This is a genomic window from Flaviramulus basaltis (genome assembly GCF_900114265.1).
Classification (GTDB): Bacteria; Bacteroidota; Bacteroidia; order Flavobacteriales; family Flavobacteriaceae; genus Flaviramulus; species Flaviramulus basaltis.
Map to the genome: position 1 here is coordinate 1 of NZ_FPKV01000004.1, position 330,695 is coordinate 330,695.

At 30.8% G+C, this 330,695-nt stretch carries 277 protein-coding genes, 3 tRNA genes, 1 rRNA gene, 1 other RNA gene and 2 pseudogenes; 124 read left to right on the plus strand and 160 right to left on the minus strand.

The window, feature by feature from the left end; all coding sequences use genetic code 11:
* Positions 1-305: carboxypeptidase-like regulatory domain-containing protein (locus tag BT151_RS15080; protein WP_143144324.1), on the minus strand; the 305-nt coding region annotated here is incomplete at its 3' end.
* A gap of 207 nt (positions 306-512) precedes the next feature.
* A complete protein-coding gene (locus BT151_RS15085; protein WP_072403197.1) occupies positions 513-4,562 on the minus strand; it encodes a hybrid sensor histidine kinase/response regulator transcription factor in 4,050 nt (1,349 codons plus the stop codon).
* A 185-nt stretch (positions 4,563-4,747) separates the two neighbouring features.
* Here BT151_RS15085 and BT151_RS15090 point away from each other — a divergent pair, with 185 nt between their 5' ends.
* Positions 4,748-7,360, plus strand: coding sequence for a glycoside hydrolase 5 family protein (locus tag BT151_RS15090; protein ID WP_143144325.1), 2,613 nt, complete (start codon positions 4,748-4,750; stop codon positions 7,358-7,360).
* A gap of 190 nt (positions 7,361-7,550) precedes the next feature.
* Here the strand turns inward: BT151_RS15090 and BT151_RS15095 are convergent, their stop codons facing one another.
* The 11 genes from BT151_RS15095 to mnmE form a co-directional block, all read right to left on the minus strand.
* Complete coding sequence (locus tag BT151_RS15095; RefSeq protein ID WP_143144326.1) at positions 7,551-10,370, minus strand: gluzincin family metallopeptidase; 2,820 nt, start codon at positions 10,368-10,370, stop codon at positions 7,551-7,553.
* A gap of 132 nt (positions 10,371-10,502) precedes the next feature.
* Positions 10,503-11,078 carry a phosphatase PAP2 family protein gene (locus tag BT151_RS15100; RefSeq protein ID WP_072403200.1) on the minus strand — a complete coding sequence of 192 codons (576 nt, stop codon included), beginning with the start codon at positions 11,076-11,078 and terminating at the stop codon, positions 10,503-10,505.
* A 104-nt stretch (positions 11,079-11,182) separates the two neighbouring features.
* Positions 11,183-12,073, minus strand: coding sequence for a diacylglycerol/lipid kinase family protein (locus BT151_RS15105; protein ID WP_072403201.1), 891 nt, complete (start codon positions 12,071-12,073; stop codon positions 11,183-11,185).
* Positions 12,074-12,077: 4 nt separating this feature from the next.
* The gene (locus BT151_RS15110; protein ID WP_072403202.1) at positions 12,078-14,051 is read right to left on the minus strand and encodes an LTA synthase family protein; all 1,974 of its coding nucleotides are present in this window, start codon (positions 14,049-14,051) and stop codon (positions 12,078-12,080) included.
* A gap of 159 nt (positions 14,052-14,210) precedes the next feature.
* Positions 14,211-14,666 carry a PepSY-like domain-containing protein gene (locus BT151_RS15115; RefSeq protein WP_072403203.1) on the minus strand — a complete coding sequence of 152 codons (456 nt, stop codon included), beginning with the start codon at positions 14,664-14,666 and terminating at the stop codon, positions 14,211-14,213.
* Between the two features lie 93 nt (positions 14,667-14,759).
* The gene (locus tag BT151_RS15120; protein WP_084647992.1) at positions 14,760-16,007 is read right to left on the minus strand and encodes a sensor histidine kinase; all 1,248 of its coding nucleotides are present in this window, start codon (positions 16,005-16,007) and stop codon (positions 14,760-14,762) included.
* A gap of 3 nt (positions 16,008-16,010) precedes the next feature.
* Positions 16,011-16,685, minus strand: a complete 675-nt coding sequence (locus tag BT151_RS15125) for a response regulator transcription factor (protein WP_072403204.1) — start codon at positions 16,683-16,685, stop codon at positions 16,011-16,013.
* An 86-nt stretch (positions 16,686-16,771) separates the two neighbouring features.
* Positions 16,772-19,771 carry an efflux RND transporter permease subunit gene (locus BT151_RS15130; RefSeq protein ID WP_072403205.1) on the minus strand — a complete coding sequence of 1,000 codons (3,000 nt, stop codon included), beginning with the start codon at positions 19,769-19,771 and terminating at the stop codon, positions 16,772-16,774.
* Positions 19,771-20,688 (minus strand): efflux RND transporter periplasmic adaptor subunit, encoded by a 918-nt coding sequence (locus BT151_RS15135; protein WP_072403206.1) that lies wholly within the window; start codon positions 20,686-20,688, stop codon positions 19,771-19,773. Before BT151_RS15135 ends, BT151_RS15130 begins: the two co-directional genes overlap by 1 nt.
* Positions 20,689-20,694: 6 nt before the next feature.
* Positions 20,695-21,975, minus strand: coding sequence for a TolC family protein (locus tag BT151_RS15140; RefSeq protein WP_072403207.1), 1,281 nt, complete (start codon positions 21,973-21,975; stop codon positions 20,695-20,697).
* Positions 21,976-22,461: 486 nt separating this feature from the next.
* On the minus strand, positions 22,462-23,850 hold the full coding sequence (gene mnmE / locus BT151_RS15145; RefSeq protein WP_072403208.1) for a tRNA uridine-5-carboxymethylaminomethyl(34) synthesis GTPase MnmE: 1,389 nt from the start codon (positions 23,848-23,850) through the stop codon (positions 22,462-22,464).
* Positions 23,851-24,276: 426 nt separating this feature from the next.
* On the opposite strand from mnmE, the gene BT151_RS15150 reads away from it, so the two are divergent.
* Positions 24,277-24,705, plus strand: a complete 429-nt coding sequence (locus BT151_RS15150) for a hypothetical protein (protein ID WP_072403209.1) — start codon at positions 24,277-24,279, stop codon at positions 24,703-24,705.
* On the opposite strand, the gene BT151_RS15155 is transcribed toward BT151_RS15150, so the two are convergent.
* The 5 genes from BT151_RS15155 to BT151_RS15175 all read right to left on the minus strand — a co-directional run bounded on the left by BT151_RS15155 (position 24,697) and on the right by BT151_RS15175 (position 29,415).
* Positions 24,697-25,527, minus strand: a complete 831-nt coding sequence (locus BT151_RS15155; RefSeq protein ID WP_072403210.1) for a CvfB family protein — start codon at positions 25,525-25,527, stop codon at positions 24,697-24,699. The genes BT151_RS15150 and BT151_RS15155 overlap by 9 nt on opposite strands.
* An 85-nt stretch (positions 25,528-25,612) precedes the next feature.
* The gene (locus tag BT151_RS15160) at positions 25,613-25,951 is read right to left on the minus strand and encodes a DUF2853 family protein (RefSeq protein ID WP_072403211.1); all 339 of its coding nucleotides are present in this window, start codon (positions 25,949-25,951) and stop codon (positions 25,613-25,615) included.
* A 99-nt stretch (positions 25,952-26,050) separates the two neighbouring features.
* Complete coding sequence (gene menD, locus BT151_RS15165; RefSeq protein ID WP_072403212.1) at positions 26,051-27,811, minus strand: 2-succinyl-5-enolpyruvyl-6-hydroxy-3-cyclohexene-1-carboxylate synthase; 1,761 nt, start codon at positions 27,809-27,811, stop codon at positions 26,051-26,053.
* 51 nt (positions 27,812-27,862) lie between these two features.
* Complete coding sequence (locus BT151_RS15170) at positions 27,863-28,990, minus strand: chorismate-binding protein (RefSeq protein WP_072403213.1); 1,128 nt, start codon at positions 28,988-28,990, stop codon at positions 27,863-27,865.
* 2 nt (positions 28,991-28,992) lie between these two features.
* Complete coding sequence (locus tag BT151_RS15175) at positions 28,993-29,415, minus strand: PaaI family thioesterase (protein ID WP_072403214.1); 423 nt, start codon at positions 29,413-29,415, stop codon at positions 28,993-28,995.
* A gap of 48 nt (positions 29,416-29,463) precedes the next feature.
* Here BT151_RS15175 and BT151_RS15180 point away from each other — a divergent pair, with 48 nt between their 5' ends.
* Both BT151_RS15180 and BT151_RS15185 read left to right on the plus strand, forming a co-directional pair.
* Positions 29,464-30,099 (plus strand): alpha/beta hydrolase, encoded by a 636-nt coding sequence (locus tag BT151_RS15180; protein ID WP_072403215.1) that lies wholly within the window; start codon positions 29,464-29,466, stop codon positions 30,097-30,099.
* A 2-nt stretch (positions 30,100-30,101) separates the two neighbouring features.
* Positions 30,102-30,677 carry a GNAT family N-acetyltransferase gene (locus tag BT151_RS15185; RefSeq protein ID WP_072403216.1) on the plus strand — a complete coding sequence of 192 codons (576 nt, stop codon included), beginning with the start codon at positions 30,102-30,104 and terminating at the stop codon, positions 30,675-30,677.
* 36 nt (positions 30,678-30,713) lie between these two features.
* Here the strand turns inward: BT151_RS15185 and BT151_RS15190 are convergent, their stop codons facing one another.
* Positions 30,714-31,661, minus strand: coding sequence for an NAD(P)H-dependent flavin oxidoreductase (locus BT151_RS15190; RefSeq protein ID WP_072403217.1), 948 nt, complete (start codon positions 31,659-31,661; stop codon positions 30,714-30,716).
* Positions 31,662-31,726: 65 nt separating this feature from the next.
* Positions 31,727-32,956, minus strand: coding sequence for a class I SAM-dependent rRNA methyltransferase (locus tag BT151_RS15195; RefSeq protein WP_072403218.1), 1,230 nt, complete (start codon positions 32,954-32,956; stop codon positions 31,727-31,729).
* A 249-nt stretch (positions 32,957-33,205) separates the two neighbouring features.
* On the opposite strand from BT151_RS15195, the gene BT151_RS15200 reads away from it, so the two are divergent.
* Together BT151_RS15200 and BT151_RS15205 are read left to right on the plus strand one after the other, a co-directional pair.
* Positions 33,206-33,898, plus strand: coding sequence for a Crp/Fnr family transcriptional regulator (locus BT151_RS15200; protein ID WP_072403219.1), 693 nt, complete (start codon positions 33,206-33,208; stop codon positions 33,896-33,898).
* 161 nt (positions 33,899-34,059) lie between these two features.
* The gene (locus BT151_RS15205) at positions 34,060-34,584 is read left to right on the plus strand and encodes a hypothetical protein (RefSeq protein WP_072403220.1); all 525 of its coding nucleotides are present in this window, start codon (positions 34,060-34,062) and stop codon (positions 34,582-34,584) included.
* A gap of 100 nt (positions 34,585-34,684) precedes the next feature.
* Here BT151_RS15205 and BT151_RS15210 read toward each other — a convergent pair whose 3' ends face one another.
* Entirely contained in the window at positions 34,685-35,197 is a 513-nt protein-coding gene (locus BT151_RS15210) for a hypothetical protein (protein WP_072403221.1), read from the minus strand.
* 145 nt (positions 35,198-35,342) lie between these two features.
* Positions 35,343-37,250 carry a molecular chaperone DnaK gene (gene dnaK / locus BT151_RS15215; RefSeq protein WP_072403222.1) on the minus strand — a complete coding sequence of 636 codons (1,908 nt, stop codon included), beginning with the start codon at positions 37,248-37,250 and terminating at the stop codon, positions 35,343-35,345.
* Between the two features lie 249 nt (positions 37,251-37,499).
* Between dnaK and BT151_RS15220 the strand changes: the two genes are divergently transcribed.
* Positions 37,500-38,924 carry an L-serine ammonia-lyase gene (locus tag BT151_RS15220; RefSeq protein ID WP_072403223.1) on the plus strand — a complete coding sequence of 475 codons (1,425 nt, stop codon included), beginning with the start codon at positions 37,500-37,502 and terminating at the stop codon, positions 38,922-38,924.
* 32 nt (positions 38,925-38,956) lie between these two features.
* Here the strand turns inward: BT151_RS15220 and BT151_RS15225 are convergent, their stop codons facing one another.
* Positions 38,957-39,703, minus strand: coding sequence for an NUDIX hydrolase (locus BT151_RS15225; protein WP_072403224.1), 747 nt, complete (start codon positions 39,701-39,703; stop codon positions 38,957-38,959).
* Between the two features lie 155 nt (positions 39,704-39,858).
* Here BT151_RS15225 and BT151_RS15230 point away from each other — a divergent pair, with 155 nt between their 5' ends.
* The 4 genes from BT151_RS15230 to BT151_RS15245 all read left to right on the plus strand — a co-directional run bounded on the left by BT151_RS15230 (position 39,859) and on the right by BT151_RS15245 (position 45,382).
* Positions 39,859-42,333: a glycoside hydrolase family 3 C-terminal domain-containing protein gene (locus BT151_RS15230; RefSeq protein WP_084647993.1), complete on the plus strand. Its 2,475-nt coding sequence runs from the start codon at positions 39,859-39,861 to the stop codon at positions 42,331-42,333.
* 108 nt (positions 42,334-42,441) lie between these two features.
* Positions 42,442-43,260 carry a 3-methyl-2-oxobutanoate hydroxymethyltransferase gene (panB, locus tag BT151_RS15235; RefSeq protein ID WP_072403225.1) on the plus strand — a complete coding sequence of 273 codons (819 nt, stop codon included), beginning with the start codon at positions 42,442-42,444 and terminating at the stop codon, positions 43,258-43,260.
* A 20-nt stretch (positions 43,261-43,280) separates the two neighbouring features.
* On the plus strand, positions 43,281-43,979 hold the full coding sequence (locus BT151_RS15240) for an RluA family pseudouridine synthase (RefSeq protein ID WP_072403226.1): 699 nt from the start codon (positions 43,281-43,283) through the stop codon (positions 43,977-43,979).
* A gap of 23 nt (positions 43,980-44,002) precedes the next feature.
* Positions 44,003-45,382 (plus strand): aldehyde dehydrogenase, encoded by a 1,380-nt coding sequence (locus BT151_RS15245; protein ID WP_084647994.1) that lies wholly within the window; start codon positions 44,003-44,005, stop codon positions 45,380-45,382.
* Here BT151_RS15245 and BT151_RS15250 read toward each other — a convergent pair.
* The 6 genes from BT151_RS15250 to BT151_RS15285 form a co-directional block, all read right to left on the minus strand.
* Positions 45,379-46,182, minus strand: coding sequence for a sensor histidine kinase (locus tag BT151_RS15250; RefSeq protein ID WP_072403227.1), 804 nt, complete (start codon positions 46,180-46,182; stop codon positions 45,379-45,381). The two genes, BT151_RS15245 and BT151_RS15250, sit on opposite strands and share 4 nt — an antisense overlap.
* Positions 46,183-47,576: 1,394 nt before the next feature.
* Positions 47,577-48,296 (minus strand): hypothetical protein, encoded by a 720-nt coding sequence (locus BT151_RS15265; RefSeq protein ID WP_072403230.1) that lies wholly within the window; start codon positions 48,294-48,296, stop codon positions 47,577-47,579.
* A gap of 6 nt (positions 48,297-48,302) precedes the next feature.
* The gene (locus tag BT151_RS15270) at positions 48,303-49,019 is read right to left on the minus strand and encodes a hypothetical protein (protein ID WP_072403231.1); all 717 of its coding nucleotides are present in this window, start codon (positions 49,017-49,019) and stop codon (positions 48,303-48,305) included.
* A 5-nt stretch (positions 49,020-49,024) separates the two neighbouring features.
* On the minus strand, positions 49,025-49,537 hold the full coding sequence (locus BT151_RS15275) for a hypothetical protein (RefSeq protein WP_072403232.1): 513 nt from the start codon (positions 49,535-49,537) through the stop codon (positions 49,025-49,027).
* A 76-nt stretch (positions 49,538-49,613) separates the two neighbouring features.
* Positions 49,614-50,240: a CPBP family intramembrane glutamic endopeptidase gene (locus BT151_RS15280; protein WP_072403233.1), complete on the minus strand. Its 627-nt coding sequence runs from the start codon at positions 50,238-50,240 to the stop codon at positions 49,614-49,616.
* Positions 50,241-50,242: 2 nt separating this feature from the next.
* Complete coding sequence (locus BT151_RS15285) at positions 50,243-50,701, minus strand: Lrp/AsnC family transcriptional regulator (protein ID WP_072403234.1); 459 nt, start codon at positions 50,699-50,701, stop codon at positions 50,243-50,245.
* Positions 50,702-50,859: 158 nt separating this feature from the next.
* Here BT151_RS15285 and BT151_RS15290 point away from each other — a divergent pair, with 158 nt between their 5' ends.
* Positions 50,860-52,080 carry an aminotransferase class I/II-fold pyridoxal phosphate-dependent enzyme gene (locus BT151_RS15290; RefSeq protein ID WP_072403235.1) on the plus strand — a complete coding sequence of 407 codons (1,221 nt, stop codon included), beginning with the start codon at positions 50,860-50,862 and terminating at the stop codon, positions 52,078-52,080.
* Here the strand turns inward: BT151_RS15290 and BT151_RS15295 are convergent.
* The gene (locus tag BT151_RS15295) at positions 52,077-53,099 is read right to left on the minus strand and encodes a metal-dependent hydrolase (RefSeq protein ID WP_072403236.1); all 1,023 of its coding nucleotides are present in this window, start codon (positions 53,097-53,099) and stop codon (positions 52,077-52,079) included. The two genes, BT151_RS15290 and BT151_RS15295, sit on opposite strands and share 4 nt — an antisense overlap.
* 44 nt (positions 53,100-53,143) lie before the next feature.
* The gene (locus tag BT151_RS15300; protein WP_072403237.1) at positions 53,144-53,581 is read right to left on the minus strand and encodes a hypothetical protein; all 438 of its coding nucleotides are present in this window, start codon (positions 53,579-53,581) and stop codon (positions 53,144-53,146) included.
* A 155-nt stretch (positions 53,582-53,736) separates the two neighbouring features.
* On the opposite strand from BT151_RS15300, the gene nhaC reads away from it, so the two are divergent.
* The 4 genes from nhaC (at position 53,737) to BT151_RS15320 (ending at position 56,541) form a co-directional block, all read left to right on the plus strand.
* Positions 53,737-55,203: a Na+/H+ antiporter NhaC gene (gene nhaC, locus BT151_RS15305; RefSeq protein WP_072403238.1), complete on the plus strand. Its 1,467-nt coding sequence runs from the start codon at positions 53,737-53,739 to the stop codon at positions 55,201-55,203.
* Between the two features lie 136 nt (positions 55,204-55,339).
* Positions 55,340-55,984, plus strand: a complete 645-nt coding sequence (locus tag BT151_RS15310) for a peroxiredoxin (protein WP_072403239.1) — start codon at positions 55,340-55,342, stop codon at positions 55,982-55,984.
* Positions 55,985-55,988: 4 nt separating this feature from the next.
* A complete protein-coding gene (locus BT151_RS15315; protein WP_072403240.1) occupies positions 55,989-56,303 on the plus strand; it encodes a thioredoxin family protein in 315 nt (104 codons plus the stop codon).
* Positions 56,284-56,541, plus strand: coding sequence for a DUF6952 family protein (locus BT151_RS15320; protein ID WP_072403241.1), 258 nt, complete (start codon positions 56,284-56,286; stop codon positions 56,539-56,541). The genes BT151_RS15315 and BT151_RS15320 overlap by 20 nt, the downstream gene beginning before the upstream one ends.
* Positions 56,542-56,611: 70 nt before the next feature.
* On the opposite strand, the gene BT151_RS15325 is transcribed toward BT151_RS15320, so the two are convergent.
* The 3 genes from BT151_RS15325 to BT151_RS15335 form a co-directional block, all read right to left on the minus strand.
* A complete protein-coding gene (locus BT151_RS15325; RefSeq protein WP_072403242.1) occupies positions 56,612-57,085 on the minus strand; it encodes an ankyrin repeat domain-containing protein in 474 nt (157 codons plus the stop codon).
* Between the two features lie 76 nt (positions 57,086-57,161).
* Positions 57,162-59,405, minus strand: coding sequence for a catalase/peroxidase HPI (gene katG / locus BT151_RS15330; RefSeq protein ID WP_072403243.1), 2,244 nt, complete (start codon positions 59,403-59,405; stop codon positions 57,162-57,164).
* A 215-nt stretch (positions 59,406-59,620) separates the two neighbouring features.
* Complete coding sequence (locus BT151_RS15335) at positions 59,621-60,199, minus strand: fasciclin domain-containing protein (protein ID WP_143144327.1); 579 nt, start codon at positions 60,197-60,199, stop codon at positions 59,621-59,623.
* Positions 60,200-60,346: 147 nt separating this feature from the next.
* Between BT151_RS15335 and tpx the strand changes: the two genes are divergently transcribed.
* The 6 genes from tpx (at position 60,347) to ribB (ending at position 67,466) form a co-directional block, all read left to right on the plus strand.
* On the plus strand, positions 60,347-60,850 hold the full coding sequence (gene tpx, locus BT151_RS15340; RefSeq protein WP_072403245.1) for a thiol peroxidase: 504 nt from the start codon (positions 60,347-60,349) through the stop codon (positions 60,848-60,850).
* 9 nt (positions 60,851-60,859) lie between these two features.
* Entirely contained in the window at positions 60,860-61,228 is a 369-nt protein-coding gene (locus BT151_RS15345) for a diacylglycerol kinase family protein (protein ID WP_072403246.1), read from the plus strand.
* 63 nt (positions 61,229-61,291) lie between these two features.
* Positions 61,292-63,673 carry a DNA translocase FtsK gene (locus BT151_RS15350; RefSeq protein WP_072403247.1) on the plus strand — a complete coding sequence of 794 codons (2,382 nt, stop codon included), beginning with the start codon at positions 61,292-61,294 and terminating at the stop codon, positions 63,671-63,673.
* Between the two features lie 13 nt (positions 63,674-63,686).
* Positions 63,687-64,322, plus strand: a complete 636-nt coding sequence (locus tag BT151_RS15355) for an outer membrane lipoprotein periplasmic chaperone LolA1 (protein WP_072403461.1) — start codon at positions 63,687-63,689, stop codon at positions 64,320-64,322.
* 5 nt (positions 64,323-64,327) lie between these two features.
* Positions 64,328-66,289, plus strand: a complete 1,962-nt coding sequence (locus tag BT151_RS15360; protein ID WP_084647995.1) for an LptF/LptG family permease — start codon at positions 64,328-64,330, stop codon at positions 66,287-66,289.
* A 31-nt stretch (positions 66,290-66,320) separates the two neighbouring features.
* Entirely contained in the window at positions 66,321-67,466 is a 1,146-nt protein-coding gene (gene ribB / locus BT151_RS15365) for a 3,4-dihydroxy-2-butanone-4-phosphate synthase (RefSeq protein ID WP_072403463.1), read from the plus strand.
* Here the strand turns inward: ribB and BT151_RS15370 are convergent.
* The 4 genes from BT151_RS15370 to BT151_RS15385 form a co-directional block, all read right to left on the minus strand.
* Positions 67,463-68,416 carry a hypothetical protein gene (locus tag BT151_RS15370; protein ID WP_072403248.1) on the minus strand — a complete coding sequence of 318 codons (954 nt, stop codon included), beginning with the start codon at positions 68,414-68,416 and terminating at the stop codon, positions 67,463-67,465. The two genes, ribB and BT151_RS15370, sit on opposite strands and share 4 nt — an antisense overlap.
* Positions 68,417-68,561: 145 nt before the next feature.
* Positions 68,562-69,692 carry a hypothetical protein gene (locus tag BT151_RS15375; RefSeq protein WP_143144328.1) on the minus strand — a complete coding sequence of 377 codons (1,131 nt, stop codon included), beginning with the start codon at positions 69,690-69,692 and terminating at the stop codon, positions 68,562-68,564.
* 4 nt (positions 69,693-69,696) lie between these two features.
* Complete coding sequence (locus BT151_RS15380) at positions 69,697-70,896, minus strand: DegT/DnrJ/EryC1/StrS family aminotransferase (protein ID WP_072403250.1); 1,200 nt, start codon at positions 70,894-70,896, stop codon at positions 69,697-69,699.
* Positions 70,897-71,033: 137 nt separating this feature from the next.
* Positions 71,034-71,663 carry an NAD(P)H-dependent oxidoreductase gene (locus BT151_RS15385; protein WP_072403251.1) on the minus strand — a complete coding sequence of 210 codons (630 nt, stop codon included), beginning with the start codon at positions 71,661-71,663 and terminating at the stop codon, positions 71,034-71,036.
* Between the two features lie 185 nt (positions 71,664-71,848).
* Here BT151_RS15385 and BT151_RS15390 point away from each other — a divergent pair.
* A tRNA-Ser gene (locus BT151_RS15390) sits at positions 71,849-71,933 on the plus strand.
* Positions 71,934-72,372: 439 nt separating this feature from the next.
* Here the strand turns inward: BT151_RS15390 and BT151_RS15395 are convergent.
* The 5 genes from BT151_RS15395 to BT151_RS15415 all read right to left on the minus strand — a co-directional run bounded on the left by BT151_RS15395 (position 72,373) and on the right by BT151_RS15415 (position 79,142).
* Positions 72,373-73,938, minus strand: coding sequence for a solute:sodium symporter family transporter (locus tag BT151_RS15395; RefSeq protein ID WP_072403252.1), 1,566 nt, complete (start codon positions 73,936-73,938; stop codon positions 72,373-72,375).
* An 89-nt stretch (positions 73,939-74,027) separates the two neighbouring features.
* Positions 74,028-75,212 (minus strand): aldose epimerase family protein, encoded by a 1,185-nt coding sequence (locus BT151_RS15400; RefSeq protein ID WP_072403253.1) that lies wholly within the window; start codon positions 75,210-75,212, stop codon positions 74,028-74,030.
* Positions 75,213-75,236: 24 nt separating this feature from the next.
* Positions 75,237-76,745 carry an L-arabinose isomerase gene (araA, locus tag BT151_RS15405; RefSeq protein ID WP_072403254.1) on the minus strand — a complete coding sequence of 503 codons (1,509 nt, stop codon included), beginning with the start codon at positions 76,743-76,745 and terminating at the stop codon, positions 75,237-75,239.
* Positions 76,746-76,765: 20 nt separating this feature from the next.
* Entirely contained in the window at positions 76,766-77,467 is a 702-nt protein-coding gene (locus BT151_RS15410) for an L-ribulose-5-phosphate 4-epimerase (protein ID WP_072403255.1), read from the minus strand.
* Positions 77,451-79,142: a ribulokinase gene (locus BT151_RS15415; RefSeq protein WP_072403256.1), complete on the minus strand. Its 1,692-nt coding sequence runs from the start codon at positions 79,140-79,142 to the stop codon at positions 77,451-77,453. The genes BT151_RS15410 and BT151_RS15415 overlap by 17 nt, the downstream gene beginning before the upstream one ends.
* Before the next feature lie 129 nt (positions 79,143-79,271).
* Here BT151_RS15415 and BT151_RS15420 point away from each other — a divergent pair, with 129 nt between their 5' ends.
* Positions 79,272-79,961 carry an NUDIX hydrolase gene (locus BT151_RS15420; RefSeq protein ID WP_072403257.1) on the plus strand — a complete coding sequence of 230 codons (690 nt, stop codon included), beginning with the start codon at positions 79,272-79,274 and terminating at the stop codon, positions 79,959-79,961.
* An 86-nt stretch (positions 79,962-80,047) separates the two neighbouring features.
* Here the strand turns inward: BT151_RS15420 and BT151_RS15425 are convergent, their stop codons facing one another.
* The 11 genes from BT151_RS15425 to BT151_RS15475 form a co-directional block, all read right to left on the minus strand.
* Positions 80,048-80,869 (minus strand): endonuclease/exonuclease/phosphatase family protein, encoded by an 822-nt coding sequence (locus BT151_RS15425; RefSeq protein WP_072403464.1) that lies wholly within the window; start codon positions 80,867-80,869, stop codon positions 80,048-80,050.
* A gap of 7 nt (positions 80,870-80,876) precedes the next feature.
* A complete protein-coding gene (locus BT151_RS15430; protein ID WP_072403258.1) occupies positions 80,877-82,715 on the minus strand; it encodes a family 43 glycosylhydrolase in 1,839 nt (612 codons plus the stop codon).
* 108 nt (positions 82,716-82,823) lie between these two features.
* Positions 82,824-85,142 carry a beta-glucosidase BglX gene (gene bglX, locus BT151_RS15435; RefSeq protein WP_072403259.1) on the minus strand — a complete coding sequence of 773 codons (2,319 nt, stop codon included), beginning with the start codon at positions 85,140-85,142 and terminating at the stop codon, positions 82,824-82,826.
* Between the two features lie 2 nt (positions 85,143-85,144).
* Positions 85,145-85,927: a carboxylesterase family protein gene (locus tag BT151_RS15440; RefSeq protein WP_072403260.1), complete on the minus strand. Its 783-nt coding sequence runs from the start codon at positions 85,925-85,927 to the stop codon at positions 85,145-85,147.
* A gap of 12 nt (positions 85,928-85,939) precedes the next feature.
* On the minus strand, positions 85,940-87,307 hold the full coding sequence (locus tag BT151_RS15445; RefSeq protein ID WP_072403261.1) for a glucoamylase family protein: 1,368 nt from the start codon (positions 87,305-87,307) through the stop codon (positions 85,940-85,942).
* On the minus strand, positions 87,307-88,680 hold the full coding sequence (locus BT151_RS15450) for a glucoamylase family protein (RefSeq protein ID WP_072403262.1): 1,374 nt from the start codon (positions 88,678-88,680) through the stop codon (positions 87,307-87,309). The genes BT151_RS15445 and BT151_RS15450 overlap by 1 nt, the downstream gene beginning before the upstream one ends.
* 128 nt (positions 88,681-88,808) lie before the next feature.
* A complete protein-coding gene (locus BT151_RS15455) occupies positions 88,809-91,190 on the minus strand; it encodes a LamG domain-containing protein (protein ID WP_072403263.1) in 2,382 nt (793 codons plus the stop codon).
* Between the two features lie 21 nt (positions 91,191-91,211).
* Positions 91,212-92,747, minus strand: a complete 1,536-nt coding sequence (locus tag BT151_RS15460) for a RagB/SusD family nutrient uptake outer membrane protein (RefSeq protein WP_072403264.1) — start codon at positions 92,745-92,747, stop codon at positions 91,212-91,214.
* A 12-nt stretch (positions 92,748-92,759) separates the two neighbouring features.
* The gene (locus BT151_RS15465) at positions 92,760-95,783 is read right to left on the minus strand and encodes a SusC/RagA family TonB-linked outer membrane protein (RefSeq protein ID WP_072403265.1); all 3,024 of its coding nucleotides are present in this window, start codon (positions 95,781-95,783) and stop codon (positions 92,760-92,762) included.
* A gap of 225 nt (positions 95,784-96,008) precedes the next feature.
* On the minus strand, positions 96,009-98,813 hold the full coding sequence (locus tag BT151_RS15470) for a helix-turn-helix and ligand-binding sensor domain-containing protein (RefSeq protein WP_072403266.1): 2,805 nt from the start codon (positions 98,811-98,813) through the stop codon (positions 96,009-96,011).
* A gap of 352 nt (positions 98,814-99,165) precedes the next feature.
* Positions 99,166-99,363, minus strand: coding sequence for a hypothetical protein (locus BT151_RS15475; protein WP_072403267.1), 198 nt, complete (start codon positions 99,361-99,363; stop codon positions 99,166-99,168).
* Positions 99,364-99,583: 220 nt separating this feature from the next.
* Between BT151_RS15475 and BT151_RS15480 the strand changes: the two genes are divergently transcribed.
* Genes BT151_RS15480 through BT151_RS15490 form a run of 3 tightly spaced genes read left to right on the plus strand, consistent with a single transcriptional unit; the run spans position 99,584 to position 100,984 of the window.
* A complete protein-coding gene (locus tag BT151_RS15480; protein ID WP_072403268.1) occupies positions 99,584-100,339 on the plus strand; it encodes a hypothetical protein in 756 nt (251 codons plus the stop codon).
* 2 nt (positions 100,340-100,341) lie between these two features.
* Complete coding sequence (locus BT151_RS15485) at positions 100,342-100,764, plus strand: DUF5675 family protein (RefSeq protein ID WP_072403269.1); 423 nt, start codon at positions 100,342-100,344, stop codon at positions 100,762-100,764.
* Positions 100,742-100,984, plus strand: a complete 243-nt coding sequence (locus tag BT151_RS15490; protein WP_072403270.1) for a hypothetical protein — start codon at positions 100,742-100,744, stop codon at positions 100,982-100,984. The genes BT151_RS15485 and BT151_RS15490 overlap by 23 nt, the downstream gene beginning before the upstream one ends.
* Positions 100,985-101,711: 727 nt before the next feature.
* Here BT151_RS15490 and BT151_RS15500 read toward each other — a convergent pair.
* The 13 genes from BT151_RS15500 to BT151_RS15560 form a co-directional block, all read right to left on the minus strand.
* Positions 101,712-103,643 carry a hypothetical protein gene (locus BT151_RS15500; protein ID WP_072403272.1) on the minus strand — a complete coding sequence of 644 codons (1,932 nt, stop codon included), beginning with the start codon at positions 103,641-103,643 and terminating at the stop codon, positions 101,712-101,714.
* Between the two features lie 54 nt (positions 103,644-103,697).
* Positions 103,698-105,077 (minus strand): AlbA family DNA-binding domain-containing protein, encoded by a 1,380-nt coding sequence (locus tag BT151_RS15505; RefSeq protein ID WP_072403273.1) that lies wholly within the window; start codon positions 105,075-105,077, stop codon positions 103,698-103,700.
* Between the two features lie 35 nt (positions 105,078-105,112).
* Entirely contained in the window at positions 105,113-105,775 is a 663-nt protein-coding gene (locus tag BT151_RS15510) for a P-loop NTPase family protein (protein WP_072403274.1), read from the minus strand.
* A gap of 42 nt (positions 105,776-105,817) precedes the next feature.
* On the minus strand, positions 105,818-106,483 hold the full coding sequence (locus BT151_RS15515; protein WP_072403275.1) for a hypothetical protein: 666 nt from the start codon (positions 106,481-106,483) through the stop codon (positions 105,818-105,820).
* A 34-nt stretch (positions 106,484-106,517) separates the two neighbouring features.
* A complete protein-coding gene (locus BT151_RS15520) occupies positions 106,518-106,796 on the minus strand; it encodes a helix-turn-helix domain-containing protein (RefSeq protein ID WP_072403276.1) in 279 nt (92 codons plus the stop codon).
* A gap of 265 nt (positions 106,797-107,061) precedes the next feature.
* A complete protein-coding gene (locus BT151_RS15525; protein WP_072403277.1) occupies positions 107,062-107,910 on the minus strand; it encodes an RteC domain-containing protein in 849 nt (282 codons plus the stop codon).
* 21 nt (positions 107,911-107,931) lie between these two features.
* Positions 107,932-109,644, minus strand: coding sequence for a LuxR C-terminal-related transcriptional regulator (locus tag BT151_RS15530; RefSeq protein ID WP_072403278.1), 1,713 nt, complete (start codon positions 109,642-109,644; stop codon positions 107,932-107,934).
* 126 nt (positions 109,645-109,770) lie between these two features.
* Positions 109,771-113,589 (minus strand): T9SS type A sorting domain-containing protein, encoded by a 3,819-nt coding sequence (locus BT151_RS15535; protein WP_072403279.1) that lies wholly within the window; start codon positions 113,587-113,589, stop codon positions 109,771-109,773.
* A 64-nt stretch (positions 113,590-113,653) separates the two neighbouring features.
* Positions 113,654-116,317, minus strand: a complete 2,664-nt coding sequence (locus BT151_RS15540) for a T9SS-dependent M36 family metallopeptidase (protein ID WP_072403280.1) — start codon at positions 116,315-116,317, stop codon at positions 113,654-113,656.
* A 188-nt stretch (positions 116,318-116,505) separates the two neighbouring features.
* Positions 116,506-117,756 carry a site-specific integrase gene (locus BT151_RS15545; protein ID WP_072403281.1) on the minus strand — a complete coding sequence of 417 codons (1,251 nt, stop codon included), beginning with the start codon at positions 117,754-117,756 and terminating at the stop codon, positions 116,506-116,508.
* Between the two features lie 232 nt (positions 117,757-117,988).
* Positions 117,989-118,063: transfer RNA gene (locus BT151_RS15550), tRNA-Pro, on the minus strand.
* A 31-nt stretch (positions 118,064-118,094) separates the two neighbouring features.
* Positions 118,095-118,182, minus strand: a tRNA-Ser gene (locus BT151_RS15555).
* A 101-nt stretch (positions 118,183-118,283) separates the two neighbouring features.
* On the minus strand, positions 118,284-120,332 hold the full coding sequence (locus tag BT151_RS15560; protein ID WP_072403282.1) for an HD family phosphohydrolase: 2,049 nt from the start codon (positions 120,330-120,332) through the stop codon (positions 118,284-118,286).
* Positions 120,333-120,460: 128 nt separating this feature from the next.
* Here BT151_RS15560 and BT151_RS15565 point away from each other — a divergent pair, with 128 nt between their 5' ends.
* Positions 120,461-121,639: an acetyl-CoA C-acyltransferase gene (locus BT151_RS15565; RefSeq protein WP_072403283.1), complete on the plus strand. Its 1,179-nt coding sequence runs from the start codon at positions 120,461-120,463 to the stop codon at positions 121,637-121,639.
* 9 nt (positions 121,640-121,648) lie between these two features.
* Positions 121,649-122,398, plus strand: a complete 750-nt coding sequence (locus BT151_RS15570; RefSeq protein ID WP_072403284.1) for a C40 family peptidase — start codon at positions 121,649-121,651, stop codon at positions 122,396-122,398.
* 55 nt (positions 122,399-122,453) lie between these two features.
* Here the strand turns inward: BT151_RS15570 and BT151_RS15575 are convergent, their stop codons facing one another.
* Both BT151_RS15575 and gyrA read right to left on the minus strand, forming a co-directional pair.
* Positions 122,454-123,704 carry a tetratricopeptide repeat protein gene (locus BT151_RS15575; RefSeq protein WP_072403285.1) on the minus strand — a complete coding sequence of 417 codons (1,251 nt, stop codon included), beginning with the start codon at positions 123,702-123,704 and terminating at the stop codon, positions 122,454-122,456.
* 17 nt (positions 123,705-123,721) lie between these two features.
* Positions 123,722-126,283, minus strand: coding sequence for a DNA gyrase subunit A (gene gyrA / locus BT151_RS15580; protein ID WP_072403286.1), 2,562 nt, complete (start codon positions 126,281-126,283; stop codon positions 123,722-123,724).
* 260 nt (positions 126,284-126,543) lie between these two features.
* Between gyrA and BT151_RS15585 the strand changes: the two genes are divergently transcribed.
* From BT151_RS15585 to BT151_RS15610, 6 genes are all read left to right on the plus strand, one after another.
* A complete protein-coding gene (locus BT151_RS15585; RefSeq protein ID WP_072403465.1) occupies positions 126,544-129,087 on the plus strand; it encodes an ATP-dependent Clp protease ATP-binding subunit in 2,544 nt (847 codons plus the stop codon).
* Between the two features lie 84 nt (positions 129,088-129,171).
* Positions 129,172-129,570, plus strand: coding sequence for a hypothetical protein (locus BT151_RS15590; RefSeq protein ID WP_072403287.1), 399 nt, complete (start codon positions 129,172-129,174; stop codon positions 129,568-129,570).
* A 118-nt stretch (positions 129,571-129,688) separates the two neighbouring features.
* Positions 129,689-130,252 carry an RNA polymerase sigma factor gene (locus BT151_RS15595; RefSeq protein ID WP_072403288.1) on the plus strand — a complete coding sequence of 188 codons (564 nt, stop codon included), beginning with the start codon at positions 129,689-129,691 and terminating at the stop codon, positions 130,250-130,252.
* An 11-nt stretch (positions 130,253-130,263) separates the two neighbouring features.
* Positions 130,264-130,824: a hypothetical protein gene (locus BT151_RS15600; RefSeq protein WP_072403289.1), complete on the plus strand. Its 561-nt coding sequence runs from the start codon at positions 130,264-130,266 to the stop codon at positions 130,822-130,824.
* A complete protein-coding gene (locus BT151_RS15605; RefSeq protein ID WP_072403290.1) occupies positions 130,802-131,890 on the plus strand; it encodes a DUF4097 family beta strand repeat-containing protein in 1,089 nt (362 codons plus the stop codon). The genes BT151_RS15600 and BT151_RS15605 overlap by 23 nt, the downstream gene beginning before the upstream one ends.
* Before the next feature lie 24 nt (positions 131,891-131,914).
* A complete protein-coding gene (locus tag BT151_RS15610) occupies positions 131,915-132,643 on the plus strand; it encodes a head GIN domain-containing protein (protein WP_072403291.1) in 729 nt (242 codons plus the stop codon).
* 58 nt (positions 132,644-132,701) lie between these two features.
* Here the strand turns inward: BT151_RS15610 and BT151_RS15615 are convergent, their stop codons facing one another.
* Positions 132,702-133,997 carry an MFS transporter gene (locus tag BT151_RS15615; RefSeq protein WP_072403292.1) on the minus strand — a complete coding sequence of 432 codons (1,296 nt, stop codon included), beginning with the start codon at positions 133,995-133,997 and terminating at the stop codon, positions 132,702-132,704.
* 56 nt (positions 133,998-134,053) lie between these two features.
* Complete coding sequence (locus BT151_RS15620; protein ID WP_171946645.1) at positions 134,054-134,887, minus strand: M48 family metallopeptidase; 834 nt, start codon at positions 134,885-134,887, stop codon at positions 134,054-134,056.
* Positions 134,888-135,044: 157 nt separating this feature from the next.
* Between BT151_RS15620 and msrB the strand changes: the two genes are divergently transcribed.
* Together msrB and BT151_RS15630 are read left to right on the plus strand one after the other, a co-directional pair.
* Positions 135,045-135,518: a peptide-methionine (R)-S-oxide reductase MsrB gene (msrB, locus tag BT151_RS15625; RefSeq protein WP_072403293.1), complete on the plus strand. Its 474-nt coding sequence runs from the start codon at positions 135,045-135,047 to the stop codon at positions 135,516-135,518.
* Between the two features lie 16 nt (positions 135,519-135,534).
* Entirely contained in the window at positions 135,535-136,086 is a 552-nt protein-coding gene (locus BT151_RS15630) for a DUF1572 family protein (protein WP_072403294.1), read from the plus strand.
* Between the two features lie 2 nt (positions 136,087-136,088).
* Here the strand turns inward: BT151_RS15630 and BT151_RS15635 are convergent, their stop codons facing one another.
* Positions 136,089-137,372, minus strand: a complete 1,284-nt coding sequence (locus BT151_RS15635; RefSeq protein WP_072403295.1) for an NAD(P)/FAD-dependent oxidoreductase — start codon at positions 137,370-137,372, stop codon at positions 136,089-136,091.
* Positions 137,373-137,489: 117 nt separating this feature from the next.
* Between BT151_RS15635 and lpdA (BT151_RS15640) the strand changes: the two genes are divergently transcribed.
* Positions 137,490-138,866 carry a dihydrolipoyl dehydrogenase gene (lpdA, locus tag BT151_RS15640; RefSeq protein WP_072403296.1) on the plus strand — a complete coding sequence of 459 codons (1,377 nt, stop codon included), beginning with the start codon at positions 137,490-137,492 and terminating at the stop codon, positions 138,864-138,866.
* 110 nt (positions 138,867-138,976) lie between these two features.
* Here lpdA (BT151_RS15640) and aroQ read toward each other — a convergent pair whose 3' ends face one another.
* Positions 138,977-139,402 carry a type II 3-dehydroquinate dehydratase gene (aroQ, locus tag BT151_RS15645; RefSeq protein WP_072403297.1) on the minus strand — a complete coding sequence of 142 codons (426 nt, stop codon included), beginning with the start codon at positions 139,400-139,402 and terminating at the stop codon, positions 138,977-138,979.
* Positions 139,403-139,477: 75 nt separating this feature from the next.
* Positions 139,478-139,963 (minus strand): outer membrane beta-barrel protein, encoded by a 486-nt coding sequence (locus BT151_RS15650; protein ID WP_072403298.1) that lies wholly within the window; start codon positions 139,961-139,963, stop codon positions 139,478-139,480.
* A 164-nt stretch (positions 139,964-140,127) separates the two neighbouring features.
* On the opposite strand from BT151_RS15650, the gene xerD reads away from it, so the two are divergent.
* Both xerD and BT151_RS15660 read left to right on the plus strand, forming a co-directional pair.
* The gene (xerD, locus tag BT151_RS15655) at positions 140,128-141,033 is read left to right on the plus strand and encodes a site-specific tyrosine recombinase XerD (protein WP_072403299.1); all 906 of its coding nucleotides are present in this window, start codon (positions 140,128-140,130) and stop codon (positions 141,031-141,033) included.
* A gap of 100 nt (positions 141,034-141,133) precedes the next feature.
* Entirely contained in the window at positions 141,134-142,324 is a 1,191-nt protein-coding gene (locus BT151_RS15660; protein WP_072403300.1) for a sensor histidine kinase, read from the plus strand.
* 38 nt (positions 142,325-142,362) lie between these two features.
* On the opposite strand, the gene rny is transcribed toward BT151_RS15660, so the two are convergent.
* The 4 genes from rny to BT151_RS15680 all read right to left on the minus strand — a co-directional run bounded on the left by rny (position 142,363) and on the right by BT151_RS15680 (position 144,756).
* Complete coding sequence (rny, locus tag BT151_RS15665; RefSeq protein ID WP_072403301.1) at positions 142,363-143,937, minus strand: ribonuclease Y; 1,575 nt, start codon at positions 143,935-143,937, stop codon at positions 142,363-142,365.
* Between the two features lie 57 nt (positions 143,938-143,994).
* Positions 143,995-144,101, minus strand: a non-coding RNA gene (ssrS, locus tag BT151_RS15670) — 6S RNA.
* A 56-nt stretch (positions 144,102-144,157) separates the two neighbouring features.
* A complete protein-coding gene (locus tag BT151_RS15675; protein WP_072403302.1) occupies positions 144,158-144,451 on the minus strand; it encodes a cell division protein ZapA in 294 nt (97 codons plus the stop codon).
* A gap of 14 nt (positions 144,452-144,465) precedes the next feature.
* A complete protein-coding gene (locus tag BT151_RS15680) occupies positions 144,466-144,756 on the minus strand; it encodes a hypothetical protein (RefSeq protein WP_072403303.1) in 291 nt (96 codons plus the stop codon).
* 176 nt (positions 144,757-144,932) lie between these two features.
* Here BT151_RS15680 and BT151_RS15685 point away from each other — a divergent pair, with 176 nt between their 5' ends.
* The 6 genes from BT151_RS15685 (at position 144,933) to BT151_RS15710 (ending at position 154,021) form a co-directional block, all read left to right on the plus strand.
* Positions 144,933-146,618 carry a M23 family metallopeptidase gene (locus BT151_RS15685; protein ID WP_072403304.1) on the plus strand — a complete coding sequence of 562 codons (1,686 nt, stop codon included), beginning with the start codon at positions 144,933-144,935 and terminating at the stop codon, positions 146,616-146,618.
* Positions 146,619-146,631: 13 nt separating this feature from the next.
* Positions 146,632-149,094, plus strand: coding sequence for a TonB-dependent receptor (locus BT151_RS15690; protein ID WP_084648003.1), 2,463 nt, complete (start codon positions 146,632-146,634; stop codon positions 149,092-149,094).
* A gap of 138 nt (positions 149,095-149,232) precedes the next feature.
* Positions 149,233-150,942, plus strand: a complete 1,710-nt coding sequence (locus BT151_RS15695) for a GMC oxidoreductase (RefSeq protein ID WP_072403305.1) — start codon at positions 149,233-149,235, stop codon at positions 150,940-150,942.
* 10 nt (positions 150,943-150,952) lie between these two features.
* Entirely contained in the window at positions 150,953-151,588 is a 636-nt protein-coding gene (locus tag BT151_RS15700; protein WP_072403306.1) for a gluconate 2-dehydrogenase subunit 3 family protein, read from the plus strand.
* A 16-nt stretch (positions 151,589-151,604) separates the two neighbouring features.
* Positions 151,605-153,134 carry a TolB family protein gene (locus BT151_RS15705; RefSeq protein WP_072403307.1) on the plus strand — a complete coding sequence of 510 codons (1,530 nt, stop codon included), beginning with the start codon at positions 151,605-151,607 and terminating at the stop codon, positions 153,132-153,134.
* A gap of 11 nt (positions 153,135-153,145) precedes the next feature.
* Positions 153,146-154,021 (plus strand): 3-keto-disaccharide hydrolase, encoded by an 876-nt coding sequence (locus tag BT151_RS15710; RefSeq protein ID WP_084647996.1) that lies wholly within the window; start codon positions 153,146-153,148, stop codon positions 154,019-154,021.
* Positions 154,022-154,025: 4 nt separating this feature from the next.
* Here BT151_RS15710 and BT151_RS15715 read toward each other — a convergent pair whose 3' ends face one another.
* Positions 154,026-155,444: a hypothetical protein gene (locus BT151_RS15715; RefSeq protein WP_072403308.1), complete on the minus strand. Its 1,419-nt coding sequence runs from the start codon at positions 155,442-155,444 to the stop codon at positions 154,026-154,028.
* 153 nt (positions 155,445-155,597) lie between these two features.
* Complete coding sequence (locus BT151_RS15720) at positions 155,598-156,740, minus strand: cysteine desulfurase family protein (protein WP_072403309.1); 1,143 nt, start codon at positions 156,738-156,740, stop codon at positions 155,598-155,600.
* 129 nt (positions 156,741-156,869) lie between these two features.
* On the opposite strand from BT151_RS15720, the gene BT151_RS15725 reads away from it, so the two are divergent.
* A complete protein-coding gene (locus BT151_RS15725) occupies positions 156,870-157,796 on the plus strand; it encodes a hypothetical protein (protein ID WP_072403310.1) in 927 nt (308 codons plus the stop codon).
* Here the strand turns inward: BT151_RS15725 and BT151_RS15730 are convergent.
* Together BT151_RS15730 and BT151_RS15735 are read right to left on the minus strand one after the other, a co-directional pair.
* Positions 157,793-158,356, minus strand: coding sequence for a Smr/MutS family protein (locus BT151_RS15730; RefSeq protein ID WP_072403311.1), 564 nt, complete (start codon positions 158,354-158,356; stop codon positions 157,793-157,795). The two genes, BT151_RS15725 and BT151_RS15730, sit on opposite strands and share 4 nt — an antisense overlap.
* Before the next feature lie 2 nt (positions 158,357-158,358).
* Positions 158,359-158,565, minus strand: coding sequence for a hypothetical protein (locus BT151_RS15735; RefSeq protein WP_317041252.1), 207 nt, complete (start codon positions 158,563-158,565; stop codon positions 158,359-158,361).
* Positions 158,566-158,736: 171 nt separating this feature from the next.
* Between BT151_RS15735 and BT151_RS15740 the strand changes: the two genes are divergently transcribed.
* The 3 genes from BT151_RS15740 to BT151_RS15750 all read left to right on the plus strand — a co-directional run bounded on the left by BT151_RS15740 (position 158,737) and on the right by BT151_RS15750 (position 161,334).
* Positions 158,737-160,647: a T9SS type A sorting domain-containing protein gene (locus tag BT151_RS15740; RefSeq protein WP_072403313.1), complete on the plus strand. Its 1,911-nt coding sequence runs from the start codon at positions 158,737-158,739 to the stop codon at positions 160,645-160,647.
* Positions 160,648-160,716: 69 nt separating this feature from the next.
* Positions 160,717-160,992 (plus strand): DUF2752 domain-containing protein, encoded by a 276-nt coding sequence (locus BT151_RS15745; protein ID WP_072403314.1) that lies wholly within the window; start codon positions 160,717-160,719, stop codon positions 160,990-160,992.
* 9 nt (positions 160,993-161,001) lie between these two features.
* On the plus strand, positions 161,002-161,334 hold the full coding sequence (locus BT151_RS15750) for a CCC motif membrane protein (RefSeq protein ID WP_072403315.1): 333 nt from the start codon (positions 161,002-161,004) through the stop codon (positions 161,332-161,334).
* Between the two features lie 68 nt (positions 161,335-161,402).
* Here BT151_RS15750 and BT151_RS15755 read toward each other — a convergent pair whose 3' ends face one another.
* Together BT151_RS15755 and rocD are read right to left on the minus strand one after the other, a co-directional pair.
* On the minus strand, positions 161,403-161,861 hold the full coding sequence (locus BT151_RS15755) for a hypothetical protein (RefSeq protein WP_072403316.1): 459 nt from the start codon (positions 161,859-161,861) through the stop codon (positions 161,403-161,405).
* A gap of 5 nt (positions 161,862-161,866) precedes the next feature.
* Positions 161,867-163,147: an ornithine--oxo-acid transaminase gene (gene rocD / locus BT151_RS15760; protein ID WP_072403317.1), complete on the minus strand. Its 1,281-nt coding sequence runs from the start codon at positions 163,145-163,147 to the stop codon at positions 161,867-161,869.
* 231 nt (positions 163,148-163,378) lie between these two features.
* Here rocD and rlmD point away from each other — a divergent pair, with 231 nt between their 5' ends.
* The 5 genes from rlmD to BT151_RS15785 all read left to right on the plus strand — a co-directional run bounded on the left by rlmD (position 163,379) and on the right by BT151_RS15785 (position 168,935).
* Entirely contained in the window at positions 163,379-164,791 is a 1,413-nt protein-coding gene (rlmD, locus tag BT151_RS15765) for a 23S rRNA (uracil(1939)-C(5))-methyltransferase RlmD (RefSeq protein WP_072403318.1), read from the plus strand.
* Between the two features lie 23 nt (positions 164,792-164,814).
* Complete coding sequence (locus tag BT151_RS15770) at positions 164,815-165,360, plus strand: DUF6452 family protein (protein WP_072403319.1); 546 nt, start codon at positions 164,815-164,817, stop codon at positions 165,358-165,360.
* Positions 165,326-166,057 (plus strand): DUF6048 family protein, encoded by a 732-nt coding sequence (locus BT151_RS15775; RefSeq protein ID WP_072403320.1) that lies wholly within the window; start codon positions 165,326-165,328, stop codon positions 166,055-166,057. The genes BT151_RS15770 and BT151_RS15775 overlap by 35 nt, the downstream gene beginning before the upstream one ends.
* Before the next feature lie 2 nt (positions 166,058-166,059).
* On the plus strand, positions 166,060-167,718 hold the full coding sequence (locus tag BT151_RS15780; protein WP_171946646.1) for a glycoside hydrolase family 5 protein: 1,659 nt from the start codon (positions 166,060-166,062) through the stop codon (positions 167,716-167,718).
* Between the two features lie 128 nt (positions 167,719-167,846).
* Complete coding sequence (locus BT151_RS15785) at positions 167,847-168,935, plus strand: alpha/beta hydrolase (RefSeq protein ID WP_072403322.1); 1,089 nt, start codon at positions 167,847-167,849, stop codon at positions 168,933-168,935.
* A gap of 87 nt (positions 168,936-169,022) precedes the next feature.
* On the opposite strand, the gene glyA is transcribed toward BT151_RS15785, so the two are convergent.
* On the minus strand, positions 169,023-170,294 hold the full coding sequence (gene glyA / locus BT151_RS15790; RefSeq protein WP_072403323.1) for a serine hydroxymethyltransferase: 1,272 nt from the start codon (positions 170,292-170,294) through the stop codon (positions 169,023-169,025).
* A 200-nt stretch (positions 170,295-170,494) separates the two neighbouring features.
* On the opposite strand from glyA, the gene fahA reads away from it, so the two are divergent.
* From fahA to BT151_RS18635, 3 genes are all read left to right on the plus strand, one after another.
* Entirely contained in the window at positions 170,495-171,778 is a 1,284-nt protein-coding gene (gene fahA / locus BT151_RS15795; protein WP_072403324.1) for a fumarylacetoacetase, read from the plus strand.
* A 198-nt stretch (positions 171,779-171,976) separates the two neighbouring features.
* Positions 171,977-173,155 carry a hypothetical protein gene (locus tag BT151_RS15800; RefSeq protein ID WP_072403325.1) on the plus strand — a complete coding sequence of 393 codons (1,179 nt, stop codon included), beginning with the start codon at positions 171,977-171,979 and terminating at the stop codon, positions 173,153-173,155.
* 78 nt (positions 173,156-173,233) lie between these two features.
* Positions 173,234-173,377 carry a DUF5679 domain-containing protein gene (locus tag BT151_RS18635; RefSeq protein ID WP_171946647.1) on the plus strand — a complete coding sequence of 48 codons (144 nt, stop codon included), beginning with the start codon at positions 173,234-173,236 and terminating at the stop codon, positions 173,375-173,377.
* Positions 173,378-173,564: 187 nt separating this feature from the next.
* On the opposite strand, the gene BT151_RS15805 is transcribed toward BT151_RS18635, so the two are convergent.
* The 3 genes from BT151_RS15805 to ytxJ form a co-directional block, all read right to left on the minus strand.
* A complete protein-coding gene (locus BT151_RS15805; RefSeq protein WP_072403326.1) occupies positions 173,565-173,969 on the minus strand; it encodes a gamma-glutamylcyclotransferase family protein in 405 nt (134 codons plus the stop codon).
* 12 nt (positions 173,970-173,981) lie between these two features.
* Positions 173,982-175,754, minus strand: a complete 1,773-nt coding sequence (locus BT151_RS15810) for a DUF885 domain-containing protein (RefSeq protein ID WP_072403327.1) — start codon at positions 175,752-175,754, stop codon at positions 173,982-173,984.
* Positions 175,755-175,848: 94 nt separating this feature from the next.
* Positions 175,849-176,238, minus strand: coding sequence for a bacillithiol system redox-active protein YtxJ (gene ytxJ / locus BT151_RS15815; protein ID WP_072403328.1), 390 nt, complete (start codon positions 176,236-176,238; stop codon positions 175,849-175,851).
* Between the two features lie 157 nt (positions 176,239-176,395).
* Between ytxJ and clpB the strand changes: the two genes are divergently transcribed.
* Entirely contained in the window at positions 176,396-179,005 is a 2,610-nt protein-coding gene (clpB, locus tag BT151_RS15820) for an ATP-dependent chaperone ClpB (protein ID WP_072403329.1), read from the plus strand.
* A gap of 112 nt (positions 179,006-179,117) precedes the next feature.
* Here clpB and mqo read toward each other — a convergent pair whose 3' ends face one another.
* Positions 179,118-180,593: a malate dehydrogenase (quinone) gene (gene mqo / locus BT151_RS15825; protein ID WP_072403330.1), complete on the minus strand. Its 1,476-nt coding sequence runs from the start codon at positions 180,591-180,593 to the stop codon at positions 179,118-179,120.
* 108 nt (positions 180,594-180,701) lie between these two features.
* On the opposite strand from mqo, the gene BT151_RS15830 reads away from it, so the two are divergent.
* From BT151_RS15830 to BT151_RS15855, 6 genes are all read left to right on the plus strand, one after another.
* Positions 180,702-181,298 carry a TetR/AcrR family transcriptional regulator gene (locus BT151_RS15830; protein WP_072403331.1) on the plus strand — a complete coding sequence of 199 codons (597 nt, stop codon included), beginning with the start codon at positions 180,702-180,704 and terminating at the stop codon, positions 181,296-181,298.
* A gap of 50 nt (positions 181,299-181,348) precedes the next feature.
* Positions 181,349-181,843, plus strand: coding sequence for an acyl-CoA thioesterase (locus tag BT151_RS15835; protein ID WP_072403332.1), 495 nt, complete (start codon positions 181,349-181,351; stop codon positions 181,841-181,843).
* Positions 181,844-182,039: 196 nt separating this feature from the next.
* Positions 182,040-182,774 (plus strand): deoxyribose-phosphate aldolase, encoded by a 735-nt coding sequence (gene deoC / locus BT151_RS15840; protein WP_072403333.1) that lies wholly within the window; start codon positions 182,040-182,042, stop codon positions 182,772-182,774.
* Positions 182,775-182,942: 168 nt separating this feature from the next.
* Complete coding sequence (gene deoC, locus BT151_RS15845; RefSeq protein ID WP_072403334.1) at positions 182,943-183,605, plus strand: deoxyribose-phosphate aldolase; 663 nt, start codon at positions 182,943-182,945, stop codon at positions 183,603-183,605.
* Positions 183,606-183,607: 2 nt separating this feature from the next.
* Positions 183,608-184,306, plus strand: a complete 699-nt coding sequence (deoD, locus tag BT151_RS15850) for a purine-nucleoside phosphorylase (RefSeq protein ID WP_072403335.1) — start codon at positions 183,608-183,610, stop codon at positions 184,304-184,306.
* A 9-nt stretch (positions 184,307-184,315) separates the two neighbouring features.
* Positions 184,316-184,840: a phosphoglycerate mutase family protein gene (locus tag BT151_RS15855; RefSeq protein ID WP_072403336.1), complete on the plus strand. Its 525-nt coding sequence runs from the start codon at positions 184,316-184,318 to the stop codon at positions 184,838-184,840.
* On the opposite strand, the gene BT151_RS15860 is transcribed toward BT151_RS15855, so the two are convergent.
* The 8 genes and pseudogenes from BT151_RS15860 to BT151_RS15900 form a co-directional block, all read right to left on the minus strand.
* A complete protein-coding gene (locus BT151_RS15860) occupies positions 184,833-185,579 on the minus strand; it encodes a DUF6503 family protein (protein ID WP_072403337.1) in 747 nt (248 codons plus the stop codon). The two genes, BT151_RS15855 and BT151_RS15860, sit on opposite strands and share 8 nt — an antisense overlap.
* Positions 185,580-185,646: 67 nt before the next feature.
* On the minus strand, positions 185,647-186,501 hold the full coding sequence (locus BT151_RS15865) for a 5-oxoprolinase subunit C family protein (RefSeq protein ID WP_072403338.1): 855 nt from the start codon (positions 186,499-186,501) through the stop codon (positions 185,647-185,649).
* Entirely contained in the window at positions 186,494-187,225 is a 732-nt protein-coding gene (gene pxpB / locus BT151_RS15870) for a 5-oxoprolinase subunit PxpB (protein ID WP_072403339.1), read from the minus strand. The genes BT151_RS15865 and pxpB overlap by 8 nt, the downstream gene beginning before the upstream one ends.
* A 5-nt stretch (positions 187,226-187,230) precedes the next feature.
* Entirely contained in the window at positions 187,231-187,971 is a 741-nt protein-coding gene (pxpA, locus tag BT151_RS15875) for a 5-oxoprolinase subunit PxpA (protein WP_072403340.1), read from the minus strand.
* Positions 187,971-189,203, minus strand: coding sequence for an Nramp family divalent metal transporter (locus tag BT151_RS15880; RefSeq protein ID WP_072403341.1), 1,233 nt, complete (start codon positions 189,201-189,203; stop codon positions 187,971-187,973). The genes pxpA and BT151_RS15880 overlap by 1 nt, the downstream gene beginning before the upstream one ends.
* Positions 189,203-190,306, minus strand: coding sequence for a DUF2891 domain-containing protein (locus BT151_RS15885; protein WP_072403342.1), 1,104 nt, complete (start codon positions 190,304-190,306; stop codon positions 189,203-189,205). Before BT151_RS15885 ends, BT151_RS15880 begins: the two co-directional genes overlap by 1 nt.
* 1,041 nt (positions 190,307-191,347) lie before the next feature.
* The gene (locus BT151_RS15895) at positions 191,348-191,860 is read right to left on the minus strand and encodes a DinB family protein (RefSeq protein ID WP_072403344.1); all 513 of its coding nucleotides are present in this window, start codon (positions 191,858-191,860) and stop codon (positions 191,348-191,350) included.
* Positions 191,861-191,970: 110 nt separating this feature from the next.
* Positions 191,971-192,684 (minus strand): annotated as a pseudogene (locus BT151_RS15900) (YifB family Mg chelatase-like AAA ATPase); the annotation flags it as partial.
* 157 nt (positions 192,685-192,841) lie between these two features.
* On the opposite strand from BT151_RS15900, the gene BT151_RS15905 reads away from it, so the two are divergent.
* Entirely contained in the window at positions 192,842-193,366 is a 525-nt protein-coding gene (locus BT151_RS15905) for an antirestriction protein ArdA (protein WP_072403345.1), read from the plus strand.
* Between the two features lie 11 nt (positions 193,367-193,377).
* Positions 193,378-193,992, plus strand: a complete 615-nt coding sequence (locus tag BT151_RS15910; protein WP_072403346.1) for a recombinase family protein — start codon at positions 193,378-193,380, stop codon at positions 193,990-193,992.
* 578 nt (positions 193,993-194,570) lie between these two features.
* Here BT151_RS15910 and BT151_RS15915 read toward each other — a convergent pair.
* From BT151_RS15915 to BT151_RS15955, 9 genes are all read right to left on the minus strand, one after another.
* Positions 194,571-195,488 (minus strand): hypothetical protein, encoded by a 918-nt coding sequence (locus tag BT151_RS15915; protein WP_072403347.1) that lies wholly within the window; start codon positions 195,486-195,488, stop codon positions 194,571-194,573.
* 43 nt (positions 195,489-195,531) lie between these two features.
* Positions 195,532-197,586: an ATP-binding protein gene (locus BT151_RS15920; protein WP_072403348.1), complete on the minus strand. Its 2,055-nt coding sequence runs from the start codon at positions 197,584-197,586 to the stop codon at positions 195,532-195,534.
* 266 nt (positions 197,587-197,852) lie between these two features.
* Positions 197,853-198,866 carry an exodeoxyribonuclease VII large subunit gene (locus tag BT151_RS15925; protein WP_072403349.1) on the minus strand — a complete coding sequence of 338 codons (1,014 nt, stop codon included), beginning with the start codon at positions 198,864-198,866 and terminating at the stop codon, positions 197,853-197,855.
* Positions 198,866-199,591, minus strand: coding sequence for an SOS response-associated peptidase (locus BT151_RS15930; RefSeq protein WP_072403350.1), 726 nt, complete (start codon positions 199,589-199,591; stop codon positions 198,866-198,868). The genes BT151_RS15925 and BT151_RS15930 overlap by 1 nt, the downstream gene beginning before the upstream one ends.
* Positions 199,591-200,040 carry a LexA family protein gene (locus BT151_RS15935; RefSeq protein ID WP_072403351.1) on the minus strand — a complete coding sequence of 150 codons (450 nt, stop codon included), beginning with the start codon at positions 200,038-200,040 and terminating at the stop codon, positions 199,591-199,593. Before BT151_RS15935 ends, BT151_RS15930 begins: the two co-directional genes overlap by 1 nt.
* The gene (locus BT151_RS15940; RefSeq protein WP_072403352.1) at positions 200,040-201,296 is read right to left on the minus strand and encodes a Y-family DNA polymerase; all 1,257 of its coding nucleotides are present in this window, start codon (positions 201,294-201,296) and stop codon (positions 200,040-200,042) included. The genes BT151_RS15935 and BT151_RS15940 overlap by 1 nt, the downstream gene beginning before the upstream one ends.
* A 304-nt stretch (positions 201,297-201,600) precedes the next feature.
* Positions 201,601-202,236 carry a tetratricopeptide repeat protein gene (locus tag BT151_RS15945; protein WP_072403353.1) on the minus strand — a complete coding sequence of 212 codons (636 nt, stop codon included), beginning with the start codon at positions 202,234-202,236 and terminating at the stop codon, positions 201,601-201,603.
* Positions 202,237-202,423: 187 nt separating this feature from the next.
* A complete protein-coding gene (locus tag BT151_RS18995; RefSeq protein ID WP_072403354.1) occupies positions 202,424-202,693 on the minus strand; it encodes a DUF805 domain-containing protein in 270 nt (89 codons plus the stop codon).
* 288 nt (positions 202,694-202,981) lie between these two features.
* Positions 202,982-203,425 carry a hypothetical protein gene (locus tag BT151_RS15955; RefSeq protein WP_072403355.1) on the minus strand — a complete coding sequence of 148 codons (444 nt, stop codon included), beginning with the start codon at positions 203,423-203,425 and terminating at the stop codon, positions 202,982-202,984.
* Between the two features lie 128 nt (positions 203,426-203,553).
* On the opposite strand from BT151_RS15955, the gene BT151_RS15960 reads away from it, so the two are divergent.
* The 10 genes from BT151_RS15960 to BT151_RS16005 are packed head-to-tail and all read left to right on the plus strand — an operon-like array spanning position 203,554 to position 215,174.
* Positions 203,554-205,302 (plus strand): type I restriction-modification system subunit M, encoded by a 1,749-nt coding sequence (locus tag BT151_RS15960; protein WP_072403356.1) that lies wholly within the window; start codon positions 203,554-203,556, stop codon positions 205,300-205,302.
* Positions 205,302-206,234 carry a DUF4268 domain-containing protein gene (locus BT151_RS15965; RefSeq protein ID WP_072403357.1) on the plus strand — a complete coding sequence of 311 codons (933 nt, stop codon included), beginning with the start codon at positions 205,302-205,304 and terminating at the stop codon, positions 206,232-206,234. Before BT151_RS15960 ends, BT151_RS15965 begins: the two co-directional genes overlap by 1 nt.
* Positions 206,234-207,562, plus strand: a complete 1,329-nt coding sequence (locus tag BT151_RS15970; RefSeq protein ID WP_072403358.1) for a restriction endonuclease subunit S — start codon at positions 206,234-206,236, stop codon at positions 207,560-207,562. Before BT151_RS15965 ends, BT151_RS15970 begins: the two co-directional genes overlap by 1 nt.
* Before the next feature lie 13 nt (positions 207,563-207,575).
* The gene (locus BT151_RS15975; protein ID WP_072403359.1) at positions 207,576-207,830 is read left to right on the plus strand and encodes a hypothetical protein; all 255 of its coding nucleotides are present in this window, start codon (positions 207,576-207,578) and stop codon (positions 207,828-207,830) included.
* On the plus strand, positions 207,830-208,450 hold the full coding sequence (locus tag BT151_RS15980) for a hypothetical protein (RefSeq protein WP_072403360.1): 621 nt from the start codon (positions 207,830-207,832) through the stop codon (positions 208,448-208,450). The genes BT151_RS15975 and BT151_RS15980 overlap by 1 nt, the downstream gene beginning before the upstream one ends.
* The gene (locus tag BT151_RS15985) at positions 208,443-208,958 is read left to right on the plus strand and encodes a DUF1643 domain-containing protein (RefSeq protein WP_084647999.1); all 516 of its coding nucleotides are present in this window, start codon (positions 208,443-208,445) and stop codon (positions 208,956-208,958) included. The genes BT151_RS15980 and BT151_RS15985 overlap by 8 nt, the downstream gene beginning before the upstream one ends.
* Positions 208,951-209,340, plus strand: coding sequence for a hypothetical protein (locus BT151_RS15990; protein WP_072403362.1), 390 nt, complete (start codon positions 208,951-208,953; stop codon positions 209,338-209,340). The genes BT151_RS15985 and BT151_RS15990 overlap by 8 nt, the downstream gene beginning before the upstream one ends.
* Before the next feature lies 1 nt (position 209,341).
* Complete coding sequence (locus tag BT151_RS15995) at positions 209,342-212,350, plus strand: type I restriction endonuclease subunit R (protein WP_072403470.1); 3,009 nt, start codon at positions 209,342-209,344, stop codon at positions 212,348-212,350.
* Between the two features lie 3 nt (positions 212,351-212,353).
* Entirely contained in the window at positions 212,354-214,321 is a 1,968-nt protein-coding gene (locus tag BT151_RS16000; protein WP_072403363.1) for an AbiJ-related protein, read from the plus strand.
* Entirely contained in the window at positions 214,308-215,174 is an 867-nt protein-coding gene (locus BT151_RS16005; RefSeq protein ID WP_072403364.1) for an HNH endonuclease, read from the plus strand. The genes BT151_RS16000 and BT151_RS16005 overlap by 14 nt, the downstream gene beginning before the upstream one ends.
* A 64-nt stretch (positions 215,175-215,238) precedes the next feature.
* Here BT151_RS16005 and BT151_RS16010 read toward each other — a convergent pair whose 3' ends face one another.
* The 5 genes and pseudogenes from BT151_RS16010 to BT151_RS16030 form a co-directional block, all read right to left on the minus strand.
* Entirely contained in the window at positions 215,239-216,651 is a 1,413-nt protein-coding gene (locus BT151_RS16010; RefSeq protein ID WP_072403365.1) for a hypothetical protein, read from the minus strand.
* A 95-nt stretch (positions 216,652-216,746) separates the two neighbouring features.
* Positions 216,747-218,408 (minus strand): recombinase family protein, encoded by a 1,662-nt coding sequence (locus BT151_RS16015; RefSeq protein ID WP_072403366.1) that lies wholly within the window; start codon positions 218,406-218,408, stop codon positions 216,747-216,749.
* A 67-nt stretch (positions 218,409-218,475) separates the two neighbouring features.
* A pseudogene (locus BT151_RS16020) lies at positions 218,476-219,318 on the minus strand (YifB family Mg chelatase-like AAA ATPase); the annotation flags it as partial.
* 103 nt (positions 219,319-219,421) lie between these two features.
* Positions 219,422-220,471: a transglutaminase domain-containing protein gene (locus BT151_RS16025; protein ID WP_072403368.1), complete on the minus strand. Its 1,050-nt coding sequence runs from the start codon at positions 220,469-220,471 to the stop codon at positions 219,422-219,424.
* Entirely contained in the window at positions 220,472-221,179 is a 708-nt protein-coding gene (locus BT151_RS16030) for a carboxypeptidase-like regulatory domain-containing protein (RefSeq protein ID WP_171946648.1), read from the minus strand.
* Positions 221,180-221,358: 179 nt separating this feature from the next.
* On the opposite strand from BT151_RS16030, the gene BT151_RS16035 reads away from it, so the two are divergent.
* From BT151_RS16035 to moaA, 9 genes are read left to right on the plus strand one after another with little or no spacing between them, the layout of a single operon-like run.
* Positions 221,359-222,537: a molybdopterin molybdotransferase MoeA gene (locus BT151_RS16035; protein WP_072403471.1), complete on the plus strand. Its 1,179-nt coding sequence runs from the start codon at positions 221,359-221,361 to the stop codon at positions 222,535-222,537.
* Positions 222,538-222,539: 2 nt separating this feature from the next.
* Positions 222,540-222,878, plus strand: coding sequence for a winged helix-turn-helix domain-containing protein (locus BT151_RS16040; protein WP_072403370.1), 339 nt, complete (start codon positions 222,540-222,542; stop codon positions 222,876-222,878).
* A complete protein-coding gene (locus tag BT151_RS16045) occupies positions 222,879-223,619 on the plus strand; it encodes a sulfite exporter TauE/SafE family protein (protein WP_072403371.1) in 741 nt (246 codons plus the stop codon).
* 1 nt (position 223,620) lies between these two features.
* Positions 223,621-224,205: a molybdenum cofactor guanylyltransferase gene (gene mobA, locus BT151_RS16050; protein WP_143144329.1), complete on the plus strand. Its 585-nt coding sequence runs from the start codon at positions 223,621-223,623 to the stop codon at positions 224,203-224,205.
* The gene (locus tag BT151_RS16055) at positions 224,189-224,422 is read left to right on the plus strand and encodes a MoaD/ThiS family protein (RefSeq protein ID WP_072403373.1); all 234 of its coding nucleotides are present in this window, start codon (positions 224,189-224,191) and stop codon (positions 224,420-224,422) included. The genes mobA and BT151_RS16055 overlap by 17 nt, the downstream gene beginning before the upstream one ends.
* 5 nt (positions 224,423-224,427) lie before the next feature.
* Positions 224,428-225,525 carry a molybdopterin-synthase adenylyltransferase MoeB gene (gene moeB / locus BT151_RS16060; RefSeq protein WP_143144330.1) on the plus strand — a complete coding sequence of 366 codons (1,098 nt, stop codon included), beginning with the start codon at positions 224,428-224,430 and terminating at the stop codon, positions 225,523-225,525.
* Complete coding sequence (locus BT151_RS16065; RefSeq protein WP_072403375.1) at positions 225,515-225,958, plus strand: molybdenum cofactor biosynthesis protein MoaE; 444 nt, start codon at positions 225,515-225,517, stop codon at positions 225,956-225,958. Before moeB ends, BT151_RS16065 begins: the two co-directional genes overlap by 11 nt.
* A 3-nt stretch (positions 225,959-225,961) precedes the next feature.
* The gene (gene moaCB / locus BT151_RS16070; protein ID WP_072403376.1) at positions 225,962-226,873 is read left to right on the plus strand and encodes a bifunctional molybdenum cofactor biosynthesis protein MoaC/MoaB; all 912 of its coding nucleotides are present in this window, start codon (positions 225,962-225,964) and stop codon (positions 226,871-226,873) included.
* On the plus strand, positions 226,873-227,880 hold the full coding sequence (gene moaA / locus BT151_RS16075; RefSeq protein WP_072403377.1) for a GTP 3',8-cyclase MoaA: 1,008 nt from the start codon (positions 226,873-226,875) through the stop codon (positions 227,878-227,880). The genes moaCB and moaA overlap by 1 nt, the downstream gene beginning before the upstream one ends.
* A gap of 62 nt (positions 227,881-227,942) precedes the next feature.
* Here the strand turns inward: moaA and BT151_RS16080 are convergent, their stop codons facing one another.
* The 14 genes from BT151_RS16080 to tilS form a co-directional block, all read right to left on the minus strand.
* Entirely contained in the window at positions 227,943-228,392 is a 450-nt protein-coding gene (locus tag BT151_RS16080; RefSeq protein ID WP_072403378.1) for an Hsp20/alpha crystallin family protein, read from the minus strand.
* A 269-nt stretch (positions 228,393-228,661) separates the two neighbouring features.
* The gene (locus BT151_RS16085) at positions 228,662-230,959 is read right to left on the minus strand and encodes an FdhF/YdeP family oxidoreductase (RefSeq protein ID WP_072403379.1); all 2,298 of its coding nucleotides are present in this window, start codon (positions 230,957-230,959) and stop codon (positions 228,662-228,664) included.
* A 29-nt stretch (positions 230,960-230,988) separates the two neighbouring features.
* A complete protein-coding gene (locus BT151_RS16090) occupies positions 230,989-233,190 on the minus strand; it encodes a xanthine dehydrogenase family protein molybdopterin-binding subunit (protein WP_245794891.1) in 2,202 nt (733 codons plus the stop codon).
* A gap of 39 nt (positions 233,191-233,229) precedes the next feature.
* The gene (locus tag BT151_RS16095; protein ID WP_072403381.1) at positions 233,230-233,691 is read right to left on the minus strand and encodes a (2Fe-2S)-binding protein; all 462 of its coding nucleotides are present in this window, start codon (positions 233,689-233,691) and stop codon (positions 233,230-233,232) included.
* 74 nt (positions 233,692-233,765) lie between these two features.
* Complete coding sequence (locus BT151_RS16100) at positions 233,766-234,731, minus strand: YheT family hydrolase (RefSeq protein ID WP_072403382.1); 966 nt, start codon at positions 234,729-234,731, stop codon at positions 233,766-233,768.
* A gap of 2 nt (positions 234,732-234,733) precedes the next feature.
* The gene (gene preA / locus BT151_RS16105; RefSeq protein WP_072403383.1) at positions 234,734-236,065 is read right to left on the minus strand and encodes an NAD-dependent dihydropyrimidine dehydrogenase subunit PreA; all 1,332 of its coding nucleotides are present in this window, start codon (positions 236,063-236,065) and stop codon (positions 234,734-234,736) included.
* Positions 236,066-236,135: 70 nt separating this feature from the next.
* On the minus strand, positions 236,136-237,464 hold the full coding sequence (locus tag BT151_RS16110; protein ID WP_072403384.1) for an NAD(P)-dependent oxidoreductase: 1,329 nt from the start codon (positions 237,462-237,464) through the stop codon (positions 236,136-236,138).
* A gap of 61 nt (positions 237,465-237,525) precedes the next feature.
* Positions 237,526-238,392 carry a nitrilase-related carbon-nitrogen hydrolase gene (locus BT151_RS16115; protein WP_171946649.1) on the minus strand — a complete coding sequence of 289 codons (867 nt, stop codon included), beginning with the start codon at positions 238,390-238,392 and terminating at the stop codon, positions 237,526-237,528.
* 94 nt (positions 238,393-238,486) lie between these two features.
* Positions 238,487-239,872 carry a dihydropyrimidinase gene (gene hydA / locus BT151_RS16120; protein ID WP_072403385.1) on the minus strand — a complete coding sequence of 462 codons (1,386 nt, stop codon included), beginning with the start codon at positions 239,870-239,872 and terminating at the stop codon, positions 238,487-238,489.
* Positions 239,873-239,876: 4 nt separating this feature from the next.
* Positions 239,877-241,553 (minus strand): NCS1 family nucleobase:cation symporter-1, encoded by a 1,677-nt coding sequence (locus BT151_RS16125; protein WP_072403386.1) that lies wholly within the window; start codon positions 241,551-241,553, stop codon positions 239,877-239,879.
* Positions 241,554-241,556: 3 nt separating this feature from the next.
* The gene (locus BT151_RS16130; protein ID WP_072403387.1) at positions 241,557-242,885 is read right to left on the minus strand and encodes an aminotransferase class III-fold pyridoxal phosphate-dependent enzyme; all 1,329 of its coding nucleotides are present in this window, start codon (positions 242,883-242,885) and stop codon (positions 241,557-241,559) included.
* A gap of 88 nt (positions 242,886-242,973) precedes the next feature.
* A complete protein-coding gene (locus tag BT151_RS16135; protein WP_072403388.1) occupies positions 242,974-244,440 on the minus strand; it encodes a CoA-acylating methylmalonate-semialdehyde dehydrogenase in 1,467 nt (488 codons plus the stop codon).
* Between the two features lie 211 nt (positions 244,441-244,651).
* Complete coding sequence (gene ade, locus BT151_RS16140) at positions 244,652-246,274, minus strand: adenine deaminase (RefSeq protein ID WP_072403389.1); 1,623 nt, start codon at positions 246,272-246,274, stop codon at positions 244,652-244,654.
* Position 246,275: 1 nt separating this feature from the next.
* Positions 246,276-247,586 carry a tRNA lysidine(34) synthetase TilS gene (gene tilS / locus BT151_RS16145; RefSeq protein ID WP_072403390.1) on the minus strand — a complete coding sequence of 437 codons (1,311 nt, stop codon included), beginning with the start codon at positions 247,584-247,586 and terminating at the stop codon, positions 246,276-246,278.
* Between the two features lie 122 nt (positions 247,587-247,708).
* On the opposite strand from tilS, the gene BT151_RS16150 reads away from it, so the two are divergent.
* The gene (locus BT151_RS16150; RefSeq protein WP_072403391.1) at positions 247,709-248,398 is read left to right on the plus strand and encodes a hypothetical protein; all 690 of its coding nucleotides are present in this window, start codon (positions 247,709-247,711) and stop codon (positions 248,396-248,398) included.
* Between the two features lie 2 nt (positions 248,399-248,400).
* Here BT151_RS16150 and pabB read toward each other — a convergent pair whose 3' ends face one another.
* Positions 248,401-249,693 (minus strand): aminodeoxychorismate synthase component I, encoded by a 1,293-nt coding sequence (gene pabB, locus BT151_RS16155; RefSeq protein ID WP_072403392.1) that lies wholly within the window; start codon positions 249,691-249,693, stop codon positions 248,401-248,403.
* 82 nt (positions 249,694-249,775) lie between these two features.
* On the opposite strand from pabB, the gene BT151_RS16160 reads away from it, so the two are divergent.
* The 6 genes from BT151_RS16160 (at position 249,776) to BT151_RS16185 (ending at position 257,429) form a co-directional block, all read left to right on the plus strand.
* Complete coding sequence (locus BT151_RS16160) at positions 249,776-250,663, plus strand: aldose 1-epimerase family protein (RefSeq protein ID WP_072403393.1); 888 nt, start codon at positions 249,776-249,778, stop codon at positions 250,661-250,663.
* A 45-nt stretch (positions 250,664-250,708) separates the two neighbouring features.
* On the plus strand, positions 250,709-252,058 hold the full coding sequence (locus tag BT151_RS16165) for a DEAD/DEAH box helicase (protein WP_072403394.1): 1,350 nt from the start codon (positions 250,709-250,711) through the stop codon (positions 252,056-252,058).
* Between the two features lie 90 nt (positions 252,059-252,148).
* The gene (locus BT151_RS16170) at positions 252,149-254,041 is read left to right on the plus strand and encodes a B12-binding domain-containing radical SAM protein (RefSeq protein ID WP_072403395.1); all 1,893 of its coding nucleotides are present in this window, start codon (positions 252,149-252,151) and stop codon (positions 254,039-254,041) included.
* 616 nt (positions 254,042-254,657) lie between these two features.
* Positions 254,658-255,011 carry a cupin domain-containing protein gene (locus tag BT151_RS16175; protein ID WP_072403396.1) on the plus strand — a complete coding sequence of 118 codons (354 nt, stop codon included), beginning with the start codon at positions 254,658-254,660 and terminating at the stop codon, positions 255,009-255,011.
* 437 nt (positions 255,012-255,448) lie between these two features.
* Positions 255,449-256,009 carry a helix-turn-helix domain-containing protein gene (locus BT151_RS16180; RefSeq protein WP_072403397.1) on the plus strand — a complete coding sequence of 187 codons (561 nt, stop codon included), beginning with the start codon at positions 255,449-255,451 and terminating at the stop codon, positions 256,007-256,009.
* A 637-nt stretch (positions 256,010-256,646) separates the two neighbouring features.
* The gene (locus BT151_RS16185; protein ID WP_072403398.1) at positions 256,647-257,429 is read left to right on the plus strand and encodes a S1/P1 nuclease; all 783 of its coding nucleotides are present in this window, start codon (positions 256,647-256,649) and stop codon (positions 257,427-257,429) included.
* A 165-nt stretch (positions 257,430-257,594) separates the two neighbouring features.
* On the opposite strand, the gene fdhA is transcribed toward BT151_RS16185, so the two are convergent.
* The 5 genes from fdhA to BT151_RS16210 all read right to left on the minus strand — a co-directional run bounded on the left by fdhA (position 257,595) and on the right by BT151_RS16210 (position 262,138).
* On the minus strand, positions 257,595-258,779 hold the full coding sequence (gene fdhA, locus BT151_RS16190) for a formaldehyde dehydrogenase, glutathione-independent (RefSeq protein WP_072403399.1): 1,185 nt from the start codon (positions 258,777-258,779) through the stop codon (positions 257,595-257,597).
* Positions 258,780-258,851: 72 nt separating this feature from the next.
* Entirely contained in the window at positions 258,852-259,250 is a 399-nt protein-coding gene (locus tag BT151_RS16195) for a GlcG/HbpS family heme-binding protein (RefSeq protein WP_072403400.1), read from the minus strand.
* Positions 259,251-259,376: 126 nt separating this feature from the next.
* Positions 259,377-260,216 carry a helix-turn-helix domain-containing protein gene (locus BT151_RS16200; protein WP_072403401.1) on the minus strand — a complete coding sequence of 280 codons (840 nt, stop codon included), beginning with the start codon at positions 260,214-260,216 and terminating at the stop codon, positions 259,377-259,379.
* A 153-nt stretch (positions 260,217-260,369) separates the two neighbouring features.
* Positions 260,370-260,918, minus strand: a complete 549-nt coding sequence (locus tag BT151_RS16205) for an HNH endonuclease (protein ID WP_072403402.1) — start codon at positions 260,916-260,918, stop codon at positions 260,370-260,372.
* Positions 260,919-261,124: 206 nt separating this feature from the next.
* Positions 261,125-262,138 (minus strand): zinc-binding alcohol dehydrogenase family protein, encoded by a 1,014-nt coding sequence (locus BT151_RS16210; RefSeq protein WP_072403403.1) that lies wholly within the window; start codon positions 262,136-262,138, stop codon positions 261,125-261,127.
* A 126-nt stretch (positions 262,139-262,264) separates the two neighbouring features.
* Between BT151_RS16210 and BT151_RS16215 the strand changes: the two genes are divergently transcribed.
* A complete protein-coding gene (locus BT151_RS16215; protein ID WP_072403404.1) occupies positions 262,265-262,609 on the plus strand; it encodes a winged helix-turn-helix transcriptional regulator in 345 nt (114 codons plus the stop codon).
* 116 nt (positions 262,610-262,725) lie between these two features.
* Here BT151_RS16215 and BT151_RS16220 read toward each other — a convergent pair whose 3' ends face one another.
* Genes BT151_RS16220 through BT151_RS16230 form a run of 3 tightly spaced genes read right to left on the minus strand, consistent with a single transcriptional unit; the run spans position 262,726 to position 264,331 of the window.
* On the minus strand, positions 262,726-263,553 hold the full coding sequence (locus BT151_RS16220; RefSeq protein WP_072403405.1) for a mechanosensitive ion channel family protein: 828 nt from the start codon (positions 263,551-263,553) through the stop codon (positions 262,726-262,728).
* Positions 263,554-263,579: 26 nt separating this feature from the next.
* Positions 263,580-263,759, minus strand: coding sequence for a hypothetical protein (locus tag BT151_RS16225; RefSeq protein ID WP_072403406.1), 180 nt, complete (start codon positions 263,757-263,759; stop codon positions 263,580-263,582).
* Entirely contained in the window at positions 263,759-264,331 is a 573-nt protein-coding gene (locus BT151_RS16230) for an RNA polymerase sigma factor (RefSeq protein ID WP_072403407.1), read from the minus strand. Before BT151_RS16230 ends, BT151_RS16225 begins: the two co-directional genes overlap by 1 nt.
* A 177-nt stretch (positions 264,332-264,508) precedes the next feature.
* Here BT151_RS16230 and BT151_RS16235 point away from each other — a divergent pair, with 177 nt between their 5' ends.
* Complete coding sequence (locus BT151_RS16235) at positions 264,509-266,218, plus strand: tetratricopeptide repeat protein (protein ID WP_072403408.1); 1,710 nt, start codon at positions 264,509-264,511, stop codon at positions 266,216-266,218.
* A gap of 24 nt (positions 266,219-266,242) precedes the next feature.
* On the opposite strand, the gene BT151_RS16240 is transcribed toward BT151_RS16235, so the two are convergent.
* Both BT151_RS16240 and BT151_RS16245 read right to left on the minus strand, forming a co-directional pair.
* On the minus strand, positions 266,243-267,496 hold the full coding sequence (locus tag BT151_RS16240) for an alpha/beta hydrolase-fold protein (RefSeq protein WP_072403409.1): 1,254 nt from the start codon (positions 267,494-267,496) through the stop codon (positions 266,243-266,245).
* 14 nt (positions 267,497-267,510) lie between these two features.
* Entirely contained in the window at positions 267,511-267,939 is a 429-nt protein-coding gene (locus BT151_RS16245) for a MotA/TolQ/ExbB proton channel family protein (protein WP_245794893.1), read from the minus strand.
* A 189-nt stretch (positions 267,940-268,128) separates the two neighbouring features.
* On the opposite strand from BT151_RS16245, the gene BT151_RS16250 reads away from it, so the two are divergent.
* Positions 268,129-269,178, plus strand: coding sequence for a sensor histidine kinase (locus BT151_RS16250; protein WP_072403410.1), 1,050 nt, complete (start codon positions 268,129-268,131; stop codon positions 269,176-269,178).
* Positions 269,175-269,891 (plus strand): LytR/AlgR family response regulator transcription factor, encoded by a 717-nt coding sequence (locus BT151_RS16255; RefSeq protein WP_072403411.1) that lies wholly within the window; start codon positions 269,175-269,177, stop codon positions 269,889-269,891. Before BT151_RS16250 ends, BT151_RS16255 begins: the two co-directional genes overlap by 4 nt.
* Positions 269,892-269,943: 52 nt before the next feature.
* Here the strand turns inward: BT151_RS16255 and BT151_RS16260 are convergent, their stop codons facing one another.
* The 5 genes from BT151_RS16260 to BT151_RS16280 all read right to left on the minus strand — a co-directional run bounded on the left by BT151_RS16260 (position 269,944) and on the right by BT151_RS16280 (position 277,696).
* Positions 269,944-270,972, minus strand: a complete 1,029-nt coding sequence (locus BT151_RS16260; RefSeq protein WP_072403412.1) for a serine hydrolase domain-containing protein — start codon at positions 270,970-270,972, stop codon at positions 269,944-269,946.
* Positions 270,973-271,194: 222 nt separating this feature from the next.
* Positions 271,195-272,040, minus strand: a complete 846-nt coding sequence (locus BT151_RS16265) for a DUF4249 domain-containing protein (protein ID WP_072403413.1) — start codon at positions 272,038-272,040, stop codon at positions 271,195-271,197.
* A 4-nt stretch (positions 272,041-272,044) separates the two neighbouring features.
* The gene (locus tag BT151_RS16270; RefSeq protein ID WP_072403414.1) at positions 272,045-274,429 is read right to left on the minus strand and encodes a TonB-dependent receptor; all 2,385 of its coding nucleotides are present in this window, start codon (positions 274,427-274,429) and stop codon (positions 272,045-272,047) included.
* A gap of 163 nt (positions 274,430-274,592) precedes the next feature.
* On the minus strand, positions 274,593-275,993 hold the full coding sequence (gene lpdA, locus BT151_RS16275) for a dihydrolipoyl dehydrogenase (protein WP_072403474.1): 1,401 nt from the start codon (positions 275,991-275,993) through the stop codon (positions 274,593-274,595).
* 119 nt (positions 275,994-276,112) lie between these two features.
* Positions 276,113-277,696 (minus strand): S41 family peptidase, encoded by a 1,584-nt coding sequence (locus BT151_RS16280; RefSeq protein ID WP_072403415.1) that lies wholly within the window; start codon positions 277,694-277,696, stop codon positions 276,113-276,115.
* A gap of 111 nt (positions 277,697-277,807) precedes the next feature.
* On the opposite strand from BT151_RS16280, the gene smpB reads away from it, so the two are divergent.
* From smpB to BT151_RS16300, 4 genes are all read left to right on the plus strand, one after another.
* Positions 277,808-278,266, plus strand: coding sequence for an SsrA-binding protein SmpB (gene smpB / locus BT151_RS16285; protein WP_072403416.1), 459 nt, complete (start codon positions 277,808-277,810; stop codon positions 278,264-278,266).
* Between the two features lie 130 nt (positions 278,267-278,396).
* On the plus strand, positions 278,397-278,951 hold the full coding sequence (locus tag BT151_RS16290) for a hypothetical protein (RefSeq protein ID WP_072403417.1): 555 nt from the start codon (positions 278,397-278,399) through the stop codon (positions 278,949-278,951).
* A 15-nt stretch (positions 278,952-278,966) separates the two neighbouring features.
* Positions 278,967-280,805 carry a Xaa-Pro dipeptidyl-peptidase gene (locus tag BT151_RS16295; protein WP_072403418.1) on the plus strand — a complete coding sequence of 613 codons (1,839 nt, stop codon included), beginning with the start codon at positions 278,967-278,969 and terminating at the stop codon, positions 280,803-280,805.
* 12 nt (positions 280,806-280,817) lie between these two features.
* The gene (locus BT151_RS16300; protein ID WP_171946650.1) at positions 280,818-281,363 is read left to right on the plus strand and encodes a pyridoxamine 5'-phosphate oxidase family protein; all 546 of its coding nucleotides are present in this window, start codon (positions 280,818-280,820) and stop codon (positions 281,361-281,363) included.
* Between the two features lie 134 nt (positions 281,364-281,497).
* Here the strand turns inward: BT151_RS16300 and BT151_RS16305 are convergent, their stop codons facing one another.
* The gene (locus BT151_RS16305) at positions 281,498-282,139 is read right to left on the minus strand and encodes a protein-L-isoaspartate(D-aspartate) O-methyltransferase (RefSeq protein WP_072403420.1); all 642 of its coding nucleotides are present in this window, start codon (positions 282,137-282,139) and stop codon (positions 281,498-281,500) included.
* 160 nt (positions 282,140-282,299) lie between these two features.
* Here BT151_RS16305 and BT151_RS16310 point away from each other — a divergent pair, with 160 nt between their 5' ends.
* The 9 genes from BT151_RS16310 to BT151_RS16350 all read left to right on the plus strand — a co-directional run bounded on the left by BT151_RS16310 (position 282,300) and on the right by BT151_RS16350 (position 291,224).
* On the plus strand, positions 282,300-283,259 hold the full coding sequence (locus tag BT151_RS16310) for a Gfo/Idh/MocA family protein (RefSeq protein ID WP_072403421.1): 960 nt from the start codon (positions 282,300-282,302) through the stop codon (positions 283,257-283,259).
* Position 283,260: 1 nt separating this feature from the next.
* Positions 283,261-284,151 carry a 3-hydroxyacyl-CoA dehydrogenase family protein gene (locus BT151_RS16315; protein ID WP_072403422.1) on the plus strand — a complete coding sequence of 297 codons (891 nt, stop codon included), beginning with the start codon at positions 283,261-283,263 and terminating at the stop codon, positions 284,149-284,151.
* Complete coding sequence (locus tag BT151_RS16320) at positions 284,151-284,603, plus strand: YcxB family protein (protein ID WP_072403423.1); 453 nt, start codon at positions 284,151-284,153, stop codon at positions 284,601-284,603. Before BT151_RS16315 ends, BT151_RS16320 begins: the two co-directional genes overlap by 1 nt.
* A gap of 110 nt (positions 284,604-284,713) precedes the next feature.
* Entirely contained in the window at positions 284,714-285,385 is a 672-nt protein-coding gene (locus BT151_RS16325) for a YggS family pyridoxal phosphate-dependent enzyme (protein WP_072403424.1), read from the plus strand.
* An 11-nt stretch (positions 285,386-285,396) separates the two neighbouring features.
* A complete protein-coding gene (locus BT151_RS16330; protein ID WP_072403425.1) occupies positions 285,397-286,761 on the plus strand; it encodes an exonuclease domain-containing protein in 1,365 nt (454 codons plus the stop codon).
* Between the two features lies 1 nt (position 286,762).
* Positions 286,763-288,727 (plus strand): DUF3857 domain-containing protein, encoded by a 1,965-nt coding sequence (locus BT151_RS16335; protein ID WP_072403426.1) that lies wholly within the window; start codon positions 286,763-286,765, stop codon positions 288,725-288,727.
* A gap of 25 nt (positions 288,728-288,752) precedes the next feature.
* Positions 288,753-289,586 carry an ion transporter gene (locus BT151_RS16340; protein WP_072403427.1) on the plus strand — a complete coding sequence of 278 codons (834 nt, stop codon included), beginning with the start codon at positions 288,753-288,755 and terminating at the stop codon, positions 289,584-289,586.
* A 31-nt stretch (positions 289,587-289,617) separates the two neighbouring features.
* Positions 289,618-290,535: a tRNA (adenosine(37)-N6)-dimethylallyltransferase MiaA gene (miaA, locus tag BT151_RS16345; RefSeq protein ID WP_072403428.1), complete on the plus strand. Its 918-nt coding sequence runs from the start codon at positions 289,618-289,620 to the stop codon at positions 290,533-290,535.
* An 11-nt stretch (positions 290,536-290,546) separates the two neighbouring features.
* Positions 290,547-291,224, plus strand: a complete 678-nt coding sequence (locus tag BT151_RS16350) for a GNAT family N-acetyltransferase (protein ID WP_072403429.1) — start codon at positions 290,547-290,549, stop codon at positions 291,222-291,224.
* Positions 291,225-291,256: 32 nt separating this feature from the next.
* On the opposite strand, the gene BT151_RS16355 is transcribed toward BT151_RS16350, so the two are convergent.
* Genes BT151_RS16355 through BT151_RS16365 form a run of 3 tightly spaced genes read right to left on the minus strand, consistent with a single transcriptional unit; the run spans position 291,257 to position 293,958 of the window.
* On the minus strand, positions 291,257-292,843 hold the full coding sequence (locus BT151_RS16355) for a hypothetical protein (protein WP_072403430.1): 1,587 nt from the start codon (positions 292,841-292,843) through the stop codon (positions 291,257-291,259).
* Between the two features lie 10 nt (positions 292,844-292,853).
* The gene (locus tag BT151_RS16360; protein ID WP_072403431.1) at positions 292,854-293,423 is read right to left on the minus strand and encodes a hypothetical protein; all 570 of its coding nucleotides are present in this window, start codon (positions 293,421-293,423) and stop codon (positions 292,854-292,856) included.
* Positions 293,407-293,958 (minus strand): RNA polymerase sigma factor, encoded by a 552-nt coding sequence (locus BT151_RS16365; protein ID WP_072403432.1) that lies wholly within the window; start codon positions 293,956-293,958, stop codon positions 293,407-293,409. The genes BT151_RS16360 and BT151_RS16365 overlap by 17 nt, the downstream gene beginning before the upstream one ends.
* A gap of 173 nt (positions 293,959-294,131) precedes the next feature.
* On the opposite strand from BT151_RS16365, the gene BT151_RS16370 reads away from it, so the two are divergent.
* Together BT151_RS16370 and meaB are read left to right on the plus strand one after the other, a co-directional pair.
* Entirely contained in the window at positions 294,132-294,686 is a 555-nt protein-coding gene (locus tag BT151_RS16370) for a DUF2911 domain-containing protein (protein WP_072403433.1), read from the plus strand.
* 72 nt (positions 294,687-294,758) lie between these two features.
* The gene (gene meaB / locus BT151_RS16375) at positions 294,759-295,832 is read left to right on the plus strand and encodes a methylmalonyl Co-A mutase-associated GTPase MeaB (RefSeq protein WP_072403434.1); all 1,074 of its coding nucleotides are present in this window, start codon (positions 294,759-294,761) and stop codon (positions 295,830-295,832) included.
* Between the two features lie 6 nt (positions 295,833-295,838).
* Here the strand turns inward: meaB and BT151_RS16380 are convergent, their stop codons facing one another.
* The 6 genes from BT151_RS16380 to mnmA form a co-directional block, all read right to left on the minus strand.
* Positions 295,839-296,414, minus strand: coding sequence for a phosphatase PAP2 family protein (locus BT151_RS16380; protein ID WP_072403435.1), 576 nt, complete (start codon positions 296,412-296,414; stop codon positions 295,839-295,841).
* Between the two features lie 10 nt (positions 296,415-296,424).
* The gene (locus BT151_RS16385; protein ID WP_072403436.1) at positions 296,425-296,652 is read right to left on the minus strand and encodes a hypothetical protein; all 228 of its coding nucleotides are present in this window, start codon (positions 296,650-296,652) and stop codon (positions 296,425-296,427) included.
* 6 nt (positions 296,653-296,658) lie between these two features.
* Positions 296,659-298,038, minus strand: a complete 1,380-nt coding sequence (locus BT151_RS16390) for an MATE family efflux transporter (protein ID WP_072403437.1) — start codon at positions 298,036-298,038, stop codon at positions 296,659-296,661.
* 852 nt (positions 298,039-298,890) lie between these two features.
* The gene (locus BT151_RS16395) at positions 298,891-299,832 is read right to left on the minus strand and encodes an NAD(P)H-dependent flavin oxidoreductase (protein ID WP_072403438.1); all 942 of its coding nucleotides are present in this window, start codon (positions 299,830-299,832) and stop codon (positions 298,891-298,893) included.
* Positions 299,833-301,464 carry a S8 family serine peptidase gene (locus BT151_RS16400; protein WP_072403439.1) on the minus strand — a complete coding sequence of 544 codons (1,632 nt, stop codon included), beginning with the start codon at positions 301,462-301,464 and terminating at the stop codon, positions 299,833-299,835.
* 14 nt (positions 301,465-301,478) lie between these two features.
* The gene (mnmA, locus tag BT151_RS16405) at positions 301,479-302,666 is read right to left on the minus strand and encodes a tRNA 2-thiouridine(34) synthase MnmA (protein ID WP_072403440.1); all 1,188 of its coding nucleotides are present in this window, start codon (positions 302,664-302,666) and stop codon (positions 301,479-301,481) included.
* Positions 302,667-302,845: 179 nt separating this feature from the next.
* Here mnmA and BT151_RS16410 point away from each other — a divergent pair, with 179 nt between their 5' ends.
* Positions 302,846-303,829: a fasciclin domain-containing protein gene (locus BT151_RS16410; protein ID WP_072403475.1), complete on the plus strand. Its 984-nt coding sequence runs from the start codon at positions 302,846-302,848 to the stop codon at positions 303,827-303,829.
* Positions 303,830-303,914: 85 nt separating this feature from the next.
* Here the strand turns inward: BT151_RS16410 and BT151_RS16415 are convergent, their stop codons facing one another.
* The 4 genes from BT151_RS16415 to BT151_RS16430 all read right to left on the minus strand — a co-directional run bounded on the left by BT151_RS16415 (position 303,915) and on the right by BT151_RS16430 (position 310,277).
* Positions 303,915-304,658 carry a toxin-antitoxin system YwqK family antitoxin gene (locus tag BT151_RS16415; RefSeq protein ID WP_245794895.1) on the minus strand — a complete coding sequence of 248 codons (744 nt, stop codon included), beginning with the start codon at positions 304,656-304,658 and terminating at the stop codon, positions 303,915-303,917.
* 81 nt (positions 304,659-304,739) lie between these two features.
* Complete coding sequence (yidC, locus tag BT151_RS16420; protein WP_072403441.1) at positions 304,740-306,632, minus strand: membrane protein insertase YidC; 1,893 nt, start codon at positions 306,630-306,632, stop codon at positions 304,740-304,742.
* A gap of 74 nt (positions 306,633-306,706) precedes the next feature.
* A complete protein-coding gene (locus BT151_RS16425) occupies positions 306,707-308,350 on the minus strand; it encodes a CTP synthase (protein WP_072403442.1) in 1,644 nt (547 codons plus the stop codon).
* Between the two features lie 154 nt (positions 308,351-308,504).
* Positions 308,505-310,277, minus strand: coding sequence for a tail fiber domain-containing protein (locus BT151_RS16430; RefSeq protein WP_072403443.1), 1,773 nt, complete (start codon positions 310,275-310,277; stop codon positions 308,505-308,507).
* Between the two features lie 264 nt (positions 310,278-310,541).
* Between BT151_RS16430 and BT151_RS16435 the strand changes: the two genes are divergently transcribed.
* The 4 genes from BT151_RS16435 to trmD all read left to right on the plus strand — a co-directional run bounded on the left by BT151_RS16435 (position 310,542) and on the right by trmD (position 313,781).
* Positions 310,542-311,147, plus strand: a complete 606-nt coding sequence (locus tag BT151_RS16435) for a hypothetical protein (RefSeq protein ID WP_072403444.1) — start codon at positions 310,542-310,544, stop codon at positions 311,145-311,147.
* A 10-nt stretch (positions 311,148-311,157) separates the two neighbouring features.
* Positions 311,158-312,132 carry an NAD-dependent epimerase/dehydratase family protein gene (locus BT151_RS16440; RefSeq protein ID WP_072403445.1) on the plus strand — a complete coding sequence of 325 codons (975 nt, stop codon included), beginning with the start codon at positions 311,158-311,160 and terminating at the stop codon, positions 312,130-312,132.
* 29 nt (positions 312,133-312,161) lie between these two features.
* Positions 312,162-313,040, plus strand: a complete 879-nt coding sequence (locus tag BT151_RS16445; RefSeq protein ID WP_072403446.1) for an alpha/beta hydrolase — start codon at positions 312,162-312,164, stop codon at positions 313,038-313,040.
* Positions 313,041-313,103: 63 nt separating this feature from the next.
* A complete protein-coding gene (gene trmD / locus BT151_RS16450) occupies positions 313,104-313,781 on the plus strand; it encodes a tRNA (guanosine(37)-N1)-methyltransferase TrmD (RefSeq protein ID WP_072403447.1) in 678 nt (225 codons plus the stop codon).
* On the opposite strand, the gene BT151_RS18640 is transcribed toward trmD, so the two are convergent.
* Positions 313,778-313,924 (minus strand): hypothetical protein, encoded by a 147-nt coding sequence (locus BT151_RS18640; RefSeq protein WP_171946651.1) that lies wholly within the window; start codon positions 313,922-313,924, stop codon positions 313,778-313,780. The genes trmD and BT151_RS18640 overlap by 4 nt on opposite strands.
* 269 nt (positions 313,925-314,193) lie before the next feature.
* On the opposite strand from BT151_RS18640, the gene rplS reads away from it, so the two are divergent.
* The 4 genes from rplS to BT151_RS16470 all read left to right on the plus strand — a co-directional run bounded on the left by rplS (position 314,194) and on the right by BT151_RS16470 (position 318,754).
* Complete coding sequence (gene rplS, locus BT151_RS16455) at positions 314,194-314,544, plus strand: 50S ribosomal protein L19 (protein WP_072403448.1); 351 nt, start codon at positions 314,194-314,196, stop codon at positions 314,542-314,544.
* Positions 314,545-315,404: 860 nt separating this feature from the next.
* Positions 315,405-317,615: an NADP-dependent isocitrate dehydrogenase gene (locus BT151_RS16460; RefSeq protein WP_072403449.1), complete on the plus strand. Its 2,211-nt coding sequence runs from the start codon at positions 315,405-315,407 to the stop codon at positions 317,613-317,615.
* Between the two features lie 97 nt (positions 317,616-317,712).
* A complete protein-coding gene (gene murQ, locus BT151_RS16465) occupies positions 317,713-318,534 on the plus strand; it encodes an N-acetylmuramic acid 6-phosphate etherase (RefSeq protein ID WP_072403450.1) in 822 nt (273 codons plus the stop codon).
* Positions 318,521-318,754: a DUF6095 family protein gene (locus BT151_RS16470; RefSeq protein ID WP_072403451.1), complete on the plus strand. Its 234-nt coding sequence runs from the start codon at positions 318,521-318,523 to the stop codon at positions 318,752-318,754. Before murQ ends, BT151_RS16470 begins: the two co-directional genes overlap by 14 nt.
* A gap of 10 nt (positions 318,755-318,764) precedes the next feature.
* Here the strand turns inward: BT151_RS16470 and BT151_RS16475 are convergent, their stop codons facing one another.
* Together BT151_RS16475 and BT151_RS16480 are read right to left on the minus strand one after the other, a co-directional pair.
* Positions 318,765-319,265, minus strand: coding sequence for a hypothetical protein (locus BT151_RS16475; protein WP_072403452.1), 501 nt, complete (start codon positions 319,263-319,265; stop codon positions 318,765-318,767).
* 96 nt (positions 319,266-319,361) lie between these two features.
* A complete protein-coding gene (locus BT151_RS16480) occupies positions 319,362-321,797 on the minus strand; it encodes a helix-turn-helix domain-containing protein (RefSeq protein ID WP_072403453.1) in 2,436 nt (811 codons plus the stop codon).
* Between the two features lie 399 nt (positions 321,798-322,196).
* Between BT151_RS16480 and BT151_RS16485 the strand changes: the two genes are divergently transcribed.
* Genes BT151_RS16485 through BT151_RS16495 form a run of 3 tightly spaced genes read left to right on the plus strand, consistent with a single transcriptional unit; the run spans position 322,197 to position 328,895 of the window.
* A complete protein-coding gene (locus tag BT151_RS16485; RefSeq protein ID WP_072403454.1) occupies positions 322,197-325,451 on the plus strand; it encodes an Eco57I restriction-modification methylase domain-containing protein in 3,255 nt (1,084 codons plus the stop codon).
* 34 nt (positions 325,452-325,485) lie between these two features.
* Positions 325,486-326,379 carry a phospholipase D family protein gene (locus BT151_RS16490; RefSeq protein ID WP_072403455.1) on the plus strand — a complete coding sequence of 298 codons (894 nt, stop codon included), beginning with the start codon at positions 325,486-325,488 and terminating at the stop codon, positions 326,377-326,379.
* 14 nt (positions 326,380-326,393) lie between these two features.
* On the plus strand, positions 326,394-328,895 hold the full coding sequence (locus BT151_RS16495) for a DUF4268 domain-containing protein (protein ID WP_072403456.1): 2,502 nt from the start codon (positions 326,394-326,396) through the stop codon (positions 328,893-328,895).
* A gap of 38 nt (positions 328,896-328,933) precedes the next feature.
* Here the strand turns inward: BT151_RS16495 and BT151_RS16500 are convergent, their stop codons facing one another.
* Both BT151_RS16500 and rrf read right to left on the minus strand, forming a co-directional pair.
* Entirely contained in the window at positions 328,934-330,271 is a 1,338-nt protein-coding gene (locus tag BT151_RS16500) for an exonuclease domain-containing protein (RefSeq protein WP_072403457.1), read from the minus strand.
* A gap of 344 nt (positions 330,272-330,615) precedes the next feature.
* Positions 330,616-330,695 (minus strand): 5S ribosomal RNA (gene rrf / locus BT151_RS19030); the annotation flags it as partial.

A 330,695-nucleotide genomic window follows, 5' to 3' on the forward strand; every position in this document is an offset into this window, starting at 1 on the left:
AAAGTAGATTGTCCATTATAAGTGATTTCTTTGGCTTGATAACCCACGTAAGTAAAGACAATAATATCTCCATTTTTAACTTCAATTTGGTAGTTTCCATCAAAATCTGTGGAGGTCCCAGTAGTTGTTCCCTTTATCACAACATTAACTCCAGGAAGTGGTATGGAAGTGGATTGCTCGGTTACTACTCCTTTTAATGCTGTTTGTTGGGCAAACGACATTATGGAAAAAAACAAAAAGAATAAAGTATATAATAAACGTACCATATTAATATGCCTTTTTTTTTCTCGAAAGAAATTCATCATAAATAGTTTAGTTTAAATTAGTTTAAGTTAGTTGTAATAAAAGGATGTTAAAAATGTGAAAACACCACATCTGAAACACAACTTCTATTAACCATAAAATTACTAAGAGTTACTGCTTTTTTAGGGGTGTCGAATTCATTTAGAAGAGGTGACAAATTCGTTTTTTTGTGAATATTATAAATTCTGTACGACTAAAAATAGAATTTATTATTTTTTAGATAAAAATTCTGAAGGATTCTTATTAAACTTCTGTTTAAATAGTTTGCTAAAATATTTTCTATCTGAATAACCTACTTTAAAGCAAGCATCAGAAACTGAATACCCTAAATCTTCAATTAATTGTTTAGCAATTGCTAATCTATATTCTCTTATAAATTCAACATAAGAAAGTCCTGTTAATGCTTTAATTTTTTTATACATTACAGAGTGACTCATACCAATTTCTTTAGAAATATCTTCAGCCTTTAAATTATTGGTTTCTAAGTTAGCCTCAATGCTTTTATATAATTTATCTAAAAATATTTGATCCGTAGAACTTATTGCTAACTCTTTTGGTGTTAGCATATTTTCATTTCTAAATTTTTCGCGGAGTAGTTTTCTGCTATTTAACAAATTATTAATCCTTGTTTTTAACAACTCCTCATTAAATGGTTTTGTAATATATTCATCGGCTCCTGTTTCAAAACCCTCCATTTTATTTTTTATTGATGTACGCGCTGTTAAAAGAATAATTGGGATATGACTGGTATTGGTATTTAATTTTAATTTTTTTGCAAATTCAATACCATCCATAATAGGCATCATAACATCACTAATTATTAGATCTGGAAAGTTGCTTGTTGCCATTTTTAATCCTTCCTCTCCATTAAATGCTTGCATTATTTCAAAATCATCATTTAATATATCATTTAAAAAATCTTGAATACCAATATTATCTTCAACTATTAAAACAGTTTCCTTTTCATTTTTATTTATTATAATATTTTGGTTAACATGATTAATTTCCGACACTTCTTGAGTAACTAAATCATTATCTTCTTCCACTACATAATCAGGGAAATGGTGTTTTCCTTTTAATAATTGCACCTCAAAACTACTTCCTTTATCCTTTTCGCTTTTAACAGAAATTTTTCCTTGATGTAATTCAATAATTTCTTTTGATATTGATAAACCTAACCCAAATCCAGATTCTTCATTTGTATTGTTTGTTTCTGCTTGATAAAACCTTTTGAAAATTTTTGATATTTGATTATCAGACATTCCAATACCTGAATCTTTAACAATTATGTAAACCGAGTCCCTATCATTTTCAATTTTAAACTGAATTTCGCTTCCGTTTTTAGTAAATTTAAAAGCATTGGTTAATAGATTATAAATAACTTTTTCTAATTGATTTTTGTCAAACCATAAATCTATATTAGCTTTTTCCGAAACAAAAGTGTAATCAATATTTCTATCAGTCGCTATTTCAGAAAACGATAAAAATATTTCTTTACAATAAGAAACAAATTCATTTTCAGATACTTTTATAGTTATTTCATTTGTTTCAAACTTTCGTATATCTAGTAATTCGTTTACTAACTGAAGTAATAAATTACTGTTTTTTCTAACCGTATGAGCTGCTTTAATTTGTTTTCTTTCTAGCAATTCTCCTTTATCAAACAATCTGTTTATTGAGCTTAATATTAAGGTTACTGGTGTTCTAATTTCGTGAGAAATATTAGTGAAAAATTGCTGTTTTAAATTATATAACTCCGTATCCTTTTCATGGGTTAGTTTTTCAAATTCTAAATTAGCTTTCATACGCTCCCAAGCAATGGTATATTTTCTAAACAAATAAAACAATGTTAAAAATATTATACCATACAAAACGAATGCCCACCATTTTAACCAAAAAGGTTTTAAAATATGAATATTAACAGATGTATATGCATCTCCCCAAGTACTTCCTGTTTCTTTACTTTTTACTTTAAAGGTATAATCGCCAGGTGATAAATTGGTATATGTTGCTGTTCTATCTTTTCCAATATCTCTCCAATCTTCATCAAAATTCTCCATTTTAATAGCATATTCGCAATTACTTGAAAACGGGAATTTTAATGCAGAAAATTCAAAGGTTAAAACATCTTGATTGTGTTTAAGGGTGATTTCTTCTTCAAAAGCAATATTCTTTTTTAAAACACCTTTTTCTTCAGCATTTATTTCTTTATTAAATAATTTAAAATTAGTTAACTTAACTGTAGGTTGACTATTTTCAATCTCTACCGTTTTAGGATTAACTTTAACAACACCATTTATACCTCCAAAATAAAGTAATCCTTTTTCATCTTTAAAAATTGAATTAATATGAAATTCGCCAGAAAGGTTTGCAAACGTATTAAATGTATTTGTTTGATAACTGTAATTAATTATACCTTGTTTTGTACTAAACCAAATATTAGCATCATTATCTTCTATTATGCCAGTAATGGTTGAGTAGCGAATATTATCATTTGTTTCGAATCGTTCAATTTTATTGGTTTTTAAATCCATTCTGTTAATACCTTCTCCAGAAGTTCCAATCCACAAATAACCTTTTGAATCTTTAAGCAGAGAAAAAATATTATTACCGCTAATTGTGTTAACATCTAATTCGTTATGGATAAAATATGAGAACTTTTTAGTAGTTGTGTTAAATAAATTTACACCTCCTCCAAAAGTGGCAATCCACATGTTAGTGCCATCTTTTTCTAAAGAGATTAAATTATCATTATTTACGGTGCTTTTATCATTAGCATTATCCCTATAACTAATAAATTGCTCTGTTTTTGGATTAAAATAATTAAGCCCACCACCCCAAGTAGCAACCCACAAATTATTGTTATCATCTTCTACAATGTCTCTTACATCATCATGACTTATAGAATTTTTACTTTTAAATTCATGCTTGTATTGCTTGAATGTATTAAGCTTTTCGTTAAATTTCACTAATCCGTTTGCAAAAGTTCCTAACCAAATATCTCCGTTTTTAGATTCGGCTATCTTTTGAATGAATTTACCTTTTACAGATACGTTTTTACTCTTTTCATTATAATATTTAACTTTATTTAATTGCTGATTATATATAGTTAATCCTTCGCCATCAAGACCTAAATAAAGATTTTTTTTATTTTTATAAATAGATAAAACAGGCGTTGGATTTAGACCAATTATATCGCTAAATAAGATTTCATTAGTGTTTTTTTTATCAAGAATGCTTATTCCATTCCAAGCTGTCCCAATCCAAATATTAGAATCATTATCATCCATAATTTCATAAATGGCATTTCCAGATAATGAGGATTCTAATTGAGAATTGTATAAATAATTATGAATAATAGGACTTTTAGCGTTTGGGTATTCAATTTCAAAAACGCCATTGCCATCGGTACCAATCCATAAATTATCTCTACTATCTTTTTTTATGGAACGAACAATATTAATATCATGTTTAAATGATAAGTTTTCCTTGAAAAAATTTGAAAATTTAAAAGTACTTATATCAACTAATAATAAACCACTTCCGCTTGTTCCTATTAAAATTTTATCGGGATTTAGTTCGGAAATGGCATTTATAAAATCTGAAATCTGAGTTTCTTTAGGAGTTATTTGATTGAACTTTTCTTCAACGACATCAAATAAAAACAACCCATTTCCAAATGTACCAACCCATAAATCTCCATTTTTATCCTCATAAATACAAGTAATACTATTACTGTTTTTTGATTGGTCTGCTGTTGGTTGATTGGTATATGAAATAAATTGGTTTGTACTTGTATTAAACTTACATAAACCCTTTTCTGTACCTAACCAAATATTTCCTTTAGAATCTTCAATTACAGTATTTACTTGATTAGAAAGTAAGGATTTTGAATTATTAGGTATATTTTTAAATACTTGAAAAGTGTCATTTAATGGATCATAATAATTTACTCCGCCACCAAGAGTAGTTATCCAAAGTCTATTTTTGCTATCAATAAATAAATCTGAAATATCGTTTGAACCTAGGTTGCTGTTTTTTTTAGTGTAAACCTTTACTTGAAGTCCATCATACCTATTTAATCCATTTTTTGTACCAATCCATATAAAACCTTCTTTTTCTTTAACTATACTCGTAATTCTTCCGTTTGATAAACCTGTAGATTGGTTTATTTTTTTAAAAGTTGTTTGAGATTGCGAAAAACAAATTAATGTTCCAACAAAAAAAAGACATAGTATATATATTTTATTTTTAAACATATTTAAAGTAAAAACACTGTTTTGTATTTTATATATTTAGTTAAAATAAGTTATCGCCTTAATACTTTTATCGCAAAAACTATTTATAAACATAATTGTAACTACTCATTTAGTAAATCACAAAAGCAAAATAGCAAATGTAATTTATACATTTACTATTTTTGATAAAATTAAAACTTAATGTTATGCTTACTATCTCAAAACAAAAAAGAATTCTAAAATTAACATTTATTTTAATTTCGATATTATTTACTAAAATATCATTCGCTCAAAAAACCTCATCAAAAGGTGATGTTAATATTGACAATAATGGTGTAATGCGTTGGCAAAAAACCAATAAAGAAGTTAAAGGCTTTGGTATAAATTATTCAGTTCCTTTTGCTCATGCATACCGTTCTGCAAAACGTATGGGAATTGATCCTAAAAAAGCGATTGATAATGACGTGTATCACTTTACTAGATTGGGTTTTGATTTATATCGCTTACATGTTTGGGATACAGAAATTAGTGACACATTAGGCAATATAATTGAAAACGAACATTTAGATACTTTTGATTATTTACTAAAAAAATTAAAAGACAACAATATTAATTATGTCATTACACCCATAGCTTTTTGGGGTAACGGATGGCCAGAACCAGATGAAAAAACACCTGGTTTCTCTGCAAAATATGGTAAAGGAGAATGTCTTTCAAATCCAGAATGTATAAAAGCTCAATATAACTATTTAGAACAATTTTTAAATCACATAAATCCTTATACAGGAGTTGCTAATAAAGATGAACCAAATATTATAGCTTTTGAAGTTAGCAACGAACCGCACCATACAGGTGATGCCGAACAAATAACAGAATTTATAAAAAAGATGACCGATGCCATGCGCAAAACAGGTACAAAAAAACCTATTTTTTACAACATGAGTCATGCCGTGCAGTATATGGATAATTATTTTAATGGTAATGTACAAGGTGGTACTTTCCAATGGTATCCAACTGGTTTGGGTTATGGTAAAGAATTATGGGGTAATTTATTACCAAATGTTAACGATTATAATATGCCTTTTGATGATGTTATTAAAAAACATCACGGAGCAAAATTAGTATATGAATTTGATGCTGCAGATGTTGGCAAATCTTATATTTATCCTGCAATGGCAAGAAGTTTTAGAACTGCCGGTATTCAAATTGCGACACATTTTGCTTACGATCCAACTTTCTTAGCTCCAAATAATACTGAATACAATACGCATTATATGAATTTAAACTTTACCCCTTCTAAAGCTTTAGGCTTAAAGATTTGCTCTGAAGTTTTTCACACAATTCCTATGTATTCAGAATTTGGAATTTATCCAGAAAATACAAGTTTTGATGATTTTAAAGTGAATTATGAAAATGATTTGGCTGAATATAATTCTGATGAAAAATTCTTCTACACAAATTCGACAAATTCAGATGTAAAAAATGAAGAAAAACTTAAAGAAATAGCTGGTTTTGGAAGTTCTAGAATTATAGAATATGATGGCTTAGGGGCATATTTTTTAGATAAAATTAATGAAGGTGTTTGGAGATTAGAAGTAATGCCTGATGCTGTTTGGGTAGATAATCCTTTTGGTAGAAATAGTCCTAAAAAAACAGTAGCAGTCACTAAATGGGAAACTCATAAAATGAGCATAAATCTAAAAAATTTAGGATTTAATTTTAACATTGAAGCGATAAATATAGAAAACGAATTTTCTACTATTGTAAATAACAATTCATTCTCAATAAAACCTGGTACATACATTATTAGTAAAAAAGGAATTGTAAAAAATTGGAATGTTAATGACCCTTTTAAAACGAACAAATTAAATGATTTTTATGCTCCAAAAAGTAATCTAAATAAAGCTTGGTTTAAACATGATAAAAAAACAGAGGTTTCTGGAAATTCACCTTTAGAAATCACTATTCAGTACATTTCCCCAGAGAAACCAAAAGAAATTACGCTTATTGGAAATGCGGGCTTTAATAACTTGTTTAATTTAAAAATGGAATCCAATGGAAACTATGTTTATAAAGCAACCATTCCTGACGAGAAATTAAAAAAAGGCTATTTAACTTATAATATTATTGTTAAACATAATGATGGTTCGCAAATAACTTATCCATCAGGAAATGAAGGAAATTTTTATGATTGGGATTTTTATAATAGAGATTCATACAAAATTACAATTGTTCCAAAAGAAAGCCCTATTCATTTATTTAATGCTATTGATGATGCCGATTTATTAATTAAAGAATGGCGACCAACATTTAAGCTAGAACCTACTACTAATAATAATGAAGCTGAATATTTAATTAATTTAGAAAAATTAGTATTTATAGATAATGAAAACACAAATGCTGAACTCATTTATGATTACTCATTTAAGCATAATATTATTAATAAAATTGAAGGAAGAAAAAGCGATTTGATTTCAAAAAATAAAATTATTTTTCATGGAAGATCTTTAAATAACAAACCCTGTAAACTTCAAATAGCATTTGTTTTAAATGATGGCTCTTCTTTTGGAAAAACTATAAATATTAATACTGAATTAAAAAATTACAGTATCAATATTAATGAGCTCAAGCCTGTTAAAACAGTTACTCTTCCTAGGCCATATCCCAGTTTTTTGCCCTATTATTTAGAGCATAATATTACCTCTGGTTTTGATATAAATAAAATTGAAAGCATTCAATTTTCTATTGGTCCAGGAATTCCTAAAAATGAATTGGAAGATAAACATGGCATTAGTATTATTAGTTTAGAATTAAAGTAGTATAGAAATAGTTCTAATCAAATAAGATTAAACTTATTGAATTCGAGTCATCTTTTAATAATAAAACCATAACTATAATTCATTTCTAATAAATTTTTAAAAGCTTAAAAACTATTTATTCTCTTTTGAGTAGATATTATTTGAAATAAAAAAACCAACTATTATAGATATACAAATTGATGAAAATTTATTAATACCATCTTCTGGTAAATAATTTTATAAGTGTAGAAACATTCAAAGTAACTTTAAATCTAATTTTTTCTTCATATTTATCTTGACCCAATTCAAAACCGTTATTTGAATTTACAGGAAAATACAATTCAAAATAATCTGCTACTAAACTTAATTTAATACCAGAATCATAAGCAAAATATGGACTAATTCCCTTATTCTTTAAAAATCCTATATCTCCATAAGCATGAATCCAATTCCAAATACTGACTTCACCATTTAAAGTAGTCAACCATTGATTTGCATATCTGGTATCTAATACAGATTTAAAACCTCCTTCAGCAGTTATGTATTCTTGCGAGACTAAACCATTATTTTCAGACCTTCCAAGATATTCATAGTCAAACAAGTAATCAGATGGTCTATCTAACGCAAAATCAAAATAACCATTATCTGCTTTTGTATTGTTGTTTAAAAAGGTTCCAGCGTATAATCTTAAACTTATTTGTCTATTGCTAAGAAACAGTTTTCTATAAAATGCAATTATAGAGACTTTACTAAATTTTTTTGAAAGTTCATAATCCCCCTGAAAAACAATACTGTTTGAAAAATTAGAATTAGAAAACAAATATCTGGTATTAAAAACACTATAGTTTGGTGTTTCTAAAGGGATTTTTAAATCAACATCCTTAGAAATATTCACACTTCTCAAAGATATAGTTTGTTGTAAATTACTTCTTAAATCTTTGTCTCTATAGTTGAAATTAATATAAGGTGTAAAGCTATTAGCAAACAATTTTGGAGCATAACTGGTTCTATTTCCAGATAACCCTATTTTATATGCATACCAGCCTGATTCCTTAATCTGTTCTGTAAGCACTAGTGATGCAGAACCTATTAAAGCTTTAGATTTAAAACCATATGTTGGTGTAATTTTATAAATAAATGGCTTTTTAATTATAGTTTTATTATACAATTTTCCTCCCAAAGTTAATCCGTCATAAATATTATCAAACTCGATTACAGGCATAAAAAACGTCTGATTTTTACTAGGATCCTCAACATCTTTTAATAATCTAATCTGTAATGGTTTATTAAATAATCCGTTAAGATTTTTATAGTTATTAGAGCGTTTTACTTCTGGTATATTCTTGTCATAATCAATAACCAATTTATCAGCTTCATTATTTTTTATAACGATTTGCTTTTTACCAAGAAAGCCATCTACCCAAATTTTGTCAATTACTTTTTCATCTTTAATAGTAGAAATAGAAAAGGGCATTGTATTTTTCTCTCTATTTTTTAAGTTAATAATTAACGAGTCTCCTTTTTTTTCTACTTTTTTAATCTTAAAATCGAGCTTATCATTTCTTGATATAAACTCTTCAAAAAACCAGCTAATATTTTTATTAGCGGAAGATTCAAGAATATTCTGAAATGATTTTGTAGAAGTTTGTTTTAGCTTATAATTTGAATAAAATTCTTTAATGCTTAAACTTACTGATTCATCATCTAAATAGTCTTCTAAATACTTTAGCCCAAGACCAGCTTTATAGGTGTTTGCTATATTATAGTTGAATTTTAGCAACGAATCTCTTGGTGTTTTTAGTGATTGATCTATAAAACGCCTTGTCATATTTTTATAACCCAAATAATATTGGTCGTTAAAATCTAAAGCTGCTGCGTGAAACCAGCGTAATCCAATTATTTCTGAAATAGAACCACCTAATTTCATGTCAGGATAATAAGTATCAATATAATTCATCATTAAATACACCCAAATTCCGTCTGAAACCCATTTTTGTTCTCGTGGGTTAATAACCAAAGTACTTTCTAGCATAGCATCAATAGTACTTTTTAACAAGGACATTTCAAACTGAAACTCATTTGAGAAAGGTCTAAATTTTTCTGGAAGTTGATTAAATCCATAAATTGGATTCTTTCTTTGGTCAATGTTTGAAACCATCAATTTCTCTAATGGATAGTTACCTAAATTTTCTTTAAGAAATAAAACCATCTTATTAGCTATGTATAATTTTTTTGATTCTTCAACTTTGTCTTCTAAAATATTAGTAACCAATTCAAATTCATCTGTTTTAAGTGAATAAAAATTAGATTTCTTTTGGATATATAATTTAATTTCACGCTGATTATTTCCTATGAGTGATACTGTTTTTTTGTTATCTATCTCTTGCTCTGATTGCTTAAGACCAGAAGTTAGTGTATAAGTATTAGGGACACTAAATTCAATTTCATAAGATGCTAATGGCGCATAAAAATCGCCTAAATCTTTATTGCTATAAGTCTCCCATTTAGCATTGTAAACTGCTGGAACCAAATACCAATATCTTAGATTGTAGTTATTCTCATTGGTGTATCCATTTCCTGTAAATTTATCATGTGGAAGTTTTACAGAGTAAGAAAAATAAATAGTTGTACTATCTTCTGGAGCTAATCTTTTATTTAGTTTGACTTCTAATATATCTTGTATCTTGTTGTATCGTCGCCAATTTAATATATTTTTTGTTGTATTATAAATTGAATCTATTTTGGTAAAGCCACGATCTTCATCACTAGCAAAATGAAAGTTTCGTTTGTAGTCTTCTTCAAAACGTTTTGCCAAAGGTGTTTCTTTATCTGAATAACTGTTTGCCCAATCATGAAATAAAATCTGGGATAAAGTGTCTTTAGAAGTGTTTTTATAAACGACTTTTTGACTTATTTGAATGGTATGATTAATAGTATCTAGTTTTGCATCAATTTTTATTTTATGCTGAGCAAAACCAAATATTGAGGTTAGAAAAAACGTAGTTAATGTAATAAATTTAAGTAGCATCATTTAATTTCATTTATACTCTTCTTATTTTTTATCTTCATTGCGATTAATTCCCACTTGTGAAAGCCTATAAATGAGATTTGACTTATAAAAAATCATATTATCTTTTTCTATTTTAAAAAACTAAAGGTGCTGTTAGAATTTATATTTAAAACCTAACATATATTCGCCTCTATTACTGTTAAAAGAAAGTTCCATACGCTCTTGCTGATATTTCGTGGTGAATAATAAATTACTTCCAAGACCTATAGCTGCTCCAGCAAAAACATCAAGGATATCGTGTTTTTTTGAGTCGATTCTACTTGCTGCTGTAAATCCTGCAAGAGCATAAGCAGGAATGCTATATTTAAATCCATATCTTCTATGTATATATCCCGCGCTATGAAAAGTTGTAGATGTATGACCCGATGGGAAAGCATTATCATTACTCATATCTGGTCGTTGTTTATTTATACTAAGCTTCAAGCCATAGGTAAAAGCTTCTGTAAGTATAAGTCCTTTTGTAAATTGCCAAACGCCTTCTTTATCTCCAATAATAAAAGATGTTCCTACTGTTGCTATTGGTAAAGCAAAGAGAATAACATCTCCTATTTTTTGAGTTGTTCCTACTAGCGGTTTAGTCTCATTAGTATCTTGAGCTTGTAGTGGACTGGAAGTAAGAAATGAAATAACACATAATACAGCCAAGAATTTCATGTTTTTTGATATCATCAAATTAGAAATGTTAATTAAAGTAGCTGTCTTTATGTTTTTTTATTTTGAGTTAAAAGTAAATGGGAATTCTTAAGAAAATTTAAAGCCATATAAACAATGAATTACTTATCATTTGCAAATACGCTTAAGGATTTCTCTTTTAAAAAAATAGAGAGAGATTGCTCACCAAGTTTGGACAATTCTCCATCTATTTGTGATTCGAAAAAAGCACCTCGTTTTCTTAAAAGTGAAATCTCTTTAGTTTGAAAATATTTAACATCTTTTAATAGGTCTGGCTTTTTAATGAGCATACAGAATCCAAAAAAAAGCATTTTAATTTTACCTATTTTTGGCACAATTACAACGTCTAAAAGTCCATCTTGTAAAGAAGCTTTAGGTGTTAAGCTCATGTTATATCCCATTTCATTGGAATTTGAAATAAATATTAAAAAAGGATTTACAACATCTGTAACATTGTCAATTGAAATTATAATTTCTTCTTTTTTATAAAACTCGAAAAACGATTTTAAAGACGCTTTTACATAGCTCCATATTGTTCTTTTTTGCAAGGCTTCATAGTTTTCTATAACATTTGCAGTAAAACCAAATCCAGTATTGCTAAAAAAATAACGTTGATTTACACAACCAACATCTATTTTTGTGTACTTGTTATTTTTAATAATATGAAGTGCTTTTATTGTGTTTTTTGGTATATTAAGGTGCGATGCCAGTCCATTTCCTGAGCCAACAGGTATGATACCTAATGGAATATTTGTGTCTACTAAAGTTGAAGCGACTTCGTTTATAGTACCATCTCCTCCACAGGCTACTATAATATGTGCTTTTTGGTGAATGGATTCCTTAGTAAGATCTATGGCATGCCCTTTATAACCCGAAGATTTAATGGTAATGTTATATGTGTCAGATTCAAAATAATCCTGAAGAAACTGTTCAGAAAAACTATTTTGCCCAGAGCCCGCAATTGGGTTTACTATAAAATGAATATCTACCAAACCGTTATTCTTTAATTTTTAGTCCTCCATTTCGATACATATCATCTGCCACTTGATAGAATGAGATACTTTTTTTTTCAAATTTTTCTTCAATAGGAATAGCATTTAAGCTATTGTCTAAAGGATTCCAAGAATAGAAGTTGTCATTTGCCTGTTCATCCAAGATCAACACTTTATTCTCCTTTAAATACCCTAATTTTCTATAATTGCCTATAAAAGCTCTTTCATCATTAGCTTGCATAGCGATGATGTCTCTTCCAAACAGATTTGAGTTGTAATTCCAATGAAGTGAAGCAAATAGTGTAGGAAATACATCTATTTGTGAAGCCAGTTTGTTTACTTTTAGTGGTTCTTGATTGGGTAAATTAGAAATCATTCCAGGAATGTGATAATTCTTCACATCCAATTCCCAACGTCCAGCACTACTTGCACAATGGTCGCTCATTATAACAAAAACCGTATTGCTAAACCAAGATTTCTGTTTTGCTTTTTTTATAAATTCTCCAATAGCATAATCAGTATATTTTACTGCCCCATTTCTTCCTGAGCCCGACGGAATATCAATTTGATTTTTAGGATAGGTATATGGTTTATGATTTGAGGTTGTCATTATGAAATCGAAAAATGGTTTTCCTGTCTCAAACGATTTATCTGCTTCTTTAAGTACTTTATTGTATATATCCATATCGCAAACGCCCCAAGCATTCTCAAAAGTTACTTCGCCGTCTTCAATATTTGTACGTGTTGTAGTTATGTTTTTGTCTAATAAAAACCCTCGGCCTCTATCCACAATATTAAAACCGTTACCTCCGAAGTATGTATTCATGTTATCAAAATAGCCATCTCCGCCATAAAAGAAATTGCGCTCGTAACCTTGTTGTTTAAATACTTCACCAATAGTAAAAAGACCTTGATTTTTTTTTCTTTTTACAATGCTTCGTCCTGGTGTTGGTGGTATAGAAAGAGTAATTGCTTCCATACCACGTACAGTTCGTGTTCCTGTTGCATATAAATTTTTAAAAAACAAACTGTTATTTGCTAGAGAATCTAACGTTGGAGTAATATTGCTTTTGTTTCCAAATTCCTTTAGAAAATCGCCACTTAAACTCTCAATACAAATAAAAATAACATTAGGTTTAATAGTGTGATTAATACTATCTGAATTAACAATAGATCTATAAATAGATGACTCATTTGGATTTATAAATGTATCCTTAGTATCACTATAGCTCGATTTAACTGTGATGTAGGCTTCTATTTTTGGAATTGTTTTATAGAATTCATTATATGGTAATTCGTTATTTCTAAAGGCAGCAAAAAATGAATAAATACCAGCTTTTGCCAATTCGTTGTTGTAACGATTTTCAGAAAAATCAGCTTGTTTATTTGTAATAAACGAAACACTTATAGCAACAATAATAAACCAAGGTAATGCTGCTATTAATTTAGGCTTAAAACTGGTTGCACTAGCAAAAGTTTTACGAAAATACCCCAGTCTATATACAACAAAAATACTTGTAAGCACTGAGGCTAACATTACAGATAGCAATACTGGTAATGGATAGGATTCATTTATATTTTTAACAACCTCATAGGTGTAAATTAAATAATCTACCGCAATAAAATTATAACGTCTTTGAAACTCATCCCAAAATGTAAACTCGCCAAAAAATGAAAAGAAGAGAATTAATACTCCTAAAGAAAAACCAAAATAAGTAATTACTTTATCAATGATGGAACCATAAAATCGTTTAGGAAATACGAGTAAATAAATAAGATAAGGAATAGCAAAAAACGAAATCGTGGCAACATCAAATAAAAAGCCAATTAGAAACGTGTTTCCTAAAATAAAAAAGTTTTTGTTTACTTCGTGAAAATTCAAAACAAAGAAACTTAATCTTACTATAAATGATAAGATTAAAAACAAGCCTATATAGGCTTTAAGTAATGCAAAGCGCATTGGGAAAATTCTAGACATTAATTAATGAATTCAATATTAATTTATGCCGAAAATACTATGTGATTCTAAAGAAAATTTAAAGTTTAAAAAGTATCTATTCTAAAAAATGCCCAAAACCATAAAGGCTTTGGGCATTCTCAAAAAACAACCTTTCATCTATGAAAAACTTAACTTAAATTAATCTTTATCATTTTCTTTTTTTAGTTCTTGACTTAAAATTTTACCATTTACATCTATAGCCACTTCAATCTCTATTTCTCCTTTCTCCATCTCAAACTCATAAACTATTCCGTTTTGGGTTTCAGAGATTTCGGCTTCTTCCATTATATAATCAAGGAAATTAGTCATTATTGCAGATTTTACTTTTTCAGGAATTTCTTTTTCATCAATCTCATGTTCTGTTTCTTTCCATGTACCATCTTCAAGAAAATTGGCTGAATATTTTACTTTATCCATTTTAAATTCTGCTTCCCACTTTGTAACGTTCTCTTTTTCCCATTTTACTTTTTTAACTGTTGGAAATTTTTTTGAAAAAGCATCTTTCACTTTTTGTGGTGCTTTGTTTTCTGTTGCAGTAAAAGCAAAGACTGTAAATACTAAAAAAGTACCTAAAACTATTTTTAATAATTTCATTTTTATCGTTTTTAGATTAATAATAGTATAAATGTATTATCCAATTCTAAAGTTGATTTCAAGGAAATCTAAAGTAAAATTCAATTAAGCTTTTTAAGAAAAATGAATAGAAAAAATGTGTTGTTTAACTTCGAATTTATAGGAAACTTTAAACCCATAAAAATCGCATATTTTCTTAACAATAGCGAGTCCTAATCCTGTAGATTGGTTTCCTTTTGATTCTCTATAAAATCGTTGAAATAATTTTTCTGGATGAAGTAAAGCGTCTTCTCCAACATTAGATATTATCAGTGAATTTTTATTGGTAATAATTGAGATTTTATCTTCTTTATTACTATGTTTAATAGCATTTGAAACTAAATTGTTAATTAATATATCTCCTAATAAAGCATCCATTAAAACTGTTAAATTTTCATTTGAAAAATGGATAATATTGTTAAAACCAAGTTCTTTGTAATTATTAACTTTTTCTTTTATAAAACCTGAAAGATTAACAGGCTCAACATTCACAAATTGGTTATTATCAATTTTAGTAAGAATACCAATACGTTTGTTAAGTTGCTTTAATCGTTGTATATCTTTTTGAATAGAAGTTATTTGCTCAAATTGCTTATCATTAATAGAGTGTTCATTAATAATATTATCAATTTTTGCTTGAATGATTGCTAATGGAGTTTGCATTTCGTGAGAGACATCTTCTGTAAACTGCTTTAGGTTTTCATAATCCATCCTAACTTTGTTAGTTAGTGTCTCTATTTCTGTTTTTAATTCTGAAAATTCCAAAACATCGCTATCTATAAGATTTATAGATTCTTTTGTGGTAAGCGAAAACCGTTTCATTTGCTCTAGATTTTTAAAAAAGGGACTCCAAACTTGAAGGTTTTTAGCTGTATTAAAGTAGAATAAAAAAATAAATGCTAATAAAAAAACAACAATATTTGAGATAACAATAGCCAATAAAATGTCTTGAGACTCTACTACCAAATCCCTAATGGTAATTTGATAAATTTTACCATTGATAGATTTATAGGTTGAAAGTTCTCTAAAGAGCTCCATTTCATCTTGTGAAGGATCGTAAATTATGGTATCCTTTAGAATCTCTTTTTTTAAAATTTTAACTTCTCTTATTTCGGTGACTGGTGGTAAGGAATATTGTATTTTATTGTTTTTTAGAGCATCATCAACTCTTGCTTCTGTAGAATATAAAGCTTCTTCAACTTCATTTTGCAGTAAATTTCTCGTGTAAAAAAACAAGGCGATAGAGCTCAAAACAGCTAAAATCAAACCTGTTATAAGAAAGGTTTTAGATGTTTTTTTTATGAGTTTTGTTTTTTTAGACACGTATTAATCTTCTATAAATTTATAACCACTTCCATAAGCAGTTTTTATATATTTTGCTCCTTCAGAAGTCATTTTTTTTCTTAAATTATTGATATGCACATAAATAAAATCAAAACTATCCAACAAATCACTATCATCTCCCCAAAGATGCTCGGCAATAATTTCTTTTGATAGCACACGTCCTTTATTAGATATAAAAAACACTAATAAATCATATTCTTTTCGTGTTAATGCCATTGCCTTTCCTTCTATATAAGCTGTTCTGGATTTTGTATCTATTTTTATTTCATTAAACTCCATAATCTCATCACCACCATATTTACCTCGTCGAAGCACTGCATTTACACGAGAATTTAGTTCTGCTAAATGGAAAGGTTTTGTAATATAATCGTCTGCTCCTAAATCTAAACCTTCCAATTTATCAGTTAATGAATTATTTGCTGAAATAATAATAACGCCGGCTTTTTTCTTTTCTTTCTTCAAAGTTTTAAGCACATCTAAACCACTTCCAGAAACCAAATTAATGTCCAGAATTATCACATCATAATCATAGATAGCTGCCTTCTCTGAAGCCTCACCAAAATCTGAAGCCACTTCACAGATGTTGCCATCACGTTGTAAGTAGGTAACAATAGATTGTTGTAAATCGATTTCGTCTTCAGCTATTAAATATTTCATTTCGATAAATTTAAAACAATAAAATTAGTATTTGATTCTAAATTTAATCTAAAGATTTAAATACACTTATCATATTGCAAAAGCTGTTATTCCTTAATTACTTTCAAGATTGTTGGTAATACGATTAACAAAAGAGGTAAAGCAAATACTAATCCACCAATTACCGCAATGGCTAAAGGTTGGTGTAGTTGTGCACCAGCACCAATACCTAACGCCAATGGTGTTAGTGCCATTATTGCAGCAAAAGCGGTCATTAATTTAGGACGTAATCGTGCTGCAATCGAATATTCTATTTTTTCTATATGAGTTAATGAAGCGTCACTTTCTTGATATTGTCTGTAAGTGAAAATTGAGTTTTCACCAATAATTCCAACAATCATAATAATACCAGTGTAGCTACCAACATTTAATGCCGTTCCAGTTAAGTATAAGCTTAATAAACTTCCTGAAACTCCTAATACAGCAATTACAATAATAGCCAATGCAATTTTTACTTTTCTGAAAAGAAATAATATCACAATAAACACCAGTAAAATGGCAGAGATTAATATCATCATTAATTCTTTAAAAGCTTTCTGTTGCTCTTTATAAGCGCCACCATATTCAATGGTATAACCAGCAGGAAGTGACAGGTTTTTTGTTAAATGATTTTGTATGTCTTTCAATGTTGAACCTAAATCACGATTATTTAAGCGTGCAGTAATCACACCCATTGATTTTTGATTTTCACGATTTATCTCTGCAACACCTTTTCCTATTTCAATTGATGCCACTTGGTTTATTGGTACGCTTGAACCATTAGGTAATAAGATGGCAGTATTCTTAATATCTGATACTGAAGTTTTATGAGCATCAGGATAAATAAGACGAATATCTACCATTTGCTCTTTGTCAATCATGGTGCTTACTACAGTTCCTTCCACTTGTGTTTGTAACTGTAATTGGAAATCGGCAACAGTCATTCCTAATTGTGCTAGTACAGGAACGTTTGGAATAATTGATAAGCTTGGTCCAGCAACAACAATTCCGTCATTTACATCTGCTGTTCCTGGAACCTTTTCAATTTCTTTTGCAATTTCCTGTGATAAACTTTCTAAGGTATTTACATTAGTTCCGAACACTTTTATTTCAATGGGTTGTACAGAACTCATTAAATCTCCTAACATATCACCAATTACTTGACCAAAATCAATCGTTAATTGTGGTACTTTTTCTTCTACACGTTTTCTTATTTCGTTGGAAACCTCCGTGGTTGTTTTGCCGCGTTTATCCTTCAGTTTAATTAAATAATCACCACGATTAGGTTCGGTAATAAAGAATCCCATTTGGGTTCCCAATCTTGCAGAATAGGCTTCCACTTCTGGTTGTGTATCTAAAACTCCGTTTACGATTTGCAACATTCTGTCTGTTTCCTCTAAAGTGGTTCCTGATGGACTATTAAAATCTAACACAATACTTCCTTCATCCATTTCTGGTAAAAATCCAGAAGGTAATTTAGATGGTATAATCACAAGAATAGCCACACATATGAGTAAAAAAGTTATTCCGATAATTGGTTTACCTAACACACTATGTATCCATTTCGTTTTTGGTTCGTGTTTTCGCTCTACAGATTTATTTTTTGTAAACAGAATGGAAAGTACAGGAACTATTAACCAAGTCACCAAAAAGGAAGCAGATAAAGCAATAATCATACTAAATGCCATTACTTTAAAATATGCTCCAGCGACACCTGTCATTAACACAAAAGGAATAAAAATTACTAGTGTGCTTAATGAAGAACCAATCATTGCAGGGAAAAGATGCGTTATAGCTTCGTGTGTAACCCAACCCATCGGTTGCTCTGGATGTTCTTCTCTAATTTTATGTATTTGTTCAATGATAATAACCACATCATCTATCATTAATCCAATCGCCGCTGCAACTGCTCCCAAAGTCATTATATTAAAAGTGTAGCCTATAGCGTCTAGGATAATTAGTGTTAAAGACAAAGACACTGGAATGGTAAATAAAACCACCATACTTGCAGAAAACGAACGCAAGAACAGAATAACTACCAAAAGCGCTAATACCAAACCAAACCACAACACATCTTTAATGCTAGCAATACTTGTGTTTACAAAATCGGCTTGTTTGTAATAAGGTTTTAGAACAACACCTTTAGGTAGTGTTTTAGACAGTTCTGCTACTTTTTTTTCAATAATAGTATTGACTTCAATAAGATTCGCATTCGGCTGTTTTACTACTGCTATGATAGGAACGTTTTTTCCATTAGCAAGAATCTTTACGTATTTCTTAACTTCATTCACTTCTATGTTTGCAACATCTTTTAACTTAATTAATCGACTAGAACTATTGATGATAACTAGGTTTTGTAAATCGTCAATATCATCTACTGCATTATCAGTAAGCGTCAGGTACATCCTATTAAAATCTGTGATATAACCATTAGATTGTAATAAGTTTGAATTGACAATAGCATTTTGAATGGTCGCAATAGAAATCCCCAATGATTTAATGATATCTGGTTTTAAAATAACTTGAAATTCTTTGTCTTTACCACCGATAACTGCAATGTCTGAAACGCCTGGCGTCGCAGCTAAAAAAGGTTTTACTTGATATTTTGCGATTTTTTTTAAATCTACTTGTGATAAACCTTCACCTTCTAATGAATAGCCCATAACTGGCAAAATAGATGGATTCATTTTTTCTACAGAAAACACGGTGTTTGGCAAAACACTTCCTTGAGACTGATTGATGAAGGATTCAATTTGTGCTTTGGCAGTATTAATGTCTGTGCTCCAATCTAAAAAAACGGAAATTTCACAACTTCCGCGAGAGGTTGTGCTACGAATGTATTGTAAGCCTTCTGTACGACGGATGATATTTTCCAATGGAATTGTAACAGTAGTCATCATTTTATCCACAGGTTGCTGTCCTGCATCTGCAATAACTTTAATCTTCGGGAACGTAATATCTGGAAATAAGCCTGTTTTTAAATTTTGATAGGTGAAAATCCCACCAATAAGTACAAGAATACCTATAGCAAGCAACGGAAATTTATAATTGGAATGTAACTTTTTCATTATCTTTTGAAGCTTACAATTGTTGAGTCTTGCATTTGATAACCACCTTTAGTAATAACCAAATCATTCACATGAATATCTTCAGATTTTATTTGAACTAGTGAGTCGTTTTTAAGTAATGGTTCTACTTTTTGTTTTAAAGCCATTGAGTCATTTACTACTTTTAGCACCCAATATTCTGTTAATAATTCATTGGTTTGTAAAGCTGTTTTAGGAATTGTCATTGCAGTTGCATCTTCTTTGTAAACCGTTCTAACTTCAACATTTAAGTTCTCAGGAAGATTCGCATTTGGCAAAGCAATTAAAAATACTTGTGATTGAGCCGCTAGATCTATTGTTGGTAAAGTTCCTGTTACTTTTGCATTCAACACCTCTCCATTTTGTAATATAATTTCGCACGATGAGCCTATTTGTATAGCTTTTTCATATTCGTAAGGCACATTCACCTGAATTACTAATGATTTTGGTTGCACAACAGTTGCCAATACATCTCCTTCTGCAACATAATCATTTGCCGTTATGTTGAGAGCAGTAAAAATTCCTGTGACATTACTTCTTATTGTTATTGGACTCACAAATTTTGATAATGAAGGATCTATTTTTACCGCTTCTTTAAGAGCATCTTGTTCTTTAGTTCTAACCGATGCAAAAGTTTGTCCGCTATGAATATTATCACCAATTTTATATTTAATCCAAGAGATATAACCGGTTACATTAGAGCGAATATTTTCTTTTTTTTGATATTGGGTAAGACCATTAAACGTGAGGTACTCTTTAATTTCGTTTTGTTGAACTGCAACAACAGTAACATTGATTGGCGCTTTTTTTTCTAGAATAACTTCAGCGTTTTTCTTACAAGCAGCAAAGCTTACAATTAATAATAAAAAGGCTATATATTTAAAGTATTGTTTTTTCATAATCAATTACCAGTTTATAAAATTATACTGGCTTTGTAATAACCAGTGATTGGTTTGCATCTGCAATTTTGTGTAGGCACTCAGTTTATAATTTTGAATAACGTTTAAGTAATCTACAATAGACACTTGTCCATGCACCAATTTTCCTTTGTAGATTTCTAAAATATTTTCTTGTTGTTTTGATTGTTTCTCCAATAATTCCATGGAGGTTACCAATGCCTGAATTTGATTTTCAATACTTTTTAGGTTATTGTCTGTTTGTACTTTGGAATTCTCTTTATAAAACTCCAGACTTTCTTCTTTTAAAATACTTTGTTGTGCATTGTATTTGCGTTGTTTTCCGTCATAAATAGGAATTGTTAAACGCAATCCAGCACTTGCTCCAAATTTTCTATAAATGTTTGGAATTTCTACAGCATTTAATCCTGTGTTTGCATATGCAGTAACTTGTGGTTTGTATTGGTTTTCAAACACTCTTTGATTGGCTACGATTTGCAGGCTATCATTTTTAAATTTTTTCTGATAGAAAAACTGTAATGGATTTTGATCATCCTTGAAATTAGGCGATTCTAGTTCGATTATGTTTCCTATTTGAGTGCTACTTAAATTATACAGTTGATTAATAGCTACTTTTAGGTTGTTTTGAATTTGTTGTAATTCTAATTTCTTGCCTTCAATATCTAGTTGTAAAAGCAAATAATCACTTTCCATTAAAACAACACGCTTTACTAAAAGCTCTATAACTTGTAACCGTTTTTCGAGATCTTTAAGAATTTCCTTTGTGAATTCTTCTTGTAACTGTAGTTGGTATGCCATTATATAAGCATCCGTGATATTTTTAATAAGATTATGTGTAATTTCTTCTGAAGAAAGCGTAATTGAATTGTTCCCTATTTTATTTTGAAATAACAGGTTATCTGTGATTGATTGATTAAATAGATTTTTAGTCACATTTATTTGAGCAGAATACAATCCTCCATTTGTAACACCAACATCGTAACCGAAAGCATTTGCGGAAGGCGAAGTCGTTATGTCAATAGCCTTTCCGTTGTTATTAAAGAATGGTGTAACTAAAACATCAGAAGTTGCGTTAACTTGAAACGCGTTGTTCTGTGCTGTAATAATATTATTTTGAAGTTCTCCAATCTTAAGTAGATTGTTGTTTTCTTTTAAAATTGGCGTGTTTTCTTTTGCCTTATTTATAAAATACTCAAGAGTGGTTTTATCTTGTCCTAAAGCAAGTGAACTTATAAATAAAACAATAATAAAAAGGAATAACTGTTTCAATATTTGATGATTAAAATTATTTTTTTAGTGAATTATAAATTCAAAAAGCCTAAATAAGGTAAAGAAATACCATTAACTTTAATTGTATCTAACAATAGATGAAGTATTTATGAGCAATCAAAATTAGGCTCCTAATCTTATAAACATTAATTCAAAACTGTTTCCTAAATTTATAATTCAAGGTAAATGTAGTTGGGAAATCTAAAGATTATTTAAAGAAGTATATGCTATCAATCAAATAAAATTTTATTAGGTAAAAATAAAAACATCGTATAATCACCCTATAAATATCAACAAAATAACAGAAAAAACTACTGCTAATAATGTCAGTTTATAATATAAGCATACCTTTTACTAAGAAAAAGGGAATTAAAATGAATTTTAAAAAAATTAAAAAAGTACTTTTAAGTTGATAAAATACAATAAGCTATTACACTTTCTTTACCCAATGTAATAGTGTATTACAAATATAATATAGCTTAAACCTTATTTGCCAATACAGAAATTCGCAAAAATATTACCAAGTAACTCATCATTAGTTACTTGCCCTGTAATCATTCCGAAATGATATAAAGCTTCTCTAATATCGATAGCCATTAAATCACTAGATAAATTAGTATCTATACCGTATTGTACTTTCTTAATTTCTTCAAAAGCTTTTAACAGTGAATCATAATGTCGTGTATTTGTAACTATAGTTTCATTATTTCTAAGTGCTCCAGTATTAACAAAACCTATAAGTTTCATTTTAAGTTCATCTATACCTAAACCTGTTTTGGCTGATAATAAATGAATATTTTCAAATTCAGATTCCAAGGTATTTAATTCTGAAGCGTTCAAAACATCCACCTTATTTGCTATTATTAATAATGGCTTTAAAGGGAATTTATTCTTTATTTTTTCTATCTCAATTTTAAGACGCTTACTTTCTGTTTTAAATTCCTGAGCAGAAAACAATAGAACAACTACTTGTGCTTGTTCCATTTTTTCAAAAGTTTTCTTTATACCAATGCTTTCAACAACATCTTTAGTTTCCCTTATACCCGCAGTGTCAATAAATCTAAAACCAATTCCTTCAATTACTAACTCATCTTCAATGGTATCACGTGTTGTCCCTGCTATATCACTAACAATAGCACGTTCCTCATTAAGTAAAGCATTTAAAAGAGTAGATTTTCCCACGTTTGGCTCTCCAACTATAGCAACGGGAATTCCATTTTTAATCACATTTCCTACTGCAAACGAATCTATTAGACGTTTTAAAACAAATGTAATACGCTCAATTAAAGATTCAAATTGTGTTCTATCGGCAAATTCAACATCTTCTTCTGCAAAATCTAATTCCAGTTCTATTAGTGATGCAAAATTTAAAAGTTCTTCTCGTAGTTTTGCAATTTCACTTGAAAAACCACCGCGCATTTGCTGCATTGCTATTTGATGTGATGCTTCATTATCGCTTGAAATTAAATCAGCCACAGCTTCAGCCTGACTTAAATCTAATTTTCCATTTAAGAATGCTCTTAAAGTAAACTCCCCAGCATCTGCCATTCTACAACCATTTCTTAAGAATAATTGAATGATTTCTTGTTGAATATAAATTGATCCATGGCAAGATATTTCAACTACATTTTCTCCTGTATAAGAATTGGGGTTTTTAAAAACAGAAACTAATACTTCATCAATAGTTCTTTTTCCATCAATTATATGCCCTAAATGAATGGTGTGAGTTCGCTGTTTTAATAATTTTTTTTCAGAAACTGATTTAAAATGATTATCGGCAAAAGTAATAGCATCTTTCCCTGATAATCTAATTATAGCAATTGCTCCTGCACCAGATGGTGTAGCTAAAGCAACTATGGTATCTTGATTAATCATGCTGCAAAAATAGTGAATTTGAAATGCTATTGAACACAATATAATCTACAAAACATCTTAGTAATGGCGATAAAATTGATGCTTTATGCGACTTTATTGAAGTTTTAATTAATTAAGCTATGATTTATTAAAAACTATTTATAAAAAGTTAACTCAATAATTTATAATGTAACATTATAAATGTTAAAATATTACATAAATAACATTTTTTAGTTAATTAATAAATCACTTTGCAAAAAATAAACTATTAACTTTTTAAAAATGAGTTACTTAGCATTCACATGTTATATTTGCACTCTCATTTTTTTAGAATAAATAACAAAATCTTTTAGATATATAAATGTGACTTAATAATATTACACGTGTCTAAATATTAGATTAATATAAATAAAAACACCTAAAATTACTAGGATTTAAGTACAACATATGAAAATTATTGAATCAGACCTATCAAATCATATTTTAAAATCTGTAGAAAAAGAATTGGCAAATATTTACTTTTTTACTCATATAGCTATAATTGAATTTAATGAAGGAATTCATTTGGATATAAATAATTCAACTGAAATTTTTGATGAGCTTAAAGGGTATTTTGGAGTATCAAGACCATTTGGAGTTGTTGCTAATAGAATAAATTCATATTCTGTAAAACTATTAGATACTCAATTGTTTAGAGAGCAAGCAAAAAACCTACGTGCTTATGCAGTAGTTGGACACAATGCTTTAGGTAGAATGAGTGCCGAAATAGAAAATGGTTTCTGTATTTCAGATAATATTAATTATGATAATATTTACGAGGCTATTGACGATGTTTATAGCAAAGTAAAAAAAGATATTTTATTCTCTTTAAACTAAATATATGCCGTCTGGTTTAATTTCTATTTGTCGTTGTTTGTAAAGTGTACCAATAGCTTTTTTGAAGTTTTTCTTGCTCATTTGCAATACATCTTTTATAGCTTCTGGACTAGACTTATCTGTAAGATTTAAATAGCCACTATTATCTTGTAATTCTTTAATAATGCGTTCTGCATTAGGCTCTATGTTTCTATATCCTATTTGTCCTAAAGAAATATCCAATTTATTTCCTGGTCGTATTTTTTTAACAATTCCTTTAAACCTATCGCCAACACTAATATCTTTAAAAATACTATCTTTATAAATTAAGCCTGTATGAATTTTGTTAACAATAACATTCATACCAATATCTGAAGGATGTGATACAATTAAATCTACTTCATCAAATTCTTTAACAGTAAGTTCCTTATTATCTAAAAACCTGTTAGTTTTACTAGAAGCTACTAACCTATCGGTTTTTTCATCTAAGTAACAATGCACTAAATACCAACCACCAGGTTTCATATTATAGGCTTGTTCTTTAAACGGACAAAACAATTCTTTAACTAATCCCCAATCTAAAAAGGCTCCATAATCTGTAACTTGATTACAACGTAATAATGCAAAATCATTTCGCATTATATAAGGTATATCTGTAGTCGCTACAGGGCGCTCCTCATTATCTAAGTAAACAAAAACATCAAGTTTATCCCAAATTTTAAAATTTTCTGGCATATATCTATTAGGAAGTAACACTTGGTTTTCTTCATTATCAATTAAATACATTCCGTGGTCTGTTTCACGAAGTATTTCTAGTGTATTTATTTCTCCTAATTTTATCATACGGCAAAGGTAATGATATTAGTTTTTTGAAAATAAAAAAGCGCTACAATATTGTAACGCTTTTATTCTATTTATAAATTTTATACTAGTAAACAGATTCTTTTTTAAAATGTTTAGTTAGTAAATAATATACAACTGCTCTATATTTATTACGATTAGATTTTCCATATTGCTCAATCACAGCATCAATTGCTTTATCTAAATCTGCACTATCTTTTAATCCTAATTTTTTTATTAAAAAATTATTTTTTACGGTAGCCAATTCAGATGCATCTGAACCAGAAACTGTTGCAGCATCTGCATTATAAATTGATGGACCACAGCCAATAGTTACTTTGGTCAATAAATCCATATCTGGATTAACACCGCATTTGTCTTTTAAATCGGAAGCATATTTTGCAATAAGCTCATCTCTTTTACTCATAATGATTTCAGTTTAATATGTTAATAAAATAATTTACATTGATAGCTGTTCTAAAGATAACTATTTTTTAGACACAGTAAATGTTTATAAGTCACATATTTACTTTATAAACTCAAAGTAATTTAGAAGAACTTCGTCATTTATATGTTTTGGAGTGAAAATTTCTAATAATTTTGGTTTGTCATCTTCTTTATAAAAAGCTTTCAAAGCTAGTTTCAAGGAATCTTCATTTGAAGCGCTTTCATATTTAAAACCATACATATTACACAAATGTTCTGCGGTATAATTATGATTGGTTTCGAAATAAGTATCAAAATTTTCAGTGTTTTTATGTCCAGGTAAAATTCTAAAAATACCTCCTCCTTGATTATTAACAACAATGACTCTAAAATTTTTAGGAATGTAATTATTCCAAAACGCATTACTATCGTATAAGAAACTTAAATCACCTGTTATAAATACTGTTGGTTTATTATTAGCTACCGCAGAACCAATAGCTGTAGATGTACTTCCATCTATTCCGCTAGTTCCTCTATTACAAAAAACCTCGAGAGTTTTATTAATATTGAATAACTGTGTATAACGAATGGCAGAACTATTACCCACTTGTAGAATATAATTATTAGGAATTGATTTTAAAATTTTACTAAAAACTTTAAAATCTGAAAACGGAATTTCTTCTAAATAATCTTTATGCTTTTTTAATCGCTTTTGCTTTATTACACGCCAGTAAGTTTTATAATTACTCTTAACGTAATGTGTTACTTTTGGCAAAAAAGCTTCTAAAAATTGATTAGGTGAGGTTTCTATATGATTATTTAAACAGAAAAAAGTATCGTTTGCTGTTTTACTGTCAATATGCCAATGCTGCTTAGGCTTGTATTTTCTTAATAGTTGCTTTATTTTTTTAGAAACAATTAACCCTCCAAAAGTCACTAAAATATCTGGTTGAAGTTGGCTTTTTTCTTCATCTGATAAAGGCGCTATAATTTGATCAATACTTGAGAAAAAACTAGGGTGATGTATATTTGATGTGGTTTCAGTAAAAACAACAATACTATCATCTTGAGCAATTTCTTCTAACCATTTTTTATCAATCTCATTTGGGTAATTAACCCCAACTAAAATCATTTTTTTTGAAGCTGAATTCCAATCTTCTAAACAAGATTGCAAAACATATTCTTCAATTTCATTTGATTTAATTGAAACATCAATAGTTTTAGGTGTAACACTTAATTTATCTACAGTTTTATAAAGCGGCTCGTCTAAGGGAATATTAATATGAACAGGTCCCTTTTTAAAAACCGAGAAATTAATGGCTGTATTAATTTCTTCCTCGTTATAGGTTTGTATGTCTTTTTGTAATCCTAATAAACGTTCAAATTTATTTTCTAAATTTTTTAAAATAGGAAGTTCTTCGTACTCAGATACATTATTTTCATCTTTTAAATCCAACTTTAAATTTGCTGAATACAAAATATGGTTATCAAAAACATTTTTTTGATTGATAGTTTGCCCATCTCCTATTCCTATTAAATGTTTAGGTCTATCGGCAGATAGTACAACCAAAGGAATGTTACTATAAAACGCCTCGGCAATGGCTGGATAATAATTTAAAAGTGCACTACCAGAAGTACAAACTACGGCTGTTGGTTCTTGTAATTGTTGAGCAATTCCTAAAGCAAAGAATGCAGCAGAACGCTCATCTACAACACTATAACACTTAAAAAAAGCATCATTAGTAAAACCAATAGTTAACGGTGCATTTCTGCTGCCTGGGGAAATAATAATATGTTTTATGTTTTTTGCTTTACAAAGCTGAATAACAGTTTGTGCTAACGGAATTTTCGGGTAAGTCATGTACGCATTAATCTTATTACAAAAATAAGAAATAGGTAGCGATTTAACGAACTACAAAACGCTTTTAATCACTAAAGATTTAGAAACAGTTTCTTGCCATTCACTTTCTGCATTTGAGCTTGTGGTAATACCACCACCTACATAAATAATGGCCTGTTGGTTTATAATTTGCATGCAGCGTAAATTAACATAAAGTTGTGTACATTTTTTTGTAACTGTGTAGGCTCTGTTTTCAATATTTCTTCTTCCTGACCTTGGAGATACTTTGGTTTCAAAATTTAATTCTCCTAAAAAACCTGTATAAAACTCTCGGTTATAACCCTCATTTTTTAAAATGAATTGTTTTGCCTCTTCTTTTGGCAATCCGCAAACTGCTGGGGTTGGATGTAAAGCAGTTATTACTTCTTTTAAACTAACATCCGATTTTAATTGCGCGGAAACCATAGTTTTTAAATGCAATAAGTTACCCGCTTTTACAGTTTCTACATCAGAAACTTTATAACTTTCAATCGCTGTTTTTAAATTATCTATTATAAAATCCGTTACGAATTGCTGCTCTTGCTTTTCTTTATTTTGCCAAACCACATTTAAAGTGCCTTTGAAATCTTGCGTACCAGCCAGAGCCATAATAGAAAATCGCTTTCCTTCAATCTTTATTAAGGTTTCTGGTGTTGCTCCCAGCCACAAACCTATTTTAGGATGATACCAACAGTAAACAAATGCAGATTTATAAGTATTTAAAAGTCTTTTAAAAATTGTAATTGGGTTTGCTTCTTTAAGAGAGATGTTTTCTTTTCGAGATAGCACAACTTTTTTTAAAGCATCATTTTTAATAGCTTCAACCCCTTTATTTATAAGGTTTGTGTGAAACGTTTTTGATTCTGATGAAGCTAGATTATTTGTGTTTGATACTTCGACATGTTCAGTATAACTTTTACTAATTATACTATCTGTAGAAATAGCTTCTGAAACATCAGTAGGAATTAAAACTGATTTATCTAATTCATCAAAAGGTGAAAACACAAAACCTTTTTCTGTGAAATCTTCAGTAAAAAACAAATCTGTATTGTTTTGACGCAATGCAAAAATATTGTTTTCATTAGGTTTTCTATAAACTACAAAAGGTAATTGGTTATGATATTGTGTTTCAATACGTTTAAAAAAATCTTCCGAAGTCATTCTTATTTTTTAGGTAATGAAATGGTAGATAATTTACAAATGGATATTAAATTATCTGCTTCATCAGTCACACGAATATCTAATAATTGAGTTGTTCTACCTTTATGTAAAAAAGTTGCCTTAGCATAAACAAAACCTTCTTTTATACTTTTTAAATGGTTTGCAGTAATTTCAGTACCTCGAACAAAAAACTTATCTGTATCAATAAAAATATGTGATGCGAAACTACCAACACTTTCTGCTAAAGCTGCAGTTGCTCCACCATGTAAAACACCATCTGGTTGATATACTCTAGAATTAACAGGCATTCTAGCTACTAAAAAATTATCACCAAAATCTGTTACTTCAATATTCAAAGTTTCCATTAAGGTGTTTTTACAAGCTTTATTTGCTTTTTCTAGTACTTCAGCTTTAGTTAAGTTCATCAAATTACATTATTTTAGAGGTGTAAAAATACGAAACGAAACCCTAAAATGAATTCCACAGAAAAAGAAATATTTTATACTGCCGTTAAACCATACTCAACATTAAATGCAATTACCGAAAAGACAAAAAATGTCTGGTTTGTTTGCCACGGAATGGGTTATTTAAGTCGGTATTTTATAAGATATTTTAAAGATTTAAATGCAGAAGAGAATTATATTATCGCACCGCAAGCTCCAAATACTTACTATCAAAGTAAAGATTTTAAACACGTTGGAGCAAGTTGGTTAACCAAAGAAAATACAGAAACCGAAATACAAAATATATTAGAATATTTTAATGCTATTTTAAATGCTGAAAAAATATCTAAAAATTTAAACCTTATTGTTTTTGGTTATTCACAAGGTGTTAGTGTTACTTCCCGTTTTGTGGCTAAAAAACAATTACAATGCTCTCAATTGGTTTTACATTCAGGCGGAATACCAAAAGAATTGATAGCTAATGATTTTAAATTTTTAAAAGCTAAAGTAACTGTAATTTACGGCGATAAAGATGAATATATAACCGAAGAACGCTTAAAATATGAAAATGGGAGCGCAAAAGAATTATTTGGTGAAGATGTGAATATTATTAATTTTGATGGTATACATGAAGTAAATACTAAAATTATTAACGATTTAGTTTAAATATGACTAGTCCTAAATTAGAAAATAATCGCGTTAAGCTTACCTTATTAGATTTGAGTAATTACAAGCATTTAAACAAAATTGCTCAACAAGATAAATTAGTACAATTTTCTCCAACTAAAATTGATACACCTGAAGATTTAAGAGATTATGTGCAAACAGCTGTTGATTATTATTACCACAAAACAGCTATTCCTTTTATAATTTTTGATAAGAAAAATAATAGTTATGCAGGTTGCACACGCTACATGAATATTAATTGGAAAAATAAGGTATTACATATTGGATCTACTTGGATTGGTAAAGAATTTCAAGGTACTGGATTAAATAAAAACATGAAATTTTTAATGCTTCAATATGCCTTCGAAAACCTAGAGTTTGATAAAGTTGAATTTCGAGCAGACGAACGAAACATAACTTCGAGAAAAGCCATTGAAAAAATTGGTGGCACACTTGAAGGCATTTTACGTAAAGACACACTAATGCTTGATGGCTTTAAGCGAAACACCTGTTGTTATGGTATTTTAAAAGAAGAATGGAATGTTATAAAAAATAGAATATTTAGTGAGTTTAAATAAAAAAGTCTTCTTTTAAAGACTGTAATATTCTTTTATTTAACTAACCAAACGCTTAATTATGTCTTTTGTTGGTAAAATTTTATTGGTGTGTGAAATACTTGGTCCAGCCACCCAAACAGTTTTATAAGTAGCTTTAGTTGCAGCCTTTTCAGTGGCTTTCATTCCTATAGAAAAACGAATCATTTTAACCCATTTTTTTAACTTTTTATTCTTATTTAAAACAGATTCCAACCAAGTTTGTTTTGTGCCAATTTTTTGAACATAAGGCGTATTAATAACTGTACATGGTGTTCCTGAAATACGCTCTGTCATTACAATATCATCAGCGCCATAATCCACACAAGCTTGTTTGTATTCCTCAGTAACACCAGCCTCAACAGAAGCTATAAAAGGGCTTCCTACTGAAACTCCATCGGCTCCATAACTAAGCATTTTATCAATATCAGCCTTACAACCAACACCTCCGGCAGATATTACAGGAATACTTAAATTGCTTTTTAAAGTTTTTATTAATTCTTCAGGAGAAATATTACCACGGTGTCCTCCTGCTTGATTATTTACTGCCACAACTGCATCTCCTCCTAACTGTTCGACCTTTTGAGCAAATTTTAAATTTGTAATATCACAATAAACTTTAATACCAACTGCATGAGCGTGCTTAATAGTTTCTTCTGGACTTCCTAATGATGTTAGAATAAAATCGCATCCTTCCTCACATAATACAAGTAATTGCTCTTTTGCTTTTGGGTTAGATTTATTTACTATTAAATTAAAACCAAATGCTCCACCTTCAACTTTACTCGCTTTAAGTTCTTTTATTGCGGCTCTTAACTCATCTAAAGTTCTATAATTAAGTGCAGGAATACATCCAGCAATTCCAGAATTCATCGCTTCTTTAACCATGGCTACGTTAGAAACCAAGAACATTGGAGCCATAATTATTGGATGTTTTATATTAAGTTGTTCGGTAAGTTTAGTTGTCATTATTTAAAAAGTTGATTTCAACAAATATAATAAATTATTATGCACGCATAGTATATTAAATATTTTTAATCTAGAAATCTATAATATCCACATTTTAAATAAGCACCTTCCGGAAAACTTACAGGATGATCTGTATCATGATCTGTTTTAAGTAAAACCTTAAATTTTCTGTTAGTTGAAGCTAATGTTTGACTATTGATATCAAAAAAAGCTTGACTAACTACTCTAGATGAGCATGATGCTAATACTAAAAGGCCATTTTTTGCTGTTAGTTTCTCACCCAATTCGGCTAGTTGTGCATACTTCTTTTTAGCTAATTCAATTTCAGAATTTTGTTTTGCAAAACTAGGCGGATCGATAACAACAACATCAAAAGTAGTTTTGTTTTTAATGAGCTTATTTAATTCATCAAAAGCATCTCCAGCAATAGTTTTATGTTTTCCAACGTAAGTATTTAATTTACCATTTTGAATAGCTATCTCAAGTGCTTGTTTACTTATATCTAGACTAGTTACTTCTTTGGCGCCATTGTACAAAGCATGAACTGAAAAACCACCTGCGTAGGAAAAAACATCAAGAACTGTTTTATCTTTACTCCACTCACCTACTTGTTTTCTGTTAGCTCGATGATCTAAAAAATAACCTGTTTTATGTCCTTTAATAACATTTGCTGAAAAATTTACACCATGCTCAACAAACTCTATAACTTCATTTTCTAGAACTCCGTAAATTACTTCTCCATTTTTAAGCTGATGTTCTTTTGATTGCTCTAAGCTTCTACTTAAACGTACAACAACCGTTTTAACTTTTGAAATTTCTTTCAAACTAGGAATGATTGTTTCTAAATATGGTAGCCATATTTCAGAATAAATTTTAACAACTAAAACTGATGCATAAACATCTGCTATTAAACCGGGAAATCCATCATTCTCTCCAAATAATAAACGGTAACTATTTGTTTTCGTTTGAAATAATTTATAACGTTTAGAATAGGCTTCTTCTATTTTCTGTTTAAAAAATTCTGAATTTATATCTACTTTTTCTAGACTACTATGAAGCATTTTAATTCGAATTGGTGAATTAGCATCATATAACCCTAAACCAACAACCCGATTTTTGTTTTTCCCAAATATAATAGCCAAATCTCCAGATTTAGCATCGTCGTTAATTTTTGTAATGTTATTTGAAAACACCCACGGATGTCCTTTTACAACAAATTGTTCACCTATTGCATTAAGCTTTATAGCTAAACGTTTAGGCTTATAATTTGATTTTATTTTTGAGGAAAATGACATGAATCTATATTATTTATTGTCAAAAGTATGGGTTATGAAGTAATTAAAAAACTTTTAAAGTTTAATACGTAAGCTTTTATAAAATTTTACTTTTATAAATAAAACAGAAATTACTAAACCAATATATTAAGAATCATAAATCGCTAAAAATAAGAATTTTAAATATTATTTTATTACATTTGAGTTATCCTAAATAACTTTCCAATAGTAATCTCTAATTAACATTTTTCAAAAATTAAAAATTGAGCTATGTTGGAAATTAATGAAAAATATTGTCTTACTAAACTTTATGAAAATCCTTTATTTAAAAATATAGATTTAAAAAAATATTCAAATCTAATTAAAGATTCTTCATTAAGAACTTGGCCAAAGAAAACCTGTTTTTTAGATACTGATAAAACAGTTAATAAATTTAATATTATCATTTCGGGCAGATTAAAGGTCTATTATTTTGATGATATTAAAGACCGGAAAATCACACTCTTTTTACTATCTAAACATGATGTTTTTGATGTTTATCATATATTCAATATATCACAACATAAAGTATATTATGAAACTTTAGATACCAGCGAGATTTTAAGTATTCCTATAAATACTCTTAAAGAATGGATGAAAAATAATCCCATATTTTACATTGGCTTATTGCAGTATATTATTATTAAAATGAGATTTTTAGAAAATTTTGTAACAAGTTCAAACCTTGACGACACTTCTACTAAATTAGCAAGATTACTACTAAACTATACTAATGAAACTTCTGAAAAAATAGAATTAATTAATGACTTACCAAATAAAGAATTAGCGGAATTAATAGGGACAACAAGAGCTGTTTTAAACAGAACTATTCAAAAATTTAAAGAAGCTGGTATCTTAAAAATAGAAAATAAGCAAATCAAAATCATTAACATGAAATTGCTACTGGAAAAACTAAAAAACTAAAAAATTATGTTAAATAAAGACATGGTGCTACCTAGGTAGCACCGTGTCTTTATTTTTATCAATACTTTTATGTTGCAATAAATACAAATTTACTTTAAAAAATAGTTCCCTCTATAATAATAGTTTTTAGTCAACATTTTGTTTAATTTAATTCTATTATCATGAAAAAAATTTTGATTGGTATATTTTTTTTAGGCCTTACCAACCTAATCTATTCCCAAACAGCATTTCATCCCGAAAGTTTTTTTTCTAAAATAAAAACGCTAAGTACAGTAAACGCTGCCTACATTAATAACGTATTTGATGCTAATAATTCTAAACGTGTGGTGTACCTAGAAAATAAAGTTGCTGAATATGATATAAAAAAACAACCATTATTCAATAAGGAGTTTGAATCTTATATTGTTGTTTTTGAAGAGCATAATAATTACCAAGGTTCTATTAATGCGACTTATGACGAAAATGGAGAAATCATTAATACTCATGAAAAATTTAAAAACATTAAACTACCTTTTTTGGTATTAAATGTTATTAATAAAACGTATCCTGGCTTTATAATTCAATCTAACTTTTACATTGTTAATTACTCCAAAAATAAAGCTACTAAGAAGTTCTTTAAAGTAAAAATTGAGAAAGAAGGCGAAATAAAATCTTTAAAAATTAACCCAGAAGGTAAAATTATATGATTTTTAAATAGGTAATAGTGTATTTATTAAAACCCAATATTAATAATAAGAAACGCAATCAAATTAATGATTGCGTTTTAACTTTTATAATAATTTAAAACTATTGCCTAATATAAGTTACAACTATATTTACTGTTGAACTAAAAGCAATGCCTTGATCTATTATTTCTTCAACTTCAACGGCTGTTAATGTCATACTTGTTTCTGTAAGTTCTTTAATTGTAAGAATTATAGTTTCGCCATCTTCAACTACAGATAATTGATTTCCTACTTTAATCCAAGAACCACCACTTAAAAATTCTAAATTTTCAGAGTTATCAACTTGAGTTTGCCCATCAATAGTTGTAGTTAATTCTATATTATAAGATCCATCTGACACAAAAGTATTTGGATTTTCTAAAAAAGTTAATGTATAATCAACATCATAAGCCTCGCCAATAAAATTAGCTGTTACGTTTTCACCTTGGAATTTAGTTGTTGTACTTCCTGTATAATTAACATCTACACCAATCCACGTTCCAACTATATCTGCTGAAATATTATTATCGGAATCGTTAGAACAAGAAAATAATGAAATAGAAAGTGAAAGAAATAAAATTGTAAATTTTTTCATATTTTATGCGGTTTATTTGTTAATTCGCTAAACTATGATATTATTTTTAAAATTAAAATTAAACCTTAAATAACAAAAAACGCAATCAAATTAATGATTGCGTTTTTTGTTATGTGATGCTGAAACAAGTTCAGCATGAAGCTAATTATTTTACTTCTTCAAAGTCTACATCTTCCACATCGCTTCCTTCTGCTTGTCCGTTTTGGCTAGCATCTGGTCCTGGAGCTTCTGCACCACCTTGTTGTGCTTCTGCTTGTGCTTTGTACATTTCTTCTGAAGCAACTTTCCAAGCTTCGTTTATTTTATCTAAAGCAGGAGTAATTACTTCTAAATCTTTAGTTTCATAAGCTTTTTTCAATTCCTCTAAAGCATCAATAATTGGTTGTTTTTTATCATCAGATAATTTATCTCCAAACTCTTCTAATTGTTTTTCCGTTTGGAAAATCATAGAATCTGCTTCATTTAATTTCTGAGCGTTTTCAACCGCATTTTTATCTGCTTCAGCATTTGCTTCAGCATCTGCTTTCATTTTTTGGATTTCTTCTTCAGTTAAACCAGAAGATGCTTCAATACGAATATCTTGTGTTTTACCTGTAGCTTTGTCTCCAGCTGTTACATGAATAATTCCATTTGCATCAATATCAAATGTCACTTCAATTTGCGGTGTACCACGTCTTGCTGGTGGAATACCATCTAAGTGAAAACGTCCAATAGTTTTATTATCGGCAGCCATAGCTCTTTCACCTTGTAACACATGAATTTCTACAGAAGGCTGATTATCTGCTGCTGTTGAGAATACTTGTGATTTCTTAGTAGGAATAGTTGTATTTGCTTCAATAAGTTTAGTAAATACATTACCCATTGTTTCAATACCAAGAGATAAAGGTGTTACATCTAAAAGTAATACATCTTTAACATCTCCAGTTAAAACACCACCTTGAATACCAGCACCCAGAGATACAACTTCATCTGGGTTTACACCTTTACTTGGTGCTTTTCCAAAGAATTTCTCTACTGCTGCTTGTACTGCAGGAATACGTGTAGAACCACCTACTAAAATAACTTCGTCAATATCGCTTTTGCTTAAACCTGCTGATTTTAATGCAGACTCACATGGCTCTATAGTACGTTTTACTAAATCGTCAATTAATTGCTCGAATTTAGAACGTGTTAATGTACGTACTAAGTGTTTTGGTCCACTAGCGGTAGCGGTTACATAAGGTAAATTGATTTCTGTTTGAGCTGAAGATGATAATTCAATCTTCGCTTTTTCAGCTGCTTCCTTAATACGTTGTAAAGACATTGGATCTTTTCTTAAATCCATACCTTCTTCAGCATTAAACTCATCTGCTAACCAATCAATAATTTTTTGATCTACATCATCACCACCTAAGTGTGTATCTCCATCTGTTGAAAGTACTTCAAATACACCATCTCCTAATTCAAGAATAGATACATCATGTGTTCCTCCACCAAAATCAAAAACTACTATTTTTTGGTCTGTTCCTTTTTTGTCCATACCATAAGCTAAAGCTGCAGCAGTAGGTTCGTTAATAATTCTACGAACTTTTAAACCTGCTATTTCACCAGCTTCTTTAGTAGCTTGACGTTGACTATCGTTAAAGTAAGCAGGTACAGTAATTACTGCTTCTGTTACTGTAGTTCCTAAATAATCCTCAGCAGTTTTCTTCATTTTTTGAAGAATCATTGCTGATAATTCTTGAGGTGTATATAAACGACCATCAATATCTACACGTGGTGTGTCATTATCGCCTTTTACAACTTTATATGGTACGCGTTCTGCTTCTTTTTTAGATTCAGAATATTTGTTACCCATAAAACGTTTAATAGAATAAACTGTTTTTGTTGGGTTTGTTACTGCTTGTCTTTTTGCTGGGTCACCAACTTTAATTTCGCCTCCTTCTACAAAAGCGATTACAGATGGTGTTGTTCTTTTTCCTTCTGCATTAGGAATAACAACTGGCTCATTACCTTCCATTACAGAAACGCAAGAGTTGGTTGTTCCTAAATCGATTCCAATAATTTTACTCATAATATTTTATGCTTTAAATGTGTTGAATGTTCATTTTAAATTCGTTTTGTATAAGTCAATCATTATGCCAACAAAAAAATGCTGACATGATGTCAGATTATTTTACCTTCAGTCACAGTAGTGGCAAGCAGTCATAACAATCTTTAACATTTTAAAAAGCATATACACAACAAACTCATTTTTATAAAAAGGGCTTATTTACCATTAAAACAATTTATATTTGCGTACCTAAAAACAATAAAGAGTAACATGGAGTGTATTTCTGTTTTTGACATGTTAAAAATTGGTGTTGGTCCTTCAAGCTCACATACATTAGGCCCTTGGAGAGCTGCTGAACGTTGGATAAATGACTTAAAAAAAACTAATAAATTTGATAAAGTTGAAAAAATATCAGTAGACCTTTATGGATCTTTATCTTTAACAGGAAAAGGACATGCCACAGATTATGCCATTATGCTAGGGCTAAGTGGCGCTGATCCTGAAACCATACCTACAGAAACTATCGCTTCGGTTATTGCTGAAATAAAAAGCACTAATATCATTCATTTTAATGATGAAAAAGAATTAGAATTTAACCCTAACACAGATATCATTTTTAATAAAAAATTTTTACCATTTCACTCTAATGCAATGAAATTTTCTGCAACAATTAATGGTAGAAAAACAAATGCTGTTTTCTACTCTATTGGAGGTGGTTTTGTGGTTCAAGAAGAAAGAAAAATATCAAAAGCTAATAAAATTATTTTTTATTGCACGTTTCCTTATCCTATTGAAACTGGTGTTGATCTTTTAAAATACTGTAATCAATTAAATAAACCTATTTCTGAAGTTGTTTTAGAAAATGAAAAATCAATTAGACCCATAGAAACTATTGATTTTGAATTACAACGCATTTGGGATACTATGTTAGAGTGCATATACATAGGATGTCACACGGAAGGCAATTTACCAGGTGGACTAAATGTTAGACGACGTGCCTTTGATACCTATCAAACTTTAAAAGGCGATTTAACTTATAATTCGCCTGAAGAATGGCTAAAAACCATTCGAAATACAGAAGTTAAATTTAGGCAAATATTAAAATGGGTAAGCTGTTTTGCTTTGTCTGTAAACGAAGTAAATGCCTCGTTAGGTAGAATTGTGACAGCACCTACAAACGGTAGTGCAGGTGTAATTCCTGCTGTTTTAATGTATTATATGACCATTGAAAATCATGAAGCTGACTTCAATCATATTAAAAAATTCTTATTAGTAGCTGGTGAAATTGGAAGTATATTTAAAAAAGGTGCCACTATTAGTGCCGCAATGGGAGGTTGCCAAGCAGAAATTGGCGTATCATCTGCCATGGCAGCTGCCGCTTTATGTGAATTAATGGGTGGCACATCAGAACAAGTTCTTGTGGCAGCTGAAATTGCTATGGAACACCACTTAGGTTTAACTTGCGATCCTATTGGTGGTTTAGTACAAATTCCTTGTATAGAACGTAATGCTATGGGAGCTATTAAAGCTATAAATGCTGCCGAAATGGCCTTAGATACAGATCCTAAAAATGTAAAAGTCCCTTTGGATAAAGTTGTTGCTACTATGTGGGAAACCGCAAAAGACATGAATACTAAATACAAAGAAACCTCTGAGGGAGGTTTAGCTATTGGTGTTAACCTTACGGATTGCTAGATAGTTAAATTGAAAACTAAAAAAACATTTTTTTACCAATTTTCATTAAGTCCATTTTTTAAAGCTTTTCTATACTTTTCAATGCTAAAGCTATATAAATCTGGGGCTTTATGTGCGCCTCCTTTTCTTGTTTCATCTAGCTTGTTTAAAATATCATAGCGCAACATTTTTCTATAAAAATTACCACGATTAAGCTTTTTGCCTAATATTATTTCATAAAGTTTTTGAAGCTCAGGCATTGTGAATTTTTCTTGCAACAAATTATATCCTATAGGTTTATGGACTAACTGTTTACGAAGGGTAGCTAGTGCTTTATCAAAAATAAAACGATGATCCATCATAAATTCTGGTAATTCTTCAATGGATTTCCACTCACAGTTAGTAGAAAGTTCATCAACTTTTGGAATTACTTTAGAAAAATCTACTAAGGCATAAAATCCAATTGAAACAAAACGTTGCTTATGCCATAATGTATCAGGATAGTCTTTGAAAAAATCTTCAGAACGATTCAAATTACCAAAAATTCTAAATTGTTGCAAATAAATATCATCTGCACCTGTTCTCACTTTTAATATTCTACTTGCCGCATCATTTATACTTTCTTCCTTTAAAACATAACCTCCTGGAAGACTCCAAACTAAACTATCTTTCATTTTTAAAACTAAAACCTTAAGAGTAGCATCATGAAAACCAAACACAACACAATCTATTGAAAGATTTGGTAAATAAATTTCCCATGACTCCTTAGACTTATCTTCAAGTATTTTTTTTAATTCCATAAAATATAATTCTAAGCAAAGCTAATAATTTGAATTCAACTTTCACTTAATGAAACAGATAACTAGCATCTAAATTCCACTTTTCTTTGGAAATATAAAAAATATAAATTAATATTGCTTCATAATGAAGCAATAACTATTAAACTAAATAAACCATGAAAATCAAAAGTCTAAATCATTTGATGAAAGCATCACTTCTATCAATTTTAATTATTTCAGGAGTTTCCTGTAAAAACAATCAAAAAGATTATGAAAAAGAAGACAATCAATTAATCACCTTAAATGAGTATAGATTTAAAGACTTGAATAAGAATGGAGAATTAGATCTATATGAAGATTCTCGTTTAACAATTGAAGAGCGTGTAAAAGACTTAATTGACAAATTAAATGATGAGGAAAAAGCAAGTTTATTAATAGGCATAGGAATGCCTGGTTTTGATTGGGAGACTATGCAATTTATGGCTGGTGCCGATTTAGGAAAAGTGCCTGGTGCTGCTGGAGGAACTCATAAAATAAAAAGATTAGGAATACCATCTGTTATTGTTGCTGATGGACCCGCAGGATTAAGAATAAACCCAGAGAGAGATAATGATACTATCACTTATTATGCAACTGCTTTTCCTGTTGGAACTGCATTAGCATCAACTTGGAATGAGAAACTAATTAATAATGTTGGTAAAGCCATTGGGAATGAAGTAAAAGAATATGGCGTTGATGTTTTATTAGGACCAGGAATGAATATTCATAGAAACCCTTTATGCGGAAGAAATTTTGAATACTATTCTGAAGACCCAATGCTATCTGGTAAAATTGCAGCTGCAATAATAAATGGCATACAATCTAATGGTGTGGGAACATCTGTTAAACACTTTGTTGCCAATAACCAAGAAAGAAATCGCATGGGTATAAATGCTCACGTAAGCGAAAGAGCCATGAGAGAAATCTATTTACGTGGTTTCGAAATAACTGTAAAAAATGCGCAACCTTGGACAATAATGTCATCTTACAATTTTGTAAATGGAACTTATACTTCTTCTAGTAAAGACTTATTAACTACAATTCTTCGAGATGAATGGGGCTTTAAAGGTTTAGTAATGACAGATTGGTTTGGTGGATATAATAATTCTGGCTTTAATCCAAATATTTTAAAAAATGAAGTAAGTGATGTCACTAAACAACTTACTGCTGGAAATGATTTATTAATGCCAGGTCTTACTAAGCAAAAAGAAAGTATTATAAAAAATATTAAGAATGGTAATTTAACAAATGAAGCTATTGATACTAATCTAAAAAGAATTTTAGAATTAGTGTTAAAATCACCTGCAATGAATAATTACAAATATTCTAACAAGCCTAACTTAAAAGAACACGCAGAGGTTACAAGACAAGTTGCCGCCGAAGCAACCATTTTACTAAAAAATGATAATAATACATTGCCATTTAATTCAAAATCATCTTCATTAGCAGTATTTGGAAATACAACTTATAACTTTATAGCTGGTGGAACAGGAAGTGGCGATGTAAATGAAGCTTATACTGTTTCATTAATTGAAGGCCTTACTAATGCCGGGTTTTCTATAGATAAAGAATTAGAAAGCAAATACTTGCCTTATGTTAAAGAGCAAAACATAAAAGAAATGGCACGTAGAGAAAAAGAAGGCGGATTATTAGCGGTACCAAAAAGAATTCCTGAACTAGAATTAGATAAATCAACTATTCAAAATAAAGCAAATTCATCTGAAATAGCTCTAATTACTATTGGAAGAAATGCAGGTGAATCTGGAGACAGAGAAATAACAAATGATTTTAATTTGGCAAAAGATGAAATTAATTTAATAAATAATGTTTCAGAAGCCTTTCATGCTAAAGGAAAAAAAGTAGTAGTTATTTTAAATATTGGAGGTGTTATTGAAACAGCTAGTTGGAAAGATAAAGTAGATGCTATTCTATTACCTTGGCAACCCGGACAAGAAGGTGGGAATTCTGTTGCAGATGTAATTACAGGAAAAGTAAATCCTTCTGGAAAATTAACTATGACATTTCCTGTAAACTATGAAGATGCAGCAGCTACTAAAAACTGGATTGGAGCTCCCGCTGAAAACCCAACAAGCGTGACTTATGAAGAAGGTATTTATGTTGGCTATCGTTATTTTAATACTTTTAATGTAAAACCATCTTATGAGTTTGGTTACGGTTTATCATATACATCATTTGATTATTCTAATCTTACATTAAGTTCTAAAACATTTACTGATAAAATAAGTATATCTGTAACCATAACAAATACTGGTAAAACTGCTGGTAAAGAAGTTGCTGAATTATATCTTTCTGCACCTGAAAAATCAATAGATAAACCAAGAGAAGAATTAAAAGCTTTTGGTAAAACCAATTTATTACAACCAGGAGAAAGTCAAACAATTACTTTAACTCTAAATACAAAAGATTTAGCGTCTTTTATTCCAAACAAGAATGCTTGGATAGTTGATGCAGGAACATATAAAGTATTAGTTGGTACATCCTCTTTGAATATTAAACAAAAAGCTCAATTCTCAATAGAAAATGAACTTATTGTAGAAAAAACAAATCCTACACTAGCACTAGATTTGCAATTTACTGATTTGAAACATTAGTTTTTTAAACTAATTTATTTAAAATGGATTCGACTTTCTTCGAATCCATTTTTTTATTTCAAAACAATTAGTTTTACTACTTTTACATTCTATAAAAAAAGCAAAAACATGTCTGTAGCTAAAAAAGAATACAAACGCATTACCGTAAAAACATTAGTTGATATGAAGGCTAATGGTGAAAAAATATCTATGCTTACTGCCTATGATTATACTATGGCGAAAATTGTTGATGGCGCAGGTATTGATGTCATTCTTGTTGGTGATTCTGCAAGTAATGTTATGGCAGGACATGAAACGACATTGCCTATTACATTAGACCAAATGATATATCATGCGTCTTCTGTAATTAGAGCTATTGACAGATGTTTGGTAGTTGTAGATTTACCTTTTGGAAGTTACCAAAGTGATCCAAAAGAAGCGTTGCGTTCTGCTATTCGTATCATGAAAGAAAGTGGTGCACATTCCGTTAAAATGGAAGGTGGTCGCGAAATAAAAGAGTCTATAAAACGTATTTTAAATGCTGGAATCCCTGTTATGGGACACTTAGGTTTAACACCGCAATCTATATATAAATTTGGTACATACACTGTTCGTGCAAAAGAAGAAAAAGAAGCTGCCGATTTAATTGAAGATGCTAAAATGCTAGAACGTATTGGGTGTTTTGGAATTGTACTTGAAAAAATACCTGCTAAATTGGCTAAACAAGTTGCAGAGAGTGTTAGCATTCCAATTATAGGAATTGGTGCAGGACCAGATGTTGATGGGCAAGTACTAGTTTTACATGATATGTTAGGAATGACACACGAATTTAACCCTCGTTTTTTACGTCGTTATATGAATTTATATGAAGAGATGACAACTGCTATTTCGCAATATGTTGAAGATGTAAAAAGTGTTGATTTCCCAAATGAAAGTGAGAAATATTAACGACTATTAGAAAAACTAATATGTCTAAAATCCTTTCCAATAAATCCAATTTACAAGTTCTATTTGAGGACAACCACATTATTATTGTAAATAAACGCGCAGGCGATATTGTACAAGGTGACAAAACAGGAGACAAACCTTTAAGCGATGTTGTAAAAGAATATATAAAGGTTAAATACAACAAACCAGGAAATGTTTATTTAGGCACTGTTCATAGATTAGATAGACCAACCACAGGGCTTGTTATTTTTGCTAAAACCAGTAAAGTACTTCCTAGGCTTAACAAATTATTTCTATCAAAAGATATAAATAAAACGTATTGGGCTATTGTGAAAAATGAACCACCAAAAATGCAGGAAACTCTAATTAATTGGTTAAAAAAGAATCCGAAAAACAACAAATCATACAGCCATTCAAAAGAAGTCACTGATAGTAAAAAAGCTATTCTTCATTATAAAATATTAAAAAAATTAGATAATTATTACTTACTAGAAATCAACTTAGAAACGGGTAGACATCACCAAATTCGCTCACAATTATCAAATATTGGTAGCCCAATAAAAGGTGATTTAAAATACGGTTTTGATAGAAGTAATAAGCATGCAAGTATACATTTACATGCCAGACATATTGAATTTATTCATCCTGTAAAAAACGAGCCTATAAATATCACAGCGCCGTTACCAAATGATCCTATTTGGGATGCTTGTTCATCTTAAATGATTATATTTAAAGAAAACAATTGAATACAATACCAGAAATATTATCTGCACAAAAAGTGCTTTTTAAATCTCAAAAAACAAAGTCTATTTCCTATAGACTTACATTTTTAAAAGCTTTAAAAAAAGAAATTCAATCAAAAGAGCAAGATATTTATAATGCTTTAAAAAAAGATTTTAATAAACCAGAATTTGAATCTTTTGTTAGTGAGTATGGCTTAGTGATTTCTGAACTGAATTTAGCTATTAAAAATGCAAATAAATGGTCTAGACGAGAACGGGTAAAATCATCACTTTTAACATTCCCTTCTAAAGACTATATTTATAAAGAACCTTACGGAAACATTCTAGTTATTGCACCTTGGAACTACCCTTTTTTATTAGCTGTAAATCCATTAATAATGGCTCTTGCTTCTGGAAATACTGTCGTTTTAAAACCTAGCGAATTAACTATAAATACATCCAAGTTAATTTCTGAAATTATTCAAAATGTTTTTCCTAAAAATGTCGTTGCTTCTGTTGAAGGAGGTATTGAAACTTCTACAGAATTATTAGCTCAAAAATGGGATTTTATATTTTTTACGGGTAGCGTTTCTGTTGGTAAAATTGTAGCTAAAGCTGCTGCTAAACATTTAACGCCTGTAACTTTAGAATTGGGCGGAAAATCGCCTTGTATTATTGATGATTCTACAAATTTAAAATTAGTTGCTAAACGAATAAGTTGGGGGAAATTTTTTAACGGAGGACAAACATGTATTGCTCCAGATTATGTTATTATTTATTCGAAAGTTAAAGATGAATTTATAAAACATTTAAAGAATGAAATAGTAAATAGGTATGGTGTAAATCCAAAAGAATCACAAGATTTTCCACGAATTATAAATCAAAAAAATGTTTTAAGATTGAAATCAATGTTGCATGATTGTAATATTATTTTTGGTGGTGAAATTGATGAAAATAAATGTTACATCTCTCCTACTTTAATTGATAACCCGAGTTTAGATAGCAACATTATGCAAGATGAAATATTCGGACCTATTTTACCAATTCTTTCATATAAAAATGAAAACGATATAGAATCTATTATTTGGAATTATGATAAGCCACTGTCTCTTTATGTGTTTTCAAATAGAAAAACATTTATAAAGCATATAATAACTAAATATAGTTTTGGAGGTGGTGTAATAAATGATTCATTAATACACTTTGGTAATAACAAACTTCCTTTTGGAGGTGTTGGTGCTAGTGGCATGGGGAATTATCATGGTAAATATGGCTTTGATACATTTACACACAATAAATCAATTATAAAGCGAGGTAACTGGTTGGATCCATCATTACGATATGCACCATATAAACAACAATTCAACTTTATAAAAAAGTTATTTAATTTCTTTTCTTAAATATCAAAAGGATAGTCAATTACTAGTTTAACGCCTTCATTTGGTTTTGATGTTAAATCTAGCTTTGCATTTACAAGTGCTGCTCTACTTTTCATATTTATTAAGCCTGAACCTTTTTCAACAGTATCAATATCGAATCCTTTACCATCATCTGTTGCTGTAATAATTAAATTCTTTGGTTGATAATTTAAAGTAATATTTAAGTTTTTTGCCTCAGAATATTTTACAGAATTTGATAAAAATTCTTGAAGAATTCTAAAAATTATAATTTCATGTTTTCTATTTACAAAATCTATCTTATCGCCTATAATTTTAAGTTCTGCAGAAGTGAATTTCATCTTTTTTAAACGATTCAATTCATTTGTTATAGATTTTTCAAAACCTATATTTAAAACCACTTCATTATTTAATGTTTTAGAAAGTTGTCGTACTTCGGCTAAACTATCTTTAAGAGCATCAGAAGTATCTTTAAATTTATCTTTAACATCGTCTGCTACTTGCATTTTCAAAATACTTAGTTGCATACTTGCAAAGGAAAGTAATTGACCAATATTATCGTGTAACTCCCAACCAATATTCTTTAAAGTTTGCTCTTGGGTTTCTGTTTGTGCTTGAGCAATTTCTTCTTCAAAAGCTTGTTGTTGTTTAATTCTATCTAGTAATAATTTGTTTTTACGTTTTTGAAAAACAACAAAAAACACAATAACTAAGGAAGTAATGATAATTAAAACCATTATCATATATACTAATAAATAGCGTTCTGAAGCTGTACTAGCTAATCGTTCTGAGGTTTGCAGCATATTAAGGCAAATGTAAAAGTTATGTACATAAATATATTAAGAAATAAGAATATTTGCCATTTCAAAAAAACAAAATTCCAATCAGAGGTTGAATTATAAATTTCAAAAAACACTAATGGTGTAATAACTAGCCACCAAATAAATATAGTTACACTGATATAAAAGTTTAATGATTTAAAAACTTTTAAAATTCTATCGCTCAATAATATTTCTGTAAAATAGAGAAATGTACACAAAAATATGATTAATGCTCCAAAAATATTTAATACGCGCAATGAGCTAATAAAAAAAGCATCAAAATTTATAATAATGTAACAAATTGAAAATAGTAAAAAAGTATAGGCAGTATACTCAATAATACTTTTAAATTTAGTGTTTTGTAAAATTTTATTATAATAAAAAGCAAAAAACACAACTGCTCCAACCTTCCAATATAAGCCAGACCACCAATAATTTCTCTCAAATGGAGTGCCTTCCAAAAAACTTAAAAATCCGTTATTTTTTATATAATATGTATAGATTCCTAAAAAATCACAAATGCCAATATAAATTAAAAAGTATATAAAATATTTAGCTGGGGTATGTTTATACTTTTTATATAGTATTACTCCAGTTACTGCAGATAATATCTCTACAGAATGGGTTAATAAACTATAATATTTTATAAGAAAGTCGTTCAAATTAGTCTAAATCCTTGTCATTTTCTGGTTTACAATATATTAAAGCAAATGTAAAGGTTAAGTACATAAATATATTAGCAAATAAAAAAATTTGCCTTTTTAAATTCACAAATGACCAATCTGATATTGTGTTATAATGGTCAAAAAATATTATTGGAGTGATTATTAACCACCATATAAAAAGACCAAGGCTTGCATAAAAGCCAAATGTTTTAAATATGTACAAGATTGAATCGCTTTTTAAAAATTCTATAAAGTACAAAGAGATACAAATAAAAGTAGCTAAAAGACCCAGGAATTGATAAATTTTTGGATGAGAATTCATGAAAATTTCAAAGTGCAATGTAAAATGTCCTAGCATAATAAGCGAAAACAATGCAGCTACAATTTTAATAATAACCTTAAATAGTTTTATTTTTATTAATGAATGAAAATAAAATAGCACAAATAAAATACTTCCAAAAAACCAAAATAGGTTATACCAGTTTATTGAACGAATCCCAATACTTCTAATTAGTTTAATTGGAGGAGATGTTGCAAAATAAAGCAACGAAGTTCCAATGAACTCTACAAAAAAAATATAAATTAAAAAATAAATGAAGTATTCTGTTGTGGTGTTTTTAAATTTCTTATAATAAAATATTCCTGCTAATGCAGCTAATAATTCAAATCCGTAAGTTATAAAATTAAAATTCTTCGTTAAAAACTCCTCCACTAATTAATCATATTAATTTCATTATCTGGCTTACAAAATATTAAAGCAAATGTAAAGGTTAAATACATGATTACATTAGCAGATAAATAAATATATCTTCTTAAATGAATATAATTAATATCTCTATACTCACCATAAATATCGTAAAATACAATAGGTGTAATAATAAGCCACCATATAAAAATAGCTACACTAATATAAAAGTCAATGGATTTATAAAAAGTTAAGGTTCTATCACTTTGTAACATTTCAACAAAATAAAAGACAGTACATATGAATATAATTATTGCACCTAAAACACTTATTATTGGAAAAAAGCGAATAAAATAATCGTTCCAATTAAAAATAATATAAATAATAGAAAACACTAAAAATAAATAACAGCAATATTTTATAACGATTTTAAATACCTCAGTTTTTAAAATTTTATTATAATAAAAAACAAAAAACAAAATAGCTCCAATTTTCCAATATAGAGTTGTCCACCAAAAATTTCTACTAAAAACAGTATCTTTTAGGTAACTAAAAATATCATTATCAGCAATATAATTAACATAACCTCCAATAAAATCACAAAGGGAAAGGTAAACTAGAAACCATATAAAAAATTTAGCAGCTATAAGTTTGTATTTTCTATAAAGTAACAAACCTGTTAGGGCCGACAATATTTCAACACTATGTGTTATTATTGTATAGTTTTTTATTAGAAATTCTTCCAAAAATAGTTAGTTTAAAACATTATCTTTTTCTGGTTTGCAACTTATTAATGCAAACGTAAAGGTTGTATACATAATAACGTTGGCAAATAAGTAAATCTGCCATTTTAAGAATATAAAATTCCAATCATTATAAGAATTATAAATATCGTAAAACACTAGAGGTGTTAAAATAAGCCACCATATAAAAATAGCTACACTAATATAAAAATTAATTGATTTATAAAAGGTTAATATTTTGTTGCTTAATAAAGTTTCAATAAAATAAAATATGGTGCTTAAAAAAATAATTACAGCTCCAAGTATACTTATTATAGGAAAAAAACGAGTAAAATAATCATCCCAATGAAAAATAATATATAAGATAGAAAAAACTAAAAATATTAAAGCACAATAAGTAATTATAGTTTTAAATACTTTGGTTTTCAAAATTTGACTATAATAAAATGCAAAAAATAAAACGGCACCAATTTCCCAATATGCAGTTGTCCACCAAAAGTTTCTAACAAATATTGTTCCTTTTAAAAAACTTAAAAAATCATCCTTATTTATATATTTAACATAACTTCCTAAAAAATCACATACAGAAAGATATATTAAAAACCATATAAAATATTTGGCAGCCGTGAGTTTATACTTTTTATAAAAAAATAAACCTGTAACAGCTGCCATAACTTCAACACTAAAAGTAATAGTGTTTTTATATTCTAATAAAAATTCATTCATTAAAATTATTCTGGATAGCCACCATCTCCTCCTGTTCCTCTATTTAAAGGAGGTACTGGGATATTATAAGGAGGAGTTTGTAAAAACAAATTCACGCTACTTGCCTTTGATGTTTTTTTATTACCGGTAGGCACAATAAACATAGTATTTCTATTCTTTCTAGGTGGTGTTGCATTTTTACCATAATTACCTAAATAGACACGAACTCCAGACATTGTGTAACCTAAAGAATCTGATTGGGCTTTAGCATAAACCAAATACTCATTAACCTCGTCTAGAGACCAAAGAACAGATCTCGTTTTTTTTCTAGGTCCTTCAACATCAATAAGAGAATCTATGTCTGTTTTGTTATATTTTGCCCAATTATCGCTTAATTTAGTGGCTTCGACAACTGTTATAGTATCTTTTGGAACTTTTACTAAAATTTCACACATGTCAATCTTTTCTCTTGGGCAAAAATAATACGTTAGTGCCGCTCCAATAATAAATCCTAAAATAATGTAAATAAGTTTTTTCATGTTTGAAGTATTTGATTAATAATAGCTGCTTAAAAGTAGTAAAAAGATTTAATACTGTAAGGTTTTATATAAAACTTTAAGTTGGAAACCCTAACATATCTCCCATACCAACAGTAAATAACCAACAGCCATATATGGCATGTTCTATTGAAACCAATAATGTAGATTGTGTTTTATTATAAGTTATAGCAAATAGTATTCCTCCTAAAAAGGTTAATATAATCACCAGTAAATTCTTAAAAAATATGTGAGCTAAACAAAATACAATTGCGTTTATAAAAATTAAAAAATTAGTGTTTTTAAAAACGTTTTTATAGCGTTTAAAGAAAAAGGTCCTATAAATTAACTCTTGCGGATATACTGAAAACAAACTATATATAAATAATATAAAAAACCACAATTTAGGCTTGTTTAATAACACGTTAAAAAGTGCTTCTTTATTAGTTAGATTAACAAAAAAACTTGTAATTAAACCTATTACAAATAGTTTGATAAACGTTTCTTTCCAAAACAGATTCCATTTTAAATTTGGTGCAATTTTTAGTTTTTCTTTTTCAACTCTTAATAACACATAAATAACATAAAAGAACCCCATAAAACCTATGACTAGTTTTATCCAAGGAGAGTAATTCAATGCTAAACTTAATGGAAACAGAACAAAAATGATTAAAAACTCACAGCTCTTATATAAAAAGGAATTCATATTCAAAGACTTATTTTAGTAGAATGCTTCACTTCATTAATAACAAACATGCTATGCGTACTGCCAATATGGTTAATGGTAGTTAATTTATCAACCATGAATTCTCTAAAAGCCGCCATATCTTTAACTAAAACTTTTAGTAAATAATCGTAATCACCACTAATATGATAGCACTCTAAAACCTCATTTAAATTAGCCACTTCTTTTTCAAATTTAATTACAAAATCTTGAGAGTGTTGCACCAATTTTATATGACAAAACACAACAAAATTTTTATCAATTCGCTCTTTATTTAATAAAGCTATATATTTATTTATGAATCCTTCTTTTTCTAGTTTTTTAATACGTTCGTAAACAGCTGTAACAGATAAATCTAATTTATTAGAAAGCTCTTTATTTGTCTGTTTACTATCTTCCTGTAAATACTCTAATAATTTTTTATCGATGGTATCAAATATCATAATTGAAAATTTTTCATGAAAACAAGTAATTTCATCATAATTAAAGTAAATATATCTAAAATAATAAAATTATATAGTTTTATTTTCTACAAATACTATTATACATTGTTTTTTACTCTAATTTAATAGAAATTTGATCTTAAATAAACACAACAACTATGGCTTTTAAACCCGTAAACAACATACAAGATTTACAGTACTTTGGAGAATTTGGAGGTGTTAATCCTTCAATATCAGATTCCTCTACTTATACTTTTTTATCAGCAAAAACTATGTTTGATACTTTTGAGGGAAATGCAGATGGTTGTTATTTATACTCACGCCACTCCTCGCCTTCTAATTTATACTTAGGTGAAGCCTTAGCCGCTATGGAAGGTACAGAAACTGCTAATGTCTCAGCATCTGGCATGGGAGCTATTACACCTGTATTGTTGCAATTATGTGGCTCTGGAGACCATATTGTTTCTAGTCGAACTATTTATGGTGGCACTTATGCTTTCTTAAAAAATTTTACACCACGTTTTAATATTCAAACATCATTTGTAGATATTACAAATTTAGAAATTGTTGAAGCAGCTATTACAAAAAACACTAAGGTTTTATATTGTGAATCGGTTAGTAATCCGCTTTTAGAAGTTGCTGATATTAAAGGTTTAGCTGAAATTGCAAAAAGACATAATTTAAAATTAGTTGTAGATAATACATTTTCCCCCTTATCAATTTCACCTGCTGTTTTAGGTGCAGATGTTGTAATACATAGTTTAACCAAATTTATAAATGGTTCTAGTGATACTGTTGGCGGCGTTGTTTGTGGCACTCAAGAGTTTATAAACGACTTACGAAATGTAAATGATGGTGCATCTATGTTATTAGGTTCTACTATGGATAGCTTAAGAGCTTCATCAATTTTAAAAAACTTAAGAACATTACATATTAGAATCCAACAACACAGCAAAAACGCATTATTTTTGGCTGAAAAATTTGAATCTGACGGACTCAGAACAGTATATCCTGGTTTAGCTTCACACCCATCACACGAGTTGTTTAAAAGCATGATGAACTCTCAATACGGTTTTGGTGGTATGCTAACCATTGATGTAGGCTCTTTAGAGAAAGCCAATGAACTTATGGAACTCATGCAGAATAAAAACCTAGGGTATTTGGCAGTAAGTTTAGGGTTTTACAAAACCTTATTTTCTGCACCAGGAAGCTCAACATCATCAGAAATCCCTGAAAAAGAACAAAAGGAAATGGGCTTAAGTGATGGTTTAATTCGCTTCTCAATTGGTTTGGATGCAGATATTGAACGCACTTACAAAATGATGCGTAAATGTATGGAGGAATTAAATATTTTGGATTCAAAATTAAGAATCTGTTAAACTCCTTTAATACGAGTCCATAATGAAACCATAATTTCACTTAAACTATCAAATTTAGGTTCAAAAGGTTTCATATTGAGTCTGTTTTCATCTTTATATAGCAGTAAACTAAAAATAGACGTATTTGGATTATTTTCATCTAAAAGTGGATAACGCAAATCGTTATATTGGTATTCATTTTCATCAATTTTATAAACACTATAATATTGATTACTAAACCAAGCTAAACTTTTAATATCATCAAATTCTGAAGACTTTAAATCGCGTTGTTTTGGAATAGTTTTAAAATTCAAAAATCTCTTTTTTGTATCAAACAAAGAATAATTAGCAACAAAATAAGACGTATCAGTTTCAGCTATTCCATACCACAAAATATTATTAAAAATATATGGTTGTGTACTAAATCGTATTGAATGAATCTCTCTTTCGTTTAAAGATTTTCTAAATAATGAATCTATATATAACTTATTTCCTAACGTAAATAACATGTAAATAGAACTTATACTTAACCCCAATTTCAACCACAATCGTCTTTTATTAGAAGTTCTATTAAAAAACATTAAAACAACCATACAAATTAAAAACGGCAATGTATATATAGGATCTACAACTGCAATGTTATTAAAAGCCACCCTGTAATTACTAAAGGGTGTAAATAATTGTGTTCCGTAAGGTGTAAAACAGTCTAAAATGGGATGTGTAAATAACGATATAAACCATAACCATATCCAATTTTTTTGAGTGGTTGTATTTAACCGACTACCAGAATTGTATAATTTATGCACTAACCAACCAAGTATAAATGCTCCTAAAACAGAAAATAATATGGAATGCATAAACCCTCTATGAAATAACATGGCATCAATATGATTTCCATAAAGAATATTACCAACGTAAACATCTAAATCTGGAATTGTACCTCCAATAGCACCAAACAGTAATGCTTTATTGCCAATTTTTTTTCCTAAAACAGCTTCTCCACAAGCTGCACCTAGTATAATTTGAGTAAGTGAATCCATAATAGCATGCGAAAATACAACTAAAATGAAAGATTGTAACTAAACTAAGTGTTAGCTATTATTTTATGCTTTAATTTATATTGATTTATTTTGGATGTAATATCTATAATATCTTGTTGTACTTTCGCTTTTAAGTTTAAAATTTCTGCCAACTGTTGTTCTATATTATTCTTAAATCCTGAATTAATTTCTACATAAGATAAATAATCTAGAGTTTTTAAATACCTATTTAATTGCTGATAATATTTTTTAAGTTTTAATCTTTTCTCATAATCTAGTCTTTTTCTATTTTTCTTAAAGAAAGTAAAAGATTTACAATCATTTATAACAGAAAGTTTGTTATCAACTTTAAAAATATCGTTTGAAAATAATTTTGAGGTTTGAATAAAAAGAAATTCAAATTTACTAACCCCTATAGAGTAAATATAATAGCTAAATAAAAATAGGTTGTTTGCGAAAAAAAACAAATAGATATGTGACATTAGTAATGATTAAAATAATATACTTTTCAATTTCAATATTTAGACACAACATGTCATGAATAAGTCACATTTTTTTTAGTTAAAAGTGATTGTTACTCTTATTATTTGTAAAAAAAATAAGTTTATCGTAACATTACGAAACTAAAATTTTCCTGATGCAAGAAGAAAACAATATCTCTGAGTTTAAAGCCGATAAACAAAATATTATTGAAAACACAGAATTAAATATATGGGAAGCTCTTATTCCTGTAATTATTTTAATGGGATTATTAGCTTATAACATCTTTTTTGCTGATGGAGAAATGTTTGGCGGATATTCAAATCAAATAATTTTATTAATAGGTGCTGTTGTTGCAGCTATTGTTGGGTTTTATAACAAAGTGACTTTAAATAGAATGCTTATTGAAATTTGGGAAAACTTAAAAAGCATTTTTGTACCTGTTCTAATTTTGCTCTTAGTTGGTGCATTAGCAGGAACATGGTTAGTTAGCGGTGTTATTCCTGCTATGGTTTATTATGGTTTACAAGTATTAAGTCCTAGTATATTTTTACCTGCCTGTGTTATTATTTGCGCCATTATATCCATAGCCACAGGAAGTTCTTGGACAACTTCGGCAACTGTTGGAATTGCATTAATTGGTATAGGTACTGCTTTAGGAATTAGTCCTGGTATGATTGCTGGTGCTGTAATATCTGGTGCTTATTTTGGTGATAAAATGTCTCCTTTAAGTGACACAACAAACCTTGCTCCTGCTATTGCTGGTACCGATTTATTTACACATATACGTTATATGACTATAACAACTGTGCCTACAATTTTGATAACACTTATTGCTTTCGCTATTTTAAGTGCAACTATTGAAACCTCTGGTACTGCAGATGTTAGTAGTTTATTAGAAACCATTAATACGACATTTAACATAACACCTTGGTTATTTATAGTGCCATTAGCTGTTATCGCTTTAATTTTAATGAAAACAAAACCATTAATTGCATTAGGAACAGGTGTTCTTGCAGCAGTTGTTTTTGCTTTTATTTTCCAATCAGAAGTACTAATGAATTTAGGGGATTCAAAACTAAGTTCAATTATAACTTCAATATTTACAGACACTCAAATTGTAACTGATAATGAAAAGCTGAATGAATTATTTTCTGCTGGTGGAATGAATGGTATGCTTTGGACAATTTACCTTATTATTTGTGCTATGATTTTTGGTGGTGTTATGGATGGCATTGGGGCTTTAGCAAGAATAACAAAAGTATTGTTATCTGTGGCTACTTCTATTTTCGGGTTATTTGCTAGTACTGTAATTAGTTGTTTAGGATTAAATGCCATCGCATCCGATCAATATTTAGCCATCGTAATTCCTGGAAAAATGTTTAAAAAAGCATTTGATGATAGAGGTTTGGCTCCAGAAAATTTAAGTAGAACGCTTGAAGATTCGGGTACAGTAACGTCTGTTTTAATTCCTTGGAATACTTGTGGTGCATATCAATCTGGTGTTTTAGGTGTTGGCGTTAGCGAATATTTTGTTTACGCTATATTTAATTGGCTAAGTCCATTTACAACACTTTTATTTGCTGCACTAAAAATTAAAATAAAAGAAATTTCTACTAAATAACTAATACTAATTACATTAAGCCTATACTATAATTAAAATCTATAATTCTATATAGATTTTAAATTTAAATAAAGGGGGTATTATTCCTGTGTGTGTATTTTTGCCGGAAATTATTAATAACAATAAAACAATACACATGGCTTTAGTAGGAAAAAAATTTCCAAATTTAAACGTTAATGCAATGAACGAAATGGGTGATACTTTTAAACTCAACGTTCTAGAAGAAGCAGTAAATAACAATAAAAAAGTTGTCCTATTTTGGTATCCAAAAGATTTTACTTTTGTTTGCCCAACAGAATTACATGCTTTTCAAGCAGCTTTAGGTGAATTCGAAAAAAGAAATACAATTGTTATTGGAGCATCATGTGATACTGCAGAAGTTCATTTTGCATGGTTAAGTACTGCTAAAGATAATGGTGGTATTGAAGGGGTAACTTATCCTATTTTAGCAGATTCTAATAGAAACTTAGCTTCTACCTTAGGTATTTTAGATATTACAAACGAAACATACAATGAAGAAACTGGTGTTGTAACTGTAGATGGTGATAATGTAACTTACAGAGCAACATATATTATTGATGAAGAAGGTACAATTCAACATGAAGGTGTTAACAATATGCCTTTAGGAAGAAATGTAAATGAATATTTAAGAATAATAGATGCTTTAACTCACGTTCAAGAAAAAGGAGAAGTTTGTCCTGCAAACTGGGAAGAAGGAAAACAAGCAATGCAAGCTAATGCAAAAGGTACTGCTGAGTATTTAAAATCACAATTAAACTAAACTTATGGTTCAAGAATTAGAACAAGATAATTTAACACAATTTGTTTCAGATAATGAAACTGTAGTGGTTCAATATTCTGCAACTTGGTGTGGGAATTGCCGAATCATGAAACCTAAATTTAAGAAATTAGCAACAGAAAATGAAAATATAACATTCATTATTGCTGATGCTGAAAAATTTCCTGAATCTAGAAAGTTAGCAACAGTTGATAATTTACCAACTTTTGCAATATTTAAAAAAGGAGAATTTGTTAATCAAGTACAAACTAACAAGTTTGACGTTTTAAAAGATTTAGTTAATGAAGTTACCAGTAATTAAACATTTATCTCAATTCATTGAAGAAAATGATGAAGACTTTGTAATTGAAACTATTGAAACTTTAGAGAGCCTTACCGAAGTTCCTTCACTAAAAGATGAGGAACTTGATGTTATAGGAGAATTAATCTCTAATATGTATGGTGCATTAGAAGTCAATAAAATGATAAAAGATGGAACTACAAAAAAAGAGGCTTTGAATACGTTTATGTCTCGAGTACTAGGTTCTATTGACAAATAACAAATTGATATTTATAACAAAAAAGTCACTTCAAAACGAAGTGACTTTTTTGCTTTATGATATTTAATTATTAATTATCAAGTAACGTAGCTGTACTTTCAAATTTCTTTTCTAACGCATAGTCGTATGCACTTTTGCCATGATTATCCTTAATGGTTTTATCTGCTCCAAGTTCTAGCAATAAACTAACAATAGCTTCTTTACCATAAGTAGCAGAAAATATTAATGGTGTTGTTCCATTATTGTTCTTTGCATTAATATCTGCACCACTTTGTATCAGTTTTTTAGCAATATTTACATTGCCTTTAAAAGAAACACCTATTAAAGCCGTGTTACCTGAAGCATCTTTAACATCAACAGGGGCATTGTGTTCTAAAAGTATTTTTGTGGCTACTTCATTATCAAAATAAGTTGCAAAAATTAATGGTGTAAATCCTCGTGCATCTTTTACATTAACCAAATCAGGATTAGAATTTAACAAACCCAATAATTTATCTTCATCACCAGATCTAATAGCTTCAAAAAAAACGTCTACCTCTTTCATTTTTATATTTTTTTAAATTAAAAAAGGAATGAGTTTTAATCACTCACTCCTTTTCAAAAAAATTATTAATCAGTTATTATTTTAAATCAAAACGATCTAAATTCATCACTTTATCCCATACTTTAACAAAATCATTTACAAATCGCTCATTAGCATCATCACATGCGTAAACTTCAGCAATAGCACGTAATTCAGAATTAGAACCAAAAATAAGATCCACTCGTGTACCTGTCCATTTTACTTCACCTGTACTACGATCTCTACCTTCAAATAATTCCTCATCTTCAGAAACGGACTTCCATGTTGTATTAAAATCTAATAAATTTCCAAAGAAATCGTTAGTAAGTGTTTCAGGACGGTTAGTAAATACACCGTGTTTAGAATGATCAAAATTAGTATTTAGTACGCGTAAACCTCCAATCAAAACAGTCATTTCTGGCGCAGTAAGCGTTAACAATTGCGCTTTATCTAATAAAAGTTCTTCAGCTGTTGCTCTATATTTTCTTTTAGTGAAATTACGGAAACCATCTATATGTGGCTCAAGAGCTTCAAAAGCCTCAATATCTGTTTGTTCTGCACTTGCATCTGTACGACCAGGTGAAAAAGGTACTTTAATGTTATAACCAGCATTTTTAGCTGATTTCTCTACAGCTGCACAACCTGCTAAAACAATTAAATCCGCTAAAGAAACTTTTTTATCACCAGATTGAGACTCGTTAAATTCGTTCTGAATACGACCAAGTATATCTAAAACTTTACTTAATTGCTCAGGGTTATTAGCTTTCCAACTTCTTTGAGGTTCTAATCTAACACGAGCTCCATTTGCGCCACCACGTTTATCTGAACCTCTAAAAGTAGATGCCGATGCCCATGCTGTTGAAACTAACTCGGCAATAGATAAACCTGAAGCTAAGATGTTTTCTTTTAATCCAGCTATATCTTGATCATCAATTAATTTATGATTAACCGCAGGAACAGGATCTTGCCATAGTAATTCTTCTTGAGGTACTTCTGGTCCTAAATAACGATCTATTGGTCCCATATCTCTATGCGTTAATTTAAACCAAGCTCTAGAGTAAGCATCTGCAAACTCTTTTGGGTTTTCTAAAAAGTGTCTAGATATTTTTTCATAAGCAGGATCCATTTTTAAAGAAATATCTGTTGTTAACATAAATGGTGCATGCTTAACATCTGGTCTGTGTGCATCTGGAACTGTACCTGCACCTTCATTGTTTTTTGGTTTCCATTGATGAGCTCCTGCTGGACTTTTAGTTAATTCCCAATCATAACCAAATAAGTTTTCAAAATAAGTGTGACTCCATTTTGTTGGGGTATTTGTCCATGCTCCTTCAATACCACTAGTAATGGTATCTGCTCCATTACCTGTTCCAAAGCTATTGCTCCATCCCATACTTTGAGCTTCAATACCTGCAGCAGCTGGCTCTTCTTTTACATATTTTTCTGGATCGGCAGCACCATGTGTTTTACCAAAAGTATGTCCTCCTGCAATTAGCGCAACAGTTTCATAATCGTTCATAGCCATACGTCCAAATGTTTCTCTAATATAATGAGCAGATTCTAGTGGATCTGGATTACCATTATGCCCTTCAGGGTTTACATAAATTAATCCCATATGCGCAGCACCAAGAGGCCCTTCTAAATCTCCCTCTGCATAACGTTCTTTATTTCCAAGCCATTCTGTTTCAGATCCCCAATATATATCTTCCTCAGGTTGCCAAACATCTTCACGTCCACCTGCAAATCCAAACATTTTTAATCCCATTGATTCATGAGCACAATTCCCTGCTAAAACAAGTAAATCTGCCCAAGATAATTTTTTACCATATTTCTTTTTAACTGGCCATAAAAGTAAACGAGCCTTGTCTAAGTTAGCATTATCTGGCCAGCTGTTAAGTGGTGCAAAACGTTGTGAACCCGAACCTGCTCCTCCTCGACCATCTTGTATACGATAAGTACCAGCACTATGCCATGCCATACGAATAAATAAAGGACCATAATGACCATAATCTGCAGGCCACCAATCTTGACTATTTGTCATTAATTCATATATATCATTTTTAACAGCATTTAAATCTAATTTTTTGAACTCTTCTGCATAGTTAAAATCCTTATCCATAGGATCTACCTTATCTGAATTTTGACGTAGAATACTTAAATTTAATTGATTAGGCCACCAATCTTTATTACTCGTACCTCCACCAGCTACGTGATCCATTTGATCATTTAAAAATGGGCATTTTGCACTCGATTCATTTACATCCCATGCTTTTCCGTTTTCAGGTTGATTGTAGTTTTCCATTATTTTAGACTTTATTGTTATTTTTAGTGTTTGTTATAATTTTTACACCTTAAAATTAAGAATAATATACTGAAAAATAACATTAACTTATTCCTATAAATTATATAATGATTGATAAAAACTATCAAATATCACGACAACTATAAACTAAAACAATAAAAGCGTCTTAAAATAAATTAAGACGCTTTATATCAAAAATTAAGAACCTCTCTAATTTAAGACTTTGGTAATACTACAGTATCTATTACATGTATAACACCATTAGATTGATTTACATCTGCAATTATAACCATTGCTGAATTTCCGTTTTCATCTGTAATATAAACTGCTTTATCTTTTATCCAAGCTACTAAAGTCCCTCCGCTTACAGTATTTAACATAGCTTTTCCGTTTCCTTTTTTAATGAGTTTAATAATATCTTTTGCATTATACTTTCCAGATACAACATGATATTTTAAAACAGTTTGTAAAGTTGCTTTGTTTTCTGGCTTTAATAAGGTTTCAACTGTTCCTTCAGGTAATTTAGCAAAAGCTTCATTTGTTGGAGCAAAAACCGTAAAAGGTCCATCACTCATTAATACATCTAATAAATCGGCAGCTTTAACTGCGGCAACTAATGTTGTATGGTCTTTAGAATTTACTGCATTTTCTACAATATTTTTTGTAGGGTACATTTCTGCTCCTCCAACCATTTTAGTATCAGATGACATCATCTTATTTTGAGAAAAAATAGTTGATACTGTTAATAATAAAGAGAAAAGAATGCTTTTTTTAATCAGATTTAATCGTTTCATAGTTTTTATTTTAAATTAATTATTTACTATACAAACGATGTTTTAAAAAGGTCGGTTTTCAAATATTAAAATTTTAACATCAATTAACATTATTTATCTTAACCACTAATTTATTATTACTTTTATAAAAAATATAAAAACAAAAAAATGGCAAAAATAACAATAGGCGGAAACCCTATAGAAACATCAGGAAACTTACCAGAAACAGGAACTCAAATTCCAAATTTTGAATTAATTGCTACCGATCTTTCTACCAAAACATTAGAAGATTTTAAAGGCAGTAATTTAGTTCTAAATATTTTTCCGAGTGTAAATACAGGTGTTTGTGCAACTTCAGTTAGACAATTTAACACAGAATCTAGTGAATTAGAAAACACTAAAGTTTTATGTATTTCTAGAGATTTGCCTTTTGCTCAAGATCAATTTTGTGCTGCCGAAGGTTTAGAAAATGTAGTTATGTTATCAGATTTTAAATCTGGTGCTTTTGGTAAAGCTTACGGTTTAATAATGACAACTGGTCTTTTTGATGGTTTACTATCTAGATGTGTTATTGTTGCAGATACTAACGGAAAAGTACTTTACAATGAACAAGTTCCTGAAACTGGGGAAGAACCAAATTATAAAGCAGCTTTAGAGGCTTTATATTCGTAATATTTTTTGATGACTAAAAAAGAATCCTTCTTAATCAATAGGCTAAAAAGTGTTGGTTATGCTTTTAAAGGTGCTTTATTACTTTTAAAAACAGAAGCTAGTATAAAAATACAATTTGTAATTGCATTAATAGTTACTGGTGCTGGATTCTATTTTAGTATATCATTAAATGAATGGGCTATACAACTTTTAGCTATTGGACTAGTAATGAGTATTGAAGGTGTTAATACAGCCATTGAAGAAATTGCGAATTTTGTTCACCCAGAACATCATAACAAAATAGGTTTAATAAAAGATATTGCAGCAGGAGCAGTTTTTATAGCTTCTGTTTTTGCTGTAATAATTGGCTTAATAATTTATCTTCCAAAAATTTTTTAATATACGATTACCTCTAGGATAAACGTTAGTAATTTGTATTTTTGTTCAAACTAAAAAGCATTAATGGCTAAAAGCAAACCCAAGACTAAAAAAGCACCTAGAAAAAAATTAAAAACGCCTAGTTTAAAGCTATCTAGCCAACAAAAACTGGTTTTAGGCAGCTTTCTAGTAATATTCGGGATTATACTTTGTATTGCCTTTATTTCTTTCTTTTTCACAGGTGAAGCAGACCAAAGTACTCTAACCGATTTTACATCTCGAGATACAGAAACTCAAAACTGGTTAAGTAAATCTGGAGCTTGGTTAAGCGATTTTTTTATTCAACGTGGTTTTGGTATTGCTTCATTTATATTTTCAGGACTAATTTTCCTTTCTGGTGTTTATGTATTAATGAATCTTAATAAATCAAAACTAAGAAAACATTGGTTTTGGGGCATTTTTATCATCATTTGGTTATCTATTCTTTTTGGTTTCTTCAAAAACAAAAGTGATATTTTGGGTGGTACTGTTGGATATGAAGTCAATACATTTCTACAAGATTATATAGGTAAAATTGGCACTTCACTCCTACTACTATTTGGACTAATTACTTATTTAGCTATTCGATTTAAAGTCACTTTTGAGAGTTTGACAAAAATTTTCAAGTCGGCTAAAAAAGATATAAAAGATGAATTTTCAGAATTAAAAGATAATGTTATTGTTCCGTTAGATAATAATTTATCTGATGAAGCTGAAGCTTTCAAATCAGCATTTGAAATTCCTTTAGAAGACGAAGATTCTAAAATTAAAAAAGAAGAACCTAAACCTGAAAAAACAGCACCATTAGAAGTTAATATCGTTGAAGAAGATGAAGAGGAAGAACTAGAAATTAAGGTAGAAGAGATTAAAGAAGAAGTTTCAGAAAAAGATAATCTTGCTAATAAATTAGTTGAAGATTTTGGTCAATTCGATCCTACTCTAGAATTAGCTAAATACCAATTTCCACCTTTAGATTTATTAAAAAAATATGATTCTGAAGGTATTACCATTAATCAAGAAGAACTTGAAGAAAATAAAAACAAAATTGTAGAAACTTTAAAAAATTACAATATTGGAATTGCCAGTATAAAAGCAACTATTGGACCCACAGTTACACTTTATGAAATTGTGCCCGATGCAGGTATTAGAATTTCTAAAATCAAAAACTTAGAAGATGATATTGCGCTTTCATTAGCGGCTTTAGGTATTCGTATTATTGCCCCAATACCTGGTAAAGGAACTATTGGTATAGAAGTACCAAATAAAAACTCTACTATAGTATCTATGCGCTCTGTTATTGCTTCAAAGAAATTTCAAAGCTCCGAAATGCAACTTCCTATTGCCTTAGGAAAAACCATTAGTAACGAAACCTTTGTGGTAGATTTAGCAAAAATGCCTCACTTGCTTATGGCAGGTGCTACAGGACAAGGTAAATCGGTTGGATTAAATGCTGTATTAACCTCGCTTCTTTATAAAAAGCATCCGGCTGAAGTTAAATTTATTTTAGTCGATCCTAAAAAAGTAGAACTTACTCTTTTTAATAAAATTGAACGCCATTATTTAGCAAAACTTCCAGATAGTGAAGATGCTATTATAACAGACAATACAAAGGTTATTAATACACTAAATTCTCTTTGTATTGAAATGGATAACCGTTATGAACTTCTTAAAAATGCTTTATGTAGAAACATTGCAGAATACAATACAAAATTTAAAGCAAGAAAACTAAATCCTAATGATGGGCATCAATTTTTACCATATATTGTTTTAGTTGTAGATGAGTTTGCCGATTTAATTATGACTGCCGGAAAAGAGGTTGAAACACCTATTGCTCGTTTAGCACAATTAGCTCGAGCCATTGGTATTCATTTAATTATTGCTACTCAACGCCCTTCGGTTAATGTTATTACAGGTATTATCAAAGCCAATTTCCCTGCAAGGGTAGCTTTTAGGGTAACATCAAAAATAGATTCTAGAACTATTCTAGATGGCTCTGGAGCCGACCAACTTATTGGTAGAGGTGATATGTTATTTACACAAGGAAACGATGTTATTCGTGTACAATGTGCTTTTGTAGACACACCAGAAGTTGAAAAGATAACAGATTATATTGGCTCTCAAAAAGCATATCCTGAAGCTTACTTATTACCTGAGTATGTTGGCGAAGAAAGTGGCACAAGTCTTGATGTAGACATCTCAGATAGAGACAAACTATTTAAAGATGCCGCAATCGTAATTGTTACAGCACAACAAGGTTCAGCCTCATTATTACAACGTAAATTAAAACTAGGTTACAATAGAGCTGGACGTTTAATTGATCAATTAGAAGCTGCAGGAATAGTAGGTCCTTTTGAAGGTAGTAAAGCTAGACAAGTTTTAGTGACAGATTTAGCGGCCTTAGACAAACTTTTAGAAAATGAAATATAATTTAAAAAAAGCAATGAAAAAATTTATAACATTAGTATTATTAACACTTTCGGTTTCAGTTTTTGCTCAAAATAAAGGGCGCGATTTATTAAATGAAGTTTCTGGAAAAGTAAAGAGTTATAAGAATATTTCTATTGAATTTAAATACACTTTAGAAAATATATCTGAAAACATAAAGCAAGAAACTAAAGGTGATGTGGTTATGGAGGGTGATAAATATAAATTGAACATCTTGGGAATAACTCGCCTTTTTGACGGTAAAAAATTATACAGTATTAGTACAGAAGATGAAGAAGTAACCGTTTCCTCTGAAAATGATGATGAAAATGATGCTATTACACCTAGCAAAATGTTGTCTTTTTATGAAGATGGTTACATGTACAAACTAGATATTGAACAAAATATAAACGGTAGAAAAATTCAATATGTTAAACTAACACCTATTGATTCTAATTCTGAAATTAAAAATATCCTTTTAGGCATAGATGCACAGACAAAACATATTTACAATTTAATTCAAGTTGGAAAAAATGGGACAAAAACAACACTTACTGTAAATTCTTTTAAAACAAATACCCCATTATCAAAAACCTTATTTACCTTTGATGCCAATAAATACAAAGATTATTACATCAATAAATTAGACTAGGTCCTTTGAAAATATTAGACCGTTACATACTAACCACATATCTAAAAACTTTTGTCAGCGTGTTTGTTATACTCATGCTGATATTTATTTTACAAACCATTTGGCTTTACATAAAAGAGTTGGCCGGTAAGGATTTGGATATTATGGTAATAATGAAGTTTTTAATTTATTTTATGCCTAAGCTAATTCCACTTGTATTACCACTTACTATTCTTTTATCATCAATAATGGTTTTTGGAAGTTTTGCTGAAAACTACGAGTTTGCTGCAATGAAATCTACAGGTATTTCATTACAACGCGCTATGTCTGGTTTAAGTATTTTTATAGTTATAATAGCCATTACAACTTTTTTCTTTTCAAATAATGTTATTCCTTGGGCAGAATTAAACTCATATAATTTACGCAGAAATATAGCTAAATTAAAGCCTGCAATGGCTATAGCTGAAGGACAATTTAATGAAATTGGAAATTATAACATTAAAGCAGAAAAAAAGATTGGTGACAGATATTTAGAAGATGTAACCATCCATTTAAAAGGCAATGATGGCCGTACTAATGCTACAGTAATAATATCGAAAACTGGAGAGTTTGTAAGTAGCAAAAACTCAAATGTTTTAAAGCTTATTTTATTAGATGGACATTATTATAGTGATGTTTATCAAAAAGATATAAAAGCTAGAAATAAAAAACCTTTTGCTAAGAGTAGCTTTGAGAAAAAGATTATCAATATAGATTTATCACAATTGAATAATGTTGATTTTGATGAAAAATCACAAACCGATAAATATAACATGCTAGATGTTATTGGATTAAATAAATCTATTGATTCAATAATAGAAAAAACAGAGGTTGACAATCAATCTTTTGCAAAAAATTTACATCAACGATCAAGCCTTATTAACAATAGCTATATTCCCTTTAAACAAAACAAAGACTCTGTTAACACAGGTAACCTTTTAGATGTTTTTAGTACAAAAAAGAAATTAGAATTACTAGATGTTACTTCAAGGTCTATAAACAACCCAAAACAAATTATTTCTTCAAAAGAAACTATATTCAAAGTACAAAAAGAGCAACTAAGTAGACACCTTATTTCTTTACACGAAAAATTTGCTTTAGGTTTTGCATGTATTATTTTATTTTTTGTTGGCGCTCCATTAGGTGCTTTAATTAGAAAAGGAGGTATTGGTTTACCTATGGTAATTGCTATACTTTTGTTTTTAACCTACCACTTTATTGGTATTTTTGCTACAAACAGTGCTAAAAAAGGTGGTTTTAATCCAATTTTAGCTAGTTGGTTTTCAACCTTAGTTATGCTTCCTCTTGGCATCTTTTTAACTAAAAGAGCTACTGCTGATAAAGGCTTATTCGATTTTGATAGTATTATTCAACCTTTAAAAAGAGCCCTAAAAATAAAAGAAAATAATAGTGTTGATTACAAGTTTTTAGCTTCATACAAAAATGAGGAATTAATAGATGTAATTACTAATTATGAAGCACTTGGACATGATAATGCTTGTAGATACGAAGCATTAAAAGTTTTAAATGCAAGAGGAAATTCTATATCAGATTTACGCAATATTGGATTAACTATTAATGATAGTTATGATACTTCTGAAGCCATAATAAAATTAGATTATAAACCACACAGTAGATTTGCGATTGTTTTATACGCTATTGGAATAGTGCTGCTTATTCTTCATTTCGTTTTTAAGAATAATAAAATGCCTTCATTAGCATCAGCCTCAATTCAGCTTAGTATAGTCTCCTTAGCATTATTTATAATTTATTATATAAAATCTTTAGTCAATATTTTTAAGTTTTACTCACAAATTAAGAAGAAACAAAAAAAGCCAAATCTATTTCTTTTAATATTAGGTTTTCCGTTATATATGATTACCTACATATTTTTAAATGAAAAAATAAAAGAAGACTTAAAACTAAATTGTTTAGAATCTTTAAAATAAGCAATATCTTTGCAAAATGATAGCAGAAACCATGACACAAAAAAAAGCTTCAAAGTTTAAATTAAACACAATACATGAAGCCATAGACGATATAAGAAACGGAAAAGTTATTATAGTTGTTGATGACGAAAACCGTGAAAATGAAGGAGATTTTTTAGCTGCTGCCGATAAAGTAACACCAGAAATGATAAACTTTATGGCAACACACGGTAGAGGTCTTATATGTGCACCTCTAACGGAAAAAAGATGTAAAGAGCTAGATTTAAATATGATGGTGCGCAATAATACCGACCCTATGGAAACTGCCTTTACAGTATCAGTAGATCTAAGAGGTAATGGTGTTACAACAGGTATTTCTGCAAGCGATAGAGCAAAAACGGTTAAAGCTCTTATTAACGATAATACAAAGCCTTTTGAATTAGCCAGACCTGGTCATATTTTTCCATTAGTTGCTAAAGAAGGTGGTGTTTTACGTAGAACTGGACATACTGAAGCAGCCATAGATTTTGCAAGATTAGCAGGTTTACAACCAGCAGGTGTTATTGTAGAAATCATGAATGAAGATGGTTCTATGGCACGTTTACCAGAACTTTTTGAAGTTGCAAAAAAGCTTGATTTAAAAATTGTTTCGATTGAAGATTTAGTAGCTTATAGAATGCAACACGACTCTTTAATTGAGAAAAAAGAAGATTTTGAAATAGAAACTCGCTTTGGAAGTTTTAGACTAAGAGCATATAAACAAACTACTAATAATCAAATACATATAGCACTAACTAAAGGTATATGGAAAGATTATGAAGAAGTTCCTACTCGAATAAATTCTACATTGATAAACAACGATATATTAGGAACCTTAACCAACAACGTAGATGAACAATTAGAGAATATGTTTAAGGTTATTAATAATGAAGGGAAAGGTGCCATTATCTTTATAAATCAAGAATCGCAATCTATGAATATTTTAAATAGATTATCGTTTTTAAAAGAAAACCAGAAACCTAATAAAATTACCAAAGCACCAAGAATAGATATGGACAACAGAGATTTTGGTATTGGTGCCCAAATACTACATGATTTAAATATACACAAGCTACGTTTAATTTCTAATACAGAACAAACTAAACGCGTTGGTTTAATTGGTTATGGTTTAGAAATTGTTGAATATGTGAAGTATTAGTCTAATACCTCAAAAACTTTAAACATATTTTTACTTTTTGAAGCTGGCACTTCAGAAACTAGTGCGTATTTTCCTTTTTTAAGTTCTACTGAAAAATATCCTTTATGTCCTGAAGGCATTTCTTGTAATCCGCCTAAAAAAGTAACACCTTGAGGTGCTGGAGTTATTAAACCTTTTGGAGTAGCCCAATTCATCCAAGATTCTAATTCTTCGAGATTAGCTGTTTCATTTAATCTTACTAAATTCACATCATGCCCTAAAAAGTGTTCATGAAGTTTTTGATCTAAAAAATTTACACGAATTATATGCTTTCCAGATTTTATACTAGGATTAAACTCTATACCTTTTTCTGATGAAATATTGATATCTAAAGTTGGTTTTGGCTCTTCAATGCCACTAGAAGCATCTGATACAATAATTTCTTTACACATTCCCATAACAGAATGAAATTTACCATTAGGCATCTTTACATAACATTCAATTAAATATCTACCAGAATTTAATTGAATTGTTGATATAGCCTTTTCGTTAGGAGAAACTAAACCAACACCTCCATTAAAAGCAACTTGAAAAAACCATGCTGGAAGACTATTAAATGCAGTAAAACCTTCTTCGTTTTTCCCTGCATTAATTAAATCCATTCCTTTATCAAACACCGGAAACACTTGTGACTTTGTACTGTCTATAGTTTTTCCTTCAGGATATTTTTCAAAAACTAAAAAATGTGTTTCGTTAGATTTATTCTCATATTTAATACTATTCCAACCTGAAGGAATAGTATCAGGTCCTTTAAATTCCATAGAAACAGTAGTGTAGTCTATAAATTTATTTGATTTTTTTTCTGTATAATCTAGTGTTTCTTGGTTAGACTTATTAAAATTTTTACAGTTAAAAATTAAAGAAATAAATATTAAAAAAGGAACTAATTTATTATAAGAAGTATTAATCATGACGTAATGTATTAAATATCAAATTATTAAGATAAATATACTAATTATTTATTTATCCCTTTTTTTGATTATTTAAATATCAATAATTACGTTTAATTTTAATTACAGAAAATTTAAGTAGTTCTGTTTACAAATTTTAAAAGTACTAAGGTTCTTTTAAAATTTGTTCTATTTTACCACTTTGTCCACCCTTATAAAGTTGCTCTAAAATAGACTTAAGCAAATTAACATCATTGGAATTTTTCTTGTATTCTTTGTACAATTCAGGATAATCATTTTTAAGTAACAGTCTTATTTTAAAATTATCTAAAATATAATATTGACCATTATATAAATCTAAAAGCACATTACTTTGAGTATTAGACACTAAAAGTCCTAATACTCCAAAAGCTAAAGACATTCCAGTTGCCTTATCCTGGTTAATGAATGCATCATTAAATAATAAATATTTATCTATTAACTCTGTTTTAACAAAGTGTTTTTCTCCAGAATAATTACTAGCATTTAAATAGATGTTTTCCCCATCTGAATAGGCATAATATAAAGTCCTTTTATGAGACCTATCTTCTAAAAAAAGTTTATTAGAACGATGACTATTATCCTTAAATTTAATTAAAGAATCTTCAAATGGTTCATTGGCATACAATTCTGAAAAAGAAGTAAAAAAACCTTTATTTAATGGTTCATTTAAAACAACAGGGATACTCGTAACTTCTATAGAGATTGGTCTTTTAGGTTTAGTTTTATAATCTATATCATTAAAATCCATTAAGCAGTTTTTTAAAACCTGCCTAATTCTATTATCGTGCTTTCCTGTTACATCTGCACTATTCTTTTCTGCATAACCAGAAAAACTTTCTAAAAAATAATAAACATCATCTTTAAAGCTTAATACATCTAAATTCGCAATAGCTTTTCCTGTTTCTTTAAATGCACCTGTTTTTTCTGAAATTAGTAATTGATTCACCCTTATTACAAGAGGTTCTTTTTTGGAATCTGGAGGAAATACAACATTGAAATACTCCATTAATTCCTCTTCAAAAGGCTTGTCAAATTTAGAAAGTACTTTTCTATTAAAAACCCCTTTTTGGGCAATTCCTAAATTGTCTTTATAAACTCTATTATCAATAATTTTTGAAACATAAAAGTTTACATCTTCTATAGTATCATTTTCAATTGGCAATAGATTAACTATGTGATAATCTGATTCTTGAGAAAGAACTACAAATGAATGAATTAAAAAAAAGAATACTAAATATTTTCTCAGCCTAAACATTTCTTTATTTTTTACATATATCATTAATAATTTCAACCATTTTATTTGCCCTAGCTATAACCTCTTCTTTAGTCCAAGAGAGTTTTATTAAGCAAGAAATATTTCGTGCAATGTAATGGTCTGATTGAGGGTATTCTTTAGTCTGAAGATATTCCAATCCTTTTTTTACTTCAGCAGAAATTGGGAAAAGTGATTTCATATCTTTTAAATGATTCCACTTTCTTATGTAATGCCAATTATTATCATAATAATGAAAACAAGCATCTACTCCATTTTTCTTAAAAGCTTCTGATGTTTTACGAGCAGTTTCTAAATCTGGCAAAAAGAAATTCAAAAATGCATAACTTTCTTCACCTACTTCAGGAACAGTTCTAAAAGTAACTTCTGGAATTACTGATAAAGCCTCACGAATTACAATATAATTATTCTTTTGAATATCAAGAAATTCTGGTAAGCGTTTTACTTGCGCTAAACCAACCGCAGCATGTAGCTCTGAAATTCTAAAATTATAACCTAAAAACGGATGGGTTTCTGCACCTCTATCATTACCTACATGATCATGACCATGATCACTATAATGATCTGCATTAATATAATAATCTTTATTATTTGTTATAACTGCTCCTCCTTCACCACAAGTTATCGTTTTTACAAAATCGAATGAAAAACAACCTAAATCGCCTATGCTTCCCAATGGTTTCCCGTTGTATGTCCCTCCTATGGCTTGACATGCATCTTCCACTAAAAGCAAATTGTTTTTGTTGCAAACATTTTGTAAAGCATTCATATCTCCCATACTTCCACACATTTGCACCACCATAACAGCTTTAGTTTTTGATGTAATTGCGGCCTCAACGGCTTTAGGGTTTAATGTTAATGTATCATCTATATCAACTAAAACAGGAATGGCGCCAAGCATCATTATAGCTTCGAAACTGGCTACAAATGTAAATGTTGGCATAATAACCTCATCTCCTGCACCTACTCCAGCAGAAGCTAAAGCTACAGATACTGCAGCAGTTCCGCTTGAAACTAATTGCACATGATTAGATTGAAATGTGTTTTGTAATTCAGATTCGAGTTCTTTAGCCTTCCAATGACCATTTCTCATACCATCAAAACCATAGCGCATTAACACACCATTTTCTAAAACATCGTTAACTTCTTTTCTTTCGGCATCTCCAAATAATTCAAATCCTGGCATAATATTATTTTATTTTTAATGTTGAATTGGATGCTTTTGCGTTAGGGATTGTAGAGGAAATCCTTTTTTAATTTTCTAAAAAAGATTGCAACATAAAGCCCGACCCTTGTGGTAACGCCCAAAACATTAATTTTATTTTATAGTTCTATAATTGTTTCTTCGATAGGTTTTCTAACTTTTTTAAATTCTGAAAACATATCATCTTTCGCTCTAAATCCCACAGGAAGTAATAAAATAGATTTTAATCCTCTTTTGTTTAAACCAAGTAATTCATCGTACTTTTCGGGTATAAATCCTTCCATAGGGCAAGAATCAATTCCTTCTACAGCACAAACCGCCATTAAATTGCCAAGTGCTATGTAAGCTTGATTTTTTGACCATTGTTGACGTTCTGTTACAGACATGTCTTTAATAGTTTTTATTAAACTCTCTCGGTAAGGTTTTAAGATAGTTTCTGAGGTATTGCGTATCTTTTTTATGTTATCGTAATACGAAACCACATCATCATTTAATATGTTTTCTTGAATACAAATTACAAAAAGGTGTGAAGCTTCTAATACTTGTTTCTGATAAAAAGCATGTTCTATCAAAGGTTCTCGCAAAATATCGTCTTCAAGAATAACTAAAGAAATTGTTTGTAGACCAAATGAAGTCGCTGTTAAATTAAAGGCCTCCTTTAGTGTATTTATTTGGTTTTTAGATAGCTTCTTAGAAGTATCAAATTTTTTAGTTGCGTAGCGCCACTTCAAATGCTTAATAATATCCATATAAGTTAAATATAGTTAAGCAAAAATAATACTTGATTGGTGTTTTTAAGGTAAAAAAATGATAAAATAAAGGAATAGTGTCATCAAAAAAAATATTTTTAAAAAAGTGATATTTTATTTGAAAGAATTAAAAAAGGGTTCTATATTTGCACCCGCATTCAGCGAATAGCTGATGAGGCGCTCAAGGAGAAATGGCAGAGCGGTCGAATGCGGCAGTCTTGAAAACTGTTGAGGGTCACACCTCCGGGGGTTCGAATCCCTCTTTCTCCGCTAGTTAAACCGTAATTACTTAAATAATAAGTTTTTACGGTTTTTTTATTCAATAATTTCTCACCAATTAGTCAAATACTCAGAAAATTAAACAATTTTAGACTAACCCAAAAAGTATGTTTAAATTTAAAGTGATAAAAACACTATTAATGTACAAAAACCTTTCACAAGTATTTAAAACATTAATTTTTAACATCTTACACTTAACTTAGAAGCATTTTTAAATGACCTTATATTCTAGAAAATGGCTCTTAAAAATAAATAGAACATTTATAGTATCTTTTTTTTAGACAAGTTTTTATGTTGGACTAAAAACTTTTAATCGTAATCTCTAATCATTTACTTCCTACATTTAATAAAAAAACAGAGAAAGTAATTTCTCTGTTTTTTTATAATAGATCAACCTACATATTTTAAGAAGACATATTAAATATATAATTTAAGATAAATAAATATAAAGTCCAATAACTGCGGCAATAATAGCATAACCAACAGGTTTTAAATGTTTCCATGGCACAATATCAACTTGTTTAGTGTATTCTTGACTATAATCTGTTTCTCTTGGATAAAATTTACTAACAACAAACATTATAATTATTGTTAGTACAAATAATATACCCATTAGATGCAAGAAACTAATATTAGGTTTAATAACATATAATGTAATTAAATAAGTGACTACACTAAATAAAATAGCAATATTTGCAGCTTTTCCAGAAACACGTTTAGAAAATATACCAACAATAACAATAGCTAAAATAGGAACACTATGTGTACCATTTAACTCTTGAAGATAGGTAAATATACCTCCTTCAACCCCATAAAGTAAAGGAGCAATACCCATAGAAAATAAAGCTAAAACAATACCAAATATTTTACCTGCTTTTACTACTTGAATTTCTGAAGCATTCTTATTAATGTATTCTTTATAAAAATCAAGTCCAAATAAAGTTACCGAACTATTTAATGCACTATTAAAAGAACTTAAGATAGCTCCAAACAACACCGCTGCAAAAAAACCAATAAAAGCTACTGGCAGTACCGCTTTAACAACCATAGGATATGCTTCATCTGCATTCGCTAAATCACCATTAAAAATATAGAACGCTATAATACCCGGAAGCACTACAATAAAAGGTCCGAGAATTTTAATAAATGCTGCTAATAAAAGTCCTTTTTGGCCTTCTTTTAAATTTTTGGCACCAAGAGCTCTTTGAATAATGGCTTGGTTGGTTCCCCAATAATAAAAGTTAACTATTATCATTCCTGTAAAAAGAGTCCAAAATGGTACATCTGAATCTGGACCTCCAATAATATCGAACTTCTCTGGAAGCGCTGTAGTTAATGTTTTTAATCCTCTAAAAACATTACCATCACCTATTTTCATTAAACCAAAAATTGGAATTAACGAACCTCCAACAATTAAGCCTACTGCATTAATGGAATCTGATACGGCTACCGCCTTTAAGCCTCCAAAAATAGCATAAATACTACCTATTATACCAATAGTCCAAACTGTAACCCAAAGTGTTGATTCTGCATCCATTCCTAGTGATTCAGGAATATCAAACATCGTGTTTATTGCTAATGCACCTGAATAAAGAACAGTTGGCAACATAGAAATAGCATAACCTAAAAGAAACAGTAAGGAAACAATAGTCTTGGTTGATTTACCATATCTATTTTCTAAAAATTGTGGAATAGTAGCAATTCCACTTTTTAGATATTTTGGTAATAATACAAATGCCGTAAAAACCATAGCAATTGCAGCTACAACTTCATAAGCCATAATTGGTATACCGTCTCTAAATGATACACCATTCATTCCAACAATTTGTTCAGTTGAAAGGTTAGTAAGTAATAGTGAACCTGCAATAACAGGACCAGTTAAACTTCTTCCAGCTAAAAAATAGCCATCTGAAGACTTTTCATCAGTCTTTCTTGTAGACCACCAAGCTATAACTGCTACTAATAATGTAAAAGCAACAAAAGATAACATTCCCATAATTTAATTTAGTTAGTTAGTTAGTTAGTTAGTTAGTTAGTTAGTTAGTTAGTTAGTTAGTTGATTTTTAAATGCACACTTAAATATTGCTATTTTACAGAAAATTTAAATGTTGTTTTAGTGGAATAAGTTTCTCCTGGTTTTAAAATTACTGATGGAAATTCATTCTGGTTTGGTGAATCTGGAAAGTGTTGTGTTTCTAGACAAAACCCTGTTCTATGTCCATAAGTTCCTCCATTAGGCATTGGTAAAGTACCATCTAAAAAATTTCCTGTATAGAATTGTATTCCAGGCTCATCAGAAAAAACCTCCATGAAACGCCCACTAGCCTCATCGTATGCTGAAGCTGCAAAACGCATAGCGTCTTTTTCTCCATTTAAAACCCAGCAATGGTCATAACCTTTACCTAATTTTAATTGCTCATTATCAGTATTAATTTCTTTACCTATTTTTTTAGATGAAGTAAAATCGAATGGTGTTCCTTCTACTTTTTTAATTTCTCCAGTTGGAATTAAAGTCGCATCTACTGGCAAATATGCATCTGCATTCAATACAACATCATGACCTAAAATATCTTTTGAAAAATCTCCAGTTAAATTGAAATAAGCATGTTGAGTTAAATTTACAACAGTAGTTTTGTCTGTAGTAGCTTCGTAAGTCACTTCTACAGCATTGTCTTTAGTTAAGGTATAGACTACCGTAATATTTAAATTACCTGGATAACCTTCTTCTCCATCTTTACTTAAATACGTTAATCTTAATGATGAATTTTCCATTTCTTTAATTGGTTCTGCTTTCCAAATTACTCTATCATAACCATTAACACCGCCATGTAAATGATTAGAACCATCGTTAGTTGCTAAATTGTATTCATTACCTTCTAAAGTAAATTTTCCTTTTGCAATTCGATTTCCATAACGTCCAATTAAAGCTCCAAAAAACGGATTATCTTTTTGATAATCTTCAATATTATCAAACCCTAAAACTACATTTTCTAAGTCGCCATTTTTGTTTGGTACTTTTAAAGACGTTATTCTTCCTCCATAAGTAATCACATTCATTTCAATACCATTAGCATTTTTTAATGCATATTGTTCAATTGAAATGCCATCTTCTGTTTTACCAAATTCTGATTTTTCTATAGCTAATTTTTCTTTTACAATAGTTTCTGACGCTTCAGGTGTTTCTTCTTTTTTATTATCTTTACATTGCATGTTAATAGTTGCAGCAAAAGCAAATACTAAATAAAATAAAACAGGTTTTAAGTTTTTCATCATGAAATAGTTTTTAGTTGGTTATTATAAACGATGCTGAAACATATTATAATAGGCTTCGTTTGCATTCATAGAATCTTTAAATGGTCGTACTTTAGTATCTTGATCAATAACTAATAATTCAATACCTGCGATATCTGCAAAATCCTCCATATATTCAGTAGTAATAGCTTGAGAATACACCGTATGATGTGCTCCACCAGCTAAAATCCATGTTGTTGCTGCAATATCTAAATTAGGTTTTGCTTCCCAAAGTACGCGTGCTACTGGTAATTTTGGTAAATCTCCCATTGGTTTTACTGCTTCAACTTCATTTACAATAAGTCTAAAACGGTTACCCATATCTACTAAAGAGGCATTGATTGCAGCTCCTTCTGGCGAGTTAAATACTAAACGCACAGGATCTGCTTTTCCACCAATTCCTAATGGATGAACCTCACAAGATGGTTTTGCTTCTGAAATAGATGGACAAATTTCTAACATATGAGATCCTAAAACATAGGCTTTTTGTGGTGTAAAATGATAGGTGTAATCTTCCATAAACGAGGTACCTCCTTCTAAACCATATGCCATTACTTTCATTACTCTTACCATAGCTGCAGTTTTCCAGTCTCCTTCTCCACCAAACCCATATCCATCTGCCATTAAACGTTGTACAGCTAAACCTGGTAATTGCTTTAAGTCTCCTAAGTTTTCAAAAGTATCTGTAAATGCTTTAAAATCACCTTCGTCTAAAAAGGAACGTAATCCTATTTCTATTTTCGCAGCTTCAGTAAGAGAATCTCTCATACTTCCATCAACTTTTAGGTTATCTGATAAATTATATTCTGTTTCGTAAACTTTAATTAAGTCATTTATTTGTTGCTCTGTAACCTCATCAATTTTTGCTGTAACATCTGAAGAATCATATCCATTTACAGACATTCCAAAACGTATTTGAGCTTCTACTTTATCGCCATCAGTAACTGCTACTTCACGCATATTATCTCCAATACGAGCGACTTTTAGGTTCCGCATTTCGTCCCATCCTAAAGCAACTCTAGACCAAACACCTATTTTATTATGAACACGTTCTTCCTTCCAATGCCCTACAACTACTTTTCGTTTGATTCGCATTCTTGACATGATGTAACCAAACTCTCGGTCTCCATGAGCCGATTGATTTAGATTCATAAAATCCATATCTATTTCATTCCAAGGAATTTCTGCATTAAACTGTGTATGTAAATGACACAAAGGTTTGTTTAAAATATTTAAACCAGCTATCCACATTTTTGCAGGTGAAAACGTGTGCATCCAAGTAATAATTCCAACACAGTCTTTTGAAGCGTTAGCAGCTTCACAAAGCGAAGTAATTTCTGAAGGTGTTTTTACTGTTTGTTTAAAGACTACTTTAACAGGAATGTAATTTGAAGCGTCTAACCCTTTTGCTATGTCTTGTGAATTTTTTGCAACTTGATTTAACGTTTCTTCTCCGTAAAGGTGTTGACTACCTGTTACAAACCAAATTTCTTTATTAGATATATCAATCATTTATTTATTATAATTTTTAATTATTGTCCGTAATAAGCGTTTTTACCATGCTTCCGCTCATAATGTTTTTTTATTAATGAATCTTTTAATCGCTGTGCTTCTGGGTTAATTTGAAGTGTTAAATAAGCCATTTCTGCAACCACTTCTAACACTTTACTATTATAAACTGCTTTGGCTGCATTTTTACCCCAAGTAAAAGGTCCATGATTTCCTATTAAAATCATTTCTACTTCTTTGTGAGATAAATTTTTATCCTTGAAACAGTTTAGTATTTGAATACCTGTGTTGTGTTCGTAATTTCCTTCTATTAAATCATCGCTCATTGGTGGTGCACAAGGTATATCTGTAGTTAAATGATCTGCATGTGTCGTACCAAAAATTGGTACGTCTTTTTGTGCTTGAGCCCAAGCACAAGAAAATTTTGCATGTGTGTGAGCAATACCTCCAATATCTTCCCAGTTTTTATATAAAAAGGAATGTGTTTTTGTGTCTGATGAAGGACGCATAGTCCCTTCAACTATATTATTATCGTAATCTAAAATGATAATATTTTCTGGTTTTAAAGTTTCATAAGGTACACCACTTGGCTTAATAGCAAACACCCCATTACCTCTATCAACTGCGCTTACATTTCCAAATGTATACACGACAAGATCTAATGCATTAAGCTGCATATTTGCCTCATAGCATTCTTCTTTAAGTGATTTATACTTGGAACTCATATTGTTTTCTTTTTATGGTTTGTTCTACAAACTCGCTTAATACTTTGTATGATTCCATTAAGTTTGAGTACGTTTTTATATTGTTGGTCTGTGGAAAATATTCAGCTTCAAAATCGCTTCCCATAACCTTACTTGCCTCTATAACATTATCATAAACTCCTGCGGCAACTGCAGCATAAATAGCTGCTCCCAAAGCTGGCGCTTGGTCCGACTCGGCTACTTTAATTGGCATGTTTAATACATTTGCTAATGTTTGCATAATAAATGGTGATTTACGTGCTACACCTCCAATACCAATAACAGATTCGATTTTTACACCTTCACCTTCAAAACGATCTACAATCATTTTAGAACCAAAACAAATGGCATTAACTAATGCCTTAAAAATATGTGGTGCTTTTGTTCCTAAAGAAATACCTGAAATTGCTGCTTTTAATTCTTGATTAGCATCTGGAGTTCTACGTCCATTCACCCAATCTAATGCTATTGGCATAGCGTCTTCTAACGAAATTTGTTCTGCTTGTACTGCTAATGTTCTTATAAAATTAGCATCAATTTCATCTTGAAGCTTTATTTTTTGTTCATCAGAAAGAACCGATGATGTCATAACTAAATTATCTATTGGCCAAGATAAAACATCTTTAAACCAAGCTAATACATCTCCAAAAGCAGATTGACCAGCTTCTAAACCTACTAATCCAGGAATAACAGAACCATCTACTTGACCACAAATACCTTTTATGCAATTATCGCCAATTAGTTCTTCTTCTGCAACCATAATATCACAAGTTGAAGTTCCCATAACGCGAACTAATGTGTGAGCATCTATTTTGGCTCCAACTGCTCCTGAATGTGCATCAAAAGTACCAACAGCAATAACTGTTTTAGTGGTTAAACCTAATTTATCTGCCCATTCCTGATTTAAATGACCTGCAATTTCATCAGAAGTATAAGTCTCTTTGTACAGGTTTTCTCTTAATTCCGCTAAGTAAGGATCTAACTGAGTTAAAAAAGCTTCATCAGGTAAACCATTCCAGCTTTTATGCCACATAGCTTTATGTCCTGCAGCACATCTACTTCTTTTAAAAGTTGTTAAATCTTTGTGATCTGCTAACATGTAAGTCATATAATCGCAATGCTCCATCCAGGTATGTGCCGCTTCTTTAACAGTCTTATCTTCTCTAGCAACCTGTAAAATCTTTGCCCAAAACCATTCTGAAGAATAAATTCCTCCTTCAAATTTGGTGTAATCTTCTCCTCCCCAACTTCTAGCTAACTCATTAATCTCATTAGCTTCTTTTACTGCTGTATGATCTTTCCAAAGTACCATTAATGCATTTGGATTTTCTTTAAAACCATCAACTAATGCTAAAGGTATTCCATCTTTTGTAAGTGGAAGAGGCGATGAACCTGTTGTATCAATACAAATACTAACAACCAATTCTGGAGATACTTGACTTTGTGAAATAACAGACTTAATAGTGTGTTCTAAACCTTCTATATGATCAAGTGGATGTTGTCTAAACTGGTTTATTCTAGGATTACAATATTGTTGTTTTTTCCATCGTGGATATATAAACACCTCTGAAGCTAACTCCACTCCATTCTGAGTATCAATTAATACAGCTCTTACAGAATCTGATCCATAATCTAGCCCTATTACGTATGATTTCATATTTTTTACTTATTTGCTTTAAACAAATATAAACAATAATTTATTATAAGTGTATTTATAACACTTATGAAATGATTGATATCTCGGATATAATAAAAAAACAATATATTAGCTTAAATTAATGTACATATGATGGTTGGATATAATCCTGATGATAAAATTTTTCATGCTGTAGATTGTATAATTTTTGGTTTTAATGATGAAGACTTAAAAGTGCTTTTAATTCAAAGAGATTTTGAACCTGAAAAAGGTAAATGGTCTTTGATGGGTGGTTTTTTAAAAAAGGTTGAAACTCTAGATGATGCCGCTATACGCATACTCAATAGATTAACGGGTATGCAAAATATTTACATGGAACAATTATATACTTTTAGTGAAGTTAATCGTGATCCTGTGGAAAGAACTATTTCAACATCCTATTATGCTATTATAAATATTGAAAAGCATAATGAGGAGTTAATAGAAAATTATAATGCCAAATGGTTTAGCCTATCAGAAGTTCCTAATTTAATTTTTGATCACAATGATATGCTAGATAAAGCAATTAAGCGACTAAGAAGACGCACATCTATAAGCCCCATTGGATTTGAACTCTTACCAGAAAAATTTACAATGCGTCAACTTCAAAAACTATATGAAACAATACTAGATAAAGAACTAGATAAAAGAAACTTTATTAATAAAATAAACTCTATGGATATATTAATAAAGTTAAAAGAAAAAGATATGACATCTTCTACTAAAGGCTCATTTCTTTTTCAATTCGAAAAAGCTAAATACGATGAAAAACAAACTAATAGTTTTTATCTAAAACTATAGGGTTTATGTTTTAAACTAGCAACCTGCAGTTTTTAAAATTATCGTTTTCTTATGAGGAATAAATCAATTAATATTTTATTCACTATTCATAAATCCAATTGTATATAAACTGGCAAATGATCTGAAGGATATTGTAAATTCCAATTATCGCTTAAAACAGCATATTTATTTACAGAAATATCAAAGCTTACAAAAATGAAGTCAATACGTTGTGTTACGGGTTCATGAAACTTAAAGCCATTAAAAGTTCCTGTTGGTCCAAACCTAGTTTTTGCAATAGTATTAGAATCTTTTAAATTTTCAAGAATAAACTCAATACTTTCATGTTTGCTTTCCATATTAAAATCTCCCATTAAAATTACAGGTAGTTTATTTGTGTTTATTTCTCTAATCTTATTAATAATTAAAATGGCACTCTTTTTTCTGGCAATAACACCTACATGGTCAAAATGTGTGTTAAACACTAAAAAATTTTGTTTTGTTTCTTTATTTTCAAGTAAAACATAAGTACATACTCTATTGCAAACAGCATCCCAGCCCATAGAGACTTTTTCTGGTGTTTCAGAGAGCCAAAAAGTTGAGGATTTTAAAACATTGAGTTTATTTTTTTTGTAAAAAATAGCAGAATATTCACCCTCATTTTTTCCATTATCTCTTCCTACTCCAACAAAGCTATAATCTACCAAAAGACTATCCATATCTTTCATTTGATTTGGCATCGCTTCTTGAACTCCAAGAACATCAGGTTCGTAAAACTTTATTTGATTGATAAAAAAAGACTTTCTATTCGCCCAACTATTTTCTCCTTCTTTTGGGTAATCAAGCTTAATATTATAAGTCATTACTGAATAACTTTGAGCAAAACTCAAACTTGAAAATACTACATAAATAACGAGAAGAAGTTTCATTTTAAAATTATTTAGTGTACAAAATATCACTTTTTTTTGAAATTCCGTTTTCATTAAATGCTTCTACTTGGTAATAATAACTCTGGTCTTTTGTTAACGCGCGTAACTCGTAATTTGGTGTGTGATACATTAATGCTGAAAGATTGAGCTTATCTTTTGAAATTCCCCAATAAATAACATAACCTGTTGCTCCATCAACTTTATCCCAGGTTAAATTGGTATTTCTTTTATCTTTTTGTCGTTCAACTTTAAAATGAGAAGGTGCTTGTGGTTTGGCTTCATAACCATTTCCAAAGATTCTAAATTCTGAAATTGACAAGTAATTATTACTGCAATACACATGATTATAACGAATGTATCTCACATCTACAGCATCTTTTAATTCAATGTATCCATGAGGCATATCTCGTGTGTTTTCTGAATAATCTGAAATAGTTTCCCATTTTTTTCCATCGAGAGAACCTTCAATAACAAACTGCTGTTTTAAATCGTCTGGTCTACCGTAAATATCACTATTAAAATCCTGAAAATTAATTTGAATAGCTTTTACACTCATCTTCTTCTCTAAATCAACCTCAACATAAATGGAATCGTTATTTGCTTCCGAAACCCAATACGAACGAATTTCCTCATCATTAATTTTAGCGATATCAAACTCTCTTATTTGCCCTAACATATAACCACTATCACTTTCATCTACAACATTTATTTCTTTAGTTACTAAAGGCGAATTAGTTTTAACAGGCTTATTATAAGACAACAACATCCAACCTGTAAAACGCTCTTTATGCTTATCTACTTTGGTATCTGGTAAAAAATGCGGATAATCGCCATAAGCTGTATTCACATACATTTGACCGTTTTCTTCAAAACCAGCAGGATACATACCAATTCTTCGTTCGAATTTATAATTTACAGAAATCGCCATAGTTGCATAATGCCAGTAATTTCCATTGTTATCTTTTACTGTACTTCCATGACCAGAACCTTTTAAAAAACCTCCTGGTTTGTATGAAATGGGATTATATGGTGCATATTCAAAAGGACCAAACGGGCTTTTACTGGTTCGTACACCATCGGCATAAACATTCCATTGGGTTCCTGGCGCACCATATTCTAGATAATAAGTATCGTTATGTTTTACCATCCAAGGGCCTTCTAAATAAGGCTCAATATCCGATTTATGATCTTGACCAAAACGCTCCCAACCATAATTATCTGGGTGCAAATTGAATAAATCTTTCTCCTCTCCCATTGGCACATAATAGTTATCTGCATCTAACTCAACCACACGAATTGGCCATTTATTTGATGATTCTTCATATAGATATACTTTACCATCATCATCTACAAATAAATCTGGATCTTGAATACCACCTGGTGGATCTAATACTGCAAAATTAGTTTTCCAATCTCCTAATTCAGGATTATCTGTTTCTATAATTGGACCACTTCCCGAAGGATCTCCATAAACAATTATTTTTCCATCTTTTACAGCTGCAGCTGGCGCATTACAGCCTTCAAAATACCAACTTTGTGGTTTAATAAATGTCCAATTACTCATATCATCACTCATCCAATACCCATGAGAACGCGTTACGAACATGTAATACTTTCCTTTAAAATTAACTAAAGCAGGATCTGCACCAGAACGATAAGATACTTTGTTTTTAGCTCTATAATGTGACATATAAGAATAATCTATATCTACAGGATTACAGTAGGTTTTATAGTCTCTTTTTTTAATTTTTACAACTGGCTTTTCTTCAACTAAATTATTATTTTCTGATTGCTTTTTACAAGAGAAAATTAGTAATAATAGTATAGTGATTTGTAGATATTTCATATTAGTAGATTTCAATGATGTTGATTTTGGGATACTGTATTAAATTCTAAATCTTACAAACTGCTAAATAAAAAATAACAGTAGACATTTTATAGCCATCCAACATTTTTAATTAGACAGTGTAAATGTTGCCTTTAAATCTGCATCAGAATTTGTACCTACAAATACTTCGAAATCCCCTGGCTCTGCTACAAAATCAAGATTATAGTTATAGAATTTTAAATCTTCAATTGAAACAGAAAAATTAACCGTTTGAGTTTTACCTTTATTAATCATCACTTTCTTAAACCCTTTTAACTCTCTTACTGGCCTAGTTACAGAACCAATAACATCTCTAATATAAAGTTGAACCACTTCTTTTCCATTATAATTGCCAGAGTTAGTAACATTAACAGATATATTTATTTTTTCATTTTTAGATATACTGGATTTATCTAATTTTAAATTACTATAACTAAAAGTTGTATAACTTAAACCGTAGCCAAAAGGATATAATGGTTCATTGCGAACATCTAAATAATTACTTCTAAATTTCTCAAATTTCCCTTCTTTATTTCCAAGGGGACGCCCCGTGTTTTTATGATTATAAAAAATAGGTACTTGACCTACATTTCTAGGAAATGTTGCTGTTAACTTTCCTGAAGGATTAACATCACCAAACAAAACATCTGATATTGCTAAACCAGCTTCACTACCAGGAAACCAAACATTAAGTATTGCTGGAACGTTTTCATTTTCTTCAACAATAGCGAGAGGTCTTCCTGTGAACAAAACTAAAACTACTGGCTTTCCTGTTTTTAGCAACGCGTTTAATAAATCTTTTTGTACTTGTGGAATTTGAAGATTAGTTACACTACTACTTTCGCCACTCAACTCTGCAGATTCTCCAATAGCAGCAACAATTACATCTGCTTTTTTTGCTATTAACAAAGCTTCATCTAATAATTGTTTATCGGTTCTATTATCACGAGGTATATCTTTACCAAACATGGTAATTCGTTTTTCATAATCTAAATCATAATCCACATTACTTCCTTTAGCATAAAGAATATTAGCTTTATCACCAATTACTTCTTTTAAACCATCTAAAACTGAGTTAGATTTTTCTTGCTCTGTAGCAACACTCCATGTTCCAGCCATATTTTCTCTTGTGTTGGCTAATGGCCCAACTAAAGCTATGGTTCCTGATTTTTTAAGAGGTAAAAGCTGATTTTCATTTTTAAGAAGTACCATAGATTCTGACGATACTTTACGAGCAAATGCTTTATTCTCTGTTGTGAAAATTTCAGATTTAGCTCTGTTTTCATCACAATATTTATAAGGATCATCAAACAAACCTAATTGATATTTTGCAATTAAAATACGTTTTACTGCAGTATCAATATTAGCTATAGATACTTTGTTTTCTTCCAATGATTTTTTAAGCGTAGTAAGAAATCCTTCGCCAACCATATCCATATCTACACCAGCATTTAGAGCTAAAGCTGATGCATCTTGTAAATCTCCTATACCATGTTCTATCATTTCATTAATACCCGTATAATCTGTGACTACAAAACCATTAAATTTCCAATCTTCTCTTAATAAGTCTGTAAGCAACCATTTGTTACCAGTTGCTGGTACGCCATCTATTTCATTAAAAGAAGCCATTACCGAGCCTACACCAGCATCAATAGCTGCTTTGTATGGTGATAAGTATTCGTTATACATTCTTGTACGACTCATATCTACTGTATTGTAATCTCTTCCTGCTTCTGCTGCTCCATATAAAGCAAAATGTTTTACACAAGCCATCATAGTTTTATTTTGTTTTAAATCTGTGCCTTGATAACCTTTAACCATAGCTTCTGCAATTTTACTACCTAAGTAAGCATCTTCTCCAGAACCTTCTGATATGCGCCCCCAACGTGGATCACGTGAAATATCCACCATTGGAGAAAATGTCCAATTTATACCATCGGCAGTTGCTTCCTTTGCTGCCATTTGAGCGGTTTTTTCAATCATTTCCATATTCCAAGACGTAGAAAGCCCCAGTGGAATAGGAAATGTTGTTTGGTAACCATGAATAACGTCCATTCCAAAAATAAGTGGAATTTTTAATCGGCTTTTTTCAATAGCTATTTTTTGCATTTCTTTAATACTTGCAACAGTTTTAATATTGAAAAGTCCCCCAACTAAACCCTTTTCAATTTTACTTCCTATATCAGAATTTGTAGCCTGACCAGTTGTGAATTGTCCAGCACTAGGTAAGTTTAATTGTCCTATTTTTTCTTCTAGAGTCATTAAGTTTAAAATAGAATCAATTTTAAATTCAAATGGATTATCCTCTAAGGTGCTACTAGATTTAGTTTGATTTGAATTGCAACCTATAAAAATTAAGGCAACAATAAATATTGAAATAGTTTTTGTATTGATTAGTTTACTCATTTTTAATTTTTAGATTTTGAAAATAACCAAGTTAAAAGTTCTGGTTCAGCTAAAGCAGAATCCCAACTATTGTGATTATCATTTGCATATAATGTAAAATTAGGCTTTCCTCCTGCCTTTAAATAAGCGCTTACCATACTTACAGATAATTGTGGATCAACAATATCATCATTCGCGCCGTGAAATACCCAAAGGTCTGTTTTATTAGCATATTCCATAACACTTTCAGGATTTCCACCTCCACAAATGGCAAAAGCTGCTGCAAACATATCTGGCTTACGAGAAAGGATTTCAAAAGTTCCCATACCTCCCATAGAAAGACCTCCTACATAGATTTTTTCTTTATTTATAAAAGGTTTTTCTAAGTAATTATCCATTAAATCCATCACTAAATTCAATGATTTTGTTGGTTCTTCTTTGACTGGATAATTAAATGAAATAGGCTTAGTATTTCTATCTAATTCTGCATTTGACCAATAACCTTCTTTTGGGCATTGAGGAAAAATAACTATAGCAGGAAAAGCTCCTCTATTCATGTCATTAAGAAATAATTTACTACCATTTACTAATTGTGATTCATTATTGCTTCCCCTTTCTCCTGCTCCATGTAAAAATAAAACTACTGGATATTGCTTTTCTTCAGAAAAATTCTTTGGTAGCAGCATTCTATACTGTAATGTATCATTGTCATTTAAATATAATTCGTATGAAAACTCATTATTTTGTGCTTTCAGCATATTAGAAAGACATAGAAATAATAACGTGACAAAAATTTTGTATTTCATTTTTTAAATCATTTAATAATTAAAACCTAGAGTAGCTAAACCCTTTTGAACATCTGTATTTTGCATGAATAAATTCCATAATAAACCTGTTCTATAATTTTCAATCATAATAATTTGTGGTCCTTGATCAATGGCTAAATAAGCATCTGCTACCCAAAAATTGTAATGCGGGCTAAAGGCATCATAAAAACCAGCTACACCAAATAGCTTATCTTTTTTCTGATAGAGATAGTGCATTACTTTTAAAGATTCTGAAGGTGTATAAGGAATTGAACTAATTGCAGCCGTAGGCGATATAACACCTGTATCATTTGTAGGACTATGTGCTGAATATCCTATTGAGCCATCACTATTTCTAGAATAACTTGCTGTTAAACCCCAACAATCTTCTCCATAATCATAATAGTTATTAGGATTAGAAATACAATATTGACGGTTTATTTTTGTATGATTTACTACAAGGTTCCAATAATTCGCATATTGATCCGTTAAATTTGTTGGATTTAGTCCTAGAAAAGAATAATGACTAAAAAACAAAGGACCTCCAAGATTTGAACCTCCTGCATGATTTAAAACTAATGGGAACCCATATTGTGAACTTGAAGACACAATACTACCATCATTTGCCCAACCCTTTTCATAAGCTGTTTTTGAGATAGAATAATCTGGTGATGCTGCAGCTAAAACATAAGCGATCATAGTTTCGTTATAACCTTTTAGTTTAAGGTTAATTTCAAAACCATTATTTGGACTCCAGTGCCAATATAAAGCATCTTGATTTTGTGTGTACCAGTTCCACTCAATACCTTTCCAAAGGGAATCTGCTAAGTCAGACAAGGATTTTTCCTCGGTAGAACCTTTTTTAAAATATTCCTTAACGCAAATTAATCCTTGAGCTAAAAAAGCAGTTTCAACAAGATCGCCTCCATCGTCTAAGGCACTAAACGGAATAACATTTCCTGTTCCTCCATCTATCCAATGTGGCCAAGCGCCATGAAAACGATTGGCTTTTTCTAAAAAATCTAAAATTTTATTTAATCTTGTAACAGCTTCTGCTCTGTTAACATATGTTCTTTCTATCCCTACCAATATAGACATTAATCCAAATCCTGTACCTCCTGTTGTTACTACATTTTGATTTAAAGTTGGATTCGTTGGATGGTAGCGTTCTTTTGCTGCTCCAGAATTTGAATTTGCGAAATCCCAAAAGTATTTAAATGTTTCTCTCTGCGTTAAATCCATCATTTCCTCATTGGATAATGGCTCAATAACTGGTTCATCATCACTAGGAATGTAAGGTTCTTGATAACCTGGACCACTGTCTGATCCGCAAGAAAATAAGATAAGTGCTATAAATATGATATAATAAAATCTATACATTAATTATTATTTTGTTTATGAGTTTTAATTGTAAAACCCAATTTTTTTAATCCAGTTAAGACATCCTTGTTTTTCATAAATAAATTCCAAAGTAACCCTGTTCTATAATTCTCAATCATCACAGGTATTGGGCCTTGATCTATAGCTAAATATCTTGGTAAACACCAATTATCTTGCAAACTAAAAGCATCATAAGGCCCATATTTACCCACGAGAGAGTCATGATTATAATAAATATTTTTAAGCATTTCCATACTTTCATTTGGTGTGTAAGGAAATGAGGACAGTGCTGCTGTTGGAGAAATAACGCCTAAATCTGCACCAGGTCTATGACCAGCATATCCCTTAATTGAATAACTTGATGTTAATCCCCATAAAGTACTGCCATAACCTTTAAATTTTTTAGGATTATCTACAGCATATTTATAATGAATTTTTGCTTGGTTTTGTGTTAGTTTCCAATAGTCTGCAAACTGATCTGATAAATTATTTGGGTTTAACCCTAAATATGAATAATGAGCCCAAAACAAAGGACCGACTTGAGATTCGTCATGTTCAAAATAATCTAAAACTAGTGGTTCACCATAAAGGGAATCTTTAGATACAATAGCCCCATTTCTAGCCCAACCCTTTTCGTAAACCGCTTTTGTTATAGAATGAGTAGGCGAAGCCGCTGCAAGCACATACATAATTAAGCATTCATTATAACCGCCAACAGGAAAATTCATATCCCAATTATATTCTGGAGACCAATGCCAATAAAGTACATCTTCACCTTTAGTATACCAATCCCATTCAACTTCTTTCCAAAGTTTATCTATTTTTGAAACGAGATCTTGCTCTTCTTTAGAACCTTCTTTAAAATACTCAGAAACTGTTAATAATCCTTGTACTAAAAAAGCAGTTTCAACCAAATCTCCTCCGTTATCTTTTTTGCTAAATGGAGTTACATTCCCTGTTTCACCATTAATCCAATGTGGCCAAGCACCATGAAAACGATCTGCTTTATCTAGAAAATTCACGATTTTAAGATATCTACTTAATGCCTCTTCACGTGTAATAAACCCTCTTTCTATGCCTACTAATATTGCCATTAAACCAAAACCACTTCCACCTGTTGTAACTGTATTTTTAGGTGATGTTGGATAAATGTTATCCATATGTAATCGCTCTCTTGCTAAACCAGAATTTGGTTCTGCACCTTCCCAAAAATAATTTATGGTTTGTTTTTGTATTGTATCCAACAATTCATTTTCCTTCATAGGAATTAAATTATTTTCAACTTTAGATATAAACTCTTTCTTTTTTTTACAAGAAAATAATATGATTACAATACTAAAAAAGAAAATTATTTTTAGTCTATGATATGTCATCTTAATAAAAATTTTAGAAATTTAGCTGTATTAGATTAATACAGCTAAATTCAAATTAAACAAACAACTTCTAAAAAACTACAACTAAAACTTTAAAAAGTATTTCTTTAAAGTTTTAGTTCTTATAATTAGTTATCGTCCATTATTGCTTGTATTTCATCAACAGTTAACACCTTATCAAAGAGATATAGTTCATCTATTTCACTTAAATCTGACAAATGCCCCCAACCTATAAATCCAGGTGCTCCTGAACCAATTGAAACATTAGTACAACCTGCCCAACTTATTGTTTTATCAGTCATGTCTCCACTATTAGTAACTGCTACACCATTAAAATAAATTTGTGTTGCAGTTTCTGAGACAGTGAACGCAATATGAACCCACTCTCCTGCAGTAACATCAATGACATCTCCGTCATTCCATGTATCTCCATTATCTGTACCAAGGTGAAGTTTTATTCTTTGTTCAGTTGTACTCCCTTCTCTAAAAAGCCTAAAACCTGATGACAAATCATTATCTGCGCCATTCATTGGAGGTGCAACAGTTAAAATACCTGCTCTATCTGGTGTTCCATCTACTTTGTACCAAAATGCACCACTAAATTGATTATTAAATAAATTATCTATTGGAAATGATAAATAGGAGTCTGTTGCTCCTAAGTAAGCATCAGAACCTACAGCGCTTTCTCCTGCAAAACTTGGGGTACCAACTACTGTTGGCACTGAATTAGAATTCTGTTCTGTATTACTACCATCAAAAGGCATATATAATGTTGATCCAAAATAAGGAGCAACATAATCACCTCCTACAATAGCAATAACCTCATCACTAGTAAGTGCTTTATTAAAAAGTCTTAATTCATCAATTGTACTATTGTCTGATAAGTGATTCCAATAACTAAATGTATCGCCTCCGGCACCTATTGTAAGTTGCTCACAACCTGTCCAATCTATTGGAGCTGTCATATCTGAAGATCTTACTTCTACTCCATTTAAATATATTTTATTTTGAGAATCTGAAATTGTCATTGCGATATGAACCCATTCTCCAGCTGTAACATCAATAACATCTCCGTCATTCCAACTTTCTCCAGTTCCCATACCTACATTAAGTTTAATTCTTTGCTCAGTCGCACTTCCTTCTCTAAACAATCTAAATCCTTGGTTTCTGTTTTCAGGAACATCATTTCCAACAACTAAAATTCCTGCACGATCTGCTGTAGCATCAACTTTATACCAGAATGTTGCACTGAATTGATTGCTTAATAAATCTCCTGTAGGATGTGTTAAATAAGAACCCGTTGCCCCTAAATAAGCTCCTGAACCTTCATAAGATTCACTATTAAAGCTTGGCGCTCCAACTGCTGTTGCTGCTGTTCCTCCAACTAAATTAATATAAGTATTATCAAAAGGCATGTAAAAAGATTCACCATCATATAAAGGCACATAAGGATTAAAAGAATTAATCATTATTTGAATATCTGATTGCGTTAGCGCTTTATTAAAAATTCGTAATTCATCAAAAGCACTACTATCTGATAGATGGTTCCAGTAACTAAACGTATCACCTCCAGCACCAATTGTTAAAGGCCCAACACCAGTCCAATCCATAGGAGCTTCTAAAGTTCCACTATTCATTTCAATACCATTAAAATAAATTTTACTTTCAGTTTGAGAAATTGTAAATGCAACATGAACCCACTCGCCTGCAGTAACATCAATAACACCTCCATCATTCCAACTTTCTCCAGTACCTGTTCCTACATTTAATTTAATTCTTTGCTCTGTACCACTACCTTCTCTAAATAATCTAAATCCTTGTTGACGATCATCAGCATTAGCTCCTGCTACCAGAATTCCAGCTCTATCTGGAGTTCCATTTACTTTATACCAGAAAGCTGCACTAAATTCATTGCTTTGCAAACCATCAGTTGGGAATGTTAAATAAGAATCTGTTGTTCCTTTATAAGCATTAGAACCTGCATAACCTGAGCCAGAATAACCAGGTGAGCCAACTTCATCAGCTAAATTAAACCCAATTAAATCTCTATAATCGCCATCAAAAGGCATATATAATACTTCTCCATCAAATAATGGACTATATGGTGGTTGTTTACTAAAATTAACATCCACTGATGTTGTTTTACCTTCAATATCTGTAGCTGAAATAGTTAATACATGTTCTCCATCAACTAAATTATCATAAGTGAACTCTTCAAAAACTATCCGATAATCTTTAAAATCGTTAAAACTTTTTATTTCTGAACCATCTAAAATTGCAGAAATGGAGGCTACCTCAATATCATCTGTTACTTTAAATTTCACATCAATTGAAGTTATTTCTTCAAAGACTTTTATAGTAGTTCCTTCTGAAGGTGACATAATTTGCACCACCGGAGCAGAAGCATCAACACCTGGTGCTACTTCTGTAATTGAATCTATTCCATCATTGCATGATACTATGGGAAGCATTATGAAAAGACCTATTATATATTTTAAAATATTTTTCATCTTAATTTAGTTTAAATTGTATTAGTTCTCAAGTGGTAAAAGATCTAATTGATCTTGTGGATATGGCAAATATTCTGCCTCTGCAGTAAATGTTCTACCATCATAACTTAACTCGTCATATTTGTTTAGTCTAATCATATCGAAATAACGAATTCCCCATTCCATACCTAGTTCTGCAAATTTTTCATCCATCACATCGTCAGTAGTTACTCCTGCTATAGGTGTCATATTAACTCTATTTCTAATTAAATTAACTGCTTGATCTGCTGTCATACTTCCACCACTTGCGCCTTGAGTTAATGCTTCAGCATACATGAGTAATATTTCAGCATATCTTATAACTATAAAGTTTTTACTTGAACCATAATCATTTCTTCCAGTTGTTAGTTGATTAGATGGTAAATAATGTTTGCCACTTGCAAACATTGCTCTTGCATAATCGTTAAAAATATCGCCATCCGGAGTTACATTAGAAATATAACTAGGTAATGTTGTATAATCAGGATCTAACATTATTTCGTCTATACCACGAGGTGTAAAACAAACGCTTGTTACTAAACGAGTTTCATCATCTCTATCTATCATAAACTTAATATACTTTAAGCTAGGCTCATAAAAACCCCAGCCTGGAGATGCTGTTGTTACAATAGGCGTCCAACTTGCAGGACCAAATGGTGCATATAAATGATTATTAACATCACCCGAATCGGAATTATAATCTGAAAATTGTAATTCAAATAAATTCTCATTACTATATTGACCAGGTTTTTTAAATAATTCATAAAAATCTGGATATAATGAAAACTTATTTGAGCTAATTATCTGGCCTGTTACATCTGCAACTATTTGATAGTTTTCTAATTCTAAATTTGCCAAAGCCTTTATTGCTAAAGCAGTATATCTTGTAATACCTCCTGGAATATCTGTTCTTTCATTAGGTCTCATATCTGGCAAGAAAGGAATTGCCTCATCCATTAAGTCTGAAACATATTCCATAACTTCTTCTTTAGTTTTAACACCTTTATCTATATCTTCAGAAACATTTGAAGTTGTTATAATAAAAATATCTGACCATAATCGAGACATTTGCAAATGTTGAAAACCACTCAATACCTTTGTTTCTGCTATATATTGATCGGCTAAGTCAATATAGTTACCTGCTGCAAACTCCTTGTACTTCTCTATTGTTTCACGAGAATTTACTATATCTGTTATATCTCCATAAAAGTTTTCCCAAACTTGATTAAACATCCAATAGCCATTATCATAACTAAAAAGATCTGCGTTTGTAAATCCGCCTTGTGCATCTCCAACACCTCCCGCATTAACATCGTCTCCTCTAACCCCAATTAATAATGGATCTTCCCATCCTCTTGAATACGTTTCAGAATAAGCTCCAATTAATGGTAATACCATATTTTCAGAGAGAGTGAAATCTAAATCATCAGCAGAGAGTTGTCCATCATTTTCTTCTAATTTCTCACTACAGGACAATACAGTAATAAACATCACTAACAACATTGTTAGCAATTTCAGTAATTGTTTTAATTTTTTCATATTGCTAATTTTTTAAATTTTTATATTAACACCAACAGTATAAATTGCTGGTACAGGATATGTTTGTCTATCAATTCCATCTGCAACTTCTGGATTAAATCCATTATATTTAAAAGATGTAAATGGTCTTTCTGCCGTAAAGGTTATTTTGGTTTCTGGCATATTCTTTCCTAACAATGCACCAGATGGTATTGTGTATGCCAATTGTATATTTTGAATGCGAAAAAAAGAACCATCTTCTACAAAAAATGTACTCATTTTTTGGTTCCACAACTTTCTCCTACCTGCTGAAGATGGGTATGAATTACTCGTACCTTCTCCATGCCATCTATTAATGGCTAAATCGGCATCCATATTAGTATCATTTGTAAATAAAACTTCTCCTCTTTTTCGGTTAAGTATTTCATTACCTGTTTGACCAAATACTGCCAATGAAAAATCAAAGTTCTTGTAAGAAACTTGGAAATTGCCACCATAACTAAATGAAGGTAAGTATGATCCTAAAACAACTCTATCATCTGCATCTATATCTCCATCTTCATCTGTATCTTTAAATATTAAATCTCCAGGTACTAAATTATTTGCAACAGCAATTGGATCATTTTGCACTTCGGTATCATTTTGGTAAACACCCACAACTTCCCATCCAAAAAATGCTTCTATTGGTTCTCCTACCATAGATCTTTGGCGAAATTCTGCTTGACCTGTATCGAAATAACCAGAAGCGCTATTTATCTTTGTAACCTCATTGTCTAATGTTGCTATATTACCGCTTATTGAAAAATTCCAATTATCATTAATAGATTGATTCCAATTAGCTGATATTTCAAGACCTTTATTTCTCATTTCACCAACGTTCTCTAATACGGTATTACTAACTATTGGTTGATCTACAGGTATAACTAATTTTTTTGTGTCTCTTATATAGTAATCTGCTTCTAGTGACAACTTATTCTGAAACATTCTTGCACTTATACCTATATTAGTTTCTTCTAAAATTTCTCGTTCTAAATCGGTAAAATTACTTGAGCTAATAATCCCATTTGTACTCACATCTCCTATATCTGTTGTTACTTGAGAAACAGTTCTAGTTCCTGCACTACCGCCTAAAGCTCCATTTGCTAACTGCCCCCAACTTGCACGAATTTTCAAGAAATCGAATATGCCATTATCTTGCATAAAATCTTCTCCAGAGATAACCCAGCCAACACCAACTGTTGGAGTTGTTACCCAAATTTCTTTTGGAAACTTTGCATCACCTTCACGTCTTACTGTAGCATTTAGAAGATATTTGCTTTTGTAATTGTATTCTAATCTTCCAAAGTATCCTAAAGCATAAAAACGATCACCTATTTCTTCTACTTGATTACTAAATGATGTAGGATCTGCAAAATCTAAATACCAAGAACTCTCTAAGCCAATACCTTGAATATCCTTTCCTGTAGCCTTTAATTTATTATATTGCTCATCTCTATAAGAAGAACCTACTAATAAAGTTACGTTATGATCTCCAAAGTTTTCTTTAAAAGTTAATGTATTATCCCATATTTGATTAGAGTAGATTTGTTCTTGTCTTATTATAGTTGATGTTTCTCTTTGTGAATTTCCAGAAATAAAATATGGCAGTCTTACATTACGTTCAGAAATCGTTGAATAATCATGCCTATAAGATGTTTTAAAAGCAAGCTTATCTGGTATAATTGAATATTCTAAATATAAACTTGCCAGTATTTTTCTTATTTTAAGTTGATTATCATTAAATCTCATTACTGGAAACGGGTTTTGAGAACTGCGATAACCTATTTGCGTTGCATCTGAAAAAGGAATTGGTGTTGCATTTATATTCAACTCATCGTATACTGGTAAAATAGGAACAGCAAAATAAGCTTGAAACCAAGCGCCATTTTCAGCATTATATTTAGTAGCATTACTAAAAATGGCATTGGTTCCCATTTTTAACCTTTCAGATAATTTAACATCTACATTAGATTGAATATTAAAACGTTCATAGTCATTTTTCATATCCAAAATCCCATCTTGAGAAAAATAGTTTGTACTCACACCATAAGTTACAGATTCGCCTCCACCAGACACGCCAATACTATGACTCATTATGGGTGCAACTCTTAAAACCTCCTTATACCAGTCTGTGTTAACATCTGGTATATTTGGATTAACTCTACTTCTACCATAACGTTGCATGGCGTTTTCCACAAATTGAATATCTGCATCTGAGCCTGACTCATATGCCATAGTCACAAATTGTTCAGCATTAGCCAGCTTTACCACATTTTGTGCAGCTTGAAAACCGGTATAGCCATTATATGTAAATATTGGTTTTTGATTAAACTTACCTGTTTTAGTTTCAATAATTATAACACCATTAACACCCTTTTGTCCAAAAATTGCAACAGAGGATGCGTCTTTTAAAACTGAAACAGTTTCTATTTGACTATTATCTAAAAAATCAATATTGTCGTAAAACATCCCATCAACAACATAAAGAGGGTTGGTGTTATCTCCATTATTATAAGATGAAACACCACGAATTCTAACAGTTGGGGAATCACCTGGTGAACCTGAGCTTGTTACCTGTAAACCAGCTACCTTACCTTGTAAGGATTGCATAACATTACTATTAGGTGTTTTTTCGATGTCCTCTGCCTTAATAGTAGAAATGGCTCCTGTTAAATCTGCTTTTTTCTGGCTACCATATCCTATTACAACCACTTCGTCAAGGGAAGCAATATCTTGTACTAAGGATACATTAACCGTAGTTTGGTTTTGGATAGTAACAGATTGAGAAATAAAACCAAGAAAACTAAACTCTAAAGTTTCTCCTCGGTTTACATTTATTGAATAATTACCATCAAAATCTGTACTTACACCTCTAGTTGTTCCTTTTACTATTACATTAACACCTGGTACAGGCATATTATCATCGGTACTTACAATAGTACCATCAATCAATATATCTTGTGCAAAGGCATGAACTGAAAATAGAAAAATCAACAATAAAGTAAATATTGTTTTCATATAGTCTTATTTAAAAAGTTAGTTTCTACTAAGTTAAAAACTATATAAGTATATGGCAAAAAATGACGTACACATAAAATACGCCATAAAATTTAAAACGTCTACAAAAGCTTATTGACGTATGTTGCAACATGTATATTTATTGATGAATAAAGGAAGTATGCCTGCAATGACGTGGTTATGACGTATTAAAAAAATAGTGATTTTAATAATTTAAAGGGGTGTTTATTTAAAATTTCGTAAATAATCTACTAATGAATCATCATTATCCAAATTTAGCTTGCGTTTTAGTCGATATCTATGCGTTTCTAACCCTCTGATTGAAACATTCATCAATGGCGCAATTTCTTTAGTTAGTAAATTCATTTTTATGTAAGCACATATTTTTAAATCTTTATGTGTGAGTTTTGGAAACTTATTTTTTAATTGATTAAAAAATTCTTCATGTACTTGATTAAAATTATACTCGAATATTTGCCATTCATCTTCATGACCAATTGAACTATCTATCTTCTTTAATAATTTTTTGTAAGCTAAACTGTTTTGAAAACTCTCTTCACTTTTAGTAAGTTCATTTTTAATTTCTAGCATAGATTCATTTTTCTTTACCAATGCCATAGCTGTATTTGCAAGTTGCTTACTTTTTAATTTCACTTCGGTTTTCAATGATTCATTTTTAAGTTGTACTATTTTTTTATCATTTTCTATAGCCTTTTCTTTTAGTAATATTTCTTGTTCTTTTTTAAGTTTTTGGTGAAGCAACTTGTGTTCTTTAGTAATTTTGCGTTTGTGCATCCAATAAATAATTAAACCTGCAAAAATTGTTATTATAAAATAGAAAAAACTGTTTTTATACCATGGGGGTAAAACCCTTAACTGAAGTGTTTTTATTGGTGATGTTTCTCCAGATATATTTACAGACCTAAAATTTATGGTATAATCATCATTACTTAAGCGTGAAAGCTCTAATTTCTCATTCTCTAAACGATTCCAATTCAATACATCTGAGCTTAAATTTGATAATGAATATTCAAAAAATTGGTTACTAAGACTTGGTGATGATATTGATATACTAATACTTTTATTAAAAGGGAGTTCATATGGATCTAAATCGTTAATATCCACTAAATTTTTAGCGATTTCAACACGCTCTATAATTGGTTTTTGTAACGAATCCCTTAATATTTTATGATTAGCATTATTAATAAGCATAAAGCCGCCATAAAGGTTTAATGTATATAGTGAATCTTGTATTTGAGAAACACTTTCTGCATCAACCACCAGCCTTTTTTGAAAAAGCTTACTAGGGAGGTTTATGTTGGTTTCACTATTAGCCAAAGAAGAAACAAAACTTATTTTATCATTTTTATTTTTCGTTACAAGTAAATCTGTATTTGGTTGCGAAATAATATTAGTATCAACTCCAAATTTTTGATTTAATAAATCATTAGGAACAATACTATCAATTAAAGCTTCATATTTTTGCCATCCTTCATTAGTCTTAAAGCAAATATCATTTTTAATATTAAATACTCTTACATTAAAATCTGATAAAAGTCCTTTATCTTTATAATCAACTATTTCAATAATTTTCTCATATTCTTTATCAAATTTTACTCTAAACACGCCTTTATATGCATGTGCAACCCAGGCTGTAAAATCATCTTCAAATACTAAATATTTTATTGGAATTGTTGTTTCTCCCATATGTTTTACATCCCAATTGCCATTAATATATTTATACCTAACTAAGCCAGCATACGTACCTTGTACAAAGACATTTTTGTGCTCTGGAACTTTTTTAATAACCCAACCACCAGTAAAACTTGATATTTTTTTTAATTTATTATCTTCTACTAAAAAGGTTCCATTATTATGCCCGCAAAACAACTGATTATTTATTTCTATTAAATCCCAAACTTGCCCCTGTGAGTCTTCAATAAAATTAAGCTTGTTATCCTTTTCATTTAAATAAAACAACCCTGTATTACTACCAACATATGTTCTATTTTTATACTTAATAATATCATAAACAGCTCCTAATTCCCCAGAATTGTCGTTAAATAATAAATAATTGTAATCTAAATCTATTGCTGTAACACCATTATCTAAACCTACCCAAAGTTTATTCTTTACACTTGTGCATAAACTTAAAACTGTACTATTTTGAAGGCCATTTTCCTTTCCTATATGGAATAATATTTCTCCCGAACTATTAGTAATATATAGTCCGTTTTTAATAGTACCAAAAACCATATTCTCGTTTTTTAACTCTAAAAACTTATTTAGTTGGTGCTCTTTAATTAATCCATTAATCTGTGGCTCCCAAACTTCAAGATTTCCTTTGTTATATAAAAAACAACCATGTAAAGCTGTAGTAATTAGTAACTTATCATTTAATTTTGATACAGATATTACTTTGGTGTCTTGGAGCCCATAAGTGTTTTTTAATGGGTTTAAAGTTTCATTTTGAAGTGTAAATATGCCATGCTCTAATGTTGAAATGTAAATTACATTCTCTACTTTACTACAGGAAATTATTGTAGATTCTGGCTTAACTTTAATAATTCTACCTTCTTTATATATGTATAGATTTGAAAATGATCTAAAATATAATACGTCGTCAATATTTAATATTTCCCAAAATTCTTCATCCAACGAATCGTTACTTTTATTAAAATCACTTAATGATGTATAAGCTAAAATGCCTTTTTTGGTTTTTTTCCAATACCCAAATTCCTCATAAGATCCTGTATAAATAAAATTATCTTTTACTAATACAGATCTTATAATTGTTTTATTTGGTAGTTGATAAAAGTCCCATTTAACACCATCAAACTCTAATAAACCTTTATCATTAGCTACATAAAGCTTTCCGCTTTCTGCAAAAGAAACTCCCCAGTTTTGGTTACCGGCATTAAATTCTGTTAAAGAATAATTTTGAAAAAAAGGTGTGTATTGCGCATAAAACTTACCACTTAGCAGAAAAAAACAAAATATTATAAAACCTTTTTTAAAGCTTACTCCCATAATTAGTTTAAGTATAATAAATATCTACTTAAAACAAATCTAATGAATTTAATATATCTGTTTAAAATTAGTAAATAGAAGTAGTATACTTTTGATAAGACAAAGTATAAAACAAAAAAGCCTGAAAAATATAATTTTCAGGCTTTTAAAATTTTAAAGTCGGGGTGGCAGGATGATAACTAAACTGCCACTATGCTGTAAAATCAATACTTTAAGAAATAGACTAAAACAGTGTGAACCGAATTGTAGACCTATTAGTTAGATTGAAATAGTATTTTTTATCTGAACGTCTTACTACAAATTTACGATTTTAACTCCATTAAAACCAGTCAATTTGCATCAAATATTATGATTAATCTATTAAATATTTGTTGACAATTTCTTCTTCTATTCCGCTGTATTCAACGAATTCTTTTATTGTAACGAATTGGTAAGATTCTTTTCCAAAGTAGTTTTTAACATCATTTAAAAGCTTACGACCATAGCGCTCACTTCTTCCAGTGATACGCTGAATGTCTTTTGGATATATACAAGCTCTTTTTTGATTCATGATACTTTATCTATGCTTTATCTAAACTTAAAAGCATGCTTTATTATTTTATGATGATGGTGATGATGCGTTGTTAAAATGTTGACAACACGATAGTGTTATCAATATTTTAATGACGTTTTTGGTTTTATCGGAATGTATGACCAAAAACGGAATTTGATTTTTTACAACAAGCCATAAAGTTACGTGATTTGAAATATTAATCAAAAAACGAATTATTATGGCAAAACAAACTGGAATTATTAAACTAAAAGGAACTATTGGCGGTATTTCCTTTTACAAAACGACTGATGGACATTTAGCACGCGAAAAAGGTGGTGTAGATGCTAGTCGTATTGCGAACGATCCTGCGTTTCAAAGAACGCGTGAAAATGGATCTGAATTTGGAAGAGCTGGAAAAGGTGGTAAAGTATTACGAAATGCTATTCGTGTGCTTTTGCAGAATGCAAAAGATAAACGTGTTGTAAGCAGATTAACAAAAGACCTTTTGGCTATTGTTAAGACAGACACAACCAATGAAAGAGGATTGAGAACAGTACAGGACGGTAATTTAAGCTTAATGGAAAACTTTGAATTTAATTTGAATGGTAAATTAGGCGCAACTTTATTTGCTGCATTTACAAAAGCATTTGATCGTGTTACTGGTGATGCAACTTTAAACATTGCTGCATTTTCTCCAACTGTTAGAATTGCAGCTCCTACAGGAACGACCCATTTTAAGGTTGTAATGGGTGCTTCTGAATTGGATTTTGCAAATGAGACCTCAACATTTGAAAATGATGAGACTGCCATTCTACCTTACTCTGCTGCAGATACTGCTGCAATTGCCTTAACAGCTTCATTGACTGCTAACTCAACCCTTCCTGTTGTACAAGTGATGGGTATTGAGTTTTATCAAGAGGTTAATGGACAAATGTATGCCCTTAAGAATGGTGCTTACAATGCTTTAGCTGTTGTAATTGTAGATACTCCATAATTATGGAATTAGTGTTGCATAGAGCTTATTTTAAAGAGGGTACCAATGGTACTCTCTTTAATTCTTATAGATTTCTTTGTCATACCATCGAGTTGCCCTGGAATAATAATAAGCGAAATATCTCCTGTATTCCTGAAGGACAGTATAACATAGAACCTCGTTTTTCCAAACGGTTTAAGCATCATCTGATTTTGAAGGATGTGAAAGGTAGAAGTTTTATTCTATTTCATCCTGCTAATGATGCCTTAAAAGAGCTTCAAGGGTGTATTGCTCCAGTAACATATTTGAGTGGAATTGGGAAAGGTGTTTACTCTAAAAATGCTATGCAAAAACTGTTGTCTTTGGTGTATCAAGCTAAAGACCGAAAAGAACCTATTTTATTAACCATTAAATCACAAAATTATGAACATTGTAGAACGTTATAAAAAACCAACTCCAAAATTCTTTAAAACTTTACGAAATATTGGCATTGCATTAGCTACTGCGGGTGGTGCTATCATAGCTGCTCCAATTAGCATGCCCGCTCTTGTTGTTACTATTGCTACTTATATGACTGTTGCAGGAACTGTTGCTACTGCAGTAAGTCAAGCAGTAGTTATAGATGATGAAAACTCTGAAACAGATGAGGCTAACAATGGATTATAATACCAAATCTGCCATTATTGGTGGTACATTTTTTTCATCAATAGCGAATATTGGTGTTGAGGATTTGATTACCACCATAGTTTTGGCTGTTGTTGGTGCTATTGTGAGTTTCTTTGTTTCCCTACTACTTAAAAAGTTAATTACTTTTCTCGGGGCAAAGTGTCGTAGGTGGAAGTGATTATTGATGTTGTAGCGGTTGGAAAGATAAATAAAGGGCATTTGATAAAATGCTCTTTTTTTATGAGCGGTGTTGAGGTGGGTAAATGAAATGAGCGATTCCCTGATAAGGGGTTGAGCGAATGTAATGCATCCTACCGCAGACACATGGCAAACATTAATAATTACTGTAACCTACACCGCTGAAAAGGGTGGTGGGGAAAAGTGGCAAAGTTGTTTGTTCTACACTTCAATTGAAGTTCGGAATTGAGCGTCGGGATAGCGGATATTTTACATAATGGCGTTATAGTACAGAAAATGAATGAATGCTACTATAACAGCGCGTTATGTAAACATAGCTTTGGGTAGTTTTTGGTGTGAGGGTTGGAAACAGCTCTTTGCTTTTTTGTTTTACCTATTTTCTATAAATAATTCCTCTAAACGAAACAAGCAATGTGCTGTGTGAGGGTTGGCAGCCAAAAACTACAAGCGCGTTGGCGAGCGGAACAAACCAAAAGACAGAGGATTTTGAGGAACGAGAAAACTGGGTTTTGGTTTGTGGGGAATTCAATCAGGAATCATTTACGGTATTTTCTAACTTTAAATCTTCATTTATTTTATGTATGGCCAATATTAGTAGCTTCAACAAAATATAGTAATCTCTTTCGTGTTCGTCAACTGATTTAGAATTGCTCCCGTGTAGGTATTTATTTCTTAAATCTAAACCATTTGTAAATTCCTTTTTGTTTAGGTAATAATTAAAATAACGTCTTTCTTCTTGTGTAAAAAAACTATCATCAAAAAACACTAAACCATTCGTTTCCATCACCAATATTTCGTTTCTAACTCTATCGGGATAATACCAATAATTTAGAACACCTTGATAGTGTAAAATACTAATTATGTAAACTAAATTGTTATTATGGATTTTTACAAAATTATCACTGCTTTTGAATAATATATTCTTTGATATTAAATAATTAATTTCTGGGGTCTGATACCTCTTAAAATCAGAATATAAAACATCTTCTTTAGTCAATAACTCGTATAGATTTTTGTGCTTACTTTTGAATTTTTCTGTATAAAACAAAGAAGATTGGTCCGAAAAGAAATCATATTTTAATCTTGAGAAATCATCCCCCTTTCCATATACATATTTTTGCTTAATCTTACTTTTAATTTTACTGTAATAAATAGGTTCTGAACTGAATTCTAGCAATTCAAAATCTATACTGTTATTCTCTACGTAAGATTGATATTGTTTAATTAAAAATTCTAACTCGGGGGCTAAACTTCTAATTTTTTCTTCATAAGAAGTTTCTTTTGTTGGGAACTTAATTCTTAAACCATTGATTGGAAAAATTTGATTTAAATATTCGTTAACAACATAATTCAAGGAATCTTCAATATAGATATTATGGGTTTCAAGGTATTTGGCGTATGATATTATTTGCAGATGGGAAATCAAACTTTGTCTATGAAAACTGAAGCTAATATGAAACTCATTTTTTGATCGCATTAATATGCTCTCTAATGTGTCTACTTCACTTTCTTTATAAACTAAATCAATACACCCTTGGAAATTTATAAAATTAAATAAATGACTGAAATTTTTATAAATACCTATAAAACTTTTTGTGGCATTTAGATAATCTTCACTGTAATTATATATCAACCTTCTATTCTCTTTATCAAAAGAAATATTACTTGGCTCTTTTTGATCTTTTGAAATAGAAACCCCAACTCCTTGGCTTAAAACATTACCATCCTTAAGCGCTTCATCATTCAACTGTTTAGCTTTTTTCTTTGCTAACAATTTTGTTTTATTAGATAACTTAATAGTTTTTGAGTTTACTATCAGTTTAATATAATTTAAGTTAACATCAGAATAATTAATGTAATCTAAAATTAAATTTTCTTTATCTGAATCATTTAAAGAATTAGGAAAGTACAAGGGTTCTTTTTCCCTTCTTTCAGCTTCTTCATAAAATGATAACAATATTTCTGCTGAAGCTGTATTATCAATAAAATAGGCTCTAATTTTTTGAGAGAAGAAATTAACTATATTTTGCTGTTTCAAAAGTGGCCTAACCCCAAAACGATTATTTTTAGTAATTTTTTCAAATGTTTGTTTGTTTATTTTTTTATAGACATTAAACTTATTCGTTAGTAACCAAAAGGAATCATAAAAACCATAATCAACTTCTTCAAACAGGCTAATTATATTTTCATTTTCAATATTATTTAACCAAAATTGTTTTGTAGCTTCTAGAAGTATTAACGCTTTAGATTTATAATTTTCTTTCTCATTTTCTGACCAACTTAATAAGAATAAATCATTTTCAAAGTATATATTAATTTCGTAGAATTCTATATAATCATTTATTGAATAATGGTTCTCTTCACTATAAGAATTTAAAACCTTTTCCGTTTCTTTCAATTGAAGTCCACTGGCCATATCATTTTTAGAATAAAACTTTACTCGATTACGTTCTTTTTCCATCTTAACACCTACTGAATTAGGATGAAATTATTTTCCACCCACCTTTCTACCCACTTAAGGAAGTATATAATTAATTTTCCAATGGCCACCTTTAGCACCACCAACTCTTTCTATAAGACCTAAATCTTTTAGAGCATCAAGGTTATTATCAATAGCAGTAGCACTTAAGCCAACTTTATCTTCAAGTTCTCTTTTAGAGACTTTACTGTTTTCGTGAATAGCTTTAATTATATTAATTCTATTATCAGTAAGATTATCTACCCACTTATCTACCCACTTATTAAAATCAAAAGGTCTTCTAACTGTTACAGTAAACATTCCTTCAGTATTAAATTCAGGTTCAGTTAAATTAGCTTCAATCATTAAGTCTCTCATTCTCCCAATTCCAGAACCCACTTGTTCAACCATTCTAATTCTCTCAAACAGACCAAATATTAAAGGATTTCTACTTAAGCTTCTTTTACCAAATTCATTTTTAGGAATACCACTAATTAAACCTCCAGGATTTGAAATTTCAACTCTATCATTAAATACCTCAATAGTAATACGAGCTCCTTTATCATAATAATCTCTATGAGCCAAAGCATTAATTATAGCTTCTTTGAAAACGGTTTCTGGAATTTCCCAAATTTCATTTCTTGGTTGGGAACCTGCTCCCTCAATATCATAACGTACATCTAATTTTTTCTTCAACCAAGACATTGCCTGTAGATATTGATTGTATAAAGAGCCTGTCATTACTTTATCGTCTTCAATAAACCGTTTATCAATACCATCAAAAGCGATACAACGTATTACAGCCTTTTCAAAAAATAGTTCAGGGTTTTCGGCAAAGAATAATGTAGCTCCATTTTTTAAGAAACCTTCTTTAGTAATCAGTTTAAGGTTATTGAAAACTTGTTCGTTTGAAACTGTAGCGCCTAATCCAGCTAAAGCCCTAAATTGATTAATATTATTATCAGGAACATCTTGATTTATATCAATTGCCTTACAAGGCGCTTCATCAAAATAAATTTTATCTGCTTGCTGAAAAAAGTCTCTCATTTCTTCAACGGTAGTCAATTTTTGCGAATTTGGACCTTGACGAACATAAATTGCCCCAGATAAAACATAGGGTTTATTGTCTCCAGAGGGAACTTCAATAACTACAACATCTTTGGAATCTACAGTTACAGTATGAATCTCGCAATGTAAAGCGGGTGAAATTTCATTAATTGAATTTTGAAGCGCAGAACGTTTCGCATTATTAAAAGCAACTCCTTGAACAATATTGTTGTCGTCTACACCTAAAAGAAGTGTGCCTCCTGCTGCATTGGCAAAAGCACAAATTTCTTCAGTAACATCTTTTATTTTGCTTGGAATACTAACCTTAAATTCAACATTATATCCCTCTCCTGAAGCAATAAGTGATTTTATATTTTTTTCATTTAACATAACAACAAATCTATGAAATCATTTTCAAGTTTCTCTCAAATTCTTTTGTCCTTACTTTCCTTATCAAAAGCTATCAAATTAAACAATTGACGCATTCTAGAACGTACACGATTACCATATCTTTCTTCCAATTCTTGTGCGTTTAGATTGGTAGTTGCATGTGTTCTAATACCGTGTTTAAAAAATAAATCGTAACGTGATAACAAAATTTCTCCCATAACGTTGCAGTCTTTACCAAAATGTCTTCCGGTTGTTTCAACACCTAAATCATCAAAGCAGTAAAAACTACTATTGCCATATTCTTCAATGGTTTTAAAACCAATATTGTTAAATGCAAAAGTTATGTTTCTTGCAGGAATGATTTCATAGGGTTTGTGATGAGGCACAATGTTACGAAGTAATTTCATTAAACTTGTTTTTCCGCATCCTACAGGCCCTGATAATAAAATGCCCTTGTTTGGGTCTAGTTCTAATTTTTTACATGCTTCAAAATCTCTAATAAAATAAATGCATAGCTTGTACAGTACCACCTCATCTTCTTCGTAAATCTTAAAGTTTTTTCCAAATAGTAATTTTCCTTTTGCATCGAGGTATATTAGAATTTTCTTAAAATCGTATGAAATATTATTATCTTTTAGTTCGCCTAATTGGTATTGAACTCCTTTTTCGATTATTATATGTGGTTTTATGTTGTTCATCTAATGCTTAATAAGATTACTTCACTTTGTTCGCAATGACAGTTAGAGAGGTTCGTTATAATTTTTATTTTTACTAATCTTTAGGTTGTCTTGATTTTGGCTAACTGATTTTTGAGTTTCTTTACTCTTTATTTCTTCTGCTTTTAGCATCCAATTACGAGCTGTTGATTGCCAATTGACAATTTTTGTTTTGCCACCTACTTTCCAACCTATGCCTTGATAATGATTGAAGAATTTTTGAGCTTCAATTATTGGCCAGTTTTCTTTTTTAAAAAAATCGATGACTCCTTTTTCATTTTTTGGCTGGTCAAGTTTATTAATGTTTTTATTTGTTTGTATATGTTTATTAATAGATACCAGTGCTTGTCCATTTTTAGGACTGTATGAGTCCACAACTTGTTTAGAGCTTGTCTCAAAATTGAACATCTTAATTTTGCTACCCTTGAATGGATTGTGTGATGGATAATAGATGATATATTTCCAATGGTTTAACTCTTTGATACATTTATGATAAGTGGATTTAGAACCAATTTTTGAAAAACTCATAATCTCTTCACGATTGATATAGAATTCCTCCATAAACCGATTACTATTCCAAATTTGAAATAGTGCTACATATAAACTTATATGTGTTGGGTTTAATCGACTATCTTTTGAGAATTGAATGAATACACCTTTTAGGTGTTTTATATAGTTTACCTTTTGCATATAATAGACCTTTCGACTGCTCTCAAGGTGACAATTAAAACTTATTGTGAATTCTATTATCTTCCATTACTTTTAAAATTTCTTCGTAATCGTAATAGATAACACCACCGACTTTGGTATAAGGTAATGTTCCATTAATACGAAGGTTTTGTAATGTTCCTGGTGAGATACTTAAGAGGTCTCGAACTTCTGGTGACTTGAACCACTTTTTAGGTGCGAAACCTGATTGATGGTTAATGATTGCTTTGATGTCTTCTAATAATTCATGTTTGAATTCTCGAAGATCTTCGGTAGTAATAATTGTTGCTGCCATAATAAAAACGGTTTTTGTTTAACGTATTAAAATCAAAAGATCCCCACTTTCGTGGGGACTGCGACAAAAGGTTTCTTTTGTCTTGATTTGACTTTCGTTTGGCAAATATGAAGTGAATTGATGACCTGTATTCACAACGGGGATTGTGTTGTGAACGATTTTTATTTAAATATTTTGTTAGTTTTCTTAAAGTGGACTGGTTCTCGATACAGTTTTTCTACAAAAAACCACTCGAACTGACGAATGACACACACTTATTTAAGGTTTACATGCCGTCATCGGTATCGTCCATTCGTTTTAAAAGCCCTTTATTTAGTGATGTTAGAAATTTTACTCTATCTGCTTTTCTAGTCCTAATTTCAAGGAATGTGCGACGGTATTGTCCTAAATCTATTTCAAAAATGTGTTCAAAGTACTCTGCAATATCTTTTAAGTCTGCAGCACCGTTATTAAAAACTCCCTCGGTATGTAAACCATATAAAAGTTCTATTAATGCGACTTTTTGGCTTGTCCAAATCATTTTCAAGTTCGGTTTGCGTTGTGATTTTTCACCGTTGTCTTTATTCTCTATTACAACTAATTGGTTTTCTAAATACAACTGAATTAAATCGTTAGCCAATATTTTAGCAACTTTAAAATCGTGAGATGTAGAAAAACTTATATCTGCTTCAAAATAATAACTATCTAAAGACATTTTAATATCAAACTTACTACGCAGAAAATATTTGTGGTCTAAATAGATACTACCAGAGCGATAATATTTGTAAAACTCTAACTCGTTATCGAAAAATGCCTTTAGTTTAATTAGCTCATTATTGTAATACTTTTTTACAATACGATTACCACCATTTGGCTTTTTCATTTCAATTTTGTAGAGTGTATTGTAATAAATAAGTTTTGAGGTAAACTGTGGCTTTATTTCTTTGAAAAAAAATATTTCTTCAGATTCTGTTTTGAATTTTGTTTTAGTAACTACTTTTTTTAATACATCAATACTCTTTAAGATAACTTCAATAGCACGTTCACAAAGCGTAGATTCATTGTCTGTTTCTAAATTTATGAAGCTTAATTGGTCGTTGAGGTTGGCAAGCAGGCTGGTGATTTTTGGGTTCAAATAATTTTACTTTTTGTATTCTCATTTGGTTTCTTTAAGAAATTGATCGTATAAATCTTCGAACGAATTATCTTTTTCAAGGTTTAATTTTTTTCTTAATCTATACCGTTTTGTAAATAAACTATTTGTAGATATGCTATAAATTTCGCTGATTTCTCTTGTGGTTTTTCCGTTTAAAATTAACTGAAGTAACTGCTCATCTTCTTTTGTTATATCCGGAAATTTTTTTGATAAATAAAAAAAGAAATCTATATGCTGTTTGTTAGATAGTGTATTTATTTGTTGCAAGTCGGTTTTGTTATGTAGTAACTCCTGGAATGCTATTTTTAAATTATTTATTTGAGCTTGGTCTATCCCATTTTTATTAACAGTTCTTACTTTAGATTTTAGCTCATCTAAAAAGAACTCTATTTTATTTATTTGATTAGCAAACGAGATTAAATTGTTTTGACTAAACTGCATTTTCTCTTTAATTAATTGTTCTTCTAATTGTTGATTTTTAAGTTTAACTTCTAAACTTTCTTTTTCTAATTGAACAATAATTCGTTTCTTTTTTAAACTATCAATTTTTCTTTTTCTGTTTCTTATTATAAAATAAATAAGCCCAGAACCAAGCAACACAATAATAGAAATACCAACAATTAAACCCAAGTTAATTTTACGTTGGGTTTCTACTTTAAATTCATTTTCTTGTAAATTGTGTTCTAGCAACACAATATGTAACTTATCTTCGCTAGAGGCATTATTTAATACTACCAAACTATCGGAATACTTTCGTTGGTATTCTAACGCTTTTTCAAAATTGCCTGTGGTTTCAAAATAGATGATGTATTTTTTATAAATATCTACTAAATAATCGCTAATATTATAGTCTGTTGCCATTTGGTTGGCTTCATCTAATACTTTTATAGCTTCAGAAAATTTTTTTTGCTCTATGTAGATTGAGGCTATTTCTGTTTTACTATACAGCACACCCTTTAATGTCCCACTTTTTAACAGATATGTTTCTGCTTCCTTAAACGTTTGAATGGCCTTTTCATAATTTTTTTCGTATTTATACCACTCTGCATAGTTGATAATAATAGTTCCTTTAATTTCATCACTTTTTAGTGTTTGGTTTATGGAATCTGCTTTTTTGTAAAACGAATAGGCTTGTTGTTTGTAAAAAGTTATTGGTTTTATTTTTGAATTGGTTTTATACTTTTCACTAAAAACCTGAACACTATAAGTATCACCAATTAAGGCACATATTCTCGCATAATTTAAATTATCTTTTCCTTTTACATAGGCATTAATTGCAGATGTTAAACCATTTAAACGTGTGTTAAAGTCTTCAGAGAGGTTTGCTTTATTTGCTGCCGAAGCTCCTAATAATTTATAATACCCGTATTTTTTGCTAATGGTTTCACTTTTTAAGTAATTTTCAAAAGCTTTTACTTTATTCCCTTTTAGATTCCAAAAGTTTCCTACAGTTAAATAAGTGTCTGCCAAAGCTTCGTTATTTTCCAACTCCTGCGCTTTTTCGAGGTTTTGTATTAAAATTTCGTATATGTATTCTGGTTGAAGCGAATAATTATTATTAAAAATTCTATTTATTTCAATAATATTATTACTGATTTGCAACTCTTTTATTTGCAGTTTTATAGATTCTATTTTACTTGGTTCTTGTGCGTTTACAAAAAAGTATGTAAAGCAACACAGACAAGTGACAATATGTAAATATTTTTTGGCCAATGTTTTATAAATAAAATTGAATAGGTAATTTACTAAAATAAAATAAAAGCCCTCTATGAAATTTTGAGAGGGCTTTTTAAATACAAGTTGCTATTAAAAGTTAGTCGTCAAAAAGCATTTACTTGTTTAGTTCTTAATTATTTTCTGGGTATAAACCTCTCCAGTTTTGGTGTTTACTTTAACAAAATATACTCCTGAATCCATTTTTGATACATTGATTAGCTCATGAGAACCGTTTAAGGTGCGTACCAATTGCCCCATAATGTTGTATATGGTAATATTCTTTACCTCTATATTACCTTTAACATCCATATACAGATCATCTTGAGTAGGGTTTGGATAGAATGAAATTACACTAGTTTCCAAATCGGCTTCATCAATACTTAAAGTTGCGCAAGCATCAATTACTTCTATTTCTGTATTACAACCAGTTGCGTTGTTTTCTATTAAATAGTAATTTGGATCTGGATTAGATGCCAAATACCCGCAAATACTCTCCACTTCACAGGTGCTTAACTGCGAATTGTTTTGAATTAAAGCTGTAATAATATGTTCTGGATTCAAGTTGTCTAATCCCGAAAGGCTTGTTAAACCTTGTTCATTTACGATACCAAGTGAAATAAAAACAGGGTCTGTTAAATTGCTTAATGGTGCTAAACTGGTTAATGCATTGTTGCCAAAATACAGATTAACTGTACTTCCTATATAAGGGCTTTGGTGCAAGCGTTGTAAATTATTTAAACCTGTAAGTGAGGTTAAATTAATATTATTTACAATAACAATCCCTACACCAATATCGGTTACATTTTGTAAGCCCTCGATAGACGTAAGTGATACATTACTATCAATCCATAAATCACCAAGTGATGTTAGACCTTCTAAACCATCTAGCGACTGTAATAATGGATTCCCAGTTATATTTAATTGACTATACATAAGGTCTTCTTCGGTTATAGTAGTTAAACTACTTAATGCTTGAATGTTTGTTAACGCACTGTTTACCGACAATTCTAATGCATAAACCGTTTGCAAGTTGTTTAAACCATTTAGGTTTTGTAAAGCATTGTTATTTACAATAAATAAATCACCATAAATGAAGTTTAGGTTTTCTAATCCATTAAAGGTGGTTAGGGCATCACAGTTCTGAAAATTCACATCACCTGTAATAGAAACGAGATTGGATAGTGCGCTTATATCTGCCAAAGCAGGTAAATTTTGAAACCTTAAGTGACTATATAAGGTTTGTAAACTATTTAAGCCTTCTAGACTTGCTAAATTTTCATTGTCATTAATTATAAAATAATCGTCTAACCCAAAACTACTTGGTGTGGTAATAATGGTGGTTACATTGTTTAATCCTTGTAAACTAGTTAGGGCAGGGTTAAAACTAATTGTTATATTAATGTTTCCTATTAAGGTTGTAAGCCCTTCTAGACCAGATAAGTTTTGCAAATTATCATTTTTAGTGATCCTAAAAGTAATATTTTCTGCACCGGAAGTCCCTACAGATATTAGACCATTTAAACCTTGTAAGTTTGTAATACTTTCACAACCAACTATCTCAAAATCACCACCAATGGAATTCAGGTTTTCCAAACCTGCTAAACTACTATAGCCCATATTTGAATTTATATACAAATCTCCTATAATAGATGTGATGTTATCCAACCCTGAAAGGTCACCTCCAGCATCATTCAAATTACTAAAAACCACATTCCCGTCCAATTCGGTACAGTTAGGGTATTGTATCTTAAAATAATCTAACATTACCCTATCAAATACAAAGTCTCCAGATGGTGGACAATCTGGCAAATTACAATTATTTAATATCTCTATTGATGTGGCTGCACCTGTAGCGTTGCCGCTAATGGTTGCTGGGAAGCTATTGTTTAAGTAGATACAAATACTTGTTGCACTGGCATTGGTTAAATTACTGTTGTTTTGGATGCTTAAGTTACTTATGGTATTTGCAAACACATTATCTAAACCGCTTAATGTGGTTAATGCTGCATTGTTATCAATAATCAATTCTGAACCATTAAGGGTTTCTAAAGCTGATAATGCTGTCATATCGGTTAGATTATCGTTATCACTAATGGTCAAGCCCGCAGTTACAGCAGCAGAGGTATTGATGTTTTTTATATTTTCCAAGCCACTTAAAGACGTTAGGGCATCGTTATTAACAATGCTTAAGTTTCCTTTTAAAGATGCTATGTTAGTAGATAGAGCAGTGGCGATACTTGTTAGTTGGGTATTGCCACTAATTTCAATACTTCCATTTATACCATTTATTGCCAAATCATTTAAACTGGTTAATTGGGTGTTTTGAATGATAACATCACCCGAAAGATAGTGGATATTTGCCAAACCTGATAAATTTATAATATCGGTACCATTAATGGCTAATGCACCCGAAATGGATGTACAATTAGGATATGTAGCACCAAAAGCATCTACCTCTGCTTGTGAGGTTAAGATAACATCGCCTGGTGGGCATAAATCTGTATTACAGGCAGCCGAAACCTCTGTAATACTATTACAACCAGGTGCGTTATCTACTGCAAATAGTGTTACATTTTCTTCCAGTACTGGTATGACATCACAAAAACTTTGGACATTACAAACCGCTAAATTATTACAAAATCCTATACCATAGGTTACAATTCCATTTGCATCTATATTGTTTAACCCTGCCATACTCGATAATACATCATTCGCTACTACCCATATAGTTAAATTATTAACCGTTTGTAAATTTGACAAAGCATCTAATTCAAGTAACAATGGATTATATTCCATGTCTAATAATGCACTCGAATTCGTCCCTTCAGCATTTATAGATGTTAAATTATCAATACCACTAAAAGTTAATAAGCTTGGATTATAAGAAATTATTAATTCTTTATTAACACTAGTAAGTCCTTGTAATCCATCTAAAGATGTTAAATTTGGATTATTTAAAATATTTATTCTGTTAGCACTTATTACCCCTTGTAAACCATCTAAACTTGTTAAATCTGTGTATTGAATAGTAAGATTATCTAATTCCAAATTGGTAAATTGAGATAAACCACTTAAATCTGTAATAAAATCGTCATCCACATATTGGCCGCTTATATACAGTCGGAATAAACTTGCAGCTTCAATTGAAGGACAGTTAGGATAAGCCGCTACAAAACCATCTACATCCGCTTGTGTTTCCAAAGCAATATTTTCAGTTGGGCAACCACTATAACCGCCACAGCTGCCTACTACCTGTAATTCGTTATCACAACCAGCGTCATTATCTGTAATATTAATATTCCCTGAAACCCCTATGTTAAGTGCCTCACAAAGACTTTGTGCCGAACAATTGGTTAATTGCGGATTATAACGTATCACAATACTCCTGATGCTAGAAGCTTCTATATTTTCTAAACCGTTTAACGATGTTAACGCATCGCTATATTGCACAGAAATAGTTCCTTCATTAAGTGTTGTAAGGTTTTGCAACGCTGTTAAATCTGTTAGTACAGGGTTGGTGAAAATACCTAGGGCACTATTTGCTATACTGGTGTTAGTACCAATAGCGGTTAAGCCCTGTAACCCATTTAAAGAGGTTAAACTATCATTATAATATATGTTAAAACTTTCTCCAACGGAAGTTAAATTTTGTAACCCGTTTAAACTGGTTAAGCCAGTATATTGTATAGTAAGACCATCTTCAATTGTTGTAATAAAAGACAACCCACTAATGTCTGTTACAGGATCTGCTGTACCTTGGGCAGAGTTAGAACCTATGGTTAGGTTGTAATTCATTGTAGAGCAGTCTGAATAGAGCGAAACAAACTCATTGACATCTGCTTGTGTTTCTAATGTCGTGTCTGAAAAAAGACATTGGGCTTGAGTGGTGATTCCTGTACCTATAAAAAGGAAAAGAAATACACATTGTAATTTTTTAATCATGATTATTGTTTTTAAGGATTAATTACTAATAAAGGTTGCGCTTTGCAAATTGTATTATCAAACATTATTTTTTGATAATTTTTTTAACATATTTTATATTGTTCCCTGTTATATTTAAAAAGTAAATTCCTGTTGGTAATGCCGATACATTTAGTTTTGTTTGATTGTTTAAGGTTTCCATTTTACCTTTCAATACCATTCTTCCTGTGACATCTGCCAATTGTATGTTTACATTGTTATAAGATTCGTTAGCTGCAAAATAGATGGTATTGTTTACTGGGTTTGGATAGATTTTTAATCCGTATTTGTTTAATTCAAAATCTTCTGTGGATAAGGTTGTGCAATTTGCTAAAGATGCATCTGTATCAGGTGGCAATGTAAAATCTTCTATTTGGTCAATCATAGAATCTGATTCTCCTTGAGATGCATTATAGCCCACACCTCTGTTGGCAAATGCTTCCCAAATCATACATTGGTCTTCTCCACCAGTTAATGCCATATCTGCTGCTAAAATAGCATCGCGTCCATCTACAAAACCAGGGCTACATACCTGAATTTTAAGGGCATCGGTAACTACTTGTAAAATTTTATTGTTACCGCCTGTTCCATTTATAACATCTGGGTCATAACCATATTTATCTATATATTTTAGTGATAAATCCCATAAAATAGTACCCCACACAAATCCAATATTATGAACACTCGCATTCCATTTGGTAGAGCCATCAGCTAATAAAGTTTCATCATTGGTTGCCCCATAGGTATAGTTGTTCACTGTAAAATTTGGGCTGTATTTTGCTGCTCGAAAACCACCTCCATCAGTATCTTGTCCTAAAGTATAAGTCCCTGCACTTCTATCCACATTGTTTGGGTCTTGAATAGTTATCATCAAAGCATACCAATCTGACCAACCTTCACCCATATGTTCAGGGTTTGTTAAGCAAGATGCATTATCTGCTCCACCTGTTAATCGTTTAGTAATGCCATGCGTGTATTCATGGGCAATAATTAAATTGTCAAAATCACCATCTTTGTAATACGGTGGTGCTGATACTAATGACGCATTTATCGTTTCAGAATTTAATAATGCACTAATAATAGCTTCTCCATCAGTTTGGTTTATAAGAATAGACGGAATATTTACATTGCCACCAAAAGTTCCTTCTGTCATATTATAAAAAGTATCATCTGAATTGACAATAATAGCTGCAATGGCACCAAAATTCTGCGCTTGTAATACTTTAAAACCAAACTGGCAATTACCACGTCTTATTACTGCTATTTTACCCGAAATCTCACTAGAATTACTAATTCCTCCACACGCTTCATAATCACCTGTTGTAGTGCCTTCTACTACTACTAAATCTGTGGTAATAGGTTCAGCTACTAGTGACTCTCCAAATAATGCTTCTAAACCATAGTAACTTCCAGCTAAACTCCCGTTATTAATGGTTAATGGCTGCCCAATTTCTCCAGACCTGGACCATAAAAACATTTGCATTCTTGGACTCACACCTTCTACATAAGTTGAAAAAACGGCGTTATTTAAAGCACCGTAATCTTGGGCATCGGCAATTACATAATCACCTCCGAGACCTTCTCCAGTGTAGTTTAGCTCTTGGAAGTTTCCGGCTGCTTCATCAAAACCATAGGCATAGGAAATATCGTGCATCATATTATTTACATAAAATAAATTTGTAATGGCTACATCTTCATATTCTATAGGCTGATTGTTAATATCAAATGGAAAATTAAAATCTAAAGTTGATGTCCCATCTGGTGAATAGCCACCAGAGTTATTGAAATCCCTATCTTCTCTTGCATACACATTATTACCTCTAGTAATGGTGTATTCTGAACCATCTACACCATCTGTATCGTGCCACCCAAAAGGTGATGCGATAGCATCCGCAGGATTAGTTACTAATTGAAAGCTACCATGATTTGGGCTTTCAACAGGCAGCGGTAATACATAGTATTGTGCACTATCATCAGTCATTTGTGATTGTCTGTAGGCGTTTTGAATTGTAGGGATTGTGTTTTTTAAAGTACCCGATTTTATATTGGTTTCTGGGGTGTGAAACTTACACGACACCACCATGTCTTGTTTGTCTAGAATTTCGCCAGTTGTGGCATCAATTCTGACGCTCCACCAATTTTTGCCGTCTGTGGTTTGTATAAAAATATCCCAAGCAAGTTTTAACCCCTTACCATTATTAACTGGCTGATAAACTAACTTCACTGGGATTTCACTTTCTGAAATATTACCTTTTGAAAATTTATATGAATTATTTTTTGAAGATATTTCTTCTAGCACTCCAACACTGCCTAAATTTAGCTTTTCTGCAGCAGCTATAATGGCTTGTTTTGCATTTAATTGTGGTGTAGTTGTATTAACTTTTGAATTGATATTATTGATTGATCGTTCTCCGAAAAAGAAAACCTTATCATTTTTAATAGATACACTAGAAATTGCATTGTGAATTTCTACACCTTGATATGTTTGTGCAAGATATAGATGTGTAACTTTAGAGCGTTTAGAATACACTTCTCTTTTAACTAATAAATCTTGGTAGTTGTAAGAGGTTTTATTGCTACTTTTCTTGTTTGAGTCAACGTAGTTTTTTACTACATTATAGTATCTGTGCTCTGTTAATTTTTCTTGTGCATTAACAAGTTGATAAATAGACAAGCTAAAAAGGAAAAGTAATACGTAATGTTTTTTCATTGATGTTTGTTTTAAGAAATTACTAAATCATTGAAAACATATTAAGCTTTCGATGATATTGTTAAGAATATTTTACCAAAAATAGAATCTATACCTTAAACAGTGGTACAATTTATATAGACACGACATAGACAACTCGTGCCTTTTTAACATAAAAAAGAAGAAATTGAATTATGAAGTCATACGAATTAATTGATTTTGGCTGATTTGTGGATGGTTGAGGTGTTGAGCTTTTCTTTTAATAAATTCATGTCATCACTGACCTTTTGTTCAATGACCTTTGCATAAATTTGAGTAGTTGCGATTTTAGAATGACCTAATAGTTTTGAAACTGTTTCTATTGGAACACCATTACTCAAAGTTATTGTTGTTGCAAAAGTGTGTCTTGCTATGTGAAAAGTTAAATTCTTTTTGATTTTACATAAATCTGCAATCTCTTTTAAATATGAATTTAGCTTCTGATTAGAAATATTAGGGAATAAGGTTTTTGTTTTCTTGGTTTTAATATGTCCTTTATATTTCTCTATTAATTCTCCAGCTATTGCAAGTATCGGAATTTTTACTTTGTTATGTGTTTTTTGTCTATTAGTGATTATCCATCTACCACCATCAATACCAATAGCGATATTATCCTCGTTAAGGTTCATGACATCTATATATGATAACCCTGTATAACAACTGAACACAAATAAATCTTTTACGAGTTCTAATCTTTCAATCTCAAATTCTTTTTCGATAATTGTTTGCAGTTCATCTTCTCTTAAAAACTCACGTTCGTTTTTGATATAAGTAGGCTTGAATTTTATAAAAGGATCTTTATCTATCCATTCCATCTTATAAGCCAATGTTATCATTTTACGAAGACGTTGAATGTGCTTCATCACCGTGTTGTTTTCCATTTGCTTTTGATGGTCCTCTGGAACAAAAGAACGCAGAAACTTTTCAAAGTCAACTAAAAACCGAAATGTGATTTGAGATAAATAGATATCTTGTATTTTCTTTTTGGTCAGAAACAGTTTGATATACTTTTGAGTTGTGAAGTAATTCTTTAAAGTACCATAACTTAAAGATTCGCTCATTTGGGTATTATGGTAATCCACTAAAGTAAGTAAAGAGTATTCTTCGTTATCTTCTCCCAAAAACCTTGCTTTAATAGATTGCGCACAGATAAATGCTCTTTCTTTTACAAGTTCGTCGTGAGCTTCGTAAATTCTATTTTTGACCTGGTCTAAATATCTGTTGAGTAATCGAGATTCTTGCTTATTTCCTCGCGCTCTACCTTTGTTGGAATCCCATTCAGATAGGATTACTTTTCTTTGTAAACTGATATTTGCACGCTTACCCTTTACAGTAATTCTGCCAAAAACTGAAACTTGATTGTTTTTTATGCGTGTAGCATTAACCCAAAATGACAGGGTAAAGGTGGTTTGTGATTGCATAGTTGTCGTCTTTTAGTTAAACATTCATTCAAGACGAAAGTCAAATCAACTATTTCAATTACAGTATTTTAAGTATCTATTCGGTTCACACTTTTTGTGTTTTAAAACTGTGAACCGAATTGTGAACCGAATTAAACCATATTAATTCAATTCTTATGATAGTCTAAAAACCATAAAACCTTGTAAATCATACAATTTACAAGGTTTTAGTTTTCTTTGATATTAATTTTAGTCGGGGTGGCAGGATTCGAACCTGCGACCTCCGCGTCCCAAACGCGGCGCGATAACCGGGCTACGCTACACCCCGAATTGGTTATCTAATATATATAAATAATTTGCGGAGAGACAGGGATTCGAACCCTGGGTACCCTTTTGGGGTACGACGATTTAGCAAACCGTTCCTTTCGGCCACTCAGGCACCTCTCCGTTAATTTTTTGTAAGAACTTTGCATTTATATTTAAATGCGGATGCAAATGTAGCCTTTCATCTTAAAGAACACAAATATTTTTTTTGTTTTTTTTAATTATTATTCAGGGTATTCTATTCTCAAATGATAAATATTTGCAAGCTTGTACTTTAGCACTTTTTTAATAGACTGAATCTCCTTAAAAGTTATATTTGCATTTAAAAATTGACCTTCTTCTATTTGTTTATTTATAATATTTTCTACGAATGCCTCGATTTTAGTTGAAGTTGGCTCTTTTAAGCTTTTTGATGCTGCTTCTATACTATCACACATCATTAAAATAGCTGTTTCTTTACTAAATGGCTTTGGACCAGGATAACTAAAATCTACCTTATCAACATCAGGGAAATCCTTTTTTTCTTGTGCATAAAAATAATATACAACAGATGTTCCATGGTGTGTTCTTATAAAATCTATAACTCTATCTGGCAAGTTATTTTTTCTAGCTATTTCTATACCATTTATAACATGATCTACAATTATTCTAGCGCTTTCTTTATATGATAATTCATCATGCGGATTTATTCCTGTTGATTGATTTTCAGTAAAATAAGTAGGGTTTTTCATTTTACCAATATCATGATATAAAGCCCCCACCCTAACTAGCATAGCGTTAGCACCAATTTCATTTGCAGATGATTCTGCAAGATTAGCGACGTTGAGAGAATGATGAAATGTACCTGGTGCTTTGTTGGATAACTCTTTAAGTAATTTTGAATTAGTGTCTGATAATTCTAAAAGTGACACATCTGATACTAATCCAAAAAGCTTTTCATAAGCATAAATTAAAGGCTGCACAAATAATGTTGCCAATCCACACAAGATAAACCATATAAATGTTTCCCAATTTAGTTCTTTTACACTTCCTTCATGAATTACAAAAAAAGCAAAATAGGCTATAATATAAATGAGTGTTATTTGACCAACGGAAATAAACAAATTAGCACGCTTATATAATTCTGAAACAGTTAGTATAGTTACAATACCTGCAATAATTTGAAGAAACATATACTCATAACTATTAGGCACAATAAAACCTAATAAGAGCACTGTAAGTACATGAGCAAACAACCCTAATCTAGCATCAAAAAATGCTTTAAATACTAAAGGTAAAATACATATTGGAACAACGTAAATATACTTTGAGTTATAATTTACTACCAAAGTAGTAATGAATATTAATAAAGAAATATTGAAAAAAATAAAGGTTACTTTAGTATTATTTTCAAACACACTTACTCTATATTTTCTTAGGAATAAAAGCAACATTAATAAAGCTAATGCCACTAATAATGTATAAGCAAACAATACCCATATGTAATTAGTTTTATTCCAAACCTGCGATTCGTATTCTGATTGTAAAGATTTTAAAATCTGATACTTTTCATCATCTACAACTTCTCCTTTAGATACAATTAAAGTTTGTTCTGCAATACTGCCTCTTGTGTAGGCAATTTTGGCAAACTCATCTTCTAGAACTTTATCTGTAAATGATTTGTTAAACGTTAAATTAGGCTCTATGATATCAAAAAATAAAGCTACAAAATCTGTTTTGTAAGCTGTATACTTATTATCTGATAATATTTTATCAATTACAGGAGATACTGCATCCTGTTTAATCAGATTTGAAAAAAATCCATCCTTAATATTTTCTCTACCATCAAGAATAGATATACTTCTATCATCAGGAAAATCATAGTTTTCATTTAAAATTCCAAACTTGTACAGTTCTGAAATAATATTTTTTCCAACTTTATATAAATTACTAGATAACTGGTTAGAAAGAGAATCTGAAAAGGTATTTTTAAATTGAGAATCATAAGCTGCTTCAACATTGTTTCTAACTGCTTTATCTAAATTGAAATACAGTGGCGTATTGCTAACCAACTCTTTTTTCTCTGAAGTAATTTCTGCATCAGTTTTTTTAATTGCAAAATCAAATGGTGCTTGTAAATTTTCTGATTGCCATGGTTTTCCTCTTTCAAAATTGTATTTAAATTTTCCGCTTTTTGGAAATAAATAAACAATTAAAAAAGTAGTGCATATAAACAACAAGCCTTTATAAATCAAGGAATGGTTTCTGTATAGTTTATTTATAAAGTCTTTCATTTAAATGAATAAGTAAATCAAATGTAATAAAATTATAAGCTTTAACCATTTTTTATAATAAAGGAATCCTTCAAAATTCTACTAAAAAATCATTAATTTCGCAGGTACTAAACTAAAGCATAATATAAATGTATAAAGAAGTAGTAATTGTTTCAGCTGTAAGAACACCTATAGGTAGTTTTTTAGGAGCTTTATCAACTATTCCTGCGCCAAATTTGGGTGCTATCGCAATACAAGGTGCATTAAATAAAATAAATTTAAAGCCAGAATTAATTGAAGAAGTTTTAATGGGTAATGTGGTTCAAGCAGGAACAGGACAAGCTCCAGCTAGACAAGCTGCAATTTATGCTGGAATACCTAATACAGTACCATGTACAACTATAAATAAAGTATGTGCTTCGGGCATGAAAGCAGTTATGCAAGCAGCTCAAGCTATTGCTCTTGGTGATGCTAACATAATTGTTGCAGGTGGTATGGAAAACATGAGTTTAATTCCTCATTATTTATATGCGCGTACTGGAACAAAATTTGGACCTACTTCCCTTATTGATGGCATGCAAAAAGATGGCTTGGTAGACGCTTACGACCAAAATGCAATGGGAGTTTGCGCTGATGCCTGTGCTACAAAATATGAATTTTCTAGAGAAGATCAAGATGCTTATGCAATACAGTCTTATAAACGTTCTGCAGCGGCTTGGGAAGCTGGTAAATTTGATAATGAAGTAGTACCTGTTGAAGTACCGCAGCGTCGTGGAGAACCTATTATTGTTTCTAAAGATGAAGAATTTACTAATGTTAGAATGGATAAAATTCCGCAATTACGCCCTGCATTTACTAAAGACGGTACAGTAACTGCAGCCAATGCATCTACCATTAATGATGGTGCTGGCGCAATGGTTTTAATGAGTAAAAGTAAAGCAGAAGAATTAGGATTAAAACCATTAGCAACTATAAAAAGCTATGCTGATGCTGCACATGAACCAGAATGGTTTACTACAGCTCCAGCTAAAGCTTTACCAAAAGCTCTAGAAAAAGCTGGAATTAAAATAAGTGATGTTGATTATTTTGAATTCAACGAAGCATTTTCTGTTGTTGGTCTAGCTAATATGAAACTTTTAGGATTAAATGATAGCAATGTTAATGTTAATGGTGGCGCCGTATCTTTAGGACATCCTTTAGGTTGTTCGGGTGTTAGAATTTTGATAACCTTATTGAATGTTTTAGAACAAAATAATGCCAAAATTGGTGCAGCAGCAATTTGCAATGGTGGTGGTGGTGCATCTGCAGTTATTATAGAACGTAATTAAGCTTAATTAATGCAATACGGAATTTGTAATTTAAGCATTGTTCCTCTTAGAAATGAACCTACAGACTCGAGCGAATTAGTATCGCAAGTGCTTTATGGAGACTTTTTTAAAATAATAGAACAGCGCAAAAATTGGAGTAAAATAAGACTAGCTTTCGATAAATATGAAGGTTGGGTTGATAATAAGCAATACTTCGAAATTGAAGAAGAACAATACAATACTTTAAAGAAAGAAACTCCAAAGCTATCTTTAGATTTAGTTCAATTCATAGAAGATGTTAATGAGCAATTACATCCTATTTTATTAGGCTCTACATTAAATGGATTATCTATTTTAAATCATAAATATGAAGGCCAATCAACTGATAAAAAAGAGACTAAAAAGCATCTTTTAAATACTGCTTTTTTATACTTAAACGCTCCATATCTTTGGGGAGGAAAAACATCTTTTGGAATAGATTGTTCTGGTTTTACACAAATGGTTTATAAACTTAACGGATATAAACTGCTTCGTGATGCCTCACAACAAGCAACACAAGGGGAAGCGCTAAGTTTTATTGAAGAAAGTGAGCCAGGAGATTTAGCTTTTTTTGATAACAGCGAAGGGATAATAACTCATGTTGGAATCATTATGAAAGATAATTACATTATACATGCTCATGGTAAAGTTAGAATTGATAGACTTGACCATTCAGGAATTTATAATGTTGACAAAAAAGTACACACTCATAAATTACGTGTTATAAAAAAAGTAATATAAAAAAAGCCACTAATTAAATTAGTGGCTTTTTTTATATTAGTATTAGTTTTAAAAATTATTCCCCTCCTTCAAGGACATCAACTTTTTCTTTTAAACTTTTATACTTATCTGTTTCACCAAGAATACTATAAATATTCATTAATGTTTTAGCTGCATTTAGATTTTTATCATCTAACTCTAATGCTTTTGCTAAATAAGGAACGGCTTCTTTATATAAACCTTGTCTTTTTTCTCTTAACTCATCATAGCGTTTGTCATCTGCTTTTGATGTTCCTAAACCATTCATCTCTTCAATAATTGGTTGCTCTTGATTTAATACTAATGCTGATAAATTGATATATGCATTTACATATTTAGGATCTAACTCAACTGCTTTTTCATAATATGCCTTTGCCTCTGCTAATTCCTTTGATTCGGCTGCTATGACTCCTAAATTATATTGTAATTCAGGATTACTAGGATCCATTTCTGTTGCCTTTTGTAGCAAGTTTTTGAACTCTTCAGTATTACCCATTTTATAATGAACATTAGCTTCAGATAATAATAAATTAATATCGTCTGGACTTTCTGCTCTAGCATCTTTCATAGCAGCTAAAGCTTTTTCATTATCGCCTTCACTAACATATATTAAAGCTATGTTCTTTACTATTTCTGGTTTTTTTGACTCAGTTAAACGCTCACCTGGTTTAATGTGACTTTTGGATTTAACATAAATATCTCTAGTGTTTTTGTCTAAAACTACTTCTTCACCAGATTCAACTTCAGTTGCGAAATATTGCTTTTCAATACCTGTATAACCTATATCTTTAAGCTCTTCATATAATGTTAAAGCACGGTCATATTCTTTTACATTAACAGCCGTTGCTGCTGCATAATATAAAAACACAGTATCCTTTTTAGTTAATCTGTAAGCTTTTTCAAAAAACTTAGATGATGTTGAAAAATCTTTTTTCTCGTAAGCAGAATTTCCTTTTGTAAGCAAATTATTTGCCATTTCTTGCTTCATTTGAGCTATTTCTGATGGGTAAGCCTCTTTTGCTTTTTCTAAATTCTCTAAACTACTATCTACATCTGTAATAGATCCTGCACCTCCAGCGTATAATGCTTGTCCTTTTAAGTAGTAAAATTTTGATTTAGTTTTTTCGTCCATAGCAGACATTAAACCTTCTGCCTGATTTAAAGCTAATTTAGCTTCAGCATAGTTATTTGATTTTATTGCTTTCTCTGCTGTTTTCAATTCTTTCTTCTGTGCAAATGAAAAGGCACATATTGAAAAAGATAAAGCAATGATAATTTGTTTTTTCATTTTAAATAATATTAAGTTTAATTTTCAGTGTTATTTTCGTCTATGGAATTATCAAGAGTTGTGCCATCTTTTAAATCATCAGTGTTTTCAATGGTTTCAACGTCTTCAACTTCTTCATCATCATGCATTACTTTTGCAACAGCTGCAATAGAATCATTCCCTTTCAAGTTAATTAATTTTACACCTTGAGTGGCTCTTCCCATTGTTCTTAAGTTTTGAACAGCTAATCTTATTGCGATTCCAGATTTATTAATAATCATTAAATCATCATTATCTGTAACTGTTTTTATAGCGACTAAACTACCTGTTTTTTCGGTAATAGAAATAGTTTTTACACCTTTCCCTCCACGGTTAGTAATTCTGTAAACTGCTTCTCCATCTTCTGGATCATCAATATAAGTTCGTTTACCATAACCATTTTCTGAAACCACAAGCACTGTTTGCTCCAATGGATTCTCTACCGTTACCATACCAATAACTTCATCTTTAGCATTAGCAAGTGTAATACCTCTAACTCCAGAAGCTCCTCTACCCATTGGTCTTGTTTTTGCTTCTTCAAAACGGATAGCTTTACCAGATTTTAAGGCTAACATAACTTGGCTTTCTCCTGTTGTTAACTTAGCCTCTAATAATACATCATTATCCTTAATAGTTATGGCATTAATACCATTTGTACGTGGACGTGAATATTGTTCTAAAGATGTCTTTTTAACTTGACCATTTTTAGTTGCCATTATAACATAATGACTATTTATGTATTCTTCATCTTTTAAATCTTGAGTACAGATGAAAGCCATTACTTTATCATCTTGTTCAATATTTATAAGGTTTTGAATAGCACGTCCTTTTGAAGTTTTACTTCCTTCTGGGATTTCGTAAACACGCATCCAGAAACATTTTCCTTTTTGTGTAAAGAACAACATGTATTGATGGTTTGTACCAACAAATAAATGTTCTAAGAAATCTTCATTACGTGTTGTTGATGCTTTTTGACCAACTCCTCCTCTATTTTGAGTTTTGTACTCGGTAAGTGAGGTACGTTTTATATATCCTGCGTGAGAAATAGTTATAACTACTTGCTCATTAGGAATCATATCTTCTATACTTAAATCGCCTCCAGCATATTCAATAACTGAACGTCGCTCATCACCATACTTATCTCTAACAACTTCTAATTCCTCTTTAATGATATCCATTCTGCGATCTTTCTTATCTAAGATATCTTTAAGATCGATAATTGTTTTCATAATTTCTTCGTACTCAGAACGTAATTTATCTTGCTCTAAACCTGTAAGCTGACGCAAACGCATCTCTACAATAGCCTTAGCTTGAATTTCTGAAAGTTCGAAACGTTTTATTAAATTTTCGCGTGCTTCATCAGCATTTGACGAGGCTCTAATAATTGCGATAACTTCGTCTATATTATCTGAAGCAATAATTAATCCTTCTAAAATATGTGCGCGCTCTTCCGCTTTACGTAACTCATAAGTAGTACGTCTTACAACAACTTCATGTCTGTGTTCAACGAAATAATGAATTAGTTCTTTTAAGTTTAATAACTGAGGACGACCATTTACTAATGCAATATTATTTACACTAAAAGATGATTGTAAAGCCGTGTATTTAAATAATTTATTAAGAACGATGTTAGGAATTGCATCACGTTTTAAAACGTAAACGATTCGCATCCCGTTTCTATCTGATTCATCACGAATTGTAGATATTCCTTCTAATTTTTTTTCATTTACCAAGTCTGCAGTTTTCTTAATCATATCTGCCTTATTCACTTGGTAAGGAATCTCGTCAACGATTATACACTCACGTCCATTTACCTCTTCAATATTGGTTTTAGCACGCATCATAATACGTCCACGACCTGTATGAAACGCTTCTTTAACGCCATCATAGCCATAAATAGTTCCTCCTGTTGGAAAATCTGGTGCTTTAATGTAAGTGATTAACTCATCTATTTCAATGTCGCTATTTTCAATATATGCAATAGTTCCATTAACAACCTCTGTTAAATTGTGAGGAGGCATATTAGTAGCCATACCAACTGCAATACCTGATGCTCCATTAACTAAAAGTCCAGGAATTCGTGTTGGTAAAACTGTTGGTTCTTGTAAAGTATCATCAAAATTCAGTTTGTGATCAACAGTTTCTTTATCAATATCTGCCAACATGTCTTCAGATATTTTACGCATACGTGCCTCTGTATAACGCATTGCTGCTGGACTATCACCATCAATAGAACCAAAATTCCCTTGTCCATCAACAAGCATATAACGCAAGCTCCATTCTTGAGCCATACGTACCATAGCATCATAAACTGATGTATCACCGTGTGGGTGGTATTTTCCTAAAACTTCTCCAACTATTCTTGCGGATTTTTTATGTGCTGTATTAGCTCTAACACCTAGTTCATGCATACCAAAAAGCACACGTCTATGAACAGGTTTTAAACCATCTCTTACATCTGGTAAAGCACGTGACACAATGACTGACATTGAATAGTCAATGTAAGCCGATTTCATCTCATCCTCAATATTAATAGGGATCAATTTTTCTCCTTCTGCCATATATAATCTAATTTAGTTTTATGTGTATTTCAAAACGTGCTAATATAAGAATTTCAATAGTATTGGTAGGTCTTTTAATCGTGTTTTTCGAGTTTTTTTATTAACAATTATACCTGCTTTTTTAGTTAATAAGTATCATTTAAAATATTTTGATTTTATACAGTTTTTTTCGTCAATTAGCATCAAACACATATTTTTAGGTATAGTTTTTGCCTATGGTTAAATGTTTTACTATTTTTAATGCAGAAAGGACACTATTTATGGATGATAATTTTTCCCCAAGAGTAAAAGATGTTATTGCTTTTAGCAAAGAAGAAGCATTGCGCTTAGGCCATGATTTTATTGGTACTGAACACCTAATGCTTGGTCTTTTGCGAGACGGTAATGGGAAAGCAATAAACATACTTAACGCCTTAGATATTGATTTAAATCACTTAAGACGAAAAGTTGAAATACTAAGTCCTGCAAACCCAAATATTGCTGTAGCTTCAAATCAAAAAAAGAATTTACATCTTACAAGGCAAGCAGAACGCGCTTTAAAAACCACGTTTTTAGAGGCTAAACTTTTTCAAAGTACATCAATTAACACAGCACACCTATTGCTTTGTATTTTGAGAAATGAAAACGACCCCACTACCAAACTTTTAAATAAATTAAAAGTTGACTACGATAATGTTAAAGAACAATTTAAATTTATGATTACAAACGACAACAATTATATAGAACCAAAAGCTGAATTCCAAGATGATGACGTAAGTCCGGAAGATGAAGGAACAAAAGACGTTTTTAACACACCTGCTGGAAAATCTAACAAGAAGTCTAAAACTCCTGTTTTAGATAATTTTGGACGTGATTTAACTGCTTTAGCAGAAGAAGGCAAATTAGACCCTGTAGTTGGTCGAGAAAAAGAAATACAACGTGTTTCACAAGTTTTAAGTAGAAGAAAGAAAAACAATCCACTTTTAATTGGTGAACCTGGTGTTGGGAAATCTGCCATTGCAGAAGGTTTAGCACTTAGAATTATAAAACGAAAAGTTTCAAGAATTCTATTCAACAAACGTGTTGTTACTTTAGATTTAGCAAGTTTAGTTGCTGGAACGAAGTATCGTGGACAGTTTGAAGAACGTATGAAAGCTGTAATGAACGAGCTTGAAAAGAATGATGATGTTATTCTTTTTATTGATGAAATTCATACTATAGTTGGTGCTGGTGGAGCTACTGGAAGTTTAGATGCTTCAAACATGTTTAAACCTGCCTTAGCTCGTGGCGAAATTCAATGTATTGGTGCTACAACTTTAGATGAATACAGACAATATATAGAAAAAGATGGTGCCTTAGAGCGTCGTTTCCAAAAGGTAATTGTTGAACCAACTACAGTTGAAGAAACCATTGAAATTCTTAACAATATTAAAGGCAAATACGAAGAACATCATAATGTTGATTATACTCCAGAAGCTATTGAAGCTTGTGTAAAACTAACAAATAGATATATGACAGAACGCTTTTTACCAGACAAAGCCATTGATGCTTTAGATGAAGCGGGTTCTCGTGTTCATATTACTAATATAGAAGTTCCTAAGCAAATTTTAGAGCTTGAAAAGCAACTTGAAGGTATTAAAGAAACCAAAAATGCTGTTGTTAGAAAACAAAAATATGAAGAAGCTGCTAAACTTAGAGATGATGAAAAACGCATTGAAAAGGAATTAGCCATAGCTCAAGAAAAATGGGAAGAAGACACTAAACAACATCGCGAAATTGTAACAGAAGATAATGTTGCAGATGTTGTATCAATGATGACTGGTGTTCCTGTAAACAGAATTGCACAAACAGAAATTAATAAATTGGCCGAATTACCAACCCTTATAAAAGGAAAAGTTATTGGTCAAGATGAAGCGGTTGCCAAAGTTGTTAAGGCTATTCAGCGTAATCGTGCAGGACTTAAAGATCCTAATAAGCCAATTGGGTCATTTATATTTTTAGGACAAACAGGTGTTGGAAAAACACAATTAGCAAAAGTATTATCTCGGGAATTATTTGATAGTGAAGATTCACTGGTTAGAATAGACATGAGTGAATATATGGAGAAATTTGCTATTTCCAGATTAGTTGGTGCACCTCCAGGATATGTGGGTTATGAAGAAGGAGGTCAATTAACAGAAAAAATTAGACGTAAGCCTTATGCCGTTGTTCTTTTGGATGAAATTGAAAAAGCTCACCCAGATGTATTCAATATGCTTTTACAAGTACTTGACGATGGTTATTTAACTGATAGTTTAGGTAGAAAAATAGATTTTAGAAATACCATCATCATTATGACATCCAATATTGGTGCTCGTAAACTTAAAGACTTTGGCACAGGCATTGGTTTTGGTACATCATCACAAAAAGCACAAGAAGACGCTAACGCTAGAAGCGTTATTGAAAATGCGCTTAAAAAATCGTTTGCCCCAGAGTTTCTAAATAGAATTGATGATGTAGTTGTGTTCAATTCTTTAGAGAAAGAAGACATCAACAAAATTATTGATATCGAATTAGAAAAACTTCTACTTAGAATCAAAAACTTAGGTTATAATTTAACAATTACAAATAGTGCAAAAGATTTTATAGCTGAAAAAGGTTTTGATAAACAATACGGAGCAAGACCATTAAATAGAGCTATTCAAAAGTATGTTGAAGATGCTTTAGCTGAAGAAATTGTAGCATCACACTTACAAGAAGGCGATAGCATTAAAATAGATTTAGATAAGAAAAAAGAAGAATTAAGCATATCAATAGATAAGGCCGAAAAGCCTGCAGAATCTTAATTTCTAGATATATCACCTCACAAAAAAGCTCGAATTTTTAATTTTCGAGCTTTTTTTTTACTTTAAATTTATTATATTAGGGTTATGAAAAAAACCTTAAAACTACCTGTAGGGACTTTTTATATTTACAATGATTACCTAATTGTTGAAGCCAATGAAGGAGAAACTGTTACAGTAGAATCTAATGACATTTTAGTAGACATTGCTGACACTTATTACAGTGGAAAAGAATTTGTCTACATAACAAATCGGATAAATTCTTATTCTGTAGATCCAGCAGTATACAGTAAAACGTCTCTAATTACAAATTTAGTTGGATTTGCAGTAGTTGCTACTAATTATATTTCATTAAGTAATGCTGAGATAGAAAAGTTATTTTTAAGCAAACCTTTTGAATCATTTACAGAACTTGAAAAAGCTATAAGTTGGGCGAAATCAATTATTAAACAGAATAACACAAATATAAAAACATCTGATTTTTAAATTCTATCTATTTTTACAAACCAAAATCCTACACTCTTTAAGTCCGTAGGATTTTTTTTTTTTGCAAAACTGTAACAAATAAATAAAGTACTAATCTATACTATAACAATATGTTTTTTTGACGTCAACCAAATTAAATACAGAACAACTTATTCAACTTTGTAAGTCTGGAAACCAATCTGCACAATTGGAAATTTATAACAGATATTATAAAGCAATGTATAACACTTCTTTCAGAATTGTAAAAAACAGTTTTGAAGCAGAAGATGTCATGCAAGATTCATTTCTCTTAGCATTTGCGCAATTAGAAAGCCTTAGAGAAGACAGCATATTTGGAGCTTGGTTAAAACGAATTGTTATAAATAAAAGTATTTATCATTATAAGAAAAAAAATAAATACCAAGAAGTTGCTTTAGATGATATGCTTTATAAAATTGAAGATAATTCTAACGGAATTGATAGTGATTATGAGTTTACAAACTTAAAAGCACAACAAGTTTTAAACATCATGAAAACACTAAAAGATAATTATAGAATTATACTAACATTAAATCTAATTGAAGGGTATGATTATGAAGAAATTAGTGAGATTATGAATTTATCTAATGCTAATTGCCGTACAATAATTTCAAGAGCTAAAGATAGTTTAAGGCAAAAACTGCAAACTGCAATTGAGTATTAAACAAATTAATTATGAGTAAAAATAATTTAGAAAATTTATTCAAGAATTTAGAAAACACCTTTGATGTTGAAATGCCAGAAACTGGACATGAAACACGTTTTCTTGATAAATTAAATACAAAAAAGGAAGCCATAAAAATAATAGCTTCTAAAAGAACTATTTGGAAACCGTTACTAGGTATCGCAGCTTCCATTGTAATAATTATAACCATTTTTATTAGTACACCAAAACAAAAAACCTCGAGCGATTTAGCAAGTGTTTCTCCAAAAATGGCAGAAGCTCAAGACTTTTTTACTTTAACTATAAATGATGAGTTAAACAAACTTAATAGTGAAGCTTCACCAGAAGTACAAGGATTAATAAATGATGCATTATTGCAAATTAAAAAATTAGAAGAAAATTATAATTCTTTAAAAACAGATTTACAAGAAAGTGGTGATGACAATCGAGTTATCTATGCTATGATATCAAATTTTCAAAACAGAATAGACATTCTACAAAACACTTTAAATCAAATCAAAAACGTAAAACAATTAAAAAATTCATCAAATGAAACGAGCATTACAATTTAGAACTTTTATAACATTATTGATGCTACCATTATTCATATCAGCTTCAACAGAAATAAAGGACAAACACTCAAAAACAAAAACTATTAAAAAAGAGTTTTCAGTTAACTCAAATGCAACTTTAAAAGTAAAAAACAGCTACGGAAACTTAGATATAGTAACGTGGAATGAAAACCGAATAGTTTTTGAAATCACAATAACGACTTCGGGAAATAATGAAGAAAAGGTTGAAGAAAAACTAAGCGAAATAGATGTTAAGTTTTCATCCTCTTCAGATTTTGTTTCTGCCGAAACCGAGTTTAGTAAAAACAAGTCTAACTCTTGGTGGAATTGGAATAGTAAAAACAATGTAAACATGAAGGTTAATTATGTTATTAAAATGCCAATTACAAATAGTGTTAATTTAAATAATGATTACGGAAATATTAATTTAGAAAAACTAGAAGGAAGAGCTGAAATTAATTGCGATTATGGTAAAATAACAACCAAAGAATTAATGGCCGATAATAATATTCTAAATTTTGATTATACAAAAGGCTGCTATTTTGAATACATAAAAAGCGGAAAAATAAATGCAGATTATAGTGGTTTTACAATATCAAAAAGTAAAAAAATAGACATTAATGCAGATTATACAAATTCTGAAATTGAAATAGCCGAAGACATTAATTATAATTGTGATTATGGTAATATTAACGTTGGAAAAACAAATAACATTACTGGCAATGGTGATTATTTAACTACTGTAATTGGTGATGTATATAAAAATGTTTCTATAAAAGCAGACTATGGTTCTATAAAAATAAATAGAATGAATGAAAATGCTGGAAATGTTACTATCAAATCAGACTATGTGGGCATTAAAATTGGTTACGCATCTGGATATAACTTTAATTTTGAAATCGATTTAGGATATGCATCATTAAATGATGACAACGACTTAGAATTCACAAATAAAGTTATCGAATCAACAGACAAATACTATGCTGGATACCGTGGTAATAATTCTTCAGGAAATAAAATTTCTGTATCATCAGATTATGGAAGTTTAACTTTATATAAAAATTAATCCATCTCATCTAAATCAACAAAAATGAAAACATTAATCAAAAAACGAGCAGTATTAATCATTACATTACTATTATTTGTAGCAACATCAAATGCACAATGGAAAAAAATTAAAGGTAATGGGAATATGACCACAGAAACTAGAACCACATCAAATTATGATGGCATAAAATGTTCTGGTTCATTCGATTACAAATTAGTAAGTGGTACAGAAGGTAAAATTACTATTGAAGCAGAAGAAAACTTACTTGAATATATTATAATAGAAGTAAAGGATAATAATTTAATAGTGAAAACTAAAAAAGGTACAAACTTAAGTTCTAGCAATAAAAAAGGTATTGTAATAACTATACCTTTTGAAGATATTAGCAATGTTTCACTTTCTGGATCTGGTGATTTATGGAATGAAGATAAAATAAATTCATCTAACTTTTCGGTTTCTTTATCAGGTTCTGGTGATATGATTATAGATTTAAACTCAACATCTGTTAATGCTGCTATTTCTGGATCTGGCGATTTAACAGTAAAAGGAAACACGACTAACCTCGAAGCTCGTGTTTCTGGTTCTGGTGATTTTCATGGTTTTGATTTACAATCAAATAATACTGATGTTTCTGTTGCTGGCTCAGGCGATGCAAGAGTTACCAGTAATGAAACTTTAAAAGCGAGAGTTGCTGGTTCTGGAGATATTGTCTACAAAGGCAATCCAAAAACAGATACTAAAGTTGCAGGTTCGGGGAGTATTTCAAAATAAATTAAACTAAAATATTTTTTAAAAAAGAGTAATAATAATTAATTATTATTACTCTTTTTTATGCATTCTGTTTAGGTACTCTAAACAATAAAACTATCCCAATCAAAAAGAAAATAAACAAAAATAAAATAGCGTTTCGCATGGTGCCAGTAATTTGATCTATAGTAGCAAAAATGACCATGCCTATTACAATTCCAATTTTTTCAGCTACATCAAAAAAACTAAAATAAGATGTGGTATCTTCTGTTTCAGGCAAAAATTTAGAATACGTTGATCGTGCTAATGATTGAATGCCTCCCATAACTAAACCAACTATGCTTGCTGCAATGTAAAACTGAATAGGCGTTTGCATAAAGTATGCATAAAAACATAAACTCATCCAAATTAAATTAACTCCAATAAGTGTTTTTATATTACCAAATATAGAAGATGCTTTCGATGTTAAAAACGCACCTAAAACAGCCACCAACTGGATAACTAAAATGCTAACTATTAATCCTGTTGTTTTTTCACTATCGCTGCCCCAAGCAATTTCTTCTTCGCCAAAGTAAACAGCAACTAACATAATGGTTTGTACCGCCATACTAAACACAAAAAAGGCATATAAATAACGCTTTAATCTTAAATTCAACTTTAATTGTTTCCAAACTTGCTGTAACTCTTTTAGTCCATTAAAAACTACAGCTCTTGTAACTTTATGACCACTAGAGGCTCCTTTTGGCAACCAATAAAATGAGTATTGACTAAATAAAATCCACCATAAACCAACAGTAATAAATGAATAGCGCATCATCTGCATTTTAGATTCCCCGTCGTCCTGACTCATCACCATCCCTAAATTCAAAATCAGTAAAACAACACTACCAAAATAACCTAATGAAAACCCTTTCGCACTTACACTATCTTGCTGTTCTGGAAATGCAATATCTGGTAAATATGAATTATAAAACACCAAACTCCCCCAATACCCTATTAAACCCATAAAATAAAACAAAATACTTAAGTAAATATGATCTAAGCTAAACCAATACAATCCCATGCAACCTAAACCTCCAACATAGCAAAAAAACTTCATAAAATTCTTTTTGTTTCCAACATAATCTGCAATCCCCGAAAGAATTGGAGATGTAAATGCTACAACCAAAAAAGTAAATGCAGTAACAAAAGTTATTAACGCTGTACTCTTAAACTCAAAGCCAAAAGCTTGAACTGTTTTTATTTCTGAGAGAAATAATGCAGAATAAAATATTGGAAATATAGAAGATGCAATGGTTAGTGTATAAACTGAGTTTGCCCAATCATAAAAAGCCCATGCATTTAGAAGTTTTTTACTTCCTTTTTTTAATGTTACCATAATAAAAAAGCTGCCTTTTATTGGCAGCTCCTAAAGTAATCAAATATTTTATATTCCTAGTATTTCCCTAATGGTCTAAAACTAGTAACTCCATATTTTTTGGCCTCAATTTTAGCTTGAGGAGCCAATGCCTTTAAATTAGCAATACGCGAATCATTAGATGGGTGAGTGCTTAAAAATTCTGGCTGAGCTTGGCCCCCACTATTTGCTTTCATTCGTTCCCACAATATAGAAGCTTCTTCTGGATTGTAACCAGCAATTGCCATTAAATATATACCTATTTTATCTGCTTCAGTTTCATGACTTCTACTAAAAGGAAGCATTCCTGCAACATTAGAAACAACCCCAAACGATTGGTTGAAAATACCTTGAGCTTGTTGGTCTTTTGCCAAAGCAACATTACCTGCTACTGCTAAACCTTGTTGCAAATATGCTGCACTCATGCGTTGTTGCCCATGATTTGCCAATGCGTGAGCTACTTCATGCCCCATTATAGCCGCAATACCTGTTTCATTATCTGCAATTGGTAAAATACCTGTATAAAAAGCAATTTTTCCACCAGGCATACACCAAGCATTTACTTGCTCAGATTCAATAAGCGAATACTCCCATTTATAATCTTTTAAATACCCTTCAAAACCATTTGCATTAAGGTAACGCTCTGCAGCTACAGCAATACGTTGACCTACACGAGTAATCATTTCTGCATTTGCTGTTCCTTTTATTATTTTATTTTCGGTAAGCACTTCATTATATTGAGCAAAAGCAGATGGAAATAGCTGATTATTTGAAACAAATGCCATTGTTTTCTTTCCTGTAAATGGATTTGTAGCACATGATATAATTAATAGTGCTATTCCAAAAGTTAATATTATTTTATTCAGTTTCATGGTTATAAATTTTTTTAATTGTTTATAAAAATACAAAAATCATACCTTTAATATGTGACACACTTTAAATTAATTGGTCACGTTGATAAAAAAATATTTTATATTTTCATGTTATGTTCTTCATGTAAACACGACTATTTTAAAATAAAAATAAAATATGAAAAATCTACTGGTTCTCTTAATTGTATTATTCGCATTTAACTGCAAAGGAAACACTCAAAAAAAAACTCAAAAAGCATATACAGTTTCTAAAACTGAAGCAGAATGGAAAACTCAATTATCTGATCAAGAGTTTTACGTACTAAGAAAGGCAGGAACTGAGCGTCCATTTTCAAGTTCCTTAAATAAAAATTATAAAGAAGGAACTTATGTATGTGCAGCTTGTGACACTCCTTTATTTAAAAGTGAGCATAAGTTTGATTCTGGTACTGGTTGGCCAAGTTTTGACCAAGAAATTGAAGGCAACGTTGCTTTTGGATCAGATAATAATTTAGGTTACTCACGTGATGAAGAACATTGTGCTGTTTGTGGTGGACATTTAGGACATGTTTTTAATGATGGACCTAGAGAAACAACAGGTAAAAGACATTGTATTAATGGTGTTGCATTAAAATTTATTCCAAAAAAATAAAATTATATTTGATAATATGGAAAGCTATTTAACAAGTATTATCAAACAATTTGAATACTACAAAAGTTTAGGAGATAAAACATTTTCGCAACTTACTTTTGAAGAAATACAATGGCAAAGTGATGCCGATTCAAATAGTATTTCAATAATTGTAAAGCACTTAGTTGGTAATATGCTAAGTAGATGGACAAACTTTTTAACCGAAGATGGTGAAAAAGAATGGCGTAATCGTGATGATGAATTTGTGAATAATTTCAATTCTAAAGAAGACATTATTGCTGCTTGGGAAAGCGGTTGGTTTTGTTTATTTAAAGCTATTAGACCTTTAAAAGAAACTGATTTAGAACAAATTATTTACATTAGAAACGGCGGGCATACAGTAGTCGAAGCTATTAATAGACAATTGGCACATTATTCCTACCATGTTGGGCAAATTGTTTTTTTAGGAAAACTTTTAAAAGGTAACGAATGGCAATCTCTTTCTATTCCTAAAGGTGATTCTTCAAAATATAATCAAGAAAAATTTAGCAAAGAAAAAGGTAAACGCCATTTTACTGATGATTTATAAATCTAAACTTTATGCCTCTTTTTAAAAGGACGAATAATTAAACGTGCTTCCCTATCAAAACGCACATAATTATAAACCCAGTTTACAAAAACCACCATTCTATTTCTAAAACCTATCAAGAAAAATAAGTGAACAAACATCCAAACATACCACGCAAAAACACCTTGGAATTTAAAGTTTTTTAAATCTACCACAGCTTTATTTCTACCTATAGTTGCCATGGCACCTTTATCTTTATAACTAAAGGCTTTCATGGGTTTATCTTCAATAAATTCTAAAATATTATCCCCTAATTGCTCTCCTTGTTGAATAGCAGGTTGCGCCATCATAGGCAATCCATTTGGAAATTCGTCGTTTGCCATACAAGCAATATCTCCAATAGCAAAAATATGATTAAAGCCTTTTACTTGATTATATTCATTAACTAAAACTCTATTTCCTCGGGTTATAAATTCTTCAGCATCTAAACCTTTTATGGTAGCTCCTTTTACTCCTGCCGCCCAAACTACCGTTTCTGCCTCAAAAGTTAAATCTGAATTTGTGGTAACTGTTTTTCCATCGTAATTAGTAACTCTCACATTTTTCCATACATTAACGCCTAATTTTTCTAAAAAATCTTCTGCTTTTTTTGAAGCGTTTTCACTCATACCTTTTAAAATACAATCGCTTGATTGTATAATATGAATTTGAGCCATACGTGTATCTAAATCTGGATAATCTTTTGGTAAAATCCCTTTTTTAATTTCGGCCAAAGCACCTGCAAGCTCTACTCCTGTTGGTCCACCACCAACTATTACAAAATTCATAAGTGCATTACGTTCTTTTAAATCTGATGTTAATAAAGCATCTTCAAAATTTTCAAGAATTAAACTTCTTAAATTTAAAGATTGAGGTATGGTTTTCATAGCCATACTATGTTTCTCAATTTCGGAATTACCAAAAAAATTGGTTTCAGAACCTGATGCTACAACCAAGTAATCAAAGTTTAAATCTCCAATATTTGTCTTTACTATATTTTCCTTAGCATCAATTTCATTAACATTTGCTAATCGAAAATAGAAGTTTGGGAAATCTTTTAATATCTTTCTAATAGGATAAGCAATAGAATCTGGTTCTAAACCACCTGTTGATACTTGATATAATAAAGGTTGAAAAGTGTGATAGTTATTTTTATCCAAAAGCACAACTTGTACTTCTTGTTTTGATAGTTTTTTTGCTAGGGCAACACCTGCAAAACCACCTCCAATAATAACGACTCTGGGGAAACTTGTTCTTGGTATATTCATAAATAAATACTTGCTATGCAAAGGTAATATAAAGATGTAAATTTAAAGCCTTCTAAATTCTTTATTCAATTTAGGTTTCGTAAATTCGTTGCTTGAAATAACGATTAATTAATTGACATGAGTAAATACGATATTATTGTTCTTGGAAGTGGTCCTGGTGGTTATGTTGCCGCAATTAGAGCATCACAATTAGGTTTTAAAACTGCTATTATTGAAAAAGAAAGCCTTGGTGGTATTTGTCTAAATTGGGGTTGTATTCCAACAAAAGCATTATTAAAATCTGCCCAAGTATTTGAATATCTTAAACATGCTGAAGATTATGGTTTAAAAGTAAAAGATGCTGAACATGATTTTGATGCTGTTGTAAAACGTAGCCGTGGTGTTGCAGATGGAATGAGCAAAGGTGTTCAGTTCTTAATGAAGAAAAATAAAATTGATGTTATTAATGGTTACGGTAAATTAAAACCTGGTAAAAAGATTGATGTTGACGGTACCGAATATAGCGCTGATAATATTATAATTGCTACTGGTGCTCGCTCTCGTGAGCTACCAAGTTTGCCACAAGATGGTAAAAAAGTGATTGGTTATAGAGAAGCAATGTCTTTAGAAAAACAACCTAAAAAAATGATTGTGGTTGGTTCTGGAGCTATTGGTGTAGAGTTTGCTTATTTCTACAATTCTATGGGAACTGAGGTTACTGTGGTAGAATATTTACCAAATGTGGTTCCTGTTGAAGATGAAGACGTTTCTAAACAATTAGAGCGTTCATTCAAAAAAAGTGGTATAAATATTATGACTTCTGCCGAAGTAACAAGTGTTGATACATCTGGAGAAGGTGTAAAAGCAACTGTAAAAACTAAAAAAGGAGAAGAAGTTTTAGAAGCAGATATTATTTTAAGTGCTGTTGGTATTAAAACAAATATTGAAAATATTGGTTTAGAAGATGTTGGTATTGTTGTAGATAGAGATAAAATTATTGTAAACGATTTTTACCAAACAAATATTCCTGGTTATTATGCTATTGGAGATGTTACTCCTGGACAAGCTTTAGCACACGTTGCTTCTGCGGAAGGAATTCTTTGTGTTGAGAAATTAGCTGGACAACATGTTGAACCTTTAGATTATGGAAACATTCCAGGTTGTACATATTGTACTCCAGAAATTGCTTCTGTAGGTTTAACTGAAAAACAAGCTCGAGAAAAAGGTTTAGACATTAAAGTTGGTAAATTCCCTTTTTCAGCATCTGGAAAAGCGAGTGCAGCTGGAACAAAAGATGGTTTTGTGAAAGTGATTTTTGATGCAAAATATGGAGAATGGTTAGGTTGCCATATGATTGGTGCTGGTGTTACCGATATGATTGCCGAAGCTGTTTTAGGCAGAAAACTTGAAACTACAGGACACGAAGTACTAAAAGCAGTACATCCTCACCCAACAATGAGTGAAGCGGTTATGGAAGCTGTTGCTGATGCTTATGATGAAGTAATACATTTGTAGACTACTTAGATTTAAAGAAACCTTAGATTATTAATATAAAAAAAGTTCCAGAAATTTCTGGAACTTTTTTTATATCTATTATTTACTTTAGTAAATTAAAATCTAATTTTTTATACTTCTAATTTAAAACTTTGAATAGCCAATTCATAGCTCTGCAACCCAAAACCAAGAATAACACCTTTTGCATTTGGAGATATATAAGATTGATGCCTAAACTCTTCTCTATTAAAAGTATTTGAAATATGTACTTCTACAACAGGTGTTTCAATAGATTTTACGGCATCACCAATGCCAATTGAAGTATGCGTATAAGCCGCTGCATTTAAAATAATACCATCATAACTAAAACCAGCCTCGTGTAACTTATCAATAATTTCACCTTCTATATTAGATTGAAAATATTCGATTTCTACATTTTTATACTTGTCTTTTATTTTATCTAAAAATTCTGTAAAAGACAAACTACCATAAATAGCAGGTTCTCGTTTCCCTAATAAATTTAGATTTGGACCGTTGATGATGATTAATTTTTTCATGCGTTAAAGATATTTAAAAAAATTGCATAAAAAAAGGAAGCCAGTCGGCTTCCTTTAAAGTATTTATTAGTAAAACTATAGTCCGAATTCTACACCTAAAGTTAATACATCAAATGAACTGCCGTCTCTACTAACACCTCTATAAGCTAATACTAAATCTAAACCTTCACTAAGAGAATATTGAACACGAGGTGCATAATAAAACCCTCCATCGTTACCTTCATTTATGCCAACTGCATAACCTAAATCAGCACCAACAACAAATTTATCAGAAACACCTAATCTCCCTGCTGCCGCTAATGGTAAAAATTGAATGTCATCAATTTCAAAACCACCAATCTCATCACCAAAAGAATGTGAAAACCCAGTAACAACACCAGCGTCAAAAGAATCTGATACTTCAAATAAGTAGCCTAAATCAACAGCTATTGAAAAAGTTGTAAAATCACCCGCATCGCCAACTGGTAAGCCAAGATTTACTCCTCCTTTTAATTGCCCTTGTGCATTCACGTTGCTTATTACGAATACAGCAATAATTAATAACAAAAATAATTTTTTCATAATTTTATTACGTTTAATTGATTAATAGTTGAATAAAATAAAACTATTTATAAAACATTAACAAATTTATTTTTAATATTTCAATCAATTTAAAAACAAATAAGTAGAACTACATATTAAATTTTAAACAAAAATTATAATTAATTTGTTCTATTTTTACATTCATGAAATGGCAGAACGCACTTAAAGACTATCAATTATATTTAAGAATAGAACGTGGATTATCTCAAAACTCAATTGATAGTTATTCTAGAGACGTAAATAAACTAACTGATTTTTTAGAAGAAAATAAAATTGTTATAACGCCTATAACAATAACTTCTGAACACCTACAAAAATTTATTTACGAAGCAGCTAAAAATGTAAATGCTAGATCTCAATCTCGAATAATTTCGGGTTTACGAAGTTTTTTTAACTATTTAGTTTTTGAAGATTACAGAAAAACAAACCCTTTAGAATTAATAGAATCTCCAAAAATTGGTAGAAAATTGCCCGACACACTTTCTGAAGATGAAATAGATAAATTAATTAATGCTATCGATTTAAGTAAACCAGAAGGCGAACGCAATAGAGCCATTCTAGAAACTTTATATGGATGTGGTTTGCGTGTTAGCGAATTAATAACCCTAAAACTATCTGATTTGTTTTTTGATGAAGGCTTTATAAAAGTTACAGGAAAAGGTGATAAGCAACGTTTTGTACCTATTGTAAATACTACACAAAAATATATTAATATTTATAGGAATGAAATACGTAAACATATTAATATTCAAGCAGGTTTTGAAGACACATTATTTCTTAATAGACGCGGAAAACAATTAACACGAGCCATGATTTTTACTATTATTAAACAATTAGCAGAAAAAATCGGGTTAAAAAAAAGTATTTCTCCACATACATTTAGGCACTCCTTTGCTACACACCTATTACAAAACAATGCAGATTTAAGATCAATTCAGCTAATGTTGGGACATGAAAGCATAACCACAACAGAAATTTATGTTCATTTAGACAAAAGTCATTTGGCTAAAATTGTTGAGGAATTTCATCCTAGAAAGCAAAAACCTTAATAATAAAATTAAATCCTTTTACTTATTTATATTTTTAATTTCAACAGATATAATGTATTTTTGACAGATATTACCCATGTAAAACTATAGTAAAGCATCATTGAAACCCAAAATTTATCGTACATCAATACTTAAAAAACTTACAGGTTTATTTAGGTCTCCCAAAATTGAGAATAATACAGTAAAACTTCCAGAAAACACTAAGTGGCAGTTAGCGGTAGATATATCTGATATTGGTGTTTGGGAATATGATGCTGAGTTAAACAAGTTATATTTTTCTGAATCGTCAAAACGAATTATAGGTTTTGGAAATGACGATAATTTTGGCAAAAACATAGATGACTGGAATGACAGAGTACATCCAGACGATAAAGAAAAATATCATCAAGATTATCAAGACCATATTAGTGGATTAAAACCTTTATACGCTAACGAGCACCGAATAAAATGTAAAAACGGTTCCTACAAATGGATATTAGATAAAGGGAAAATTATTAAATGGGATAAAAAAGGTAAACCCATTCGTTTTATAGGCACACATGTAGATATTACAAATCATGTTGAAAGCGGAATTAAATTATCCAACACCTTAAACATTGTTAGCAAACAAAATAATAAACTTAAAAATTTCGCACATATTGTTACTCATAATTTAAAACAACATGCGGGAAACTTTGAGAGTCTACTTGAATTTTACGAAGAAGCTAAATCTGAAAAAGAAAAAAAGGAGTTAATAGATTACCTAAACACTTTATCTACTTCCTTAACAAAAACAATTAGCAACTTAAATGAAATTGTCTCAATACAAAATAATAAAGTTGACAAAATTGAAAAACTTTATTTAGCGGAAGAAGCCGATAAAATTTTAAATATGCTAAGTGTTGTTATTACTGAAAGCAATGCAAAAATTAGCAATAACATAGATCCTAAGCTATATATTTTTTACAATGCAACATATTTAGAGAGTATTATTCAAAATTTATTGACAAATGCTATTAAATATAAGCATCCAGAAAGAGCTCCAGAAATAATTGCAAATACTATTATAACCAAAGAAATTATAAAAGTAATAATATCTGATAATGGTATTGGAATTGATTTAGATAAATTTGGAGACTCTATTTTTGGTTTATACAAAACATTTCATAATAATAAAGATTCTGAAGGTGTTGGTTTATATTTAGTAAAAAATCAAATAGAATCTTATGGTGGAGAAATTACTCTTGATAGTAAAGTAGGTGTTGGAACGACCTTTACCATAACAATACCAAACAAAAAAAATCCAGTTTAAAACTAGATTTTTTTTTGTTTATATATTTTATTTCTTAATTACTTCGCAATATTTACTGCCCTAGTTTCTCTAATTACAGTAACTTTTACTTGACCTGGGTATGTCATATCTGTTTGTACTTTTTGAGAAATACTAAACGATAAATCTGCTGCTTTTTGGTCATCTACTTTTTCACTTTCAACAATAACCCTAAGCTCTCTACCTGCTTGGATAGCATATGCTTTTTTAACACCAGCAAATCCAAAGGCTATATCTTCTAAATCTTTTAAACGCTGAATGTAACTATCTAAAACTTGACGTCGCGCTCCTGGACGTGCCCCTGAAATAGCATCACAAACTTGAATAATTGGTGCTAGTAATGATTTCATTTCTATCTCATCGTGGTGAGCTCCAATAGCATTACATACTTCATCTTTCTCGCCAAATTTCTCTGCCCATTGCATTCCTAAAATAGCGTGTGGAGTTTCCATATCTGCCTCTGCATCTGGCACTTTTCCTATATCATGTAGTAACCCTGCTCGCTTAGCAAGTTTAGGATTTAATCCTAATTCGGCAGCCATCACACCACAAAGCTTAGCGACTTCACGCGAGTGTTGTAATAAGTTTTGCCCGTAAGAAGAACGGTATTTCATTCTACCAACCATTTTTATAAGTTCTGGGTGTAGATTATGAATTCCTAAATCGATAACTGTACGTTTACCAACTTCTATAATTTCTTGTTCAATTTGTTTTTGAGTTTTCTTTACAACTTCTTCAATACGTGCTGGATGTATTCTTCCATCTGTCACCAATTTATGTAATGATAAACGTGCAATTTCTCGTCTTACAGAATCAAAACATGATAAAATGATTGCTTCTGGTGTGTCATCAACAATAATTTCTACACCAGTTGCTGCTTCAATGGCTCGTATATTTCGTCCTTCACGACCAATAATACGCCCTTTAACATCATCAGATTCTATGTTAAATACAGAAACGCAGTTATCAACCGCTTCTTCTGTACCAATACGCTGTATGGTATTTATAATAATTTTTTTAGCATCTTGCTCTGCAGTTAATTTCGCTTCTTCTAATGAACTTTGAATGTATGCCATAGCATCATTTTTTGCTTCACCTTTTAAAGACTCTACTAATTGCTCTTTAGCTTCTTCTGCAGAAAGGCTAGAAATAACCTCTAATTGTTGTACTTGGTTTTTATGAAGCTTATCAAGTTCTTCTTGTTTCTTTTCATAAACATCAAGCCTATGATTGTAGTCTTTAACTTTATCTTCTAAGCTTTGATTTAATTTTGTGCTTTTTGAAAGTTCATTTGAGATTTGTGATTCTTTGTCACGCGTACGCTTTTCGGCTTCTGCCATTTTCTTATCTCTTGATAAAATTACTTTTTCATGTTCTGCTTTTAGCTCTAAAAATTTTTCTTTGGCCTGAAGTATTTTATCTTTTTTAACACTTTCTCCTTCACTATTAGCTTCCTTAAGTATTAAGTCTGCATTTTTTTTTGCTTCTTTCACAAGTTTTGAAGCGTTATTTTTCTCTAGTGTCTTTGCTATAATAAAGCCTATTATTAGCCCTAAAATCACACCACCTACTGCAAATATAATTGAGTTATCCATCGTTATTTAGTTGATTATTGTATATAAAAAAGCCTACACCAGTGTAATGTTTTGTATAAACTCCTTAAAAACAAGTTTAGGGCTAACAAGCTGATCAAGGGTCTGCTCAAGGCAGCATGCTTTTACAACTTAAACTCACCCTTTTTAAAGAATTAACGTTGAGTTTATCAAAAAAAATAACCAATGTAGGCAGTAACTTTTAGTTTATTTTAAAGAACGTTTAAGAGATTAAATGTGAATGTAATAAATCATTTAAAGCATTTAGCTTTTCTTCAACATGCTCACTTACATTCTCTTTATCAATAGTTTTCTGTTCTACTTGAGATGCAAATTGTAAAGCACACATAGCTAATACATCTTGTTTATCTCGAACAGAATAACTTTGCTCAAACTGTTTAATCATAATTTCAATATTCTTAGCCGCTTTACGTAATCCTTCTTCTTGATTTGCTTCAATTGTTAAAGGATATACCCTATTCGCTATAGATAGCTTTATTTTAAGCTTTTCTGACATTGATTTTATGTTGCTTAATCAGAAATTTGACCAATACAATAGTCTATATCTCTAATTAATGCGTTTATTTTAAGCTTAGTTTCTCTCTTATTGTCGTCACTACCAAGTATTGTATTTGCCATTTTCAAGGCTTGATACTTTTCTTCCCAATTAGCAATATGTTGCTTTTGGGTTAAAACTTCTTGCTTTGAAACTTCTAATTCTTCATTCAATTTCAAATTAGTTTGTTTTAAAAGTTCAAGTTTGTGTAATACTTTACTAATTTTGTTTTCTAAAGAATCTACAATATCTTCAATATTACTCATTTACAAATTTCAATACTTATCTCACAAAGTTAACATACCTAGTTATAAATTACAATTGTTTTCTCATAAAATTTCAAAAATCATATATTAAACTCATTCTTAACACAATGGTTTGATTTTTGTGTAATGCTTTGCATATTCACATCAAATTAATACTTTAGCCGTAATACATTTTTATGAAATTTATACTGCCCCTATTTTTAATTATACCATTATTAGCAATTGCACAAAGTAATTATCCACAAGATTATTTTAGCAATCCTTTAGAAATTCCTGTTATATTATCTGGCACATTTGCAGAGTTACGCTCAAACCATTTTCATTCTGGTTTAGATATAAAAACTCAAGGGCGCACAGGCTTAAAGGTAAAAGCTTCAGCCAGTGGTTTTGTAAGCCGAATAAAAGTATCTCATTATGGCTACGGAAAAGCCTTATATATAACGCATCCAAATGGTTACACAACCGTTTATGCGCATTTACAAAAATTTGCTCCAGAAATTGAAAGCTATGTTAAAGCGCATCAATATAAAGAAGAATCCTATGAAGTTGAAATGTTTCCAGCTGCTGAAACACTTCCCGTTTTAAAAGATAGTATAGTAGGATATAGCGGTAATTCTGGTGGTTCTGGTGGACCGCATTTGCATTTTGAAATTCGTGATAAACAGGAACACCCAATGAACCCTATGTTATTTGGAATTGATGTAAAAGATAGCACTTACCCCATTGTAAAATCTATTTACGCCTATCCTTTAGGTGAAAATTCAGCTATTAATAAATCTAACACAAAACAAGAATTAAGATTAATTCCTCTTAAAAATGGTGATTATACTGTAGAAAGTATTGAAGCTATTGGAAATATAGGTTTTGGTATTGAAACTATAGACAGACAAGATTTGGCAGCAAATTCTAATGGTGTTTATAACATTCAAACTTTTATAAATGGTAACAGAAACTTTGAAATAGATTTTAAACAATTTTCCTTTGATGAAACTAAGCACATCAATCAGCTTATTGATTATGAACATTATATAACAAAGCGAGAACGTATTCAAAAATTATTCAGAAAAAACAGTCCTTTAAGTCTTTACAAAGAAGAAATAAATGATGGCTTTTTATCTATAGAAGATAGTACTTATTCCGTTTATAAAATTAGAGTTACCGATTATAAAAACAATGAGTCCTGGGTAACCATTAACATAAAAGGAGACAAAAATGATATTTTAGTTCCTGAAAAAGAAAAAACAACACCATATCTCATAAAAACGAACCAAACTACAAATTTAAAAGAAGGCTCGGTTAGTGTGAATTTTTATAAAGATACTTTCTATGAAGATTTTTATATAGATTTTGAGGTAAAAAACGACACACTAAAACTTCATGAAGATGTTGTGCCTGCAATGAAAAACTTCACCATAAATTATGATGTAAGTAACTATTTAAATGAGGATATAAACAAACTATATATTGCAAGGTTGGTAGGTTACAAAAATTATCCTGCATATACCTACACAAAAAGAAAAGAAAATACTTTAATAGCAAGCACCAAAACATTAGGCACATATGCTTTGGCTACCGATACTATAAGCCCAACAATTTCGCCCATAAATTTTAAAAACGATCAATGGCTAAGTAAATATAGATACTTAAAAGTCAAGATTGATGATGAAGGTTCTGGGATTTCAAATTACAGAGCCACAGTAAATGGTAAATGGATTTTAATGGAGTATGATTATAAAACAAAAACACTAACCTACGATTTTAATGATGCTATTATTACAGATACCAAGAATAATTTAAAAGTAATTGTTACCGATAACGTTGGAAATAATTCTACTTTTGAAGCGTTGTTTTACCGAAAATAAACTTTACAAACTTTTGAGAGCAAAACTTTTACTAACCAACTTTCTTTTTTTTGCTATTACCACTTTAGCTTTTTCTCAAACCGCAAAAGTTAGAGGTGTTATTTTAGACGAAAACAATAAGCCCATAGAAAACGTAAGTATTAAAGCTGGAACTATTGGCACACAAACCAATACTAATGGTTTTTATATTTTAGAAATCTCAGCAAACAAAGATATTGCTCTAGAATTCACACATCTTTCTCATAAAAAAGTTGTCGCTACTTTTAATTTAAAAAACGGTGAAGAATATGAATTCAACCCAGTAATGAGCACGTCGGTTGAACAAATAGCAACCGTAATTGTAACCAATAACAGACGCAAAGAAGTTGAAGGCATCATAAATTTAAAACCTGAAACCATAAGGAAAATCCCTGGAGCTAATGCCGGTGTTGAAAATTTACTAATGACGCTTCCTGGTGTTAGCAATAACAATGAATTGAGTACCCAATATTCTGTTCGTGGTGGTAATTATGATGAAAACTTAGTTTATGTAAACGGTATTGAAGTGTATCGCCCTTTTTTAGTGCGATCTGGTCAACAAGAAGGTTTAAGTTTTGTAAATACCGATTTGGTTCAAAATGTAGATTTTTCAGCAGGTGGGTTTCAAGCTAAATATGGTGACAAATTATCTTCTGTTTTAGATATCACTTATAAAAACCCCTATCAATTTGAAGTGAATGCCGACTTAAGTTTACTTGGTGGAAGTTTATCTGTTGAGAACATTAGTAAAGATTCTAAATTCTCTGGTATTGTTGGTGCACGTTATCGAGATAACAGTTTACTAGTAAATGCTAAAGAAACTGAAACTAATTTCAAACCATCATTCGCAGACTTACAAGGTTATTTTACTTATAAATTTTCAAATAAATTCCATTTAAGCTTTTTAGGAAACGCTTCCCTAAACAAATACAATTACGAACCACAAACGCGTCAAACTAATTTTGGAACATTAAGCGATCCCATTGCGCTTTTAGTTTTTTATGACGGACAAGAAAAAGATAAATACCAAACGGTATTTGGTGCATTTAAAGGTTCCTACTTTGCAAATGATGATTTAACGCTACACTTAATTGCATCAACATATCATACAACAGAAGAAGAGTATTTTGATATTTTAGCACAATACAGGCTTGGTGAAGTTAACACCAATATAGGTGATGAAGATTTGGGTAACGTTGAATTTAGCGAAGGTGTTGGAAGCCAATTAAATCATGGTCGAAACGATTTAGATGCTCTAATCACAAATATTGAACATAAAGGTGATTTTAAAATTAATGATAACCGTTTTGAATGGTCTGTAAAATACACAAATGAAGATATTCGCGACCGTTTAGTTGAATGGGAATCTATTGATTCTGCAGGTTTTTCAATAAGACCACCTAAAACATCTCCTATAAATGAGCAACCTTACGAACCTTACAGCGGACCTTTAGAGCCATTTCAAAACGTTAGAGCAACCAACAATACACAAATAAACAGATTACAAGCTTATGCACAATGGAGCAAACGTAGTACTTTAGGAATTAGCGATGTTTGGTATAATGCAGGTGTTCGAGTTCATAATTGGTCGGTTAATGGAGATTACATTCAATCATCTAACCAAACAGTATTTAGTCCACGAGCTCAATTTGCTATAAAACCATATTGGGAAAAAGATATGCTTTTTAGAGTTGCTGCTGGTTTGTATTATCAACCGCCTTTTTACAGAGAACTTCGTGATGCTGAGGGCGTTATTCAACCTGATGTAAAAGCACAAAAATCGTTTCATTTAGTATTGGGTAATGATTATAGTTTTAAAATGTGGGACAGACCTTTTAAACTAACTTCTGAAATCTATTATAAGAACTTAAGCGACGTAAATCCGTATACCTTAGAAAATGTTAGAATTAGATACAGAGCTTCAAATAATGCTAAAGCATATGCCTATGGATTGGATATGCGATTAAATGGCGAATTTGTACCTGGAACAGAATCTTGGTTTAGTTTTGGCTATTTAAAAACCGAAGAAAATATAGATAACAGAGGTTATATTTCGCGTCCCACAGATCAGCGTTTAAAATTCGCAGCCTTGTTTCAAGATTACGTACCTAATGTTCCTAACATGAAAATATATTTGAATCTGGTATACAATACAGGCTTACCAGGAGGTTCACCAAGTTATGCAGATCCATACGAATACCAAAACAGATTACCTGCCTACAAACGTGCAGATTTAGGCTTACAATTTGTTTTAGTTGATGCTAAAAAACAATTTAATAGCGGTTGGAAAAAACCTTTTAAAGAACTTTCTTTTGGGTTTGAAATCTTCAATATTTTTGATGTACAAAACTCCATTACTAATACTTGGGTAAGAGATGTTTATAGTAAACGCCAATACGCCATTCCTAATTATTTAACTCCTCGAGTATTTAACGTGAGAACAACTATGAAGTTCTAAATTCTTTCTTAATTTTCTCTATTTTAAAAAAAACAATTACCTATTGACAAAATAGGACAATTAATATATAATAGTATTTTTTATATTTGAGTTAACTAAACCATTGATAATCAATCAAACTTTATCAACTAACTAAATATGAATACATTTTATTACAATTCCCCTTTAGAGGAATATGATGCTATTGTTGTTGGCACAGGAATTTCTGGAGGTTGGGCCGCTAAAGAACTTTGTGAAAAAGGATTAAAAACACTCGTGCTTGAACGAGGACCAATGGTAAAACATATTACCGATTACCCTACTATGGGAAAAGATCCTTGGGATTTTAAACACGGTGGAAAATTACCCGCAAGCGAACTTGGAAAGCAAATAAAACAGAGCAGAACAGGATATACAATAAATGAAGCAAGTGCTCATTGGTTTGTTGATGATGAGAAACATCCATATAACGAAGTGAAGCGTTTTGATTGGATTAGAGGATATCATGTTGGAGGTCGCTCTTTAATGTGGGCAAGACAAAGTTACAGAATTGGAGATTTAGATTTTGAAGCAAACGCAAAAGAAGGTATTGGTATTGATTGGCCTGTACGCTATAAAGAGCTAAAACCTTGGTATGATTATGTTGAAAGTTATATTGGTGTAAGTGGAGAAAACTTAGGTTTACCACATTTACCCGATGGTAATTTTTTACCACCAATGCCATTAAACTGTGTTGAAGATCATTTAAAAAATAAGACTGCCGAAAATTACAAAGATAGATTAGTCACCATAAGTAGAACTGCAAATTTAACGGGTGGTGAATTTGAAGGACGCACATCATGCCAATTTAGAAATAGATGCATTAGAGGCTGTCCTTTTGGAGCTTATTTTAGTAGTAATTCTTCAACACTTCCCGCAGCAGAACGCACCGGAAACATGACTATGAGACCAAACTCAATTGTACATGAAGTGATGTATGATAAAGATTCTAAAAAAGCAACAGGTGTTAAAGTTATTGACTCTGAAACTAAAGAAACTTTTGAATTTAAAGCCAAAGTTATTTTCTTATGTGCATCAGCTATAGCATCCACTTCAATTTTAATGCAATCAAAATCTGAAACATTTCCTAACGGAATGGGTAACGAATCTGGCGAATTAGGTCATAATATAATGGATCATCATTTTCGAGCTGGAGCAACTGCAAAAGTTGACGGTTTTAAAGATAAATACTATAAAGGCAGACGACCAACATCATTTTACATTCCCCGTTTTCAAAATTTAGGTGGAGATACAAATAAAAAAGACTTTTTAAGAGGCTACGGACTTCAAGGTGGTGCTAGTAGAACAGATTGGACAAATGCTGTTGGAGAATTAAGTTATGGCAAAGATTTCAAAAACGCCATTTTAGAACCTGGAGACTGGCAAATTGGAATGACAGGTTTTGGCGAAACACTTCCAGACCACAGAAACAAATTCTATTTAGATTATGATAAAAAAGATCAATGGGGATTACCAACAGTAACCTTTGATGCAGAATATAGAGAAAACGAAATTAACATGCGTAAAGACATGATTGTTGAAGCTATGGAAATTTTTGATAAAGCTGGCTTTAAAGATGTTGCTCCAGATGATAGAGAGGTTGGTTTTGGGCTTGGTATTCACGAAATGGGAACTGCTAGAATGGGACATAGCTCTAAAACGTCAGTAGTAAACAAACACAATCAATTACATAACGTCAAAAATGTTTTTGTAACCGATGGTTCTTTCATGACCTCGTCAGCATGTCAAAATCCATCACTTTCATATATGGCATTTACTGCACGAGCAGTCGATTTTGCAGTAAATGAACTTAAAAAAATGAATCTTTAATTAAATTATTATGGAAAGAAGAGAAGCTATAAAAAATTTAGGGCTATCATTAGGTTTTGTAGTAAGCACACCTACTATTTTAAGTTTATTACAAAGCTGTCAAAATAAAACTGAATCTTGGGTTCCTGCATTTTTTAATATTGAAGAAGGTATGGTGTTACAGCAACTTGTTGATATCATTTTACCAAAAACAGATACACCAGGAGCTTTAGATGTTAATGTACCTCAATTTATAGATGCATTTGTAAATGAAACTTTTGAAACCGAAGAAAAAACACATCTTAAAACCGAGTTTTCATTATTAATGAATACCATTAAAACAGAATACAATCAAGATATCAATGACGTAAATCCTGAAAATTATGATAATTTATTGTCCACATATTTCAAAATTGATGAAGTCAAACTAGAAAATTGGGAAGCACAAATAGAAACCTATAAAGCATCAGAAAACCAAACTACAAATGGCATTGAAGATGCTTTACAGTTCGATTTATTAAACAACATAAGATCCATGTCTGTTTTAGGTTATAAAAGTTCTGAAATGGTTGGCGAAAACATTTTAGCCTACGATCCAATACCTGGAGTTTATATTCCTTGTGGTAATCTAGATGAATTAACAGGAGGAAAAGACTGGTCTTTATAAATAACAATCCATAATTATGAAAAAATTATTTGCAATTTGTTTAATTGTTACTATCTATAACAATCAAATTTTAACTAGCCAAAATATTATGACTCATTCAGCAAAATTTGGTGTTTTTGAAAATCAAACCAATATTGGCAACCCTAAAAATAAAGGCGCCATAGACTTTAATTCTGATACACAGGAATATACCATAAGTGGTTCTGGAATAAATGTCTGGGGAAGTACAGATCAATTTCAATATGTATACAAATCTATTCAGGGTGACTTTATTTTAAGAGCTCATGTTCAGTTTATAGGTGATGGTGTCGATCCTCACAGAAAAATTGGTTGGATGGTTCGTAATAATTTAAGCGCCAATTCGCCCGAAGTTCATGCTTCAATTCATGGAGATGGTTTAACATCGTTACAATACAGAAAAATCGATGGTGGTGAAACCGAACAAATTGTTGAATCTTTAGATAAAATGCCTCAAGTGGTTCAATTAGAACGCAGAGGAAACGATTATTACATGTCTACAGCCAAATTTGGAGACTCTTTAGTTACCACAAAGCTAGAAGGTGTTTCTTTAAGAAATGAAGCTTTTGTTGGTTTATATGTATGTTCACATAATGAAGATGTTATTGAAAAAGCTATTTTTAGTAATGTTAGAATTATAAAACCTGCTGCACCAGACTTTCAACCTTATAGAGATTATATAGGAAGTTATATGGAAACTATGAATGTTGAAACTGGACTTCGCAAAACCCTGTTCTATTCTGCACATTCCATACAAGCACCTAATTGGGTTAATAATGACAAAGAACTGGTTTATAATTCAAACGGATTTTTATATCGCTATACATTTGAAAATGGAGAATCTCAGCAAATAAATACAGGTTTTGCCATTAATAACAATAACGATCATATTTTTTCTTTTGACGAAAAATTATTAGGCATTAGTCATCACAATCAAGATGATAATGGTACATCCTCAATTTATATTATGGATCCTAAAGGCGATTCTATTCCACGAAAAATTACGCATGATGGTGTTGGTGCATCCTATTTACATGGTATTTCACCAGATAATAAAACCATTATTTACACAGCAAACAGAAAAGGTAAATACGATATTTATGGGAGTGATATTGAAACCCGTGAAGAGTTTCAGTTAACAGATACTAAAGATTTAGATGATGGAAGTGAATATTCACCTGACGGAAAATATATTTATTTCAACTCCAATAGAACAGGAAATATGCAACTTTGGCGTATGGATGCCGATGGAAGTAACCCTAAACAATTAACTTTTGATGAAAACGCAAAAGATTGGTTTCCACATATTTCTCCAGATGGAAAATGGATAGCTTTTATTTCCTTTCCTCCTACTATTCCATTTGGTGATCATCCTTTCTACAAACATTGTACATTACGTTTAATGCCAACTAATTTAAGCGAAAAACCAAAAATCATAGCATATTTATATGGCGGACAAGGAACCATTAATGTTCCTAGTTGGAGTAAAGATAGTAAGCATATTTCGTTTGTATCTAATAGCAATTAAACTAAAGACTTATGAAAAACAGTATTAAATTATTAGTAATTATTCTTTTTTCATTTGTTTTAAATTGCAAAAACAATAAAAATCAAAAGGAAGAAATAGCGCAAGAAGATAAATGGATTAGCTTATTTAACGGAAAAGATTTAACAGGCTGGGATACAAACTTAGGTATGCATTATGAAGAAGGTCAAGATATTTGGAATCAAAAAGCACTTACTAATTATAAACCTTTTGGTATAAACAATGATTCTTTAAAGGTGTTTTCTGTTGTTGAAGTTGATGGAGAAGCTGCTTTAAGGTTGTCTGGAGAAGTTTATGGTGGCATTTCTACTGTTGATGAATTTGAAAATTATCATTTGCAAGTTGAGTTTAAATGGGGAACATTAAAATTTGCACCTCGTTTAGACGTTGTTAGAGATAGTGGTATTCTTTATCATGGAAATGGAGAACAAGGTACAGAAGCTGGCTTTTGGTTACGCTCTCAAGAAATGCAAGTACAAGAAGGAGATTGTGGGGATTATTGGGGAATTGCAGGAGCACAAGTGAATGTTAGAACCGAAATGCGTGCAGATAGTTTATATCAATACAACCCGAAAGGTGAGTTACGTCATTTTGGTGATGGTAGTGAATTAGGTAGAAATGTAAAGAAATTTCCTGATGCCGAAAAACCAACAGGAGAATGGAATACATTAGATTTATATACTTTTGGTGACAAAAGTGCACATGTTGTAAATGGTGCTGTAACTATGATTTTAGAAAACTCAAGAATTACTATTGACAGTATTACTAAACCACTCACAAAAGGGAAAATACAATTACAAGTTGAAGGTGCAGAAATATATTACAGACATATAAAAATTAAAACTCTGGATGAATTTCCAGAGTTTTAATTTTTTATCTAGCTATTACGTTTAATGATACTGTAAGTAAGTTTCCAGAACCAGTAAAACGTTCTGCCCAAACTTCAATAAAATCGCCAGGAGACATTTGAATTGATCCTACTATAGAAACTGCTCCAACATCATTATTAGCTCCAACTTCTCTGTAAACTCTTGTATTTGGTATAACAACACCATTTTTTGCTAAATAGAAAATGAATATTGCATTATTATTATTCCCTTGAAAAGATAAACTTCCTGTAACACCAAAGTATCTTGTTTTTTTACCATCATAAACAATTCTGTTATTGGTAGCACTAGTGAACCTAAATAAATTATTAGACGCCGTATTTCCTTCTATTTTTTTTGGAACACCAGTTGTAAAGGTAGTTGGAGCTCCTGATCCAATGGCATAATTCAAGTTAATATCGCCAGTTGCAACATCGTCTGTTTCAACTAATATTCCAGGGCTATTTATATCCCAATCTCTAGTGAAATTATATCCTATATAAGGAGAACTCCCGTTTATGTAATTACCTCCACCATAAAAATCTACAATCCGCATTCCTGCTCCTCCATTTATTAAAGTAATCCCAGTTACATCAACAGCTGCAGTTGCTGTAGTAATATTACAAAAACCTCCTTGTTTTGTTATTACATCGAATACTCCAACAAATGTTTCATAAATACCTCCATTTGAACTATCCCATCCTGTAGATTGTAAAAGTAATTGACTAATATTAGTATAAGTAATACCATTTGTATTATTAAGATATTGAATTATACTTAAAAAAACAAGATTAAAATTGGATATGGAACCCACTGAACTAGAATTAGCTACAATACAATCTCTAAATGTAAGTGCTTCAACTCCTGTTCCTACTAAATTAAAAACATTTCCACTTGCAGCTATCAAAGTTAACCCTTTTACAGAACCACCGGAACTACCTGAAAATATATCTCCAGAACCAACTAATACATCTTCATTTGTATCCTCCCCAATTATATAGGCATTATTTAAATTTATAGGAACAGCTAAATTAATAGTTCCATTAATCTCATATAATGTATTTGTGTCGAGTAAATATTCTGTTCCTCCTCCTGCAGTCAATTCATCAGCTAAATCAGCATCAGATTTTATTAATTTGTAATTATCTCGTTTTTCAGCACCTTCTAATGGCAACCAGTTGGTGCTATCGTAAAAATAAAAAACATTCTCATCAATATCAAAAACCAATAAACCTTCAGCAGGTGTAGCAATAGCAATTCGCTGTGCAGTAGTCATTCTTGGTGCCAACATACCTTGGGTTGTTGATTCAATCTCTAAAATAGAAGATGGATCTGGGTTGGTTGTGCCAATTCCAACCTGAGAAAAAGTATTATTACCAATAAGAAAAAATAAGGACACAGCAAAACAGAGAAATCTATTATCCATAATAAATTTGTTAATTAGTTAATAGGGTTAATTTGGGAGGCTAACTAAAGTAAAGGTACAAAAAATACTACATATAATAATAATTACGACCTAAAAAAAATGTCTATATTGTAATTTAATAATCTGAATGTGAAATACAGAAAAGACTTTATTTTAATCAACAAACTCTTTTAAAACACCAATAACATAATCTACTTCTTCTTTAGTATTAAAAATACTGAATGAGAAACGAATTGATGGTTTTTCTAAATCTTCATTACTTAAAATCTCTGTTAAAACATGCGATTTTTTCGAGCTACCACTCTGGCATGCACTCCCTCTAGAGCATGCAATACCTTTTAAATCTAACTGAAATAATAACATAGCGGCCTTTTTTTGTGATATTGGTAAACATACATTTACAAGCGTGTATGTGCTCTTTTTAAAATCTGAAGAATAGCCATTAAAAGCTACAAGTGGTATTTCTTTTTTTATTTTATTTAAAAAGTATTCCTTTAGTTCTTTAACATAAAGTTTTTCTTTATCTAAATTATCGTAAGCCGTTTTTAAAGCTATTTCCAAACCTACAATATTATGAACGCTTTCTGTACCAGCTCGTAAACCTCTCTCTTGTTCACCTCCTATAACCAAAGGTTTTAAAGCAGAGTTTTTTCTAATAAAAGCAAAACCTACGCCTTTTGGCCCATGAAATTTATGAGCTGCAGCAACTAAAAAGTCAATTGGGATCTCTTGTAAATCCAATTTATAATGTCCTACAGATTGTACTGCATCACTATGAAATAAGGTATTATTCGCTTTACATAAATTCGCAACACGCTTTAAATCTAAAATATTTCCTATTTCATTATTAATATGCATTAAGCTTACTAGCGTTTTTTCTTCTGATTTTAGTAAAGTTTCTAAGTGTAAAAAATCAATACACCCATCACTATCTAAATTCACATAACTTACAGATACATGATAATCTTTTTGAAGTTCTTCGACTGTGTGCAAAACAGCATGATGTTCAATTTTTGAAGTAATTATATGTTTTACTTTTAAATCTTTAACGGCGCTTTTTAACACCAAATTATCTGCTTCTGTACCACCAGATGTAAATATAATTTCACTCGCAGAAACGTTTAAATAACTAGCGATGGTTTTTCTAGACTTTTCAATTAACGTTTTTGATGATCTACCAAAACTATGTGAAGATGATGGGTTTCCAAAACTATTTTTCATAACATCAATAATGGCATTTACAACTTCATCTCGCATTGGTGTAGTAGCAGCATTATCAAAATATATTGGATTCATCTATTTGTTTATATTTTAAGTTAAAAAAACATCAGTTTGAAAGACCAAAAATACTTGAAATAAAATTATTATCAATAAGCTACGTTATAAATAACAATTCTATTATTTTTGCCTTAAAACCCAAACACAATGCGCAAGGTATTCTATCTATTTCTATCTGTAAGTTTATTGTTTATTTATTCATGTGATGATGGAGATATTATTACTGTAGAATTAGAGTTTGAAGATTCTTTTAAAGCTTGTCAAGGAAGCAATAGTTTAGTATTATATAAAACCAAAGATGACCCATCAGAATCTTTATCTTTAAGAATTAACAACCTAACACTTACTCAAATTCTTACCGTTGGTACTAATAATACTTTTGAAAGAACTATTACAATAAACTCTACAAACCCATTTAATTACAGAACATATAGTAACACAAAACTCCCAAATGATTTGTTTTGTAATGATATCCCAAATTCTGAAGTAGAAATTGTTGATGACACAGAAAGCACAAGCGGCACAGCATTACTAAAAACAGTTTTAACCGAAGACGATCTTGACGATATCCCTTCAGCTTTTGAAGACTTAAACAGTAATGATGATTTAACTGATGATGATACCGACGGAGATACTATACCTAATTACATTGATGCAGATGATGATGGTGATAATGTTTTAACAAAAAATGAAAACCCAGACCCAAATGGCGATGGCGATTTTAGTGATGCACAGGATACAGATGGTGATGGTATTCCAGATTATTTAGATGATGATGATGATGGTGATGGTGTTTTAACGCGTGATGAAGAAAACGATTCTTCTGATAATAACCCAGCTAACGACCTTACCAATGGTGAAATAACAGATTATTTAAACCCTCTTGTAGCTAATACAGTTCCTGCAACTGCTTATAGAGAACATACCATATCAAAAAGCTATATAGTAACCTTAACACTTTATAATATTGATTTGGGTTTGATATCCTACGATGAGTTTGAATTTGGTGTTTTAGAGGCTAGTGCTATTCCAACTAGTTCTAAAAGCAGAAAGATTACCCCAACATTTAACTAATTTGTAGCTACGTTTTGAAAAATGTAAACTTCGGTTGCGCCTAACCCGTATTTTTGGTAGTTAGCATCGTAAAATTTTACATTATTATAGCGTCCAAAAAGATATTCTAATTCCATTTTGAGTACACCCTCACCTATACCATGAATAAATACTATTTTTTGAATTCTTTTAGATATTGCAAAATCTAGTTTACGCCTAGCAGTATCTAATTGAAGTGTTAACATGTCATGATTACTCATTCCTTTTGGAGATTTAATTAATTGATTAATATGTAAATCTACTTCCATTGTAGGCTCATAACGCTCTTTAGCCTTCGTTTTAACTTGTTTTCTTCTTTTGTGAGATTCTTTTTCAACTACAATATCATTTATATTGTCGTGTAAGAATAACTCAGATTTAAGTGATTGTGTTTTTTGCTTTTTCACAAGTTCATTGCTTTTAAAATTAATTAAAAAACCCTCTTCTGTTTCAATTGAAATCGTATCACCTAATACTTTTTTCACAACACCAGATAAATCTTCATCTAAAACCAAAACAAAATCTCCCACTTTAAATGTCATAACTATTCGTTTTCTAATTTCTTATCATCATTATTATCATTTTCGACATCACGCTTACTAGGTATATTTCTAGATATTCTATAAACACCAATCATAAGTAAAACAATACCACAAATTAGTATATATTGGTTTTGATTTGCTCCTGCTTTAGCATACATAGCTACAAAAGCACCAACAATAATTAAAATATAGTTTAAATATTTCATCATAAATTATTAAAATTCAAACCACAAAATTACATTAAAAATTTATACTCATAGAGTAATTCATTAATTGACTCAAAAATTAATTTTCGTTGAAATGCATTTTTAATTCGTTAAAATACGCTTATTTATAGATAAATGGTATATTTGTTAATATATAACTAAGTTTTTATTTGTATGCTCAACAAATTCACTTTTCTCCTACTGTTATTAACTGCTAATTTTATTTTTAGCCAAGATTTATATGTTTCTGATAATAGCTATTTATATGCTAGAGATGTTGTCGTTTTCGTAAATGATGATATTAGACTTGAAACCCCAACATCAAACTTGTTTTTTAGAGGTGATGCTCAACTTATACAAAACACAGACACAAAAAATTCTGATGCTGGAGAGCTTTCTATATATCAAAACCAAACCACAAACGTATATGAGTATAATTATTGGTGTTCACCAGTAGGAGTTAGTATTGATGGAACTGTACAAGATAATGTAGTCTTTGATGGTACAAATATTCATGATCCAGATGACGACACTGATGTAACCAATGTTTTATCAATTGCTTACTCATTCACAACAGCTTATAATGGAACTGCAACAGAACTTTCCAATTATTGGATTTATACTCTAATTGATGGAGAAGGATACTACAGTTGGAATCAAGTTTTTGATACAGGTTTAATAGATACAGGTTATGGATTCACACTTAAAGGAAGCACAAACCCAAATAATGTTTTAGATTTTAGAGGAAGACCTAATAATGGTACTATAACGGTAAGTTGTGCTTTTGATGGCACAGACAATCAACCAACTTCTGGAACACTAGACACCGCAGAAACATTAACAGGTAACCCTTACCCTTCTGCTTTAGATTTAAAACTATTTATTATAGGTAATACTAGTATAGCGGACGGAGGTACAGCAGCTGCAACTATTTTAAGTGGTGAAATATTTTTTTGGGAACAAAAAGTAAAAAACTCTCATTACTTAGCAGATTATGAAGGTGGATATGGAGTTTACACACCAGGAGAATTAGTAAATTTAGCAGATAACGGTACATACGCAACAGCTGCTTTTGAAGATTACAACCAAGATGGAAGTACAAACAGCACGACTACATTAAATACCACAGATTATAGCACTAATAATGCAAGACGATTTGCTGCTGTAGGTCAAGGGTTTGTAATACAAAGCAATAATGTTACCAATGGTGGTCTTGTAACTTTTAATAATTCTATGCGTCTATATTTACCTGAGGATTCAAATGCTATAGGTAATGGTTCTATTTTTGCTAAAAATGGAAATTCAAAAAATAATGAAGATACTGAAAATGAAATTGTTGTTATGTCTCATAATGGTTTAGACTACAAATCTATTATTGAAAACCCAACTATTGTTCCAGAAATAAGACTTCACACATATATAAATAACACCTTTTATAAAGAAAACGTCATAGCATTTAGAGAGACTACTCCAGATAACAATACTTATAATCGTTTTTATGATGGTGGTAACATAAATGAATTAAGCTCTGATGCTTATTTAATTTCTAGTAATAAAGAATTGGTTATTAAATCAATTAATTATGATGAAAGCACAAGGATACCTTTTGGTCTTAAGGCGTCAAAAGACAATACTTTGTTTAACATTAAAATTCATAAACTAAAAGACATTCCAGAAAGTGTAAGTGTTTATGTATTTGATAATGAAAATAACACATATACAGATGTTAAAAACGGCACTTTGGAAGTTACTTTAAATAGCGGAATTCACAACAATCGTTTTGAAATCACCTTTGCAAAAAACAGTCTAGATATTGTAGATAATACATTCACTGATTTTGAAATATTGCAAAATAACAGTATTTCACAGTTAAAACTTATTAATCCAACTGGCTTATCTATAAAATCTATAAATGTATTTGATGTTTCTGGAAAAAAAGTTTTAGTAGACAAAATAAATTCAACGAAAAGTGAATACAGCTATTCAACAAAATCATTTAGTAATGGTGTTTATATTGTTAAAATTACATCTTCAAATAATCAAATTTTCAATAAGAAAGTAGTTGTTAGTAATAAAAATAATTAAACTTCTTTTATTTATTTCTTAATTCGCTTTTAGTATTTTAGCGCATCATAATTTCTATTATATAAGTTTATGGAAGATTATATGTTACCCTGTTTAAACAAAAAACTACTTGGTTTTGAGTGTATGGGTTGTGGCATACAACGGGCACTTTCTCTAATTTTTCAAGGTGAATTCGTTGAAGCATTTTATATGTATCCTGCCATTTACAGTTTAATTGCTCTTTTTTTAACTATTGGCTTAAATATTTTCTTTAAATTTAAAAATTCGAATATAGTAATTGGAGCACTAGCAATTATTTCAGTAGCTACAATTGTAATAAGCTATATTATTAAAATAATCATTTAAAAATCACACATGGAACAACAAAAATTACCAAATGCCACGATTAGTATTGTTTTAGGTATAATCTCTTTTATAGGCTGTTGCTGTACAAGTGGATTTGGAGGCTTAGTATTATCGGGAATAGCTTTTTTTCTTGCTAAAAAAGATGAAAAAACTTATAAAGAGAGCCCTGAATCTTATAGTAATTATGGTCAAGTAAAAACTGCTAAAATCATAGCAATTATTGGTCTTGTGCTAAGTTTAATAATTGTAGTTATATATTTATATTTAATGTTTACCGGTCAATTAGAGGACATGAAAGATAAATACATGGAGATGCTAGAAGAAATGCAACAAAATCAATAATATAAAATAAATCAAATACATAAATAAAAAGCGACCAAATGGTCGCTTTTTATTTATGTATTATTTTTTTAGAATGAAGAAATTGAAGCAAATATTCCTATGATAAAAATCAAAATATAAATACTTATAATAGTAATAGTAAAAATACCTATATACTTATAATGAGATTTTAAATTAGTAAATGCCAATTTAAAATCATCCTTGTTTGTATTACTTAATGCCGTTTTCATCTTTCTAGAAAAATTGAATAAATAATACACAGGAAAAAAATAAACTAAGGCTAGAACAACATATATAAGTCCAAAATATCCCATTGAAAAACCTAAGCCAGCATACGGATTAACATCTCCTAATGCTCTAGTACTCATAATTGCTCCAAAAAATATTCCAAAAATTACCATAAGACCAATACCTATAAAACCTAATATTGATAAAAAATAACTCCATGAAGTGGTTTCTTTTAGAAGACCTTTTATATCTTCAGTTAGCTCTAGTTCAAAAGTTTCAAATGCTGATTTTTCCTCCATACTATTTATTCTTCAAATTGTTTAAGTGTTTTTGTAATAATACCAACACAGTCTAATAACTGTTCTTCATTCATTATTAAAGGTGGTGCAAAACGAATAATATTTCCATGTGTTGGTTTTGCTAATAATCCATTATCTCGTAATGCTAAACAAATATTCCAAGCTGTATTGCTATCTTCATCATCATTAATAACTATTGCATTTAGTAAACCTTTACCACGAACTAAATTAACAATTTTACTAGTTTCTATATATTTGTTTAATTCAGCTCTAAATAATTCACCTAAAACGAAGGCATTTTCAGCTAGTTTTTCATCTCTTACTACTTCCAAAGCTGCAATAGCTACAGCTGCTGCAACTGGGTTTCCACCAAAAGTACTACCATGATTTCCTGGTTTTATAACATTCATAACAGCATCATTTGCTAAAACTGCAGACACAGGATATACACCACCACTTATGGCTTTTCCTAAAATTAAAACATCTGGTTTTACATCGGGCGTACTAGAACAATTTTTATCAGCACAAGAACAATTACCGCAAGTAGCTAATAATCGCCCTGTTCTGGCTATACCTGTTTGTACCTCATCTGCAATAAACAATACGTTGTATTGCTCACATAAGGCTTTTGCTTTTGCTAAATAATCTTCACTTGGAACATAAACTCCAGCTTCACCTTGTATAGGTTCTACTAAAAATCCAGCAACATTAGGATTACTTTCTAAAGCATTTTCAAGTGCTTGAAGATTGTCATATTCTATTTTAATAAATCCTTTAGTATATGGCCCAAAGTTTTTACGTGCTACAGGATCATTACTAAAAGAAATAATAGTTGTGGTACGTCCATGAAAATTGTTTTCGCAAACAATAATTTCAGCTTCATTTTCTTCAATTCCTTTTACTTCATAAGCCCATTTTCTACAAAGTTTTAAAGCTGTTTCTACGGCTTCAGCACCCGTATTCATTGGTAAGAGTTTATCAAATCCAAAAAATTCGCATGCGAATTTTTCATATTTTCCAAGTACATCATTGTAAAATGCCCTAGATGTTAATGCTAATGTTTGCGCTTGTTGCACCATAGCATTCACGATTTTTGGGTGACTATGCCCCTGGTTTACTGCAGAGTAAGCCGATAAAAAATCGTAATACTGCTTTCCTTCTACGTCCCAAACATAAACACCTTCTCCCCTAGTTAATACCACAGGAAGCGGATGATAGTTGTGAGCGCCATACTTGTTTTCTAAATCTATCGCTTGTTGCGAAGTTAATTGGTCTAAAACAGCCATTTTAATTTGTTTTAAATTAATAAAATAACCATTCCTTATCTACCTTTATTCTTTCGATGAGTTCGAAAAAGCAGCGTGGGAAAGAAATCATCCCTAAGTGGGTGCAAATTACTAAATAAAAACGGCTTGCAAAAACCCAAATTCAATACTTCTAATAAAAATATTTTTTAATCCTTTAAAGTTAATAGAAATAAAGTGACATTTATTTATTGCTATTATTATTTTTGCAGCATGTCTAGAAAAAAAGCAAGAAAACAAGTTTTTGAAAACGTAGAAGTTATTGATGCAGGCGCTAAAGGTAAAACTATAGCTAAAGCACCAGATGGGAAAGTGATTTTTTTACCAAATGCAGTACCTGGTGATGTGGTAGATGTGCAAACCTTTAAAAAGCGAAAAGCCTATTATGAAGGGAAAGCGACAGTTTTTCATAAACTTTCAGATAAAAGAACTAATCCAGCTTGTGAGCATTTTGGAGTTTGTGGTGGCTGTAAATGGCAGGATATGGCTTACGAACATCAGTTATTTTACAAGCAAAAAGAAGTTACTAATAACTTAACAAGGATTGGCCATATTCAACTTCCTGAGGTCACTCCTATTTTAGGTTCAGAAAATCAATATTTCTACAGAAATAAAATGGAATTTTCTTTTAGTGATAGCCGTTGGTTAACACTTGAAGAAATTCAATCTGATAAAGATTTAGGAGATAAAAATGCACTAGGATTTCATATTCCAGGAATGTGGGATAAAATTTTAGATCTAAACAAATGCCATTTACAAGCAGATCCTTCAAACGCCATTAGAAATGCGGTTAAACAGTTTGCAATTAAAAATGATTTAGAATTCTTCAATACTAGAAATCAAACAGGTTTATTGCGTACCATGATGATTCGTACCTCAAGTACAGGCGATATTATGGTGATGATTCAATTTTTTAAAGAAGATAAAGTAAAACGTGAATTATTGTTAGATTTTATCGCCGAAAATTTCCCTGAAATAAACTCTTTGCAATATGTTATTAATGGAAAAGCAAACGATACCATTTACGATCAAGATGTGATTTGTTACAAAGGCAACGATCATATTTTTGAAGAAATGGAAGGCTTAAAATTTAAAATAAATGCCAAATCGTTTTATCAAACCAATTCAGACCAAGCTTTTGAATTATATAAAATAACACGTGATTTTGCAAATTTAACTGGTGAAGAACTGGTTTACGATTTATATACAGGAACTGGTACTATTGCACAATTTGTTGCAAAACAAGCCAAAAAAGTTATTGGTGTAGAATCTGTACCAGACGCTATAACAGCCGCTAAGGAAAATGCACAATTAAATAATATTAATAACGTTGAATTCTTTGTGGGTGACATGAAACATGTTTTTAATGACAGTTTTATTAAAACACATGGTGAACCAGATGTTATTATTACAGATCCACCACGTGATGGTATGCATAAAGATGTGGTTCAACAAATATTAAATATTGCACCTAAAAAAATAGTTTATGTAAGCTGTAATAGCGCAACACAAGCTAGAGATTTAGAGTTAATGGACAAGCAATATAAAGTAATAAAAACCCAAGCTGTAGATATGTTTCCGCAAACTTTTCATGTGGAAAATGTTGTACTTTTGGAAAGAAGATAGACACATCTATTTAAAATTAAAAAATGAAATATTTTAAAATTCTAATAATCCCAATGCTTTTGATAGTTGCTCTATCAATTAGTTGCGAGCGCGACGATATCTGTCCAGAAAACACTCCTACTACCCCGCGTTTAATTATAGACCTTTATGATGCAGCTAATCCCGAAAACAAAAAAAATGCATTCGATTTAGTAGTTGGCGGTATTGACAATGATTTTGTTTTGCCAGGATACAATATAGTTGATACTAATCAGATTGTTTTACCACTAAAAACTGATGACAACACAACAGAATATGCACTTATAATTGATGCTTTTATTAATGATAATGGAACACCTGAAGATGCAAGTGATGATTTTTATGATGGCAGCAACCAAGATATTATTACAATAAGTTACAGTCGAGAAGAAGTATATGTTTCCCGTGCTTGTGGTTATAAAACTATTTTTAAAAATGTAACACTCACTATTCAAGACGATGGTGATAAATGGATGATTTCTAGACAACCTGTAACCGATAACCAATCTGTAGAAGATGAAACAACAGCACACTTTACTATTACACATTAAAATTTTAGTATTTATGCTAATGTTTTGTGTGTCTGTTAATGCACAAAATGATAGTATTTTAAGTACTCAAAACGATTCCACAGCCATAAAATTAAAATACGGACTTCGTGTTGGCGGTGACATTGGAAAGCTAATTCGCTCTTTTGTAGATGATGAATATAGTGGTTTTGAAATTTTGGCAGATTATCGTATTAAAAAGAGTCTATATATTGCAGGAGAAATTGGTTTTGAGGAAAAGAAAACAGTTACCGATTATATGGATATTACAAGCACAGGAACCTACCTAAAAGCTGGAGTAGACTACAATTCATATCAAAATTGGTTAGACATGGATAACATGATTTATTTTGGTTTTCGTGTTGGAGCAAGTTCTTTTAGTCACGATTTAAACAACTTTACAATTTACAGCACCAATCAATATTGGGATCCTCAATTTTCATCAAATGATAAACAGGAATTCAAAGGCTTAACAGCTTTTTGGGCAGAAGTTATATTGGGCTTGAAAGTAGAATTGTTCAATAATTTATACATGGGACTTAACGTGCAACTTAAAATGCTTGCAAGCGAGACAGAGCCGAACAACTTTCAAAATGTATATATTCCTGGGTTTGGTAAAACTTATGATAGCAGTAGTATTGGCACAGGTTATAGTTATTTCTTATCTTACAGAATACCTTTATACAAAAAAAATAAATAACATTGAAATTAGCCTATTACATATCACTTTTTTGCTTGATATTTTTATCATGTTCAAAAAGCGATGTAGGCACAGAACCAGAATCGATTGAAGAACCAGAAGAACCAATCGAAGAAACTCCAAAAAATCCATTAATCCAACTTAATGGGACAGATATTGTAGATGCGAATGGAAATACCCTATACTTAAAAGGCGTTGCCTTTGGTAATCAAATATGGAGTAATTCGTCTACACCTGGCACAACTCACCACAACGAATTAGATTTTGAGCGTGTAAAAAATATGGGAATGAATGCTGTTCGTTTTTATATGAATTATACTTTTTTTGAAGATGACAGCAATCCTTATACCTATAAACAATCTGGTTGGAATTGGTTAGATCAAAATATTCAATGGGCAAAAAATCACAACGTCTATTTAATCTTAAATATGCATGCGCCACAAGGTGGTTATCAGTCGCAAGGTGAAGGTGATGCCCTTTGGGATAATGTTGAAAATCAAAACAGATTGGTAGCGCTTTGGAAAGCTATTGCAGAAAAATATAAAGATGAAGTACAAATAGCTGGATTTGGTCCTGTAAACGAACCCGTACCAACACAATCTATAAACCAATGGAGTAGCTTAGCTCAAAAGCTAATTAATGGCATTAGAGAAGTAAACGAAAATCATTTAATTTTTATTGAAAAAGCTATTTATGTTGAAGGTAATTACGATGTAGATGACAATCTTAATTTCCCTCAAGTAACCGGCAAAAATTTGGTTTACGAATTTCACTCATACGATCCACATACATATACTCATCAACTTTTTGATTGGGCTAATTTAGGTGAAGGCGGAAAATACCCAGATGAAAACATACTTGAAATAACCAATGGGCAATGGTATACCGCCATTTTTGGTAATGATAAATTAAGCTCTGAAAATAGCGATTGGACTTATTTTGAAGGTATTAAATATACTATTGATGATACTCAAATTAGTTATGCCGTTCCTGCTTTAGTTGGCCAAAATGTTGATGGAACAGTTTACTTTGATGATATAATTATCAAAGAATACGATGAAACTGGCAATTTTATAAGAGATATTTATGAATTTAATTTTGATGATGATTCAGGTTGGAATTATTGGAGTGAAAATGATTCTGGTGAAGGCGGTCTTTCTAATAACGAAGGAATAAATAGTAGTTCTTGTTTGTACATCTCTTCTGCAACTTCAGATTCTAATATGAGTGGAACTTCATTTAGATTCATTCCACAACAAGGCTATCAATATCAAATAAGTGGTTGGATGAAAGGTGAGAATGTAGATGCTACCGCAAATTGCAGATTACGCTTAGATTTTTACAATGCCGAAACTATTTTAAAACGAAATAAAGCCTATTTAGAATGGTCTGTTAAACGCTATGTGGATTGGGCAAACGCAAAAGGAGCCCCCTTATATTTAGGGGAATTTGGTGCTGGCATTCATTGCTTTGAAAATAACAAAGGTGGCTTACAATTTGTTGAGGATATGCTCGATATTATTATAACAAATAAGATTCATTTTACATATCATGCCTATCATGAAGATGCTTTTGGACTCTACTTCGGCGGCAATACTTTACCAAGTACTTCTAATGCAAATGGCCCTTTAATAGATCTTTTTACAAATACTTTAAATTAATTTCATTATTTAAAATTAGCTCCATAAAAGTTAATTTAAACTTAAAATTATTAAAGTGATAAGATGTGCTTTGCTTATTTTTAATAAATTACAACACCATACTAATCAACATTTTAATAAACTAAATAATGAAGAAAATAGCAACTCTACTAGTCTTAATTACCACGTTAACACTTAGCTCACAAAACTACCCCGAAGTAACCATTCCAGGTTCTCAAGTAAGGAAAATTACTTCACAAATTGTTTCAGGACAAGAATATAAATTAGAAATTAGGTTACCTTCTGGTTATGAAAATAGCACAAAAAAGTATCCTGTTGTTTATTTAATGGACTCTCAATGGGATTTCCCTTTGGTAACTTCTATTTATGGTGAACAATATTATGATGGCTTTATTCCAGAAATAATACTTGTAGGTGTTACTTGGGGCGGAGAAAACCCTAATCCTGATGTATTGCGAACACGAGATTACACACCAACTAATGACGGAAGAAATATAGAAACTGCTGGTGCTGATAAATTTCTAGAATTCATAAAAATGGAACTATTCCCATTTATTGAAAGCAATTATAAAGCAACAAGCGATAACAGAACCTTGATGGGATGCTCGTTAGGAGGTTTATTTACTTTGCATACCCTTTTCACACATACCGAAATGTTTACAAATTTTGTTGCTGCAAGTCCAGCTGTAGGTTGGGATAACGGTGTTTTATATAAAGAAGAGAAAACATTTTCAGAAAAGCAATTATCAAAACCAGTTCGTGTGTATATGACGGTTGGCGATGTTGAAAATGGCAAATCATACTATACTATTTTTGCTAATAAAATGAAGAGTAGCAATTATAAAAATGTTCAATTACATTCAAAAGTATTAGAAAACACAGGGCACTCAGGTACAAAAAGTGAAACTTACACAAGAGGTTTACAATATGTTTTTAAAAGAAATGAATTGAAATTAGACAATAAAACATTAAATAAATATGTTGGACAATATCAATTTGAAAACGGTGATAAACTAGAAATTAAGAATGAGAACCATCAACTTAAACTTTTTTTCTCACCAAATAACAGTACTCCGCTTTTAGCAAATTCTGAAAGTCATTTTTATGCAACATTTTCATTTTTTAATATTCATTTTAAAGAATCAAATAATATTATAGAAGGTTTTGATTTATTAACATATGGAAGAACTCAAGCATTTATAAAGCTAAAAGATTGAGGTTAGTTAATAAACAAATACCTAGAAATAAAAAAACCTGCTAAAAGCAGGTTTTTTTTATTAAATATATTGTTTAAAATAATGAAATTAAACAAATAAAGGTTTGTCTTTCATCATCGCATTTACTTTTGCTTTTACAGCTTCTAAAGTAGCTTCATCATCAAAATTAGTAATTACTTCGTCAATTAATTCAACAATAGCAATCATATCATCTTCTTTCAGACCACGTGTAGTTACTGCTGCAGTTCCTAAACGAATTCCAGAAGTAACAAATGGTGATTTATCATCAAATGGTACCATGTTTTTATTAGCTGTAATATCTGCCTTAACAAGCGCTTGTTCTGCATCTTTACCAGATACATTTTTGTTACGCAAATCTATTAACATCATATGATTATCTGTTCCTCCAGAAATAATATGATAATCTTTAGCAACTAAGGCATTTGCCATAGCATTTGCATTTTGTTTTACTTGTAATTGGTAGTGCAAAAACTCATCGGTTAGTGCTTCTCCAAAAGCAATAGCTTTTGCTGCAATTATATGTTCTAATGGTCCGCCTTGGTTTCCTGGAAATACTGCAGAATCTAACAAAGAAGACATTTTACGTAAGCTTCCATTTTTTAAAGTGATTCCAAATGGGTTATCAAAATCTTGCCCCATCATAATCATTCCTCCTCTTGGTCCTCTTAAAGTTTTATGCGTTGTTGTAGTAACAATATGACAATGCGGAAGCGGATCATTTAAAATACCTTTAGCAATTAATCCAGCAGGATGCGAAATATCTGCCAACAAAATAGCTCCAACGCTATCTGCAATTACTCTAAAACGCTCAAAATCTATATCACGTGAATAAGCTGATGCTCCAGCAATAATTAATTTAGGTTGCTCTTTTGTAGCAATTTCTTGTATTTTATCATAGTTTAAAACACCTGTCTCCTGCTCTACACCGTAAAAAACTGGATCATATAATTTTCCAGAAAAGTTAACAGGCGACCCATGAGTTAAGTGACCTCCATGTGACAAATCAAAACCTAAAATCTTGTCTCCTGGTGTTAAACAAGCATGGTAAACCGCAGTATTTGCTTGACTTCCAGAGTGTGGTTGTACATTTACATATGCTGCTCCAAACAACGTTTTTGCTCTATCAATAGCTATTTGCTCCACTTCATCAACAACCTCACAACCACCATAATAGCGTTTTCCAGGGTAACCTTCAGCATATTTATTAGTAAGTACAGAACCTGCAGCTTCCATTACTTGGTTACTTACAAAGTTTTCTGATGCTATAAGTTCTATACCATGAAGTTGGCGTTCTTTTTCTGCTTCAATAAGTTCAAAAATTTGTTCGTCGCGTTGCATAAATTAATTTCTTTTTAAATATTGGGCAAAAATAGGAAATACATTAGTTAAATTCATTAAAATATATAGAATTACATGTAAGTTTTTAACCAATTTATTAACGTTTAAATAAAACTCAATTTTTAGGTGATTTTAACATTTAAAATGAAAAAATTGTGTACGTTTGAATATAATTTAATAAAATAAATAATCTATAAGGTATGCCATTATCAGCTAACAATCCAGATAGAAAATCGTGGTTACACGTCGATAAGAATTCAGATTTCCCAATTCAAAACATCCCTTTTGGTGTTTTTTTAACTCGTGATGACATTATAACCATTGGCACACGAATTGGTGATACAGCTATAGATTTAGGTGCTTTACATCAATTAGGCTATTTTGCAGAAATCCCTTTAACTGATGATATTTTTCTTCAAGATACTTTAAATGATTTTATTGCTGACGGAAGAAAAACATGGCGTGCAGTAAGAAATAGAATAGCCAAAATCTTTGATGCTGAGAATAATGAATTAAAAAACAACAAACATCATAAAGAAATTGTATTGTTTCGTTTAGACGAAATAGAAATGCAATTACCTGTTCATATTGGTGATTATACCGATTTTTACTCAAGTATTGAACACGCTACTAATGTAGGTACGATGTTTAGAGATCCTGATAATGCATTATTACCAAATTGGCTACATATACCGGTTGGATATCATGGCAGAAGTTCTTCTATAATACCTTCAGGAATTCCTATACATAGACCACAAGGGCAAACGCTTCCGGCTGATGCTACTGAACCTGTTTTTGGACCAAGTAAATTAGTTGATTTTGAATTAGAAATGGCTTTTATTACTACAGATGCTAACGATTTAGGTGAACCTATTCCTATTACAGAAGCCGAAGAGTATATTTTTGGATTAGTCTTATTAAATGATTGGAGCTCACGCGATATTCAAAAATGGGAATATGTGCCTTTAGGACCTTTCTTAGCAAAGAATTTTGCAACATCAATTTCACCATGGATTGTTACTTTAGATGCCCTTGAACCTTACAAAGTAGAAAGTCCAAAACCTATAAAACCTCAGCTTAAATATCTTCAATATAAAGGCAAAAAGAGTTATGACATAAACTTAGAAGTCGCTATACAACCCAAAGGTGCTAAAGAAGCTGTTGTTAGTAAATCTAACTTTAAATATATGTACTGGAATATGGTACAACAATTAGCACACCATACAGTTAATGGTTGTCCTGTAAACTCTGGAGATATGATGGGAAGTGGTACTATTTCTGGTCCAACTCCAGATAGTTATGGCTCTATGTTAGAATTAACTTGGAAAGGCGAAAAACCACTTAAAATGAAAGATGGTAGCGAACGTAAGTTTATAAACGATAACGATACGGTTATTATGCGAGGTTACTGTGAAAAAGATGGTACTAGAATAGGTTTTGGAGAAGTATCAAACAAATTACTTCCTGTTTATAGTAAAAAATAAAAACCTTTTCGTCATTAGTTATTGTAAACACAATGAAGTAATCTCTTAATTAAAATTTTAAAAAGATTACTCCATTGTTACAGGCTTTTGTAGTGAGGTGATTTATGTTTTAATAAGTTTTATTAATGTTTTATCTGCACTTTAACTATTTTGGCATTACTATTGGATAAGCACTCCAATAAACCAAAACTTTTACCCATGAAAAAAACACTACTCTTAACCATAGTACTTATAATACTTACAGCTTGTAGTACTAGCAAAAAAATTGAAAAATCTTTAAGTATTGGTAATTATGATCTAGCTATTTCTGATGCTATTAGTAAATTACGAACTAACAAAGACAAACGTGGGAAAGCAGATTTTATAATTATGCTAAAAGAAGCCTATAACAAAGCAAACGAGCGTGATTTGAGCAATATTGATTTTCTAAAAAAAGACAATAATCCTGAGAATTATATTCGTATTTATGATGCCTATTTGGATTTAAATGATAGACAGGAACGTATTAAACCGTTGCTTCCGTTATATGCAAATGGCAAAGAAGTCAATTTTAATTTTGACAATTACACCACTCAAATTATCAATTCCAAAAACAGGGCATCAGATCAAATTTATGTTAATGCCACTACCCTTTTAAAATCAAATAATAAATTAGATTTTAGGGATGCTTATAATGCTTTTAAAGATATTGAAGATATTAATCCTAATTACAAAGATGTGCGCCAACTTATGGATGTGGCTCACCAAAAAGGAACAGATTTTGTTTTGGTAGATATGATTAATGATACCAAAAAAATAATTCCTGAAAGACTTGAAAAAGATTTACTAAACTTTAGCTCCTACGGTCTTAATAATTTCTGGGCTATTTATCACAGTACACCAGAAAAACAATTAAGTTATGATTATAACTTAATTGTTAATTTAAGAAACATTGAAATATCTCCAGAACAAATTAAAGAACGTCAAATCATAAAAGAAAAGCAAGTTGTAGATGGATGGCAATATTTGGTTGATAAAAAAGGCAAAGAAGTAAAAGATAGCCTTGGTAATAGTATTAAGGTTGATAAAATGAAAACCGTAAAATGCGAATATTACGAATTCAAACAATTTAAAGCCACACAAGTAAATGGCAATGTAGAATATATTAATTTAAAAACCAATCAGTTAGTAGATATTTTCCCTGTAACTAGCGAGTTTATTTTTGAGCATATTTATGCAACTTCACGAGGCGACCGAAGAGCGCTAGATACTAATTTAATACCTTTTTTGGAAAAACGTGCCGTTCCTTTCCCAACGGAAGAGCAAATGATTTATGATACTGGTGAAGATTTAAAACTTCAGCTTAAAAATATTATTAACTCTTATACTTTAAGATAACAAAAAACTCACAAAGTTATTTGGGTGTTAACAGTATAAAACTTACTTTTAATAATAAGAAACCATAAAACTAAAAAAATGGAAGCATATTGCGTAAAATGTAAGTCAAAAAGAGAAATGAAAGATGCCGAAGAAACTACAATGAAAAATGGTAGAAAAGCCATGAAAGGTAAATGTCCAGAATGTGGTACAGGTATGTTTAGAATAATGGGGAAATCTTAAATTTCCTTTTCTTTAAGATAAAAAAACTCCCAAATTAATTTGGGAGTTTTTTTGTGGCTTTTTTTGATATTATACTCATTATTTATAATTTGAATCAGTTTTAATACTTCGTCTACAATTAGTGAAATTAATTATATCAACCGATAAATAAGTTATATTTTCTTAGTAAAAAAATATAACTAACACACTATTTATCAATAGTATATTTTAAATAATTACCAGAAGTAATTTGTTTTAATCCTTTAACAGGTAAATTATAAAGATATACCCAAGTTTTAAGAGTAGAACCATCTTCTAAAAAAGCGGTTGTAACTAACTTTTTAAATAATTGCGGTTCTGGATATTTCTCTCCTATGCCTTCATAATCATCCAAAACATTAAATACTGCTTCTGGGTTTTCTATTTTAAAAACCATACCATAAACTTTGTCTAAAGTATTAGTACTTAAAATAGCACCAGGAAACCAAGTTACTTTGTATAGTTTTCCATAAAAATAACCTTTGCTAATAAACTTGGAATGAGATGCCAAAAATTTTGACATCTCATTCTCTAAGTCTTTTAAAAGTGTTCCGTAAACAAATAGATATTCCAATAATACTTAAAATTATTTATAAGCTGTAATCCAATTATCAATTTTATTTTCTAAAAGCTGTAAAGGAATACAACCTGTTTCTAACACTTGGTTATGAAACTCTTTAATATCAAATTTATCGCCTAAAGCTTCAGATGCTCTCGTTCTTAACTCTCTTAATTTTAACTGACCAATTTTATAAGATAAAGCTTGACCAGGATTGGCCATATAACGTTCAATCTCGCTAGTAATGTCTTCTTCAGATTCTGCTTCATTTTCTAATGAATATTGTATGGCTTCTTCACGAGTCCACCCTTTTGAATGGATACCACTATCAACCACCAAACGAATGGCTCTATGAATTTCTGCACTTAGCATTCCAAAATATTGATAAGGGTCTTTATACAGTCCTAATTCTTCACCCATAGATTCTGTATACAAAGCCCAACCTTCTCCATATGCGCTAAACCATAAGGTTTTTCTAAAATCTGGTAATTCTTTATTTTCTTGTGCTAAAGAAATTTGAAAATGATGTCCTGGAATGGCTTCATGTAAAAACAAATCTTCTTTGTCAAAAACATTATAGGTTAAAACATCTGGTATTGGCGTAAAGAAAATACCGGGTCTTGTACCATCTAAAGAACCCGGATTATAATTTGCTGCTGCCGATTTTTCTCTAAAAGGTTCTGTTCTTCTCACTTCAAAAGGTGTTTTTGGTTGTTTTCCAAATAATCTATTTATTTGAGGTTTCATAACATTGTAAATACTATCGTAAAAAGCAATGACTTGCGAACGCTCTGTAAAAGGCATTAAATCTTTATTGGTTCTTACATGATTAAAAAATGCTTTTAAATCACCTTTAAAACCAACTTTTTCTTTTACAGCTTCCATTTCAGAACGAATTCTGGCGACTTCACTTAACCCTAATTGATGAATATCATCTGCCGTCATATTAGTAGTTGTGTATTTTTTTATTTGATGTGCATAATACGCATCTCCTAAAGGCGTGCCAGTTATTCCGCTAGAACTCCTACCTACTGGTAAATATTCATTTTGTAAAAAATTGGCCATTTGTTTGTGGGCGGGTATAATTTTATTAGCCACCATATTGGTGTATGCCTTAGTAAATTCTTCATGCTCTGCATCAGTAAATGTTTCTGGAAAATTTTTTACTGGTGCGTAGTATAAATTATTTTCAATATCATCTGAAGCTAAACCTTCAAATTGCGGAATCACTTTTACAATTAATGAAGACGGTAAAACATAACCTGTTTCCATCCCTTTTTTCATATTATCCTGTGCGGCATTTAACCAAAACAAATAAGCATCAACACGGGTTAGCCATATATTATAATCTTCAACTGTTTTAAAAGGTTGCGCATTCGTACCACCAGCAAATTGATTAAAATCAAGATTCGTAGACCACATTTGGTCTATAGGCATCAAATCTTTTTGAAAACTCATCTCTTCAAGATTGATATCACAATCCCATTCCAAAACTGCTTTACTCATTTTCTCGGTATCGGTAAATTGAGAATCGTCAATTTTAGCAAGTGTATCTTTGTACTTTGTATAATAAGCTTTCTTTTTAGCCTTGTATGTTTCAGATAAGTTATTTGGAAATTTATCATTAAACCTGCTATCTCCTGCTCGCGTAGCATTCATCGGGTTTAATTGGTAGCCTTCTTCGTTATAATCTTTTAATAGTTGATTGAAATCAATTGCAGATTCTTGATTATCCGATTTATCTTGTTTGCAAGACATTGCAAATAGCACTATTAGGCTACATAAAACCACTTTATTCATTATATATATATGTTTTGATTTAAACTTATATAAAGATATGAAATAAAAGCAATTGAGATAATTAGATTAATCCCAAAAAAAAAGTAATACTGAGTTAGATAAATTGGCTTAAATCTATATTATTAATAGCGCCATGAGAATCTTGCGTTACAACAATACCATTTTTAATCACCAAAAGTTGAGGCGATTCATGAATAACTTGAAATTTATTAGCTATTTCGTTTGATACTTCTCTATAACTAATTAAGTCTAAATAATACAAATCCAAGTCTTTTTCGGTAAAATTATAGTCATCTACAAATTGATTCATCACCATTCTACTAATGCCACAACGTGTAGAGTGTTTAAAAATAACTTGAGTTTTTGTTGCAGATTTTGTTTCAATTAAATCTAATTGAGGTAATTCATTTAAAGGAATCCAAGGCAATACTTTTTCTTCCTTTTGCTCTGTTGAACCCCCAAATATCTTGTTTAATAATCCCATTTTTTGTATTTTATATTTTATAAGTCGAATGTTTTACAGAATCTTACAAACTGACTAAACGTCACCAAAACAAAGGCTTAAACAGACATTTTGTCTCCTTAATTGTATTGGTAAGATTATTGACTTATTCATTTTGTAAAAGTAAAATAATAAATAGATGAACTTAAATAATTATACAATAAAATCGCAAGAAGCCATACAGCAAGCGCAACAAATTGCGCAAGGTTATGGTCATCAACAAATAGAAAACGAACACCTTTTTAAAGGCATTTTTGAAGTTGATGAAAATGTATTACCATTCATTTTAAAAAAATTGAATGTAAATATTAATGTCCTTGAACAAGCTTTAGACAAACAACTTGAAAGTTACTCAAAAGTTTCTGGTAGCGAATTAATGCTTTCGCGTGAGGCTGGAAAAAGCTTAAACGAAGCTTCCATCATCGCTAAAAAAATGAAAGATGATTTTGTGTCTATCGAGCATTTAATTATTGCTGTTTTTAAATCGAATAGCAAAATTTCACATATGCTAAAAGATCAAGGTGTTACTGAAAAGGATTTAAAAGCAGCTATTGAAGAATTACGTAAAGGCGATAGAGTAACATCTCAAAGCCAAGAAGAAACTTATAATTCCTTAAGCAAATATGCTAAAAACCTAAATCAGTTAGCGAAAGATGGTAAACTAGATCCAGTTATTGGTCGTGATGAAGAAATACGTAGAATTCTTCAAATTTTATCACGTAGAACCAAAAACAACCCCATTTTGGTTGGTGAACCAGGTACAGGTAAAACAGCTATAGCAGAAGGTTTAGCACACAGGATTATAGATGGCGATATTCCTGAGAATTTAAAAAACAAACAAATTTTTGCTCTAGATATGGGTTCACTTATTGCAGGAGCTAAATATAAAGGTGAGTTTGAAGAGCGCTTAAAAGCAGTTATAAAAGAAGTGACTGAAAGTGATGGAGACATTGTACTATTCATTGATGAAATTCACACGCTAGTAGGTGCTGGTGGCGGACAAGGTGCTATGGATGCAGCCAATATTTTAAAACCTGCTTTAGCTCGTGGTGATTTAAGAGCAATTGGAGCTACCACATTAGATGAGTATCAAAAATACTTCGAAAAAGATAAAGCCTTAGAACGTCGTTTTCAAAAAGTAACGGTTGATGAACCAGATACTGAAAGTGCTATTTCTATACTTCGTGGTATTAAAGAAAAATATGAAACACACCATAAAGTGCGTATAAAAGATGAAGCTATTATTGGTGCGGTAGAGTTATCTCAACGCTATATTACAAATCGTTTTTTACCAGATAAAGCTATCGATTTAATGGATGAGGCTGCTTCTAAATTGCGTATGGAAATTAACTCTAAACCTGAGGAATTAGATGTTTTAGATAGAAAAATAATGCAGTTAGAAATTGAAATCGAAGCGATTAAACGTGAAAAAGATGAAACTAAATTAAAATCATTACGTTCCGATTTAGCTAATTTAAAAGAATCTAGAAATGAACTTAATGCAAAATGGAAAAGCGAAAAAGAAGTTGTAGATAATATTCAAAACACAAAACAAGATATTGAAAACTACAAACTTGAAGCAGAACGTGCAGAACGCGATGGCGATTATGGTAAAGTAGCCGAATTACGCTATGGAAAAATTAAAGAAGCTCAAGAGCAATTAGAAGGTTTTCAAAAGCAATTACAAGAAAATCAATCTGGAAATTCTTTAATAAAAGAGGAAGTGACTTATGATGATATTGCCGAAGTGGTTGCAAAATGGACAGGTATTCCTGTTACCAAAATGCTACAAAGCGAGCGCGAAAAACTATTAAAGTTAGAAAATCAATTACACAAACGTGTGGTCGGTCAAGAAGAGGCAATTATTGCTGTAAGTGATGCGGTTAGACGAAGTCGTGCAGGTTTACAAAACCCTAAAAAACCTATTGGTACCTTCCTTTTCTTAGGCACAACTGGTGTTGGTAAAACAGAACTTGCAAAAGCTTTAGCTGAATATTTATTTGATGATGAAAACGCCATGACACGTATTGATATGAGTGAGTATCAAGAACGTCATGCAGTAAGCAGATTAGTTGGAGCACCTCCAGGATATGTAGGTTATGATGAAGGCGGACAACTTACAGAAGCCGTGAGAAGAAAACCTTATTCTGTAGTGCTTTTAGATGAAATTGAAAAAGCGCATCCAGATACGTTTAATATTCTTTTACAGGTATTAGATGAAGGTCATTTAACTGATAACAAAGGGCGTGTTGCAGATTTTAAAAACACTATTATAATAATGACTTCTAATATAGGAAGCCAGATTATACATGAGCGTTTTGAAGCAACAAAAGATATTGATTCTGCAATTGAAGCTGCAAAAGTAGATGTATTAGCGTTACTTAAACAAAGCGTAAGACCTGAGTTTTTAAACCGAATAGACGATACTATTATGTTTACACCTTTAAGCAAAGAGAATATCACTGCAATTGTTGGTTTACAAATAAAAGGTCTTACAAAAATGATAGCGCAACAAGGTATTACTTTTGATGCGACGCCAGAAGCTATTAATTATTTAGCTGATAAAGGTTATAATCCAGAATATGGTGCGAGACCAGTAAAGCGTGTAATTCAAAAAGAAGTTTTGAATGCTTTAAGTAAAGAAATTTTAGCAGGCAAAGTAACAACAGATAGTATCATTCTGTTAGATGCTTTTGATGATGAATTGGTTTTTAGAAATCAAGGAGACTTAGTTACAGAAGAATTCTAGACTTATTAAAAACTGTTTGTAACAAAACAGTACTACTACAGTCTAATAGTTGGTTGGTTAGTTGAAAAGCAACATGAATCTTAGCAATAAGATGATTGTTGCTTTTCTTTATTTATAACTTTAATGTTCGCTTAGAATTCTCTATAGTTTGTTTAAATAATTCTGGTGTTAATTCATCTTTCCAAATAGGCACTATGTCTTTTAACAACTGTTTGCCTTTTTCAGAATTAACTATTTCTGGAAAAGCAATTTCAAAAACTTCCAACATAATACTCGTTGCAGTTGATGCCCCAGGAGAAGCTCCTAGTAATGCCGTTATACTGCCATCTTTACTTCTTACCACTTCTGTTCCAAATTGCAAAACACCTTTTTCATATTCATCCTTTTTTATAATTTGAACACGTTGTCCTGCAACTAAAATTTCCCAATCCTCACTTTTAGCATTTTTTACAAATTGCCTTAAATCGTTCATTTTATCTTCATGGGAAGCAGCAACTTGCTCAATTAGATATTTAGTTAGTGGCAAATTATCCCAAAATGCCCCAAGCATTGGTTTTATATTATCAAATTTTATTGAGCTAGCTAAATCAAAATATGAACCTTCTTTTAAAAACTTTGGACTAAACCCGGCAAAAGGGCCAAACAATAATTCTCGCTTTCCATTAATAAATCTAGTATCTAAATGTGGTACAGACATTGGCGGGTCACCTATTCCGGCTTTACTATAAACTTTTGCAAAATGTTGATTTATTATAGCATCGTTTTTACAAACTAACCATTCACCACTAACTGGAAATCCTCCATAACCCTCTTTTTCTTCAATTTCAACTTTTTGTAACAATAATAAACTTCCTCCACCAGCACCAATAAATACATGTTTTGCATCTAAGTATTGCTTATGCTTTGTATTTGTGTTTTTAATTTCAACAGACCATTCAACATTTTCATCTGGATCTATATCTAAAACTTCTTCATTACATTGAACCGGAGTATCATATTCTGTTTCTAGTATTTTAAATAGTTTTTTTGTTAAAGCCCCAAAATTCATTTCGACTCCTCGTTCTATTCTTGTAGCAGCCATAGCTTCATCATCAGCTCTATCGTTCATTATTAATGGAAACCATTCACTCATTTTATCAATAGCAGTCGTAAATTCCATGTCCTGAAACATAAAATGCTTTTTTAAAGCTTCAAAACGTTTTTGTAAATACACAGCATTTTCTTCGCCTTGAACCCAACTATGATGTGGTACAGATGTTATAAAATCTTCAGGAGAATCTATTAAATCTTCATTAACTAAATAAGACCAAAATTGTTTTGATGTTTCAAATTGCTTACAAATTTTAAAAGCTTTATCACAATTAATCGACCCATCTTCATTCTCTGGTGTATAATTAAGTTCACACAAAGCAGAATGACCTGTTCCAGCATTATTCCAAGCAGCAGAACTTTCTAAACCAACATCTGGAAGTCTTTCTAAAATAAGAACTTTTAAATCAGGTTGAACAATTTTTACTAATAAGGCAAGTGTGGCGCTCATTATGCCTCCTCCAATACAAATTAAGTCGTAATCCTTATTTACATTCATAGTGTTTTTTCTCTTATTTTATAATTTTCATAAAGATAGTTAAGTATTGTATTAATTAACCAAAACACAATATACCAATTGGTATATTTTTTATATATTAGCAGAACTATGAGCAAAAAAGCAAAACTTACAGCACAATACATTATAGAAGTTTCTGCGCCTATTTTTAATAAAAATGGATATGCTGCTACTAGTTTGAATGATATTACTAAAGCAACTGGTTTAACTAAAGGCGCTATATATGGTAACTTTAAAAATAAAGAAGATCTGGCTTATGAATCTTTTAGATATATGGTAAAAGCTTTAATAAAACCATTATCTAAACATCTCGAATCTAGCAACTCACCTATTCAAAAGCTATTCTTAATTACAGATTTTTATAGAAATTATTATCCTTTTAGTAAACAATTAGGTGGTTGTCCTGTCTTAAATATTGGAGTTGATGCTAATAATAGTAATTCCGAATTGCTTAATAAGGTTAGAGATACCATTCAACGTATTCAAGACAAATTATGTTCTATTATTGAAAATGGTATTGAAGATGGAGAAATATCGACAGAAATAAATGCTATGCAATATGCAAAACGGATTGACACCATAATTCAAGGTGCTGTTTTTATGACCTATACTATGAATGATGAAGTCTATATGAAAGACACCATGAATCATGTTGATCAAATTATTACAAACGAACTTAAAATATAATATTTTTTAACCAAAAATATACCACTTGGTATATTACAAAAACACTAATCATGAATCAACTTCCAAAAGTATTAGAAAGCAAAACTAAAATACGATTTCAAGATTGCGATCCATTTAATCACTTAAATAATGGTAGTTATATTAATTACTTTATGAATCATCGTGAAGATGTACTTTTAAAGTATTATGATTTCGATATCTATAAAAAAGCAAAAGAAGAAGGTAAAAGTTGGGTTTCTAGTAGCAACCAAATCGCATACTTAAAACCAACACTTTTAATGGAAACCGTAACCATTGAATCCCAATTAATAAATGTTACTACTAGTGAAATACATGTTGAAATGCGCATGTATAATGAAAGTAAAAGCCAATTAAAGTCTATAATTTGGTGCGGTTTTGTACATTTTAATTTACTGAAACAAAAAAGAGAAATTCATAATGAAGATTTAATGGAATTATTTAAAAATGTAAATAACCCAATAGACGCATCTACTTTCGAACAAAGACTTACTCAACTAAAAGACTCTTTAGTTTCTCGAAATTAATAGAACAACAATAAATCAATCGTTATTAGGTTTAATAAATCAACAATTTTATGTTGATAAATACTAATAAATTATCGATAAACTGTTACAAAAAATCTTTATTTTTGCTTTTATTGAACTCCAATTCGTACAGCGAGATAAATAACCCTATATTTATTAAGCCAATTTTTTACTAACAAAAAACCTACTATTAATAATGAATATTTTAAAAAACATAGACTACATACTATTAAACTCTTCTGCAAGTGAACATGAGATTATTGACCATTGCTATAAAGCAAAAATCAATAATTATTACGCCGTTAATGTAAACAGTTGCTATGTGCCATTAGCAAAACAATTGTTAGAAGATAGTGATATAAAAGTATCTACTGTTGTAGGATTTCCACTTGGTGCTATGTCTACAAAAGCAAAAGTTTTTGAAGCTGTAAACGCTATTGAAGAAGGCGCCGATGAAATTGATATGGTAATTAATTTAGGCTATCTAAAAAGCAGAAATTATGTGTCTGTTTTAAAAGATATTACAGATGTAAAACGCGCGATTGGCGAAGTACCTCTTAAGGTTACTATTGAAATTTCTGAATTAAATAAAAACGAAATTGTTAAGGCCTGCGAAATATGTTTAGATGCCAATGTAGACTACATAAAAACATCTACTGGTTTTTCAAAAAATGGAGCAACACTAACTGCTGTGAAAATAATAAAGAAAATTGTTAAAAATAGAGCTAAAATAAATGCACAAGGTGGTATTGAAGATTACGAAACCCTTTTAAAATATATAGAAGCTGGAGCAGATAGAGTTGGAATATCCTTTCAAATACAAGTTAAAAACCAAGCTCAACAAGAAAGAAATTCTAAAATCTTCAAAAAATATATTGATAATTTAGAAAAAACTGCAGTTACTATTACGGATTCAGTAACAAAAGTATAATTCCAAACTTAAAGAGACTGTTTTTAAGTTATAAACCATTGATTTAATACGAAAAATCAATGGTTTATTTTTATTAGAAAATTAAAACTTCATTTAAAAAAATTTAGCAAAATAGCTTATGAGAAATTATTAGCTATCTTTGATAGTCTTCACCTATAATTTAAATTGATGAAATTAAATAAGTATATTGATCATACTTTACTTAAACCAACCGCAACAAAAGAAGATATTATTAATCTTTGCAATGAAGCCAAAGCGTACAATTTTTTTTCAGTTTGTGTAAATAGTTGCTACGTATCTTTAGCTAAATCTTGTTTAGAAAATAGCAATATAAAAGTTTGTAGCGTTATTGGTTTTCCACTTGGAGCAATGAGTACTAAGGCAAAAGTTGAAGAAGCCAAAACAGCATTAAATGATGGTGCAGATGAAATAGATATGGTAATTAACTTAGGATTACTAAAAAGCAAAGATTTTGATTGTGTTTGGAAAGATATTGAATCTGTAAAAAACATCATGCCTAACAAAACCTTAAAAGTTATTTTAGAAACTTGTTATCTTGAAGAAATAGAAATCATTAAAGCCAGTGAACTAGCCATACAAAGCGGTGCCGATTTTATAAAAACATCTACAGGTTTTGGCATTGGTGGCGCTACATTACACGATGTAAAACTCATGATAAGTGTAGCAAACAATAAAGCTAAAATAAAAGCTTCAGGAGGTATTAAAGATGAAAAAACTGCTTTAGAATATATAAATATTGGTGTTGAGCGCTTAGGAACATCCTCTGGAATTGCAATTGTAACTGGCAAATCTTCTAATTCTAATTACTAAAAATGAGTGTACATATTGAAGCCAAAAAAGGCGATATTTCTGAAACTATATTATTACCTGGTGATCCATTAAGAGCAAAATGGATTGCAGAAACCTTTTTTGAAAACTCTGTTTGCTTTAATAAAGTTAGAGGCATGTTGGGATACACAGGAACTTACAATGGTAAAAAAATATCTGTTATGGGTACTGGCATGGGTGTGCCATCAATTTCTATATACGCTCATGAGCTTATTAACGAATACGATGTTAAAAATTTAATTAGGGTTGGAAGCGCAGGCTCTTACCAAAAGGATGTGAAAATTCGAGATATTGTTTTGGCTATGGCTGCATCATCAAACTCTGGATTAAATGAGCTTCGTTTTGGAGGTGCAGACTATGCGCCTACTGCGAATTTTGAGTTGTTTCAAAAAGCTGTTGACACTGGTAAAGCCAAAAATATTCCTTTAAAAGCTGGAAACGTGTTTACTTCAGATGAGTTTTATGAAGATGATTTTGAATCGTACAAAAAGTGGTCAAAATTTGGAGTGCTTTGTGTTGAAATGGAAACCGCTGGTTTATACACAGTCGCTGCTAAACATAATGTCAATGCTCTATCTATATTAACAATCTCAGATTCCCTAGTTACAGGTGAACATACCACAAGTAAAGAACGGGAAACAACTTTTAAAGACATGATTGAAATAGCATTAGAATTAGCTTAAATTAAAAATATGAAACCCTTCATTTTATTTCTATTTGTATCCATTTTGCTTTTCAGTTCTTGTAAGGACCACCAAAATGCAAGCGATTCTAAAGAAAAAACAACTTCCACATTTTATTTTATTAGACATGCTGAAAAAGATAGAAGTGATTCTTCTAACCAAAATCCTCATCTTAATGAAGAAGGCCTTTTACGAGCTAAAAAATGGAGTGAAGTTTTAAAAAACATATCTTTTGATGCTATTTATTCAACAGATTATAACAGAACACGAGAAACGGCATTACCAACAGCTTTAAGCAATAATTTACAAACCATTATTTACGATCCAAATATGATGGATATCACTAAATTTTTAAGCGATAATATTGGCAAAAATGTATTGGTTGTTGGACATAGCAACACAACACCTAAATTAGTAAATAACATTCTTAAAAGTGAAACCTACAAAGAAATTGATGATAGTAACAATGCAAATCTGTATATAGTTACTATAAATAGTAATGAAATTACAAGCACCCTTTTGTTTATTAAATAGAATTAATACTAACAGATATATTTTCTAACTCTATTTTTGATAGTAGTTCCAATTCATCCTTTTCAAATAGAACATCTATATTTTCCAATATAACATCATTAACCTTTGGTTTGTAATTATTATAATCTACAAACCGAATACCATTTATGTAACGCTCGTTATAAGCTTCTCGAAAACGGAATCCTTTGCCCTCTTTTTCATTATATGAATAAGCTAAGTAAACCACTTTATATGTTTTATTATCAACCCAATATACAAAAACATCTTCAAAATCCTCACCGCCTCCTTTTTGATTAAATGTAACTTTTATTTTATAATAGTTTCCTCCTTTAATTTCTACTTTACCTAAATAAGTTTTATTAACTGCAGCATCATTTAAACCAAAAGGCAATACCGAAAAGTAATGGACAGAGTTTACTGAAGCTGTATATTTTGCAGCCATAGAATCTCTAACTGCCATCGGAAAATTATTTACAAAACGCATAAAACCTTTGTTATTCAATACGTCTTTTACAATACCCAAAGAATCTTTAAACTCACGTTCAAATTGAAACTTTCCCTTTTCACGAATGGCTTTATAATGCTTATCTCTAAAATTGAAATCGATTGTAGACTTTTTAAAAAGTTCACCACCAGAAACCTCGATTGATTTATCTATAATTTCATTAGCATTTTGCAACTCTTGCTTGCAACCTAAAACGAGAATTAAAAACGTAAAGGAGAATATTATTTTTTTCATTTAATACAAGATTTTAAAGTCTGTCGTAAAACTACCAAATACATAACCTAGCCTTTTAAACCTTAACTTAATATTTAGAATTAAGTTTAAAACTAATGGTTTTTCCCGTAAATTTTTGTGCTAAAATATTTAAAGCAGATTCTTTTAATTGCAAAACCCTTGGGTAACCACCTGTGGTTTGGCAATCGCGCATTAAAATAATGAGTTTTCCAGAAGGCGTTAATTGCACGGTTCCAGGAAGCACTGCCGAGGTAATAATTGGTTTTAAATTATTCTCTAAAACCTCCTCTAGTTGATATGCCATTCTGTTATTATCTTTTGAAATAGTAAAACTTTTTAAAAACAAATCGTCTTGTTGTTTTTTTGTAAGTGAATCAAATTCGGGTCCTTTAAAAACTTCAATGGCATTGCAATTCATATAGGAATTATCAAACCTAATAGAAGCGTATTGTGTTTCACTAATTGGTAAAGATTCCAAAATAGCTAATTCATCATTTTTAAGAAGCATAAACTGCTTAGTTATGTTTTGATACATACTTTTACTACGCATCACTGTTTCTGCTTTAAAACCACCTAAAACAGCCAAATAAGACCTAAATCCCATATTTAATTTACCAAACGATAGGACATCATTTGGTTTTACATTTACTATTTTGTCAAGTTTAATATGATCATCATTTAATTTGGCTGACATATCTGCTCCTGAAATAACAATTTGAGTTTGATTATTAAATTGAAGTATTGCTCCAGTCATCGTCATTTCTAAAACAGCTTCATCTTCATTATTTCCTAAAAGTGCATTAGCCAAAGCTGCAGCTTTTTTATCCATAACACCAGAATAAGGCACACCAAAATCCTGAAAATCAAAACGTCCAAAATCTTGAATAGTGGAATAAAATCCTGGTTTTAAAACTTTAATCATTTATCACCTCACTTTCTATTTGGTAAACTTTTGCATCTACCAATATTTTTATATTCTGATACTCTTTTAAGTCAATTGAATAAAACTGAATACGATCTCCTGCTTTTGCAAAACAGGGTTGTTCTTTTGAAACATCAAAAAAATTAATTGGTGAATTTCCAATAACATTCCATCCACCAGGACTTGCATTTGGATAAACTCCTGTTTGACCTCCGCCAATAGCAACCGTACCTTTTTCTAAGTGTAATCTTGGTGTTTCTTTTCTAGGAATATGAAGTGATTTATCAAGACCACCTAAGTATAAAAACCCAGGTAAAAACCCAATAAAATAAACGGTATAAATAGCTTGTGAATGGCGTTTAATTATATCTTCTTTTGAAAGCTTTTTTTCTATTGAAATGTCATTTAAATCAAGCCCAAATTGCTCATCATAACACACAGGAATTCTCCATAAAAATGTTTCTATTTTTTCTAAGGACTCTACCGAGCTATAGATTTTCTCTATAATATCCTTTTCAGCTTTAAAATTATTTACAAAATCATCATATATAATTAACAACGAGTTATATGCTGATTTTAATTCAACTAAAAGTTTAATATTACTTTTTTTGATTTTTTGTTTAAAATTGATAATATCTATTAAAATAGCATCATCAATTTTTGATGGCCATTCAATTAAAATAGCACGTTCTCCAAAGGGTTTATATGTGAGTTTAAAAGCCATTAAAATTATCTAATTCTAATACCATGTAATTCTAATTTTTCTTTTAAATTTTTTATTAAAATTACTGCTTTTGGATTATCCCCATGAACACAAAATGTATGAGCCACAATACCAATTTCTGAGTCCTGAATAGTCTTTACTTTATAAGTTGAAATCATCTTAAAAACATGATTAAACATCTCACTTTCATCCTCAATCAAAGCATCTTTTTCTTGCCTTGATACTAAGGTTAAATCATTATTATAATTCCTATCAGCAAAAGCTTCATAGGTAATATTAATACCATTTTTTAAAGCCAAATCTGCAATAACTGATTTATAAGGCACATAAAGTTTTATTGGCAATGCGATGCTTTTCATAACCTCAACTACCACATTTGCAGTTTTTTCATCTATGGCTGCTAAATTATAAAGCGCTCCATGTAGTTTTATATGATGCAACAATACATGTTCTTCATTTAAAACCTCTATTAAATCATGAATTTGATTTTTTATAGACGAAAACAAAGCAACACAAGAGATTTCCATAGGTTGTCTACCAAAATTTTCTTTATCAGGAAAAGATGGGTGCGCACCAACTTTTACACGATGTAATTTAGCAAGTTTCACAACTCTACGCATGGTTTTAAGATCACCAGCATGACCTCCACAAGCAATATTGCATGAGGAAATAAAAGGCATAAATAGCGATTCGTTATCAATGCCCTCACCTACATCAACATTAATATCAATGATTTTATTTTCCATTAAAATAAATTTAAACCAAACACTTTATTAAGTGTTGCTAGAGAAAGTAAGATACTAATTCCTAGGATAAAAAACCCGAAAACATTTTGTTTAATTGTGTTTTTATACACTCCTAAAACAGATTCTTTATTCATGATCCAGATTAAGAAACCCGAAATAACTGGAAGTAAGATACCATTTGCCACTTGAGCAAATTTTATAATATCGATAGGCTTAATTCCTAATGAAGAAAATAAGACACCTAAAACCAAAATAAACATCCAAATAGCTCGAAACCTTTTAGTTCTCATGTTTGAAGACCATCCTAAACAACCAGTAGCAACATAAGCTGCCGCCAAAGGTGCTGTAATAGAACTTGTTATTCCTGCTGCAAATAAGCCAATTGCTAAAAAATACTTTGCAAAACTACCAAACAAGGGTTCTAATCCTTTTGCTAAATCTGATGTGTTTTTAATATTATCGCTTTGTATTGATGCCGCCGAAATTATTATGCACATAGATACCAAACCACCTAAAATAACAGCTACAATAGTATCTTTTCTGGCAAATTGCAAATCTGTGTTAGATTTCCATTTCTCCTTTACTAAAGCAGCATGCAAGAATAAATTATAAGGCACTACAGTTGTACCAATAAGCGCTATAATATAAAGCAAACTCTCCTTTGGAAACTGAGGAATAAAAGCACCTTTTAAAACTTCTGAAATATTGGGTTTTGTTATAATCGCCGTCATTATAAACGCTAAACTCATTAAAACAACTAAAGCTACGAGTGCTTTTTCGAGTATTTTATAATTTCCTAAATACAATAAAACGAATGCAATACCACCAATAATTATACTTAGCAGATTAATTGAAAAGTCACCAATGTTTAGGCTAGGATTACCTACAATGGTTTCTAAACCTAATACACCTCCAGTGATATTTCCTGCTTCATAAGCTGCATTCCCAATAACAATTGCTGAGAGCATAAGCAGAATAGCCAAAAATTTAAATACGGGGTTATTAATTTGGGTTCTAATAATTTCCGATAAACCTTTTTGAGTAATAATACCTAAGCGCGCAGACATTTCTTGTAACACAATGGTTGCGAAAATTGACAACATCATAGCCCAAAGCAATGAAAATCCGAAATTAACACCAGCCAAAGTACAAACGGTCACTGTACCAGGACCAATAAACGCAGCGGCTATTAACGGACCTGGGCCAATGTTTTTAAACCAGTTTTTAATCATTATTTAGTAGAATTGAGGGCATAAATAGCAAAACTACCTAACCAATGCCCGCCCTCATAACTATCGCCTACAATACTTGGCAAAGAGTAGTTAATATGTTGATTGGCAATATTTTTTAAGTGATTGTATTCAGGTAAACCTTTAGCGATTTTATTTAAACTCCATGCACGTGAAAAGTTAACACCATCTAAATGCACTAAATGCCCATCGGTTCTGTCTGAAACTATACCTACTTCTAAACTGTAATCTTTGTTTTTTAATTGTGGCAAAAAAGCATCTAACCATGTTTTATAATCTTCAATAGGCATTAATCGTTTCATTAAAGCAGCTTCTTCTAAACACGGTGATAAAAAATCACTTCCACTAGGCTCCCAACTCATTGGGCAATTTTCATCTTTCAAAAAGAAATATATTGCACGCTCTTTTATAGCATTTTTTAAAGCATCATTATTTAAGGTTTCTGCATAATCGTAAGCAAAACTTAACCCGAAAGCTGTATTGGTATGTGTTCCCACACGAAGTGGATAGTTTAACTTGGGCAGAAACTCTATATATTTTTGAATAATTAAATCAGTTAAAGGTTCTAAATTGCTTTCTAACTCTCTAGCAATTGCTGAGTCCCAAGTGTGTAATTCTTCGGCAAGTTTTAGTAACCACGCCCAACCATAAGTACGCTCGTAAGATTTGTTATGTTCACCATAAAAATACTTTACTTCTGTTTCTATATTTTCTTTAGATATATTTTGGAGCAAACGTTGTTTTACTTCTTCCGCTTTATCCATATTAGGAAACTGTTTTAATAAACTTACCAAACTCCAATGCCCGTGTACTGCCGAATGCCAATCGAAACAACCATAAAAAGCAGGATGTAAGGTTCGTGGTGGTAATAAATCGGTATCGCTTCCAATAGTTTGTGACAACTTGTTTGGATATTCTGTATTCATACAATGCAATGGTAATTCTGCGAGTGTATTGGCTTCTTTAAGATTGAGAACTGGGATTTGCACAACTTTATGAGTTTTAATCTCCTCTTCGTTCTTTTTTTTATTTTCACAATTAAAAACAACTAAACTTACTAATAAGAGAATGGTTACTTGCTTCATTTTATTTACAGATTAATATCGTTAATAACTAACTTTTTATTTGACTTATATAGTATTAACAGCAAAATAAAGCTTAAATACATAAAAACATTAGCAACAAAAAGCACTGTATATTGTATTAATTTAAAATTCTCGTCTATACCATAATAGTAAAAATGGTTGTAGAATATAAGTGGAGTTGTAACTAACCACCACATTAAAATAACCGTGCTTATATAAAAATTAAAAGATTTATAAAATTCAAGAATTTTATTGCTAGACAACACTTTTACAAAATAAAATGAAACACAAAGAAAAATAATAAGCATATTCAATATATCTATCGAAACAAATGAGTGCCATATAAAATATTTAAAGTTAAACACTATAATAGTAAAAGCATATATTATCAATAGAATTGCAGTGATTTTTAAAATATTTTTATGGCTTTTTATTTTTAATATTAAACTAAAGTAATAAAGATAAAACAAAGAACTCCCAATGTTCCAAAAAAGAGTGTACCACCAATAATTTGAACCCAACCAGGTCATGCCCATACCTTTAACATAATAATTTAGATAAATTCTGGTATAAATTTGCGAAATAGAATCTTGAATAAAGGTGTATATAAGAAAATAAACAAAGTATTTTACAACTGTATTTTTATATTTTTTATAAGTTAAAATACCCGTCAGAGCCGCAAATGCCTCTAAAAAATATACTACTGGTGTGTATAATTGATAAAATAAATCTTTCATTAAATAGTATAAGCTAAATTAGCCCAACTTAATAAATTTATTATTGGTTTTGTAACTTAAAATCACAAAAAAAATTTCTGACTCTAAATTTGAGCGTTTTCAATTTTACTCTGGTTTTTCTTATTTGGAAGTGTTGTAATTTACTACTAAAGTTATGAGTAGAATTAATATTCATTTTTTATTTGGTAACCTCTTTTTAGAGTTGTAAATATTATTATATTAAAATAAAAAATTAAAACTGGTTTATATAAAAGAGCCTTTAACTTAATTAAGTTAAAGGCTCTTTTATAATGAAATTATAAATTTAATTACTCCAAGGAGGTGTTACACCATTGGATCTTGCATAAGCGATTAATTGCCCTTTATGCTCGCCTGAATGCTCTAAAATAACCAGCAAAGTTGATAATCTATTCAGCTTTATAAACCCTAAATCAACTTCTTTATCAAAACTATCAGAATCAATTTGATCTATTTTATCCATAACAAAGACAAACGATTTATTTAAAGCGTCCAATACATTTTCTTTTCCAGTTATTTTTTCCATTCCCATCATATCAACATCTTCAGGTGGCATAAAACCAAGTTTTGAAGTAAAGAAATAGTTTGCAGCTGCAGTATGTAAAATTGCTTCTCTTACAGACCTAATACCTTCAGCAGGTCTCCATTCGTATTGATCTTCAGAAAAAGCATTTGCTAAAGAACTAATTTGATCTTGGTTGTGGCTCAATAATCCTTTCAGACTTGATTGTACAATTTCATCTTGTGCAAAGACTGAAAATGTACACATACATAAAAATAGGGTTGCTAAACTTTTCATTTTAAAATAAATTAAATTATTAAATTACTGGTTTTTAGATATATAAATATCTGAAAATGTATTGTAAATCACATTACAATCTTTATTAAATTTAAGTGAAAATTTAAAATTTACCCCAACCAACCTTCACGATCCAAACTCCTATATTGAATCGCTTCACTTATATGTGAACCATTAACCTCTTCAACACCTTCTAAATCAGCTATTGTTCTTGAAACTTTCAGTATCCTATCGTAAGCACGAGCAGATAAATTTAAACGTTCCATAGCAGTTTTTAAAAGTTGCTTAGATCCTTCATCTAAAATACAATGTTTACGAATTTGCTTCGTATTCATTTGTGCATTATAATGTACAGTATTAGATGCTTTAAACCGTTCTGTTTGCAATTCTCTAGCTTTGGTAACTCGTTTTCTAATATCTACCGAGGTTTCCCCTTTTCTATCTTCCGATAGTTTTTCAAAAGGCACAGGCGTCACTTCTATATGAATATCAATTCTATCCAACAACGGACCAGATATTTTACTTAAATAACGCTGCATTTCTGCTGGACTTGAAGTTACAGGAGCACTTGGATCATTAAAATAGCCTCCAGGACTTGGATTCATACTCGCCACCAACATAAACGACGATGGATATGTAACCGTAAACTTTGCTCGTGAAATAGTGACTTCCCTATCTTCCAAAGGCTGTCTCAAAACTTCTAAAACACCACGTTTAAACTCGGGTAATTCATCTAAAAACAAAACCCCATTATGTGATAAAGAAATCTCCCCCGGTTGTGGAAATGCGCCACCACCAACCAAAGCAACATCCGTTACTCTGTATAATGTGGTGTATATTAAATTTAGACTATAGGCTTTATGAAACACACTTAAACAAAGGGAAAAACCATAAACAAAGCCTTTAAAGTGTATTTATTGAAACCACCCTATTTAAAATACACTATTGAAATATAAATGTTAAACAAATAAAAGTAAAATTATGAAAGATTTAAAAATTTATGTAAGTACGTATGCAAAATACAACAACGGAAGTATAAAAGGTAAATGGCTTAACCTATTAGACTATGAAAATTTAGATGAGCTAAAAAAAGCTATGCAAAATATTCACAATGATGAATTAGACCCAGAGTATATGATACAGGATTTTGAATGTGATGAGATTTTTAAAAACTTAAATTTAATAAGTGAGTCATTTATATCAGACGATATATATAATATAATAGAGGCTTTAAATAATGCTTGCTATGATTTTGAAGTTTATAATAGTTATATAACAAGTTTCGGAATATGCTCAAATGAAATTTATGAAATTATCGACCAAGTTGAAGAGAGTTATTGTGGTGAGTTTTTAAATGACATAGATTTTGTTGAAAACCTATTAAAAGATACAGGTTGTATTCCTGATAACCTCCCTAGCTATATTCATATTGATTGGGAGAGTACAGCAAGAGATATAATGATGGATTATTCGACAGATAACAACCAATATTTTAGAAACATATAATATGGATACTTATGAAAGCACGATATGTAAGAATAAGTACAGCCAGTCAAAAAATTGAACGTCAATTAATTAAAAATCACCCTAACGAGAAGTTATTTGTTGATATTTCTAGTGGTGCTATTGCTTTTAATAAAAGAGAAAAAGCAAAAGAACTACTTGGTCAAATTAAGAACAATGAAGTTAAGTATGTCTCTGTTCATAGTATTGACAGGCTAGGAAGAAATTTATATGACATACTTTACACTTTAGAAACATTTGAAAAGTTTGAAGTCATTCTTAAAGTTGATAATTTAGGGTTAGAAAGCCATATTGCAGGAAAGCCAAATTTCGCTTTTAAGCTCATTATTTCAGTTATGGGTAGCATTGCAGAAATGGAGAGAGAAACTCTCTTAGAACGTCAAAGAGAGGGTATAACAATAGCAAAAATAAATGGAGTTTATAAAGGAAGGTTAAAAGGCTCTAAAGAATCAAAAAGTCAATTTCTATTAAAACATAAAAACACAATAAAATATCTAAACCAAAATCATTCATTAAGAAATGTTGCTAAACTTTGTAATATAAGTTTAAGTACTGTCCAAAAAGTAAAAGAATTATACTCTAAAAATGATATAACAAAAGGATTATAAAAATCTAATCTTTTAAATAAAACCTTAATAAACATAAGACTTTACAGATATTAAATGACAGATTTACTTTTTTGACAAATGCTGCACCAAACATATAAAACAGTATATGACCTAAAATAAACTTAATATGTATCCTAAAGCACCATTGAGAGAGAATAAAAATTTCAAAAATCATGCTTTTTTTTTCAAAACAAAAAAGCCACCCACCAAAATTAAATTGGTTTCACTTTTAAGCTCAATGGGGTGTAATTCTATACATACCCTAATCTTCAACGAACTGAAAAAAAATTTTTATGATTTTTTTAGGTCAAGGGAATACTTATCTAAAAAACTATGACCATATTTAAAACTTCTAAGTTCTGTTATAGTGTTTTGTTCATAATCTCAAACAACTTCAATAAAGAATTGTCTATAGCATAATAGTTAATATGAATGGCTTAGTGATGTTGTTGTCTAAGAAGATGCTTTATCCCAAACTGTTGCTTGTTAATCTTCTAATGTAAGTTTATTGAACTTGAATAGGGTCATTGATTTAGCTAAAATTAAATTTTTTTTATTTACTGTGTTGAGTAAAGTTATTATTTCAGATGTTTTTTCACTTCTTCTTTTGTCGATAAAACTTCTCTATAGTTTTCTTTCCATTCAATATCTCTATTTACATTAATATCTTTGCAATAATTTTCTCCATTAGTAATTAAACTTTCCATTCCTTTTTTATAAACTATATGAGTGCTACAAATAATAGGTTTCACATACTCTTCAACAATTTCTGGTGGTAAAACGATATTAACACCAAAATAATCGGTTTGAACACTTGGATAAATTATACCGCTTACATCTGGATGTAATAGAGCTATATTTGTGTACGCAGAACTAATCTTATATTCCTCAGGATTAACTACTTTCTTTGAAAATTCCTCACTTATAAATTTTAAAAAATCCAAATGAAATGCCATATCTTTTTCTTCCAAATTGTGTTCTTTAAGTAGCTTTTTTTGATTTTCGAATGATTCTGCTATTTCGGGATTGTTTTTCAAAGCATATTCAGAGAAAACAACTTCTACAACTAACAATTCCTTTCTTGTTTCCCAACGACTTACAGTATAATACTCTCCATCCGGACAATCTGTTCCCGAAACTCTAAAAATATGTGACGTTTCAGCAATAGCAGTAAGTCTAGGTTTGTCAATTAGTGAAGTTTCCAATGCCCCATAAAACATAACTTGATGCGGATTATTTGCTCTACCAAATGAACTAAGTACATTATCAATTACATTTTTGTCCTTTATATATCCAAGTTCATTAATATGTTTAAATAATGTCTTCCCTTTATTTTGTCTTACTCTATCTATGTAAGCATTTTTCGAAAGTTTAGCGATTGGAAGTGGAATAAACTTAATTCCATTTTTCAGTAAATCATATATTTCATCATATGTAACTAAAGTTAAATTTTTTGAATATTCCTTTAATTTTTCAAATGCTTCATATTTGTCCATAGAATTAGTTATTAATTATGCATGTATATGTGTATTTTTAACTTTACTCAATGTTTAATTTTTCGAATAAAATTCTGTTACGTTTTCTAGCATCATCTAATACTTTCTCAAATGGAAGAACTTCAAAATAGGCAGAGTAATATTTACTTTTTACTTTAAAATAGCCTTTGCCATCTGGTGTTTTCTCAAACTCTCTTCGTTTTAAAATTTTTTCTAAAGTTGGTGTAACATCACATACTATATAAATATAGAAAGGTGTTTTTTCTGAAACTTCTACTGTACGTCCATTTTTGCTTTTTACTTTTCCGTCTAAAAGATTGTCAATATATTTTTCAGTTTGTTCAATTGGATTTTTATCTTCATCATAATCTTTATAGTCATCTCGCATAGGCTTTTTAAACTCTACTATAGTAAAAGAATTATGTGGAGAGTTTTTCGAATCAGAAAAGGCAAAAGCTTCATTGTAAATTAATAAATCTGACCTTTGAGTTTGGTCAGCACTTACTTCTGAAACACTTTTGAAGGTCTTATCTGATGCTAAAAACGAATGATATGTCAAACGTTCATCAATAAGCCATAAATTTTGCTTATCAGCCGTAATTTCATCAGAATTAGACCTAATTGGAAAAAAGACACTATGAATTAAATCCTCATTTTCAAATTTGTCATTTTCATTTTTCTCAATCAAACCTTCTAAAAGTTCAATAATTGTTTTTCTGTGAACAACATATCTCGCCAAATCGGATTTTCCAATTTCATTGAATTCAGACAGGAATTTTTCATATTTTAGAACATATTCTTCGTGATTAGTGACATCTTTTTTTTCTTCAAGAAGTTCAATTTTATGTTCCTTAACTTCTAATCTCCATTTAGCATCGATTTTATATAATTCTATATCTAGTTTATCTTTTGGCAAATCAGGTGGGAGTTTTAAAATTTCTTCCTTTCTGTAATTTAGAGTACTTCTGTATTGAGGAAGTTCTTCGTTTATTGTTGGTCTGTAAGATTCTACTTTGTGGTTACGGACTTCAGCCAGATATTCTTTAAGTATCTCTTCTATACATCTAACTGATGCTCTTCTTAATTTTGCAAGGTTTAAATCAAACGATTCCTCATCCTCAAGGTCGTTACCATCTGGAAAATTAAACCCAATTCTTTCAGTATCCACGAATTCATCTAAAATATCTCCAACAACATATGCTTGGTAATAATATCGATTTCCTTCATTATCCTTAATAGAATATTTTCCAAGGTCAACTATTAAAGAATATAATCCTTCGTTAATAACGCTTCGATTGTGGGCACAATAATGGATTTTATGACTTTGTATTTTTAGCGATTTTGTAAGGTAAAGTGTGAATTTTTCCTCTTCTATATAAAAGTCTTTATCCTCAACTTCGCTTTTAAACTCTAATGCAAAGAGTTTTGTTAAATCAAACTCTATATTATTTTGGTTTCTTACTATTATTGTTGGTACTTGTTTGCGAATAAAATAAAGTTGAAAGTGAGCGATAAGTTCCCTTGCAATTGATTGTAAGTCATACTCAAGGTTTTTTTGATACTCTTCTCTATAATTTGTTAATCTAACAGTTGTCCCTAAACCTCGACCATTTAATTTTGGTTCTGAAAAATTTTCAAAACCCTCTTTAGTGGATTTAAAATCAAATGCTATTGTTTTTTCTTTCTTTTGTTCATCCAAAAATTGACTTGAAATATTTAACACTTTAAAAGCTTTTAAACAAACAAAACGACCAATGCCTTTGCCTCCAATTTTAAGCTTATGGTCTGTGTCTGCCTCAACAAAAGATGTCAAATTTTCTTTATTTAATCCAATCCCATTATCAGAAATTTCAAAGGAATGTATTGGATATCTATCGATATCAGGTAATTCTTGTAAAGTTTCTTCTTTACCATTTCGAATACAAAGAATAGTGATTTTGCCTTTACCTTTTATTAAGTTTCCTTCTTTTATTGATTCTTGAATTGAATGAATAGAGTTACTTACAACCTCAAATAAAGGCATTAAAGGTTTTGTTCTAGGCAACCTTGTATTTCTGACTTTGTTTGCAATATTTGATGTAGCAAATAATTTTTCCATTCAATTTTTGGTTTATTCGTGATGTTTCTTGTCATGAGGTAAAACAATTAAATGTATACATATTGTCAATACCCTCTATATAGGACTAAGATACTAAATCTTTTATTCCATGAATGACCTATTGGTTACCTTTGTTTATATTTTTGTATTTTTAGTAGAACCATGCCCTAACTAAAGTTAATACGTATAACGTCACTTGCAAATGTTAGCTAATATGTTACAAAATCATTTCTATTTATCTTCAAGTATAAGTATGTTAAATTAGTTTAAGATTTTTTAAAAATCAAATTACAGATAAAAACTCCAATTATAATAATAAACAATGCTATAACCAACCAAGTAATTCTCAAGTAATTTTTTTGAGTCTTAATCCGTGTCTCCAATAAATGCTTTTCACTATCTACTAGCTTTTTAAAGCGTTCCATCTCTAAATCTTTAATAGCTATAAGTCTCAATCTTTCTTTATAAGAACTTATGATTTTTTGCAAAAATACTCCAACTGCTGTAGGTGTTGAAAACCCCATATCTGAGACCCTTTGTAAGAGTGTTTTATCCTCATCATGCCCAATACCAGTAATGAAAGGAATAGGTAGTCCTATTGCCCTCTTACATAGCTCTATTTCATCAAATATCTCTAATCCACTACCTCCTCCTCGAAGGATTATAAGCAAATCCGAATCAGCAAAATTATAGCTGCTCAAAAACTCAATAATCTCAGTTTTAGATGATAAATTACACTTGTGGTGTCTAACATTATAATAATCTATATCATATAACTGATTCATATAATCATCATGTGAAGTAGATTGAATACCAGTTATTATATCTAATGTTGGTTTTTCTTCTCGTTCTATTTTCTTTAGCAGAATATCTTGAATAATAGGAAACTCTCGGTCAAATCTCGCTCTAATAATATCATATTCTACTTTAGTAACTTTTTGAATATCCGCTTTAAGTTCTAGAATTTTAGTTGCTCTGAAAAACACCTTTAATCTTGAATCATTATCTAAAGATTGACCTTTTGAGATATACCCTTGAATGTTATAATAACTTGAATGTTTAAGTTTTGATTTTAAATCTTCTGTGAGCTGAATAGTTATTTTATTTTGTTTGTTTTGGTCAATAAATTCGTCATAAAAAAATTTACTGTAAAGTTTCCCTTTATTATCAGAATAAAAACCTTCTAATAAAATCAATTGACCATCTAAACTTGAAGTGAGACTATTTGGATATAGTGTCAAAAGTGTAGACACAGACATTGACATATTATCTTTTGTCATTAAAATAAGGTATTTAATTCATTATAGTCAACCTTGTTTATTATATCAGGTCTATTTGTGTATCTATTTCCGTAATTAATATCTTGACTTACTGGATATGCCTCGAATTCCTTGGGAGTAAATGAGAATAGTAGTTCTTCTATATCACCTTGTCTTAAATCTGAATTTAACCATTCCACTTCATCATAATCTGCTAAAACCAAAGGCATCCTAAATGTACCTTGCTTTTTTACATTATGTATTTTTTCAAAAAAAGGGTTTGCTATAGTTGTTATAATGGTTGCAGTATATACATCATCATCCAATTCAGAATATAGCCCTGCAAAAGCAAATAAACCATGGTCTTTATATTTACAATATTGAGGAATTGAACTACCATCTACTTTGTGTGGCTCATAAAAACCATCGGACAAAATAATACAACGTTGATTCATTGCGAATTGATTATAAAGCCTGCTTTTAAAAATATTTTCTGCTCTGGCGTTATAGGTGTGATATTCTGATAAGTATTTCGTTCTTTCATTAATATTCAAATTTTCTGGCATTAACCCCCAATATGCAGGTTCAATGTTATCGAACTCATTTTGCTTAATGATATAGAAATTCCTTTTTTCATATCCAGCAAAATGATAGTATGGGTCAAAAACCTCAGGAATATTAAAGCTAGCATCAAAACGTCTTTCGTTTTCTTTGGCTGTTTTTGTATTTGAGGTATGAAAACACATTATAAATCTCTAATAAAATGTTGAACAATTCCCAAGCATAAAATTGTATCATCTTCTTCAACTTTTATGTTTGGGAACGAATCATTATCAGCTATAAGAACATTGTTTTTCTTATCGCATCTCTTTACTGTAAAATCTGTATTATTAAAGGACATTACACCAATTTTATTGTCTGTTAACTCTTTATCCGATTTTACTATTAACAAATCTCCCTTCTGCAAAGTTGGATACATGGAATCTCCTTTAACTCTGACTAAATATGTAGCATCTGGATTTATTAAGTACTTACTATCTAAGCTGATTTTTTGCTCTTTAAAATCATCAGCAGGTGAAGGGAAACCTGCCTGAACCCCATCTGAAAAATATTTTACGTAAAGTTCTTTACCTTTTATATCAAAAGGAACTAGCTCTAACTCTTCACTAAATCTAGGAATCTTAAGTATGCTCATTATTCAACTTCTAATAATTCATTCCAATTTGTAGTATACCTCTGAGATAGTTTTTCCTGTCTCATTTTCCAAGTTCTACCTAAATCTTGACTTGCTAATTTAACTTTGGTTTTCCCTATGCTTTTGTTTAACAGGTCTATAGATTTCATTAAAGATAAATGTTTTGGGTTTTCTTCACAAAAGAAATTTAACTGTCTTTGGTTTTCAGGTACAATTCCCATTACAATAACACCTGCTTTTTTATAATAAAAGCCCTGTTTAAATATTGCTTTTAACCCAATTTGAGCAAATTTATTTATAGTTAAGGAAGAATTGGTTGGATAAGGTAATTTAACAATAATATTTTTACCATATTGCTTGTGGTCTGACCTATGGGAATTAGTATTTACAAATACCAAAAGCAAGTTAGTACATGAATTTTGTTTTCTTAGTTTTTCAGCACATGACACAGCAAAAGTTGAGATTCTTTCCCTGACATCGCTAATATTATTTAAGTTCTTTTCAAAAGAGCGTGTTGTAGCAATAGCCTTTTTGGTTTTAACTTCATCTAATCCTAAAGTTGGCTCTCCTCTAAGTTCTCTTTGCAGTCTTAAACCGACTATTGAGAACTCCCTTCTAACCCATTCTGATGGTAATTCAGTAAACTGTAAAGCATTAAATATTTTATGACTTTTAAGTCGATTTGATATTTGTCTACCAATACCCCAAACATCCTCAATTTTAGTCCATCTAAGAGCTTTTAAACGCTTTTCTACGGTATCTATGACATAGACACCACTTGTAATGTCTTGGTACTTTTTAGCTATCTTATTTGCTATTTTAGACAGAGCTTTTGTTGGTGCAATACCAACAGAAACAGGAATCCCAGTCCACTGTTTTACTTTCATTTTCATATCAAGACCGTAATCTTTCAAATCATAATTTTCATATCCATTAAATTTTAAAAAAGCTTCATCAATCGAGTAAACTTCAACATCAGGTGTGTAAGTTGAGAGTATATTCATAACTCTGTTACTTAAATCTCCATACAATGCATAATTCGATGAAAAAACGTTAACATTGTTTTGCTCAAATAACGCTTTATATTTATATGCTACAGCACCCATTGGAATATTAAGTGCTTTTGCTTCATTAGAGCGTGCAATGACACAACCATCATTATTTGATAATACAACTACTGGTTTATCATTTAAATCTGGTCTAAAAACTCTTTCACAAGAAGCATAAAAACTATTACAATCAACTAAAGCAAACATGAGATAAAATTAATCCATGTAGCTTTCAGATTTTGTTAAAACACTAAAATTTAATTAACAATATTTTTTACGATAAATTATTAGTGGCAAAAGCAATATCAATCCTTTATTTTAAAATAAGGCTTAATGTTCGTACACTATTCGAAGGTTATGTAAAATAATTATGGTTTTGTCAAATGTTGCACTAAACTTATAAAATAGTATATAACATCCGAAATAGGTAAACTAAAGCACTATTGATAGAGAATAAATAATTTTTAATTCAGTATTTTTAGCACTACACGCAAACTTGATAAAAAACTTATTAATCACAAACAGACTCAATAAGCTCTTGTGCATCATGTCCCAGTTCTTGGGATTTTTTTGCATCTAAACATGCTGCATCAAAATCTTTTAATGTTTGCTTACAAACACCTCTATTGTGATAAGCTAACCCATTATTAGGATTAAGCCCGATAGCCTTAGTATAATCTTCAATTGCTCCATTAATATCCCCTAGGTCTTGTTTTACAACCCCTCTGTTGTTATAATATTCTTCATTATTAGGGTTAAGCTGAATGGCTTTGTCAAGGTCTTGTATAGCCCCATCATTGGCTTCAAAATAAGATTTCAAAATAGCCCTATTATTGTAGGTACTAGCATCATTAGGACTTAGCATAATAGAAATTGTATAATCCTCGATTGCTCCAATAAAGTCATCCAATAAGTCTTTAACAAAAGCCCTATTGTGATAGCAATCAGCAAAATCTGGACTTAACTTAATTGCCTTGTCAAAATCTCGTAAAGCTCCGTCATAATCTTTAGAATCAATTTTTTCAACACCCCTGTCATAATAAAATGACGTTGAATCAGTTTCAATCTCTCTTTCTAATCCTTCATTAGATTGAGCATTGTTAATTTGTGTAGTAATAAACAAAATTAATATTAGAATGTTTCTCATAAGATATTTTTAACGATGTTAATTTCCGTACTGAAAATTCATTTTAATTCTTGGTAATTTGGGTTAAGCAATAACAACCAATTATCAAAAGTGTTTGCCAAGATTTTTCAATAAAAATCATGTAAAATATTAATACAATCATTATGATATTTGCAATGATATTAAAATGTTTATTTGTCATATTTGTTTAAGATGTTTTTCCTTTCGCTAAAAGCATCCATATAAAATAGAAAGGAATTAATTGAAACCACCCACTACGACCAATATCATGGCATCTTTTAGCTCCTTGGGCTATTAGTAAATATGAAACAATTAGTTTGACAAATGAGAGAATGTTAGAGTTTTCCTGATTGACAATCAGGGTTAAGCCAATAGCAAAAAAGCAAAAAACTATAAGCGTTAATAAATACTCAATTCTACCAATTCTACCTTTGAAGGATAAGGGTCTAGTGAACATATTAATTTTTAATTGTATCACAAACCTCAAAGTGATGGGTAAATTAAATTATAAAAAAAGCGATGAGGTTTCAAGCCTTGAAGTAGGGAGGTTCGGCAAAACCAACAACACCAAGTACTAACTCATCGCCCAGACGGACGAGAGCATTTGACTTGCTATTTGTGTTGTTTTGAAAATTTTGCCGATTTCCCTACTTAATAACAGCTAACGCTTTTCTCTTATGGTTAATTTTTATTGTATATTCTTATATATCGTCTATGTTTATTATTCAAAAGTACTTATTATTAATTAATTTTTTCTGTATTCAATGAACAACTCATTTAACATATTTAAACTATCTTCAAAGTAAAACTGTTGATTAGTTAATAATGTTAGATAAGCAGTTAATTCATCTACGTAATTAATTTTAGGTTTGTAAACATGTGTCCCATCACCAAAATTGTTTTTTACTTTATCTCGAAATGTGCAACCTAAACTAAATCCTAATCCATTTTCATGAATTTTAATTCCATTTACCCTAGAAGTATAAACAGTCATATATTGCATAGCTATGTATTTAGAGTCAAAATCAAAAACGTCCTTTAGCCATTTAGAACTAAGTGGTATTCTTCTAAACTGATGAGTTTCATTATTATTCTCAATTTCAGTTAAAATTTTGGTATTAACACAAACAATTTCTTTTGAATGAAAACTATAAGTTAAGTCTCCTATTTTTAATTTTCTATGTAACATAATTTATTGTTCTTTGTAACTAAATAGAACGTAAATATAATTTAATTTTACAATAGAAAATACTTACATCTTTATTATATTTAGCGATAATTCTAGTTTAAAGAAATAAAAAACATACTTAAATATTTATGACAAACATAAAAGAGTCAGCTAACTTTATATGGTCTATTGCAGACCTTTTAAGAGGCGATTACAAACAAAGCGATTACGGTAAGGTTATTTTGCCTTTAACCGTTTTAAGGCGTTTAGATTGCGTTCTTGAAAATACTAAAGCAGATGTACTAAAAAAATATAGTCAAGTAAAGACTATGAGTATTCAAAATTTAGACCCTATACTCAATAAAGCAGCAGGCTATAATTTTCATAATAAAAGTCTTTTCGATTTTGATAAACTTATTGCTGACCCAAATAATATAGCATCTAATTTAAGAAACTACATTAATGGATTTTCAGAAGATGCCAGAGAGATTATTGAACAGTTTGAATTTGACAACCAAATTACAAAGCTTGATGATGCCAACTTGTTATTCATGATTCTTAAGCGTTTCCAAGAGACAGACTTGCATCCTGAAAAAATATCCAGTATGGAAATGGGATATATGTTTGAGGAGCTTATTAGAAAGTTTGCCGAAATTTCCAATGAGACGGCAGGAGAACATTTTACTCCAAGAGAGGTCATTAGATTAATGGTCAATCTTTTGTTTATAAATGACAGGGAGATTTTGACTCAAAAAGGTATTGTTAAAACCATTTTTGACTGTTGCGCAGGAACTGGTGGTATGTTGTCTGTAGCAGAGGAATATTTAGCAGAATTGAATCCAGATGCACGTTTAGAGGTGTTTGGTCAAGAGTTGAATCCAGAGTCTTATGCTATTTGTAAGTCCGATATGTTGATTAAAGGACAGAACCCTTCAAATGTAGCAAAGGGTAATAGCCTAAAGCGTAAGGATGACACAAAGCTTAAAGGAGACCAATTTGTAAATCACAAGTTTGACTATTTAATAACTAACCCACCATTTGGAGTTAAGTGGAAAAAGGTTGAAAAGGAGGTTAAAGAAGAGCATGAAGAACTGGGTCATGGTGGACGTTATGGAGCAGGATTGCCTTCTGTAAGTGATGGTTCTTTTTTGTTCTTAATGAACCTAATGAGTAAAATGCAACACCTCGAAAAAGGAGGCTCACGACTTGCCATTGTATTTAATGGCTCACCTTTGTTTTCAGGCTCACCAAGTAGTAAACAAAATGAAAGCTCTATTCGTCAATGGATAATTGAAAACGACCTACTGGAAGCTGTTATAGCATTGCCTAATCAATTGTTTTACAATACAGGTATTAGCACCTACATTTGGCTTATAAGCAACCACAAATCAAAGGAGCGCAATGGAAAAGTTCAGCTTGTCAATGCTATAGAGTTTTCTAAAAAAATGAGTAAATCATTGGGTGATAAGCGAAATGAGTTAAGTGATGACCATATTAAAGATATAACAAGTCTATACGGTGATTTTAAGGAATCAGAACATAGTAAAATATTTGACAATGAGGATTTTGGTTACTCTAAAGTTACTGTTGAACGACCAACAAGAAAAAATGGAAAGATAATTACTGATAAAAATGGTAACCCGAAACCAGATAGTAGTTTAAGAGATACAGAGAACATCCCATTAAAAGAAAACATTACCGACTATATGAAGCGTGAAGTTTTGCCTCATGTACCCGATGCTTGGATAGATGAAGCTAAAACAAAAGTGGGTTATGAAATTAATTTCACTAAATATTTTTATGAATATAAACCGTTAAGGTCTTTGGAAGAAATAAGAGCTGATATTCTGGCTTTGGAAGAGCAGACAGATGGTTTACTTAAACAAGTGATTAACTAATGAGAAGAGAATTAGGAAAACTTAACAAGGTTAATTTGAGAGAATACTGGGCGCATGAAGCACTAGACTTCACACAATGGTTAGCATTAGAACAGAATATTCAATTATTGAGTGATGAAATAGGGATTTCATTAATTAATGTAAGACCAGAGGAAGCCATAGGAAGGTATAATGTTGATTTAGTTGCTATGGATGAAGATTCAGAACGTAAAGTCATCATTGAAAACCAACTTGAATATACCGACCATAAGCATTTAGGGCAAATTATAACGTATGCTTCTGGATATAATGCGAGTATTATTATTTGGATTGTTAAAGAAGTTAGAGAGGAACATCAAAAAGCTATGGAGTGGCTCAATAACAACACCAGTACTGATTTAAGTTTCTTTTTGATACGTATGGAGCTATGGCAAATTGGAGATTCACCATTTGCTCCTAAATTTCATATAATAGTTGAGCCTAATGATTGGGCAAAGGCACTACAAGAAAGTGCCACCACACCCAAAGAACTCACAGATACAAAATTAAGTCAACTCGATTTCTGGAAGCAATTTATAGATTTCGCAAAGAGCAGAAATACCAGTTTAAGAATAGGACGAAAAGCAAGAGCGCAACATTGGTACAATATCAGTTTTGGTACTTCGGAAGCTCATATCGCTTTAACTGTAAGCACGAGGGATAATGTTATCGCTTCAAGTATTTATATTTCTAGGTCTCCTGAACTATTTGAGAAGTTTCAGATGAATAAAGAGGCTATTGAACAAGGATTAGGCTTCGATTTAGAGTGGCAAGAACTAGAAGGTAGGTTAGCATCCAGAATCACAATTGGTCGTCATGCTGACCTTTCAAATGAAGATGAATGGGAAACTTATTTTAGTTGGCTTTTGGAAAAAGCAGAAAAAATGGCAAAGCAATTTTCTAAATATTATTAATGAGAAAATACAATGCATATAAGGACTCTGGTGTCGAATGGATTGGAGAAATTCCTGCAACTTGGAAAATTAAAAGGATTAAACATACAACGTATGTAAAGGGTCGAATTGGTTGGAAGGGCTTAAGGTCAGATGAGTTCCTTGAAGAAAGTGATAGTTATGTAGTAACTGGAACAGATTTTAAAAATGGGAAAATTAAATGGGAGACATGTTATCAAGTTCCTAAAGACAGGTATGATGACGACCCCTTTATTCAATTAAGAGAAGATGATTTATTAATTACAAAGGATGGTACTATAGGAAAAATAGCTGTCGTTAAGAACCTACCAAAGATAGCAACATTAAATAGTGGTGTTTTTTTGACAAGACCCAAAAGCGACGACTACATTTCAGAATATTTATATTGGGTATTAGAATCTGATGTTTTTAAAACTTTTTACGACTTCAATAAGTCTGGTTCTACAATTCAGCATCTTTATCAAAATGTTTTTAATGAGTTTAAATTCACTTGTCCAACGTTGCAAGAACAACTTACAATTGCCAAATTTCTCGATTTTAAAACGTCTCAATTGGATAAGTTAATATCAAAAAAGAGAGCACTGATTAAGCTTCTAAAAGAAGAACGAACAGTCATAATAAACCAAGCAGTTACTAAAGGTTTAAACCCAAATGTACCTATGAAAAATTCTGGTATTGAGTGGTTGGGTCAAGTTCCTAAACATTGGGAAATAAAGCCTCTAAAATATATAGTTGAATTTAATAGTAAAACCCTTTCAGAAAACACTCCTCTCGATGAGGAAATTAATTATATAGAAATTGGTAATGTAAGCTCCACCAAAGGGATTAGCGAATACACAAAATATATTTTTAAAGATGCACCATCTCGGGCAAGAAGAATAGTGTCAAATGGAGATGTTATAGTTTCAACCGTTCGCACATATTTAAAAGCTATTGCCTCTATTGATAATAAATTTGATGGTTTTATTGCTTCGACTGGTTTTGCTGTACTAACTCCAACTTCTATTATATCAACATATTTAGCTTTTTTAGTTAGAAACGAAGGATTTATTGGAAAGATAATTGCCTTGTCAAAAGGTGTTAGTTATCCTTCGATTACCACTTATGATTTAGGTAATTTAAAAGTACCTCTACCACCAGAAAATGAACAGTTAGAAATATCTAAATATATTAGTAAAAGCTTCAATGATATTGATAGAACATTAAACATTATTAATAAAGAGATTAGCTTTTTAATTGAATATAAAACCACTTTAATAAATGAAGTGGTTACAGGGAAGATAGATGTTAGAGAAGAGGCGTTAAATTAAAATATTAAAGAAGATGAATTTAGAAGCAATTATTGAATTATTCACTGACCTTCACCAAGCCAAAGAAAGTGGGCAATTGGAATGGGAATTAACTGCGAACACTCGTTATGAAACAAATTGGAATGGTCAAGACATCGTAGTTGACAGACGAAATAATATTGACAAAAATGAGCAAGAGGTTTATTTAAAGGTTGATGAATTTGAAGAAGCTTATTCACCAATGACAGAGGAGTTTAATTTTTTGGCAAAAATTATTGATTCTATATAATGGAGCAGTTAGTTGATAGGGTAAAAAACATAGTAAATATTTGTTGGGAAAGTTTTTCGGCAAAGGTTGGCTGTGGTCTTATTGTTATAAATAAGGAAGCGTCAATGCAGTTGCAGTTTGCCTATCTTCTAAAGAACACACTTGATTTAGCTGTATATAATGATGATGAGGCAGTTGAAATCGAATTAGAGACTTCTCTGCATATTGAAACTGGATATAAAGAATGTGACATAGTAGTAACTATTTCTAAAGGTGCTGAAAAAATACATATTCCAATCGAATTAAAGTGCTACAAACAATTTCTTCCAAATGTCAATGCAACAGGTGGCTATACTCAGTTTAGAAGCCTTGTATACCATGATATAAGTTTGATGGAGCAATATGCATCATTAAATAATTTCACAAATGGTACTTGTCTTGTAATGACTAATTTTATTGGTATTGTGAATAGGAATGTATATTGGTTAAATGACATATCAAATGGAACTACTATCCAAAATGGTATTGTATCAAACCATAATTATGAAGATGTAGAACCATCGAATATTATAAAAAACTATACCTTTAATTGGATTCAGAAAAATAATTATTATTTCCTAAAGCTTGAAGCTCATGATTAAATGGACTTATATAACCAATAAGGATAATTCTGCAAGATACACATTAGGAAAACTAGGTGACAAGATGTTGTTCTTTATTGGCATAAATCCAAGTACTGCAAGACCTAATGATTTAGATAGAACGGTTACAAGAGTTGAAAATTTTGCCTTTAACAATGGCTACGATGGTTGGTTAATGTTAAACGTTTATCCCCAAAGAGCGACTAATCCAAAAGATATGCATTTAACTAAAAATGCTGATATGCATAAAGAACATATTGAACAGGTTAAAAAGTTTATTCAAGAGCAAAAAAACTTTGACGTTTGCGCAGCTTGGGGGACTGAAATTGATAGAAGAAATTATTTAAAAGATTGTCTAAAAGATTTAGTTGAAGCCATTGGTTATGACACAAATTGGTATTGTTTACATGAGTTGACCAAATTCAAACACCCAAGACATCCTTTGTATCTTCCTGCTAAATCAAAATTCTCTAATTTTAACATCAAAGAATACTTGTCTCATGATTGAATTTGGAACTATTTTTTCTGGTATAAGAACGGCAGATTCACTTGTTGGTAAAGTGTTAAGCAAGAAGGGAACTCGTATTGATAAAAAAATTATTGCTGTTGCGTCATTACAAAGAGCTATAAATGCAACTGAAATTTATCTTTCAACCTCTAATCGAAATTATAGCCCTAATGAAAATTTATCAAATCAGTGGCTCGAAGCATTTACAGCCATGATAAAGATTGATAATAATTTAGCAGGTAGATTAAGAGATAAAAGTAGATTTTGGAGTGACCCACAACGATGGATGCAAGAAGATGGTGCTATGGAATTAGTTCCTGATTTGATAGAACTTAATGAAAAGTGCGAGTCAATTCTGGTTGAATTACAAAAAAGGAAATAATATGGCAAAAGGCATACACACCGAAGAAACATTTGAAGAAGCAATAGTAGCATCCTTACTTGAAGATGGAGGCTATGTAAAAGGTCATTCCCAGGATTTTGATGCACAACTTGGACTTTTCCCTAGCTATATCTCGGATTTTCTTGAAGACTCTCAACCTGTTGCATGGGAGAAATTAAGAAACATTCATAAAGAAGATGTAAAAGAAAAAGTCATTCAGAGACTCTTAAGAGAACTGGATTTACGTGGCACTTTGGATGTCGTTAGAAATGGATTTACTGACTATGGTGTGAAGTTCAAAATGGGCTATTTTAAGCCTGAATCTTCACTAAATGAAGACCATAAGGTATTGTATGGTAAAAATCATTTAAGTGTCACCAGACAACTCTATTATGAGCGTAATGGAAAGAATTCCTTAGACATGGTTTTGAGTCTAAATGGGCTTCCAATTGCTACAATAGAACTTAAAAACCAGTTTTCGGGTCAAGATGTTAGTAACGCTAAAAAGCAGTACGCCTACGATAGAGAACCTACAGAACCAATATTTGCTTTCAAAAAAAGAAGTTTGGTGCATTTTGCTTTAGATGCCAATGAGTGTTATATGACTACTAAACTGAATGGGACTAGCACAAGGTATTTACCATTTAATCTAGGTCATAATGGAGCAGGAAACCCACCGAATGAAGAAGGTTATAGAACTGAATATTTATGGAATTATGTATGGGCGAAAGATAGCTTCATGGATATTGTAGGTAAGTTTCTGCATTTCCATGTGGAGGAGTTTGAATTAAATGGATTGAAAAAGAATAAGGAAACAGTCATTTTTCCAAGATATCATCAATTGGATGTGGTTAGGGAATTAACGAGTCATGCTAAAGCAAATGGAGCAGGAAAGAACTATTTAATACAGCATTCAGCAGGTTCAGGAAAATCGAACTCTATAGCATGGTTGTCATATCGATTATCAAGCTTGCATAATGCTGACAATGAACGGATTTTTGGTTCTGTCATCGTTATAACTGACCGCAAGGTATTGGATAGTCAATTACAAGATACCATTTTCCAATTTGAACACAAGCAAGGTGTTGTTCAAAAAATTGACAAGAACTCACAGCAATTAGCCGAAGCTTTGATAGCAGGGTCGAATATTGTTATTACAACCCTTCAAAAGTTTCCTTTTATATTAGAAAAAATTGGTGAACTGCCAACTCGAAAATATGCCGTCATCATCGATGAAGCTCATTCCTCACAAGGTGGTGAAGCCACTAAAAAAATGAAAGAGGTTTTATCTGCTAAATCTTTGGAAGAAGCAAGCAATTTGGATTATGATTCAGGGCTTGACGAAGATGCAGAAGATGAAATAAGAAAGTCAATGGAAGCTAGAGGGAAACAGGATAATTTAAGCTTCTTTGCTTTTACTGCAACTCCAAAAGCTAAAACTGTTGAGGTATTTGGTTCACCATGTATTGACGGTACGCCAAAACCATTCCATCTTTATAGTATGAAGCAAGCAATTGAGGAAGGTTTCATATTGGACGTGCTACAGAATTACACCACTTATAAGACCTATTACAGACTTTCCAAAGAAATTGAAGATGACCCCAAGGTTAACAAAAAACAAGCCTCTATGGCTATTGGACGTTTCCTTTCCCTGCACCCTCACAACTTGTCTCAAAAAACGCAAGTGATTATTGAGCATTTTAGACAGGTAGTTTCTAAAAAAATAGGCGGTAAAGCAAAAGCAATGGTAGTGACAAGCTCTCGACTACATGCAGTGAGGTACAAGGAGGAGTTTGACAAATACATTAAGGATAAGGGCTATACTGATATAAAGACTATTGTTGCCTTTTCAGGAAAGGTTATTTATGATAGTTATCCAGAAGGTGTTACCGAAGTTCAATTAAATGGATTTAAGGAAAAAGAGTTGCCTAAAAGGTTTGGAACTAGTGAATATCAATTGTTATTGGTAGCTGACAAATACCAAACAGGATTTGACCAACCTTTACTTCATACGATGTACGTGGATAAGAAGTTATCAGGTGTGAAATGTGTACAAACCTTATCAAGACTTAACAGAATGCATGCAGGTAAGGAAGATACTTTTATATTGGACTTCACCAATGATGAACAGGATATTATAAGTTCTTTTCAACCCTATTATGAGCTTACTACTATTGAGTCCAATACTGACCCAAATCATTTGTATGACCTTAAAAATGAAATTGAAAAGGCTCAAATTATTTGGCAGTCCGAAGTTGATAATTTTTGCAACTTTTACTTCAAGTCCAGTAAGACTTTAAATGTCAAAGACCAAAAGAAATTATATGGTTTTACGAGTCCTGCCGTAGAGCGTTTTAAGCAACTTCCAGAAGAGAATACCAAAGAAGATGTACTAGGGACAAAACCCTCACAGGATGACTTTAAACATGCCTTACAATCATTCACAAGAGCTTATTCATTTCTTACTCAAATCATGCCATTTACGGATGTCGATTTGGAGAAACTTTTTACCTATAGCAGGTTTCTTTTAAAGGTATTGCCTAAAAAGAGTCAAAGGGACAGATTTAGACTTGGCGATGAGGTTTCTTTAGAATATTACAGGCTTCAAAAAATATCTGAAAATAATTTAGCATTAGAGCCACAGGGTGAATATGGATTGGATGGAATGTCAGAATCTGGCATAAGAGTGACAAAAGAAGAAAAGGAGGCTCTGTCCGAAATTATTAATGTGCTGAACACAAAATTTGGCACTGAATTTACAGAAGCTGACAAGCTCTTTTTCGACCAGATTGAGGAAGAGTTAGTCGCTGACAGCAAGTTGTCTGAACAAGCGCAAAACAACACCCTTGACAACTTTAAATTCGGCTTTGAAGATGCCTTTATGGATAAGTTAATTGGTCGTATGGAACAGAATCAGGATATTTTCTCAAAGATGATGGATGACAAGGATTTTGGCACTATTGTCAGAAATTACATGATTAAGAAGGTTTATAAAAGGCTGAATCAATAGATTATGAAAATAAACAAAAGTCTAAAGCTTCAAATTCTAAAGGAAATCTTAAAACAATCTCCTCCATTTTATTCATCAATTGGTGGGGATATAATGGAGTTTTTAGAGAAAATATGGGAATTAAAAGCCATGCCATCTACTGATGAAAGATATAAAGATGCTTATGGTGACATAGTTCAGCACATTATTAATAATGATGACTGGACTTTAGAATTTTTATTTATAGACAGGTTGGAATTATTAGAAGACGATTCAAAATTTATTAAATTTTTGAACCTTATGATTCACCCTGATACTCGCTCTGATGAGAATAGTATAATGAATTACTATTATCTGATACAGCCTTACTTAAAAAAAGCTGAATTAAGTTATTCCCTGAAACAATATGCAGATTCTGGATTACCAGTATATGAGGTAGAAAAATTAAAAGAAAGTAGCGATAGTCAATTTGGTATTAGAGAAAATGAAATTCCATTTATTGTTGACCTAAACCCCAATGGTCATGCTGAACATATGTCAGCACATAAACAGATTAATGAATATCCCTTCTTTGCACTAGCTTTTAATTCTGGTTGGAATGATTTTAAAGTGAAGTCTACTTTTCATCTATTTTATCATAGAAATCAGTTTGAGGAATTTTATATTGGTGAAGTTAAAATAATTCATTTAGAAGATATTGATACCTCTAATAAAATCCCGCTTCAATTCACCAAATTAGATTCTGATTTCTGCTCTTTAGGACAGAGTATTCAATATTACAAAAGGTTGCGTGAATATTTTGATAGAGATTTTAAGAATATTTTATGGGCTTTAAGGGATTCAGCTTTTTTTGTAGGGATAAGAGAAGAATTTGAATATATATCAAACTTTAGAAATTCACTTATTAGGGAAAACCAAGCTGAACGATTATTAAGAGAAGCCCAATACCTTGTTTACAACTATGATTTAGAAAATTTGTATTCATTTCATTATAGTTTTAAATCAAAATTTGCCGATAATAATCTTGATGTCGAATTCAATTTTAAAGATTCTGTATATGCATATGACAGAATTTATTCAGTTATTGGTAAAAACGGCACTGGAAAGACCCAACTTATTACTAGCTTACCAAATGACATTTCCAGAAATAAAGAAGAACTATTTACTCCAAAACCTCCAATATTTAGCAAGGTTATTGCCGTGTCATATAGCACATTTGATAGTTTCGAAATTCCAAATAAGTCAGCTACTTTCAATTATGTTTATTGTGGACTCAAAGACAAGGACAATAAAATATTAAGTGAAGTAGAACTTATAACGAGATTTCATCAAACTAGGTTGGAAATAGTGAAATCGGGCAGAGTTGAGCAGTGGGTACAAATATTAGAAAATTTTATCGATGAAAACTCACTTTCTCAATTCATAATATATGAAGAAGAAAAAGAAGCTTTCCTGCCTTCTGAAAGATATAGATTTGATACAGAATCCTTTAATACTGTAAGAGGACATTTGAGTTCAGGTCAAAGCATAATTCTATTTATAGTAACAGAGATTGTAGCAAATATAAGATTTGACTCACTAATTATTTATGACGAACCTGAAACTCATTTACATCCTAATGCTATTTCTCAATTGATTAATACAATCTACGAATTAGTACACCAATTTAAATCATATTGTATAATTGCTACTCACTCTCCATTAATTATACAAGAAATCCTTTCTAAAAATGTGTATGTTATAGAGAGAGAGGGTAATTACTCGTCCTTAAGAAAAATTGGACTTGAATCTTTTGGTGAAAACTTGTCAATACTAACCGAAGAAGTGTTTGGTAACAGAAGCATTCCTAAACAATACAAAATTATTTTAGAAAGGCTTGTAAAAAGGGGGTATAATTTTGAGGGAATCAAACAATTACTGGAATCAGACCAAATACCATTAAGTTTGAATGCAATTGTATATCTAAAAAGTATATTAAATGAGAAATCTTGATTGCTCACAAGAAGTACCAAACGATTTCTTTGACACTGTGTTGGCTTCTAAAAGAAATTCAAATAAAGACCCAGATTACACATTAAGGGTTGAAGGTTATAAACCAAATGTGAGATTGCATTTTGATGATTATAATTTAAGATTTGGCAGTAATACCCTAGTCGGGATTAACCCAATTGGTTATAATGGTCAAGTCCGAGATGATTTATTGAAACTTTATAAATATGATAATTCTGTTATTCAAAAATTAAAAACTGAAATAACTACTTCCATTAATGGTAGAATTATTAATAGTTGTCAAAACTGTACGATTAATGCTGTGAACTCACTCGACCATATTGTGCCAAAAGAGGAAGCAAGTGAATTTTCAGTACATCCTAAAAATTTATTTCCATCATGTTCTCAGTGCAACGGAATTAAGAATAGATTTTGGAGGGAAAACGGTCAGTTCCTTTTTCTGAATTTATACACGGACTCTCTACCAAATTTACAATATCTTTTCCCTATAGTAAATTACAACAATGGGGTTCCTGAAATTAATTTTTCAATTAATAATCCAAACGGAATTGACGGTCATTTATACAATATAATTTCTAGTCACTATACTAGGCTTGATTTGATTAACCGATTTATTTTAGATGCGGATGGTGTAGTTTCCGATTTGCAGTATAGAATACACTCTTTAAAGGGTGAACTATCCAGACAACAAATTATTGATTCTATTATAAATTATGAGAATGCAAAAAGAGCAAATAATGGCTATAATTACTGGAAAAGTTTATTGACAATCGAATTGGTTAATTGTAAAGCATTAATGGATTTTTTCTTTCTTCCTAAAGTGGTTGGCATTTAAACTTAAAATTTTAATATAAAGAAGGACTGAATTATTCAGAAACATAAGTAATTGTCCATTAATGCTATTCCCAAACTTTTATTTTCATATTTGGAGTTACGCCTAAAGTTTCAATAAATGCTTTTTCCATTGTTTCTTTTAAGTCTTTTTCATAACCTAAAGTTGTTATTAAACAGTCATGAAGTGTAAATAAAGGTGCTACTTTAGAATAAGCCTTGTTAAACTTACCCCCTGCTTTATCAATCATACAAAAAGCCTCTAATTGGAACAGTGCATGAGATAACTTGTTATAGCCGTTTTCATTTTTGTAGTTATTTAAATTTTCTAGTATTTCAGGAAACTTATTACTAAATATTTTTTGCTCAATTGTATAATCTTTAGTTTCTGAAAATAACATAGCTAACAATCTTTTTTTAACAAGCTTCCGTATCTGCTCATCTCTATCTTCATAGGGTTCATCACTGATTTTCTTGTAGAGTTTCGCTATTATATTTGGTTTATAATTCTCCCTAAAAGCAGGTATAAAAAAATCATATATTTCACCTGAAATTGACAGCTTTTCAAACTCTTGAATCTCAATAATATCAATGCTTTCAAGATATTTGTAAATCATTAGTAGTATAGGATATTTAGTTACTATGTTTAATGGTAGAGACCTTCTTAATAATACGGCTAAGAAGAACACTATTGAATTAGAGAGGTCAACTTCAACTAATGTCTTATTGTTGTATTTTAAATGTTTTCTATATACTCTAGGCAGTCTTGTTAAATTGGTATGCAATCTTCCATCTGTGTTCTTATTGTAATATATTCTGAATAGCCCATTGTATATGTCTACTATTTGACTAGCCTCATTAAGGTATTTTCCATAATTGTTATGTAATTTACGTCTGGTTTGACATAGTTCAATTGCATTTTCTAAATTGATTTCTAACAGGTTTGGTTTTCTGGGTTCAAAAACGAAATACTTCTTCAAAAACTTGTATTTACCACTATAAACTACTGGGTGAATTTTGACTTCAAGTTCTCTAATTTTTTTTGATAGTTTAATGTCATCAATATAATCTACACATATAGGCTTGTTTTTGTAAATATCCGATGGTCGATAGCTAAATGGTTTTCCTTTATTTTGATTGTCCCATGCAACATATTCCCCTTGGTAAAGAATACTCCTTTTTTGAATAGTCGTTCTTGTTTTTTTGTGGTCTATATAGTTTCCACACAAGAAATTTTTATGCTTTGCATGAATTCTTTCATTAATTCGAGCTTGTGAATATAGAGGTATGTATATAGTTGTAATGTCTTCCATTTCTTTCTCATCTTCTCTCTTTGCTTGCTCTATATGAAAGGCTAAATTTTTAAGTACATGATGTACCAAATATTTAAGATAATTTGAATCTAAAAAATCTGGAGGAGTATTCTCAATTTTTTCAAATTCTAATTTGGTAAAATTAATAACAGCATAGGGCTTCTTCATTGTGCTTTTGAGTTGATTTTAACTCTTTATGTTGGTTATTGAAAAATTGTACTTAACGTTACTTTGGATGCATTAGATATGTCGATAATATTAACTCAATTTTCTATTTTTTTTGACCTTATATTAATAGTTTCAACTGAATCATCATCTACTAAATAAAAATTATCGATGATTGCTTCTCTTTCCTCCGAAGTTTCTTCATATTCACCAGTCTCTACAAATTTTCTCATCCTGTTTCTATTACTTGAAAAAGCATAATTCTGTTCACCAGTTTTAGTTTTGAATTTAACTGTTAGAAAATAGTGCTTTATGTTGTCATCGTACCTAATATAAGCTCTTTTAATATATTTAAAAATCAAGTCTTTCCGTTTATTGTATGGTGTATCTATCCTAATCTTATCCATATCGATACCAAATGTTTGTCTTAGTTTGATGGCTTCTTTTTCATAATCCAAATCATCAATTATGTTTTTCAATCTTATGGTAGATTCATCTAATTTACTTTGGTAACTGCTTTTACTTTTTATTCCTTCCTGAATGCTTAAAAATTCTTCAATAACTAACCTATTTACATTTTTAATATTTGCCTCTATATTTGCAATTTCAGAATGTAAAAGCCCCTTCATTTTATACAGTTCGTCTACTTTGTCTTCTTTTTTGTTCTCTTTTTCTAACTCATCTTTTACGTAAGCATCACCTAAGACAATCTCCCAAATATATTTTTCAATAAAATCTATGTTAACCGACCTATTACCGCAATTAAGTTTTTTATCTCTTTTAGAACTACATAAATAATAGTGGTCTTTTTTGCTTGCTCTAGTCCTACCATACATATTTCTTCCACAAATTCCACACTCCAAAATACCTTTTAAAAGGTATTTATGCTCTACCTTTTTACCTGAATTATTTCTATTATTCTTTAAGTTTTCATTCACTTTTATCCAATAAGAGGGTTCGATTAAAATAGGGCATTGATATGTTTTCCCACCAAACTTCCTAACTCCTTTATAAATGGTGTTTTTTAAAATACCCCTAACACTATTACCCGACCAAGTAATATCGGTTTTTTTGGTAGTGGTAACTTTCCCTGTATACTTGTTTTTAGTATTTATAACCCCTTTACCTATCTTATTGTATCTAGTTAAAATACCTTCGTTTGATAGGTTCTCTGCAATTTTATTAGTTCCTATACCTTTTAAGCTATCATCATATATTCTTTTTACAATTTTAGCCTCTTCTTCATCTATCACTAAAAAACCATTTTCATCTTTTTTATAACCATATGGATATATACTTGAATGTGCCTTTCCTTCTTTCGCATTTCGATGTAATATTGATTTTACTTTTCTAGTTGTCAGTCTTACATAATATTGGTTCATTATTGACACAATATCACCCAACATCTCACTTTGGTCATCCTCTAAATCGACATACCCATTATCAGTATATAATTTAATATTATTTTCCTTGAGTATTCTTTTAATTACAAATCTAACCTCAACATTCCTTTCGATTCTTGACTGGTCGTAAGAATATACAGTTGTAATGATTCCATCTTGAATGTCATCAATTAATTGAGAAAATTGTGGTCTATCATTAATATTTTCTAATGTACCTGAATAACCTTCATCTATATAGACTTTATATTGTAATTTTAACTCATTTGCTTTTTCAATACCAAGTTTTCTTTGGTCTTCAATAGAGCGGTCTTTACCTTCCTCTTTTTCTTTTGAGATTCTACAATAAATGCCTAACATGAATAAAAGATTTATTTTTTATTTGGTAAATATAGGAAAGTTAAATATATTTGTACACATTATAGTGTGCAACATCGCTAATAGTATGATGCGGACTCCTAAAAGGTCTTTGCGCCATAAGTCCTGTATCTTTTACGCGACCAACCACAGAATGTATTTTTGTAGTCTCCAAAGCTTCATGCAAAGTCATTGGTGGTAAAATACTAGGTAGCCGTTTGGCTAGCATGGTTTTACCTGCGCCTGGTGGACCAATTAAAATAATATTATGTCCTCCAGCTGCTGCAATTTCCATACAGCGTTTAATTCCTTCTTGTCCTTTTACATCGGAAAAATCAAACTCTGGAAAGTCTAAATTTTTTTCAAACTCTTCTCGGGTATTTATAATAGTTTGCTCTAAAGGTTCACCTTTGTCAAAATAATTAATAACCTGTTTAATGTTATCTATACCATAAACCTCTAAACCATCAACAATAGCGGCTTCTTTGGCATTTTGCTGAGGTAAAATAAAGCCTTTAAAACCTTCTTCTCTAGCTTTTACAGCAATTGGCAATGCGCCTTTTATGGGTTGTAAACTACCATCTAAAGAGAGTTCGCCCATAATCAAATAACGCTCCAAATCTTCAGCTTCAATTTGTTTTGACGCCGCAAGAACACCTATAGCTAAAGTTAAATCGTAAGCACTTCCCTCCTTTCGTAAATCGGCAGGTGCCATATTAATCGTAATCTTTTTTCCAGGGATTTTATAACCGTTATTTTGAAGTGCAGCCGCAATACGGTAATTACTTTCTTTTATAGCATTATCGGGCAATCCCACCAAATGATAACCAATACCCGAATCTACATTCACTTCAACCGTTATAGTTGTTGCTTCCACACCAAAAACGGCGCTTCCAAAAACTTTTTTAAGCATATTTTTTCTTTACTGCTTAAATGTAAGAAAAGTAATTGGAATGTCATTGCAAGGCACAAAGCAATCTCTTTGTTATTAATTATAACTTATAAAATTGCTTCGCTTAGTTAGCTATAACATATAAAGGATTATGCATACTTTTACCTTTTTCAACTTCAATTGTATAAGACACAACAATGTCTTCATCTATTTTAAGATGTACATCATATTGTCCTTTTTTAGTAAAATGATACTTATAGTTTAATAATCCTTTTTTGTTATCAAACGAAGAAGCTTCAATCTTATCAGATCTTAAACCACTACTAAACACAATGTTTGTTTTATCAATTTTATTTTTATCAGAAATTTTGAAGCTGAAAAGAACTTCTTCATCAACAGAAACTTTAGTTATTAGCTTTATAGGTGCTACAGGAATAACTTCATATTTATATGTTTCTCCATAAACTAATGGCGCTTCAACAAATTGATCAATGGTTGGTTGCTTTTCTAACAACAGCCATTTTTTATCAAGTGGATAATGATTTTTAGAAAACAGTTCTGGTTCTGCTAAAAAATAGCCATCATTATAATTCTTTATGAATTTATTTAAGTTAATGTAAAAATAACCGCTAGCTAAAGTAGCATCAACGAGATACCATTTATCATTCAATTTTACCGCATTCCATGAATGATTGGGGACATCAATTTTATTAACATTAGACGTTACAGTTCTACTATATCCGTCAACTATTTCGCAAGGTATATCAATCAAAGTAGTAAGTTCTTTCAATAGATACGCATATCCAGAGCAAATTGTTTTTCTATCCTTTAATAATCTTTCGAATACCTTAGCTTGAACTTGACTGTTCCAATTAGAAAATGCGATACTATCGTTTTTAAACTTTTTACGTTTTCTTATTGTTTTCTCGCCAAAACTGTGGTCGCTCTCTATGTTTAAACAAACCCAAGTATGAATAGCTCTAAACTTTTCTATTTGAGTATTTAGATTATTGGTAAGCTTATAAGCTAACAAAGGCAAATTGTTTAAGCTATGGTTTTCTAATGCACTGGCTATACTATCTGCTTTTTTAAAGTTAATATGCTTAAAATCCAATTGCTGCCCATAAACAATAATACATGAGAACAGAAAAAGAGTAATTAAAAACTGTTTCATTTAAAAGATACCTTTAATTTTTTGCCACAATGTCCGTTTAGACTTATAAACCTCGTTAACAGCTACTTTCCCCATTAAAACAAGTGAATCGTCACCACTCATATTTATATTTAAAACCTTTTGATTCTTTTCAATTACTACCGTTTGTGTTTCAAAACCAAGAAAACTAAACACTAAAATATCGCCCTCCTTTAATACTTTTGGAAATTCAAATTCGCCATCAAAATTTGTAGCTGTTCCAATCATAGTTCCCTTTAATAAAATATTCGCGCCAGGAAGCGGACCCGTTTCATCTGAAACAACACCTGTTAACAACCCTTCTTGATTCACCTCTTTTTTAACTTGATCTTTTTTCTCCTTCTTAGTCGTCTCAACAACTTCGGTTTTGGGTTCATTCTCTTGAGCTTGTAAATTATGAAGTGAAATTGCAGAGAAAAACGCAAACCCAATAATTCTTAAATATTTGAATTTTGCTGTTTTTTTGAGTTCGGTAGCATGAGAATACTCTTTTATTTGAGATATTTTAAAATATCCACAAGTGTTTCTTTGCCTGTTTTTAAAGTATTCCATTAATTTTTCATCACTCATATTTCTAAAGTCAATAACTTCTTTTTTACAAGAGTTACAAAATGCGCCAGATTCTGTTGTTTTAAATTGATTGAATTTTTCTGAGCACGGTTTGCTGATTGTAAGATTAAATTGTTTCATAATATCTATTTTTTGTCCTACTAAACTATAAACAACATAAAACATAAACTATATAGACTTAGTAAACAGTCACTTTTGATGAGTAAAATGCACTTCTTATTTAGGCTAGTAATTACAATAAAAAATTAGTTATCTAAAAATGTAATCGTTATATTTGAAAAGATATAACGTTAATGAAAATGATATCTATAGACGACGCCATAAAACTTGTTAAAAACACCTCTAAACCTCTTTTAAAAGAGACTATAAAACCCGTTCAGAAAGCAGGTGGTTATTTTTTATTTAAAGATGTTGAATCCCCCATAAATATGCCGCCTTTTAGACAATCTGCAATGGATGGTTACGCCTTAAATTTGCATGATAGTCTTACTTATAATCTTATTGGAGAAGTTAAAGCTGGTGACGAGCATGAGCCAATTTTAAAAAAAGGTGAAGCGGTTAGAATTTTCACAGGAGCACCTGTTCCAAATACTGCAAATGCAGTTATGATGCAGGAAAAAGTTAAAAAAGAAGATGATGAAATAACTATAGAAGAGCATTTAACCGAAGGTTATAATATTCGTCCTATTGGAGAGCAAGTTAAAAAAAACGACATTGCTTTAAAGAAACACACCAAACTCACTCCTGCTGCCATTGGGTATTTAATGTCATTAGGTATTACAAAAGTTTCGGTTTTCAAAAAACCAGAAATAGCCTTGGTTACTACTGGAAATGAGTTAATTGAATCTGGACAAGATTTAACTTACGGAAAAATATACGAAAGCAATTCTAAAATGCTTTTAAGCGCGCTTTATAGCTTAAAGTTTTACGATGTTACAAGTCATAAAGTTGAAGATGATTATAATAAAACGTTAAGCAAACTCAAGTCAGTAATTTCTGAAAATGATTTGGTGATTATAACTGGCGGAATTTCTGTTGGAGATTACGATTTTGTTGGTAAAGCTTTAAATGAGTTACAAGTTGAAGAAGTGTTTTATAAAGTAAAACAAAAACCCGGCAAGCCGCTTTTCTTCGGAAAAAAAGACAGCACGAATGTTTTTGCATTACCAGGAAATCCTGCTGCTGCATTAACTTGCTTTTATGTTTATGTTTTTATAGCGCTTCAAAAAATGATGGATCTTAATAATGACGAATTACCTCGTGTACAAGCTAAATCACTTTCAAATTTCAAAAAATATGGCGATAGACCTCAATTTTTAAAAGCCATTTATAATAACGGAACAGTAGAAATTTTAGAAGGACAAAGCTCTGCAATGCAGCAAACTTTTGCACTTTCAAATGCTTTAGTTTACATGCCAGAAGAACAAACCAATATTAAAGTAAAAGACACTGTTGAAACCATACTATTACCTGTTTAATTATGAGTTATAAAATTAAAAGTAGAATATGGATAGAATCTGAAAAGAATGTCCTTTTAGGTGAAGGTAGAGTGCATTTATTAAAAGCGATTGAGGAAACAGGCTCTCTATCAAAGGCCGCTAAATCTCTTAAAATATCATACAAAAAAGCATGGCATCTAATAGACTCTGTTAACAAATCGGCTAAAAAGCCGGTAACAATAAATAGTACTGGCGGAAAAGGCGGCGGCGGCACAGAACTAACAGATTATGGAAAATCCTTAATAAAAGCTTTTGATGATATAAATAAAAACTGTTGGGCTTTTTTAGATAAACAATTAGAAAAAATAGAAGAAATATAAATGCTACAGAACGAACACATATATCTCTTTTTACTAATCTTACCTATTGTATCCTTTTTTTACTCTAGTGTAGGTCATGGTGGTGCTAGCGGTTATTTGGCGTTAATGGCATTGTTTTCATTTGCACCAGAAACCATGAAACCTACTGCCCTATTACTAAATTTATTTGTGGCAGGAATTTCATTTTATTACTATTATAAAGGTGGTTTTTTTAATAAAAAACTCTTTTTATTATTTGCTTTGGCATCTATTCCAATGGCATTTATAGGAGGAACTATTGAAATTGACGCCTCTATTTATAAAAAAATCTTAGCGATACTTTTAGTATTTGCAATTTTAAAAATGCTGAATGTTTTTGGAAAGGAAAGCGATACAATTAAAGAAGTTAAACTTTGGCAAGGCCTTTTAGTTGGAGGCATTATTGGTTTCTTTTCTGGACTCATAGGTATTGGTGGCGGTATTATACTAACCCCGTTAATTTTATTGTTTCATTGGGGTAAAATGAAAGAAGCAGCAGCTGTTTCTGCCCTTTTTATTTGGGTGAATTCTGCATCAGGGCTTATTGGGCAATTAAGTAGCGGCGTAACACTTGAAAAAGAATCCTTTCTATTAGTTTCAATCGCTTTAATTGGAGCGTTTCTAGGAGGTTATTATGGTAGTAAAAAAATAAACAATCAAAATTTAAGATACATCCTAGCGTTTGTATTAGTAATTGCATGCTTTAAATTATTTTTCACTTAAAATGATTGACAAAAAAGACATAACAGGTATCATTTTAGCTGGAGGTAAAAGCTCAAGAATGGGAACCGACAAAGGCTTTTTAATGTTGAATGGAAAAACGTTTATTCAACACAGCATTGATGCTTTAAACCCTTTGGTTTCTAAAATTATTATTGTTTCAAATAATGAAGATTATAATCAGTTTGGGGCTAAGCGCATAAATGATGTTTTTGAAAATAGTGGTCCAATAGCTGGTATATATTCGGGTTTAATCCAATCTGAAACAGCATATAATCTAGTTTTAAGTTGCGATATTCCTTTGATTAATTCAAACGTTTTAAAAAAATTAATAGATGGAATTGATAACACATCTGAAGTCATACAAATTGAAAGCAATGGTAAAACTATGCCACTTATAGCTCTATACAAAAATTCTTGTGAGCATATTTTTTACGAGCTATTACAAAAAGGAGAAAAGCGCTTACAATATGCCGTAAGCCAGTGCAAAGTTAAAACCATTACACTCGATAATAAGTTTGATTTTTTAACTACAAACGTTAACACAAAAGAAGAATTAAAAGAACTTAAAAATGCTTATAACTATTAAATATTTTGGGCAATTAACCGAAATAACACATTTAGAAGAAGAGTATTTAGATTTTGAAGGAACTCAGGTTTCTGAGCTTTTAGATACGCTTTACAGAAAATATAACACCTTAAAAACTAAAGATTTTCAAGTAGCACAAAATCAAGAATTGGTTGACGAAAATACAAAATTAACAGGGCAAGAAATTGCGTTATTACCACCGTTTGCAGGAGGATAATTATTATGAGTAGATACAGTAGACATATCATATTATCAGAGATTGGACAAGAAGGTCAAGATAAAATTTCCAAATCTAAAGTGCTAGTTATTGGCGCTGGTGGTTTAGGCTGCCCTGTTCTACAATACCTTACCGCTGCTGGTATTGGCTCTATTGGTATTATTGATTTTGATGTGGTTGAAAAATCCAATCTACAGCGTCAAGTCTTATTCGGAACATCTTCTTTAGGTCAAAATAAAGCCATTGCAGCAAAAAAGCGTTTAGAAGATTTAAACGATAGTATTTCCATTATCGCTTACGCGGAAAAACTAACACACCAAAATGCCATACAACTTTTTAATGAATACGATATTATTGTTGATGGTTCCGATAATTTTGAAACTCGCTATTTAGTAAACGATGCCTCTATAATTACCAACAAACCTTTAGTATTTGGAGCTATTTATAAGTTTGAAGGTCAAGTTTCTGTTTTTAATTATCAAAACGGACCAAATTACCGTTGTTTATTTCCTCATCCTCCTCAAAAAGATGCTGTTCCAAACTGTTCCGAAATTGGTGTTTTAGGAGTCTTACCAGGAATTATTGGTAGTATGCAAGCCAACGAAGTATTAAAAATTATTTTAGGTATTGGCAATGCACTTTCAGGAAAATTACTTTGCTATAATGCGCTTACTAATGATACTTCAATCTTAAAAATAAGTAAATCTCAAGATACTATTAATTCAGTTTTAAAAGATAAAGACAACTTTCATGAAAAACAACTTAATACCAGTTGTGACATTGAAGTTATTGAAGTTTCAATTAAAGCAGTTTTATCAAATAAAAACATTCAATTTATTGATGTTCGCGAAGTTCATGAACAACCAAAAATAGATGATTTACAAGTGACTTATATTCCTTTAAATGAATTAGAAAGTAACATAAATAAGATCAAAAAATCAAAAAATGTGGCACTCTTCTGCCAATCTGGAATACGAAGTAAAAAAGCAGTTTCTGTATTAAAAAACCTAAATATAAATAACTGTTTCAGTATTAAAGAAGGTGCTTCAGAAATAAAAAATTATATTAAAGAACATTATAAAACAGTCTATAATGACAAATAAAAAACCAAAAAACGTATTTAAACAAGGCGCTATTTCCTCAGAATTTATTGGAGAATCTATAGCAAAACATCAAACCAAAACGAGTATTGGTGCTCACAATATTTTTTTAGGTCAAGTACGCGCAGATGTTATTGACGAAAAAACAGTTGCAGCTATTGAATATACAGCTTACGAAGATATGGCAAATACTAAATTTGATGAAATTAGAGAAGCTGCTTTTGAAAAATTTGAACTCACTTGCATGCACATTTATCATAGTTTAGGCACTGTAAAAGCTGGAGAAATATGCTTATTTGTTTTTGTATCATCACCTAGACGAAAAGTTGTTTTTAAAGCTTTAGAATATATAGTTGAGGAAATAAAAGCAAAAGCTCCTGTTTTTGGAAAAGAGATTTTTGAAGACGAAACCCATCAATGGAAAGTAAACAGTTAGAAAATGGTAGATATCACACATAAAAGTACCACGTTGAGAACCGCAGTAGCTCAAGCTATTGTTAAGGTTAGTAAACCCGAAACCATTTTAGCTATTCAAAATGACACCGTTCCAAAAGGCAATGTATTTGCTATGAGTAAAGCTGCTGGTTTATTAGGTGTAAAACGCACACCAGACATTTTACCAGATTGCCATCCTTTGCCTATTGAATTTACTAGTGTGGAATATGAAATAAACGATTTAGAAATCACTGTTTTATTTACTGTTAAAACCATTTACAAAACAGGTGTAGAAGTTGAAGCCATGCATGGTGCAAGTGTAGTCGCTTTAAATATGTACGACATGCTAAAACCTATCGACAAAGGTATTGAGATTTATCACATAAAATTATTAAATAAAAAAGGCGGGAAATCCGATTTTAGAGATCGCTTTAGAAAAGATTTAACCGCTGCAGTTATTGTGTGTTCAGATACTATTTCGGCAGGAAAAAAAGAAGATAAAGCTGGAAAAGCAATCATTGAAAAGCTAGAATCTTGTGATGTGAAGATTGCAGATTACATCATCATTCCAGATGAAAAAGATATCATTCAACAAAAAGCAAAAACATATCAAGAACAGGATGTGGATTTAATCATCTACACAGGAGGTACAGGATTATCAGGACGCGATGTCACTCCAGAAGCTTTAATTCCGTTACTAGATAGAAGAATTCCTGGTATTGAAGAAGCCATTCGTAATTACGGACAAGACAGAACCCCATTTTCTATGTTGTCTAGAAGTGTTGCGGGAACTATAAAAAACACACTTGTTTTAGCTTTACCAGGCTCTACTAATGGTGCAAAAGAATCTATGGATGCAATTTTTCCATCGGTTTTACATATTTTCAGAATTTTAAAAGGTGCAAGACACGATTAATGAAAAAAGATAAAAACATATTACAAGACAGTTTTGGCAGAGACCATGCCTATTTACGTATTTCATTAATTGAACGCTGTAATTTACGTTGTTCGTATTGTATGCCAGAAGAAGGTGTGCAATTATCACCTAAAAGTCATTTAATGACATATGAAGAGATTTACGATATAGCCAAAACCTTTGTAAAACATGGTGTTACCAAAATAAGATTAACTGGTGGCGAACCATTAATTAGAAAAGATATACCTATTATTTTAGAGAAATTAGCAACACTTCCAGTTGAGTTATCAATCACTTCAAATGCGATTATTATTGATAGGTTTATTGAAGTTTTAAAAACAAATGGTGTAAAAAGTATCAATGTGAGTTTAGATTCATTAGACAGAGAAAAGTTTAAACATATTACACGTCGCGATCAGTTTGAAAAAGTTTACAACAACATTTTATTACTTGTAAAAGAAGGTTTTAAAGTGAAATTAAATGCGGTTTTAATGAAGGATTTTAATGATAATGAAATCATCGATTTTATTAATTTCACTAAAGATTTACCTATTTCGGTTAGGTTTATAGAATTTATGCCTTTTGATGGCAACAAATGGGATATGAGTAAAATGGTATCTTATGCAGAAGTGATGGATTATGTTAATGCTTCTTTTACCGAAGAGCAGATTGAACGTTTACAAGATGCGCCAAACGACACATCAAAAAACTATAAAATAAAAGGATACAAAGGTAGTTTTGCTATTATTAGCTCAGTAACTAATCCGTTTTGTGATTCTTGTAATAGATTGCGTTTAACTGCAAACGGACAATTAAAAAACTGTTTGTTTTCTGCAACAGAATCTGATTTATTAACCACACTTCGCCAAGGAAAACCTATAGAACCTATTATTAAAAAAGCAGTTCTAGCCAAACTTAAAGTTCGTGGCGGTATGAATACCATAGAAAAACTTCAAGAACCTAAATTACATAACAACAACAGGAGTATGATTACTATTGGAGGGTAATTATCTTCTTTGATGATATTTGCTTAGTTATTATTATCAATTGTCGAGTTTTATCGAGAACATTATAAAAAACGTTCATTAGGTATTTTCAGAACTTTATTGTTAGTTTTAAACAAATCGAAACTTAAAATTTCATCTTTATAATCAACAGAAATTTCATCTCTAACCACATTTTTAGGTAATTTAAAATTTCTTTTAAAATATGCTGAAGCATAACAATAAGAATGTTTAGTATTTGTAACCTCATCTTCGAGAGCTACTTTCTTATTTATTTTTTCTGTGGTAACAACTAGATTATCATTCTTATTTATGTAAAAATTAAAATCTTCTTTCACATAACCTGGTAATTTTAATTCATAATGAAAGCTAGATTCAGTTTCTTTAATTTTTACATCAGATTCATCTCTAGTCTTATCTATTTTAAGTTTAGAAATATTTTTATTAAAATAATTACTTTCCAAATTTCTGGAAGTCCTTCTTAACTGGATGTTTTGGGTTTTACTTGGTGCCATGACTTTTATGATTTATTAAACGTTTAGTTGAATAATTCTATCTAAGAAAAAAATATAAAACACTTAAAGTGTGATTGGCGGGCTAGTAGTTTTCTAAAGATACGATGATGTTTCAAATTAAACAACTCCATAATAACACTTTAACATAGCTTAATAAAAATTTAACACGATTGTTAAAAACCACTTAAACTAACGCTAATAGAAAGCTTTATTCTGAAATTTAATTAAAACTAATTAAATGTTTTAAATTGAAACAAATGCTTTTTGAATTAATAAGCAGCTTCAACCGTAATAGCAACACTTTTTGAAGCAGGAGTTTTAGCTGTATGCGCAAAACTATCTAAAGGCACTAATACATTCGTTTCGGGGAAATAAGTAGCACAACAGTTTTTAGGGATATCGTAACCAACTACTTTAAAGCTATGAGCTTCTCTAACAATACCACTATAAACCGATTTTAAATTAACAACTTGTTTTTCTATTAAACCTCTTACTTTCATATCTTCTCTATTCATGAAAATAACGCGTCGTTCATTATAAACACCTCTATATCTATCATCTAAACCGTAAATGGTTGTATTAAATTGGTCGTGACTGCGAATTGTCATCATAATTAATTCTTCATCTTTCAATTTCCAATGAGGTAATTTATTAATTGAGAAATTAGCTTTTCCTGTTTTGGTATTAAATTTTCGCTCTCTAGCGCCATTTGGCAAATAAAACCCTGATGGATTTTTTAATCGCGTATTAAAGTCATTAAAACCTTCAACTACCTCAGCAATATCATCTCGAACTAAATTATAATCATCTTGATATTGAAGCCAATTTATTTTAGAACGCTCTTTTAAAGTAGCATGAGCAACACCGCAAACTACGGCAACTTCGCTTAATAAATCTTCAGAACAAGGTTCTAAAATCCCTTTAGTCGATGACACTATTCCCATTGAGTTTTCTACACTTTGGGTTTGAACTCCTGTTTTTTGATAATCTTTTTCCGTACGTCCTAAACAAGGAAAAATTAAAGCCTCTTTTCCTGTTACTAAATGCGAACGGTTTAGTTTTGTGCTCACATGAACCGTTAAATTACAATTGGCTAATGCTTCTGCAGAATAATTTGTATCTGGAACAGCCGAAATAAAATTACCACCCAAACCAAAAAACACCTTAGCTTTCTTTTCATACATTGCCTTAACCGCATCAATTACCGAATAACCATGTTTTACAGAAGGTTTAAAACCGTACTTAGATTCAATTTTATCTAAAAAAGCTTGAGGAGCCGATTCCCAAATACCAACCGTTCTATCACCTTGAACATTGGAATGACCACGTACAGGACAAGTTCCTGCACCTTCTTTACCAATACTTCCTTTTAATAGTAAGAGATTCACAACTTCTCTAATATTATCAACCGCATTTTGGTGTTGCGTTAAGCCCATGGCCCAACATATAATAATTTTATCGTTATTTAATATTAAATCGAAAGCATCATCAAAAACATTCTTAGAAACTCCAGAAGCTTGAAGACATTCATCAAAATTATAAGTTTTTAAATCTGAAATAAATACATCATATCCATCGGTAAATTCTTCAATAAAAGTTTTATCAAACACATCGTTTGTAGCCTCTTCCTTTTGTAATAATTTAAGAAGTATAGCCTTAAAAAAAGCAACATCACCATTAATAGTTACTGGCACAAAAACATCTGAAAGTTTTGTACCACCCATTAACATTTTTATTGGGCTTTGAGGATCTACAAACTTCATTAAACCTGCTTCAGGAAGCGGATTCACAGCTATAATTTTACCACCGTTTTTTTTACATTTCTCTAAAGCTGACAGCATTCTAGGATGGTTGGTAGCTGGATTTTGCCCAACAACCATAACCAAATCTGCTTTATACAAATCATCCAAAGTCACAGAACCTTTTCCTATACCTAAGGTTTCAGACAAAGCACTACCACTGGCTTCATGACACATATTTGAACAATCTGGCAAATTGGAAGTACCATATTCTCGAACAAATAATTGATATAAAAATGCAGCTTCATTTGTAGTTCGTCCGGAGGTATAAAATACAGCTTCATCAGGATTATTGAGTGCATTTAAATGCTTACCTACTTTTTCAAAGGCATCATTCCAAGAAATAGGTTGATAATGTGATGCGCCATCAGCTAAAAACATAGGTTCTGCTAAACGACCTGATTTACCTATTTCGAAATCCGACATGGCAGATAGTTCATCTACTGAATGTTTAGCAAAAAATTCTCGATTAATAGTTTTATTCTGAGCTTCTTCGGCAATAGCTTTTATACCATTTTCGCAATATTCCCCAATAGGCGAACGCTCATCATCTGGATCTGGCCATGCACAACCTGGGCAATCAAAACCTCCTTTTTGATTTATTTTAAGCGATAACTTTAATGCATCTGCAGGATTCATATACTTAGCCGCTTGACTAAGTGATGATTTAATAGCACCAAAACCTACACTATTTTTTGATGGTGTAGTAATTTTTAGGCTTAAAAACTTCTCAGATGTTTTTGCTTTTTCTTCTGGGGATTTACTCATTAAGTTATGAATGCTTTAAAAAATTATGGTTAGCCAATAACTTTTTCTCCAACATTCATATTACTCATATAAGGTTGTTTTGTTAGTCTTTTACCGGTTGCTTTATAAATTGCATTAGCTACTGCTGCTCCTACTGGCGGTAAAGTTGGCTCACCTAAACCTGTTGGCGCTAATTCATTTTCTATAAAATGAACATCTACTTTTGGTGTTTGTCCCATTCTAATAAGTTGATAAGTATCAAAGTTTTTAGATAGTGGTATACCATTATTAAAACCAAAATCGGAATACATCGTATGGCCAATACCATCAATAACGCCGCCTTTCACTTGATTTAGAGCGCCCATTGGGTTGACTACAATTCCGCAATCTACAACACAGGTCACTTTTTTAACGGTAGGTGTACCATTATCCATAACAATATCTGCTACCTCTGCAACATGAGAATTATGGCAATAATAAACTGAAAAACCTTGATAAACGCCAGCTTCACTTTTGCCCCAATTCGATTTTTCGACAGCTAATTTAATAACTCCTTGTAATCTTTCTGGACTATATTCTATTTTTGGATCTGGATTGTTCTTTACATTTTCTAATAAATCTAAATGCAATTGGATTCGGTCTACACCCATTTCTTCTGCTAATTCATCAAAAAAGGTTTGTTCTGCACTTGCTAAAAAGTTGGTATAGGGTGCTCTCCATGCTCCAGTAGTAATGTTACTTTTATAATTTGTTGTATCTACTTTATAGTTTTCTACAGCTGCTGCAGGAAAGAAATTTGGAATTAAACCATACATGTTTCCATTAACACAAGCTTCTTTTAAATGATAACCTGTTAGCTTTCCATCTTTTATGGACGCTGCAATTCTGTATTTTGTTGACGGACGATAAACACCAGTTCCCATATCATCTTCTCTAGTAGAAATCATTTTAACTGGTTTATTTATAGCATTAGAAATTTCAGCCGCTTCAATCACAAAATCACAGTACAAACGTCTACCAAAACCACCACCCATTCTAGTCATTTCAACTTCAATATCTTCTAGTTCTCTATCCAATAATGCAGCTGCAACTTTTGCTGTTTCTTCAGGTGTTTGTATAGGTCCAACTAAATGTACTTTTTCTGGAGTTACATTAGCAAAGAAATTCATAGGTTCCATACAGTTATGAGGCAAAAACGGTGCTTCATATGTACGTTCTATAACTTTATCTGCTTGAGCGAACGCTTTTTTCACATCACCATCAGATCGTTGAGTATCAAACTTATCTCCATCTAACAAATCGAATAATATTTTATCGTGATTCTCTGTACTTTCAAGTGGAGTATCATTTTTCCAAGTCGCTTTAATGGCTTTTTTGCCTTTAATAGCATCCCAAGTTGTTTTTGCAACAACCACAACTTTATCTGTACCACTTATAACAGATGTCCAGCTTATAAATCCTTTATCTAAAAATTTTCTAGCTTTTTCACCAATTACGATAACATCTATAACACCAGGTAATGCTTTTGCTGCTGATGCATCAAAAGTATCTAGAACTTGTCCGAAAGCTGGAGGTCTTAATACCGAAGCATAAACCATTCCTTCTTCTTTATAATCTAAACCGAATAATGGTTTTCCTGTTATAATTTTATCTATATCAACATTTCCTGTTGCTTTACCAATTATTGTAAAATCTTTTGGATCTTTAAGAGATACATTTTCAGGAACTTCCATTCCGGCAGCATCTTTCACCACATCACCATACCCTAAAGTATCACCATTTGCATTTGTAATAACTCCTAATTTAGCAGTACATTCTGAAGCATCAACACCCCATTTAGCTGCTGCTGCATTAACAAGCATCTGTTTTGCTGTTGCTCCTGTTTGCCTTAATGGTTCCCAACTAAACCTTATAGATTGGCTTCCACCAGCAACTTGACGTGTGTAATTATTAGTATCTAGAACACCTTGCTCTACATAAACATCATCCCAAGCTACATCCAGTTCTTCGGCAATAAGCATTGGCATTGAAGTTTTTACCCCTTGCCCAATTTCTGGGTTTGGAGAAAATATGGTTACTTTACCTTCATCAGAAATTTTAATAAAGGCATTGAAGTCGTTAAAATTTAACTGACTTATATCTACAGGTACTTTGGCGTCTGGTTTACAAGCATTAAATAAGTTAAAACCTATTAATATCCCGCCACTTGCTAAAGCTGATGATTTTAAAAACGATCTTCTGCTAAATGTCATTGTTTTTGAAGGTGTCATTGTTTTTTATTTATAGGTTGATTAACTTAATTTATCTGCTGCTACTTTTACAGCTTCCTCAATACTATTGTAAGAGGCACATCTGCAAATGTTTCCGTGCATAGCATTTCTAATTTGTGAATCGCTAGGATTTGGATTTTTACTTAAGAAAGCTGACGCCGTCATAATTTGTCCGGATTGACAATAACCGCATTGTGGTACATCAATTTCTTTCCAAGCTTCTTGAACAGGATGTGTTCCATCTTCTGAAAGTCCTTCAATAGTTGTGATATTCATACCTTCTGCCTGCGATACTTGCAATAAACAACTTCGCATTGCATTACCATCTACATGAACAGTACAAGCACCACATTGCCCTATACCACACCCAAATTTAGTACCTACTAAATCTATTTGGTCTCTTAAAACCCATAATAAGGGTGTATCCATATCTGCCTCAACAGTATGAGTTTCATTATTAATTTTTAAATTAAATGTTGGCATAACGTTATGTGAAATTGGTTATTATTGAATTGCTATTAAAAATACAAAAAAATAAAATCCATTTTATGCTTTTATTAACGTTTTAACATAGTTTTAGTAAACTCTAAGGCACGTTTTTCATTATAGTAAATATTATTTCTATCTATAAAGCCTACATGTCCACCATATTGAGGCATTTCCAAATGAAGATTTTGATTGTTTTTAGCTTCTTTTATGGGGTAACATTCTGCTGATAAAAACGAATCGTTTAATGCGTTAATAACCAAAGTAGGTATTTTAATATTGGAAAGATATTGTAAACAGCTTGACTTCTCATAATAATCTAAAGCATCTTTAAAGCCATGTGTCTTTGAGGTGTAAACATTATCAAAATCTAATAATGTTTTTATAGAATTTAATTCTTCTAAACTCAATTCCTTTGAAAAAAGGTTCTGTTTTATTTTTAAATGATTAACTAAATCTTTTAAAAATCGATCATGAAACGGCTTGTTCTTTATTTTATGAAGTTCTTTGCAAGAGCCATGTAAATCACAAGGTACAGAAACTGCAACAGCTGCTTTAATTTCCGCATGCAATTCATCTCTTTCACCTAAATATTTAAGTACAACATTCCCTCCTAAACTAACGCCTTTTAAATAGATTTCTGAATATTTTTTTGTTGAAATAGCATGTTGAATAATGGTTTCTAAATCTTCTGTAAAACCAGAATGATAACTATAATAATATGAATTGGTTTCATCACTGCAGCCTCTAAAATTTACACTTATGGCATCAATATTATTTTCATTAAAAAGCTTCGCAGTACCTGTCATATAAGGACGTTGCGCATTACCTTCTAAACCATGAAGTAAAATAATGAGTTTGCTTGTTTTTTCTTTAGCATAACTCCAATCTAAATCTAAAAAATCGCCATCACTAAGTAAAATACGCTCTCTTTCTTGTTTTAAAGAAACACGCCTTAACAAACCTGAATAGACGGTAGAAATAAATCCGTTTTTAAAACAAAAAGGTGGTTTGTAAGATGAGGAGACTATTGGCATTATTATTTATACTTTAAAGCATCAGTCGGTTTTGGCACAAAATGGTGCTTTCCTCCTGCTCTATCATCATCAAATGTTACTGGAACATCATCGTTAAGTGTGCGTTCGTTCCACGTTAAGTGTTCTGTCCCATCATCTGTTTTAACCATTGTGATACAATTTTCTACAGGGCAAACCAATGAACATAAGTTGCAGCCTACACAATTTGCTTCAATAATACTTGGGATTCGATTTCCTGGTTCTCCTGATAACGAAATGGCTTGATGTGCGCCATCATCGCAAGCAATGTAGCACAATTCACAACCAATACATTTATCTTCGTTTATTTCGGCAATAACTTTATGTTTCAAGTTTAAATGTTTCCATTCGGTTACATTTGGCAAAGCTTTTCCAGCAAAGTCATAAATTGTATGGTAGTTTCTTTCTTCCATAAATTGACGTAAACCTGCTTCCATTTCACGGACAATTCCAAATCCATAATGCATAACTGCAGTACATACTTGCACGGAAGTAGCACCCAAAAGAATAAACTCCACGACATCACGCCAAGTTTCTACACCCCCAATTCCTGAAATAGGAATCTTGCTAATTTCTGGATGTTGTGCCAAATCCTTAATCATATTCATTGCGATTGGCTTAACAGCAGGACCACAATAACCTCCATTGGTTCCTTTTCCGTCAACAACAGGATAAGGTGCAAATGTATCTAAATCGATACCTACAATACTTTTAATGGTGTTTATCAATGAAACCGCATCAGATCCTCCTTGATAAGCAGCCAATCCTGGATCTATAATCTCTGAAACATTAGGCGTTAGCTTTGTTATCACTGGAATATTTGCTGCTTCCATTACCCACTCTACAATGGTTTTTAAAACTGCTGGTTCTTGACCAACTGCAGAACCCATACCGCGTTCGCACATTCCGTGAGGACAACCAAAATTAAGCTCTATACCATCAGCGCCTGCATTTTCTACATCTTTAATTATTTGATGCCATTCTGCCTTACTTTGTACCATTAATGATGCAATTACCGCGTGATCTGGAAAGTATTTCTTTACTTCTTCAATTTCACGAAGATTGTCTGCCAATGGACGATCTGTAATCAATTCAATATTATTGAAACCCATCATTCTGGTATTTCTGTAATTTACAGATCCGTAACGGCTGGATACATTTACAACTGGAACTCCAAGTGTTTTCCAAACTGCGCCTCCCCAACCAGCTTCGAAAGCTTTCATTATTTGATAACCTGAATTTGTTGGTGGTGCAGAAGCCAACCAAAAAGGATTTGGAGCCTTGATTCCCGCAAAATTTACTGATAAATCAACCATGTATTGTTTTTTGTTTTTAGTTGTTTTTTATTGGATAATTGCAATAAAATTCAACCTTAATTCTTAAATCTTACTCTTTATTCAGCCATTGATTGATACCTCGTGCTGCCATTTTACCATCATAAGCTGCATTTACCACTTCCGCACCTCCATTTATTGCATCTCCACCAGCAAAATACTTCGGGTTTGTTGTCTGAAAAGTATCTTTATCCACAACAATTCTAGTTTTGCTATCCAAGTCCAAACCAGAAATTAAATCGTAAAACATCCCTTGTTTAGCTTGACCAGTTGCTTTTATAACCATATCGCATTTAACAATAAATTCATTATTAGTTATTGTTACTAGCTTTCCGTCTATAACTTCAGTTTTGGCAAATTTCACGCCTTCGACTTTAACATTTCCAATAATTTCTACAGGTATAGCATTAAATAAACTATCCACTCCTGCACTAATTGCTAAATCGTATTCAAAATCATAAGCTCCCATACTTTCTCGGGATCTTCTATAGGCTAATACCGTTTTTCTAGCTCCCATTCGTGCACATTCTGATGCTGCATCCATTGCCGTATTTCCACCACCTATGACAACTACGTTTTTTGGCATACTCAATTTATGACGCTTATTACGAAGATCTTCAATGAATTCTACTGCTCCAATCACACCTAATTTATCTTCTCCTTTCAATCTTAAAGTTGCAGTCTTTCCTAATCCTACACCCAAGAAAATTGCATCATATTTAGATTCTAATTGGTTTATTTCCTCAGTTGTATCGATTGGTGTATTATAAATAATATTGAAACCTAACTGGTTTTTTAAATAGTCTATTTCCTTTAAAACTTCTTCATTGGTAATTTTATATGGAGCAATTCCATAAACAGTTAATCCTGAAGGTTTTTCTTTAGCTTCATATATATCAACTTCATAGCCTAGAGTTCTTAGTTCGCAAGCTGCAGAAATCCCAGCTGGTCCAGAACCAACAATTGCTATTTTCTTACCATTATCTAATCCTGGTTTAAATAGCTTTTTATTGTTATCTATAGAATAATTAGTGGCATAATTTTGCAATCTGCCTATTTGAATTGGTGGCACATCTTGATGATTATACACACAAGCTCCTTCACATAAAACACCTGTTGGACATACTACCCCACACGCATTTCCTAACCAATTTGAATCGAAAATAGTCTTTGAAGATCCCGTTAAGTTATCGGTGTGTATTTGTTTGATAAACAAAGGTATATCTATACTTGTCGGACAAGCTTGAACACAAGGTGCGTCGTAACAAAAAAGACAACGAGAACTTTCGTAAAAAGCCTCTGTACTATTCATTAAAGGCTTCTTTTGCTTGAAATTCTTTTTGAATTCTGCTTCGCTTGTGGGTCTTTTATATTCTGCCATACTTGAGAATTATGAGTTTTAAATTATGAATTTTTAAAAACTCATAATTAATGATTTAAGATTAAAGCTCCGTTATTTTACCATAAGTTTCTGGTCTTCTATCTCTATAAAATTGCCAAGTTGAACGTACCTCATCAATTAGATCTAAATCAAATTCAGCTACTAATAATTCATCATCATCACGAGATGCTTCTGCAAATATTTGTCCTCTGGGATCTACAAAATAAGATTGACCGTAGAACTTACCTAAATCCCAAGGTTTTTCTTCTCCCACACGATTGATGCAGCCCATAAAATACCCATTTGCTGCCGCGTGTGCTGGTTGCTCTAACTTCCATAAGTATTCGCTTAATCCTGCAACAGTTGCTGATGGATTATAAACAATCTCGGCTCCATTTAATCCTAGTACTCTTGCGCCATCAGGGAAATGTCTATCATAACAGATATAAACACCAATCTTTGCATATTTTGTTTGAAAAACTGGATATCCTAAATTACCTGGTTTAAAGAAAAATTTCTCCCAAAACCCATTGGTATGGGGGATATGATTTTTACGATATTTACCTAAATACGTTCCATCTGCATCAATCACTGCTGCTGTGTTATACAAAACTCCAGCTTGTTCCTTTTCGTAAATTGGAACTATGATAACCATATTATACTTTTTAGCATAAGTAGCCATCAAATCTGTGGTTGGCCCTGGAACTGATTCTGCTGTTTCGTACCATTTGCTATCTTGACCTGGGCAAAAATAAGGTGTACTAAAAATTTCTTGTAAACAGAGTATTTGAACGCCCTGCTTACCTGCTTCCTCAATATATGGAATATGCTTAGCAATCATTGATTGCATAATTTCTTTCATAGTTCCTTCTCCTTCCGTCATTGGAAGACTCATTTGGATTAATCCTGATTTTACTTTTCTTGGCATAATTATTTTGTTTAACTAGGTCTCGACTGCGCTCGACTTGATACTTATTTTATTTGTTTGTCCCTTCGATCGCAGTCGAAAGGTTATTTTTTTTCTAAATTACAGTTTTAGAAGTTTTCCCTCTTGGTATAAATTTTCCGTTTCCTGCTTTAAGAAGGCATTCTTCATTTTCAATGGCTACTTTACCACGTAGAATAACGGTTTCTGTTTTTCCGGTGACTTCCCATCCTTCATATCCTGAATAATCACAATTCATATGATGTGTTTCAGCAGAAATAATGTGTTCCTTTTTAGGATCGAATATGACGATATCTGCATCACTTCCTATTGCGATTGTTCCTTTTCTTGGATACATCCCAAAAATTTTAGCGGAATTTGTTGAACTTATCTCTACAAACTTAGTTAGTGATATTTTTCCTTTACGTACACCTTCAGAATATAAAAACTCCAAACGATGCTCAATTGCAGGATGTCCATTAGGAATTTTAGAAAAATCATCTTTTCCCATTAGTTTTTGCTCCCACATAAACGGACAATGATCTGTCCCAACCGTTTGAATCAATCCTTGATTAATACCAGACCATAACGCTTCTTGATCTTTCTTTTCGCGCAATGGCGGACTCATAACCCACTTGGCACCATCAAAATCCTTTTCGTATAAAGAGGCATCCAACATTAGATATTGTGTACACGTTTCTACAAATACTTTTTGATTGCGCTGAGTAGATCTTCTAACTGCGTTTAAAGCACCTTCGCACGTCATATGTACAATATAACCTGGACAATTTGTGTATTCTAACATATCAGTAAACCTTCCTGAAGCTTCTGCTTCGGTAACTTCTGGTTGCGATAGATAATGATATAAAGGCGACAAGTTGCCTTCTACTCTATTTTTAGCAATTAATGAGTCAATCATATCTCCATTTGTAGCGTGAACTGTTACAAGTCCTCCGTGCTTTTCTACAACCTTCATAAGCTGTACCATTTGTCCATCATCTATCATCAAGGCGCCTTTATATGCCATAAATGTTTTAAAAGATGTAATACCTTCACCTTCAATTATTTGCACTACTTCCTTAGCAACCTTATCATTAAAATCTGTCACAGCCATATGATACGAATAATCTCCAATTGCCTTATCTTTAGATTTTTGTTGCCAAGTTTTCAAGGCATTATGCAAGGTATCTCCTTGTGTTTGAAGAATAAAATCTATTACCATAGTGGTTCCGCCGTGCAATGCTGCTCGCGTTCCTGTTTCGTAATCGTCGCTGGAATAAGTTCCCATAAAAGGCATATCTAAATGCACGTGAGGATCAATACCGCCAGGAAATACTAATTTTCCTGTAGCATCAATAACTTTTTCAGCTTTATAATTCAAGTGCTTTCCTATGGCTACTATTTGTTCTTCTTTAATATAAATATCTGCCACATACGTTTCCGCAGCTGTAACAATTTGACCATTTTTTATTAAGATTGACATCTTTTTACTTTTGATTTTTCATTAATAAATAATACAAAACAAACGAAATAATAAATCCTGTAAACCAAGAAAGTGAATACAAGAAACTTAATGCAGGTACCCAATAACCAACTAAGGCTACTATTACTCCTGCAAATAAGGCTATCATCGCTGCTTTATTAAATCCTGTTTTGTTATAGGAATAAATACCTTCTTCTTCATACAATGCAGTTAGATCTAAGTTTTTATCTCTAACCAAATAATAATCAGCAATTAAAATTCCTAAAACAGGTCCTAACAAACCGCTTACAAAAACAAGAAATCCTGAAATCTCATTCAGCAACCACCAAGGGGCTATTAAGATACCAATTATTCCTGTTATTATCCCTCCCATTCTGAAGCTAATTTTCTTAGGCATTAAGTTTGAAAATGCGTTGGATGGCGCGATCACATTAGCAGCAATGTTGGTACTTAATGTTGCTATTAGCATAAATATTTGAGCGATAATCACAACCGTCGGGTTTTCGAATTTTGAAATTAACGACACCGGATCCCAAGGTGCATCTTCTGCGATTAAAACATCCTTAAAGTTTATAACAGCTGCACATGTCACAAAAATCCCAACAAAGGAATACAACATCATTGTGGTAGGCAGCCCAATAAACTGACCTGAAACCTGATCTTTTTGTGTGGCTGCATATCTTGTAATATCTGCAATGCTAATGGACATTGTTGCCCAAAAACCAACCATAGCTGTAAGCCATAATAAATAGCTCCACATTTTGCTTGTAGGTTTTGCTGTTGAATCTATAATCGTTGGTGTGACAATACTTGATACTATTGGTGTTTCTGAATTTGAATTTCTGAATTGTATCTGAACGTTTTCAATTAAATTTATGGTAATAGGGTTTTCTGAAAAAGCTTGCCAACCTGAAGTTTCATCTGAAACTATATTGTATTCGTTCACCTTTATATTTCCTTCTTTATCTTTTAACGATTGAAGGTTTAGAAAATAGGCATCTTCATTTTGAGTTATGGTTGCTGCCGTTTTTTCTAATTGATCGCTTTGTTTTAAAACAATACCAAAACCTCCTGCTTGCACATATCCCCAAACAATCAAGGCTATTCCCATTAAAATTAATATAGGTGCTGAATAAGTTTCAAGCCATTTAATGCTTTCTGTTCCTTTCCAAATAAAATACATATTGATGATCCAGAAAATTCCGAAGCCAACAAATTTCCCAATAGACAATCCTAATTCTCCTTCTGCTCCTGTAATAGCATTAAAAATTGCATAAATAGCTAAACCTCCAATCCAAGTTTGTACACCAAACCAACCGCAAGCAATAATACCTCTGGTTACAGAAGCTATATGCACACCTTTTGTTCCGAAAGCGGCTCGACCGATTACTGGAAATGGAACTCCATATTTTACACCTGCGTGCCCATTAAGAACCATTGGTATTGTGATAATTAAATTAGCTAAACCTATAATAACAAGGGCTTCGTGCCAATTTAATCCTGTTTTAATCATATAGGAAGCCAAAAGATAGGTTGGAATGCAAACTGCCATTCCTACCCAAATTGCGGCTAAATGCCATTTACTCCAAGTTCTTTCTGATGCTGGTACTGGTGCTAAATCTTCACTATATAAATAAGATTGAGATACATCCATTTTTAATTCTACTATATCATCACTCATAGGCTAATTGCAGTATTGATCAGCAATTGAGATTGCTTGTGAAATTATTTGTAATCCTTCATCTACTTCTTCCTTGCTAACATTTAGAGGTGGTGCAATAAAAATCCAGTTCCAACGAACAAATGTGAACATACCAAGTTCCCTTATTTTAGCTGCCATTTTGTTTGTAGCTTCCATATCTTGTGGCTTAGCATTCCAAGGTGTTGTAGGTTCTTTTGTTTCTTTGTTTTTCACTAATTCAATGCATCCTAATAATCCTGTATTTCTAAAATCTCCTATGGATGGATGTTTTGCTTTCAACTTTTCAACTTCAGCTTCAATGTAAAGTCCCATTTTAGCTGCCTTGTCTACCAAGCCTTCTTCTTCAATAATTTTTAAATTCTCTAAAGCTGCCGCACAAGACACTGGATGTGCAGAGTATGTAAGTCCTAACGCCAATGGATTGTCATTAAAATAATTGGCAATTGTATCGGTCACAACCATTGCTCCTAATGGCAAATAACCAGAAGTTAAGCCTTTAGCCATAACCATAATATCTGGCGTTACATTATGATGATCTATCCCAAACATTTTTCCTGTTCTACCAAAACCACTCATTGTTTCATCATCTATTAATAAAATTCCGTATTTATCACAGATTTCTCTAACCTTTTTAAAATACATTGGTGGATATTTTATGCATCCGGAAGAACCTGATTCCCCTTCAAAGAGAATCGCAGCGACACTGTCTGGGTTTTCAAAATTAATCACCCTTTCCAGATGTGCTAAAGCACGTTCTCCACATTCTTCAATAGAAGATGAATTCCAAGGACAACGATATGCATAAGGATTCTCAACGTGGACTACATTTGGCATTGCCTGACTATCAATAGCAAATTTTCTTGGGTCTCCACCAACAGATGCTGCTCCATAGGTTGCGCCGTGATAAGATCTATAATGGGAAATGATTTTATGTCTTCCTGTGTAGATTCTAGCTAACTTAATAGCATTTTCTATAGCTTCAGCACCTCCTAAAGTAAAAAATGATTTTGTTAAATTTCCAGGTGTGAGTTCTGCAATTTTTTTTCCAAGTCTTCCACGAACATCGGTTGCCATTCCTGGATACACATAACTTAATTCCTGCATTTGTTTTGCAACAGCTTCTGTAATGCGTTGATTTCCGTGACCAATATTTACATTCATTAATTGCGATGAGAAATCTAAGTATTTTTTACCATCTCTATCATATATGTAAGATCCTTTTGCGTGTGATGCATTAATTGGATTTAAGCCACTTTGTTTAGACCACGAGAATAATGTGTAGTCAAGGTTATTTTTTATAATGTTATCCATTTGAATTACTAAAATATTGTAGTGGATTAGTTGATTTTTGATTAATGAGTTTCCAAATACTGATTTACAATTAAAATATTGTACCTACTTAACTCATCCAGTTGGTTTTTGCTTCTGGATTCCACTTAATGGTTGTCTTTTTGTTTTGAGTCCAGAACTCTATAGAACTTCTTCCAGTGATATCTCCTACTCCAAATTTAGATTCGTTCCAACCACCAAATGAGAATGGTTCACGAGGTACAGGTACACCAATATTAACACCAATCATTCCTGCACTTGCTCTATCCATAACTTGCTTCGCCAGTCCACCACTTTGTGTGAACACGGCAGCTGCATTACCATAGTTAGAACCATTTTCTATTTCTATGGCTTCATCTAAATCCTTAGCTCTAATAATAGAAATTACAGGACCAAATATTTCTTCTCTAGCGACCGACATATCTGTAGTTACATAATCTATAATTGTTGGTCCAACATAATAACCACCTTCTTTTCCTAAAACTGTTACATTTCTACCATCTACTAAAATCTTTGCCCCATTTGCTTCAGCTTCTGCTATATAACCTTCAATTCGTGCTTTAGATTCAGCCGTAATAACAGAACCTAAATTATCTCCAGGAACAAGAGCTTTAGCTTCTTCTACCATTCGATCAATAATATGCTGAACATTATCTACTCCAACCATAACCGAAGCTGCCATACAACGCTGACCAGCACAACCAGCCATTGACGCCAAAACATTAGATGCTGTCATTTCCTCGTGAGCATCTGGCAAAACGATTAAATGGTTTTTTGCTCCTCCTAAAGCCACACATCTTTTAAGATTTGATGTTGCTCTTTTATATACAAGTTTTGCAACCTTAGTAGAACCTACAAAAGATACTGCTTGAATGTCTGGATGGTCGCAAATAGCTTCAACAACTTCCTTACCTCCATTTACTAAATTAAAAACGCCATCTGGAAGTCCAGCTTCTTTTAATAATTCAGCAATCCTTACAGTACTTAATGGCACTAATTCTGAAGGTTTCATTACCATTGTATTCCCTAAAACCAGAGCATTAGGAATAGTCCAATGTGGCACCATATTGGGAAAGTTAAAAGGAGCAATAGAAGCTACTACACCTAAAGGTTTACGCTCAATTCTACATTCTACACCTTTACTTACTTCTTGAACTTCATTAACCACTATTTGAGGCATTGAGACTGCAAACTCACATAATTCCATACTCTTTTCAACCTCAGCTTTTGCCTCACTATAAGTTTTACCATTTTCTAGACGAACCAACTTAGTAAGTTCATCCATATTTTGTTCTAACAAATTTCTGTATTTAAAAAACACCTGAACTCTTTCTTTTAATGTTTTTGACGACCAAGAAGGATAGGCTTTTTTAGCTGCTTGTACAGCTTTATCTACATCTGAATTTGTTGATAAAGGAAGCGTTGATATTATTGATCCATCTAACGGACTAAATACGTTCATTGAGTTTTGGCCATTTCGTTCAAATTGGCCGTCGATGTAGTTTTTCACTTCGGAAAGTGTATCATTTGTATTCATCAGATCTGTTGATTTAGATTTTTTATAAATAAAGAAGAGGACTTCTAAAACCAGTAAAAACTACTAATTTCATCTAGCCCAAACTCAAATATAACAAATATTAATCACTAACAGTCTTTCATACTTGTTAAATAAGGTATTTATGTTAATATGGAATATATACAATAAAGAATTTGTTAAATTCTTAAATTAAGAATAATGAAGCTATGCCTTATTTAACTTCAAGAGATGTGAATTTAAAATCAGTGCCATTAAATAATCCTTTATCACTCAATTTAAGTGATGGAATTACTAATAATGCCATAAACGATAAAGTCATATAAGGTGCATGTAAAGTACTACCTAGTTGCTTTGCCATTTTATCAAGTTCTGCATATTGTTTTCCAACAGTTTCGCCATCTTTATCACTCATAATTCCTGCAACAGGAAGTGGTACATTTTTTTCTTCGGAATTGGAAACTGCGCAAATACCACCCTTGTTTTCAATTAATACATTAACTGCTTTACAAATAACTTCATCAGACACACCTACAACAATAATATTATGAGAATCGTGTCCTACAGAACTAGCAATAGCACCTTCTTTTAATCCAAAATTTTTGATAAATGCTATAGCTGGAGCATCATTATTATAACGATTAACTACTGCCATTTTTAAAATATCTGTTTCTGTATTAGAAACTAAATTCCCATCTATAATTAAAGTGTCTTCAACAATTTCATTGGTGACTAATTGCCCTTCTAAAGCTTCAATAACTCTTATTTTTTTTGATGAAGATTCAAACCTAAAATCTGAAGCCTGTTTTTTATTACAGTTGAAATTATTTAAATTTTTAAATGAAACAGTTTCAATGAATGATTTTCCATTATCAAATACCAACTCACCATCAATATACGTTTGAAGGGCTTTAAAATCTTTTAAATCTTCAACTACAATAAAATCTGCAAAATCACCTACTTTTAACAAACCAACATCTAAATTATAATGCTTCACAGGGTTTATACATGCGACTTGCAAGACTTTAAAAATATCAATATTTTTTACAATTGCTCTGGCGCATAATTTATTAATATGATCTATTATTAAATCGTCTGGATGTTTATCATCGCTACAAAACATCATGTTTTCAAAATGCTCTGGAAGTAAATCGATTAAAGCTTCAAAGTTTTTGGCGGCACTACCCTCTCTTATTAAAACTTTCATGCCCTTTTGAAGTTTTTCTAAACCTTCATCAAAAGTAAAACACTCATGATCTGTTGAGATTCCAGCATTTATATATTTTGTTACGTCTTCACCTCTTAAGCCTGGTGCATGACCATCAATAGGTTTATTGTAGTGTTTTGACCAAGCTATTTTTTTCATAACCTCAGCATCATCAAACAATACGCCTGGGTAATTCATCATTTCTGCTAAATACTTAATATCTGGATTTTCAAGAAGCGTTTTAATATCATCTGAATTTATAACAGCTCCAGCAGATTCAAAGGTTGTTGCAGGAACACAAGATGGCGCGCCAAAATTGAATTTAAAAGGTACTTTTTTGCCGTTTTCAATCATAAATTCTACACCTACAACACCCAATACATTCGCAATTTCATGAGGATCTGAAACTGTTGCTACAGTACCATGCTTAACGGCTAGTTTTGCAAACTCACTTGGCACCAACATAGAGCTTTCTATATGAATGTGGGCATCTACAAACCCAGGAAGAATATAATGGTTTATATCATGCTCTTTTTCTTGAATAGATTGAATTTTTCCGTTTTCAAAAGTAATTTCACCTTTGTAAACACGTTTATTTTCTATATCAACTATTTGTCCTTGTAGTTTCAAATTATTTTAATTCTATTTTTAAAATTTGTTTTGTGGTTTCAATGACTTTAAACCTATTATCTGCACGTCTATTTACTACCCAAATAATATCGTCTTCAGAACAAAGTAACCATGTATTTTCTTTATCTAAAAGTGATAATTTTTCGTCTTTAAAATACTTACTTACTTTCTTTTTACCACTCATTCCTATAGGATAAAACACATCACCTTCTTTCCATTTTCGCAGTATTAATGGGTATTTTAATTTTTCTTTATCAATGTGAATCAAATTTGTTCGTTTTCCGAAAATAGCATCAGCTTCATCAAAAAATAACGTTCCAAATGGTGTTTCTGTCTTTTTATCTGTTTCTAAAATGTATAAAATCTTGTTTTCTTCAGAATTTAAACCACTTAACAATAAATGCTCCCTGTTTTTAATTAAACGATGGGTTTGTGACAACACTAATTTACCAGTTTCAGCATCTAATAAATCGACAACATCGTTCCATTCTGTAAATCCAAAATCTTTAAAAACCTCATATGCATAGGCTTTTGGATTATCGACTTCTTTAAAATCTGAAATTTTAAATTTAACTTCGTTATCACTTATACTTTCTATAGTTTTATTTAAAAAGGCATCAATGCTATCATCTACAATACTGGTTGTGTCTTGTAAATTATTTAATGTTGATTGAAAACTTTGTAGTAAGCTAGGGTTAATTTCTTTTAAAATAGGAACGACATCATACCTTAGTTTGTTTCGCAAATACTTTTTTGATGTATTACTACTATCGTCTCGCCATTCTATATTATATTCTTTAGCATAGTTTTTAATATCTCCTCGTGAAAATGGTAAAAGCGGTCTCACAAATTTCCCATTAACTTCGGGGATTCCTGTTAAACCTTCCAATCCTGTGCCGCGAGTAAAATTGATTAAAAATGTTTCTAGATTATCATCAGCATGATGTGCTGTTAAAATGTAATCGAATTTTAATTGTTCAGCTAACTCTTCAAACCATGCATATCTCAATTCACGAGCTGCCATTTGAATGGATCGTTTGTTGTCTTTAGCATATTTTTCGGTATCAAAATTTTCAATAAAAACTTCTAAATCTAAGTCTTCTGCTAATTGTAATATAAAATCTTCATCTCCATCACTTTCTTTTCCACGTAAATTAAAATTACAATGAACTAAAGAGAACTTTAAGCCTATTTTATGACATAAGTATGTTAAAACCACGCTATCAATACCTCCAGAAATGGCAATAAGAAACCTGCTTTCATTTAAGAAAGGAAGATGGTTTTTAATATGTTTTTCAAGTTTGTCTAGCATGTTTTCAAATATACAACTTTGCCTATTGAATTAAGCATCTAACTTTAATATGAAATGACAATTATCATAAACTAATGTTATAGATTTTGTAACTTTAGAATATTAATTTAATATCTTTTATTATGTGCACACTTGAAAAATTAACCGATAAAGTTACTCAAACTGCTTTTGATAAAAAAGTAGTTTCTGCTACACAACATTTGCAAACCTATGTAAAACACAGGCTCTATATTGCAGAATCTACAGGCATAATTCCTAAAAACATGTATACATCTAGCGATTTAATAGATGAAGGTATTGTTGAATTTTATGAAAATGGTTATGATATAGATATGGACGCCATGGCTATTAAACTAAAACTTTTTAAAACTGTTGATGCCAATTTAGATGAACTTTTTAAAAGAGAAGCTTTTCATCAAAAAACGACTAGTACAGATTCAATTTTGAAAGAGGAATTAAAAGGTTTAGAAGAAAAATATACTATTGACCAAGGTTTTGATTTTATAATGAATGAAGAATTAAATGATATTTCATACAAACAGGGAAATAAACACAAACATTTATTCTTATATGACGAAGATGATAAATCTATACTTAATGCCTTTGAAATTAATGATCTATCATCTATTGATAATAAAAAATTACTCGGTAAATTCTATTCAGCTCTACCGTTTAGAGTATCTGATATTGTCGACCTTTTTGTATTTGGAAGATTAGATTATGACGAAATAGCAAAAGTAAAAAACATTGAAACTAATCGAGTAACACGTATATTAACACTTTCTATAGAGGCTTTAAAAAATAATATATAAACCTAGTTTTCTAAAACCGTTCGCATGGCTTTTGCTTTAACAAGGCATTCCTCATACTCTTGTAAAGGATTACTTTTTGATGTAATAGCACCGCCAACAGAGTAAGAAACGTACTTTTTTGTTTCATTATAGAGTATACTTCTAATAACGACGTTAAAATCAAAATCGCCTTTTGGTGAAAAATACCCAACAGAACCAGAGTAGAGTCCGCGCTTTGTTTCTTCTAAATTTTCAATAATTTTCATTGCTGAAATTTTAGGAGCACCCGTCATGCTTCCCATTGGGAATGTACTTTTTATGACATCAACAGGATGTGTGGTTTCTTTAATTTTTGAAGTCACGGTCGATATCATTTGATGCACTTGGTCAAACGTATAAATCTTGCATAACTCCTCAACCTTTATACTTCCTTTTATAGCTGTTTTAGATAGATCGTTTCGCACCAAATCTACAATCATAATATTCTCACTACGCTCCTTTTCATCATTTAATAAATTTGATTTTAGCAACTCATCTTCTTCTAAATTACTTGATCGTTTTGCAGTACCTTTTATAGGTTGTGAAATAATGGTTTCTTTTTCCTTTTTTAAATAACGCTCTGGTGAAGCCGATAATAAATACTTATCGTAATACTTAAAAAACGTAGCAAAAGGCGGGTTTGAAATCGCATTAAGTTTAGTATAAGTTTCTAATGGGTTTATATCTGTATCTTCAGCATAAAACTCCTGACAAAAATTAGCTTCATAAATATCACCTCTGTGTATATGAGCCAACATATTATTCACTTTTTCGAAGTATTCATCTTTGTGAATGCGAAGTTTTATTTTAATATCATTTGATTGGTTACTACTTTGTAATTCATCGTAATTATTAATCTTTTTTAAATCATCTTCAAGTTCATCTTTAACACCCTTTAAATATTGAATTTCAACTTGATTATCTTTTATTAAAAACAGCTTTTTAGGTTGAAAAAAATATAAATCTGGAAATCCTAAACCATCAAAATTACTGGACTTTAAATCTTCTACATCATTTTTTAAATCGTAGGTTAAATAACCAAAAATCCAATCGTTAGTAAGAGTTTGATATTCCTTTAATTTTTCAAAACTTTGGTAATAATCGGTTTGAATACTTGTAAAGGCATCAACCGCTAAAACGGCATCGTAATTAGCGTATTTTTGAGAGTAATTATTAGAATCTAACCAAACAACGTCATCAAATTGCTGCGCCCAAATCAGTAATTGATTTTTAAATAATTTGGTGTTTTTAAGACTATGAATATGTTTTGTTCTCAATAAAAAAGAATTTCGAAGCAAAGTTACTTAGAATACTTAAAAAATTAAGATTTTTGTACATTAGTTTAAATATACACCTAGCATGCATACATTACAAAATAGTAAACTTAAAATAACAGTTAAAAAAGCAGGAGCCGAACTTTGTGAAATTTCTTCAACAAAAAATAACACTCAATTTATGTGGCATGCAGATCCTGATATTTGGGGTAGTTATGCTCCCAATTTGTTTCCTATTATTGGCGCATTAAAAGAAGACACTTATAATTATGAAGGTGGAACATACTCGCTTCAAAAGCATGGTTTTACTAGACATAACAAAGACATTATTCTGCACGAACAAACTAAAAATAGTTTAACTTTTAAACTGGTTTACAATAATGCTTTATTAAAAATATATCCTTTTAAATTTGAATTTTATATTACTTACACACTTACAGATAATATGATAGAAGTTTTACACACCGTAAAAAACTGCGACACAAAACCTATATATTTTTCAGTTGGCGGACACCCTGCATTTAAATGCCCCGTTTTTAAAAATGAAAACTATGAAGATTATTTTTTAGAATTTGAACTTGTTGAAAACTCTAAAAATCATTTAATAAACATGGAAAATGGGCTTATTTCATCTAACACGAAAAACGTTTTTAATAATTCAAATAAAATCCATTTAAAGCATGATTTATTTAATGAAGATGCTTTAGTTTTTAAAGACATAAAATCTAGAAAAGTAAGTTTAAAAAGTGAACACCTTGGTAATATCTTAACAGTAAGTTACCCAGATTTTAAATATTTAGGTATTTGGGCAAAACCAAGTGGCGATTATGTTTGTATAGAACCATGGTTAGGCATTGCCGATAGTGAAACTACTAATCAAAACATAAAAGATAAAGAAGGGATTATAACATTAGAAGCTGGTAAAACCTTTAAAGCGGCATATACTATTGAAATTGATAATAGCCATTTATAGTAAAATAGAATAATAAGCTTAACTTTGCCAGCAAAATAGCACACTGTGACTTTTAACGACTTAAATTTAAATACGCCTCTTTACAACGCCTTAAACGATTTAGGGTTTACAACACCAACACCCATTCAAGCGGAAGCTTTTAATGTGGTGAGTTCTGGTAAAGACATGGTTGGTATAGCACAAACAGGTACTGGTAAAACCTTTGGTTATATGCTGCCTATTTTAAAAAATTTAAAATTTTCTACGCAAGAAAACCCGCGTGTTTTAGTTCTTGTACCTACACGAGAATTGGTCGTTCAAGTCGTTGAAGAGATTGAAAAGCTTTCAAAATATATAAACAATAGGGTTTTAGGTGTTTACGGTGGCACTAATATTAATACACAAAAAAAAGCTATAGCTGAAGGTATTGATATTTTAGTAGCAACACCTGGAAGGCTTTACGATTTAGCAGTAAGTCGTGTTTTACAATTAAAATCCATTCAAAAATTAGTGATTGATGAAGTTGATGTGATGCTAGATTTAGGCTTTAAACACCAACTTATTAACATTTTTGATATCCTTCCTCCAAAACGCCAAAACATTATGTTTTCGGCAACAATGACGCAAGATGTAGATGTTTTAATAAATGAGTTTTTTAAAAGTCCAGAACGCGTATCTATTGCTGTATCTGGAACACCGCTCGAAAACATTGAACAATCGCGTTACAATGTGCCTAATTTTTATACGAAAGTTAATCTGTTAACGCATATATTAAACGACACCGAAAAGTTTAATAAAGTTTTAATTTTTGTAGCTTATAAACGAATGGCAGACCGTTTGTTTGAGAAGTTAGACGAACATTTTAAAGAAGAATTATGCGTAATTCACTCCAATAAAACACAAAATTACCGTTTACGTAGCATTGAGCAATTTAGAGCAGGCGAAAACCGAATTTTAGTGGCTACCGATGTTATGGCACGTGGTTTAGATATTGATAATATATCGCATGTTATAAATTTTGATACACCAGATTACCCAGAAAACTACATGCATCGTATTGGTAGAACAGGTCGTGCAGAACGCAAAGGGGAAGCGCTTATTTTTTCTACTAAAAAAGAACAAGAAGCCATAGAGCGCATTGAAACATTAATGCAAATGCCAATTCCGTTTTTAGACATTCCTGAATCTGTTGAGATTTCTACAGAACTTATTGAAGAAGAACGTCCGCAAATAAAAGAACATTACAATCCTACTAAACTTAAAGATGAAGATGCTCCCGGACCAGCGTTTCATGACAAATCTGACAAAAACTCCAAAGAAAATTTAGGTGGTTCTTATAAATTTAAAATTGCTGCTAAGTACAAGAAGCCTAAAACAAGAGGCGATAAAAATTACAACAAACGGAATAAGAAATAGTAATAGCTATCATTAAGCTTATCGGTTCAAGAATTTATAAAAGAGTGCTAATTCAATCCATTTCTTTGTAGAGAATTCTATCTTTGCATTATGCAATCCAAAATCCTTTTTATTACGCCACCGTTTACTCAGTTAAACACCGCTTATCCGGCAACTGCTTATCTAAAAGGGTTTCTGGAAGAACATGAAATATCTGTTCATCATTGCGATTTAAGTATTGAGCTGTTTACGTCCATTTTTACTAGTGATTTTCTGCGTTCTGTATTTCAAGAAGCTGAGGAATTGGAGAATTATCATTATCCCGAGGTTTGTAAAATGAAAACCCAGTACATTTCAAGTGTTGATTTGGTTATTGGATTTCTTCAAAAACAGGATATTAAAACGGCAAACAAAATATTAGACCCTAATTTCTTACCACTAGGACATCGATTATCGAAAGTTAATACCAAAATAAAATGGGAACTTGGTGATGCTGGCGTTATAGACAAAGCAAAGCATCATGCCACACTTTTTATTGAAGAAATAGGCGATTTTATTCAAGCGAATGTTGATGAGTTTTTTGCATTTACGCGATATGCCGAACAAATTGCGACTTCAGCAAGTAGTTTTGATGATTTAGATGAATTTTTAAGTTACCAAGCTACCCTCATTGAAGAGAAAATGCTAGATATTCTAGTTGCTCAAATTGAAAACCATACGCCTAATTTAGTTTGCTTTACAATTCCTTTTCCAGGAAATTTATTTGCTGCTTTACGCTGTTCTCAGTTTATTAAACAGCTTTTTCCTAGCATTCATATAGCCTTTGGCGGAGGTTACTGTAACACAGAGTTACGCTCTCTTAAAGATTCAAGAATTTTTGAATTTGTCGATTTTATATCATTGGATGATGGTGAAGGTCCTTTACTAAAAATAGTTAACTATCTTGAAAATAAGGTTACTGTAAATGAACTGGAAAGAACCTTTGTACTAGAAAACAAACAAGTGGTTTACAAGGATAAAATTCCAAACACCATTTACCATCATAAAAACTTACCTGCACCAAATTATTCAGGATTACCGTTTAATAAATATGTGTCTTTTCTAGATGTTGTAAACCCCATGCACCGTATGTGGACGGATGCTAGATGGAATAAACTCACTATTTCTCATGGGTGTTATTGGAAACAATGTTCGTTTTGCGATGTGAGTTTAGATTATATTGGCAATTACCAAAATACGACAGCAGCCGATTTAGTAGATAAAATTGAGAAAATAATAAAAGACACAGGCATTACTGGTTTTCATTTTGTAGATGAAGCAGCTCCGCCTAAAATGTTAAGAGCTTTATCTTATGCATTAATTGAAAGAAACGTAACCATTTCTTGGTGGACGAACATTCGATTCGAGAAAACATTCGATTTTGAATTATGCGAGCTCATGGCAAAATCGGGATGTATTGCTGTAACGGGTGGTTTAGAAGTCGCCTCAGACAGATTATTATCTAAGATGAAAAAAGGCGTTGATATTGCACAAGTGACTAGAGTAACGCATCATTTTTCTGAAAACAACATCATGGTTCATGCGTATCTTATGTATGGATTTCCCACCGAAACAGAACAAGAAACTATAGACTCTCTCGAGGTTGTAAGGCAATTATTTGAGAAAAACTGTATTCAGTCTGCATTTTGGCACCAATTCACAACAACTATTCATAGTCCAATTGGTAAGAACCCAGAAGCATTTGGAATAAAAATAACTGGACCTGTTTTTGAAGGTTTTGCTCAAAACGATTTATATCACGAAGATTCTCAAGGAGCCGATCATACTAAATACACAAAAGGGTTAAACCTTGCATTACATAACTATTTAAATAAAGCAGGGTTTGAAGAAGCATTGCAAAACTGGTTCGACTTCCCTATTCCTCCAACCAAACATTCTAAAGACCTAATCGAAAGTTTTTTATCTGAAATTACTAGTCAAAAGGTAACACCAACTCAATTATAGTTGCCTTTAAAAAAGGGTTTAAATATAATACCAATAGATGCCAATTATTTGGAATAAGTTAATTGTTCTCTTACTATATTTATTTTTAAGGTCAGCTTTTTATATTCTAATAAATATAAAACCTAGTACTAAAATTAACATTAAGAATAACAAGTAATTAAACACTACAGCAAAAGTTACAAACTTTAGTTCTAAATGTTTATAAATAAGCAAATTACACTTTATTTAATAGTTGAAATCAGTGATTTATGTAAATCAATCCAATAAAGGTGTAATTAAATTTATAATTTTATAATTATCTTTAAAGTGTTTGGTTAGTAGTTAGTTAGTTAGAAAAATCCTTAAGAATATTCTAAACTAGCATTTTGAAAGCAGACTTAAATGTCTGCTTTTTTTTTGATTATTTATTTATCGATTTAAAAGATGTAGTTCATACTGAAAACATTTAATTATAGAGGAGTAAAAATTGCAAACGTTTCGCATATCTTAAAAAACTCATTTTAAATACCAATATAATCATAAAATAAAATTACCTTGCTTTAGATCTAATGTATAAATAGTATGCACACATTAGTATAGAATAGTACATATTATTAATATATAAGACAAATATACTATGAAAAAAAATGGCTTTGAAATGGAGAAAGCAATTCCCCATATTATTGTAGAAATCATAGAATATTTGCCTAATGCAGTGGTGAGTAAGACTATTATCAAAAAAATTAGTGGGAATATTACAGCTGTGTCATTTGACACTGGTGAAGAACTACCAGAAAAAATATCTCCTTTTGATACGTATATTCAAATTATAGATGGTACTGCGAATCTTACTATTAACAAAAAAGAATACCAACTAAGTCTTGGTGAAGGTCTTATTATTCCTGGTAACCAATCACACCACTTTACAGCCAACGAACAATTTAAGATGATATCAACCGTAATAAAAAGCGGTTATGAAGAATTTGATTAGTTATTGATTTTTAACCCATTATAATTTAAAAAATCTTATTTATTTAACTTTTATATGAAGTTTTAAACTTCACTTAATAAAATATTATTGTATCTTATACATACATATAAAAGACATTTAAAAAGTTATATACTAAAAAAAATCAATTTCAAATTTGAAAGCAAATTAAGCTTTATCGAAAAAAAATAAAACACACAATGTTTTTTGTGAGGTGCGGTAGCATTAAGAATTAAATAAGTTTAAAGTCTTCTTTTTAAAAGGTTTTTTAGTTAAATAGATATTCATCGTAATGTATAATTCCAAACTACTTCATAAACACATAACATTTTGTAATATAGTTGTAAACTCTCAAACAATTAATTACAATCAAAATAAAATTACAGGCATAATTTTAACCTCTAATCTATTAAAACTGTATATCCAATAAAAACTATCACATGAAACTATATATAAAGTATATGGTAAGTTTGAGATGTAAACTTTTGGTGAAGCAAGAGTTAGAAAGACTTGGCCTACATTATACTAGAATTGACCTTGGTGTGATTGAAATTTTAGAAACTATTAATGAACAAAAAAAGAGAGAATTAAAAAGTAATTTAGCAACTTCTGGTTTAGAATTACTTGATGATAAAAGGAACATTCTTATTGACAGAATAAAAAATGTTATTATAGAAATGATTCATTATACAGATGAAGTGCCAAAAGTGAACTATTCCGAATATATAAGTGAAAAACTTAGCTATGACTACACATATCTTTCCAACTTATTTTCTGAGGTTAAAGGAATAACTATACAACATTTCATTATAAAACATAAGATTGAAAGAGCCAAGGAACTTATACTTTATGACCAATTAAATCTCACCGAAATATCTCATATATTACATTACAGCAGTGTTGGTCATTTATCTTATCAATTTAAAAAAGTAACAGGACATACGCCTTCTTACTATAAAAAAATAGGAAAGAAAAGAAAGAATAATTTAGAAAACCTTTAACAACAGTTATTGATTAAACTGCGCTTAAACTAAAAAAACGAATCATTTAGTAAACAATTCTTTTTTAACATAATCAAAATCTGTGATTTATGTAAATCTATCCAATAAGTATGTAAATTAATTTATTATTTCTTAATTACCTTTATATCAAATAATTAAGTCTAATTAATTTAAGGGAAATTAATTAGTTAAGAGAGAGTCCAAATGAGGAACCTTTAATCTTATTTGGTTTTAAAAAGAAAAAGCAGATTCTAAACTCTGCTTTTTCTTATTTTATAAATATTTGTTCTATTTAAATCCTTTTTTAATTGTGCAGATGTTTTTCTCTTCTTATATATAACTTTTAGAATTATATAGCCTTATTTCAAGAAAGGTAAATATTGCGAACAAGGTGTTTATATATTACTTGTTATTGTTTTAAACACATAAAAAATAAATAGAAAATCCTAAAGAGTTTTTGCTAATTAAATTTAAATATTAAAAATAAGAATTTACATCAAACTTATAAATACATTTAAACACTTGTAAAAAAAACACTTAAAAGAGATTTCTACTTTACAGAAAGGTCTAAACATTAAACTTTTGTTAACTATAAATTATAGTTAAATTCTAATAAAGTAATTCATAAATTTGCAATATGAAAACACTATCTATTTACTTAATTGCTCTATTATTTATAACACCTAAAACCGTAGATACTTCTTATGATTTTTGGGGTGCAACTGGGCATCGTGTTGTTGGAAAAATTGCCGACGACTATTTATGTGGAAAAGCTAAAAGGGAAGTTAAAAAACTTTTAAAAAGACAATCTTTAGCCTTTGTTTCTACATTTGCAGATGAAATAAAATCTGACAAACGTTATAACGAGTTTTATACGTGGCATTACATAAACATGCCTTTTGATGAAAACTACGAAACCTCTAAAAAGAACCCTAAAGGTGATTTAGTAACGGGTATAGAATTTTGTAAAAGTGTTATAAAAGATGAAAATGCAACCGATGATGATAAAGGCTTTTATTTAAAGCTTTTAATACACTTAGTTGGCGATTTACACCAACCTATGCATATTGGTTTAGAAGAAGATAAAGGTGGTAACGATTTTAAAGTACAATGGTTTTATAAAGATTCTAATTTACATCGTGTATGGGATTCTGAAATGATTGAAGATTTTGATATGAGTTATAACGAACTAGCCGAAAACGCTGATGTTTTAACAAAAAAACAAGTAAAAGCTATACAAGAAGGTAGTGTTGTAGATTGGGTAAACGAAACACATGAGTTATCTAAACTGGTTTACAAATCGGCAACACCAGACGAAAATTTAAGATATAAATACTCTTACGACAATTTTAAAACGGTTAGAAGCCAATTACAAATTGCTGGAATTAGGCTAGCTAAAGTTTTAAATGATTTGTTTTAAAAAGAAAAAAAAATAGTATTAAAAAAGAAAAAGCGATTTAAGTTAAAACTTAAATCGCTTTTTTACATTGCTATTAATACTTAGTACAATTAACCTTTTCCCTTATAAAGAGTTATAAAATACTTTGTTTAAAATTTTAACAACAACTATTTAAAATTTACGCTATTAATAAACCATACCATGCGGATTGATAACGAATTTTTTAGCAACACCACTATCAAAATCTGCATAGCCTTGTGGACCTTCGTCTAAAGTAATCACTTGCACATTTACAGCATCAGCAATTTTAATTTTATCATGCATAATAGCTTGCATCAAATTTCGGTTGTATTCCATAACTGGAGCTTGACCTGTATGAAAATGATGAGATTTTGCCCATCCTAAACCAAAACGAACACTTAAGCTTCCTTCTTTGGCTGCTTCAGTTTTTGCTCCTGGATCTCCAGTTACATATAATCCTGGAATACCAATACCACCACCAGCTCTTGTAACCGTCATCGCATCATTTAATACGGTTGCTGGTTGTTCTTCTGCATTAGCGCCATGTCCTTTAGCTTCAAAACCAACACAATCTACCGTACAATCTACTTCAGGAATACCTAAAATTTGTTCTATTTGCTGGCCTAAAGTCGCGTCTTTTCTTAAATCGACCGTTTCACAACCAAAACTTCTGGCTTGTGCCAAACGTTCTGGAATCATATCGCCAACAATTACAACTGCGGCACCTAATAAATGACAAGATGCTGCACAAGCTAACCCAACTGGTCCTGCACCTGCAACATAAACGGTAGATCCTGGTTTAACGCCCGCTGTAACAGCTCCATGATAACCTGTTGGAAGTATATCTGATAATAACGTTAGGTCTCTAATTTTTTCCATAGCGGCATCCTTGTTAGGAATTTTCAATAAATTGAAATCTGCATAAGGCACCATAACGTATTCCGATTGTCCTCCAATCCATCCGCCCATATCAACGTAACCATAAGCTGCTCCTGGTCTGGCATCATTTACGTTTTCACAAATACCGGTTTGTTGTTCTTTACAGTTTCTACAACGACCGCAAGCAATGTTAAATGGCACTGACACTAAATCGCCAATATCCATAAATTCTACATCTCTTCCTTTTTCTATAACTGTACCTGTAATTTCATGACCTAAAATAAGTCCTGAAGGCGCTGTTGTTCTCCCTCGAACCATGTGCTGATCGCTACCACATATATTAGTTGCAACCACTTTTAAAATAACGCCATGATGACACTTTCTATCACCCAAAGCAAGCTTAGGGTAACTTATATCTTGTACTTCTACTACACCTGGTTTGATGTAGACAATTCCTCTATTTGTTGCCATTTTTTTAAATTTTAAAGTTGTTAAAAAAGGGCTATTCAAATGTGAATAACCCTATTGAATAATTTCATGAATTTAGATGGCAGACGCACCAGCTTCTGCAACGGTGTGGTCGTTTTCTACCGAACTTCCACTTACTCCAATAGCTCCAATAATATCGCCTGCTGCGTTTTTAATTGGAACACCTCCTGGGAATGTAATAAGTCCGTTATTTGAATGTTCTATATTGTATAATGAACCTCCTGGTTGAGATAAACCTCCAATTATTCCTGTATTCATATCAAAATAACGAGCTGTTTTCGCTTTTTTAATAGATATGTCTAATGAGCCTAACCAAGCGCCATCCATACGACCAAAAGCGACTAAATTTGCTCCTGCATCTACAACAGCAATATTCATTTTTGTATCAATTTCAATAGATTTTGCTTTTGCTACGCTTATTATTTTTTCTGCTTGTGATAATGTAATATTCATAATTTCCTATTTAGTTTTTTTAATTATGATATAAAATTACGAGGAGAGTTACTTTTTATAGTTATCAATACAGGTCAAGAACTATTGAAAAAAGGTCAACTTTAGAGCTAAAGTATAAGAGATGAATTATTTGGAAATTTGGCTTGGATTAAATCCGAATTTATTTTTGAAGGCAACACTAAAATTTGAAAGATTATTATAACCAAAATCAAAATAGATATCTGAAGGTTTGAATTCGCCTTGTTCTAAAATTTTTTTTGCTTTTTCAAGTCGTTTATCTTTTAACCATTTTCCAGGAGAATCTTTATACTCGCTTATAAAATACCGTTTAAAAGTCGATAAACTCATATTACATAAAAAGGCTATTTCCTCTAGTTTTAAGTTGGAATGTATTTTGCTTTCAATAATTTTTTTGAAAGTTGAAGTTTCGTTAACAATTAATGATTGAAGATAGAGTTCAAAAGTACTGCCGTATTTATTAATTAAATAAAGCAACAGTTCTTCAAATTTTACAGCAAGTAAATTTTCTATTGAAGCTTTTGGAACCTCACTTATAGCCGATAATGAATTTAAATATGAAGTAATATATGCATCATTCCGAATTATAAAATATGGAATTTCTTCCTTTACTATCTGCTTGTTTTTTGAGTGCTTTTCTAAAAATTCGTTTAATATCTTTTCAGAAAAAAAGAAGAGTTTACAGTAATATATAGCATTTGTATCTAATAACTCCGTCCATAGCCAATTTCCTTTTTTAAGTACTAATGATTGCTCTTTATTCACAGCAACAGATGTTCCTGCAAAGTGCACATGCTTTTTGCCAACTTGTAAAAAGCTAAACATATTCATTCCTAAATTTACCTTTCCTTTAACAACATCACTCGTCATTTTATAATCGTAAACGAATAAGTCGGGACTCTTTTTCTTGTCCTTTATGTAAATTTCTGGAATGTTTTCAATTGGCATATAAATTTTTTAGGTTTAATTAATGCTAATGTGTATTCTTAGTTGTGTAGTTAAGCAACTAATTTATAAAAATGGAACGAACCTGAGAAAATTCTGAAGCAATTTCCATGTAGGCTAGAAACAATTAATTATCAAGTTGCTACCCAATATTTTTTATTCCGTTACAGAGCTCCAATTCTCTCCTGTTTTTATTCGGTAAAGTTGCATTTCGGAAATGCCGAATTGTTTAGCAATCATTTTTAGTCGTGTTCTTCGGTTTGGGTCATTTATTTTTCGTTTTATGAGTTTTACTTTTGTTTCTGTCAGTTTTGTATTCCACGGTCTTTTACGTACAATATTTTTGAATTCAGGATTACTGAACTGATGAATTTCCTTTTCTTTTTTTGTTGCCCATTTAAGGTTTTCAATTCGATTGTCGGTTTTGTCATAATTTATGTGAATTACACAAATACCATCTTTCTTTTCAAGAAAATGCTCTGCAACAAGTTTATGCACATATCTACTTGTTAATTTTCCATTCTTTTTTTGTTTGAGAGGTAAATTTTGATAACCGTTTATATAGTATTGTTTTACTAGGAATTCATTTTCGGTTTTACAGTTTATAACTCTTCCATAATTTGATATTTTGAACTTTTCATTTTCAGAAATATTGTCATCAAATTCTACTTCTTTCCATTTTTCATTCCAATAATTTCGTATCATTTTTATTTTTTTTAATGTTGGGTAACACCAGTATATATAAGATTTCTATAATTAGATTATTATAGGCTAAACTAGTTTTTTTTTACATAATGAGTCAACAGATAATATAATAAATTACTTTGAAATAATAAATAAAATAGCGATTTAAGTTAAAACCTAAATCGCCACTTTTTATAATCGTTATTAAACTTAATTATTTCATTTTTCTAATACTGAATAACTGTTTTTCCAATAGTTTTTCCAGATTCTTGCATTCTGTGAGCTTCTTTAAGGTTTTCAGCCGTAAATCCTTTTAAAGTAGTTGTTAATGTGGATTTAAGTGTTCCATCATCCAATAAATCTGAAATATGATTTAAAATTTGATGTTGTCTTTCCATATCGTCGGTCGCAAACATAGAACGTGTGTACATTAATTCCCAATAAAAAGTAACACTCTTGCTTTTTAATATATTTAAATTTAGTGGTTTGCTACTTGCTGTTATAGAAACGATATGACCTTGAGGTTTTATAATTTCTGCCATAGTTTCCCAATAGCCTTCTAAATCGACAAAATCCATAATATAATTAACTTGGCTATGTCCTATTTTTTCAAGTTCTTCTTTTAAATTATGATGATTTACAACAAAGTCTGCACCCATATCTTTACACCATTGTATAGAATCTGGACGAGAAGCAGTTGCAATAACAGTAAGGTTTCCTATTTTTTTAGCTAATTGAATAGCTATCGAACCAACTCCTCCTGCACCAGCTAAAAACAAAACAGTTTTTCCTTTATCTTTTTCTGGATTTATTTTAACACGCTCAAAAAGAGACTCATAAGCTGTTAATCCTGTTAGCGGCATTGCTGCAGATTCTGCAATACTTAAATTTTTAGGTTTACGTCCTACAATACGCTCATCAATTAATTGGTATTCTGCATTGCTTCCACTTTTAGTAAGATCTCCTGCATAAAACACCTCATCACCTACTTTAAATTTTGATGTTTTATCTCCAACAGCTTCCACTACTCCAACGGCATCCCAACCAATAACTTTTGGTGTTTCTAAAACAGTGTCTTTTGCAGCACTCTCTCTAATCTTATAATCTACTGGGTTAACTGAAATTGCTGAAATTTTAACCAACAAATCATATTCTGAAGGCATTGGTATTTCTGTTTCAAACTCAATAAAACTGTTTTCTTCTGTAATTGGTAATGATTCTTTGAATCCTATTGCTTTCATTCTTTCTTGAATTTATATTTAATAATTTATACTATAATTTTTATAGTAGCAAAAATAAGTATAGTTTTGTTGTTAGACAATAACGGTCAAAAAGGATAGTCGTTTTTTTACTTTAAAAAGAAGTATATGCATACAATAAAAGGTAAGCAATACCCCTGTTGCACAAGTGTTACCATGGGTATTATTGGAGGAAAATGGAAAACAGTTATTTTATTTCATCTTATAGAAAAACCTTTAAGGTATAATGAATTAAAAAAACAAATTGATGGTGTTACAGAACGCACATTAAGTTTACAGCTTAAAACTTTGGAAGAAGATGGCGTTGTTAAACGAAAAGTATACACTTCAAAACCACCTTTAAAAGTTGTGTATTCGCTAACCGATTTTGGAAAAACACTTATACCTCTTTTAAAATCTATTGCAGATTGGGGAAATTTTGTTGTTGAGAATTATGCAGAAACTAATAGTTAATGGTTTATAAACAAAAAAATCCCCTTTCAAATTAATGAAAAGGGATTGCTGTAATGATGTAGAGAGGCTTTCTGTAAACAGAAATTAACCAACCAAATTTTAACCCTAACTTAAAGTTAATCCTGAATACTTACTTGACTCTCTACAATATCTTTAATGGGTACTATTAATTTTCCTTTTTCAGTTTTTAAAGTAACTGTTATACCATCTATAGATTCCACTTCACCTTTAATATTATTAAACTCTATTTTCTGTCCTATTTCATATGTTTTTCTAGTATAAAAAGTTCTTAACAAATCGCCTACTACTTTTTGAGCTCCTAAACCTAAAGCTAAAGCAAATGCTAACAAAAAAGCGGAAAGAATTAAAGTGAGGTTACTAGTAATAATCTCGGTATCGACTCCAGCTTGATTTAATGCCGTTATAGAAACAAATATTAGTATTAGAAAAAACACGACTTGACTTATCAATTTTGCTCCTGATAAATCCATAGATTCAAAAAATGATTTTAAGCCCTTTTTTATAACGTTAGCTAAAACTAATCCTATCGTAAATATGACTAAAGCAGCAAATAATCTTGGTAAATAACCTAGCAGGTTACTAATTTGCTCAGATATCATGTGTAATTTCATAATATCTGCAGCCATAATAATTAGCATGATATACATAATCCATTTCACGAAGTTTGAAACAATCTTGATCGTATCAAAGTTTAGCTTTTTACCTTCAATAATCTCAATTTCGTTTAATGTATCATCTAATTTATTCGCCTTAGCTAATTTTAAAGCCTTTTTTATAATTCTAACTACTACTTTAGTTAATAGCCAACCAATAACTAAGACTATTAAGGTTCCTATAATGCTTGGAAATATTTTTGTTATCTCAAACCACATTGATTTTAAAGATTCCATGGCAATGTCTTTCCATTCTGTTGCTTTTTCCATGATTTTATATTTGTTAGGGTCTATTTTTATTTTTTGTCTTTTCTACTTTTCATTACTGTTTCAATAATATCTCCAATATTATATGAAAATAAGGCAGCTAATTCCATTATGAGTTTTGCCATGGCAATATCATTCATAACCTTAGACTTAAGTTCTTGTGGAACTTCTTTAAGTGGTTGGTTTATATGTTTGAAGGGATTCTCCATTAGTTATGACTTTCATTATAAACAATTACAAGCTTATCTTTTGCACGTTTAATTCTCATTTTAACAGCACTTTCGCCAATATCTAAAACACTTTCAATTTCTTTAATTGATAAATTATCTTGATATTTTAATAGCAAAATCATTTTCTCATCTGGCGAAATAAGCTCTAAAGCTTCTTTCAATTTATCTACCTTCATGTTTAGAAAACTATTATCGTCTTCATCTTCAGAAAGGTTTTCTATATCTGTATAATCTACAGATTGTTTTTCAATTTTTTTAGCCGTATTTCTTGTTACATAATTTACACAATGGTTGTATGTAAATGCATATAACCATGTTGAAAATTTAGACTTGCCTTTAAAACTAGCTAATTTAACAAAGAGTTTTAAAAACACATCTTGTGTTAAATCTTTAGCTTCATCTTCATCTTTTGCAAAACCATAACACTTATTATAAACTAGCATAGAATACCTATCATATAAGATCTCAAAAAGCAATGTATCATTATTACTTACTATGGATTTTATCAGATCTTCGTCTGTTTGTTTATTAATTTTATTGAGGGTTTCCAAATGTAGCTTCTTGCTAGTTTAGTTATTGATATTTTTAAGACACATAAGTTTTTAAAAAGTCACTATTTTTTTCTTTTTTAATTTAAGAAAATAAAACTAAAGAAAAGTCAACTCTAGTAAATAAAAATTTAACTACATTGTAAATAATTAATTATTTAGAAATCAACATCTTACAAAATGAATAAAATAATTATATCATTAGTAATCCTAAATCTATTTTTTTCTTGTAAAAAACAAAAAGAACAACCAGCCGATTTTATTGCAATTGAAACTGCCTCATCAAAATATGGTTGTGTGCCACCTATAACAGATGCATCATGGTATAAACAAGATAATATTGCACCTCTTTTAGATGGTTATGATGTTATAAACTATCCTATTACCACTAAAGACACTTTAGTACAACGTTATTTTAATCAAGGTATGGCTTTGGCTTATGCCTTTAATCATGCCGAAGCTGCGCGTTCATTTTATTATGCAACAAAGTTAGATCCAACTTGTGCTATGGCATTTTTTGGTTTCGCTTATGTTTTAGGTCCAAACTATAATGCTGGAATGGAACCCGATAATTATGAACGTGCTTATGCTGCTATTAAAAAAGCACAATCACTTTCTGCTAATACTACTGAAAAAGAAAAGCAATTTATTGATGTTATGGCATTACGGTATGCACCAGAACCTCCTGAAGATAGAAGCGAATTAGACATACAATATTCCAATGCTTTAAGTGAACTTTATAAAAAACATCCTGAAGATTCTGAAATAGCTGTGCTTTACGCAGAATCTATGATGAATTTGCATCCTTGGGACTTGTTTAATAAAAAAGGTGAAGCACAACCTTGGACACCAAAAATAATTTCGCTACTTGAAAGTACTATTGAAAAACATCCCAAACACCCTGGAGCACATCATTTTTATATTCATGCGGTTGAAATGTCTAACACACCCGAAAGATCTGATGCTTCAGCAAAATTATTTGATGATGGTTTAGTTCCTGGTTCTGGTCATTTACTGCACATGCCATCACACACTTATATTAGAACGGGCGAATACCACAAAGGCACATTAGCAAATATCGCTGCGGTTAAAGCAGATAGTACTTATGTTAGTAATTGTCATGCACAAGGCGCTTATCCTTTAGGGTATTACCCACATAATTACCATTTTATGGCAGCTACTGCAGCTCTTGAAGGGAATAAACATTGGGCTATGATTGGTGCTAATAAAGTTTCTGAACATGTATATCCAGATATGATGAAAGAACCAGGTTGGGGGACTTTACAACATTATTATACGATACCTTATTATGTGGCGGTTAAATTTAAAATGTGGGATGAGATTTTAAATATCAAATTAGACACTTATGATTTAGACTATGTTAAAGCCGTTAGACATTATGTAGAAGGTATGGCTTATTTGGGGAAAAATGATTTAGATAAAGCTAAAGCAGAATTATCTGCCCTCGAAATATTATCCAAAAATGAAGCTTTAAAAGAAGTAACTATTTGGGAAATAAACACAGTTTACGATTTAGTACAAATTGCTAAAAAAGTTTTAAAAGCTGAAATTTTAGCCTATGAAAAAGATTATACAGCAAGTATTGCTATTTTAAGAGAAGCCATAGTGATGGAAGATGCTTTAAATTATAACGAACCGCCAGATTGGTTTTTTTCAGTACGCCATAACTTAGGAAAAATACTTACACAAAATGGCCAAGAAAAAGAGGCTATAATATTATATGAAGAAGATTTAAAAAATTACCCAAATAATGGTTGGGCACTTCATGGTATAAAAATAGCTTATGAAGCTTTAAATGATAAAGTGAACACCCAACTTTATAACAATCGTTTTAAAGAAAGTTGGGTATATGCTGATATTGAATTATAAATATGATTTTTTTAGCAAACCAGATTATTGTTTCTTTTTAAGATCTTCTACTTTATTTTTATAATAATCCATATCACTTAATTCATAAGCTTTAACCGCAAATTTTAACGCATTAACATAGTCTTTTTTAGCATCGTAATAACCTGAAAGAGAATCGTATGCATTTGCACTATTTGGGAAATATTCAATTGCCAGTTCAAAATACATTTTTGCTTTTTCATACTGTTCCATATCCATATTCATATATCCAGACATATTTAATAGTTCTTCAGGATAAGGAGACACTTGATATCCAAAATGATTTTCAAGTTTCATTTCGCGGTATTTTATTATTTCTAAAAGCGTTTCCTTTGAAGTATCAAATGAATTTATTTTATCTGTGTTCTCCATTTGAAACCACTCAAAAATTGATATTAAGCCATCCATAATTGAAGGGTAAGCAATAGTACCATGTATATCTTTTGGATAAAATTTCCAACTAAAATCCAATCCGTTTTGGCTGTTTTTCTTAATTAAATTTGAAAACGAAATATTAGAACGGGCAAATATGGTAAAATCCGTTTCATCCTGCATAACGTTATCTATAGTAATATCTGAATTTTGCATATGTAATTGTCCGCTTAATGACAAAAACAAAGACATCCCTTTATAATTTTTATTTGCAAAGGTTTCTTCTGCTTGCTTTAATAATTTTTGTTTGTCCCAATCTAAACTTGGGTCTATTGCTAAATAATTAGCAAATAAATCAGGATGATTAATTAAACTGTAAATGGTAAATAATCCGCCATAAGAATGCCCTATTAAAGTTCTGTAATTTGTTACTGGATATTTATCTTCAACAAAAGGAATAAGCTGTTCTTCAATAAATTTAATAAAATTTGCTGCCTCACCATTTTCTTCATTAAAAGGCATTCCATATTTAGTTTTTATATGCGATGGTGTTAAATCTCTAGTTCTATTTTTATCATTAGAAACACCTATAAGTACCATCTCTGGTATAAATCCTCCACTGTAAAAATCAAGCATATTACTTACAGTTGGCAAAAATATTTCACCATCTAAAATATAAGCTACAGGGTATTTCCTGTTTTCATTTTCATTATAACTATTGGGAAGTTGAACATAAATTGTTCGAGTTTCATTTAAAATTTCTGATTTTAAACTATCTAAAACACCAACGTTATGTAAAAACCGATGCCCATTTGACTGGGCATCAATTGATTGATTGATGAAAATAGTAACTATTAAAATTACTAATATTTTTAATCTATATTTCATATAAACAGACTTTGTTATTCGGTTACCTCATCGGCTTTATTAAGCCATCTTAATATTAAAATACCAAGTCTTGCTATTATAAATGAAAATAAACCAAAGGTTGCTGTTAAAAGCGACACTTTAAGTCCGCCAGCAAAAATTTCAGGACTTGGACTTCCCATGGCTTCAACAGAATCGAAAGCTGTAATTAATCCAATAACAGAACCTAAAAAACCCAAAACTAAACCCAATAAGCTTGAATCTGTAGTTAATCTAATATACTTTTTTGAAAGTTGTTCGTTTTTTTTCATATTGATGAAACCCATAATTATAAAGAATAAGGATAATAATAAACATATTAGTATTAAAGACATAAACAATGGTCCGCCTTCGTTAAAACGATCTACAAATGGGTTAGAAATTAATAATTGTTTTGAGAATAAAGAAAATAACATTGAATTCATAATTGATGGTTTTTAATTAAACATATTCAAACTTACTAACTCTTTTTACTTAAAAATTTAAATTGCGACCAATTACCAAATTAGCGCAGGAATTAACAACTTTGCAAAATCCGTTCTTAAACTGGTTATTCGTCTACAAAACAATAAATCCACATAAAAATATATTATTATTGTATGAATACATTATAAATGCTCTCTAAAAAGTTTATTATAAATAAAATAGGTCATGCGTTTTTACACGTCATTTTTTGGCTTGGTGTATTACTATTTTACACCTATCTTTTTGGTGCAGACAGCAAAACTTTTAACGACACTTTTATATTTGCGTTTTTTTTAATGCCAGTAACGATAGCAGTCTCTTACGTTTCTATCTATAAATTAATTCCCAATTATTTAATTAAAAAGCAGTATGCTCTATTTGCTTTGTACAGTATTTATGCCTTTATTATTTCGGCTTATTTAGTCATGGTTTCTATATTTTTTAGTTTGATTTTTGTGTCAGATTTTGAATATGCACAAATGGCACCTGCTACAAAAAACATGTTATTTATTATAACTGCTGTGTATTTAGTAACTTTTATAGTGAGTGCTTTTAAACTGCTAAAACTTAACTTAAAAAACACCGAACAAAACAATTTACTTAAAACTAAAATTTTAGATACACAATTGAAATTGAAAGAGCAGGAATTGAATTATTTAAAAATGCAAATTCATCCACACTTCTTGTTTAACACCTTAAATACCATGTATGGCTTTGCTTTAAAGAAAGCAGAAGAAACACCAGAAATGATTTTAAAACTGTCTAATTTATTAGACTATCTGTTGTATCAAGCAGATAAACCTTTTGTGCTTTTAACTGAAGAAATCGCTCATATTAAAGATTACATTGCTTTAGAAGAATTACGATTTAACGATACTTTAAAAATTACTTTTAAAACAAATAATATTGATGACACTCAAAAAATCGCACCAATGTTATTACTGCCTTTTGTAGAAAATAGCTTTAAACATGGTGTGATACATAAAGGTGTTTTAAATGTTGATATTGATTTGGTTTGCGAAACCAATAAAATTAATTTTTCAATAATAAATACCAGTAAAAAACCCGATACCACAAGCCGTGGCATAGGCTTAGAAAACATAAAAAAACGATTGGATTTATTGTACCCAAACCAATATGCAATAAAAATTGATAATGAAGCGTCTAGTTTTAAAGTTGAATTAATTTTAAATATTTGAAAAATAACACATCCATATCGTGCTTAATTGTTGATGACGAAATTATTGCAAGAGAAGTTATTGCAACCCACTTATCTAAAATTAGCAACATCAATGTTGTTGCAAGTTGTAGCAATGCTTTGGAAGCTTTTAATTGGATAAATAGCAATAAAATAGATCTTGTATTTTTAGATATAAATATGCCTGAAATCTCAGGGATTTCGTTTGCGAAATCCATTAACAAAGACATTAAAATTATTTTCACAACTGCATATCGCGATTATGCTGTAGAAGGTTTTGAACTTAAAGCGGTAGATTATTTGTTAAAACCCATTGCTTTTGAGCGTTTATTAAAAGCGGTAAACACCTATTTTGAAACACTACAGAATACTGAAAAGCATCTTGAAATAAACACAGAAACTAACGACTTTATTTTTGTGCGTTCCGATAGAAAAATGATTAAAATTGACTTTGATACGATTGTGTATATTGAAAGTTTTAGTGATTATCTTAAAATTCATCTTTTAAATGAAACTATAGTAACTCGAGAAACTATTAGCGCTATTGAAGCAAAACTTTCTAAGCAAAATTTTATAAGAATACATCGATCATACATAATATCTGTGACTCATATAAATTCGTTTACAAACGAGCATATCACTATTTTTAATAAGGCTTTACCTATAAGTAGAAGTTATAAAAAAGAAGTTTTGAAACAGTTGGAGCAATATTGATTTTATAATGAATTTTGTTTACACTTATTGGTTGTTATAAAGGGCGTTTGTGTTAATGCTTTTTCAGTATTTTAACAATTCTATTATTTATGATTTCTGATAAATTCCAATTGTACAATTTAGGATCGGTTGTGCTATAGAACTCTATAACAACAGCATCAAGTTCTTTATAGTATTTGCAGAAACTCTGGTACCCAGGAACCCAACCTCCATGCTCATAATTGTAAATGGAAGTATATATTTCCTGCTCTCCCTCTTTAAACAATGACCCATCGTTTAATGCTCTTACGAAAGTACCCACGTCTTCTGCAGTGGCTAACATGCCGTGGTCGTCCTTCTTTAAATCATAAGGGTATCCTACATGATAGCCGCTCATCACATCGTCTATATTTACTTCGCTTAGCGAACCAAAAGTATTGTTAAGATTTAGTGGCATTAGTATTTCTTCCTTAATAAATTCAAAGTTATTATAACCTAGCTCATTATCCATTATCTTATTAATTAACAGATAGTTTGTATTGCAATACTCATAGTCTTCACCCGGTTCAAAATTGGCTGGCTTATCCAGAATTAATGCAAGACTTTCTTCATAGGTCTTCGTTGGAGCTGCCCAAAAATTGAAAGTATCCGTAAAATTTGGAATACCACTTCTATGCTGTATCATCAACCTTAAGGTGATTTTCTCAGCGTTTTCAATTCTTCCTAAAAGTTCAGGCAAATAATCTGCAATAGTTTTATCTAGAGAAAGTCGCCCATCACTCACTAATTTAGTAACAGCCACAGCATCATATAACTTACTAATGCTAGCAAGCTTAAAAAGTGCGTTAGGTTTGGCAGGTATCTTAGATTCTCGATTATGCCAACCAGAAGCAAAATACTGAGGTGGTTTACCCGCTTGGTCTACATAAACAATCATTCCGTCAAATCCATGTCCAATGGCTTCATCTAGTTGTTCTTGAACCGTATCCGGTAATGGAAGTATCCACGCCTTTACCAAAAGCCAAGGAACAAAATATAAAGAGATTACTGTTCCAACAAGCAGTATAATTCTAATTATTTGTTTTGATTTTTTTTTAGTCATTCTATTTTAAGCAGGATGTTTCTCAAATTAGTCACAACGGCATGCATATATTTTAATGATTTTTATCAGACAATAAGCGAATTTAGTTTTTTAAAGTTTAAAAATCAATAAGTTAAACGCTAGAGACTAATAAATTTATTAACATTATAACAAAAAAAGCAAATCAAAATGACTCGCTTTTTATTATAATATTTCCGTATTAATTACAGATTTGTAAACTATCTATTCAAACGTATAATTTGCTTTTACAACTTCAGTTAACCTAAAATATCCAAAAGCATAGTAATCTGGATTACTAGGGTTTGTACAATTACCTCTTAAAGCCACTGGTGTTGTACTAAAGGGATCACCAACACTTTCGTACTGCTCTATTAACAAACGGATGTAATTATAGAATGGCTCAGAAACTCCATAGAACTCAATATCTACAACATCTCCAACTTCAAATTCTTCTTGATTAATATCTTCATCTTCTTCTCTTTCATAGAAAATAGTCATTTGATTTCCATTTGTAAATTCGTCAGAAATATCAAATAATTCAGGCAAAATATCACCTTCTTTTTGAAATTTTAAGAAATAAAAATTCTCTTCATCTTCAGGGTCATCAAACAACACATTAACTTCTAAAACGTCACTATCAAAGCCATCTTCTCTAGTTTGTGTTATCTCTGCGATATCTACAACCGGTACAAAAGTTTCGTGAGCAATATACGTTTCTCCGTCGTTAATAACCTCTAGGGTGTAAGCTTCATTTAACACAGGAATAAAGCTAGAGTTTATATAATTTCCATCGTTTTGGTCTATAAAAACAAATTCTGTATCATCTGCATCATTCGTGATTTTTACTGAAGCACCTGTTACTATATTATTTGTTGTTGAAGAAAAATAAGGCACAGATGTACTTAATTTTATTAACTGCTCATTACCTGTTGTTCCTTTTTCCCATTCAATGGTTGCTTCAATAACTAATCGTGGTTCTGAAGTAGGAACATCTACATCTATAACATCTGTACAGGATGTAAATATGATTGTAAATAATATGATTAGACTTTTAAAATATATTTTCATTTTTCTAAAATTTAAAGTTATAAGATACTGATGGCACTATACCAAAAATGGCTGTTCGTGTTGCTTCATTAGCACCAGTTTCTCTGTTTTGACCAAAAGATATTGACGCTGCATTTTTTCGATTATATACATTGTATATACCAAAAACCCACTCGCCTTTCCATCTGTTCTCTGGTTTTCTATTAGGCACATAAGTTGCCGAAATATCTAATCTGTGATATGATGGTAATCTGTTAGCATTTCTCTCTGAGAAACTTGTAATAGATAAATCTTCGTATTGATATTGTCCTGTTGGGTAGGTAACTGGTCTGCCTGTTTGGTAAACCGCATTCGCACCAAATGTCCATTTATCGTTAAATTTATAAGCGCCTGTTAAAGAGACATCGTGTGTTCTGTCGTGAGAGGATTTATACCAATTACCATTATTAATTCCTGGTCCGCCAGCATTACCGCCTAAGGTTCTTTGTTCAGCTTTTGATATGGTGTAAGCCAACCATCCTGTAAAATCACCTTTACTTTTTCTAAATAATAACTCTAAACCGTAAGCTCTAGATTCGCCGTTTAATATTTCGGTTTCAATGGTATTTTGACCAATTAAATCTGATCCATCTATATAGTCTATTCTATTATCTACTGTTTTATAATACACTTCGGCTTCTAATGAGTAGATTTTATTAGTAAAATCTTTAAAATAACCCAATGCATATTGATCGGACAATTGTGGTTTGATAAACTTCCCGCTTGGTGTCCAAACATCTAATGGTGTTACAGAGTTTGTATTAGATAACAAATGAATATATTGAGACACTCTAGAATATCCTGCTTTTACAGCAGATGATTCGTTTAATTGATATGACAATGCTAAACGCGGTTCTAAATTGCCAAAATTCTTAATGGTTTCGTTTTTTTTGTAATTCGTTTCTCCTATTTCGGTTCCTGCTTCATAAATACCTAAATCATTATTATAAACCACTGGTAAATCATTTTCATAATCGGTTAACGGTTGTCCTCCTAATCGAGTAAAAGTACTATAACGCAATCCGTATTGCGCCGTTAATTTATCGGATAGTTTGTGTTCTGCATTTATATATAAACCGCCTTCAAAAGCTCTTTTTTGATCTAATTTTAAAGGGTTTATTGCAGAGGTTTCTGAAGTTGGATTAATTTCACCTGGATCGAAATCGTAATAAATGCCGTTAACACCAAAATCTAATTTAAAAGCATCATTAAAATAATACTTAAGGTCGTATTTCAAATTATAATTGTTGATTGATGAAACCCAATCGAATTCGAAAAACTTTAATGCTAGCTTATAATCGTATTTGCTATAAATAAGCGACACGTTTGAAAATAACCTGTCATTAAAAATATGATTCCAGCGTAAATTTCCTGAAAGGTTGCCGTAGCTACTTTCAAAACTATTTCCAAAATCAAACGAATCTCTACCAAAGTAACCAGAAAGATAAAGCTTGTTGTTTTCGTTTAATTTATAATTCGTTTTTAGGTTTAAATCGTAAAAACTGGCACTATTATCTTCGCCAGCTGCTTTTAAAAGCAAATGTGCGTAAGAGCTTCTTCCTGCAACTAAAAAGGAACCTTTATCTTTAAATACTGGTCCTTCTGCTGCCAATCTACTTGAAATAACACCTATGCCTCCTGTTAAATTAAATTCTTTACTATTTCCGTCTTTTTGGCGAACATCTAAAACAGAAGAAACACGTCCTCCAAAACGTGCAGGAATGCCTCCTTTATACAATTTCACATCTTTAATGGCATCTGCATTAAAAACTGAAAAGAAACCTAAAAGATGTGATGTATTATAAATTATAGCTTCATCTAGCAATACTAAATTTTGATCTGATGCGCCACCACGAACATTAAATCCGCTAGAAGCCTCACCATTATTTGTAACACCTGGCAGCATTTGAATAGACTTAATAATATCTACTTCACCTAATACAACAGGCATTTTTTTAATAGTTTCTACCTTTATTTTAGAAACACTCATTTGCGGTGTTTGAATATTAACACGTTCTGATTCTTCTGCGTTAATAACAACTTCTTCAAGTTCTGTAGAAGACTCTGTAATTTCAAAAACTAGCTTTTGATCTTTATCTAATACAATCTCTTGGCTTGTATTTGAAAAGCCTAAATAAGATACAATTAAAGTATAAGTGCCTTTTTTTGCTGTAATAGAATAGAATCCATACTCGTTACTAATTGCGCCTATGTTAGTGCCTTTTAAGAATACAGAGGCTCCAAAAACTGTTTCTCCATTACTTGCATCTTTTACTGTACCACTAACTGTGAAGTTTTCTTGAGCTGATAAGATTAATGATGCAAGCAAAGTAAATAGTAATACTATTTTTTTCCTTTTTTGTTTGTTCATTCTTTGATTGGTTTTTTCTTGATTGATTTTAACAACTTTTTTATTAACTCCTAAATAGACTGTTTAATATATTATTTGTTACTTCTTTATAATTATTTAACATCTCACAACAAAAAAGAGCGAACTCTTTGAGTTCGCTCTTAAATATTATATTTAAAAAAATCTAAATATGAAGTGCTCTATCATCAGTCGCAGCTAATGCCGCTTCTTTAATAGCTTCTGTAAATGTTGGGTGTGCATGAGACATACGAGAAACATCTTCAGCCGATGCTCTATATTCCATAGCAACAACAGCCTCTGCAATCATATCGGCAGCACGTGCACCTACCATGTGTACACCTAAAATTTCATCTGTTTTTTTATCTGCAAGAATTTTTACAAATCCGTCTAAATCCATACTTGCTCTACTTCTACCTAAAGCACGCATTGGAAATTGACCAACTTTATAATCTACACCAGCTTCTTTAAGTTGCTCTTCCGTTTTACCAACTGCTGCAACTTCTGGCCATGTGTAAACAACCCCAGGAATTAAGTTATAATCTATATGTGGTTTTTGTCCTGCTAAAGTTTCAGCAACAAAAACACCTTCTTCCTCAGCTTTATGAGCTAACATAGCCCCTTTAATAACATCACCTATTGCGTAAATATTACTTGCACTAGTTTGTAAATGATCGTTTACATCTACTAAACCTCTATCTGTTAGTTTTACTCCTGCAGCTTCAGCATTTAAACCATCTGTATAAGCACGACGCCCAACAGATACTAAACAATAATCTCCTGTAAAAGTAACTTCTTCACCTTTTTTATTATCGGCTTTTACAATAACCTCATCACCTTTACGCTCTACAGATTTAACTTTATGAGACGCATTAATGTTGAATTTTTGCTTCTTTAAAACTTTATTTAATTCTTTAGAAACACCAGCATCCATTGTTGGAACAATTCTGTCCATGTATTCTACAACAGTTACTTCTGCACCTAATCTTTTATAAACTTGACCAAGCTCTAAACCAATAACACCTCCACCAATAACAATTAAGTGTTTAGGTATTTCTTTTAATTTTAAAGCTTCGGTAGATGTGATTACGCGCTCTTTATCTAATGTTATAAAGGGTAATGTAGATGGTTTAGAACCTGTAGCAATAATGCTGTTTTTAGCTTCTATTTCTATAGTTTCTTTTCCTGCAATTGTAATATGAGTTGCATCTTTAAAACTTCCCAAACCTTCGTAAACATCAATATTGTTTTTCTTCATTAAAAAATCAATCCCTCCAGTTGTTTGATCTACAACAGATTGTTTACGAGCAATCATTTTTTCAAGATTTACTTTTATTTCACCAGGAATGTCAATACCGTGTTCTTCAAAATGCTTTACAGCATCTTCGTAATGATGAGAAGAATCTAAAAGTGCTTTACTTGGAATACAACCAACGTTTAAACAGGTTCCTCCTAAAGTTGAGTATTTTTCAATTATTGCAGTTTTCATCCCTAGTTGTGCGCAACGAATTGCTGCTACATATCCTCCAGGACCAGAGCCTATAATGGCTACATCGTATGAATTCATATTATATTGTTCTATTTTTAAACAAAAAAGATGCTTTGTCATCCACTATGACAAAGCTTAAAACAAAAATACAAATGTTTTATGGGAAGGCAATAAAAAAATGACGCTTAATGCTAAGGTTAGTTTGTTTTATAAATGTCGTTTAAAATCCATTCTAATTCTGTATCGCGATTCATTTTTCTATCTTCAACAGTAGGTATTATTTTTATATCTGGTTTAATACCATAACCATCTGGATTTTGTTTTTGAGGTGCTTCAATTTGCATTAAACCCATCCTTATTTTAAGTTTTGTTTCAGGTAATTCATAAATCTTATAAATTCCTGCTACTGTACCATTATATGCACCACCTGTTTCTTCTCCAACAAAAATCGCCTTTTTATTTGCTTTTAAATGTGTTGAAATAAGAGACGATGCAGAAAATGAATTACCATTAATTAATACATAAATTTCACCTTTAAAATTTAAAGGATTAGGTTCTTTTAATTTGGTATGTTTATTAAATCTGTAATAAAGTTTACCATCTTTTTTTCTTATTTTAAGTAAATTATGAGCTATAACTATTGGAGAAAGCAACCCTCCAATAACTTTAAGACTATTAGGAGATGTATTACTCATAAATGATTTTAAGAAAGGAATTCTACTATTTACTTCGCTATCTGTTATAAATTGATACTCCTTGTTGGTTAAATATGAGTATAAATAATCTATTTCTGCTATTCGTCCGCCTCCATTATCTCTTAAATCTATTACTAAATATTTTGTATTGGCAGAATCTAGTTTTGTAAAACTTTCTTTGTAGAACTTTTTATAGTTACCGTTTGTAAAGCTTCTAATTTTCATAAAAGCTACAGTGCTATCTTTACCTATATAATTAAAATTACGAGTATATTCATTTCTTTTAGCTAAGTATCCATACTTTTTATTATCTTTTTTTCGCTTCTTTCTTGCTAATCTATTTTCAACCTTTTCTGCTTTTGAGAGTTTTATTGGTTTTTCTTTTTTAACAGAACTACTATCTGCTTTTTTTTCTTCTTTTGATATACGCTTAAAATTTCTAACAAATACAGAATCTTTGTTTTTAAAAGTTACTTTTAAACTATCTAAAAACCCTTTATCTCTAACATAAAACGTTGAAAACCCTTTACCAACAAACCTATCATGTAAAGTTGTATTATATCCATCAGACGCAAAACGTGTTTTGTAAGTATTTACTAATTTTAGTACCGGTTCATCATCAATACTAATCACTTCACTCCCTACGAGTGTAGAATCTTTTCCATAATTATTTTTAACCCAAAGTTTGTTTTCTAAATACTCAAAATCTAAATCATAAAACTCAAACTTTTGTTTACTAAGGGTTTTTCGCTGCTTTTTTGTAAATCTTTTAACAGTATAACCTACAGAAATATGACCTTGTTTAACTTGTGTAACCACTGGCGCTAACTTTTTATAAAATTCGGGTGATGTAAGTGGTTTTTTTATTGTGTTTTTTAAACTATCAAACTTAAGATCTAAGTCAGTTTTGGAAGTATATTGATAAAGTTTAGGATGATGCTTTTTTAATTGCTTGTATAATTTGTCTACATCGTTTTGTAAATTTTCAGCAGGATGTAATTCTGTAATTTGTTCGTTATACGTTTTAACACTGCTACATGATGTTAACAAGAGTAAAACCGTTATAACCAAAATTTGTTTTTTCATATAAGCTAAAGTAATTGTATTTAAGTTAATTTAAAACGGATTAATTTTTCTTTAACTTTTCAATTAAAACGAATATAATAAACAGCATAAATTTATGTAGTTTTGTGCTTTATGCAAAAAAATATAAACATACAAAACAAGAAAGCCCGCTTTCTATACGAAATATTAGATAAGTACACTGCTGGTATTGTTTTAACTGGGACTGAAATTAAATCTATTAGAAGTGGAAAAGCTTCAATTGTTGAAAGTTTTTGTGAGTTTAACGATAAAGGCGAACTTTTTGCAATAAACATGACCATACAAGAGTATGCTTTTGGTAACTACTACAACCACAGACCCAAAGCCGAAAGAAAACTTCTTTTAAATAAAAAGGAATTAAAAAAACTTAGAAAAGATGTTGAAGCAAAAGGTCTTGCGATTATTCCGTTGCGATTATTTATTAACGATAATGGTTATGCAAAACTAGAAATTGCATTAGGAAAAGGTAAAAAACTGTTTGATAAACGCGAAACCATGAAGGATCGTGATAATAAACGTGATTTAGATAGAATTAAGAAAATATATAAATAAATCATCCTTTTTACTGTAATAAGAAGTTAAATTTAAACCTCTAATCAAAGAAATGGTTTTAAATTTAAGAGTATCTTAACGCTTCAAAACTATCCCATTTATTTAATTTGTAATCATTAAATACTTTATAATGAAAAAAATACTACTTACAATACTTATTTGCTTAGTTACAATAACAATAAAAGCTCAAACCGAATCTAAAAACGAAAACATTAAAGCTATTATCGAACATAAAGTTGATAGTTCTCTTGTTTTATCTTTAGATAGTACTATTAAAACTTTATACGGTGTTATATCCGGAGAAAAAGGTGTTGAACGCAACTGGAAACAATTCAAATATTTATTTAAACCAGATGCAAAATTAATTCCTTCCATTAAAGACAAAGAAGGTGTTTTTAAAGTAAGATTTTTATCTCCAGGAGATTACATTAAAAGCTCTGGGAATTGGTTAGTTGAAAATGGTTTTTTTGAAAAAGAAATACACCGAAAAATAGAAACTTTTGGAAACATAACTCAAGTATTTAGTACTTATGAATCTTTTAAAAGTGAAGCTGATGCAGAACCTTTTATGCGAGGTATTAATAGCATTCAATTATTAAATGATGGCAAACGCTGGTGGATTATTAATATTTACTGGACACAAGAAACTCCCCAAAACCCGATACCAAAAAAATATCTAAAATAGAAAAATACATTTCCTATGAATATTTTCCTTAAAATCAAACCTTTTTTAGTTACATCTATTTTTGTTGTAAGTTTTGTTCTTACTTCAAACGCTCAAGAAACTACTGAAAAAGCTAAACCTATTTTTAGTGATGGAGAAGCTCAAATTGTAGAAGCTTTTAATGACGCTGATAAATGGATACGACATGATTTATTTGTAGAAACAACTTTTGATACCGATGGCGATGGGAAATTAGACCGCATGCATGTTGATGTAACTAGGCCTTACCAAACCGATACAGAAGGATTAAAATTGCCTGTAATTTATGAGTCTAGTCCATATTATGCTGGTGTTGCGCCAGATGTAGATGGTGTGTTTTGGGATGTTAACCACGAACTTGGTGACACAGCAAAAAAACGTGTACATCCTGAGGTTATACGATTAGGCGAACGTCCTATTATATCAAATTCACAAATTAAAACTTGGGTTCCCAGAGGTTATATAGTTGTTCATTCCTCATCTCCAGGTACAGGTTTATCTCAAGGTTCTCCAACAGTTGGTGGCGATAACGAATCTTTAGCACCAAAAGCAGTTATAGATTGGTTAAACGGACGTGCAAAAGGATATACAGAACCTTACGGAAGAGAGGAAGTTAAAGCCTTTTGGAGTACAGGAAAAGTAGGTATGACAGGTACATCATATAACGGAACACTTCCATTAGCAGCAGCAACTACAGGCGTAGATGGATTAGAAGCTATAATTCCAATTGCACCAAATACCTCATATTATAATTATTACCGTTCTAATGGATTGGTACGCTCACCAGGTGGCTACTTAGGTGAAGATATTGATGTTTTATACGATTATATTCATAGCGGTGACGAATCAAAACGTCCTTATAATAATGCCAAAATAAGAGATACTGAAATGAAAAACGGTATAGATAGAATTACTGGTGATTATAACGCTTTTTGGGCTAGTCGAGATTATTTAAATGACATGAAACCTATGAAAGCTGCTTTATTTATGTCACATGGGTTTAACGATTGGAATGTGATGCCAGAACACAGCTATCGTATTTATAAGAAAGCTGAAGAAATGGGCTTACCAACTCAAATATATTATCATCAATTTGGACATGGAGGTCCGCCACCAATTAGCATGATGAATAAATGGTTTACACATTTTTTACATGGTATTGAAAATGGCGTTGAAAACGAACCAAATAAAGCTTGGATTGTTCGTGAAGATGATGAAATGAGTAATCCTACACCATATAAAGATTATCCAAATCCTGATGCTAAACCAGTAACATTTTATTTAACTTCAGGAGCACCAAATATTGGTGGCTTAACAACAACAAAAGCTGTAAAACAAGGTAAAGAAACACTAGTTGATAATTATTCGTTTAATGGAGAAGCCTTAGCAAAAGCAGAAATTACTAATCATCGTTTATTATATGTAACACCTAAACTTACTAAAGATTTACATATTTCTGGAGTCTCCAAAATCACGGTTAAACTCGCAAGTAGCAAACCTGCAGCAAATCTATCAGTTTGGCTGGTTTCACTACCGTGGAATGATAGCCGAAGATCAAAAACTACAGATAATATTATTACACGTGGTTGGGCAGATCCACAAAATTATAAATCGTTAACAGAAAGCGAACCTTTAAAACCTGGTAAATTTTATGAAGTAACTTTTGACTTACAACCAGATGACCAAATTATAAAAACCGGACAACAAATAGGATTAATGATTTTTTCAAGCGATAAAGAATTCACATTACACCCAAAACCAGGAACAGAATTAACCATTGATTTAGATGGAACAAGTTTAACATTACCTGTTGTTAGTGGTTTTGATGGGTTTTAAAAATTCATAAAAATGAGCAAACTACTCACCAAAATAACTCAAGAATTACAGGATTTCATAAAAAATCAAAAAATCTTTTTTGTGGGCACTGCTGCTCAAGATGGTCGGGTAAATGTGTCTCCAAAAGGTCATGATACCCTTCATGTTTTAAACGCTAATAAATTGGTTTGGTTAAATCTTACAGGAAGTGGAAACGAAACAGCAGCTCATGTTTTAAAAAATGATAGAATGACAATCATGTTTTGTGCATTTGAAGGCAAGCCTTTAATATTGAGGGTTTATGGAAATGCCAAAATCTATCACGAACGTGATGCAAAATTTCACGATTACATTAAGCTATTTGAAGAAAATACAGGATCACGACAAATTATAGAATTAGAAGTTGATTTAGTGCAAACTTCGTGTGGTTATTCTATTCCTTTTATGGATTTTAAAGAAGAACGTGGACAGTTAAATTCTTGGTCTAAAAAACAAGGTAAAGAAAAAATAGAAACTTACTGGCAAGAAAAAAACACAAAAAGCATTGATGGTTTTGAAACTGATATTTTAAAGAAGTAATTAAACGTCTTTCCGTTAAGAAACGAAGATGCAACCTGCTTCTAATTAAATAAAATTATATTTAGTTTTCGAATGATAAGACAACTTCGTTCATACTTTCCGCATTATGACACAATACAACTAAAAATAGTGAACTAATTCTTATCCTCCAACAAAGGCACAAATCTAAACTCACCAAATTCTTCTTGCTCAAATTCCTTTTGTCCTTTTCTAATAAAAAGTGTCATTATTTGCACATCGTCACCCACAGGAATAACAAGTCTTCCTCCTATTTTTAACTGACTCAACAATGGTTTAGGCACAAAAGGTGCGCCAGCTGTTACAATTATACTATCAAATGGCGCTTCTTCTTTTAGTCCTTTATATCCATCTCCAAAAATAAGTTTCTTAGCCCGATAGCCTAACTTAGGCAAAAAATTACTCGTTTTTTTAAACAACTCTTGTTGGCGTTCAATACTAAAAACTTTGGTTCCTAATTCACATAATACAGCTGTTTGATAACCACTTCCTGTGCCTATTTCTAAAACTTTATCTCCAGATTTAACTTGCATTAACTCCGTTTGAAACGCCACAGTATAGGGTTGAGAAATAGTTTGGTCTGCAGCAATAGGAAATGCTTTATCTTGATATGCATGATCTAAAAAACTGGAATCCATAAACAAATGTCTAGGTATTTTTCCAATAGCACTTAGTACCTTTTCATTTGTTATTCCTTTATTTTTTAATACGTTAACAAGCTGTTGTCTTAATCCTTTGTGCTTAAAAGTGTCTTTCAATTTTGGTGGGAGTTTAGTTTGATAAAATTAGGCAAACATTTTAAGGCTTGAAAACTATTTATTCAGAATTTATTTTTCATAAGATTCATCCAAAAAATTCATCTTAATTAACTAAATTCATACCTTAATTATCTTATTTTTGTTGAAAACGTAAAAAATTATGCTAAAAGCTGGTGTACTAGGTGCTGGTCATCTTGGAAAAATTCATTTAAGACTTCTTAATCAATCTGAAAAATATAATCTCGTTGGTTTTTATGATGCAGATGAAGAAAACGGTAAAAAAGTAGAAGCTGAATTTGGATATAAATTTTTCAACTCGATTGATGATCTTATTGATGCAGTTGATATGGTTGATATTGTAACACCTACCCTTTCACATTACGATTGTGCAAAACAAGCTATTGCAAAAGGGAAACATATTTTTATTGAAAAACCTATTACAAACACTGTTGAAGAAGCTGAACATATTAGAGAACTTTTGGCAGAAAACAACCTTCGTGGACAAGTAGGACATGTAGAGCGTTTTAATCCTGCATATTTGGCGGTAAAAGACGAAATTAATTCGCCAATGTTTATTGAAACACACAGGTTAGCAGAGTTTAACCCAAGAGGTACTGATGTTCCTGTGGTTTTAGATTTAATGATTCATGATATTGATATTATTTTAAGCATTGTAAAATCTAAAGTAAAAAACATTTCGGCTAGTGGTGTTGCTGTAATTAGCGATACCCCAGATATTGCGAATGCTAGATTAGAATTTGAAAATGGCTGTGTTGCTAACTTAACAGCTAGTAGAATTTCACTTAAAAAAATGCGTAAAGCACGTTTCTTTCAAAAAGATGCTTATATATCAGTAGATTTTTTAACCAAAAAATGTGAAGTAGTTAAAATGAAAGATGCTCCAGAAAACCCTGGAGATTTTGATATGATACTTCAAAATGCTGAAGGATTAAAAAAGCAAATCTATTTTGATAATCCACCAGTTCCTGATAACAATTCTATTTTAGATGAATTAGAAACTTTTGCCGATGCTATAAACACAAATACAACACCTGTTGTAACATTACATGATGGTACTGAAGCATTGCGTGTTGCTACCCAAATTATTGATTGCTTTTAACATGAAAAACATTGCTGTAATTGGCGCTGGAACAATGGGAAACGGTATTGCTCACACGTTTGCCCAAAGTGGATTTAAAGTAAGCCTTATAGATATTAGTGAAGCGTCTCTTAAACGAGGTATGGAAACCATTTCTAAAAATTTAGACAGAATGGTTGCCAAAGAAAAAATTAGTGAATCTGATAAAACTGAAACTCTATCTAATATTTCAACATACACAAGTATTCCTGAAGGTGTTAAAAATGTAGAATTAGTTGTTGAAGCTGCAACAGAAAACATTGATTTAAAACTTAATATTTTTAAACAATTAGATGAAGCTTGCGTCGAAGACACAATTTTAGCAACAAACACTTCTTCCATATCTATTACACAAATAGCAGCAGTTACTTCTAGACCAGAAAAAGTTATTGGGATGCATTTCATGAATCCTGTACCAATAATGAAACTAGTCGAAATTATTCGCGGTTACAATACTAGTGACAAAGTCACCAAAACCATTATGAGTTTATCTGAAACTCTAGGTAAAGCCCCAGTAGAAGTAAACGATTATCCGGGTTTTGTTGCAAACAGAATTTTAATGCCAATGCTAAACGAATCTATAGAAACACTATATAATGGAGTTGCAGGTGTAAATGAAATAGATACCGTTATGAAATTAGGTATGGCACACCCAATGGGGCCTTTACAATTAGCAGATTTTATTGGTTTAGATGTATGCCTATCTATACTAAATGTGATGTATGATGGTTTTAAAAATCCTAAATACGCACCGTGTCCTTTACTCGTTAATATGGTGCGTGCAGGTAAATTAGGTATTAAATCTGGAGAAGGTTTTTATGATTATTCCGAAAGCAGAAAAGCAGAAAAAGTAGCTTCACAATTTTCAAAGTAATGATTCATACTAAAAAATACTCCTTAACAAAAAAAGATTACACTAAAATTATCCTGTTAAAAAGATTAAAAAAATCATGGTGGCTATATCTATTTATGTTCGTTTTAGGTATTTTATATTTACCTAAATTTGGAGAAGATAGTTTTAGTACATTTTTTACGATTTTTTCTTTTTCATATCCTTTTGTAATGTTTACCTATCTTTATTTTTGGGCAAACTCTAAAGATCATCAACCTATTTTTTCTGAAACTCATTTATCTTTTGATAATGAAAATATCTATTTAAAAAGAAATGGCAATGAATCTAAAATAACCTCAAATAGTATTCAAAAAGTAATTTCAAATACTAAATATTGGATGTTATATATCTCTAAAGGGCAATTTATTTATATTCCGAAAAACATATTTTATTCTAACGAAGATTATAATAAGTTTTCTGCTTTAATTAATTGAAAATAAAATACAGAGAGGATTAACTATTTACAAATTCTAAAAAAATGTTTTATGTTTAGTTGTAAAGTGCGTTATAATTTTTTCAACTAAACAATACTTAATAAAATACAATGTCGATATTAGAAAACCTCAACAATATAAAACAAACATTACCAGACCATGTTACTTTAGTAGCAGTATCTAAAACCAAGCCTGTTAGCGATTTAATGGAAGCTTACAATGCTGGACAGCGTATTTTTGGTGAAAACAAAATACAGGAAATGGCCGATAAGTATGAAGAAATGCCCAAAGACATCGATTGGCACATGATTGGGCATGTTCAGCGTAATAAAGTGAAATATATGGCCTCCTTTGTGCATCTAATTCATGGTATTGATAATTTTAAATTATTGGAAGAAATTAATAAACAAGCCAAAAAATATAATAGAATTATTGACTGTTTAATTCAAATAAAAATAGCTGAGGAAGATTCTAAATTTGGTATGACAGCAAGTGAAGCATCAGAAATTATTCAATCTAAAGATTTTTTAGAATTACAAAATATAAAGATTATTGGTGTTATGGGAATGGCTACATTTACTGATGACCAAAATCAAATTAAAAAAGAATTCAGCCGATTAAAAAATACTTTTTCAGAATTAAAACAACTAGATACTAAAAACTGTAAGCTTGAAACTATTAGTATGGGAATGAGTGGAGATTATCAATTAGCAATTGATTGTGGTAGTACAATGATTAGAGTTGGAAGTAGTATCTTTGGTAGTAGAAATTATTCAAATTAAAACATAAGTATATTTACGCAATATTAGACATAGAAACTACCGGAGGGAAGTATAACGAGGAAGGTATTACTGAAATAGCAATCTATAAATATGATGGGCATGAAGTTGTAGATCAATTTATAAGTCTTATAAATCCAGAACGAGACATACAACCTTTTGTAGTCAACCTTACAGGTATAAATAGCAGCATGCTGCGCAATGCACCAAAGTTTTATGAGGTCGCAAAACGCATTGTAGAAATTACAGACGAATGTATTTTAGTTGCTCACAACGCGCAATTTGATTATAGAATTTTATGTACAGAATTTAGACGCTTAGGCTTTGAATATGAACGTAGATCGCTTTGTACTGTTGAACTTTCTAAAGATTTAATTCCAGGTCAAACATCTTACAGTTTAGGTAAATTAGTACGCTCACTTGGTATTCCCGTAACCGATAGACATCGTGCTTCTGGTGATGCTTTAGCAACTGTAAAATTGTTTAAAATGTTGCTAGATAAAGACACCACAAAAACAATTATTAAAGAATCTGTTAGATTAAATCCTAAACACCAATTAGAACCTAGGCACTTAGATATTATAGCTGAATTACCATCAATAACTGGTGTTTATTACATTCATAATGCTAATGGAGATATTATATATATTGGTAAAAGTAATAATATAAAAAAGCGCATTAATCAGCACTTTACGGGTACTAATCAAAAATCAAAAAAAATACAAGTACAGGTTCATGCTGTAACTTACGAAGCTACAGGTAGCGAACTTGTTGCACTTTTAAAAGAAAGTGAAGAAATAAAACGTGTAAAACCTATTTTTAATAGAGCTTTACGACGTTCCATTTTTACACATGCTTTATATAGTTTTAAAGATGAAAATGACTATATCAATTTAAAAATTGATGTTGCAGATGGTCGTAAAAAGCCCATAACAACATTTAGTAATAGACAAAGTGGAAAAAGTTTTATAACTAATGCTGTTGATGATTATAATTTATGTCAAAAATTAACAGGGCTTTACAAAACAAAAACCAGCTGTTTCAATTATGATATAAAAGCTTGTGAAGGAGCCTGTATTCAAAAAGAATCTTCAGATTTATATAACAAACGTGTAAAAGCTTTGATAGATAAAAATAGCTATGCAAATAAAAATATGGTAATTATTGACAGAGGTCGCGATGTTGATGAACGTAGTGCTATATTTATTGAAAATGGTATATTTAAAGGCTTAGGATTCTTCAATTTAAATTATCAAATAAATAATATTGAAGTTTTAGAATCTATTATAACACCCATGCAAAATAATCGAGATACCCAACACATTATACAAAGTTATATTAGAAGAAATAAAAGAATTAAAGTAATAACATTAGATTAAAATGAAAAAAACTATTTTAATTATCCTTCTTTTTAACAGCATTATAATAACTGCGCAATCAAGTTTCAATTCAGAAGATTTAAAGGTTACCAAAAGTGATTTAACAATAAATACTTATGAAAAAGACTCAACTGCAAATGCTTTAGTTTTATATGAACAAGGAAATAGCTATTTTGATAAAAAAGATTTTATTTTAAAAACCGAAGTAAAACACAAAGTAAAAATTTTAAATAGAGAAGGATTCGATAATGCAAACGTTAAAATCTATTTATATAATGATGATAATAATAACAAAAAAGAAAAAGTAGAAGATATTATTGCTACTACATATAACTTAATAGATAAAGTTGTTATTACTACTAGACTGAAGAAAGCCGATGTTTTTGAAGAAAAATACAATGATAATACAACGCTTATAAAGTTTACACTACCAAACATTAAAGAAGGTTCTGTAATTGTATATAGTTACACATTAATATCTCCGTTTATGTTTAAATATAAAGATTGGAGATTCCAAGATGACATACCTAAACTTTATAGCGAATACCGAGCAAGCATACCAGGAAACTGGATTTTTCATAAAAAATTAGTTGGAGGCAAAAAATTAGCTGTTAGCACTATTGAAATTAAGAAAGATTGTTTAACAACCTATAATGGTGGATCGGCCGATTGCGAAGAAAGTGTTTATGCCATGAAAGATATTCCTGCTTTTATAAGTGAAGATTATATGACTGCTGAGAGTAATTATTTAGCACGAATTGAATATGAACTTGAAACTATTAGAGGTATGGATGGAAGAATAAGCCATTATACTAAAACATGGGAAACTGTAGATAAAGAATTTAGAACAGATGGTGATATTGGTAGACAGCTTAAAAAAAGCGTTGACGCAGAAAAATTATTAAGTCAAGATATTTTTAATGAACCTGATACCTTAAAAAAAGCTAAAGCCATATTTAATTATTTACAAGAAGATTATACATGGAATGAAAAATACAGAATTTTTAAAGATGTTTCTGTTAAAGATTTAATTAATGATAAATCTGGCAATGTATCATCAATAAACATTTTACTTCATAATTTATTAGAAGAATCTGGTATAGATGTAAAACCTATTTTATTATCTACAAGAAATAATGGTTTTGCAACGAAACTTTACCCTGTAATTTCAGATTTTAATTATTTAATAGTTCAGGTAACAATCAATAAAAAAACATATTTTTTAGATGCTACAGACAAATATTTAAGTTTCGGTGAAATTCCATTTAGATGTTTAAATGAATATGGTAGACTTTTAGATTTTAAAGAAGGTAGCAAATGGATTGATATTAAACCAAGTAAAAAATCATCTATAATGTACAATGTAGATATTCATTTTGATGAAGAACAAAATTTAGTTGGAAAAGTAAAAAACAGGCTAACTGGTTATCATGCATTGCATGCTAAAAAATCTTATTATCCCAGTGAAGATGGTTATTTAAATAAACTAGAAAACAATTCGCCTTTTATTGAAATTTCTAATCACGAAGTTACAAGTAAGGGAAAAACAAGTGATAAATTTTCAGAATCTTACGACATAGAATATAATATTGATGAGATAAATCAAACCTTATATTTAAATCCTTTTATTGTTAAATTCTTTGCAGAAAATCCTTTTAAACTTCAAGAAAGAACATACCCAATAGATTTTGGCTATAAAGACAATTACTTGTATTCATTCAAACTAAGTTTAGGTGAGAATTACTCAGTAAAAGAAATGCCAAAAGAAATTAGGTTGACACTGCCAAACGATGCAGGTAACTTATCTTTTGCTAGCAAAATGGTGGGTAACGATTTGCATTTACTTTTTAAAATTGATTTTAAAGCACCTGTTTACCCTGCTGAATATTACCCCTATTTAAAGGAGTTAATGAGTAAGATTGTTGATATTCAAAAAAACTCACTAATTGTATTAAATAAAACATAAGTCATCTTTTATTACTTTTGAATAAATGAGCATATCAAAAAAACATTGGAAAATAAGACTTCATGAAATTATTTATGAAGCAGATACTCCTGCAGGAAAGCTGTTTGATGTGGTTCTTTTAATTATAATTCTTGCAAGTATAATACTGGTAATGCTTGAAAGTGTAAATAGTATTGATGCAAAATACCATAGCATATTAAACATTTCAGAATGGATTATTACCATTATGTTTAGTTTAGAATATATTGCTAGAATAATAACTGTAAAAAAACCATTTAAATATATATTTAGCTTTTACGGTATTATAGATTTCTTATCGACGATACCTAAATACATTTCATTAATTTTTGGTGGTGTGCATGCATTAGCTGCTTTACGAGCGCTACGTTTACTAAGGGTTTTTAGAATTTTAAAACTGGCTCGCTTTCTTGGTGCATCAAACAATTTAGTTAATGCTTTAAAAGCTAGTAGAGCAAAAATATCTGTGTTTTTATTTGCTGTTATAATTGTTGCTGTTATTCTTGGAACCATTATGTATATGGTTGAAGGAGAAGAAAATGGATTTACAAATATCCCAAAAAGTGTATATTGGTGTATTGTAACATTAACTACTGTTGGTTTTGGTGATATTGCACCACAAACGCCATTAGGTCAGTTTATAGCTTCTTTAATTATGATTTTAGGTTACGGTATAATTGCTGTTCCTACTGGTATTGTATCGGCAGAATACACGAATCAAACAAAACCAAAAAAAGACGAAGAATTACATTTAAACTCACAATCATGTGTTAATTGTCTAGAAGATAAACATCAAGATAATGCTACGTTTTGCCACAAATGTGGGCATCCTTTACACTAATTTTACTTTTTTAAATTAAGAATCACAAGCCATCAACTCAAACACTAAATATCTTATTTCCATTGTAGGGCCAACAGCTATTGGCAAAACAGCGTTAAGCATTAAACTTGCTCAATATTTTAATACTGAAATTATTTCGGCAGACTCTCGCCAGTTTTTTAAAGAGATGCATATTGGTACCGCAGCTCCAACAACTGAGGAATTAACTGCTGCGAAACATCATTTTATTCATCATAAATCTATTAAAGAGGAATACAACGTTGGCGCTTTTGAAAAAGAGGCAATACAATGTTTAACCATACTTTTTAAAAGTAATGACATTGTTATAATGGTTGGCGGATCTGGTTTATATGTTGATGCTGTAAATAAAGGTTTAGACGATTTCCCTGTGGTAGAAAAAGGCATCAGAGAATCACTAAATATTGACTTAGAAACGAAAGGGTTAGAATATTTACAGAATAAATTAAAGGAACTTGATAAAGTATCATACCAATCAATGGCTATAGATAATCCACATCGTGTTATTAGAGCTTTAGAAATTTGTATTGGTTCTGGTAAGCCTTATTCTTCATTTTTAAATAAAGACAAAAATAAACGTTCGTTTAAAACTATAACTCTTGGACTTACTGCAGATAGAGAAATAATATACGATCGTATTAATAAACGTGTTGATATTATGATGAAACAAGGTTTACTTAAAGAAGTAAAAACATTGCTTCCCTACAAAGATTTGAATGCTTTAAACACCGTTGGATACAGAGAATTATTTAATTATTTAGATGGAACTTGGGAGTTAGATTTTGCTGTTTCTGAAATTAAAAAGAACTCACGGCGTTTTGCAAAACGGCAACTTACTTGGTTTAAAAGAAATGAAAATACGTTTTGGTTTGATTATACAAAACCTATAGATACTATTATTAATAAGTTAAACGAAGCTACAAAATCTTAACTCAGACTAAAATGAAAATTAATGAAGATGCTTTAGACAATCCTGTTTGGAACGCTTTAACAGACACACATTTTAACCAAAGTATAGACTATGGTAACGTAAAGTTTTACCAAAGTGATTTTGCGCCATTTGGTGCATTTATTAATGATGAAGATACTAGTCACGCCATTGAAAAGCACTCCAAGTTAATTAAAGATTTTTTTATTGTTGGTAAAGAACCTAAAATGCCTTCTGGTTTTAAGCCTGCAATAAAGTATGTTGGTTATCAAATGATAATTTATAACAAAATAAATCATCTTATAAGTGAAGATATTGTAAAACTTAACGAAAAACATTATAACCAACTTATAGACTTAATTAAACTCGTATATCCAGAATATTTTAAAGCGAAAACTAATACGTTAGGAACCTATTATGGCATTTTTAAAAACAATAAATTGGTTGCAGTAACTGGAGAGCGTTTTCAAACCAAAAACTTTGTTGAAATAAGTGCAGTCATTACACATCCAGATTACACAGGAAAAGGATATGCCAAACAACTTATTACACATACTGCTAATGGTATTTTTAATAAAAACAAAATACCTTTTTTACATGTAGATGTAACCAATTTAGGACCTATAGCTTTATACAAAAAGCTTGGTTTTACTATTAGAAGAGAAATTGAATTTTGGAAGATTGGGCATTAAAAAGGCTTTATAGGAAAGGAGAATACAGCCTATTATTGCATAGTTATATTACTATACTTAGCATTTACAACAATACTTTTACCGTTAGCTAGATCTCCCGTTGAGAAATTAGAAGTGTTGTCTTTTGAAGTTTTTTTAGGATGTACAAATCGAGAACGAGTTCCTTTATACTGTAAATTATAATCTACTTTTGGAAGCTTTATAACGGCATCAATATTTTGAAGTATCACATTTAAGTTACTAAAAGCATCATCAATATTTAGAATATTTAAATCGCCAATATTTCCGTCAACAACTGCGCTTCCTATTAAATTTTCAATGTCAATATTTGATGATATAGAGTTTAAAACTAAATGTTTTACATTCTTTAATTCAACGTTTTTTACATAATTTAAGTTTAGTTCTCCTAAATTCCAATTCGTAACATGTACGGGAGAATATGAAGCGTTAATGGAAGTTGAACTTCCATTAACGCTATATGCTGTAAATTTTGTATGTGATAAATCTGCTTTTAAATTATCAATATTTGCTGCAAATTCTATTTCACCATGTCTAACATTAACTTTTAACTTAGCACCTTTAGGCATCTTTATTTTGATTGTTTTTTTAACATTAGAATTAGATTCAGGACTCACAAGTTTTTCTACTAGAACACGTCTCTTTTCTGCTAGTTTTTCTCGTTCTTTAGCATGTTTTTCATGCTCCTTTGCCACTTTTTTATGTAATTCTACTCGTTTTTCATGCATGTCTTGCAAACGCTCTTGTTCAGCTGCAGTGCGTTCTGCTTGTGCCTCTATTCTTTCGGCTTGTCTTTCCATTTGAGCTGCGAATCGCTCTCCCCAAGCTTCCATTTTTTTGCCATAATCTTCACCAAACTTTTCTCCCCATGCTTCCATCTTTTTAGTATACTCCTCACTATTCATTTTGCTTTCGAAATTCTTAGCCCATTCCTCCATTTTCTTTCCATATTTCTCTCCCCATTCTTCACCAAATCTTTCTCCCCAAGCTTCCATTTTTTTAGCATAATCTTCTCCATACAAATTTTCAAATTTTTGAGAATATTTTTCAAGATATTTATCGCCGTCTCTCTTATATGCTTTATAATCAAACTCCATAGAACCAACACCTTCTGGCAGTTCTGGCAATTCTGGAAACTCAGGCATTTCTGCCATTTCTGGCATGTCAAAATGAAAATCGAAATTCATTTCTGGTAATTCTGCTATTTCAAATTTTAATTCTGTTAACATAGCATTTACCGCATCACTATCTCCCTGTTCACTACTCGTTGAATAAGTCCAAACATTACTTCCTCCTTCTCCTTTCGTTTTTATAGAAACTTTATCATTAGTGGCATCTATATCTACATCCCATAATTTTAAAGCTTCTTTAAGTTCTTCTTTGTTTAATTTCTCTCCTTCAATGTAAGCTTCAATTTCTACTGTACTTTTATTCCAAGTATCAATTATAATATTGGTATGGCTAGTATTTAAGTCTATAACCACATCTTTGTTAACGTTTATAGATTGAGATACTTTAGTTAATTTTTGTTGCGCTAGTAAACTTCCTGTTATTAGAAAACAGAACGCATAAAGTTTGATTTTTATAATAGTATTGTTCATTTTTTGATTTTTAGATTGATTGTTTTACGCCTTCATCAGGAGTATTTAGTTCTTTTAATTGTGATCTTAAGCGATACAATAAGTTTAAACGAAGTTTTAAATTATCAATTAATGCATTTACTGTTAATTCACTAGGCCCAGATTCTGTTAAATCAAGAGATAAACGTTTGTATTCTTTATCCAGCTCATCCAATTGTGCTAAATAATCATCAAATAAATCTTTGGTTTCTGGTGTATAGGTCATTTTAGATAGCTCTAAATTGATGCTTGCCAAATAGTAATCTTCAACCTTTTTTAAACCTGGTGAAATATCACCTAATGTTTTTGTTACAACTGTTTTCGTTGTTGCTACTTCTGTTGGCAAATTATCAACTTGAGGCTGGAAATATTTAAAAGCACCGAAGCTAAAGCCTAAAAGCACGATAATACTAGCTGCTATATGCATCCAATTAAATTTCGAATGTTTTACCTCTGGTAATGCTTCATCTAGTTTTTTAAGAAATCGGTCTTGATGATTTTTCGGCATATTTTCATGTGCCATTTTATCATCTTTAAACAACTCTCTAATATCTCGTGCCATTTTTTTTAAGTGTTAACAGTTCTTGTAATTTTACTTTACCTCGTGATAGTTGTGTGCGTGATGCGACTTCTGAAATATCCAAAATTTCTGAAATCTCTTGGTGATCATAACCTTCAATTAAATAAAGCATCACAACATACTGGTACTTATCTGGTAATTTATTAATTGCATCTTTTACATCTTCTAATGTAATTGCATCTTCTACTAACCATTTGTCGTCGTTAGGTGTATCAACTACTTTTAGGTGCACCTCATCTAATTCAACAAGTTGTTGCTTTTTAGATTTTAAAAAGTCGATACTTTTATTAACTACAATACGTTTTAACCATGCGCCAAAAGTAACCTCTGCTTTATATTGATGTAGTTTAGTGAAAGCCTTAATAAAAGCTTCCTGTACAACATCTTCGGCATCGGTAGCATCTTTCAAAAATCGCTTAGCAACAATATACATCCCGTCGCAGTACTGGTTGTATAACTGCAATTGTGCTTTACGATTGTTTTGTTTACATTGCTCAATAATGTCAACTTGAAACATACTAATTCTACTTTTGGTTTAAGTTAGTTCGTTTAAAAGACGATAAAAAAATTGTAGTGTTGCAAAAAAGATTATTTTTTTTGAGTTATATAACAAAGCTATAGAAATCTTCGTTTGTATTTCTTAAATTATTACTTTTTAAAGTATATTTACGCCTTATTAAATTGCTCTATATGAATACCTTTTTAAAACGTACCTTAATTACATTATCTGTTATAGCCTTAGGGTTATTTTTATATTCTGTTTTTGTTGAAAATATTTTCGAAAAGCGATTAAGTCCAAAGGACACCGTTAAATTTGAATTAAACGACTTAAAACTAAAAGTGTTTTACAACAGACCTTTTAAAAAGAATCGTGAAATATTTGGAGCACTAGTACCTTACAATCAAGTATGGCGAACAGGTGCAAATGAAGCTACAACTTTTGAAACTAATGAACCTTTAGAAGTAAATGGCATACCATTAGCTGAAGGAAAATATACGCTTTGGACAGTTCCTAGAGACTCTGTCTGGACCGTAATATTTAACTCAAAACAATATTCTTGGGGTGTAAATGCTGAAATGAAACCCATGTGGGATCCAAACTACGATGTTTTAAATATTGAAGTTCCCGTACATAAACTAGATAGTATAGTAGAACAATTTACTATTTCTTTTGATAACTCTACGGACAATCTTTCTTTAACTTTGGCTTGGGATGATGTTAAAGTTTCTGTGCCTTTAAAATAAGTCATTAATCACAGTATTAGCATAAAGTCTAATGAAAATAAAATTGTAAATTAGACAAACTTTCGTGCATTCGTGGCTAAAAAAAACAAATCAGCATTAGAAGAAAAAAAAGGGGTTTCTGTTTCAGAAATTACAAATTTATCTTCTATAAAATCTATTCAAGATAAGCGCAAAGCGGAAATTGATACTGATGCATTAACAACTTCTATTTTAAACAAAGACATTACAGCCTTAAGTAGAGCGATTACACTTGTTGAAAGTAAAAACCCTAAACACACAGATAAAGCAAATACTGTTTTAAAAAAATGTTTACCATATGCTAATAAATCAATCCGTATTGGTATTACTGGGGTACCTGGAGTTGGAAAAAGCACATTTATTGAGACTTTTGGTAAGCACTTAACTTCTTTAGGAAAACGAGTTGCTGTACTTGCCATTGATCCTACAAGTTCTATTACAAAAGGAAGTATTTTAGGTGATAAAACCAGAATGGAAGAATTAGTAAAAGACAATAACGCTTTTATTAGACCATCTGCATCTGGAGATTCTTTAGGCGGCGTTGCTCGTAAAACTCGTGAAAGTATAATTTTATGCGAAGCTGCTGGATTTAACGTCATTATTATTGAAACTGTTGGTGTTGGACAAAGTGAAACCACTGTACATAGTATGGTCGATTTCTTTTTATTATTGAAATTAGCTGGTGCTGGTGATGAATTACAAGGTATAAAACGCGGTATTATAGAAATGGCTGATGCTATTGCTATAAACAAAGCAGATGGTGACAACTTAAAACGTGCAAAGCTAGCAAAAGTAGAGTTTAATAGAGCACTTCACCTCTACCCAGAAAAATCATCGCAATGGCAACCTAAAGTAAGTGTTTGTAGTGCTTTACAAAATAAAGGCATTGATACTATTTGGGAGATTATTTTAGACTATATTGATATAACTTCCAAAAATAATTACTTCAAGCAAAAGCGAAACGAGCAAAACAAATTTTGGCTTATTCAAACTATTGAAAATCAATTAAAATCAGATTTTTTTAATTCACCAAAAATCAAAAAAGAGTTCTCAAAACAATTAGAACTCATTAAAAATAATGAAACTACGCCTTTTGCTGCAGCAGATTATTTATTAAAATTAAATTGAAAAAGATTATTTTAATTGAAATCTACTTTGAATATACTTATCTAATCTATAAAATCCATAACCAGAAACAGCCCCAAACAAAGCTCCTGAAAATACATCTAATGGGTAATGTACACCAATATAAATTCTACTATAACCCATAGCTGCAGCCCAAATAATCATTAAATAAATTAAATATTTATATTTTGATTTAAGTGTAAAACCTGTAAAAATGGCAACAGCCATTGAATTTGATGCATGACCAGAGAAGTAACCAAATTGTCCTCCACAATAAGATTTTACAAGTCGCATAACACTAAAAATTTCGTCATCATGGCAAGGTCTTGGGCGTTTTACAAAAACGTTTTTAAATAAGTTTGAAACTTGATCTGTAAACGAAATCATAAGTACAACCACCACCAATGTTAAGATAAACATTTTGGTATTTAACTTTTTGTACATTAAATAAACTAATATGGCATAAAATGGAATCCAGTTAAATTTAGTGGTATAAAACATCCAGAAACCATCCCAAGTTTCAGTTCCTAAACCATTTAAATAGATGAATAATTCTTTATCTAACTGTACTATTTGATCTAACATGTTTTATTGTTTATTCTTCATACTTTGCTATTTCAGCATCATAAAAGTCTGTTGCTTGTTTTATAGCATTCTCAGTTTCTATTTCAAGTTCTTTTTGGTCATCGTCATCAAAATCTTCAAACCATTCTACCTCATCATTTTCAAGGTTAATAATGAATCTTGGAAATTCAGTATGAATTACAAAAATAGCATTTGGATAATCTGAGTTATCACCTAATATAAATTTTGGAAGTGTCATTTATAGTTATTTATTGTTTGACAAAATTAACTTTTTAGTTAGATAATTAAATCGAATATACAATAAAATAGCAGCAGTAGTTAATCCTCCTAATAAGCCTAACCAAATACCAAAACTACCATAAGCATCTTCTTTTCCTAAAAACCAGCTAATTGGAAACCCAATTAACCAATATGAAATAAAAGTAATTATAGTAGGTATTTTAACATCTTGCAATCCGCGAAGTGCACCTAAAACTAAAACTTGAATACTATCGCTTATTTGAAAAATAGCTGCTGCAATTAATAATTTTGAAGCTATACTCACAACTTCAGTATTATCCATTAGATTTTTAGTATCATCAAAATCGACATAAATTTTTGGTAGTTGATTATGAAATAAGAAGAAAATTATAGCAAAACCAACAGCAAACATAATACCCATTAAAAATAGAGAGAATGCAATACGACGTAATTCAAAATATGCTTTAAGCCCTTTTTGATTACCAACTCTTATCATGGAAGCAACACTTAAGCCCATGGCAATCATAAATGTCATGGACGATAAATTTAATGCAATTTGATTAGCTGCTTGTGGATTTTTACCTAGCAACCCACTTAACCATATAGCCGAAGTAAAAATAGCTACTTCAAAAAACATTTGCATAGCACTTGGCGCTCCTAAATTGATGATTTTTTTAATCATCAATTTATCCAAAACAAAGAATTTAATATGAGTTACAAAAGCTTTCGATTTTTCTTTTCCCTTAAGTAAAAACCATAAATACCAAACCATTATAATTCTTGATATTAGGGTTCCGTAAGCAGCTCCTACAATGCCCATTTCAGGAAAACCAAACTTTCCAAAAATTAATAAATAGTTTAGAACGACATTAATAATATTTGCTAGAATAGTAGCATACATTGGATAGCGTGTCATAGACAAGCCATCGCTAAACTGTTTAAAACCTTGAAAAATAATTAGTGGAATTAAAGAAACTGCAACTAAATCTAAATAAGGAATGGCTAACTCAACAACCTCAACGGGCTGTTTCATTAAATACATTAAAGGTTTTGCGAAAAACACCATTAAAAAAAGGAGTACTCCTAAAATGGTACACAAAAATAAACCATGTTTAAAAAATGATTTTCCTTTAATAAAATCTTGTCCTGCATCTGCTTCTGCAATAAGTGGCGTTATAGCTGTAGAAAAACCAATACCTAAAGACATAGCTATAAACATGAAACTGTTACCTAAAGATACCGCAGCAAGTTCTGCAGTGCCTAATTGCCCTACCATGATATTATCAACAAAACTAACAAATGTATGCCCCAACATACCCAACATTACCGGAGCAGCAAGTTGCCAATTGTATTTAAACTCTTTTGTATAATCCCTTAATTGCATCTGGCAAAAGTAATCTTTAGCCTTTGTTTAGACCAATTTTATCATATTCTTTTCTTATTTTTTCAAAATTAACAAATGTTAATAAATAGTTGAAAAACTTAACATTTGTTAAGTTGATTTTTCATACATTTGAATGGCTTTGAACAGCTCCTCTCTCTAATAATATAATAGCATAGAAACCTTTAGCACTATTAATTTTAAAGGGATTAAAAACATGAGAGCTTAAAGTTTCGATATTTAAAAGGAGGAAAAATCTTCCTCCTTTTATTTAAATAATATTCTCTTTATATTATAAATAATAGTTTACCATTACTTATTTTTCTTTTTATATGTTTGCTTATTTTCAGAGATTGATTTTACAATTGTTTGTCCTGTTATAATTTGTTTTTGATCTTTAATTTTTGACAATGAGTTTATGTATGCTTCGCTTACTAGGTTTTTAATATATTCTTTTGGAAATTGAGTCTTGTCTTTTACTAAAATATAGCGATACTGATTGTCTTTCCCTAATAGAATTTTGTCTGGATCTGAAAGTTCACTACCCCAATAAAAACCAAAGTGAATATTGTTATTAATTCTATAAATGGCATTTGAACAAATAGTATAACCTAATTTATCTGTTGGACCTCACCAAAAAGCAACAGCATTATAGTTGTCATAAATGAGCTCATAGCATCAGGGCATAATTCCCATGCAAAATCTCTCAACCACATAACTAAAACCTATTGTACTGTCTCCAAATGGCTTAAGAAATTTTAAAGATCTTGTGTTTGTTCTTTGCTTATTATTAAAAAGTATTAATCTTTTTTAATAACTATTAATTAAATAAAAAGAGATTTTTATAGTTCCTTACTATAAGGATACTAAGTTTTGCTTAGCATCATTAAACTCTTGCATAATATCTTTTACAATTTGCTCAACAGATTTTACATCATGAATTAATCCTGCTATTTGACCAATCTCCAATTCACCTGCTTCCAAATCACCTTCGAACATCCCTTTTTTTGCTCTAGCTCTTCCTAAAAAAGTTTTTAGTTCTTCTATTGTTGGTGATGTTTTGTAAAGCTCTTGAACTTCATTATAAAACTTATTTTTAATTAGTCTAACTGGAGCTAATTCTTTTAAGGTAAGTTGAGTGTCTCCTTCTTTTACATTAATAACGACTTGTTTGAAAGCAGCGTGTGCCGAACTTTCTTCACTAGCCACAAACCTACTCCCAACTTGTACAGCATCTGCACCAAGTATCATAGTTGCTAACATGGCACGACCTGTTGCTATTCCTCCTGCTGCAATTAATGGAATGTGTATTTGCTCTTTTACCATAGGAATAAGTGTTAAAGTAGTGGTTTCGTCACGTCCATTATGGCCGCCAGCTTCAAAGCCTTCTGCAACAATAGCATCAACACCTGCATCTTGTGCTTTTAATGCAAACTTAACACTGCTTACTACATGTACCACAGTAATACCTCGTGCTTTTAACCAAGACGTCCATGTTTTAGGATTCCCTGCAGAAGTAAATACAATCTTAACATCTTCTTCAACAATTATATCCATAATCTCTTCAATGTTTGGATACAACATTGGAACATTTACACCAAATGGTTTATCTGTTGCTTTTTTACATTTTTGAATATGCTCCCTTAATACATCAGGATACATAGAACCTGCTCCTATTAACCCTAATATTCCAGAGTTACTGGCAGCAGATGCTAAACGCCAGCCACTATTCCAAACCATTCCTGCTTGAATAATTGGATACTTAATATTGAATAAGTCTGTAATTCTATTTGGCATTTAATCTTTTATTAGTTTTAAAGATATTGAACTATTTTCTGATTCTATTCTAGCAATATAAATTCCTTTTGATAATAAAGAAATATCCATGACATTATTATTTTTTGAAACTAAAAGTGTTTTTACTTGCTTACCAATAATGTTGTATAATGTCACTTTTACTTCACTTAAATTTAAAGGATATTTAAAATAAACCAATGATTTTGATGGATTTGGATAAAGTAAAAAACTAAAACCTTCTTCAACATCATTAATAGAAAGTGCTGTATTTAGAGCAGCTTGAAAATCTGGAATCCCATAACCTAGTTGATAATCTGGTGTGCTAAATTGTGATGCAGATTCTCTTAGAAGTTGCATAATTTCTGCATTGGTTTTATTAGGCAAAGCCTGCATTAAACAGGCTACTGCTCCAGCCATAATTGGTGAGCTAAACGAGGTGCCATTATTTTGTACAATAGTATTATTGGCATTAATCATATAAGGTAATTGCCCTTGCGCTACAACATCTGGTTTTAGTGAAGGTTGTATGGCACTACCAACAGAACTAAATGACGCATAATTTCCTGAAGAATTTACAGCTCCTATAGAAAATACAAATTCAGAATCTGCTGGTGCTCCAACACCAGAAGCTCCAGAATTCCCAGCTGATGTAACTAATAATAACCCCTTTTGAAAAGCTATATTTGCTCCTTTTGTAATAAAAGCCGTATTACCGTCCATATTTGAAGCTGTGTAATTGTATCTTGAATTATCAAAATCTAAATATCCTAAAGAGGTATTAATAATGTCTACACCTAAACTATCTGCACGTTCTGCAGCCTCAACCCAATAGCTTTCTTCAACAGGGTTTTCACTACCATCATCTTCTGTTCTAAACAAATAATAGGAGGCATCTGGTGCTGTACCCACATAGTTATTTTGAATAAACCCTGCCATAGTACTTAAAACTTGTGTACCATGACTAATATTAGCAGGCCTAGGATCGTAAGCATACACATCTGCAGTTCTATTTACAAAATCATAACCACCAAGCAAATTACCATTATCTCTTATGCGTTGAAAAGCTCCCATGGTATTTACATTAGTAAACGATGCATCAATTACTCCAATTGTGACGCCTTCACCAGTATAATCTGTAACATGCAAATCATCTAGATTAATCATATCTATTTGATTTTGAGTATCACCATATGTAAAATCAACAAATGAATTTTCTAAATGAAATTTGCTTTTTACTTTATTTATTTTTGATGTTTTGCTTGAATTTAAGCTTTTATCGGCAAAATCAATATGATCTATAAAAGCTAAATCTGGATTAGTCAATAAGTTTTTAATATCAATTTCTGTCCCTCTAACATGAACCGCATTAAACCATTTAGATTTCGCTAAAACGCTAATGCCAGATTCATTCTTTAAAAGTGAAATATAGGATTCGTTGACAGGTACATCGCGAGCATCAATAGATACGCCATGCTTCGTTTTTCTATTTATCGCTTTTTGAGTTAGAATAGTTATTGGATTTGCAATAGAACTTGCAACATCCTCTTTATCTGTTAAATAAACCCATGCATCTTCTTGAGAAAAGGCACAAAACTGAAAAAATAATATACTAACGAAGATTAATTTTTTCATTTTTTATTGACAAGTTACGAAATAACTCCAGAACCAATAAGTTCATCTTCCAAATACCAAGCTACAAATTGACCTTCGGTTATTGCGGATTGAAAATTTTCAAACTCTACATATAAACCACTATCTACTTTATAAAGTGTCGCATTTTCTAAAGCTTGTCTATAACGAATTCTAGCTTTTACCTGCATGGTTTCATCAATTTTTAAAGCTAAGTCTTCTCTAACCCAATGTAATTCTTCATTGGTAACAAATAACGCTTTTTTTAATAGCCCAGGATGTTCTTTACCTTGTCCTGTATAAATTACGTTTTCTTCTACATCTGTATCAATTACAAATAGTGGTTCTATAGTTCCTCCTACAGCCAATCCTTTTCGTTGCCCTTTAGTAAAATAGTGTGCACCTTGATGTTTTCCTACTATTTTACCATAATCGACTTTATAGTCAATTTTTCTAGATAAGAATTTTAGTTTTTCTTCTTCCGAATCAAAATTTGTTTCAACCGTATTAAATACTTCTTGTTCTTTTGAAATTTCAACTATAACACCTTCTTTTGGTTTTAACTGTTGTTGAAGAAAATCTGGTAATTTCACTTTACCTATAAAACAAAGTCCTTGAGAATCTTTTTTATCAGCAGTAACTAAATCTAATTCTGTTGCAATTTCACGAACTTCTGGTTTGGTTAATTCACCAATTGGAAATAAAGATTTTGCTAATTGATCTTGAGATAATTGACATAAAAAATAAGATTGATCTTTATTACCATCTACACCAGCTAGTAACTGATAAGTTTCTTTACCAGCTTTTTGAATAACTCCTTTTCTGCAATAATGACCTGTTGCAACATAATCTGCTCCAAGTTCTAAAGCTATTTTCATAAAAACATCAAACTTGATTTCTCTATTACAAAGCACATCTGGGTTTGGTGTTCTACCTTTTTCATATTCATTAAACATGTAATCGACAATACGCTCTTTATATTGCTCACTTAAATCTACAGTTTGAAAAGGAATTCCAAGTTTCTCGGCAACTAACATCGCATCGTTACTATCATCTAACCAAGGACATTCGTTAGATATTGTTACAGTATCGTCATGCCAATTTTTCATAAACAAGCCTATAACCTCATACCCTTGCTGCTGCAATAAATAAGCTGCAACACTAGAATCAACACCTCCAGAAAGTCCAATAATTACTCGTTTCATTTATAAAAAATTAGTGTACAAAGATACATATAATAATAAAATTTTCCTTTATAAAGGGCAAAATGTAATAAAGTCAAAATTAAATTTTGTTTATTTATTTTAAAAAAATATTAAACAAAATTTGGATTTTTGTTTATTTATTTTATATTTTTGTTAAACAAAATAAAACCTTACAAAAAATGAAAAATCTAAATTATTTAAGAAAGTTTGTGTTTTTATTTATCATTATTGGAATTATTTCTTCATGTAATAATGATGATGACAACACAACCATCAAACCTGACCCTTTAAACATTGTTGAAACTGCACAATCTGTACCTGAGTTAAGTATTCTAGTAGATGCTGTTGTGCAAGCTGGATTGGTAGATGCTTTATCGGCATCAGGAGATAAGACTGTTTTAGCGCCAACTAACGCAGCATTCACAGACTTTTTAGCTGATAAAGGCTTTAATTCATTATCTGAAGTACCAAATGATGTTTTAACACAAATCTTATTAAATCATGTAATTGCTGGTGCAAATATAGAATCCTCTGCACTTATTGGCACTTCTGGTTATACTAACACACTAGCAGATGGACCAAATTCAACAAAATTAAGTCTATATTTTGATGGTACCTCAGGAGTTACCTTTAATGGTAGTGCTTCTGTAGCTATTGCAGATGTAGAAACATCAAATGGAATCGTGCATGTTATTGACAGAGTAATTGATTTACCAACAATAGCAACATTTGCAACTACAAATCCTGCGTTATCCATTTTGGTTGATGCCTTGGTTTACGCAGATAGTGGAACACCAACAGTACCTTACATTGATACTGTATCTGATGAAACAGCAGGCCCGTTTACAGTATTTGCTCCTACAAATGATGCTTTTGTATCATTATTAGCAGAATTAGAAGTTAATGCGCTAACTGACATTCCAACATCAACTGTTGATGCTGTTTTATTAAATCATATAGTTAGTGGAGCAAATGTACAATCAAACCAATTAACTAGTGGAACAGTAACCACGTTAGGTGGTGATATAACTGCAGATGCTACATTATTTACATTAACAGATGCGAATGGTAGAGTGAGTAACATAGTAACAGCATTAGTAGATATACAAGGAACAAATGGCGTAGTACATGTCATTGATAAAGTTATACTACCAGCACAATAAAAATATTAGTTTGGTTTGTTGGTTTTATAGACAAAATTGGTTAGTAGCTTAAAAATTGTCTATGAAAAAGAGGCTCCTTAAGAAATTAAGGAGTTTTTTTTATGTATTTAGGTTTATAAGTGAAGTCCTTTTCATTAATTAATTTACCATTCTCATAATATTTCCAAACCCCATCTTTCTTACCTCTTTTGTAAGCACCTTCGGTAATTAATTCTCCTTTTGGATTATAAAATTTAGAGCTACCATGCAATTCTCCATTTACATATATGTATTCTTTTAAAACAATATCACTTTCAGAATACCACGCAGAAAGTCCGTTTAATTTTCCATCTAAATAATTTTGTCTTTCAGCTATTTGTCCATTAGGATAATACACTAATCTCTCTCCAGTTAACCGACCATTAGCATTATAATGTTCAATCGTTAAAAGTTTATCTGAGTTTTTTTGGTAGTATTTCCATGTTTCAATATATGTTTTACCATCCATTTGTCCTTCGCTAATAAGTTTTTCATTTGAAGCAAAAAACTTAACATCGGCAATATTGTCATTTTCATTAAATTGTTTGGTTGCTGTTAAAATGGCTTTTCCTTTTATGTTTTTATAAAATTTAAAAAGTCCAATTTCTTTTCCGTGAGAGAAGGCGCCTTCATACCTCAAAACTTGAGTCTCTTCAAAGTTTTTCTTCCAAATACCATGACGCTTTCCGTTTGCATCAAATTGATTAATATCCTGTGCAAATAGGATACTGCTGCAAATTAAAAAAAACATAAAGCTATATACTGTTTTCATTTTAAAACTACTTATTTCGCTTTCGCTGAATTTATGCATTATAAACGATTTTATTTTAAATTTCTTATAACAAAAAAGCTGCCAAAATTTCTTTGACAGCTTTTATATATTTTATAATAATTATTTACGCTTTTGTTGCGCTTGCTTTTGCTTTTCTGCTTGCTCCATCATTTCAGCCATTTTTTGTTGAAAACGATTTTGCTTTTTAGGTTGTTTTTTCTTCTCTTGTATTTGTGCATGAATTTTATCTTCATCAAGAATATAATTCTTAATAACTAAAATAATACCAATACTAATTAAGTTAGAAATAAAGTAATACAAACTTAAACCAGAAGCGTAGTTATTAAAGAAAAATAGCATCATTATTGGTGAAAAGTACATCATATACTTCATCATTTTAGCCATATCTGGCATACCTTCTTGTTGTGGTTGCGAACTCATTTGTTGTCCAGTAGTTAAACGCATGTAAAAGAAGATTGCTATAGATGCTAAAATTGGGAACAAACTTACGTGATTACCATAAAATGGAATACGAAATGGCAAGTTAGCAATAACATCATAAGATGATAAATCATTAGCCCATAGGAAACTTTTTTGTCTTAAATCGAACGCTGATGGGAAAAACTGAAACAAGGCATAAAACACAGGCAACTGTATTAAAGCTGGCAAACAACCCGCCATTGGACTGGCTCCTGCTTTGGTTTGTAACGCCATAGTTTCTTGTTGCGCTTTCATTTTATTATTCTTATGCTTCTCACGAATTTCGTCCAATTCTGGCTTTAATATTTTCATTTTAGCTTGAGATAAGAATTGTTTGTACTGTACAAACGACAACAAAATCTTTACTAAAATAGTCATAACCACAATAGCAATACCATAAGGCATAAAACCTCCTAAAAACCCAAATAAAGGCATAAAAACATAACGGTTTATCCAACCAAAAATACCCCAACCAAATGGTACTATTTCATCTAGATTTCTATTGTATGCGTTTAAAACTTTAAAATCACTTGGTCCAAAATACCAATCCATAGGTAAATTTAATTCACCTCCTTGTAATTCTAAAGGAATTTTAGCTTCAAATTGTTTTGTATAAACCGTATCAATAGCCTCATTTTCAACTAGATTTTCTGTTTTAATATGAGCTGTTTTAAAAGGCTTATCTGTTAATAAAACAGAAGTAAAGAAATGTTGTTTATAGCCAATCCAAGTGACATCTTCAATTTCCTCATCAGCATCTCTTGCACCTGTATAATCGTCTTTTCCGCCTTCATATTCATAATGCGTATCTGTATATCTGTTTTCGTAAGAAATACTTTTAGCATGACGGTAACCTTTTAAATCCCAATCTAAATTAATGGCTTGCGAGCTGTTAATGACATCGTTTAACCCTTGAGAACGGATTGTAAAATCCATCATGTAATCACCCTCTTTTACCTCATAACGGTATTCTAAAAATTTACTTTCAGAAACTTTTAGTTTCATTGAAACTACCGTTACATCTCCATTCTTTGTTACTGTTGGTTGAAATGGTAAATCTTTAGTATTAAGAATTCGACTATCTGTAGTTCCGAAACTTATATTGAATAATGCATTGTTATTCTTTATTAAATAAATAGGAACAGAATCGTAATCAACAAAATTTTTAAGTTTAACTTCTGATAGGTAACCTCCTTTATTACTAAATTTTAATGCTAGTAAATCACTTTCAACAATAGTTTCTTCATTTGAAGAATTTAAAGCCGAATATGCAAATGCACCTAATTTGTTGTTTAGTTTTATTAATTGAAGAGAATCTACATCTGAACCAACAGCATAATCTTCAGCTGTAGTAACTTTTGTTTGATCTAATTCTTTTACTTTATTTTCTGCTTCAACTTGTTCTTGTTTAGCTTTTTCTTGAGCTTCAAGTTCTTCTGGCGTTGGTTGATTTTGCCAAAGCATGTACATTAATATTCCGAAAATAAGTATAAATCCTATTATCGAATTAATGTCTAATTTTTTTTCTTCCATGTATTCTTTCCGTGTAAATTAAAAAGATTCCTGCACAAAACAGGAATGACAATAGTTTATCAAAAAACTATCCACTATTTATTTTGTGCCATACTGACACCTTTATTCTTTTTTTTGTGGGTGTAAGCAGCCTTAACAAAAGCTACAAACAATGGGTGTGGATTAGCAACTGTACTTCTATATTCTGGATGATATTGTACACCTACAAACCAAGGATGACTTGGTATTTCAATAATTTCCACCAATCCTGTGTCTGGGTTTAAACCAGAAGCTACCATGCCAGCTGCCTCCAATTGTGCTTTATATTTACCATTAAACTCATAACGGTGCCTGTGACGCTCTTTAATACTTTCTGCTTTATATATATCTCGTACAGAGCTTCCCATTTTTAAATCGCAAGCCCAAGCTCCTAAACGCATTGTACCTCCTTTATCTGTAATAGTTTTTTGATCTTCCATTAAATCAATTACAGGATTTTCTGTGTCAGGACTCATTTCTGTAGAATCTGCATCTTTTATTCCTAATACATTTCTAGCAAATTCAATAACTGCCATTTGCATGCCCAAACAAATACCAAAAAATGGTATATTATTTTCACGCACATATCTTACAGCATCTATTTTACCTTCAATACCACGTTCTCCAAAACCTGGTGCAACTAAAACACCATCTAAATGCGATAGTTTTAGCTTAATATTATCACTATTTAAATATTCAGAATGAATAGATTCTATATTAACTTTCACTTCATTTTCAGCACCTGCATGAATAAAAGCTTCTAATATAGATTTGTAAGAATCTTGTAATTCCACATACTTACCTACTAATCCTATAGTTATTTCTGTTATTGGATTTTTATGACGTTTTAAAAACTGATTCCAACGTTCAATATCTGGTTTTGAACTTTTAAGATTTAATTTTTTAAGTACTACTTTATCTAAACCTTCTTCAAGCATTAAGTTGGGCACATCGTAAATTGTTGATGCATCTATAGATTCAATAACAGCTTCTTGTCTAACGTTACAGAATAAGGCTAGTTTTTTACGTAAATCTTCTGGTAAATGGTGCTCTGTTCTACACACTAAAATATCTGCTTGCACACCACTTTCCATGAGTGTTTTAACACTATGTTGTGTTGGTTTTGTTTTTAATTCGCCTGCTGCAGAAAGATATGGCACAAGTGTTAAATGTATAACAATACCATTATTATCACCTAAATCCCATCGTAATTGACGAACTGCTTCAATGTATGGTAACGATTCTATGTCACCAACGGTTCCTCCTATTTCTGTTATTATAATATCATAATCACCAGAATTCCCCAAAATTTGAACTCGTTCTTTAATTTCATCGGTTATATGAGGTACAACTTGTACTGTTTTACCAAGAAATTCTCCACGTCGTTCTTTGTCAATAACACTTTGGTAAATACGCCCAGTTGTTACATTATTTGCTTGACTTGTAGGAACATTTAAAAAACGCTCGTAATGACCTAGATCTAAATCGGTTTCTGCTCCATCTTCGGTTACATAACATTCGCCATGTTCGTAAGGATTTAGAGTTCCTGGATCTACATTAATGTATGGATCTAATTTTTGGATGGTTACTCTATAGCCTTGTGCTTGTAATAGTTTGGCTAAAGATGCTGCGATTATTCCTTTCCCTAAAGATGAAGTAACACCGCCGGTTACAAATATGTATTTTGCTGTAGTTGTCATGTTGCGCTTATAAACGCAGGCAAATTTACAAAATTTAAATAGTTATTCTCGAATTGTTTTTTAGTTATTTAAAGGGTTTTGTTAACAATTACTTTTAGTTGATTATAATTAAGATGTTTAGTTTTAAATTAAAAAAACAATTGCTTTTGGTTGACTATTTTTCTAACTTTTCAATTCTCTCTAACAAACTTTTTAATAATACATCTTGACTTTCAATCTTATTTTTAAGAGCTTCTATTTCTTTTTCTTTTAAAGAAAGCTCCTGTATGGCTTTAATTATAGGAGAAATCAAATCGGTATATCTTACCGAAAGATAATGATTTTCAGAATTATCTTCGGAAACTATTCCTGCATTTTCATAATTTAATTCATCAATAGCAGCTTTAAGTTCTTGTGCTATAATACCCCATTCTTTTTGCTTAGAGTCATTGTTTTTTCTAGTATATTCAACAGGTCTTAGACTATTTATAAAATTCAATCCCAATGGAATATCATTAATGTCATCTTTAAAACGACTGTCTGAGGTTGTTGTAAGTGCTACTTGAGCTTCGACTACAGTAACAGCCGTATTTCCAATTCGTACCTTATTACTAGCATTTACAATAGCATCATAACCAATAGCTGTTGCATTTTCTAGGCCAGAAGAAACAACATCAGAATTATATCCAATGGCTGTATTTCTAATACCTGTAGTGTTTGAGTTTAAAGCATTTTTTCCAATTGCAGTATTATTTGATCCAGAAATATTATCCCTTAATGCATCATAACCAATAGCTACATTCTCATTACCTGTTACATTAACAAACATAGCTGCAAAACCAACACCTACATTTTGATTACCACTCTCATTATTTATTAATGATTCCGTTCCTATAGCTGTGTTTTTTTCACCTATATTGTTATCTCGTAATGCATCTTTACCAATAGCTGTATTTTCTTTACCTGTAGTGTTATGTGGTAAAGCGTTACTACCAACGGCACTATTGTTAAACCCTGTTGTATTATCGTTTAAAGCGTGTCTGCCTATAGCCGTATTTTGATCTCCATCTGTGTTAGAAATTAACGCATTTTTACCTACAGCTGTATTTTGATCACCTATAGTACTAGAAGCTAAAGCATTTCTACCTACAGCCGTGTTTTCATTACCTAAAGTATTAGATGTTAAAGCATGCCTACCTAAAGCCGTATTCTCATTACCTTGTGTATTAGAAACCATTGCATTTTTACCTATAGCGGTGTTTTGATCGCCTAAAGTATTAGATATCAAAGCATGTCTACCAACAGCTGTGTTTTCATCACCTTCAGTATTATTCCGTAAAGCCTGTCTCCCAACAGCTGTGTTTTCTTTACCTATGGTATTAAAACGCATTGCTTGACTACCAATAACTGTATTTTGTTCACCAGTTGTATTATCACGTAATGCTTCGTCACCTATAGCAGTATTATCGTTACCTGTATTTACATTTCCAGATAAATATCCAAAAAATGTTTGTCTAGCATATATTCGTCCAGCTTTTTGAGAATTAACTTTAAAATTTAACGGAACATCATCATTAGTACCTAAATAATGAGTACCATCTATCGTTCCTGAATTTCCAGTAAGAGACCAATTACTATTATTCGTCATTCCAACCCATGTTGCTAATGGATTGCTCCAATAGTAAAAACCAATAGGGTTTACTCCAAATGGAGAAGATGGAACAGTAGCAGTATTTAAAAAAACTAGCATCCCATTTTGATCTATAGTTGGATTTGTGACTGGAAAATTATCTATTCTGGGTATCAAAATACCATCAGTGTTGTTTGGAGTCGTAATATTGGATGCCTCAATATGCAACATTGATTTAGGATCTGTAGTCCCAACACCAACTTGAGAGAAAGAATAGCAACTAAAGAAAATAAGAATTATTGCAATACTTAATTTCATGAGAGAATAATTTATAAAAGCTAAATTAACAAAAATATATTATGAAATTAAGTTTTTATCAATGAGGTGTGTTTTTTGTCTTATTTTATAGATAAAATTTTGCTATTTTTTCAATCTGAATATAAAAATAGAGTTTTTGGGTTTTCAAGATTTAAATAGTTATTCTCGAATTGTTTTTTAGTTATTTAAATATAATGAACTTATTTTTCTATTGTAAGAAGTTTAAGTAAATTCGTTTATACGTTCAATCTAAAAATAGAATTTATGAAATATCTTTTTTTATTAATTATCCTTTGCTTATCAACTTTTTCTCAAGCTCAAAAAAATTATAATATTGAAATTGATGGAAAAACTATTAGTATTGAACTTGATAAAGAATATGAGGTTTTAATAAATAAAGATAAAGTTAAATTTAAAGTTACTTCTAAAGATTCTTTAACATACAAAGATGACATGCTTACCTTTAACTATCCAAAGGAGTATAATGTAAGTAGTTCTAAAATTGATGTAGGCATTGAACAATTAATGCTAATGACAGCTGAAGGTTCTGGTTTTATAATTCAAAAATATAAAACTATAAATCCTTCAATGTTAAATGAGATGATGCTTAATGAAATCACTAAAGAAAGTGTGAGCTATGGTTTTGAATTAAAAAGAGAAGACTATGAGCGAACTCTAAAATCTGGTTTAAAACTTAAGGTTTGTAAAGCCGTTTTAAATTATAAAGATGAAATCAATATTTATGAAATAGTTTCTTTTGGAAAAAAAGATGAAGGTATTTTATTTATGTCTATGGTAATGGAAGATGTTGAGAATTCCTCAGGAAGTAACTTAATTAATATGATATGGGATACATTAGAAATTTATTAGTTTTAAAAAAATGAAAGTATTATTTATTGGAGGAACCGGTATTATAAGTTCTGCCTCATCAGAGTTAGCTATTAAACGTGGCATTGATTTATATCACTTAAACAGAGGTGAAAGTTTTAGAAAAATAGATGGAGTAAAAACCATAATTTCAGATATCAGAGATGTTGAAGCCACAAAAAAAGCCCTTGAAAACTATGAGTTTGATGCCGTTATAGATTGGATTGCCTTTGAGCCTAAACATATTGAAAATGACATTAAATTATTTACAGGCAAGACTAAACAGTTTGTTTTTATAAGTTCTGCTTCTATTTATCAAACACCACCAGAACGTTTGCCTGTCACCGAAGAAACACCTTTATATAACCCAATTTGGGAATACTCGCAAAACAAAATTACCTGTGAAGATTTGTTAAGAAAGACTTATAAAGAAATAGGTTTTCCATACACAATAGTACGTCCTTCGCATACATACGATAAAACATTATTACCAATGGAAGGTGGTTATACTGTTTTGCATAGAATGAAACAAGGTTTACCCGTTGTTGTTCATGGCGATGGAACGTCTATTTGGACCTTTACTAACCATCGTGATTTTGCGGTTGGCCTTATTGGTTTATTAGGCAAACCGGAAGCTATTAATGAAGCTTTTCATATAACCAATAACGAATTATTATCATGGAATGATATTTATAGAATTATAGCAAATGAAATGGGTATTGAAGCTAATGTAGTTACAATTCCCTCAGAATTCATATCGAAATATGACAAAAACATAGGTGATAGTTTATTAGGCGACAAAATGTATAGCATGATTTTTGACAACTCAAAAATTAAAAAATTAGTTCCTGAATTTAATCCACAAATTTCATTTCGTGATGGCGTTAAAGAAATGGTTGCTTGGTATAACAAACCAGAAAACCAAGTAATTGACGAGCATTTTAATAGTATTAGTGAAAAAATGATTTCAGATTATAAGAGCCTCTAAATTCTTAATTTTACAATAAAAACTAAGTTATGAATTTTAAAAAATACGTTTTATATCATTTATCAATTATCATATTATTTTTTTCTTCATTAGCCTATTCTCAAACAGAAGAAACTATTTATTTATGGCCTAATGATGTTCCTGGAGAAAAAGACACAAAACATCCACCAAGACAAACAGACGATATAAGTGGCAATGTCATTCGGCTAACCGATGTTACAAACCCTATTTTAACAGTTTTTGTACCAGATAAACGAAACAATTCTAATGTTGGCATCATTATTAGCCCTGGTGGAGGCTATCAATATTTAGGCGTAAATAAAGAAGGTTATGAAATAGCAAAATGGTTAAATGACCTTGGATATGCCGCCTTTGTTTTAACATATAGAGTACCAGATAAGCAAGAAGGTGCATTAAATGATATACAACGAGCCTTAAGAATTATAAGAAATGACTCAAAAAAATACAATATAAACCCTAAAAAGATTGGTGTTATGGGATTCTCTGCTGGCGGAAGCCTTTCTGCAAGAGCATCAACAAATTTCAATAAAGATACATACCAAAAAATTGATGACATTGATAACATTTCATGTCGTCCAGATTTTTCAATGCTTATCTATCCTGCCTATCTTGATAATGGAGAAAACCGAACTCTTACTCCAGAATTAATTATAACTGAAGAAACACCTCCGTTTTTCATATTTGAAACCGCTGATGATCCTTATGGCAACAGCGCTCTTGTTATGACGACTGCTTTACGTGACAATAAAATACCTGTTGAATTACATTATTTATCTAAAGGTGGACATGGATATGGTATGCGTTCTGGCAATATTGCTGCCGAAACATGGCCTTCTTTAGCAGAAAACTGGTTAAGTATAATGTTTAAACCAAAACAGGAAAGATAGATTAGTTGAATAGGTCTTCATAAAAAACAATTAAATTATCTTTGCACCACATAAATACTAACAATGCGCATCGATATTATTACTGTTTTACCAGAATTACTAAAAAGCCCTTTTGAAGCCTCAATTTTAAAACGTGCTATTGAAGCTAATTTGGTTGAAGTTCATTTTCACAATCTACGAGATTATACAACTGATAATTACAAATCTATCGATGACACTCAATTTGGTGGAGGCGCAGGCATGGTAATGATGATTGAACCTATTGATAAATGTATTACTGCTTTAAAAGCAGAGCGTGATTACGATGAAGTAATATACATGACACCTGATGGAGAAACCTTAAAACAAGGTATTGCTAATCAATTATCATTAAAAGAGAACATTATTATTCTATGTGGTCATTATAAAGGTGTAGACCAACGTGTTCGCGACCATTTTATAACTCGAGAAATATCTATTGGTGATTATGTGTTGTCTGGTGGCGAATTAGGTGCTGCAGTACTTTGCGATGCTATTATTAGATTAATACCAGGTGTTCTAGGCAATGAGACTTCTGCCCTAACCGATTCTTTTCAAGACAATTTATTAGCTCCACCAATTTACACCAAACCTCGTGAATATAAAGGATGGAAAGTACCTGAATTACTTTTTGGAGGAAATTTTCCTAAAATCGAAAAATGGAGAGAAGAACAAGCGTATCAACATACCAAGGAACGTAGACCTGATTTATTGGATGATTAATCAAAATCATCTCTGTAATCAATAAAATTATCATCAAATTCCCCAGTCATTCCGTAATGACTTCCTCCACCATATTTTGTATATTTTGTTACTAAAAAGCTAATAATAAAATTATAAAAACACCTCCTCCAAGAGTAAGCCACTCATCAAAAGTTGGATCATAAACAAGTAAAATAAAATGCATTGAAGTGTTTTTATATAAAGATAATAAAAAGAAAAATAATCAAATTAAAATTAAGTAATGTATATAGCTTTTCATAACCTATTGAGGTTGTAAAAGCAAACACCAAAAAAATATTAATAAAACGTTGCAGATAACTAATTAATAGTTATTTTTGCACCCAATTTCGGGTTAACCTCTGGCGAGAATCGTGAACGTTGTTCTGAATTAATTATAATTAAATATAAAGATATGGAATCTTTAGTAAAGTTTATACAAGACGAATTTGTAACAAGAAAAGATTTTCCAGAGTTTGGTGCTGGAGATACAATAACAGTTTACTACGAAATTAGAGAGGGCGAAAAAGTTCGTACTCAGTTTTTTAGAGGAGTAGTAATACAAAGAAAAGGGACTGGCTCATCAGAAACTTTTACTATTAGAAAAATGTCTGGTACTGTTGGTGTAGAGCGTATCTTCCCTGTTAATTTACCTGCATTACAAAAAGTTGAAATTAACAAACGTGGTAAAGTACGTAGAGCTAGAATTTACTACTTTAGAGGTCTTACTGGTAAAAAAGCCAGAATTAAAGAAGAAAGACGTTAATAATATACTACTGCAACTGCAGTTTTTTAAAGCCTTGACAATGTCAAGGCTTTTTTTATTAACTATTGTTAATAACTACGGTTTATAAGTAGTTGATATCTAGTTGCCTGAAATTTTTGTGTTTTTAAATTATGATGCTATCTTTAGCATAAGAAATAATAACAATTTATTTTGGTTTCGTCTCAACAGCGAATTTATATTATATTCTAAATAAGGTAACGTTCTTTATAAAATTGTTTTTTGAGGTTTAATTGAAATCACGTGTATACGTGTAAAAGCAATAAACCATGATATTATAAAAAGTGTCACACGTCAAACAGGTGAAAACTAATATAATTGAAAGCTAGAAAAGCAACAGAAACGAAAGTAAATGTTGTAATTAAAGCAATACTAATAACAAATTTAACGTGTAAACGAAGAGTGAGTTTTTAAGTATCAAGAAAAACAATTAACAGAAACATATTAGGTAGTATGTCAATACATTTTGAAAATTGCTGAAGTGTTTCGTTGAAATAACAGTTTATAACTGAAAATAATTTAGATGAAAATTTTAAATTAATTTTAGTATTTATTATTAAATAGGTTAAATAATGTTATTTCAAAAAGCCATATCAGAGAAGATTAAATTCTTCAGTGATATGGCTTTTGTTTTTTGTGTCTTCCTGTATTCTTTTTTATAAGAAATCCTCACCATAACTAGACTTTTTTTAAATTATGGTAAATCTCATTAATTTAACCATTTTCATTAGGTTTTTAAAGATTTATAAAAGTCATTTTTTGTATATTCGCAACGCTAAAAACCAAACCGATTTCACTAAATCTAGTTATTAGCATATTAATAATTCAAAAAAACGACCTTAATGTCTAAAATTATTTATACAAAAACTGATGAAGCTCCAGCTTTAGCAACACGTTCATTCTTACCAATAGTTAAAGCATATGTAAAATCTTCTGGAATTAATATTGAAACTAAAGATATATCTCTAGCAGCTAGAATTTTGGCTGTTTTTCCAGATTTTTTAAATGAAGATCAAAAAGTTTCTGATGATTTAGCAATACTTGGAGAATTAGCAAAAAAACCAGAAGCAAATATTATAAAATTACCAAATATTAGTGCTTCAATTCCGCAATTAAAAGCAGCTATAAAAGAATTACAATCTCAAGGTTTTAAGATTCCTAATTATCCTGACGAAGCAGAAAACAACACTGAAAAAGATATAAAATCTCGCTACGACAAAATTAAAGGAAGTGCAGTAAACCCTGTGCTTAGAGAAGGAAACAGTGATAGACGTGCACCTAAAGCAGTAAAAAACTACGCAAAAAAGAATCCGCATTCCATGGGAGCATGGTCTAGCGATTCTAAAACACATGTAGCAACTATGGATGCTGGTGATTTTGCGCATAATGAAAAATCGGTGACTATTAAAGATGCCACTAGTATCAAAATTGAACATACAGATAGTCATGGAAAGATTACTATTTTAAAAGATAGTTTTCCTTTATTAAAAGGAGAAATAATTGATGCCACAGTAATGAGTAAAAAAGCACTAATAAGCTTTTTTGAAACACAAGTTGCAGATGCTAAAGCAAAAGGTGTTTTATTTTCATTACACATGAAAGGCACCATGATGAAAGTGAGCGATCCAATTATTTTTGGTCATGCCGTAAAAGTTTTTCTAAAAGATGTGTTTGCTAAATACAACAATACATTTAATAAAATTGGTGTAGATGTTAATAATGGATTTGGAAATTTAGTTGAAAAACTAAAAGAATTACCTGAAGCTGAACAAAAAGAAATTCAAGCAGCTATTGATGCAGCTTTTGACAAAGGTCCATCTATTGCTATGGTAAATAGTGATAAAGGCATTACTAATTTGCATGTACCAAGTGATGTTATTATTGATGCTTCTATGCCAGCAATGATTCGTACATCTGGTCAAATGTGGAATGCAGATGGTAAACTTCAAGACACCAAAGCAGTTATTCCAGATAGTAGTTATGCTGGAATTTACTCTGCAACTATAGATTTTTGTAAGAAGCATGGTGCTTTCGATCCTACAACAATGGGAACAGTTCCTAATGTTGGGTTAATGGCTCAAAAAGCAGAAGAATATGGATCTCATGATAAAACTTTCGAAATTCCATCAAACGGAACTGTAAAAGTTATTGATGCTTCTGGAAATGTATTATTACAGCATAATGTTGAAACTGGAGACATTTGGAGAATGTGTCAAACAAAAGATGCTCCAATTCAAGACTGGGTAAAATTAGCTGTAACACGTGCCAGAGCATCAGAAACACCTGCTGTTTTTTGGCTAGATGAAAACAGAGCGCATGATGCTGAATTAATTAAAAAAATAAACACTTATTTAAAAGACCATGATACTTCTGGTTTAGATTTAAGAATATTATCACCAATAGATGCTACTATTTTTACTTGCGAACGTCTTATAAAAGGCGAAGATACTATCTCAGTTTCTGGAAATGTATTACGTGATTATTTAACAGATTTATTTCCTATTTTAGAAGTTGGTACTAGTGCAAAAATGCTATCTATAGTACCATTAATGAATGGTGGAGGTTTATTTGAAACTGGCGCTGGAGGTTCTGCTCCAAAGCATGTACAACAGTTATTAGAAGAAAATCATTTACGTTGGGATTCTTTAGGTGAATTTTTAGCGTTAGCAGTTTCTTTAGAGCATTTTAGTGAAGTTAATAATAACTCCAAAGCAAAAATCTTGGGTGAAACTTTAGATGATGCTACAGAAAAGCTATTAGAAAACAAAAAAGGTCCATCTAGAAAAGCTGGTGAATTAGACAATAGAGGTAGTCATTTTTACTTAGCTATGTATTGGGCTCAAGAGTTAGCTAGTCAAAATAAAGACGAAGCGTTAAAAAAAGAATTTACTTCAATTGCTAAAAAATTAGCAGATAATGAATCTACAATTATAAAAGAATTGAACGATATACAAGGTAATCCTGTTAGTATTGGTGGGTATTATGAACCAAATGAAGCGCTTATTAATCAAGTAATGAGACCAAGTAAAACTTTTAATTCTATTTTAGAATAAATATTATAACAAACAAAATATAAAAAGCTCCCCAAATGGAGCTTTTTATATTTTTAACCATTCTATTAACTAATCTAAAATTGTTTATTTTTGAGTTATGGGTTTCATTAAAACTACAGAGCAAGATTCAAATTATAATCATCTCGAAAAGATGAGTGTTTCAGAATTGCTTAAAAATATAAATAACGAAGATAAAACAGTACCGCTTGCTGTTGCACAAGCACTTCCTCAAATAGAATTACTTATTCAGCAAATTGTAAACAAACTAAACGATGGTGGACGGTTATTTTACATTGGAGCAGGTACAAGTGGAAGATTAGGTATTTTAGATGCGTCTGAATGCCCTCCTACTTTTGGGGTTTCTCACGATTTGATTGTTGGACTAATAGCTGGTGGAGATTCAGCCATTAGAAAAGCAGTCGAATTTGCTGAAGATTCTTTAACGCTTGGATGGGAAGATTTAAAAGCATACAATATCAATTCAAATGATGTTGTAGTTGGAATTGCTGCATCTGGTACTACACCTTATGTTATTTCAGCTTTAGAAATTTGTAATAAAAACAATATTATTACTGGTTGCATAACCTGTAATCAAAATAGTCCATTATCCGAAACAGCCCAATTTCCTATTGAAGTTATAGTAGGTCCAGAATTTTTAACAGGAAGTTCTAGAATGAAAGCCGGTACTGCACAAAAGCTAGTACTAAATATGATAACTACAACCACCATGATTCAACTTGGGCATGTAAAAGGGAACAAAATGGTTGACATGCAATTAAGTAATAACAAGCTAGTTGACAGAGGTACAAAAATGATAATGGCTGAATTAAATATATCCGAAAAAGAAGCAAAAAAATTATTAGATACATTTGGAAATGTACGATTAGCAATTCAAAATTATAAAAATGGAAACAAATAAAACAGACAAAACAATTTTAATGAAAGGTGTAAAAACATTAATATTTGCTTTATTAAGCTTATTTATGGGGCCAATACTTTTAAGCATCGCTTTTAATAGTCCTGAAAAACCCCTTTATACACCTATACTTATAGTTGGTTGTTTAATTTCTGCATTTGCTATTTTTCTTTTATTTAAAGGAATTAAAATAATTATGAACAGCATGTTTAAAAAGAAATAATTTGTATTTATTAATTTATAGATACTTGTTTTGGAGTTGTGGGATTATATCCAAAGTCAGAATCATTAACTGCAATTCCTAATCTGTCAACAATATAGTTTATAATCGCATAATGATGTATGGTATGGCTATTAGCTTGAGCTAATAAAGCACCATAAGTATAAGGTATTTCAATCTTTCCGATACCTAAATCGTCAATGACTGAAATAGTTTCATACATAACAAAATCTAAATTATTAAGTTTTTTAATAATTGAATTTAAATAATCACTAGCATAATTACATTTAGATTCTACTTCTTTGTTTCTAGATCTAGCCGTTAAATCAATTTGATTTTCAGAATTAATATTGAATATACATTCATAAAAATCTAATATATGTCTAACATGACTACCTATACTAGAATAATAAGGTGATACAGATGAATCACATAGTAAATCATCTTCTAAATTATCTAATAAAGATTTAGTTTTGTGAAGTGTTTTTAAAGTAGATTCGATGATGATGTTCATAGACACTAAAATAGCTAAATTAATTGAATTTAATAAATAGTTTCCTTTTAGTCTATCACTAACAAAATCCTTACAAATATAAATTAAGGCAACACTTTAAGTTTTTAAATCATCAAGAACCAAACGTAATTCACCATAAGTATATTTATCATCTAATTGATGCTTCAAATCGGAAACGTTTTCAAAGGTTGTCTTTGGGATGGTTTGTTTTAATTCTTTGTAATGCGCAGCAGATATCAAATCTGTAATTTTTACTTCTCCAGAATCAATAAAACTAGCTAAATGTCCAAAAATTGTATTCTCATTTAATTCACGTGCATTAGCAATTTCGATAATAGACTTTCCGTCTTTAAATAATTCTAAAGATATTTTCTTAGTATCACCTTTCTTTTTCTTAGGTTTAGTTTCTTCAAAAATATCTACTTCATTAGATGCTTCTATATCATTTTCATCACAATAGTCTTTAATCACTTTTAAAATAGCAGCACCATATTTTTCAACGCGTGTTTTTCCCATGCCATTTACTTGCAGCAATTCCTTTTTGTTAGTTGGTAGTGTTTCACACATTTCATATAAAGCTTTTTGAGTAAAAACTTGAAAGTGTACCAAATCTTTTTCATTGGCAATCTCATTTCTAAGCACACGTAACAATTCAAACAATTCTACATTTGCGGTACCATCTATAACCGTTTTTCTAGGTTTTTTTTGTTTTTCCTTACCAAGAAACACAGATTTTGCTCTTAATTCTAAAAATGATTTTGCAACAAAACTATTAGATAATCCATTAAAATATAAAACCTTAGCTGCAAGTAATTCTTCAAGAGCATCTAGGTTTTTAGTAATATCGCTACCTACAGCTTGATTATCGGTAGTAAAGCCAAAAGCTTTTAATGGTGTAACTAAATGCGTTTCAGTTTCAGCTTTAAAATACCCAATCGCCTTTTTAAAACGCTCTTGAATTGTAGTACTCGTTTCTGGCAACAATTCATCTTCACAAAGTTGTTTTAATTGTGCATTAAAACCATTACTCACTTTTAAAAAGTTAGTCAAAGCCGTTTTAATCGTTAAAAAAGTAGATTCTACAGAACCTTGAATAATCGTTCTGTTTTTATAATAAATATCTAAAACTCTATTTACAGGATACAAAAATGGATAAAAATCAAAAATCTCAAATATTAAATCCAACTGAAATGTTTTCTGTGAAAGCTTTAAAACCGCTTCATCAGGTTCATTCTGCTCCGCATCTTTATTAAACGAAATTACATTACTATCGCTAATAATTTGGCTAGAATGTATTTTGCTCTTTAACACCAACCCTTCTAAAGATTTACATCTACTCAAAGCCACATAAGTTTGTCCATGCGCAAAAGCAGCCTGTGCATCAATAATCGCTTTTTCAAAAGTTAAACCCTGGCTTTTATGTATAGTAATGCTCCATGCTAAACGCAAAGGCATTTGGGTGTACGACCCAATTTTTTCTTCAGAAATTGCTTTGGTTTCAGCATTAACTGTATAATTTATATTTTCCCAGATTTCAGGTGTTGTTACAATATTAAAATCATCATCCGGACAATTTACAACCACTTCTTCAGAATCTAATAAAATTACTTTCCCTATTTTCCCATTAAAATAACGCTTTTCAGTGCTACTATCATTTTTAACAAACATCACTTGGGCGCCAACCTTTAATTCTAAAGATTCATTATTAGGGTAAGCATACTCCGGAAACTTCCCTTCTACTTCAGCATTATAAATATGAGTTTTGGTATTTAACTTATCTAGCTCCTTTTTATTGGTAGCTTCGGCTTTATTATTATGTGTGGTTAAGCTTATATAACCAGCATCAGGCTCGGGTGTAAAATCTGGAATATAGCGTTTGTTTAATTCCAATGCTCCAGCCTCAGATAACTCATTATTTCTAATCTCGTTAAGAATTTCAATAAATTTCGGGTTATCCTGTCTGTAAATATGCTTCAATTCAATAGTTACTGCACTGCATTGTTGATAAGCATGACTACTAAAAAAGAATCCATTCTTATAAAACTGTTTCAACAAACCCCATTCCTGCTCCTTAATAACGGGCGATAATTGTTGCAAATCTCCAATCATTAAAACTTGTACGCCTCCAAATACTTTATTTCTATCCCTAAAACGGCGCAAAGTTCTATCAATACCATCCAGCAAATCGGCACGTACCATACTAATCTCGTCAATAATTAATAAATCCATCGACTTAATAATATTGATTTTCGTCTTGCTAAACTTCCTGTTAAAACCCTTAGAAGCATTCAAATCTGTGTCTGGTAAAATAGGACCAAAAGGCATCTGAAAAAATGAATGTATGGTCACACCCTTAGCATTAATCGCCGCAACACCCGTAGGCGCTACCACCACCAAGCGTTTTAAACTATCCATTTTTAATCGGTGCAAAAATGTCGTTTTACCAGTCCCCGCCTTACCCGTTAAAAAAATAGATCGGTTTGTATTATTCACAAACTCCCACGCCAATTCCAGTTCCTTATTTATAGCCATTAAGCAATATTAAAAATAGATTTTGAAGATAATAATTTGATTAATGTTTTGGGCGGGTTTTTAAATTTAATATTCAAATGAAACAGCCTACGGCTGTCTGAACGGTTAGAACAATTTAAAAACCGCGCTATCCACTATATCTTTTTATACGTCATTGCGGAGAAGAGCAACGACGAAGCAATCTGTTTAATGTATGTACTAAACTCAAACAACAGAACTTCCAACGCATAAAAAGGATGCCGTTTCTATCGCTCCCGCAACTCATCCGCCTAAGTCAAAGACCTAACAATAAACCATTTCCATTTTCTAAGCACAATTTCTACTTATTAAATTTAAAAAAGTGCTATTATTCTGATAAAGATTTCTATTTTTATAATTATATAAAAGGGTAAACTATTCATGTCGTTATATCAAGTATCTGTTTTAAAAAAGCACCTCAAATTACAAGACCAAGATAAACTAAATAAAGCCTACAAAAAATACACTAAATACTTCTTAAACCCAACTATACAAGACAACATTCGTAATTCTAAAGAAGAAGAGTATCAAGGTATATTTCTTACCGAACTTTTTGTAAATCTGTTAGATTACACCTTAAAACCTAACACAGATTTTAACTTAGTTGCCGAATATAAAAACCAAAATAACGCTCGTAAAGCAGATGGAGCCATATTACATAACAATATTGCCATTGGTGTTATAGAATTAAAAGGAACAAATACTAAAGACTTAGAAAGTATACGCAAACAAGCTTTCGATTATAAAGCTAATCAAAAAGGTTGTTCTTATATAATTACATCAAACTTCGAGAAGCTTCGTTTTTATATTAATGATGCGACTGAGTTTGAAGAATTCAATCTATTTGAATTACCACAAGAACGTTTCGAGTTATTATACTTATGCCTACAAAAGGATAATATAATTAACAACATTCCTTTACAAATTAAGGAAGCCTCTATTGTAGTAGAAGAACAGATTACAAAGCAATTTTACAAAGACTATTCATTATTCAAGAGAGAGCTATTTAGAGATCTAGTAAAACGTAACGTAAAAAGAATTAAAGCAGAAGCCTTATTGCGAGAAACGAAGCAATCTCTAGAAGAACAAGCAGAAACACTTCAACTAGAAAAAAACGTTAAACTTACACTCTTTAAAAAATCTCAAAAATTAATAGACAGATTTCTCTTTATATTCTTTGCAGAAGATAGAGGTTTACTACCACCAAATAGTACGGTTCAAATATTAGACAAATGGAAAGCAGATATAGATTTTGGAGACGAAAGACCTCTTTATGATTTATTTAAACAATACTTTAAGTTTCTAGATCAAGGCAGACAAGGCACAAGTAGTAGAGCCGAAATTTATGCATACAATGGCGGTTTATTTAAAGAAGATAACATATTAGATAGCCTAGACATAGATAACGAATTACTATACAAATACACCAGGCAGTTAGCAGGATACGATTTTGAAAGTCAAGTAGACGTTAATATTTTAGGGCATATTTTTGAAAACTCACTAAACGAAATTGAAAGTGTAAATGCCGAAATTGAAGGAGGCGATTTCGATAAACAAAAATCTAAACGTAAAAAAGATGGCGTATTCTACACACCTAAATACATTACCAAATACATTGTAGAAAATACCATAGGTAAATTATGTGATGAAAAGAAAACCGAGTTAGGTTTTAAAGAAGAAGAATACTTTAAAGGCAGAAAAAACAGAAATAAAACCACCATTGCAACATTAGTTAATACTCTAGATACTTACAGAAACTGGTTGTTACAACTTACCATTTGCGACCCCGCTTGTGGTTCGGGTGCATTTTTAAACCAAGCCTTAGATTTTTTAATAAAAGAACACACTTATATTGATGAGTTAAAAACCAAAGTATTAGGTGGCGGTTTACAGTTTCCAGATATTGAAAATACCATTTTAGAAAACAATATTTATGGTGTAGATTTAAACGAAGAATCTGTAGAAATCGCAAAACTTTCCCTTTGGTTACGCACCGCACAACCAAGACGAAAGTTAAACGATTTAAGTTCTAATATAAAATGTGGTAACTCTTTAATAGATAGCAAAGCAGTTGCTGGCGATAAAGCTTTTAAATGGGAAACTGAGTTTCCACAAGTATTTGAAAAAGGTGGTTTTGATGTGGTTATTGGAAATCCGCCTTATGTTAGGCAAGAACTATTTAAAGAATTAAAACCTTATTTAGAAAAGCAATACAAATGCTATAATAGTGTAGCAGATTTGTATACTTATTTTATTGAAAAAGGAATCAACTTAATGAATAAAGACGGCTTGTTTTCTTTTATTCTACCCAATAAATTTCTAAAAGCTACTTATGGTAAAAACATAAGAAAAGTAATGAAGGAAGATGCTAATCTAGAATTATTATTAGATTTTGATGATTATCCTGTTTTTGCTGATGCTACTACATATCCTATTATTTATGTGTTAAATAAAAAGGCTGATTATAAGAAAAAAACCTTTTTGTACTCTGAAATAAATAAAAGAGATAACACAAATGACCCAATTAATACTTTAGAACTAAAAAAACACAAAGTACCTTTTAAATCTTTAACTGGTGATATGTGGAACTTCATTGATATTAATTCATTTAATATTCTTGAAAAACTAAAAGTAAATTCTATAACTTTAGGCAACTATATTGATAATAAAATATTTTATGGTATTAAAACTGGTAAAAATGAAGCTTTTGTAATTAATTCTAATAAACGAAAAGAATTAATAAGTAAAAGCTCTAAAAATAGTAACCTTATCAAGGTTTTAGCAACAGGAAAAGAAGTAAAAAGAAATACTTTCGATTTTCAAGATAAATATTTATTGTTTACTGGTTACGATGAAGATATTCCGACTAATTTTCCCGACATCCAAGAAGAGTTAGATATTTATAAAGATTCATTAATAAAAAGATATGACCAAGGTTTAAACTATTGGAATTTAAGAGCGTGTGCATATTATGAAGAAATGCAACAATCTAAAATTATATATCCAAGAATAAATAATAAAGGAAATTTTTATTTTGATGAGAAAGGAGAAGTATTTTTATTAGATAATAACTTTTTCATTTCTACAGACTCAAAATCCTTGTTAGCTTTATTAAATTCTAAACTTGTATTTTTTTATCTAAAAAATATTTGTACTACATTACAAGGAGGTTTCTATGATTTTAGAAGAGATAAAATAACAACAATTCCTATTTCAAATAATTTTAAAAATATTGATGGATCATTATCAAATATATCTAATAGTTTAATTGATTTTACTAATCAGAAAAATTCACTTTTAAATAAATTTCAAAAATATTTAGAATCCCAATTTCAACTACAAAAACTATCCAAAAAACTCCAAAACTGGCACGAATTAGATTTTGGAGACTTTATAAGTGAGCTAAACAAAGCTATAAAAGTAAATAATAAAACCTTGCAAACCGAAGGAAAAGAAGTCGTTGCAGAACTTACCAAAAAAGATGAGTTTGAGTGGTTAGACCTCTTTGAAGAAAACAAACAAAAAGCACAAGCCTTACAAACCCAAATAAACCAAACCGATGCAGAAATAGATACTATGGTTTATGAGTTGTATGGGTTGACTGAGGAAGAGATTAAAATAGTAGAAGCTTCATAAATTAATAAAAAACATAACTAATTTAAAACCTATAATGACTAAATTTTTAACAGGAAGAGAGCTTGAAGGCAAGCTAACAGATATTATATGGAATGCAAAAAAATATATTTTAATAATATCGCCATTCATTAAATTGGACGACCATATAAAAAAAGTATTTAATGATAGAAATAATAAACATGATGTCAAAGTATTTATATTGTTTGGTAAAAATGAAGAGTATAAACACAAAAGTTTCAGTAAAGTAGATTTAGATTTTTTTAAAGAGTTTAATAAAATAACAATTTTATATAATAAAGATTTACACGCAAAACATTATTGTAACGAAAATGAAGGTTTAATAACTTCATTAAATTTGTATGGTTTTTCAATGGTAAATAACATTGAATATGGTGTACATTTTAGTAAAACTTTACTTAATCCTTTGGATAAATTGTTTGAAGAAACAGAAGTAAAAACCGATGAAATTGTTTTTGAAAAAAGTGAAGTAATTTATTTAAAAGAACAACATTATACCAATAAATTATTAGGAATGAAAAAAGTATATCATGAACCTAAGGTTGTTTTTGATATTACAAATGATTTTTTTAATGGAAAAAAATATGAAGTAAAATATCTAAAGGATTTTGAAGACGAAAAATATGAAGAAGAAGAAAGGTTAGTTAAAAATATAAAACCCATAAGAGAAGAAACAGAAATAATTCCTAAAACATTTATTAAGAAAACTCCTTATAAAAAGAAGCTGAATGACATGGGTTACTGCATTAGGACTGGACGAGAAATACCTTTTAATCCAGAACAGCCAATGAGTAAAAATGCTTGGAAAACTTGGAATATGTTTGGAGACGAACATTATCCAGAACAATATTGCCATAAAACGGGAAACGAATCAAACGGAAAAACTTGCATGGCTAATCCAATTTTATAATTTGAAATTAGAATATGAAAGCAAACGAACTACCAATTACTAATTTTTTACAAGCTCAAAATATACAGTTTATAATACCTGTATATCAACGAAATTATGACTGGACAAATAATGAATGTAAAGAATTGATAAATGATGTAATAGCTGTTGAGAAATATAATAGAGGCACACACTTTATTGGTAGTATTGTTTTTATTCACGAAGGTATTTATAGCACAAGCGAAGTTAAAGAGTTAGTAATAATTGATGGTCAACAACGCTTAACAACTATTAACATTATATATGTGGCATTATTCCGTTTTGCCAAAGAAAACAGCATGCAAAATGAAGCAGATATGTTGTTTAATATGTTTTTAACCAACCAATACGTACAGCACGAATCGAGTAAACTTAAACTAAAACAAACCGATACCAATTCGTTAGCATTTAAAGCTATTATGAATGGTACAGAAAATGAGTTTAACCACTACTCCAACGTTATTGAAAATTTTAATTATTTTAAAAGCATAATCACCCAAGAAAGTTTTCATACCATACTAAACGGACTAAAACGATTAATTTTTGTTGAAATATCATTAGAGCGTGGTAAAGACGACCCGCAACGTATTTTTGAAAGTTTAAACTCTACAGGTTTAGATTTATCACAATCCGATTTAATTAGGAACTACATTCTAATGGATTTAGATCCTAAAAATCAGAATAAGATATTTGAACAAATATGGAATCCTATTGAAGAAAACGCAAGAGATTTAATTAAGCAAAAGTCTTTAGTATCCGAGTATATTAGAGATTATCTAACTTTGCGTACCAAAAAAATTCCTAATAAAAATAAAGTTTACATAGAATTTAAGAAGCTATATTCAATAAAAGACGAAGCATACAATCAAGAGTTAGAGAATATTAAATCATTATCAATACACTATAAAAAGTTTATAAATCCATCCACAATCCAAGACCATAATGTTAGAAGAGAATTGGAATATATTTCTCGCCTTGAAATTAATGTGGCTTTCCCTTTTCTTTTGCAAGTATTTGAAGATGCAGAAAATGGGTTAATTACAAAAGAGGATTTAATAAAAATATTAAAATTAATCCAATCTTATACTTGGAGAAGATTTGTTGTAGGATTGCCTACTAATGCCTTGAATAAAATATTCATGACCTTATATTCTGAAGTTGATACAGAGGAATATTACGATTCTATTGCATTAGCTTTAATAAAAAAACGTGGTAGTGCAAAATTCCCAACAGATGAAGATTTAAAAACCGCATTAAAGGATAAAGACTTATATAACATTCAGTCAAAAAACAGAAATTATATGTTCGAGTTGTTAGAGAATTATAACAATAGAGAATATGTAAATACCGCAAATGAAAATATTACTATAGAGCATATTTTTCCTCAAACACCTAATGAAGATTGGAATAAGGCTATTACACCTGATGATTATTTTATGTTTAAAGAGAAATATGTAAATACAATTGCGAATCTTACATTATCTGGTAACAACGGTGCTTTAAGTAATAAGTCTTTTAAAGATAAAAGAGTTATGAATAGACAAGGTGCAGAACAAGGCTATAATTTTAGTCGTCTTTGGTTAAATGATTATCTTAAAACTATTGATAAATGGGATGTTGCTAACTATAATGAACGTTTTAATTTAATTTATACTCGCTTTCTAAAAATATGGGAATACCCAGATATTATAATACCTTTTTCGGAAAATACAGATGAACAAAATCTCTTTAATGCAGAATCTCCAACGCATAAAAAATTAGAGTATTTTATTTTTGAAAACACAAAAGTAGATGAAGAGGTAATTGCTCAAATGTATTTTTATGTTATTGAAAAGTTATATGAAAAGAACGCTCAACTTTTACTAGAAGCCAAAGATATATTTAAAATAACACGTAATGCATCAGAATTTAGAGCGCCGCAAGAATTACAAAGTGGCTATTTTATTGAATCAAACATAGATAGTAACTCAAAATTTAGCACTCTTAAAAAACTACTTCCATTGTTTGAAATTGAAGATGAATTAGTTATAAAATATTCAGATAATGATAATAGTAATACCCCAAAAAGATATCACGTACGTAAAGATTACTGGAAACAACTTTTACCGTTAATTGAAGGCACAGAATTATTCTCAAACGTAAATCCTTCAAAAGATTCTTGGATAACTGCTGGAGCAGGATTAAGTGGTTTGGGGTATGCTTTTGTTGCAACAAGTAAATATGTAAGAATAGAACTTGCTATTACTTCTTCAAGTAAAGAAAAAAACAAAAAATATTTCAAAAAATTATTAAATAATGAAGAAGATATTGAAAATCGTTTTGGGAATAAGTTGGAATGGGAAGAATTGCCAGAAAATAAAATGAGTAGAATTAAATATGAATTACAAAATGTGAATTTATACGACAAAGCAGATTGGAATAAGATGAATGATTTCTTGATTAAATACTTACCAAAATTTGAAAAAGCATTTCTTCCTTCTATTAAGAGTTTAAAATAACTATGCTCTAAAAAATTTAATAATAACAGAAACAGTATTCACAACTCAATCAACACCTTCCTAATTATTTTTTGAATATCGTTATTATCCTTTTGAGGTATTAAAAAGGGTTCCAAATCTTGGGTGTTCTTAATTTGTTCAGTTTTATCAATAAAACCATAACCAAGGTAAGTACCCTTTTCAATCATGATAAAGGCTTCTTCGGCGTCGTGTCTGCCTTTTTGTTTTAAAATAAGATCTTTCCTGTTGTTATTTAGGCTGTCTATAGCTTGTATAACGCATTGGTTATACTGCTCATAAGGTTCTTGGTCTTTACAAATGCCTTTACAAGTATGTATTTTAAAGTGGTTGCATGTGGCAACGGCTTCTTGTAAATGGCAATATTTTGGGCAGAGTTCAAACTGACTACAAAGCTGTTCTAACTGCTCTCGGCATTCTGTAATAGAATTTAAAGTCAGTATTGGGTTCGGTGTGGCTTTAAGTGTATTATACGCCATATGTATAATACCTTTTCGGTCGGTATATCTAAAAATAGCATACATTTTAGGGGCACGTTTGGCAACTTGGTTGTATTCTGGGTAATGCTGTTTAATAGCAGCATCTTCAATGAGTAAAGCAATAAGTTCGGTTCCAGAAAGCGCGAAATCTATATCGGCCGTTTCACGACACATAGCCAAAGATTTCTCTGCTTTACTATAAAAATGACTTAATACACGCTTTTTTATGTCTTTAGCTTTACCTACGTAAATGATTTTACCCTTTTTGTTTTTAAAATAATAAACACCAGGTGTGTTTGGTAAATTATTAAAAACTGAGGTTTGTAAATGTGAAGGTAATGTCGCTTCTTTGGATGATTTTTTCAAAAACTCATTAAATACAGTTTCTGCATGCTCTTGATTAAGTAAAAGTTCAAATAAAATAACGGTAGCTTCAGCATCACCTCTAGCCCGATGTCGTCCTACAATATTGATGTGTAGTGCATGGCAAAGTTTTCCTAAACTATAAGATTTATGCCCAGGAATCAGTTTTCTAGCCAAGCGAACAGTACATAATTTTTTCCTGTTAAAATCAATACCTATGGCTTTAAATTCATTCCTAATAGCATTGTAATCGAAATTCACATTATGAGCGACAAAAATACAGTTTTCGGTAAAAGACAAAATAGTATTGGCGATTTCCGAAAAAGTAGGTGCATCGACAACCATGCCATTATCAATACCAGTAAGTGCTGTAATGTAATGTGGAATTAATGACTCCGGATTAATTAACGAGGTAAATTCATCTATAATATTGGCACCATCATATTTAAAAATGGAAATTTCGCTAAGTTTATTACTTCTACCTGTGGTTTCAACATCTATAATCGTGTAAATCATTTTAAGAATACTAAAGATATTAATAAATGAGATACAACTTTAAAATTTAAAATAACTATTTCAGTATAACATAAAGAAAATCTTCAATCTATAAAGTAATAAAATTAGCTTAAATTCCACCTTAATCGCAATCCAAATATATTGAAATATAGAATTATAAGTTTTTCGATGCCGCTTAAAATGACAAGGAGACCACTTTTTGAGACAGTTTTTTTAAATTCTAAATCAAAAAAAAGCCTCTACGCTTCCCAAATACAGTATCATCGGCGCTAATGGTTTACTTATTTTTCACTTCAGTATAGCACAAAAAAAATCCCGATTCTAATAAAAGAATCGGGATTCAAAAAAGGCAACGACCTACTCTCCCACAAATGCAGTACCATCGGCGCTAATGGGCTTAACTTCTCTGTTCGGAATGGTAAGA

Excerpts from the sequence above, each read along its gene's own strand:
- BT151_RS15750 (WP_072403315.1), top strand. The coding sequence starts at position 161,002 with ATGGAACAACAAAAATTACCAAATGCCACGATTAGTATTGTTTTAGGT.
- rny (WP_072403301.1), bottom strand. The coding sequence starts at position 143,937 with ATGGATAACTCAATTATATTTGCAGTAGGTGGTGTGATTTTAGGGCTA.
- BT151_RS15930 (WP_072403350.1), bottom strand. The coding sequence starts at position 199,591 with ATGTGTTTTCATACCTCAAATACAAAAACAGCCAAAGAAAACGAAAGA.
- BT151_RS16085 (WP_072403379.1), bottom strand. The coding sequence starts at position 230,959 with ATGAGTAAATCCCCAGAAGAAAAAGCAAAAACATCTGAGAAGTTTTTA.
- BT151_RS15990 (WP_072403362.1), top strand. The coding sequence starts at position 208,951 with ATGATTGAATTTGGAACTATTTTTTCTGGTATAAGAACGGCAGATTCA.
- BT151_RS16195 (WP_072403400.1), bottom strand. The coding sequence starts at position 259,250 with ATGAATATTACATTATCACAAGCAGAAAAAATAATAAGCGTAGCAAAA.
- BT151_RS15600 (WP_072403289.1), top strand. The coding sequence starts at position 130,264 with ATGAGTAAAAATAATTTAGAAAATTTATTCAAGAATTTAGAAAACACC.
- BT151_RS16175 (WP_072403396.1), top strand. The coding sequence starts at position 254,658 with ATGAAAAAAAATGGCTTTGAAATGGAGAAAGCAATTCCCCATATTATT.
- pxpA (WP_072403340.1), bottom strand. The coding sequence starts at position 187,971 with ATGGAAAATAAAATCATTGATATTAATGTTGATGTAGGTGAGGGCATT.
- BT151_RS16265 (WP_072403413.1), bottom strand. The coding sequence starts at position 272,040 with ATGAAAATATATTTTAAAAGTCTAATCATATTATTTACAATCATATTT.
- BT151_RS16115 (WP_171946649.1), bottom strand. The coding sequence starts at position 238,392 with ATGCCAAGAAAAGTAAAATCAGGATTAATCCAAATGAGTCTTCCAATG.
- BT151_RS15955 (WP_072403355.1), bottom strand. The coding sequence starts at position 203,425 with ATGTTACATAGAAAATTAAAAATAGGAGACTTAACTTATAGTTTTCAT.
- BT151_RS16095 (WP_072403381.1), bottom strand. The coding sequence starts at position 233,691 with ATGCCAACATTTAATTTAAAAATTAATAATGAAACTCATACTGTTGAG.
- BT151_RS15295 (WP_072403236.1), bottom strand. The coding sequence starts at position 53,099 with ATGGATTCACTTACTCAAATTATACTAGGTGCAGCTTGTGGAGAAGCT.
- BT151_RS16185 (WP_072403398.1), top strand. The coding sequence starts at position 256,647 with ATGAAAACACTATCTATTTACTTAATTGCTCTATTATTTATAACACCT.
- BT151_RS15320 (WP_072403241.1), top strand. The coding sequence starts at position 56,284 with ATGAAGTTACCAGTAATTAAACATTTATCTCAATTCATTGAAGAAAAT.
- BT151_RS16425 (WP_072403442.1), bottom strand. The coding sequence starts at position 308,350 with ATGACAACTACAGCAAAATACATATTTGTAACCGGCGGTGTTACTTCA.
- rlmD (WP_072403318.1), top strand. The coding sequence starts at position 163,379 with ATGTCTAGAAAAAAAGCAAGAAAACAAGTTTTTGAAAACGTAGAAGTT.
- BT151_RS15300 (WP_072403237.1), bottom strand. The coding sequence starts at position 53,581 with ATGTCACATATCTATTTGTTTTTTTTCGCAAACAACCTATTTTTATTT.
- BT151_RS15455 (WP_072403263.1), bottom strand. The coding sequence starts at position 91,190 with ATGAAAAATATTTTAAAATATATAATAGGTCTTTTCATAATGCTTCCC.
- BT151_RS15605 (WP_072403290.1), top strand. The coding sequence starts at position 130,802 with ATGAAACGAGCATTACAATTTAGAACTTTTATAACATTATTGATGCTA.
- BT151_RS15475 (WP_072403267.1), bottom strand. The coding sequence starts at position 99,363 with ATGAATCAAAAAAGAGCTTGTATATATCCAAAAGACATTCAGCGTATC.
- BT151_RS15310 (WP_072403239.1), top strand. The coding sequence starts at position 55,340 with ATGGCTTTAGTAGGAAAAAAATTTCCAAATTTAAACGTTAATGCAATG.
- BT151_RS15185 (WP_072403216.1), top strand. The coding sequence starts at position 30,102 with ATGACTAGTCCTAAATTAGAAAATAATCGCGTTAAGCTTACCTTATTA.
- BT151_RS16480 (WP_072403453.1), bottom strand. The coding sequence starts at position 321,797 with ATGGCTATAAATAAGGAACTGGAATTGGCGTGGGAGTTTGTGAATAAT.
- clpB (WP_072403329.1), top strand. The coding sequence starts at position 176,396 with ATGAACTTAAATAATTATACAATAAAATCGCAAGAAGCCATACAGCAA.
- BT151_RS15720 (WP_072403309.1), bottom strand. The coding sequence starts at position 156,740 with ATGAATCCAATATATTTTGATAATGCTGCTACTACACCAATGCGAGAT.
- BT151_RS15400 (WP_072403253.1), bottom strand. The coding sequence starts at position 75,212 with ATGAAAAACTTAAAACCTGTTTTATTTTATTTAGTATTTGCTTTTGCT.
- BT151_RS16170 (WP_072403395.1), top strand. The coding sequence starts at position 252,149 with ATGCAATCCAAAATCCTTTTTATTACGCCACCGTTTACTCAGTTAAAC.
- BT151_RS15590 (WP_072403287.1), top strand. The coding sequence starts at position 129,172 with ATGAAAAAAACCTTAAAACTACCTGTAGGGACTTTTTATATTTACAAT.
- BT151_RS15210 (WP_072403221.1), bottom strand. The coding sequence starts at position 35,197 with ATGAAAAAATTTACAATTTTATTTCTTTCACTTTCTATTTCATTATTT.
- BT151_RS16500 (WP_072403457.1), bottom strand. The coding sequence starts at position 330,271 with ATGATTTACACGATTATAGATGTTGAAACCACAGGTAGAAGTAATAAA.
- BT151_RS16435 (WP_072403444.1), top strand. The coding sequence starts at position 310,542 with ATGAAATATCTTTTTTTATTAATTATCCTTTGCTTATCAACTTTTTCT.
- bglX (WP_072403259.1), bottom strand. The coding sequence starts at position 85,142 with ATGAGTAAACTAATCAATACAAAAACTATTTCAATATTTATTGTTGCC.
- BT151_RS15440 (WP_072403260.1), bottom strand. The coding sequence starts at position 85,927 with ATGAAATACAAAATTTTTGTCACGTTATTATTTCTATGTCTTTCTAAT.
- BT151_RS15915 (WP_072403347.1), bottom strand. The coding sequence starts at position 195,488 with ATGGACAAATATGAAGCATTTGAAAAATTAAAGGAATATTCAAAAAAT.
- preA (WP_072403383.1), bottom strand. The coding sequence starts at position 236,065 with ATGGTTGATTTATCAGTAAATTTTGCGGGAATCAAGGCTCCAAATCCT.
- BT151_RS16315 (WP_072403422.1), top strand. The coding sequence starts at position 283,261 with ATGAAAAACATTGCTGTAATTGGCGCTGGAACAATGGGAAACGGTATT.
- yidC (WP_072403441.1), bottom strand. The coding sequence starts at position 306,632 with ATGGAAGAAAAAAAATTAGACATTAATTCGATAATAGGATTTATACTT.
- BT151_RS16000 (WP_072403363.1), top strand. The coding sequence starts at position 212,354 with ATGAAAATAAACAAAAGTCTAAAGCTTCAAATTCTAAAGGAAATCTTA.
- BT151_RS15225 (WP_072403224.1), bottom strand. The coding sequence starts at position 39,703 with ATGGAATTAAAAAAAATACTTGAAGATAAGTCTAAGGAGTCATGGGAA.
- BT151_RS16260 (WP_072403412.1), bottom strand. The coding sequence starts at position 270,972 with ATGACTAAAAAAAAATCAAAACAAATAATTAGAATTATACTGCTTGTT.
- BT151_RS16340 (WP_072403427.1), top strand. The coding sequence starts at position 288,753 with ATGAGCATATCAAAAAAACATTGGAAAATAAGACTTCATGAAATTATT.
- BT151_RS15650 (WP_072403298.1), bottom strand. The coding sequence starts at position 139,963 with ATGAAAAAATTATTTTTGTTATTAATTATTGCTGTATTCGTAATAAGC.
- BT151_RS15715 (WP_072403308.1), bottom strand. The coding sequence starts at position 155,444 with ATGGATAATAGATTTCTCTGTTTTGCTGTGTCCTTATTTTTTCTTATT.
- BT151_RS15200 (WP_072403219.1), top strand. The coding sequence starts at position 33,206 with ATGTTGGAAATTAATGAAAAATATTGTCTTACTAAACTTTATGAAAAT.
- BT151_RS16090 (WP_245794891.1), bottom strand. The coding sequence starts at position 233,190 with ATGACATTTAGCAGAAGATCGTTTTTAAAATCATCAGCTTTAGCAAGT.
- BT151_RS15735 (WP_317041252.1), bottom strand. The coding sequence starts at position 158,565 with ATGATGAAATATTTAAACTATATTTTAATTATTGTTGGTGCTTTTGTA.
- BT151_RS15125 (WP_072403204.1), bottom strand. The coding sequence starts at position 16,685 with ATGAAATATTTAATAGCTGAAGACGAAATCGATTTACAACAATCTATT.
- ribB (WP_072403463.1), top strand. The coding sequence starts at position 66,321 with ATGACACAAAAAAAAGCTTCAAAGTTTAAATTAAACACAATACATGAA.
- BT151_RS15415 (WP_072403256.1), bottom strand. The coding sequence starts at position 79,142 with ATGAAATCATACGTAATAGGGCTAGATTATGGATCAGATTCTGTAAGA.
- fdhA (WP_072403399.1), bottom strand. The coding sequence starts at position 258,779 with ATGGCAACAAATAGAGGAATTGTCTACATCAAACCAGGTGTAGTAGAA.
- BT151_RS15385 (WP_072403251.1), bottom strand. The coding sequence starts at position 71,663 with ATGGATATTATTAAGCATTTGAAGTGGCGCTACGCAACTAAAAAATTT.
- BT151_RS15370 (WP_072403248.1), bottom strand. The coding sequence starts at position 68,416 with ATGATTAATACTTCTTATAATAAATTAGTTCCTTTTTTAATATTTATT.
- BT151_RS16220 (WP_072403405.1), bottom strand. The coding sequence starts at position 263,553 with ATGGAAAAAGCAACAGAATGGAAAGACATTGCCATGGAATCTTTAAAA.
- BT151_RS15775 (WP_072403320.1), top strand. The coding sequence starts at position 165,326 with ATGAAACAACAGCACACTTTACTATTACACATTAAAATTTTAGTATTT.
- BT151_RS16400 (WP_072403439.1), bottom strand. The coding sequence starts at position 301,464 with ATGAAAAAATTAATCTTCGTTAGTATATTATTTTTTCAGTTTTGTGCC.
- BT151_RS15675 (WP_072403302.1), bottom strand. The coding sequence starts at position 144,451 with ATGTCAGAAAAGCTTAAAATAAAGCTATCTATAGCGAATAGGGTATAT.
- BT151_RS15935 (WP_072403351.1), bottom strand. The coding sequence starts at position 200,040 with ATGAGCATACTTAAGATTCCTAGATTTAGTGAAGAGTTAGAGCTAGTT.
- BT151_RS15355 (WP_072403461.1), top strand. The coding sequence starts at position 63,687 with ATGAAAAAATTTATAACATTAGTATTATTAACACTTTCGGTTTCAGTT.
- nhaC (WP_072403238.1), top strand. The coding sequence starts at position 53,737 with ATGCAAGAAGAAAACAATATCTCTGAGTTTAAAGCCGATAAACAAAAT.
- BT151_RS16415 (WP_245794895.1), bottom strand. The coding sequence starts at position 304,658 with ATGCATAAATTCAGCGAAAGCGAAATAAGTAGTTTTAAAATGAAAACA.
- BT151_RS16015 (WP_072403366.1), bottom strand. The coding sequence starts at position 218,408 with ATGTTAGGCATTTATTGTAGAATCTCAAAAGAAAAAGAGGAAGGTAAA.
- BT151_RS16110 (WP_072403384.1), bottom strand. The coding sequence starts at position 237,464 with ATGGCAGAATATAAAAGACCCACAAGCGAAGCAGAATTCAAAAAGAAT.
- BT151_RS15110 (WP_072403202.1), bottom strand. The coding sequence starts at position 14,051 with ATGTCTAGAATTTTCCCAATGCGCTTTGCATTACTTAAAGCCTATATA.
- BT151_RS15560 (WP_072403282.1), bottom strand. The coding sequence starts at position 120,332 with ATGAAAGACTTTATAAATAAACTATACAGAAACCATTCCTTGATTTAT.
- BT151_RS16410 (WP_072403475.1), top strand. The coding sequence starts at position 302,846 with ATGAAAAATCTAAATTATTTAAGAAAGTTTGTGTTTTTATTTATCATT.
- BT151_RS16490 (WP_072403455.1), top strand. The coding sequence starts at position 325,486 with ATGACTAAATTTTTAACAGGAAGAGAGCTTGAAGGCAAGCTAACAGAT.
- BT151_RS18995 (WP_072403354.1), bottom strand. The coding sequence starts at position 202,693 with ATGTTCACTAGACCCTTATCCTTCAAAGGTAGAATTGGTAGAATTGAG.
- BT151_RS16135 (WP_072403388.1), bottom strand. The coding sequence starts at position 244,440 with ATGAATACAAATGATACACTTTCCGAAGTGAAAAACTACATCGACGGC.
- deoC (WP_072403333.1), top strand. The coding sequence starts at position 182,040 with ATGAATATTTTAAAAAACATAGACTACATACTATTAAACTCTTCTGCA.
- BT151_RS15855 (WP_072403336.1), top strand. The coding sequence starts at position 184,316 with ATGAAACCCTTCATTTTATTTCTATTTGTATCCATTTTGCTTTTCAGT.
- BT151_RS16380 (WP_072403435.1), bottom strand. The coding sequence starts at position 296,414 with ATGTTAGATCAAATAGTACAGTTAGATAAAGAATTATTCATCTATTTA.
- BT151_RS15615 (WP_072403292.1), bottom strand. The coding sequence starts at position 133,997 with ATGGTAACATTAAAAAAAGGAAGTAAAAAACTTCTAAATGCATGGGCT.
- BT151_RS16040 (WP_072403370.1), top strand. The coding sequence starts at position 222,540 with ATGAGTTATAAAATTAAAAGTAGAATATGGATAGAATCTGAAAAGAAT.
- BT151_RS15835 (WP_072403332.1), top strand. The coding sequence starts at position 181,349 with ATGAATCAACTTCCAAAAGTATTAGAAAGCAAAACTAAAATACGATTT.
- BT151_RS15920 (WP_072403348.1), bottom strand. The coding sequence starts at position 197,586 with ATGGAAAAATTATTTGCTACATCAAATATTGCAAACAAAGTCAGAAAT.
- BT151_RS16290 (WP_072403417.1), top strand. The coding sequence starts at position 278,397 with ATGAAAAAAATACTACTTACAATACTTATTTGCTTAGTTACAATAACA.
- BT151_RS16240 (WP_072403409.1), bottom strand. The coding sequence starts at position 267,496 with ATGAAATATAGATTAAAAATATTAGTAATTTTAATAGTTACTATTTTC.
- BT151_RS15430 (WP_072403258.1), bottom strand. The coding sequence starts at position 82,715 with ATGAAATATCTACAAATCACTATACTATTATTACTAATTTTCTCTTGT.
- deoC (WP_072403334.1), top strand. The coding sequence starts at position 182,943 with ATGAAATTAAATAAGTATATTGATCATACTTTACTTAAACCAACCGCA.
- BT151_RS15980 (WP_072403360.1), top strand. The coding sequence starts at position 207,830 with ATGGAGCAGTTAGTTGATAGGGTAAAAAACATAGTAAATATTTGTTGG.
- BT151_RS15710 (WP_084647996.1), top strand. The coding sequence starts at position 153,146 with ATGAAAAACAGTATTAAATTATTAGTAATTATTCTTTTTTCATTTGTT.
- BT151_RS16300 (WP_171946650.1), top strand. The coding sequence starts at position 280,818 with ATGAGCAAACTACTCACCAAAATAACTCAAGAATTACAGGATTTCATA.
- BT151_RS15610 (WP_072403291.1), top strand. The coding sequence starts at position 131,915 with ATGAAAACATTAATCAAAAAACGAGCAGTATTAATCATTACATTACTA.
- BT151_RS15485 (WP_072403269.1), top strand. The coding sequence starts at position 100,342 with ATGGAATTAGTGTTGCATAGAGCTTATTTTAAAGAGGGTACCAATGGT.
- BT151_RS16035 (WP_072403471.1), top strand. The coding sequence starts at position 221,359 with ATGATATCTATAGACGACGCCATAAAACTTGTTAAAAACACCTCTAAA.
- menD (WP_072403212.1), bottom strand. The coding sequence starts at position 27,811 with ATGACTTACCCGAAAATTCCGTTAGCACAAACTGTTATTCAGCTTTGT.
- BT151_RS15155 (WP_072403210.1), bottom strand. The coding sequence starts at position 25,527 with ATGATAAAATTAGGAGAAATAAATACACTAGAAATACTTCGTGAAACA.
- BT151_RS15425 (WP_072403464.1), bottom strand. The coding sequence starts at position 80,869 with ATGAAACTTCTTCTCGTTATTTATGTAGTATTTTCAAGTTTGAGTTTT.
- BT151_RS15335 (WP_143144327.1), bottom strand. The coding sequence starts at position 60,199 with ATGAAACGATTAAATCTGATTAAAAAAAGCATTCTTTTCTCTTTATTA.
- BT151_RS16125 (WP_072403386.1), bottom strand. The coding sequence starts at position 241,553 with ATGAGTGATGATATAGTAGAATTAAAAATGGATGTATCTCAATCTTAT.
- BT151_RS15960 (WP_072403356.1), top strand. The coding sequence starts at position 203,554 with ATGACAAACATAAAAGAGTCAGCTAACTTTATATGGTCTATTGCAGAC.
- rocD (WP_072403317.1), bottom strand. The coding sequence starts at position 163,147 with ATGGCTGTTTTAGACCAATTAACTTCGCAACAAGCGATAGATTTAGAA.
- msrB (WP_072403293.1), top strand. The coding sequence starts at position 135,045 with ATGAAAAATCTACTGGTTCTCTTAATTGTATTATTCGCATTTAACTGC.
- katG (WP_072403243.1), bottom strand. The coding sequence starts at position 59,405 with ATGGAAAACTACAATCAACCTGAAAACGGAAAAGCATGGGATGTAAAT.
- BT151_RS16360 (WP_072403431.1), bottom strand. The coding sequence starts at position 293,423 with ATGGCACGAGATATTAGAGAGTTGTTTAAAGATGATAAAATGGCACAT.
- lpdA (WP_072403474.1), bottom strand. The coding sequence starts at position 275,993 with ATGAATTCATACGATGTAGCCATTATAGGCTCTGGTCCTGGAGGATAT.
- BT151_RS16355 (WP_072403430.1), bottom strand. The coding sequence starts at position 292,843 with ATGAACAATACTATTATAAAAATCAAACTTTATGCGTTCTGTTTTCTA.
- BT151_RS16025 (WP_072403368.1), bottom strand. The coding sequence starts at position 220,471 with ATGAAACAGTTTTTAATTACTCTTTTTCTGTTCTCATGTATTATTGTT.
- BT151_RS15285 (WP_072403234.1), bottom strand. The coding sequence starts at position 50,701 with ATGATATTTGATACCATCGATAAAAAATTATTAGAGTATTTACAGGAA.
- panB (WP_072403225.1), top strand. The coding sequence starts at position 42,442 with ATGTCTGTAGCTAAAAAAGAATACAAACGCATTACCGTAAAAACATTA.
- BT151_RS15910 (WP_072403346.1), top strand. The coding sequence starts at position 193,378 with ATGAAAGCACGATATGTAAGAATAAGTACAGCCAGTCAAAAAATTGAA.
- BT151_RS15410 (WP_072403255.1), bottom strand. The coding sequence starts at position 77,467 with ATGAGTTCCAAGTATAAATCACTTAAAGAAGAATGCTATGAGGCAAAT.
- BT151_RS16460 (WP_072403449.1), top strand. The coding sequence starts at position 315,405 with ATGTCTAAAATTATTTATACAAAAACTGATGAAGCTCCAGCTTTAGCA.
- BT151_RS15995 (WP_072403470.1), top strand. The coding sequence starts at position 209,342 with ATGGCAAAAGGCATACACACCGAAGAAACATTTGAAGAAGCAATAGTA.
- aroQ (WP_072403297.1), bottom strand. The coding sequence starts at position 139,402 with ATGAAAAAATTAATCATCATCAACGGTCCAAATCTAAATTTATTAGGG.
- BT151_RS16245 (WP_245794893.1), bottom strand. The coding sequence starts at position 267,939 with ATGAATTCAATGTTATTTTCTTTATTCTCAAAACAATTATTAATTTCT.
- BT151_RS16280 (WP_072403415.1), bottom strand. The coding sequence starts at position 277,696 with ATGAAAAAACAAATTTTGGTTATAACGGTTTTACTCTTGTTAACATCA.
- BT151_RS16080 (WP_072403378.1), bottom strand. The coding sequence starts at position 228,392 with ATGGCACCAAGTAAAACCCAAAACATCCAGTTAAGAAGGACTTCCAGA.
- BT151_RS15730 (WP_072403311.1), bottom strand. The coding sequence starts at position 158,356 with ATGACATTTAAAGTGGGAGATTTTGTTTTGGTTTTAGATGAAGATTTA.
- tpx (WP_072403245.1), top strand. The coding sequence starts at position 60,347 with ATGGCAAAAATAACAATAGGCGGAAACCCTATAGAAACATCAGGAAAC.
- glyA (WP_072403323.1), bottom strand. The coding sequence starts at position 170,294 with ATGCAACGCGACGAACAAATTTTTGAACTTATTGAAGCAGAAAAAGAA.
- BT151_RS16065 (WP_072403375.1), top strand. The coding sequence starts at position 225,515 with ATGACAAATAAAAAACCAAAAAACGTATTTAAACAAGGCGCTATTTCC.
- BT151_RS16250 (WP_072403410.1), top strand. The coding sequence starts at position 268,129 with ATGCTCTCTAAAAAGTTTATTATAAATAAAATAGGTCATGCGTTTTTA.
- BT151_RS15420 (WP_072403257.1), top strand. The coding sequence starts at position 79,272 with ATGATGGTTGGATATAATCCTGATGATAAAATTTTTCATGCTGTAGAT.
- tilS (WP_072403390.1), bottom strand. The coding sequence starts at position 247,586 with ATGCTAGACAAACTTGAAAAACATATTAAAAACCATCTTCCTTTCTTA.
- BT151_RS15505 (WP_072403273.1), bottom strand. The coding sequence starts at position 105,077 with ATGTTAAATGAAAAAAATATAAAATCACTTATTGCTTCAGGAGAGGGA.
- BT151_RS16495 (WP_072403456.1), top strand. The coding sequence starts at position 326,394 with ATGAAAGCAAACGAACTACCAATTACTAATTTTTTACAAGCTCAAAAT.
- BT151_RS15925 (WP_072403349.1), bottom strand. The coding sequence starts at position 198,866 with ATGACAAAAGATAATATGTCAATGTCTGTGTCTACACTTTTGACACTA.
- BT151_RS16030 (WP_171946648.1), bottom strand. The coding sequence starts at position 221,179 with ATGAAACAATTTAATCTTACAATCAGCAAACCGTGCTCAGAAAAATTC.
- fahA (WP_072403324.1), top strand. The coding sequence starts at position 170,495 with ATGCCATTATCAGCTAACAATCCAGATAGAAAATCGTGGTTACACGTC.
- BT151_RS15275 (WP_072403232.1), bottom strand. The coding sequence starts at position 49,537 with ATGAAAAAACTTATTTACATTATTTTAGGATTTATTATTGGAGCGGCA.
- BT151_RS15290 (WP_072403235.1), top strand. The coding sequence starts at position 50,860 with ATGGCTTTTAAACCCGTAAACAACATACAAGATTTACAGTACTTTGGA.
- BT151_RS15115 (WP_072403203.1), bottom strand. The coding sequence starts at position 14,666 with ATGAAATTATTAAAAATAGTTTTAGGTACTTTTTTAGTATTTACAGTC.
- BT151_RS15700 (WP_072403306.1), top strand. The coding sequence starts at position 150,953 with ATGGAAAGAAGAGAAGCTATAAAAAATTTAGGGCTATCATTAGGTTTT.
- BT151_RS15445 (WP_072403261.1), bottom strand. The coding sequence starts at position 87,307 with ATGTATAGATTTTATTATATCATATTTATAGCACTTATCTTATTTTCT.
- BT151_RS15465 (WP_072403265.1), bottom strand. The coding sequence starts at position 95,783 with ATGAAAACAATATTTACTTTATTGTTGATTTTTCTATTTTCAGTTCAT.
- BT151_RS15395 (WP_072403252.1), bottom strand. The coding sequence starts at position 73,938 with ATGGGAATGTTATCTTTTGTTGCTTTTACATTATTAGTAGCAGTTATA.
- BT151_RS16320 (WP_072403423.1), top strand. The coding sequence starts at position 284,151 with ATGATTCATACTAAAAAATACTCCTTAACAAAAAAAGATTACACTAAA.
- BT151_RS15755 (WP_072403316.1), bottom strand. The coding sequence starts at position 161,861 with ATGGAGGAAAAATCAGCATTTGAAACTTTTGAACTAGAGCTAACTGAA.
- BT151_RS15585 (WP_072403465.1), top strand. The coding sequence starts at position 126,544 with ATGGATGATAATTTTTCCCCAAGAGTAAAAGATGTTATTGCTTTTAGC.
- trmD (WP_072403447.1), top strand. The coding sequence starts at position 313,104 with ATGCGCATCGATATTATTACTGTTTTACCAGAATTACTAAAAAGCCCT.
- BT151_RS15895 (WP_072403344.1), bottom strand. The coding sequence starts at position 191,860 with ATGAAAAGTTTAGCAACCCTATTTTTATGTATGTGTACATTTTCAGTC.
- BT151_RS15350 (WP_072403247.1), top strand. The coding sequence starts at position 61,292 with ATGGCTAAAAGCAAACCCAAGACTAAAAAAGCACCTAGAAAAAAATTA.
- xerD (WP_072403299.1), top strand. The coding sequence starts at position 140,128 with ATGAAATGGCAGAACGCACTTAAAGACTATCAATTATATTTAAGAATA.
- BT151_RS16310 (WP_072403421.1), top strand. The coding sequence starts at position 282,300 with ATGCTAAAAGCTGGTGTACTAGGTGCTGGTCATCTTGGAAAAATTCAT.
- BT151_RS16430 (WP_072403443.1), bottom strand. The coding sequence starts at position 310,277 with ATGAAATTAAGTATTGCAATAATTCTTATTTTCTTTAGTTGCTATTCT.
- rplS (WP_072403448.1), top strand. The coding sequence starts at position 314,194 with ATGGAATCTTTAGTAAAGTTTATACAAGACGAATTTGTAACAAGAAAA.
- BT151_RS16130 (WP_072403387.1), bottom strand. The coding sequence starts at position 242,885 with ATGGATAACATTATAAAAAATAACCTTGACTACACATTATTCTCGTGG.
- BT151_RS15635 (WP_072403295.1), bottom strand. The coding sequence starts at position 137,372 with ATGAATATACCAAGAACAAGTTTCCCCAGAGTCGTTATTATTGGAGGT.
- BT151_RS15490 (WP_072403270.1), top strand. The coding sequence starts at position 100,742 with ATGAACATTGTAGAACGTTATAAAAAACCAACTCCAAAATTCTTTAAA.
- BT151_RS15375 (WP_143144328.1), bottom strand. The coding sequence starts at position 69,692 with ATGTTTAGGCTGAGAAAATATTTAGTATTCTTTTTTTTAATTCATTCA.
- BT151_RS15630 (WP_072403294.1), top strand. The coding sequence starts at position 135,535 with ATGGAAAGCTATTTAACAAGTATTATCAAACAATTTGAATACTACAAA.
- BT151_RS15860 (WP_072403337.1), bottom strand. The coding sequence starts at position 185,579 with ATGAAAAAAATAATATTCTCCTTTACGTTTTTAATTCTCGTTTTAGGT.
- BT151_RS16470 (WP_072403451.1), top strand. The coding sequence starts at position 318,521 with ATGGAAACAAATAAAACAGACAAAACAATTTTAATGAAAGGTGTAAAA.
- gyrA (WP_072403286.1), bottom strand. The coding sequence starts at position 126,283 with ATGGCAGAAGGAGAAAAATTGATCCCTATTAATATTGAGGATGAGATG.
- BT151_RS15695 (WP_072403305.1), top strand. The coding sequence starts at position 149,233 with ATGAATACATTTTATTACAATTCCCCTTTAGAGGAATATGATGCTATT.
- BT151_RS15685 (WP_072403304.1), top strand. The coding sequence starts at position 144,933 with ATGAAATTTATACTGCCCCTATTTTTAATTATACCATTATTAGCAATT.
- BT151_RS15280 (WP_072403233.1), bottom strand. The coding sequence starts at position 50,240 with ATGAATTCCTTTTTATATAAGAGCTGTGAGTTTTTAATCATTTTTGTT.
- BT151_RS15965 (WP_072403357.1), top strand. The coding sequence starts at position 205,302 with ATGAGAAGAGAATTAGGAAAACTTAACAAGGTTAATTTGAGAGAATAC.
- BT151_RS16365 (WP_072403432.1), bottom strand. The coding sequence starts at position 293,958 with ATGTTTCAAGTTGACATTATTGAGCAATGTAAACAAAACAATCGTAAA.
- BT151_RS18635 (WP_171946647.1), top strand. The coding sequence starts at position 173,234 with ATGGAAGCATATTGCGTAAAATGTAAGTCAAAAAGAGAAATGAAAGAT.
- BT151_RS16210 (WP_072403403.1), bottom strand. The coding sequence starts at position 262,138 with ATGAAAGCAATAGGATTCAAAGAATCATTACCAATTACAGAAGAAAAC.
- BT151_RS15190 (WP_072403217.1), bottom strand. The coding sequence starts at position 31,661 with ATGACAACTAAACTTACCGAACAACTTAATATAAAACATCCAATAATT.
- BT151_RS15770 (WP_072403319.1), top strand. The coding sequence starts at position 164,815 with ATGAAATATTTTAAAATTCTAATAATCCCAATGCTTTTGATAGTTGCT.
- BT151_RS16225 (WP_072403406.1), bottom strand. The coding sequence starts at position 263,759 with ATGGAGAATCCCTTCAAACATATAAACCAACCACTTAAAGAAGTTCCA.
- BT151_RS15240 (WP_072403226.1), top strand. The coding sequence starts at position 43,281 with ATGTCTAAAATCCTTTCCAATAAATCCAATTTACAAGTTCTATTTGAG.
- BT151_RS15620 (WP_171946645.1), bottom strand. The coding sequence starts at position 134,887 with ATGAAACTGAATAAAATAATATTAACTTTTGGAATAGCACTATTAATT.
- BT151_RS15520 (WP_072403276.1), bottom strand. The coding sequence starts at position 106,796 with ATGGCAGCAACAATTATTACTACCGAAGATCTTCGAGAATTCAAACAT.
- BT151_RS16205 (WP_072403402.1), bottom strand. The coding sequence starts at position 260,918 with ATGATACGAAATTATTGGAATGAAAAATGGAAAGAAGTAGAATTTGAT.
- BT151_RS15945 (WP_072403353.1), bottom strand. The coding sequence starts at position 202,236 with ATGAGAAACATTCTAATATTAATTTTGTTTATTACTACACAAATTAAC.
- BT151_RS15130 (WP_072403205.1), bottom strand. The coding sequence starts at position 19,771 with ATGAAAAAGTTACATTCCAATTATAAATTTCCGTTGCTTGCTATAGGT.
- BT151_RS16370 (WP_072403433.1), top strand. The coding sequence starts at position 294,132 with ATGAATACCTTTTTAAAACGTACCTTAATTACATTATCTGTTATAGCC.
- BT151_RS15180 (WP_072403215.1), top strand. The coding sequence starts at position 29,464 with ATGAATTCCACAGAAAAAGAAATATTTTATACTGCCGTTAAACCATAC.
- ytxJ (WP_072403328.1), bottom strand. The coding sequence starts at position 176,238 with ATGGGATTATTAAACAAGATATTTGGGGGTTCAACAGAGCAAAAGGAA.
- BT151_RS15575 (WP_072403285.1), bottom strand. The coding sequence starts at position 123,704 with ATGAAAAAACAAATTATCATTGCTTTATCTTTTTCAATATGTGCCTTT.
- BT151_RS15740 (WP_072403313.1), top strand. The coding sequence starts at position 158,737 with ATGCTCAACAAATTCACTTTTCTCCTACTGTTATTAACTGCTAATTTT.
- lpdA (WP_072403296.1), top strand. The coding sequence starts at position 137,490 with ATGAGTAAATACGATATTATTGTTCTTGGAAGTGGTCCTGGTGGTTAT.
- BT151_RS15975 (WP_072403359.1), top strand. The coding sequence starts at position 207,576 with ATGAATTTAGAAGCAATTATTGAATTATTCACTGACCTTCACCAAGCC.
- BT151_RS15745 (WP_072403314.1), top strand. The coding sequence starts at position 160,717 with ATGGAAGATTATATGTTACCCTGTTTAAACAAAAAACTACTTGGTTTT.
- BT151_RS15170 (WP_072403213.1), bottom strand. The coding sequence starts at position 28,990 with ATGACTTCGGAAGATTTTTTTAAACGTATTGAAACACAATATCATAAC.
- BT151_RS15195 (WP_072403218.1), bottom strand. The coding sequence starts at position 32,956 with ATGTCATTTTCCTCAAAAATAAAATCAAATTATAAGCCTAAACGTTTA.
- BT151_RS16445 (WP_072403446.1), top strand. The coding sequence starts at position 312,162 with ATGAATTTTAAAAAATACGTTTTATATCATTTATCAATTATCATATTA.
- BT151_RS16390 (WP_072403437.1), bottom strand. The coding sequence starts at position 298,038 with ATGCAATTAAGGGATTATACAAAAGAGTTTAAATACAATTGGCAACTT.
- BT151_RS15725 (WP_072403310.1), top strand. The coding sequence starts at position 156,870 with ATGCGCAAGGTATTCTATCTATTTCTATCTGTAAGTTTATTGTTTATT.
- dnaK (WP_072403222.1), bottom strand. The coding sequence starts at position 37,250 with ATGAGTAAAATTATTGGAATCGATTTAGGAACAACCAACTCTTGCGTT.
- BT151_RS16150 (WP_072403391.1), top strand. The coding sequence starts at position 247,709 with ATGTGCACACTTGAAAAATTAACCGATAAAGTTACTCAAACTGCTTTT.
- BT151_RS15535 (WP_072403279.1), bottom strand. The coding sequence starts at position 113,589 with ATGATTAAAAAATTACAATGTGTATTTCTTTTCCTTTTTATAGGTACA.
- moeB (WP_143144330.1), top strand. The coding sequence starts at position 224,428 with ATGAGTAGATACAGTAGACATATCATATTATCAGAGATTGGACAAGAA.
- BT151_RS15810 (WP_072403327.1), bottom strand. The coding sequence starts at position 175,754 with ATGAATAAAGTGGTTTTATGTAGCCTAATAGTGCTATTTGCAATGTCT.
- BT151_RS15150 (WP_072403209.1), top strand. The coding sequence starts at position 24,277 with ATGAAAATTATTGAATCAGACCTATCAAATCATATTTTAAAATCTGTA.
- BT151_RS15175 (WP_072403214.1), bottom strand. The coding sequence starts at position 29,415 with ATGAACTTAACTAAAGCTGAAGTACTAGAAAAAGCAAATAAAGCTTGT.
- BT151_RS15460 (WP_072403264.1), bottom strand. The coding sequence starts at position 92,747 with ATGAAAAAATTAAAACAATTACTGAAATTGCTAACAATGTTGTTAGTG.
- BT151_RS15545 (WP_072403281.1), bottom strand. The coding sequence starts at position 117,756 with ATGCAATCACAAACCACCTTTACCCTGTCATTTTGGGTTAATGCTACA.
- BT151_RS16215 (WP_072403404.1), top strand. The coding sequence starts at position 262,265 with ATGCATACAATAAAAGGTAAGCAATACCCCTGTTGCACAAGTGTTACC.
- BT151_RS15090 (WP_143144325.1), top strand. The coding sequence starts at position 4,748 with ATGCTTACTATCTCAAAACAAAAAAGAATTCTAAAATTAACATTTATT.
- BT151_RS16485 (WP_072403454.1), top strand. The coding sequence starts at position 322,197 with ATGTCGTTATATCAAGTATCTGTTTTAAAAAAGCACCTCAAATTACAA.
- BT151_RS16395 (WP_072403438.1), bottom strand. The coding sequence starts at position 299,832 with ATGCCAAATAGAATTACAGACTTATTCAATATTAAGTATCCAATTATT.
- BT151_RS16235 (WP_072403408.1), top strand. The coding sequence starts at position 264,509 with ATGAATAAAATAATTATATCATTAGTAATCCTAAATCTATTTTTTTCT.
- BT151_RS15325 (WP_072403242.1), bottom strand. The coding sequence starts at position 57,085 with ATGAAAGAGGTAGACGTTTTTTTTGAAGCTATTAGATCTGGTGATGAA.
- BT151_RS16160 (WP_072403393.1), top strand. The coding sequence starts at position 249,776 with ATGCATACATTACAAAATAGTAAACTTAAAATAACAGTTAAAAAAGCA.
- BT151_RS15480 (WP_072403268.1), top strand. The coding sequence starts at position 99,584 with ATGGCAAAACAAACTGGAATTATTAAACTAAAAGGAACTATTGGCGGT.
- BT151_RS15970 (WP_072403358.1), top strand. The coding sequence starts at position 206,234 with ATGAGAAAATACAATGCATATAAGGACTCTGGTGTCGAATGGATTGGA.
- BT151_RS16010 (WP_072403365.1), bottom strand. The coding sequence starts at position 216,651 with ATGAAGAAGCCCTATGCTGTTATTAATTTTACCAAATTAGAATTTGAA.
- mnmA (WP_072403440.1), bottom strand. The coding sequence starts at position 302,666 with ATGAAACGAGTAATTATTGGACTTTCTGGAGGTGTTGATTCTAGTGTT.
- BT151_RS15865 (WP_072403338.1), bottom strand. The coding sequence starts at position 186,501 with ATGATTAAAGTTTTAAAACCAGGATTTTATTCCACTATTCAAGATTTT.
- deoD (WP_072403335.1), top strand. The coding sequence starts at position 183,608 with ATGAGTGTACATATTGAAGCCAAAAAAGGCGATATTTCTGAAACTATA.
- BT151_RS16270 (WP_072403414.1), bottom strand. The coding sequence starts at position 274,429 with ATGAACAAACAAAAAAGGAAAAAAATAGTATTACTATTTACTTTGCTT.
- BT151_RS15085 (WP_072403197.1), bottom strand. The coding sequence starts at position 4,562 with ATGTTTAAAAATAAAATATATATACTATGTCTTTTTTTTGTTGGAACA.
- BT151_RS16385 (WP_072403436.1), bottom strand. The coding sequence starts at position 296,652 with ATGACACTTCCAAAATTTATATTAGGTGATAACTCAGATTATCCAAAT.
- BT151_RS16295 (WP_072403418.1), top strand. The coding sequence starts at position 278,967 with ATGAATATTTTCCTTAAAATCAAACCTTTTTTAGTTACATCTATTTTT.
- smpB (WP_072403416.1), top strand. The coding sequence starts at position 277,808 with ATGCAAAAAAATATAAACATACAAAACAAGAAAGCCCGCTTTCTATAC.
- hydA (WP_072403385.1), bottom strand. The coding sequence starts at position 239,872 with ATGTCAATCTTAATAAAAAATGGTCAAATTGTTACAGCTGCGGAAACG.
- BT151_RS16475 (WP_072403452.1), bottom strand. The coding sequence starts at position 319,265 with ATGAACATCATCATCGAATCTACTTTAAAAACACTTCACAAAACTAAA.
- BT151_RS16440 (WP_072403445.1), top strand. The coding sequence starts at position 311,158 with ATGAAAGTATTATTTATTGGAGGAACCGGTATTATAAGTTCTGCCTCA.
- BT151_RS15800 (WP_072403325.1), top strand. The coding sequence starts at position 171,977 with ATGAAAAAAACACTACTCTTAACCATAGTACTTATAATACTTACAGCT.
- BT151_RS15345 (WP_072403246.1), top strand. The coding sequence starts at position 60,860 with ATGACTAAAAAAGAATCCTTCTTAATCAATAGGCTAAAAAGTGTTGGT.
- BT151_RS16100 (WP_072403382.1), bottom strand. The coding sequence starts at position 234,731 with ATGCCAATAGTCTCCTCATCTTACAAACCACCTTTTTGTTTTAAAAAC.
- BT151_RS15885 (WP_072403342.1), bottom strand. The coding sequence starts at position 190,306 with ATGAAGCAAGTAACCATTCTCTTATTAGTAAGTTTAGTTGTTTTTAAT.
- BT151_RS16005 (WP_072403364.1), top strand. The coding sequence starts at position 214,308 with ATGAGAAATCTTGATTGCTCACAAGAAGTACCAAACGATTTCTTTGAC.
- BT151_RS15880 (WP_072403341.1), bottom strand. The coding sequence starts at position 189,203 with ATGATTAAAAACTGGTTTAAAAACATTGGCCCAGGTCCGTTAATAGCC.
- BT151_RS16055 (WP_072403373.1), top strand. The coding sequence starts at position 224,189 with ATGCTTATAACTATTAAATATTTTGGGCAATTAACCGAAATAACACAT.
- mnmE (WP_072403208.1), bottom strand. The coding sequence starts at position 23,850 with ATGATTAATCAAGATACCATAGTTGCTTTAGCTACACCATCTGGTGCA.
- BT151_RS15315 (WP_072403240.1), top strand. The coding sequence starts at position 55,989 with ATGGTTCAAGAATTAGAACAAGATAATTTAACACAATTTGTTTCAGAT.
- BT151_RS15940 (WP_072403352.1), bottom strand. The coding sequence starts at position 201,296 with ATGTTTGCTTTAGTTGATTGTAATAGTTTTTATGCTTCTTGTGAAAGA.
- BT151_RS16325 (WP_072403424.1), top strand. The coding sequence starts at position 284,714 with ATGTCGATATTAGAAAACCTCAACAATATAAAACAAACATTACCAGAC.
- BT151_RS15220 (WP_072403223.1), top strand. The coding sequence starts at position 37,500 with ATGGAGTGTATTTCTGTTTTTGACATGTTAAAAATTGGTGTTGGTCCT.
- BT151_RS15160 (WP_072403211.1), bottom strand. The coding sequence starts at position 25,951 with ATGAGTAAAAGAGATGAGCTTATTGCAAAATATGCTTCCGATTTAAAA.
- BT151_RS15905 (WP_072403345.1), top strand. The coding sequence starts at position 192,842 with ATGAAAGATTTAAAAATTTATGTAAGTACGTATGCAAAATACAACAAC.
- BT151_RS15100 (WP_072403200.1), bottom strand. The coding sequence starts at position 11,078 with ATGATATCAAAAAACATGAAATTCTTGGCTGTATTATGTGTTATTTCA.
- BT151_RS15270 (WP_072403231.1), bottom strand. The coding sequence starts at position 49,019 with ATGAATGAATTTTTATTAGAATATAAAAACACTATTACTTTTAGTGTT.
- BT151_RS15830 (WP_072403331.1), top strand. The coding sequence starts at position 180,702 with ATGAGCAAAAAAGCAAAACTTACAGCACAATACATTATAGAAGTTTCT.
- BT151_RS15570 (WP_072403284.1), top strand. The coding sequence starts at position 121,649 with ATGCAATACGGAATTTGTAATTTAAGCATTGTTCCTCTTAGAAATGAA.
- BT151_RS15500 (WP_072403272.1), bottom strand. The coding sequence starts at position 103,643 with ATGGAAAAAGAACGTAATCGAGTAAAGTTTTATTCTAAAAATGATATG.
- mqo (WP_072403330.1), bottom strand. The coding sequence starts at position 180,593 with ATGAATGTAAATAAGGATTACGACTTAATTTGTATTGGAGGAGGCATA.
- mobA (WP_143144329.1), top strand. The coding sequence starts at position 223,621 with ATGATTGACAAAAAAGACATAACAGGTATCATTTTAGCTGGAGGTAAA.
- pxpB (WP_072403339.1), bottom strand. The coding sequence starts at position 187,225 with ATGGCTTTTAAACTCACATATAAACCCTTTGGAGAACGTGCTATTTTA.
- BT151_RS16350 (WP_072403429.1), top strand. The coding sequence starts at position 290,547 with ATGAAAATTAATGAAGATGCTTTAGACAATCCTGTTTGGAACGCTTTA.
- BT151_RS15450 (WP_072403262.1), bottom strand. The coding sequence starts at position 88,680 with ATGACATATCATAGACTAAAAATAATTTTCTTTTTTAGTATTGTAATC.
- moaCB (WP_072403376.1), top strand. The coding sequence starts at position 225,962 with ATGGTAGATATCACACATAAAAGTACCACGTTGAGAACCGCAGTAGCT.
- BT151_RS15230 (WP_084647993.1), top strand. The coding sequence starts at position 39,859 with ATGAAAATCAAAAGTCTAAATCATTTGATGAAAGCATCACTTCTATCA.
- BT151_RS15985 (WP_084647999.1), top strand. The coding sequence starts at position 208,443 with ATGATTAAATGGACTTATATAACCAATAAGGATAATTCTGCAAGATAC.
- BT151_RS15705 (WP_072403307.1), top strand. The coding sequence starts at position 151,605 with ATGAAAAAATTATTTGCAATTTGTTTAATTGTTACTATCTATAACAAT.
- araA (WP_072403254.1), bottom strand. The coding sequence starts at position 76,745 with ATGATTGATATATCTAATAAAGAAATTTGGTTTGTAACAGGTAGTCAA.
- BT151_RS16335 (WP_072403426.1), top strand. The coding sequence starts at position 286,763 with ATGAAAAAAACTATTTTAATTATCCTTCTTTTTAACAGCATTATAATA.
- moaA (WP_072403377.1), top strand. The coding sequence starts at position 226,873 with ATGAAAAAAGATAAAAACATATTACAAGACAGTTTTGGCAGAGACCAT.
- BT151_RS15470 (WP_072403266.1), bottom strand. The coding sequence starts at position 98,813 with ATGGGAGTAAGCTTTAAAAAAGGTTTTATAATATTTTGTTTTTTTCTG.
- BT151_RS15680 (WP_072403303.1), bottom strand. The coding sequence starts at position 144,756 with ATGAGTAATATTGAAGATATTGTAGATTCTTTAGAAAACAAAATTAGT.
- BT151_RS15540 (WP_072403280.1), bottom strand. The coding sequence starts at position 116,317 with ATGAAAAAACATTACGTATTACTTTTCCTTTTTAGCTTGTCTATTTAT.
- BT151_RS16045 (WP_072403371.1), top strand. The coding sequence starts at position 222,879 with ATGCTACAGAACGAACACATATATCTCTTTTTACTAATCTTACCTATT.
- BT151_RS15135 (WP_072403206.1), bottom strand. The coding sequence starts at position 20,688 with ATGAAAAAACAATACTTTAAATATATAGCCTTTTTATTATTAATTGTA.
- BT151_RS16200 (WP_072403401.1), bottom strand. The coding sequence starts at position 260,216 with ATGCCAATTGAAAACATTCCAGAAATTTACATAAAGGACAAGAAAAAG.
- BT151_RS15510 (WP_072403274.1), bottom strand. The coding sequence starts at position 105,775 with ATGAACAACATAAAACCACATATAATAATCGAAAAAGGAGTTCAATAC.
- BT151_RS15785 (WP_072403322.1), top strand. The coding sequence starts at position 167,847 with ATGAAGAAAATAGCAACTCTACTAGTCTTAATTACCACGTTAACACTT.
- BT151_RS15565 (WP_072403283.1), top strand. The coding sequence starts at position 120,461 with ATGTATAAAGAAGTAGTAATTGTTTCAGCTGTAAGAACACCTATAGGT.
- BT151_RS15095 (WP_143144326.1), bottom strand. The coding sequence starts at position 10,370 with ATGATGCTACTTAAATTTATTACATTAACTACGTTTTTTCTAACCTCA.
- BT151_RS15515 (WP_072403275.1), bottom strand. The coding sequence starts at position 106,483 with ATGCAAAAGGTAAACTATATAAAACACCTAAAAGGTGTATTCATTCAA.
- BT151_RS15250 (WP_072403227.1), bottom strand. The coding sequence starts at position 46,182 with ATGCTGCAAACCTCAGAACGATTAGCTAGTACAGCTTCAGAACGCTAT.
- BT151_RS15380 (WP_072403250.1), bottom strand. The coding sequence starts at position 70,896 with ATGCCAGGATTTGAATTATTTGGAGATGCCGAAAGAAAAGAAGTTAAC.
- murQ (WP_072403450.1), top strand. The coding sequence starts at position 317,713 with ATGGGTTTCATTAAAACTACAGAGCAAGATTCAAATTATAATCATCTC.
- BT151_RS16180 (WP_072403397.1), top strand. The coding sequence starts at position 255,449 with ATGAAACTATATATAAAGTATATGGTAAGTTTGAGATGTAAACTTTTG.
- BT151_RS15205 (WP_072403220.1), top strand. The coding sequence starts at position 34,060 with ATGAAAAAAATTTTGATTGGTATATTTTTTTTAGGCCTTACCAACCTA.